At 73.3% G+C, this 455,454-nt stretch carries 407 protein-coding genes, 4 tRNA genes, 1 other RNA gene and 5 pseudogenes (2 of these 417 cut by a window edge); 159 read left to right on the top strand and 258 right to left on the bottom strand.

Features of this window, described 5'->3' with window-relative positions; genetic code table 11:
• Positions 1-442, top strand: the 3' portion of a protein-coding gene (locus ACN27A_RS27550) for a YqeB family protein (RefSeq protein WP_421457452.1). It extends 302 nt beyond the left edge of the window; the window shows 442 of its 744 coding nt (coding positions 303-744); its start codon lies off the left edge, out of view; it ends in the stop codon at positions 440-442.
• Between the two features lie 39 nt (positions 443-481).
• Entirely contained in the window at positions 482-1,024 is a 543-nt protein-coding gene (locus ACN27A_RS27545; RefSeq protein WP_421457451.1) for an SOUL family heme-binding protein, read from the top strand.
• A gap of 281 nt (positions 1,025-1,305) precedes the next feature.
• On the opposite strand, the gene ACN27A_RS27540 is transcribed toward ACN27A_RS27545, so the two are convergent.
• Positions 1,306-1,692, bottom strand: coding sequence for a hypothetical protein (locus tag ACN27A_RS27540; RefSeq protein ID WP_421457450.1), 387 nt, complete (start codon positions 1,690-1,692; stop codon positions 1,306-1,308).
• Positions 1,693-1,715: 23 nt separating this feature from the next.
• Positions 1,716-2,228: an ArsR/SmtB family transcription factor gene (locus ACN27A_RS27535; RefSeq protein ID WP_421457449.1), complete on the bottom strand. Its 513-nt coding sequence runs from the start codon at positions 2,226-2,228 to the stop codon at positions 1,716-1,718.
• Between the two features lie 106 nt (positions 2,229-2,334).
• Between ACN27A_RS27535 and ACN27A_RS27530 the strand changes: the two genes are divergently transcribed.
• Complete coding sequence (locus tag ACN27A_RS27530; RefSeq protein WP_421457447.1) at positions 2,335-3,267, top strand: ParA family protein; 933 nt, start codon at positions 2,335-2,337, stop codon at positions 3,265-3,267.
• Complete coding sequence (locus ACN27A_RS27525; protein ID WP_421457446.1) at positions 3,264-3,836, top strand: hypothetical protein; 573 nt, start codon at positions 3,264-3,266, stop codon at positions 3,834-3,836. Before ACN27A_RS27530 ends, ACN27A_RS27525 begins: the two co-directional genes overlap by 4 nt.
• A gap of 157 nt (positions 3,837-3,993) precedes the next feature.
• Here the strand turns inward: ACN27A_RS27525 and ACN27A_RS27520 are convergent, their stop codons facing one another.
• Positions 3,994-6,057, bottom strand: coding sequence for an endo-1,4-beta-xylanase (locus ACN27A_RS27520; protein ID WP_421457444.1), 2,064 nt, complete (start codon positions 6,055-6,057; stop codon positions 3,994-3,996).
• A gap of 292 nt (positions 6,058-6,349) precedes the next feature.
• Here ACN27A_RS27520 and ACN27A_RS27515 point away from each other — a divergent pair, with 292 nt between their 5' ends.
• Positions 6,350-6,889, top strand: coding sequence for a DUF1697 domain-containing protein (locus tag ACN27A_RS27515; protein ID WP_421457443.1), 540 nt, complete (start codon positions 6,350-6,352; stop codon positions 6,887-6,889).
• An 85-nt stretch (positions 6,890-6,974) separates the two neighbouring features.
• Here the strand turns inward: ACN27A_RS27515 and ACN27A_RS27510 are convergent, their stop codons facing one another.
• Entirely contained in the window at positions 6,975-7,952 is a 978-nt protein-coding gene (locus ACN27A_RS27510; protein WP_421457442.1) for an MBL fold metallo-hydrolase, read from the bottom strand.
• A gap of 154 nt (positions 7,953-8,106) precedes the next feature.
• Positions 8,107-9,021, bottom strand: a complete 915-nt coding sequence (locus ACN27A_RS27505) for a serine hydrolase (protein WP_421457440.1) — start codon at positions 9,019-9,021, stop codon at positions 8,107-8,109.
• A gap of 262 nt (positions 9,022-9,283) precedes the next feature.
• On the opposite strand from ACN27A_RS27505, the gene ACN27A_RS27500 reads away from it, so the two are divergent.
• The 4 genes from ACN27A_RS27500 (at position 9,284) to ACN27A_RS27485 (ending at position 12,908) form a co-directional block, all read left to right on the top strand.
• Positions 9,284-10,240, top strand: a complete 957-nt coding sequence (locus ACN27A_RS27500) for a LysR family transcriptional regulator (RefSeq protein ID WP_421457439.1) — start codon at positions 9,284-9,286, stop codon at positions 10,238-10,240.
• A 225-nt stretch (positions 10,241-10,465) separates the two neighbouring features.
• The gene (locus ACN27A_RS27495) at positions 10,466-11,020 is read left to right on the top strand and encodes an NADPH-dependent FMN reductase (RefSeq protein ID WP_421457438.1); all 555 of its coding nucleotides are present in this window, start codon (positions 10,466-10,468) and stop codon (positions 11,018-11,020) included.
• A gap of 29 nt (positions 11,021-11,049) precedes the next feature.
• Entirely contained in the window at positions 11,050-12,060 is a 1,011-nt protein-coding gene (locus ACN27A_RS27490) for an ATP-binding cassette domain-containing protein (RefSeq protein WP_357576536.1), read from the top strand.
• Complete coding sequence (locus ACN27A_RS27485; RefSeq protein WP_421457437.1) at positions 12,057-12,908, top strand: ABC transporter permease; 852 nt, start codon at positions 12,057-12,059, stop codon at positions 12,906-12,908. The genes ACN27A_RS27490 and ACN27A_RS27485 overlap by 4 nt, the downstream gene beginning before the upstream one ends.
• 60 nt (positions 12,909-12,968) lie before the next feature.
• Here ACN27A_RS27485 and ACN27A_RS27480 read toward each other — a convergent pair whose 3' ends face one another.
• The 6 genes from ACN27A_RS27480 to ACN27A_RS27455 form a co-directional block, all read right to left on the bottom strand.
• A complete protein-coding gene (locus ACN27A_RS27480) occupies positions 12,969-14,279 on the bottom strand; it encodes a hypothetical protein (RefSeq protein WP_421457436.1) in 1,311 nt (436 codons plus the stop codon).
• Positions 14,276-14,800: a SigE family RNA polymerase sigma factor gene (locus tag ACN27A_RS27475; protein ID WP_421457435.1), complete on the bottom strand. Its 525-nt coding sequence runs from the start codon at positions 14,798-14,800 to the stop codon at positions 14,276-14,278. The genes ACN27A_RS27480 and ACN27A_RS27475 overlap by 4 nt, the downstream gene beginning before the upstream one ends.
• A gap of 94 nt (positions 14,801-14,894) precedes the next feature.
• A complete protein-coding gene (locus ACN27A_RS27470) occupies positions 14,895-18,314 on the bottom strand; it encodes an ATP-binding protein (RefSeq protein ID WP_421457434.1) in 3,420 nt (1,139 codons plus the stop codon).
• A 130-nt stretch (positions 18,315-18,444) separates the two neighbouring features.
• Positions 18,445-18,846: a hypothetical protein gene (locus ACN27A_RS27465; RefSeq protein WP_421457433.1), complete on the bottom strand. Its 402-nt coding sequence runs from the start codon at positions 18,844-18,846 to the stop codon at positions 18,445-18,447.
• Positions 18,843-19,103 (bottom strand): hypothetical protein, encoded by a 261-nt coding sequence (locus tag ACN27A_RS27460; protein ID WP_132233740.1) that lies wholly within the window; start codon positions 19,101-19,103, stop codon positions 18,843-18,845. Before ACN27A_RS27460 ends, ACN27A_RS27465 begins: the two co-directional genes overlap by 4 nt.
• Positions 19,104-19,119: 16 nt before the next feature.
• Entirely contained in the window at positions 19,120-19,806 is a 687-nt protein-coding gene (locus tag ACN27A_RS27455; RefSeq protein ID WP_421457432.1) for a hypothetical protein, read from the bottom strand.
• Between the two features lie 202 nt (positions 19,807-20,008).
• Here ACN27A_RS27455 and ACN27A_RS27450 point away from each other — a divergent pair, with 202 nt between their 5' ends.
• On the top strand, positions 20,009-20,908 hold the full coding sequence (locus tag ACN27A_RS27450; protein ID WP_421457431.1) for a cellulose binding domain-containing protein: 900 nt from the start codon (positions 20,009-20,011) through the stop codon (positions 20,906-20,908).
• Between the two features lie 52 nt (positions 20,909-20,960).
• Here the strand turns inward: ACN27A_RS27450 and ACN27A_RS27445 are convergent, their stop codons facing one another.
• The 3 genes from ACN27A_RS27445 to ACN27A_RS27435 all read right to left on the bottom strand — a co-directional run bounded on the left by ACN27A_RS27445 (position 20,961) and on the right by ACN27A_RS27435 (position 24,915).
• On the bottom strand, positions 20,961-21,866 hold the full coding sequence (locus ACN27A_RS27445) for a hypothetical protein (protein ID WP_421457430.1): 906 nt from the start codon (positions 21,864-21,866) through the stop codon (positions 20,961-20,963).
• Positions 21,867-22,101: 235 nt separating this feature from the next.
• A complete protein-coding gene (locus ACN27A_RS27440) occupies positions 22,102-23,478 on the bottom strand; it encodes a M23 family metallopeptidase (RefSeq protein WP_421457429.1) in 1,377 nt (458 codons plus the stop codon).
• A 111-nt stretch (positions 23,479-23,589) separates the two neighbouring features.
• The gene (locus tag ACN27A_RS27435; protein ID WP_421457428.1) at positions 23,590-24,915 is read right to left on the bottom strand and encodes an AAA family ATPase; all 1,326 of its coding nucleotides are present in this window, start codon (positions 24,913-24,915) and stop codon (positions 23,590-23,592) included.
• A 235-nt stretch (positions 24,916-25,150) separates the two neighbouring features.
• Between ACN27A_RS27435 and ACN27A_RS27430 the strand changes: the two genes are divergently transcribed.
• Positions 25,151-28,453: a hypothetical protein gene (locus ACN27A_RS27430; protein WP_421457427.1), complete on the top strand. Its 3,303-nt coding sequence runs from the start codon at positions 25,151-25,153 to the stop codon at positions 28,451-28,453.
• 235 nt (positions 28,454-28,688) lie between these two features.
• Positions 28,689-29,009, top strand: coding sequence for a GYD domain-containing protein (locus ACN27A_RS27425; protein ID WP_421457426.1), 321 nt, complete (start codon positions 28,689-28,691; stop codon positions 29,007-29,009).
• A 46-nt stretch (positions 29,010-29,055) separates the two neighbouring features.
• Here the strand turns inward: ACN27A_RS27425 and ACN27A_RS27420 are convergent, their stop codons facing one another.
• Positions 29,056-30,789 carry an HNH endonuclease gene (locus ACN27A_RS27420; RefSeq protein ID WP_421457425.1) on the bottom strand — a complete coding sequence of 578 codons (1,734 nt, stop codon included), beginning with the start codon at positions 30,787-30,789 and terminating at the stop codon, positions 29,056-29,058.
• Positions 30,790-30,963: 174 nt separating this feature from the next.
• On the opposite strand from ACN27A_RS27420, the gene ACN27A_RS27415 reads away from it, so the two are divergent.
• From ACN27A_RS27415 to tmk, 3 genes are read left to right on the top strand one after another with little or no spacing between them, the layout of a single operon-like run.
• Positions 30,964-31,767: a hypothetical protein gene (locus ACN27A_RS27415; RefSeq protein WP_421457424.1), complete on the top strand. Its 804-nt coding sequence runs from the start codon at positions 30,964-30,966 to the stop codon at positions 31,765-31,767.
• A complete protein-coding gene (locus tag ACN27A_RS27410) occupies positions 31,733-33,214 on the top strand; it encodes a B12-binding domain-containing radical SAM protein (protein WP_421457423.1) in 1,482 nt (493 codons plus the stop codon). The genes ACN27A_RS27415 and ACN27A_RS27410 overlap by 35 nt, the downstream gene beginning before the upstream one ends.
• The gene (gene tmk / locus ACN27A_RS27405) at positions 33,211-33,870 is read left to right on the top strand and encodes a dTMP kinase (protein ID WP_421457422.1); all 660 of its coding nucleotides are present in this window, start codon (positions 33,211-33,213) and stop codon (positions 33,868-33,870) included. Before ACN27A_RS27410 ends, tmk begins: the two co-directional genes overlap by 4 nt.
• Here tmk and ACN27A_RS27400 read toward each other — a convergent pair.
• The 5 genes from ACN27A_RS27400 to ACN27A_RS27380 form a co-directional block, all read right to left on the bottom strand.
• On the bottom strand, positions 33,828-34,385 hold the full coding sequence (locus ACN27A_RS27400; protein WP_421457421.1) for a class IV adenylate cyclase: 558 nt from the start codon (positions 34,383-34,385) through the stop codon (positions 33,828-33,830). The two genes, tmk and ACN27A_RS27400, sit on opposite strands and share 43 nt — an antisense overlap.
• A gap of 241 nt (positions 34,386-34,626) precedes the next feature.
• Positions 34,627-35,448, bottom strand: a complete 822-nt coding sequence (locus ACN27A_RS27395; RefSeq protein ID WP_421457420.1) for a peptidase — start codon at positions 35,446-35,448, stop codon at positions 34,627-34,629.
• The gene (locus tag ACN27A_RS27390; protein WP_421457419.1) at positions 35,445-36,758 is read right to left on the bottom strand and encodes a VWA domain-containing protein; all 1,314 of its coding nucleotides are present in this window, start codon (positions 36,756-36,758) and stop codon (positions 35,445-35,447) included. Before ACN27A_RS27390 ends, ACN27A_RS27395 begins: the two co-directional genes overlap by 4 nt.
• A 145-nt stretch (positions 36,759-36,903) precedes the next feature.
• A complete protein-coding gene (locus ACN27A_RS27385; protein WP_421457418.1) occupies positions 36,904-37,974 on the bottom strand; it encodes an FAD-binding oxidoreductase in 1,071 nt (356 codons plus the stop codon).
• Positions 37,971-38,264 (bottom strand): hypothetical protein, encoded by a 294-nt coding sequence (locus ACN27A_RS27380; protein ID WP_421457417.1) that lies wholly within the window; start codon positions 38,262-38,264, stop codon positions 37,971-37,973. Before ACN27A_RS27380 ends, ACN27A_RS27385 begins: the two co-directional genes overlap by 4 nt.
• Positions 38,265-38,554: 290 nt before the next feature.
• Between ACN27A_RS27380 and ACN27A_RS27375 the strand changes: the two genes are divergently transcribed.
• From ACN27A_RS27375 to ACN27A_RS27365, 3 genes are all read left to right on the top strand, one after another.
• Positions 38,555-39,613 (top strand): DUF5919 domain-containing protein, encoded by a 1,059-nt coding sequence (locus ACN27A_RS27375; RefSeq protein WP_421457416.1) that lies wholly within the window; start codon positions 38,555-38,557, stop codon positions 39,611-39,613.
• Positions 39,610-40,404 carry an inositol monophosphatase family protein gene (locus ACN27A_RS27370; protein ID WP_421457415.1) on the top strand — a complete coding sequence of 265 codons (795 nt, stop codon included), beginning with the start codon at positions 39,610-39,612 and terminating at the stop codon, positions 40,402-40,404. Before ACN27A_RS27375 ends, ACN27A_RS27370 begins: the two co-directional genes overlap by 4 nt.
• 356 nt (positions 40,405-40,760) lie before the next feature.
• A complete protein-coding gene (locus ACN27A_RS27365) occupies positions 40,761-43,319 on the top strand; it encodes an N-6 DNA methylase (protein ID WP_421457414.1) in 2,559 nt (852 codons plus the stop codon).
• A gap of 97 nt (positions 43,320-43,416) precedes the next feature.
• Here the strand turns inward: ACN27A_RS27365 and ACN27A_RS27360 are convergent, their stop codons facing one another.
• A complete protein-coding gene (locus ACN27A_RS27360) occupies positions 43,417-45,573 on the bottom strand; it encodes an AIPR family protein (RefSeq protein WP_421457413.1) in 2,157 nt (718 codons plus the stop codon).
• A gap of 590 nt (positions 45,574-46,163) precedes the next feature.
• On the opposite strand from ACN27A_RS27360, the gene ACN27A_RS27355 reads away from it, so the two are divergent.
• On the top strand, positions 46,164-49,238 hold the full coding sequence (locus ACN27A_RS27355) for a DUF3427 domain-containing protein (RefSeq protein ID WP_421457412.1): 3,075 nt from the start codon (positions 46,164-46,166) through the stop codon (positions 49,236-49,238).
• A 10-nt stretch (positions 49,239-49,248) separates the two neighbouring features.
• Here ACN27A_RS27355 and ACN27A_RS27350 read toward each other — a convergent pair whose 3' ends face one another.
• The 3 genes from ACN27A_RS27350 to ACN27A_RS27340 form a co-directional block, all read right to left on the bottom strand.
• Entirely contained in the window at positions 49,249-50,067 is an 819-nt protein-coding gene (locus ACN27A_RS27350) for a hypothetical protein (RefSeq protein ID WP_421457411.1), read from the bottom strand.
• Positions 50,064-50,915 (bottom strand): MarR family transcriptional regulator, encoded by an 852-nt coding sequence (locus ACN27A_RS27345; RefSeq protein WP_421457410.1) that lies wholly within the window; start codon positions 50,913-50,915, stop codon positions 50,064-50,066. The genes ACN27A_RS27350 and ACN27A_RS27345 overlap by 4 nt, the downstream gene beginning before the upstream one ends.
• A 279-nt stretch (positions 50,916-51,194) precedes the next feature.
• Positions 51,195-56,573, bottom strand: a complete 5,379-nt coding sequence (locus ACN27A_RS27340; RefSeq protein WP_421457409.1) for an AAA domain-containing protein — start codon at positions 56,571-56,573, stop codon at positions 51,195-51,197.
• 442 nt (positions 56,574-57,015) lie between these two features.
• On the opposite strand from ACN27A_RS27340, the gene ACN27A_RS27335 reads away from it, so the two are divergent.
• Entirely contained in the window at positions 57,016-57,468 is a 453-nt protein-coding gene (locus ACN27A_RS27335; RefSeq protein WP_421457408.1) for a macro domain-containing protein, read from the top strand.
• Positions 57,469-57,656: 188 nt separating this feature from the next.
• Positions 57,657-58,424 carry a hypothetical protein gene (locus tag ACN27A_RS27330; RefSeq protein ID WP_421457407.1) on the top strand — a complete coding sequence of 256 codons (768 nt, stop codon included), beginning with the start codon at positions 57,657-57,659 and terminating at the stop codon, positions 58,422-58,424.
• Between the two features lie 72 nt (positions 58,425-58,496).
• Here the strand turns inward: ACN27A_RS27330 and ACN27A_RS27325 are convergent, their stop codons facing one another.
• Positions 58,497-59,672: an aminoglycoside phosphotransferase family protein gene (locus ACN27A_RS27325; RefSeq protein WP_421457406.1), complete on the bottom strand. Its 1,176-nt coding sequence runs from the start codon at positions 59,670-59,672 to the stop codon at positions 58,497-58,499.
• 151 nt (positions 59,673-59,823) lie between these two features.
• Here ACN27A_RS27325 and ACN27A_RS27320 point away from each other — a divergent pair, with 151 nt between their 5' ends.
• On the top strand, positions 59,824-61,893 hold the full coding sequence (locus ACN27A_RS27320) for a hypothetical protein (RefSeq protein ID WP_421457405.1): 2,070 nt from the start codon (positions 59,824-59,826) through the stop codon (positions 61,891-61,893).
• 3 nt (positions 61,894-61,896) lie between these two features.
• A complete protein-coding gene (locus tag ACN27A_RS27315; protein ID WP_421457404.1) occupies positions 61,897-62,577 on the top strand; it encodes a hypothetical protein in 681 nt (226 codons plus the stop codon).
• Between the two features lie 121 nt (positions 62,578-62,698).
• Here ACN27A_RS27315 and ACN27A_RS27310 read toward each other — a convergent pair whose 3' ends face one another.
• Positions 62,699-63,931 (bottom strand): multidrug effflux MFS transporter, encoded by a 1,233-nt coding sequence (locus ACN27A_RS27310; RefSeq protein WP_421457403.1) that lies wholly within the window; start codon positions 63,929-63,931, stop codon positions 62,699-62,701.
• A gap of 133 nt (positions 63,932-64,064) precedes the next feature.
• Here ACN27A_RS27310 and ACN27A_RS27305 point away from each other — a divergent pair, with 133 nt between their 5' ends.
• Positions 64,065-64,454: a MarR family winged helix-turn-helix transcriptional regulator gene (locus ACN27A_RS27305; RefSeq protein ID WP_421458624.1), complete on the top strand. Its 390-nt coding sequence runs from the start codon at positions 64,065-64,067 to the stop codon at positions 64,452-64,454.
• Positions 64,455-64,544: 90 nt separating this feature from the next.
• Positions 64,545-65,021, top strand: coding sequence for a VOC family protein (locus ACN27A_RS27300; RefSeq protein WP_421457402.1), 477 nt, complete (start codon positions 64,545-64,547; stop codon positions 65,019-65,021).
• 4 nt (positions 65,022-65,025) lie between these two features.
• Here the strand turns inward: ACN27A_RS27300 and ACN27A_RS27295 are convergent, their stop codons facing one another.
• From ACN27A_RS27295 to ACN27A_RS27280, 4 genes are all read right to left on the bottom strand, one after another.
• Positions 65,026-65,514 carry a WapI family immunity protein gene (locus ACN27A_RS27295; RefSeq protein WP_421457401.1) on the bottom strand — a complete coding sequence of 163 codons (489 nt, stop codon included), beginning with the start codon at positions 65,512-65,514 and terminating at the stop codon, positions 65,026-65,028.
• A 94-nt stretch (positions 65,515-65,608) separates the two neighbouring features.
• Positions 65,609-66,019 carry a membrane protein insertion efficiency factor YidD gene (gene yidD, locus ACN27A_RS27290; protein ID WP_421457400.1) on the bottom strand — a complete coding sequence of 137 codons (411 nt, stop codon included), beginning with the start codon at positions 66,017-66,019 and terminating at the stop codon, positions 65,609-65,611.
• Positions 66,020-66,143: 124 nt separating this feature from the next.
• Positions 66,144-67,289 carry a hypothetical protein gene (locus ACN27A_RS27285; protein ID WP_421457399.1) on the bottom strand — a complete coding sequence of 382 codons (1,146 nt, stop codon included), beginning with the start codon at positions 67,287-67,289 and terminating at the stop codon, positions 66,144-66,146.
• A gap of 368 nt (positions 67,290-67,657) precedes the next feature.
• A complete protein-coding gene (locus ACN27A_RS27280) occupies positions 67,658-70,036 on the bottom strand; it encodes an acylase (RefSeq protein WP_421457398.1) in 2,379 nt (792 codons plus the stop codon).
• Between the two features lie 172 nt (positions 70,037-70,208).
• On the opposite strand from ACN27A_RS27280, the gene ACN27A_RS27275 reads away from it, so the two are divergent.
• Positions 70,209-71,750, top strand: coding sequence for a gluconokinase (locus tag ACN27A_RS27275; RefSeq protein WP_421457397.1), 1,542 nt, complete (start codon positions 70,209-70,211; stop codon positions 71,748-71,750).
• Between the two features lie 345 nt (positions 71,751-72,095).
• The gene (locus ACN27A_RS27270; protein ID WP_421457396.1) at positions 72,096-73,205 is read left to right on the top strand and encodes a serine hydrolase; all 1,110 of its coding nucleotides are present in this window, start codon (positions 72,096-72,098) and stop codon (positions 73,203-73,205) included.
• Between the two features lie 16 nt (positions 73,206-73,221).
• On the opposite strand, the gene ACN27A_RS27265 is transcribed toward ACN27A_RS27270, so the two are convergent.
• The 13 genes from ACN27A_RS27265 to ACN27A_RS27205 form a co-directional block, all read right to left on the bottom strand.
• The gene (locus tag ACN27A_RS27265; RefSeq protein WP_132233662.1) at positions 73,222-73,506 is read right to left on the bottom strand and encodes a putative quinol monooxygenase; all 285 of its coding nucleotides are present in this window, start codon (positions 73,504-73,506) and stop codon (positions 73,222-73,224) included.
• A gap of 26 nt (positions 73,507-73,532) precedes the next feature.
• Positions 73,533-74,291, bottom strand: coding sequence for a MerR family transcriptional regulator (locus tag ACN27A_RS27260; protein WP_421457395.1), 759 nt, complete (start codon positions 74,289-74,291; stop codon positions 73,533-73,535).
• Positions 74,292-74,464: 173 nt separating this feature from the next.
• Entirely contained in the window at positions 74,465-76,672 is a 2,208-nt protein-coding gene (locus ACN27A_RS27255; protein ID WP_421457394.1) for a trypsin-like serine protease, read from the bottom strand.
• A 209-nt stretch (positions 76,673-76,881) separates the two neighbouring features.
• Positions 76,882-78,435: a glycosyl hydrolase gene (locus ACN27A_RS27250; protein ID WP_421457393.1), complete on the bottom strand. Its 1,554-nt coding sequence runs from the start codon at positions 78,433-78,435 to the stop codon at positions 76,882-76,884.
• A gap of 83 nt (positions 78,436-78,518) precedes the next feature.
• Positions 78,519-80,027, bottom strand: a complete 1,509-nt coding sequence (locus ACN27A_RS27245; RefSeq protein WP_421457392.1) for a hypothetical protein — start codon at positions 80,025-80,027, stop codon at positions 78,519-78,521.
• A 121-nt stretch (positions 80,028-80,148) separates the two neighbouring features.
• Positions 80,149-81,258 carry a hypothetical protein gene (locus ACN27A_RS27240; protein WP_421457391.1) on the bottom strand — a complete coding sequence of 370 codons (1,110 nt, stop codon included), beginning with the start codon at positions 81,256-81,258 and terminating at the stop codon, positions 80,149-80,151.
• A 103-nt stretch (positions 81,259-81,361) separates the two neighbouring features.
• On the bottom strand, positions 81,362-81,835 hold the full coding sequence (locus ACN27A_RS27235) for a hypothetical protein (RefSeq protein ID WP_421457390.1): 474 nt from the start codon (positions 81,833-81,835) through the stop codon (positions 81,362-81,364).
• Positions 81,836-81,892: 57 nt separating this feature from the next.
• On the bottom strand, positions 81,893-82,069 hold the full coding sequence (locus ACN27A_RS27230) for a hypothetical protein (RefSeq protein WP_421457389.1): 177 nt from the start codon (positions 82,067-82,069) through the stop codon (positions 81,893-81,895).
• Positions 82,070-82,077: 8 nt separating this feature from the next.
• Positions 82,078-82,311 carry a zinc-ribbon domain-containing protein gene (locus ACN27A_RS27225; RefSeq protein WP_132233650.1) on the bottom strand — a complete coding sequence of 78 codons (234 nt, stop codon included), beginning with the start codon at positions 82,309-82,311 and terminating at the stop codon, positions 82,078-82,080.
• A gap of 94 nt (positions 82,312-82,405) precedes the next feature.
• Complete coding sequence (locus ACN27A_RS27220) at positions 82,406-83,284, bottom strand: SRPBCC family protein (RefSeq protein ID WP_421457388.1); 879 nt, start codon at positions 83,282-83,284, stop codon at positions 82,406-82,408.
• Positions 83,277-83,834 (bottom strand): helix-turn-helix domain-containing protein, encoded by a 558-nt coding sequence (locus ACN27A_RS27215; RefSeq protein ID WP_357576488.1) that lies wholly within the window; start codon positions 83,832-83,834, stop codon positions 83,277-83,279. Before ACN27A_RS27215 ends, ACN27A_RS27220 begins: the two co-directional genes overlap by 8 nt.
• 88 nt (positions 83,835-83,922) lie before the next feature.
• Positions 83,923-85,266: a class I SAM-dependent methyltransferase gene (locus tag ACN27A_RS27210; protein WP_421457387.1), complete on the bottom strand. Its 1,344-nt coding sequence runs from the start codon at positions 85,264-85,266 to the stop codon at positions 83,923-83,925.
• Entirely contained in the window at positions 85,263-86,663 is a 1,401-nt protein-coding gene (locus ACN27A_RS27205; RefSeq protein ID WP_421457386.1) for an FAD-binding oxidoreductase, read from the bottom strand. Before ACN27A_RS27205 ends, ACN27A_RS27210 begins: the two co-directional genes overlap by 4 nt.
• Before the next feature lie 109 nt (positions 86,664-86,772).
• On the opposite strand from ACN27A_RS27205, the gene ACN27A_RS27200 reads away from it, so the two are divergent.
• Positions 86,773-87,057, top strand: a complete 285-nt coding sequence (locus ACN27A_RS27200; protein ID WP_421457385.1) for a DUF427 domain-containing protein — start codon at positions 86,773-86,775, stop codon at positions 87,055-87,057.
• A gap of 55 nt (positions 87,058-87,112) precedes the next feature.
• Here ACN27A_RS27200 and ACN27A_RS27195 read toward each other — a convergent pair whose 3' ends face one another.
• From ACN27A_RS27195 to ACN27A_RS27155, 9 genes are all read right to left on the bottom strand, one after another.
• Positions 87,113-87,670, bottom strand: coding sequence for a hypothetical protein (locus ACN27A_RS27195; protein ID WP_421457384.1), 558 nt, complete (start codon positions 87,668-87,670; stop codon positions 87,113-87,115).
• Between the two features lie 61 nt (positions 87,671-87,731).
• Positions 87,732-88,199: a hypothetical protein gene (locus ACN27A_RS27190; RefSeq protein WP_421457383.1), complete on the bottom strand. Its 468-nt coding sequence runs from the start codon at positions 88,197-88,199 to the stop codon at positions 87,732-87,734.
• A 530-nt stretch (positions 88,200-88,729) separates the two neighbouring features.
• Complete coding sequence (locus ACN27A_RS27185; RefSeq protein ID WP_421457382.1) at positions 88,730-90,685, bottom strand: VWA domain-containing protein; 1,956 nt, start codon at positions 90,683-90,685, stop codon at positions 88,730-88,732.
• 2 nt (positions 90,686-90,687) lie between these two features.
• Positions 90,688-92,142, bottom strand: a complete 1,455-nt coding sequence (locus tag ACN27A_RS27180) for a magnesium chelatase (protein WP_421457381.1) — start codon at positions 92,140-92,142, stop codon at positions 90,688-90,690.
• Between the two features lie 60 nt (positions 92,143-92,202).
• Positions 92,203-93,279, bottom strand: a complete 1,077-nt coding sequence (locus ACN27A_RS27175; RefSeq protein WP_421457380.1) for a hypothetical protein — start codon at positions 93,277-93,279, stop codon at positions 92,203-92,205.
• Positions 93,280-93,356: 77 nt separating this feature from the next.
• Entirely contained in the window at positions 93,357-94,025 is a 669-nt protein-coding gene (locus ACN27A_RS27170) for a response regulator transcription factor (protein WP_421457379.1), read from the bottom strand.
• Positions 94,025-95,266 (bottom strand): sensor histidine kinase, encoded by a 1,242-nt coding sequence (locus tag ACN27A_RS27165; RefSeq protein ID WP_421457378.1) that lies wholly within the window; start codon positions 95,264-95,266, stop codon positions 94,025-94,027. The genes ACN27A_RS27170 and ACN27A_RS27165 overlap by 1 nt, the downstream gene beginning before the upstream one ends.
• 65 nt (positions 95,267-95,331) lie before the next feature.
• Entirely contained in the window at positions 95,332-95,832 is a 501-nt protein-coding gene (locus ACN27A_RS27160) for a hemerythrin domain-containing protein (protein WP_421457377.1), read from the bottom strand.
• Positions 95,833-95,836: 4 nt separating this feature from the next.
• Positions 95,837-96,805: an aldo/keto reductase gene (locus tag ACN27A_RS27155; RefSeq protein ID WP_327030561.1), complete on the bottom strand. Its 969-nt coding sequence runs from the start codon at positions 96,803-96,805 to the stop codon at positions 95,837-95,839.
• Between the two features lie 77 nt (positions 96,806-96,882).
• Between ACN27A_RS27155 and mgrA the strand changes: the two genes are divergently transcribed.
• Positions 96,883-97,890 carry an L-glyceraldehyde 3-phosphate reductase gene (gene mgrA, locus ACN27A_RS27150; RefSeq protein WP_421457376.1) on the top strand — a complete coding sequence of 336 codons (1,008 nt, stop codon included), beginning with the start codon at positions 96,883-96,885 and terminating at the stop codon, positions 97,888-97,890.
• 249 nt (positions 97,891-98,139) lie between these two features.
• Positions 98,140-100,104 (top strand): BTAD domain-containing putative transcriptional regulator, encoded by a 1,965-nt coding sequence (locus ACN27A_RS27145; RefSeq protein WP_421457375.1) that lies wholly within the window; start codon positions 98,140-98,142, stop codon positions 100,102-100,104.
• A gap of 1,409 nt (positions 100,105-101,513) precedes the next feature.
• Here the strand turns inward: ACN27A_RS27145 and ACN27A_RS27140 are convergent.
• Together ACN27A_RS27140 and ACN27A_RS27135 are read right to left on the bottom strand one after the other, a co-directional pair.
• A pseudogene (locus tag ACN27A_RS27140) lies at positions 101,514-102,161 on the bottom strand (hypothetical protein); the annotation flags it as partial.
• A gap of 404 nt (positions 102,162-102,565) precedes the next feature.
• On the bottom strand, positions 102,566-103,507 hold the full coding sequence (locus ACN27A_RS27135) for a phytanoyl-CoA dioxygenase family protein (RefSeq protein WP_421457374.1): 942 nt from the start codon (positions 103,505-103,507) through the stop codon (positions 102,566-102,568).
• Between the two features lie 189 nt (positions 103,508-103,696).
• On the opposite strand from ACN27A_RS27135, the gene ACN27A_RS27130 reads away from it, so the two are divergent.
• A complete protein-coding gene (locus ACN27A_RS27130; RefSeq protein ID WP_421457373.1) occupies positions 103,697-104,737 on the top strand; it encodes a DUF4034 domain-containing protein in 1,041 nt (346 codons plus the stop codon).
• A gap of 69 nt (positions 104,738-104,806) precedes the next feature.
• On the opposite strand, the gene ACN27A_RS27125 is transcribed toward ACN27A_RS27130, so the two are convergent.
• Positions 104,807-104,879, bottom strand: a tRNA-Ala gene (locus tag ACN27A_RS27125).
• An 86-nt stretch (positions 104,880-104,965) separates the two neighbouring features.
• Positions 104,966-105,556, bottom strand: coding sequence for a YqgE/AlgH family protein (locus tag ACN27A_RS27120; protein ID WP_421457372.1), 591 nt, complete (start codon positions 105,554-105,556; stop codon positions 104,966-104,968).
• 150 nt (positions 105,557-105,706) lie between these two features.
• Between ACN27A_RS27120 and ACN27A_RS27115 the strand changes: the two genes are divergently transcribed.
• The gene (locus ACN27A_RS27115) at positions 105,707-106,510 is read left to right on the top strand and encodes an S-methyl-5'-thioadenosine phosphorylase (protein ID WP_421457371.1); all 804 of its coding nucleotides are present in this window, start codon (positions 105,707-105,709) and stop codon (positions 106,508-106,510) included.
• A gap of 55 nt (positions 106,511-106,565) precedes the next feature.
• Positions 106,566-108,161: a benzoylformate decarboxylase gene (mdlC, locus tag ACN27A_RS27110; RefSeq protein WP_421457370.1), complete on the top strand. Its 1,596-nt coding sequence runs from the start codon at positions 106,566-106,568 to the stop codon at positions 108,159-108,161.
• Between the two features lie 21 nt (positions 108,162-108,182).
• Here mdlC and ACN27A_RS27105 read toward each other — a convergent pair whose 3' ends face one another.
• The 10 genes from ACN27A_RS27105 to pruA form a co-directional block, all read right to left on the bottom strand.
• Positions 108,183-109,145: a hypothetical protein gene (locus tag ACN27A_RS27105; RefSeq protein WP_421457369.1), complete on the bottom strand. Its 963-nt coding sequence runs from the start codon at positions 109,143-109,145 to the stop codon at positions 108,183-108,185.
• Between the two features lie 40 nt (positions 109,146-109,185).
• Positions 109,186-109,656: a hypothetical protein gene (locus tag ACN27A_RS27100; RefSeq protein ID WP_421457368.1), complete on the bottom strand. Its 471-nt coding sequence runs from the start codon at positions 109,654-109,656 to the stop codon at positions 109,186-109,188.
• A 188-nt stretch (positions 109,657-109,844) separates the two neighbouring features.
• Positions 109,845-110,220: a transfer-messenger RNA gene (gene ssrA, locus ACN27A_RS27095) on the bottom strand.
• 104 nt (positions 110,221-110,324) lie between these two features.
• The gene (smpB, locus tag ACN27A_RS27090) at positions 110,325-110,804 is read right to left on the bottom strand and encodes an SsrA-binding protein SmpB (protein WP_132233612.1); all 480 of its coding nucleotides are present in this window, start codon (positions 110,802-110,804) and stop codon (positions 110,325-110,327) included.
• A gap of 135 nt (positions 110,805-110,939) precedes the next feature.
• A complete protein-coding gene (gene ftsX / locus ACN27A_RS27085) occupies positions 110,940-111,815 on the bottom strand; it encodes a permease-like cell division protein FtsX (RefSeq protein WP_421457367.1) in 876 nt (291 codons plus the stop codon).
• Positions 111,816-111,880: 65 nt separating this feature from the next.
• Positions 111,881-112,561, bottom strand: coding sequence for a cell division ATP-binding protein FtsE (gene ftsE, locus ACN27A_RS27080; protein ID WP_089001878.1), 681 nt, complete (start codon positions 112,559-112,561; stop codon positions 111,881-111,883).
• A gap of 118 nt (positions 112,562-112,679) precedes the next feature.
• Positions 112,680-113,801: a peptide chain release factor 2 gene (gene prfB, locus ACN27A_RS27075; protein WP_421457366.1), complete on the bottom strand. Its 1,122-nt coding sequence runs from the start codon at positions 113,799-113,801 to the stop codon at positions 112,680-112,682.
• Between the two features lie 157 nt (positions 113,802-113,958).
• Complete coding sequence (locus ACN27A_RS27070) at positions 113,959-114,474, bottom strand: PadR family transcriptional regulator (RefSeq protein WP_357576468.1); 516 nt, start codon at positions 114,472-114,474, stop codon at positions 113,959-113,961.
• 117 nt (positions 114,475-114,591) lie between these two features.
• Positions 114,592-115,395 carry a tryptophan 2,3-dioxygenase gene (locus ACN27A_RS27065; RefSeq protein WP_421457365.1) on the bottom strand — a complete coding sequence of 268 codons (804 nt, stop codon included), beginning with the start codon at positions 115,393-115,395 and terminating at the stop codon, positions 114,592-114,594.
• 103 nt (positions 115,396-115,498) lie between these two features.
• Complete coding sequence (gene pruA / locus ACN27A_RS27060; protein WP_421457364.1) at positions 115,499-117,127, bottom strand: L-glutamate gamma-semialdehyde dehydrogenase; 1,629 nt, start codon at positions 117,125-117,127, stop codon at positions 115,499-115,501.
• Between the two features lie 251 nt (positions 117,128-117,378).
• Here pruA and ACN27A_RS27055 point away from each other — a divergent pair, with 251 nt between their 5' ends.
• Positions 117,379-118,530, top strand: a complete 1,152-nt coding sequence (locus ACN27A_RS27055) for a hypothetical protein (RefSeq protein ID WP_421457363.1) — start codon at positions 117,379-117,381, stop codon at positions 118,528-118,530.
• A 54-nt stretch (positions 118,531-118,584) separates the two neighbouring features.
• Here the strand turns inward: ACN27A_RS27055 and ACN27A_RS27050 are convergent, their stop codons facing one another.
• A complete protein-coding gene (locus ACN27A_RS27050) occupies positions 118,585-119,094 on the bottom strand; it encodes a DUF6912 family protein (protein ID WP_132233598.1) in 510 nt (169 codons plus the stop codon).
• Positions 119,095-119,311: 217 nt separating this feature from the next.
• Between ACN27A_RS27050 and ACN27A_RS27045 the strand changes: the two genes are divergently transcribed.
• Both ACN27A_RS27045 and ACN27A_RS27040 read left to right on the top strand, forming a co-directional pair.
• Positions 119,312-119,539 carry a helix-turn-helix domain-containing protein gene (locus tag ACN27A_RS27045; RefSeq protein WP_121396459.1) on the top strand — a complete coding sequence of 76 codons (228 nt, stop codon included), beginning with the start codon at positions 119,312-119,314 and terminating at the stop codon, positions 119,537-119,539.
• Positions 119,540-119,643: 104 nt separating this feature from the next.
• Positions 119,644-120,240: an Rv3235 family protein gene (locus tag ACN27A_RS27040; RefSeq protein ID WP_421457362.1), complete on the top strand. Its 597-nt coding sequence runs from the start codon at positions 119,644-119,646 to the stop codon at positions 120,238-120,240.
• A 217-nt stretch (positions 120,241-120,457) separates the two neighbouring features.
• On the opposite strand, the gene secA is transcribed toward ACN27A_RS27040, so the two are convergent.
• Positions 120,458-123,379: a preprotein translocase subunit SecA gene (secA, locus tag ACN27A_RS27035; protein WP_421457361.1), complete on the bottom strand. Its 2,922-nt coding sequence runs from the start codon at positions 123,377-123,379 to the stop codon at positions 120,458-120,460.
• Positions 123,380-123,539: 160 nt separating this feature from the next.
• Here secA and ACN27A_RS27030 point away from each other — a divergent pair, with 160 nt between their 5' ends.
• Positions 123,540-124,703: a GNAT family N-acetyltransferase gene (locus ACN27A_RS27030; RefSeq protein WP_421457360.1), complete on the top strand. Its 1,164-nt coding sequence runs from the start codon at positions 123,540-123,542 to the stop codon at positions 124,701-124,703.
• Positions 124,700-125,809 (top strand): GNAT family N-acetyltransferase, encoded by a 1,110-nt coding sequence (locus ACN27A_RS27025; protein ID WP_421457359.1) that lies wholly within the window; start codon positions 124,700-124,702, stop codon positions 125,807-125,809. Before ACN27A_RS27030 ends, ACN27A_RS27025 begins: the two co-directional genes overlap by 4 nt.
• 111 nt (positions 125,810-125,920) lie before the next feature.
• On the opposite strand, the gene hpf is transcribed toward ACN27A_RS27025, so the two are convergent.
• The 5 genes from hpf to mtrA form a co-directional block, all read right to left on the bottom strand.
• Positions 125,921-126,550, bottom strand: a complete 630-nt coding sequence (gene hpf / locus ACN27A_RS27020) for a ribosome hibernation-promoting factor, HPF/YfiA family (protein WP_101414266.1) — start codon at positions 126,548-126,550, stop codon at positions 125,921-125,923.
• Positions 126,551-126,798: 248 nt separating this feature from the next.
• On the bottom strand, positions 126,799-127,503 hold the full coding sequence (locus tag ACN27A_RS27015) for a ComF family protein (protein ID WP_421457358.1): 705 nt from the start codon (positions 127,501-127,503) through the stop codon (positions 126,799-126,801).
• A 5-nt stretch (positions 127,504-127,508) separates the two neighbouring features.
• Positions 127,509-129,305: an LpqB family beta-propeller domain-containing protein gene (locus ACN27A_RS27010; RefSeq protein ID WP_421457357.1), complete on the bottom strand. Its 1,797-nt coding sequence runs from the start codon at positions 129,303-129,305 to the stop codon at positions 127,509-127,511.
• Positions 129,302-131,089, bottom strand: a complete 1,788-nt coding sequence (mtrB, locus tag ACN27A_RS27005) for an MtrAB system histidine kinase MtrB (protein ID WP_421457356.1) — start codon at positions 131,087-131,089, stop codon at positions 129,302-129,304. Before mtrB ends, ACN27A_RS27010 begins: the two co-directional genes overlap by 4 nt.
• A gap of 12 nt (positions 131,090-131,101) precedes the next feature.
• A complete protein-coding gene (gene mtrA, locus ACN27A_RS27000) occupies positions 131,102-131,791 on the bottom strand; it encodes an MtrAB system response regulator MtrA (protein WP_089001893.1) in 690 nt (229 codons plus the stop codon).
• Positions 131,792-131,989: 198 nt separating this feature from the next.
• Between mtrA and ACN27A_RS26995 the strand changes: the two genes are divergently transcribed.
• The 5 genes from ACN27A_RS26995 to ACN27A_RS26975 are packed head-to-tail and all read left to right on the top strand — an operon-like array spanning position 131,990 to position 137,259.
• Positions 131,990-132,832 carry a hypothetical protein gene (locus ACN27A_RS26995; RefSeq protein ID WP_421457355.1) on the top strand — a complete coding sequence of 281 codons (843 nt, stop codon included), beginning with the start codon at positions 131,990-131,992 and terminating at the stop codon, positions 132,830-132,832.
• Positions 132,829-133,395 carry a DUF4129 domain-containing protein gene (locus ACN27A_RS26990; protein WP_421457354.1) on the top strand — a complete coding sequence of 189 codons (567 nt, stop codon included), beginning with the start codon at positions 132,829-132,831 and terminating at the stop codon, positions 133,393-133,395. Before ACN27A_RS26995 ends, ACN27A_RS26990 begins: the two co-directional genes overlap by 4 nt.
• Positions 133,392-134,963, top strand: coding sequence for a DUF4350 domain-containing protein (locus tag ACN27A_RS26985; protein WP_421457353.1), 1,572 nt, complete (start codon positions 133,392-133,394; stop codon positions 134,961-134,963). Before ACN27A_RS26990 ends, ACN27A_RS26985 begins: the two co-directional genes overlap by 4 nt.
• A complete protein-coding gene (locus tag ACN27A_RS26980) occupies positions 134,960-135,952 on the top strand; it encodes an AAA family ATPase (RefSeq protein WP_207913964.1) in 993 nt (330 codons plus the stop codon). The genes ACN27A_RS26985 and ACN27A_RS26980 overlap by 4 nt, the downstream gene beginning before the upstream one ends.
• Positions 135,949-137,259 carry a DUF58 domain-containing protein gene (locus ACN27A_RS26975; protein WP_421457352.1) on the top strand — a complete coding sequence of 437 codons (1,311 nt, stop codon included), beginning with the start codon at positions 135,949-135,951 and terminating at the stop codon, positions 137,257-137,259. The genes ACN27A_RS26980 and ACN27A_RS26975 overlap by 4 nt, the downstream gene beginning before the upstream one ends.
• Before the next feature lie 45 nt (positions 137,260-137,304).
• Here the strand turns inward: ACN27A_RS26975 and ACN27A_RS26970 are convergent, their stop codons facing one another.
• Positions 137,305-138,303: a stage II sporulation protein M gene (locus tag ACN27A_RS26970; RefSeq protein ID WP_421457351.1), complete on the bottom strand. Its 999-nt coding sequence runs from the start codon at positions 138,301-138,303 to the stop codon at positions 137,305-137,307.
• Between the two features lie 33 nt (positions 138,304-138,336).
• On the opposite strand from ACN27A_RS26970, the gene ACN27A_RS26965 reads away from it, so the two are divergent.
• From ACN27A_RS26965 to ACN27A_RS26950, 4 genes are all read left to right on the top strand, one after another.
• Positions 138,337-139,506 carry an RDD family protein gene (locus tag ACN27A_RS26965; protein WP_421457350.1) on the top strand — a complete coding sequence of 390 codons (1,170 nt, stop codon included), beginning with the start codon at positions 138,337-138,339 and terminating at the stop codon, positions 139,504-139,506.
• A 117-nt stretch (positions 139,507-139,623) separates the two neighbouring features.
• Positions 139,624-140,070 carry a hypothetical protein gene (locus tag ACN27A_RS26960; protein ID WP_421457349.1) on the top strand — a complete coding sequence of 149 codons (447 nt, stop codon included), beginning with the start codon at positions 139,624-139,626 and terminating at the stop codon, positions 140,068-140,070.
• On the top strand, positions 140,067-140,939 hold the full coding sequence (locus ACN27A_RS26955) for a tetratricopeptide repeat protein (RefSeq protein ID WP_421457348.1): 873 nt from the start codon (positions 140,067-140,069) through the stop codon (positions 140,937-140,939). Before ACN27A_RS26960 ends, ACN27A_RS26955 begins: the two co-directional genes overlap by 4 nt.
• The gene (locus ACN27A_RS26950; RefSeq protein ID WP_421457347.1) at positions 140,927-141,094 is read left to right on the top strand and encodes a hypothetical protein; all 168 of its coding nucleotides are present in this window, start codon (positions 140,927-140,929) and stop codon (positions 141,092-141,094) included. Before ACN27A_RS26955 ends, ACN27A_RS26950 begins: the two co-directional genes overlap by 13 nt.
• A gap of 189 nt (positions 141,095-141,283) precedes the next feature.
• Here ACN27A_RS26950 and ahcY read toward each other — a convergent pair whose 3' ends face one another.
• The 12 genes from ahcY to ACN27A_RS26890 all read right to left on the bottom strand — a co-directional run bounded on the left by ahcY (position 141,284) and on the right by ACN27A_RS26890 (position 156,125).
• On the bottom strand, positions 141,284-142,783 hold the full coding sequence (gene ahcY / locus ACN27A_RS26945) for an adenosylhomocysteinase (protein WP_132233574.1): 1,500 nt from the start codon (positions 142,781-142,783) through the stop codon (positions 141,284-141,286).
• Between the two features lie 323 nt (positions 142,784-143,106).
• On the bottom strand, positions 143,107-144,270 hold the full coding sequence (gene manA / locus ACN27A_RS26940) for a mannose-6-phosphate isomerase, class I (RefSeq protein WP_421457346.1): 1,164 nt from the start codon (positions 144,268-144,270) through the stop codon (positions 143,107-143,109).
• Between the two features lie 3 nt (positions 144,271-144,273).
• Positions 144,274-145,260, bottom strand: a complete 987-nt coding sequence (locus tag ACN27A_RS26935) for a cation diffusion facilitator family transporter (RefSeq protein ID WP_421457345.1) — start codon at positions 145,258-145,260, stop codon at positions 144,274-144,276.
• 76 nt (positions 145,261-145,336) lie between these two features.
• Positions 145,337-146,533 carry an SIS domain-containing protein gene (locus tag ACN27A_RS26930; RefSeq protein WP_421457344.1) on the bottom strand — a complete coding sequence of 399 codons (1,197 nt, stop codon included), beginning with the start codon at positions 146,531-146,533 and terminating at the stop codon, positions 145,337-145,339.
• Positions 146,530-146,712: a Trm112 family protein gene (locus ACN27A_RS26925; RefSeq protein WP_089001904.1), complete on the bottom strand. Its 183-nt coding sequence runs from the start codon at positions 146,710-146,712 to the stop codon at positions 146,530-146,532. The genes ACN27A_RS26930 and ACN27A_RS26925 overlap by 4 nt, the downstream gene beginning before the upstream one ends.
• Before the next feature lie 62 nt (positions 146,713-146,774).
• Positions 146,775-148,157, bottom strand: coding sequence for a phosphomannomutase/phosphoglucomutase (locus tag ACN27A_RS26920; RefSeq protein ID WP_421457343.1), 1,383 nt, complete (start codon positions 148,155-148,157; stop codon positions 146,775-146,777).
• Positions 148,158-148,226: 69 nt separating this feature from the next.
• Positions 148,227-149,357: a hypothetical protein gene (locus ACN27A_RS26915; RefSeq protein WP_421458622.1), complete on the bottom strand. Its 1,131-nt coding sequence runs from the start codon at positions 149,355-149,357 to the stop codon at positions 148,227-148,229.
• A 321-nt stretch (positions 149,358-149,678) separates the two neighbouring features.
• Positions 149,679-150,389, bottom strand: coding sequence for an endonuclease V (locus ACN27A_RS26910; RefSeq protein ID WP_421457342.1), 711 nt, complete (start codon positions 150,387-150,389; stop codon positions 149,679-149,681).
• A gap of 26 nt (positions 150,390-150,415) precedes the next feature.
• Positions 150,416-150,838, bottom strand: a complete 423-nt coding sequence (locus ACN27A_RS26905; protein ID WP_421457341.1) for a hypothetical protein — start codon at positions 150,836-150,838, stop codon at positions 150,416-150,418.
• Between the two features lie 656 nt (positions 150,839-151,494).
• The gene (locus tag ACN27A_RS26900) at positions 151,495-155,349 is read right to left on the bottom strand and encodes a toxin glutamine deamidase domain-containing protein (protein WP_421457340.1); all 3,855 of its coding nucleotides are present in this window, start codon (positions 155,347-155,349) and stop codon (positions 151,495-151,497) included.
• A gap of 18 nt (positions 155,350-155,367) precedes the next feature.
• Positions 155,368-155,706 (bottom strand): hypothetical protein, encoded by a 339-nt coding sequence (locus ACN27A_RS26895; RefSeq protein ID WP_421457339.1) that lies wholly within the window; start codon positions 155,704-155,706, stop codon positions 155,368-155,370.
• On the bottom strand, positions 155,706-156,125 hold the full coding sequence (locus ACN27A_RS26890; RefSeq protein ID WP_421457338.1) for a YbaB/EbfC family nucleoid-associated protein: 420 nt from the start codon (positions 156,123-156,125) through the stop codon (positions 155,706-155,708). The genes ACN27A_RS26895 and ACN27A_RS26890 overlap by 1 nt, the downstream gene beginning before the upstream one ends.
• 74 nt (positions 156,126-156,199) lie before the next feature.
• Between ACN27A_RS26890 and ACN27A_RS26885 the strand changes: the two genes are divergently transcribed.
• Positions 156,200-157,432, top strand: a complete 1,233-nt coding sequence (locus ACN27A_RS26885) for an SUKH-3 domain-containing protein (protein WP_421457337.1) — start codon at positions 156,200-156,202, stop codon at positions 157,430-157,432.
• 10 nt (positions 157,433-157,442) lie between these two features.
• Here ACN27A_RS26885 and ACN27A_RS26880 read toward each other — a convergent pair whose 3' ends face one another.
• Positions 157,443-158,882, bottom strand: a complete 1,440-nt coding sequence (locus ACN27A_RS26880) for an aldehyde dehydrogenase family protein (RefSeq protein ID WP_421457336.1) — start codon at positions 158,880-158,882, stop codon at positions 157,443-157,445.
• Between the two features lie 186 nt (positions 158,883-159,068).
• On the opposite strand from ACN27A_RS26880, the gene ACN27A_RS26875 reads away from it, so the two are divergent.
• Positions 159,069-161,012: a proprotein convertase P-domain-containing protein gene (locus tag ACN27A_RS26875; RefSeq protein ID WP_421457335.1), complete on the top strand. Its 1,944-nt coding sequence runs from the start codon at positions 159,069-159,071 to the stop codon at positions 161,010-161,012.
• 335 nt (positions 161,013-161,347) lie between these two features.
• Entirely contained in the window at positions 161,348-161,878 is a 531-nt protein-coding gene (locus ACN27A_RS26870) for a hypothetical protein (RefSeq protein WP_421457334.1), read from the top strand.
• A gap of 70 nt (positions 161,879-161,948) precedes the next feature.
• Here ACN27A_RS26870 and ACN27A_RS26865 read toward each other — a convergent pair whose 3' ends face one another.
• From ACN27A_RS26865 to ACN27A_RS26830, 8 genes are all read right to left on the bottom strand, one after another.
• On the bottom strand, positions 161,949-162,800 hold the full coding sequence (locus tag ACN27A_RS26865) for a DUF559 domain-containing protein (protein ID WP_421457333.1): 852 nt from the start codon (positions 162,798-162,800) through the stop codon (positions 161,949-161,951).
• A 348-nt stretch (positions 162,801-163,148) separates the two neighbouring features.
• Complete coding sequence (locus ACN27A_RS26860) at positions 163,149-163,952, bottom strand: ABC transporter permease (RefSeq protein ID WP_421457332.1); 804 nt, start codon at positions 163,950-163,952, stop codon at positions 163,149-163,151.
• Positions 163,949-164,923 carry an ABC transporter permease gene (locus ACN27A_RS26855; protein WP_421457331.1) on the bottom strand — a complete coding sequence of 325 codons (975 nt, stop codon included), beginning with the start codon at positions 164,921-164,923 and terminating at the stop codon, positions 163,949-163,951. The genes ACN27A_RS26860 and ACN27A_RS26855 overlap by 4 nt, the downstream gene beginning before the upstream one ends.
• Positions 164,920-166,086: an ABC transporter ATP-binding protein gene (locus ACN27A_RS26850; protein ID WP_421457330.1), complete on the bottom strand. Its 1,167-nt coding sequence runs from the start codon at positions 166,084-166,086 to the stop codon at positions 164,920-164,922. The genes ACN27A_RS26855 and ACN27A_RS26850 overlap by 4 nt, the downstream gene beginning before the upstream one ends.
• A 5-nt stretch (positions 166,087-166,091) precedes the next feature.
• A complete protein-coding gene (locus tag ACN27A_RS26845; protein WP_421457329.1) occupies positions 166,092-167,276 on the bottom strand; it encodes a polyamine ABC transporter substrate-binding protein in 1,185 nt (394 codons plus the stop codon).
• A 285-nt stretch (positions 167,277-167,561) separates the two neighbouring features.
• Positions 167,562-167,762 carry a DUF397 domain-containing protein gene (locus ACN27A_RS26840; RefSeq protein ID WP_132233542.1) on the bottom strand — a complete coding sequence of 67 codons (201 nt, stop codon included), beginning with the start codon at positions 167,760-167,762 and terminating at the stop codon, positions 167,562-167,564.
• On the bottom strand, positions 167,753-168,520 hold the full coding sequence (locus ACN27A_RS26835; RefSeq protein WP_421457328.1) for a helix-turn-helix domain-containing protein: 768 nt from the start codon (positions 168,518-168,520) through the stop codon (positions 167,753-167,755). Before ACN27A_RS26835 ends, ACN27A_RS26840 begins: the two co-directional genes overlap by 10 nt.
• 314 nt (positions 168,521-168,834) lie before the next feature.
• Positions 168,835-169,203 (bottom strand): DUF3499 domain-containing protein, encoded by a 369-nt coding sequence (locus ACN27A_RS26830; protein WP_132233538.1) that lies wholly within the window; start codon positions 169,201-169,203, stop codon positions 168,835-168,837.
• Between the two features lie 198 nt (positions 169,204-169,401).
• On the opposite strand from ACN27A_RS26830, the gene ACN27A_RS26825 reads away from it, so the two are divergent.
• On the top strand, positions 169,402-169,851 hold the full coding sequence (locus tag ACN27A_RS26825) for a metallopeptidase family protein (protein ID WP_089001916.1): 450 nt from the start codon (positions 169,402-169,404) through the stop codon (positions 169,849-169,851).
• A 35-nt stretch (positions 169,852-169,886) separates the two neighbouring features.
• Here ACN27A_RS26825 and ACN27A_RS26820 read toward each other — a convergent pair whose 3' ends face one another.
• From ACN27A_RS26820 to ACN27A_RS26805, 4 genes are all read right to left on the bottom strand, one after another.
• A complete protein-coding gene (locus tag ACN27A_RS26820) occupies positions 169,887-170,144 on the bottom strand; it encodes a WhiB family transcriptional regulator (protein WP_088980572.1) in 258 nt (85 codons plus the stop codon).
• Positions 170,145-170,803: 659 nt separating this feature from the next.
• Positions 170,804-171,322 (bottom strand): hypothetical protein, encoded by a 519-nt coding sequence (locus tag ACN27A_RS26815; RefSeq protein ID WP_421457327.1) that lies wholly within the window; start codon positions 171,320-171,322, stop codon positions 170,804-170,806.
• Between the two features lie 31 nt (positions 171,323-171,353).
• Positions 171,354-173,852: a bifunctional FO biosynthesis protein CofGH gene (locus ACN27A_RS26810; RefSeq protein WP_421457326.1), complete on the bottom strand. Its 2,499-nt coding sequence runs from the start codon at positions 173,850-173,852 to the stop codon at positions 171,354-171,356.
• Positions 173,853-174,036: 184 nt separating this feature from the next.
• Entirely contained in the window at positions 174,037-174,987 is a 951-nt protein-coding gene (locus tag ACN27A_RS26805) for a hypothetical protein (RefSeq protein ID WP_421457325.1), read from the bottom strand.
• Between the two features lie 99 nt (positions 174,988-175,086).
• Here ACN27A_RS26805 and cofD point away from each other — a divergent pair, with 99 nt between their 5' ends.
• Both cofD and ACN27A_RS26795 read left to right on the top strand, forming a co-directional pair.
• Positions 175,087-176,034: a 2-phospho-L-lactate transferase gene (gene cofD / locus ACN27A_RS26800; protein ID WP_421457324.1), complete on the top strand. Its 948-nt coding sequence runs from the start codon at positions 175,087-175,089 to the stop codon at positions 176,032-176,034.
• Positions 176,031-177,119: a coenzyme F420-0:L-glutamate ligase gene (locus ACN27A_RS26795; RefSeq protein WP_421457323.1), complete on the top strand. Its 1,089-nt coding sequence runs from the start codon at positions 176,031-176,033 to the stop codon at positions 177,117-177,119. The genes cofD and ACN27A_RS26795 overlap by 4 nt, the downstream gene beginning before the upstream one ends.
• A 50-nt stretch (positions 177,120-177,169) precedes the next feature.
• Here ACN27A_RS26795 and ACN27A_RS26790 read toward each other — a convergent pair whose 3' ends face one another.
• Complete coding sequence (locus ACN27A_RS26790) at positions 177,170-178,174, bottom strand: ArsR/SmtB family transcription factor (RefSeq protein WP_421457322.1); 1,005 nt, start codon at positions 178,172-178,174, stop codon at positions 177,170-177,172.
• Positions 178,175-178,455: 281 nt separating this feature from the next.
• Positions 178,456-179,490, bottom strand: a complete 1,035-nt coding sequence (locus ACN27A_RS26785; RefSeq protein WP_421457321.1) for a hypothetical protein — start codon at positions 179,488-179,490, stop codon at positions 178,456-178,458.
• 39 nt (positions 179,491-179,529) lie between these two features.
• Between ACN27A_RS26785 and ACN27A_RS26780 the strand changes: the two genes are divergently transcribed.
• On the top strand, positions 179,530-180,189 hold the full coding sequence (locus tag ACN27A_RS26780) for an NUDIX hydrolase (RefSeq protein WP_421457320.1): 660 nt from the start codon (positions 179,530-179,532) through the stop codon (positions 180,187-180,189).
• Here ACN27A_RS26780 and ACN27A_RS26775 read toward each other — a convergent pair.
• Positions 180,158-181,249 (bottom strand): mannose-1-phosphate guanylyltransferase, encoded by a 1,092-nt coding sequence (locus tag ACN27A_RS26775; RefSeq protein WP_421457319.1) that lies wholly within the window; start codon positions 181,247-181,249, stop codon positions 180,158-180,160. The genes ACN27A_RS26780 and ACN27A_RS26775 overlap by 32 nt on opposite strands.
• A gap of 61 nt (positions 181,250-181,310) precedes the next feature.
• Positions 181,311-182,456, bottom strand: coding sequence for a glycosyltransferase family 4 protein (locus ACN27A_RS26770; RefSeq protein WP_311414325.1), 1,146 nt, complete (start codon positions 182,454-182,456; stop codon positions 181,311-181,313).
• A gap of 148 nt (positions 182,457-182,604) precedes the next feature.
• Here ACN27A_RS26770 and ACN27A_RS26765 point away from each other — a divergent pair, with 148 nt between their 5' ends.
• The gene (locus ACN27A_RS26765; RefSeq protein ID WP_421457318.1) at positions 182,605-183,294 is read left to right on the top strand and encodes a TIGR03089 family protein; all 690 of its coding nucleotides are present in this window, start codon (positions 182,605-182,607) and stop codon (positions 183,292-183,294) included.
• A gap of 186 nt (positions 183,295-183,480) precedes the next feature.
• On the opposite strand, the gene ACN27A_RS26760 is transcribed toward ACN27A_RS26765, so the two are convergent.
• Positions 183,481-185,499, bottom strand: coding sequence for an acetoacetate--CoA ligase (locus ACN27A_RS26760; protein ID WP_357576420.1), 2,019 nt, complete (start codon positions 185,497-185,499; stop codon positions 183,481-183,483).
• A gap of 207 nt (positions 185,500-185,706) precedes the next feature.
• A complete protein-coding gene (locus tag ACN27A_RS26755) occupies positions 185,707-186,225 on the bottom strand; it encodes an acyl-CoA thioesterase (protein WP_132233514.1) in 519 nt (172 codons plus the stop codon).
• Between the two features lie 23 nt (positions 186,226-186,248).
• On the opposite strand from ACN27A_RS26755, the gene ACN27A_RS26750 reads away from it, so the two are divergent.
• Entirely contained in the window at positions 186,249-186,911 is a 663-nt protein-coding gene (locus ACN27A_RS26750; protein WP_327030523.1) for a hypothetical protein, read from the top strand.
• A 65-nt stretch (positions 186,912-186,976) separates the two neighbouring features.
• On the opposite strand, the gene ACN27A_RS26745 is transcribed toward ACN27A_RS26750, so the two are convergent.
• A complete protein-coding gene (locus tag ACN27A_RS26745; RefSeq protein WP_421457317.1) occupies positions 186,977-188,140 on the bottom strand; it encodes an acyl-CoA dehydrogenase family protein in 1,164 nt (387 codons plus the stop codon).
• A gap of 250 nt (positions 188,141-188,390) precedes the next feature.
• On the opposite strand from ACN27A_RS26745, the gene ACN27A_RS26740 reads away from it, so the two are divergent.
• Together ACN27A_RS26740 and ACN27A_RS26735 are read left to right on the top strand one after the other, a co-directional pair.
• Entirely contained in the window at positions 188,391-189,818 is a 1,428-nt protein-coding gene (locus ACN27A_RS26740; RefSeq protein ID WP_416611196.1) for a UDP-glucose dehydrogenase family protein, read from the top strand.
• Between the two features lie 163 nt (positions 189,819-189,981).
• Complete coding sequence (locus tag ACN27A_RS26735; protein ID WP_421457316.1) at positions 189,982-194,898, top strand: SCO7613 C-terminal domain-containing membrane protein; 4,917 nt, start codon at positions 189,982-189,984, stop codon at positions 194,896-194,898.
• Positions 194,899-195,262: 364 nt separating this feature from the next.
• Here ACN27A_RS26735 and purE read toward each other — a convergent pair whose 3' ends face one another.
• From purE to mca, 7 genes and pseudogenes are all read right to left on the bottom strand, one after another.
• Positions 195,263-195,754, bottom strand: a complete 492-nt coding sequence (gene purE / locus ACN27A_RS26730) for a 5-(carboxyamino)imidazole ribonucleotide mutase (protein WP_421457315.1) — start codon at positions 195,752-195,754, stop codon at positions 195,263-195,265.
• A gap of 40 nt (positions 195,755-195,794) precedes the next feature.
• The gene (locus ACN27A_RS26725) at positions 195,795-196,976 is read right to left on the bottom strand and encodes a 5-(carboxyamino)imidazole ribonucleotide synthase (protein ID WP_421457314.1); all 1,182 of its coding nucleotides are present in this window, start codon (positions 196,974-196,976) and stop codon (positions 195,795-195,797) included.
• Between the two features lie 77 nt (positions 196,977-197,053).
• Positions 197,054-197,758, bottom strand: a pseudogene (locus ACN27A_RS26720) (hypothetical protein); the annotation flags it as partial.
• Positions 197,759-197,817: 59 nt separating this feature from the next.
• Positions 197,818-199,048, bottom strand: a pseudogene (locus ACN27A_RS26715) (thioredoxin domain-containing protein); the annotation flags it as partial.
• 81 nt (positions 199,049-199,129) lie between these two features.
• Positions 199,130-201,598: a putative bifunctional diguanylate cyclase/phosphodiesterase gene (locus tag ACN27A_RS26710; RefSeq protein WP_421458621.1), complete on the bottom strand. Its 2,469-nt coding sequence runs from the start codon at positions 201,596-201,598 to the stop codon at positions 199,130-199,132.
• Between the two features lie 242 nt (positions 201,599-201,840).
• Positions 201,841-202,134, bottom strand: coding sequence for a hypothetical protein (locus ACN27A_RS26705; RefSeq protein ID WP_421457313.1), 294 nt, complete (start codon positions 202,132-202,134; stop codon positions 201,841-201,843).
• A 48-nt stretch (positions 202,135-202,182) separates the two neighbouring features.
• Entirely contained in the window at positions 202,183-203,064 is an 882-nt protein-coding gene (mca, locus tag ACN27A_RS26700; protein WP_121396513.1) for a mycothiol conjugate amidase Mca, read from the bottom strand.
• A 191-nt stretch (positions 203,065-203,255) separates the two neighbouring features.
• On the opposite strand from mca, the gene ACN27A_RS26695 reads away from it, so the two are divergent.
• Positions 203,256-203,690 (top strand): DUF4307 domain-containing protein, encoded by a 435-nt coding sequence (locus tag ACN27A_RS26695; protein ID WP_357579072.1) that lies wholly within the window; start codon positions 203,256-203,258, stop codon positions 203,688-203,690.
• A 155-nt stretch (positions 203,691-203,845) separates the two neighbouring features.
• A complete protein-coding gene (greA, locus tag ACN27A_RS26690; protein ID WP_132233490.1) occupies positions 203,846-204,343 on the top strand; it encodes a transcription elongation factor GreA in 498 nt (165 codons plus the stop codon).
• A 112-nt stretch (positions 204,344-204,455) separates the two neighbouring features.
• Here the strand turns inward: greA and ilvA are convergent, their stop codons facing one another.
• Genes ilvA through ACN27A_RS26675 form a run of 3 tightly spaced genes read right to left on the bottom strand, consistent with a single transcriptional unit; the run spans position 204,456 to position 208,282 of the window.
• Positions 204,456-205,676: a threonine ammonia-lyase gene (gene ilvA, locus ACN27A_RS26685; RefSeq protein ID WP_421457312.1), complete on the bottom strand. Its 1,221-nt coding sequence runs from the start codon at positions 205,674-205,676 to the stop codon at positions 204,456-204,458.
• A 50-nt stretch (positions 205,677-205,726) separates the two neighbouring features.
• Positions 205,727-207,124, bottom strand: a complete 1,398-nt coding sequence (locus tag ACN27A_RS26680; protein WP_421457311.1) for an amidase — start codon at positions 207,122-207,124, stop codon at positions 205,727-205,729.
• A 15-nt stretch (positions 207,125-207,139) separates the two neighbouring features.
• Positions 207,140-208,282 (bottom strand): cystathionine gamma-synthase, encoded by a 1,143-nt coding sequence (locus ACN27A_RS26675; RefSeq protein WP_421457310.1) that lies wholly within the window; start codon positions 208,280-208,282, stop codon positions 207,140-207,142.
• Positions 208,283-208,403: 121 nt separating this feature from the next.
• Between ACN27A_RS26675 and ACN27A_RS26670 the strand changes: the two genes are divergently transcribed.
• The gene (locus ACN27A_RS26670) at positions 208,404-208,814 is read left to right on the top strand and encodes an HIT family protein (RefSeq protein ID WP_421457309.1); all 411 of its coding nucleotides are present in this window, start codon (positions 208,404-208,406) and stop codon (positions 208,812-208,814) included.
• A 628-nt stretch (positions 208,815-209,442) separates the two neighbouring features.
• Positions 209,443-210,114, top strand: coding sequence for a peptide-methionine (S)-S-oxide reductase MsrA (msrA, locus tag ACN27A_RS26665; RefSeq protein ID WP_357579068.1), 672 nt, complete (start codon positions 209,443-209,445; stop codon positions 210,112-210,114).
• Positions 210,115-210,133: 19 nt separating this feature from the next.
• Here the strand turns inward: msrA and ACN27A_RS26660 are convergent, their stop codons facing one another.
• Positions 210,134-211,012 carry an IS5 family transposase gene (locus ACN27A_RS26660; RefSeq protein WP_421458546.1) on the bottom strand — a complete coding sequence of 293 codons (879 nt, stop codon included), beginning with the start codon at positions 211,010-211,012 and terminating at the stop codon, positions 210,134-210,136.
• Positions 211,013-211,289: 277 nt separating this feature from the next.
• Here ACN27A_RS26660 and ACN27A_RS26655 point away from each other — a divergent pair, with 277 nt between their 5' ends.
• From ACN27A_RS26655 to ACN27A_RS26630, 6 genes are all read left to right on the top strand, one after another.
• A complete protein-coding gene (locus tag ACN27A_RS26655; RefSeq protein WP_421457308.1) occupies positions 211,290-211,655 on the top strand; it encodes a YciI family protein in 366 nt (121 codons plus the stop codon).
• Between the two features lie 227 nt (positions 211,656-211,882).
• Positions 211,883-213,673, top strand: a complete 1,791-nt coding sequence (locus ACN27A_RS26650; protein ID WP_421457307.1) for an N-acetylglutaminylglutamine amidotransferase — start codon at positions 211,883-211,885, stop codon at positions 213,671-213,673.
• Complete coding sequence (ngg, locus tag ACN27A_RS26645) at positions 213,670-215,484, top strand: N-acetylglutaminylglutamine synthetase (RefSeq protein ID WP_421457306.1); 1,815 nt, start codon at positions 213,670-213,672, stop codon at positions 215,482-215,484. The genes ACN27A_RS26650 and ngg overlap by 4 nt, the downstream gene beginning before the upstream one ends.
• The gene (locus ACN27A_RS26640) at positions 215,481-216,665 is read left to right on the top strand and encodes an osmoprotectant NAGGN system M42 family peptidase (RefSeq protein ID WP_132233474.1); all 1,185 of its coding nucleotides are present in this window, start codon (positions 215,481-215,483) and stop codon (positions 216,663-216,665) included. The genes ngg and ACN27A_RS26640 overlap by 4 nt, the downstream gene beginning before the upstream one ends.
• Positions 216,666-217,010: 345 nt before the next feature.
• On the top strand, positions 217,011-217,940 hold the full coding sequence (locus tag ACN27A_RS26635) for a ribonuclease Z (RefSeq protein WP_421457305.1): 930 nt from the start codon (positions 217,011-217,013) through the stop codon (positions 217,938-217,940).
• Positions 217,937-218,446 carry a GNAT family N-acetyltransferase gene (locus ACN27A_RS26630; RefSeq protein ID WP_421457304.1) on the top strand — a complete coding sequence of 170 codons (510 nt, stop codon included), beginning with the start codon at positions 217,937-217,939 and terminating at the stop codon, positions 218,444-218,446. The genes ACN27A_RS26635 and ACN27A_RS26630 overlap by 4 nt, the downstream gene beginning before the upstream one ends.
• A gap of 53 nt (positions 218,447-218,499) precedes the next feature.
• Here ACN27A_RS26630 and ACN27A_RS26625 read toward each other — a convergent pair whose 3' ends face one another.
• Together ACN27A_RS26625 and ACN27A_RS26620 are read right to left on the bottom strand one after the other, a co-directional pair.
• Positions 218,500-219,870, bottom strand: a complete 1,371-nt coding sequence (locus tag ACN27A_RS26625) for a cystathionine beta-synthase (RefSeq protein WP_132233468.1) — start codon at positions 219,868-219,870, stop codon at positions 218,500-218,502.
• Positions 219,871-219,947: 77 nt separating this feature from the next.
• Positions 219,948-220,304 (bottom strand): YkvA family protein, encoded by a 357-nt coding sequence (locus tag ACN27A_RS26620; protein ID WP_101414212.1) that lies wholly within the window; start codon positions 220,302-220,304, stop codon positions 219,948-219,950.
• Positions 220,305-220,452: 148 nt separating this feature from the next.
• Here ACN27A_RS26620 and ACN27A_RS26615 point away from each other — a divergent pair.
• From ACN27A_RS26615 to ACN27A_RS26605, 3 genes and pseudogenes are all read left to right on the top strand, one after another.
• Positions 220,453-221,513, top strand: a pseudogene (locus tag ACN27A_RS26615) (SGNH/GDSL hydrolase family protein); the annotation flags it as partial.
• The gene (locus ACN27A_RS26610; protein WP_421458619.1) at positions 221,502-222,305 is read left to right on the top strand and encodes an SGNH/GDSL hydrolase family protein; all 804 of its coding nucleotides are present in this window, start codon (positions 221,502-221,504) and stop codon (positions 222,303-222,305) included. The pseudogene ACN27A_RS26615 and the gene ACN27A_RS26610, both read left to right, overlap by 12 nt.
• Before the next feature lie 176 nt (positions 222,306-222,481).
• On the top strand, positions 222,482-223,744 hold the full coding sequence (locus ACN27A_RS26605) for an acetyl-CoA C-acetyltransferase (RefSeq protein ID WP_421457303.1): 1,263 nt from the start codon (positions 222,482-222,484) through the stop codon (positions 223,742-223,744).
• Positions 223,745-223,964: 220 nt separating this feature from the next.
• Here the strand turns inward: ACN27A_RS26605 and ACN27A_RS26600 are convergent, their stop codons facing one another.
• The 3 genes from ACN27A_RS26600 to ACN27A_RS26590 form a co-directional block, all read right to left on the bottom strand.
• Positions 223,965-224,285 (bottom strand): hypothetical protein, encoded by a 321-nt coding sequence (locus ACN27A_RS26600; RefSeq protein ID WP_421457302.1) that lies wholly within the window; start codon positions 224,283-224,285, stop codon positions 223,965-223,967.
• Between the two features lie 282 nt (positions 224,286-224,567).
• A complete protein-coding gene (locus ACN27A_RS26595) occupies positions 224,568-225,383 on the bottom strand; it encodes a Bax inhibitor-1/YccA family protein (protein ID WP_121396533.1) in 816 nt (271 codons plus the stop codon).
• Positions 225,384-225,494: 111 nt separating this feature from the next.
• Positions 225,495-225,575 (bottom strand) — tRNA-Leu (locus ACN27A_RS26590).
• Between the two features lie 102 nt (positions 225,576-225,677).
• Here ACN27A_RS26590 and ACN27A_RS26585 point away from each other — a divergent pair.
• Positions 225,678-227,513: a hypothetical protein gene (locus tag ACN27A_RS26585; RefSeq protein ID WP_421457301.1), complete on the top strand. Its 1,836-nt coding sequence runs from the start codon at positions 225,678-225,680 to the stop codon at positions 227,511-227,513.
• A gap of 71 nt (positions 227,514-227,584) precedes the next feature.
• On the opposite strand, the gene ACN27A_RS26580 is transcribed toward ACN27A_RS26585, so the two are convergent.
• The 15 genes from ACN27A_RS26580 to ACN27A_RS26510 all read right to left on the bottom strand — a co-directional run bounded on the left by ACN27A_RS26580 (position 227,585) and on the right by ACN27A_RS26510 (position 240,076).
• A complete protein-coding gene (locus ACN27A_RS26580) occupies positions 227,585-228,916 on the bottom strand; it encodes an NAD(P)/FAD-dependent oxidoreductase (protein WP_311414764.1) in 1,332 nt (443 codons plus the stop codon).
• 104 nt (positions 228,917-229,020) lie between these two features.
• Positions 229,021-229,581, bottom strand: coding sequence for a hypothetical protein (locus ACN27A_RS26575; protein WP_421457300.1), 561 nt, complete (start codon positions 229,579-229,581; stop codon positions 229,021-229,023).
• 114 nt (positions 229,582-229,695) lie between these two features.
• Positions 229,696-231,108, bottom strand: a complete 1,413-nt coding sequence (locus ACN27A_RS26570; RefSeq protein ID WP_421457299.1) for a DUF58 domain-containing protein — start codon at positions 231,106-231,108, stop codon at positions 229,696-229,698.
• Entirely contained in the window at positions 231,108-232,112 is a 1,005-nt protein-coding gene (locus ACN27A_RS26565) for an AAA family ATPase (protein WP_421457298.1), read from the bottom strand. Before ACN27A_RS26565 ends, ACN27A_RS26570 begins: the two co-directional genes overlap by 1 nt.
• Complete coding sequence (locus ACN27A_RS26560; RefSeq protein WP_421457297.1) at positions 232,112-232,696, bottom strand: hypothetical protein; 585 nt, start codon at positions 232,694-232,696, stop codon at positions 232,112-232,114. Before ACN27A_RS26560 ends, ACN27A_RS26565 begins: the two co-directional genes overlap by 1 nt.
• A gap of 64 nt (positions 232,697-232,760) precedes the next feature.
• Positions 232,761-233,504, bottom strand: coding sequence for a DUF4129 domain-containing protein (locus ACN27A_RS26555; RefSeq protein ID WP_421457296.1), 744 nt, complete (start codon positions 233,502-233,504; stop codon positions 232,761-232,763).
• A gap of 78 nt (positions 233,505-233,582) precedes the next feature.
• Positions 233,583-234,296, bottom strand: a complete 714-nt coding sequence (locus ACN27A_RS26550) for a uracil-DNA glycosylase (protein WP_421458617.1) — start codon at positions 234,294-234,296, stop codon at positions 233,583-233,585.
• A 19-nt stretch (positions 234,297-234,315) separates the two neighbouring features.
• The gene (locus ACN27A_RS26545) at positions 234,316-235,002 is read right to left on the bottom strand and encodes a dienelactone hydrolase family protein (protein WP_421457295.1); all 687 of its coding nucleotides are present in this window, start codon (positions 235,000-235,002) and stop codon (positions 234,316-234,318) included.
• A 199-nt stretch (positions 235,003-235,201) separates the two neighbouring features.
• Complete coding sequence (locus ACN27A_RS26540) at positions 235,202-235,684, bottom strand: LppU/SCO3897 family protein (protein WP_421457294.1); 483 nt, start codon at positions 235,682-235,684, stop codon at positions 235,202-235,204.
• 117 nt (positions 235,685-235,801) lie between these two features.
• A complete protein-coding gene (locus ACN27A_RS26535) occupies positions 235,802-236,836 on the bottom strand; it encodes an HAAS signaling domain-containing protein (protein ID WP_421457293.1) in 1,035 nt (344 codons plus the stop codon).
• Positions 236,833-237,165, bottom strand: coding sequence for a PadR family transcriptional regulator (locus tag ACN27A_RS26530; RefSeq protein WP_421457292.1), 333 nt, complete (start codon positions 237,163-237,165; stop codon positions 236,833-236,835). Before ACN27A_RS26530 ends, ACN27A_RS26535 begins: the two co-directional genes overlap by 4 nt.
• A gap of 336 nt (positions 237,166-237,501) precedes the next feature.
• On the bottom strand, positions 237,502-237,879 hold the full coding sequence (locus tag ACN27A_RS26525) for a type II toxin-antitoxin system death-on-curing family toxin (protein ID WP_421457291.1): 378 nt from the start codon (positions 237,877-237,879) through the stop codon (positions 237,502-237,504).
• Positions 237,876-238,079 (bottom strand): ribbon-helix-helix domain-containing protein, encoded by a 204-nt coding sequence (locus ACN27A_RS26520; protein WP_421457290.1) that lies wholly within the window; start codon positions 238,077-238,079, stop codon positions 237,876-237,878. Before ACN27A_RS26520 ends, ACN27A_RS26525 begins: the two co-directional genes overlap by 4 nt.
• A 47-nt stretch (positions 238,080-238,126) precedes the next feature.
• On the bottom strand, positions 238,127-239,056 hold the full coding sequence (locus ACN27A_RS26515) for an exopolyphosphatase (RefSeq protein WP_421458615.1): 930 nt from the start codon (positions 239,054-239,056) through the stop codon (positions 238,127-238,129).
• Positions 239,057-239,083: 27 nt separating this feature from the next.
• Entirely contained in the window at positions 239,084-240,076 is a 993-nt protein-coding gene (locus tag ACN27A_RS26510; RefSeq protein WP_421457289.1) for an ArsR/SmtB family transcription factor, read from the bottom strand.
• Positions 240,077-240,171: 95 nt separating this feature from the next.
• On the opposite strand from ACN27A_RS26510, the gene ACN27A_RS26505 reads away from it, so the two are divergent.
• Positions 240,172-241,071, top strand: coding sequence for an alpha/beta hydrolase family esterase (locus tag ACN27A_RS26505; protein ID WP_421457288.1), 900 nt, complete (start codon positions 240,172-240,174; stop codon positions 241,069-241,071).
• Between the two features lie 47 nt (positions 241,072-241,118).
• Here the strand turns inward: ACN27A_RS26505 and ACN27A_RS26500 are convergent, their stop codons facing one another.
• Genes ACN27A_RS26500 through eno form a run of 4 tightly spaced genes read right to left on the bottom strand, consistent with a single transcriptional unit; the run spans position 241,119 to position 244,203 of the window.
• Positions 241,119-241,655 carry an amino-acid N-acetyltransferase gene (locus ACN27A_RS26500; protein WP_311414779.1) on the bottom strand — a complete coding sequence of 179 codons (537 nt, stop codon included), beginning with the start codon at positions 241,653-241,655 and terminating at the stop codon, positions 241,119-241,121.
• Between the two features lies 1 nt (position 241,656).
• Positions 241,657-242,214, bottom strand: coding sequence for a DUF501 domain-containing protein (locus tag ACN27A_RS26495; RefSeq protein WP_421457287.1), 558 nt, complete (start codon positions 242,212-242,214; stop codon positions 241,657-241,659).
• 34 nt (positions 242,215-242,248) lie between these two features.
• Positions 242,249-242,887 (bottom strand): FtsB family cell division protein, encoded by a 639-nt coding sequence (locus tag ACN27A_RS26490; RefSeq protein ID WP_421458613.1) that lies wholly within the window; start codon positions 242,885-242,887, stop codon positions 242,249-242,251.
• 32 nt (positions 242,888-242,919) lie between these two features.
• On the bottom strand, positions 242,920-244,203 hold the full coding sequence (eno, locus tag ACN27A_RS26485) for a phosphopyruvate hydratase (RefSeq protein ID WP_421457286.1): 1,284 nt from the start codon (positions 244,201-244,203) through the stop codon (positions 242,920-242,922).
• 233 nt (positions 244,204-244,436) lie between these two features.
• On the opposite strand from eno, the gene ACN27A_RS26480 reads away from it, so the two are divergent.
• A complete protein-coding gene (locus ACN27A_RS26480) occupies positions 244,437-245,129 on the top strand; it encodes a hypothetical protein (RefSeq protein ID WP_421457285.1) in 693 nt (230 codons plus the stop codon).
• Between the two features lie 19 nt (positions 245,130-245,148).
• Here ACN27A_RS26480 and ACN27A_RS26475 read toward each other — a convergent pair whose 3' ends face one another.
• From ACN27A_RS26475 to mfd, 4 genes are all read right to left on the bottom strand, one after another.
• Entirely contained in the window at positions 245,149-246,768 is a 1,620-nt protein-coding gene (locus tag ACN27A_RS26475; RefSeq protein WP_421457284.1) for a DUF885 domain-containing protein, read from the bottom strand.
• A gap of 22 nt (positions 246,769-246,790) precedes the next feature.
• Positions 246,791-247,762 (bottom strand): nucleoside triphosphate pyrophosphohydrolase, encoded by a 972-nt coding sequence (locus ACN27A_RS26470; RefSeq protein ID WP_421457283.1) that lies wholly within the window; start codon positions 247,760-247,762, stop codon positions 246,791-246,793.
• A 2-nt stretch (positions 247,763-247,764) separates the two neighbouring features.
• A complete protein-coding gene (locus tag ACN27A_RS26465; RefSeq protein ID WP_421457282.1) occupies positions 247,765-248,535 on the bottom strand; it encodes a hypothetical protein in 771 nt (256 codons plus the stop codon).
• 125 nt (positions 248,536-248,660) lie between these two features.
• Positions 248,661-252,311: a transcription-repair coupling factor gene (mfd, locus tag ACN27A_RS26460; protein ID WP_421457281.1), complete on the bottom strand. Its 3,651-nt coding sequence runs from the start codon at positions 252,309-252,311 to the stop codon at positions 248,661-248,663.
• A gap of 151 nt (positions 252,312-252,462) precedes the next feature.
• Between mfd and ACN27A_RS26455 the strand changes: the two genes are divergently transcribed.
• Positions 252,463-253,362, top strand: coding sequence for a helix-turn-helix domain-containing protein (locus ACN27A_RS26455; RefSeq protein WP_421457280.1), 900 nt, complete (start codon positions 252,463-252,465; stop codon positions 253,360-253,362).
• A gap of 370 nt (positions 253,363-253,732) precedes the next feature.
• Positions 253,733-254,659, top strand: a complete 927-nt coding sequence (locus ACN27A_RS26450; protein WP_421457279.1) for a cyclase family protein — start codon at positions 253,733-253,735, stop codon at positions 254,657-254,659.
• Between the two features lie 42 nt (positions 254,660-254,701).
• On the opposite strand, the gene ACN27A_RS26445 is transcribed toward ACN27A_RS26450, so the two are convergent.
• Positions 254,702-255,742, bottom strand: coding sequence for a S66 family peptidase (locus ACN27A_RS26445; RefSeq protein WP_421457278.1), 1,041 nt, complete (start codon positions 255,740-255,742; stop codon positions 254,702-254,704).
• A 201-nt stretch (positions 255,743-255,943) separates the two neighbouring features.
• Between ACN27A_RS26445 and ACN27A_RS26440 the strand changes: the two genes are divergently transcribed.
• From ACN27A_RS26440 to ppc, 3 genes are all read left to right on the top strand, one after another.
• Positions 255,944-256,513 (top strand): hypothetical protein, encoded by a 570-nt coding sequence (locus ACN27A_RS26440; RefSeq protein WP_421457277.1) that lies wholly within the window; start codon positions 255,944-255,946, stop codon positions 256,511-256,513.
• A gap of 75 nt (positions 256,514-256,588) precedes the next feature.
• Entirely contained in the window at positions 256,589-257,626 is a 1,038-nt protein-coding gene (locus ACN27A_RS26435; RefSeq protein ID WP_421457276.1) for a hypothetical protein, read from the top strand.
• A 128-nt stretch (positions 257,627-257,754) separates the two neighbouring features.
• A complete protein-coding gene (gene ppc / locus ACN27A_RS26430; protein ID WP_421457275.1) occupies positions 257,755-260,541 on the top strand; it encodes a phosphoenolpyruvate carboxylase in 2,787 nt (928 codons plus the stop codon).
• 121 nt (positions 260,542-260,662) lie between these two features.
• On the opposite strand, the gene ACN27A_RS26425 is transcribed toward ppc, so the two are convergent.
• Together ACN27A_RS26425 and ACN27A_RS26420 are read right to left on the bottom strand one after the other, a co-directional pair.
• Complete coding sequence (locus ACN27A_RS26425) at positions 260,663-261,397, bottom strand: hypothetical protein (protein ID WP_421457274.1); 735 nt, start codon at positions 261,395-261,397, stop codon at positions 260,663-260,665.
• Positions 261,398-261,501: 104 nt separating this feature from the next.
• Positions 261,502-262,662 carry a hypothetical protein gene (locus ACN27A_RS26420; protein WP_421457273.1) on the bottom strand — a complete coding sequence of 387 codons (1,161 nt, stop codon included), beginning with the start codon at positions 262,660-262,662 and terminating at the stop codon, positions 261,502-261,504.
• Positions 262,663-262,848: 186 nt separating this feature from the next.
• On the opposite strand from ACN27A_RS26420, the gene ACN27A_RS26415 reads away from it, so the two are divergent.
• Together ACN27A_RS26415 and ACN27A_RS26410 are read left to right on the top strand one after the other, a co-directional pair.
• Entirely contained in the window at positions 262,849-264,027 is a 1,179-nt protein-coding gene (locus ACN27A_RS26415) for a DNA recombination protein RmuC (protein WP_421457272.1), read from the top strand.
• Between the two features lie 162 nt (positions 264,028-264,189).
• Positions 264,190-267,459, top strand: coding sequence for a S8 family serine peptidase (locus tag ACN27A_RS26410; RefSeq protein ID WP_421457271.1), 3,270 nt, complete (start codon positions 264,190-264,192; stop codon positions 267,457-267,459).
• Between the two features lie 98 nt (positions 267,460-267,557).
• On the opposite strand, the gene ACN27A_RS26405 is transcribed toward ACN27A_RS26410, so the two are convergent.
• Together ACN27A_RS26405 and ACN27A_RS26400 are read right to left on the bottom strand one after the other, a co-directional pair.
• A complete protein-coding gene (locus ACN27A_RS26405) occupies positions 267,558-268,013 on the bottom strand; it encodes a hypothetical protein (protein ID WP_421457270.1) in 456 nt (151 codons plus the stop codon).
• Positions 268,014-268,054: 41 nt separating this feature from the next.
• Entirely contained in the window at positions 268,055-269,044 is a 990-nt protein-coding gene (locus ACN27A_RS26400; RefSeq protein WP_421457269.1) for a 4-hydroxy-3-methylbut-2-enyl diphosphate reductase, read from the bottom strand.
• A 131-nt stretch (positions 269,045-269,175) separates the two neighbouring features.
• Between ACN27A_RS26400 and xseA the strand changes: the two genes are divergently transcribed.
• Positions 269,176-270,396, top strand: coding sequence for an exodeoxyribonuclease VII large subunit (gene xseA / locus ACN27A_RS26395; RefSeq protein WP_421457268.1), 1,221 nt, complete (start codon positions 269,176-269,178; stop codon positions 270,394-270,396).
• A gap of 132 nt (positions 270,397-270,528) precedes the next feature.
• Positions 270,529-270,741 carry an exodeoxyribonuclease VII small subunit gene (locus ACN27A_RS26390; protein WP_421457267.1) on the top strand — a complete coding sequence of 71 codons (213 nt, stop codon included), beginning with the start codon at positions 270,529-270,531 and terminating at the stop codon, positions 270,739-270,741.
• A gap of 152 nt (positions 270,742-270,893) precedes the next feature.
• Here ACN27A_RS26390 and ACN27A_RS26385 read toward each other — a convergent pair whose 3' ends face one another.
• The 3 genes from ACN27A_RS26385 to ACN27A_RS26375 all read right to left on the bottom strand — a co-directional run bounded on the left by ACN27A_RS26385 (position 270,894) and on the right by ACN27A_RS26375 (position 273,630).
• Entirely contained in the window at positions 270,894-271,748 is an 855-nt protein-coding gene (locus ACN27A_RS26385; RefSeq protein ID WP_421457266.1) for a hypothetical protein, read from the bottom strand.
• Positions 271,749-271,992: 244 nt separating this feature from the next.
• On the bottom strand, positions 271,993-272,799 hold the full coding sequence (locus ACN27A_RS26380; protein ID WP_421457265.1) for a hypothetical protein: 807 nt from the start codon (positions 272,797-272,799) through the stop codon (positions 271,993-271,995).
• 117 nt (positions 272,800-272,916) lie between these two features.
• On the bottom strand, positions 272,917-273,630 hold the full coding sequence (locus ACN27A_RS26375) for a DUF4245 domain-containing protein (RefSeq protein WP_421457264.1): 714 nt from the start codon (positions 273,628-273,630) through the stop codon (positions 272,917-272,919).
• Positions 273,631-273,782: 152 nt separating this feature from the next.
• On the opposite strand from ACN27A_RS26375, the gene glpX reads away from it, so the two are divergent.
• On the top strand, positions 273,783-274,814 hold the full coding sequence (gene glpX, locus ACN27A_RS26370; RefSeq protein ID WP_132233372.1) for a class II fructose-bisphosphatase: 1,032 nt from the start codon (positions 273,783-273,785) through the stop codon (positions 274,812-274,814).
• Entirely contained in the window at positions 274,811-275,788 is a 978-nt protein-coding gene (locus ACN27A_RS26365; RefSeq protein ID WP_421457263.1) for a DMT family transporter, read from the top strand. Before glpX ends, ACN27A_RS26365 begins: the two co-directional genes overlap by 4 nt.
• Before the next feature lie 166 nt (positions 275,789-275,954).
• Here ACN27A_RS26365 and ACN27A_RS26360 read toward each other — a convergent pair whose 3' ends face one another.
• The 6 genes from ACN27A_RS26360 to ACN27A_RS26335 all read right to left on the bottom strand — a co-directional run bounded on the left by ACN27A_RS26360 (position 275,955) and on the right by ACN27A_RS26335 (position 281,291).
• Positions 275,955-276,923, bottom strand: a complete 969-nt coding sequence (locus ACN27A_RS26360; RefSeq protein WP_421457262.1) for an NAD(P)/FAD-dependent oxidoreductase — start codon at positions 276,921-276,923, stop codon at positions 275,955-275,957.
• A gap of 117 nt (positions 276,924-277,040) precedes the next feature.
• On the bottom strand, positions 277,041-277,694 hold the full coding sequence (locus tag ACN27A_RS26355) for a rhomboid family intramembrane serine protease (RefSeq protein ID WP_421457261.1): 654 nt from the start codon (positions 277,692-277,694) through the stop codon (positions 277,041-277,043).
• Between the two features lie 112 nt (positions 277,695-277,806).
• A complete protein-coding gene (locus ACN27A_RS26350; RefSeq protein WP_421457260.1) occupies positions 277,807-278,505 on the bottom strand; it encodes a lytic transglycosylase domain-containing protein in 699 nt (232 codons plus the stop codon).
• Positions 278,506-278,782: 277 nt separating this feature from the next.
• Positions 278,783-280,198, bottom strand: a complete 1,416-nt coding sequence (locus tag ACN27A_RS26345) for a PhoH family protein (protein WP_132233364.1) — start codon at positions 280,196-280,198, stop codon at positions 278,783-278,785.
• Positions 280,199-280,579: 381 nt separating this feature from the next.
• A complete protein-coding gene (locus tag ACN27A_RS26340; RefSeq protein ID WP_357577890.1) occupies positions 280,580-280,915 on the bottom strand; it encodes a hypothetical protein in 336 nt (111 codons plus the stop codon).
• Positions 280,916-280,946: 31 nt separating this feature from the next.
• Positions 280,947-281,291, bottom strand: coding sequence for a hypothetical protein (locus tag ACN27A_RS26335; protein ID WP_089003683.1), 345 nt, complete (start codon positions 281,289-281,291; stop codon positions 280,947-280,949).
• 264 nt (positions 281,292-281,555) lie between these two features.
• Between ACN27A_RS26335 and ACN27A_RS26330 the strand changes: the two genes are divergently transcribed.
• From ACN27A_RS26330 to otsB, 3 genes are all read left to right on the top strand, one after another.
• On the top strand, positions 281,556-281,996 hold the full coding sequence (locus ACN27A_RS26330; protein ID WP_421457259.1) for an XRE family transcriptional regulator: 441 nt from the start codon (positions 281,556-281,558) through the stop codon (positions 281,994-281,996).
• 162 nt (positions 281,997-282,158) lie between these two features.
• Positions 282,159-282,512, top strand: a complete 354-nt coding sequence (locus ACN27A_RS26325; protein WP_421457258.1) for a hypothetical protein — start codon at positions 282,159-282,161, stop codon at positions 282,510-282,512.
• 103 nt (positions 282,513-282,615) lie between these two features.
• On the top strand, positions 282,616-283,440 hold the full coding sequence (otsB, locus tag ACN27A_RS26320; RefSeq protein ID WP_421457257.1) for a trehalose-phosphatase: 825 nt from the start codon (positions 282,616-282,618) through the stop codon (positions 283,438-283,440).
• Positions 283,441-283,508: 68 nt separating this feature from the next.
• Here otsB and ACN27A_RS26315 read toward each other — a convergent pair whose 3' ends face one another.
• The 4 genes from ACN27A_RS26315 to ACN27A_RS26300 all read right to left on the bottom strand — a co-directional run bounded on the left by ACN27A_RS26315 (position 283,509) and on the right by ACN27A_RS26300 (position 288,782).
• Entirely contained in the window at positions 283,509-284,279 is a 771-nt protein-coding gene (locus tag ACN27A_RS26315; protein ID WP_132233354.1) for an isoprenyl transferase, read from the bottom strand.
• A gap of 31 nt (positions 284,280-284,310) precedes the next feature.
• Entirely contained in the window at positions 284,311-285,468 is a 1,158-nt protein-coding gene (locus ACN27A_RS26310; RefSeq protein WP_421457256.1) for a geranylgeranyl reductase family protein, read from the bottom strand.
• A 568-nt stretch (positions 285,469-286,036) separates the two neighbouring features.
• Positions 286,037-286,897, bottom strand: coding sequence for a hypothetical protein (locus tag ACN27A_RS26305; protein ID WP_421457255.1), 861 nt, complete (start codon positions 286,895-286,897; stop codon positions 286,037-286,039).
• Between the two features lie 43 nt (positions 286,898-286,940).
• Positions 286,941-288,782 (bottom strand): phosphoenolpyruvate carboxykinase (GTP), encoded by a 1,842-nt coding sequence (locus ACN27A_RS26300; RefSeq protein WP_421457254.1) that lies wholly within the window; start codon positions 288,780-288,782, stop codon positions 286,941-286,943.
• A 383-nt stretch (positions 288,783-289,165) separates the two neighbouring features.
• On the opposite strand from ACN27A_RS26300, the gene ACN27A_RS26295 reads away from it, so the two are divergent.
• Positions 289,166-289,711, top strand: coding sequence for a GtrA family protein (locus tag ACN27A_RS26295; RefSeq protein ID WP_132233346.1), 546 nt, complete (start codon positions 289,166-289,168; stop codon positions 289,709-289,711).
• Positions 289,712-289,776: 65 nt separating this feature from the next.
• Positions 289,777-290,523, top strand: a complete 747-nt coding sequence (locus ACN27A_RS26290; protein WP_421457253.1) for a GtrA family protein — start codon at positions 289,777-289,779, stop codon at positions 290,521-290,523.
• Positions 290,524-290,608: 85 nt separating this feature from the next.
• Here the strand turns inward: ACN27A_RS26290 and ACN27A_RS26285 are convergent, their stop codons facing one another.
• Positions 290,609-291,181, bottom strand: coding sequence for a PH domain-containing protein (locus tag ACN27A_RS26285; RefSeq protein WP_421457252.1), 573 nt, complete (start codon positions 291,179-291,181; stop codon positions 290,609-290,611).
• Positions 291,182-291,265: 84 nt separating this feature from the next.
• The gene (locus tag ACN27A_RS26280; RefSeq protein ID WP_421457251.1) at positions 291,266-292,141 is read right to left on the bottom strand and encodes a biotin--[acetyl-CoA-carboxylase] ligase; all 876 of its coding nucleotides are present in this window, start codon (positions 292,139-292,141) and stop codon (positions 291,266-291,268) included.
• Positions 292,142-292,246: 105 nt separating this feature from the next.
• On the opposite strand from ACN27A_RS26280, the gene ACN27A_RS26275 reads away from it, so the two are divergent.
• Positions 292,247-293,830 (top strand): acyl-CoA carboxylase subunit beta, encoded by a 1,584-nt coding sequence (locus ACN27A_RS26275; RefSeq protein WP_421457250.1) that lies wholly within the window; start codon positions 292,247-292,249, stop codon positions 293,828-293,830.
• 50 nt (positions 293,831-293,880) lie between these two features.
• On the opposite strand, the gene ACN27A_RS26270 is transcribed toward ACN27A_RS26275, so the two are convergent.
• From ACN27A_RS26270 to ACN27A_RS26260, 3 genes are all read right to left on the bottom strand, one after another.
• Positions 293,881-294,792, bottom strand: coding sequence for a hypothetical protein (locus ACN27A_RS26270; RefSeq protein WP_421457249.1), 912 nt, complete (start codon positions 294,790-294,792; stop codon positions 293,881-293,883).
• Complete coding sequence (locus ACN27A_RS26265) at positions 294,785-295,285, bottom strand: SigE family RNA polymerase sigma factor (protein ID WP_421457248.1); 501 nt, start codon at positions 295,283-295,285, stop codon at positions 294,785-294,787. The genes ACN27A_RS26270 and ACN27A_RS26265 overlap by 8 nt, the downstream gene beginning before the upstream one ends.
• A gap of 69 nt (positions 295,286-295,354) precedes the next feature.
• The gene (locus tag ACN27A_RS26260) at positions 295,355-296,104 is read right to left on the bottom strand and encodes a M50 family metallopeptidase (RefSeq protein WP_421457247.1); all 750 of its coding nucleotides are present in this window, start codon (positions 296,102-296,104) and stop codon (positions 295,355-295,357) included.
• A gap of 101 nt (positions 296,105-296,205) precedes the next feature.
• Between ACN27A_RS26260 and ACN27A_RS26255 the strand changes: the two genes are divergently transcribed.
• Positions 296,206-296,751, top strand: a complete 546-nt coding sequence (locus ACN27A_RS26255) for a Uma2 family endonuclease (protein ID WP_421457246.1) — start codon at positions 296,206-296,208, stop codon at positions 296,749-296,751.
• A gap of 164 nt (positions 296,752-296,915) precedes the next feature.
• Positions 296,916-297,668: a GH25 family lysozyme gene (locus ACN27A_RS26250; RefSeq protein ID WP_421457245.1), complete on the top strand. Its 753-nt coding sequence runs from the start codon at positions 296,916-296,918 to the stop codon at positions 297,666-297,668.
• Between the two features lie 98 nt (positions 297,669-297,766).
• Here the strand turns inward: ACN27A_RS26250 and ACN27A_RS26245 are convergent, their stop codons facing one another.
• Complete coding sequence (locus tag ACN27A_RS26245) at positions 297,767-297,997, bottom strand: hypothetical protein (protein WP_132233328.1); 231 nt, start codon at positions 297,995-297,997, stop codon at positions 297,767-297,769.
• 92 nt (positions 297,998-298,089) lie between these two features.
• Positions 298,090-300,024, bottom strand: a complete 1,935-nt coding sequence (locus tag ACN27A_RS26240; RefSeq protein ID WP_421457244.1) for a protein kinase domain-containing protein — start codon at positions 300,022-300,024, stop codon at positions 298,090-298,092.
• A 92-nt stretch (positions 300,025-300,116) separates the two neighbouring features.
• On the opposite strand from ACN27A_RS26240, the gene ACN27A_RS26235 reads away from it, so the two are divergent.
• The 3 genes from ACN27A_RS26235 to ACN27A_RS26225 all read left to right on the top strand — a co-directional run bounded on the left by ACN27A_RS26235 (position 300,117) and on the right by ACN27A_RS26225 (position 302,346).
• Complete coding sequence (locus ACN27A_RS26235) at positions 300,117-300,326, top strand: acyl-CoA carboxylase subunit epsilon (protein WP_357577876.1); 210 nt, start codon at positions 300,117-300,119, stop codon at positions 300,324-300,326.
• Between the two features lie 143 nt (positions 300,327-300,469).
• Positions 300,470-300,949, top strand: coding sequence for a hypothetical protein (locus ACN27A_RS26230; RefSeq protein ID WP_421457243.1), 480 nt, complete (start codon positions 300,470-300,472; stop codon positions 300,947-300,949).
• Positions 300,946-302,346, top strand: coding sequence for a hypothetical protein (locus ACN27A_RS26225; RefSeq protein ID WP_421457242.1), 1,401 nt, complete (start codon positions 300,946-300,948; stop codon positions 302,344-302,346). The genes ACN27A_RS26230 and ACN27A_RS26225 overlap by 4 nt, the downstream gene beginning before the upstream one ends.
• 68 nt (positions 302,347-302,414) lie before the next feature.
• On the opposite strand, the gene ACN27A_RS26220 is transcribed toward ACN27A_RS26225, so the two are convergent.
• The gene (locus tag ACN27A_RS26220; RefSeq protein ID WP_421458758.1) at positions 302,415-302,660 is read right to left on the bottom strand and encodes a hypothetical protein; all 246 of its coding nucleotides are present in this window, start codon (positions 302,658-302,660) and stop codon (positions 302,415-302,417) included.
• Here ACN27A_RS26220 and ACN27A_RS26215 point away from each other — a divergent pair.
• The 3 genes from ACN27A_RS26215 to ACN27A_RS26205 all read left to right on the top strand — a co-directional run bounded on the left by ACN27A_RS26215 (position 302,550) and on the right by ACN27A_RS26205 (position 304,930).
• Positions 302,550-303,521, top strand: coding sequence for a S8 family serine peptidase (locus tag ACN27A_RS26215; RefSeq protein ID WP_421458612.1), 972 nt, complete (start codon positions 302,550-302,552; stop codon positions 303,519-303,521). The genes ACN27A_RS26220 and ACN27A_RS26215 overlap by 111 nt on opposite strands.
• A gap of 89 nt (positions 303,522-303,610) precedes the next feature.
• A complete protein-coding gene (locus tag ACN27A_RS26210) occupies positions 303,611-304,267 on the top strand; it encodes a Maf family protein (RefSeq protein WP_421457241.1) in 657 nt (218 codons plus the stop codon).
• 9 nt (positions 304,268-304,276) lie between these two features.
• The gene (locus ACN27A_RS26205) at positions 304,277-304,930 is read left to right on the top strand and encodes an O-methyltransferase (protein ID WP_421457240.1); all 654 of its coding nucleotides are present in this window, start codon (positions 304,277-304,279) and stop codon (positions 304,928-304,930) included.
• Positions 304,931-305,151: 221 nt separating this feature from the next.
• On the opposite strand, the gene ACN27A_RS26200 is transcribed toward ACN27A_RS26205, so the two are convergent.
• The 4 genes from ACN27A_RS26200 to ACN27A_RS26185 form a co-directional block, all read right to left on the bottom strand.
• Positions 305,152-306,414 carry an MFS transporter gene (locus ACN27A_RS26200; RefSeq protein ID WP_421457239.1) on the bottom strand — a complete coding sequence of 421 codons (1,263 nt, stop codon included), beginning with the start codon at positions 306,412-306,414 and terminating at the stop codon, positions 305,152-305,154.
• Positions 306,415-306,535: 121 nt separating this feature from the next.
• On the bottom strand, positions 306,536-307,291 hold the full coding sequence (locus ACN27A_RS26195; RefSeq protein ID WP_132233312.1) for an ABC transporter permease: 756 nt from the start codon (positions 307,289-307,291) through the stop codon (positions 306,536-306,538).
• A 19-nt stretch (positions 307,292-307,310) separates the two neighbouring features.
• On the bottom strand, positions 307,311-308,270 hold the full coding sequence (locus tag ACN27A_RS26190; protein ID WP_421457238.1) for an ATP-binding cassette domain-containing protein: 960 nt from the start codon (positions 308,268-308,270) through the stop codon (positions 307,311-307,313).
• Between the two features lie 131 nt (positions 308,271-308,401).
• Positions 308,402-309,013, bottom strand: coding sequence for a PadR family transcriptional regulator (locus tag ACN27A_RS26185; RefSeq protein WP_421458610.1), 612 nt, complete (start codon positions 309,011-309,013; stop codon positions 308,402-308,404).
• A gap of 146 nt (positions 309,014-309,159) precedes the next feature.
• Between ACN27A_RS26185 and ACN27A_RS26180 the strand changes: the two genes are divergently transcribed.
• The gene (locus ACN27A_RS26180) at positions 309,160-310,911 is read left to right on the top strand and encodes an acetyl/propionyl/methylcrotonyl-CoA carboxylase subunit alpha (RefSeq protein WP_421457237.1); all 1,752 of its coding nucleotides are present in this window, start codon (positions 309,160-309,162) and stop codon (positions 310,909-310,911) included.
• Positions 310,912-310,988: 77 nt separating this feature from the next.
• On the opposite strand, the gene ACN27A_RS26175 is transcribed toward ACN27A_RS26180, so the two are convergent.
• A complete protein-coding gene (locus tag ACN27A_RS26175; protein WP_421458608.1) occupies positions 310,989-311,876 on the bottom strand; it encodes a LysR family transcriptional regulator ArgP in 888 nt (295 codons plus the stop codon).
• Between the two features lie 96 nt (positions 311,877-311,972).
• Here ACN27A_RS26175 and ACN27A_RS26170 point away from each other — a divergent pair, with 96 nt between their 5' ends.
• Both ACN27A_RS26170 and ACN27A_RS26165 read left to right on the top strand, forming a co-directional pair.
• Entirely contained in the window at positions 311,973-312,569 is a 597-nt protein-coding gene (locus tag ACN27A_RS26170) for a LysE/ArgO family amino acid transporter (RefSeq protein WP_421458605.1), read from the top strand.
• A gap of 77 nt (positions 312,570-312,646) precedes the next feature.
• On the top strand, positions 312,647-314,086 hold the full coding sequence (locus tag ACN27A_RS26165; protein WP_421457236.1) for a GuaB1 family IMP dehydrogenase-related protein: 1,440 nt from the start codon (positions 312,647-312,649) through the stop codon (positions 314,084-314,086).
• A gap of 76 nt (positions 314,087-314,162) precedes the next feature.
• On the opposite strand, the gene ACN27A_RS26160 is transcribed toward ACN27A_RS26165, so the two are convergent.
• Entirely contained in the window at positions 314,163-314,732 is a 570-nt protein-coding gene (locus ACN27A_RS26160; protein ID WP_421457235.1) for a TetR/AcrR family transcriptional regulator, read from the bottom strand.
• Positions 314,733-314,815: 83 nt separating this feature from the next.
• On the opposite strand from ACN27A_RS26160, the gene ACN27A_RS26155 reads away from it, so the two are divergent.
• From ACN27A_RS26155 to ACN27A_RS26140, 4 genes are all read left to right on the top strand, one after another.
• Complete coding sequence (locus ACN27A_RS26155; protein WP_421457234.1) at positions 314,816-315,262, top strand: DoxX family membrane protein; 447 nt, start codon at positions 314,816-314,818, stop codon at positions 315,260-315,262.
• 25 nt (positions 315,263-315,287) lie between these two features.
• Positions 315,288-315,752 (top strand): MarR family winged helix-turn-helix transcriptional regulator, encoded by a 465-nt coding sequence (locus ACN27A_RS26150; RefSeq protein ID WP_421457233.1) that lies wholly within the window; start codon positions 315,288-315,290, stop codon positions 315,750-315,752.
• The gene (locus tag ACN27A_RS26145) at positions 315,746-317,479 is read left to right on the top strand and encodes an ABC transporter ATP-binding protein (protein WP_421457232.1); all 1,734 of its coding nucleotides are present in this window, start codon (positions 315,746-315,748) and stop codon (positions 317,477-317,479) included. Before ACN27A_RS26150 ends, ACN27A_RS26145 begins: the two co-directional genes overlap by 7 nt.
• 146 nt (positions 317,480-317,625) lie before the next feature.
• Entirely contained in the window at positions 317,626-319,587 is a 1,962-nt protein-coding gene (locus ACN27A_RS26140; RefSeq protein ID WP_421458604.1) for an ABC transporter ATP-binding protein, read from the top strand.
• A 59-nt stretch (positions 319,588-319,646) separates the two neighbouring features.
• On the opposite strand, the gene thrS is transcribed toward ACN27A_RS26140, so the two are convergent.
• Entirely contained in the window at positions 319,647-320,864 is a 1,218-nt protein-coding gene (gene thrS / locus ACN27A_RS26135; RefSeq protein WP_421457231.1) for a threonine--tRNA ligase, read from the bottom strand.
• A 541-nt stretch (positions 320,865-321,405) separates the two neighbouring features.
• On the opposite strand from thrS, the gene ACN27A_RS26130 reads away from it, so the two are divergent.
• Both ACN27A_RS26130 and ACN27A_RS26125 read left to right on the top strand, forming a co-directional pair.
• Positions 321,406-322,053, top strand: coding sequence for a DedA family protein (locus ACN27A_RS26130; RefSeq protein ID WP_327030467.1), 648 nt, complete (start codon positions 321,406-321,408; stop codon positions 322,051-322,053).
• A gap of 95 nt (positions 322,054-322,148) precedes the next feature.
• Complete coding sequence (locus tag ACN27A_RS26125; protein ID WP_421457230.1) at positions 322,149-322,769, top strand: DUF998 domain-containing protein; 621 nt, start codon at positions 322,149-322,151, stop codon at positions 322,767-322,769.
• Here the strand turns inward: ACN27A_RS26125 and ACN27A_RS26120 are convergent.
• Complete coding sequence (locus ACN27A_RS26120) at positions 322,747-324,150, bottom strand: NAD(P)H-quinone dehydrogenase (RefSeq protein WP_421457229.1); 1,404 nt, start codon at positions 324,148-324,150, stop codon at positions 322,747-322,749. The two genes, ACN27A_RS26125 and ACN27A_RS26120, sit on opposite strands and share 23 nt — an antisense overlap.
• 165 nt (positions 324,151-324,315) lie before the next feature.
• On the opposite strand from ACN27A_RS26120, the gene ACN27A_RS26115 reads away from it, so the two are divergent.
• Positions 324,316-324,771, top strand: coding sequence for a gamma-glutamylcyclotransferase (locus ACN27A_RS26115; RefSeq protein ID WP_132233291.1), 456 nt, complete (start codon positions 324,316-324,318; stop codon positions 324,769-324,771).
• Positions 324,772-324,862: 91 nt separating this feature from the next.
• On the opposite strand, the gene ACN27A_RS26110 is transcribed toward ACN27A_RS26115, so the two are convergent.
• The 4 genes from ACN27A_RS26110 to ACN27A_RS26095 all read right to left on the bottom strand — a co-directional run bounded on the left by ACN27A_RS26110 (position 324,863) and on the right by ACN27A_RS26095 (position 328,297).
• Positions 324,863-325,825, bottom strand: a complete 963-nt coding sequence (locus ACN27A_RS26110; RefSeq protein ID WP_421457228.1) for a GNAT family N-acetyltransferase — start codon at positions 325,823-325,825, stop codon at positions 324,863-324,865.
• Between the two features lie 114 nt (positions 325,826-325,939).
• Entirely contained in the window at positions 325,940-326,683 is a 744-nt protein-coding gene (locus ACN27A_RS26105) for an SCO6745 family protein (RefSeq protein ID WP_421457227.1), read from the bottom strand.
• Between the two features lie 28 nt (positions 326,684-326,711).
• Complete coding sequence (locus ACN27A_RS26100; protein ID WP_421457226.1) at positions 326,712-327,662, bottom strand: hypothetical protein; 951 nt, start codon at positions 327,660-327,662, stop codon at positions 326,712-326,714.
• Positions 327,663-327,667: 5 nt separating this feature from the next.
• Entirely contained in the window at positions 327,668-328,297 is a 630-nt protein-coding gene (locus tag ACN27A_RS26095; RefSeq protein ID WP_421457225.1) for an MBL fold metallo-hydrolase, read from the bottom strand.
• 116 nt (positions 328,298-328,413) lie between these two features.
• On the opposite strand from ACN27A_RS26095, the gene ACN27A_RS26090 reads away from it, so the two are divergent.
• Positions 328,414-329,424: a DUF4349 domain-containing protein gene (locus tag ACN27A_RS26090; protein WP_421457224.1), complete on the top strand. Its 1,011-nt coding sequence runs from the start codon at positions 328,414-328,416 to the stop codon at positions 329,422-329,424.
• Here the strand turns inward: ACN27A_RS26090 and ACN27A_RS26085 are convergent.
• Both ACN27A_RS26085 and ACN27A_RS26080 read right to left on the bottom strand, forming a co-directional pair.
• The gene (locus tag ACN27A_RS26085; RefSeq protein WP_421457223.1) at positions 329,381-330,640 is read right to left on the bottom strand and encodes an amidohydrolase; all 1,260 of its coding nucleotides are present in this window, start codon (positions 330,638-330,640) and stop codon (positions 329,381-329,383) included. The two genes, ACN27A_RS26090 and ACN27A_RS26085, sit on opposite strands and share 44 nt — an antisense overlap.
• A 706-nt stretch (positions 330,641-331,346) precedes the next feature.
• A complete protein-coding gene (locus ACN27A_RS26080) occupies positions 331,347-332,930 on the bottom strand; it encodes an acyl-CoA mutase large subunit family protein (protein ID WP_421457222.1) in 1,584 nt (527 codons plus the stop codon).
• A gap of 213 nt (positions 332,931-333,143) precedes the next feature.
• On the opposite strand from ACN27A_RS26080, the gene ACN27A_RS26075 reads away from it, so the two are divergent.
• Both ACN27A_RS26075 and ACN27A_RS26070 read left to right on the top strand, forming a co-directional pair.
• Entirely contained in the window at positions 333,144-335,315 is a 2,172-nt protein-coding gene (locus ACN27A_RS26075) for a serine/threonine-protein kinase (protein WP_421457221.1), read from the top strand.
• A 47-nt stretch (positions 335,316-335,362) separates the two neighbouring features.
• Positions 335,363-337,087: a phospho-sugar mutase gene (locus ACN27A_RS26070; RefSeq protein ID WP_421457220.1), complete on the top strand. Its 1,725-nt coding sequence runs from the start codon at positions 335,363-335,365 to the stop codon at positions 337,085-337,087.
• A 170-nt stretch (positions 337,088-337,257) separates the two neighbouring features.
• Here the strand turns inward: ACN27A_RS26070 and ACN27A_RS26065 are convergent, their stop codons facing one another.
• Positions 337,258-337,935 (bottom strand): GOLPH3/VPS74 family protein, encoded by a 678-nt coding sequence (locus tag ACN27A_RS26065; RefSeq protein WP_358115402.1) that lies wholly within the window; start codon positions 337,933-337,935, stop codon positions 337,258-337,260.
• A gap of 77 nt (positions 337,936-338,012) precedes the next feature.
• Positions 338,013-338,645 carry a uracil phosphoribosyltransferase gene (upp, locus tag ACN27A_RS26060; protein WP_311413748.1) on the bottom strand — a complete coding sequence of 211 codons (633 nt, stop codon included), beginning with the start codon at positions 338,643-338,645 and terminating at the stop codon, positions 338,013-338,015.
• A gap of 132 nt (positions 338,646-338,777) precedes the next feature.
• Between upp and deoC the strand changes: the two genes are divergently transcribed.
• The 10 genes from deoC to ACN27A_RS26010 all read left to right on the top strand — a co-directional run bounded on the left by deoC (position 338,778) and on the right by ACN27A_RS26010 (position 350,506).
• Positions 338,778-339,806, top strand: a complete 1,029-nt coding sequence (gene deoC / locus ACN27A_RS26055; RefSeq protein ID WP_421457219.1) for a deoxyribose-phosphate aldolase — start codon at positions 338,778-338,780, stop codon at positions 339,804-339,806.
• Between the two features lie 6 nt (positions 339,807-339,812).
• Positions 339,813-341,243 (top strand): aldehyde dehydrogenase family protein, encoded by a 1,431-nt coding sequence (locus tag ACN27A_RS26050; RefSeq protein WP_421457218.1) that lies wholly within the window; start codon positions 339,813-339,815, stop codon positions 341,241-341,243.
• Positions 341,236-342,060, top strand: a complete 825-nt coding sequence (locus tag ACN27A_RS26045) for an aldehyde dehydrogenase family protein (protein WP_151457508.1) — start codon at positions 341,236-341,238, stop codon at positions 342,058-342,060. Before ACN27A_RS26050 ends, ACN27A_RS26045 begins: the two co-directional genes overlap by 8 nt.
• Positions 342,061-342,302: 242 nt before the next feature.
• The gene (locus tag ACN27A_RS26040) at positions 342,303-342,761 is read left to right on the top strand and encodes a BlaI/MecI/CopY family transcriptional regulator (RefSeq protein ID WP_421457217.1); all 459 of its coding nucleotides are present in this window, start codon (positions 342,303-342,305) and stop codon (positions 342,759-342,761) included.
• Between the two features lie 10 nt (positions 342,762-342,771).
• Positions 342,772-343,677, top strand: a complete 906-nt coding sequence (locus tag ACN27A_RS26035; protein WP_358115395.1) for a M56 family metallopeptidase — start codon at positions 342,772-342,774, stop codon at positions 343,675-343,677.
• Positions 343,678-343,949: 272 nt separating this feature from the next.
• Complete coding sequence (locus tag ACN27A_RS26030) at positions 343,950-345,200, top strand: cytochrome ubiquinol oxidase subunit I (RefSeq protein ID WP_421457216.1); 1,251 nt, start codon at positions 343,950-343,952, stop codon at positions 345,198-345,200.
• A gap of 10 nt (positions 345,201-345,210) precedes the next feature.
• Positions 345,211-346,218, top strand: coding sequence for a cytochrome d ubiquinol oxidase subunit II (locus ACN27A_RS26025; RefSeq protein WP_421457215.1), 1,008 nt, complete (start codon positions 345,211-345,213; stop codon positions 346,216-346,218).
• Positions 346,215-347,891 carry a thiol reductant ABC exporter subunit CydD gene (gene cydD, locus ACN27A_RS26020; protein ID WP_421457214.1) on the top strand — a complete coding sequence of 559 codons (1,677 nt, stop codon included), beginning with the start codon at positions 346,215-346,217 and terminating at the stop codon, positions 347,889-347,891. The genes ACN27A_RS26025 and cydD overlap by 4 nt, the downstream gene beginning before the upstream one ends.
• Positions 347,888-349,756: a thiol reductant ABC exporter subunit CydC gene (gene cydC, locus ACN27A_RS26015; protein ID WP_421457213.1), complete on the top strand. Its 1,869-nt coding sequence runs from the start codon at positions 347,888-347,890 to the stop codon at positions 349,754-349,756. The genes cydD and cydC overlap by 4 nt, the downstream gene beginning before the upstream one ends.
• Before the next feature lie 93 nt (positions 349,757-349,849).
• Entirely contained in the window at positions 349,850-350,506 is a 657-nt protein-coding gene (locus ACN27A_RS26010) for a permease prefix domain 1-containing protein (protein WP_421457212.1), read from the top strand.
• A 106-nt stretch (positions 350,507-350,612) separates the two neighbouring features.
• Here the strand turns inward: ACN27A_RS26010 and ACN27A_RS26005 are convergent, their stop codons facing one another.
• Positions 350,613-350,954, bottom strand: a complete 342-nt coding sequence (locus ACN27A_RS26005; protein ID WP_421457211.1) for a PadR family transcriptional regulator — start codon at positions 350,952-350,954, stop codon at positions 350,613-350,615.
• 81 nt (positions 350,955-351,035) lie between these two features.
• On the opposite strand from ACN27A_RS26005, the gene ACN27A_RS26000 reads away from it, so the two are divergent.
• The 3 genes from ACN27A_RS26000 (at position 351,036) to ACN27A_RS25990 (ending at position 355,995) form a co-directional block, all read left to right on the top strand.
• Positions 351,036-352,019 (top strand): DNA primase, encoded by a 984-nt coding sequence (locus tag ACN27A_RS26000; RefSeq protein WP_421457210.1) that lies wholly within the window; start codon positions 351,036-351,038, stop codon positions 352,017-352,019.
• A 40-nt stretch (positions 352,020-352,059) separates the two neighbouring features.
• Positions 352,060-354,642, top strand: a complete 2,583-nt coding sequence (locus tag ACN27A_RS25995) for a transposase (protein ID WP_421457209.1) — start codon at positions 352,060-352,062, stop codon at positions 354,640-354,642.
• Positions 354,643-354,771: 129 nt separating this feature from the next.
• Entirely contained in the window at positions 354,772-355,995 is a 1,224-nt protein-coding gene (locus tag ACN27A_RS25990) for an ABC transporter substrate-binding protein (protein ID WP_421457208.1), read from the top strand.
• Positions 355,996-356,070: 75 nt separating this feature from the next.
• Here ACN27A_RS25990 and ACN27A_RS25985 read toward each other — a convergent pair whose 3' ends face one another.
• The 4 genes from ACN27A_RS25985 to ACN27A_RS25970 form a co-directional block, all read right to left on the bottom strand.
• Complete coding sequence (locus ACN27A_RS25985) at positions 356,071-356,664, bottom strand: GTP-binding protein (RefSeq protein ID WP_132231432.1); 594 nt, start codon at positions 356,662-356,664, stop codon at positions 356,071-356,073.
• Between the two features lies 1 nt (position 356,665).
• Positions 356,666-357,043 carry a DUF742 domain-containing protein gene (locus tag ACN27A_RS25980; RefSeq protein ID WP_132232372.1) on the bottom strand — a complete coding sequence of 126 codons (378 nt, stop codon included), beginning with the start codon at positions 357,041-357,043 and terminating at the stop codon, positions 356,666-356,668.
• Between the two features lie 94 nt (positions 357,044-357,137).
• On the bottom strand, positions 357,138-357,542 hold the full coding sequence (locus ACN27A_RS25975; protein WP_007455462.1) for a roadblock/LC7 domain-containing protein: 405 nt from the start codon (positions 357,540-357,542) through the stop codon (positions 357,138-357,140).
• A complete protein-coding gene (locus ACN27A_RS25970) occupies positions 357,539-361,072 on the bottom strand; it encodes a nitrate- and nitrite sensing domain-containing protein (protein WP_421457207.1) in 3,534 nt (1,177 codons plus the stop codon). The genes ACN27A_RS25975 and ACN27A_RS25970 overlap by 4 nt, the downstream gene beginning before the upstream one ends.
• 460 nt (positions 361,073-361,532) lie before the next feature.
• On the opposite strand from ACN27A_RS25970, the gene ACN27A_RS25965 reads away from it, so the two are divergent.
• The gene (locus ACN27A_RS25965) at positions 361,533-361,871 is read left to right on the top strand and encodes a hypothetical protein (protein ID WP_311413734.1); all 339 of its coding nucleotides are present in this window, start codon (positions 361,533-361,535) and stop codon (positions 361,869-361,871) included.
• Between the two features lie 32 nt (positions 361,872-361,903).
• Here ACN27A_RS25965 and ACN27A_RS25960 read toward each other — a convergent pair whose 3' ends face one another.
• The 3 genes from ACN27A_RS25960 to ACN27A_RS25950 are packed head-to-tail and all read right to left on the bottom strand — an operon-like array spanning position 361,904 to position 363,650.
• Entirely contained in the window at positions 361,904-362,983 is a 1,080-nt protein-coding gene (locus ACN27A_RS25960) for an adenosine deaminase (RefSeq protein ID WP_421457206.1), read from the bottom strand.
• Between the two features lie 56 nt (positions 362,984-363,039).
• Positions 363,040-363,453, bottom strand: a complete 414-nt coding sequence (locus ACN27A_RS25955; protein WP_421457205.1) for a PPOX class F420-dependent oxidoreductase — start codon at positions 363,451-363,453, stop codon at positions 363,040-363,042.
• Positions 363,450-363,650, bottom strand: coding sequence for a hypothetical protein (locus tag ACN27A_RS25950; protein WP_421457204.1), 201 nt, complete (start codon positions 363,648-363,650; stop codon positions 363,450-363,452). The genes ACN27A_RS25955 and ACN27A_RS25950 overlap by 4 nt, the downstream gene beginning before the upstream one ends.
• Positions 363,651-363,709: 59 nt before the next feature.
• Here ACN27A_RS25950 and ACN27A_RS25945 point away from each other — a divergent pair, with 59 nt between their 5' ends.
• Positions 363,710-364,174, top strand: a complete 465-nt coding sequence (locus ACN27A_RS25945) for a MarR family winged helix-turn-helix transcriptional regulator (protein WP_421457203.1) — start codon at positions 363,710-363,712, stop codon at positions 364,172-364,174.
• Between the two features lie 4 nt (positions 364,175-364,178).
• On the top strand, positions 364,179-365,057 hold the full coding sequence (locus ACN27A_RS25940; RefSeq protein WP_421457202.1) for a putative RNA methyltransferase: 879 nt from the start codon (positions 364,179-364,181) through the stop codon (positions 365,055-365,057).
• Between the two features lie 17 nt (positions 365,058-365,074).
• Here ACN27A_RS25940 and ACN27A_RS25935 read toward each other — a convergent pair whose 3' ends face one another.
• The 12 genes from ACN27A_RS25935 to ACN27A_RS25880 form a co-directional block, all read right to left on the bottom strand.
• The gene (locus ACN27A_RS25935) at positions 365,075-365,755 is read right to left on the bottom strand and encodes a DUF4272 domain-containing protein (protein WP_132231450.1); all 681 of its coding nucleotides are present in this window, start codon (positions 365,753-365,755) and stop codon (positions 365,075-365,077) included.
• A 110-nt stretch (positions 365,756-365,865) separates the two neighbouring features.
• Complete coding sequence (locus ACN27A_RS25930; protein ID WP_421457201.1) at positions 365,866-367,146, bottom strand: thymidine phosphorylase; 1,281 nt, start codon at positions 367,144-367,146, stop codon at positions 365,866-365,868.
• A gap of 137 nt (positions 367,147-367,283) precedes the next feature.
• The gene (locus ACN27A_RS25925) at positions 367,284-367,985 is read right to left on the bottom strand and encodes a cytidine deaminase (RefSeq protein WP_421457200.1); all 702 of its coding nucleotides are present in this window, start codon (positions 367,983-367,985) and stop codon (positions 367,284-367,286) included.
• Between the two features lie 14 nt (positions 367,986-367,999).
• Entirely contained in the window at positions 368,000-369,280 is a 1,281-nt protein-coding gene (locus tag ACN27A_RS25920; RefSeq protein ID WP_421457199.1) for an ABC transporter permease, read from the bottom strand.
• 3 nt (positions 369,281-369,283) lie between these two features.
• Complete coding sequence (locus ACN27A_RS25915) at positions 369,284-370,645, bottom strand: ABC transporter permease (RefSeq protein WP_421457198.1); 1,362 nt, start codon at positions 370,643-370,645, stop codon at positions 369,284-369,286.
• Positions 370,642-372,180: an ABC transporter ATP-binding protein gene (locus ACN27A_RS25910; RefSeq protein WP_421458602.1), complete on the bottom strand. Its 1,539-nt coding sequence runs from the start codon at positions 372,178-372,180 to the stop codon at positions 370,642-370,644. Before ACN27A_RS25910 ends, ACN27A_RS25915 begins: the two co-directional genes overlap by 4 nt.
• Positions 372,181-372,441: 261 nt before the next feature.
• On the bottom strand, positions 372,442-373,506 hold the full coding sequence (locus ACN27A_RS25905) for a BMP family lipoprotein (protein WP_421457197.1): 1,065 nt from the start codon (positions 373,504-373,506) through the stop codon (positions 372,442-372,444).
• Positions 373,507-373,783: 277 nt separating this feature from the next.
• Positions 373,784-374,125 (bottom strand): hypothetical protein, encoded by a 342-nt coding sequence (locus tag ACN27A_RS25900; RefSeq protein WP_089003690.1) that lies wholly within the window; start codon positions 374,123-374,125, stop codon positions 373,784-373,786.
• Positions 374,126-374,177: 52 nt separating this feature from the next.
• A complete protein-coding gene (locus ACN27A_RS25895; protein WP_421457196.1) occupies positions 374,178-375,989 on the bottom strand; it encodes a glycoside hydrolase family 13 protein in 1,812 nt (603 codons plus the stop codon).
• A 221-nt stretch (positions 375,990-376,210) separates the two neighbouring features.
• The gene (locus ACN27A_RS25890) at positions 376,211-377,107 is read right to left on the bottom strand and encodes a sugar ABC transporter permease (protein ID WP_421457195.1); all 897 of its coding nucleotides are present in this window, start codon (positions 377,105-377,107) and stop codon (positions 376,211-376,213) included.
• A complete protein-coding gene (locus ACN27A_RS25885) occupies positions 377,104-378,744 on the bottom strand; it encodes an ABC transporter permease subunit (protein ID WP_421457194.1) in 1,641 nt (546 codons plus the stop codon). The genes ACN27A_RS25890 and ACN27A_RS25885 overlap by 4 nt, the downstream gene beginning before the upstream one ends.
• Positions 378,744-379,997 (bottom strand): sugar ABC transporter substrate-binding protein, encoded by a 1,254-nt coding sequence (locus ACN27A_RS25880; RefSeq protein ID WP_421457193.1) that lies wholly within the window; start codon positions 379,995-379,997, stop codon positions 378,744-378,746. The genes ACN27A_RS25885 and ACN27A_RS25880 overlap by 1 nt, the downstream gene beginning before the upstream one ends.
• Before the next feature lie 200 nt (positions 379,998-380,197).
• Between ACN27A_RS25880 and ACN27A_RS25875 the strand changes: the two genes are divergently transcribed.
• Positions 380,198-381,286 (top strand): LacI family DNA-binding transcriptional regulator, encoded by a 1,089-nt coding sequence (locus ACN27A_RS25875; protein ID WP_132231474.1) that lies wholly within the window; start codon positions 380,198-380,200, stop codon positions 381,284-381,286.
• A gap of 202 nt (positions 381,287-381,488) precedes the next feature.
• Complete coding sequence (locus ACN27A_RS25870) at positions 381,489-383,123, top strand: glycoside hydrolase family 13 protein (protein WP_421457192.1); 1,635 nt, start codon at positions 381,489-381,491, stop codon at positions 383,121-383,123.
• Positions 383,124-383,295: 172 nt separating this feature from the next.
• Here ACN27A_RS25870 and ACN27A_RS25865 read toward each other — a convergent pair whose 3' ends face one another.
• From ACN27A_RS25865 to ACN27A_RS25840, 6 genes are all read right to left on the bottom strand, one after another.
• Complete coding sequence (locus ACN27A_RS25865; RefSeq protein ID WP_421457191.1) at positions 383,296-383,736, bottom strand: hypothetical protein; 441 nt, start codon at positions 383,734-383,736, stop codon at positions 383,296-383,298.
• Positions 383,737-383,823: 87 nt separating this feature from the next.
• Positions 383,824-384,192 carry a GntR family transcriptional regulator gene (locus ACN27A_RS25860; RefSeq protein WP_421457190.1) on the bottom strand — a complete coding sequence of 123 codons (369 nt, stop codon included), beginning with the start codon at positions 384,190-384,192 and terminating at the stop codon, positions 383,824-383,826.
• Between the two features lie 14 nt (positions 384,193-384,206).
• Positions 384,207-385,130 carry a YihY/virulence factor BrkB family protein gene (locus ACN27A_RS25855; protein WP_357579000.1) on the bottom strand — a complete coding sequence of 308 codons (924 nt, stop codon included), beginning with the start codon at positions 385,128-385,130 and terminating at the stop codon, positions 384,207-384,209.
• 134 nt (positions 385,131-385,264) lie between these two features.
• Positions 385,265-385,822, bottom strand: coding sequence for a 2'-5' RNA ligase family protein (locus ACN27A_RS25850; RefSeq protein WP_421457189.1), 558 nt, complete (start codon positions 385,820-385,822; stop codon positions 385,265-385,267).
• A 46-nt stretch (positions 385,823-385,868) separates the two neighbouring features.
• Entirely contained in the window at positions 385,869-386,894 is a 1,026-nt protein-coding gene (gene trpS / locus ACN27A_RS25845) for a tryptophan--tRNA ligase (protein WP_151453452.1), read from the bottom strand.
• A gap of 33 nt (positions 386,895-386,927) precedes the next feature.
• Positions 386,928-387,953 (bottom strand): hemolysin family protein, encoded by a 1,026-nt coding sequence (locus ACN27A_RS25840; protein ID WP_421457188.1) that lies wholly within the window; start codon positions 387,951-387,953, stop codon positions 386,928-386,930.
• A gap of 176 nt (positions 387,954-388,129) precedes the next feature.
• Here ACN27A_RS25840 and galE point away from each other — a divergent pair, with 176 nt between their 5' ends.
• The gene (galE, locus tag ACN27A_RS25835; protein ID WP_421457187.1) at positions 388,130-389,113 is read left to right on the top strand and encodes a UDP-glucose 4-epimerase GalE; all 984 of its coding nucleotides are present in this window, start codon (positions 388,130-388,132) and stop codon (positions 389,111-389,113) included.
• The gene (gene galK, locus ACN27A_RS25830) at positions 389,110-390,270 is read left to right on the top strand and encodes a galactokinase (protein ID WP_421457186.1); all 1,161 of its coding nucleotides are present in this window, start codon (positions 389,110-389,112) and stop codon (positions 390,268-390,270) included. Before galE ends, galK begins: the two co-directional genes overlap by 4 nt.
• 123 nt (positions 390,271-390,393) lie before the next feature.
• On the opposite strand, the gene cysN is transcribed toward galK, so the two are convergent.
• The 9 genes from cysN to ACN27A_RS25785 all read right to left on the bottom strand — a co-directional run bounded on the left by cysN (position 390,394) and on the right by ACN27A_RS25785 (position 399,108).
• Positions 390,394-391,719, bottom strand: a complete 1,326-nt coding sequence (cysN, locus tag ACN27A_RS25825; protein ID WP_421457185.1) for a sulfate adenylyltransferase subunit CysN — start codon at positions 391,717-391,719, stop codon at positions 390,394-390,396.
• On the bottom strand, positions 391,719-392,630 hold the full coding sequence (gene cysD / locus ACN27A_RS25820) for a sulfate adenylyltransferase subunit CysD (RefSeq protein WP_311413708.1): 912 nt from the start codon (positions 392,628-392,630) through the stop codon (positions 391,719-391,721). Before cysD ends, cysN begins: the two co-directional genes overlap by 1 nt.
• Positions 392,631-392,711: 81 nt before the next feature.
• Entirely contained in the window at positions 392,712-393,545 is an 834-nt protein-coding gene (locus ACN27A_RS25815) for an inositol monophosphatase family protein (RefSeq protein WP_421457184.1), read from the bottom strand.
• Positions 393,546-393,664: 119 nt separating this feature from the next.
• Positions 393,665-394,255: an aminoacyl-tRNA hydrolase gene (gene pth / locus ACN27A_RS25810; protein WP_132231500.1), complete on the bottom strand. Its 591-nt coding sequence runs from the start codon at positions 394,253-394,255 to the stop codon at positions 393,665-393,667.
• Between the two features lie 105 nt (positions 394,256-394,360).
• Positions 394,361-395,050 carry a 50S ribosomal protein L25/general stress protein Ctc gene (locus ACN27A_RS25805; protein ID WP_357578994.1) on the bottom strand — a complete coding sequence of 230 codons (690 nt, stop codon included), beginning with the start codon at positions 395,048-395,050 and terminating at the stop codon, positions 394,361-394,363.
• A gap of 434 nt (positions 395,051-395,484) precedes the next feature.
• Positions 395,485-396,465, bottom strand: coding sequence for a ribose-phosphate diphosphokinase (locus tag ACN27A_RS25800; RefSeq protein WP_421457183.1), 981 nt, complete (start codon positions 396,463-396,465; stop codon positions 395,485-395,487).
• Positions 396,466-396,520: 55 nt separating this feature from the next.
• The gene (gene glmU / locus ACN27A_RS25795; RefSeq protein ID WP_421457182.1) at positions 396,521-398,098 is read right to left on the bottom strand and encodes a bifunctional UDP-N-acetylglucosamine diphosphorylase/glucosamine-1-phosphate N-acetyltransferase GlmU; all 1,578 of its coding nucleotides are present in this window, start codon (positions 398,096-398,098) and stop codon (positions 396,521-396,523) included.
• Positions 398,099-398,161: 63 nt separating this feature from the next.
• Positions 398,162-398,233 (bottom strand) — tRNA-Gln (locus ACN27A_RS25790).
• An 8-nt stretch (positions 398,234-398,241) separates the two neighbouring features.
• Positions 398,242-399,108, bottom strand: a complete 867-nt coding sequence (locus ACN27A_RS25785; RefSeq protein ID WP_421457181.1) for a helix-turn-helix domain-containing protein — start codon at positions 399,106-399,108, stop codon at positions 398,242-398,244.
• Between the two features lie 135 nt (positions 399,109-399,243).
• Here ACN27A_RS25785 and ACN27A_RS25780 point away from each other — a divergent pair, with 135 nt between their 5' ends.
• Both ACN27A_RS25780 and ACN27A_RS25775 read left to right on the top strand, forming a co-directional pair.
• A complete protein-coding gene (locus ACN27A_RS25780; protein ID WP_132231507.1) occupies positions 399,244-400,200 on the top strand; it encodes an acyl-CoA desaturase in 957 nt (318 codons plus the stop codon).
• A gap of 72 nt (positions 400,201-400,272) precedes the next feature.
• Positions 400,273-400,962 (top strand): TetR family transcriptional regulator, encoded by a 690-nt coding sequence (locus ACN27A_RS25775; protein WP_421457180.1) that lies wholly within the window; start codon positions 400,273-400,275, stop codon positions 400,960-400,962.
• Positions 400,963-400,974: 12 nt separating this feature from the next.
• On the opposite strand, the gene ACN27A_RS25770 is transcribed toward ACN27A_RS25775, so the two are convergent.
• The 6 genes from ACN27A_RS25770 to ACN27A_RS25745 form a co-directional block, all read right to left on the bottom strand.
• On the bottom strand, positions 400,975-401,451 hold the full coding sequence (locus tag ACN27A_RS25770) for a DUF4383 domain-containing protein (RefSeq protein WP_151453465.1): 477 nt from the start codon (positions 401,449-401,451) through the stop codon (positions 400,975-400,977).
• A gap of 224 nt (positions 401,452-401,675) precedes the next feature.
• Positions 401,676-402,131 (bottom strand): DUF4383 domain-containing protein, encoded by a 456-nt coding sequence (locus tag ACN27A_RS25765; protein ID WP_357578990.1) that lies wholly within the window; start codon positions 402,129-402,131, stop codon positions 401,676-401,678.
• 115 nt (positions 402,132-402,246) lie between these two features.
• Positions 402,247-404,052: an ABC-F family ATP-binding cassette domain-containing protein gene (locus ACN27A_RS25760; RefSeq protein ID WP_421457179.1), complete on the bottom strand. Its 1,806-nt coding sequence runs from the start codon at positions 404,050-404,052 to the stop codon at positions 402,247-402,249.
• A 172-nt stretch (positions 404,053-404,224) separates the two neighbouring features.
• Positions 404,225-405,181 (bottom strand): 4-(cytidine 5'-diphospho)-2-C-methyl-D-erythritol kinase, encoded by a 957-nt coding sequence (locus ACN27A_RS25755; RefSeq protein WP_421457178.1) that lies wholly within the window; start codon positions 405,179-405,181, stop codon positions 404,225-404,227.
• A 10-nt stretch (positions 405,182-405,191) separates the two neighbouring features.
• Positions 405,192-406,061, bottom strand: a complete 870-nt coding sequence (rsmA, locus tag ACN27A_RS25750; RefSeq protein ID WP_421457177.1) for a 16S rRNA (adenine(1518)-N(6)/adenine(1519)-N(6))-dimethyltransferase RsmA — start codon at positions 406,059-406,061, stop codon at positions 405,192-405,194.
• Positions 406,062-406,112: 51 nt separating this feature from the next.
• Positions 406,113-407,030, bottom strand: coding sequence for a TatD family hydrolase (locus ACN27A_RS25745; RefSeq protein WP_421457176.1), 918 nt, complete (start codon positions 407,028-407,030; stop codon positions 406,113-406,115).
• Positions 407,031-407,112: 82 nt separating this feature from the next.
• Here ACN27A_RS25745 and ACN27A_RS25740 point away from each other — a divergent pair, with 82 nt between their 5' ends.
• Both ACN27A_RS25740 and ACN27A_RS25735 read left to right on the top strand, forming a co-directional pair.
• Positions 407,113-408,345, top strand: coding sequence for a hypothetical protein (locus ACN27A_RS25740; protein WP_421457175.1), 1,233 nt, complete (start codon positions 407,113-407,115; stop codon positions 408,343-408,345).
• 89 nt (positions 408,346-408,434) lie between these two features.
• Positions 408,435-409,286, top strand: a complete 852-nt coding sequence (locus tag ACN27A_RS25735; RefSeq protein ID WP_421457174.1) for an alpha/beta fold hydrolase — start codon at positions 408,435-408,437, stop codon at positions 409,284-409,286.
• A 95-nt stretch (positions 409,287-409,381) separates the two neighbouring features.
• Here ACN27A_RS25735 and metG read toward each other — a convergent pair whose 3' ends face one another.
• The gene (gene metG, locus ACN27A_RS25730; protein ID WP_421457173.1) at positions 409,382-411,184 is read right to left on the bottom strand and encodes a methionine--tRNA ligase; all 1,803 of its coding nucleotides are present in this window, start codon (positions 411,182-411,184) and stop codon (positions 409,382-409,384) included.
• A gap of 149 nt (positions 411,185-411,333) precedes the next feature.
• Here metG and ACN27A_RS25725 point away from each other — a divergent pair, with 149 nt between their 5' ends.
• Positions 411,334-412,332, top strand: a complete 999-nt coding sequence (locus tag ACN27A_RS25725) for a hypothetical protein (RefSeq protein ID WP_421457172.1) — start codon at positions 411,334-411,336, stop codon at positions 412,330-412,332.
• A gap of 62 nt (positions 412,333-412,394) precedes the next feature.
• Here the strand turns inward: ACN27A_RS25725 and ACN27A_RS25720 are convergent, their stop codons facing one another.
• Positions 412,395-412,649 carry a flavin reductase gene (locus ACN27A_RS25720; RefSeq protein ID WP_421457171.1) on the bottom strand — a complete coding sequence of 85 codons (255 nt, stop codon included), beginning with the start codon at positions 412,647-412,649 and terminating at the stop codon, positions 412,395-412,397.
• The gene (locus ACN27A_RS25715) at positions 412,649-412,957 is read right to left on the bottom strand and encodes a hypothetical protein (protein WP_421457170.1); all 309 of its coding nucleotides are present in this window, start codon (positions 412,955-412,957) and stop codon (positions 412,649-412,651) included. Before ACN27A_RS25715 ends, ACN27A_RS25720 begins: the two co-directional genes overlap by 1 nt.
• A 383-nt stretch (positions 412,958-413,340) precedes the next feature.
• On the opposite strand from ACN27A_RS25715, the gene ACN27A_RS25710 reads away from it, so the two are divergent.
• The gene (locus ACN27A_RS25710; RefSeq protein WP_421457169.1) at positions 413,341-414,108 is read left to right on the top strand and encodes a DUF5753 domain-containing protein; all 768 of its coding nucleotides are present in this window, start codon (positions 413,341-413,343) and stop codon (positions 414,106-414,108) included.
• Positions 414,099-414,290 carry a DUF397 domain-containing protein gene (locus ACN27A_RS25705; RefSeq protein WP_421457168.1) on the top strand — a complete coding sequence of 64 codons (192 nt, stop codon included), beginning with the start codon at positions 414,099-414,101 and terminating at the stop codon, positions 414,288-414,290. The genes ACN27A_RS25710 and ACN27A_RS25705 overlap by 10 nt, the downstream gene beginning before the upstream one ends.
• A gap of 388 nt (positions 414,291-414,678) precedes the next feature.
• Here the strand turns inward: ACN27A_RS25705 and rsmI are convergent, their stop codons facing one another.
• Positions 414,679-415,545, bottom strand: coding sequence for a 16S rRNA (cytidine(1402)-2'-O)-methyltransferase (rsmI, locus tag ACN27A_RS25700; protein WP_370518919.1), 867 nt, complete (start codon positions 415,543-415,545; stop codon positions 414,679-414,681).
• A gap of 66 nt (positions 415,546-415,611) precedes the next feature.
• Between rsmI and ACN27A_RS25695 the strand changes: the two genes are divergently transcribed.
• Positions 415,612-417,327, top strand: a complete 1,716-nt coding sequence (locus ACN27A_RS25695; protein ID WP_421457167.1) for a dolichyl-phosphate-mannose--protein mannosyltransferase — start codon at positions 415,612-415,614, stop codon at positions 417,325-417,327.
• A 455-nt stretch (positions 417,328-417,782) separates the two neighbouring features.
• Complete coding sequence (locus tag ACN27A_RS25690) at positions 417,783-418,436, top strand: HNH endonuclease family protein (protein WP_421457166.1); 654 nt, start codon at positions 417,783-417,785, stop codon at positions 418,434-418,436.
• Between the two features lie 44 nt (positions 418,437-418,480).
• Here the strand turns inward: ACN27A_RS25690 and ACN27A_RS25685 are convergent, their stop codons facing one another.
• Positions 418,481-418,750: a hypothetical protein gene (locus ACN27A_RS25685; RefSeq protein WP_421457165.1), complete on the bottom strand. Its 270-nt coding sequence runs from the start codon at positions 418,748-418,750 to the stop codon at positions 418,481-418,483.
• A gap of 268 nt (positions 418,751-419,018) precedes the next feature.
• On the opposite strand from ACN27A_RS25685, the gene ACN27A_RS25680 reads away from it, so the two are divergent.
• Together ACN27A_RS25680 and ACN27A_RS25675 are read left to right on the top strand one after the other, a co-directional pair.
• The gene (locus ACN27A_RS25680) at positions 419,019-419,675 is read left to right on the top strand and encodes a 4'-phosphopantetheinyl transferase family protein (protein ID WP_421457164.1); all 657 of its coding nucleotides are present in this window, start codon (positions 419,019-419,021) and stop codon (positions 419,673-419,675) included.
• A 121-nt stretch (positions 419,676-419,796) separates the two neighbouring features.
• Positions 419,797-420,987: a hypothetical protein gene (locus ACN27A_RS25675; protein ID WP_421457163.1), complete on the top strand. Its 1,191-nt coding sequence runs from the start codon at positions 419,797-419,799 to the stop codon at positions 420,985-420,987.
• Positions 420,988-421,074: 87 nt separating this feature from the next.
• Here the strand turns inward: ACN27A_RS25675 and ACN27A_RS25670 are convergent, their stop codons facing one another.
• Entirely contained in the window at positions 421,075-421,764 is a 690-nt protein-coding gene (locus ACN27A_RS25670; RefSeq protein WP_421457162.1) for a hypothetical protein, read from the bottom strand.
• A gap of 322 nt (positions 421,765-422,086) precedes the next feature.
• Here ACN27A_RS25670 and ACN27A_RS25665 point away from each other — a divergent pair, with 322 nt between their 5' ends.
• Positions 422,087-423,445 carry a glycosyltransferase family 2 protein gene (locus ACN27A_RS25665; RefSeq protein WP_421457161.1) on the top strand — a complete coding sequence of 453 codons (1,359 nt, stop codon included), beginning with the start codon at positions 422,087-422,089 and terminating at the stop codon, positions 423,443-423,445.
• 86 nt (positions 423,446-423,531) lie between these two features.
• Here ACN27A_RS25665 and ACN27A_RS25660 read toward each other — a convergent pair whose 3' ends face one another.
• Positions 423,532-424,485, bottom strand: coding sequence for a helix-turn-helix domain-containing protein (locus ACN27A_RS25660; protein WP_421457160.1), 954 nt, complete (start codon positions 424,483-424,485; stop codon positions 423,532-423,534).
• A 105-nt stretch (positions 424,486-424,590) separates the two neighbouring features.
• Between ACN27A_RS25660 and ACN27A_RS25655 the strand changes: the two genes are divergently transcribed.
• Complete coding sequence (locus tag ACN27A_RS25655; RefSeq protein ID WP_421457159.1) at positions 424,591-425,622, top strand: saccharopine dehydrogenase family protein; 1,032 nt, start codon at positions 424,591-424,593, stop codon at positions 425,620-425,622.
• Between the two features lie 239 nt (positions 425,623-425,861).
• On the opposite strand, the gene ACN27A_RS25650 is transcribed toward ACN27A_RS25655, so the two are convergent.
• On the bottom strand, positions 425,862-426,761 hold the full coding sequence (locus tag ACN27A_RS25650) for a phosphotransferase family protein (protein WP_421457158.1): 900 nt from the start codon (positions 426,759-426,761) through the stop codon (positions 425,862-425,864).
• A gap of 104 nt (positions 426,762-426,865) precedes the next feature.
• On the opposite strand from ACN27A_RS25650, the gene ACN27A_RS25645 reads away from it, so the two are divergent.
• Complete coding sequence (locus tag ACN27A_RS25645) at positions 426,866-427,645, top strand: class I SAM-dependent methyltransferase (protein WP_421457157.1); 780 nt, start codon at positions 426,866-426,868, stop codon at positions 427,643-427,645.
• Positions 427,646-427,711: 66 nt separating this feature from the next.
• Here the strand turns inward: ACN27A_RS25645 and ACN27A_RS25640 are convergent.
• A tRNA-Ala gene (locus ACN27A_RS25640) sits at positions 427,712-427,785 on the bottom strand.
• 238 nt (positions 427,786-428,023) lie between these two features.
• On the opposite strand from ACN27A_RS25640, the gene ACN27A_RS25635 reads away from it, so the two are divergent.
• Complete coding sequence (locus ACN27A_RS25635; protein ID WP_421457156.1) at positions 428,024-428,767, top strand: class I SAM-dependent methyltransferase; 744 nt, start codon at positions 428,024-428,026, stop codon at positions 428,765-428,767.
• 8 nt (positions 428,768-428,775) lie between these two features.
• Here the strand turns inward: ACN27A_RS25635 and ACN27A_RS25630 are convergent, their stop codons facing one another.
• The 5 genes from ACN27A_RS25630 to ACN27A_RS25610 all read right to left on the bottom strand — a co-directional run bounded on the left by ACN27A_RS25630 (position 428,776) and on the right by ACN27A_RS25610 (position 435,107).
• Positions 428,776-429,567, bottom strand: a complete 792-nt coding sequence (locus ACN27A_RS25630; protein WP_421457155.1) for a hypothetical protein — start codon at positions 429,565-429,567, stop codon at positions 428,776-428,778.
• A gap of 178 nt (positions 429,568-429,745) precedes the next feature.
• Positions 429,746-430,396 carry a GNAT family N-acetyltransferase gene (locus tag ACN27A_RS25625; protein ID WP_421457154.1) on the bottom strand — a complete coding sequence of 217 codons (651 nt, stop codon included), beginning with the start codon at positions 430,394-430,396 and terminating at the stop codon, positions 429,746-429,748.
• 161 nt (positions 430,397-430,557) lie between these two features.
• A complete protein-coding gene (gene glp, locus ACN27A_RS25620) occupies positions 430,558-431,871 on the bottom strand; it encodes a gephyrin-like molybdotransferase Glp (protein ID WP_421457153.1) in 1,314 nt (437 codons plus the stop codon).
• Positions 431,868-432,830 carry a UTP--glucose-1-phosphate uridylyltransferase gene (locus tag ACN27A_RS25615; protein ID WP_132231570.1) on the bottom strand — a complete coding sequence of 321 codons (963 nt, stop codon included), beginning with the start codon at positions 432,828-432,830 and terminating at the stop codon, positions 431,868-431,870. The genes glp and ACN27A_RS25615 overlap by 4 nt, the downstream gene beginning before the upstream one ends.
• 9 nt (positions 432,831-432,839) lie before the next feature.
• Positions 432,840-435,107 carry a diguanylate cyclase gene (locus tag ACN27A_RS25610; protein WP_421457152.1) on the bottom strand — a complete coding sequence of 756 codons (2,268 nt, stop codon included), beginning with the start codon at positions 435,105-435,107 and terminating at the stop codon, positions 432,840-432,842.
• A gap of 85 nt (positions 435,108-435,192) precedes the next feature.
• Between ACN27A_RS25610 and ACN27A_RS25605 the strand changes: the two genes are divergently transcribed.
• Together ACN27A_RS25605 and ACN27A_RS25600 are read left to right on the top strand one after the other, a co-directional pair.
• Positions 435,193-435,861 carry a 5-formyltetrahydrofolate cyclo-ligase gene (locus ACN27A_RS25605; RefSeq protein ID WP_421457151.1) on the top strand — a complete coding sequence of 223 codons (669 nt, stop codon included), beginning with the start codon at positions 435,193-435,195 and terminating at the stop codon, positions 435,859-435,861.
• Positions 435,858-436,016: pseudogene (locus ACN27A_RS25600) on the top strand (FmdB family zinc ribbon protein); the annotation flags it as partial. The gene ACN27A_RS25605 and the pseudogene ACN27A_RS25600, both read left to right, overlap by 4 nt.
• A 62-nt stretch (positions 436,017-436,078) precedes the next feature.
• Here the strand turns inward: ACN27A_RS25600 and ACN27A_RS25595 are convergent.
• Positions 436,079-436,453, bottom strand: a complete 375-nt coding sequence (locus ACN27A_RS25595; RefSeq protein ID WP_421458755.1) for a hypothetical protein — start codon at positions 436,451-436,453, stop codon at positions 436,079-436,081.
• Positions 436,454-436,520: 67 nt separating this feature from the next.
• Positions 436,521-436,715 carry a hypothetical protein gene (locus ACN27A_RS25590; protein WP_311410673.1) on the bottom strand — a complete coding sequence of 65 codons (195 nt, stop codon included), beginning with the start codon at positions 436,713-436,715 and terminating at the stop codon, positions 436,521-436,523.
• Between the two features lie 96 nt (positions 436,716-436,811).
• Here ACN27A_RS25590 and ACN27A_RS25585 point away from each other — a divergent pair, with 96 nt between their 5' ends.
• Complete coding sequence (locus ACN27A_RS25585) at positions 436,812-437,150, top strand: hypothetical protein (RefSeq protein WP_421457150.1); 339 nt, start codon at positions 436,812-436,814, stop codon at positions 437,148-437,150.
• 55 nt (positions 437,151-437,205) lie between these two features.
• Here the strand turns inward: ACN27A_RS25585 and ACN27A_RS25580 are convergent, their stop codons facing one another.
• Entirely contained in the window at positions 437,206-437,688 is a 483-nt protein-coding gene (locus tag ACN27A_RS25580; RefSeq protein WP_421457149.1) for a DUF2231 domain-containing protein, read from the bottom strand.
• Positions 437,689-437,913: 225 nt separating this feature from the next.
• Here ACN27A_RS25580 and ACN27A_RS25575 point away from each other — a divergent pair, with 225 nt between their 5' ends.
• Both ACN27A_RS25575 and ACN27A_RS25570 read left to right on the top strand, forming a co-directional pair.
• Complete coding sequence (locus ACN27A_RS25575) at positions 437,914-438,342, top strand: Fur family transcriptional regulator (RefSeq protein ID WP_421457148.1); 429 nt, start codon at positions 437,914-437,916, stop codon at positions 438,340-438,342.
• Positions 438,343-438,396: 54 nt separating this feature from the next.
• On the top strand, positions 438,397-439,254 hold the full coding sequence (locus tag ACN27A_RS25570) for an oxygenase MpaB family protein (protein ID WP_421457147.1): 858 nt from the start codon (positions 438,397-438,399) through the stop codon (positions 439,252-439,254).
• Positions 439,255-439,375: 121 nt separating this feature from the next.
• Here the strand turns inward: ACN27A_RS25570 and ACN27A_RS25565 are convergent, their stop codons facing one another.
• The 11 genes from ACN27A_RS25565 to ACN27A_RS25515 all read right to left on the bottom strand — a co-directional run bounded on the left by ACN27A_RS25565 (position 439,376) and on the right by ACN27A_RS25515 (position 448,256).
• Positions 439,376-440,242, bottom strand: coding sequence for a RecB family exonuclease (locus tag ACN27A_RS25565; protein ID WP_421458600.1), 867 nt, complete (start codon positions 440,240-440,242; stop codon positions 439,376-439,378).
• Between the two features lie 138 nt (positions 440,243-440,380).
• Positions 440,381-440,995 (bottom strand): MarC family protein, encoded by a 615-nt coding sequence (locus ACN27A_RS25560; RefSeq protein ID WP_393170256.1) that lies wholly within the window; start codon positions 440,993-440,995, stop codon positions 440,381-440,383.
• 40 nt (positions 440,996-441,035) lie between these two features.
• On the bottom strand, positions 441,036-441,902 hold the full coding sequence (locus ACN27A_RS25555) for a PHP domain-containing protein (protein ID WP_421457146.1): 867 nt from the start codon (positions 441,900-441,902) through the stop codon (positions 441,036-441,038).
• 48 nt (positions 441,903-441,950) lie between these two features.
• Complete coding sequence (locus ACN27A_RS25550; protein WP_421457145.1) at positions 441,951-443,168, bottom strand: hypothetical protein; 1,218 nt, start codon at positions 443,166-443,168, stop codon at positions 441,951-441,953.
• Positions 443,169-443,224: 56 nt separating this feature from the next.
• On the bottom strand, positions 443,225-444,325 hold the full coding sequence (locus ACN27A_RS25545; RefSeq protein ID WP_421457144.1) for a SigE family RNA polymerase sigma factor: 1,101 nt from the start codon (positions 444,323-444,325) through the stop codon (positions 443,225-443,227).
• 105 nt (positions 444,326-444,430) lie between these two features.
• On the bottom strand, positions 444,431-445,306 hold the full coding sequence (locus tag ACN27A_RS25540) for a PH domain-containing protein (protein ID WP_132231592.1): 876 nt from the start codon (positions 445,304-445,306) through the stop codon (positions 444,431-444,433).
• Between the two features lie 6 nt (positions 445,307-445,312).
• Positions 445,313-445,471: a hypothetical protein gene (locus ACN27A_RS25535; protein ID WP_007455302.1), complete on the bottom strand. Its 159-nt coding sequence runs from the start codon at positions 445,469-445,471 to the stop codon at positions 445,313-445,315.
• Between the two features lie 133 nt (positions 445,472-445,604).
• Positions 445,605-446,306, bottom strand: coding sequence for a DUF6758 family protein (locus ACN27A_RS25530; RefSeq protein WP_421457143.1), 702 nt, complete (start codon positions 446,304-446,306; stop codon positions 445,605-445,607).
• 102 nt (positions 446,307-446,408) lie between these two features.
• Positions 446,409-447,032 (bottom strand): TrmH family RNA methyltransferase, encoded by a 624-nt coding sequence (locus tag ACN27A_RS25525; RefSeq protein ID WP_311410700.1) that lies wholly within the window; start codon positions 447,030-447,032, stop codon positions 446,409-446,411.
• 118 nt (positions 447,033-447,150) lie between these two features.
• A complete protein-coding gene (locus ACN27A_RS25520; protein WP_192581417.1) occupies positions 447,151-447,678 on the bottom strand; it encodes a hypothetical protein in 528 nt (175 codons plus the stop codon).
• A gap of 62 nt (positions 447,679-447,740) precedes the next feature.
• Entirely contained in the window at positions 447,741-448,256 is a 516-nt protein-coding gene (locus ACN27A_RS25515) for a MaoC family dehydratase (protein ID WP_421457142.1), read from the bottom strand.
• A gap of 548 nt (positions 448,257-448,804) precedes the next feature.
• Between ACN27A_RS25515 and trxA the strand changes: the two genes are divergently transcribed.
• The 3 genes from trxA to ACN27A_RS25500 all read left to right on the top strand — a co-directional run bounded on the left by trxA (position 448,805) and on the right by ACN27A_RS25500 (position 450,732).
• Entirely contained in the window at positions 448,805-449,167 is a 363-nt protein-coding gene (trxA, locus tag ACN27A_RS25510) for a thioredoxin (RefSeq protein ID WP_151454943.1), read from the top strand.
• Positions 449,168-449,386: 219 nt separating this feature from the next.
• Positions 449,387-449,827 (top strand): hypothetical protein, encoded by a 441-nt coding sequence (locus ACN27A_RS25505; protein ID WP_421457141.1) that lies wholly within the window; start codon positions 449,387-449,389, stop codon positions 449,825-449,827.
• Positions 449,824-450,732: an HTTM domain-containing protein gene (locus ACN27A_RS25500; RefSeq protein WP_421457140.1), complete on the top strand. Its 909-nt coding sequence runs from the start codon at positions 449,824-449,826 to the stop codon at positions 450,730-450,732. The genes ACN27A_RS25505 and ACN27A_RS25500 overlap by 4 nt, the downstream gene beginning before the upstream one ends.
• Here the strand turns inward: ACN27A_RS25500 and ACN27A_RS25495 are convergent.
• Complete coding sequence (locus ACN27A_RS25495) at positions 450,696-451,115, bottom strand: thiol-disulfide oxidoreductase DCC family protein (RefSeq protein ID WP_421457139.1); 420 nt, start codon at positions 451,113-451,115, stop codon at positions 450,696-450,698. The genes ACN27A_RS25500 and ACN27A_RS25495 overlap by 37 nt on opposite strands.
• Before the next feature lie 92 nt (positions 451,116-451,207).
• Here ACN27A_RS25495 and ACN27A_RS25490 point away from each other — a divergent pair, with 92 nt between their 5' ends.
• From ACN27A_RS25490 to ACN27A_RS25475, 4 genes are all read left to right on the top strand, one after another.
• Positions 451,208-453,286, top strand: a complete 2,079-nt coding sequence (locus ACN27A_RS25490) for an intein-containing Rv2578c family radical SAM protein (protein WP_421457138.1) — start codon at positions 451,208-451,210, stop codon at positions 453,284-453,286.
• Positions 453,287-453,309: 23 nt separating this feature from the next.
• A complete protein-coding gene (locus ACN27A_RS25485) occupies positions 453,310-454,038 on the top strand; it encodes a hypothetical protein (protein WP_421457137.1) in 729 nt (242 codons plus the stop codon).
• Positions 454,039-454,060: 22 nt separating this feature from the next.
• Positions 454,061-454,468 carry a CoA-binding protein gene (locus ACN27A_RS25480; RefSeq protein ID WP_121396731.1) on the top strand — a complete coding sequence of 136 codons (408 nt, stop codon included), beginning with the start codon at positions 454,061-454,063 and terminating at the stop codon, positions 454,466-454,468.
• 112 nt (positions 454,469-454,580) lie between these two features.
• On the top strand, positions 454,581-455,345 hold the full coding sequence (locus ACN27A_RS25475; RefSeq protein ID WP_421457136.1) for a hypothetical protein: 765 nt from the start codon (positions 454,581-454,583) through the stop codon (positions 455,343-455,345).
• Between the two features lie 27 nt (positions 455,346-455,372).
• Here ACN27A_RS25475 and ACN27A_RS25470 read toward each other — a convergent pair whose 3' ends face one another.
• A protein-coding gene (locus tag ACN27A_RS25470) for an acyl-CoA dehydrogenase family protein (protein WP_421457135.1) crosses the window boundary here: on the bottom strand, positions 455,373-455,454 show its 3' portion. The gene runs 1,115 nt beyond the window's last position; the window shows 82 of its 1,197 coding nt (coding positions 1,116-1,197); its start codon lies off the right edge, out of view; it ends in the stop codon at positions 455,373-455,375.

The raw sequence follows: 455,454 nt of genomic DNA, 5'->3' as shown, positions 1-455,454 counted from the left end.
CCGCGACCGCACGGACCGGCAGATCGGGCGGCGACCGGTGCGCGCCGTCTTCGTCGACGGCAAGGAACTGGTGCTGCTCGGCGCGGACGACGAGGAACTGGTCCGGGAGCGGTCGGACCTGGCCGTCGACCGGCTGCGCGACGCCTTCCGCGCGCACGGCTGGCCGTGGGCCGACGGCGACCCGCACCGGGACGCGTACCGGCGGTGGGTGCCGGGCCTGCCGGGACTGCCGACCGGCGCGGACGCGCTGCTGCGGGCCCGGCAGCGGGCCCTCGACGCCGACCGGGGCGGCGAGGCCCGGGAGCTGCGCGGCGAACTGGGCCGCACCGGGGTGGTGCTCCGCGACGACGGCCGGCGGCAGTACTGGCGGCTGACCCGTGCCGCCCCGCGACCCCGGCCGGAGGACGCGACTTCGGCTGAGCCGGAGGTCGAGGGCCGGTAGCGTTGCTCCCGACGGGGCCCGGGGCACGGGGAGCGCGCGATGACCGAGCAGCAGCCGTACCGGGTGGTGGCCCGGCACCCCGGCTTCGAGCTGCGCCGCTACCCGGCCCACCTGGTCGCCGAGGTGCGGGCGGAGGGCGCGTTCGAGCAGGCCGCCCGGGACGCCTTCCGGCCGCTGGGCGCGTACCTGCGCGGTGCCAACCACGCGCGGCGCTCGACCGCCCGGGAGACGGGCCCGCAGACGATCGCGATGACGGCCCCGTTCGTACAGGAGGAGGGGGACCGGCCGGGCCACTGGCTGGTGTGGCTCGTGATGCCGGCGGGCCTGACCCCCGACACGCTGCCCGAGCCGGCGGACCCCCGGGTGCGCACCCGGATGGTCCCGGAACAGCTCGCCGCCGCGACGCGCTTCGCGGGCCGCTGGACGGCCCGGGCGTTCGACCGGCGGGCGACCGCGCTGGGCCGGGCGGTCACCGCGGCCGGGCTGCGCCCCACCGGCGCGGTCCGGTACGCGCGCTTCGATCCGCCGTGGAAGCCGTGGTTCCTGCGCCACAACGAGGTAGTGCTGCCGATCGCCGAGTGAGCCGGGTGCCGCGTCCCGGCACGGGGCGCTCCCGGCCGGACCGGCACCCGGGTGTAGCCGGTGAAGGTCATGAGCACCTGCGACAGCGCGTCGCGAAACGGCACCCACCACCGTCGCCCTCTCCCACCCGACCCCGAGCAGGGGAACTCCAACAGCCTCACCCGCCCCAACCCTCGGCGTCGATCATGAGGTTGGCGGCACGGACTCCGGCATTTCCCCCCGCCAACCTCATGATCACCGGCCGGGGTCAGGGCGGGTGGGATGGGGTTAGGGGGTGAGGATCACGATGGCCAGGGCCGCCAGGGCGGCGCGCCGGCCAGCGCGGGCAGCCCCCGCCAGCGGTACGCGGCCAGGACGATCCCGGCCGCCGAGAGGCCGGCGCCGACCGGCCAGGGCCAGCCGGGGATCACCGACCAGTCGCCCAGCCGGTGGCCCAGGGCGAGGTCGCGGTCGCCCAGGCCGGCGGTCCGGACCTGGCCGTTCTCCAGCACGGCGACGGCGAGGCCGCAGTGGCCCTCGGGGTCGGGCACCGCCGCGCGGACGTCGGCGGCCAACGCGGTGTCGCCGGTGCTCTGCCCGGTCAGCCGGGGTGCGCGCGGCATGATCCCGACGGCGGCGACCGCGGCGACGAGACCGACGACCAGGGTGAGGACGGTTGGCTTGCGCATGGTGATCCCTACGTCGGGGTGGGTCAGCGGCGGGCGGCGGTGAGGATGGCCAGCAGCGGCACGACCCGCTCGGCCGGGACGACGTAGTGGCCCCGGCCGGCGCTGCGCAGCCAGCCGGCGGCGGTGAGCTGGCGCAGGTGGTGGTGCAGCTGGCCGGTGGTGCCGAGGCCCTCGATTTCGGCCAGCTCGCCGGTGCCGTGCCGGCCGCCGAGGATCTCTCGCAGCAGGCGCAGCCGCACCGGGTGCGCGAGGGCGGTCAGCGCGCCGGCCAGCTCCGTCCAGTCACCGGCGAGCACGTCGTCGACCATGAGGCCGTACTGCCAGTCGTAGCGCTGGTCGTCGAGGTGGACGGTGCCGGTGTAGAGCACCGCGCCGCCGCCGTCGGCCGGAATCCGTTGCTTCAGCCCGTCGAGCGCCCAGAAGGCGTCGCCGGTCGCCCGGGGCGGCTCGGCCGAGGGTGGGTCCGCCCCGAGTCGCTCCGTCAAAGCCGCGACCTGCGCCTCCAACGCGCTCAGCCGCTCCTCGATCTCCGCCATACGTCGATATTACGAACTTGCGTAGTTACGTGTAAAGGCGGACCGCCGGAGCGGGTGCCGCGCCGGTCCGCCGGCCCGCTACCGTTCCCGGTCTGGGGAGGTGCCGGTGTACGTCGTATCGGTGATCAACTACAAGGGCGGGGTCGGCAAGACCACTGTGACCGCCAACCTCGGTGCCGAGCTGGCCAACCGCGGGATGAGGGTGCTGCTCATCGACCTCGATCCGCAGGCCAGCCTCACCTTCGGCTTCTACGACCCCGACGACTGGCGGGACCGGCTGCGCGACGGCCGGACGGTGAAGCGCTGGTACGACGGCCTGCGCGGGGACACCCCCGCGACGACCCTGGGCGAGCTGGTCGTCTCCCCCGGCCCGGCCAACGCGCGGCTCAGCGGCGCCGGCCGCCTCGACCTGATCGCGTCCCACCTCCAGCTCGTCGACATCGACCTGGCGCTGGCCCGGGCGGTGGCCGACGGCGACGAGTACGACGCCGAGCTGTTCCGGGTGCGCGGCTCCCTGGCCGAGGGGCTGCACGACGACGCGCTCGGCGGCTACGACATGGTGCTGATCGACTGCCCGCCGAACTTCAACGTGGTCACCCAGTCGGCCATCATCGCCAGCGACCATCTGCTCATCCCGGCCAAGGCCGACTACCTGTCCACGCTGGGCATCGACTACCTGCACGGCAACGTCCGGGAACTGGTCGACCAGTACAACGCCGACGCCCGCCGGTTCGCCACCACCCGCCGGCACCACAAGGTCGCCCCCGACGTGGCCGGCGTGGTGTTCACGATGATCCAGCTCATGGCGCAGCGGCCGATCGCCGCCCACCAGGGCTACATGGACCAGGTCCGGGCGCTCGGCCTGCCGGTCTTCCCCACCCCGCTGCGGGAGAACGTGACCGTGTTCGCCACGAACACCCCGCGCGGCGTGCCCGTGGTGCTCCGCGACCGGATCGCCACCCCGGCGGTCCGCGACGAGCTGCGCCGGCTCGCCACCGAGTTCCTCGACCACCTCCAGCCCGAGCGGGCCGGGGCGTGACCGACCCGAGCCGCGACGTCGCCGACCTGGTGGCCGCGCTGCTGCGGGGGCTGCCCGCCGCCGACCTCGCCGCCCTGGCCCAGGGGCGGGCCCGGCTCGCGGTGGTGCCGGTCGACCCGGCCCCACCGCCGGCCGGAACCACCCCCGCCGGGCACCCGGCCACGGCACGCGCCGACCGGCCCAGTCCCGCCGGGCACCCGGCCGCATTGTCGGCCGACCGGACCTCTCCCGCCGGGCAACCGGCTGCCGTATCCGCCGACCGCACCGCCCCCGCCGGGCACCCGGCTGCCGTATCCGCCGACCGGGGCGGGGCCGCCGCGCGCCCGTCAGCCCGGCGGGCGGCGTCCGCGCCGGACCCGGTGGCGGCCCGGGCCGCGCTGGCGTCCATGTCCCGCCGCGACGACGGTACGGCGTACCTCTCCGGCTGGACCGCCCGCGACCTGCGGATGCTCGCCGCGAGCCTGGAGTTGCGCGGCGTCGCCGGGCTGCGGAAGGCGGACCTGGTCGCCCGCATCGTCGACCGCACCATCGGCTTCCGCCTCGCCTCCGACGCCATCCGCCGGCTCTGACGCCGGACCCCGCCTTCCGCCGGCTCTGACGCCGGACCGGAGCGGACGGCGTCTCCGGCGTCCGCGGGGGCCCCGGCCCGGCTCCGCCGCGCCGTCCGGGCACCGGGCACGGCGATGGCCGGGCCTGCCCCGTCCCGGCCATCGCCCACCGTCCCCGCTAGCCGATCGTGCAGGCCAGTCCGTCGAGGGTGAAGCCGACCGGGCGGTCGTTGCTCGTGGACCAACCGGCGAGGAAGCCGAACTCGACCGTCCCGCCGGCGGGCAGGGCGGAGTTCCAGGACGTGGGGGTGACCGACACGTCCGGGCCGTCCTGCCGGACCGTGCCGTTCCAGAGCTGGCTGATCCGCTGCCCGTCCGGGAACCGCCAGCGCACCGTCCAGCCGTCGTGCGCCCGCCCGCCGGTGTTGGTGATCCTGACGCTCGCCTGGAAGCCGCCCGGCCACTGGTTGGAGACGGTGTACGTCGCCCGGCAGGCGTCCGGCCCCCCGGTCGGCGAGACCGTCGGCGAAACGGTCGGGTTGACGGTCGGCGAGACCGTCGGGCTGACGGTCGGCGAGACCGTCGGGCTGACGGTCGGCGAAACGGTCGGGCTGACCGTCGGGCTGACCGTCGGCGTCGGGGTCGGATTGATCCGGGTCGGGTCGACGATCCCCCAGTACGCCGGCTTGGCCTGGAGTTCCGTGTCGAAGAGCAGCGGCGCGTCCTTGCGGGCCACCGGGAAGGTGTCCAGCCAGGTGTCGTCGTCCGCCAGCCCCCACAGGGTCACCGAGGTCAACTCGTCGGCGTAGCGGCGGTAGAGGGCGAACAGGTCCCGGTAGCGGTACGCCTGGGTCAGCAGCCGGTCGGCCGGCGGGGTGGGGAAGGACTCGCTGCTGTTGACGTAGATGCTGACGTCCATCTCGGTGACCTGCTGCTCCACCCCGAGCGGGACGAACGCCTGGAGCATCGCCTCGGTCTCGGCGATCGACGGCCACTGGACGTTGACGTGCATCTGGTGCCCGACGCCGTCGATCGGCACCCCTTCGGCGCGCAGTTGGCTCACCAGGTCGCGCAGCTTGTCGCGCTTGGCCGGCACGTTGGTGTTGTAGTCGTTGATGTAGAGCTTGGCCGTCGGCGCGACCTCCCGGGCCACCCGGAACGCGGTCCGCAGGTAGTCCAGCCCGCTGATCTCGTGCCAGCGGCTGCGCCGCAGCCCGTCGGACTGGTTCTCGTCGATCACCTCGTTGGCGACGTCCCAGACCCCGATCGCGTCGCCGTAGCGCCCGACGACCGCGCGGATGTGCGCCTCCAGCCGGGACAGCAGCAGGGCCTTGTCGGCCGGGTCCGAGGTCAGCGGGGTGCCGTCGGTGTCGGTGAAGACCCAGGCCGGGGTCTGCTGGTGCCAGACGAGGGTGTGTCCGCGTACCGCCAGGTCGTTGTCCGTGGCGAAGCCGACCTGCGCGTCGGCGTCGGCCCACCGGAAGGTGCCCTCGGTCGGCTGGGTGGCGTCCCACTTGAGCGCGTTGCCCGGGGTCACCGTGTCGAAGTGCCGGCGCAGCAGGGTGGCCTGGTCGCCGATGATCTGCCGGTTGCCGATCGCCGCTCCGATCGGGAAGTCGGCGGCCAGCACCTCACGCAGGGCCGGGATGTCGGTCTGCACCGGCTTGGTCGGCTGGTACGCCATGGCGAAGTCGTCGATGTGCAGGTCGGCGGTGCCGCTGGCGGTCTCCACGTACGCAGACAGCCCGTCCACGTCGTGCGCGAGCACGTACGTGCCGGTGAGCCGGACCCAGGCGTCGGCGGTGACGGCGGTGTCGCCCACCACCTGGTCGTAGGCGGAGGTGCCGCCGGAGTCGCGCTGCACGCTGAGCCGGACCTGGCCGGGCGACTGGCCGGCGGCCAGCCGCACCCACACCGTCAGCGTGTAGCGGGTGCCCTTGACCATCTCGTCGAGCAGGTCCAGGGCGGGGCCCTGCCAACTCGCGGTGCGGCCGGAGGTGAGCAGGCTGCGGGTGCCGCCGTGGGCGACGGCGGTGCTGACCGCGACGGTCTCCCCGGCCCGGGGCCGGAAGCCCTGGGTGGTGCCGTCCTCGAAGGTGGCGTCGAGCACCACGACGGGGTCGGCGGCGCGGGCGGGCGGGCTGGTCAGTGGAACGGCGGCGGCCACGGCGACGGTGGCGAGGCAGGCCAGGGCCAGCAGCCCCGGCAGAAGGCGGTGACGGCGCGTCCAGGGAGCGCGCATGGCGGTGTCCTTCCGGTACGGATGGGTGCGCGCGGACCGCTGGGCGAGGCTTCTCGCTTGAGGCGGTCGCACGCCGGTCGACCGGCATGAGCCCGCATGCCGGTGTCCGTGGTCCCGCTCCGCTCGCGGCACCCGTCGCCGGGGGCCGCTGTCGAGAACCGATGGTACGGATCACGGACCCGGCACTCCAGCGCGGTGTGCTGAGCGGCGGGCCCCGCCCCGGCGACGACGTCCGCGGCCGACGTCGACCCACGCCCTAGGCTGGCCCGTACCGGCGGGTCGAGGAGGTCGTGTGGACAGGTGGGTCGCGTTGCTGCGCGGGGTCAACGTCGGCGGCGCGAAGGTCGCCATGGCCGACCTGCGCCGGCTGGTCACCGGCCTCGGCCACCAGGACGTGCAGACGTACCTGCAGAGCGGGAACGTGGTCTTCGGGAGCACGGTGCGCGACGCCGACGCGCTGGCGCGGGGCATCGAGCGGGCCATCGCCGACGAGCTGGGGCTGACGGTGCCGGTGCTGGTGCGCAGCGGCCGGGAACTGGCGGCGGTGGCCGGCGGCAACCCGTACGCCGCCCGGGAGGACGACCCCACGCGGCTGCTGGTGGTCTTCCTCGCGACCGCGCCCGACCCGGCCGCCGTGGCCGCCCTGACCGTGCCCGACGGCGAGAACCTGGCGTTCACGGTCGCCGGTCGCGAGGTCTACCTGCACTATCCCGACGGCGGCTACGGCCGGTCGAGGTTCACCAACAACCACCTGGAGAAGAAGCTCGGCCTGGTGGCGACCACCCGCAACTGGCGCTCGGTGCGGGCGCTGGCCGGGCTGTCGACGGGCTGAGCCCTCGCCGCCGGTCCCGCGTCGGCGGCCGACCGGGGCGCGACGACGGGCCGGGGGCTGCCGCCCGCGGCCCGTCGCGCGTCGCTCAGAAGTGGTACGCGGTGTGGTACTCCGGCACGATCACCCGGCTGCGCGGGGAGACCCGGCGGATGGCGGCGAGGAACGCGTCCAGCCGCTCGCGGTCCGTCGGCGCCATGGGCACGGGGTTGCGCAGCTCGGTCTCGAAGTTGTCGAAGTGCACCGGCACCACGACCTTCGGCCGGTCGAGCGCGTCGAGCAGCCGTTCCGCGTAGTCGGCGGTGACCGTGGTGCTCGGCAGCGCCAGCATGGCCACGTCGGGGGCCAGCCCGGTCAGGTTCCGCTCGGCGAAGTCGCTGGCGCCCATGAAGAAGACCGACGGGCCGCCGGGCACCCGCAGCTGGTACGCGAGGGTGTCGCCCTCGGGCAGGTCGGCGATGGTCTCCGGCTTCGCCGGCTGGCTGACCCGTACGCCGGGGAAGGCCATCGAGTACGACTTGTTGCGGCTGTGCAGGGAGCTGACCACCTCCACGGTGTACGCGCCGAAGTCCAGCACCTCCCCGCCGCGCACCGGGCTGAGCTGCCCCGACGGCAGCCCGTACGCCAGCCCGAGGTGGTAGGCGGTCAGCGTGCCGAAGACCCGGGCGCCGGTGCGGCCGGCGATGTGCGGCACGTCCATGTAGTGGTCCCAATGGGTGTGCGTGACGAGCACCGTCTCGGCCCGGTCCACCAGGGAGTCCACGACGTCGGTGCGCACCTCCAGCTTCCTGGTCTGGTCGAAGGCGCCCCTGAACAGCCCCGTGTCGATCCGGCTGAGGAAGGGGTCGACCAGGACGGTCCGGTCGCCGACGTCGATGCGCCAGGCGGACGTACCCCACCAGCGGAAGCTGACCGGGCCGCTGCGGCGGCCGGCCGGGGCGGCGGCGACCGGCGGCGCGGCGTGTGCCGGGCCGGTGAGTGCGGTGCCGGCGAGCCCGCCGGCGGTGACCAGCGCGGTGCTGGCGGCGGCGTCGCGAAGGAAGCGGCGGCGGTCGATGTCGGGCATGCGGAACTCTCCCCGTCGTGGTGCTGATCGGTCGGTGCCGAGCCAACCAGCACGACCCCCGCCAGGTCCAAGATCCATGGCCGACACGGCCGATACCCGTCGGCATATCGGGCCAGCTCAGCGGGGTCGGCGGCAGCGCCTCGCGCCCGAAAGATCAGCCGGCGCGCAGGTCCTCGACGGCGGCTCGGGCGGCCTGACCCATCGCCAGGTCCACGTCGATGCGGCGGGTGGCGAGCTGCGTGGCGCGGACGAAGACGGCGACGGCGTACCGCCCGCCGTCGGGGTACTCGGCCACGCCCGCCTCCAGGTGCAGGCCCGGCAGGGTGCCCGTCTTGCCGGTCACCCGCACGCCCGGCGGGAAGCCGGCGGCCAGCCGGGTCCAGAAGAGCTGCCGGGCCATCCAGCCCCGGACCATCGCGCACGCCTCGGGCGGGCCGGCCTCGTCGCGCCAGATCAGGCCGAGCAGCCGGGTGATCTCCCGGGCGGTGCTCGACGTGGTGTGCGCCGGGTCGAACATCCGCATCGCGCGGACCCGCTCGGGCGGCAGGGTGGGAAAGATCCGGGCGAAGTCTTCCTCCGTACGCGCGCCGACGTCGGCGAGCATCGTCTCGACCAGCTGCCGAGGGCCGCCGACGATCCGGGTACGCGGCAGCCCCAGCTCGGCGGCGAGCATCGGCAGCACGTCCGCCCCGACCCGGCGCAGCAGCAGGTCGGCGGCGGTGTTGTCGCTGACCGACATGGCGAAGTAGGCCAGGTCCCGCAGCGACACCTCGGCGTCGTCGGCGCAGCCGGCGATCCCCCATCCGCCGAGCCGGTCGTCGACGGTGACGAGGACCCGTTCCCGGGGGTCGAGCTGGCCGGCGACGACCTGCCGGGCGAACTCCAGCACCAGCAGCACCTTGAAGATCGAGGCGATCACCACCTGCTCGTCCGCCCGGACCGCCACCTCCCGCCGGTCGCCGGGCTCCCCCGTACCGGCACCGCCGCCGGCCGCGTCGAGGTCGACGACGTGCAGGCAGCCGGTGACCCCGGCCCGCTCGAAGATCTCCACGATCCGCTCCGCCACCACACTGCGCACGGTAGCCGCTGCCCCGTCCCCGCCGGCCGCCGCCAGCGCCCGACGCCCGACGCCCTACGCCGACGCCCGACGCCCGACACTCGGCGCCCGGCGCGCCCGGCACTCGGCACCAGATCTTGGTAGAAAAGTGCCCCCCGAGGGGCGCTTCGGTACCAAGATCTCGCCGCGACGCGGACGCGGACGGGGTTGCGGACGCGGGCGCGGACGTGTTCGCGGTCGCGGTTGCGGGCGGGCGCTGGCGTAGGGTCCGGCCGTGGACCTGCTCCGGCACCTGCGGCACTTCGTGGTGGTCGCCGACGAGCTGCACTTCGGGCGGGCGGCCGAGCGGCTCGGCATGGCCCAGCCGCCGCTGAGCCAGTCGGTGCAGCGCCTGGAGCGGGAGCTGGCGGTCGAGCTGTTCGACCGGTCCCGGCGGCAGGTGCGGCTGACCACCGCCGGCCAGTTGCTCCTCGGCGAGGCCGAGGAACTGCTGGCCGGGGAGGGCCGGCTGCGCAACCTGATGCGGCAGGTGCGCGACGGGGTGTCGGGGGTGCTCCGGGCGGGGGTGCCGCCGGAGACACCCGCCGTGACCCTGCGCGAGCTGCTCGACCGGCTGGCCGAGCGCGCCCCCGGGCTCGACGTGGACCTGCACGAGCTGACCAGCGGCGAGCAGGAGCGGATGCTCAGCGAGGGACGGCTGGACGTCGGCCTGCTGCACCATCCCGTCACCGACGACGGGCTGCGCCTCGGCGCCGCCGTCGACGTACCGCTGGGGGTGCTGTTGCCGCGCGCCTCGGCGCTGGCCCGGGGACGGCAGGTCGAGCTGGCGGCGCTGGCCGGACTGGACCTGGTGACCGCGCCCCGGGCCACCGCGCCCGGCTGGCACGACCACCTGCTGGAGGTCTGCCGCCGGCACGGGTTCACGCCGGGGCGGGTCCGCCCGGCGCGGAACCCGGAGTTCCTCTTCGGGCTGGTGCTGGCGGGCGGCGGGGTCGCCGTCGAGCCGGCGGCGACGGCGCGCCGGGAGCCCCGGATCGCCTGGCGGCCGGTCGCCGGGTCGCCGCTGGTCCGGCGCACCTCGGCGGCCTGGCCGCGCCGGGCCGCGCACCCGGCCGCGCCGATGTTCGGGCAGCTCGCGGCGGAGGTGCTGGCCGACGGGTCGGAGCCTCCGGCGCCGCCGCCCGGGCCGGCGCCCCGCCCCTGGCCGGTGCTCTTCGACGAGCCGGCCTGACCACCGGTGGGAAGGCCCCGGATCAGGGGTACGCCACTGGTCGGCACCCCCGGCGTGGAGACGCTTGCGCGCACCGGCGCGCCCGGTCACCGCGCCGGCCCTCCCCTTCCCAGGCATCCGTGGCAGCACCCGCCGCCGGCATCGCGCCCCGCCAGTTCCGATCTGGCGGGGCGCTGGCCGCCGTCTCGCGCCCGACGGGTGGAACCGGAGCCGGGAGGGGGAGCCATGACGCCACTGCGCCTCGCCGTGATCATCGGCAGCACCCGGGAGGGGCGGGCGGGCGACCGGATCGGCCGCTGGTTCGTCGACCGGGCGCGGCGGCGCGACGAGTTGGCGGTGACGGTCGTCGACCTCGCCGACCACGACCTCCCCGCGAGCTGCCCGGCTGAGCCGACTCCCGCGATCGGGTCGTTCGTCGCGCAGGTCGCGCGGGCGGAGGCGTTCGTCGTGGTCACCCCCGAGTACAACCACAGCTTCCCGGGCTCGTTGAAACAGGCGATCGACCACGCGTACGACGAGTGGCAGGCCAAACCGGTCGGCTTCGTGTCGTACGGGTGCGGTTCCATCGGCCTGCACGCGGTCGAGCAGCTCCGCACGGTCTTCACCGCACTGCACGCGGTCACGATGCGCGACGTCGTCGGTGTCGACCTGCTCGACGGAGCGCCGTCACCCCCGACGGCCGACCGCTGCGAGCGGGCTGCCGACGTCCTGCTCGACCAGCTCCACTGGTGGGGCCTGGCCCTGCGCGAGGGCCGCGCGGCGCGCCCGTACGTCTCCTGAACGTGTGACACATGAGGAAGGTAGGGAGCATGACACGCACCACCGGCCTGGCCATCGAGGCCGAGGGCCTGACCCGATCGTTCGGGGACACCCGGGCGCTCGCCGGCATGGATCTCCAGGTCCCCGCCGGCACCGTCTACGGGCTGCTCGGCCCGAACGGCGCCGGCAAGACCACTGCGGTACGGGTGCTGGCGACGCTGCTGCGCCCCGACGGCGGACGGGCCCGCGTCTTCGGGCACGACGTCGTCACCGAGGCCAACACCGTGCGCGCCCGGATGAGCCTGACCGGCCAGTACGCCTCCGTGGACGAGGACCTGACGGGGCTGGAGAACCTGATGCTCCTCGCCCGCCTGCTCGGGCACCGCAAGCCGGCCGCCCGGGAACGGGCGGAGGGCATGCTCGCCGCGTTCGGCCTGACCGACGCGGCCGACCGGCAGGTCAAGAAGTACTCGGGCGGCATGCGGCGGCGCATCGACATCGCGGCGAGCATCCTCAACACCCCCGACCTGCTGTTCCTCGACGAGCCGACGACGGGGCTGGACCCGCGCAGCCGCAACCAGGTGTGGGAGATCGTCCGGGCCGTCGTGGCACACGGCACGACGGTGCTGCTGACCACGCAGTACCTGGACGAGGCCGACCAGCTCGCCGGCCGCATCGCGGTGGTGGACCACGGCCGGGTGATCGCGGAGGGCACCCCGGGCGAGCTGAAGTCCTCGGTCGGCTCCGGCACCGTCCACCTGCGGCTGCGCGACCCCGGGCGGCGGCCGGAGGCGGAGAAGCTGCTCCAGGCGGCCCTCGGCGTGCCGGTGCAGCTCGCACCCGATCCGGTCGCGCTGACCGCGCGGGTCGGCGGCGACGGCAGCGACCTCGACGCCAGCGAGCAGGCGGCCCGCGCGCTCGGGGACCTGGCCCGCGCCGGCATCGTCGTCGACGACTTCTCCCTCGGTCAGCCGAGCCTGGACGAGGTCTTCCTGGCCCTGACCGACCACCCCGCCGTCGCGGCCGACGAGCGGGACGACCAGCTGGAGGCAGCCCGATGACAAACGCCACCACGACCGGGCGGGCCCCGTCCGTCTACGTGCCCTCGACGGAGGCGCTCGCCACCGTCCTCGCGCCCGGTGCGCGACCGCCCAGGCCCGGCGCGCTGTCGGCGTCGCTGACGTTCGGCTGGCGCGCGCTGCTGAAGATCAAGCACGTGCCGGAGCAGCTCTTCGACGTGACGGCGTTCCCGATCATCATGGTGCTGATGTTCACGTACCTGTTCGGTGGCGCCCTCGCCGACAGCCCGCGCGACTACCTCCAGTTCTTCCTGCCCGGGATCATGGTGACGAGCGTCGTGATGATCACCATGTACACCGGCGTCGGGCTGAACACCGACATCGAGAAGGGCGTCTTCGACCGGTTCCGGACGCTGTCGGTCTGGCGGCCCGCCCCGCTGGTCGGCATGATCTTCGGCGACGTGCTGCGGTACGTGCTGGCGGCCGTGGTCATCCTCGGCGTCGGGCTGGTGCTCGGGTTCCGGCCCGACGGCGGACTGACCGGCGTGCTGGCCGGGATCGGTCTGTTGGTGGCCTTCTCGTTCGCGTTCTCCTGGGTCTGGACGTTCTTCGGTCTCGTCCTGCGCAGCGAGAAGTCCGTGATGGGCGCGAGCATGATGGTGCTGTTCCCGCTGACCTTCCTCAGCAACGTGTTCGTCGAGCCCGCGACGATGCCCGGCTGGCTCCAGGCGTTCGTCAAGGTCAACCCGATCACGCAGCTGGTGGCCTCGGTACGCGCCGTCATGTCGGGAACCTCGGACGCGTCGGCGATCATGTGGACGCTGCTGTGGACCGCCGGCTTCCTGGTGGTCTTCGGCACGCTGACGATGTACCGCTACAACCGCCGCTGATCCTGCCGACGACGGGCACCGCCACGCAGGTGGTGGTGCCCGTCGCCGTACCGTGGCCGGCTAGGAGTCGACCCGGACGGTGCTGGCCGTGCCGCCGGCAGCGGTGACGCGGACCTCGGTGGCGTCGGCGGGTAGCAGCGCCGCGCCGCGCCCGGCGTCGTGCCACTCCCCCGCGCCGACCCGGTAGCTCAGCGCCGCGCCCTCGGCGACGACGAGGACACCCTGCCCGTCGGGCAGCCGCAGCCGCACCGGCAGTGGCGCGTTCCAGTCGATGAATCCGCTGGCCACCGGTTGCAGGGGCGCGCCGGCGTGGGCGAGCAGGGCGATCGCGCGGGTGGGATCGTCGTCGTACTGGATGGTCAGCAGCAGCAGCTGCCGTCCGTCGGGGGCCGCCCCGTAGACGGTCAGGCTGGGAGAGCCCCCAGCCCGGTGGGCGCCGCCGAGATCGACATAGGCGGCCAGCGCGTCCGTCGCGAAGACGTCCCTGCCGACCTGCGCGGCGGGGGCGTCACCCCACACCCGGTCCGCGCCGGGCAGCGTGTAGGTGACCGACCGCGGCTGCGGACTGGCCTGCCGGTCGGCGAAGAGGATGTCGTTCGCGTTGGCGATGTGGACGGCGGTCGTCGCGCTGACCGGCTTCCTGGCCAGGGCGACGGTCACCCTGTCGCGCTGCGGCGGCACCGACAGCACAGCGGCCCCGTCCCGGAACTCCACCGGCTGGAAGGTGCGCTCGATCCGGCCGTCGGCCGCGTACTGGAACGTCGGCGAGAACTCCACCGGCTTCCCTGCGTCGAGCACGACCAGCACGTCGCGTCCCGGCCCGAGCAGCGCTGCCTGCCAGCTGCCGTAGCTGCCGGCATCGGTCACGGTCTCCCGCGTCATGACCCGCGGCCCGTCGGCGGTGGGCTCGACGAACGCGGCATAGCCGATCATCCGCTCGCCGGCCGGCTCCCACACTTCGGAGGTGGCGGTGGCCCGCTGCGCGACGTAGGCGGCGGGCCCGGCCGGCGTGTTCCCCGCCCAGACCACGTGCGGATCGCCTTCGACAGCGGTGCCGGCGTCCCCCGCCCCGTCCCGCCACGCCTGCCGGACCTGCCGCAGATACCTGCCGTCGCCGGCCAGATCGCCGCGGGTGGGTTCGTCGAACAGCGGCGAGGCGACCTCCGCCACGGCCCCGCCGTCCGCGAGGTGGAGCGCACCGCCGACGGGCACCGCCACCACGACCGCGCACACGGCGGCCAGGACGGCGCGACGTCGCCGCAACCGGCGACGCCCACCCCGTCGTACGTCGTCGAGCAGGGTCGGCGGGCCGACGAGGTCATCGGTCACCCGATGCAGGACGCCCCGCACGTCACGCTCTTGGATGGTCATCGCGCACTCCCGGTGTGGGTCGGGGCGGACAGGACGAGGCTCGACCCGGCCAGCGCCACCCGGAGGTGGGCGAGGCCCCGGGAGGCGTGGCTCTTCACGGTGCCCTCGGAGCAGCGCAGCGCCCCGGCGACCTCGGCGACCGACAGGTCCTCCAGGTAGCGCAGCACGACGGCGGCGCGCTGCCGGGGCGGCAGGGTACGCAGCGCCGCGACGACCGCCTGGCGCAGCGCGATGTCGTCAGCGTGGTCCCGGGCGACCCCGTCGTTGTCGCCCAACGCCTGCTCCGGCCGCCGGGACCGCCACCGCCACCGGTTGATCGACCGGTTCACCAGGGCCCGCCGGGCGTACGCCTCCGGGGAGGTGCGCAGCCGGCGCCACCGCACGTACATCTGCTCCAGCACCTCCTGGAGCAGGTCCTCGGCCGTGTGCCGGTCGCCGGTCAGCAGATAGGCCACCCGCAACAGCGCCACCGACCGGGTACGGACGAAGTCGTCGAACTCCGTGGCATGCGCCTCTCGCATCTGGCCCCTCCCGGGTCTCTCAGTCAGCAAGACACCGTGGAGGGCTGCCGGGTTTACCGGCCCTCGCCGACGACGAGCGACCGGTGCCCGGGGGCTAGAGGCGCCAGGGCAGTGGCTCGGGCGGGAGGTAGCGGCAGGTGCTACCCGTGGAGACGGTGTCGCGCAGGTGGGCGGCGAGGCCCGGGTGGCGCTGGTCGAGCTTGCGCAGCGCGTCCCGGATGCGGGCGGTGACCGTCTTGCGGGCCCGCTCGGCCTCGTCACCCAGGCGTCGGCTGCGGCCGGCCAGCCCGGCGGCGGCACGCAGCTCGGCGAGCAGGGCGCCGCGCTCGGCGTCGAGGTCGGCCAACCTCCGCTCGTCGCCGCGTTCGGCGGCACGGTCGATCTCGTCGTCGAGCCGTTCCAGGTGCCGCCGGTAGCGGGCCTTCGCCTCGTCGTCGAGGACCGGGTCGCCGCCCATCCGGCGGGCCGCGACGAGTGCCGGCCCGGCGGCCGGGTCGAGCAACTCGACCGCCGGGACGTCGACGCCCGGCCGGCTGAGCAGCACGTGCAGGTCGCGTAGCCCCTTCGCGTCGGGCAGGTGCACCACCACGCCGGCGTAGGCGAGCTGCCAGACCGGCCCGTCGCGGCGGAACCCGTACGCCTGGTCCGCCTGCCGCCCCACGGCGGACGGGTCCGGCCCGGCGGCGACCGCCGGCGCGCCGGGCGCCCCGGTCCCCACCGTCGGCGCGCCGGGCGGCCCGGCGGTGACGGCCCGCACCGGAGCTGGGCCGGCGTCCGGTGCGACGGTCGACGCCGGGCGCGGACCGGCGACCGCGGCGACGACCCCCGGCCGGCCGGCGGGCGACGCCTCGGCCTCCGTCGACGGCGCCCCGGCCAGGCGGCGGGCCGTCGAGTGCATGCCGAGGTCGTCGGCGTCGCGGACGGTGGTGGCGCGCAGCGCGGCGGCGGCCGCCGCGTCGCCGGGACGGTCCCGCCCGGTCAGCGCGTCGGCCAGCGCGGCGCGGGCGACGACCGACCACGGGCGGGCGCCCAGCCGGTCGGCGGAGTCGCGGGCGGCGCAGAAGCCCGTCACCGCGTCGTCCCAGCGTTCCTGCGCGGCGTCGACGAGGGCCAGCCAGTAATCGACGGGGCCGCTGAGGTCGCAGCCGAACAACGCCGACATCCACTGCCCGCGGTGCGGTCGCAGCGCGTCGCGGGCCTCGGCGCAGCGCCGGGGGTCGCGACTGACGGCGGCGACCCCGGCGCGCAGCCGCAGCCACAGCGGCGACACCGATCCCGGGTACGTCGTGCCGGCGGCCTCGATGCCGGCGACCACCCGTTGGGCCGCCTCGACGTCGCCGCGCTCGGCCGCGGTGATGCCCCGGACGAGTTCCGGATGGGGGTAGCCGGTCGAGGGCAGCTCGTCGAGCAGGGCGTCGACCTCGTCGGCCCGGCCCTGCAGGTGCAGCCGCGACCAGCGCAGGTGGTGACCCATGAAGGCGAAGTCGGAGTGCTCCCACTCGCTGAGGGCGGTCAGCTCGCCGACCAGTTCGTCGGAGCGGGCGAAGTCGCCACGGAAGGCCGCGACGATGGCGTCGTCCATCGTGGCGGCCGCCCGGTACCGGGCGTCGCCCTGGCGGGCGCCGGTGACGAAGGTGGCGAGTTCGTCCTGGTAGCGGGGGTCGCCCAGCTCCAGCAGGGCGACCCAGCGCAGCGCGGTCGCCCAGAGCGCCGTCTCCCGGTCGCCACCGCGGCGCGCCACGTCCCGGATCTCGGCGGTGATCGCGGCCCGGTCGCGGGCCGAGCCCAGCCCCCAGGTGGTGTCGTGGCGGGCCCACAGGCTGAAGGTGAGCGCCTCGTCGTCGTGCCCCCGCCGGGCCAGGGACTCCGTGGCGGCGATCAGGTCGGCGACCATCGTGCCGACCGGGACGGCGCCCGCGGACCCGCCGATCAACCGCCGGTACGCCTCCCGCAGCACGCCCTCCGGATCGGCGAGCCGCCCGGGGCCGTCGGCGTGGCGGCGGTGGACGACGAGGGCGACCCGGGCCAGCACCACCGGATCGTCGGCCGCCACGGCCAGCGTGGTGGCCTCGGCGAGCAGCCGCCGGGCCTCGTCGCCCGCGCCCGAGTGGTGCAGCAGCTCGCCCAGCTCGATCATGATCTTCACGCGTCGGGCCGGGTCGTCGGCGACGTCGAGCGCCCGGCGGAAGTGGACCACCGACTCGTCGATGGCCAGCCGGCCGGTCGCGGCGCGGGCCGCGGCGACCAGCAGCTCGGCGGCGCGGGACGGGTCGAGGTGGGCGCCGGCGAGGTGGGCGTGCCGGGCCAGGTCGGCCGGGATCAGCCGCTCGGCGAGCGCCGGCGCGCCGTCGACGGCCCGGACGACCGCCGCGTGCCGAAAGCGCCGGTCGTCGTCGGGCAGCGCGTCGTAGAGCGTCTCCCGCACGAGGTCGTGAACGAAGGCGAACCGGCCGCCGCCACGGGACACCACGAGCCGGGCGGTCACCGCCCGGTCGAGCAGCCGGTCGGCCTGCGCCGCCGGCAGGCCCGCGCAGGCGGCGAGGACCGGCCGGTGGAACTCCCGGCCGAGCACGGCGGCGGCGGTGAGCGCCTCGACGACCGCCGCCGGCAACTGGGCGAGGCGGCCTCGCACCGCCTCGCGTACGCCCGGGGGGATCGTGCCGATCCGGCCGTCGGCACGCCAGATCCGGGCGGTCTGCTCCACGAAGAACGGGTTGCCGCCGGTGCGCCGGTGCACCTCGTCGAGGAGGTCGGCGTCGGGTGCCCGGCCGGCCGCCCGGGTCATCAGCGCGGCCACCTCGTCGCGGGACAGGCCGGTGAGGGTGAGCGTGGTCGCCTTCGCCACCAGCGGCATCAGCAGCCCGCGCAGCGGGTGCTCGGGTGACTCGACCTCGGCGTCGCGGTAGGTGCCGATGAGCAGCAGCCGTTCGAACCAGGTGTGCTGGGCGGCGAAGCGCAGCAGCCGCATCGAGGCGGGGTCGGCCCAGTGCAGGTCGTCGAGCACGACCACGACCGGCCGGCGCTGGGACACCGCGACCAGCGCGGTGGTCACCGCGTCGTGCAGCGCGAACTCCTCCTGGTCGACGCGGTCGTCACCGCTCCGACCGCCGGCCGCCTCGCCGGCCGCGCCGTCGACCGCCCCGGCGTCGCCGTCCGCCGGCTCCCCCGTGGTGCCGCCGGCCGCCTCGCCGAGCAGCGCCGCCAGGGCCGGCTCGGCCGACTCCCGGGCCAACGCCCAGTCGTCGGTCGAGCGGCGCAGGCCGCGCAGCACCTGCACCCAGGGCCAGTAGCCGGGGGCGCTGTCGGAATCCCAGCAGGCCGCCCCGAGCACCAGCGCGCCTCGGCGGCGGGCCTCGCCGGCCGCCGCCGTGACCAGCGTCGTCTTGCCGATGCCGGGCTCCCCGGCGACGAGGACCAGGCCGCCGTGACTGGTGGTCACCCGGTCGATCTCGGCGCGCAGCAGACCCGCGGGATGCTCCCGCCCGATGACGTCCCCGTCGTGCCGCGGATCCATGACGCCCAGACCGTAGCGGAACGGTGGGACATCGCGAGCCCTTTACGCGCGGCGACGCCGCCGCCCGCCCGTGTGCGCGGGTCCGCCCCGGCGGGCGGACCCGCGCACGAGCAGGCGGGCGGTCGGGTGTTCAGCGGGCGTCGGTGACCACGTGGGAGCAGGCGGCGCAGGCGGCCCGGCCCTGCTCCGCGTACCACCGACAGGTCCGGCGGATCGCGCAGCGCGGCAGGTCGTCCTCCACCGGACCGGCGACCTCCTGGAAGGACGCCGCCACCCGTTCGCCGAGGCCGCAGTGCGCTCCGGTCCAGAAGCCGCACTTCGACGTGACGCACGGGCCGGCCAGCCGGTACCGGGACTCGACCGGGGTGTCCGTGCCGGCCTGGGCGAGGGCGACCTCGGCGGGGAGCGCGGGCGTCACGTAGGCGACCCGCCCCGCCGGAGTGATCATGCCGAGGAACACCGTGGCGTTGGCCGCGGGGGTGCTCGGGCACATCCGCTCCGGCGGGTCCGGCCGGTGGGCGGTGTCCGTCACCGCTGCATCCAGAAGCCGATGTCGTTGATCTTCTGGCCCAGCTCCTCGGCGAACGGGCCGTCGATGACCCAGAGGCCGTACCACTCGGGGCGGAGCTTGATGTTGGCGTGCCCGACGGCGAGCGGGTTGGTCAGCCTCTTGCCGGCGGTGGAGAGGGCGTTGAGGCCCGCCTTCTGGATCTCGCTCGCGATCAGGCTCTGCTGTTCGACGGTCAGGTCGACGCCGTCGACGACGAAACGGAACTCGCTGCGTGCCATGTCCTACCTCCGATGGTCAGTACGAATCGGTCCGCAGCCCGCGCCGCAGACTCGCCCTGGTGAATGCCGCCCAGCCGGAGCGGGAGGTGGGGTCGCCCCCGTGCCCGGCCCGGCTCAGGTGCTCGCGCCAGTCGGTCGCGTCGGCGGCGCGCAGCCCCCACAGCTCCCGGCAGGCGGTGGCGGCGAACGCGACCTGCCCGGCCGAGCCGGTCCAGCCGGCGGGGCCGTCGGCCACCCGCAGCGCGCCACCCGCCCCGACGCGTACCGACGGGAAGTGGTGGTGCAGGCTGGCGAGGGTGGCCAGGTGGGCGGCGTCCGGGCGCCCGGCGGCGAAGGCGTCGCGCGTCTCGTCGTCCCGGGTGACCCGGATGGCGTGCAGCGTGAACGCGTCGCCGTCGCCGCCGACCTGGCCCTCGACCTCCGTCGGGGTGCTCCAGATCCGGGGCGAGTTGGCCGACCAGAAGGCCAGCCAGGCGTCGAGGCGTTCGTGGAAGTCCGCCTGGAAGCGGGCCGGTCCGCCGGCGAGCCGGGCGGTGGCGATCCGGTCCCGGGCGACGGGACGCCGGGCCGGTCCTGCCGGGGACGCTCCCCCGGCGGATGGCGCGGCGTGTGCGGCGCTGGCTCCGGCGACGGTGGCCGCCGAGGCCGCGGCGGCGCCGAGCAGGATCCGGCGCCGGGAAAGTGGGGAATGGGATTCGTTCATGGCCCGCCTTTCATGGACGGCCTTTGCCACGACACGCTATCGACAGACGTAGATCAAAAGAGACGTCGCCCTATCGGTGAACCGACACGAAAACCGGTGATCGACGGCGGCGGAATCCCGCGCACTGTGCACTGCGCCCCCGCCGGCCGGACGGCCACCTAACGATTGATAAGCATCCATCGGCACTCGTAGCATCATCGCCATGCGTGCCCGTCGCGTCACTCTCGCCGTCGCCCTCGCCGCGCTGCTGAGCCCGTTCGCCGTCGGCGCCGCGCGGGCGGACGACGCCCCGGCGCTCACCACCCCCGGCAGCCCCGTCGTCGTGGTCGACGAGCCCCACCGCCTCACCCTCTCCTGGACGCCCTCGACCTGGGTGGGCGAGCCGGCCGGCGAGGAACCGATCACGTACGAGGTGCGGGCGCGGCTGGGCCCGTACGTCTACCGGAGCCTCGGCAGCACCACCGCCACCACCCTGACGCTGACCAACCTGGCGCCGGGCAGCGAGTACCGGCTCGTCGTCAGCGCCTACACCCTCGGCGGCTACTCCGACCCGTCCCCCGTCACCCCGCTCCGCACCGCGTACGGGCGGGCCAAGGTCAGCTACCTCAACCTCGACTGGTCGCCGACGGACAACCAGATCCAGCACGTCCTGAAAGTCACCAACACCGGCACCGGGCCGCTCGACCTCACCGCCGTGCGGGTGCGCTACCACCTGACCTTCGAGGGCGGCGACACCTCGCTGGTGCCGAACTGCGACTGGGCGGCGCTGGGCTGCGACCGGATCCGCCGCGACGTGACGTTCTTCCCGCCGCCCCTGCCGCCCGGCGGTCCGCCCACGCCGACACCCACCCCGACGCCGACCCGGTACCCGCTGCCGGGCACGCCGGTCCCCGGCTGGGTGGAGCTGACCTTCACCGGGGGCGTCCTCGCCCCGGGCGCGTCGTCCGGGCCGATCCAGCTGCGCCACCACCGGCCCGGGTGGACCGACATCGACGAGCGCGACGACCCGAGCTGGCGCGCCGCCACCGGCCAGTGGGCCGACAACAGCCGGATCACCCTCGACGTCGACGGCGTACGCGAGTTCGGTGACACGTTCGCCTGACGAACACCGGCCGGTGGAACCACCCGCGGTACCACCGGCCGGCGCCGAGTGACTACGCCGTCGCGCAGATGGCGTACGCGGTGCTGGTCCAGTTGCCGGTGAACGTGTCCTCCTCGTACGCGCCGACGGTGGCGGTGGCCGGCGCGGCGGCCGGGCCGCCGTTGGGGCGGAAGTCGTCGACGACGGCTTCGCCGGTCACGCCGTTGAGCTCGTAGCCGGCGCCGGTCAGCACCTTCCCGACCGGGCAGGCCGCAGCGGTGCTGTGGAAGTCGTTCGAGTCGCTGGGGCTCACCGCGGAGGTGCGGACCAGACCGGCGAGGGGGTTGGCGCAGATCGCGTACGCCGTCGCGGACCAGTTGCCGGCGAAGGCGTCGGCCTCGTACGCGCCCACGAAGACCGAGGTCGGCGCGGCGGCCGAGCCGCCGTTGGGGCGGAAGTCGTCGACCACGCCCTCGCCCGTGACGCCGTTGAGCTCGTGGCCCGTCCCGGTCAGCACCTTGCCCACCGGGCAGGTCGCCGTGACGCTGCGGAAGTCGGCCGAGTCGCTGACGCTGGTCGCGGCGATCCGCACCAGACCGGCGACGGGGTTGGCGCAGATGGCGTACGCGGTGAGGGACCAGTTGCCCGCGAACGCCTCCGCCTCGTACGCCCCGACGGTGACGGCGGTCGGCGCGGCGGCCGGGCCGCCGTTGGGGCGCAGGTCGTCGACCACGGCCTCGCCGGTCGCCCCGTTGAGCTCGTAGCCCGTCCCGGTCAGCACCTTGCCCACCGGGCAGGTCGCCGTGACGCTGCGGAAGTCGGCCGAGTCGTTGGCGCTCGTCGCGGCGATCCGCACGAGGCCGGGGACGGCGGCCGAGGCGGGTGCGGCGGGGACGACCACCCCGGCCGCCACGGCGACGCCGAGGATGAGGGTGAACGCGTGGGGTCGGAGCCGGCGGGCTGCTGCCTGAGCTGACATGGAATTCTCCTGTCTGTCGCCTCGGCGGTGACCTCCCGCAGGTGTCGGGTGCGACCGTGACGAGGCGCTGCGATTGACGCGCTCACGCTATGTAGTCGCGCGACCAGGCATTATCCCCAACCTGACTACGTCAAGTAGTCGACTGATTGCCCCCGCTCGGGCCGCCACGCCCGCCGGCATCTCGGATCGCCGGCGGGCGGGCGGCGGCAGGCGGAGCCGTGGTCCGGTCGCGCCGTCAGGCGGTGTAGAGGATCTTCACGCCGTTGAGGCTCGTCGCCGAGACGGTCGCGCCGCGGACGCCGGAGTTGAGGTTGCGCCAGCCGTTGTTGCTCGCCGCCTCGTGGACCATGCCCCCGGCGACGGTGTAGACGTGCTTGACGCCGTTGAAGTTGATCGCGGCCAACGCGTCGGGGCTGATCCCGGAGATGTTGGAGTTCAGGTTGCGCCAACCGTTGTTGCTCGCCGCCTCGTGGACCGTACCCCCGATCACGGTGTAGACGATCTTCACGCCGTTGAAGTTGATCGCAGCCAACGCGTTCGCGCTGACCCCCGAGATGTTGGAGTTCAGGTTGCGCCAACCGTTGTTGCTCGCCGCCTCGTGGACCGTACCCCCGACCACCGTGTAGACGATCTTCACGCCGTTGAAGTTGATCGCGGCCAACGCGTTCGCGCTGACCCCCGAGATGCCGGTGTTCAGGTTGCGCCAACCGTTGTTGCTCGCCGCCTCGTGGACCATGCCCCCGATCACGGTGTAGATGTACTTGACGCCGTCGACGTGGATCACGGCGAGCGCGTTGTTGCTGACCCCCGAGATGCCGGTCCACAGGTTGCGCCACCCGGTGTCGCTGGACGCCTCGTACACCCGGCCGTCGTTGACCGTGTAGAGCAGCTTGTTGGTGCCCATGACCATCGACGCGGTGGTCGAGCCGGTGATGCTGTTGACCGGCAGCATCTGCCACCCGCTGTGGCTGCCGGACTCGTACACCTGGCGGTTGGAGCTGACCTGCCCGCAGTTGTGGCTGGTCATGTTCCGGGCCGACGAGACGGGGCCGGAGATGTAGAGCGGTCCCGTGTTCGGGCTGCCGTCGGACGTGATGCCGGAGGGCACGCCGTGGAAGTACGCCTCGGTCTTGACACCGTCGCGCGTCTGCTCGTAGTGCAGGTGCGGGCCGGTCGAGTTCCCGGTGCTGCCGACCCGGCCGATCTGCTGGCCGGTCGACACCCACTGCCCGGCGCGCACCGGCGGGGACTCGATCATGTGCGCGTAGCTGCTCCGCCAGCCGCCGCCGTGGTCGATCACCACGTACCAGCCGCCGCCGCTGGTCCAGCCGGCGAACGTGACGGTGCCGGCGTACGAGGCGAGGATCGGCCGGCCGTTGCTGGCCCCGCCGGTGAAGGTCATGTCGATGTCGTAGTCGTCATGCCCGTAGTAGGTGGCCATCCGCCAGGTCTCGCCGCAGGGGAACGGCAGCTGGAAGTTCGGCCGTGGGCCCGCGGCCTGGGCCGGTGCGGCCACGACAGCGATGGCGCCCACCATGGCGAGCAGCACGGCGCCGACGCCGGCGAGGGCCAGGCGGGCCGAGGCGAGGACGCGGGCGGATAGACCCGTCATAGGGGAAGTTCCCTCCGGAGCCGGAATTTGATGTTGATGGATGCTAAGGCAGCCATCGACATCCGGCGAGAGGGGGCGGAGGTCCCGTCCGGCCGGTGGCGGGCGGCCGGGTCAGGCGGCCACCGTCGTGCCGGCGAGCAGGGCGAGGATCGTCTGGTTCGCCTCCCAGCCGTCCGGGAACTTGACCGGCACGTCGAGGTGCACGGTCTCCGTCGACGGGTGGGCGTCCAACAGCTCCCCGATCCCGGCGCGCGCCACCACGACGCACGCCTGGCGGTGCCGCGACGTCAACACGCAGAGCCGCCCCGACTCCAGGTGGAACGCGGTCGCGTCGCGCCGCCCCGACAGCGGGTGCAGCACGATCGTCACGTCGTACTCCCGGCCCTGGAGCCGGTTGGCGGTGTCGACGGTGATGCCGGCCCCCGCCGGCCCCAGGTGCGCGCGGATGGCGGCGGCCTGGTCGCGGTGGGCGGCCCCGACGGCGATCCGGTCGGCGGTGACCGGCGCGCCCGCCGGCGCGTGCTCGGAGACGGCGACCGCCCCCCGCTGGAGCACCCGCAGCGCCAGGGCCGCGCAGGCCGAGGCGGCCTCCGCATCGGTACGCAGGGTCTGCCGCGCCGGCAGCTCGTGCAGCGCCCAGCCGGTGGCCGCCGCCAGGTCCACCGTCCGGTCCAGGGCGTCGCCCGCCCCGGGCCCGCCGAGGCGCAACGCCCGGTCGGCCGGGCCGGTGCCGGCGCGGAACCCGGTGAACGGGTAGAACGCCGCCGCGACCACCGGCGCCGCCGAGGCGGGCAGCCGCCACGACACCGGCAGCCGGTGCACCGGCAGCTCCGGGTTGTGCCGCAGCAGCACCGCCACCGCCGACTGCATCGGATCCCAGGTCAGGCCCGTCCAGCGGCCCGTCTCCACCGTCGAGAACGGGTCGAGCTGACCGGGATCGCCGACGAACAGCGCCCGCTCGAACCGCCCGGCCACGCGCAGCAGGGCGTCCGAACGCATCTGGTACGCCTCGTCGACGATCGCCCACGGCCAGGAGCCCTCGGCGACCGTGGCCCACTTGGCGGCCGTACCGATGATGACGGCCGGACCGCCGAGGTCGGCGACCTTCGCGGCCACCCGGACCGTCTCGTGGCCCCTGACCCGCTCCGACGGCCGGTAGTCGGCGGCGGAGAGCCGCCCGATGCGCAGCTCGGGCGCCTTGCGCGCCAGGCGGTCGATGAGGTCGTCGACCTGCTCGTTGGTCTGCGCGATGATGATCAGCGGTTCGCCGGCGGCGGCCAGCTCGACGGCGGCGCGCACCACCAGTGTCGACTTGCCGGCCCCCGGCGGCGAGTCGACCACCACGCCGCGATGGTCGCCGGAGCGCAGGTCGGCCAGTACGGCGGCGATGACCCGTTCCGCCTCGACCGCCGGCGGCACCTCCAGCCCGGAGCGCATCGATTCCCCCTCCCACCGATCACCGGGACACTACGCCTGCCCCACCGCCGAGCGGTGGCGCCGTGCCCCGGTCAGGCCCCGCGCGACGGCCGGCCCCTCGACGGCCGCGGTGTCGGGCCGGTGGCGCGGGGCGGGCGCGGCGGGCCGCCACGGGACGCCGAAACCAGGCTCCCACCAGCGCGGACCCCACTAGCGTGAACGTGCGGGCGGGGACGCCTCCGTCCGGTAACCGGCCATGTCGACCATGGAGGTGTCCGTGCGCGGGCCGAAACGTGGTCCGGTCTGGGCGGCCCAACTGTGGCTGCGCCAGCGCCGGCGCCGGTGGCGCACCCGACGCGAACGCCGGACGGAGCGGGACCGCCGCCGGCGGAGCGACGAGCGGGCCGGCAACCGGGTCAGGTGGCGCTACCGCCGCTGGCTGCGGTGGACCATCGTCGCCGTCGCCTGGACGCTCCTGGGCTGGACCGTGCTCTCCCTGGTCCTGGCGATCCTCGGCACCGAGCCGAACTTCCTGCGGATGACCAGGTGGTGCAAGGGAGACCAGCCGAGGGCGTACTACTGCGGGGAGGTAGTGGGCTTCGTCAAGCCCCTGATGGTCGCGGCGCTGGGCGTCGCGTTCTTCTACTACTGGCGCTACGTCCCGGTCCGCCGCTGGTACCGGCGCAACGTGCTGCGCAACAGCCGGATGGTGCTGCCCAGCGTCGAACGGGGCCTCGACCCGAACGACGTCGTCGGCCGCGACGAGCTGTGCGAGCTGCTCATCCAGCGGCTGCGCGACAGGGCGACCCGGCGCCCGCTGCTGCTGGTGGGCGGCATCGGCACCGGCAAGACTGCCACCCTGGCACGCCTCGCGGAGCTGCTGATGGCCGCCGACGTCGTACCGGTCGGGGTCGACCTGCGGTCGGTCACCGACCGGAAGAAGCTCAACTTCCGCGAGCTCGCCGTCGAGGAGTTCGGACGCACCATCGACACCCGGCTGCGCGCCTCGGGCGAGGCCGACCGGATCTGGCGGCGGCTCTGGCTGGAGAACCGCCTCGTGGTGCTCGCCGACGGGCTGGAGGAGAGCCTCGCTGACGCCGGCGAGCCCGCCGACCGGGACAGCGTGCTGCGGGACGCCATCCATACCGCCGTCCGCGAGCGACTCCCCCTGGTGATCGCCTCGCGGCCCGACGACCCGCTGCGCGGGCTGGACGCGCTGCTGCTGCAACTGGAGCCGCTCGCCCAGGGCCCCGCCCTCGAATACGTGCAGGCCCGCAGCCGCCGCTCGGAGGCGGGCCACCGGTGGGAGCGCATCACCGAGTTGGTCAAGGCCGCCGACGTCGCGGACTCGCCGTTCTACCTGCGGGTCATCGGGCAGCTCCACGAGGTCGACCGGCTGGACCGCGTCGAGCCGGTGGGCCCGGGCCGGGTGGCGCTGCGCTGGTGCCTGCTGGAGGAGTTGTACGCCGCCACCGTCGCCGGCGACCTGTACGAGGACTACGGCCTGCCACAGGTCGAACGGTCCGACGCGATCGAGGTGCTCTCCGCCCTCGCCTGCATCGGACTGCGCGACAACCGGCTGTCGGTGCGGACGACGGAACTCACCGGCGGCGCCGGCGCCACCGACGCCGGCCGGCAGTGGATCCTGACCGAGCTACGCAACCGGCTGCAGAAGCTCGACGCCGGCAACGCGCAGGACGTCGGCCTGGCCGAGACCACCGGGGACGCGCTGAACATCGTGGTGAAGCGGCAGGAGGGGGTGCGTTTCCAGCACGGGGTGATCCAGGCGTACCTCGGCGCGCGCTTCCTCACCGCCGCCATGCGCGACCCCGGCTTCCTCGACCGCGCCTTCGCCCACCACCACGGACCGGGGCGGGAACTGCTGGCCGCCCTCACCCTGCACACCCGCAGCGCGGGCGCGTTCGCGCAACTGGACGGGCGACGCCAGCGGACCGTCCGGCCCGGGAACCTGCCCCGCCTCGGCGACGCCGTACGCCGCAGGGTGGGCCTGCCGGCGGAGAGCCGGGACGCGCTCGCCACCCGGAACATGTCGATCGACCTCGTGCGGCGGCTCTGCACCGAGGCGGCGCGCACCCCGAACCGCACCCGGGCGCTCGAGATGTTCGCGGCCGCGCTGGAGATGGACGCCGCCACCGGGCACACCTCGCACCGGCGGCTGGCCGACACCATCCACAGCGCCTGGTGCCACTACCAGGGCGACGGGTCCGTCACCGACCGCCCCCTCGAAGACGCCAAGATCGCCCTCGTGCACCGCTACGGCGACGCCGCCCGGCAGCTCGCGGAGCGGCCCCCCGACCCCACCGGGCTCCGGTCGCGGCGACCCACCCCGCAGTACGACCAGCTGTTCCTGATGATGGCCCACGAGGGGTCCTACCTGCCCCGGCTGGCCGCGGCCCGCGAGATCGCCGCCGGCGGCAACGCGGCCGTCCGCGCGCTGCACGGCCTCCTGTTCGACCCGCCGCGAGCGGACGAGTCACCGGACCGGGAGCGCCTCGACGAGATACGGACCTGGATGACGCCGTCGCTGTTCCTCTACGCCGACGACGAGCACGGACCCGGCGAACCCAACTGGTGCCACGAGGCCCACCGGGCCCTGCAACGCTGGGTGCACCGGCTGGCCACCGACACCACCGACGGGGCCCGCGTCTACGAGCTCACGCTCGCCCAGGGCTTCCGCCTCGCGGCGAACTGCCGGGTCTACCCGGCGCACCGCAGGCTGCTGATCGAGGAGGCCGAGAAGGCGCTGCGGTACTCCCGGTTCTGGTACTCGCACCTGGTGCTCATCCAGGCGCTGACCCTCCTGGCCCTGCCCCGCGATCCCGGCGAGACACTGCGCGAGCGGGGCCACGGGTCGGACCCGCGCGGGCTTGTCGACTTCTGGACCTCGATCGCCGGTGGCGGCGACCGCGCCCCGCACCGCCACAGCGGCACCGAGCACCCGCTCGTCCGCAAGGTCGCGGACCTGTGCGTCGAGTCGCTCGTCGACCGGCACCCCGAGCGACGCTGCTGGATCGACGAGCGCGAGATCGTCGGGCGGGTCGGGACGGTCAGCCCACAGCCCGGCATCCGCCGGCTCCAGGACTCCTGGCTGCCCGCCTCGCACGGCTGGGCCGTCCTGGAACCACGGGCGCAACGGCTGCTGGCCGACGTGATGCTGCTGCTCAACCTCGCCGACCGGGGCCGGGACAGCACCGAGCGGGCCCGCCGGCTCACCCGGGCCAGCCGGCCCGAGCTGCCGCCGTGCCTCACCATCGACCGCACCGCCATGCGCGTCACCCTCAGCCGCCGCCAGGCCCACGACGTCCAGCCCGGCTCCACCTGCATCGACGACTGCCCGTTCCGGCTGTGCCCGCTGCCGCCGAAGGGCGACGAGCTGCCGTACCAGATGGAGGAGGTCTTCTGCGCCCACCAGATCGACCTCGTCGGGCACTGGTTCCGGCCGGGCGCGCGGGCCGACTGGCAGGCGGTCAACCGCAGGGATCTGCGCGCGTTCTGGCACGAGATGTCCGAGCGGATGGCCCCCGCCTGGCGCAAGTGAGCCGTACGGGCGTCCGGCACCAGGCTTCGACGCATGTGGACGTCGCGATGGCACGGGCCTGGCGACGAAGGCGGCCCTGGTGCCGGCGGTCGGCCCCGGGGTGTCGTACATCCCTGGTCGTCCCGGGCTGGTCCACCGGGCGTCGAGCAGGCGACGGCCATCTGGTGTGCCGGACGGCAGGACTAGACACCGGCACACCGGGTACGCGCGGCCGGAACCTGGAGGTGGTGCCCGGATGGCGAGGTTCCTGTTCACGGCGACCTACACGGTCGAGGGGATCAACGGGTTGGTGAAGGAAGGCGGGGCGAGCCGCGTCGAGGTGATCCAGGCGTTGGTCGAGAACGCCGGCGGCCGGATGGAGTCGTTCGACTTCGGGCTCGGCCCTTACGACGTGTACGTGATCTGCGATCTTCCCGACCAGCAGACCGCCGTCGCCCTGGCCGCCACGATCCGGGCAGCCGGCGGCCTGGACACCCGGATCAACCCGCTGCTGAGCCCGCAGGACATGGACGAGGCGCTCCAGATGAGGATGGCCTACCGGCCGCCGGGAGCCTGACCCGCCGAATCGGCCGCCACGGGAGCCGACGTGGCAGCCGAGGCCGTCACGGCACTCGGGCCACCTTGCGGCGGTGGGCGCGCAGGGCCGCGGCGTCGGGATGGTCCGCTGTACGCACCGGAAGGTGCAGCTGGTCGCCGTTGCGGCGGATGTAGTGCGCGGCCTCCGCCTTGACCCGGATGCGGAGCTGGTCGTCGATCCAGATCAGGCCGCGGTCGAAGAGGTTGTGCACGTCGGCCCGGAGCAGCAGGCCGTTCGTCACCCTGTTCGTGGCGGGTCCGTCGTACGGCGAGATGTGTGCGGCCTGGAGGGCGGCTTCGGTGTCGCAGCCCGTGATGGCGCAGCGGCCCCCGTACGCCTCGAGAAGCCTGCGCCGGAAGTCTGCCTGCCCCTGGCGGGCGGTTACCTCCGCGAGCCGGCGGCGACGGCCCTCCGCCAGCGCCTCGGGCTCCGGCGCTCTGCTCGCCTCCAGCGCGTCGACGAGTCGATCGAACTCGGGCGCGTCCATTCCCCGCACGCCACGCACCGGGCCCGCTGTCAGGACGGGAACGTCCTCCCCGCTGTCGAGGAGATGCCGGGTCAGTGCGGCGTCCCATCGGATCGCCACCCGCCACTCCGGCCCGCCCTTCGTGGCCCGCTGGTACGGGCCGGCACAAGCGACGCCGGCCGCGACGAGGCGTCCGGGTGGCTCGGTGGCGTAGGCCCAGATCCGGTCTCCGGCGGCGATCTGGTGGTAGCCGGCGGAGAGCTGCCAGTCGACAACGGTGTCGCTGCGGAAGTACTCCCAGACGTCACCTCCCTTCCCCGACGAGTCACCACCGACATCCACCGGGTAGATCCAGTCGGTGTGCTCGCGTCGGCCGAGCACCGCGTCGGCGAGTAGCTGGTTGTGACCGCGGGCGTGCAGGGTCCGCGACCGGAGCAGCGGTTCGGTGAGGGCGCGGGCGGCAAGGACGACGCGCTCGTCCCCGAGCGCCGCGATCAGGGCCTCGACGTCGCCGGCGAGGACCTCCTGGTCCGGCCCGGCATCGACGTAGTCCGACGGCCATCTGGTCACGGCGGGATGGGCCGTCCGGAATTCCGTTGGCGTCCAGTGCCCGTCGAGCACCGACTTCCGGACGACCACGAAGCCCTCGGCCCGGGCGTTGGCGCCCGGCTCGGTCGGCTCGTGCAGCACGAACGTCTCCATCGTCTTCATGGAGACAGCCGACAGCCGTGGCGGATCCGTCCGGGTGCCGGGCAGGCAGGAAAGCGCCCAGTGGTCCCGCTCCGTGGCCGCCGCGTCCGGCACGACCGCGTCGAGGTAGATCCGGTTAGCCACCACGACGGAATCGAAGTACGGGCCGTCCGCCAGCCGCTCGAAGCGACTGACGGGATCCGTGGACGCGGTTCGCTGCCCGGGCAGCAGCCGATTGAACCGTGGATTCACCAGGGTGAGCAGTTCCGCCTTGAGCGCCTTCGGGTCACCCGTCTCCCGCCACCTGATCTCGCACCGGCCGAGCCACGCGGCGATCTCGGCGGCGGTCGCCTGCCGGCCGAGTTCCCGGTCGAGCAGCTCGCCGACCTGCTTGTGCAGCACCGACGAGCCCCGGTTGCCCCGCAGGTGGGCGCGGAGTCGTTCCCGCAGGGTCCGCCCCGTCTCGCCCACGTAGACGATGTCGCCGTCGAGAAGGACGACGTGTGTCCCCGGCGCGAGGGGCGCAAGGGCCGCGGTGTCGGGTGTGAACGGCCTCGGTGCGGTGAAGGGATCGAGCAGACCGTCGAGAGTGGAGTCCGGCATCCGGGGAGGCTACCGACGCCGACACGCTCCGGTGGCCCCGCAGGGGCCGTCGCGGAACCGCCGGGATCGACAGCCGTGGCTTGGCCATCCCCGGCACGCACCCGGCGGGGCATCCCAGCCAGCACTGCTCCGAGTGCAAGAATCGCGCACGTTGCGGATCATTGAGGAGGCGGCGTGAGCTTCGACTACCTCTTGACGGACCATCCAGCCTGGCAGACGGACGGCAACGACTTCCACCGCCTGCTGACAGACGACAAGGACGCTGCCTGGCTGCTCACGGTCCGCGGCTCACGGGCCACCTTCCGTGCCGTGTCCGGCGACGGTTCTCCACCACGCGTCGCCACATTCCTCGCGCCATCGCCGGCGCCACCGCAGGCCGCGCCCATCCACGAAGCCCTTTCGGCACTCGGCGCAGTAGGACGGCAGCACAACCCCAGCCTGTGGGATGCCCTGGCGACGGCAATCGTCCGGCAGGTCATCCGGGCCGGGCAGGCCCGTCGGCTCTATCGCGAGTTCTGCCTGCGCTTCGGCCCTGGGGTCGCGCTATCCGATGAGACGGACATTCACTCTTTCCCATCCCCGGAACGTGTGCTAACTCTGAGCGATGACGACTTTACCCACAGTGGTATGGCGTTCAAGCGGAAACCCTTGCGGCATGCGGCACAGGCGTTTCTCGCCCACGGCGAGGCATGGTCGAGACTCGCGCCGTCCGTACTGGTCAAGGAGCTTCAAACCATTCCTGGCATCGGCCCGTGGAGCGCAGGCGCGGCGGTCGCCGACTGGAGCAACGACTGGGCGCTCTATCCGTACGGCGATCTGGCGGTGCGCACCTGGGCGCGGCGGGCGAACCCGGACCATCACTGGCCCGCTGACGAACCGTCGTTCGCGCGAGCGTGGCGGCGAGTGACCGGTGACAGCCTCGCCACCTACACCGTGCTTACCCTTGCCCTCGGTTGCCGGCACAGCGGATCCATCTGACTTTCCGATCCTCGGCGCCCGTCCGAACGAACCGCTGGACCTGCTGCTGGTCAACGCCCCGCTGCGCGACTACGACCTTCGGCCCCGAGTCAACGACTTCACCCTGCCCGTGCTCGGAATGGGCTACATCGCCACCTATGCCGCTGCCCAGGGCTTCCACGTGGGCGTACTTGACGGCGAGTCCCTTGGCCTCAGCATCAGCCGGATCTGCGACATCGCCAACCAGGCCGCACCGCGATGGGTGGGCTTCAACCTTCTGGCGCCCACCTACGAGCTGAGTGCACGCATCGCAGCCGGGCTCGATCCGGCGATTCAGATCATGGTGGGTGGCCACCAGGCCAAAGCCATGCCTGCGATGGTCATCGACGACGTCCGGTTCGGCCGCTTGGAGGCCCTCGTCATCGGCGAGGGTGAGACGCGGGTCGCGGAGCTGCTTCAGGATCGTCGCAATCGGGCTGGGCTGCCCGGAGTCATGTGGCGCGATCCCGTCCTACGCACGCCGGTCACCGGAGGCATACCCGGCTCCGCGGGACACCTTGCCCCAGACATCAACCGACTGCCGTTCGTCGACCGACGCTACTTCGCTGCCGACCCGTACCGCCCAGGCGCCGGGCCGCTGGAGGCAGCCATGGTGGGTGCCCGAGGTTGCCCGTACGACTGTTCGTTCTGTGGGGCCGCCGTCAGCGCGAATCCGGATGTCACGATCCGTACCCGCGAGCCGGAGAACATCATCGCCGAGATGGACGAAGTCCACGCTCGCTACGGAGTGACGGCGTTCCGCTTCGTCGACGACCTCTTCCTCGGCTATGAGCGATTCATCCGACGCTGTATGGCTGCGTTCGGCGAAGCCAGGGTGGGCACCCGATATGTCTGGGACGCCACCGGTCGGATCAACGTACTCGCCCGAGCAGACGACAGGTTGCTTGAGACTCTGGCCGAGAACGGCTGTCGAGAGGTGGCGCTCGGCATTGAGTCTGGTAGCGCACGAGTGCTTGGCCACATCGGGAAACGGATCAATCCGGAACTGACCCGTCAGGTGGTACGCCGGCTCACCCGACTCGGTATCAGCGTCAAGGGCTACTTCATCCTCGGCTTGCCCACCGAGACCCGTACCGAACTCGATGCGACCGTCCAGCACGTCCACGAGCTGTGGGATCTTGCCGACAGCCAGCCCGGTTCCTTCCGGGCCAGTGTGTTCGAGTTCCGCCCGTATCCAGGAACGCCGGAGTGGCACCGGCTTCTGGCCACCGGTCGATACGACCCGGCGCAGTTGCTGGACTACGGCGCGGTCGACCTGACCAGCGACGGATTGGACGAAGCGATGCGAGAACGCGACGAGTTCAACTTCTCGGTGAATCTCCAGTTCGGTGAGGTTGAGCTGCCGTATGTGCGGCGCAGACTCGTCGAACTGGCCCGCGCCCAACACGGTCGATCGGCGTCGCTGTGAGCGGCCGGTTCATCGTCGTCGACGGCCCGAGTGGCGTCGGGAAGACCACGGCCACGGCGCTGCTGGCAGGCGCCCTGGCTGCTGAGGGCTGGCAGGTGCACCCGACGAAGGAACCGACCCGTACGAAGCTGGGTGAGACGGCGCGGTACGGAACGGATGACTACCGCGGTTTGACCCTCGCCTGCCTTGTCGCCGCTGACCGCTACCACCATCTGGAGACCGAGGTCCGGCCGGCACTGGCCGCCGGAAAGATCGTGTTGTGCGATCGCTACCTTGCCACGTCATTGGTGTTGCAGCGGCTTGACGGCGTGGATCCGGCCTTCATCTGGGACATCAACCGCCTCGCTGACCGCCCTGACCTCATAGTCATCCTCACGGGTGATCCGGCTAGCTCGCGTGCAAGAGCCGCCGCGCGGGGGATCCACAGCCGCTTTCATCGTGGCGGGCTCGACGCCGGCCGGCGGGAGATGGACCTCTACGTCCGAGTCTCACAAGAGCTGAGCGACGCCGGATTCGCGGTGCACGTCCATGACGTGGGCGAGCAGTCGCCTGACGACGTGGCCGCCACGCTCCTCGGTCCGGTCCGGGCGCTGCTGAAGGCAGGAGGTAACGGTCAGACCCCGACCGGCAGTGCCGCACGGATCAGTGAATCGTAGGTCTCGGTGCTGCGCTCCAACTCCACTTCCAAGGATCGGGCGAACTGGTCAAGGTCTCGCTGCACCTCGGCGGCCGGGCGCTGCCCGCCGACCATCGCCTCGATCTCGAAGAATGCACCCAGCCCGCGCACCTCATCGAGGCAGAGCGACATCTGCCCGAGTCGGGCGGTACGCCGAGTCTTCACGATGCGCACCGTGGGATAGAAACCCATCGCCAGGATCGCCTCGTGCATCTGGTCCCGGCCGAGCACCTCTGTCTCGTGCTCCTGACAGGCCAGCTCGTTGTCGAGCGGCTTCTTGACGCAGAAGACGTGCCGCCCGTCCTCCGTCCGCAGGCGGGCGAACACCGCGCCCGCCTTGCTCTGGCCGTAGCTCCAGCCGACGGCCGCGTACGCCTGGTCGTCCTGGTGCACCGGCCGCGAGAACGTCGCTCCTCGGGCTTCGAGCGCCTCGGTCAGCACCTCAGGATCATTGACCCGGTACTTGACCTCGATCTCCCGGAGCCCGTCGGTCATCACATCTCCATGGCTGCGGCGGTTGTGGACCGGGTCACTCAACCACAGGGCCGGACCGTTCCGGTGTTGACACTCTGATACCTGGTTGATCCCGTTGAAAGCGGCCCTTCCTTGCACAAAGCCGCCGAGCATCGGCGTGCGCGTCCTTGCTCATGCCAGGGCGGGCACGACCCGTTCGGTCATGCCCGCCCTGCCGTCGTCGTCCGTCTCGTTCGTGCCCCTGTGCTGCGACCGCGTAGCGTCAGCCGACGCGCTGGCGGGGGCGGGTCAGGGCGAAGCCGACCACGCCCGCGACGGCGGCCAGGATGCCGCCGCCGATGGTCCAGTACCAGCGGGACGACAGGCCCGGCCACCGCACCCAGTCGAACCAGCCGTCCTCCTCGTCACCGGCCGCCTCCGGGGCCGGAGTGCTGGCGGTCGGATCGCCGGCGAGCACCTTGCCCGGGTTCACCGCCGGGACCAGGGGCTCCTTCAGGTCGCCGCCCTCCGGCTCGGTGTCGCCGTCGGACTCCACCCCGACCAGCAGGCTCACCTCGATCGGCAGGCCCAGCTCCTGCTCCGGCAACTCGATGCCGGACAGTCGGACGTAGTAGGTGCCCGGCAACGGGTCACCCGACCACGGCTCGGCCCACGAGCGCACCTGGCGCAGTTCGCAGTCGAGTTCGACGGTGGTGGCACTCTTCGACGCCACCGGAGTCTGCGCCCCCGCGACACACGCCTGCCGGCGGCGCAGCCCGTCGAAGACCTCGACCGTCCAGGTGGAGTCGCCCTTCCGGCTCGCTGCGGCGGGCAGCGACACGGTGGCCGCCACGTGATGGGTGTCCCCCGCCGCGGCCGTGAACGACCAGTACAGGTAGTCGCCCACGGAGGCGCCGACGCGTACCGGCTGGCCGGGGCTGATGCCGGCGGCGGTGAGGAACGAGGTGCCGGCCTTGTTGATGGTGGCGGCCCCCGGCGACGGGGTGGGCGTGTCCGCACCGGCGGCGGCCGGCAGCGCGACGGCGATGCCGGTGGCGGCGAGCAGCACCGCTGCCCGGCGGGCCGGGATCGGAGCCTTCGTCATCGGGTCCTCCAGACCGCTACCCACCAACGGGTCAGCCAACCAACGATCAGCCCACTGAGCAGGCCCGCGAGCATGAGTACGCCCAACAGCACCCAGCCCCGGCCGAGACCCGGGCTGTTCGGGGCGGGCGACGCGTCGACCAGGTCGATGGTCAGTTCGAGCGGCATGCCCGGAGCCTGACCGGCGCCCGCCTTCGCGGAGAAGGAGTTGCTGACCACCAGGCAGACGACGGTGGGCTCGGGAGCCTTCTCCGTCGACTCCGTGAAGACGCCGCCCTTGTCGTCGTCCGCCGACTCCTCCTCGTCCTCGTCGTCCGCCGCCGACCAGCGCACGCCGGTCGACAGCACGTCGGTACGACCGCTGCCGGCGTCGTTGCCCCGGACCAGTTCCCGCCCGTCGGTGGCGGTGGCCCGCAGCAGTACGCCGTAGTCCCGGTTCAACGGCCGGTCCAGGCCGATGCTCACCGAGGCCCGCAGCTCCTGCCCCGGCTGGACCGGGATCCGGTACCACCGGTGCTCCTCGAAGCGCTCCCGGTCGGTGTAGACACCGGGGGTGAGCACGGGCGCCTTGGCGCAGACGTCGGTGCCGGCCACCTTCGCCGGCGTCTTCGTGTGCGTGTCCTTGGCCCGTTCCACGATCTGCTTGATCCGCCGGGTCAGGTCGTCCTTGCTCTGCGCGGAGGTGTACGTCCCGCCGGTCGCCGAGGCGATGCAGACGAGCTGCCTGCGTACCTTCTCGTCCGGGATGAGGCCGAGCGTGTCGACCACCAGACGCGTGCCCTGGGCGGCCAGCTCGCGGGCCACCTCGCAGGGGTCCGGCGGCGCGCAGGTGTCCTCGCCGTCGGTGATGAGCACGATGCGCCGGGTGGTCTCGCCGGTACCGAGGTCCTTCGCCGCCTCGCGCAGGGCCAGGCCGACGGGGGTGAAGCCGGTCGGGCGCAGGGTGGCGATGGCGTTCTTGGCCTTCACCCGGTCGACGGGACCGACCGGTACGAGCTGCTGGGTGTCCTGGCAGCCGGCCTTCTTGTCGTCGCCGCCGTAGGTGGCGCCGAGGACGCGGATGCCGAGATCCGTCGTCTCGGGCAGCGCGTCCACGACGTCGTTGAACGCCTCCTGGGCCACGGCGATACGGGAGCGCCCGCCGATGTCCTTGGCGCGCATCGAGCCGCTGACGTCGAGCACCAGCTCCACCTTGGGCGGCTCGACGGGTTCGGTTTCGTGCTCGTCGGCGTAGGCGGGAGCCACGCCCAGTGTCGGGAAGGCCACCAACAGTCCTAGGAGGACTGCTGGAAGCCGTCGTTTGATGATCACGGGGGCCGATCCTAGTGATCGCCAAGCCCGGGGCTAATCCGGCCGCGTCACCACCCTCTACTTTGGATCGCTCGAACCCATCGAGAGTCGACGCACTCCCTCGGTGGTCGTGGAAGCCGAGGCGGCTGCACCGGGGTCCTGACCGTCAGGGCACCAGTTCCGCCGGCAGGTGGATACGCTCGGCGGGCACCCCGACGGCGAGCAGCCGCAGCCGCGCGCCAGCGAGCATCGGGGGCGGGCCGCAGACGTACACGTCGTCGTCGGGGCGGCGGTGGTTGAGGGCGATGGTGAGGGCGTCGCCCTGCTCGGCGGGCTCGGCGCCGGGGTCGTGGCTGAAGGCGGGCACGACGGTCAGCCAGTCGTGGGCAGTCTGGAGCTTGTCGAGGGCCGTCGCGTCGTACAGGTCCGCGAAGATGCGCGCGCCGACGACCAGGGTCACCCGCCGGCCGTCGGGCGCGGCGGCGACCTGCTCGACCAGGGCGCGCAGCAGCGCCAGCCCGGTGCCGCCGGCCACGAGCAGCAGGTCCCGCCGCGCGGACGGGTCCAGGCTGAGGCCGGCGTCGCGTGGCGGGCCGAGGTGGAGCAGTTCGCCGGGGCGTACGTCGTGGACGAGGCTGTGGGCGACGGCCCCGGCGGCGACGGCGCGGACGTGCAGCTCGACGGTGCCGTCGGGGCGCGGGGCGTTGGCCGGGGAGAGCCAACGCCAGCGGCCGGGCCGGCGCGGCGTGCAGACCGGCACCGCCTGGCCGGGCCGGAAGGGCAGGCGCTGCCAGGGGCGTACGGTCAGGATCGCGATCGTGTCGCACGGCCGGTCGTGGCCGATCACCTCGGCGGGGCACCAGGCCAGGCCGTCCTCCGTGCGGGCGGCGGCGCGCCGCACGGCCTCGTCGGCGCGGCGGCCGGCGTGCTCCCAGGCGTCGGCGTGCCGCGGCGTCCACAGTGGCCGCGGGCGCCGGGCGACGGCGGCGAGCAGCGCGTCGCCGATGGTGGCGGCGTGCGGCAGCAGGCCATGCCGGCGGTACGCGCGGCCGAGCACCGCCAGCAGCGCCGCCCGCCCGGCCGGGTCGTCGCCGCCGACCGTGAGACGGCCGAGCGCGGCGAAGAGCAGCGGCGCGTCCCGCTCGGGCAGCAGGCCGGGCCGGCGATCCTCCAGCGTGCACCAGAAGTCGTCGGTGTCCCGCTCGATGGCTGCCTCCCAGGCGGCGGCGATGCTCACGCGCCCACCTCGCCGGCGAAGGCCCGGCGGGCGCGGGCGAGCCGCTCGTCGGGCACGTCGAGCGCCCAGAGCACCCCCGCCAGGTAGTCGACGACGCGCCGGTGCTGCTCCTCCGACAGGCCGAACCCGCGCCACGGGTCCTCTCTTGGCTGGCCTTCGAGAGCCGCGGCGAGGCCCGCCGCCAGGTGCGCGCCGAGCCGCTCCAGGTCGACCCCGATGAGGTACGGCGACAGCTCCGCGTCCGCCACGACGAGCCGCAGCCACTGGCCGACCGCCTCCTGGGCGGTCACGCCCAGCCGCCTTGCTCGATCGGGGCTCCGGCTTCCCCTGCGGTGGTGGTCAGGATCGGGATGGCGTCGCTCAGGGTGGTCACGTTCTTCTGCCCCTCGGGATGCGGCTGGTGGAGTGGCGCCGGGGCGGGCGGGAGCGGAGCTGTGTCGTTCGGGGACCGACACAGTTCCGGAGCCAGCACCCGCCCCGGGTCATGCGTCCACCATTTCTGAGCTGCGGAAAGACCAGAATGACCACGCACTGCACTTGACCGGTAACTGCGCTGCATATGCTGCAGGTAAGGTGCACGATGACCGTTCTCGACGTGATCGAAGGCGGCACGATGACACCCGTGCAGCGATGGACCGGCCGCGAGACGAAGGCACTCCGCTATGCGCTCCGCATGAGCATCCGTGACTTCGCCGTGCACCTGGGCGTGGCCGAACGGACCGTTTCCAAGTGGGAAGCCGGCGGGAAGAGCGTGACCCCCCGCCCTGAGATGCAGGCGGCCCTGGACACTGCACTTGCTCAGGCTGCCGACGAGGCTCGACGCCGGTTCGCGGCGGCGCTACCTCAGGCAAACCTGCCGGCTCCGGCTTCCGAGAGCGGGCTCAACCTTGGAGCCGTCGCGTGTGGGCAGGTTGCGCGGGCTCGTCAGGCCCTCGGACTGAGCGTCGAAGACTTCGCCGCCGTCCTGGCCCGGACGCTGACCTGGAGACCCACCGGTAACGACATCACCAACTGGGAGACAAGCACGGTCCCACCCGGGGACGTCGTACTCGCACTCTCCGCGATTCTCGATCCGTCCTCCGCTGCCCGCCAGGGCACAGATCGGTTCGGTGACCTCGTAGCCGTCCATACGAACCGCTCCGAGTTCTCGACTAACCTTCCGCCTGATCAACTGCTCAGCGGCGCGAGCACCGTGCGCGCCGTGGGCCTGTCGCTCAACCTCCTGTCGCAGGGTTACCCAGATCGCCTCTGGCACGACCTGGTCGAGGCCGGTGCGCACGTCCGCCTTCTGTTCCTCAATCCATCGGGGCAGGCTGTCCAGGCACGCGAGGCGGAGGAAGGCTTTCCGGCAGGGCAATTGTCAGGGCTGACGAAGCTCAACATCGAAACGCTGATGCGCGTGCGTGACCGGCTGCCCGACGGGCTCCAGGACCGCATGGAACTGGCGGTCTACGACGATACGTTGCGATTCAACGTCATCCTGGTCGACGATCTCTGCGTCGCGCAGCCGTACCTCGCGGAGAGCCGAGGGGTCGACTCCCCCGCGTTCGTCGCCAGGCGGAGACAGGCTCGCGGCGGCCTGTATCCGGTGTTCGAACAGCACTTCGAGACGCAGTGGCGACGGGGGCAGCGGTTGTGAGCGACTACGGACCACTCTTGCCTGTTGCGATCGAGGCGGTTGCACGGGCGGCAGAGGACATGCGGCGTAAGCCACCGGGTGCGCTCACAGCCAAGGGCGACCGCGACATGGCGTCCGCATTGGACTACGAGATCGAGCGCAGCGTCCGCGAGATGCTCCGCGTCGCGACTCCCGACATCGGGTTCCTCGGCGAGGAGGACGGCATCAGCGGGTCGGGAGAGCTGCAGTGGGTGCTCGATCCGATCGACGGGACGGCCAACTTCGTGCGAGGCATCCCGCTCTGCGCGGTGTCGCTCGGGCTGCTGCACCATGGCGAGGCGGTCCTCGGGGTCATCGAGCTGCCCTTCCTCGGCAACCGTTACGCCGCCGCCCAGGGCGACGGCGCAACGGTCGACGGCAAGCCGATTCGGGTGAGCCAAACGAGCCGGCTGAGCGAGGCGATCGTGGCGATCGGCGACTACGCCGTAGGCGAGGGCGCTGCGGCCAAGAACCGACTCCGGCTCGCGCTGACCGCACGGCTCGCCGAGTCCGCGCAGCGGATACGGATGACTGGCACGGCGGCGCTCGACCTAGCCTGGTTAGCCGAGGGTAGGCTCGACGCCTCGATAACTCTGTCTAACCACCCATGGGACATGACGGCGGGTGTGGCCATCGCCCGCGAAGCAGGCGCTCAGGTAGTGGGCGAGGACGGGAGCAGGCACGCTGCAAAATCGTCTGTAACAGTGGGTGTTGCGCCCACCCTGCTTGACAGCACCCTCGGTTTGCTCAGGGATGTGGGATGCCCGACATAAAACGCAGGCGCCTTACGGCGGTCCGACGCCAGCAATACTCGCACGGACGCCCTGCGTGTTTGGATGCAAACATTGGCAGCCAAAGCGCTTGGATGAGGGATGGACGGCACCGGAGAGAGCAGCAGTTACATCAACGCCAACAGGGCCCTACGCGACCAATTGGGTTGGGAATTCCTCGAAGGCTTGCCGAATGTCCACCTGGCATGGCTGACCAACAATCGGGTCACTGCACGGATGCAACCGTAGCCGAACCCAAAGGCATGCGGGTGCCAGTCAATCGCAAGGGATGCATACGGGTAGGATAGCCGTCAGCAAGGGCGCGCCTACCCCCATCCACCAATCCCGAAAGTAGGACCGTGAAGGCTAGCGAAGCAGCCAACGAAACGGCTGTCATAGAAGATGAAATCGCCAAGTCAAAGCGAGTTCCAGACTTTATTAGTGGACGTGACGTGCTCGCCACTCCGGAAGAGGTCGGAGCGGTGCAGCCTTTCGCCATACAATTGGTCGAAGACTACGGCTACCCAGTTCAAACAATCAGAACCCGACCCCAATGGCACGTAAAGTCCTCCCCTTCTGATCGCGCCAAGAAATATCCTGTCGATATCGCTGTGTTCAAGAACGACTCACATAGCGACGAAGACTTGTACATTGTAGTTGAGTGTAAGAAAAAGAAGCGGAAAGACGGGAAGGGGCAGCTCGAAGACTATCTTCGCCTCTCTAGGGCAGAGCTAGGTGTCTGGTTCAATGGCAGCGAGCGCCTTTTCTTGCGAAAAGTAGAGACTACCTCCGGAATAAAGTTTGAGGAGATTCCGAACATCCCGCGGTACGGGGAGCGGGTTGAGGATGTCGGCCTCTACAGTCGCGACTCTCTCCGACCAACTCACAATTTGCGAGCAACTTTCCGGGCGGCGCGCAACTATCTAGCTGCGAACGCTGTCGGGATGACTAGAGACGAGCCGCTAGCGCAGCAAATAATCAACTTGATTTTCTGCAAGATATACGACGAAAGATTTACTGCCCGTCAAGCAACTGTTCGCTTCAGAGCTGGCATCAACGAAAGCAGCGCGACAGTTGCTTCACGGATCCGTCAGATCTTTGCAGAGGTTAAACAGCAATACGACGACGTTTTCGAGATCAACGACACCCTGGATCTTGATGATCACTCAATCACGTATGTGGTGGGAGAGCTTCAGCCATATTCCCTTATTGAGTGCGATAGAGATGTCGTCGCAGATGCCTTCGAGACTTTCATTGGCCCTTCCCTGAAGGGCTCTCAAGGACAGTTCTTCACACCTCGAAACGTTGTTCGGCTAACTGCCGCTATGGTACGGCCGACCTCTAAAGACAAGATCGTTGATCCCGCTTGCGGATCAGGTGGATTTCTAGTTGAGATCTTGCGCACGCTATGGGAACAGGTCGAATCGAGAGGGGTGGGTTTGGGCTGGCCAACGCAGGAGATCGAGCATGAGAAGCAGAAGGTAGCGATCCGGGCAATCCGAGGGATAGACAAAGACGCATTCCTTGCTAAGGTAGCAAAAGCCTATATGGCAGTTCTCGGCGACGGCCGAGGAGGGATTTTCTGCGAAAACTCTCTCGCTCCTGCTTCATGGCACCCGAAGGCTGCCGATGAAGTTCGGGACAGCAACTTTACTGTCGTAGTAACTAATCCGCCTTTTGGGAAAAAGCTCAAAGTCCAGGATTCCTCGACGCTTTCAAACTTCAACCTGGGACGTCGATGGACCCGAGATCGCGATAGTGGTGAATTTGTCCGGAGCGGCTCAGTCCTTGAGGGTCAAGCGCCTCAAATCCTCTTCATCGAGCGCTGCTTGGACCTCCTGGGCTCCGGGGGACGACTCGGTATTGTCATACCAGAGTCTATGCTCTGCAACCCCTCGCATAAGTTCATCGTCTCGCACATCCTCAGCAGGGCGCGAATCCGTGCCGTTGTAAGCATGCCGGAGGAGCTGTTTCAGCCTTATACACATGCCAAGACAGCGATCGTTCTGATCGAAAAGCACAGGAGTGGCGAAGACAATAGCAGCGACTACCCCGTCTTCATGGCCGTTGCCCGCTGGTGTGGCCACGACTCGCGAGGCCACGAAATTCCGTACGACGACCTGCCTGAAATTACCCAACGTTTGAATAACTTCCTGGACGGCGAAGCTCTCGATTTCGACCATCTTGGTTTCACCGTTCAGGCAAGCCAAATTTCGGACATGGTGTACCTGCCTAAGTATTACAATCCCGAATTAAGGGAGCGCCTTTCAGATCTTTCCGAGACTCACGACCTAATCCCGCTCGGCAACCTTTCTGACACCAATCTCATTTCCGTGAACACTGGTCACGAGCCCGGGAAGCTGGCTTACGGAACCGGCCCAATTCCTTTTATCCGCACCTCAGATATTGCAAACTGGGAAATTAAGGGCGACCCGAAACACGGTGTTTCTGGAGAGATCTATAGCACCTACGCTGGACGCCAGGATGTAGAGGTTGGCGATATCTTGATGGTGCGAGACGGGACATACCTCGTCGGCACGTGTGCGATCGTGACTGAACTCGACGCGAAGATCCTGTTCCAGAGTCACATTCTGAAATTCAAGTCACTCGACCATGACAAGCTTGACCCATTTCTCCTATTGGCCCTACTGTCGGCGCCGATCGTCAAGGAACAAATTTGGTCGAAGCGTTTTACTCAGGACATCATCGACACGTTAGGAGGTCGGTGGCGTGAAGTTGTGTTACCAGTGCCGAAATCGGCACACGAAAGGAATCGAATCGCCGAAGCCGCGCGCACGGCTGTGGAACACAGAGTGGCAGCACGGCTAACCGCGCGACGTGCAATTATGCTCGTCGCACCACACGGATCTCTCGATCCCGAGGTAGACTACGACTTCCTGGTGATCGGTCGGCCGTAGCGGCAGCTCTACGGTCTCGTTTCGCGATGTTTCTGCTTTCGTTGTGGGATGTCCGGTGGCACAAATTTGTGCCACCGGATTCCCACACCATTCGCACTTAAGGTAGGGTAGCCCCGCCCTCATCCCCGCGCCAAACCTGCTCGGCAAGCTGAACGAGAGTTTCGCCTCCGGGAAGGACCCACTGGCGCGGACCCTGTACAGACACCCACGCGTCACGCCACTCAGCTAGTTCCCAGATGAGGGTCGTGAGACCAGAGGGCGAATAACGCTCACCATCAACCTCCCAAATAAGAGGTTTAGATTTACTGTTTGTCCAACGAGCTCGCGAACGACGAGGATCGGCATCGAGCCATTCTCCAATCGCTGATTGCTCCACCTCTCCGGTGGGTTGGAACAGTAGCGCAGTCCCCTCTGCCACGACCCCTGCATTGACTAGGAGGCTGACGGTATTGGGGCGTCGTGTTGGTCTTGCAGCTACGACGGGAGGATAGTCGGCAAGACTCTCACGTGCGTTTCCTGCCGCAAGAGAAGAACCTACTAGTTGAACAAGGCGTCGACACCTCTGCTCGTTAGTGAAAGTACTCGAAACGTAGGAGGTCCGACCAAATTCACTATTAACAGCCTGAATCATATGCAATAGGACAGCTTTAACAGTGTCCGGAATGCCATCGAAGCTCTTCTCCCAGTCGCTATCGGGATCTTCGATGCCCTCCTTACCGATCAACTCGAAGACTATGTGAGTAATCAACAAATCGCCATGCTCTGCAATTGCCGCAGCGCGGCCTCCCGACGAGGCCCTAAGGTCCCGCAGGGCGGCGTCTACTTTCCTCACCAGGCACACTGACCGCCAAATCTGATACGCGCTGGGCTGCTGACCGAAGAGTTGCTCATATATGCCGGCCTCCTTATCCCAAAGAAGACTAACGTCACGCTTCGCGCGCATCGCCATCGCTGGGTTACGATGGGCGCAGGCAAGAGCAATCGAAGCATGAATGATTGAGCAACCCGCTTCAGGAGGCGGCTGAAGATCCCCCCTCTTCAGCACATACTCTTTACGCAGCGAGAGCCTAAAATCCTCCTGAATCGCAACTTGCGTTTCGTCGATGGCTATAAAGTCTTGACGCTCCATATGATTCTGAGTGTTGGTAGCCTCAGTAACTTCAGTAGCGAACTGCTGCTCGCGGTCATCGACTACGATAACTCTAACGCTGACGAAAGCCTCACCGACCGCTGCCGGCGCCTCCTGGAATGCCCCATGCGCAGACGTTACGGTTTGCGCGCCGTTCACTACGCTCGCGTTGATCAGTTCGAGGCGAACAGGTTGACCTTTATCACGCTTCCCAAAGAAGTGTCGGACAACCTGATTACATAGCACGGTAATTCCATTGTTGAAATACCAAAACTTCTCCGGCTCGTCGATAAGTGTCTGCACGAGGCGTTGGTTAACTGCTGTTCTGCCCAGCGATTTCCTAACGTTTCTGACATAGAGGCGATCCCCGTGGTTCGCATACCAGCCTGCGAGCTCGTCTGCGGAAACCAGACCGTAGTATGCCTCATAGGGGGTGGACCTGTACTCCCATCCGGCAGACATCGTTGCTTCAACTGAAATCGGCGTAGGAGCAATGTCATCGCGGAGCGCCTGGAAGAAGTCGGTACCGGTTAGGATTTTGTGCTCAAGAGTACGGCCAAAGATGTTGAAGTCACGACCTGCATCTGTCAGCACCTCTTCAACCTCGGGGGCCATGTGGCCGTCGCCCATCACAGCGACAACAAGCACCACCCGGCAAAATGCTTCGCTAAGAACGGCCCTGACTTGAGGCTCGATTTTGCGAAATCTGTCGTTAAATCTTCCAAACTCCTGATCGTCCATCTGCTTGAAACCTCTGACGAGCTTATTTGCAGAGCCGGTGTCAATGCCCGCCTGGCCAAAATCGCTCCATTTGGCTTGAACTAGCCACAGCTCGGGAGAGCCATCAGATACAGCGACCGCATCGATTCCATAATCGTCGCGCCCATCAATCACTGCAGTCGCCGCCTCCACGCTGGTGCAGCCTGTCAGGTGTCGCACCGCCCTCGCAGCTAGGGCCCGGGATAGAAATTGCAGACGGCGTTGCACGGGATCGGTGGACTTTATATCGCTAACATCAATCAAGTCTTGGAACTCTTCAATTAGCGCGTCTTGTATCTGACGCACATGCCGAGGGATTTCCTTTTTGGCGGATGCCTTACTCAAAACAGATCTCCAAATACCCATGTTAACTCGACCCACATTGACCGAGCGAATCCCTTTGACCACCCTCCAGATTGCCTGCCAGGCGAGGCTCAATAGTTAATTCACCATTTATCCGGCCAGAAGGTCGGGCGGGTGTATGGGAATAATTATTGGCGCCAGCTACCTCCGCTGATACCAACATCAGCCCGGTGCAGCTGACTGTCGACTGCACGGCGGCATAGGCAGCTCGACGAGGCGCAGGGAATTATTATGTTTCGACCAAATCAGCCGATTTATTTAGAACACGGACCACCCATCACCTCCCCGCAAAGGCGCACACTACCGTCTAGGATCCGGCAGCGGGACCGCCTAGTCATCGGCTATCTGGGCTTTCCTCGCCTGTCCCGGCCCGTCAACGACCAGCAGAGCTGGTGTTGCCTTTCGAAATCTATTCTCGGTATCAGGACGTTCTCGCAGCTCACAGAGGGGAAGTCAATCAACTTGGCCCGCCAGCAACGCTGGCCCGAGGCGGCACCGTTAGACGACCACTTTCCTTATTGCCCTCTACTGTCGTAGTCCCGACACAAGCCTTCGAGGCGGCATCCAAGGGTACGGACAGTTACCTTGTCCAAGTGACGGACCTTGAGCGGGGCATCTACGAGCACCTCATCACCCGGGAGCTGGCCGATCGCCTCCAGCGCGTCAACCCCGCCCATATCCAGCACCATAAGCTCGACCCCGCCGACGCCCCCGACGCCCTCGCCCGTCACATCGCCGCCCTGGCCCACCGCGCCCTGCACGCCGTCCCCGCCGGCGACGACAAGCTCCACCGCCAGATCGAGCTAGCCAACCGCATCGCCGACGCCATAGCCGCCGAGAGCCCGCAGGCGTCCACGACACAAGACCAGGTCACCGACGCCAGGCACCTCCTGCATGCCATCGCCGCCCCACCCACCCCAACGGCACAACCGGCCTTCCCCCAGCGCCCCACCACCCCCCTCTCCACGGGCGCGCTGCTGGTCAACGGCCGCCACCAGCCCCGCATCGGCCACGAGGTCACCCACGAGATGGCGTCGGCGGAGCAGGTCGACCTGCTCTGCGCGTTCATCAAGTGGTACGGCCTGCGCATCGTCGAACCCGCCATCCGCGAACTGATCGCCCGGGGCGGCAAGCTGCGCGTCATCACCACGACCTACCTGGGCGCGACCGATCAGCGGGCCCTCGACCGGCTCGCCGAGCTGGGTGCCGAGATCAAGGTGTCCTACGAGACCAGGACCACCCGGCTGCACGCCAAGGCGTGGCTGTTCCGGCGCAACAACGGCATGACCACCGCGTACGTCGGGTCATCCAACCTGTCGAAGAGCGCGCTTATCGACGGCGTGGAGTGGAACGTGCGCGTCTCCAACGTCGAGCAGCCGCACGTCATCGACACGTTCACGGCCACCTTCGAGGACTACTGGAACGACCCGGCGTTCGAGGACTACGACGCCAGCCGGGACGCCGAGCGGCTGCGCAACGCCCTCAGCGGGGAGCGGCGCGAGGACTCGCCGACGCAGATCGCCAACCTGGACGTGCGGCCGTACCCGTACCAGGCGGAGATCCTCGCCGACCTGGACGCGGAGCGGCAGGTGCACGGCCGCCACCGGAACCTGGTGGTGATGGCCACCGGCACCGGCAAGACGGTCGTCGCGGCGCTGGACTTCCGGCGCCTGCACCGCAACAACCAGGTCGACTCGCTGCTCTTCGTCGCCCACCAGGAGCAGATCCTCACCCAGAGCCTCGCGACGTTCCGGCAGGTGATGCTCGACGGCAGCTTCGGCGAAACGCTGGTCGGGGGCAAGACCCCGACCAGGTGGCGGCACGTCTTCGCCTCCATCCAGTCGCTACACCGGCGGGAGATCGACCCCGAGGCGTACGACATGGTGATCGTCGACGAGTTCCATCACGCGGAGGCACCGACGTACGCCGGTCTGTTGGAGCGGCTTCGGCCGCGCGTACTGCTGGGGCTGACGGCGACCCCCGACCGGGCCGACGGTCGCGACGTGCGGCGGTGGTTCGACGGCCGCGTGGCGGTGGAGCTGCACCTGTGGGAGGCGCTGGAGCGGCAACTTCTCGCGCCGTTCCAGTATTTCGGGCTGCACGACGACGTGGACCTGTCGCGCCTGCGCTGGAAGCGCGGCCAGGGGTACGACCTCGGCGAGCTTGACGGCCTCTACACCGGCAACGACGCGCGGGCGCGGCTGGTGCTGAAGGCGGTACGCGACACAATAGACGTGGGCCGGATGCGGGCGCTCGGGTTCTGCGTGAGCATCGCCCACGCCCGCTTCATGGCGGAGTGGTTCACCCGGCACGGCGTGCCGTCGGCGGCGGTGGCCTCGCACGTGGATCGGCTCGCCCAGCATGACCTGTTGCGGGAGTTCAAGGCCGGCAAGCTGCGGGTGCTCTTCACCGTGGACCTGTTCAACGAGGGCGTCGACCTGCCGATGGTCGACACGATCCTGATGCTGCGGCCCACCGAGAGCGCCACGATCTTCCTCCAGCAGCTCGGCCGGGGCCTGCGCCTGGACGACGACAAGCCCTGCCTGACGGTGCTCGACTTCATCGGCGGGCAGCACGCCAACTTCCGCTTCGACCTGCGCTGGCGCGCCTTGACCGGCGTCAGCCGCCGGGAGATCAAAGAGGCGGTCGAGCAGGACTTCCCGTCGCTGCCCAGCGGATGCCACATCCAGCTCGATCCGGTCGCCCGCAGGGTCGTGCTCGACAACCTGCGTACCGTCATGCCGACGTCGAAGAACGGCCTGCTGGCGGAGCTGCGGCACCTCGGGGACGTCGGCCTCGCCGAGTTCCTGCGGGAGACCGGCGTGGAGATCGAGGACGTGTACCGGTCGGCGACCATCGGCGGGTGGACCGGGCTGCGACGGCTCGCCGGGCTGGAGTCGTCGACGCCGGGGCCGGACGACCGGGAGTTGGGCCGGGCCATCGGGCGGATGCTGCACCTCGACGATCCGGACCGGCTGGACCTGCTGGCCCGGGTGGCGGCGGGCGAGCGGCCGGACGCCGGGCGGCTGTGGGACATGCTGCACTTCGACCTGTGGGGGCCAAAAGCACCGCTGGCCCTCCGGGACGAGCGGCTGGCGCGGCTCTGGGCGGAGCCGGCCCGCTGCGCCGAGCTGCGGCAGGTGGCCGAGGTGCTACGCGACCGGATCCACCGGGTCACGCCGCAGCCGCTGTCGGCGGACGTGCCGCTGCGGGTGCACGCCCGCTACAGCCGCAACGAGGCGTGCGCCGCCTTCGGCATGCCGAACCCGGGATCGCTGCGGGAGGGGGTGAAGTGGCTGCCCGACGCCCAGGCGGATCTCTTCTTCGTCACCCTGGTCAAGTCGGAAACGCACTACTCCCCCACCACCATGTACGCAGACCGGGCCATCACCGACAGCCTGTTCCAGTGGGAGTCGCAGAGCACCACGTCGTCAGCCTCGGCGACCGGTCAGCGCTACGTCCACCACGCCTCGCGCGGCTCGACAGTGCATCTCTTCGTCCGGGAGACGCGGGTCGCGGACCGCGACCTGGGCGCGCCCGCCTACCTCTACGCCGGCCCGATGACCTACCGCGAGCACACCGGCGACCGCCCCATGCGGATCATCTGGCGACTGGCGTACGCCCTCCCCGCCGACGTGTACGCCACCGCCCGGACCATCGCCGCCTGAGCCTGTGAAGCTATCCGGCTGGCACGATCTCTCGGACCAACGCCCGCATCCGGGTACGGTCGGCGACGCTCGACGACATCTGTTTGAGGCCTGCCGCATCGGGCGTGCCGAAGAAGCGGTGCAGTACATCTGCGGCCTGACGCCCCGTGATGCTCACCGGCCACTCAGCGGCACGCAACCCGGCCGCGTGTGCCGCATGGATCAGGCGCCAGAGATCGACCGCATCCTTCGGGGCGAAACGTCCGCGGTAAGCGAGCGCTTTCAGACATAACGCTGACGTTACGTCCGGGAGTGCCATGCGCATGCTCAGATGGTCGTTGTTGGTGAGTTGGACGTCGACATCCAGCAACTCAGCGGGCCGGTGCAGGGCGAGGACGAGACCGGGGACCTCGTCGACCACCAGATCGCCGTGCCGTTGATTGGGCACCAGCACGCCCCGATATGACGGCGCAAGTATGTCGATCACCAGGCTCAGCTGCCCATATTCGTCTGCGCTGTCACGGGTGAACCGGTTCGCAGCCTCCCGTGATCGGTAGCCACGCTCGAGGAGCGCACCTGGTAGGCGAGGGTCAGCGATGACGCTCGGCAGTGCGGCGAAGTCAGCGTCAGCCGTCTCGCGCAGCGGCACCTGCTCGGAAACCCCATGGAGCGCCACAAGCAGCGTGACCATGTGCCCGCCGACAAGCCGGTAGTCCAGACCGAGAGCGGTAGTGATCTGTGCCAGGTCGGCAAGAGTCAGGAAACCCGTATCCGCGGCCCGGCTGGTCGAGACGACCGAAACCGGTTTCGGTGCCATCGGGTCCGCGCTCGACGATGTCGGCCCGGTCATGCCACATCCCTTCGGTCACGATGACGACGGCGTAGAACGTCCCACACGCGATGCGCCGCTTCCTCGCTGTCGGGGCCTGGCGAACGCCGGACGTCCCACAGGATCTGCAGCGGGTCGGCCAGCGGGAGGCTGTTCTTGACTGGCGTCGCCGAGCCGGAAGGCTGCCACAGGCCCGGGTCCCTCGGGACGTTGAACTCCAGGGTTGCCTCATCGCCCGCAGCAGGGACGAGGCCGGCGTCCTCCAGATTCGCTCCGGTTCGGCCATAGAGAACCGCACGGATGGGAGCGCGCCAGGGAGCCATGACGTCTGCACCGACATCGCCGGAGACCACGACGGCAGTCGGTTCGGTTGCCCCGACCAACGCAACAACCGTCCGAGCCTGCTCAACTGCTGGCGCCATCCCGTACCACCGGGTGCTGATCCCACCCGGCCCGGGATAGGACTCCAACCACCAACGTATCGCCCCATCGATGTCCCGTACGGCCCATCCATTGGGGGTACGACGGACGATCTCTTGCCCAACCAGGACGTTCAGGGCCTGCGAGACGCGCGGCTGGGAAACGCCAGCGAGGGCGGCCAGTTCCCGCTGGCTGGCGTACGGACGCTGGAGCATTCTGCGGACCAGAGTGAAGGTGCCCCACGGCACCGGACCCCGCTTGGCGGGTCGCGTGGCGGCTTGCGGCGGAGGACGCAGCACTACTTCCATCCCGTCGATGCGTACCGTGCCGGTCACCTGCTGCCCGGTATCAACCAACCATGACCAGTCGGCTTCATCGACCGCTTGCCGTACCGCCGGTGAAGCCGCCGGGACAACGATCAGACACGGTTCTGGATGACGGCTGGTCAACGACGCGATGTTGCTGGGGCTCAGTGGCGTCGGCGATGAAACGACAGTCAGTAGAGCGCGGGCGCCCGCGTAGCTCAGTTCGACGCGGTCGGCACCATGAGGGACCAGCGTGACCCCAGCTTCGGTCAGGGCTTGCCACACAGATGCCGATATAAGCATTACCCACCCCCCTTGGGTAATACTTATACACCTCCTGACCTCACCACATGGCAGGGAACACTCAAACGCCGGCAGCGCTGATGCTATGCCGTGGACTCCCCGACCTGCGCCACCTTGACGTCAGGACGCGTGTGCCGAGGCATCCACCACCCGGTTGCTGGCGATGGCGAGTTCCTCGTCGGTGAACAGCGGCCGGAAGCGTGGCCGGATAACCACCGCCTCGGCCGTCAGGTCCACGCGCCCCCGCTCCCACAGCGCGGTGAACCCGTCGGAGACCAGCGGGTGGTGCAGGAGCTGGCGGGCCGTGGCGAGGCCGCCCTTCTCCGTCACCATCCGCAGCAGCAGGCCGGCGTGGTAGTTCGCCTCGTCCCGTGCCCGCTCGTACGTACGCACCATCGCCTCGTGGAACGCCGCTTCGAGCGCCCGGCGATCGGCCGAGGCCTCGACGGGCTCGTCCGCCGGCTCGGCCTCCTGGTCGTACGCCCGCACCATCGCCTGGTGCAGCGTCTCCTCCAGCTCCCGTCGGGCGGGCGTCCCCTCGCCCGCCGGTGCGGGCCGCGACTCGCCCGGGCCGCGCGGCTCGGGCGCGGGCCGGACCGGCGGCGTGGCCGGACGGGCGTCGCGGCTCTCGCCGCCCGACAGCCGCAGGAGCCGGGTGACGCTGCGGAAGCGTACGGCGGCGGGGCTGGCAGCCGGGAAGTACTGGACCAGGCCCGCGTGCCGGCCACGACTGTCCTCCACCGGCGTGTCGCGCTTCATCGACGCCGCGGCGATCACTGCCTTCGCCTCGTGCGGGCGTACCCAGCAGACCAGCCGCGCGCCGTTCGGGTGTGCCCGCTCGACTCGGACGTTGGCCCGGTACTTGCGCGCCTCGGCGGAGGCACTGTCGTGGTAGCGGGCCCACCCCAGGACCTTGCCCTCGTGTCGCACCGGCACGTCGCGGCAGTGCTGGTAGCTGTCCAGGGCGGCCACCGCCTCGTACGGCCGCAGCCAGGCCACGTTCCGGTAGCCGGCGGGCACGGGCACCATGCCGTCGTCCGGGGTCCCCGCCGGCTCGTCTGCCGATGGCGGGGGCGTGCCGGTCGTGGGCCGCACCGGGGGTGCCGCCACCCCGCGCGGCTCCTTGTCGCCGCTGCCCTCCGCTCCGGCGCGGGCTGTGTCCGTGCTGACCCGCGCAGTCTCGACGACCTCGGCGTCGATGACCGGCGCGGCCGTCGGGGACGAAACCTCGATTCCCAGCTCGGCGATCCGCTCCCACAGCGGCTCCAGGGCCACCTCCGGGTCCCGGCTGAAGACGCTCCCCCGGATGCGGACGAAGACGCAGTTGCCGACCCGCTCCAGCACCGCCTGGCGGCGCATGTCGCTCTCCCACTGGTCCGGCCCGTGGTAGGCGTCGCCGTCGCACTCGATGGCGAGCCGCCGCCCGTCGGGTGCGGGGAGGACGAAGTCGATCCGGTACCCGCCGATGCGGTACTGCGGCAGCGGCCGGTATCCCCGGGTCAGGACGCGGCGCAGCACCGCGCGTTCGAAGTCGCTGTCGCAGCGCTTCTCCAGGTCGTCGTAGGCCTCGTCGGCGGCGGTGACGTTCTGGCAGTAGGTGAGCAGCAGCCCCCGGGCGTCGTCCTCGCGCAGGTCGGCGGGCTGCACGGAGTGGAAGACCCAGAGCTGGTCGCGGGCGCGGGAGGCGGCGACGTTGACCCGCCGGTGGTGGTCGCGCTTGGTGAAGGCGGAGACCATGCCGTTGTGCGGGGAGACGACCGTGGAGACGAGCACGATGTCGCGTTCGTCGCCCTGGAAGGTGTACGGGTCGCCGACGCGCAGCCGGCGTCGTTCCATCTCCTCCTCGCCCACCACCTCGCGCAGGCGGGTGAGCAGGTAGATGGCCTGCCCGCTGGTGCTGAGCAGGCTCACCACGCCGATGGTGCGTCCCTCGTACGCGGGATCGGCAACGATCGTGGCGACCCGATCGACGAGGGCCTCGGCCTCGGCGACGTTGACGTTGCCGTAGGTGGGCAGGTCCTGGCGGATGCCCTCGGGCACGTGCACAGCGATCACGGGGTCGCCGATGCCGGCGGGCCGGTCGGTGCGCAGGGGCTCGATCTCGCCGCCGTAGTACGTCTGGCTGGAGAAGCCGATGATCGCCGGTACGGACCGGAAGTGCTCGGTGAGCAGGATCCGCTCGGGTGAGCGGCGTACGGCGTGGTCGTAGAGGCTGCTCTCCGGGTCGAAGTGCTCGGCGGAGGGCACGTCGACCAGGTGCGAGTTGATCAGGCCGGTGACCGTGCCGACGAACGACAGCTGCGGGCCGATCTGCTGGTCGTCGCCGACGACGACGGCCCGTTCGGCGAGGCTGAGGATCGGCAGGGAGAACATGTCCGCCTGCGACGCCTCGTCGACGATCACGACGTCGAAGTGGGCGCCGCCGGCGAACTGCTCGATGGCCCGGTCGACGGACATGACCCAGACGGGCACGGCGTCGACGGCGGAGTTCATGGCCCGCTGGGCGTGTGCCTGCCACTGGGCGGCGTTCTTGCCCGTACCCTTGCCGATCTTACGCAGGGCGGTGGTCCAGTCGGCGAGCGCGGCCCGGCGCCGGTCGTCGAGCGCCTTGGACACCTCCAGCCAGGACGAGGCGACGACGAGTTCCTGGGTCAGGCGGCGGATCCGCTCCCGCGTCTGCTCGATCCGGCGGCCAAGCGCGACGGGGTCGACGCTGCCGACGACGGCGTCGAACCAGGTCTGCGCGCGGCGCCACTGCCAGCGGTGCGGGCAGTCGGCCCCGGTGCCGCCGATCGCGACGGCGGTGCCGTCCTCGATCTGGGCGGTCCAGCCGGGCGCGACCGGCCGCAGCCGCTCGGTGAGCTGCGCGAAGCGTTGCGCGTCGGGGCGCAGGGCGGCGAGCCGGCGTACCTCGTCGAGGATGCCGTCCCACCCTTCGAGGTCGGCGCGCTGGCGGCTCTGGTCGAGCAGCCGCCACAGCTCGCTGGCGTCCGTGTGCGACATGCCCTCCTGGAGCAGCGTGCCGAGGGCCCGCTCGTCGGCGACGAGCCGGTCGTACTCGAACACGGTCGCGCAGCGGGAGACCAGGTCGGTGAGGGCGGTCAGCCGGCGTACGTCGACCGCCTGCTCGGCCCGGGGAAACAGCCGGCGGACGGTGGCGTGCAGGGCGGGCCAGCGGCGGCGGTCCCAGTCGAGCGCGGTGGCGGCGTCGGTGATGTGCCGGCCGACCCACAGGTCGGGCTGGTCGCCGAGGTCGTCGGAGAGGCTGAGCAGTTGCCGCCACTCGGCCCACCGGGTGTTCAGCTCGTGGCGCAGCCGCAGCCGGGTGACGTACGCGACGACGACGTCGACGTCCTCGGTGGTGCGCAGGGGCTCGCTGTCGATGCGGCATTCGGCGGCGAGCCGGGCGAGGGTGCCCTGGAAGAACCGGTTGACGCCCTTGCCGGTCGCGAATCGCTGCCGCAGCTCACCGAGCTGGGTCAGGAGGCGGCGCGGCTCGGCGAGCTGCACCTCGGGCACGCTCACCTGGTGGCCGGCCAGCGTCCGGGCCGCCGCGGTCAGGTCGGTGAGCGCGCGTTGGCAGGCCGCCACGTGGTCCTGCCACATGGTCTGCCAGTTCGGGTCGGCCTGCAACAGGGTGGCCAGCCGGTCGGTCCACGCGCCCTCGCGGGCGGCGAGCAGGGTCAGCGCCTGGCGCAGTTGACCGACGAGGTCGTCGAGCGCCTGCCGGCCGAACGACCGTACCTCCGGCAGGACGATCCCGGCGGCGGCGAGCCGGTCGAGTTCCTCGCGGGCGGCGGCGAGTTCGCGCCGCCCGGCGAGCACGGCGGCCGCCGCGGGCAGCTCGGCGGCCGTGGGCAGGTGCCGCAGCGCCTGGGTGCGGTCCTGTCGGACGGTACGCCGGGCGATGTCGAGCAGCTCGGTGAACTCCTCCACGCCCAGCGGCGCGGCCACGTCCGGCGCCACGGTGTCGGGGACGTCGCCGTAGCGGTCGGCCCGTTCCCGCAGCCAGTTACCGACGTCGCTCGGCGACAGCCGGATGCCGTCGATCTCGTAGTGCGCGGACTCGTTCTCGGCCATGGTGCGCAGGCCGCCGAGGGCCTGGCCGAGGTCCCGCTCGGCCTCCTCGAGCTGGCGTCGCAGCCGGTCGACGCGCCGCTGTTCGCCCCGCTTGTCGAGGGTCGCCCCGCGGTCGGAGAGTTCGCGGGCCGCCAGTTGGAGCTGTACGAGCTGGTCGGTGGAGCGGCCCAGCACCGCCAGGCAGAGCGACTGGATCTCCTTCGGCAGGCCGTCGCGCAGGACCCGCAGCGGGTCCTCCTTCTGCGCCACGACGAGCACCCGTTTGCCGTGCGCCATGAGGTGGCAGATCAGGTTGCGGATGGTGTGGGTCTTGCCCGTACCGGGTGGGCCCTGCACGGCGACGTTGCGGTGCTGCGCGAGCCGGCGCGCGATGGACTCCTGCGCCTCGTTGGTCGGCAGCGGCATGAGCAGCCGCTCCCCCAACGGGGCCCACCGCGCCGGCTGGTCCTGCGGCATCTCCAGCCGGCTCGGCTCGTGCGCCAGGATGGCGGCCAGCGAGCCGATGCTCGCGGTGTCGCCGGAGAGCAGCCGGGCGCGCAGCTCCTCCAGGAAGCGGCGCAGCATCCGCTGCCGGGGCCGGACGAAGAGCACGCCCGTGTCGTGCACGTGCGGGCCGGCCGGGGCTGCCGCACCGCTGTCCCTGACCACGGGATCGTGCCCGAGCCGGCGCAGTGCCCGCTCGAAGAACTCGACCCGGTCGAGGTCGTGCCAGACGTCGAGGTCGAGCTGACCGCCGGAGCCGGCCAGCGCGAGCAGTTGACCGAGGTAACGCTCGTCGAGACCGGTGAGCGGGTCGGTCTGGAGCCGTGGCGCGCCCTGCGGCACCACCGTGACCATCGACCGGTCGGCGTCGAACTCGATGGCGACCGGGGTCACCACCAGCGGGTACTGCACCCGGTGCCCGGCCACGTCGGTGCGGATGACGCCGTGGCCCCACACCAGCTCGTGGGTGGCGGCGTCCATGTCGACGCGGTGCTTGAGGTCGAACAGGCTGCGGTGCAGCTGCCGCGTCGCCTCCGTACGCCGGGTCTGGTCGGCCCAGGGGCGCCACTCCCGCTCCCGCCACTGCGCGAACCGCGCCTGGAGCCGCTCGATCGTCTCCTCGTCGCCGACGAGCCGGGGCTCCACGGCGTACGACGGCGCACCGGCCAGGTACGGCGTGAACTCCGGGGGCGTCCTGATCGGTCTCGGGGCGGCGGGCAGGCCGACGCGCAGCCAGCTGGCGCCGTCCGTCGAGACACCCACCTCGCAGGCGGCGTGCGCGGGGAAGTCGTGCTGCCAGAAGGCGTCGGCGGTGGGCACCGTCCGGGCCGGCTTCTCCAGCTGCGCCCGCACGGCCATCAGGTACTCGACCAGGGAGGTGGCCCGGTCCCGGATGAGTGCGGGCGATTCCGTCGAGGACGTGGAGCGGGAAAGCATGCGGCACCTTTGGTTCTGCTGGGTGGACCGGCCAGGACGGGACGGATCGACCTGTCGTCAGGAGATCGGCAGGCGGGCTCGTCGTACGAGCAGTCGGTCACCTCCGCGCTGACGCACGGCTCCCACCTCCCCACTGGCGGTCCCCGGACCCTACCCACAAGAGTCCTACCAGCGGGACCCCCGAGGTTCCACCGATCGGCCGGCCTCGGTTGGCCTGTTCCCGCCGTCAACAACCTACGAAGTCGATATTGCTCACGCGCAACTAGTTGCCGATGACGCCACATCCACCCTGCTCAGCGGGAGCAGCGGCGCCACGGCCGAGACTCGTCGCGGCGTCCGTTCCCGACAAACTGGCGCAGGTCGGCGCAGCGCCAGTGTCAGAGACGCGACAGCGGCGCCGAACGGAGTCTCCGTGTCACAGCCTGCTGGTAGCAACAACCCCATGATCACCGTCCGGCACGGCGACCTGCTCGACGCGGACGTCGAGGCGCTCGTCAACCCCGTCAACACAGTCGGCGTGATGGGCAAGGGTCTCGCCCTGGCCTTCAAGAGGGCCCATCCCGCGAACTTCACCGCGTACCGCGCGGCCTGCGCCGCCGGCACCGTCCGTCTCGGGCGGATGTTCGTGTACGACTCGGGCACGCCGGGCCGGCACCGCTACGTCGTCAACTTCCCGACCAAGGGCCACTGGCGCTCGCCGTCCCGCCTCGCTGGCATCGAATCCGGGCTACCCAATCTGGTACGCGTCCTGCGCGACGACCGCATCGCCTCGGTGGCGGTGCCGGCTCTCGGCTGCGGCAACGGCGGCCTCGACTGGGCCGAGGTCCGCCCCCTGATCGAGGCAGCCCTCGTCGACCTGCCAAACGTGCAGGTGTGTCTGTACGAGCCCACGTGACCTGTCAAGGAACACCAGCGACGAGCCTGTGCGCTTAACCGGCGGCTGACACATCCTTCCCGCCGCCGTGTATGCCGCCGCGTGAGCCATCTCGGCGCAACTCATCGCCTTGATGATCGCAGCGGCTGGTCGTTTGTACCCCCGTGCCATGCTCCCCACGGTGGTCCGCGCGAGATCGAGGTATGGGCATGGAGCTGCGTAAGAGTCGACGCTTGCTGGTTTTCAGCGCCTTTCTCCTGGCGATCGGTGTGCTCGTGCTGTTGGGCGGTAGCGCGGCCAGTTCGCCCCCTTCGGTTGGTGCATTGCTCCTGGGTGGAATCACGGCCCTGCTGGGTGGCGTATTCGTCGTCAGCGAGCTGAAGCCGTTCAGGTTCCTCATCGGGCCCGAGGGGCTGACCCTGCGGGTTGCCGGGCTCAACCGGCTGGTGCCGTGGGCCGAGATCGACGCGATTGTCCTTGATGAATCGGTGCCGTCGCCTGGCGGCAGCAAGCCCGCCTCCCCGTCGTTGTTGCTGGTGCCGGCCGCCGGGTCGACCATCGATCGCCCTCTTACTGCCCGGAGCCCGGTCGATGAACGAGCGAGCCTGGCCCTCCTCGACCTCAACAGGGTTCGACAGCCGGCGGATGAGGTGGCGGCGGCCCTCACTCGCTTCGGAGGAGGCCGCTTCACGGATGTCCGGCGACTACGCCGAGAGCGGTTCGACTCGCCCAACTTCGCCATCGGCCTGCGCGGTTACGACCCGGCGCGGGTGGACGAGCTGATCCGACGCGGCCAGGACGCGCTGATCTCGGGCCGGACGTTGCAGCGCTATCAGGTCAAAGCCGAGCTTGACGAGGCGCGTACTGACCTGCCCAGGGCCACGCGCGGCTACGACTGCGGACAGGTCGACGCGCTGCTGGAGGAGCTTTCCGCCGTGCTGGCGACCTGGGGTGGCGAGGGCGCCAAAGCTGAGTGAACGCCGTCCCACCACCGGATCCGGCCCGCTCCGCCGACGTGCGGGTGTCCCGCACCCGCCACCACGGTGGAGTCAGGGGGCAACGGACGCGAGCGACTGCTGAAGGTAGGTGTCGACGTCCGTGGCGTGGTAGACCCGCTCGCTCGCCTCGATCCCGTCGAGGAACATCGCGTACACGGCCGCCAGGCGCAGGGCCGCGACCGGCCGCAGCAGCTCCACGGCCCGCCCCGGCTCGCACCCCGGCACCTCGGCCCGCCACCGCGCGCACCACTCGGCGAGCACCGGGACGGCGTCGTCGTCCGCAAGGCCCTCCACCAGCCGCAGCGCGTCGAACGCCGGGTGTCCCACGAACGCGTCGCCCCAATCGATGACCACGTGCCGCCCGGCGTCGGCGCGCACGTTGCCCGGGTGCAGGTCCCCGTGCACGAGGGTGTCCGGCAGCCCGCACCCGCGTACCTCGTCGAGCCGCGCCGCCAGCCCCGCCAGCAGGGACCGCACCGGCGAGGTGTCCCAGCCGACCAGCCGGTCGCGGATCCAGGCCGGCAGGGCGCCGGCGCGCAGGTCGGGCACGCCCGCCGCGACCAGTTCCGCCACGTCGGGGGCGGAGCGCACCTGCACCGGGTGGAAGTCGGCGGCCATCGCCAGCCGCTCCTCGACGGGTGCGCCGTAGCGGTCCTCGCCGGGCACGTGCTCGATCAGCATCCGGCCGTCGCCGTCGTCGGCGAGCAGCGTCGACGTCCTCCCGGGCGCGGCCCGGCCGAGCCAGCGCAGCACGGCGGCCTCGTGCCGGAAGAACACCGGCACCTGCTTCAGCCAGGCCGTGCCGCCCGACCCGTCGAGCCGCCAGACCGCCGACAGGTTCCAGGTGCGCTGCTGGGTGACGGTCCGCGCCGGGCGGCCGAGCCGCCGCAGCTCGGCCGTCGCCCAGGCGAGGCTGCGCGCCGGCCCGCCGGGCTCGGCGTAGGGCGCGCGCAGCGGGTCCGCCGCGAGTGGGACGCGAGCTGGCAACAGCGGCACACTCGGCGGGCAGGCGACCTGACCGAGGTACGTGACCGTGCCGCCCATCGGCTGCGGCGCGTCCCCGGTCAGCAGGCGGAGCACGGCCACCTCGACGCCGTACCGCCGGCGGGCCTCGGCGACGACGGGGGCGACCTCCTGCCACCAGGGCGACGGGACCTCGAAGGGTGGCAGGGCGCCCAGCGGCGCGCCGTCGGCGTCGACCAGGGCGAGGGTCACGGTGCGGGACACGCCGGCACGCTACCGCCGCCCGCCGGGCCGCAGCGACCGGTTAACCGGCACCGCGCAGGTCGCCTTTCGGTCGCGAACCGGACACGCGACGTGTCGTACCGAGGCCATAGGCTCCTCACTGACGGTGCCGGCCATCGGACGGGGAGACATCATGGGTCAGGGCACAGCGGCCGACGACGCGTGGCCGGAGCGGCGACCGGAGCCGCCCTCACCGGCACCGCAGGCCCCGCCGCCACCCGCGCAGACCGGCCCGCCGCCACCCGCGCAGACCGGCCCGCCGCAGGCCCCGCCACCGGGATCGCCCCTGCCACCGGGATCGCCTCTGCCACCGGGATCGCCCCTGCCGGCCCACCATGCGCCGACGCCGACGCCACCGCCCTGGCAGGGGCCCGGGCAGGGGCAGCCGTGGGCGGGCGTACCACTGCGGGCCACCACGCCACCGCCGCACCCGGGCGCTCCTCCGCCGCACCCGCCGGCGCGCCGCAACCACACCGCCCTCTTCGTCGGCCTCGGCGGCGGCGCCTTCGCGCTCCTTCTGGTCTGCGCGCTGCTCGGCGTCCTCCTGGTCCGCACGATCGGCGACGATCCCGGCGAGCCTCCCGTCGACCCGCACGTCGCGCGGCAGATGGCAGCCGCCGACGACCTGGCCGACGCGGCGGTGACCGTGTCGGCCGTCCCCGGCGCCCGCTACACCGGCTGGTTCACCGGCGACGGGAGCCGGACAGCCCTCGACGCCCGGGTCACCGCCGAGGGCTCGACGCTGGCCGATCTCGTTGTGGACGGTCAGCGGATCCAGGCGCTCGACACCGGCGAGCGCACCTTTGTCAAGGCCCCCGTCGCCTACTGGCGGGCCACGGGTGTCGAGGCCGACACCATCAAGGAGTACGGCCGGCAGTGGGTCAAGGTCGCCGACGGGCATTTCGGCTTCGACCTCGGCGACTCGCTGGCCCCGTCGTTCCTGGCCGAGGTGCTGGCGGGCGAGGACGCCACCGACCTGCCCGTGCCCGGTCCGAGCACGACGATCGACGGCGTTCCGGCGCAGGTCGTCGAGGCGGGCGGGCTGAAGGTTCATGTGAGCACCACCGAGCCGCGACAGGTCCTGCGGGTGGCGTCGCGCTCGGGCGCCGGCCCGACGGTCACCGGCACCCGCAACGAGCAGGGGTCGGGCAGCGTCCGGCTGATCGGCCGGTACGGGCAGGCCGACGGGTTCGAGTTCGAGTTCGGTTTCGCCCGGCTCACCCCGGAGGAGACCGAGGAGTTCTTCCGCACCCTGACCACCCGCCTCAAGGAGCTGCGCAACTCGGTCGACTCCCAGGTCAGGTTCACGCTCGACGGGTCGATCACGCTTTCCCCCTGCACGGTCAACGGGTGCCGCGCCAACGTGACCCTGTCCAACCGGGTGACGTCGGGCTCGCCCTACCTGTCGGTCGACCGGCCCGTCAACGCGTCCATCACGACCTCGATGACGCTCGACGGTCGCCCGGTCGCCACCTGCACCACGACGAAGAGCATGCGGCCCAACGGCAGCGTCAGGACGTCCTGCTTCGCCCGTTACCGCATCCCGCCGTCGCGCAACCCCAGGATGCACACGGTCCGTGCGAATGCGTCGGCGGTGGCCCGCGCCATCGCGCAGGCCGACCTGAAGGCCATGGCCGACGACCTGGTCAAGGAGATCGTGCGCAACCGGCGGCTGCGCGCCTCGCCGACGGCCGCACCGGCCCGCACCGCACCGAACGCCCCCACGGCCCGTGCCAAGCCGAAGGTCACCCGCAGCCCGCTGGTCTTCCCCACCGCGACGTCGCCCAGCCTGACGCCCGCCCAGCAGCAGGTCAAGGCCCGGGTGGAGCAGCTCGCGAAGCAGGCCTGCCGGGAGACCGACTGGCTGCCGGAGCATACGGGCAGCACCTGGGGCACGGCCGTGCACAAGAGGTTCGCCGAGCTGATCGAGGCCGAGGGCGGCAACCTGCACAGCGAGGTCTCCTACCTCCGGGGCCGCCTCGCGCCGATGCGCTACAACCCTTACCTCGGACGCATGGCCTGGCCCAAAAACAGTAGGCGCGCCGACGTCGTGGTGGGGTCCGACCCACTGCGGCCCGAGTTCTTCCTCGACCTGAAGACGGGCGAGGAAACGATCAAACAAAAGTGGTACAACGAGCTCCACCAGAACCTGCCGGCGCAGTACCGCAACAAGCAGCTCCCGGTGTTCGAAGTACAGTGCTGACTGGTGGACACACAGGTGTGGATCGAGGCGCTGCGGCGCCATGTGCTTCCGGCCTTGGGCGACGGGTGGGAACTCGCCGGCGACTCGCTCGTGCACACCCCGGTCGGCTGGACGGCGGCGCGGGTCGTGCCACAGCCCTCGCAGTACGGGTCGGCGTTCTTCCTGCACGCGCAGGTGCAACTGCTGGCCGAGCCGGAGCCGGAGAGCTACACCTGCGGTTTCCGGCTGGGCCGCTGGGAGGCGCCGGGCACCCCCGCCGCCTACGCGCCGATCGCGGCGCAGGTGGTCGACGCGATCGTCTCCCGTGCCGTGCCGTTCTTCGACCGCTACGGCTCGCTCGACGGCTACCTGTCGCACCTGAAGGAACGCTCGGCCGACCTCGACCCGGGGCAGGAGTGGATCGACGTCCTGCTCGACGAGGAACTGACCTATGTCCACCTGCTGCTGGGTGACCTGCCTGCCGCCGAGGTGGCCGCCGCGTACGCCGGGCGTGCCGCCGAGCGCAACCGCGAGGATCCGCACCCCCTGGACTGGGTCGAGGAGGCCGCCGGACGGGTCTCCCGGGTCATCGCGGCGGCGCGCCGCGACCCGGCCGAGGCACGGGAGATGCTCGCGGGGCACGCCCGCGCGAACGCCGACGAGCTTTGGCTGGCCGGCAGAGCGACGCCGGTCCTGAGCCGGTAGCCAGCCCGCCCCGTCCTCGCCGTCCCGGCGGAACTCTTGCCGCGCCCCGGCGCGACGAGGACACCGACCCGCGATCCCCCGGGGCTCACCCCGTGCGCCGACGGCGGAGGGCGGCTGGCCGTCAGGGGCGGCGGGTGCGGGCGAGGGTGCCGACGACGGCGAGGGAGGCGACCGCCGCCCCGGCGAGCACCACGGCCATCGGCACGGCGCTGCCCTCGCCGCCCAGCCCGACCAGCGGCGCGGCCATCGCCCCCACCAGCGACTGGATGGTGCCGAGCAGGGCGGCGGCCGTGCCGGCGTGGGCGGGGTGCCGGTCCAGGGCGAGCGCGGTGCCGTTCGGCATCACCATGCCGAGGGATCCCATGAAGACGAAGAGCGCCACCGCCACCAGCGGCAGGCTGCCGAGCAGCGCGCCAGCGAGCAGGACGGCGGCGGCCAGCAGCCCCACGCCCAGCGGGCGCAGCAGCAGGGTGCGGGGCGCGAAGCGGTCCAGCAGGCGGGCGTTGAGCTGGCCGGCGGCGACCAGGGCGAGCGCGTTGACGCCGAAGATGAGGCTGAACGCGCCGGCCGAGACGCCGAAGACGTCCTGGAAGACGAAGGACGACCCGGAGATGTAGGCGAAGAGCGCGGCGAAGGCGAGGCCCTGCGCCAGCGCGTACCCGAGGAAGATCCGGTCGGTGAAGAGCGAGCGGCCGGCGGCGGCCGTGGCGGCGAGGCCGCCGGTGCTGCGCCGCGCGGCGGGCAGCGTCTCCGGCAGCCGCCACGCGACGGCGGCGGCGAGCAGCGCGCCGATCACGGCGAGGGCGACGAAGACGGTACGCCAGTCCCCGAAGCGCAGCACCAGGCTGCCGAAGGCGGGCGCGGCCATCGGGGCGACGCCGAAGACCAGGGTGAGCCGGGAGAAGTACTTGGCGGCCTCGCGGCCGGCGTAGAGGTCTCGCACGACGGCGCGGGCCACCACGACGCCCATGCCGCCGGCGAAGCCCTGCGCGAGCCGCGCGGCGGCCAGGGTCTCGGCCGACGGCACGGCCGCGCACACCAACGACAGCAGGGTGTACGCGGCGACGCCCACCAGCACGGGCCGGCGCCGCCCGAAGCGGTCGCTGAGCGGGCCGGTGACGAGCTGGCCGAGCGCCATGCCGACGAGGCAGGTGGTCAGCGAGAGCTGGATCTGCGCCTGGCTGGCGGACAGGTCGCGGGTCATCTCCGGGAACGCCGGCAGGTAGGTGTCCAGGGAGAGCGGCCCGAACGCGGTGAGCGTGCCGAGCAGCACCAGCAGCACGACGGCGGCCCGCCCGGTGGGCGCGGCGACGCGCTCGCCCGCTGTTACGGGCGGCGCGGTGGCGTGCGACATGGCGGTCCCCTCACTGACGGCTCGGCCCGGCTACGATAGCTCTGACTACAGAGCTATTGCGCCGACGAAGGGCCTGACTGTGACGGACGAGACGGTCGACCAGCTCGGCGGAGCGCTCGGCGACCTGCACAGGATGCTGCGCCGGACCGCCACCCAGCGGGTCGGCCGCACCGCCCTGCCGGACGCCCAGGTGGAGGTGCTGCGCCTCGTGCAGCGGCACCCGGGGATCGGCGTCCGCGAGGCCGCCGAACGGCTCGGCACCGCGCCGAACACGGTCAGCACCCTCGTCGGCGAGCTGACCACCGCCGGGCTGCTGCACCGGGAGCGGGACCCGGCCGACCGGCGCACGATCCGGCTGGAGCTGACCGACGCGGCACGGGAGCGGATGGTCGCGTACGGGCGGCACCGGCGCGACCTGCTCGCCGCCGCGCTGGCCGAGCTGGACGCCCCGGACCGCGAGACGCTGCTCGCCGCCGCCCCGGCGCTGCGCCGCCTCGCCGACCGGATGACGGGACGGGGCTGAGCCACCGGAGCCGGAACGGCCGGCGGCTTCGACGCTCCGGACGTGACTCACCATCGGAGCCCGGGCCGCGGCTCCGACGCTACGGTGGCGGTGAGCGGTTTCGGGTCGCACGTGGAGGGTCGTCGGGTGATGGAGCAGCGGATCAGCCTCGTGACGCTCGGCGTCGCCGACGTGGCCCGGGCACGCGCCTTCTACGAGCGGCTCGGCTGGCGCGGCCAGGAGGTCGAGGAGACCGTCTTCTTCCAGGCGGGTGGCTTGGCCCTGGCGCTGTGGAGCCGGGAGAAGCTGGCCGCCGACGCGGGCGTGCCCGACCGGGGCGCGGGCGGGTTCGGCGGGACGACGCTGGCGCAGAACGTCCGCTCCCGGGGCGAGGTCGACGAGCTGCTGACGGCGGCGGCCGACGCCGGGGCCGAGGTGACCGTGCCGGCACGCGAGACCTTCTACGGCGGCTACGCCGGCTGCTTCGCCGACCCCGACGGGCATGTCTGGGAGATCGCCTGGAACCCGGGCTTCCCCCTCGGCCCGGACGGCTCACTCACCGTCCCCGACCTCACTCCGCCGGACTGAGCGGTCAGGAGGCGACGCGGCGGGGGTACCCGTCGGTTTCGCGCGCCCACTGCTCGGCGGCCACGGAGAGGGCGTCGGCGGAGACGGTGAGCGTCAACGGGTAGACCGCGCCGAGCGGCTGCCGCCGCATCCAGGGCGGCAGCGACTCGTACGAGAACTCGACGGTCAGCGCCAGCCGCCGCCGGCGCAGCACCCGGGTGCGGAAGGCCAGGTTCGGCTCGGTGAAGCGGGCCACCGCGAGGGGCTCCGCCGGGTCACCTGTCGTCTCCGCCTGCTGCCGCAGCCAGCCCGCCAGCGCGTACGCCTCGGCCACCGTCAGGCAGGGTTCGAGGTGCGACCAGGCCTGCCCGTCGGCGGTGCGGGCGTCGGTCTCGACGAGCAGCCAGTCGTCCCAGTCCGCCGCCTCGTCCGGGTCGTCCGGCGGCTCGACCCCGGGCTGATAGCCCACCGGCCGGATCCTCACCCGGGCACCGTCGTCGGAGCGGATCTCCATCCTGTCATCATGACCGATCCCGAGGCGTCGATGGGGGCATCTCCGCAGCTCAGGACACCCCGGCGGACAGCGGTCCGGGGCGCCGGCGCCCCGGTCAGCGCACCGGGTCGTGGGTGCCGCACGGCACGTCGGGCCGGCAGCGGCGCACCCGGTCGGCCGCCATCCGCCCGCCGACGGCCAGCCCGTGGCGCTCCACGGCGGCGAGCCCGTACGCGCTGCACGTCGGGGTGAAGCGGCACTGCCCGGGCCAGCGGGGCGACAGCCACCGCCGGTAGCCGAGGATGGCGGCCCGCCCGGCCCGGTCCACCAGCGGCCCGCGCCCGGCGGCGACGGTCGGCGGTGCCGGGGCCCGGCCGGGCGACACGAGCCGGGCGCCCAACGCGCCCAGGGTCAGCAGGGTGGAGAAGAGCCCCAGGTCGCAGCAGGGGATGTCGCAGTTGCAGGCGTCGCAGTTGTCGAAACGGCTCTTCTTCTTGCGACGCTGGTTGCTCGGGAGGTAGATCACGGGAACATCATGCGACTTCCGCGCCACCCCGAATTCCTCGGATGGCGTGCCGTCGCCCCGGTGGTGGCCGGCCCGGTGGTGGCCGGCCCGGTGGTGGCCGGCCCGGTGGTGGCCGGCCCGGTGGTCAGCGCCAGACCGTGCGGCGCACGCCCTCGTGCCCGGCGCATGCGTCGCGCCGCCCGCCGGTGAGGCTGACCGAGCCGTCGCCGCACTGCACCAGGTGGCCCCGGCCGGCCCAGAACTCGGGTACGCAGTCGAACCAGTCGCAGATTTCGACGGCCGGCCTGCGGATGCGCTCGCCGCCGCAGAAGTCGTACCCCATGGGATTGGTCGGGGCGCCGCAGAGCCGCTCGCGGGCGGGCGTCGGCGTGGGTGCGGTGGTGCCACGTCGCGGTTTCGACGCGGCGGGCGGCACCTTCGCCTGCGCGGCCGGGAGGGCGACCGGCGGGGCGACGAAGGTCGGCGCGGGGGTCGCGGCGACGGCGACCTCCGAGCCGGTCGGGTCGGCGGGATCGGTGTCCAGCAGGGCGGCGGGCACCAGCAGGGCGATGCCTGCGGCGACGGCCACGGTGCGCCGGCCGCCGGGCACGAACGCGAAGGGCTGGGCCTGCGCCGGGGTCGCGATCTGCGGCCGGAACGGCTTGAGCTGCGCGTGCTCGGCGATCGCCTCGTCGAGCTGGTCGAGCACCGCGCCGCGCTGCTCGATGGCGTCGGCGAAGGCCAGGGTCAGCTTGAACCGGAAGTCGGCGGCGACGTCCGCCGGGAGCATCAGGCCGGAGGTGCGCCGCCGGTCCAGCACCTGCATGAGGGTGACCGGCGCGTGCGGGTCGTGGGCCAGGCCGGTCATCCTCCCGTACGCCCAGTCGCGCCGGCCGCGACCGCCGAGCAGCACCAGCCGGCGGTTGGTGATCACCGCCATGCCGGCGTCGGCGACCCGGACGCCGTCCGGCCTGCGGGGCCGCGGCGGCGCGGCCGCCGGGGCGACCGTCAGGTCGGGCGCGGGCAGCACGGTGGCGTGTCGCACCTCCACCAGCTGCGCGGCCGGCAGCACCCAGAACACCACCTCGTCGGGCGCGAGCTCCAGCGCCAGGCCGGCGCCCGCCGCGGCCGAGCCCTGGAACTCCTCGGCGAGGGTACGCAGGCGGCGCAGTTCGTCGTCGCGTCTTCGCCATGCCTTGTCGGCGCTGCGGAACTCCCGCCGCCGCCGTTCGTTCTGCCGGTGCACCCACCGGTACCGCCACGTGGAACCCGTCGAATCAGTCCTTGCCATGCCGACTCCTTCGCCGCGCAGGCCACCAACCGGGGTGTCACAACCGTCAACGGTGACAACGGCCGACGGGGACACGCCGCAACGGGCAAAATGGCCGAACGACGGGCGAAAACGGGCGATAGGTGGATTTCGTCGAGTCGATTCGCGTCGCCGGGCGTGTCCGGCACCGTCCCCACCCCACCCCACCGGACACCGCCACGGACGGTCGGTGGGCGACCGGGCGGAAATCTTGGCACGAGAGGGGCCCCTGGAGGGGCTGCTTGTTGCCAAGATCTGAAAGGTGGCCAGCGCGCGGACGCGAGACGCAGCCGTGAACGCGGTCGCGCCCGCCCGGTCGCGGTGACCGGACGGGCGCGACCGATCGCGGGTCAGTGGCGGCGGCCCTCCCCCACCCGGTAGGTGCGCAGGTTCGGGTCGGCCTTGATCTGCGCCTCCGTGTATTTGATCGTGTCCCAGCCCTTGCCCGAGTAGAGGCGGGTCTGGTCGCCGTACCAGGGCGAGTTCGGGTTGCTCGACTGCGAATAGGTGAGGATCTGCCGCCCCGAGGGGCCGTTGCGGCCCAGCTCGACGGCCATCACGAAGGACGAGCCGTGCACCACCTTCGGGTAGCCGACGCCCGGCGCCAACGGACCGATGATCATGTTGAAGACGCCGGCCTCGGCGCGTCCGCCGTGGATCGGGATGCGCCGGTCGCCGCGCGGCTCGGTCTGGATGTCGCCCAGGCGCGCGTCGAGCGGGATGCCGGCGAGCTTACGGACGGCGTCGGCGAGCGCGGTGAGCACGCGCGGGTCGGCGGTGTTGAGCCGGCTCGGGGTGCCCACCGGGTCGGCGGCGTCGAACGCGTCGGCGAACCGGATGCCGCCCGACAGGGCGAACTCGGTGAACAGGTGCGCGCCGCGGCTGTCCAGGTCGACGCGCAGGTCCCAGCCCTTCAGCGCCGCGCAGGCCCCGCGCAGGTCGACAGTGGTCCCGTCGGAGGCGGTCGCGGTGGGCTGCGCGGCGCACAACGCCACCAGGTCGTCGCGCAGCAGTTCGCCGCCGTACGCGCGGTTGCCGAAGACCGTCTGCCAGAGCCGGGACGTGGTGTAGCCCCGCCCCGGCAGCCCGTCGGTGCCGGCGAGCCGCTCCCGCACCTGCTCCACGCCGAGGCGCGTACGCAGGCTGCGCTCGGTGCGCTCGTTGCCGACGATGCGCGGGAAGCCCTCCAGCGGCGCCTCCGGGTTGGCCAGCCAGTGGCTGTCGTTGGAGTTGGTCACGTAGTCGGCGCGGAACCGGATCGGCAGGTTGGCCGGGCCGAGGATGCCGGGCACCGCCGCGTCGCGGTCGCGGCCCAGCGCACAGGCCGACCGGGAGCCGTCGAGGACGGCCTGGCCGCTGCTCGCGTAGAGCGGCTGGAACGGCGCGGGAATGCAGGCGGCGGCCAGCTCGTCGGTGACCCGGGGCACCACCGAGTGGTCGGCGTAGAGCGCCTCGCCACGGGCGTCGGCGGCGATCACGTTCACCCAGGGCAGGAACTGGTGCCGGTCGAGGACCTGCTTCAGCTCACGGACCGTCTTCGCCCGGCCCATCTCGAGCCAGCCGTCGAACGCCCGGTTGTTCGTCGCGTTGACGTCGGTGATCGCGTACGCGGCGGTGGTGGTCCAGTCGAAGGTGCCGGGGACGACGACCACCGGACCGAAGTGGGTGTCGTGGAAGGTGCGGCTGACCGGCACGGTGCCGCCACCCGGGGCGGGCACCTGGATGGTGACCGTGCGGGTGGTCATCTTCCGGGCCCGGCCGTCCACGTAGTACGACGTGGGGTCGCCGGGGACCAGCGCGAGCCGGTGCCAGACGAAGCGGCGGGCGGTGGAGACGGTGTGGCTCCAGGCGAGCGTGCGGTTGTGCCCGATCTCGATGATCGGGTCGCCGATGAGCGCCGCGCCCTCGACGTCGTAGCGGCCCGGGACCTTCAGGTGCATCCGGTAGAAGCGCTCCGCGCCCTCCCACGGGAAGTGCGGGTTGGCCAGCACCATCCCGCCGCCGTGCGTGGTGGCCCGCGCGCCCAGCCCGTACGCGTTGCTGCCGACGCCGGCAGGCGCGCCGTCACGGGCGGCGACGACCGCCGCGGCGCCCGGCGCGTCGAGGGCGGCGGCCGGACCGGTGGCCGTGGGCGGGGCGGCGGCGACGATCCCGTCGAGCACCGCCCGCGAGCCGGCCCGCACCATGCTGGCCCAGCTCGCGCGCCACATGTCCAGCTCGGTCAGCGGACGCACCCACGGCTTGCCCCGGCAGGCCGGGTCGGTGAGGTTCGCCGCGCCCGTGCGGCGCAGATAGCTGTTGTAGCCGGCGACGAAGCCGCGGATCTGGTCACGGACCTCGTCGGACGGCGAGTGCACGCCGTCGCGGGGCCCCTGCAGCAGCCGCTCGGCGGTGCGGTCGTCGATCGCCTTGCGGTAGAACAGGTCGCTGCGGACGTTCGCGTCCGTGGGGCCCGTCGCTCCGAAGTAGCGGGACCGCTCGGCGTTGACCGTGACGGTCTTCTCCGCGATGACGCAGATGTTGTCCTCGGCCTGGACGTGGCCGACGCCGAAGCCGAGGCTGGCGAAGGTGCGGGCGGTGATGTGCGGGACGCCGTACGACGCCCGACGGATCTCCGCCGAGTAGCCGCCGTCGTGGTGCCGCGCGGCGGCCGGCGGGACGCCGGCGACCGCTGTGGTGGCGACCGTGGCGAGGGCGGTGACCAGTGCGCAGAGCGGCCTTGGCCTCATCGGGACTTCCTCCCGTCCGGTGGACGTGTGAGAAGTTCACACGACCGGCATTCTCGCCGGGCGCGGGCGTGCCGAGGAAGACCCGACCGGGAAACCGGGTTGTTCCCCCTACGGACCCCCCGGACGCTGGGTAACGTCGGCGGCAGCCAGGGCCGACGAGGGGGTGGGACCGGTGGGCGACCCGCTCCGCCCGGTGGTGATCGGCGTCGACATCGGCACGACCAGCACCAAGGCGGTCGCGTACGACCTGGACGGCGCCCAGCTCGCCCACCACTCGGTCGGCTACCCCCTCGACGAACCCTTCCCCGGCTACGCGGAGCAGGACGCGCGGCACATCCACGCGGCGGTGCTGGAGTCGGTGCGCGTGGTCGTGGCGGAGCTGGACCGGCCGGTCGCCGGGCTCTCCTTCGGCACGGCGATGCACAGCCTGATCGGCCTGGACGCGGACGGCCGCCCGCTCACCCCGTCGGTCACCTGGGCCGACTCGCGGGCCAGCCGGCAGGCCGAGCGGCTGCGCGCGGTCCCGTCCGGGCTGGCGCTGCACCGCCGCACCGGCACCCCGGTGCACCCGATGGCACCGCTGCCCAAGCTGCTCTGGTTCGCCGAGCAGGAGCCGGTGCTGTTCGGGCGGGCGGCGTACTGGGTGGGCATCAAGGACTGGGTGCTGCTGCGGCTGTGCGACGCGCTGGTGACCGACCACTCGGTCGCCTCCGCCACCGGCCTGATGGACATGCACCAGCTCTCCTGGGACGAAGAGGCGCTCGGCGTCGCCGGGATCACCGCGGAGCAGTTGCCGGAGCTGGTCCCCACCACCACCGTGCTGCCCGGCCTCACCGCCGAGGCCGCCGCGGCGACCGGTCTGCCCCGGGACACGAAGGTGGTCGTCGGCGCCGGGGACGGCCCGCTGGCCAACCTCGGGCTCGGCGCGGTCGCCCCGGGCGTGATGGCCTGCACGATCGGCACCAGCGGCGCGATGCGGGTGATGGTGGAGCGCCCCGGCGTCGACCCGCTCGGCGGGGTGTTCTGCTACGCGCTGACCGAGCAACGCTGGGTGGTCGGCGGGGCGATCAACAACGGCGGCGTCGTGCTGGAGTGGACCGGCGACGCGCTCGCCCCGGAGCTGGGCGAGGACGCCGAGGAGGAGCTGCTGGCGCAGGCCGCGCGGGCGCCGGTCGGCTCCGGCGGTCTGATCATGCTGCCGTACCTGCTCAGCGAGCGCGCCCCGCACTGGAGCGCGCTGCCGCGCGGCGCGTACGTGGGGCTGACCAACGGGCACCGCCGGGCGCACCTGGTGCGGGCCGCGCTGGAGGGCGTCTGCCAGCAGTTGGCGCTGGTGCTGGCCTCGGTGCGGGCCGCCGGCAACGAGGTCCGGGAGATTCGCGCCAGCGGCGGCTTCGCGCGCAGCCCGCTGTGGCGGCAGATGCTGGCCGACGTGCTCGGCGTGCCGGTGCACTTCCCCGCCACGCGGGAGGGCTCCGGCTTCGGCGCGGCGCTGCTCGGCATGGAGGCGCTGGGGCTGATCCCCTCCATCGAGGTCGCCGCCCACCTGGTGCGCATCGAGGAGACGGCACGCCCGGATCCGGCCGCCGCCGCCACCTACGCCGCCCTGCTGCCGCTCTTCGCCGGGCTCTACGACGCGCTGGTTCCCACGTTCACCTCGCTGCGCCGCCTCGCCCCGGGCCTGACCCCGGCACCGGCACCGCCGAAGCGGTAGGGGCGCCGCCTCGCCCGGGGCCCGTCGCCGGCACCCGGTGCCGGCACCGCCGAAGTGGTAGGGCGCCGCCTCGCTCCGGGGCCTGCCGCCGGCACCGGCGTCGCCGACCGCCGTGGGGCGCCGCCCGGACGGGTGACGCCACCGGAGGCAGGCACGCCCACGAGATCAGTGTCCATATGGTGCAAACGTGAGCAAAGCAGACAAGAGGCGTTCGTCTTCCCGGTGGACGGCTGTCCGCGTACCGCTGGCGGTCGTCACGGCGCTGACGCTGGCGGCGGACCCCGCGGCGGCGGACGGCGGCGGACCGGGGCCCGGGCCCGAGCGACCCCCGGCCGCCTCGGCGGCGTGGCTGGCCTTCCCGGCGGGGTCTTCTCGGTGGACACCCGCACGCGCACGGTGCGCTACCGGGCGTGCGACGGCGACACCGGCCGGGCGTCCGACCCGGACATGCGGATCACCGGCCGGGCCGCGCGCGGCACGCTGGTCGTCGACGGCACGGCGTACGCCTACGACGTCCCGCTGGTCGGCCGCCGGTGGGGCACCCTGGAGGTGCTCCGCCCCGGCGACCGGCCGCAGCGGCGGACCGGCCCGGTGGTCACCGATCCCCCGCCGCCCACCGACCCGGTCGCCGGCCGCCGCCTGCTGCCGCTGACCGACCGGCTCCGGCAGGTGGTGGACGCCTCGGCCGGCACCAACCCGGCCGGCGTCACCGTCCGCGACCTCTCCGGCCGGTACGGCGGCCAGCAGATCGCGGTCGACGGCACGTTCCGCCCCAAGGCGGCCAGCGTGATCAAGCTGTGGATCCTCGTGGAGCTGCTGCGTCGGGTCGACTGCGGCCAGGTGTCGCTGGACGAGGGCGTGCTGGTCACCCCGGCCGACGTGGTCGACGGCACGGGCGAGCTCCAGCACGAGACGTTCCCGCAGGTGGTGAGCCTGCACCGGCTCGCCGAGTACACGATCGTCTACAGCGACAACACGGCCGCGAACGTGCTGATCGACCACCTGCGCGGGTTCGGGCCCGTCAACGCGCTCGCCGACTCGATGAACCAGTGGCAGACCCTCCTGGGCCGCAAGTTCCTCGACGAGGACGCCGCCCGGCGCGGCGAGGAGAACTACACCAGCCCGGACGACGTCGTCTCGCTGCTGGGCGCGGTCTGGGACGCGCAGATCCTCACCCCCGCCTCCCGGGACCTGCTGGTCGACTTCATGCGGCGGCAGACCCTGAACACCAAGATCCCCGCCGCACTGCCGCCCGGCGTGCCGGTCGCCCACAAGACCGGCGACCTGCCGGACGCCTCCCACGACGTGGGCTACTACCTGATCCCCGGCTCCGAGGTCGCGGTCGCGTTCCTCACCTCCGGCCCGATCGCCACCGGCGACGAGGTGGTCCGTCGCCTCGCCCGCACCGTCTACGACCACCTGGTCGCCCCCGCCGGGGCCGGCCGGACGCCGTGACGCCCGGCCGGCCCCGTCAGGGGGCCTCGACCCCGGAGATCAGGTAGCGGTGCACCTCCGCGCCGCGGATCGCCACCGCCTGCTCGGTCGACGGGCCGGAGCCCCGGAAGTCGAGCAGCTGCTCCTCGGACTCCCAGCGCTCGTAGACGTTGATCCGCCCCGGCTCGACCAGGTCCGCGCCGATCGCGAAGTCGACGCAGCCCGGCGCGGACCGCGCCTGCCGGACGACCTCCACGCAGTCGGCCAGGTAGGCGTCCCGCTGGTCCGGGTCGACGTAGAGACTGCCGGCGACGATGAACACTGCTGACCTCCGGGTACGGCCGCGCGTCAGGCGCGGGTGATGGCGTTGGCGTGGATGGCCTCGCCCAGGTACGCGGCCATCCCCGGCCTGATCGTCTCGAAGTACGCGGTGAACCGCTCGTCCGACACGTACATGTCGGCGAGACAGGTGTGCAGCTCGAACGGGCAGTCGTAGAACCAGCGGCTGATGAGCTGCCGGTGCTCCTCGGCCAGGTCCATGGCCGCCGGCCCGTCCGCGGGCGCCCCGGAGGCCATCACCTCGACGAACCGTCGCGCCCAGTCCTCGTTCTCGGCCTTGTTCCGCAGCCAGTCGTCCTTGGTGTAGCGGGCGACCCGCTCGTTCGACTGGCGGTACGCGTCGGTGTCGCCCCAGCGCTGCTCGACCTCCTCGGTGTGCGCGTCCGGGTCGAAGTCGCCGAAGACCTCGAACCGCTCCTGCGGGGTGAGTGGGATGTTCAACTTGCTCGCCTCCATCGCGAACTCGATCGCCGCGACCATCTCCTGGAGCTTCCTGATCCGTACGGACAGCAGCTCGTGCTGGCGACGCAGGTGCGACGCCCGGTCACTCGCCGGGTCGTCGAGGATCGCGGCGATCTCCTCCAGCGGGAACCCCAGCTCCCGGTAGTAGCGGATGTGCTGCAACCGGTCCAGGTCGGCGTCGTCGTAGCGCCGGTAGCCGGTGCTGCTGCGGCCACTGGGCGAGAGCAGTCCGATCCCGTCGTAGTGGTGCAGCGTCCGCACGGTCACGCCGGCCGCCTTCGCGACCTGTCCCACCGTGTAGGCCATGGTTCCCTCCCTTCCGCCACCGAGGCTCCCGCCTGCCGTTACGTGAGGGTCAAGCCCGATTGTGCGACCCGCGCCACGTGGGCGGCGGGCGTTCGGCCGACGCCGCTTGAACGCGTGTGGGCCGCCCGGTCTCCGGGCGGCCCACACGGTCGGTGCGTCAGGTCGTCAGGGTCTCACCAACGCCGGGTGCTGTCCGGCCACGAGTCGTACGGGACGGCCGACAGGATCGGGTCCCATCCGCTGCTGGTGGTGCCAGTCGGCACGTAGGCGGTCACGTCGGTGCCGCTGCCGTTGAACGGACTGTTGTCCAGGTGACCGGTGACCACGCCGTTGGCGTCGCGCCGGTAGTAGTGGCCCCCGCCCGGGGAGAAGAGCGAGGTCATGTTGCCCCAGCCGGTGGTCACCAGGTCCGTGCGGTGCCACACGTTGCTGGCGTCGATGTCGTACGCCACCAGGATGGTGCCGGCCGTGGCGATCAGCCGGTTCTTGCCGGTGGCGCCCAGCGTGGGCAGGGTGAACCCGGAGGCCTGGGTGCCGTCGCTGTTGTAGACCGTCCAGCCGGGGAAGTCGCCCGGTCCCGGCTTGGCCTTGGTCAGCTTGTAGCGGCGCAGGAAGCCGCCGGCTGTTCCGTACAGACCGCCGTTGCCGTCGTAGACCAGCCGGTCGTGGCTCCACCCGCTGGTGGCGATCGGCGCGGACACGGTGAAGGCCAACGGCTCGTGGCTGGTGACGTCCACCCGGTAGAGGTGCGAGTTGGTGCCGGTCATCACGATGGTGTCCGAGTTGAGGGTGGCCATCGCCTTCGGGGTGAAGCCGAGGGTCTGCGCCGAGACCGTGCTGACCATCTTCGCCCCGGTCACCGGGTCGAGCGCGGTGTACGACAGGCGCCCGTCGGGATTGGTGCCGAAGACCGAGACGAGCCCGCTCCAGGGCCGGGCGGAGAGCATCACCTGGTTCCAACCGGAGGTGCTGACCGGGTCGGTGGGGAAGCTCTGGATGTCGGTGCCGCTGCCGTCGACGGGGTTGGCGTCGCGGTAGCGGTCCAGCCGGCCGGTGGAGCTGCGGGCGTAGTAGAGGCCGCCGCCGGGCGAGACGAGGTGCGTCGGGCCCGCCCAGCCCGTGGTGGCCAGCGCGCTGACCGCCCAGCCGCCCGGGCCGTCGCCGTAGACGCGGTAGGAGAGCAGCCGCCCGTCGGAGACCGTGCCGAGGATCCGTCCGGGGGCCGGCGAGGTGATGGTCTTCTGACCGAAGCCGGAGGAGACCGCCACCGTCCGGGTGAGGTCCGCGCCGGTCGGCTTGGCGCTGGTGACCGTACGCCGGTAGAGCTGGTTGGTGCTGCCATGGATGTAGTAGAGGGAGCCGTAGCCGTCGTACGTGATCCGGTCGTACGGCGACCAGCCGGCGGTGATGCTCGTCTTGTTGAAGGTCAGCGGGTTGTATCCGGTGACGTCGATCCGGTACATGGTGCCGCCGGTGTCGGTGATCAGGATCGTGTTCTCGTTCAGCGTCGCCATCGCCTTGGGCGTGAAGCCGAGGGTGGCCGTCGACTGCCGGTTGGCCCGCAGGTCGCCGGTGGCGGAGTCGATGACGCCGTAGGTGAGCTGCCCGCTGGCGAGGACGCCGAAGATCTGCACGTCGGCGAGCTGCTCGCGGACCCAGGGGCCGAGGTCGTCGACGCGGGTGGCGGTCGCGCCGTCGCGGGTCTCACTCTCGCCCAGGCAGCCCTTCTGCCAGGACGTGGCGGCGATGGCGACCAGCTCGACGGTGCCCGCGACGTCGCGGAACGCCGGGCCGCCTGCGTCGCCCTTGCAGAGAGTGGCGCCGGCCGACGCCCCGACCAGCCCGACGGACCCGCCGGTCACGTCCTGGACGGTGAAGGAACCCTGGTGCAGCCGATCCGGCACCCACTCGGTGGCGGTACGGCCGTAGCCGGTGACCCGCAGGGTCTCGGCGGCGGTCGGCGCGGCGGTGGCGAGCGCGACCGTGGGCACGCCGGTGGCCGGGGCGGAGAGCCGTGCCAGGGCGAGGTTGCGGTCGGGGTGGGGCACGACGTGGGTGACGCGGCGCTGAGCGCCGGACGTGGTCGTGAGGTCCGTGCGCCCCACGAGCGCGGTGGTCGTCCGGGCGGGCGCGCCGGTGACGAGCTGATTGCTGCCGTCGGCGAAGCAGGACTTCGCCGTCACCAGCCAGTTCGGATCGACGAGCGCGCCGGAGCAGGCCCGGACGTCACCGAAGACGATCTTGGCGTTGAAGAGGTAGCTGCCGTCCGGGACCGGATCGGCGGCGGCGATCGCCGAGGCGGAGCCGCCGCCCAGCAGCCCGGCTGCGAGGGTGGCGCCCAGCAGGGCGACGCCCCACCGGCGTGCACGACGAGATGACAAAGTGGATCCCCCGTGGGTCTAGGCGTCGTCCGGGTCGAACCGCGCTGCCCGGATCGAGCGCATGCTATCGACCCGGGTGCATGACGGATGACCCTCGTCCGCAAACCCTCCACGGGGGACAATTGGCTGCCAACCGACCGTTGCCTGGCCAGCGTGGACGCGTCGGCCAGGCCCCGGCGGGACGGTCCGGGGCCTGGCCGATGCCGCGCCTACTGCACGGTGACGTTGTCCACGTAGACGGCGGAGCCGCCACCGGCGCCGCCGGCCGGCACGAACTGCACGCCGATCTCCCGGACGTCACCGAGGCTGGCCACCCCGCCGAGGTTCAGCACGAGGGTGGTGCCGGACGAGCCGACGGTGACCGCTCCGCTGTCGTACCACTGCCAGCCGGAACCGGTCTTCACGTACAGCTTGGCCTGGGTGCCGGCGGCATGGTTGCCCCACGGGGCGACCCGCGCGGTGGCCCGCAGCGTGCTCCGGCCGGCCAGGCTCTGGGTGACCGTACGGTGCAGGTAGCTGGCGCCCGCGGCGAGGTTGACGTCCGACTTCAGCGACCCGCTCCCCTGGCCGGCCCATTCGTTGACCCGCCACGGGCCGCCGGTGACGTTGGTCCCCGCCCAGCCCTCGGTGCCCGACTCGAACCCGTGCAGCAGCGAGCCGCCGCTGGGGGGCGGGGTGGTGCCATCGCCGCCGGGTTCGGTGATCGAGCCGAGGTCGACCTCGCCCCGGTTGGCGATCCAGGAGTTGTTGAACAGCGTCCCGGCACCCCGGTTGCGCGCCGGCCCCCAGCCGTCGTTCCAGGCCAGGAAGTACGTCGTCAGGGGGTAGTTCTGCTGGAACGCGGTGATCCACCGACCGTAGTCGAACGAGCCCTGACTGTCCGGGCCGATCTCGGAGAACGCGAACGGCTTGCCCAGCCCGACCAGCTCCGTGTACGCGGACTGGATGCCGGTGGCCTGCGGGTCGTCGTCGTAGGCATCCATGCCGACGATGTCGACGTAGGCCGCGCCCGGGTAGTAGGCAGTGCGGTTGCCCCGGCTGAAGTCGGCGGAGTAGACCCAGATCAGGTTGTCCAGGCCCTTGGTGGTGGTGAGGTAGCCGTACATCTGCTGCCACACCTGCCGGAAGGTGTGCGGGTCCCGGTTGCCCCACCAGAACCAGTCACCATTGACCTCGTGGAACGGCCGGAACAGCACCGGCACACCGGCGTTTTCCAGGTCCTGGAGGCCCTGGGCCATCTTGTCCATCAGCGACCGCCAACGGGCGCCGGCGGGGGTGCCCGGGTTGAGCAGGTCGGCGAAGTTGCTCATCGGAGTGTTCAGGCCGCCGCCGTTGGCGTTGGCCGGGCTGGGCGCGTGCACGCTGATGGTGACGAGGCCGCCGCTGCTGTGCCAGGACTTCAGGCTGGAGTTGCAGGACCAGTCGACCAGCGCGGTGATGTCGCTGTTGGTGGCCCAGCCGGAGCCGTAGTCGCAGCTGAGGAACGCGGGGTACTGGCCGGTGGCGTTGCGCAGCTCCTCGGTCTGGCTCATCGAGAAGCCGCTGTTGCTGTAGCCGCCGAAGAAGCCGGAGGCGATCCGGTTGCTGCCGCGGTTGGGCAGGTGGGCCAGCCAGTTGAGCACGTTCCGGCTGGCGGTGGAGGCGTTGGCGTTGGTCGGGCTGACGGTGTGCGCCTCGGCGCGACCGATGACGCTCAGCACGGAGGCGGCGGCGAGGGCGGTGGCGGCGGCGCTCAGCGCGAGGCGCAGTCTTCTGCTTCGCATGGTCACCTTTTCGGTCGGGGTGGTGGGTACGGACCCCGCGGCCGTCGGGGTTCATCCCAGTGCACTCCTGAACCGGTTAAGTTTCAAGCATGTAAATGTATTTCATGACGCAGGTCCCCGCCCTCCGGCGAAGCGGCCGGCGGTCCGCCGTGCGTCCACGGTGTCTCCTCGACCGCCGGGAACGCCCCCGCCGGCATGAACGCGTCCGACAGCGTGGTGTAGCAGAGCCGCTCCCCCACCTCGGGCACGCTGCCCGGCGGCGCGGTCAGCCCCCGGCCCATCCCGCCGGAGAGCTCCAGCACCACCTCGGTCTTGCCGTCCGCCGCCGGGGTCACGAAGACCACCCGGGCCTTCTGCGCCGGCCGGGTCGGCGAGTACAGCGTCGCGCCGACCGGCACCGACACCGGCTCGGTGGTGACCAGCTGGATCCGGGGTCGCAGCACCGGCCGCTTCCCGGTGTCGTCCACCCGCTTCGGGTCCGCCAGGGTCACCTCGCCGACGAACGCCTCACCGGTCAACCGGTGCTCCGCCATCACCAGCGGGTCGTCGTAGGCGCGCTGCACCGCGTAGGAGGTCAGGGCCCGTTCCAGCCGGTGCAGCCGCTGGGCGGCGGCGACCGCCCCGTCCCGGCGGGGTTGCGGCGCGCCGCCCGCGTCGACGTGCTCGGCGTAGCCGGTGAAGGCGTCCTTGTCGCCGTCCCACCGGCCGGCCACCCGGGCGCCCGGGGGCAGGCCGCGCAGCAGCCCCACGCCGCGCCACATCAGCTCCCAGGTGGGCGCGAGCTGGTCGCGCAGCAGCCGTTCCAGCTCCGCGTACGCCCCGGCGCGCGCGACCGGGTCGTCCTCGGCGGCGGCGTACGCGGCGACGGCCGGGGCGAGCCACCGGTTGTCGAAGTCCGGGTCGGTGGCCGGGCCGGCGGGCGGACAGGTCGCCGGGTCCTCGGCCCGGGCCGCCGCCTCGGCGCCGGTGAGCCCGGCGGGCGGGTCGATCCAACCGAGCAGCGCCGGCAGGTGCAGGTCCTCCACCACGCTCTGCCCGGTGGCCCAGTGCAGGGCCAGCGCGTCGGTCATCGCCAGCAGCGCCGACGAGCCGGGGTGCTCGGCCCGCTCGGCGAAGAAGGTCAGCCAGCGCCCGAGCACCGGTACCGACGGGTGCACCGGATGGTCCCCGTCGGGCCGGCGGAAGCGGGTGGAGCGGCCGAACAGCCGCAGGAAGGTGATCCCGGCGGGGTTCGGCACCAGCAGCTGCGGGGCGTCGACATGGCGGTACCGCACGTCCCTGCCCCGGTCGACAGGCACCGCCTCGGAGACGCCCCGGAACCCGTCCAGGTAGGGCAGCACGATCCCGGCCAGCTCGGCGGCGAACGCGAACCGCTGGTCACGGTTGCGGGGCTGCGGCACGATCAGCAGCCGCGCCGCGCCCGGGGCGTCGCCGACCAGCGCCGCCAGCGGCGCGTTGGCCTCGCCCGCCATCGCCAGCGGCACCAGCACCAGCGGCCGCGCGGACAGGTGCAGGTGCCGGACGGTGGCCACCGGCTGGGCCACCCCGGCGGCGAGCGCCTGGGCCCGGGCGAACGCGCGCAACGTGCTCATGCCGACCTGCCCGCACGGCCGGCGGCGGCTGGTGGCCGCGCCGCTCGACCCGGCCTCGCGAGTGAACCGGCGCGGGGCGGCGAGCGATCGGCCCTGTGGTGGCGACGGGCGACCGGCGTACTCATGCGGAGGTCCCGGTGAGGGCGTCGGCGCGCAACCGGGCGGCGGCCCGCAGCAGCGCGGCGGCCTCCTCCTGCCCGGGTTCCGGGGCGCGCTCGCCGGCGGCCAGCGCCAGCACGTCGTCGACCTCCGCGACCCCGCCGAGCGCCTCCCGGACCGGCCGGCCCAGCGCCCCGGTGTGCCCGCGCGCCTCGTGCCGGCAGAAGTACGCCAGCTCGCAGGCCGCCAGGCAGTCGGGCGCGTAGCGGGCCGGCACCTGCGACAGCGCGTCGAGCAGGGCCGCGGGCTCGACCGTCAGGTCGGCGGTGAAGTCCTCGGGCACGGCGGCCAGCAGCGCGTCGAGCCGGGCCATCCGGTCGAGCTGGCGGCGCAGCACCAGCAGTTGCTTGCGCACGTCGACCAGGCTGGCCACCGGCTGGAGGGCGAAGTCGCGCGGGCAGACCAGCACCGCGTCGTGCGACACCAGTTCCGGGTCGTGGCCGGCGGCGGCGAGCAGCTCGCGCAGGGCCAGCACGTAGACGGCGGACTGGATCGCGGCGGCGGACACCTTGGCCGGGTCGGCCTGGCCGTCGACCACCGGGAACGACTTGATCTCGACGACGTGGAACCGGCCGGCGAGCCGGGCGGCGACCAGGTCCGGCTCCAGGTGCACCCGGCGGCCGGCGACCTCCAGGCCGAGCAGCGGGTGGTCGAACAGGGCGGCGGTGTCGTCCGTCCCGCCGGGGGTGGCGCCGGTCAGCAGCGCGGCGGAGCGGCGGTGCCGGGCGGCCGTGTCGTCCTCGACGCCGTCGCCGAGGTCCGTCCAGCTCGCCGCCGCCGGCACCGGTACGCCCAGCCGCTCGGCGACCAGCCGCAGCAGCTCGGCCCCGCCGTCGGCCTTGACCTGCGCCTCGAACGCGTTGCCCCGGGTGATGGCGAACCGGGACTGCCCGAACCGGGCGGGAAAGCCGATCCGCTCGGCCAGCTTCGGCTTGTCCACCCCCGCGCCGTCCAGCACGGCCCGCCGGGTGCAGCCCGGGTTGCCGGTCAGGGCGGCGATGGTGCGCGCGTTGTGCCGCCTCGGTGGCACGCCGCCGCGGATCGCGGCCAGTCGTTCCTCGGTGCTCGTCACGATCCGCCACGATAGGCGGTCGCCGCCGCCCGCGCCCGGCGCCGCCCCGGCCGGTGGCACCCGCCGCGGCCGTCGGCCCGGGGCCGGGCCGCGCGGAACCGGCTCAGAGCAGGGCCGCGTACGGTCCCAGGACGCCGCAGCAGATCAGGCCGATGACGCCGAACGTGACCAGCATGATGCTGTAGTTCGACCAGAGCCCGAACTTCGTCACGTCCGTGCCGTAGCCGTCGTAGGCGCGGTTGCGCCAGCCGCCGAAGCGGAACGACAGGTGGTAGGCCGCGCCGGGCTGGGCGACCAGCGTGGTGGTGATCAGCGGCAGACCCATGAAGTCGGTGTACCGCAGATCGAGTGACCCGGGAGGAATCACCACGTACCAGGTGCCCTCGCCGGGGATCGGCACCGCCTGGCCGTTGACCTTGAACTTGCTCGTGGCGGGGGCGGGCACGATGTACGGGCCACGGTTCACCGTGACGGCGAGCACCGCGTAGCCGGGTGGGGGCGCGATCGGGTGGGGGTACGCCATCGGCGTCACGGGGCCCGGCACGTGCGGGTACGACGCATGAGGGGGGTATGACACCGCCACATCCTGGCACGGCCCCACCAGTCCGCCGCGCCTCGGCGGATCACGGATCGGTCAGCGCCCGGCGGAGCGGTTCCAGGGCGAACGGGGCAGGGCGGTGCCGGCCAGCGGCCGGCGGTCGCGGCGACGACGGCGGCCGGGGGTGCACGGCGGCCGGGAGACGGTGTGCACGGGTGCGGGCGCGGGCACGGCGGGCTGCCGGCCGATCAGCCAGCAGAGGAAACGGGCCATCGGTGGGCTCAGCCGACCGGGAGGCGCTCGGCCTCCGACCGGGAGATGTCGTACTGGGCGCCGCAGAAGGTGCACTGCTGCACGTAGCGGGTGCGGATCGGAATGAGCGGCACGAAGAACAGGCTGAACTTCGTCGATCGGCGCGTGATCACCTGCGCGGCCTGGTTGTGGCAGTTGCGGCAGACCTGCTGCACCACGCCGGACTGGCTGACCTTGGTGCGGAGCCCGAAGATGAAGAACATCGCCCCCCAGTACCCACGAGCCGCCCGACTATCACCTGCGACTTTCGACGACCCGGGGCGCGCTCGGGGCTGGAGCGCGCCCCGGGGGCGTGCGTCAGCTCGTCGCCTTCGCGGGCTGGGGTTCCAGGCCCGGCACCTCCGCGGGGAGCCAGATCGGCTGCCAGTCCTTCATCTCGTGGAACCGGCGCAGCTCGAACAGCGACGAGACCGACCCGGCCCACGCGCCGTACGGCGGGTTCTGCTCGTCGAAGCCGGACTGCACGAAGGTCAGCTTCGTCTTCCCCTGCGACTCGGCCAGCTCCCAGGTGCTGACGCCGGTCGGCCCCCAGTCCACCGACAGCTTCCGGCCCGGCTCCAGGTCGACGACCTTCGCCGCGTAGCCGTGCTCGAAGCCGCCCATGGCGTAGCGACCGCCGACCCAGGGCTCGATGCCGATCGGGTAGCCGAACCAGGCGCTGGCCTGCTCGGAGTCGGTCAGCGACTCGAACACCTTCGCCGCCGGCGCGTCGATCAGCAGCTCGCCGCGCATCTCGGCGGAGGCGAAGTCGACCTTCGGCAGCAGCGACTGCCCCGCCAGGTGGGCGGCCAGGTTGGCCAGCGACAGACTCCAGAACGTCTGGAGCACGCCCCGGATGCTGCTGCCGCTCATCGCCTCGGCGAAGTCGAAGTGGCTCTGGGTCAACGTCAGCACCGTGGTTTCGGGGCCCTCCGCGCGCAGGGCGAACTCGGTGGTGGTCTCCACCCCGTCGAGCAGCCAGGCGAAGCGCAGCGTGTCGTCGTCGACGTGCAGCAGCCGCTGGTGCGGCGCGTCGCCCTCCGGGGTGTGGCGGCCCCAGAACTCGTACCGTCGCGGCAGTTCGACCTCGGCGTGCTCGGCGAGCCAGACGCGCAGCTCGGCCGGGTCGGTCAGGGCGCGGCGGACGGCCTCGGCCGGCGCGGCGAGACGGACGGGCAGCCTCATCGGTTCAGTCACGTTCTTTCCCCTTCGGGTAGCAGGCCACGGCGAGCTTGAAGGCGTCGCCCTCGGCGCCCCCGTAGCGGGTGAACAGGTCCTGCAGAGTGCTCTGCAGGTCGTGCAGGAACTGCTGGCGGAGCTCCGCCGGCACCCGGATCTCGCCGGCGACCCCGACCGAGGGGAGTTCGGGGGCGGCGCGGTCGAGCCCGGCGATGTCCTCCTGGACCTCCTCCATCAGGTCCAGCAGGTAGCCGAGGCTCAGCTCGTCGCGGGCCCGGCGCAGGCCGATCCGGCCGACCAGCCGGGGTGACAGCCAGTAGGACCGGGCGGCGGCCTGGTAGATGCCCTCCGTGATGCCCCGGACCTTGCGTTCGCTGACCAGCTCGACCAGCCCGGCGGCGACGAGCTGCTTGACGTGGTAGTAGACGCGCTGCGGCGTCTGCTCCAGCCGGGTGGCGACCTCGGTGCAGGTACGCGGCTCGGCCAGTTGTCGCAGCACCTCGACGCGGTGCGGCTTGAGCAGGACCTCGGCCTGCTCGATCTGTTCCAGGTACAGGACGTCTCTCATGGCAAAATCAGTTTGTACGTACAAAATTTGTTTGTCAATAGCTTCGGCGACAGCCGCGCCGACGGGCGGCGCGGCTGTCGACGGCGGATCAGGGCAGCCAGTCGGGGCGCAGCGGGTAGCCGCTCGCCCCCTCCGGACCGAGGCGGGTGGCGAGCACCTGGTGCAGCTGGATGCCGTTGCGCTCGAACGCCAGCCGGGACCCGGCCATGTAGAGGCCCCACACCCGGGCCGTGCCCGGACCCACCTCCGAGACGCAGAAGTCCCAGTGCGCGACGAGGTTGCGGCACCAGCCGGCCAGCGTCAGCGCGTAGTGCAGCCGCAGGTTCTCCTCGTGCTGCACCTCCAGCCCGACGTCGTGGATCTCGCCGACCAGGCGCCCCGGGCCGGCCAGCTCCCCGTCGGGGAAGACGTAGCGGTCGATGAACGCGCCCGACCGGTGCGGCGCGCGGTTGTCGGCCCGCGTGATGCAGTGGTTCAGCAGCCGCCCGTCCGGCCGCAGCCGGTCCCGCAGGGCCCCGAAGTAGGCCGGGTAGTGGCGCACCCCGACGTGCTCGGTCAGGCCGATCGAGGAGACCGCGTCGAACTGCTCGCGCGGCGCGTCCCGGTAGTCGAGGTGGCGCACCTCGGCCAGGCCGCTCAGCCCCTCCCGCTCGATCGCCGCCCGGGCCCACTCGGCCTGCGCCCGGGACAGGGTCACCCCGAGCGCCTGCACGCCGTACTCGCGGGCCGCGTGCCGGACCATGCCGCCCCACCCGCAGCCCACGTCGAGCAGCCGCATCCCGGCCTTCAGCGCCAGCTTCTGGGCCACCAGGTCGTACTTGGCCGCCTGCGCCTGCTCCAGCGTGTCGTCGGGCGAGCGGAAGAGCGCGCACGTGTACGTCATCGACGGGCCGAGCACCTTCTCGTAGAAGGCGTTCGAGACGTCGTAGTGGTGGGAGATCGCGGTGCTGTCCCGGGTGCGGGAGTGCCGCAGCCCGTTCACCAGGCGCTTCCAGCGCGGCAGCGCCTCCTGCGGCGGGGGCGGCGGCGGCATCAGCCGCTCCCAGCCCAGCCCGCGCACCAGGGCCAGCCCCTCGGCCAGCGACGGCGTACGCAGCCGCAACTCGTCCTTGAGCACCCGCAACGCCTCGTACGGGTCGCCCGGGTGCACCCCCTGCAACGCCAGGTCGCCGCCGACGTACGCCCGGGCCATGCCCAGGTCGCCCGGGGCGGTGAGCAGGTAGGTCAGGCCCCGCTCGGAACGGATCGACAGGGTGATGCCGGCGTCGGCCGGGCCGACCGCGCTGCCGTCGTACCCGGTGACCCGCACCGGCAGGGCACCGCTCGTCAACGCGCGGACGACGTCCGCCACGGTCGGACCCGGGCGCCGGCTCCCCGCCGGCGGGCTGGCGGGAGCGCTCGCCGCCCCCTGGTCTCGATCGGTCAGGCTCATGCTCTCGCTACCGCCTTCTCGTACAGTCCGGTGAGCCGGTGGTCCGGGTCGTAACGGTCCTTCACCGCGCGCCACGTCGCGCCGCCGTAGAGCCGGTCGAAGGATTCCCGGTCGTAGTACGCGTCGGAGTAGAGCGACTTGTGGCCGCCCGACTCCGACACCATGCGCTCGATCACCCGGTTGACGTCGCCGTCGGCGGCCCCGGCCGCGATCGGCACGCTGCCCCAGAAGCCGACGTTCACGTAGTCCTGCCCGGCCCGGAGCGGATAGAGCGGCCAGGCCCGGGCCGATCCGGGACCGGACGGCTCGCGCAACCGCAGCGGACACAGCCAGACCGGGGTCATCCCGACCGTGCCGGCGAACCAGCGCAGGAACTCGGCCATCCGCTCCAGCGGGATCTCCACGTCCTGCACCACCCGCTCGCGCGCCGGCTGGCCCCGCAGGCGGTCGATCCGGGCGGCCACGCCGTGCCGGTGCTCCCACCGGACCAGCCGGTGGTAGACGTCGCTGCGCCGCCACCGCGCCGGCCAGACCCGCCGGAGCACCGGGTGCTGCACCCCGAACGCCGCCGAACACCAGAACCAGTCGGTGTCCCAGCGCCACAGATAGTCGTACGTGGTCAGTGCGTCGTGCGTGCGCCGGCGCAGCGAGCGGTAGTAGATGTCCTGTCCCGTGTAGTCGCTGGGCGGCGGCGCGTCGTCGGTGAAGGCGCCCAGCACCAGGTACGCCTCGCCGGGGCTGAACATCACCCCGTCCATCGCGTCCACCGCCTCCCCCGCCCAGGACCGGGTCGCGGCGACCTCGGCGATCGCGTCGGCGAGCGCCTCCAGCCGGGTGAACCGGACGTTGCGCAGGGCCACGAAGCGGCGTACCGGCTGGAGTTCGATGCGCAGCCGGGTGGCGTAGCCGAGGCTGCCCAGCGAGTTGGGGAACGCCGCGAAGAGGTCCGCGTGCTCCCCCTCCGGGCGGGCGGTGACGATCTCGCCAGCCCCGGTGAGCACGTCCATCTCGACCACCGACTCGTGCGGCAGGCCGTTGCGGAACGAGGTCGACTCGATGCCGAGACCGGTCACCGCCCCGCCGAGGGTGATGGTGCGCAACTGCGGCACGACCAGCGGCATCAGCCCGTGCGGCAGGGTCGCGTCGACCAGGTCCTCGTAGGTGCACATGCCCTGCACGTCGGCCGTGCGGGCGACCGGGTCCACGGCGAGCACGCCCGTGAGCCCGGTGACGTCCAGGCCCGGCGCGCGCGGGGCGGACCGGGGACGGAACAGGTTGGAGGTGCGCTTGGCCAGCCGCACCGGCGCGCCCGCGGGCACCGCCGCGTAGGACCGTCGCAACTGGGCCACCGCACCGTCGTGGTCGACCGGATGATGATCCACACGGACCGCACACATGCGATCACTGTACGCGCTGCAACCCTCGTGACGGGGGACGTCCACTGGTGCGTCCGCGACGTGGTCGGAGCACTGGCCGCCGCCGGGCCGGCGACATAACGTGGGAGCCATGCCGAGAGCCGTCTGGAACGACCTGGTCGTGGCCGAGAGCGACGACACCGTGCTGGTCGAGGGGAACCACTACTTCCCGCGCGCCGCCCTGCGCGACGACCTGCTCCGCGAGTCCGACACGCACACCGTCTGCCCGTGGAAGGGCACCGCGTCCTACTACACCCTGGAGCACGACGGCCGGACCATCGCCGACGCGGTCTGGTACTACCCGGAGCCGAAGCCGGAGGCGGAGATGGTCCGCGACCGGGTCGCCTTCTGGAAGGACGTCCGGGTCGTCGACTGACGCGCCTGCCGACGGGGACGCGCGGACCTCGCGTCATCGGTCGACGACAGCCGGCTCACCGACGCCGCCGCCGCATTCGCAGCCGGGCGGGCGGCTTGGCCGACCGGGGCCGCCGACGGGTCGTCGGGGCCGGAGCCGGTCGGCCCCCGCCCGGGTCGACCCACCACCCGAGGACCATCGCCGTCAGGAAGAGGCAGAAGATCCCGCCGATCAGGGACGCCTGCCACCCGTCCCCCGGCGGCCACGCCCTCGACGCGCCCGACCCGCTCACCCGGGCGGCGCGGCTCACCGGCTCCCCCGCGATCCGGGGATCGTCGTCGAAGCTCTCCTCGTACGTGACACCGTCGATCCGTACGGTGGCGTCGGCGGAGACGAACGTGCCCCCGCACCGCCACGGGTCGCCCCTGGCCCAGTCGTCGATCGCGCACCGGGAGAGGCTGACGGTCCCGCCGATTCCCCACCTCTCGGCCCGCAGCTGGTCGATGCCGTCGCCGAGGGGCATCAGGGTCAGCCAGAGGAAGAAGCCGACCAGCGCCGCCCCGAACAGGTTGGCCCACCCGAGATCCCACACGTGATCGACCCGCCGCAGCACCGCCTGCCGCAACCGCGCCATGTCGCAAGGGTAGGTGGCCGCCGCCACGTCCACCGCTGCCGGCACGGCCTGACCCGTCCGGTCATCCGGAGCGCAGCATGCGCAACTGGGCCAGGTGTTTCGGCAGGTGCACCCGGGTGTGCAGGTCGAGGGTGCGGGACCAGGGCAGCGGCTCGTCCACGACCAGGTCGAAGCCCTCGCGCAGGTGGGTCTCCACCGGGGTCTCGGCTGCCGCCGGGCCGAGCCGATCGGTCAGGGCACAGAGCTTCTGGCTCGTGGCCCGCAGCAGGGTGGCCAGCCCGTCCAGCCCACCGCACTCGGCCACCAGCGCGTCCACCTGGGGACGGTGGATGGTCTCCAGGTCGTAGTACGCGAACGGCGAGCCGGCGAGGACCGCCTCGGTCGCCTCGGTCATCAGCTCGTCGTTGGCGGCGAGGTGCGCGACGATCTGCTCGGCGCTGAGCTGCCCGGCCGGCGGCGGCCCGAACCCGCCCGCGTCGACCTCCGCGAGCACCTCCTCGTACGCCCCCCGCAACGCCCCGCTGTCCATGTCCCCAGTCAATCCCGGCCCGCGCTGTCCGGCCCGGAGTTCCTGCGGACGGTTCACCCGGAAGGGACCGGACGGAAACGCGTGCCGGGACGCCGAAGGGCTCACCGGGCGCTGTCGAGCTGCCCCGTCGACAGGACCAGCAGCGGCGGCCGGAGGAGAACCTTTGCCGTCGCCGGCCACGCGCAGGTCGGCCCGCCTCGCCGGCCACGCGCAGGTTGGCCCGCCTAGGCAGCCCCGCGCAGGTCGGCCCGCCTCGCCGGCCACGCGCAGGTCGGCCCCCTAGGCAGCCCCGCGCAGGTTGGCCGGCCTAGGCAGCCCCGCGTCGAACCGCCCCGCAGCCCGGACGGGCCGTGGTCTCACCAACGGGGCAGCTCGACAGCGTCCGAGGCAACACCACCCATGGGCCAGCCCTCCACCGGACCCGGCCCATGCACCAGGCCGGCACTGCACCAGCCTGAAACTGCACCAGCCCGGCCCTGCACCAGGGCTGGACACGGGCGCAGCCGCCCGGGCCCGTCGAATCCGCCAGATCAGCGACGGCGGGGTTGCCGGGTGCGGAGGTAGTCGGAGACCACGTACTCGCCGAGATCCTCCAGGTCGGGGGTGAACATCCGGCCCTTCGAGCGGCGGGCCACGGCGTCGACGAAGCGGCGCAGGCCGGGATCGTCACCGAGCATGAACAGGTTGAGCGTGGCCCCGTAGCGGGTGAGCCGGTCCACCTCGCCCACCGTCGCCGCGATCGTCTCCGGCAGCGGCGGCCAGTGGAACAGCGCCTCCCCGTCGTCCGGGTCCAGGTGGGCGGTCGGCTCCCCGTCGGTGACCACCAGCACCACCGGCTCGGCGTCCGGGTGCCGCCGCAGGTGCCGGGCGGCCAGCCGCAGCGCGTGCTGGAGGTTCGTGCCCTGCCGCAGGTCCGGCTCGACGGCGGCCAGCTCCTGCTGGGTCAGCGGCAGCGCCTCCAGGCCGAAGCCGACGATCTGCAACGCGTCCTGGGGGAACCGGGTGGCCATCAGGTGCGCCAGCGCCAACGCGGTCTGCTTCATCGGGCCCCACCGGCCCTGGGAGATCATCGAGTAGGAGAGGTCGACGCAGAGCACCACCGCCGCCGAGGCCCGCCGCTCGGTCTCCACCACCTCGAAGTCCTCGACGGCCAGCTGGACCGGCACACCGGAGCCGGCGCGGCGGACCGCCCGGGTCAGCGTCCGCACCACGTCCAGGGGCTGCTCGTCGCCGTACTCCCAGGGCCGGGAGCCGCCGCTGACCTCGCCGGCGGCGCCCGCCGCGCGCAGGTCGTGCTGGCCGCGCGGCCCGGCCGTCAGGTCCGCGAAGACCCGCCGCAGCGCCGTGCCGCCGAGCCGGCGCAGCGCCTTCGGGCTCAGGGTCAGCCCGTCGGCGTCCCGGCTCACCCAACCCTGCCGGCGCAGCTCCCGCTCCAGCTCCCGCAGCCGGCGTACGTCGTCGGCGGCGTCGCGGCCCAGCGTCCGGGCCACCGCGTCGACGTCGACGTCGTCCAGGGTGGCGCCCGCATGCTCCTGGTCGAGCTGGTCCAGCAGCTCGTCCAGCTCGGCGATCTCGCCGAGCGCGCCGGCGGCCTCGCCGTAGCCGAGCGGCCGCTCGCCCCGCACCCGCTCGCCCGGGCCCCGGTGCAGGTCGGGGCGGAGCGCCCGGAGGTTGGCGTCCAGCGCGGACAGCTCCCCGGCGAGCCGGTCGCCGAGCGACTGCCGCATCAGGCCGGCGAGCTCCTCACGCTGGCGGTCGGAGAGCGAGCGCATCAGCCGCTCACCGGCGGCCGAGCGCCGGGCCAGCACGTCGACCAGCTCGTCGACGTCGGCCGGCTGCTCGGGGAAGAACGCGCCGTGCCGGCGCATGAACTCGGCGAAGGCGTCGGTGGTGTCCTCCGACCGGGCGTGCCGGGCCAGCAGGTCGTTGAGGTCGCGCATCATCTCGGCCAGCCGCTGTTGCGCAGCCGGGTCCGCCGAGGCGCGAACCGCGTCGCGCAGCCCGGCGAAGCGCTGGCCGAGCACGTCGTCGCGCAGCCCGTCGAGGATCCGCTGGTACGTCCGGCGGGCCTCGTCGCTGCTCCACCGGTAGCCGGTCAGCTCCTCCACGGCGCGGGCCGTCGAGCGGGGCAGGTTGTCCAGCACCGCCTCGGCGAACCGCGCGTCGTCGCCGTCGCGCCCGCGCAGCTCGTCCCGCTCGGCGGCGAGCGCCTGGTCGAGCAGGGCCCTGGCCCTGGTGACCGCCCCGTCCAGGTCGCCCCGGCGCAACGCCTCCCGGCGCAGCCGCCTGGCCCGGGCGGCGAGGTCGTCGAGGCCGCCGCGCCCCTGGGGCCCCTGCCGCAGCAGGCTCCGCAGCGCCTCCCGGAGACTGCCGCCGGCCAGCACCTCGGCGCCGACGGCGTCCACCGCCCCCCGCACGTCGTACGGGGGCGCGAGCGGGTCGGGGCCGCCCCGCCACTGCCCGTACCGGAACCGGTCGCCGGCCATGCTCAGGCCCGGCCGCCGTAGCGGGTCCGACCGGAGTCGGTGACGTCCTTGCCGAGCCGGCGGGTCAGGTGCAGCCCCTCCAGGACGAACTCCACGCCGGCTGCGACCTGCTCCGGGGTGGGCGCGTCGCCCAGCCCGAGCCGGTCCAGCGCCTTGGCCAGGCCGGGCACGGTGCCCACCTGGCGCAGCAGCTCGGCGGAGCTGACCAGCTCGCCGGTCTCGATGACGGCGTCCTCGTCGACGAGGGCGGTGAAGCCGGAGAGGTCCAGCCCCGCCAGCCGGGCCCGGAACGTCTCGGCGGTCGCGGTACGCAGCAGGTGGCCGAGGATCTCGACCTCCCGCCCCTCCTCGCCGCTCTCGAACTCGACCTTTCCGCGCAGCGTGCTCGTCACGGAAACCGCGTCCCCCACCCGCGCCACCGCCCCCTCGGAGGAAAGGAAGGGCACCGTGCCTGCGGCGGCCAGCAGGCCGGCGCGGCGCAGCGCGGCGGCGGCGACCGTCTCGGCGGCGGCGATGGCGAACCGGGCGGAGACCCCCGAGCGCGGGTCCACCGACGGCGACTCGCGCACCGCGCGGGCGAACCGCGCCAGGACCTCCAGCACGTGCTCCGGCACCTCGGCGACCAGGTCGGCCTCCTGCCGGATCAGGGCCAGCTCCAGGTCGAGGTCGACCGGGTAGTGGGTACGCACCTCGGCGCCGAAGCGGTCCTTCAGCGGGGTGATGATCCGGCCCCGGTTGGTGTAGTCCTCCGGGTTGGCGCTGGCCACCAGGAACAGGTCCAGCGGCAGCCGCAGCTGGTAGCCGCGGACCTGGATGTCCCGCTCCTCCAGCACGTTGAGCAGCGCCACCTGGATCCGCTCGGCCAGGTCCGGCAGCTCGTTGACGGCGAAGATGCCCCGGTTGGTACGCGGGACGAGACCGAAGTGGATCGTCTCCGGGTCGCCGAGCGTACGCCCCTGGGCGATCCGGATCGGGTCGACGTCGCCGATCAGGTCGCCGACGCTGGTGTCCGGGGTGGCCAGCTTCTCGCCGTAGCGCATCGAGCGGTGCAGCCACGCCACCGGCAGGTCGTCGCCGGCCTCGGCGACCAGCGCCCGGGAGCTGGGGGTGAGCGGGTGCAGCGGGTGCTCGTTGAGCACCGAGCCGGCGATCACCGGGGTCCACTCGTCGAGCAGGCCGACCAGCGAGCGGATGAGCCGGGTCTTGCCCTGGCCCCGCTCGCCCAGCAGCACCATGTCGTGCCCGGCGAGCAGGGCGCGCTCGACCTCGGGCAGCACCGTGTCGTCGTAGCCGACGATGCCGGGGAAGCGGTCGGCGCCGGAACGCATCCGGGCCAGGAGGTTGTCGCGGAGTTCCTGCTTGACCGTGCGGTACGCGTGGCCGGCCGCCCGCAGCGCGCCGAGCGTGCCGGGCAGGTCGGCCGGAGGTGCCGGGGTAACCGGGGAAGGCGCAGTCACCCGACCAACGCTAGCTCACGGCAGCGGGGGTGCCCGGTCCGTCGACCGGGCACCCCCGTCTCAGCCGCGTCCGCAGCTCCGGCAGGTGCCCCGGCGGCGCAGGTGGTACGCGTACGTGGCGGCGCCGAGCGCGACGCCCCAGAACGGCCAGAGCAGCATCGGCGCGGTGGCGAGGCTGAACCCGCCGGAGAAGTCCCAGAAGGCGGGGGTGGCGAGCAGGCCGAGACTCGCCGCGGTGACCGCCACCGCCACCAGCGTCGCCGGGACGACGGCCAGCCGGACCGGCACCGGGCGCCCGGCCAGGCCGATCATCCAGCGCGGGAACCGCTCGCCCCACCGCTGCACCAGCCCGAGGGTGAGGACCGCGCCCACCAGGGCGAACGCGCCCAGCCCGGCGCCCGCCCAGACCAGCCCGGAGTCGCGCATCTCGTCGAGGAACGACCGCTCGATGCCGAGCGGGACGCCGACCGCCCACGCGAGCCGGGTGATCGCGTACAGGGCGGGAACGGTGGCCGCGGTCCAGGCCGCCACGCGCCCCCAGCGGGCGGCCGAGTCGGGCGAGGTCCAGCCGTGGTCGGCGCCGTCGCGCCCGCACGTCGGGCAGGCGCCCGAGGTGCGCCGCTGCCAGCGCAGCACCGCCCCGGCCAGCAGCACCCCGCCGACCATGGCCGCGCACCGCGCGAACAGCGCCCAGGTGAACACGTCGGCGTAGTCCACCGGCGGCCAGCCGAACGGCGCGCCGACGATCAGGATCGGGAGGTAGCCGAGGATGACCAGCGCCTTCACGTCCGGCACGACGACGGCGAGCAGGAACGCGACAGCCCAGGCGTACGCCGACAGCAGCGTGTCCAGCGGTCGGGCCCGGCGGCGGGCCGGGCCGGTCATGGCGAGCGCGGCCACCGCGGCGCCGAGCAGCACCACGGCGAACAGCGGCGCGCCGACGTCGGTGGGGACCAGCCGGAGCAGGTTGGCCTCGCCGTCGACCGGATCGTTCGCCCCGAAGGGGTAGCCGGCGCCGGTGACGGCGGAGACCAGGGCGAGCAGCCCCCAGAGGCCGAGCCAGCCGGCGGCCAGCGGGGCGAGCCGGTCCAGCCGGCCCGGGGCCGGGCGATGGGTGGGAACGTTGGTCGTCGTCATGCTTCCCAGCCTCGGCCGGCGGGCCTCACCGGCCCTCCCGTGCGGCGGTGAACCGGCTCCCCCTCGGGAGGGAACGCTCAGCCCGACGGGGTGACGAACCCCGACTCGTACGCGGCGATCACCGCCTGGGTGCGGTCGCGGACGCCGAGCTTGGCCAGCACGTTGCCGACGTGGGTCTTCACCGTCTCCACCCCGACCACCAGGTGCGCGGCGATCTCCGGGTTGGACAGCCCGGTGGTCATCAGCCGCAGCACCTCCGCCTCCCGTTCGGTGAGCCGGGCGGCCGTCAGCCGGTCGGCGCCCCGCCCTCCGTACGCCCCGGCGAGGCGGCGGATGGCGGCGGGGAAGAGCAGCGACTCGCCCCGCGCGACGACCCGGACCGCCTCCACCACCTCGGCGGGCCGGGCCCGCTTGAGCAGGAACCCGCTCGCTCCGGCGCGGAGCGCGTCGTAGACGTACTCGTCGTTGGCGAACGTCGTCACCACCAGCACCCGGGGCGGGTCGGCGGAGGTGGCGAGCAGCCGCCGGGTGGCCTGGATGCCGTCGATGCCGGGCATCCGCACGTCCATCAGCACCACCTGCGGACGCAGCCGGGCGACCAGCGGCGGCACCTCCGCGCCGTCGGCGGCCTCGCCGAGCACCCGCAGGTCGGGCTGGGCGTCGAGGATGGCCCGCAGCCCGACCCGGATCAGCTCGTCGTCGTCGACGATCAGCACGCCGGTGGTCGTCGCGGTTCCGGTCGTCATCAGGTCCCCTCGAACGGCAGTCGCACCCGGATGCGCCAGCGGTCGCCGTCCGGCCCGACGGTCAGCCGGCCGCCGAGCAGCAGCACCCGTTCCCGCATCCCGTCCAGGCCCCGGCCGCCCCGCCCCGGGTCGGCGCGGCGGCGCCGGCCGACCGCGTTGTCCAGCTCCAGCTCCAGCGCGTCGGCGTGCACGTCGAGGCGCAGCGTGACCGGTCCCCGACCGTACCGGGCCGCGTTGGTCAGCCCCTCCTGGACGATCCGGTAGCCCTCCCGGGAGACCGCCGCCGGCAGGTCGGCCGGGTCGCCGGTGCGCCGGGCGTCGACCGGCAGGCCGGCCGCGCGGGTGTCGGCCACCAGCCGGTCCAGGTCGGCGAGCGTACGCTGCGGCGCCGGCGCGGCCCGCCGGCCGTCGGGCTCCCGGAGCAGCCCCAGCACGTGGTCGAGGTCGTCCATGGCAATCCGCCCGGCCTCCTCGATCGCGCCCAGCGCGCGCCGGACGAACTCCGGGTCCCGGTCGAGCAGTTCGCGGGCGGCCCCGGCCTGGAGGGTGGCGACGGTGAGGGCGTGGCCCACCGAGTCGTGCAGTTCCCGGGCCAGCCGGTTACGTTCGGCGAGCCGGGCGGTGTGCGCCTCCAGGGCCGCGATCCGTTCCGCCTGGGTCGGGCCGAGCAGCACCGGGGCCATCGACACCGCCAGCGCGCCCAGCCCGGCCACGGCGTAGCCGAGCGCCACCAGCACGACGACGCCGGCGAGGGTCAGCCAGCCGGTGTCGCGCCCGTCGAGCGGCCCGAACCGGTCGCCGCCGGTCACGCCGGTGTCGAGCCCGAACTGCTGCCCGATGAAGGCCAGCGCCATCGGCACGGCGCTGAACAGGGCGGCCACCACCAGCCCGCCGCTGACCAGGTGCAGCCCGATCCAGAGCGCCGAGCGCAGCCGGGTCTCCCGGTCGGCGACGTGCCCGGGAGCCGGGTCCGGCAGGTCGACGCCGAGCAGGGTCCGCGCGGCGGCGATCTCCAGTGCCCGGGGGCCGTCGAGGAAGACCGGGACCGCCGCGATGACCGCCGCGACGCCGAGCAGCGCCAGCACCAGCGGCCGGGGGATGTCCGACCGGGTCAGCAGCTGGGCGAAGGCCACCGCCAGCAGCGCGTACGGCAGCGCGAGCACCCCGCCGAGCAGCAGGAACACGCCGCGCCGCCAGGTGCTGCCGGCCGTCAGCGGGGCGAGGACCGCGCGGGGCTTCACCGGCCCATTCTGTCCCGGTCGCGCCCCGGGCCGACTCCCCCGCGTCGGGGAGATCGGCGTTCCGCTCAGCGGCGGTGTTCGTCGACGTAGCGCTGCGGGTCCTTGTCGGCGAAGGCCAGGTCGCGGCCGAACTTGTGCTCGCCGTGGAACGTCAGCCAGCGGCGGCCCAGCTCGGCCCGCAGCTCGACGCTCGCGTGCCGGCGGAAGTCGGGCAGCGCCTCGTCCTCCTCCTCGGCGAGGTGCTCGCTGTTCTCCCGGCGGGCGGTACGCACCGCCGCCCACCACTCGTCGGAGCCCACCGGGTGCAGCTTGGACTCGGCGACGGCGTCGCGGATCCTGTTGTGGTCGCCGATCGCGTCGGCGGTCTCGGCCTCGCCGTCGTCGCCGTGGCGCACCAGGTGCGGGTAGAGGATCGCCTCCTCCGCCTCGGCGTGCACGTCCAGGTGCAGGGCGAGCGCGTCCCAGATGGCCAGCAGCTCGTGCTCGTCGCGGGCGTCGTCGAGGCGGGCGAAGCCCCGGCGGAAGGCCGCGTGGTCGTCGAGGATCAGCGCGGTGATGTCGTCCATCGGCTCACCTTCCGGCTCGGGCCCGCAGCAGGCGGGGCGCCGCCGCCAGGCCGGTGATCGGGCGGAACTCCTTCGCCGCGCGGGCCAGCGCGGCGTGTTCGTCGTCGGCCAGGTCGATGTCGGCGGCAGCCGCGTTGCGTTCGACCTGTTCCACGCCGGACGCGCCGGGGATGGCCAGCACGTTCGGGTGGCGCAGCAGGTAGGCGAGGGCGATCTGGCTGGGCGTGGCGTCGTGCGCGTCGGCCACCTGCCGCAGGGTCTCGATCAGCGTCGCGCCGCGCTCCAGGTTCTCCGGCAGGAAGTACGGGTTGGCCCGGCGCACCGCGCCGCTCGGCGGGTTCTTCGCGTCGTACCGGCCGGAGAGGAAGCCCTGGGCCAGCGGGCTGTACGCGATGACGACGCGACCGGCCTGCTTCGCGTACGGCAGCAGGTCGTGCTCGGGCCCGCGGTCGACCATGCTGTAGCGGACCTGGTTGCTGAGCACCCGCCGGCCGAGCGCCGCCTCGGCGACCTGCCAGCGGCGCAGTCCGTAGTTGCTGACGCCGACCTCGCCGACCAGCCCGACGTCCTGCAACGCGCGCATGCCGCGCATGGTGGTGTGGTCGGCGACCAGCGGGTTGGCCTGGTGCACCTGGTAGAGGTCGAGGTGGGTGACGCCGAGCCGGGCGGCCGAGGCGACCGCCCGCTGCTGCACCACCGGGGCGACCGGCAGGATCGGCAGGATCTTGGTGGCGATCACGACCTTCGGCCGGTCGTCGCCGAGCGCCTCGCCGAGGATCCGCTCGCTGCGGCCGAAGCCGTACAGCTCGGCCGTGTCGAAGACGGTGATGCCGAGGTCGACGGCGCGCCGGACGATGTCGGCGGCCCGGCGCTCGTACTCGGGGCCGTAGCCCCACTCCCGGGACCCGAACTGCCAGGTGCCGAGGCCGATCTTGGACAGGGGCTTGGGGGTGTCGAGCGGGACGAAGCGCATGGTCCCGAAACTACCCCGGCGTCCGTTGTCGCAGGCCCGTTCGCCGCGCACGCCCGCCACCGGCGGGGATAGGGTCGGTGACCGTGACCTACCTCGCCGCGGATGAGCGCTACGACCAGATGACCTACCGGCGCAGCGGGCGCAGCGGACTGCGGCTGCCCGCCATCTCGCTCGGGCTGTGGCACAACTTCGGCCCGGACCGGCCGTACGAGCGGCAGCGCGACGTCGTCCGCCGCGCCTTCGACCTGGGCGTGACCCACTTCGACCTGGCCAACAACTACGGGCCGCCGCCGGGCAGCGCCGAGGAGAACTTCGGCCGGATGCTCGCCACCGACCTGCGGCCGTACCGGGACGAACTCGTCGTCTCCACGAAGGCCGGCTATCTGATGTGGCCCGGCCCGTACGGCGAGTGGGGCTCCCGCAAGTACCTGCTCTCCTCGCTGGACCAGTCGCTGCGCCGCCTCGGGCTGGACCACGTCGACATCTTCTACTCGCACCGCTTCGACCCGGACACCCCGCTGGAGGAGACGATGGGCGCCCTGGACGCCGTCGTCCGGGCCGGCAAGGCGCGCTACGTCGGCGTCTCCAACTACGACTCCGCGCAGACCGAGCGGGCCGCCGCGATCCTGCGCGACCTGGGTACGCCGCTGCTGATCAACCAGCCGTCGTACTCGATGCTCAACCGCTGGACGGAGGACGACGGCCTGCTGGACACGCTGGAGCGCGTCGGCGCGGGCTGCATCGCGTACAGCCCGCTCGCCCAGGGCCTGCTCACCGACCGCTACCTGGGCGGCATCCCGGCGGACTCCCGGGTGCGCACCAGCGTCTTCCTCAGCGAGAGCGACCTCGGCGAGGAGAAGATGGCCACCATCCGGGCGCTCGGCGCGATCGCCGAGCGACGCGGCCAGTCGCTGGCCCAGCTCGCGCTCGCCTGGGCGCTGCGCGACCCGCGGATGACCAGCGTGATCATCGGGGCGAGCAGCGTGCCGCAGCTGGAGGCGAACGTCGCCGCCCTGGACGACCTCGACCTCGGCGCCGAGGAGCTGGCCGAGATCGAGCGCCACCTCGGCCCCCGTACCCCATGAATGCTCGCGCCACCGGAGCAAAGTCTGGTGGACGCCACGGCGAGAAGCCGCGCGACGACCGAGCACAGGAGGTTAGCCAATGTTGACAATGAGTCGCAGGGCGAGGGTATCTTGGCCAGACTCACGTGGATGGATGGCTTCGATCCGCTGACCTGAGTCCAGAGAACTGGCCGCAGAGCCGAGGCGAGTTCGAGTCGCGGTCGCGATCTCCCCTGCCCGGACGACTGCGGCGAAACGGGGGAGAGCGACTTGGAGTTCAACGTCCTGGGACCAGTGGAGATGCGCCTCGATGGCCAGGGGGTACCCCTCGGCGGAACGAAGCCGCGCACTCTGCTCGCCGCGCTGCTCGTTCACCACGGCCAGGTGGTGCCCACGGAGCGCCTGTTCGAGGTGCTTTGGGGACCGCGTCCACCGAGCCGGGCCCGGGCCATCCTGCAGACGTACGTGTCGGGCCTCCGCCAGCTTCTCAGGCCCCTGGCAGGCAGGGCGAGCATCACCACCACGCCCCCCGGATACGCCCTGCGTCTCGCTCCCGGCATGCTCGACCGCGACGTCTTCGAGGAGCTGCTCGGCGCGGCGCGGCAGGCAACCGGCGAAGGTCGGAACGACGAGGCCGCCGGCCTTCTACGCCGGGCCCTGGCACACTGGCGCGGTCCCGCTCTCGGCGGCGTCGACAGCGACCTTCTCAGCGGTGAGGCAGCCCGTCTCGAAGAGCTGCGGCTCACCGCGGTGGAGGAACGCATCGGCGCGGACCTCGCGCTCGACCAACTGTCCGACGTGGCCGCCGAACTGATGGACCTCGTCCGACGCCATCCGTTCCGGGAACGGCTGCGTGGGCAGCTCATGACCGCTCTGTACGGCCTGGGGCGGCAGTCCGAGGCGTTGACCGTCTATCGGGACGGCCGTCGGAACCTGGTGGAGGAGTTCGGCGTCGAACCGGGAACCGGGCTGCGGACGCTCCACACACGTATCCTGCGCGGCGGCTCCGGAAGCGAGCCCACAGCCGCGCCGAGCCGATGGGACGAGCCGCCGCCGGGCGGGGCGCGCCACCACGGACCGCCAGCCCACGTGCCCGCCCAGCTGCCGGCCGCCCCGGCTGACTTCACCGGGCGTGCCATCGAGGCGACGCAGCTGACCACGGCGCTCACCCGGAGCCCCGCCGGCCGGCAGGCACTGGTACAGCTGGTGGTCGGTCCCGCGGGGTCGGGAAAGACCGCCCTGGCCGCGCACGTCGCGCACATGGTCACCACGCGGTACGGGGACGGCCAGCTCTACGCGGACCTGCGTGGCCTCGACGACGCGCCCGCCGAACCCTTCACGATCCTGGGTCGCTTCCTCCGGGCCCTCGCCCCGGCCGACGACCGCCTGCCGGCCAGCACCGTCGAGCGGGCCGCGCGGTACCGCACCCTGCTCGCCGGCCGGCGGATGCTCGTCGTACTCGACGACGCCCGCGACGAACGGCAGATCCGTCCTCTCCTACCCGGAACGGCCACGTGTGGCGTCCTGGTGACCGCCCGCCGCCGCCTCACCGGCCTCGCGGGGTGCCGCGTCACCGAACTCGACGCGATGCCGGACGTCGACGCCCGGGCCCTCCTCGCCTCGCTGATCGGCCCACGACGGGCCACCGCCGAGCCGGAGGCGGTCCAGCAGGTGCTACGAATGTGCAGCGGGTTACCGCTCGCCCTCCGAATCGCCGGCTCCCGGCTCGCCAGTCGAGAGCCGTGGCCTGTACGGCTGCTGGCCGACCGGTTGGCCGATGAGCGGCTGCGTCTCGACGAGCTCAGCGCCGGCGACCAGAATGTCCGCGGCAGCATCCACCGCAGCTACCGTCACCTGGACCGGCAGCAGCGCGCCGCGCTCGGGGTCTCCGCTCAGCTCGGTGTCGGCGAATTTCCCTCGTGGATCTTGGCCGCCGCGATGGGCGTGTCGGCCGCTGAGGCCGAGCGTGTGATGGAGGGGCTGGTCGACGCATGTCTGGTGGATCTCGTCCGGATCGACGAGGTCGGACAGGCCCGCTACCGCCTGCCCGACCTGGTACGCATCTACAGCCGCGAGCGGGCGTCCGGCGAGGGTCCGCCCGCGCGCGCAGTCGTCGCACGGGCGGTTGCCGGCTGGAGGCTGCTGCTCGACGCAGCGCGGGACGACGGCGCGCCACCCACCCGGCAGCCGGCGCGGGTCTGCCCGTCGACGCGCGCCTTCGGACGAGGATACTGAGCGATCCGGCGGCGTAGCTGGCTGCCGGGTGCGCGCCGTGGGCGGCGACCACCGTGCGGGCCAGTGAGCTGAACCTGGAGATGCCCATACCGGAGCTGACAACGCCCACCGGTGTTGTTCCGGAAACCGGGCCGCCCAAGGTGGCGCACCGGGGACCGCGCCGGCACGGACGTGAAAACGTCCGGCGCGTCGCCGGAGACGACGTGCGCCTAGCGGGGCCCTCACCGCGGCGCGGTCGCCGGACCGGGGTGCCGCGTCCACAGCGGATTCTGAGTCATCCCTGATCAGCTCTGACCCCTCCACACGGGTAGGTCGTGAGCGTCCCGCTCACGACCTACCCGATTCGGACTGGGCCTCGATCCCCTACGTCAGAGGACGCTCCATCTGCCGAAGGTACCGCCGGCTTCCACCTGGTTGACGCCGCCGAGCGTGTCACCGGTGGAGGCTGCGTAGATGGCGATACGTCGGCCGACGGCGTAGACGGCGGTCGGATCGCCGGTGATCACCGGACTGTCCGTACCACGAGCGGCCCAGGTGCCGAACACACCGCCAGCCCGGGGCTGACTGGCACCGTAGATGGTCTCACCACGGCGGGCATAGATCGCCACCCGACTGTCGTCGTCGACGAGCACGGCCGGGACGCCCGCGTACCCGCCGGTCGTGGTGAGGACCTGCCAGGCACCGAACCCGCCACCAGCGGTGGTCTGGTTGACTCCGACCACGTTGCCGCTCGTGCTGGTCGCGTAGATCGCGATCCGCCCCCCGACGGCGTGCACGGCGGTGGGATCGCTGGCGATCCCCGACCCACCGGTACCCCTCGCATTCCACCCACCGAACGGCCCGTTCGGCGCGCTCTGACTGGCCCCGTAGACCGTGCCGTTGCGCCGCACGTACAACGCCACCCGCTGCTGGGCGTCGACCAACGCCGTCGGCTTGCCCGCGTACCCGCCACCGGTGGTCAACTGCTGCCACGAACCGAACCCGCCACCGGCCTGGGTCTGCGTCACGCCGGCCACATCCCCACCACTGGTCGTGGCGTAGATCGCGATCCTGCCCTGACTCGCGTACACCGCCCGCGGATCCCCTGTCACCGCCGGAGAGCCGGAACCGATCGCGATCCACGCGCTGAACGCCCCACCCGTCTCACGCTGGCTGGTCCCGTAGATCGCCTCGCCACGCCGTACATACAACGCCACCCGATCATCGTCATCACGCAACACCGCCACCCGACCAGCGAACCCGCCCCCGGTCGACAACCGCTGCCACGGGTTGAACGTGCCACCCGCGGTTCCCTGACTGCGACCCCAGACGTCGCCGTCAGCCCGCACCACGTACACCGACACCCGGCCGGTGGACGACACCACCACCCCGTCCCGCGACACGTCATCCGACGAACCGGCAACTCCGTTCCGCCACTGCTCGACGGTTTCTCCGCGGAGTACGCTGAGCAGGGCCTCTTTGTTGTCGAAGCTCGTGACCTTGTTCCGGTCCTCGCTGAGGTGGATGTGCCACAGATGAGACGGGTCGGACGACACCGCGACGTCGTACCGGAAGTCCCAGCCCTCCACCGTGTCGTCGGTGTCGGTCTGCCCGTAGAACTCCCGCCATCCGTCCAGACGCGGATCGCTCGAATCCTTGCCCGAGGCCATGAGGCGGCTGGAGTAACGGGCGATGTTGCTGTAGTCCGAGGTGGCAGCCAGGTCGCCCGAGGGCAGGTGAAGATCTGGATTCGGGCCGGCCCCGTCGGCCAACAGCTCCAGGCTCTGCGCTTCCGGGAAGGTCCAGTCGTAGGCGGCAGCCTTGTCCGACGGGCCGCCCTGGTCCTCGCTGTCTCGGACGGAGTAGTTACTTGGGTCATTGGCTGCGCGGGTGTTGTGATAGCCCGACTTGGGGGCGTAGATCCCGCCGTTTTCGGAGCCTGGTTCGAGCTTGATCAGCTCCTCCATGAGCCACCACGAGGCATCGGTGATTCGAGCTGGATTCGGGTTTTCCCCGGCACTGGCCATGCTGGGTGCCGTGACGACGCCGGCGCCGAGAAGTGCCGGAGCGAGGACCATGGCGAGGATGGTGGGCAGGGGCCGTACGGCGACCCTGGTGCGGCTGCGTCGCATGAATGCCTTCCTGAAGGACCGATCTGCTTCAGCGACAGTGCCTGCCTCCTCTTCACAGATGGTTCCGCCAGACTCAAGAACTCCTCCAGCCATGCTTGACCGCGAGAGAGGTAGGGCCCACCGGATCACTCCGCCGCCGGCACGACCGCCGGAACTTCCGCACGGGCGGAGGGTGGAGTGCCCTCCTACTGTGGGCAGCCTGTCCCGCGCTGGAGCCCACCCGGCCGGAGCGCAGGTCCGACCTACCGGACCATCTGCGGCAGGTGGCGACCCGGGCAGAAACGCAGAAGCCCGGCTCGGGCGGATCGGCGAGATACCGTCCCCACGCCGGGGCTTCCCGTGAACTCTGGTCAGTAGATGTCGGCGTACGGCGACGCCCGGGAGAACGCCCTGAGCACGTCGAGGTCGTAGCCCTCCTCGAAGTTCGTCAGCTCCGTCAGCAGGTCCTCCGGCTCGTACCGGTACCGGCCGGCCCAGGTCTCGAACGACTCGACCTGTGCCGGGTCGGCGGCGCTGAAGCAGCGGTAGCCGCGCGGCGAGTTCCGGACCACCTCGTCGACCGCCGGGGCGAACCGGATGTCGATGTTCCACCGGATGCGGTCCGACACGTTGGGCGTCGAGCGGTGCAGCGTGGTGTCCGTGAAGATCACCACGTCGCCGGGCTCCATCCGGGCGGTGCTGACGGGGCCGTCCCCGACGGCCTCGTCCGACGTGCCGTACTCCCCGTTGGGCAGGCGGTCGCGGGAGATCCAGCCCCGGGTGTGCGAGCCGGTGACGAACTGGAGGCAGGCGGTGTCCTCGTCGACGGGCACCAGCGGGATCCACACCGACAGCAGCGGCCCGATCGAGGCGTCCCACCCCTTGTAGTAGTAGGCGTCCTGGTGCCAGGCGACCTGCTGGGTGCGGCCGTGGGGGTCGCGCGGCCGGGCGTTCCAGACGCCGTGCGCGTAGACCTCGTCGCCGATCAGGCTGCGCACCGGGCCGAGCAGCTCGGGGGTGCGCCACAGGTCGTACACCGGCCGGCCCACCAGGATCCGCCGCCAGGCGGCCGGTACGCGGACCTGGCTGGACTCGATCAGGCGCAGGTAGCGCTGGTCGTACGGCAGGTCCGCGAAGGTCTCCGTGATCACCCCGCGCTCCTGCCACTGCCGGGCGAGGTGGTCCACGACGCGGCTGAACGAGCCGTGCAGCGCGTCCAGCGTCCCGGTCGGGAGCACGCCCCGCAGGATGAGGTGCCCGTCGCGCCGGAACTGGTCCAGTTGCTCGGCTGTCAACGCGTGGGGGTGGTCCACCATCGGCTCCTTCGCTGGCCGCGCGGGATCGGGCCCAACCACCCGGCGGGGGAAAGGCCTCCAGTGGGGCGATCGTGACAGAAGGCCCGGTGGGCGACAACGCCTCACTTGTGCGACAGGACCCCTATTCCTGAGGGGACCAGGTCCGGGCCCGAGGAGGACACCAGCCGACGCCTACCATCCAGGATTGTGATCTCGACCGTGTGGCGGCTGCTCACCCGCCAGATCGATACGAACCCGGCCCAGGACGACGCCGTGCTGCGCGAGGCGTGCACGCAGGCGCGGTACGGCTCCGACACCGAATCCGCCCGGAAGGCTCTGGCTGCCACCCGGGGTGACCACGACCGTCGGGCGCGGTACGTCCGAGTCATGGCCGAGTCGACCGCCGGTGGGCTGGGCTCCCGGGTCGACCCCGCGACCGGCCGGGTCGACACCTCGGCCGCCTGGACCGACCGCTGGGCGGCGCGCACGCCCACCAGTCCGGATGCGCAACTCGTACGTGCCCGGTCCCTGGTGGCACGGGCCTGGGAGGTGCGCGGCGGGGACTGGGCCGCCAGCGTCCGCCCGGCGCAGTGGACCGAGTTCCACCGCCTGCTGCAACTGGCCCGGCAGGTGAACGATCTGGCGATGCGGCTCGCCCCCGAGGATCCCACGCCGTACGTGAACCTGTTGGACCTGATGATCGGCCAGAGCACGCCCCGGGAGGACGTCAAGGAGACGTGGCGTGAGCTGACCCGGCGCGACCCCTGGCATCGGGAGGGGCACATGCTCAAGCTGACCTACCACTGCCGGAAGTGGAGCGGCTCGCACGAGGCGATGTTCGACTTCGCCCGGTCGGTCGCCGCCGCGGCGCCCGCGGGGTCCCCGCTGCACGTGCTGCCGGTACAGGCCGCCGCCGAGTGGGCGCTGTGGGAGCAGGAGCGCGCGTCCCAGGGCAGCGCCGCCGGTGAGGTCAGCGAGCGGTGGCGGCAGGACCCGGTCATGCAGTCGGATCTCGACAACGCGCTGTCCCGGTGGTTCCACCAGCCGGCCACCCGGCACGCCGACTGGCTGAACGACGCGAACATCCTGGCGTACGGGCTGGCGCGCACCGGCCGCGACGCCGACGCCGCGCCGGTCTTCGCCTCGATCGGCCGGTACGTGACAGGCGTTCCGTGGGGCTGGTGGGACGGCGTACGCGGAGACACCGCCTTCATGCAGGCCCGCCGCCGCGCCCGCCGCGCCGCCTGACCGGCCGGAGAAAGGTCAGCGGCCTGGTCGAATCGCTCTCGACCAGGCCGCTGACCTGCAAAACAAGGGTGGAGCCGAGGGGACTCGAACCCCTGACCCCCACACTGCCAGTGTGGTGCGCTACCAGCTGCGCCACGGCCCCTTGCCTCGTCCCGGTCACCCGGGCACGAGAGAACTATACACAGCGCCCGCCGCATGGTCATCTCGCGGGGGCCCACCCCGCGCGGCTCAGTTGAGCGCCACGTCCGGCGGGAAGTGCGCGACCGCCGCCATCATGCCGCCCTGGCGGCGCAGCACCATCGGCCACAGGTCGTCCGGCCGGTCCACGAAGGCGTCGCCGGGCAGCGCGTCCAGCACGAACCAGGAGCCGTCCTCGATCTCCTGCTCCAACTGCCCCGTGCCCCAGCCGGAGTAGCCGGCGAAGACCCGGATGCCGGTGATGCCCTCCCGCAGCGCCCCCGGGTCGACGGAGAGGTCGAGGGTGCCGACCGCCCCGGAGACCTGGTGGAAACCCCTGAGCCGCTGCACCGGGTGGCGCATCCGGGCCAGGCAGATCGCCGAGTCGGGCTGCACGGGGCCGCCCTCGAAGAGCACCGCCGGGTCGCGGGCCAGGTCGCTCCAGTCGCCGAGCACGTCGGCGACCGGCACCTCGGTGGCCCGGTTGAGCACCACGCCGAGGGCGCCGCCGGGCTCGTGCGCCACCAACAGCACCACCGTACGGTCGAAGTTCGGGTCCTTCAGCGCCGGCGTCGCGACCAGCAGCCGCCCGGTCATCGACCCCGTCGCCCGCCCGCCGATCGCCTGCCCCTCTCCCTGCATGCCGGACACCCGTCAGACCGACCGGACCGGGACGCCCGGGGGCACCGGTGTCATCCGCGCTGTGAACGCCATGCCTGGCACCATAGCCTGCCCCCGGGGCGGTGGCTAAGGTCTGACGTGCGGTAGATCGGCGGACACGAGGGAGGGCCGATGGGTCCCACGGCGGAACTCGCGGTGATCGGCGGTTCGGGGCTCTACGCGTTGCTCGACAACGCGACCGAGCACGTGGTGGAGACGCCCTACGGGCCACCGTCCGACGCCGTCACGATCGCCGAGGTCAGCGGCCGGCGGGTGGCGTTCCTGCCCCGCCACGGCCGGGACCACCGCCACCCGCCGCACCTGATCCCCTACCGGGCCAACCTCTGGGCGCTGCGCTCCCTCGGCGTACGCCAGGTGCTCGCCCCCTGCGCCGTGGGCGGCCTGCGGCCGGACCTCGGGCCGGGCACGTTCGTGGTGCCCGACCAGCTGATCGACCGCACCAGCGGACGGACGCAGACCTACTACGACCGGGGCGCGGTGCACGTCTCCTTCGCCGACCCGTACTGCCCCTCGGGCCGACGTACGCTGCTGGCCGCCGCAGCCGGGCGGGACGTGCCCGCGGTGGACGGCGGGACGGTGGTGATCGTCGAGGGCCCGCGCTTCTCCACCCGTGCCGAGTCGCGGTGGTACGCCTCGATCGGCGGCACGGTGGTCAACATGACCGGCCACCCGGAGGCGGTGCTGGCCCGCGAGCTGGCCCTCTGCTACTCCTCGATCGCCCTGGTCACCGACCTCGACGCGGGCGTGGAGGGCGGCGGCGCGGTGACGCAGGAGGAGGTGTTCCGGGTCTTCGGGGAGAACACCGACCGGCTGCGGGGCCTGCTGCTGGCGGCCGTCGCCGCGCTACCGGCCGAGCGGGACTGCGCCTGCGGGCACGCGCTGGACGGCATTGCCCTCCCCTTCGCACTCCCCTGAGGAGCAGCGGCGAAAAGCCCTGGTTGCCTGAGTCATCCGGATAGATTCAGAGGCGATGGCTACGGTCCGCGACACCACGTACGACCTGCTCCGGGCCCTCGGCCTGACCACGGTCTTCGGCAACCCCGGCTCCACCGAGGAGCCGTTCCTGCGCGACTTCCCGGACGACTTCCACTACGTGCTCGCCCTGCACGAGGCGTCGGCCGTCGGCATGGCGGACGGCTACGCGCAGGCCACCGGCGGGGCGGCGCACGTCAACCTGCACACCGCCCCCGGCACGGGCAACGGCATGGGCAACCTGGTCACCGCGTGGCACAACCGCACCCCGCTGATCGTCACCGCCGGCCAGCAGACCCGGGAGATGCTGCTCATCGAGCCCCGGCTGGCCAGCCGGCGGGCCACCGAGTTGCCCCAGCCGTACGTGAAGTGGAGCCACGAGCCGGTCCGCGCGCAGGACGTCCCGGCGGCGTTGATGCGGGCGTACGCGACGGCGGTGCAGCCGCCCGCCGGGCCGGTCTTCCTCTCGCTGCCCCTCGACGACTGGGCGCAGCCGGCCGACCCGCCACCGCCGGTGCGGACGGTGGCGACCCGGTTCGCGCCCGACCCGCGCCGGCTGCGCGAGTTCGCCGCCGTGCTGGCCGCAAGCAGCGCGCCCGCGCTGGTGCTCGGCGCGGCCGTGGACCGGGCCGAGGGCTGGCCCGCCGCCGTGGCGCTGGCGGAGCGGCTCGCCGCGCCGGTCTGGTCGGCGCCCGCGCCGGAGCGGGCCGCCTTCCCCGAGGACCATCCGCAGTTCCGGGGGGTGCTCCCGTTCGCGATGGGGCCGCTCTCGGAGGCGCTGGACGGGCACGACACAGTGCTGGTGGTCGGCGCGCCGGTGTTCCGCTACTACCCGCACGTGCCGGGCGACCACCTGCCCGCCGGGGCCCGCCTGCTGCACGTCACCGACGACCCGGACGAGGCGGCCCGCGCGCCGGTGGGCGACAGCCTGCTCGCCGACGCCGGGCTGGCCCTGGCCGCCCTGGTCGACCTGCTCCCGGCGGCGGACCGGCCGGCGCCGCCGGCGCGCCCCGATCCGCCCCCGCCGGCGGACGGGCTGCCGTTGGCCCCGGACGCCCTCTTCGCGGCCCTGGCCCGGCACTGGCCGGCCGACGGGATCCTGGTCCAGGAGTCGCCGTCCAGCCTGCCGGCGCTGCGCCGCCGGCTGCGCGCCACCCGACCCGGGTCGTACTTCACGATGGCCAGCGGCGGCCTCGGGTACGGCCTGCCGGCGGCGGTCGGCATCGCGCTCGCGCAGCGCGACACCGGCCGGGGGCGGCCGGTGGTCGCGGTGATCGGGGACGGCTCGTTCCACTACTCGGTGCAGGCGCTCTGGACCGCCGCGCGGCTGCGCCTGCCGCTGGTCGTGGTGGTGCCGGTCAATCAGCAGTACGCCATCCTGAAGGCCTTCGCCGACTTCAAGGACACCCCGGGGGTGCCCGGGCTGGACCTGCCGGGGCTGGACATCACCGCGATCGCCCGGGGCTACGGCTGCACGGCCACCGTCGTGGAGACACCGGAGCAGCTCGGCGACGCCCTGGCCGCCGGCCTGCGCGCCGACGGCCCGACGGTGCTCCCGGTGCCGGTCAGCACCGAGGTGCCCCGGCTCCTGTGAGCCGCCACCCGGTAACTCCCGTCAGCGCGTCGCGAGGCGCAACGGCGCGCCGGTGAGCACGTCGAGGATCGGCCGGTCGCCCAGCGGCGCCTTCAGCGTGGCGGTGACCGGTTCCATCTTCAGCATCGCGTTGCACACTCCGGTGGCGCGGATCACGCTGCCGCCCACCACCACGACGTCGTCGCGCTCCTGCACCATCGGGGTGATCCCGGTGTCGCAGCTGCCCACGCCGAGCCGCCAGGTCAGCTCCGTGCCGTTCACGGACTGGACGTCCTGGGCACCGACCAGGCCCTCCGGGGCCGGGCGGGCGGGTGGGGCGGGCTCGGGCGGGGCGGTGACGGCCTGCGGCGCCACGGCGAGCCGGGCCACCGGCGCGGTGATCTCCTCGACGGTGAACAGCCACGCCGGCACCTGCGCCTCGCCCCGACTGGTGCGCACCGGCGCGGTGCCCAGCTTCACGGCCGTGACCGTCAGCGGGACGCAGGCGGTCTGCGAGTTGCTGCTCACCGGGCCGTCGGGCCCCGGCTCGATGGTGGGGCCGCCACCGGGGAGCTTGGACCCGGGGTCCCTGGGGCGGCCGTCGCACGGCGGCGGATCGCCCTGGTCGAGCTGCCCGTACGCGGTGGCGGCGCTGACCAGCGGGACGGTCAGCGTGCCGTCCGGGAACGTGATGGTGCCGTCGGCGGGCTGCGCGACGGGCATGTCGACCTGCTCGCGGTACCAGCCGTTGAGAAAGGCGATCTTGGTCTCGCCGGTGAAGCCCGGGTCGCCGACGAGCACCGTCGGGTCCTGCATCGGCACGTAACCGGACTTCCACGCCGGAAGCGGTCGCCACGAGTCGGCCACCTCGGTGGCCCGCTGGGCGAAGGCGTCGCGACGCGGGTCGGAGTCGACCGGGTCGACGGCCGGATCGGAGCCGGCCGGCGCGCACCCGGCGACGATCATCAACAGCGGAAGGCCCAGCAGGGCGGCGGTACGGCGCATGTGGATTGGACGCCGGTACGCCCACACCGGTTCCCCCTGGTCAGGTCTCTCCGCCGAGATCCGTCTCGTACGCCTCCCAGAGCAGGTCCGCGCCGCGCTGCCGGTGCCGGGCCAGAGCCCGTAACAGGTGCGCGGCCCGACCGAGGAGGTCGTCGAGCGAGGCGTCCGGCAGCTCCGCCGCCTGCTGGAGGGCGCTCAGCGCGGCGGTGATGGCGACGTGCTCCCGGGCCAGCAGGCGCACCCCACGTTCCAGCCGGGGCGCCTGGCCGAGCACCTCGGCGTAGAGGCCGGCGGGCCCCTCGGTGACCCGGACGTGCTCCGTGAAGCCCCGCCGCACGGGGCCGAGCCCCACGAGGAAACGTTCCCGCCAGCGCGGTCCGGCCGGCGCGACGGCCAGCGCCCGGGCGAGCGGATGCAGGTCCCCGGGCGGGGTGCCGGGGAGCCGGCGCGCGGCGGACGGCCGGAGCCCTCCGGGCGGGGTGGGCGGCTGCTGGATCGGACCGGTGACCATGGGCACCTCCCGCGTCGCGTCTGACCGCGTACAGCGATGGTGGACCCGCGCGTCCGCCCTGTCCAGAGGCGGGACGGACCTCATCGGTCCCATCCGCCCCTGCTGTCCCGTGCGAACCGGGCGCCCCAGCCGACCGGTCCCGACACGACGATGCGCCCCGGTCCGGTGGACCGGGGCGCATCGTCTGGTGGTGGAGGTGCCGGGAATCGAACCCGGGTCCTTCGCCGGTTTGTCAGGGCTTCTCCGAGCGCAGCTCGCTGTGCCTCTACTCGGCCCCACCGCTCACGCGAGCAAGTTGGTGTGACGGGCCCAGTCGCTGATTGATCTCGCCGCACGGACCCCGCGACCGGGTCCGATTGGCCAGCCTTCTAGCTGATGCCGGCTAACTGGGTCGAAGGCGCTCCCAGGCCGACAGACTCACTACTCGCCTCAGGCGGCGAGAGCGAAGTCAGCGCGATTGTTCTTGGCGCTTATTGGTTTCCGACGACCGATTCTCGAGACGACGTCGGCTTCCTCGGCTCGCTTCCCCTGTCGCTGCGTACGAAGTCGAAACCAGTCACCCCCTCGACAGGCCGCCGATGTGGCGGCACTGACAAGCGTAACGCCTGCCGCAACGGGTTTCATCCCGAGCCCCCGGCGGGCGCGTCGAACCGGACAGGACGGACATCTCAGTCGTCCATGCCCTTGCCACGCCGGCCGGCGACCCGGGCGATCTCCCGGTCCGCGTCCCGCTTGGCGAGGTCCTGCCGCTTGTCGTACGACTTCTTGCCCTTCGCCAGGGCGATCTCCACCTTGGCCCAGCCGTCGGAGAAGTAGACCTGCAACGGCACCATGGTCAGGCCGCCCTCGCGGGTCTTGCCGATCAGCCGGTCGATCTCCAGCCGCTTGAGCAGCAGCTTGCGGGTCCGCCGGGGCTCGTGGTTGGTCCACGTGCCCTGCGTGTACTCGGGGATGTGCATCCCGTGCAGGTAGAGCTCGCCGTCGCGCTCCTGGGCGAACGCGTCGACCAGCGACGCGCGCCCGGCCCGCAGCGACTTGACCTCGGTGCCGGTCAACGCCATGCCCGCCTCGTAGGTGTCGAGGATCGCGTAGTCGTGCCGGGCCTTCTTGTTGGAGGCGACGACCTTGCGTCCCTTTTCCCGTGGCATCGGCGCCACCCCCTTCCGGTGATCCGCGCCGGACGTGACCGGCCGCGGGGCGGAGATCATGCTACCCGAACGGCAACGGCCCTCCCGCGCCGTTTGTTCCTGGCGCGGGAGGGCCGTCGTCGAGCCGTACGGGCGTCAGACCCGCAGGTAGAAGCGGAGCGTGACCCAGGCGGTGATCGCGCTGACCAGGCCACCGACGCCGGCCATCAGCGGGAACATGAACAGGATGTCGCCCCAGCTGATCGGCGAGAGCAGGCCCTGCAGCGCCTGGAGCGACCCGTCGAAGAGCAGGTACTTGGCCGCGATGAGCGCCACCAGGCCGAGCAACGAGCCGATCAGGCCGGCGACCACGGCCTCCAGTACGAACGGCGCCTGGATGAACCAGTTCGACGCGCCGACCAGTTTCATGACCGCGACCTCACGCCGCTTGCTGTACGCCGCCACCTGGATCGTGTTGGCGACCAGGAGCAGGGCGGCGATGGCCATCACGATCGCGGCGGCCAGGGCGATGTTCTGGATCGAGGTGAGGATGTCGAAGATCTTGTCCAGCAGCCGGCTCTGGTCGACGATCTCGTCGACGCCCTCGACTTCCTTGTACTGGTCGTAGATGTTCTTGTACTGCTCCGGGTTGTTCAGCTTCAGCCGGAACGACTCGGGCAGGCTGTCCGCCTTGACGGCGCTGAGCAGGTCCGGAGCGTCCTGGAACATCTCCTGGAAACGCTTGTACGCCTCGTCCTTGTTGACGTAGAGGACCTCCTTGACCAGCGGATCGCCCTTCAGCTGGGCTTCCAACGCGCCGCGCTGCTCAGGGCTCACCTCCTGGGTGAGGAAGATCGAGACCTCGATGTTCTTGTAGTAGAGGTCCTTCATGTCGTCGACCTGGCGGTACATGAGACCGCTGGCGCCGAGCATGGTCAGCGAGACCGCCATCGTGATGATCATCGCGATGGTCATGGTCACGTTGCGCCACAGTCCGACCAGTACCTCGGACAGGACGTATTTCACGCGCATCGGGATTTCCTCCGGGTCTCCGGCATGAGGTGTTCGTCGTCAGGCTGCGCAGGGGTGGCGTCGACTCAGCCGTAGACGCCGCGGGCCTGGTCGCGCACGATGCGGCCGCTCTCGATCTCGATGACCCGGCGGCGCATCTGGTTCACGATGTTGGAGTCGTGCGTGACCATCACGACGGTCGTGCCGGTGCGGTTGATCCGGTCCAGCAGGCGCATGATCTCGATCGAGGTGTCCGGGTCCAGGTTTCCGGTCGGCTCGTCCGCGAGCAGGATCAGCGGACGGTTCACGAACGCCCGGGCGACGGCGACCCGCTGCTGCTCACCACCGGAGAGCTCGTGCGGGTAGCGGTGCTCCTTGCCACCGAGTCCGACCAGCTCCAGAACCTCGGGCACGACCCGGCGGGCGACCGCCTTGGTCTTGCCGATCACCTCGAGGGCGAACGCCACGTTCTCGTACGCGGTGCGGTTCGGCAGCAGCCGGAAGTCCTGGAACACGCAGCCGATGGAACGCCGGAAGTGGGGTCGCTTCCAGGAACGCATCGACGTGACGTCCTTGCTGTTGACGACGACCCGGCCCTTGTTGGGCGAGACCTCGTGCAGCAGCAGCTTGATGATGGTGGACTTGCCGGAGCCGGATGGACCGATGAAGAAGACGAACTCGCCCTTCTCGATCGAGACGGACACGTTGTCGAGCGAAGGCCGGGACGCCTTCGGGTACGTCTTCGTCACTTGCTCAAGCTGAATCACGGGTCGTGAGTCTACGCGGTGTAACCGAGGAGCCAAGCCCCACGCCCCGCCGTTGCGAGTCGCGTCATCCAATTCGGGCGTACCGGGAAGATCGACGACGCGCTCCGCCCATGGTTGATCACGCAGCGTCGCCGGCGAGCTGCTGCTGCTTGCGCCACCGGATGCCCGCCTCGAGGAACTTGTCCAGGTCGCCGTCGAAGACCGCCGTCGGGTTCCCGGTCTCCTGCTCCGTCCGGAGGTCCTTCACCATCTGGTACGGGTGCAGGACGTACGAGCGCATCTGGTCGCCCCACGAGCCGGCGGCGTCCGTCTTGAGGCCCTGGAGCTTGGCCTGCTCCTCCTGGCGCTTGCGCTCCAGCAGTCGGGCCTGCAGCACCCGCAGCGCGGACGCCTTGTTCTGCAACTGGGACTTCTCGTTCTGGCAGGTGACCACGATGCCGGTCGGGATGTGCGTGAGCCGCACGGCCGAGTCGGTGGTGTTGACGCTCTGCCCACCCGGGCCGGAGGAGCGGTAGACGTCCACCCGCACCTCGTTCTCGGGGATCTCGATGCTGTCGGTCTGCTCGACCACCGGCAGCACCTCGACGCCGGCGAAGCTGGTCTGCCGGCGCCCCTGGTTGTCGAAGGGGCTGATCCGCACCAGCCGGTGGGTGCCCGACTCGACGCTGAGCGTGCCGTACGCGTAGGGCACCTTGACCGTGAAGGTGGCCGACTTCAGGCCCGCCTCCTCGGCGTAGGAGGTCTCGTAGACCTCCGTCGGGTAGCCGTGCCGCTCCGCCCAGCGCAGGTACATCCGCAGCAGCATCTCGGCGAAGTCCGCCGCGTCCACGCCGCCGGCGCCGGCCCGGATGGCGACCAGCGCCTCCCGGGAGTCGTACTCGCCGGAGAGCAGGGTGCGGACCTCCATCTCCTCGATGGCCTTGCCCAGCGAGGCGATCTCCGCCTCGACCTCGGTGAGCACCCCCGGGTCGGACTCCGCCTCGGCCAGCTCCAGCAGCACCTTGGCGTCGTCGAGCCCGGAGCGGAGGCTGCCGAGCTTGCTGATCTCGCCGTTGACGTACGACAACTGGGAGGTCACCTGCTGGGCCTTCGCCTGGTCGTCCCACAGGTCGGGCGCGGAGGCCTCCTGCTCCAGGCGGTCCTTGTCCGCGCGCAGCCGGTCGATGTCGAGCACCGCCTCGATGTTGCGCAGGGTGGCGTCGAGGCCCTTGAGCTGTTCGGCGTAATCGGCAGCGGTCACGACAGACAAGGGTACTGCTCGTGCGAGGAGTGAGCTTGCGAGCCCCGCAGTCACGAGCCAAAAAGACCCAGCTCGTGCGAGGAGCGGGCCTGCGAGCCCCACAGTCACGAGCCAAAAAGTCCAGTTCGCGCGAGCAGCGGGCCCCGCAGCGGGGTGGTCAGGCGACCGGGGCGCTCTTCAGCCAGGACAGGGCGGCCTTGTGGTAGGCGACGGCGAACTCCAGCGCGCTGGCGTCGTACGCGTCGCCCTCCTTCTTGGCGTTCTTGACCTGCTCCCGGACCTTGGCCAGGGCCTCGGTGTGGTATTCGTTGGCCGCGGCCTGGAGGTTCTTGAGCTGGCTGGCCGAGTGCAGCTCGCCGAAGGCGATCCGCAGGGCGATCGGGTTGCGGATGGTGTCCCGCCCCGGCTCCTCGGCCAGCCAGCGGGAGAATGTCCGTTTTCCCGCTGCGGTGATCGCGTACGGCTGGCTGGAGCGCGGTCCGGGCTTGCCCATCCGGACCAGGCCCCGCTCGGCCAGCACCGGCAGCTCCCGGTAGACCTGACTACGCGTCATCGACCAGTACGGCGCCAGTCGGCGCTCGGCGGCGGCCATCAACTGGCCACCTGTCATGGGGCCCTCGTGGAGCAGCCCGAGCAGGGCCGCCGCCGTGGGGTTGACTCCGGAATCCGCCATGCCCCTCACGCTGCCACTTTGCCGACGCGGCGTCCAGGATTTGGCATTTTCGCCACCCGGTCGGGTTCCTATGTGCACTGTCGGCGCGAGACAGTGCGGCGAGGAGGCGCGGGACGGTCACAGTCGGCTACGCAGCTCCCACAGCTCCGGGTAGAACCGGGTCTCCACCCGGGAGCGCAGATAGGCTCCGCCGGCCGAGCCCCCGGTGCCGGGCTTCGTGCCGATCTGCCGCTCGGCCATCAGCACGTGCCGGGCCCGCCACAGCGAGAACGCCTGGTCGTGGGCGACCAGCGCCTCAGCGAGGTCCCACAGCGGCCCGAACCGCTCCCGGTCCCCGGCGATCGTGGCGTACGCGGCGAAGCGCGACTCCTCCTCGGTGACGTCGAAGCCGGCCCGGCCGAGCACGGCCAGGAAGCCGTCCCAGAGGCTCGGCTCGGCCAGCCGCCGCTCCAGGCGCTCCCGCTCGGCGTCGGGCAGCCCCCGGAAGCGGCGCAGGTAGTCGGGGTCCTTGAGGCCGGAAAGGAACTCGATCTCCCGGAACTGGGCGGACTGGAAGCCCGAGGCCGGGGCGAGCTTGGTGCGGAAGGCCAAAAAGTCCTGCGGGGTCATGGTGTCGATCACGTCGACCTGACCGATCAGGACCCGTTCCACCACGTGGCAGCGCTCCAGCCGGACCCGGGGCAGGTAGGTCTCGCCGTCCAGCATCCGGTCCCGGGCGTCGGTCAGCTCGGAGAGCAGCAGCTTGAACCACAGCTCGTAGACCTGGTGGATGGTGATGAAGAGCAGCTCGTCGTGGGAGGCCGGGTCGGACTCCGGCACCTGGGCGGCCAGCAGGTCGGCCAGCCGCAGGTAGTCGGTGTAGGTGAGCAGGCCACCCTGCTCGCCGAAGTGGGGATCCTGCGCGGGGGTGGGGTGGGTCACAGCGGCCACCGTACCGCCGTCGACCCACCCCCGCCCGCTGGCAAGGAAGGGCCCCTTCCTGAACACGAGGCGTTGAGAAGGGGCCCTTCCTCACACCTCAGCCTCAGCCCATGTGGGGGTAGGTGTGGTCGGTCGGCGCGACGAAGGTCTCCTTGATCGTCCGGGGCGACATCCACCGGACGAGGTTGTGCCAGGAGCCGGCCTTGTCGTTGGTGCCGCTGGCCCGGGCGCCGCCGAAGGGCTGCTGCCCGACCACCGCGCCGGTCGGCTTGTCGTTGATGTAGAAGTTGCCGGCGGCGTACCGCATCTTCTCGGCGACCGCGTCGACCACCCGGCGGTCCGTCGCGAAGATCGACCCGGTCAGGGCGTACGGCGCGATCGACTCGGCCTGGTCGACCACGTCGTCGAAGCGGCCGTCGTCGAAGACGTGCACGCCGAGGATCGGCCCGAAGTACTCGGTGGTGAACGTCTCGTGCGCCGCGTCGGTGCACTCGAACAGCGTGGGCCGGACGAAGAAGCCGACGGAGTCGTCGGCGGTGCCGCCGGCGAGGACCCGGCAGGCGTCGTCGCCGGAGATCAGCTCCAGCGCGGCGCGGTGCCGGTCGAACGCCTTGGCGTCGATCACGGCGCCGCCGAAGTTGCCGAAGTCGGTGACGTCGCCGTAGGTGAGGGACTCCGCGGTGGCGGCCAGCCGGTCGCGCAGCCCGCCCTCCCACAGCGACCGCGGGACGTACGCCCGGGACGCCGCCGAGCACTTCTGGCCCTGGTACTCGAAGGCGCCGCGGATCAGGGCGGTGTGCAGGGCGTCGACGTCGGCGCTGGTGTGCGCGACGACGAAGTCCTTGCCGCCGGTCTCGCCGACCAGTCGGGGGTAGCCCCGGTAGCGGGAGATGTTCTCGCCGACGGTCCGCCACAGGTGCTGGAAGACCTTCGTGGAGCCGGTGAAGTGGATGCCGGCCAGGTCCGGGTCGGCGAGCACCACGTCGGAGACCTCCTCGCCGCGCCCGGTGACCATGTTGATCACGCCGGGGGGCAGGCCGGCCGCCTCGAACAGCCGCATGGTGAAGTGCGCGGCGAACTGCTGGGTCGGGCCCGGCTTCCAGACCACGGTGTTGCCCAGCAGGGCCGGCGCCGAGGGCAGGTTGCCGGCGATGGCGGTGAAGTTGAACGGGGTGACCGCGTAGACGAAGCCCTCCAGCGGGCGGTGGTCGAAGCGGTTCCACACCCCCGGCGACGACATCGGCTGCGCCTCGAGCAGCTCTCGGGCGAAGTGCACGTTGAACCGGAGGAAGTCGATGAACTCGCAGGCCGCGTCGATCTCGGCCTGGATGACGGTCTTCGACTGGCCGAGCATGGTGGCCGCGTTCAGCGTGTCGCGCCACGGGCCGGCGAGCAGCTCGGCGGCGCGCAGGAAGATCGCGGCCCGCTCCTCGAACGGCAGGGCCCGCCACATCCCGGCGGCGTCCTTGGCGGCCTTCACGGCGGCGCGGGCGTCGTCGTGGGTGGCGTGTGCGGTGACGCCGAGCACGTGCGCGTGCTTGTGCGGCTGCACGACGTCGATCGACTCGCCACCGGCCATCCGCTGCTCACCGGCGATGGTCATCGGCAGGTCGATCCGCTCGGCGGCCAGCTCGGTCAGCCGCCGCTGGAGCCGTTCCCGGTCGGCACCGCCCGGCTCGTAGTTGCGGACCGGCTCGTTGCGCGGCTCGGGTACGGAGAACACAGCGTCCATCAAGGCTCCTGGCGATCTCGACAGCGGTGGCGAAACCGGACCCGCGGGCACCGGCCGGGTGACCGGCGCCGACGCCGTGCCGGGTTGACCGGTCACGGCAGCGGGACCTCTCCCCGATTCTTCCACGCCCCGCCCCCGGCCCTTCCACCCCGCGCGGGGCGGGCGACGGGGACGGGCGTGGTGGACGCGTACGCTGGGTGGCCGGTGAACTGCCGGCCCACCGGGGCCGGGCGTCCGTCGGAGGGAACACGATGACCAAGCAGCCCGGCAGCTCCGCAGCCGCGGAGTCGGACCGGTCGGCGCCGGCCGGCGACGCCGTTCCCGAGACGACGGACGCCGTCGGGGAAACCGCCGCCGAAGCGCAGGACGCCGCCGGGGACACCGCCGCCGAAGCGCAGGACGCCACCGGCGCCGCACCGGCGGACGAGACCGACGCGACCGGGGCCGGCCCCTCCGTCGACCCGCGGGGCGGGACGGCGCTGCCGCTCGCGCCCGGTGCGCCGGTGCTGGCGCTCCTGGCGCTCGGGTGGCTGGCCGCGATGCTCTGGTCGACCCGCGAGGTGATCAGCTCCGCGGCGGCCGGGCTCACCGCCATCAGCCTCTCCGCGTTCGCCCTGCCGGGGGTGATCTCGGCGGCGCTGGTCGCCGGCGCCGGCTTCGCCCTCTTCGGGGTCGACCTGCTCGCCCGCCGGGGCAGCGAGCGGGTCACCCTGCGCTTCGTGGCGGCGATCGGCACCGGCCTGCTCGTCGGGCTCGCCGCCGCGTTCGCGATCAACCTGACGTACGCCGACAACGCGACCACCAACGTGATCGCCGCCACCACCGCCGCGGCCGCGACCGTCGGCGGGGCCGTCGCCGGCGCGCGGAGCGGGTCCGTGGTCGGGGCCGTGGTGGCCGCCGCCCTCGGCACGCTGATCTTCGTGGTGGCCTTCAGCCGGGCCCGCGACCCGCTCTTCGACCTGTTCGGCGGCGGCGACGGCCAGGAGTCGCTGCTGAGCGCGGCCAAGTGGGTGTCCCGCACCGAGTCCCTGCTCGCCGGCCTGGTGGCCGGGCTGCTGGCCTTCGGGTACCTGACCCTGGCCCGCCGCCGGGCCGCCCGGCTCGACGCGGCGGCGCCCGCGCCCCGCTGGCCCGCCTACCTGCTGGCCGGCGCCGGCCCGGGCCTGCTCCTGATCGTCGCCGAGGTGATCATCCGGGTCGGCGGGCGGTCCCTGCTCGACCTGGCCGGGGCGCTGAGCGAGGCGGACGCGGTGGCCCAGACCTCGCTGGGCACCTCCCGGATCGACAACGCCATCTGGGTGCTCTTCGTCGGCGCCCTGACCGCGATGATCGCCTTCGGCCGCACCCTCGGGCCGGCCCACGCCGACGACGACGAGCCGGTCGAGGCCGCCCCCACCCGCTGACCTGGCGGCACCCGTCCCGCCCCGACCTCCCGCCCGCAGGCGGCGCGCGGGAGGTCAGGAGGTGGCGCGGAGCAGCAGGTCCAGCTCGGTGACGTCGTACCACTCCAGCTCGTGGTCCTCGGCGCCGTCGACCGTGAACTGCGCGTCCGGGTCGCCGGCCAGGGCCTCGGTGACCGCCTCCGCCGCAGCGGAGACGTCCTCGACCGCGTCGGCGCCGTCCACGTGGACGGCCGCCACGGCGCCCACCGGCACGGGGGCACTCAGCTCGACCGCGCTGGAGCCCAACTCCCCGTCGCCCCGGCCCACGGCCGAGGCGGGCAGGTCGACCGAGACGACGATCCGGCGGCGGGGCGCGTCGGGGTCGGCCCGGAGCAGCTGCAACGCGTCCTGCGCGGCCCGGGTGAAGGCGACGTACTCCAACTCCTCCTCGTCGCCCTCGGCGTACCACTCCCGCAGGGTGGGGGTCACCGCGTGCGCGGCGGCCACCGGCAGCCCGGCGCCGCGCAGGAGGGTCAGCATCGGGACGGTCGCCGGCACGTACACCCGGACAAGCTCCTCGGTCACCGGTCGTCTCCCCCGCTCAGGTCCCTGCGCCGGCTTCCGCCGGCCCCGGCCGATCATGCCCTATCCCCGTGACCGTCATACACCGCGCACCTTCTGCGGTGGAAGCGTCTCACCGGTGTGTCCCGGGGCGGCTCGGCGCAGGTCGCACCCGGGTGGCTGGGCCATGTCGGCCGTCGATGGCAAACTGAAGCAAACGACGCCAACCCCGGGGGTTTCCGTGGAGCCGAGGTTCCTGCTGCTCTCCGACGTGGCCACCGAGCTGAACGTGTCGGACTCGCAGGTCTACCACATGGTGCGCAGCGGCGAGCTGCCCGCGATCAAGATCGGCGGACGCGGCCAGTGGCGGGTGGAACGCGCCCGCCTGGAGGAGTACATCGAGCGCAAGTACGCCGAGACCGCCGACTGGGTGCGGAGCAATCCGCTGGCCGACCGCGACCCGGAGTAACCGGACCGATCCGAAGGGCCATTGACCGTAGGCTCTGGCGTGCCCGAAGATGGAAACTGTCGAAGGCAAACGAAGGCAAACGCAAGATCGTGGGAGGTTACCGGATGACCGATCACCGCCGACCCGGGCCGGCACGCCCTCCCGTGCGGCTGCGCCCCGCCCCCTCGTTCGAGCCGCCGTTCACCGACGACGACGCCGCCCACTGGCCGGCCCCGGGTCACGCCCAGCTCGTCCTCGACCTGTTCGAGCCGTCCCGGCGCGAGGCCGACCGGCCGCCCGGCCGACGACAGCGGCCGGTCCCGACCGGCCCCGGCCGTCGGCCCGCCGCCCCGCTGCCACTGGACGCGCTGGTGACCGCCACCCCCGAGGCGACCCGGGCCGCGCACCGGTTCGTCCGCACCTGCCTGGAGGTGCTCAACGGCTACCGCTCGCCCGGGCAGCTCAGGCCGCTGCTCGACCCGGCGCGGGCGGCCGGGCTGCTGCCCGAGCTGGCCCGCGCCACCGCCCGCTCCGGCCCGCCCCGCCGCCGGTCGACCCGCCCGGCCGTACGCCTGCTCCGGCTGCGGGTCTGTGAGCCGCGCACCGCCGCCGTCGAGGTGGCCGCGGTGCTCGCCGGCACGGGCGGGCGCACCTGGGCGATGGCGCTGCGCCTGGAGCACCGCCGGGGCAGCTGGCTCTGCACGGCCCTCCAGGTGCTCTGAGCCACCGGGCTCCGGCCACGACGCGCTGGGGCGCGGGCCGCGCATGGTGCTCACCCACGAGCCCGGGGCGGACCTGGTGCGCGCCGACCCGGCATTCGCCGAGGTGCCCGGCCCGGGTGGCCAGCCGCCCGGACGGTGGCCGAGACGGAAGCGAGCCGTGGTCCACGAGGACCACGGCTCGACTGCTCCGGCGGGCGCGGGCCCGCTCAGCTGCCGGTCACGCGCCGCCGTTGGGGGCGCCGTGGCAGCGCTTGTACTTCCGGCCGGACCCGCACGGGCACGGCGCGTTGCGGGACGGGCCGTTGCCGGCCTCCGCCTGCCCCGACGCCGCCCGCCGGTTGTTGCCGGCCGGGACGCCCGGGCCGCGCAGACCCGACGCCGGCCGCTGCGGCGCCGCCGGGGCGGTCGTGCCCGGCGCGGCCGGGGCGGCCGGTGCCGGACGACCGACGCCCAGCGCGGGCGCCTGCTGCTCGGCGTGCTCGACGGCCACCGCACCGGCGCCGGCCTCGCCGTCGATGGTCGGCGCGGAGTATTGCAGGCCCTGCTGCTGCGGGGCCCGGCCCAGGCCCTTGGCCCGGATCTCGACCGGCTTGTCGAGCAGCTGGACCTCCTCGGCCTCGGGCTCCGGCTCGTTGACCTGGACCTCGAGGTTGTAGAGGAAGCCGACCGTCTCCTCCTTGATGCCGTCCATCATCGTCGCGAACATGTCGAAGCCCTCGCGCTGGTATTCCACCACCGGGTCGCGCTGGGCGTACGCCCGCAGGCTGATGCCCTCCTGGAGGTAGTCCATCTCGTAGAGGTGCTCGCGCCACTTGCGGTCGATGACCTGGAGCAGGACCATCCGCTCCAGCTGGCGGGTGCCCTCCTCGCCGAGCTGCTCCTCGCGCCGGTCGTACGCGGCGTGCGCGTCCTCCTTGAGGCGGGAGAGCAGGAAGTCCGCGTCGATGCCGGCCCGCGAGCCGCCGGCCTCCTCCTCCATCTCCTCGATCGTGATGCCTACCGGGTAGAGCTGCTTCAGGCTGGCCCAGAGCTGCTCCAGGTCCCAGTCCTCGGCGTAGCCGTCGGCGGTGGCCCCCTGCACGTACGCGCCGACGACGTCGTCGATCATGTTGCGGACCTGGTCGGAGAGGTCCTCGCCGTTGAGCACCCGCAGCCGCTCGGCGTAGATCACCTGGCGCTGCTTGTTCATCACCTCGTCGTACTTGAGGACGTTCTTGCGGATCTCGGCGTTCTGGCCCTCGATCTGGGCCTGCGCGCTCTTGATCTGCTTGGTGACCATCTTCGACTCGATGGGCACGTCCTCCGGGATGTTGAAGCGCTCCATGACCGCCTCGACGGCGCCGGAGCGGAAGCGCTTCATCAGCTCGTCCTGGAGCGAGAGGTAGAAGCGGGACTCGCCCGGGTCACCCTGCCGGCCCGACCGACCGCGCAGCTGGTTGTCGATGCGCCGGGACTCGTGCCGCTCGGTGCCCAGCACGTAGAGCCCACCGGCGGCGGCGACCTCCTCCGCCTCGGCGTCGCAGGCCTGCTTCCACTGGGGCAGGACCTCCTCCATCGCCTTGGCGTACTCCTCCTCCTGCTCGACCGGGTCGAGGCCGCGCTGGCGCAGCTCGTTGGCGGCGAGGAACTCGGCGTTGCCGCCGAGCAGGATGTCGGTGCCACGACCGGCCATGTTGGTGGCGACGGTGACGGCGCCCTTGCGGCCGGCCTGGGCGACGATCTCGGCCTCCCGGGCGTGGAACTTGGCGTTCAGCACGGAGTGCGGAATGCCGCGCCGGCGCAGCAGCTGGGAGATGATCTCGGAATTCTCCACCGAGACGGTGCCGACGAGCACCGGCTGACCCATCGCGTGCCGCTCGGCGATGTCCTCCACCACGGCGTTGAACTTGGCCTTCTCGGTCTTGTAGATCACGTCCGGCCGGTCCTGGCGGACCATCGGCCGGTGGGTCGGGATCGTCACCACACCGACCTTGTAGACCTTGTTGAACTCGCCCGCCTCGGTCTGGGCGGTACCGGTCATGCCGGAGAGCTTCTCGTAGAGGCGGAAGTAGTTCTGGAGGGTGATGGTGGCCAGGGTCTGGTTCTCCTGCTTGATCTCCACCCCCTCCTTGGCCTCGATCGCCTGGTGCATGCCCTCGTTGTAGCGGCGGCCGTGCAGGATGCGCCCGGTGAACTCGTCGACGATCAGGACCTCGCCGTCGCTGACGATGTAGTCCTTGTCGCGCTTGTAGAGCTCCTTGGCCTTGATGGCGTTGTTGAGGTAGCCCACCAGCGGGGTGTTGACCGACTCGTAGAGGTTGTCGATACCCAGCCGGTCCTCGACCTTGGCCACGCCGCGCTCGGTGACGGCGATGGTGCGCTTGGAGTGGTCGACCTCGTAGTCGCCCTCGCCGTCCTTGCCGGCCTGGAGCCGGGCCACGACGCCCGCGAACTCGCCGTACCAGCGGGCGGAGTGCTCGGCCGGGCCGGAGATGATCAGCGGGGTGCGGGCCTCGTCGATGAGGATCGAGTCGACCTCGTCGACCACCGCGAAGTTGTGGCCGCGCTGGACCAGCTCCTCCTTCGACCACGCCATGTTGTCGCGCAGGTAGTCGAAGCCGAACTCGTTGTTGGTGCCGTAGGTGATGTCGCACTCGTAGGCGGCCCGGTGCTCGGTGGCCGGCCGGTTGGGCAGCACCACGCCGACGGTGAGGCCGAGGAACTCGTGCACCTGGCCCATCCAGGCGGCGTCCCGCTGGGCCAGGTAGTCGTTGACCGTGATGACGTGCACGCCCTTGCCGGAGAGCGCGTTGAGGTAGACCGGCATGACCGAGGTCAGGGTCTTGCCCTCACCGGTCTTCATCTCGGCGATGTTGCCGAAGTGCAGCGCCGCGCCGCCCATGACCTGGACGTCGTAGGGCCGCTGGCCGAGCACCCGGGCGGCCGCCTCACGGCAGACCGCGAACGCCTCCGGCAGCAGGTCGTCGAGGGTCTCGCCGTCGGCGAGCCGCTCCTTGAACTGGTCGGTCATGCCGCGCAACTCTTCGTCGGTGAGGTTGACGTAGTCGTCCTCGATCGAGTTGACGGCGGCGGCGATGGCCTTGAGCCGGCGCACCATACGGCCCTCGCCCGCGCGGAGGACCTTTTCCAGAATCGACACGGATCAACGCTCCCCTAGACAGTCTCGACCCATCGTAGGCGCTTCATCGGCGCGATGGTCACTGGTGGCGGCCCTCGGTGACGGCGAAACCGACATAACGCGCCCGACTCGCGCCGTCCCGCCGTAATCCGGTTACGCCGTCCGCGAACGTTCCGGCACGATGGCTCGGGTGGAGCCTGTGGAGATCACCGAAGACGGCCTGTTGCTGCGACCCTGGCGGGCGACCGACGCCGGCGCGGTGCACCGGGCCTGCCAGGATCCGGACATCCAGCGCTGGACCACCGTACCGCGCCCGTACCTGCCCGAACACGCCCACACATTCGTCACCGAGGTGGCCCCGGCCGACTGGGCGAAGGGCACCGGGGCGCCGTTCGCGGTCTGCGACGCCGCCACCGGCGAGCTGCTCGCCTCCTGCGGGCTCGTCTCGATCGACACCGGCCTGCGCTCCGGCGAGATCGGCTACTGGGCCGCGCCCTGGGCCCGGGGCGCGGGCGTCACCGTCCGGGCCGCCAGGGCCGTCGCCCGCTGGGCCTTCGACGCGCTGGAGCTGCGTCGGGTGATCTGGCAGGCCGAGGTCGGCAACCACGCCTCCCGCCTGGTCGCGCTCCGGGCGGGCTTCCGCGTCGAGGGCCGGCTGCGCCTCGCCGACCCCGCCCCCGGCGGCAGCGCGGAAGGCTGGATCGGCTCCCTGCTCCCCGGCGAGGTGCCCGCCCTCGGGGAGCCCGGTCCGGCCGGGCCGGGCACCCTGGACGCCCGCCGGGCCGCCGTCTTCGGCCGACCCCAGCCCGTCGTCTTCGCCACCGCCGGCCCCACCGAGCTGCGGCTGCGCCCCATGGAGGAGCGCGACCTGGACGCGGTCGTCGACACCTGCCGCGACCCGGAGAGCATCCGGTGGACCACCGTGCCCGACCCGTACGAGCGGGCGGACGCCGAGTCGTACCTGCACTTCGGCCGGGGCACCTGGGCCGGCGGCACCAGCGCCTGCTTCGTGGTCGCCGACGCCGAGGACCGGTACGTCGGCACGATCGACCTGCGGCTCTCCCCCGCCGACCCGCTGCTCGCCGACGTCGGCTTCATGACCGCGCCGCACGCCCGGGGCCGCGGCTTCATGCCGGCCGCGCTGACCGCGCTCAGCGCCTGGGGCTTCACCACCCTGGGCCTGGCCCGGATCGAGTGGAAGGCCAACGTCGGCAACACCGCCTCCCGCCGGGTCGCCGAGAAGGCCGGCTTCACGGTCGAGGGCACCGCCCGGGGCGGGCTCACCCACCGGGGCGCGCGGGTGGACGCCTGGGTCGGCGCACTGCTCGCCGGGGACCTGACGTGACGCCCGAGGTGATCGAGGCCCACGGGGTGCGGCTGCGGCAGTTCCGCCCGGACGACGTCGCCGACCTGGCCGCCGGCTGCGGCGACCCGGTCAACCTGCGGTTCAACCCCGGCATGCCGCAGCCGTACACCGAGGCCGACGCCCGCTGGTGGATCACCGAGGGCGCCCCGGCGGCCTGGGCCACCGGCGGGGCCGCGTACGCCATCGCCGACCGGACCACCGACCGGCTGGTCGGCGGCGCGGGCATCGGCCAGGTCGTGCCGCCGCGCCGGCAGGCGGAGGTGGGCTACTGGGTCGCGCCATGGGCGCGGCGGCGCGGGATCGCCAGCGCCGCGACGCGGGCCCTGGCCGACTCCGCGCTCCGGCACGGTCTCCACCGGCTGGAGCTGATGACCCACGCCGAGAATCCGGCCAGCCAGCGGGTGGCGCTCGCCGCCGGCTTCACCCACGAGGGGGTACGCCGGTCGGCCGGCCAGCTACGCGGCGGCGGACGGACGGACCTGCTCGCGTGGGTACGCCTCGCCGACGACCCGCCCGGTCCTGCCCCCCGGCTCCTGCCGGACCTGCCCGACGGCCGGCTCACCGACGGCGTGGTGACCCTGCGCCGGCTCGGCCCGGACGACGTCGACGTGATGTACCGCCTGCACACGCGGCCGGAGGTGGTGGCGAACCAGGCCCCGCCGGTGCCGCCGACCCGGGCGGCCGTCGAGCGGCGCTGCCTGCTGGCCGAGAGCGCATGGCTCACCGGCACCATCGCCCGGCTGCTGATCGTCGACGCGGTCACCGGCGAGCCGGCGGGCAGTTGCGGGCTCAGCCTCTCCGACCCGGCGGCCGGCGAGGGCTCGGTCGGCTACGCGCTTCTGCCCGACCAGCGGGGACGCGGGCTGGCCACCAGGGCGGTGCGGCTCCTGGCCGGCTGGGCGTTCGGTCCGGCCGGGATCGCCCGGCTGGTCGCCGGCACCGTGCCCGACAACACCGCCTCGCACGGGGTGCTGGAGCGGGTGGGATTCCGCCGGGAGGGCCTGCTGCTCGGACGGCTGCCGGGACTGGCCGGCAGCCGCATCGACGACCTGCTCTTCGGGCTGCTCCCCGACGATCTGCGCTGACCGGCCGCGCCCGGGGAGTCGCGCCGGGCGCCGGTGTCGAGCGCCGACACGGCGGGCGGGCCGGCCCTCGGCCGTGGTGGCGGAGTGGGCCGCCACCACGGCACGTGCCGATCAGGCGTCGAGGGAGATGATTCCGTAGTCGTAGGCGTGCCGCCGGTAGACGACGCTCGGGCGGCCGGACTCCTTGTCCTGGAACAGGTAGAAGTCGTGGCCGACGAGTTCCATCTGGAACAGGGCTTCGTCGACGGTCATCGGCTCGGCGGGGTGCACCTTCTCCCGCGCGATGTGCCAGGGCTGGTCGTGCTCCTCCTCGACCCGGTCGGCCACGGCGGTGGCCGTGGCGGAGCCCTCGGGGGACGCACCCAGCGGCCCGTCGAGACCGGCGACCGGCAGGCCGGCGGTGGCGGCGGCGACGGAGAGCGGCGCGTGCCGGCCCCGGTGGACGCGACGGCGGTCGGCCGCCCGGCGCAACCGGGTGTCCAGCTTGGCGATGGCCGCGTCGAGCGCGCTGTAGAAGTCGTTCGTGCAAGCCTCCGCCCGGATCACCGGGCCACGGGAAACGCAGGTGATTTCGACGCGCTGGCAGTGGTCGGCCTGGCGCGGATTGCGCTCGTGGAACAGCTCCACATCGACGCGAATAAGTTTATGGTCGTAGCGTTCGATCTTTGCGAGTTTCTCCGCCACGTGCACCCGGTAATGATCCGGCACTTCGACGTTACGGCCCTTGACCACGATGTCCATGTGACCTCCCTAGTTCGGACGGTCGTTCGTTCCGGCATCCGGTCGCACGCCCTGGGGGAGGCCCCACTCGGCGTCGACCGGTCAGTGCGGCTACGCCTCCTTTCACCACCGGGGGCGGATGGAAACACCTCCTACCCCCGACACGAAAACGCTAACTCCTGTTCGCCCGACAGTCACCCCCGGTCGCCGGGACAGCCAACAATTTTTCGCAGCTCATACACCAACGGGTGAAACGGAAACACGCACCGTCACAAAGTGCGCCGTCGCTCGGTCGCGGCGAGCACCGCGGCGACCGTCGGTGACAGTCCGCTCGCGGTCAGCGCCCGCCCCACCGCCGCAAGGGTGGACCCGGTGGTCAGGATGTCGTCGAGCACCACCACCGCCGCCCCGTCGGGCGCGGACGGGACCCGCGGGCGGACCCGGAAGGCCGCCTCGGCCGCCGCCGCCCTGCCGGCGCTGTCCAGCGTCACCGAGTCGGGGCGGGGCAGGGCCCGCAGGGGCCGCCGCACCCGCACCGGCCAGCCCGCCCGGCGCAGCCGGTCCGCGCAGTGCCGGGTCAGCCGGCCGAGGTGGTCGCCGTACCGGGCACGGGCCGCCGCCGCAGTGTCCGGCACCGGCACCAGCATCACCGGACGTACCCCGCCCACCGCCGCCGCCACGACCTCGGCGAGCAGCGCCCCCAGCGGCCGGGCCAGCCCGTGCCGGCCGTGGTCCTTGTACGCCAGCAGCGCCTCCCGCAGCGGTCCCGCGTACGGGCCGAGGGCGACGCAGGGCGGCAGGTCGGGCGGGGCGGGAGTGGGTCGTACGGCCCGGGGGCGCAGCGCGCCGAGCGCCGCCACGCACTCCGGGCACACGCCGTGCCGGAGCCCCGGCCGGCGCTCGCGGCAACCGGCGCACTCCACGGGCAGCACCAGGTCCGTGAGGTCCGCCCAGAGCCCGCCGAGATCCCGCACGGAGATCAGTAGAGGAAGAAGGGGGCGGTCGGGTTGCCGGCGCGCGCCCCGGCCGAGGGCGGCGCGACCTCCTGCACCTGCTCGGGCTGGATCCGCTCGAACGGGCCGCTGCGGTACGCCACCCCGTTCGCCTCGTACATCGCGGCGCCGACGCGCCCCACGGCGTTCGCCGGGTACGCGGCCAGGTGCGTCACCCGGGCGCCGATCTTGTCCTCCAGCCGGCTCTCCCGCGCGCCGTCCACGCTTACCTCGTAGACCGCCGGGCGGCCGACCGCGCCCGCGAGGACCAGGGCGTTCTCGCCGTACCAGTCGACGGCCGACAGGCTGGTCAGCCGGGTGTGCAGCCGACGGGCCGGGCCGGGGGTGACCCCCGCGCCGTCGGGGCTGAGGGCGGCGACGTAGAGCGCGCCCCCGGCGATGACGGCGATCCGGTGGCCGTCCAGCGAGGCCGCCACCGCGGTCACCGGGCCCGATACGCCCAGCGACACGGCGGTGAGCTGCGCCTGGGCGTCGAAGCGGTAGAGGCTGCCGTCGGCGACGACCAGCCCGGCCGGCTGCCCCCGGTACGTCGAGCGCAGCCAGACGGGCCGGCTCATGGCGGCGTAGCCCTTGGCGCTGCGGCGGAACACGGCCACCGGATCGGTGCCGGTGCCGACGGAGAGCCACTGCCGGCCGGCGTCGGAGACCACCAGCGCCGCCAGGATCTGGTTGTCGGCGCGGCTGAGCCCGGCGGACACGACGTTCCGGTTGGCCTTGGCGTCCACGGGCACCGGGCCGCTGGGCTCGCCGGCGTAGGCCAGCGGGTGGACGGCGCCCTCGTAGACGCAGAACCGCTGGAAGCTCTCCGTGAGCTGGTGCACCGGGCGCTCCAGGCGGCGCCGCTCCAGGTCCGGGATGAACTCCTGGGACTGGTTGCGGATCTTGATGTCGAGCGGCCCGTCGAGGTCGGACAGCGACCAGGCGAGCTGCGTGCCGAGCTGCTCCAGCCGGGTCTTGTCCTCCGGCATCTCCAGGTCGACCTCCCAGCGGCCGTCCGTCCGGGTGGCGTTGTTGATCAGGCGGGTGCCGTCCGGCAGCTTGCTCACCCCCGTGCCGAGCCAGGCCGAGGGGCCGGCCGTCAGCCACTTGACCACCTCGCTCACCCGCCGCTCGTCCGGCACCGCGAGCGGCAGGTAGCGCTGGTCGGGGACGAGACGGCTGCGGTCGTTGTTCCAGAAGTAGATCGTCCGGCTCTGGTAGTACGTCTCCAGCGCCTCGACGCTGAGCAGCAGCGCGGTCGGCGGGTTCGCCACGTACAGGCCCCCGTCGGCCAGGCCCTCCTGCCCGGCCTGGCTGCGCAGCTCGAACGTGTAGGTCGTGGTGCTCGTCTCCGGCGGGCCCAGCGTGCCGTCGGTGCGCAGCTGCCCGACCTGCTGCACCTTGAGGGTGACCTCGGTCCGGTCCGGCGCGTACACGATCACCGGCTCCTCGGTGAGCCGGACGACGGCCAGCGCGACCTCGCTGCCCTGCTTGGTCTGGAGGCGTTCGCGGTCGGCCGGGGTGATGAACTGCCGGACCCGCTGGTAGGCCCGGTCCGGCTCGCCGGCCGCCGCGGAGAGGAAGTTCTCGACGAACTGCTCGGCGTCGGTGCCGCCGGCGCTCCGGCTCGGGGGCTCACCCCGGCTGCCGCTGGTCGAGGCGCCCTCCGCCGCCGGCCCCGGCCCGTCCACCCGGACCTCGGTGTTCTCCGGGATGCCGCAGGCGGCCACGCCGCCCAGCAGCAGCGCTCCGCCGAGCAGGCCGGCGAGCAGCCGACGCCTCACGACCCCACCTCCGCGTGCCCCCCGTTGCCCGGCCGCCGCAGACCGACGGCCAGCGCGCCGTCGGTGCCGGGGCCGATCGCGAGCGCGCCCCCGGTGCCGGGGCCGATGGCCAGCAGCCCGCCCGCCCGGGGCCCGCCGAAGGGCAGCGTGGCGTCGGCCGGGACCAGCCGCAGCGGCGAGGTGGTCAGCCGGTCGCCGGCGCGCGACGGCAGGGTGAGCCGGAACTGGGCGCCCTGCCCGGGCGCGCCCCACGCCTCCAGCCAGCCGCCGTGCAGCCGGGCGTCCTCCAGGCTGATCGACAGGCCGAGCCCGGTGCCGCCGGTCTGCCGGGCCCGGGACGGGTCGGCCCGCCAGAAGCGGTTGAACACCAGCTTCTCCTCACCCGGCTTGAGGCCCACCCCGTGGTCGCGGACGGTGATCGCCACCGCCGTGTCGTCCACCCCGAGCGTGATCAGCACCGGCTTGGCCTCGCCGTGCTCGACGGCGTTGCCGACCAGGTTGCGCAGCACCCGCTCCACCCGCCGGGGGTCCACCTCGGCGATCACCGGGGTGCCGGGGACGTCCAGCTCGATGGCCACCCCGACGCGCTCGGCGAGGCCGGCCAGCCGGTCGGCCACCCGGTGCACGACCGGCACCAGGTCGGTCGGCTCCGAGTCGAGCATGGCGAAGCCGGCGTCGAAGCGGCTGATCTCCAGCAGGTCGGTGAGCAGCTCCTCGAACCTGTCCAGCTCGGCCTGGAGCAGCTCGGCGCTGCGGGCCACCGCCGGGTCGAACTCGTCGCGCTCCGCGAAGATCAGGTCGGCGGCCATCCGGACCGTGGTCAGCGGCGTGCGCAGCTCGTGCGAGACGTCGGAGGTGAAGCGGCGTTGCAGCCGGGACATCTCCTCCAGCCGCAGGATCTGCCGTTGCAGGTTGGTCGCCATCTGGTTGAACGACGCCGCCAGCAGGGCGAGGTCGTCCTCGCCGTTGACCACCATCCGCTGGTCGAGCAGGCCGGCGGAGAGCCGCTGGGCCGTGCGGGCGGCCACCCGTACCGGGGTCACCACCAGCCGGGTGACCAGGCCGGCGAGCAGGGCGAGCAGGAGCACCAGGGCCGCTCCGGTGGCGGCCACGGTGCCCCGTACGTCGGCGGCCGTTTTGTCCTGCCGGGCCAGCGGCACGAGGTAGTAGAGCTCCACCTGGCCGAACCGGGTGGGCACCGGCGAGCCGTAGACCAGGTACTTCGTGCGCTCCTCGCCGAGGCGCCCGGTGCGGATCTGGCTGGCGACCTTGCCCCCGGCGACGGTCTCGCGCAGCTCCCGGCTGATCAGCGGGCGCACGTTGACCGCGGGCGAGGACCGGGGCTGGATGGCCCCGGTGTGGTTGTCGGCGGTGAGCGCCACGATGACGCCGGTGGTCTGCTGCGGGTCACCGCCGGCCAGGTAGTTGACCGTGCCGTCGATGGTCTCCTGGAGCTGCCCCTCCTGCGGCTGGTTGTAGAGGCCGAACTGCTTCGCCGCGTAGTCCGCGCCGCTGCCCAGCCGTATCCGCACGTCGGTCTCGACGTTCTCCACCAGGATGCCGGTGATCTTGTCGGCGATCAGGTAGGCGAAACCGCCCACCAGCAGGCTCGACGCGACCAGTGTGATGGTCACCACCCGCAGCTGGAGCGACCGGCGCCAGCTCTGGTGCAGCCCGGCGACCAGGCGCGCGGCCCGGCCGCTCACGCCACGCCACAGCTCCCGCGCGGCGACACGCCGGCGCGGAGCTGCCGTCGGGGGGTCCGGAATCGGGGAGGTGGCCACAGTGTGACCAGGCTATCCGGTGCCCGCCTTGTAGCCCACGCCCCGCACGGTGAGGATGATTTCCGGCCGCTCCGGATCCGGTTCGATCTTGGCCCGCAGCCGCTGCACGTGCACGTTTACCAGCCGCGTGTCCGCCGCGTGCCGGTAGCCCCAGACCTGCTCCAGCAGCACCTCGCGGGTGAAGACCTGGCGCGGCTTGCGGGCGAGCGCGACCAGCAGGTCGAACTCCAGCGGCGTCAGCTTCACCTCCTCGCCGTTGCGGCTGACGGTGTGCGCCGGCACGTCGATGGTGATCTGGTTGCCGGGCGGCCCGATGGTCAGCATCTCCGGGGCGACGTCCTCGCCCCGGCGCAGCCGCGCCCGCATCCGGGCGACCAGCTCCTTGGGCTTGAACGGCTTGACCACGTAGTCGTCGGCGCCGGACTCCAGGCCGAGCACCACGTCGACGGTGTCGCTCTTGGCGGTCAGCATGACGATCGGCACGCCCGACTCGGCCCGGATCGACCGCGCCACGTCGATGCCGCTCATGCCGGGGAGCATGAGGTCGAGCAGGACGATGTCGGGGCGGTTCTCGCGGAACGCCGCCAGCGCCCGCTCCCCGTCGGCGACGAAGGAGGGCAGGAATCCCTCGCTGCGCAGGACGATGCCGAGCATCTCGGCGAGCGCGGGGTCGTCGTCGACCACCAGTACCCGGGCTCTCATGGGGTTAATGTTTCCATCCCCTTCAGTTGGTGGGATCCCCGTCACCCGGCACGGTACTGCCGTGGGCCGTCGCCGCCCAGCAACAGGTGCCCGGCGTCGCCGCCCCGACGTGCGGGTCCACCCGATCGGAACGGGCGTGTCACCATGATCCCCGCGTGCGCCGTCACGCGCCACCGCCGTCCGTCCCCAGGAGTACGCGTGCCCGACGCCGGCCCGACCGCCGTGCTCCCGCGCCGCCCCCTCACGGTCGGCGAACTGCTGGACTCCGCGGTCCTGCTGCTGCGGGGCCAGGCCCGGGTGCTGGTGCCGGTCGCCCTCGTACTGGCCGTGGCCGAGCAGCTCCTGCTGTACCCGCTGCGGCTCGCCGCCGACACGGCGCCACCCGCCTGGCTGCCGGAGTTCGGGCGGTTCGGCGCGTACTGGCTGCTGCTGGCGGTGGGGGCGGCGACCGAGGCGGTGATCGTCCTGCTGCTCGGAAATCCGGCCGCCCGGGCCGCCGGGGCCGCCCTGTTCGGCCGCGCGCCGGGCCCCCGGGAACTGCTCCGCCCGGCCGGCGCGCGCTGGGGCGCCACCGCGCTGCTCGCCGTGCTCGTCGGTGTGGTGATGTGCGGCTTCGCGCTGTTCGGGCCGGCGTGGATCGTCGGGTTCGCCCTGCTCGGCGCCGTGGCGCCGGCGCTGGTCGTCGACCGGGTGCATCCGCTGCGCGCCCCGCTGCGCGCCGCCGCCCTGGCCGTCCGCGGCGCCGGCCGGGCCGGCTGGATCCGGCTGCTCGGCTACCTCGTGTGGTGGATCGTGCGCGTCGGCCTCGGCATCGGCGTCTACGTCGGGCTGGACTCGTTCGACCTCGTCGACCGCGCCTGGGCCGGGTGGCTGTCGCTGGCCGTCTGGGCGGGCGTGAACAGCGTCGCCTACCCGGCCCTGGCCTGCCTGGACGCGGTGCTGCACCTGGAGACCCGGATGCGGACCGAGGGGCTGGACATCCGGCTCTCCCGAGCCCGGGCGGGCACGCCGGAGACCGTCCTGCTGGCGGCCGGGCGATGAGCCTCAGCCGGTGGTGGACCGAGACGACTGCGGCGCTCGGCGACCGGGTGCCGCTGCCCCTGGTCGCCCTGCTGCTGGTGCTCGCCGCGGTGCTGGTCGCGGTCGGCTGGTACACGTTCCCGGCCTGGGTCCCCCGGCGGTTGCCCCGGCTACGTCGACGCCGCCGGGAGACCGCGCCACCGGACGCCACGCCGCCGGTCGTCCCCGCGCCCCGCGAGCCCGAGCTGCCGGCCGCCGCGTACGTCTCCCTCGCGGACCGGTTCGCCGCCGAGGGCCGGTACGCCGAAGCCGTCCGGGAGCGGCTGCGCGCGATGGTCCGGGAGCTGACCGCCCGGCGCGTGGTGCAGCCGCAGCCCGGCATGACCGTCGCCGAACTGGTGCGGGCGGCGACGGACACCCGGCCCCAGGTGGGTCCACCGCTGAGCGCCGCCGGTGCGATCTTCTCCGAGCTCTGGTACGGCCAGCGCCCCGCCTCCGCCGAGCACGACCACCGGATGCGGGAGCACGCCGCCGACCTGGACCGGCTGCTGACCGGGCGACCCGAGGACGGGCCACGACCATGAGCGCACAGGCCACCGCCGTACCACCGGCGCCACGCGCGGACGTCGCCCCCCGGCGACGGCGCCGCCGGCTGCTGATCCCGCTGGGCCTGGCCGCGGCGCTGCTGGCCACCACCCTGATCACCCATGCGGTCGACCAGCCCGACCCCGGCGACCAGGGCTTCCTCTCCCCGGTCGCGACGGGGGACGACGGCGGCAGCCGGCTCGCCGACGCGCTGCGCGGGCAGGGCGTGACCGTGCAGCGGGAGACGGACACGCTGCGCGCCCTGCTGGCCGCGCGAAGTGGGGCGGCCACGCTCTTCGTGCCCGCGCCGGCGCTGCTGCACCCGGACACGGTCGGCGCGTTGGACTCGCTGCCCTCGACCACCAGGCCGGTGCTGGTGGACCCGTCGCGACGGGTGCTGGAGGCGGTCAGGCTGCTGCCGGTGCAACCGGCCGGTCGCCGGTGGGCCGCGCAGGCGGTGGGGCCGGACGCGCGGGGCCTGCCCTGCCCGCTGCCCGAGTTGCGGCAGCTCGGACGCGTGGCGGTCGGGCTGCAACGCTACGCGCTCGCCCCGGGCGCGTCGGCGCCCGTCGGGTTCTGCTTCGCCGACGGGCTCGCCCTGCTGCCCCGGGTCCCCGAGAGCACCGTGGCGGTGGGCGCCAGCGATCCGTTCCGCAACGACCGGCTCGACGAGTGGGACAACCGGGCGTTCGCCACCGCGCTGCTCGGCGGGACCGGCCGGGTGGTGTGGCTCGACCTGGACGGCCCCGAACCCCCGCCGGTCTTCGGCGACGGCAGCAGCGGCAGCCCGGCCTGGTCGCCGACGCCGGGCGGCTCCACCGGGTACGGCGGCCCGGGCGGCGGCACCGGCACCGGGGACGGCACCGGCGACGGGCGCCCCGGCGACCCGGCGGACCCGGGCGGGGAGAGCGATGACGACAGCGAGGACCGGAGCGAGGACCGGGCCGACAGGCCCGACCCGCCGAACCCGCTCTGGTCCGCCTTCCCCGGCTGGCTGTGGGCGTTGCTGGCCCAGCTCGCCGTCGCCGCCCTGCTGGCCGCGCTCTGGCGGGCCCGCCGGCTCGGCCCGCCGGCGGTGGAGCCGCTGCCGGTCACGGTCCGCTCGGCGGAGACGGTGCTGGGCCGGGCGCGGCTCTACGAGAAGGCGGGCGCCCGGGACGCGGCCGCGCGGACGCTGCGGAGCGCCGCCCTGGACCGCCTGACGCCCCGGCTGCACCTGCCGCCGACCGCGCCGCCGGCCGACGTGGCCGCCGCGGTCGCCGCCCGCACCGGCGACGACCCCCGGTGGACCGACGAGGTGCTGCACGGCGCCGCGCCCGAGACCGACCAGGACCTGCTGGACCTGGCCCGCGCGCTGGACCGGCTGACCCGCGTCGCCGCCCCGCACGCCCCCGACGGACCGCCCCCACCCGCCGAGGCCCCGCCACCGGCCGCCGACGGACCGCCTCCGTCAGCCGGACCGCCCGCAGCCGGGCCGCCCCCGCCAGCCGGGCCCGCCGAAGGGCCGCCCGGGGTGGGACCGCCAGTCGCACCGCACCCGCACCGAGCCGAAGGAGACCCCCGGTGACCCGACCCGCCGGTACCGCCGAGCCGCCGACCATCGACCCCGTCGACCCCCGCGCCGCCCTGCACCGGCTGCGCGCCGAGGTCGCCAAGGCGGTCGTCGGGCAGGACGCGGTCGTCACCGGCCTGGTCATCGCCCTGCTCTGCCGCGGGCACGTGCTGCTGGAGGGCGTGCCGGGCGTGGCCAAGACCCTGCTGATCCGCACCGTCGCCACCGCCCTCGACCTGGGATCCAAGCGGGTGCAGTTCACTCCGGACCTGATGCCGGGCGACGTCACCGGCTCGCTGATCTTCGACCCGCGCACCGCGGCCTTCACCTTCCGCGAGGGGCCGGTCTTCACCAACCTGCTGCTCGCCGACGAGATCAACCGGACGCCGCCGAAGACCCAGTCGGCGCTGCTGGAGGTGATGGAGGAGCGGCAGGTCTCGGTGGAGGGCGAACGGCGGCCGCTGCCCGACCCGTTCATCGTCGCCGCCACCCAGAACCCGATCGAGTACGAGGGCACCTACCCGCTGCCGGAGGCGCAGCTCGACCGGTTCCTGCTCAAGCTCACCGTGCCGCTGCCCAACCGGGACGAGGAGCTGGGCGTGCTCCGCGCGCACCACGCCGGCTTCGACCCGCGTGACCTGACCGCCGCCGGCGTACGGCCGGTGGCCGACGCGGCAGACCTGGCGGCGGCCCGGGCGGCGGTCGGCCGGGTGCACGTGGCCGAGCCGCTCTTCGGCTACGTCGTCGACCTCTGCCGGGCCACCCGCAACACCCCGGCGCTGGAGCTGGGCGCCTCGCCCCGGGGCGCCACCGCGCTGCTCAACACGGCGAAGGCGTGGGCCTGGCTGGCCGGCCGCGACCACGTCGTACCGGACGACGTGAAGGCGGTCGCCCGGCCGACGCTGCGGCACCGGCTGCGGCTGCGCCCCGAGGTGGAGCTGGAGGGCGTCGGCGTGGACCAGGTGCTGGACACGGTGCTCGCCACCGTGCCGACGCCGCGATGACCTGGCGGGCGGCGCTCCTGCTGGCGGTCGGCGCGCTGACCCTGCCGGCCTGGCCGTCGCCGTTCGCCGGGCTGCTGGTGATGACCGGGGCGGTGCTGCTGCTGGTGCTGCTCGACCGGGCGCTGGCCGCGCCGCCGGGCGCGCTCACGGCCGCCCGGCAGGGGGACCGCGCGGTCCGGCTCGGCGGCACCGCCACCGTCGCGCTGCTGCTGCACAACCCCTCCGGCCGTACGCTGCGGGCGCGCGTCCGCGACGCCTGGGTGCCCTCCGCCGGCGCCCGCCCCGACGTGCCGCCGGGACGGCTCGTGCACGTCGAGCCGGGCGCGACGGTGGCGCTGCCCACCCGGCTGACCCCGCTGCGGCGCGGCGACCGGCCGGCGGTGGCGGTGACCGTACGCTCGTTCGGGCCGCTGGGCCTCGGGTTCCGGCAGCGCTCCGGGCGGCCGGCGACCCCGCCGTGGACGCTGCGCGTGCTGCCCCGTTTCGACTCCCGCCGGCACCTGCCGGAGAAGCTGTCCCGGCTGCGGGTCATCGACGGCACCCAGGTGAGCCGGGGGCGGGGCCAGGGCACCGAGTTCGACACCCTCCGCGAGTACGTGGTGGGCGACGACGTGCGCTCGATCGACTGGCGGGCGAGCGCGCGCCGGGCCGACGTGCTGGTGCGTACGTGGCGGCCGGAGCGGGACCGCCGGCTGCTGTGCGTGCTGGACACCGGGCGGACGTCGGCGGTGCGGGTCGGCGACGAACCCCGGCTGGACACCGCGATCGACGCCGCGCTGCTGCTCACCGCCCTCGCCGCCCGCGCCGGCGACCGGGTCGACCTGCTCGCGGCCGACGCGGCGGTACGGGCCACGGTCACCGGCACCGGCGGCCCGGCCCTGCTCCCCCGCGTGGTGCACGCCCTCGCCCCGCTCCAGCCGACGCTTGTGGAGACGGACTTCGACCTGATCGCGGGCGAGCTGCTGCGCCGGCAGCGCCAGCGCAGCCTGGTGGTGCTCTTCACCGCGTTGGAGGCCGGTGCCCTCGGCGAGGGGCTGCTGCCGGTGCTCCCCCGGCTGGCCGCCCGGCACAAGGTGGTGATCGCGGCGACGCACGACCCGGTGCTGACCGCCCTCACCACGACCGTCCCGCAGCGCCCGGCGGACGCCTACGCCGCAGCGGCGGCCTGGCGCGCGCTGGCCGAACGCGACCGGGTGCGGGTGGCGCTGGCCCGCCACGGCGTGACGGTGGTGGACGCCCCGGCCGGCCGCCTGGCCCCCACCCTGGCCGACACCTACCTCCGCCTGAAGTCCCTGGGCCACCTCTGACCGGGTCCGGCGACACCCCACCGGCAGGCCCCGTCGATCATGAAGTTATTGCCCGTCCGCCCGGCGTGTCACGGCGACAACTTCATGATCAACGGGATCCGGGTGGGTGGCGCGGCGGCCGAGGAGCACCACGTACGCTCCGAAGGCGAGCCAGACGGCGGCGCCCACGGCCACGCGGAGCGCAATGGGCACGGGCGCGGGGGTCACGAACGCCTCGATGACGGCGGAGACCGCGAAGAGCCCCACCAGCCCGACGGCGACCAGCACGCCCTCGCGTCCCGCCCGGGCCACCGACTGCCCCCGGGTGAGCTGCGTCGGCGGCGCGATCCACGCCCACCCGATGCGCAGGCCCACCCCGGCGGCGACGAAGACGCCGGTGAGTTCCAGCAGCCCGTGCGGGGTGATCAGGCCGAAGAAGACGTCCGCGCGGCCATAGGCGACCATCACCCCGCCGACCACGCCGATGTTGAGCGCGTTCTGCCAGAGCAGGTAGAGCACCGGGACGATCAGCACCCCGGCGGCGAGGCACTGGGCGGCGAGCCAGGCGTTGTGTGTCCACAGGTGGAAGGCGAACGTCGGCGCGGAGAACTCGGTGTAGTAGCCGGCGAAGCCGGACTCGACCAGGTCGGCGGCCGCCGCCTCGCCGATGAAGGCCGCCGCCGTCTGCGGGTTGCCCGCGACGAACCAGATGAGGAAGAGGCTGAGCAGGCTGAACCCGGTCGCCACCCCGCACCACCAGGGCCAGGCGCGGTAGACCGCGGCGGGGAAGCCGGCCACGAAGAACCGCCCGACCGCCGCCCACGACGGACGCGGGCGCCCGGTGAGCCGGGCCCGGGCGCGCAGCACCACCTGGGAGAGCTGGCTGACCAGCGCCGGGTCGGGTGAACGGCTGCGCAGCACCGACAGCTGGGTGGTCGCCCGCTGGTAGAGGGCGACCAGCTCGTCGACCTCGGCGGCGTCGAGCCGGCCGCGCCCGGAGAGTTCCTCCAGCCGTCGCCACTGCCCGCCGTGTTCCGCGACGTACGCGTCGAGATCCACCGTCACCCCCGTCCGGCGATCATAGTGTTCACTGTCGGGGTGAGAGCACAACCTCGACCCGCCCCGTGGGGTGACGCCGGGCTGGTCAGCGGGGAGGCCGTGGAGCTGGACGTCCGGGCCGCCCGGATCGGTTCCCGGGTGCTCGCGCTGCTGCTCGACGTCCTGGCGCAGGCGGCCCTCATGCTGGTGCTGTCCGCGAGCGTCGGCGTCGCGCTGCTCAACCTGCCGGAGGGGCTGGTCGACGGCGCCCTGGCCGGCGGGATCGCCACGGTGGGCCTGATCCTGGTGCTGGTCGGCTACCCGGTGCTGTGCGAGCGGTTCAACCACGGCCGCACGCTGGGCAAGATGGCGGTCGGGCTGCGCGTGGTCAGCGCCGACGGCGCTTCGGTCGCGGCGCGGCAGTCGCTGATCCGGGCGCTGGTCGGCGTGGCCGTGGAGTGGCCCGGCCTGGTACTGCCGCTGGTGAGCTGGGTGGCCGGGGTGACGGTGATGGTGACCGACCGGCGCGGGCGTCGGCTGGGCGACCTGGTGGCGGGCACGCTGGTCGTGCACACCCGCACGGCGACCGCCTGGCGGCCCGTCCCCACGGCGGTCCCGGCGCTGGCCGGTTGGGCGGGCGCGGCGGACCTGAGCCGGCTCGACGACGGCCTGGCGTTGGCCGCCCGCCAGTACCTGGCCCGGGTGCACCAGCTGGCGGAGCCGGCGCGGGGGCGGTTGGGGCGCGGACTGTGGACCGAGGTCTCGGCGGTGGTCACGCCGCCCCCGCCTCCGGGCATGCCCGAGTCGGTCTACCTGGCCGCGGTCCTCGGCGAGCGGCACCGGCGGGCGAGGTACCGGCTGGGGCTCGGCCGGTCGGCCGCCGCGACGCTCTGGCCGGAGCTGACACTCCACCCGCCCGCGCCACCCCGCGCGACCGGGTCCGCCGCCGGGCCCGCAGGCGTCGCCACGTCTGAAGGCGCCGCCGGACCCGACCTCACCGCCGGGCCTGCGGGCACCGCCCGGCCCGACTTCACCGCCGGGCCCGCAGGCGTGGCCACGTCTGAAGGTGCCGCCGGGCCTGCGGGCACCGTTCCGCCCGGCACGGTCCGTCCGGCGGTGCCCGTCGGGGCGCCGGCCGCCGTGCCGGCGCAGCCCGTTCCGGGGGTACGGCCGGCGGTCGCCCCGGCGGCACCGGCGGGTGGCGTGCCCGTGCCCGACGCCGGCACCTGACCGGCGGGTGGGGGCGCGCACACGTCGCGACCTGGAATCCACTGCATCCGGGAGCGCCGCCGGTCACCCGGCTGTGGCAGGATCCGGCTCGCTCGCCCCTACCGAGACGGGAACATCGTGGCCGACGATCTGTTCACCCCCACCATCGCGCCGGCGGCGTACGGGACGCGACGCCGGCCGTGGCGACCGCAGTCGCTGATCTTCCCCGCCGTCTTCGCCGGTCCGCTGGCCGCCACCGTGCTGGCCCTGGTCAACGGGCACCGGCTGGGCCTGCCCCGTCGGACGAACCTGATGGTGCTCGGCGTCGGGCTGGCCGCGCTGACGGCCCGGCTGGCGCTCACGCTCGCCTTCCTCGACGACTGGGGGGACCGTCCCGTCCGGCTGATCGCGGCGCTGGCCGGCGCCGGGGTCTGGCTCGCCGCCTCCACCACGCAGAAACGTCCGTTCCGGGCCTACGAGCTGCGTGGCGACGAGCCGGCGTCGCTGTGGCTGCCCGGCCTCGGGGCGGTGCTCCTGTTCGGGGTCGTCGAGGCCCTGCTGTTCCTGCTGGTGGCCGCCGGATGACCGCCCCGGAGGCCCAGCTCGCCCGGGTGGCGCACCTGCTCGAGCTGAACCGCGCGGAGCAGGCCCTCGACGAGGTCGACCGGCTCCCGGCCGCCCTGGCCCTCAGCCCGGCGGCGTTCCGGCTGCGGGCGTACGCGCTGACCTCGCTGAGCCGCTGGGACGACCTGGCCGCCGTCGCCCGTCGGGGGCTCGCCGAGGCCGGCCCGGACCCCGAACTGCTCGGCCGGCTCGGCGTCGCGCTGCGCCACCGCCGCGAGTATCCCGCCGCCGAGCGGGCACTGCTCGACGCGCTCGCCATCGAGCCGGAGGACCCGTGGCTGCTGTGCCAGTACGCGCAGCTCTGCTCGGCCGTGGGGCAGCTCGACAAGGCGGAACGCCTGGTCGCCCGGGCCGCCACGATCAGCCCGCAGGAGCCTGCCGTCTTCGCGTGCCGCGTCCAGCTCGCGTACGCCCGAGGGGACGACCGGGAGGCCGACCGGATCGCCAGGGAGTTCCTCGGGGCGTGGCCGGACAATCCGGCGGCGCTCGCCCTGCACGGCGCCACCTCGGCACGGCGTGGCCGGTTGGGCACCGCGCGCCGCGCGTTCGGCCAGGCGGTGGCGCACGACCCGACCGATGCCGACTACGCCGAGGCGGCCTGGGAGGCGCAGGTGCACGCGCACCCGCTGCTGCTGCCGCTGCGCCCGCTGCACCGGCTGGGTATCTTCCGCACCTGGCTGCTCGCGGTCGGCGTCATCGTGCTGCTGAACGTCGTCGGTCTGGACGTGCTCGCCGGCCTGTTCGCCGTGGCCTGGATGCTCTTCTGCGTCTGGTCGTGGATCGCTCCGCCGCTGGTCCGCCGGATGGTGCTCGGCCGGTGGCGGTCGTGAGGGCGTTCGGGCCGTGGCTGGCCGTCCTCGCCGTGGTGCTGCTGCTCGACGCGCTGCGACTGCGCGCGTTGGCCGCCGTGGTCTCGGTGGCGTGGCTCGTCTGGTGCGTGTGGAGCTGGGTCCGCCCCGCCCGGCGCCGCTCCCGCCGGGGCTGACCGCCCGTCCCCACTCCCCCCGGAACTGACCGTCCGTCGCCGCTCCCGCCGGGACTGACCGCCCGGCGGCCGGCGACCGCCCGTGCTGACGCCGGCCGGCTCGCCCCGTGGCGGCGCGTCCGCCCCGGAAACGCCGACCGGGCCGGCCGCTCGGGAGGGAGCGGTCGGCCCGGTCGGCGCGGTCCGGTGTCAGTAGCGGTAGTGCTCCGGCTTGAACGGGCCCTCCACGGAGATGCCGAGGTAGGACGCCTGCTCCTTGGTCAGGGTGCTCAGCTTGGCGCCGAGCGCCTCCAGGTGCAGCCGGGCGACCTTCTCGTCGAGGTGCTTGGGCAGCACGTAGACGCCGATCGGGTATTCCTCGGTCTTGGTGAACAGCTCGATCTGGGCGATCGTCTGGTTGGCGAACGAGTTCGACATCACGAAGCTCGGGTGGCCGGTGGCGTTGCCCAGGTTGAGCAGGCGGCCCTCCGACAGCACGATGATGGCGTGCCCGTCGGCGAACTTCCAGAGGTCGACCTGCGGCTTGATGTTGACCCGCTCGACGTCGGAACGCTTCGCCAGGCCGGCCATGTCGATCTCGTTGTCGAAGTGGCCGATGTTGCCGACGATGGCCTGGTGCTTCATCCGAGCCATGTGCTCGTTGGTGATGACGTCGAAGCAGCCGGTGGCGGTGATGAAGATGTCGGCCTGCTCGACCACGTCGTCCAGGGTGGCGACCTGGTAGCCGTCCATCGCGGCCTGGAGCGCGCAGATCGGGTCGACCTCGGTCACCACGACCCGGGCGCCCTGGCCGCGCAGCGACTCGGCGCAGCCCTTGCCGACGTCGCCGTAGCCGAGCACGACCGCCATCTTGCCGCCGATCAGCACGTCGGTGGCCCGGTTGATGCCGTCGATCAGCGAGTGGCGGCAGCCGTACTTGTTGTCGAACTTGCTCTTCGTCACCGAGTCGTTGACGTTGATGGCGGGGAAGAGCAGGGTGCCGGCGCGGTGCATCTCGTAGAGCCGGTGCACGCCGGTGGTGGTCTCCTCGGTCACGCCCTTGATGCCGGCGGCGATCCGGGTCCACCGCTGGTTGTCCTCGGCGAGCGAACGGTGCAGCACGCCGAGGATGACCGCGTACTCCTCGGAGTCGGCGGACTCGACCGGCGGCACGGCGCCGGCCTTCTCGAACTCGGCGCCCTTGTGCACCAGCAGGGTGGCGTCGCCGCCGTCGTCGAGGATCATGTTGGGGCCCTGCCCGTCGGGCCAGGCGAGCACCTGCTCGGTGCACCACCAGTACTCCTCCAGGCTCTCGCCCTTCCAGGCGTAGACCGGGACGCCGGCCGGGGCCTCGGGGGTGCCCTCCGGGCCGACGACGATCGCGGCGGCGGCGTGGTCCTGGGTGGAGAAGATGTTGCAGGACGCCCAGCGGACCTGCGCGCCGAGCGCGACCAGGGTCTCGATGAGGACGGCGGTCTGGATGGTCATGTGCAGCGACCCGGTGATCCGGGCACCGGCGAGCGGCTGGGCGTCGGCGAACTCACGACGGATCGCCATCAGGCCGGGCATCTCGTGCTCGGCGAGCTGGATCTCCTTACGCCCGAACTCGGCGAGCGACAGATCCGCCACCTTGTAGTCGCCCTCGGCGAGAGTGCTCGGCCGGGCCTCGGACGGCGTGCCGCTGGCGGACGCCGGGAGGGTGCTGGTCATGAAATCTCCTGTCGGACGATGTGCTGCGCGACCATTCACCTTACGCGCGCGAGCCGCCGACGGGAGGACCGGTCGGGTGAAGTGAGCACGAAGACATCAGCGGACAGCGCACGGGGCGGTCGGTCGTGAACGGTGTCCCGTCCCTCGGCCGCCCGCCCCGTGCATCCCCCCGGTTTGGTTCCCCCGCGCGTTCTCGGACCTTCGTCGCGATAACGCTGCGTACTCATAGAGTCACACTCAGCCAAGGCTGCGTCAAGCTATTCCGGAAAAGTCGGACTTGCGCGTCGCCCCGCGCTGCGCCTGCACGCCCGCCGCCCCGCCGGTCAGCGCAGGCCGCAGCTCGCGACGTACGCCTCTCCCGCGCCGCCCAGGCGCAGCGGCCCGGCGGCGGCGCTGCCGACGGCCGCCCGTCCGGGCGCCAGCGTCACCGCGCCGGCCCCGTCGTCGACCGAGACCTCGCCGGAGCGGCAGAGCACCACCCGGGGCCCGGGCACCTCGACCGACACCGTCGGCAGACCCGCGTCCACCGTCACCCGGTGCAGCGCGAAGTCCTCCACCGGCACCGGCCACGTGACCAGGCCCGGGGCGAGGACCAGCGGCGGCACCACCGGGTCGCGCAGCACCTCGAAGCGCAGCACCCGCAGCAGCTCCTCGACGTCCACCCGCTTCGGCGTCAGCCCGCCGCGCAGCACGTTGTCGCTGGCCGCCATGATCTCCACGCCGGTGCCGCGCAGGTAGGCGTGCAGGTTGCCCGCCGGCATCCAGATCGCCTCGCCGGGGGCCAGCCGCACCCGGTTGAGCAGCATCGCCACCAGCACCCCGGGGTCGCCCGGGTAGGCGGCGGCCAGGTCCCGGGCCAGCTCCGCGTCCGGCCCCGCGACCGGCGCCGACGCCACGGCCGCCACCAGCGCGTCGCGCCCGTCGGCGGGCCAGGTCAGCAGCAGTCGTACGGCGTCACGCAGGCCCGCCGGCCCGGTCCGCAGCGCCGCCAGCACCGGCTCCAGCGCGGGTACGCCGAAGCCGGCCAGCGCCGCCGCCGAGGTCGCCGGGTCCCGGAAACCGCAGAGCGCCTCCATCGGCGAGAGCGCGACCAGCAGCTCCGGCTTGTGGTACGGATCGACGTAGTTGCGCTGCCCGTCGGGGCGGGCGGCGTCGGCGGCGTGCCCGGCGCGTGCCTGCTCGGCGTCCGGGTGCGCCTGGAGGCTCAGCGGGGCGTCGGCGGCGAGCACCTTGAGCAGGAACGGCAGCCGGGTGCCGAACCTGCCGACCAGCCGCTCGCCGAGCCAGTGGTGCGGCTCGGCGAGCAGCAGGTCGGTCAGGCTCACCCGGTCGCCGTCGCGGTCGACCAGGGCCGGGCCGCCCGGGTGGGCGCCCAGCCACAGTTCGGCCTCCGGGCCGTCGCTCGGCGCCGGCCGTCCCTGCAACTCGGCGATCGCCGAGCGGGACCCCCAGGCGTAGTCGCGGATCGGTCCGTGCAGCAGTTCCACCGGTCAGCTCCCGGGCCGCCCGGCGACCCCACCCGGCTCGGCGGGCGACGCGTTCCCGGCGACCGCCCGCTCGGCGCTGGCGTGGTAGATGTCCGGCTCCAGGTAGATCACCCGGGCGGTCGGCACGGCGGCGCGGATCCGACCCTCGACGGTGTTGATGCTCCGCGCCAGCACCTCGGCGGTGACGCCGGCCGGCACGGCGACCTTGGCGGCCACCATCAGCTCCTCGGGCCCGAGGTAGAGCGTCTTCATGTGGATGATCCGCTCGAACTCGGGGCCGTCGGTGACCGCCTTCTCCAGCGCGGCGACGTCGTGCGCCTCGGCGCCCTCACCGAGCAGCAGGCTCTTGGTCTCGATGGCCAGGATGATCGCGATGGCCACCAGCAGCACACCGATCATCGCGGTGCCCACCGCGTCCCACCGGCCGTTGCCGGTGATCAGCGTCATGCCCACGCCGAAGAGCGCGAAGACCAGGCCGACCAGCGCGCCCAGGTCCTCCAGCAGCACCACGGGCAGCTCGGGCGCCTTGGCACGCCGGACGAACTTCACCCACGACTGGTTGCCCCGGACGAGGTTGGACTCGACGATCGCGGTACGGAAGGAGAACGTCTCCATGATGATCGCCGCCACCAGCACCACGACCGGCACCCAGTGCCACGAGGTGATGCCCTCCGCGTGCGACCACTTGTGGTACGCCTCGTAGAGGGCGAACAGGCCACCGACGCTGAACAGCACGATGGAGACGATGAACGCGTAGATGTAGCGCTCCCGGCCGTAGCCGAACGGGTGCTGCGGGGTGGCCGCGCGCTTGGCCCGACGCCCGCCGAGCAGCAGCAGCCCCTGGTTGCCGGAGTCGGCGACCGAGTGGATCGACTCCGCCAGCATCGACGACGATCCGGTCAGCAGGAACGCGACGAACTTGGTGACGGCGATGCCGGCGTTGGCCAGCAGGGCGGCGACGATCGCCTTCGTACCACCGTTGGCGCTCACGCGGTCGCTCCGTCGTGTCGCGCGGCACCGCCGGGCATCGGCGCGACGCGCCGCTCGACCCGTCCCCTGCTATCGCTCACTGGTTTGCCAGCTCCTTCATTTCGGTGATGGCCGGCACGGCCATCGGGTCCAGTCCGTGTGCCAGGGCGAGGTAGATCGAGGCGAAGTCCGGCACGGCGACCAGCGAGGCGAGCCGCTCCAGCGCGGAGCCGCCCTCGGCGGTCACCACGTCGCAGCGCACGCCGCGCCGCTCGGCGAGGGTCTGCACGGCGTCCGCGCGGCGCTCCTCGACGTCGAGCGGCTCGTCGGCGTCGTCCTCCGGGTTCAGCCCGCCGTCGCGCAGCAGGACCAACCGCAGCCGGGTGCCCGACGGCGACTCCGCGTCGGGATCGGCGAAGATGTCGCGCTCCCCCTCGGCCAGACCGCCGAACACGCCGTCGAGCAGGCCGACCCGACCGCGCCCCGCCTCGCCGAGCGCCCCGCTGACCACGGGGTAGCGGGCGTTGGCGGACAGGGTGTCGCCGAACCGGCGGGCCGCGACCGTGGCCAGCGGCGACGAGCCCCAGACGATCGGCACCGAGCCGGCGAGGCCCAGGGCCAGCGACTTCGCGGGGTTGACGAAGGACTCGGCCGTCGGGCGGCAGCGGTCGGCGTCCGCGTCCAGCCGGGCCGCGGTCTCCGCCAGATCCGCCTCGTTGACCTTCACGAGCCCGAGCGTACGGGCGGCGAGCAGGACCGGCACGGTGAGCGCCCAGAGGCTGGCCCGGGCCGGGGCGCGCCGGGGCACCGGGATGAACGGCGCCCGGGCCCGCTCGGCCACGGACTGCAACTGCGAGTCGGGCGCGCCGACGGCGACCAGCCGGGCGCCCCGCCGGTGCGCGGCCTCGGCGGCGCCCAGCGCCTCGGGGCTGCGGCCGGACGCGCTGACGGCGATGACCACGTCGGCGGCGCCCACCCAGCCGGGCACACCGGCGCTGCGGTGCGGGATGACCGGCACCGGGCAGCGCGGCCCGGCGACGGTGGCCAGCACGTCACCGGTACGCCCGGCGGTGCCGATGCCGGCGATGACGACCGCCCGCGGGCGGCCCTCGTCGGCGAGCACCTGGAGGTTGGCCTCGGCAGCCAGCGCGGCCGTCTCGCGGACCTGCGCCCCGGCGGAGGCGGTGTGCCGCAGCATGCCGCCCGGGTCGTGCTCGGCCAGCGCGGCCGGGTCGTCGAGCAGTGCCTCGTCGGGCTCGCGCCGGCCGCTGACCCCGGCCGTGCCGTCGATCACGACTGCTCCGCGGGGCCGCGCGCCTCGTCCAGCAGCAGCACCGGCACGTCGTCGCGGACCTCGAAGATCCGGCCGCACTCGGTGCAGGTAAGCGTCTGCGCCTGCGCGTCGTAGTCGAGCGGGGCGTGATGCGTGTCCGGACAGGCGAGGATTTCCAGCAACTGCGGGTCCAGGGCCACGGCGCGGCTCCTTCCACGTATGCGGTCTCACCGATCGACGGTGCCGACCGGCGCAGGCGATCTTATCGGCGAACGCGGTCGAGCACCTCGTCACGGAGGGCGGTCATCCGCTCCCGCGTCGGGGCCTCGACGTTGAGCCGCAGCAGCGGCTCGGTGTTGGAGGCGCGCAGATTGAACCACGCGCCGTCCGGGAAGCGCAGGGTCAGCCCGTCCATCTCGTCGACGTCGGCCTGCGGGTAGGCGGCCCGCACCTCGGCCACCTTGGCGGCCTGGTCCGCCACCGTCGAGTTGATCTCGCCGGAGGCCACGTACCGCTCGTACTCGCCGGCCAGCACGGACAGCGGCAGCGACTGCTCGCCCAGGGCGGCCAGGGTGTGCAGCGCGGCGAGCATGCCGGTGTCGGCGAACCAGAAGTCGCGGAAGTAGTAGTGGGCTGAGTGCTCGCCGCCGAAGATCGCGTTCGTCCGGGCCATCTCCGCCTTGATGAAGGAGTGCCCGACCCGGGCGACGACCGGCTCGCCGCCGTGCTCGCGAATGATCTCCGGTACCGCCCGCGAGGTGATCAGGCCGTGGATCACCGTCGAGCCGGGGTGTTTGGCCAGCTCGCGGGCCGCCACCAGGGCCGTGACCGCCGACGGCGAGACCGGCTCACCGCGCTCGTCGACCACGAAGCAGCGGTCGGCGTCACCGTCGAACGCCAGGCCGATCTCGGCACCGTGCTCGACCACCGCGCGCTGGAGGTCGACCAGGTTGGCCGGGTCCAGCGGGTTGGCCTCGTGGTTGGGAAAGGTGCCGTCGAGTTCGAAGTAGAGCGGCACGATCTCCAGCGGCAGGGCCGGCAGGACGGCGTCGCCGAGCACGGCCGGGACGGTGTAGCCGGCCATGCCGTTGCCGGCGTCCACGACCACCTTCAGCGGACGGATGCCCGAGAGGTCGACCAGCTGCCGCAGGTACGCCGCGTAGTCGGCCAGCAGGTCGCGGCGCTCGGCCGGCGCGGCCGGCGTGCCGGTCGGACGCTCGCCCTTGTCCAGCAGGGCCTGCGCCCGCTCGCGGATCTCGGCCAGCCCGCTGTCCTGCCCGATCGGGCGAGCCCCGGAGCGGCACATCTTGATGCCGTTGTACTGCGCCGGGTTGTGGCTGGCGGTGAACATCGCGCCGGGCAGCCCCAGCGCGCCGGAGGCGTAGTAGAGCATGTCGGTCGAGGCGAGGCCCAGCTCGATGACGGCGCGCCCCTCGGCGCGCACGCCGGCGGCGAAGGCGGCGGCCAGAGCAGGACCGGTGGCGCGCATGTCGTGCGCGACGAGCGCCGCCCCGTCCCGCTCGCCGAAGCCGTCCAGCACCTGCGCGAAGGCCGTGCCGAGGGCCTCGGCGGCCTGCTCGTCCCACTGGTCCGGCACCGTCCCACGGACGTCGTAGGCCTTCACGATCTGGGACAGATCAGACACCGGTCTCGCTCCTCGCGCCGCAGGTCCTCAACGGCCTGAGCGTATCGGAGCGGCGCGGCGCGGCCCGGCTCAGCCGGGGAGCCGGGGCATGAACACCGTGTGGTCGCCACCGCCGGTCTCCGGCGGCGGGTCACCGGGCTTGCCCTGGGCGGGCGGCACGGGCGGCGGCGCCCCGTACTGCCCCGGCACCGGGGGCGCCGGCGGGGCCGACACGGGCGGGGCGGCCGGCGCGCCGGGCACCACCTGCGTGGCCTCCGGGGCCGGTGCCGGGCGGCTGCCGTACACGCCGCCGGCCGGGCGCGGGGCGGGCGCACCGCCGTACAGGCCGGGGACGGGCGGCTGCTGCCCGTACACCTGGCCGGGTGGGCCGGGGGCGGCGGCCGGGCCCTGCCCGGAGCGGTAGGTGGTGCCGCCGGGGTTGCGGGGCAGCGGCACGTGGCCCGGGTCGGCCGGCTCCTTGTCCGCCCGCGAGCGGCGGAACAGCAGGACGATGAGCAGGATCCCGACGGCGACCATGGCAATGCCGAAGAACATGACCACCGAGCCGCCGGAGGACTCCTCCTCGGCCGCGTTGCTGACGGCGCCCGCGCCCTGGCCGGCGGCCAGGCTCGGGTCCGCTGCGCCGGCCAGCACCTCGGTGGCGACCGCGCTCGGGGTGGGCGACGGCTTCTTCGACGGCTTCGGCGTCGGCGAGGGCGTGGCCCGGTCGCCGACCACCCGGGACGCCACCGCGCCCCGGCCCAGGGCCCGCCCGAGTGCGTCGCTGGCCGCGCCGCTGACGGTCAGCCGGCCGCCCGGCACCTCCGCGTCGAACGCCACCCGGTAGCGCACCGTGATGCTCTTGCCCTTGCAGAGCCTCGGCTTCAGGGGCGAGGTGGCCGACGTGGCCGCGCTGCCACCGCTCCCGGAGAGCGGCACCGGGAACCAGCGTCCGCCCACGTTGACCTGCGCGCTGACCTGGTCGGCGCGTAGGCCGGCCAGGCGCAACCCCAGTGCGGTACGCAGCAGCACGCAGCCGTCGCTGCGCTTGCGCACCTCGATCGAGACGCTCCCGGCGGAACCGCCGGCGGTGAAGCTGCCGGCCGAACGCACCCGGACCGAGTCGCCTGCGGCGAGCGCCGGCGTCGCGCCGAGCGCCACCAGGCCGCCCAGCAACGCGCAGACCGTCGCGAGCCGCGCCGCGTGCCGACGTACCGCCATGATCACCTCGCCGTTCCTCCCCCGACGGGGGTCCGCCGGTCAGGCTACTACCGGGCCCCGTCGGGGCCCGGTCATTGAGCGCTCCGGATGTGCGCCGTATTACCCCGCGACCGGGTCCGCGCACCCTGACCGGCGGCGTGACGGTCGTGCATCCGCCGGCGCGGGCCTGCCGGAACCGGCGGCGGCCCCAGACCGCGCCGGCCGTCGCCACGGCGGCGGCCTCGGGTGGCGCGGGCCATCGCTACGGGCGGCGTCAGGTGGGGCGGGCCATCGCCTCGACGGCGGCGTCAGATGGCGCGGGCCATCGCCTCGACGGCGGCGTCAGGTGGGGCGGGCGGTCGCCTCGGCGGCGGCCAGGGCGTCGCGGCAGAGCCGGTCGGCGGTACGGGTGGTCTCCGGCAGCCGGTAGCGCGGCGTCAACGCCAGCACCCGCGCGGTCGCGTCGTCGAGGCTCATCCGGTGGCCGACGCTGACGAAGACCGGCTTCACGCCGTCCCGGGTACGCAGCACCCGACCCACGGTCTCGCCCCCGTCGCGCAACGGCGTCCACGCGCCCCGACGCTGGGCCGGCGGCGTCCACTCCCCCAGCAGGGGCGTCTTGCCCACCCCGATGGCCGGCAGGCCGGTCACCACGCCCAGGTGGCAGGCGAGCCCGAACCGGCGCGGGTGGGCCAGCCCGTGCCCGTCACAGACCAGCAGCTCGGGAGGCACGGTCAGCCGGTCGAGCGCGTCGAGCAGCGCGGGCAACTCGCGGAAGGCGAAGAGCCCCGGGACGTATCCGAACGCGGGCCGGCCCACGCTCACCGCCGAGTCGACCACCGCGAGGGTCCGGGCGTCCAGCACGGTCACGGCCGCCGCCAGCCGGTCACCGCTCTCGGCGTACGCCACGTCCAGGCCGGCCACCGTCGCGGGCTCGGCCGGACCCGGCCCGACCAGGTCCACCAACGGCCGCAACCGCTCCTGTACGGCCAGCGCCTCCGCCACGCTGCCCGGCCTGTCGGTCCGGGGGTCCGACGCCCCGGTCGTCTCCACCCGCACGGCTCCGGGTTCGCCCGGCGTCACGACGGCCCGTCGGTGCGCGACCTGTCGACGCCCTGCCCGTCGGCACCCGGCGTCCCGACGCCCTCCGGACCGACCGTCTGCCGCTCGGCGCCCTGCTCGTGAGCGTCCCGCCCGTCGTCGCCCTTGCTGTCGTCGCCCTTGCTGTCGTCGCCCTTGCTCTCGGCGTCCTTCATGTCGTCGCCCGCACTGTCGGCGTCCTCGCCGTCGTCGTCCTCGCCGTCGGTGTCCTGGCTGCTGCCGGCTCCCAGGGCGACGGCGAAGGCCACCCCCATCGCGATGCCGACGCCCACCCCGGCGGCTCCGTCCAGTGCGGCCAGGCCGACGACCAGACCGAGCATGAGGCCGACCGGCCACGCCCAGGCGTTGGACTGCCACCCACCAGGGCGAGGCGACTTCTGCCCATTGTCTGATTCAGCCATTTCGCCATGGTATTCCGGCCTGACAACCCGCCCGGAACCCGCGACACTCCAGAGCGGCGGACGCCTATTGGCTGGGCTCCGAGCGGTAGCGCCTCGGCACGCTTCGGCGACTGCTTCGCCGCCGCCCGCGTCCGCGCCGGCTTCACCCCTCGCCCGGCCGGCGACCGTCTGCCGGAGACAGGCGCTCCACCTGCATGGACCACGGACCGGGCCGGGCCACCACGGCATCGGCGGCGCCAGAGTCCCGCCCGGGGTCTCGCGTCCAGTTTCGGAGGGCACGCGATCCGGTCCATCGCGGAGGCCGCGTCCGATGCTTCAGCGCCGCCTTCACCATGGTGGAGTGCCGCTACGGGCGCTTGATGATGGCTGCGACCTCCAGCCCTGCCAGTCGCAGTCCATCCTGCACCCGCTCCCACAAGCTCGCCTTCTCAGTCTCCGGCAGGGGGGCTGGGGCCTCCAGTTCAAGGCGCCACTCCTGTGAGTCGACGTCACGCCACAATTCGACTCGGACCACCTGCCCCTGGATTGCCCACTCCGCTTCCCCGAACAGCTCATCCCAATCGTCCGCCAGTCGGCCGACCCTGCTCAGATCAAACTCCGCGCGCAGTCGGTCGAGAGCAGCGCGGTCAACTGCTCCGGAAATGCGAAACACCCAACTATCGGCCACGGTTGCCCTCAATTATCCAGTCCGCTGACGTGAAGTGGGAGGATACCCCGTCGTCGGAGCGATCCGGCGGGCCCGTCCCAGGAAACACCGCTGGGACCACATCGCGCCCGAGCTCCCTGCCATACTTCTCGGCCCACGCGAAAAGGGCCGGGAAACACTTCCTCGCAACCTTCTTCGTGACAAATCCATACGTCCTGTTCACCACCCGAAGGTCGGGGAAATCGCGCCCGCCGACCAGCAGGGCTCTTTCGACCATAACGTCCGACGAAATTTGGAAGTCGAAATCGCTGGGCTCCTCCAACCCGAGCTTGTGCATCGAGTCGAAGGGCCGGCGCACCGGTAGCGCGCCGCCGCCTCTCCACTCTCTCATTCGCTCGACCGCCTCCGGATGGTCGGAGATCTGCTCCACCGTCGGCAACCTCTTGTGCGCCCCGGAGAAGAAGTTCGACGAGGAACCTTGAAGTCTGACATCGACCTGATCGCTGCGGATGCCGTCCGATTCCAGAGCGTCGAACAGATCTGCCGTCATCTGCTCGAAAGCCTCAGGTGTCAGACCGAGTGGAGCACGTCGTTCCGCCCACGCAACTACCGCATCAGGCGTCAACCCCAGAAACTCGCAGTCCCGGCGTTGGATCCTGTAACCGGAATCATCGGATGGCAGCAAAGCCTCGGCCCTTTTCCAGTCCGGCTCGGGCCCGTCCACCTCATGAGTCGCCGGGCCCTCAGGCAAGCCCGCCTGTTCCGCTCCCTGAGGAGCCGAGCCCGGTCCGTCCAGGAGATACATGCGGTTGAGGTGCAGTTCGCCGTATCCCTGGTCGGTGTCGGCGGGTGGGTACTGCGGTAGGTCTGGTCGTTGGCTGAATCGTCCTCGTCGGAGTCCGCCCAGTGGCATGGGTCTGCCGTCGGAGCCGAGGATCAGGACTTCGGTGTCGACGGCGTTGTGGGGGTGCGCGACGCCGTGGTGCCGGTAGAGGGGTGCAGTCGACACGGCGCCGGTCTGTGGGTCGAGGTAGAGGATGGTGCCGTTCTGGTTGAGGGCGACCCAGATGTGGGCGCCGCCCTGTTCCCAGTTGTTGATGACGAAGGCGAAGCTGCCGGGGCCGCCGAGGCGTAGTTGGGCGTGGAGGTTGCGGTATCCGGTGTCGATGGCGTGCTGCCGCTGGGTGCCCTGGATGTCCTGGGTGGGTTGGCAGAGGCGTTGGAAGCGACCTCCGGTGATGTCCTCCACCCGTCCGATGCCGTCTCGTTCGCCGTTGATGGGGCGTGTGACGTCGCCCGCCAGGTAGGCGTCGAAGGTGCGGGGGGCGGCCACCCGGGGGCGGCCGTGCATCCAGGTGTCGAACATCGACAGGGTGCAGTCGATGCAGTTGATGCCGCGGGTCGGGTCGGCCTGCGGTCCGCCGTCGTTGACCAGCTCGAACCAGCCGCCCTCTCGGGGGTCGGCGTTGCGGCGGACGCTGCCGTCGGGTTCTCGGGGCACCTGCCGCTCGATGTCGGTCTGGTGCAGCGCCAGCGGCGGACGCAGACCACCGGGCCGGCCGTAGTCACGTGACCGGTCGATCGGCGGCGGATAGTCGTCGCCCGTCAACGCCGAACGGTCGACGGTCTCCACCGCGCCGTACGCCAGGTCCCCGACGTCGTCGTTGATCCGACGGAAGTCCGCAGGATCGACGGCAACGACGCCTGGGGCGGTCGCTCCGGCGAGTACCGCTTCTGCCAGATCGTTCTGTTGGTGATACCAGCGCTCCCGGTCACGGGAACCCATGAAGTACCGCTCGGCGGCGGCGCGATGTCCGGCCCGCGCCAGGCGACGACCCTCGCTGACCAGCCACCGGGCTTCGTCGTAACTTCGTTCCGCGGCCTGACGCAGTCGCGCCGCACTGTCCAGACGGCGATTCTGCTCATGAGTCGTGCGCTGGAACTCGTAGTGCCCCCGGTAGCGGCGTCGCTCGAACGCGTCCTGGTCCGCGGCCCATCTGGCGGCGTACCACTCGGGCGTGCGCGGACGCGGAGGTGGCTGCCCTGCGGCTCTTGACGGGTGTGGCACCGCCTCGGGCGTCCGGTCTGTCGGTGACGGGGCTACGGGCTTCTCCAGCCCCACGCTTTGGACGCGCGATGACTCCGCCTGCAGCCCTGCGGTTCTCGCCAGCGTCTCACCGTACGCTGCCGGGCCTGTGGTGACCGGGGACGCCTGGGCCGGGATGCCGGCCAGCGGCGGGTTCGCCAGTGAACCGTTGGGTGCTGGCCCCACGATCGTCGGCGGACTGGCTGCCGTGGCACTGGCATGCGCGGCCAGCCCCGAACCGTGCACCGATTCGTTGGCCGGGCCAGGGGCAACCGACGGGGCATGAGCAACCGTCGGAGGTGCCGCAGGCGCGACGGAGGAGAGCGTCGGGTCGAGCGGGGCCCTGGGCGCCTCGACTTGCGACATCGAGAGTACGGCCGGATCCCCGGGGTCGACGCCAGGTGGGGGCGGTGGAGCGTTTCGTGCCTCTGCAGGCAGACCCTCAACTGCCGGGCTGACCACATGCGCATTGGAGACGGAGTCGGAAACCTGGAACGGTGTACTGGGCGAGGGTCCACGCTGCTCGGGAATCCGGCTGCCGGATTCGGGTGCACCAGCATCCGGAGGCGCATGAGTCACGGTCGCCGCCCTCGCCTCGTCTGCCGTGTCGACGCCGACGGCAGGCACTGATCGGGGCGTCTCCACGTCGGGCGTCAAAAGTGCCTGGCGGAACGCCTCCCCGCCTGGCATCGAACCTGCGATGGAGGTCGAGGGCTGGGTAGAGGCTTCACTGTCCACCGAGATGGAGGAAATTCCGGCCAGGGCACTCATCTGGCCGTTCAGCCGTGCCTGCAAGGCCGCGTCGGCCTGCGCAGTGGCGGAACCACGGGCACCGGACGCCGCCGCGCGGGCCGCGTCCTCCACCGAGGTCAACCCCTGGCCGGTGGCCAGGCGCGCGGCTTGGTCGGCCATCACCTCGCCGGCCATCTCGCGGCCGAAGTGCTCCCCGACCCGGGCACCCCGGCCGGTGGCGTGCCGCCCCAGACCCGCCAGCGGCGCCACCGCCCCGCCGGCCATACCGCCGAGCGCCGTGGTGCCCAACTCCGTCACGTCCAGCCCGTGCCGGCGGCCCGTCGAGTTCTGGTATGCCTGCGTGGCGAGGTTGATGCCACCCTCCTCGGCCGCCTCCGACACACCACTCAACGCCGCCCGACGACTGAACCCCCGCACACCGCCCTTGGTGACCTCCTTCGCCGCCCGCTCACCGGCCTCCTTGAGCCCCTGCTTGAGCGACTTACGCGCCAACTGGGCCATCAACCGCTTGAAGATCTGCTGCACGATCAGCCTGGTGGCCGCGATCGCCGCCCCGGCGGCGGGCGAGGCGGCACCGGCGGTGAGCACGGCGGCGACGGCCAGCGCCAACAACTCGACCACCAGGATGCCCAGCTCGATCCACACCTCGAGCTTCGCGCCCTCGATGTCGCAGCCGCACTCCTCCACCAGCCGACCCAGCTCCGTGCTGACTGCCAGCAGCACCGGCAGCGGAGCCTCGTCGCCCTCCGCCACCCGACGCCAGGCGGCGTCGAAGGCCGCCGCGACCGCCCCGACGCCGCCGTACCCGCCCCGCACCTCACCAGCGGCGGCAACGGCGTCGGCACGCGGCCCGACCAGGGCGGCGGCCACCCCGTACCACTGGTCCGCCAACTCCCAGACCGCCCGCTCGTTGCCCTCCGGCCACTCGACACCGATCACCCAGTCGAGGGCCTCGTAGACCCAGCCGGGCAACTGCCAGGGCGAGTAGTCCAGCGGGTGCGGGATGGGGCTCGGCAACACACTCATCCGGGTCTCCTCAGCGGATCAGCGCTGCTGGTGCCGGTCACCGACGCGGCCGAGCCGCCCCGCACCCGCCGCATCCGTCCGCAGGTTGGCGTCCACCGACCGGACCACGTCGGCGCCGAGGCCCTCCAGGTGCCGGCCCACGCCGTCCCACGCGCGAAGGACCAGTTCCTCGAAGCCGCGGTACTTCTGCTCGAACGCGGCCCCGATGTCGTCCTTGCCCCACGGCGAGCGGTCGCTCGCCGCCGCGATGGCGCCGCCCATCTGGCGGCGGCGTTCGGTGATGGCCTCGCCGGAGAGCGAGAGGTCGATGCCCCCGCGTCGGGCACGCTGCGGGTCGAGCCAGAGCTGACCGTCCATCACTCGCCCCGGCGCAGCACGGCGTCGGCCCGGCCCAGCAAGGAACCGAAGTCACCCGTACGCAGGAAGTCCGTCGCCCCGGAGCCGGCGGGCAGGTAGCCGGCCACGAGTTCCTGGGTGGCGGCAACCGCCGCAGCGCCGGCCTGGTGGACGGTGGCCGTGATCTTCCGGCTCAACGCCTTCGCGTCCCGGTCGTGGAAGACGGCGGGGTGCAGCTCAACCGAGATCAGCTCGCCGCGGGCACCGGCGGTGGCGGTCACCTGACCGTCCTCGGAGCGCTCGGTCACCCGCAGCTCGGCGAGCCGGCCCTGCAGCTCGTCCAGACCGGACCTCAGTCGCTGGTAGTCCCCGTACACCTCGTCGAACCGCGCCCGCAGCGCGCGATTGGCGTCCCGGTCCACACTCTCGGCCAACGCCACCCTCCCCCGGTTACCGTCGGTAGGGCGAACCATACCGGGCGCCACGAATCCGTGGGGTCCGGTACTTTCAAGCCGTGATCGATCGCCAGCAGGCCGAGCAACTCGCCACCGTGTGGGCCCGCCGCGAGTCACAACGCCTGGGACACGACTGCCGCCCCAGAGTCGACGAGTTCGACCTCGGCTACGTCATCACCGCCACCGTGCCCGTCGAGGCGGGCACGATGCCCGGCGACCTGCCCACCACCGTCGTCGACAAGACCACCGGCGAGACGACCACCTGGCCGCGCGTGCCGACCGACGTGGTCGCGCAGATGTACCGCCGCAGCCGCCCGCAAGGCCCCGGTGTGCCCCGCACCGTCGCCCCTGCCAGCCAACTGCTCCGCGAGATCCACCGCCTGCCCACCCCCAACACGGCGGCCCACCTGACGGTCGGGGGACGACTCTTCCGCGCCCAGGGCGCCAAGGGCGACATCACCCTCAACCATCACCCACTCGTGCGCTCCTACCTGGACGAACTTCCCGCCGGCCACCTCGTACGCGGCGGCGACCGGCACGCCGAGCTGATCGTCGTCTCCGACGTCCTGCACCACTACGATCACCACCGCGCCGCCGAAGGCATTGCGCCGCTCGGCATGGCCGACGCGGAGATGCTGCTGGGCGGTGCCCGCCTCGAGGTCTTCCGGGTGCGTGAGGCGGGCGACGCTTATGGCGGCAGGGCGGAGAGAGCCTGCGATTCGTGCGTCAACTTCCTGGTCCACTTCAACGCGCTCTCCTGGGCGGACCTGGCCTTCACCTCGGAGTGGCACCCGCACCCACAGCACCCGCATCATCCGGGCCGCTTCCCGGCTGCCGTAGCCGACGCGCTGATGGAGGGGGGCTGGGAGGACAGCGAGTTCAACCCCGCCCTGGCCGCCGGGGCGATCCGGGAGACGTGCGAGGTCGCCGGCCAGCGACACCGCCACGAGCCCTTCCCTGCGGCCGAGCGGGCGCTGACCGTCTTCCCCGCGATCGTGAGCAGCCGCCGGGGCCCCGGCGAGCAGGTCTGGATCAGTCGGTTCACGACCAACCCACTCCGGAGCGCGTACTCGGCCGACACGCTCGCCGACTTCGCCGCCGTACTCGGGACGAGACTCTTTCCCGTCGGCTCCGAGCACGGCGACAGCATCTTCGCCGTCGACGAGCGAGGGCGGGTCTTCGCGCTGGACCAGGCCGGCGAATGGTTCCTCGGCGAGGACATCGACGCCGCGCTGACCACCCTGCTGCTCGGCCGGGCGCCGGCCCGCGTACGCGACGACGGCACCTGGTGAGCGGGCGGCGCTACAGCGACAGGCCGGTCAGCACCATGACCCGGGGCTCCGTGTAGTCCTCCATGGCGCTGCGCACACCCTCCCGCCCGACGCCGCTGCCCTTCACCCCGCCGTACGGCATCTGGTCGGCCCGGTACGACGGCACGTCGCCGACGATCACCCCGCCCACCTCCAGGGCGCGGTGCGCCGCGAAGGCCGTGTCGAGGCGGTGGGTGAAGACCCCCGCCTGCAACCCGTACGCCGAGTCGTTGACGGCGGCGAACGCGGCCTGGTCGTGCGCGACGCGGGCGACCACCAGCACGGGCCCGAAGACCTCCTCGGCGCAGACCCTGGCGTCCGCCGGCACGCCGGAGAGCACGGTCGGCGGGTACGTCGCGCCGTCGCGCCGGCCGCCCAGCTCGATGGTGGCGCCGGCGGTGACGGCCTCGTCCACCCACGCCTCGACCCGGCGGGCGGCGTCGGCGGAGATCAGCGGCCCGACGTCGGTGAGGGGGTCGGACGGGTCGCCGACCCGCAGCTCCTGCACCGCCGCGACGAGGCGGGGCAGGAACGCGTCGTAGAGCCATTCGTGCACGTAGACCCGCTGCACGGCGATGCACGACTGGCCGGCCTGGTAGTTGGAGAACGTCGCGATGCGGTGCGCGGCGAAGGTCAGGTCCTCGGCGGTGTTCCAGTCCTCGCAGATCACGGCGGCGGCGTTGCCGCCCAGCTCCAGGGTGACGTGCTTTTCGGGCACCGAGCGGCGGATCGCCGCGCCGACCGGCCCGGAGCCGGTGAACGAGACCACCGGCAGCCGGGGGTCGGCGACCAGCTCGGCGGCGCGCTCGTTCGGTAGCGGCAGGACCGAGAACGTCCCCTCCGGCAGGTCGGTCTCGGCGAGCAGCTCGCCCAGCAGCAGTGCCGACAGCGGGGTGGCGGGGGCGGGCTTGACGATGATCGGGGTGCCGACCGCGATGGTCGGGGCGACCTTGTGCGCGACGAGGTTCAGCGGGAAGTTGAACGGCGCGATACCGAGCACCGGCCCCTTCGGCACCCGCCGGACCAGGGCGATCCGCCCGGTGGCGGCGGGGTCGGTGTCGAGGCGTTGCAGCTCGCCCGAGAAGCGCCGGGCCTCCTCGGCGGCCCAGCGGAAGGTCGAGACGGCCCGCCCGACCTCGGCGCGCGCCCACTTCAGCGGCTTGCCGTTCTCGGCGGTGATGAGCCGCGCGAACTCCTCGACCCGCTCGGCGAGCCGCCGGGACACGTGGTCCAGGGCCGCCGCGCGGACGTGCGCGGGCAGGGCCGCGACCTCCGCGGCCACCCCGGCGGCTGCCGCGACGGCCGCTTCGACCTGGCCGGCGGTGGCGAGGGTGGTACGACCGACGGCGCGCCCGTCGTACGGGTGGTGGACGGTCAGCTCGCCCTCGCCGTGGGCGGGGCGGGAGGCGACATGAAAGGCGACCGGGTCCACACGCAGCAGCGTAGACCTCCGCATGACAGTGAGCGCGGCTGATCCCTTACCGCAGTCCGCCCTCCAAACACAAGGTGCTCTCACGTCTCCACTTTTCGCCGCGCAGGCCCTACGCTCTTGCTCACTTTGATCAATTGCGATCGATGGCGGGACCCGCCGTCGTGTAGCGAGAGGAACACCCGAGGGATGACACTCCCCTATCCCGCCGCGCGCCGCTGGCGCGTCGGTGTGTTGACCGCCGCCGTCGCCACCGCCGTGGCGTTCGGCGCCCCCGCGACGGCTGCCCCCGCCGAGGGACAGATCCTCATGGCGGGCGGCGCCACCGCCGTCGACGACTCGTACATCGTGGTGTTCAAGGACACCTCGGTGGGCCGGACCGACGTCACGAAGAAGGCCCGTGACCTCGCCGGCCGGCACCGTGGCGCGGTCAACCGGACGTACCAGAACGCGCTGCGCGGGTTCGAGGCCCGGATGTCCGAGGCGGAGGCCAAGCGGCTCGCCGCCGACCCCTCGGTGCGCTACGTCCAGCAGAACCACACCATGCGGATCAGCGGTACGCAGAGCCCCACCCCGTCCTGGGGCCTGGACCGGCTCGACCAGCGCGCGCTGCCGCTGAACAACTCGTACACCTACCCGAACACTGGCTCGGGCGTGAAGGCGTACATCATCGACACCGGCATCCGGTTCGGCCACAGCGACTTCGGCGGTCGTGCCGTCACCGGCTTCGACTCCATCGACGGCGGCAGCGCCGACGACTGCAACGGGCACGGCACGCACGTGGCCGGCACGGTCGGCGGCACCGCCTACGGCGTGGCCAAGGGCGTCACGCTGGTCGGCGTCCGGGTGCTCGACTGCGAGGGCAGCGGCACCGACGCCGGCGTCATCTCCGGCGTCGACTGGGTGACCGGCGACCACGCCGCCGGCCAGCTCGCGGTGGCGAACATGAGCCTCGGCGGCGGCTTCAGCCAGGCCCTCAACGACGCGGTGGCCCGCTCCATCGCCGACGGCGTCACCTACGGCCTGGCGGCCGGCAACGACTACGGCGCGAACGCCTGCAACAGCTCGCCGGCCAGCCTCCTCGCCGGCATCACCGTCGGCTCGACCACCAACACCGACGCCCGCTCGTCGTTCTCCAACATCGGCACCTGCCTGGACATCTTCGCCCCCGGCAGCTCGATCACCTCGGCCTGGCACACCAGCAACACGGCCACGAACAGCATCAGCGGCACCTCGATGGCGACCCCGCACGTGGTCGGCGCCGCCGCGCTCGTGCTCGCCGCCAACCCGACGTTCACCCCGCAGCAGGTACGCGACAAGCTCGTCACCGACGCCACCAGCAACGCGGTGACCAGCCCCGGCACCGGCTCGCCCAACAAGCTGCTGTACGTCGGCGACGGCGGCACCACGCCCCCGCCGCCCCCGCCGCCCACCGGCTGCACCCAGACCAACGGCACCGACGTGACGATCAGCGACAACGCCACGGTGGAGAGCACCATCACCATCGCGGGCTGCACCGGCAACGCCGGCTCCGCCAGCACCGTCGCCGTGCAGATCGTGCACACCTACATCGGTGACCTCGCCGTCAGCCTCGTCGCCCCCGACGGCAGCGCCTACACCCTGCACAACCGCACCGGCGGCTCCGCCGACAACATCAACCAGACCTACACGGTCAACCTCTCCTCCGAGGTCGCCAACGGCACCTGGAAGCTGCGGGTCCAGGACGCGGGCGCCGGCGACACCGGCTACGTGAACAGCTGGACGCTCAACCTGGGCGGCTCCGGCACGACGAACTGCACCGGCACCAATGCCAACAACGTCACCGTCAACGACAGCGCGACGGTCACCAGCAGCATCGCGATCGCCGGCTGCACCGGTACCGCCTCGTCCACCAGCAAGGTCGCCGTGCAGATCGTGCACACCTACGTCGGTGACCTCGTCGTCAGCCTGGTCGCCCCCGACGGCAGCGCCTACACCCTGCACAACCGCACCGGCGGCTCCGCCGACAACATCAACCAGACCTACACGGTCAACCTCTCCACGGAGACCCGTAACGGCACCTGGAGCCTGCGCGTCCAGGACGCCGCCTCCGGCGACACCGGCTACATCGACGGCTGGACCCTGACCCTCTAAAAATTCGTCAGCTCAGCACACGGCCGCACCAGAGGGCCCCTCGCCACGCTCCGCCTGGCGAGGGGCCCTCTTCCTCCCACCCCACCCCACCCCACCCCACCCACCCCACCCCACCCCACCCACCCCACCCCACCCTGCCCCGCCCCGCCCCGCCCCGCCCCACCCCGCCCCGCCCCGCCCCGCCCCGCCCCGCCCCGCCCCGCCCCGGCGATCATGCAGTTGTGGCGGGCGGAATACCTCCATTGCCCCTTTCGTCAGGCACCACAAGTGCATGACCGACCCGGTCTGCCAGGTGCCGCTGCCTGCTACGGGCCACGAGTCGACATTCTTGGGGAGTGCCCGTTCTCTCCTCCAAACTGGACACAGTCGTCTCGGCGTCGTACATGATGTTCTGCCTGTACTCCCACGCTGCGAACGCGCAGCGGGATCGTTCGGAAGCAGGGCGACTGGCCTTCGCTGACGGGGTCGGGTTCGCCGCCAGCGCCGTCGGGGTGCGTACAGCAACCGAGGTCAGCCGGGCTTTCGTGTCGGTGGAGACCTGGTCACGGATGCCGCGGATCCTGCCGGAGCAGCGCCCGTTCGACTTCGCGATCGAGGGTCGCGTGGACTTTCCGGACGATTGTTGGCGCGTCGACGAGTCGCTCGACTCCCCAGTTCGGTGCGGCATCGAACTGCCGTCGGGTGCGGGCCGATACGGCGCGCGGGTGATCGCCTACAACCACAACGAGGTCCTCGACCGGTTCGAGATGGCGCAGGCTGGCACGGATGAGGAGTTCGCCGCCGCGTTGCACGAGATGAGACGGCTCATTCCCGAGGCGGCGGAGCGGTACCAGATCCAGCTGTGGCCGCTAGGGCGGCAGGGTTAGACCCACCGCGGGTACCGCCAAGCGCTGCCCTGACCACGAACTACGCCCCCGTCGAGCACGCCGGTCCAGATCAGGAGGCGAAGAGCGCCGCGATCGTGGAGATGATGTGGGCAGGGCGGCGGTACAGGTCCAGGTCGGTGAAGTAACGCATGCGCCAGCCATGTGCGGCGAGCCAGTTCATGCGGGAGCGGTCGTGGCGGAGGCGCTCACGGTCGAGGTGCGAACTCCCGTCGTACTCGATGCCGATCCGACGCTTCCGATAGCCGAGGTCCAGCCGGTAGATGCAGATGCCGTCTTCGTCCCGCACCCACAGTTGGGGATCCGGAGCGGGCAATCCGCCGTCGGCCAGCAGGAGCCGGAGCTGACTCTCCTGGCGGCATTCCGCTCTGGGGTCCGCGAGGTCGATCAGCTGTCGCGCCTGGCACACGGCTCGGAGCCGGGCATGCCGCGTCACCTCGGCCCGGAGTTGGTCAGGCCGACAGGCGCCCACGCGCAGGCACCGATCGAGCAGCGGCAGGGCGTTCATCCGATGCTGCGACCTGGCCAGATCGACAGCGCACCGGGCCGCAGGCGCGCAAGGTACCCCTTCCAGCAGAACCGCCTCCTGGACCGGCAGCACGGACTCATGCGTCACGACGCCCCGGATACGAGGTACGACGAGCCCGGCCGGCACGATCACATGTACGTCTTCGCTGGGCTCGGCTCCGAAGCCGTGCAGCCGGGCGCCGGTCTGGAAGCCGACCACGACCCCGTTCGGCAGCCTCTTGAAGATCGCCGTCAGTTGCTGGCCCTGGTCGACCGTTGGACCGTAGACGCCCCTCGACAGCCGGTGGATACGCCCCGTGTCGACGCTCCGTCTCACCTGCGCCCGACTCAGCCCCACGGAGATCAGCTCCGGATACCGGTACAGCCCCTCTGCCATGACCAGTCACCCTGCCGAGCGCGCCCCACTCGCACCACCCGCCCTGATGCCCCCTGTGGACAACGCCCCCTCTGTGGAAAAACCCCACCTCACCCCTGACGTGTGCTAGCCCGAGCGGCCCCGGCTCCACGACCGACGCGACGGCAACGCCGCTCGCCCCTCGTACGGCGGGCTGCACGCGCACACAGCTCCGTCGATCATGCACTTGTGGCGCCCAGAACGCCCGCATTCACGCCTTTCGCGGGGCACCACAACTGCATGATCGACGCGCCGGGCGGGCGGGCGGGCGGGGCGGGCGCGGGCGGGGGCGGGCGGGCGGGGGCGGGGGCGGGCGGGGGCGGGGCGGGGTTAGGGGGCTTTTTTGGGTCGGCGCGTTCTTAGGGTGGCGGGGAGCACCAGTAGCAGGGCGAGCAGGAACATGGCGGTGCCGATGACGTTGACCTGCGGCGGGATGCCCCGCTGGGCGGCACCCCAGACATACATGGGGAACGTGACGGTGGTGCCGGCGTTGAAGTTCGTGACGATGAAGTCGTCGAAGGAGAGCGAGAACGCGAGCAGCGCGGCGGCCACGATGCCCGGCAGCGCCAGCGGCAGGGTGATCCGCCGGAAGGTCTGCCACTCGCTCGCGTAGAGGTCCATCGCGGCCTCCTCCAGCCGGGGGTCCATCCCGGCCAGCCGCGCCCTGACGGTGACCACCACGAACGACAGGCAGAACATGACGTGGGCGACGACGACGGTCCAGAAGCCCTGCGGCACCCCGGCGGAGACGAAGAGGGCCAGCAGCGAGGTGCCCATCACCAGTTCGGGGGTGGCCATCGGCAGGAAGATCAGCACGTCGATCGCGGAACGGCCACGGAACCGGTGCCGCGCCAGCGCGAACGCCATCAGGGTGCCGAGCACCGTGGCGACCACGGTCGCGATGAAGCCGATCTGGACGCTGCGCACCACCGCGTCGCACATGTCGGAGGTGGCGCACGGGTTGCGCCAGTTGTCGAGGGTGAACTCGTCGAAGTCGTACGACAGGCGGCTGGAGGGGCGGTTGAAGGAGAGCGCGGCGACCACGGCGATCGGCAGGAGCAGGTAGCCGAGCACCAGCAGCGCCACGCCCGCCACCCAACGATCGGCCAGCCAGCGGAAGACCCGAGCGCTCACAGAGCTGGCCTTTCGCCCGCGACTGCGGGGCTCCGCTGCGCTGCACTCCTCGCGCTCGCAGGACCTTCTCCCGGAACCGTCCGGCGCAGGTAGCCGAAGACCACCGCGAGGATCGCCGCCATCAGCAGGAACGACAGCGCCGCGCCCTGCGGGTAGTCCAGCCGGACCAGGAACGCCGAGTCGATGACGTTGCCGATCATGTACTCGTTGGGGGTGCCGAGCAGTTCGGCGTTGATGTAGTCGCCGCTGGCGGGGATGAAGAACAGCAGCGTGCCGGCCACCAGGCCGGGCATGGACAACGGCAGGGTGACCCGGCGGAAGGTCCGCAGCGGGCCGGCGTAGAGGTCGCCGGCCGCCTCCAGCAGCCGGGGGTCCAACCGCTCCAGGCTCGCGTACAGGGGCAGCACCAGAAAGGGCAGGAAGTTGTACGTCAGGCCGAGCACCACGGCGACGGGGGTGGCGAGCAGCCGGCCGTCGGGGGCGAGCAGGTGCACGTCGCGCAGCAGCCCGACGAGCCAGCCGTTGTCCGACAGGATGGTCTTCCACGCGAGCGTGCGCACCAGGAAGCTGGTGAACATCGGCGCGACCACGCAGACCAGCAGCAGGTTCCTCCACCGGCCGGCCTTGCGCGCGATCGCGTACGCGAGCGGGTAGCCGGCCAGCAGCGCCAGCACCAGCGCGGCGCCCGCGTAGCCGAAGGACCGCCCGAACTGCGGCCAGTACGCGGCGAGCGCGTCCGGGTAGTTGCCGAAGGCCCACGTCATGGCGTACCCGGTGGCGAGCGAGCCGGCGGGGTCGTAGAGGCTGGCGGCGGCGAGCTGGAGCAGCGGCACCACGAAGAAGACGAGCAGCCACGCCGCCGCGGGCAGCAGCAGCAGGTACGGCAGGAGCCGGTGCCGCCCGGGCGGGCGGGGTGGCCCGGGTGCCGACGGCTGGGCGGCACCTGTGGGCGGGCGCGCGGGGGCGCTCACGAGGGTGCGCCGACCGGCTCGTCCCGCGCCGGAGCGCTCCGGTCCTGCCCGCCAGCCTCCCGGGGCAGCAGGAAGGCGTGCCGTGGCTCCCAGTACGCCGCCGCCTCCACCCCCACGGGCAGTGGACGGGTCGTGCCGCTGTTGGCCACGAACGCGGTCAGCTCGCCGCCCCAGCCGGTGCGCAGCAGGTACTGGGTGCTCACCCCCACGTAGGAGGCGTCGGTGACGATCCCGGTGACGTGCTGGCATCCGGCGGGGACCTGGTCGACGGAGTCGACCAGATGCAGCTTCTCCGGGCGTACGCCCAGGTGGACCGGCCCCCGGTCGACCCGGGCCCGGCCGGCGGGCACCGAGAAGCGACGGCCGTGCGCCGACACCGCCACCTCGTCCCCGGCCGCGCCGGCCGCCTCGCCGGCGAGCAGGTTGGACTGGCCGAGGAAGTTCGCCACGAACGCCGTGGCCGGGTATTCGTAGAGGTCGGCGGGGGCGCCGAGCTGCTCGATCCGCCCGGCGTCCAGCACCGCGACGGTGTCGGCCATCGTCATGGCCTCCTCCTGGTCGTGGGTGACGTGCACGAACGTGATGCCGACCTCGGTCTGGATCCGCTTGAGTTCGAGCTGCATCCGCCGGCGCAGCTTCAGGTCGAGCGCGCCGAGCGGCTCGTCCAGCAGCAGCACCTGCGGGCGGTTGACGAGGGCGCGGGCCAGCGCGACCCGCTGCTGCTGCCCGCCGGACAGCTCGGCGGGCCGGCGGTGGCCGTGGTCGTCGAGCTGCACCAGCGCGAGCATGCCCATGACCTCGTCGTCGACGGAGCGGATGCCCCGCCGGCGCAGGCCGAACGCCACGTTCTCGAAGACGTCCAGGTGCGGGAAGAGCGCGTAGCTCTGGAAGACGGTGTTCACCGGCCGCTTGTACGGGCGCAGCCGGGTGACGTCCCGTTCGCCCAGCAGCACCTGCCCGCCGGTCGGCTCCTCCAGCCCGGCGATCATCCGCAGCGTGGTGGTCTTGCCGCAGCCGGACGGGCCGAGCAGGGCGAAGAACGAGCCCTGCGGGACGGTCAGGTTGAGGTCGTCCACCGCGGTGACGCCGCCGAACCGCTTGGTGAGGTGCGCCAGCCGCAGGTCGCCGGCCGGGCTCCCGTGTCCCGCAGTCGTGGCACCCATCCCGCTCACGCCCCGATGACCCGCTGGAACTTGCTCTCGTACTCGCGTTCCTGCTTCTCGTCCAGCGCCATGAAGACCGCCGTCCTGGCGAGCATGGCGGCGTCGGGGAAGATGAGCGGGTGGGCGGCCAGCGCCGGGTCGATCTTCTCCATCTCGGCCTGCGCGCCCTGGACGGGGCAGATGTAGTTGACGTACGCCGCGAGCCGGGCGGCGACCGCCGGTTGGTAGTAGTAGTCGACGAGTTGCTCGGCGTTGCCCTTGTGGGTGGCCCTGTTCGGCACCAGCATGTTGTCGGACCAGAGCATCGCCCCGGACTCGGGCACCACAAATTTGATCTTGTCGTCCTCGAAGCCGAGCTGGATGGCGTCGCCGGACCAGCCGATGCAGGCGGCGATGTCGCCCTTGGCGAGTGCCGGCGCGTAGTCGTTGCCGGTGAACCGGCGGATCTGGCCCGAGTCGACGGCCTTCTTCAGCTTGGCGAGCGCCTCGTCGAACTGGGCGTCGCTGAAGTACGCCGGATCGTGGCCGTTCGACTGGAGCAGCAGGCCCATGGTGTCGTGCATCTCGGCCAGCGCGGTCACCCTGCCCCTGAGGTCGGGGCGGGTGAGCAGCTCGTCGACCGTACGGATCTCCTTGGTGACCCGGCCGTTGTAGGCGAGACCGGCCAGGCCGGACTGCCACGGGACGGCGAGGTGGTCCGCGGGGTCGAAGGACCGGTTGCGCAGCGAGGGCAGCAGGTTGGCCTGGACGTTGGGCAGCTTCGACTTGTCCAGCTTCTGGACCCAGCCGAGCCGGATCATCCGCGCCGCCAGCCAGTCGCTGAGGACCATGATGTCCCGCCCGGTGGGCTGGCACCCCGCGAGCTGGTGCTGCACCTTGCCGAAGAACTCCCTGTTGTCGTTGATGTCCTCGGTGTAGGTGACCCGGATGCCGCTCTTCTTGACGAACGCGTCCAGGGTGGGCCGCTTGGCGGTGTCGGCGTCGTCCACGTCCATGTACTGCGGCCAGTTGGAGAACGCCAGCGTCTTCTCGGTGCCGGACAGGTCCTCGCTGACGCAGCCGGCCTCCGTCTGGGTGGCGGCCCTGGTGCCGCAGCCCGCCAGGGAGCCGCCCGCCGCCAGCAGCGCCGCCGAGCCGAGGGCGCCGGTCAGCAGCCCACGCCGGGTGAGGGGCCGGAGGGGAGTTCGCATGTGACGACTCCTCTGGGTCATCGTCGGCGGGCAGGTGGGAGTGGCGCGCCGACGGGACGTCAGGTGCGGTGAACGACAGATATTGGCATGGGCCGACGGCGACGACGGACGGCGGGTGTCAGCGTGCGCGAAGGGCGATGACGCGACCACATCCTGCTCGACCGCCGGAGCGGTGCGGATCGTCGCGGGAGCGGTGCGGACCGTCGCGGTGACGGCCCTGTCCCGCCAGTGCGGCGTCCGTCTGCCGCACGCTGCGGCAGGCGTACGCCTGGGGCGCCGCCCCGGTCAGCCGGCGCGCCCGTGCCGGCCGGCCGACCCGACGAACGCCCGCCAGGCGTCCGGCGCGAAGGTGAGCACGCCCCCGGCGCGGTCCTTGCTGTCCCGCACGAGCACCCGACCGGGCAGGTTGTCGGCCACCTCGACGCAGTCGCCACCGTTGTTGCTGCTGCGGGTCGCGGTGCGCCAGCGGGCGTCGGTCATGTCCATGTCGTCGCCACTTCCCCGATCAGCTCGATCGACTGCCGTCGCGGCAGCGCCTCGCCCGCGACGCTCTCCCATCTCGCGCCCACGCTAGCAACGTCGGCACTCTCGGTCACCACCTGACCGCGAAGCTGGTTGTCCACATAGGCCGTCTCCGCGCCGTCGGGCAGGCGGATCAGCACGAACGGCCCGGCGAGCCCGGTGTGCCACGGCGTCCCGGCGGGGATCACCCGCACCTGCACGTGCTCCTGCGCGGCGGCCGCCAGCAGGTGGGCCAACTGCCCGGCCATCACCGCCCGGTCCCCCACCCGACGGTGCAGCACCACCTCGTCGATCACGGCGACGAGCTGGGGCGGGGCGTCCCGGGCCAGGATCGCCTGCCGGGCCAGCCGGCCGCCCACGATCTCGTCCACCTCGGCCGCCGGGAGTAGGCCGCCGGTCGCCAGCACCGCGCGGGCGTACCCCTCGGTCTGGAGCAGGCCCGGCACCAGCGATGGCTGGTAGGACCTGATCGAGACGGCGTCCTGCTCCAGCTCGGCCCACGGCCGGAACCACGGCAGGTCACGGCGGCGGAACGGCTCGGGCCACAGCTCGGCGGCGTCGCGCCCGAGGACCTCGGCGACGGCGATCCGGGTCCTGGGGTGCGGGATCCGCCCCGAGGCGAGCCACCGCCCCGCCGTCTTCGGGTCGACGCCCACCTTCTCCGCCAGCGACTCGGCGGTCTCGCCCTTCTCGGCCATCGCTACCCGCAGCGCCTCGTTCACCCCGCCAGTCCTCCGCTCCGCTCGCCCGCTCCACCGGGGGCCGCCAGCACCGCTCGCGCACTCCGCCGCCCTGTCACGCTGTGGCGCACGGTAGTCACGCTTCGCGCTGGCGTCTGCGGTCTGCCGGCGTGTCGGGGTGAGACATGTTCCGCCCATCTCAGGCGTGCCGAGAGGGTCCGGAAAGGGCCCGGAAGTGTCCAGTGGGGGCGCGTCCGCACTGGGCGCATGGACGGGGCAGCCCGACAGCGCGCGAACGGTGTGGTTGCGGCGGCCGGCCGGCTACCCCGTGGCCGGGAGGCCCGTGCGGGCGCGGGTCAGTGGTTCGGGGGGATGACGCGGAGGTGACCCCGGCGGCCCGTCTGGGGGGTCGAGTTGACGGTCTGGTCGTCCTCGGGCGGGCGCGGCGCCACCGGGCGGGCGGCCTCGCGGACGGCCTCGGCGAGGGCGACCAGATCGTCGGTGGTGGGCGGCGGGGGCTCGAACTCGCCCTCGTGCCGGACCACGTCCCAGCCGCGCGGCGCCGTCAGGCTCCGGGCGTGCGGTTCACAGAGGTCGTACGTGTGCGGCTCGGCGAACGCCGCCAGGGGGCCGACCACCGCTGTCGACTCGTTGTAGACATAGGTCAGCGTGGCGACCGCTTGCCGGGGGCAGCCGTTACGGGAGCAGCGCCGTGGTGACCTCACGGCGGCAGGGTATCTCCATTACCGGGTCCGGCGCACTGCTTCGCGTTGCGACACGCCCGTCACGGTGATCACAATTCGGCCGGTTGCGCGCCGGCGGGCCGCCGGGCGGGCGAGCGCCACCCCGCGGATGCCGACCGCGCCGCGCCGCGCCAGCGGCGCTGCCGCAGGCCAGGTCGGTGCGGGCGCTAACCTTTCCTCATGACGAGCCCGGAACACCGCCGCCCCGGCCCCGGCCGGCGCGCCCACCGCGACCGGCACGGGCGCGGCCTGCGCGGGCGGCTGGTGCCGGCGACGGTGCCGTTGGCGCGTACGAAGGCGGAGATCTTCGACGACCTGGTGCTGGACACGGTCGAGACCCTCGAACGGCGGTTCGCCAAGGAACTGGCCGGGGTCGAGTTCGCGGTGGAGGACGTTCCGCCGGACCTCAACGTCTACGACTCCGATGTGCTGGAGGACGGCGAGGTGCCGCTCGCCCGGCTGCTGCCGGGTCGCCCCGGCCGGCAGGAGGTGCCCCCGCGGATCGTGCTCTACCGCCGGCCGTTGGAGTTCCGTGCGATGGACCGCGAGGACCTCGCGGATCTCGTGCACGACGTGATCATCGAACAGGTGGCCAATCTGCTCGGGGTGGACCCCGACGAGTTGGCCTGAGCCGGGCGGCCCCCACCGCCCCGGCCCGGCAAGGCTCAGGCGACCCGCCGCTTGAGCTTGCGCCGCTCCCGCTCGGAGAGCCCGCCCCAGATCCCGAACCGCTCGTCGTGGCCGAGAGCGTATTCGAGGCATTCCGTCTTCACCTCGCAGCGCGAGCAGATCCGCTTCGCCTCGCGGGTCGAGCCGCCCTTCTCGGGAAAGAACGCCTCCGGATCGGTCTGGGAGCAAAGCGCCCGCTCCTGCCACTCCGGCGCGTTTCCGAGCAGGTCGGCCACCTCAAGCTGGCCGTCCATCAGATGCCTCCTTGTCGCGCACCGGCGTCATCGCCGCTGCAACCCCCCACGCGGAAGGCGTGCTTGTCCGTACGGTCCCGATTTGTTGCGTTCCGCGCGAACAACCCCATTCAAATTACACGCGTGTAATGCGTGCGCCGTCAAGCCGCACTTGATAATGGAGTCGTCCTCCCGACAACACTCCGGACGGCCACCCGGCCACCCGGCCTCGCAACCTGCCCTATCGATTCAGACCCCGGCCGAGTAACGCCCTCTCCGGCGAGTTGCCCGAGTTTTCTCCCGTGGCGCTCCCCCGCCGACCCGACGGGGCAGGCCGATGAGGACGCTCGGAAGTCACCCACCACGATTCGTTGATCTTGGTGGGGCACAGGTTAACCCGAGTTACCGCCGACCGCCCGCCGAGCGGGCGGCGACGCCGGTTCCGCTTCCACCATGTGGACGGTCATGTCGGCGGACCCAGGCCCGCCACCCCGCCCGTAACCGATGGCGCACTGCTCGATCGGTCGAATTCGGCGATCACTCCATGCGCGACGGAAATCCCGCCGATGGGCCGATCCGTCCCACCAGTCGGTATGCGGATCGGGACGCGGCACCGTGCTGCGATTCCAATGGCGGACTGCCGTCGAGCGGGACCACCGTCAGGGCGCCGCTGGCCGGGCTCATGACGCTGGCGACCTCAGTTTCTGGATGGTGGGGTTGCCCTCAAGACCGGGCACCTCAACGATGAGCCGCTGATAGACGGATTCCCGGAACGTCGCGAGCGCCGGAACGAGCTGCTGTCTCGACACCTGCGCGCTCTCCGAGCTCACGGACGGCCTGACCGAGATGACCGGACCCGGACCCTCAAGACGCACGACCTTGGAACTCTCCGTGAAGCCGAACGCCGCGTCCTCGCCGGACGAGAGTCGCCCCTCGGCGTGTCGCAGGGCCAGGGCCAGATCGACCAACGTCACGTGGCCCACCTTCGAGATGACCGTCATGTCGTCGATGGCGAAGTCCACCTGCGCCCCGAAATACTTGTAGCGGAGATCCATCTCGGAGACGGTGGCGGGATCGGACCCGTCCCGCAGCCGCCACGTCTCCCGCCAGGCGGACCCCGGCTTTGGAACGGAAAAATCCAGTTGAATCACTTCTGCCTCCGGCTGCCCAGCGCCTAGCATGAAAAGGCCGTCCGCCATCGCGGGATCCAGGCTACGTGAGGCTCGATGCCTATCGGCCGTACGCCGTCGTGCGCCTGCGGGCCGGTCGTCCGGCGGCCGTCGCGATGGCGATCAACTGTTCCTCGGTACGGGCCGAGCCGTTGCCGGAGCCGGCCATCCGGGAGATCGTCTCCTCCATCAGCGTGCCGCCCAGGTCGTTGCAGCCGCCCCGCAGCATCGCCGCCGTGCCCTCGTCGCCGAGCTTCACCCAGGAGCACTGGATGTTGTCGATCCGGCCGTGCAGCAGCAGCCGGGCCATCGCGTGCACGACCCGGTTCTCCCGCCACGTCGGCCCCGGGCGGGCGATGCCGGCCAGGTAGATCGGCGCGTTCGTGTGCACGAACGGCAGCGCCACGAACTCGGTGAACCCGCCCGTACGGTCCTGCAGCCCGGCCAGCACCCGGAAGTGCGCGAGCCACTGTCCGGGGTGGTCCACGTGGCCGTACATCATGGTGGAGCTGGACCGGATGCCCAGCTCGTGTGCCGTGCCGACCACGTCGACCCAGGCGGCGGCCGGCAGTTTGCCCTTGGTGAGCACCCAGCGCACGTCGTCGTCGAGGATCTCCGCGGCGGTGCCCGGGATGGTGTCCAGGCCGGCCTCGCGCAGCCCGGTCAGCCACTCCCGCACCGACACGCCGGCCTTCGCGGCGGCGGTGACGATCTCCATCGGCGAGAACGCGTGCACGTGCATCCCCGGCACCCGCGCCTTGATCGCCCGGACCAGGTCGGCGTAGACGGTCACCGGCAGCTTCGGGTCGATCCCGCCCTGGAGGCAGACCTCGCTGGCACCGGCCGCCCACGCCTCCTCGGCCCGGTCGGCGACCTGGTCCACCGACAGCCGGTACGCGTCGGCGTCCCGCTCCCGCTGGGCGAAGGCGCAGAACCGGCAGCCGACGTAGCAGACGTTGCTGAAGTTGATGTTGCGGTTGACCACGTACGTCACGTCGTCGCCGACCGCCGCCCGGCGCACGTCGTCGGCGAGCCGGCACAGCTCGTCGAGCGCCGGCCCGTCGGCGGCGAACAGCGCCAGCGCGGCATCGGCGTGCCGGGGCTCCAGCAGCGCCGCCGGGTCGTCGGCCGCCAGCCGCAGCCCGGCCCGCAGGTCGCCGTCGGTCCCGCCCCCGCCGCCGGTGGTGACCTTGCCGGCCACCTCGGACCAGTCGCCGTAGACGTGGTCGAAGTCGCCACGCCGGTCGCCGGTGCGCCCGGTGGTGTCGATCGTGGCGTGCAGGTCGGTCCGGCCGCCGTACGTCTCGTCGGGCTCCTGCCAGGGCCGGCCCACCGGACGGGCCTCCTCCACGGCCAGCCCCGTCGCCGGGTCGGCCAGCGCGCCGACGTGCGGCAGCAGGCGCGGGTCCAGCCACGGGTCGCCGGCCCGCACGTACTCGGGGTAGATCGTCAGCCGCTCGCGCAGGGTGAAGCCGGCCTTCTCCGTGTGCCGGGCCAGCTCGTCGATCTGCGGCCAGGGGCGCTCCGGGTTGACGTGGTCCGGCGTCAGCGGGGACACCCCGCCCCAGTCGTCGATGCCGGCGCGCAGCAGCAGGTCGTACTCGCCCGCGATGAGGTTCGGCGGGGCCTGGATCCGGGCCTTCGGCCCGAGCAGCACCCGGGCCACCGCCACCGTGGCGGCGAGGTCGTGCAGCTCCGCGTCGGGCATCCCGCGCATCGCCGTGTCCGGCTTCGCGCGGAAGTTCTGCACGATCACCTCCTGGAGGTGGCCGTACTCGCGGTGCGCCCGGCGGATCGCGAAGATCGCGTCGACCCGCTCGGCCGGGGTCTCGCCGATGCCGATCAGGATGCCGGTGGTGAACGGCACCCCGACCCGGCCCGCGTCGTCGAGCACCCGCAGCCGTACCGCCGGTTCCTTGTCCGGCGAGCCGAAGTGCGGGCCGCCCGGCTCCGACCACAGCCGGGTCGCCGTGGTCTCCAGCATCATCCCCATGCTGGGCGCGACGGGCTTGAGCCGCTGCAACTCCGACCAGGACAGCACGCCCGGGTTCAGGTGCGGCAGCAGCCCGGTCTCCTCCAGCACCGCCACCGCGCACGCGCGCAGGTAGTCGAGGGTCGAGTCGTAGCCGCGCTCGTCCAGCCACTGCCGGGCCGCCGGCCAGCGCTCCTCCGGCCGGTCGCCGAGCGTGAACAACGCCTCCTTGCAGCCCTGCGCCGCGCCCGCCCGCGCGATGGCGAGGACCTCGTCCCGGTCGAGGAAGGCCGCCGGCAGCCGGTGCGGCACGGTCGCGAAGGTGCAGTAGTGGCACCGGTCCCGGCACAGCCGGGTGAGGGGAATGAAGACCTTCTTCGAGTACGTGACCACGCCCGGCCGCCCGGCCTCGCGCAGCCCGGCGTCGCGCACGGCGCCCGCCACGTCGAGCAGCTCGTCCAGCGCCCCGCCCCGGGCGGCCAGCAGCGCGGTGGACTCGTCGACGTCGAGCGCCCGCCCGCTCGCGGCCCGGTGCAGTGCCCGCCGCACGCTCGCATCGGTCGGGCCGGGCACGGTGCGATCAACCATCCGCCCAGCCTAGGCGCTCAACCGCCCCGTCCCACCTCACCCACCCGGCCCACACGGTGACCCAGCGCACTCCACCCCCACGCCGCTCCCCGCGCACAGTTGGGTGGGACGGGGCAGTGGGGGTGGGACGGCGAGCGCCCCGCACGGGAGCCGTGCGGGGCGCTCGGGTGAGGCGGGGTCGCGGTCAGCGCGGGGCGTCGGGGCTCTCGCCGGGGTTGATGCGCTGGGTCCGGTCGGTCTCGTCGGCGGCGGGACGCGGGATCGCCTGGGTGGGCTCCGCCGGCTCGACGGGCTGGCGCGGGATCGCCTGCGTGGGGTCGGCCGAGGGCGGCTGGCCGAACGGCGGGGCGCTCTGCGGCTGGCCGAACGGGGGCGCGGACTGCGGGGCGGGAGCGGCCGGGGGCGCGGACTGCGGGGCCGGGGGCGCGGACTGCGGGGCCGGTGCGAACGGCGAGCCCGGCTGCGGGCCGCCGGCGTACGGCGCGGGCTGCTGACCGTACGGGGCGCCGTAGGGGCCCGGCGCCTGCCAGCCGCCCTGCTGACCGGGAACCTGCTGACCGGGGACCTGCTGGCCCGGGCCGGGGTAGCCGCCCTGCTGCTGGGGCCAGCCGGGCTGCGGCTGGCCGTACACGCCGGGCTGCGGCTTCGGCTTCGGCACGTAGTAGAGGGTGCGCCAGACCTTGAACACGACGTACGCGGCGACGGCGAACAGCGCCAGCCAGGCCACGCGGCTCAGCAGGCCCAGGAAGGCGTCGAGGATCTCGCCCTCGGCCAGCCGGTCGACCGTCCAGAAGAGGAAGGTCAGCCCGCCGAACAGCGCGCTGACGGCGTACTCGCCCAGGGCTACCTGGGTGATCAACTTCGCCTTCGGCACCGGGGGCTTCACGTGCGTGGCGAGCAGCACGGCCAGCAGCGGCAGGAATACCGACTCCACGCCGACGAAGGCGAAGAAGGCGCTGCCCGCCCGGCCGCCGATCGTGCTGTACTCGGTGGGCGTCACCAGCCGGATCAGGCCGACGAAGAGGAACACGGCGTTCGCGCCGAGGAGCACGAAGGCGGCGAGTTCACGCAGCGGCTTGGTCAGTTGGCTGGCCTGCGTCGCGTCGGTGGACGCGGGCTCGGCGGGGCTGGTCACGGGATCCCCCTCGGGGCGAATGCGGACAGTTGCCGACGTGAGCCTAGTCTCCCGGCCCACGCGCGGACCGGAGGCGGCCCGTGCGCGAGGATGGGCGGCATGCGCATCGTGGTTCTGACGGGCGGCATCGGAGGTGCTCGCTTCCTGGTCGGCGTGCGGGCGTACGCCCGGGAGGTCGGCGCCGAGGTGACCGCCGTGGTCAACGTCGGCGACGATCTGCTCCTGCACGGGCTCAAGGTCTGCCCCGACCTGGACAGCGTGATGTACACGCTGGGTGGCGGCGCGGATCCGGAGCGGGGCTGGGGGCGCGTCGGCGAGAGCTGGACGGTCAAGCAGGAACTGGCCGCGTACGGCGCCGAGCCGAGCTGGTTCGGGCTCGGCGACAAGGACATCGCCACCCACCTGGTGCGGACCACGATGGTCAACGCCGGCTACCCGCTGCACGCCGTCACCGAGGCGCTCGCCGCCCGCTGGCAGCCCGGCGTACGCATGCTGCCGGCGACCGACGACCGGCTGGAGACGCACGTGGTGGTGGACCTCGACGGCGGCCAGCGGGCGATCCACTTCCAGGAGTGGTGGGTACGCCACCGCGGCGACGTCCCCACCCACCGGTTCGTCTTCGTCGGCGCGGAGGCCGCCCGGCCGGCGCCCGGCGTGCTGGAGGCCGTCGCCAAAGCCGACGTGGTGCTGATCGCGCCGAGCAACCCGGTGGTGAGCGTCGCCCCGATCCTGGCCGTGCCCGGGCTACGCGAGGCGGTCTCCGACGGCCCCGCGCCGGTGGTCGGCGTGTCGCCGATCATCGGCGGCGCGCCGGTGCGCGGCATGGCCGACCGCTGCCTGGCGGTGCTCGGGGTGGAGTGCAGCGCGGCCGGCGTGGGCCGGCTCTACGGCGGCCGGTCCGCCGGCGGGCTGCTCGACGGCTGGCTGGTCGCCGAGGAGGACGCCGGCACGGTGGTGCCGGAGGTGACGGTCCGCGCGGCACCGCTGCGGATGACCGACGAGGCGGCGACGGCGGCCATGGTCCGCGCCGCGCTGGAGCTGACGTGAGGCTTGAGATCCTGCCGGTGCCGGGCATCGGCCACGTGTCCGAGGGCGACGACCTGGCGGCCCTGATCGCCACCGCCGCGCCCTGGTTGCGCGACGGCGACGTGCTGGTGGTGACCAGCAAGATCGTCTCGAAGGCGGAGGGGCGCCTCGTCGACGTCCCGGCGGACGGGCCCGAGCGGCTCGCCGCTCGGGACGAGGTGCTCGCCGCCGAGACGGCGCGGGTGGTGGCCACCCGGGGCGCGACCCGGATCGTGCAGACCCACCACGGCTTCGTGATGGCGTCGGCCGGCATCGACGCCTCGAACGTCGACAAGACCCGGCTGGTGCTGCTCCCCGAGGACCCGGACGCCTCCGCCCGGGCGCTGCGCGCCGCGCTGCGCGAGCGTCACGGCGTGGACGTCGCGGTGATCGTCAGCGACACGATGGGCCGGCCCTGGCGCAACGGGCTCACCGACGTGGCGCTCGGCGTCGCCGGGATGGACGCGATCCGCGACCACCGGGGCGAGGTCGACCCGTACGGCAACGAGCTCCAGCTCACCCAGATGGCGGTGGTGGACGAGCTGGCCGGCGCGGGCGAGCTGATCAAGGGCAAGTGTGACCAGATGCCCGTCGCGGTGGTGCGCGGCTACCTCACCGCGCCCCGGCCCGACGACGGCGTCGGCGCGTCGGCGCTGGTCCGGGACGCGTCGATGGACCTCTTCTCGCTGGGCACCGCCGAGGCGAGGGCCGCCGGGCTGGCCGCCGCCGCCACCCTGCCGGACGGCCCCAACCCGAGCCCGCCCGACCCGGAGGCCGTACGCCGGGCGATCGGCACGGTCGCGGGCGTGGTCGCGCCCGGCACGGTCTTCAGCCTGGTCGCCGACGAGGAGGCCCACGCCGGGCTGACCTCCCGGGTGCCCGGCTGGCCGGCGGAGGCGACGACGCTGGTGCTCGGTTCCCCGGCCACCCCGGCCGGCCCGGTCGACCTGGTCCGCTTCGGCGCCGACCTGCAACGCCTCCGCGCCGCCCTGGCGGCCGAGGGCGTCGCCTCCCTGCTGCTCCCCCCGCCCCCGGGCACCACCGCCAGCGCCGCGCTCGCCCTCTGACGGCACCCGGGCGGACAGGGGCCGGAGCCGGCTGACGGCAGCGGGCGCGCTCAGGAGTTGAGCATCGCCCGCCCCAACGGGGTCAGGGTGTGCAGGACGGTGTTGCGGTCGCGCTGGCTGACCAGCAGGCCGGCGTTGCGCAGCACGGTGGTGTGCTGGCTCGCGGCGGCGGCCGAGATGTTGAGCCGGCGGGCCACCTCGCCGGTGGTGCAGCCGTCGTCGCTGGCCGCCAGCACGGCGGCCCGGGTCCGGCCGAGCAGCGCGGCCAGCGCCTCCCGCCCCGGATCCGACGCACCGGGGCCGCCGCCCTCGCCGGGGGCCGGCAGCAGGCCGCCGAGCCGGTCCACCGGATAGACGAGGACCGGGGGCAGCGCCGGATCGAGCAGGGCCACCGGCGTGGCCGCGCAGAAGAACGACGGCACCAGCAGCAGGCCGCGCCCGCCCAGGTGCAGCTCCCGGCTGTGCGGGTAGTCGCGGATCTCCAGGACGCCGTCCTCCCAGCGCATGGCGGGCCGCATGCTGGCCAGCAGCCCCTCCACCCCGCCGTCGAGCAGGGCGCGGGCCCGCCGGGCCCGGTCGGCCTCCACCGCGGCCTGGATCCGGGTCCAGTACGGGTCGATCGCCAGACCCCGGTAGCGCTCCATCGCGCCGGTCAGACCGCGCAGGATGTCCGGCTCCCCCCGGGCCAGCGCCCCCGCGCCGACGGGCAGGGCACTGTTGGCGGCGAGCAGCGCCAGGTCGCGTTGCAGCAGGGCCGTGGGGGTGCTGCGGACCGCCTCCATGCCGGCGTCGAACCCCGACATGCTCTCGTACGGGGTGAGGAAGTCGGGGAAGTAGCCGCGGGGCGGGTTGAGCGTCAGCAGGAGGCGCAGCCCCGCCGAGTCGCTGACCTCGCGCAGCCCCTGCGTGACGCTACGCCGCCAGCCCGCCAGCAGCGGATCCCGGCCACGGCCGGGCAGCAGGTGCAGGCTGAGAACCAGCTCCCACACCGGATCCGCCGCCGGAGCCACCCGGGTCCGGAGGATGTCCTCGGCGGAAAAGTAGATCTTCAGCATGGACGGCTCCCGCGTCGCCCGGCAGAGGGGATGCCTGGCAACCGTTTGCACTGTACCTGGCCGGCACTTATCTCCGTCTTTAAGCGTGGACTGAAAGACCTCGACGCCTCCGGGGGCCGTTCGGCATGCTCTCACTGCCCGTACACGGGGGCGGGCACGTCACCCGACGCGCCTGGAAACGGGCACCCGGGGGGCGGGGAGAGACCGGCGACCGGGCGGCACCACGAGGGTCTGCGGGCCTGTTCCGCGGAGGTGTCGTCCGGCCGCCGGTCCACCACAGCTCAGGCGACCCAGAGCGCCACCCGATGGTCCTCGTCGGTGACGTAGAAGCTCTGCCCGTCCCACTCGGCCACCCCCTCCACATGGTGGAACGGCGCCAGGTCGGCCACCAGCTCGCCGGGGACCAGGTACTCGTCGCCCGGTGCGGAAAACCGCACGTGCCGGGAGGTGACCTCGCCGCCGGACGGATGGTCGTCGAGCAGCACCGAGCCCTTGCCCAACGCGTCGATCGACCCGACGATCGCCGCGTAGCCGCCGTCGTCCGTGGGCGTGATCGCCCGGAAGCCGGCCAGCGCGCCGGGCGGCGTCACCCCCGTCAGGACGTACGCCCCAGCCGCCCGCGGCCAGCTCGGCGCCGGGTCGAACATCTCCGGCACACCGGTCAGCTCGACCAGGATCGGCTCGCCGTCGGCGGTGACCGGGAACCGCAGTCCGAGCAGGACCCCGCCGGCCGGCGTGAAGGCCGCCGCCTCCACGTTCAGCGGCAGGTCGTCGGGAACGAGCCGGCTGACCCACCCCTTCGACCGGGCGGTGCCCCGGGCGACGGTCTCCCCGATGAACCGGGCCCGCACCCGCTCGCCCGGCGGCAGCGGGGTGAACGCCGCCTTGAGCAGGGCGTCGTTGACCGCCCGGTGCAGCCGGAACCGGTTGCGGACCACCTGCACCGGCAGGGGGCCCGCCGCCGCGTCGTCCTCGCGGAACCGGGCCACGAAGGCGCGTCGCGGGCGCAGCGGCCCCGCCTTCGACCCGAAGTGGGACCCGAAGACGTACACCCAGCCGTCGTGGTGGGCGAGCGCCTCGCCGTCCTCCGTGCGGCCGTTCTCGGCCCCGGCGTCGGCGGCCACGTGGTGGGCGACCCAGCGGCCGTCGTCCAGCTCCAGCAGCAGGGCCAGGCAGTGCTCCACCGGCCCCTCGTCGAGCACGGTCCAGAAGCCCCGCCGGGCACCGTGCGCCCGCAGCAGCGGCACGGAGCGCACCGGCAACAGATCGCTGGCCTCGTTGCCGGCCACGACGAACTCCAACAGACGCAGGGTCACCGGGCCAGGGTACGAAGCGTCGGCTCGTACAGTGTCGACATGGCCGACTTCCCCACCGCCGCCTCCCGACCGTCGGACGCGGAGCCGCGCGCGGCCGCGCCCGCCGGGACGGACGAGGCGCGGCACGCCGAGGTGTACGCGGCCCTGCACGCCGACGCCGTCGCGACGCTGAGCCGGTGGGAGCCGACCGGCCCGGCCGCCGCCGAGGCCCGCGACCGCACGGTCGCGCTGCTGGCCGCCGGGCCGGTGGCGATGAGCCGGGCGCACCGGCCGGGGCACGTCACGGCGAGCGCGCTGGTGCTCGACGCCACCGGGTCGCGGGTGCTGCTCTGCCTGCACGGCAAGTTCCGGCGGTGGGTGCAGCTCGGCGGCCACTGCGAGCCGGCCGACCGGACCCTCGCCGCCGCCGCCCTGCGCGAGGCCGGCGAGGAGTCCGGCATCGCCGGCCTGCGGATCGACCCCGTCCCGATCGACGTCGACATCCACCCGGTGAGCTGCCAGGGCGGCTCGCTGCACTACGACGTGCGCTTCGCCGTGCTCGCCCCGGCCGACGCCGTGGAGCGGGTCAGCGAGGAGTCCGAGGCGCTGGGCTGGTTCCCGCCGGACCGGCTGCCGGAGCCGCTGGCCGGCGGGACGGCGCACCTGGTCGCCCCGGCCCTGGCGACGCTCAGACGAGCCCCTCTTCGCCCCGTTCCTTGAGCTCGTCGACGACCTTCTTCACGTCCTGCGCCCGGTCGCGGGGGCAGACCAGCAGCGCGTCCGGGGTGTCGACGATGACCAGGTCGCGCACGCCGACGGCGGCCACCAGCCGCCCGGAGTGGGGCACCAGCACCAGTCCGGCGCTGTCCCGCAGCAGCACCCCCGGTTTGGCGTCGGCGCCGAGCACCACGTTGCCGTCCGCGTCGGCGGGCAGCACCTCGCCCAGGGTGTGGAAGTCGCCGACGTCGTTCCAGCCGAAGTCGCCCGGCACGGTCGCCACCCGGCCGGCGGTCGCCGCGCCCTCCATCACCGCGTAGTCGACGGAGATCTTCGGCAGCGTCGGCCAGACCGTGCCGAGCACGTCGTCCTGCTCCTCGGTGCCCCACGCCTCGGCGATCGCCACGATCCCGGCGTGCAGGGCGGGCTGCTGGCGGGCAAGCTCGGCGAGGAACACGTCGACCCGCCAGACGAACATGCTGGCGTTCCAGAGGTGCCGCCCGGAGCGCAGGTACGCCTCGGCCACCTCGGCGCTCGGCTTCTCCTTGAACTCGGCCACCGGCCGCAGCGGGCCACCGTCGACCGGGTCGCCGGTCTGGAGGTAGCCGTAGCCGGTCTCGGCCCGGGTCGGGGTGATGCCGACCGTCATCAGCAGGCCCTGCTCGGCGCCGCGTACCGCCTCCCGGACGACCTCCCGCCAGCGCTCCGGGTCACCGATCAGGTGGTCCGCGGCGAAGGAGCCCATCACCGCCTCCGGCTCGCGCCGCGCGATGACCGCGGCGGCCAGGGCGATCGCCGCGCACGAGTCCCGGGGCGAGGGCTCGACCAGGATGTTCTCCTCCGGCAGCCCGGCGAGCTGGCGCGCCACCGCCGTCACGTGCGCGGTCCCGGTGACCACCAGGGTGCGTTCGGCGGTGGTCAGCGGACCCAGCCGGTCCACCGTCGCCTGGAGCAGCGAGGCGGCGGAGCCGGTCAGCGGGTGGAGGAACTTGGGATGGCCGGCGCGGGACAGTGGCCACAATCTCGTGCCACTGCCACCCGCCGGGATCACGGCGTAGATCACCCGCACATCATGCCCGATTCGCCTGACCGGGGACGCATTCTCGCGCCGCCCGCCACGGCGGTCAGGCCCGGGCCCGGCTCCAGGCGGCGATGTGCACCTCGGCGCTGGACTCCCAGGTGAACTCCTTGGCCCGGTCGAACCCGGCCTTGGCCAGGGACAACCGCCGCTGCTCGTCGTCGAGCAACGCGGCCAGGTCCGTGGCGATCTGGTCGGGCGCCTCGCTGGTGTACGCGACCGCGTCGCCGCCCACCTCCGGCAGCGACAGCCGGGGCGTGGTGAGCACCGGGGCGGCGCACGCCATCGCCTCCAGGATCGGCAGGCCGAAACCCTCCCCGTAGGAGGGATAGGCGGCCACCAGCGCCCCGCCGAGGAAGCCGGGCAGGTCCGCGTAGCGGAGATAGCCGGGGCGGAGCAGCCGCAGGTGCGACGGGACCTCCGCCACCGCACGGTCGATGTCGTCGTCGTGACCCTGGCCGCCGGCGATCACCAGGGCCGGCGGATCCGCCCGCTCGGCCACCGCGCGGGCCCAGCCGCGGATCAGGTTCGGCACGTTCTTGCGCGGCTCCTTGGCCCCGAGGAAGGCCACGTAGTTGGTGCCGCCGAGCCCCAACCGGGCCCGGACCCGGGCCTTCTCCTCGTCGCTGGGCGCGTGGAAGGCCGCGTGGTCGACGCCGTGGTAGGCCACGTCGATCCGGGTGGGGTCCGCGTCGAGCAGCCGGATCAGCTCGTCCCGGGTGGCCTTGCTCGGCACGATCACCCGGTTGGCGCGGCGCAGCGACGTCTTGATCGCGCTGCGGAAGAAGGTGCGCCGCGACTTGTCGTAATGCTCCGGCTCGGTGAAGAACGTCGCGTCGTGCACGGTCACCGTGACGGGGCAGCCGGCGCGCAGCGGACAGGTGTAGAAGGGCGAGTGGAGCACCTGCGCGCCCACCTGCTGGGCGAGCAGCGGCAGGCCGGTCTGCTCCCAGGCGAGCCGGGCGGGGCGGTGCGCGACGGCCGCCGGGGCCGGGACGATCTCCGCACCGGGCAGCATCCGGGTGTAGCGCTCCAGGTCGGTACGCAGGCAGACGACGGCCAACTCCACCCCCGATCCGCACACCTTGCCGAGGGCGCCGAGCAGGCCGTCGACGTATCGACCGACACCACCACGGTCGACGGGGACACTCGTGGCGTCGATGAGCACGCGGGGCGGGCGGCCGGCGGTCACGGGGCGACTCCTTGAACTGACGGAACTGTGGGGAACAACACTCCGGCAAGCCTACGCCGGAGCCCGGCGCGGACGCTGACTGCGACCCGACCGTATGCCGACTTGTGGCCGTCATCTGGTACGACCGGTGGGCGTATCGTTCGCGCTGATGGCCGAGAACATTGCCCGGGTCTTCGCCGCCGCGATCGCGGCCGATCCGACCCGACCGCTGCTGACCTGGTACGACGACGCCACGGGCGAACGGACCGAGCTCTCCGGGGCCACGCTGGCGAACTGGGTGGCCAAGACGGCCAACCTGCTCGTCGACGAGGTGGCCGTGGGCCCCGGCGACGTCGCCGGGGTGTTGCTGCCCCCGCACTGGCAGACCGCCGCGGTGCTGCTCGGCTGCTGGTCGGCGGGGCTGACCGTCGCCGACACGCCGGGCGACGTGGACGTGCTCTTCACCGCCGCGACCCGGGTGGCCGAGGCCGACGCCTGGTCGGCGGGCGAGCGGTACGTCCTCGCCCTCGACCCGTTCGCCCTGCCGATGCGTCAGGTGCCGCCCGGCTTCGCCGACTACGTGTCGGAGGTACGCGCCCACGGCGACCACTTCAGCCCGTACGCCCCCGGCGGCCCGGGCGAGGCGGCGCTGCTGGGCCGCGCGACCGCCCGCGCCACGGAACTGGGCATCGCCTCGGGCGACCGGGTCCTGATCGACACGGGGAGGTATCCCGATCCGGTCGACTGGCTGCTCGCCCCGCTGACCGCCACCGCCACCACGGTCCTCTGCGCCAACCTGGACCCGTCCACCCTCCCCACCCGCACCACCACGGAACGGGTAACCCGCCCCCTCCCCTGACCCCCGCCCCTCCCGCCCCTCCCGCCCCTCCCCATCTCGGCGTCGATCATAGAGTTGTGGTGGACGGAAGATGCCGTTACGCCCCTTTCGCGGGGCACCACAACTGCATGATCGACGCGCGCCGGCGCGGCCACGCGCGGCCGGGCCCGGGCGGGGGTGGGGGGAGTGGGGTGGGAGGGGTGCGGGTCAGGGGCGGGGGGTGCGGGTCTGGGCGAGGGTGGCGAAGGCCGTGAGGGACTCCGGGTTGGCCAGGGCGCCCCTGGCCGCCGCCGAGTCCACCGGGGTGCCCGTGAGGATCTTCTTCACCGGCACCTCCAGCTTCTTGGCCGACAGGGTGCGCGGCACGGCCCGTACCTGGTGGATCTCGTCCGGGACGTGCCGGGGCGACAGCGCCGTACGCAGCTCGCGGCAGATCTTCTTCCGCATCGCGTCGTCCAGCTCCAGGCCCTCGGCGAGCACCACGAACAGCAGCAGCTCGCCGGCGCCGCCCTCGTCGTCCTCCAGGTGCACGACCACCGAGTCGACGACCTCGTCGAGCCCCTCGACCACCGAGTAGAACTCGGCGGTGCCGAGCCGCACGCCGCCCCTGTTCAGGGTGGCGTCGGAGCGGCCCGTGATCACGCAGCCGCCCCGGTCGTTGATGGTGATCCAGTCGCCGTGCCGCCAGACGCCCGGGTAGAGGTCGAAGTACGCCTCGCGGTAGCGGGTGCCGTCCGCGTCGTTCCAGAAGCCGACCGGCATGCTCGGCATCGGCTCGGTGATCACCAGCTCGCCCAGCTCGCCGACGACCGGCGTGCCGTCGGCCGAACGGGCCTCCACCTTGGCGCCGAGCGCCCGGCAGGTGATCTCACCGGCGTGCACCGCCAGCAGCGGCACGCCGCCGACGAAGCCGGTGCAGACGTCCGTGCCGCCGGAGAGCGACTGGAGTTGGAGGTCGTCGCCGACCGTCTCGTACACCCAGGTGAAGCCCTCGGCGGGCAGCGGCGCGCCGGTCGAACCGACCCCGCGCAGCGCGGACAGGTCGGCGGTCTCCTTCGGCACCAGCCCGGCCTTGCGGCAGGCCAGCAGGAACGGCGCGGACGTGCCGAAGTACGTGGTGCCGGTCTCCCCGGCCAGCCGCCACAGGGCGCCCAGGTCGGGGTGGCCCGGGTTGCCGTCGAAGAGCACGATTGCCGCACCCACCGCCGGCCCGGAGACCAGGAAGTTCCACATCATCCAGCCGGTGGTGGTGAACCAGAAGAACCGGTCCGCCGGGCCCAGGTCGTGGTGCAGGGCGAGCATCTTCAGGTGCTCCAGCAGGATGCCGCCGTGGCCGTGCACGATCGGCTTCGGCAGCCCCGTGGTGCCGGAGGAGTAGAGCACGTAGAGCGGGTGGTCGAAGGGGACCGGCGTGAAGGTCAGCGGCTCGTCGGTGTCGGCGGCCAGCTCCGACCAGGCCAGCGCGCCCTCGAACGCGCCCGCCGGCCGGTCCGGAGCGTCGCCGGACGGCGCGGTGGCCGGATCCCCGGCCGGGTCGAGGTAGGCGATGCCGACGGTGTGCTTCACCGACGGCAGGGCGGCCCGGATCGCGGCCACCTCGCCGCGCCGGTCGACCGGCTTGTCGCCGTAGCGGTAGCCGTCCACCGCGACGAGGACCTTCGGCTCGATCTGCTGCCACCGGTCGGTGACGCTGCGGGTGCCGAACTCCGGCGCGCATGAGGAGAAGATCGCGCCGAGGCTGCTGGTGGCGAGCAGCAGCACGTACGTCTCGGGGATGTTGGGCGCGTAGGCGGCGACCCGGTCGCCGGCGGTGACGCCGAGCCGGCGCAGCCCGGCGGCCACCCGGCGGACCTGCTCGCGCAGCTCGGCGGCGGTGAGGGTGACCGGCGCCCGGGTCTGGCCGTGCGCGATGACCACCGGGTCGTCGTCGGCCAGGCCCGGCATCCGCAGCACGTTCTCGGCGTAGTTGAGGGTGGCGCCGGGGAACCACCTGGTCCCGGGCATCCCCCGGCCGCTCAGCGTGGCGGTCGGCGGGGTGTGCGCGACCACCTCGAAGTGGTCCCAGACCGACCGCCAGAACGCGTCCAGGTCCGTGACCGACCAGCGCCACAGCTCGTCGTAGTCGGCGAAGTCCAGCCCCCGGTGCTCGCGCAGCCAGCGCAGGTAGCTTCCGATCCGGGACCGCTCGCGTACGTCCGCCGGCGGCGTCCACAGCACGTCACCCACTGCTCCACCCTCCCCTGGCCCCGCACGACACTGTGAAATGGGCCGTGGCGCCATCTTGCCCTACCTCAGAGCGCCATTCTCCGTACCCGACCTCCGTCGGCGCACGTGCCGGACCCACATGCCCTACCGCCCTGCTGTGTGTGCCGCGTCAGGAAGGGCACCTTCCTAGCGTTTTCTGTAGCGGAAGGCGCCCTTCCTTACACCCGGTCAGCCGGCGCGGTGGGCCTGGATGGCGCGGCGGCGGGCCAGCCGGTGGGCGCGGCGGATCTCCGCCTCCCGGAACCGGCGCTCGTCCTCCGGGCCCTCCGGCAGCACCGGCCGCACCGCCCGCGGCGCGCCGCCGAGGTCGACGCCCACGAAGACCAGGTACGCCGTGGCCACCCGCACCGGCTCGTCCTCGGCCGAGTCCCACCGCTCGGCCACCACCCGGACGCCGACCTCCATCGAGGTCTGCCCCGTCCAGTTCACCTGGGCGTGCGCGTGCAGCAGGTCACCGACCCGGACGGCCTCGGTGAAGACGATCTCGTCGATGGCCGCGGTGACCGCCGTGCCGCCGCTGTGCCGGGCCGCGGCGGCCCCCGCCACGTCGTCGATGAACTTCATCAGCACCCCGCCGTGCACGGTGCCGTAGAGGTTGACGTCGACCGCGGTCATGATCCGGCTCAGGGTGACCCGGGAGTAGGAGGTCGGCTTGCCGGCCGGCGCGGTGGAGGGGTGCTCGGTCATGTCGGAAACGGTACGGTGCGCGGATGCGACATCTCTGGAGCTTCCTCGCGGGGTTGGTGGTGGCGCCCGTCACGTGGGTGCTGGTCACCCTCGGGCAGGACGGGTCGGCGGGCACCGTCGACCGTTGGGTCGAGATCGGCACGTCGAACTCGGCCAATCTCATCGAGCCCGCCGTCTACCTCGCCGTCGGCGGGGTCCTGCTCGGCCTGCTCGGCACGCTGCGCACGTCACCGCTCGGCCCGCTCGTGGCCGGGCTGCTGCTCGCCACCCCGTACGTGGCGATGTTCGTCGCGCCCTTCGAGGTGCGGGACCGCATCCCGGACGGCTGGAAGGTCTTCGGCGACCCCCTGCCGCTGCACCTGCCGGTGGAGAACGGCACGCTCTTCCTGATCGGCCTGCTGCTGGTCGTGGCCACCTTCAGCGGGCAGCGCTGGCGGCGGTGGCCCCGACCGGCGGTCGAGCCGACGCCGGCGCCCGCCGAGGGGCCGGAGCGCAACGACTTCACCCTGACCGACTGGCCGCCGGCCGAGCCGACCGACCGGGACACCGCCCCGCCGAGCCTGGGCTACCCGGACCCGACGCCGACGGAACCGCTGCCGCGCCGCACCGGCGGAGGGTCGCCGTGGTCGGCGCCGCCGCGCACCGGCAACCGGCCGGAAGAGGACACGACGACCGAGATCCGGTGACGCCCCGGCCGGGAGCCGGGTGAGGATGCGGGCGGGCCGGACGACCGGCCCGCCCGCCGACCGGCTCAGCCCTTCAGGAGCTGGCGGGCCATCACGATGCGCTGCACCTGGTTGGTGCCCTCGTAGATCTGCGTGATCTTGGCGTCCCGCATCATCCGCTCGACCGGGTAGTCCCGGGTGTAGCCGTAGCCGCCGAGCAGCTGCACGGCGTCGGTGGTGATCTCCATGGCCGCGTCCGAGGCGAAGCACTTGGCCGCCGCGCCGAAGTAGGTCAGGTCGGCGTCGCCCCGCTCGGACTTGCCGGCCGCGGCGTACGTCAACTGCCGGGCCGCCTCCAGCTTCATGCCCATGTCGGCGAGCATGAACTGCACGCCCTGGAACTCGGCGACCGCCTTGCCGAACTGCTTGCGCTCCTGGACGTACCCCTTGGCGTAGTCGAGCGCGCCCTGGGCGATGCCGATGGCCTGCGCGGCGATGGTGACCCGGGTGTGGTCCAGGGTCTTCATCGCGGTGCCGAAGCCGGTGCCCTCGGCGCCGATCATGCGGTCCGCCGGGATCCGGACGTTGTCCAGGTAGACCTCGCGGGTCGGCGAGCCCTTGACGCCGAGCTTCTTCTCCGGGGCGCCGAAGCTGACCCCGGCATCGGACTTCTCGACCACGAAGGCGGAGATGCCCCGGGAGCGGGCGGACGGGTCGGTGACCGCGAAGACGGTGTAGAACTCCGACACCCCGGCGTTGGTGATCCAGCGCTTCACGCCGTTGAGCACCCAGTGATCGCCGTCACGCACCGCGCGGGTGGTCATCGACGCCGCGTCGCTGCCGGCCTCCGGCTCGGAGAGGCAGTACGAGAACATCGCCTCGCCCGCCGCCACCGGGGTCAGGTAGCGCCGCTTGAGCTCCTCGGAACCGGCCAGCAGCAGCGGCATCGTGCCGAGCTTGTTGACCGCCGGGATCAGCGAGGACGAGGCGCAGGCCCGCGCCACCTCCTCGATCACGATGGCCGTGGCCAGGGCGTCCGCGCCCGCGCCGCCGTACTCGACGGGGACGTGCGGTGCGTGGAAGTCGGCGGCCCGCAGCGCGTCGTAGGACGCCTTCGGGAACTCGCCGGTCTCGTCCGCCTCGGCGGCGCGCGGTGCCACCTTGGCCGCACAGACCTCACGGACCGCCTCCCGGATCGCCTCGTGCTCCTCGGGCAACCGGTAGACGTCGAACGACTGCTCTGCGGCCATGTCGGCCCCTCCCCTTCACCGCTATCATGCGCAGTCTGTAGCGTCTCCTGACCGCCGACGGCGCAGACTGAAGGATAGCGACCCGGTTCGGGGTCATGTTACCGCCGCGTAGCCTTGGACGTGGCGGAGCGCCGACGCCGCCCGGCGACGAAGGAACAGGCAGACGTTAGAGTCCCTCCGGTGCCCGCCCAGGCGCCGCAGCAGAACGCGACGCGACGACGCGACGCCAGCGCGAGCGGAGAAGACAGGCGTGACGATCCCGTACCCCAACACCCAGCCGATGCCCGCCATCGCCGCGGTGACGCCCCCCTCCGGCGCGCAGCGACCGCGGGTGACCTTCCTGGGCACCGGCTATCTCGGCGCGACCTACGCCATCTGCTACGCGGAACTCGGCTACGAGGTCCTCGGCTTCGACGTCGACGCAGACAAGATCGCCATGCTCAACGCCGGCGAGGTGCCGATCCACGAGCCCGGCCTCGACGAGCTGCTCAAGCGCAACCTGGCGGCCGGGCGGCTGCGGTTCAGCACGGACATCGCCGAGGTCGCCGAGTTCGGTGACGTGCACTTCATCTGCGTCGGCACCCCGCAGCGCGCCGACGGGATGGGCGCCGACCTGTCGTACGTCGAGGCATCGGTCACCAGCCTGGCCCAGCACCTGACCCGCAAGGCGCTGATCGTCGGCAAGTCGACAGTGCCGGTCGGCACCGCCGAGTGGGTGGAGCAGCTGGTCAGCAAGCACACCCCCGCCGACCTGGGCGTCGAGGTGGCGTGGAGCCCGGAGTTCCTCCAGGAGGGCTTCGCCGTCGACGACGTGCTGCGGCCCAACCGGATCGTCGTCGGCGTCAAGAGCGAGTGGGCCAACGGCATGCTCTACGCCGCGCACAAGGGCGTCTTCGACCTGGCCGCCACCGAGGACCGCGAGGTGCCCCTGGTGGTCACCGACTTCGCCACCGCCGAGCTGGTCAAGGTCGCCGCGAACGCCTTCCTCGCCACGAAGATCTCCTTCATCAACGCGATGGCCGAGGTCTGCGAGGCCTCCGGCGGCGACGTCACCCACCTCGCCCGGGCCATCGGCTTCGACCCGCGCATCGGCAACCGGTTCCTCCAGGCCGGGCTCGGCTTCGGCGGCGCCTGCCTGCCCAAGGACATCCGCGCGTTCCAGGCCCGCGCCCAGGAGCTGGGCGCCGGGGAGGCGCTGCGCTTCCTGCACGAGGTCGACCTGATCAACCTGCGCCGTCGGACCCGGGTGGTCCAGCTCGCCGCCGAGCTGCTCGGCCGCCGCTCCGGGCCCGCCGGACCGGATCTCTCCGGCACGCGCGTGGCCGTGCTCGGCGCGACCTTCAAGCCCAACACCGACGACGTACGCGACGCGCCGGCGCTCTCCGTCGCCTCGCTGCTGCGCAAGGCGGGCGCCGACGTGCACGTCTACGACCCGCAGGGCATGGAGCGGGCGCGCGCCGTGGCACCCGAGCTGGTCTACGAGCCCGGCATCAACGAGGCCGTGACCGGGGCGGACCTGGTCTGCGTACTCACCGAGTGGGCCGACTTCCGCAACGCCGACCCGGTGGCCCTCGGCGAGCTGGCCGCCGGACGCAAGGTGGTCGACGGCCGCAACTGCCTGGATTCGGCACTGTGGACGCAGGCCGGCTGGGAGTACCGCGGCATGGGCCGCCCCTGACGATCGACGACCGAACGGCCGGTCGCGGAGCACGCTCCGCGACCGGCCGTTCGCCTTACGCGTGGACGATCTTTGCCCCGGACCCGCCGACAACTGTCGAAATCCGCGCCCACATTGGGCATGCTGCCAAGGTGGGAGTCCACAGTGCGGGTGGAGGGGTGTCGTGGCGAGCTTTCAGTGCTCCTCGTGCGGCCGGGAGATCAAACCGGCCGCCAACTGCCCGCACTGCGGTGCGCACCAACCACAGTGGGTCGAGCACCTGGCGGAGATCGAGCGCTCGATCGCGGAGATGAAGGCCCGCGAGGCCGCCATCGCCAGCGAGCAGCGGCAGATCGCCGCCAAGATGCAGGCCGCGCTCTTCCAGCGGGACATCCTCGCCCACGCCGGTGAGGAACGTCTCAAGCAGGCCACCCGCCCCCGTCGGGTGCTGCGCCGCAGGCCGGGCCGCCGGCCGCCCACGGCCGCCACCGGCGCCCCGCCCCGGGTCCCCCGGCAGGGCACCCCGGCCGGCCCCGAGGACCCGCCGCCGCCCCCGCCGTCGACCGCCACCTGGCTCGACGCCGACGACCCGGAGCACCCCCCGGAGGCGTCCTCCCGCGAGGTGCAGAACATCCCCCTCGGGCTCGGCGCGCTGCTGCTGGGGGTCGCCGCCGTGGTCTTCGCCGCGGTGGCCACCAGCTCGATGGACGCGCTGGCCCGGCTGGGCATCCTGCTGCTCGCGACCGTGCTGATGCTGCTCGCCCCGCCGGTGCTGGCCCGGCGCGGGCTCACCTCGACCGCCGAGACCATCTCCGCGGTCGGCCTGCTCCTGGTGCCGCTCGCCGGCTACGCGCTGTGGGCGGTGGACCGGATCGGCAACGGCGGCGCCTCGGGCGCGATCTTCGCCGGCGTCATCTTCGCCGTCACCGCCGGCGTCTCCTTCGGCTACGCGGGCTGGACGGGGCTGCGCGCGCCCCGGTTCGCCACGGTGCTGGCCGCGCAGCCGGTGCTGCCGCTGCTGGCGTCCGACCGGATCACCGGCCCGGCCGGCTGGGCGCTCGTGCTGACCGCGGTGGCCCTGCTCGACCTCTGGCTGGCCCGGTCCGCGGTCACCGTGGAGCGTCCGGTCCGCCGGGACCTGCCCGGGCCCTCGGCGACACCCGCCGGGTCCCCGGCCACGCCCCGGCAGCGCCGCGCCGACAGCCGGCCGGAGGGGGTGCCCGAGGAGGCCGGCGAGGTCATCGACGGCGGGCTGCCGGCGCAGGAGCGGGGGCCGGCCACCCGCCCGGTGCCGTGGCTGCGCGAGCTGACCTGGGCGCTGCACGGGGTGGCGGTCGCCGTCGCCCTCGCGTACGCCGTCTCCGCCCTGCTGCGCGCGAGCACCGTGCCGGCCGCCACCGGGGCCGGCGTGGTGCTGCTGCTGGCCGCCGCGGTGGGGCTGGCCGGGACGCTGGTGCTGCGCCGGCCGCCGCTGCCCGACCTCGGCGCCGGGATCTTCACCCTCGCCGTGATCGGCGCGCTGAGCCGGATCGCCTCGGTGGCGTTCCCCGGGCGGGCGCTGCTGCTGATCGCGGCGGTCATCACGCTGACCGGGCTGGCCGTGCGGGCGGTGCCGGAGGCGGCCCGCCGCGGGCCGCAGCTCGCCTCGGCGGTGGCGCTCACGGTCAGCGGGGTGGTGGTCGCCGGAGGCGCCCTGCGCGCCGGGGTCGCCCCCGTCCGGGCCGCGCTGCCGGCCTGGGCGGCCGACCTGGACCGCTACCCGGCCGAGCTGTCGGCGGCCGTGGGACCGGCGGCCTGGCAGCTCGCCGCGAGCGCCTTCCTGCTGACCGTCGCCGCGGTGCTGGCCCTGCCGCCCGAGATCCGTCGGGAGTTCGCCGTGGTCGGCGCGGCGCTGACCGCGCTCGCCGTACCGGCGTCGTTCGGTCTCGGCTGGGCGGTGGCGCCCTGGCCGATGGTGCTGACGGCGGTCGGCATCGGGGTGGTCGGGCTCTCCGCCCGCACCGAACGCGCGGCGCTGGCGCACGCGGCGACCGCCGCCGGCGTCGGCCTGTTCGGCGCGGGCGCGGGACTGGCCCGGCCGGCGCTGACCGCCGCGGTCCTGCTCACCCTGTTCGCCGCCGGGGTCCTGGTCGCCGTGGCGCCCCGGATGCGGCTCGCCCCGGCGGCGGCCGACACCGTCTCCGCCTGGGCCGCCGGGGGCGCGGCGTTCGCGCTGCCGGGCGCGGTGGCCGCCTTCGTCGCCGCGACCGTGCCGGTCGATCCGACGCCCACCCCGGCGAGCCTGCGCGAGGTCACCGTCCCGGTGCTCGCGGCCAGCTTCCTGGCGGTCTGCGTCACCCTCGGACACGCCGCCATCGTGCAGGTCTCCCAGCGTCGCATCCCGACGCCGCTGGCGGTGGGCACCGCCCTCGGCGCGGTCACGGTCACCGCCGCCGCGTTCGGGGCCCCGGGCGCCACCGCCGCCGACGCCTGGGTCGGCGGCCTGCTGCTCGTCGCCGCCGCGATGGTGGTGTTCGCCGGTCCCATCGACGCCGGCCGGCGCTCCGACCTCACCCTGGACGGCTCCGACCTGGCCGCCGCGGCGGTGACCGCCGCCCTGATCGCCACCCTGGCCCGGATCGCGGCCGTGCTCGCCCCCGGCGGGCAGCTCGCCGTCGCCGCCGCGCTGGTGCTGGTGGTGGCCGTGGCCGCCCGGGCCATGCCGGAGGAGTGGCGACGGGGGCCGATCGTCGGCCTCGCCGTCGGCGGCGTGCTGATCGGGCTGCTGGCCGGCTGGAGCGCCCTGCGGGGCGGCCTGGGGGTGCTCGCCACCCCGGGCCCGATCTGGGCCGGTGACCTGACCGGTTGGCCGGCCGGGCCGACCGGTGGGTCGACGTGGCAGGCCCCGGTCGCGCTGGCCCTGCTCGGCGTCGCCGCCGCCGTCCTGCTGCCGCCACCGTGGAGGTACGACGTGTCGGGCGCGGCGGCCGTGCTCGCCACGATCGGCGCGCCGGCCGCGTTCGACCTGCCGTGGTGGTCGCCCGTCCTGGTCGGCGGCATGGTCGCCACCGTCTTCGGGGCCGCCGCCGTGGCCGCGGTCGATCCCCGCGCCGGCCTGTCCCGGGCGGTCGTGGCCGGTGTCGTCGCCCTGCACGCCGCCGGGGCGGGACTGGTCCGCCCGTGGACCACCGCGTTGGCGCTGGGCAGCATCGCGCTGATCGGCATCGTGGTGGCGGCGCTGGCCCGGTCGCTGGCCGTGCCGCTGGTGGAGGACATCGAGACCGAGGGGATGCCGCCGCACCTCGCCCAGATCGGGGGCGCCGCGGCCGGTGCCGCCCTGCTCGCGTTCCCGGGCGCCGTCGCGGCGCTGGCGGCCGAGTTCGGGCGTGCGCCGGAGGTGCTGATCACCGCCGCGTTGGCCGCGTCGAGCCTGGGCCTGGCGGCGGTGGCCGCCGTCCGGCGACGGATCCCGCAGTACCTGCCGTGGGCGAGCGCGGCGGTGGTCGGCGGCGCCACGGTGAGCGCCCTGGCCGCCGTCCCCGCCGGCATGCCCGTCGGCGTCTACGCCGCCGCGGCGGCCCTGCTCGGGGTGCTCGCCGAGCTGGTGCGGGGCGCGACGGAACCGCCGGTCGGCGCGGCCCAGCCGGTCCGGCGCTGGTCGGTGCTGCTGGACGGCGCGCTGCGGCGGCTGCCGGACGACGGCACGCGGCGCCGCTGGCGGGTCAGCCCCGCCGCCGGTGCGCTCGCCGCCGCCGCGCTGCCCACCGCCCTCGCGCTGGTGTCGATCGCGCCGTCCCTGGTCGTCGCCCTGGTCGACCCGCACCGCAGTCTGGGCCGGGTCTGGCAGGGGCCGCCGCCGGAGCTGCTCACCCCGCCCCCCGACGCGGTCGACGCGACCCACGTGCTGACCGCGCTGCTGCTCACCGCGACCGCCGCGCTGGCCGCCACCGGCTTCAGCGGCGGGCGACGCTCCCGGGCCGTGCCGGTGGTGCTGCCCGGTGCCGCCGTCACCCTGCTGATCACCCCGGTCTCGCTCGGCAACGGCTGGCCGGCGAGCACCCTGGCGGCGCTGTCGGTGTTCACCATCTCGATGCTGGGCCTGGCGCTCACCCCGCCCCCGCCGCTGGCCGAGCGGGCCCGCTCGCTGCGGCTGGCCCGGGTGCTCGTCTTCACCATCGGCCTGGCCGCCGGGAGCGCGGGCCTGGTCGGCGGCTTGGCGACGCGGGAGCTGACCCTGTTCACCCTGGGCGGCGCGGTCGGCGTCGGCGCGGTGGCCGCCATCTTCGGCACCACCCAGCGGGCGCGCATCCTCGGCTGGCTGTTCGCCTCGCTGATGGCGCAGCTCTTCGTGCTCACCGCCGGCCTGGTGGCCGGCCTCGCGGCCGTCTGGTCCGCGTTCGGCGTACTGGCGGTCGGCGCGGCCCTCCAGGTGTTCGCCGCGACCCTGCCCCGGCTGCGGCGCCCCGAGGCCCAGCGGGAGGCGGCCACCGTCGAGTGGAGCGGGTACGCCGCCGCCCTGATCGCCCTGGCGTTGGCGTTCGACTCGCCCCGGCACATCGCGGCGCTGCTGGCCGCCTGGGGTGCGGTGCTGGGCGTGGCGGCGACCCGACCGGGCCGCCGGCCGGTGGAGCGGCGCATCCTGTTCTGGGCGGTGGTGGTCTGCGAGATCGCCGCGTGGTGGATCCTGATGCGGGTGGCCGACGTGGCGCTGCCGGAGGCCTACACGCTGCCCTTCGCGGCGCTCGCCCTGCTCGTCGGCGTGCTGGAGTTGCGGCACCGGCCCGACCTGAGCAGTTGGGTCGCGTACGGGCCCGCGCTGGTCGCCGCGTTCGTGCCGACCCTGGCGATCGTGCTGGCCACCGACTCCAGCACGCTGCGCCAGGTGCTGCTGCTGCTCGGCGCCGTGGCCGTCCTCGTCTTCGGGTCGATGAGCCAGCAGCAGGCGCCGGTGATCGTGGGCGCCGCCGTGACGGCGATCGCGGCGGTGCACGCCCTGTTCAGCCTGGGCCCGTGGCTGGCGCTGATCCCCGTCGGCATCCTGCTGCTGGCGCTCGGCGCGAGCAACGAGCGCCGGCGCCGGGCCCAGGAACGCCTCCAGACGGCCCTGCGCGGCATGCGATGAGGTCGGCGGGGCCCGTCCCCCGGCGATCAGTCGCTACTGCTGGTTGGCCCCGTAGAGAGGCCGGCCGTTGGATCACCGGCCCGGAGAACACGTAGCGTGACTCCTCGGCTCGACCGCGCGCATGCCCCGTCTCCCCTTTGCTCTGCACCCATCGATGCAACAGTGACCGGGCGTGACGAATGCGTGAATCGTCAACCACTGCGGCTTCGCGAAAACCCCAGCTCAGGACGCTGGCGCGCGGAGGTATGCAGAGCAAAGGGCCGGAGGAGGGGTTGGCACCCCGAGCCGCCACCGTAACCCTGCGCAACACCGGCACCCATCACCGACAGCGACGAGTCCCAGGGTCCGTCCGGGCGCGGAAAGGTCAGGCGAGGGAGGCGCGCAGGGCCGCGTCCTTCTCGGCGACCAACTGCTCCAGGTCGGCCTGGTAGGCCGACATGCGGTCGAGCAGGGCGCGGTCGGCGGCGGCCAGGACACGGACGGCGAGCAGCCCCGCGTTGCGGGCGTTGCCGATCGACACGGTGGCCACCGGCACCCCGGCCGGCATCTGCACGATGGAGAGCAGCGAGTCCATCCCGTCGAGGTGCTTCAACGGCACCGGGACGCCGATCACGGGCAGCGGGGTGACCGAGGCGACCATCCCGGGCAGGGCGGCGGCGCCACCCGCTCCGGCGATGATGACCTTCAGGCCCCGGTCGGCTGCGGCGCGCCCGTAGTCGATCATCTTGATCGGCGTACGGTGCGCCGAGACGACCTCGACCTCGTACGGCACCTCGAACTCGTCCAGCACCTCGGCGGCGGCCTTCATCGTCGGCCAGTCCGAGTCGCTGCCCATGATCAGCCCAACGGTGCTCACGCGTGCCTGCCTTCCACTCGCGACTGCGGGGCCCGCAAGCTCACGCCCGCCCCTCCCGCAACCAGCGGGCGGCTCGCGCGGCCCGCGTCCGTACGTCGTCCAGGTCGTCCCCGAGCACCGTGACGTGCCCGATCTTGCGGCCGGGCCGCACCTGCTTGCCGTAGAGGTGCACCTTGGCGCCCGGCTCGGCCGCGAAGAGGTGGTGCAGCCGCTCGTCGATCGACATGCCGCCCGGCTCGCCACCGAGCACGTTCGCCATCACCACCACGGGAGCCGCCAGCGAGGTGTCGCCCATCGGGTAGTCGAGCACCGCCCGCAGGTGCTGCTCGAACTGCGACGTGCGTGCGCCCTCGATGGTCCAGTGCCCCGAGTTGTGCGGCCGCATCGCCAGCTCGTTCACGACGATCCGGCTGCCGCCCGGCGCGGCCCGGTCGGCGACCTCGAACAGCTCCACGGCGAGCAGGCCGACCACACCGAGCGCGGTGGCCAGGTCGATGGCGAGCTGCTGGGCGGCGACCGCCAGCTCCTCCGGCAGGCCGGGTGCGGAGGCGAGCACCTCGACGCAGATGCCGTCGCGCTGCACCGTCTCGACCACCGGGTACGCGGCGACCTGCCCGAACGGCGAGCGCGCCACCTGCACGGCCAGCTCCCGGCGCAGCGGCACCCGCTCCTCGACGATCAGCCGGGTGCCGCCGGCCAGCAGGGTCGTGGCCAGCTCCTCGGCCTGCGCCGCGTCGTCGACCAGCCACACGCCCCGGCCGTCGTACCCGCCGCGGGCCGCCTTGAGCACCACGGGCCAGCCGATCTCGTCGCCGAACGCCACCAGGTCGGCGGGCTCGGCGACTCCTCGCCACGCCGGGTTCGGCGCACCCAGCTCGCCGAGCCGCTCCCGCATGACCCGCTTGTCCTGGGCGTGCAGCAGCGCGTCGGCCGGCGGGAAGAGCTTCACGCCCTCGGCGGCCAGCGTGCGGATGTGCTCGGTGGGGACGTGCTCGTGGTCGAAGGTGACCACGTCGCAGGCCTTGGCGAAGGTGCGCAGCGCGGCGAGGTCGGTGTGGTCGCCGTACTGGACGTCGGCGGCGACCAGCGCGGCGCCGTCGTCGGGGGCCAGCGCGAGCACGCGCAGCGACTGGCCGAGGGCGATCGCGGACTGGTGGGTCATCCGGGCCAACTGGCCGCCGCCCACCATGCCGACAACGGGCAGACCGGTACGGGAATCCATAGCGGCGCCAGCCTATCGGGACGACCCGCCACCCGCGCCGCCGGATGGCCGAACACCCACCGCCGCAGCCGGGCGGCTCAACGCCGGGCGAGCTGGCCGACCAGGTCGTCCACCGTCGTCACCGGGCGCTCACAGACGAAACCCCGGCAGGCGTACGCGGTGGGCCGCCCGTCGACCATCGGCCGGTCGGCGAGCAGCGGCACCCCGGGCTGGCCCGGGCAGCCCGCCACGATCACCGCGCCGGGCGGGGCGTGCCGGTGTGCCGCCGCGACCAGCGGGTCCCCGGTCGGCTCGTCGGTGACCACCGCGATCTCGTACGGCCCGGAGAGCAGCGCCTCGCCGACGGTGGCCGCGTAGCCGGTGAACCGGGCGTGCCGGCCGACGATGGGCGCCACGGTCGACAGGGCGGCCTCGGCGGCCTCCCGGTAGCGGGTCTCCCCGGTCAGCGCCGCGTACGCGACCAGCGCCGCGACGATCGCCGAGCGCCCGGACGGGGTGGCGTTGTCGGTCGGGTCGGCGGGTCGGCTGACCAGCCGTTCGGCGTCGTCGGCGGTGTCGTAGAAGGCACCGCCCGGCGCGGCGAACCGCTCCAGCGCCACGTCGAGCAGTCCACCGGCCAGGGTCAGCCAGCGGCCCTGGCCGGTGAGCTGGTGCAGGGCGCAGAACGCCTCGGCCACGCAGCCGTGGTCCTCCAGCACCCCGGCCGGCTCGCCGACGACCCCACCGCGCGAGACGCGGCGCAGCCGCCCGACCACGAGGTGACGGTCGGCCAGCACCTCGCCGATCCGGACCGCCGCGGCGGCGGTGACGGGATCCCCGGTGAGCGCGGCGTGCTCGACCAGCGCGGTGACCGCGAGCCCGTTCCAGGCGGCGACCACCTTGTCGTCACGGGCCGGCTGGGGCCGGGCGTCGCGGACCTCGCGCAGCCGGGCCCGGATCCGCTCCCACCGCGCGGCCACCTCGGGCGCGACGTCGTCCACGTCCCGGGCCAGCCGCAGCACGCTCGTGCCGTGCTCGAACGTGCCCTCGTCGGTGACCGCGAACAGGTCGGCGGCGAAGCGGCCGTCGTCCTCCCCCAGCACCTCGACGAGCTGGGCCGGCGTCCAGGAGTAGGTGAGCCCCTCGACGCCCTCGGTGTCGGCGTCGAGGGCGGAGGCCAGGCCGCCCTCGGGGGTGCCCAGGTCGTCGATCATGAACGCGGCGGTCTCGGCGGCGACCCGGGCGGCGAGGGGATCGCCGGTCAGCCGCCAGAGCTGGGTGTACGCCCGCAGCAGCAGCGCGTTGTCGTAGAGCATCTTCTCGAAGTGCGGCACCGTCCAGTGCCCGTCGACCGAGTAGCGGGCGAAGCCGCCGGCCAGCTGGTCGTAGATGCCGCCCCGGGCCATCGCCTCGCAGGTGTGCCGGGCGATCTCCAGGCTGCGCGGCGAGCCGGTGCGCTGGTGGTGCCGCAGCAGGAAGAGCAGGTTCATGTGCGGCGGGAACTTCGGCGCGCCGCCGAAACCGCCGTTCACCTCGTCGTACTCCTTGGCGAGCTGGTCGGCCGCGGCGTCGAGCAGCGCGGCGTCCAGCGGCGCGGTGGGCCCGCCCACGGCCTGCGCGCCGCCGATCGCCTCGACCACGGCGGCGCCCTGCTGGACGACGGCGTCGCGCTGGTCCCGCCAGGCCGCGGCGACCGACTGGAGCAGCCGGACGAAGTTCGCCCGGGGGAAGTAGGTGCCGCAGAAGAACGGGGTGCCGTCGGGCGTGGCGAAGACGGTCATCGGCCACCCGCCCTGCCCGGTCATCGCCTGGGTGGCGGTCATGTAGACGGCGTCGACGTCGGGCCGTTCCTCGCGGTCCACCTTGACGCAGACGAAGTCGTCGTTCATGAGGGCGCCGACCTGCTCGTTCTCGAACGACTCGTGGGCCATCACGTGGCACCAGTGGCAGGCGGCGTAGCCGACCGAGATGAGCACCGGCACGTCCCGGCGCTTCGCCTCGGCGAACGCCTCGTCGCACCACGGCCACCAGTCGACCGGGTTGTCGGCGTGCTGGAGCAGGTACGGGCTCGTGGCGTCAGCGAGTCGGTTCACCCGACGACCATAACCACCCGGTGACGCGCCCGCCCGCGCTCCGACGTGGACCGGCCCTCCCCCGCAGTGCGGCGGGTGGGGTCAGGAGGCGCCGTCGGCGCGCAGCGGGAAGACGTTGGGGCGGGCCTCGTCGAGCAGGGTGCCGAGGACCGCCCCGATCTTGTCGGCCGGCATCGGCTTGAAGAAGTGGTAGCCCTGGGCGGCCGTGCAGCCCAGCTCGGCCAGCGCGAGGCGCTGCTCGGCGGTCTCCACGCCCTCGGCGACCACCCGCAGCCCCAGCTCGTGGGCGAGGCCGACGGTGGTCCGTACGATCGCCGCCGCCTCGGGGGAGTCTGCCATCCGGATCACGAAGGAACGGTCCACCTTCAGCTCGTCCACCGCGATCCGGGTGAGGAACGTCAGCGAGGAGAAGCCCGTGCCGAAGTCGTCGACGGCGAGCTGCACGCCCATCGACCGCAGGGTGGCGAGCACCTCGTCGATGACCTCCAGCTCGCTCATCACCACCGTCTCGGTGATCTCCAGGACCAGCCGGTCCGGCGGCACCTGGTGCCGGCGCAGGGCGTCGGCGATCTCGGTGGGCAGGCGGGGGTCGAGCAGGCTGCGCGCCGACAGGTTGACCGAGATCGGCACGTCGAGCCCGTCGCGGGCCCAGCCGGCGGCGACGGCGAGCGCCTTGTCCAGCACGTAGCGGGTGAAGGTGCCGAGCTGCTCGCTGTTCTCCACCGGGCGGATGAAGTCGTGCGGCCCGAGCCAGCCCCGGCGCGGGTGCCGCCAGCGGATCAGCGCCTCCACCCCCGTCGGGGCGCCGGTGGTCAGGTCGACCGCCGGCTGCAACGCCAGCACGAGCTGGTCGTCGGTCTTCAGCGCCTCGCGCAGCTCGGCCAGCAGGGCCAGCTGGTCGGTGCTGGCGGCGTCCCGGGCGGAGTCGTACGCGGCGACGCTGCCGCCGCCCTCCTTGGCCTGGTACATGGCGATGTCGGCCCGGCGCAGCAGCTCGGTCAGGTCGGCGGTGCCGGCGTCGGCGACCACCACCCCGACGGAGACCTCGACGGACATCCGCACCCCGGCCACCTCGGTCGGCGCGGCGAGCCGCTCGGCGATCTCGCGGGCCTGCCGCAGCGCGTACGCCATCGGGGCGGCCCGGTCGCCGATCACCGGGACCGACGTCAGCAGCAGCGCGAACTCGTCGCCGCCGAGGCGGGCGAGCAGGTCCCCGGGGCGGGCGAGGGCACCCAGCCGGTTGGCGGTCAACCGCAGCAACTGGTCGCCGGCCGCGTGCCCGAGGGTGTCGTTGACCTCCTTGAACTGGTCGATGTCGAGCAGCAGCAGCGCCACCGGGTGGTCGTGGGCGAGCTGGCGCAGCGCCTGGTCGCCCTTGCTGAGCAGGGCCGACCGGTTCACCAGCCCGGTGAGCTGGTCGTGCACCGCCTCGTACGACGAGCGGGCGGTGACCAGGCGCAGCTCGCGGTGGGTCGCGGCGTCGTGCAGCGCGGCAGCGAGCGCGTCGCCGAACGCGGCCACGGCGTCGCGTTCCCGGGCGTTGGGGGGCGCGCAGCGCGGGAACCGGACCCGCAGCTCGCCTACCTGGGCGGCACCCACGGAGAGGGTACGCACCAGCTCGTGGTCCTCCGGCTCGGTCCGGCCGGGCGGTGCGACCTCCCGGTCGACCAGCTGGCCGCCCGGGTCGCCGCGGTAGCGCCGCCACCGGCCGTCGCCCCGGGCCACGTCGACGTCGACGAGTTCGGCGTTGAACAGGGTCAGCGCGCCCGTCACGGCGGCCGTGGCGACGCCCCGCTCGTCGAGCTGGTTGAGCGCGGCGGTGGCCTCGGCGAAGGCCCGCCAGGTGCGCCGTTCCTGGTCGGCGCGGAGCCGGTGCCGGTACGTCTGCTGAAGCAGCCAGAGCGGCGGCGGGAGCAGCAGCAGCCAGCGCGCGTCGAGTTCCAGGAGCGCCACCACGACCAGGCCGACGGCCACGTTGCCGACGAACATCAGCAGCTTGCCCCGCAGGGCGGCGAGCAGCGGCGGCCCCACGGGGATGCCGTGCCGCAGCGCCAGGGTGGCGCCGCCGAGCCAGGCGGTGGCGAGAAGGTAGGTGACCGAGCCCGCGAGCACGGCCAGGGCGAGCGCCGGGGTCGGCGTCGCCAGCAGCGGCTCGCCGAGCACGGTGGTGACGGAGACGGCCAGGGCGGTGGCGGCGGTCAGCGACGCCGTGATCCGGACGACCTCCAGCACCGGCCGCCGGTCGCCGAGCAGCGACATGGCCGACCAGGCGAGCGCGGCGCCGAGGAGCGCGGCGGAGGGGAGCCAGCCGGTGGGCGTCAGGTAGAGGCAGATGATCAGCGCGGCCTCGCCCCAGGTGATGCTCACCATCCCGGCGGCGGTGCGGAAGCGCAGCCGGGCCAGCTGGGCGACGGCGAACACGGCGACGGCGAGGCCGAAGCGGGCCGGCCCGCCGAGCGGGTCGTCGGCGGGAAGGTGGGTCGGGGCGGTCCACCCCAGCCCGGCGGCGACCAGCGCGGTCAGCGCGACGGCGGCGGTGAGCAGGAGCAGCCGCGCGGGGGTGCCGCGGGCTCCGACCCGGTCGGTCGACTCGCCGGCCCTGCCGGAGGTCACCGGGCCGCTCCGCCCGCGGGCCGCTCGCCGGTACGACGGGCGGCCGCTGGTGTGGTGGTCATCGGCGCCCCCTCCCGCGCACGGCTCGGGAACTCTTGGTCCCCCCGGCGAGAGGCTAAGGCAAACCCGGTGGCCGCAACAGGGGGCGACGACCGGGTTCGACGTGAATCATGGGCGGACTAGCCGTTGCGACGCTGCTGACGCCCGGTGGGAGCGGCGGAGGATGAATCCTGCGTCAGCGCACCATCTGTCGGATCGACGACTGCCGCGTCCGCCTGGTCGGTGGTCGCCGGCGGGCCCTGCTGGGGGAACCGGTCGGGCAGCCGACGCAGCCGGGAGTTCATGTTGCGGATGAGCAGGACGGTGGCGGTGGCCAGAACGAGGATGAGGAAGAGGCCCATCGGCCCGGCCAGGCCACCCGTGCGGGTGTCCCCGAAGTTGTTCTGGGCGAGCACCTCTGCGGCGGTCAGCATGGCGTTCCTCCGGTGTGCGGTTGGTGACCAGGGTAGCCCCGGCCCGGATCAGCGGGCATGGGCCGTCTCGCGTACCCCGGCGAAGAGGTCCGACTCGGGCAGCGGGCTGTCGACCAGCGAGCGCACCAGCTCGAAGTCCTCCGTCGGCCACGCCCGCCGCTGCATCTCCATCGGCACCTGGAACCAGAAGCCGTCCGGGTCGATCTGGGTGGCGTGGGCGCGCAGCGCGTCGTCGCGGACCGGGAAGTAGTCGGCGCACTCGACCCGGGTCGTGATCCGGGGGCCCTTGTCGGGGCGGTCCTCCCAGCGCTTGATCCACTCCTCGTAGGGCGACGTCAGGCCGGCGGCGAGCAGCGTCTCGTGCAGCGCCATGATCTTGCCCTTGGAGAAGCCGATGTCGTAGTAGAGCTTCAGCGGCTGCCACGGCTCGCCCAGCTCCGGATAGCGCTCCGGGTCGCCTGCGGCCTCGAACGCGGCCACGCTGACCTTGTGGGTCATGATGTGGTCGGGGTGCGGGTAGCCGCCCTCCTCGTCGTACGTCGTGACGACGTGCGGACGGAACTGGCGCATCAGCCGCACCAGCGGGCCGGCCGCCACCTCGACGTCCTGGAGGGCGAAGCAGCCCTCGGGCAGCGGCGGCAGCGGGTCGCCCTCGGGCAGGCCGGAGTCGACGAAGCCGAGCCACGCCTGCTCGACGCCGAGGATCGCCCGCGCGGCGTCCATCTCCGCCCGGCGGACGTCGGCGATGTTGGCCCAGACGTCCGGTCGGTCCATCTTCGGGTTCAGCACGCTGCCGCGCTCGCCGCCGGTGCACGTGACCACCAGGACGTCCACGCCCTCGGCGACGTACTTCGCCATGGTCGCGGCGCCCTTGCTCGACTCGTCGTCGGGGTGTGCGTGGACGGCCATCAGTCGCAGTTGCTCTGCCAACGTCGGCGCTCCTCGTCTCTGGCCCCGGCGGACCCCCCGCGGGACCGCCCGGCTGACCTGCCGGAATCTTCCCCCCGCGCCGGGACCTGCCGGTGCCGACCTGTCATATTTGACGACGTGACGGGCTGGGAAGATGGAACTCTGCCATTCTTGCCGATGCCCCCGACAACGACGCCAGGAGATACCCGCCGGTGACCGAGACGCACGCCACACTTCCGCCGGGCGCGCCGGCCTTCCCGCCCGGCCGGTACGGCCGCCGCCGGGAACCCGGGCGTCGCCGGCCGCTGCTGGTGGCGCTGCTGGTGGTCGCCCTGGTCGCGGTCATGACCCTGGTCGCGGTGCGGCTCTACCGGCAGTACGGCGACCCGAACTACGACGCCGAGGTGATCACCTACACGGGGATAACCGACAGCCAGGTGCTTGTCGACTTCCGGGTCACCCTGCCGAAGGGGGGCTCGGCGGTCTGCCTGCTGCGCGCCCGGGACCGCGACGGCGCCGAGGTCGGCCGGGAAGAGGTCACGGTCACCGCCCGCCCCGACCAGCGGCAGGCGACCGCGCAGCACCGGCTGGCCACCACCGCCCGCCCCTTCGTCGGCGAGGTGCTGCGCTGCCGGCCCGCGGGCTGAGCGGCCACGGCGCGGGCTCGGGCGCGCGGCCCGGACAGCCTCGGCGGCCCGGGCACCGGGGGTAGCGCCGGCGTTCGAGCGCGCCCTGTGTCGTACCGCACTGGTAACTTGGAAGTTCACCTGTCAGCCAGCACGCACGAACGAGGAGAACGCCTGTGTCCACTGGCAACGAGGCGCCCGCCACCTGGCTGTCCCAGGACGCGTTCGACCGGCTCCAGGGCGAGCTCGACGAGCTGATCGCCAACCGGCCGGTCATCGCCGCCGAGATCAACGCCCGCCGCGAGGAGGGCGACCTGCGGGAGAACGGTGGCTACCACGCCGCCCGCGAGGAGCAGGGCAAGGCCGAGGGGCGCATCCTCTACCTCAAGGAGCTGCTCCGCACCGCCAAGGTGGGCGGGGCGCAGGCCGCCGACGCGGTGTCGCCCGGCATGGTCGTGACGATCTACTTCGACGACGACAAGGACGACACCGAGACCTTCCTGCTCGGCTCCCGGGAGATCGCGTCGACCACCGAGCTGACGGTCTACAGCCCGGAGTCGGCGCTGGGCCAGGCGATCCTGGGCGGTCGGGCCGGCCAGACCTGCACCTACACGGCCCCCAGCGGGGCCGACATCAAGGTGACCGTGGTCAGCTTCGAGCCGTTCTCCGGCTGAGTCCCCGCCGCCGGGCCGGAGCGGCCCGGGCTGGCGACACGGCCGCCCGGGCGCCGATCCGGCCGGGCGGCGACGACGAGCGACCCCGCGAGGCGTGGCACCGGTCCCGGTGTCACGCCTCGCCGGCGAAGACCACCTGGTAGCCGCTGGCCCGCAACGCGCTGATCAGCGTGTCGGAGTGCTCGACCCCCCGGGTCTCCACCGACAGGGCCACCTCCACCTCGCCCAGGCGCAGGTGCGGGTTGGCCCGCTGGTGCTCCACGTCCACCACGTTCGCCCGGTGCTCGGCGATCTCGCCGAGCAGCGACGCGAGCTGGCCGGGGCGGTCCGAGCAGCGCACCGTCACCCGCAGGTAGCGCCCGGCGGCGGCGAGGCCGTGCTCGATCACCCGCAGCATCAGCAGCGGGTCGATGTTGCCGCCGGAGAGCACCGCCACCACCGGCGCCTGCACCTCGACGACGCCCGCCAGCAGCGCGGCCACGCCCACCGCGCCGGCCGGCTCGACCACCTGCTTGCCCCGCTCCAGCAGCATCAGCAGCGCCCGGGAGATGTCCTCCTCGGAGACCGTGACGATCTCGTCCACCAGCTTGCGGACGTGGGTGAAGGTGAGCTCCCCCGGCCGGCCGACGGCGATGCCGTCCGCGATGGTGCCGAACGCCGGGAGGCGTACCGGCTCGCCGGCCACCAGGGAGGGCGGGAAGGCGGCGGCACCGGCGGCCTGCACCCCGATGATCCGCACGTCGGGCCGCAGCGCCTTGGCCGCCACCGCCATGCCGGAGACCAGCCCGCCGCCGCCCACCCCCGTGATGATCGTCCTGACCTCGGGGCACTGTTCGAGGATCTCCAGGGCCACCGTGCCCTGGCCGGCGATCACGTCCCGGTGGTCGAACGGGTGGATCAGCGTCGCGCCCGTCCGCTCGGCGTAGGTCTGCGCCGCGACCAGGGACTCGTCGACGGTGTTGCCGACCAGCTCGACCTGTGCGCCGTAGCCCTTGGTGGCGGCGACCTTCGGCAGCGGCGCGTTCACCGGCATGAAGACCGTGGCGTGCGTACCGACGAGGCCGGCGGCGAGCGCGACCCCCTGGGCGTGGTTGCCGGCGCTCGCCGCGACCACCCCGTCGGCCCGCTCCGCCTCCGACAGCCGCGAGATCCGCACGTACGCGCCGCGCACCTTGTACGAGCCGGCGCGTTGCAGGTTCTCGCACTTGAGCCACGTGGGCCCGCCCAGCGCCGCGCTGAGCGGCCGGGAGGGCTCCAGCGGGGTGGTGCGGACGACGTTGGCGAGAAGCTCCCGCGCGGCCCGTACGTCGGCGAGACCGACCAGTTCCGTCATGCCCTGATCGTGCCACCCGCCTCCCGCGCCGACGCGCGGCACGCCACCTCTCAGACGGGGGCGGGGATCCGCGGGTAGCCGGGGGCGTGGCGGGACCAGGGGGCCTGCATCTCGAACTGGCCGGCGACGCCGAGGAGCAGCAGCTCGCTGCCGGGCGGGCCGATCAGCTGCACCGCGACCGGCAGCCCGTCCGGGCGGCGGCCGACCGGCACCACCAGCGCGGGCAGGCCGGCGATGTTCCACGGCGCGGCGAACGGGGCGTACCTGACGTTGGTCAGCATGTTGGCCCGCCAGGACCGGCCGGACCAGCCGTCGGCCTCCGGCGGCGCGGTGGCCAGGGCGGGCGTGAGCAGCAGGTCGACCGAGTGGTCGGCGAAGAAGCCGATCGAGCGCTCGCGCCAGGCGGCCCGGTCGGCCTCCCGGACGTACCCCCGCCGCTGCGCCCACTCGCCGAGGGCGACGTGCCGGCGGCTGCGCCGCTGGAGGCCACGCCGGTCCAACCCGGCGGCGCGGACGTCGGCGGCCGCCGCGGCGAACCAGGTGGCGATGCCCTGCAGGCCCAGGGCCGTCGGGTAGACCGGGTCGGCCGGCACGGTGTCGTGGCCCGCCGCCGCGAGCAGCCGCCCGGCGGCGGCGACCGCGTCCCGGTTGGGCGCGTCGGCGTGCACGCCCCGCACGGGCGAGCGGAGTGAGACGCCCACCCGCAGCCGCTGCGGCGGCACCAGCTTGTCCGGACGGCGGCCGGCCAGCACCGAGAAGCCGACGGCCGCGTCGGCGACCGTGCTGGTCAGCATGCCGTGCTCGGTGAGCCCGAACCAGTCGTCCGCGCCGAGCTGGCACGGGACCACGCCCCGGCCCGGCTTGAGCCCGACCAGGCCGCAGCAGGCCGCCGGGATGCGGATCGAGCCGAGGCCGTCGTTGCCGTGGGCGATCGGCACCAGGCCGGCGGCCACGGCCGCGGCCGCGCCGCCGGACGAGCCGCCGGGGGTACGCCGGGTGTCCCAGGGGTTGCGGGTCACGGCCGTCTCGTCGTCGGTGAGGCCCCAGAGGCCGAGCTCCGGCATCCGGGTCACCCCGAGGATCACCGCGCCGGCACCGCGCAGCCGCCGGACCACCTCGTGGTCGGCCTCGGCCACCGGCGTACGCACCGCCGCCGACCCGTTCCAGGTGGGCAGCCCGGCGACGGGGGTGTTCTCCTTCACCGCCACCGGCACCCCGGCCAGCGGAAGGTTGGCCAGGTCCTCCTGCTCGTCGACCTTCTCCGCCTCGGTGATCGCCTCCCCGCCGCGTATCGTGCGGAACGCGGCGAGGTCGGCGTCGACCCGGGCGATGTGGTCCAGGTGGTCGGCGACGACCTGGGTGGCCGTGACGTCGCCCCGGCGTACGCCCCGGGCGATCTGCTTGGCGGTCGCCCCCACCCAGGTCGGCATGATGTCCTGCACGGCCACCCTCCCAGCCAGCGGTCAGCCCAGCGCCTGCTCCAGATCGGCGAGCAGGTCGTCGACCGTCTCGATGCCGACAGACAGTCGCACGAGATCGCCGGGAACTTCAAGCGGCGAGCCGGCAGCACTTGCGTGTGTCATCCGGCCCGGGTGCTCGATCAGGGATTCCACGCCGCCGAGCGACTCGGCGAGGATGAAGAGCTTCGTCCGGTTGCAGATCTCGACGGCGTGCTCCTCGCCGCCGGCGGCCCGGAACGAGATCATGCCGCCGAAGCGGCGCATCTGCTTCGCGGCCACCTCGTGGCCCGGGTGCGCGGGCAGCCCCGGGTAGATGACCTGACCGACCTTGGTGTGCCCGTCCAGGTAGGCCGCGATCCGCTCGGCGTTGTCGCAGTGCCGGTCCATGCGTACGCCCAGGGTCTTGATGCCGCGCAGGGTCAGCCACGCGTCGAAGGGGCCGTTGATGGCGCCCATCGCGTTCTGGTGGTAGCGCAGCTCCTCGCCGAGCCCGGCGTCGGCCGCGACCAGCGCGCCACCGACCACGTCGGAGTGGCCGCCGATGTACTTGGTGGTCGAGTGCACCACCACGTCCGCGCCGTGCGCGATCGGCTGCTGGAGGTACGGCGAGGCGAACGTGTTGTCGACGACCAGCAGGGCGCCCGCGTCGTGCGCGACGCCGGCCAGCGCGGCGATGTCGGCGATGCCGAGCAGCGGGTTGGTGGGCGTCTCCACCCAGACGATCCGGGTCCGGCCCGGCTCGACGGCGGCCCGGATCGCGTCGGGGTCGGAGACCTTCGCCGGGGTGAAGTCCAGCCCCCAGCGCTCGGCCACCCGGGCGAAGAGCCGGTACGTGCCGCCGTACGCGTCGTCGGGGATCACCACGTGGTCGCCCGGCTTGCAGACGGTACGCAGCAGGGTGTCCTCGGCGGCGAGGCCGCTGGCGAAGGCGAGCCCGACCGGGCCGCCCTCCAACGCGGCGAGGCACTCCTGGAGGGCGTCGCGGGTCGGGTTGCCGGAGCGGCTGTACTCGTAGCCCAGCCGGGGCGCGCCGACGGCGTCCTGGGCGTAGGTGCTGGTCTGGTAGATCGGTGGGATCACCGCGCCGGTGCGGGCCTCGGGGTCCTGGCCGGCGTGGATGGCGAGCGTGTCGAAGCCGTGACTCATCCCGTGAGGCTAATCCCCCGTCCCGAAGGCTGGAACGGAACGGTGCTGTCGGGTCCGCGCCCACGGCGGCGGGCCGGCGCGGGGCCGTCTCCCATCCTGGCGGCCGGCATAGCCTGGGCGGATGAGCGGGTGCGTGTTCTGCGGGATCGTGACCGGCGAGACGCCCGCCTTCCGGGTCGCCGACGAGCCCGACGGGGTGGCGTTCCTGGACACCCGGCCGGTCTTCAAGGGGCACGTGCTGGTGGTGCCGCGCACACACCTGGTCGCCCTGGCCGACCTGCCCGCCGAGGCGCTGGCCGGCTACTTCGGCCTGGTGCGGCGGCTCGCGGTCGCCGTGGAGGCCGGCACGGAGGCCGGTGGGACGTTCGTGGCGATGAACAACAAGGTGTCCCAGTCCGTCCCGCACCTGCACACCCACGTGGTGCCGCGGACGAAGGGCGACGGCCTGCGCGGCTTCTTCTGGCCGCGCACCCGCTACGCCGACGACGCCGAGGCCGAGACCTACGCCGCCCGCATCACCGCGGCCCTCTGACGCCGCCCAGCCGCCCGCAGTGGGCGGAGGCGGGCGGGGGCCGGCGGAGGGGGCAGAGCCCGGCGGTGCGGGCAGACGCCAGCGGAGCGGGCAGACGCAGGCTGGGCGGGCGGAGAACCGGGGCGAACGCGACAGCCCACGCGAAGCGGGGCAGGCGTGGCGGGCAGCGAACCGGGGCGGCAGGACCCCTTTGGTGCGCCACCTCTCGACCCCCTTCGTCACGCACGGTAGCGATGACCAGACGTCACGCTCTGCGACGGATACCCGGGACGCTCGGGATACCATCTCACGCCCTTTGCTCTGCAGCCATATCCGCACCACGCCACTGACCTGCCACGACACGAAACGCCCGCGCCGCCACGACAGGACCAGTCACCACCCAGCGTGACTGTTGCATATAGGGATGCAGAGCAAAGCGGGTGAGGCGAGGAAGGCGCAGCCGGCGAACAATGTCGCCGTGAGTAACGGAGCGGGCGGCGGACGTGACCGGCCCGGGCGCCCCACCGCCGCCCGGGGGAGCGACTGTGACCTTCTCGTGGGCGGCGGTCGCCTGAGTGTGGGTGGAGCGGGTAAGGAAGGCGGATCCGGCGGTGTTGCACGCTGGGAGAGTTACGAGAGGAGTCCCACCGTGTTCCTGCGCCGCATGAAGGCCGAACTGCCCACCTCCGACCAGGCCCTGCCGGGTCGCCTGATCGCGATGCCGATCGCGGACCGGCACGAGGTGCTGGGCACCCCGCTCAAGGGTCCCTTCCCGGAGGGCGCACAGGTGGCCGTGTTCGGCATGGGCTGCTTCTGGGGCGCCGAGCGGCTGTTCTGGACGCTGCCGGGTGTGATCACCACGTCCGCCGGCTACGCGGGCGGCATCACGCCGAACCCGACGTACGAGGAGGTGTGCTCGGGGATGACGGGGCACGCCGAAGTGGTCCAGGTGGTCTACGACCCCGCGACGATCAGCTACGAGGACCTGCTGAAGGTCTTCTGGGAGAACCACGACCCGACCCAGGGGATGCGCCAGGGCAACGACGTGGGCACCCAGTACCGGTCGACGATCTACGTGACCACGGACGAGCAGCTCGCCACCGCCCAGGCGTCCCGGGACGCGTTCGCACCGATCGTGGCGCGGGCCGGCAAGGGCGAGATCACCACCGAGATCGACCGGCTCGGCCAGTACTACTTCGCCGAGGACATGCACCAGCAGTACCTGGCGCCCACGAAGAACCCGAACGGGTACTGCAACCACGGCCCGAACGGGCTGAGCTGCCCCGTCGGCGTCGCCCGGGTGCCGTCCGACCTTCACTAAGGCGTGTTTCATAAGCAGGTCAGAGCCACTCGGTGATGATGGTGATGGTGAGGACGGCTTGGAAGCGGACTGCGAGCTTGTCGTATCGGGTGGCGACGCCGCGGTGGCGTTTGAGACGCGCGATGCCGTTCTCGACGGCGTGACGTAGCCGGTAGAGGTCTCGGTCGAAGGCGGGTGGGCGTCCGCCGCGGGAGCCTTTGGCTTTGCGGTGGGCGTCCTGGTCCTTCTTGCTCGGGATGCAGGCTCTGATACCGCGTGTCCGTAGGTAGCGGCGGTTGCCGCGGCTGGTGTAGGCCTTGTCGGCCAGGACCACATCGGGGCAGGTCCGGGGCCGGCCCACCCCGAGGCGAGTGACCCGGATGCGGCGCAGGACCGGGATGAACTGCGGACTGTCACCGCGGTGCCCCGCGGTCACGACCATTGACAGGACCTTCTGGCCCTGCTCACAGGCCAGATGCGTTTTGGTGGTCAGTCCACCACGGGAACGACCCAGCGCGTGATCGGCCGGCTCGTCATGCACCCCGCCAGGCGGTTCCTTCTGCAGGTGGCCGTCCTTGCGGGCGCCGGCGGCGTGCTGATGGGCGCGGCTGGTCATCGAGTCCACGCTCACCGTCCACCCGATTCGGCCCTGCGCGTCCCCGGCGGCCTGCAATGCCGACAGGATCTTGTCCCAGGTTCCGTCTCGCTGCCAGCGGCGGAACAGGCCGTAGACGGTGGGCCAGGGCGCGTACTCGGCAGGGACGTCACGCCACGGCGCGCCGATCCGGATCCGCCACCGGATCCCATCGATGAGCTGCCGTTTCTCCCACTTCGGCGGACGACCGTTACCCGACACGGCAGGCAGCAGCGGAGCGAGCCGCTGCCACTGCGCGTCCGTGAGGTCATGCCGCCTCGTCACCGCTAAGGTGGCCACGAGGTCTCCGGTGTGAAGTTCTAGCTTGGTCGCTGAACCATCTACCGGAGACCTCTTCAGTTATCGATCACCACCACGCCGTGACCTTCGCCGGCAACCACAACTTCTGAAACACGCCTTAGCCTCCTGGACAGAGCGGGCCGCACCGCTGCCCCGCCGACATCGACGTGGAGAATTCCTGCCCGAGGTGTCGTATCCGCCCGACGTCGTTCGTCGCGGAGATGGAGGCAGACAAAGGTCCGCCCGAGACGAGGGAGCAGACATGGCCGAGTACCTCATCTACTTCAACCAGCAGTGGGTGGGTGACCACACCGAGGAGTGGTTCCGCGCGCGTGGGCCGCTCGCCATGGCGGTCGTGGACGAGATGAAGGCGGCCGGGGCGTACGTGTTCGCCGGGGGCCTGGAGGAAGGGGACACCCCCGTCTTCAGCGCCGACGCCACGAGCGGCACGCTGGTGTTCACCGACGGGCCCTACGCCGAGACCAAGGAGTGGCTGGGCGGGCTGACCGTGGTGGACGTGGCCGACGTGGAAACGGCCCGGATGTGGGCCGGCAGGCTCGCGGAGGCATGCGGTTGGCCCCAGGAGGTCCGACGGTTCGGCCGCATCCCGCAACCCGGCGACGAGTGAGTGGGCAGGCCGGCGCGGCATCGGTCGCGCCGGCCTCCGCGCTTGCGGAACTGAGCAATCGATCACATCCGCCGCCGGGCGGAAACCGCCCCATCCGCCACTCCTGACGCGGTCCGCCACCGGAGCCGATACGTCCCGTGACGGAATCGCGCAGTGTAGCAAAACTTCAAGAAACTGTTATCAGCTCAACGGGCAATCCTCGTAGCCCTCTGGCAGCATTGCCTGGCATGTGCGGACTTGCGGGAGAGTTCCGCCGTGACGGCTCACGCGCCGACGTGTCGGCGGTGGAACGCATGGCGGCCACGATGAGCGACCGGGGGCCCGACGACAGCGGCGTCTGGGCCCAGGGCCCGACGGCCCTCGGACACCGCCGCCTGAAGATCATCGACCTCTCCGCCGCGAGCGGACAACCGCTGGTCGACCCCGGTGCGGGACTGACCGGAGTCTTCAACGGGTGCATCTACAACTACCGCGAGCTGCGCGCGGAACTCCAGGCCAAGGGCCACCGGTTCTTCTCCTCCGGCGACAGCGAGGTCGTGCTCAAGGCGTACGCCGAGTGGGGGCTCGACTTCGTCGACCGCCTGATCGGCATGTTCGCCGTGGCGATCAGCGAGCGGGACACCGGCCGGCTGGTGCTGGCCCGGGACCGGCTCGGCATCAAGCCGCTCTACCTGGCCGAGACGCCCGGCGCGGTGCGCTTCGCCAGCACCCTGCCCGCGCTGCTGGCCGGGGGCGGCGTCGACACCGGCATCGACCCGGTCGCGCTCGCGCACTACCTGAGCTTCCACAGCATCGTGCCGCCGCCGCGCACCATCCTGCGCGGTGTCACCAAGCTGCCCCCGGCGACCGTACGGGTCTACGAGGCGGACGGCCGCACCTCCGAGCGGGTCTACTGGGACCCGGCCTTCACCCGCTCCGCCGAGCGGGCCGGCTGGTCCGAGAAGGACTGGCAGGACGCCCTGCTGGAGTCGCTGACCACGGCCGTACGGCGGCGGATGGTCGCCGACGTGCCGGTCGGCGTGCTGCTCTCCGGCGGGCTGGACTCCAGCCTGGTGGTCGCCCTGCTCGCCGGCGAGGGCCAGCGCGGGCTGTCCACCTTCTCGATCGGCTTCGACGCTGTCGGCGGCCGGGAGGGCGACGAGTTCCGCTACTCCGACCTCGTCGCGAAGACGTTCGACACCGACCACCACCAGATCCGGGTGGCCGCCGCCGACCTGGTGCCGCCGCTGGAGTCGGCCGTCGCCGCGATGTCCGAGCCGATGGTCAGCCACGACTGCGTGGCGTTCTACCTGCTCAGCGAGGTGGTGTCGCAGCACGTCAAGGTCGTCCAGTCCGGCCAGGGCGCGGACGAGATCCTCGGCGGCTACCACTGGTACCCGCCGCTGGCCCGGGTCGGCCGGGACCGGGCGCTCGACACGTACGCCGGGGCCTTCTTCGACCGGGACGCGGCCGGGCTGGCCCGGGTGCTGAACCCGGCCTGGCTGACCGACGGCGACCCGGCGCGGGAGTTCGTGGCCGCGCACCTCGGCCGGGCCGGGGCGGAGACCGCCGTCGACGCCGGCCTGCGGATCGACACCCAGGTCATGCTGACCGACGACCCGGTCAAGCGGGTGGACAACATGACGATGGCGCACGGGCTGGAGGCCCGCGTGCCGTTCCTCGACCACGAGTTCGTCGAGCTCGCCGCGAGCTGCCCGCCGGAGCTGAAGCTGGCGCAGGGCGGCAAGGGCGTGCTCAAGGAGATCGGCCGCCGGGTGCTGCCGCACGAGGTCATCGACCGGCCGAAGGGCTACTTCCCCGTACCCGGCCTCACCCACCTGGAGGGCAAGCTCCTCGACCGGGTACGCGACGCGCTCTCCGCGCCCGAGGCCCGCCGCCGCGACCTGTTCCGCGCCGACTACGTCGACGCCCTGCTCGCCGACCCGAACGCCGAACTGACCCCGTTGAACGGAAACAAGCTGTGGCAACTCGGACTCCTGGAAATGTGGCTCCAGAGCCACGGAATCGACTCACCGTGACCGACACCCTGGCGACCGGCGCGGCCCGCACCGACCGGTCGCGCAACAGTCGGCGGCGGGAGCGGGTGGGCCCCGGCGGCGATCCGATGGCGCCGGAGCCGGCGGAGCCGCCGACCCGGGAGGGCCACACCGACGTGGTGCTGGACTGCGGCTGGGGGCGGCTCGTCTTCGGGCAGACCTTCGTCGACCAGGCCGCCGTCGCCGCCGTGCTGCGCTCCGAGGCCGCCGGCTCCCGGGACATCTGCATCTACCTGCGCGACCCGCACGTGCTGGTGTCCCGGCTGCCCGACGAGCTGTTCATCGATCCGTCGCTGACCTACCGGCTGCCGCTCGACGGTGACCGTCCGACCGGCGACGGCGACGTGCCGGGGCTGACCATCCGCCCGCTGGCCGACGCCGCCGACGCGGACGCGGTCAACCGGATCTACGCCCGTAACGGCATGGTCACCGCCGGGGTCGACGTGCTCGTCGCCAACGCGGCCACCGACCGGTTCCTGCACCTGGTCGCCGAGGACGCCACCGGCGAGATCGTCGGCACCATCACGGGCGTCGACCACGTCGCGGTCTTCGACGACCCGGAGAACGGCGCCAGCCTGTGGTGCCTCACCGTCGACTTCAACACCGCGCCGCCGGGCACCGGCCAGGCGCTGATCACCGCGCTGGCCGCCCGGCTGGTCGAGCGGGGCCGGGCGTACGTGGACCTGTCCGTGCTCGCCGAGAACGCCGGGGCGATCCGGCTCTACGAGCGGCTCGGCTTCTACCGCACGGCGACGCTCTGCGTGAAGCGGAAGAACCCGATCAACGAGCGGCTCTTCCTGCCCGCCATGCCCGAGGGGTACGACCAGCTCAACCCGTACGCCAGGATCGTCGCCGACGAGGCGATGCGGCGCGGCATCCGGGTGGAGGTCACCGACCCCGCCTGGGGTGAGCTGCGGCTGAGCAGCGGCGGGCGGACCGTGCTGACCCGCGAGTCGCTGTCGGAGCTGACCTCGGCGGTGGCGATGAGCCGCTGCGACGACAAGCGGGTCACCCGCCGGATCCTCACCGAGGCGGGGCTCTCCGTGCCGCGCGGCCGGACCGCCACCGGCGACGAGGGCGACGTCGCCTTCCTCGCCGAGGTCGGCCGGGTGGTGGTGAAACCGGCGCGGGGCGAGCAGGGCAACGGCATCACGGTGGGCGTACGGACCCCCGAGGCGCTGGCCGCCGCCGTCGAACTGGCGGCCCGGTTCTGCCCCGACGTGCTGATCGAGGAGATGCGCGCCGGCGAGGACCTGCGGGTCGTCGTCATCGACCACGAGGTGGTGGCCGCCGCGGTCCGGCGCCCCGCCTCGATCACCGGCGACGGGGTGCACGACATCGCCGAGCTGATCGAGCGGCAGAGCCGCCGCCGGGCCGCCGCCACCGGTGGCGAGTCCCGCATCCCGCTCGACGACATGACCCGCGACGTGCTCGCCGAGGCCGGCCACGAGCTGCACGACGTGCTGCCCGAGGGGCAGGTGCTGGCCGTACGCCGGACCGCGAACCTGCATACCGGCGGCACCATCCACGACGTCACCGCCGAGCTGCACCCCGCGATCGCCGAGGCGTGCGTGGCGGCCAGCCGGGCGCTGGACATCCCGGTCACCGGGCTGGACCTGCTGGTCGGCGCCCCGGACCAGCCGGAGCACGTGTTCATCGAGGCCAACGAGCGGCCCGGCCTGGCCAACCACGAGCCGCAGCCGACCGCCGAGCGCTTCGTGGACCTGCTCTTCCCCGGCACCCGGGCGCCGCAGCGGCTCTGGACCCCGGCCGGCCCGGGAGGTGCCGCGTGAGCCCGAGGCCCCTGGAGATCGACCTGGACTACCTGCGCCAGGTGCTGGTGGAACTGCTGGAGATCCCGAGCCCGTCGGGGCGTACGGACCACGTGCAGCAGTACGTCGGCGAGCGGCTCTCCGCGCTCGGCATCCCCTCCACGCTGACCCGCCGCGGCGCGCTGAGCGCCTGCCTGCCCGGCCCCCGCTCCACCGGCGCCGACCGGGCGATCGTGGTGCACACCGACACCATCGGCGGCATGGTGAAGCGGCTCAAGGAGAACGGCCGGCTGGAGCTGAAGACGATCGGTACGCACAGCGCCCGGTTCGCCGAGGGCGCCCACGTGCGGATCTTCACCGACGACCTGGAGCGGGTGATCACCGGCCAGGTGCTGCCGCTCAAGGCCAGCGGCCACCGCTACAACGACGACGTGGACCTCCAGGGCGTCGGCTGGCAGCACGTCGAGGTGCGGGTCGACGAGCCGGTCGAGGACGTGGCCGGGCTGCGCGCCCTCGGCATCGACGCGGGCGACTTCGTGGCGTTCCTGCCGAACCCGACGATCACCCCCAGCGGGTACGTCAAGTCCCGGCACCTGGACGACAAGGCCGGCGTGGCGGCGGTCCTCACCGCCCTCAAGGCGATGGTCGACGCCGGCGTACGCCCGGCGGTCACCGCGCACCTGCTGGTCACCGTGACCGAGGAGATCGGGCACGGGGCGTCGCACGGGCTCGACCCCGACGTGGCGGAGATCGTCTCCGTGGACGCGGCGGTGGTGGCGCCCGGCCAGCAGTCCCGCGAGGACGCGGCCACGCTGGCCATGGGCGACGGCGTGGGCCCGTTCGACTACCACCTGACCCGCAACCTGGCCTCGATCGCCGCCGAGCACGGGGTGGACCTGGTCCGGGACGTCTTCGAGTACTACCGCTCGGACGTGGCGGCGGCGGTGGAGGCCGGCGCGCACGCCCGGGTGGCGCTGCTCGGCTTCGGCGTGGACGCCACCCACGGGCACGAGCGCACCCACCTGGAGGGGCTGCGCCAGCTCACCCAACTGCTCTGCCTCTACCTCCAGAGCGACCTGGTCTTCCCCGAGTGGGACGCCGAGCCGGAGGGCGACCTGGCCGACTTCCCGTCGCTGGCCGTGCAGCCGGCCAGCGAGGAGGGCCCGCGCGAGGGCCCGATCGGCATCGCCGAGAACACCTGAGCGCCGCCCCGCCATTCCCCGGCGCCGTGTGATCGAAATCCGTTGCCGGCGGCGCGCGGGGTGGATAGCGTGGCGGTACACGGGAAAGGAGGTGGTCCAGACTTGTATAGCAATCGGACTCGTGAGGTGGCTGTCCGCTAGCCGCTGTCCTCGACAGTAAACTCGTCCGCCGCGAGGCGGGCACAGCACCATCGTCGAGACCGTGTGGCAGCGGTGCGGCGAAACCACGACAGCCACCCGACCCCCGGGGTGCCGGCCCAGTCCAGCCGGCCCGTGCGCGAGCACGGAAGCCCCGGGGGTCGACCCTTTCCGCAGGCCGGTTGGCCGACGCAGCCGGAGGTCACCGTGTCGATGCGCGAGCTGGTGGTGCTCGGCACGGCCAGCCAGACCCCCACCCGGCAGCGCAACCACAACGGCTACGTGCTGCGCTGGGACGGCGAGGTGATCCTCTTCGACCCGGGCGAGGGCAGCCAGCGGCAGCTCCTGCACACCACGGTCACCGCCACCGACCTGACCCGGATCTGCGTCACCCACTTCCACGGCGACCACTGCCTCGGCCTGCCCGGCACCATTCAGCGGCTCTCCCTCGACCGGGTGCCGCACCCGGTGGCGGTGCACTTCCCGGCCGGCGGCGCGGAATACTTCGCGCGGCTGCGGCACGCCGCCAGCTTCCACGAGACCGCCGAGCTGCGCGTCGAGCCCGTCGAGGCCGACGGGCAGCGGATCGCGCTGGACGTCGGCACGCTGGAGGCCCGCCGGCTGCGGCACCCGATCGAGACGTACGGCTACCGGCTCGTCGAGCCGGACGGCTGCCGGATGCTGCCGGAGAAGCTGGCCGCGTACGGCATCGCCGGGCCGGCGGTCGGGGAGCTGATCCGCGTCGGCCACCTCGACGTCGACGGGCGCCGCGTCACCCGCGAGGAGGTGAGCGTGCCCCGGCCCGGGCAGCGGTTCGCCTTCGTCATGGACACCGGCCTCTGCGACGGGGTGTACGCCCTCGCCGAGCACGCCGACCTGCTGGTCATCGAGTCGACGTTCCTCGAGTCGGAGGCCGCGCTGGCCGCCGAGGTCGGCCACCTCACGGCGGGCCAGGCCGCGCGGGTGGCGGCCGAGTCGGGCGTACGCCGGCTCGTGCTCACCCACTTCTCCCAGCGGTACGCCGACCCGGCCCGCTTCGCCGACGAGGCCCGCGCGCACTTCGCCGGCGACCTGGTGATCGCCGAGGACCTGACGACCGTGCAGGTCCCGCCCCGGCGGGTAGCCTCGGCCGGGTGACGGTCACCCTGCGCCCCGCCACCGTCGACGACCTGATGGCGGTGGGCGCGCTGCACCAGCGTTCCCGGGTCGCCGCCTACGCGTCCTTCCTGCCGGCGCGGGCACTGGCCGACCCGACCCCCGAGGCGATGGGCGCGTACTGGACCGAGCGGTGGACGTGGGAGCGGGACGAGCACCGGATGACGGTGGCCCTGCGCGCCGGCCGGCTGGTCGGCTTCAGCTATCTCGGCCCGGACGACGAGGGCGACCCGGCGACCGGCCTGCTCAACGCCATCCACCTCGAACCCGCCGAGCGCGGCCGGGGCACCGGGCGCACCCTGATGGTCGATGCCCTGGACGCCATGCGCGCCCGCGGCTGGTCCCGCGCGGTGCTCTGGGTGCTGCGGGACAACGCGCACGCCCGGCGCTTCTACGAGCGCGGCGGCTGGACCCCCACCGGCACCGAACGCGACGAACACATCGGCGGGCTGCTCACCCCCCAGCTCCGCTACGCCCGCCAGGTCTGAGGAAGGGCCCCTTGTCAACGCTATGCGCTGACAAGGGGCCCTTCCTTGACACGTCAGCGGGCGCCGAGGTGGGCCAGCAGGTCCTGCCGGGTGAGGACGCCCTTCGGCTTGCCGTCGACCAGCACCAGGGCGGCGTCGGACTTCTCCAGCAGGCCGACCGCCTCGCTCACCGGCTGCCCGCCGCCGATCATCGGCAGCGGCTCGGCCATGTGCCGCTCGATGGTGTCGTGCAGGTGCGCCTGGCCGGTGAAGAGCGCGTCGAGCAGGTCCTTCTCGGCGATCGAGCCGGCCACCTCGCCGGTCACCACCGGCGGCTCGGCCTTGAGCACCGGGAGCTGCGAGACGCCGTACTCGCGCATGTAGTCGATCGCGTCGCGGACCGTCTCGGTCGGGTGCACGTGCACCAGCTCGGGCAGGCCGCCCGGCTTGCCGGCGAGCGCGTCGGCGACCGTCGGCTCGGTGCCCGAGTTGTCCAGGAAGCCGTACCGGGCCATCCAGGTGTCGTTGAAGATCTTCGACAGGTAGCCCTTGCCGCTGTCCGGCAGCAGCACCACGACCACGTCGTCCGGGCCCGCCTTGCGGGCCACCTCCAGGGCGGCCACGACCGCCATCCCGCAGGAGCCGCCGACCAGCAGCCCCTCCTCGCGCGCCAACCGCCGGGTCATCTCGAAGGACGCCTTGTCGGAGACCTCGATGATCTCGTCGGCGACACCCCGGTCGTACGTCTCCGGCCAGAAGTCCTCGCCGACACCCTCGACCAGGTACGGCCGGCCGGTGCCGCCGGAGTAGACGGAACCCTCGGGGTCGGCGCCGACGACCTTGACCCGCCCCTCCGACGCCTCCTTCAGGTAGCGCCCGATGCCGGAGATGGTGCCGCCGGTGCCGACGCCCGCCACGAAGTGGGTGAGCTCGCCCCCGGTCTGCTCCCACAGCTCGGGGCCGGTGGTCTCGTAGTGCGAGCGCGGGTTGGCCGGGTTGCTGTACTGGTTGGGCTTCCACGCGCCGGGGATCTCCCGGGCCAGCCGGTCGGAGACGTTGTAGTAGGAGCGCGGGTCCTCCGGCGCGACGGCGGTCGGGCAGACCACCACCTCCGCGCCGTACGCGCGCAGCACGTCCTGCTTGTCCTGGCTGACCTTGTCGGGGCAGACGAAGACGCACCTGTAGCCCCGCAGTTGCGCCACCAGCGCCAGCCCGACGCCGGTGTTTCCGCTGGTCGGCTCGACGATCGTGCCGCCCGGCTGGAGGATGCCCGCCTTCTCCGCGTCCTCCACCATCCGCAGCGCGATCCGGTCCTTCACCGAGCCGCCCGGGTTGAGGTACTCCACCTTCGCCAGCACGGTGGCCTGGATCCCGGCCGTGACGTTGCGCAGCCGTACCAGCGGGGTGTTGCCGATCAACTCGACGACGTTGTCGTAGTACCGCACCTCGTTGTGCCCTTCTCCTCCGGCGCCGCCGGCGGCGGCCGGGCAGACGTCTTCTCGACGCCCCAGGGTACGTGGGTTCAGGACGCCACGTGCCCGGGGATCACCGAGCTGCGCCGGGCCTCCCACTCCAGGAACCGCTCGGTCTCGGCCAGCACGCTGCCGGCCAGCCAGGTCACCATGACCGCGTCGTCGGCCAGCCCGAAGATCGCCAGCGGGATCTCGGGAAGCAGGTCGACAGGCGAGACGATGTACGCCGTCGCCGCGGTCATCAGTGCCAGCCGCAGGCCGCCGTCGTACTCCCCCCGGGTGGTGGCCCGGATCATCCGCGGCAGCGCGCCCAGCCGCGCCCCGAGCGACGGCCCGCCCCGCGACCCGGCCGCGAGTGCCCGGGCCAGCGCGCTGAACGCCGCGGTGCGCTTCAATGTCTTCCCCATGTTCGGCCCCTCTCCACGTGCCAGGGTGGCGTCCCCGCGCAACCGTCCCCCGGTCACCCGTACAGGTACCCAGGACCGTCGCCTTCCAGGCACCCGCGAGCCGACACGACGACAGCGGTGTGTCGTGCCGGCGCGATAATGTCGCTGTATGGGGGTCGCTGGTTCCGTCGTCCCGGTTGGTCCGCGCTGGCAGCGCGCCCGGCAGGTCGCCCGCCTCGCGGCGATCGGCACGGGCGCCACCGCCGCGGCCGTGGTGGCGACCGGCGGCGTGCTCCTCGGGCAGGCCCGGCAGGCCCGCCGCACGATCCCGATGGCCGAGGCGCCCCCGCCGCGCTGCGACGGCGTCTACGGCGCGAAGCTGCCCGGCCCGCCCGTCACCGTCGTCGTGCTCGGCGACTCGTCGGCCGCCGGCTACGGCGTGCACCGCCGCCGGGAGACGCCCGGCGCCCTGCTCGCCACCGGGCTGTCCCGCCGCCTGCAACGCCCCGTCCGGCTGCACCGCTTCGCCGTGGTGGGCGCGATCTCGGCGGTGCTGCGCCACCAGGTGGAGGCGGCGCTGGAGTGTCAGCCCGACGTCGCGGTGATCCTGATCGGCGGCAACGACGTGACCAACCGCGCACCGTTCGCCCTGGCGGTGCGTTACCTGGTCGACGCGGTCCGCACGCTGCGCGCGGCCGGCTGCGAGGTGGTCGTCGGCACCTGCCCCGACCTGGGCGCGATCCGGCCGATCCAGCCGCCGCTGCGGTGGCTGGCCCGGCACTGGAGCCGGCAGCTCGCCGCCGCCCAGACGGTGGCCGTGGTCGAGGCCGGTGGCTGGACGGTCTCCCTCGGCGACCTGCTCGGTCCCCGGTTCACGGCGGAGCCGACCCGGATGTTCGCCTGGGACCGTTTCCACCCCTCGGCGGAGGGCTACGCGATGGCCGCCGCCGCCCTGCTGCCGACCGTGCTGTCCGCGCTCGGCGCGGGGCAGGAACGCCGCCCGACCCTCGTCCGGGACGAGGGCGTGCGCTCGCTGCCGCAGGCCGCCCAGGAGGCGGCCCGCCACGCGGGCACCGAGGTCAGCGGCACCCGGGTCAGGGGGCGCGAGCGCGGCCCCGCCGGCCGGTGGGCGCAACTGCGCCGACGGGCCTTCTTCGGTGTCGGCGCGGCGCCGCAGCCCAGCCCCGCCGCCGACTCACCCACACTGGAGGGACTGGCATGAGCGAGCGCTTCATCCCCTCGGGGCTCGCCAATCGACTGGGCCGGGCGGCGACGCTCAGCCTCATCGCCGGCACGGTCGGCGGCGCCGCCGTCCTCGCCGGTCAGGCCTTCGCCGCCCGGCACCGCCGGTACGCCGAGCCGGAGCTGGCGCTCGCCCTGCGCGCCACGGTCGGGCGGGCCGACGCGCCGCCGCTGCGCCTGGTGCTGCTCGGCGACTCGTCCGCCCTCGGCGTCGGGGTCGGCCGTCTCGACGAGACCATCGGCGGGCAGCTGGCCAACCTGCTCGCCGAGGGCCCGAGCGGTCGCCGGGTGCACCTGTCCAGCGTCGGCGTCTCCGGCTCACGCTCGACCGACCTGGCCACCCAGGTGGCCCGGGCGCTGCTCGGCGAGCGTCCCGACGTGGCGGTGATCCTGATCGGGGCGAACGACGCCACCACCCTGCGTCGTCCGGTGGAGGCCGCCGCCTACCTCGGGGCGGCCGTGCACCGGCTCCGCGAGGCCCGGGTGGAGGTGGTCGTCGGCACGTGCCCCGACCTGGGCGCCGTACGCGCGATCGCCCCGCCGCTGCGCAACGTGGTCGGCTGGTCGGGGCGGCGGGTGGCCCGCGCCCAGGCGGCGGCGGTGCTCGACGCCGGCGGCACGGTGGTCGACCTGGCCACCGAGACCGGCGCCGTGTTCCGGGCCGACGCCGGGACGCTGTGCCACGACGGCTACCACCCCTCCGCCGACGGCTACCGGGTCTGGGCGCACGCCCTGCTGCCGGCCGTCGCCGCCGCCGCGGCGGTCGCCTCCCGGCAGTGACCCGCCGGCCGCCCCCGCCCGGACGCGGTGCCCGCTTGCCGGCGCTGGTCGACCCCACCGTCCCGGCCGGGCACCGTCACTGACCCGCCGCTCGTCCCCCCTGTCCCGCCGGACGTGACATTTCCCGGCCGGCGGGCAGCTTCCGCCCGAAGTTACCGACGGGTTAACGTTGGTTCATGCCGACTGAGTCGTCCCGCGACGCCGTCATCGTCGCCACCGCCCGCTCCCCCATCGGCCGGGCGCACAAGGGTTCCCTGCGCGACGTCCGCCCGGACGACCTCGCCGCGACCATCGTGCGGGCCGCGCTGGACAAGGTCCCCCAGCTCGACCCGACCGAGATCGACGACCTCTACCTGGGGTGCGGTCTGCCCGGCGGCGAGCAGGGCTTCAACATGGCCCGGGTGGTCGCCACCCTGATGGGTCTGGACACCCTGCCCGGCGCGACGCTCACCCGCTACTGTGCGTCGTCGCTGCAGACCACCCGGATGGCGATGCACGCGATCCGGGCCGGCGAGGGCGACGTGTTCGTCTCCGCCGGCGTGGAGACCGTCTCCCGGTACGCCCGCGGCAACTCCGACGGGCTGCCGAAGGAGGCGCAGGCGCTGGTCGGCGGCGGCTGGGAGAATCCGCGCTTCGCCGCCGCCGCCGAGCGTTCCAAGGCCCGCGCCCAGGGCGGGGCCCCGGTCTGGACCGACCCGCGCGAGGCCGGCGAGCTGCCGGACATCTACCTGACCATGGGGCAGACCGCCGAGAACCTGGCCCAGGTGTACGACGTCACCCGCGCCGACATGGACGAGTTCGGCGTACGCAGCCAGAACCTCGCCGAGAAGGCCATCGCCGACGGCTTCTGGGCCCGGGAGATCACCCCGGTCACCGCGCCGGACGGCACGGTGGTCGGCACCGACGACGGCCCCCGCGCCGGGGTCACCCTGGAGGGCGTCTCCGGGCTGAAGCCGGTGTTCCGCCCGGACGGTCGCATCACCGCCGGCAACTGCTGCCCGCTGAACGACGGCGCCGCCGCCGTGGTGATCATGAGCGCCCAGCGGGCCAGGGACCTCGGCATCACGCCGTTGGCCCGGATCGTCTCCACCGGCGTGACCGCCCTCTCGCCGGAGATCATGGGCCTCGGTCCGGTCGAGGCCACCCGGCAGGCGCTCAAGCGGGCCGGGATGACCATCGACGACGTCGACCTGGTGGAGATCAACGAGGCGTTCGCCGCGCAGGTGATCCCCTCGTACCGCCAGCTCGGCATCCCGCTGGAGAAGCTGAACGTCGCCGGTGGCGCGATCGCCGTCGGGCACCCGTTCGGCATGACCGGCGCCCGGATCACCGGCACCCTGCTCAACGCCCTGGACTGGCACGACAAGACGATCGGCCTGGAGACCATGTGCGTGGGCGGCGGCCAGGGCATGGCCATGGTCGTCGAGCGCCTGAGCTGAGCGGACGGCGCCACCACGGGCTGCCCGGCCGGGCACCGGGATCGTTCCGAGCGGACCTCGCCGCCCGGCCGGAGCCCGGACGAGCTGTGGGCCGCCGTCCCCCCTGGAGGAGGGTCGCGGGTCGCCGTCAGCGCTAGAGAGCGTCGCGGGAGGCCGTCACCCTTGGAGAGCGTCGCGGTCCGCCGTCAGCCCTAGAGAGCGTCGTGGGTCGCTGGCGGCGCTAGAGAGCGTCGCGGGTCGCCGTGACCTCGGCGGCGGCCCGCGCCAGCACCTCCGGCGGCGGGGCGGCGGCGACCAGGTCGGCGGCCACCACGCGGAGCTGGTCGGGCAGCGCCAGGTCGTTGTCGAGCCGGGGCACCGTCCGCCGGGGTCCGCCCTCGACGTCGGCGGCCAGGTTGGCGATCTCCTGCACCAGCCGGTGCACGAGATCGGCGCGGGACACGTTGCCACCGGCAGCCACCGCCGCCCAGCGGGGCTGCTGCCAGTGCCCGACCTGGCGCACCAACAACTCCACCGCCCGCCCCAACTCCCCACCACCCACACCCGAAGTCTACGAACCCCTAAACCCCCCTCCCTTCCCCGCCCGCCCCGCCCCGCCCTGCCCTGCCCTGCCCTGCCCTGCCCTGCCCCGTCGATCATGGACTTGTGGTGGGCGACTGGGGATGTTTCGCACCTTTTGCGGGGTACCACAACTGCATGATCAACGGCGAGAGCTGGGACAGGGGCGGCGGGGAGGGAGGGGTCGGGGGCTGCGGATGGGGTCGGACGACGGCGCCCGCCCTCGCGAATGCGGGGGCGGGCGCCGGTCGGTCGCGGGCGACGGTCAGTCGTCGCCTTGGAAGTAGCTCAGCAGGCGCAGGATCTCGATGTAGAGCCAGACCAGGCTGACCAGGATGCCGAAGGCGGCGACCCAGGAGTAGCGCTGGGGCAGCCCCATCCGGACGCCGTCCTCGACCTCCTTGAAGCTGAGCACGAAGCTCAGCGAGGCCACCACGATGCAGACCAGGCTGAACCCGATCGCCAGCGGGCTGCCGTCGCGCAGGCCGGTGTTCACGCCGAAGAGCGCGAACACGAGGTTGATCAGCATGACGGCGAAGAGACCCGCCATCACGGCGATCATGCCCTTGACGAACTTCGGGGTGGCCCGGATGACCTTCGCCTTGTAGAGCATGGCCATCACGAAGAAGACACCGAACGTGGCGGTCACCGCCTGGACCACGATGCCGTCGTAGAGCGAGTTGAAGAACTTGCTGACCATGCCGACGAAGACGCCCTCGACGACGGCGTACGCGACGACCAGCGCCGGGTTCGCCATCCGGGAGAACGAGATGATCAGGCCGAGGACCAGGCCGACCACCGCCGCGCCGATCCAGGCCGCGCCGAGCAGCGCGTCGGGCACCAGCACCCAGGCGGCCGCGGCGGAGACGCCGAGGATGCCGAGGAGCGTGACGGTCTTGACCACCACGTCGTCGATCGACATGGTGTTGACGGTCGGCGGGGCGGCCGGGTAGCCGGCCTCCGTCGGGTACTGCTGGGGATAGCCGGGCTGTCCGTACGGCCCGGTCGGGGCGTACCCGGCGGAGCGCTCCCGCTCGGCCGCCTGGCCGAGCCGGGCGAGCACCGGGTTCGAAGTCTTCACTGTCAGGCCTCCCTCAGGGGGTCGTTGCACGTGAACGTGCACCCCCAAGAGTAAACGCCCAGGGCAGTCCCGTGGAGATCGCCAAGCTGAGCGGAAGCTGAGAGTGCGGCGTGCCCGGGGCGGGGGTCGAACCCGCACGCCTTGCGGCAGCCGCTTTTAAGGCGGCCGTGTCTGCCGTTCCACCACCCGGGCGGGTGACACCGCGCGGGTCGACACGCGTGGTGCAGTGTCACGGTAGCGGGTCGGCGGCGACCCGGCGTACCCCGGCAGGCGGGTCGCACTAGGGTCGAGACCGTGAGCAGCGCAGCCCCCACGGCCCCCGACGCCGTCCCTGACCAGGCTGTCCTCGCCGTCGACCGGCCGTCCCGCCGGCTTCGGGCGGCGCGCCTGCTGACCGCCGTCCACCGTCGCCGGGCGGACGTCACCGTCGTGCTGCTCTTCGTGGCGCTGGCCGGCTGGCTCACCCACGGGCTCTGGCCCGACCCGGCGGCCCGGGTCCTGGCGCTCAACCCGGAGGACCAGGCCCTCTACGAGTGGTTCCTCGCCGTCGACTCGCGGGCGCTGCTCGGCGACTTCGACCTGCTCACCGGGCGGCTCAACGCGCCGGACGGGGTCAACCTGATGACCAACACCACGGTCATCGCGCTCGGGGTGCTCCTCGCCCCGGTGACCCTGTCGTTCGGCGCGCCGGTGACCTTCGCCCTGCTCGCCATGGCGAACCTGGCGGGCACCGCGATCGCCTGGTACCTGCTCTTCACCCGGGTCCTGCGCGCCCGCCGGCTCGCCGCCGCGCTCGGGGCGGCGCTCTGCGGCTTCGGCCCGGGGATGGTCTCGCAGACCAACAGCCACCTGCACATGACCGCGCAGTGGCTGGTGCCGGTGATCGTCTGGCTGGTGGTCCGCATGCTGCGGGCCGCCGACCCGGCGGGCACCGCCGACGGGCCGGACCGCCGCCGGGTGGTCAGCTCGGCCGTCGGTCTGGCCGCGGCGGTCACCGCGCAGGTCTTCGTCGGCGAGGAGGTGCTCTTCCTCTGCGCGGTCACGCTGCTGGTGATGGCGGTCACCTACGCGGTGGCGGACCGGAACCTGGCCCGCCGCGCCCTGCCCGGCTTCGCCGCCGGGATGATGCTCGCCGCCGGGCTGGCCCTGGTCGTACTGGCCTGGCCGCTGTGGTTCCAGTTCGCCGGCCCGCAGGGCGTCTCGGACGGCATGTTCAGCCCGCACTACTTCTCGGCGGACCTGCGCAGCTGGTGGACCGTCTCGCCACTGTCGATCGCGGGCGGCGACGGGGCTGCCCGGCTGACCACCGGGCCGGCCGAGTACAACACCTTCCTCGGGCTGCCCCTGCTGCTGGTCGCCGCCGCCTGCGCGCTCTGGCTGGGCCGTCGCCCGCTGGTCGTCGCGTGCGTGGTCGGCACGCTCGTGACGGGGGCGCTGTCGCTCGGCCCCCGGGTGGTCGTCGACGGCGAACGCACCGCCGTCCCGGGCCCGTACGCCCTGCTCTCGGGCCTGCCCGTGGTGGACGGCGCGCTGCCGATGCGCTTCGCCCTCGCGGTGCTCCCGCTGATCGCCACGCTGCTGGTGCTGGCGGTCGACCGGGCGCTGCGCGGCGGCAGCGGCCGGGTACGCCGGCTGGTGCCGGCGGCGGTCGGCGTGGCGCTGCTGCCGCTGCTGCCGACCCCGCTGCCCACCGCCGAGCGCCCGCCGCTGCCCGAGTTCGTCACCGGCGGGCACTGGCGCCAGTGCGTCGAGCCGGGCGGGGTGCTGGTGCCGGTGCCGCTCGCCACGCCCAAGCAACCGTGGCCGATGCGCTGGGCGACCGCCGCCGACGCGGCGTTCGGCATGCCGGAGGGCTTCTTCATCGGCCCGTACGGTCGCGGCGGCACGGCGGCGATGGGCACCTACGCGCAGCCCACGTCGGCCCTCCTGGCCGAGGTCGGCCGGCGCGGCGGGCAACCCGTCATCGGGGACGAACAGCGCCGGCAGGCCGCGGAGGACGCGGAGTTCTGGGGCGCCTCCTGCGTGGCGCTGGCCGACGGCACCCCGCACGCCGACAGCCTCCGCGGCACGCTGGAGCAGCTCTACGGCCCCGCCACCCGGATCGCCGACGCCTGGACCTGGCGCGTCTGACGGGTGAGGAAGGGCCCCTATCGCGTACGCGATAGGGGCCCTTCCTCACATGAGATCGCGGGTCGGGTCCGTCAGGCGCGGCCGGCGCCGACCGGCTGCGACGCCTCGGCGAACTCCTCGCGCGGATCGTGCAGCTGGCCCAGGGCGACCACCTCGCGCTTGAGGAAGAACGCCAGCGACCAGTCGACCACGACCCGGACCTTGCGGTTCAACGACGGGATCCGGCTCATGTGGTACGTCCGGTGCATGAACCACGCCGGCCAGCCGGTCATCTTGATCCCGTACACCTGGGCCACGCCCTTGTGCAGGCCGAGGCTGGCGACGCTGCCGGCGTGCTTGTGCTTGTACTCCACCGGCTCCCGGCCACGGACGACGTTGACGATGTTGTCGGCCATCCGGGCGGCCTGGCGGACCGCGTGCTGGGCGCTCGGCGAGCAGTAGTTGCCGGGCTCCTTGGTCAGGTCCGGCACGGCCGCGCAGTCACCGGCGCTCCAGGCGCCGTCGACCACCCGGTCGCCGTCGACCACCTGGAGGGTCGGCAGGCAGGTGACCCGCCGCCGCTCGTCGCGGGGGAAGTCCGTCGCGTCCAGCATCGGCGACGGCTTCACGCCGGCCGTCCAGACGATGGTGTCGGAGCGGAAGCTGTCGCCGTCGGAGAGCTTCACCACCCCGTCGAGGCAGGACTCCAGGCGGGTGTCGAGCCGGATGTCCATGTTCCGCTTGAGCAGCTGCTGCACCGTGTAGGCGCCCATGTCCCGGTCGACCTCGGGCAGCACCCGCTGGGTCGCCTCGACCAGCACCCAGCGCATGTCCTCGGGCTTGAGCTCCGGGTAGTACTTCAGGGCGTCCCGGGCCATGTCCTCCATCTCGGCGAGCGCCTCGATGCCGGCGTAGCCGCCGCCGACGAAGGTGAAGGTCAGCGCCGACCGGCGGACGGCCGGGTCGGGCGTGGCGGCGGCCACGTCGAGCCGGTCCAGCACGTGGTTGCGCAGGTAGATGGCCTCGCCGATGGTCTTGAAGCCGATGCCGTGCTCGTGCAGGCCGGGGATCGGCAGCGTCCGGGAGACCGAACCCGGGGCGACGACCACGTGGTCGTACGGGATCTCCCGGGTGGGGCCGCTGATGGGCTGCACCACGGCGGTCTTGCGGTGGTGGTCGATCCGGGTCACCGCGCCCGCCACCACCTTGCACCGCCGCAACTCCCGCCGCAGCGGCACCACGGAGTGCCGGGGCGAGATGTTGCCGGCCGCCGCCTCGGGCAGGAACGGCTGGTAGGTCATGTGGGGCTGAGGGTCCACCACGACGACCTCGGCCTCACGGGAGCTGAGCTTCTTCGACAGGCGCAGTGCCGCGTAGAGACCGACGTGCCCGGCACCCACCACAAGGATCCGCTTCGGGTTCACGTCATCTATCTTTCCCCGCGCGGCCCGGCTAATCCCGCTCGCGCCCCTTCTCTGTGACGGAGCACAACCCCTGTGACCTGCATGACTTCCCCCGAAAGGGGCTGTCACCTGCGGCGCAGCAGCCACCCCAGCAACGCCGCCACCGCCACCGCCACGAGCAGACCCACCACCGTCGCCGCCTGGTGTCCGGCGTCACCACCGAGCCTGCCGACCTCGACCAGCAGGACACCGAGGACGAAGGTGGCCAGCAGCACCGCGCCGGCCCGGGCCAGCCACCGCACGATCAGGTTCGGGTCGACCACCGCGTCGTACGGCAGCACGGCGGCCAGCGCGCAGAGGGTGTGGGTGAGGTAGAGCACCGCCGCCACGGCGAGCAGCCGCCAGAGGGCGATCGGCCGGCCGTACCCGTCGGTGGCGACCAGCCAGCCGCCGACCGTGACCAGCGCCGCGAAGGTCGGCCAGACCCGGCGCGGCCCGACCGCCGGCAGGACCGCCACCGCCACGAGGGCGAGCAGCGGCCGTCCGAGCAGCACCTGCGAGGGGTACGCCAGCAGCAGGCCGACCAGGACGGTGAGGAAGATGCCGGCGCGCACCAGCAGCGGCGTCAGGCTGATCCGGGCGGCGGCGTACCGCAGCGCCCTGACCCGCTCGGTGACGGCGCTCATGGGGCCCGCCCTTCGTTCGCGACTGCGGGACTCCGCTGCGCTGCATTCCTCGCGCTCACGGGGCCCGCCCTTCGTTCGCGACTGCGGGACTCCGCTGCGCTACATTCCTCGCGCTCACCGGGCCACCCTCGGGGCGGTCGCCAGGCGGGCCACGTCCCGCAGCACCTCGTCGAGGCTGCCCGCGCCGGCCCACCGCACCACCGGCACGCCGTGCTCCCGCAGCTGCCCGATCATGGTGTCCCGGTCCAGCCGCCACAGCCGGTACGCCACCTCGGCCCAGCCCCGGTCCTTCGGCGGGGTGAGGTCCGCCGGCAGGGTGTCCACCGCGACCACGAACCGCCCGGAGCGGGTCAGCCGGGCCAGCATCTGTGCCGACCGCTCGTCGAGCAGCGGGGTGAGGACCACCACCAGCGCGTCCGCCGACAGCAACTGCGGCCCGAACACCTGGTCGTACGGCTCGTGCGGGGAGTGCTCCGCCCGCACCTCGAGCAGCCACTCCAGGACCGTCAGGTACTGCCGGCGGCCGGTGGCCGGGCGCAGCCGGCGGGCGGACGGGCCGTACTCGAGCATCGACACCCGGTCGCCACGGTGCAGGTAGTGCTCGGCGATCGCGGCGGCGGCCCGGACGGTGGTGTCCAGCACGGAGGCGGCCCCGGACACGCCGCCCGAGCGACCCGCCTCGGCGAGCACGTCGAGCAGCACCACCACCTCGGCGTCGCGGTCGGAGAGGGTGGCCGCCACGTGCAGTTGCCGGGCGCGCAGCGACACCCGCCAGTCGATCCGGCGCAGCCGGTCGCCCGGGGCGAAGACCCGTACGCCGGCCAGTTCGCCGCCCTCGCCGGGCCGGCGCGAGTGGTGCGCGCCGACCAGGCCGGCGGCCCGGGGCATCGCCTCGACCGCGTCGAACGGCTCGGTCCTCGGGTAGACCCGCAACCGGGACGGCTCGGCGATCACGGCGCGGGAGACCAGCAGTCCCTGCGCGGCGGCCGCCCGGGCGCCCGCCGGGCCGATGGGGTGCCGGCCCCAGCGCAGCGCCGTGCCGGTCAGCTCCAGGTCCACGGCCGCCGCCGTCGGGACGGCGGTCACGAACGGCCGGTCGGCGACGGACGGGGCGACGGGCGAGCTTGCCCCGGACGCGGTGGTCGCCCCGGCGATCGTCACCCGCTGCACCCGCAGCCACGGCGAGACCCGGCTGCGCACCACCGCCACGTCGTAGTCGATGAGGTCGGGGTTGCCGACGGTGACCGTGCCGGTCAGCTCGCCGCCCTCGACCAGGTGCCCCTCGTCGGCGGAGACCCAGATCTGCGGCAGGGCGGTCGGCCGGCGGCGCAGCGCGTACGCGGTGCCCAGCGCGAACGGGGCAGCCAGCACGACCAGGTCCACCCGGCCGAGCAGCACCCCCGCGATCAGCAGCAGCGCGGTGAGGAGCACCGCCCGGCCGAGCGCCCACGTGGGCACCCAGCCGGTCGCGGGTCCCGGCTCCGGTGGCGGCGACTCGACCCGGGGCGACACGGCGGACGCGACCATCAGTGCCCGGGGCCGGCGGCGTAGCTGGGCAGCGCACCGCTGGCGGGCGCCGGGGTCGCCTCCAGCACCTCGCCGACCACGAAGGACGGGTCGACACGACGCAACCACATCTCGGGGCGCAACGTGATCCGGTGCGCCAGGGCGGGTGCCGCGACCTCCTTGACGTCCTCCGGGACGACGTAGTCGCGGCCGGCCATCACGGCCCGTACGCGGGACAGCAGCAGCAGCGCCAGCGAACCGCGCGGCGAGGCGCCGACCAGCACCGACGGGTGTTCCCGGGTGGCGGCGGTCAGCGCGACGATGTAGCGGCCGACCGAGTCCTCCACGACCACGTCCTCCAGCGCGGCCTGCATGGCGCGCAGGGTCGCCGCGTCGACCACCGGCTTGATGTCCGCCTCCTCGCGGCGGCGGGCCATCCGCCGGCGCAGCACCTCCCACTCCTCCTCGGCCTCGGGGTAGCCGAAGGAGACCCGGAGCAGGAACCGGTCGAGCTGCGCCTCCGGCAGCGGGTACGTGCCCTCGTACTCGATGGGGTTGGCGGTGGCGAGCACGTGGAACGGCTCGTCCAGCTTGTACGTCACGCCCTCCACCGAGACCTGCTTCTCCTGCATCGCCTCCAGCAGGGCCGACTGGGTCTTCGGCGGGGTCCGGTTGATCTCGTCGGCGAGGAGCAGGTTGGTGAAGACCGGGCCGGCCCGGAACGAGAAGTCGCCGCTGCGCTGGTCGTACAGGAACGAACCGGTCACGTCGGCGGGCAGCAGGTCGGGGGTGAACTGGAGCCGGCGGAAGTCCAGCCCGAGCGCCTGGGCGAAGGACCGCGCGGTCAGCGTCTTGCCGAGGCCCGGCAGGTCCTCCAGCAGCACGTGGCCGCCGGCCAGGATGCCGGCGAGCACCAGCTCCAGCGCGTCCCGCTTGCCGACGACGACCTGACCGACCGCCTCCAGCACCGACCGGGCGAGGGGGCCGACCTCGGCGGCGGGCATCCTGCGGTCCACGTCGTTCATCACAGTCTCTCCAGTTCGGCGACGATCGCCGCGAGGTTGCGCGGCGACGGGGTGCGGCGAGGCGGGGTCTCCAGGAACTTCCACAGCTGGTCACCCAGCAGCACCCGGGCCCGGGCCGGATCCGACTCGCGGGTCACGCCGTGCCGCTGGCTCAGCCGCTCGTCGGCCAACTCCCCGAGCCGGGGCAGGATCACGGTGGTGAAGCGTTCGGGCCGGCTGGCCGACCAGTCCAGCGGCAGTTCCCAGCCGTTGATCGCGGTGCGCAGCGCGTCCCTGGCACCCCAGTTCCAGGTGCCGTCGTCGTCGGCGACAGGGGCCCGGCCGCCGCCGCGGGGCGGGGGCGGGGGCGTGAGGGCGGCGACGACGCGACGCACCACGAACAGCGCGACCACCCCGGCCACGAGGATCGGCAGCGAGACCCGCAGGCCCACCAGGCGCAGGCCGGCGACCAGCACGATCACGACGGCCGCGACGCCGGCCAGGGGACGCAGCACCCGGCCGACCCGCCCGCCCCGCCGGGGCTCGGCGCGTGCCGGCCGCTCGTCCTCGACGCTGAGCAGGTCGTCGATGCTGGTGCTGCTCACGGCATCACCTCGCCACGTCGGGCGGGCGCCGGCCGCGCCCCGCTCACGCCGGTGGGTGGCCCGGTCACGCCGGCACCTCCGTGTCGTCGGCGACCGCGACGGTCAACTCGCCGCGCAGCCGGCGCAGCGCCGCCCGGGCCTGGTCGCGGGTGCGCTCGTCGACCTCACGGGTGGCGTAGCGGGCCTCGCGGTAGACGTGGGCGAACTCGGCCAGCACGTCGGCGCTGGCGATGGCCGGGATGCCCACCGACGGGTCGCCCCGCAACAGCCGGGTGACCAGGTCGGTGGGGGTGTCGCCGGCCAGCCGGGGCACGCCGGCCCCGGCGGCGGCCTGCTCCAGGCGCACCCAGCAGGCGATCACCGCCGTACGCGGATCGGTGTCGCGGTCGTCCAACTCCTCCAGGCCGGCGTCGAGGGCGGCGGCCACCTCGCGGGCGGTGCCCTCGGGCGTCCGCCGGGACCGCTGGGCCGGCAGCGCCCTTGTGGTGCGGCGGATCGCGCCCCGGACCAACGTCCAGGTGAGATAGCCGAAGACGACGAGGATCGCCAGCCCGAGAAGTACGATGGCGACGGTGGCGATCCACTGCGGGATCGACGCCTGGGTGGCCTGGCCGGCGTCCCGCGGTTCGACGGGGATCGACTCGACCGGCTCGCCGCTCGGATACTCCGGCACGTACGGGATGTTGTCGGCGGCGGGCGGGATCCGGCTGGCGCCGATCGACGAGTGGGCGGACGAGAACGCGGCGACGGCCAGCAGGAGCACCACCGCCGCGACCGGCCACCACCTGCGCAGGACGCTGATTTGCATCGGGGGCTACCTCCGGATCGCCGGGGCGTGTCCCACGACTCGACGCGTTCCGTCCGTCATCGCCACCGCCCCCGCGCCTCAGTCCGCCCCGGCCAGTTGCTTCGCCCGGGCGAACACATCGTCCAGCATCCCTGGTGTCAGCCGCCCGGTGAAGGTGTTCTGCTGGCTGACGTGGTAGCAGCCGAGCAGCGCCGGGGCGCCCGTGCCGGACCAGTGTGCCCCATGGCCGAAGGCCGGTCGCGGGCTGGGCGGGCGCAGACCGTACACCTGGCGCAGCACCGGCCACCACGAGGCCCAGGCGAACGCACCCAGCGCGACCACGACGCGCAGGGTGGGCCGGATCAGCGCGACCTCGCGGTGCAGCCACGGCGCGCACGTGTCGCGCTCCTCGGGGGTGGGCTTGTTGTCCGGCGGGGCGCAGCGCACGGCGGAGAAGATCCGCAGGTCGCGCACGGTGAGCCCGTCGTCGGCGGCGACGCTGGTCGGCTGGTTGGCCAGCCCGGCCCGGTGCAACGCGGCGAACAGGACGTCGCCGGACCGGTCGCCGGTGAAGATGCGGCCCGTGCGGTTGCCGCCGTGCGCGGCGGGCGCCAGGCCGAGGATGGCGATGCGCGCGTCGGGGACGCCGAAGCCGGGCACCGGCCGGCCCCAGTATTCCTGGTCCCGGAAGGCCGCCCGGCGGACTCGGGCCACCTCCTCGCGCCACCGCACCAGCCGCGGGCAGGCGAAGCAGTCGCTGACGGCGGCGTCGAGGTCGGCCAGGTCGGTCGCCCGCGCGGCGCGGGCGACCACCTCGTCGGGCGTACGGGGCTCAGCCAAGCTTGGCCCGGAAGAGTTCGAGGGTGCGGGCCCAGGCGGTGGCGGCGGCGCGCTGGTCGAAGTGCTCCGGCCGGTCCTCGTTGAAGAAGGCGTGCGAGGTGCCGGGGTAGTCGTGGACCTGGCAGGTGCCGCCGGAGGTCTCGACGGCGCGGCGGACGGTGCGTACGCCGTCGGCGGCGGAGGTGCCGTCCTCTTCGGAGCAGTGGATGAGCGCCGCCTTGCCCGCGTAGTCGGGCCACTCGAGGCGCATCCCGTCCCACGGCAGCCGGGGATAGAAGGCGGTGGTGGCGACGATCCGCTCGGACCGGGTCGCCGCCCAGAGGGCCAGGCTCGCCCCGGCGCAGAAGCCCGCACAGCCCACCTTGCCGGCGACCTCGGGCCGGCTGGCGAGGTAGTCGGCCGCGCCGGCGATGTCCGCCGCCGCCTCGTCCATCTGCTGGCTGTTCAGCATCTGCCGGGGCTCACTCGGCTTGCTGGCCGGGCCGCCGTGCCGGAAGTCCGGGGCGAGGGCGACGAAACCGGCCTCGGCGAAGCGGTCCACGACCGCCCGGACGTGCGGCACCAGGCCCCACCAGTCCTGGATGACGATGACCGCAGGGCTGGTCGCACCGCCGGAGGGTATCGCGAGATACCCCTCGCCCGTCCCCCCGTTGCCGCGGTAGCTCACCATCTCGCCCATCGGCCGTCCTCCTAGCGGTCAGTCATCGTTGGCTGGTCGCACAGTGTTGCTACGTGTCGGTAGCCTGCCACGCCGTGAGCGCCCCGGGGAAGACGCCGGAACAGTGGCATACACCTCCTGTCTACGCCCCACCCACGGACGCCGACGGCGGCGCGGACGATGTCCGCGCCGCCGTCGGCGGTCCTGTCGTGCCGGGGGATCAGGCCTTCTTCGTCAGGCACAGCAGGTAGCCGGTCTTGCCCGGCTCGATGCTGTAGTAGACGTAGCCCTCCTGGCCCTCCTTGATGTACTGCCCGCACGCCTCGCCGGAGCGGGCCTGCGCCTGGGTCTGCCCGTCGACGCGGCCGACCACGTTGTAGACGGCGTCGGTGGAGGTGCACTCGACGACCTTCGCGCCGTCGACCTTCTCCTCCTTGGTGCCGGTCACCTCGGGCAGCTCGGCGATGCAGTCGCCGACCTTGGCCTCAGCGGTCTCGTCCTTGTTGAAGAAGTTGCCGATCGCCGAGCCGATGCCGAACTTGAGGCCCGCGACGACCAGGAACACGACGATCGCGCCCACGATGCCGAGCAGCTTCTTGGAACCGGACTTCTCGGCCTGGGGCTCCACCGGGGGCGGCGCCTGGACGGCCGACGGGGGCTGGGCGGCGTCCGGCGCGGGGGGCGGTGCGACCTGCTCTGACACGCGTTTTCCTTCCGGGGGGTGAGTGAGCAGACGACACCGTAGCGACCGGGACCGACAGCCGTTGCCCCGCTGGACTCATCCGTTCAGCTATTTCCCAGCTTCACTCCATGATCCTGTTCACGTCCGGCTCGGCGCGGGGGTGCCGGTCGGCATGCCCGTCGATGCGGGCGCGGGGGTCGAGGTGCCTGTCGGCGTGGGCGTCGGGGTCGGGTTGCCGCCCGGCACGGGCGCGGCCTCCGAAGGCGCGGGTACGGGCAGCCCCGGCGGGTTCAGCAGGGGCGGGGTGCTGGCGCCCGGCCGGGGCCCGAACGGCGCCCACTCCGGGCAGTACGGGTACGGGCGCAGCAGCGCGTTGTCCGTCTTCAGGTCCCGCCCGTCCGGGCAGATCGGACGACCGAGCCGGATCGGGTCGCCGTTCTGGTCGAAGAGCCGGGCGTTCTCCACGAGCCGCCCCTCGCTGTCGTAGACGTAGACGTCGCGGATGTGGTCGTACCGGCCGTCGATCGAGATCTGCTCGTAGTCGAGGTCGCCGCTGCCGACCCGGTCGTTCATGTCCGCCAGGCCGACCAGCCCGAAGATCACCAGCACCGCCGTGCCGACGTGCAGCACCCGCCGCTTGGGCCGGGTCAGGCCCGGCGTGTGGTGGCCGAGCCAGATCGAGGCGAGCACGCTGCCGGCGAGCAGCACCAGGCCGGCCAGCAGGCTGCCGTTGAGCTCGGGCAGCACGCCGAACGTGCCGCCGGTCGTGACCACCGTGGCGAGCATGGCGGCCAGGTAGCCCCGCAGCACCCACCACGCCGGCCGGAGCAGCCGGAGGAACTCGCTGGCCGAGGCGTACCCGAGAGGTGGTCCGAGTTGGACGTCCCAGCGGTGCGCCCGCGCGCGGAGCCGGTCCACGGCGAGACCGAGGCGACGGTTGCGGCGCCCGCCGCCGCTGGTGGCGCCGACCCCGGCCGCGGCGCGCAGCTCGGCCGCGTACGCCTCGGGCTCGCCGAGCCGGTCGACCAGCGAGCCGCCGGCCTCGGCGGCGACCTCGGCGAGGTGCTCCGGCAGGTCCTCGGTCAACTCGTCGCGGTGCGCCGGTGGCAGGTCGGCCAGCGCGGCCCGGACCCGTGCGGCGTAGTCCGCGATCTCCTGCTCAGTGACGGTCATGCCGCCATCCCCCGATCGTCGAGCAGTGCTTCCATGGTGGTGGCGAACGAGTGCCAGAGCTTGCCGGAGCGGGTGAGCTGGTCCCGGCCGGCGGCGTTGAGTGAGTAGTACTTGCGGTGCGGGCCGGATTCGCTCGGCACGACGTAGGTGGTCAGCAGGCCGGCGGCGTAGAGCCGGCGCAGCGTGCCGTAGACCGAGGCGTCGCCGACCTCCTCCAGCCCGGCGTCGCGCAGCCGGCGCAGGATGTCGTAGCCGTAGCCGTCCTCCTCCCGGAGCACGGCGAGGACCGCGAGGTCCAACACGCCCTTCAACAGTTGTGTGGTGTCCACGCATTGCACACTACTGCGCAATGCGAAGTACCGTCAACGGAACGCGCCGCGCGGGCCTGATGCACAGAAAGGGCCCCTTCCTATGCACGAGGCGTCAAGAAGGTGCCCTTCCTTACACCGCTGGCGGGCGCCTAGGCGGGTGAGCAGGGCATCGGCGGTGGCTCGGCCGCGCGCCGCCCGGTGGTGTCGCGCCGCGTGGTGCGCGGACGCTCACGACCAGCGGTCGCCCGCTGAGTTCGAGCGCGGCGGCCAGGATCGCCTGGCGACTCTTCTCGCTGCGCCGCTGAGGGTTCGGTGCTGCCGGCCGGCATCTGCGCCAGAATCCGTGCGGACGGATCAGACGTAGAGCTTGCGAAGTTCGCGGGCGATGTCGGCGACCTCGGTCAGCGTGCCACTGGCCACCGACATCACGAGGGCCTCAGCCTGATCGACGTCGACAACCTGGATCGGCACCTCGTTGAGGGCCAGGAAGACGCGCGCAGCCGCCCAGGCGAGACGCTTGTTCCCGTCGATCAGCGCATGGTTCATGCAGACCGAGTGGAGCAGCGCGGCGGCCTTGCTCCAGAGGTCGGTGTAGACCTCCTGACCAAACGCCACGGTGGCCGGGCGGACCACTGCGGACGACAGCAGACCGAAGTCACGGACCTGCGGCGTGTCACCCAGCACGACAGAGGCGACCTCCACGAGGTCATCGACCTCGAGGTAGTTGATCACTCGGCCAGCCGCCGCAACAGCTCGGCGTCGCGCTCGGCAACCTCGCCGGCAAGGTCCCGCACCCGAGCGCGACGGCTGCGCGCCGAGACGTACTCCTCGACCGCCACCACGATTGTGGCGTTCATCGATCGGTGCTCCTGGTCGGCGAGTTGCTTGAGCCGCTCGTGCAGCCCGTCAGGCAGATTGACCGTGGTGACCATATGAAAATCATACCGCTCCTACCCAGGGGTGATACCCGGGTTGGGGCCTACGCGAGGCTCCAGGCGATGCCGTCGAGGATGTCGTGCTCGGAGGCGACCACCGAGTCCATCCCCGCCCGCTCCATGATCACCCGGAGCACCAGGGCGCCCGCCCCGATCACGTCCGCGCGACCCGGGTGCATCACCGGGATCGCCAGCCGCTGCTCCCGGCTCTTGCCGAGCAGGTCGGTGGTCGTCGCGGCCACCGCGTCGTACGGCACGCGGGCGTGGTGGATGCGGCTCGGGTCGTACTCCTTGAGGCCCTGGGCGATCGCGACCACGGTGGTGACCGACCCGGCGAGCCCGACCAGCGTGGCGGCCTGCCGGCCCGGCACGGCCTCCAGTGCCCGGTCCACGGCGACCGCGATGTCGGCCTGCGCGGCGGCGACCTCGTCGGCACCCGGCGGGTCGCCGTGCAGGTGCCGCTCGGTCATCCGGACGCAGCCGATGTCCATCGAGATGGCCGCCTCGACGCCGCCCGCGCGGGTGCCGACGACGAACTCGGTCGAGCCGCCGCCGATGTCGACGACCAGATACGGCTCGCGCGCGTCGGCGGGCAGCCCGCGCACCGCGCCGGTGAAGGAGAGCCGCGCCTCCTCGTCGCCGGTCACCACCTCGGGCGCGACCCCGAGGGTCCGCTCGACCATCTCGCGGAACTCGGCGGCGTTGGAGGCGTCCCGGGACGCCGAGGTGGCGCACATCCGGACCCGCTCCGCGCCGAGCTTCTCGATCTCGGCGGCGTACGCGGCCAGCGCGACCCGCGTGCGCTCGATCGCCTCCGGGGCCAGCCGCCCCGTCTTGTCGACGCCCTGGCCGAGGCGCACGATCTGCATCCGTCGGCTCAGGTCGGCCAGCGGAGCCTCCGGACCCGCCGAGGCGTCCGGCAGGTCGGCGACCAGCAGTCGGATCGAGTTGGTCCCGCAGTCGATGGCGGCCACACGCGTCGTCACGGCAGCAACCCTACGTCAGGCGCGCTCAGGCGGCCCGGCGTCGCCCGCGTCCAGCAGTTCGGCGCCGAGCGGCGTCAACCGGTGCAGCACCGCGCCGCCGTCCCGGACGGTGGCGACGAGCCCGGCCGCCCGCAACGCCCCCGCGTGCTCGGACGCCGAGGAGGTGCTGATCCCGACGGCCCGGCCGAGCGCCGTGGTGGTGTGCCGGCCGGGGCCGGCGAGGCGGCGCAGCACCGCCGCCCGGGTCGCCCCCAGCAGGCGGCCCAGCGGATCGGGGGTGGTGGCCCTGATCAGGTGCGGCATCGGCGCGGGGTACACCACCAGCACCGGCCGGCCGGGCTCCACCAGCACCCGCGGATGCGGGCCGGCCAGCGGCGAGGGCAGCAGGAGCAGGCCGTGGCCGGTGCCGGGCAGTGAGGCGCTCCACCAGGTCCGCACCGTCAGCGTCGGCGCCTCCCACCGGATCGCCGGGTGCAGCGCGTTCAGCAGCCCGTCCAACCCGTGCGTGGCGAGCTGCGCGGTCGCCCCCGCCACGTGGTGCCGGTGCGCCTCCGTCAGGTCGGCCCAGTGCGGCGCGAGCACCGCGTCGTGCCAGGTGCCCAGGGCCCGGCCGAACAGGTCCATCATCTCCCCGTCGGCCTCGGCGAACCGCCTGCGCAGCGGCGTCGCGGGCAGCCGCGCGTACGCGGCAGCGACCTCCGCCCGGATGCGCCCGACGGGAGCCGCCCGGATCGCCTCCAGGCCGGCGGCGACCGATTCGAGGCCGTCCAGCGGGGTGAGGAAGTCGGGCAGGCGCCCGCGCGCGGGAAGCAGGTGCCGCAGCACGGAGGCGGCGGACCGGACCGGGCCCGACGCGGAGGCCGCGTCCGCCGCGGGGCCCGGCGTCATCCGGGCGGTGTCCGCGTCGTGCAGCGCCTGGCAGGCCAGCAGGGACATGCCGACCGGGTGCAGGCGATCGGCGAAGCGGACCCGGCACAGGTCCGCCAGTCCCAGGCGGAGACGGAGCATGCCAGCAGACTGCCGCTCTTCGGCCTGGACCGAAAGGGTTGCCCCGTTCGGGCGGGGCCATCCAGTGTGGACCGGGGTCACGGAGGGGGCGGGGCGTGCGACGGACGGTGGCAGTGCTGACGGGGCTGCTCTTCGCCGTCGTCGCCACGGCGTGCGGTGGGGACCGGGGTCAGTCCCGGGTCACGCCGGCCCCGTCGCCTTCGGGGGCCGTCGAGCGCCCCGCCGCCGGCGACCACCGGCTCACTCTGGTGCACGGCGGGGCCGACCGGCGCTACCTGCTGCACGCCCCGCCCGGCTACGACCCCGCCCGGCCCACCGCGCTGGTGATCGCCCTGCACTTCTATCCCGGCAGCGGCGCCCGCCTGCGGGAGATGGTGGGGCTGGACGCCGTGGCCGACCGGGAGAACTTCCTGGTCGCGTACCCGGACGGGCAGAACGGCGGCTTCAACGCGCTGATCTGCTGCGGGACGACCGACGACGTCGGCTTCCTCAAGGACCTCACCGCCCACCTCGTACGGACGTGGCGGGCCGATCCGGACCGGGTCTACCTCACCGGCATCTCCAACGGCGGGGACATGAGCTTCCGGGCCGCCGTCGAGGGCGAGAGGCTCTTCGCGGCGATCGGCGTGGTCAGCGGCGGCTACAGCGGCCCCCGGACGGCCCCCGAGACGTACGTGCCCCGGCGACCGGTCTCGGTGATCACCTTCATCGGCGGGCAGGACCGCTACGCCGACGTCTTCACCGAGGGCGTACGGACCTGGCAGCGACGGCTGCGTTGCACGCCGGTGACCGGCGCACCGCCGGCGGTCGCGCCGCGGGTCACCCGCACCGAGGCGCGGTGCGGCGACGGCAGCGACGTGACCGTCTACACCCTGCCCGACATGGGGCACTCGTGGCCCGGGGCGGCGACCGGCGAGCTGGCCGCCCCCGACGCGGGCCTCGACGCCACCGAACTCGTCTGGGACTTCTTCGCCGCCCACCCGCGCCGGAGCTGAGCGGGCCGGGCGCGGCCGGCGGCCCCGGGCCGCGCGTACCGGGCCGGTCAGAGGCGCAGCAGCATCCGGGTGTTGCCGAGCGTGTTCGGCTTGACGCGTTCCAGGTCCAGGAACTCGGCGACGCCCTCGTCGTACGAACGCAGCAGCTGCTCGTAGACCGGTTGCGGCACGGGCGCGCCGTCGATCTCGGTGAACCCGAACGAGCCGAAGAACCGCGTCTCGAAGGTGAGCACGAAGATCCGGGCCACCCCCAGTTCGCGGGCGCCGTCGATCAGCTCCGCGACGATCCGGTGGCCGAGCTTGCGCCCCCGGCAGGACGGGTCGACCGCCACCGTCCGGATCTCGGCCAGGTCCTCCCACATCACGTGCAGCGCGCCGCAGCCGACCACCGCGCCGTCGCCGGCCCGGACCGCGACCCGGAACTCCTGCACATGCTCGTAGAGGGTCACGGTTGCCTTGCTGAGCAGCCGCCGGTCGTCGGTGTAGGTGTCGACGAGCCGCCGGATGCCGCGCACGTCCGAGGTGCGGGCCCGCCGCACCACGACCTCGTCGGCCCCCGCCACGCCCCCGTCCGCGCCCGCCATGTCAGTCCGCCGCCGACACGTCCACGCACGGGCCGGCCGCCCACCACTTCTCCACCAGCGCCAGCGTCTCGTCGCCGAACGGGTTCACCCCGGGCCCGGCCCCGAGCGCGTGCCCAAGGTGCACGTGCAGGCACTTCACCCGGCCGGGCATCCCGCCGGCGGAGATGCCGGCGATCTCCGGCACCTCGCCGATCGCGTCCCGGCGGGCCAGGTAGTCCTCGTGCGCGGCGCGGTAGCGCGCGGCCAGCTCCGGGTCGGCGGCCAGCCGGTCCGCCATCTCCTTCATCAGCCCCGCCGACTCCAGCCGGCTGCACGCCGCCGTCGCCCGGGGGCAGGTCAGGTAGAACAGCGTCGGGAAGGGGGTGCCGTCGGCCAGGCGCGGGGTCGTCTCCACCACGTCCGGCAGGCCGCAGGGGCAGCGGTGGGCCACGGCCCGGGTGCCCCGGGGCGGGCGTCCGAGCTGCGCGGCCACCGCGGCCAGGTCGGCCTCGGTGGCCGGTTCGCGCCGGGGCGGGGGTACGGAGTCCGCCGCCGGCTCCTGCGGTGGTACGACGGTCACGATCCTGATCTCTCGTTCGATGCTCGGGTGCTGGTCACCGGTCGGGCTGCTCGCCGTTGGCGGCCTGCACGCTCGACCAGAGGGTGTCGTACCAGGAAGCGGGGGTGACGGGCGCCGACGGGGCCGCGGACGAACCGGCGTCCCGGGCGGCGCCCGCCGGGTCGGAGAGCACCACCAGCAGCGTCTCGCCCGGTGGGCCCATGAAGAACCGCTCCCTGGCCTGGATCTTGATGTATTCCGGGTCCTGCCACTTGGCCGCCCGCTCGGACAGCTCCTCGATCGCCTCCCGCTGGGCGGCCTGGGCGGCCTCCATCCGTTCGATGTCGGCCTGCTGGTCCAGGTAGACGCGCACCGGGTAGGTGTAGGCCAGGGCGAGCGCGATCAGCACCGCGAAGAGCACGGTGGCCCGCCCGGTGAGGCCCCGGGAGCGGGGTGCGGAGAGCCGCTTGACGGTGCCGGCGGCCGTACGACGGGCCGCGGCGGGCCGGCTCGCGGAGCGTACGCCCTCCGCGCCCCGGGTCGCCCCCGGCGCGCGACCGGCCGTGGCCCGCGACTCGGCGCGGACGCCGCCCTCGCGGACCGACGCCCGGGCGCCCCGGGCCCCGCCCGGCCGACCGGTGTGACCCGGCCGACGGGCGGGGCGCTGACCGCCCGGTGTGCGGCGCTGCTGCATCGTCACACCCCTCCCCCGAGGCCTCGCGCGTCTCAGGCCGAACGGTAGCGCGGGAAGGCGCCCGCCCCGGCGTACCGCGCCGCGTCGCCCAGCTCCTCCTCGATCCGCAGGAGCTGGTTGTACTTCGCGACCCGGTCCGAGCGGGCCGGGGCGCCGGTCTTGATCTGGCCGCAGCCGGTGGCCACCGCCAGGTCGGCGATGGTGGTGTCCTCGGTCTCGCCGGAACGGTGGCTCATCATGCACTTGAAGCCGGCCCGGTGGGCCAGGTCCACGGCGTCCAGGGTCTCGGTCAGCGAACCGATCTGGTTGACCTTCACCAGGACCGCGTTGGCGGCGTTCTCGGCGATGCCGCGGGCGATGCGCTGCGGGTTGGTGACGAACAGGTCGTCGCCGACGATCTGGACGCGGTCGCCGAGGGAGGCGGTCAGCGTCTGCCAGCCGGTCCAGTCGTCCTCGGCCAGCGGGTCCTCGATCGACACGATCGGGTAGTCGCCGGCGAGCTTGGTGTAGTAGTTGCTCATCTCCTCGGCGGTCTTCGCGGCGCCCTCGAAGGTGTAGGTGCCATTGTCGAAGAACTCGGTGGCGGCCACGTCGAGCGCGAAGACGATGTCGGTGCCGAGCCGGTAACCGGCCTTCTCGACCGCCTCGGCGATCAGGTCCAGGGCGGCGGCGTTGGTCGGCAGGTTCGGCGCGAAGCCGCCCTCGTCGCCGAGGCCGGTGGAGAGCTCCTTCTTCTTCAGCACCGACTTCAGCGCGTGGTAGACCTCCGCGCCGGAGCGCAGCGCCTCGCGGAAGCTGGGCGCGCCGATCGGCGCGATCATGAACTCCTGGATGTCGACGTTCGAGTCCGCGTGCGCGCCACCGTTGAGGATGTTCATCATCGGCACGGGCAGCAGGTGCGCGTTCGGGCCGCCCAGATAGCGGAAGAGGCTCAGCTCGGCGCTGCCGGCCGCCGCCTTGGCCACCGCCAGGGAGACGCCGAGGATGGCGTTCGCGCCCAGCTCGGACTTGCTGTCGGTGCCGTCGACGTCGAGCATCTTCTGGTCGATCAGCCGCTGCTCGCTGGCCTCGTAGCCGATCAGCTCGTCGACGATCTTGTCCTCGATGTTCGAGACCGCCTTCTCGACACCCTTGCCCTGGTAGCGGTCGGCGTCACCGTCGCGCAGTTCGATCGCTTCGAAGGCGCCCGTGGAGGCGCCGGAGGGCACCGCCGCCCGGGCGATCGTGCCGTCGTCGAGCCCGACCTCGACCTCGACGGTCGGGTTGCCCCGCGAGTCCAGAATCTCCCGCGCGACGATTCCCTCGATGGTTGCCACTGAGTCGCTCCTCGTTTGTGTGTTCCGGTCCGGTATGGGCCGCGACGGTGCGGCTGAGGCAGGTGTTGAACGCAGCGTATCGGGCGACGCTCGGACGCGGGCGGTCCGGGCGCTCGCCGGCCCGGCCCGAAACCTTCCTCCGGGCAGTGCTTTACACGGACATTCCCGGATTCTCGTGCCTCAACCGGCAACGGGTTTGCGCGCGGTTGACCCGATCGGCAAGGCTGGTCGCCATGCCCGCCGCCTCGACCACCCTCCGCATGCTCGCCGTGTCGGTCATCGCGTCGCTCACGGTGACCGGTTGTCAGACCCTCGACGACGCCGGCCGGACGATCGGGCGGTCCGACCTGGTGAACGACCTGGCCGCCCGGCTCGACCGGGCCCTGGAGCTGACCTACTCCGCCGACTACCAGCTCCCCGGCGGGCAGACCGCCGCCATCGCCCAGGCCCAGGACCCGGCCCGCTCCGCCTACACCTGGCCCGGCGGCAAGCTCACCGTCACCCCGGAGGCGACGACCCGCTGCGAGACCGCCGCCGGCCGCGCGACCTGCACCCTGGAGGCCCCGCCCGCGCCCAACGCGAAGCCCACGGTGACCATGTTCACCGAGGCCAAGCAGCGGGGGCTGGTGACGCCGCCGGTCGTCGTGGGGCTGCTCACCACCGCCGCGCTGGACCCGGAGGCGGTGATCGAGCAGAGCGACACCACCCTCGCCGGCAACCACGCCACCTGCGTCGACGTGGCGCAGTCGGCCGGGGACTTCACCGCCTGCGTGACCACCGACGGGGTGCTGGGCAGCTTCACCGGCCAGGTCGACGGCCGCCAGGTCGAGCTGGCCCTGAGCCGCTACCGCGAGACGGTCGACGGCGCGGTGTTCGACCTGCCGCCCGACGCCGGCGTCGTGGACCGCCGCCCGGCCAGCTCGTGACCGGTCCCAGTGACGGTCCTCACACGCCGAGCAGGGTGCGCAGATGGCGTGGGGGCGGGCAGTCGTGGGCGAGCATCGCGTCGTGCCACTCGCGTACCGCCACGCCGGCCGGGCGGGCGGCGGCGATCGCGGCCACCTCGCTGTAGCCGACGAAGTACGTCGAGAGCTGCGTCGAGGTGAGCAGGGCTCGCCGCCACTTGCCGGCCGCCTCCCCCTCCTCCTGGAAGCCCCGCCCCGTCATCAGCGCCATCGCCTCGGCCTCCGGCAGCTCCTCGCAGTGCACGAGCTGGTCCAGCAGCGCGTTGATGGTCATCCGGAGCTGCATCTTGAGCTGCTGCAACCGCACCGGCAGGCCGCCGAAGCCGAGGCCGGCCATCAGCTCCTCCGTGTAGACCGCCCAGCCCTCGATGAAGGGGCCCGACTCGGTCAGCGCGCGGACCCGGGTGGGGCCGACGTGCCGGCGGGCGTGGGCGAGCTGGAGGAAGTGCCCCGGCATCGCCTCGTGCACCGTCAGGTTGCGGATCATGTGGTCGTTGTACTCGCGGTAGAACGACTCGACCCGGTGCGCGGGCCAGTCCGCGGGGGTGGGCGCGATGCAGTAGAAGGTCGGCACGTCCGCCGTCTCCAGCGGGCCGGGCGAGTCGCAGTAGGCGACCGCCACGCCCCGGGCGAACTGCGGCATCTCCTGGATCACGCACGGGTCGTCGACCAGGGTGATCAGGTCGTGGGCGCGGACGAAGTCGGTCGCCTCGTCCAGGGTGACCGAGGCGAGGTCCACGATGGTGTGGTCGTCCGGGTGCTCGGCGGCCAGCAGGTCCAGCGCCCGGCGTACCGTCTCGTCGTCGGCCGGACCGCCGACCAGCTCGACGGCCGCCGCACGGATCTCCTCGCCGACCCGGTCCAGGTTGGCCCAGGCCCGGCGCTGGATCTCGGCGGCGCCCAGCTCCGTGTCGAGGGTGTGCCAGAGCCGCGCCTCCCAGCGGCGACGGCCCAGCCGCGGGTCCCGCCCGGGGCCGGCGTCGGCGGCCAGGCCCTGACGCAGCCACGCGACGAACTCCTCCAGCGCCGCGATCGCCGCGGTGGCGGCCGGCTCGACCCGGTCGTGCAGGGCGGGGGCCTGCGCGAGCAGCGCCGGCACCTCGTCGCGGATGAGCGCCGCCGTGCCGGTGAACTGCCCGACCGCCGTCTCCGCGTGGACGCGCGGCATGTCGCGCAGCGTCGCGCGCGCGGTCGCCAGCGCGTCCGGTACGGCGGCGAGCCGGCCCGCCAGGCTGGTCAGCCGCACGTCGGCCGGGGCGTACGGGCGGGCGAGCAGCGCGTGCAGCAGCGGCCCGGGGTTGTGCCGCAGCGGGTCCCACTCGTGCGCGCGGATGTCGCCGGACTCGAACAGTTCCCGGTCCACGAAGGAGGTGAGCAGCGCGTGGTCGACGCGCTGCTCGACGTCCAGGGCGTCCGGGTCCAGCTCGGCGAGCGCGTCCGCCGCCTCCTTGAGCATCGTCCGGTCGGCGGCGACCGCCTCGGCGGAGAGGTCCGGCAGCCGGTCGTCGTAACGGTGGTCGCCGGTGGAGGTCGCGACCCCCGGCCGGCTCTCCAGCAACGCGTCGACGATCCGCTCCGCGAGCGGCACAAACGATTCCACCCGCCGACCCTACCGGGTCGGCTCAGCCCTTTTCGGCCGCGCGGACCGCGTCCGCGTAGGCGAGGGCGGCGCGGCGCAGGGCCGCCTCCGGGTCCAGGCCCGCCTCGCGGGCCGCCGCGACCGTGGCGAGCAGGCCCGCACCGAGGCGCGCCTCCGGGTCCACCTGGGATTCCGCGAGGGGCGGCGGTACGGCGAGGCCCACCCGCCCGGCGCGCTCCAGGACCTTGGCGGCCAGGGCGAGGGCCGGCTGGCTGAGTGCGATGCCGTCCAGCACCGAGTCACGCGCCTTCTCGGCCCGCTTGATCCGCTCCCAGCTCGCCTCGATCTCCTCCAGCGTGCCGGCCTGGGCGTCGGCGAAGACGTGCGGGTTGCGCCGGACCATCTTGTCGACCAGCCCGCCGGCCACGTCGTCGACGGTCCACCGCTGCTCCTCGGGCAGCTCCTCGGCGAGGCGGGCGTGCAGCACCACCTGGAGCAGCACGTCGCCCAGCTCCTCGCGCAGCGCGTCGGTGTCCCCGGCGCTGATCGCGTCGTACGCCTCGTAGCACTCCTCGATCAGGAAACCGGCGAGGCTGCGGTGGGTCTGCGCGCGCTTCCAGGGATCGCCGCCGGGAGAGGCCAGCCGGTCCATCACCGCCACCGCGTCGAGCAGCCGGGCGCCCGGCGGGTCCCAGGAGCCGTACATCAGCTCCAGCTCGGCCAGGCCGGGCTCGCGGGCCAGCCGCAGGCCCAGCTCACGGGCCAGCGACTCGTCGCCGGCCGGGCCGGCCAGCCACACCGCGACGCCGTGCGCCGCCGCCGCGTCGAGCAGCGCCTGCGTCGCCCGGCCGTCGACCACGGTGACCTCGGCGCCCGCCGCGCGGACCGCCGTCGTCAGCTCGCTCTCCGCCCCCGTCAGCACCGGATGCCGGCGTACGACGTCCCACGCGGCGGCGGTCAGCAGCCCGGCCGGCAGCCGGGGCGAGGTGACGAGCAGGACGATCCGCGCCGGCATGCTCAGCTGTGGGTCTCGCCGGCCGCCTCGGGCGCGACGGTGGGCAGCGGGTCCGGGGTGGAGACGTCGGTGACCCCGTCGGAGCCGGCCTCGCCCAGCGGCACGCTCACCGCCGGCGCGTTGCCGGAGAAGCTCAGCACCGGGAACTCCAGCGGGCGGTAGCGGGGGTTGACCGTCACGTCGTACGCGGCGACCGCCTCGGCCAGCGACTTGCGGGTGGCCAGCGCGCCGCGCAGCTGCTCACCGTCGAGCTGGCGGGCGGCCGCCTCGTCGGGCACGTCGGCCGGGATGGCGCCCGCCTTGCGGCCCGCCGCCACCACGTCCGCAAGATCCTGCGCGGTCGGCTCGGCCGGCGCCCCGGTCGGCACTCCCGACAGGCAGTTGTAGAGCTCGGCGGACTGGCGCACGAAGCCGGTGTCGGGCGACAGGCCCAGCTGCTGGGCGACCTGCTCCGGCGCGACCTGCCCGCGCGGCTGGTAGTTCTTGTCCGCGGAGAGCCGCTCGCAGACCTCGGTCAACACCAGCATGCTGACGATCTGGCCGCGGTCGGGCAGCTGCGGCACCTGCGCCGGGGGCTGCCCCTCGGGCGCCTCGGGCTGACCGGTCGGCGTCGGGTTCTTCGCCCGCAGGTCGTCGACGACCCCGGTGACGGCATCCTCGGTGATCCGCAGGTCACCGACGTAGGCGGCGACACCGGGCTCGGCACGGCAACCGGAGAGGGCGACGAGGCCGAGCGCCACGCTGGCGACGGCGACAAGACGGCGAGCACGCATGTCGGTCACTCTCTCATGCCGCCCGGGGCGGCCGTGACACCGCCCACCGGTCTCCCCGCGCGCCCGCCCCGTGCGCGCCCGGGTCCCCACCGGCCGGCTGCCGGCCAGCCGTCGTCGACCGCCACTCACCGCGCGGCGGCTCCCGCCGTCGCCGGCTCGCCCAGGACGTCGGAGAGCAACTGGGCGCACCACTCCAGCAGGGCCTGGTCGCGCAGCGGCTCGCCGCCCACCCGCCGGGTGCTCGGCCGGGGCACGCTGACCTGGTCGAGCGCCTGCTTGTAGACCGAGTCCGGGTGGTAGCGCTTGAGCCGCAGCTGCTTCGAGTCGGGCAGCGGCAGCGGACCGAACCGGATGTGCTTGCCCTGCATGCTGACGTCGGTCAAGCCGTAGCGGCGGGCCAGCAGCCGGAACCGGGCCACGGCGACGAGGTTCTGCACCGGCGCGGGCGGCTCGCCGTAGCGGTCCGTCATCTCGGCGACCACCTCGCGCAGCCGGTCGGCGTCGCGGGCCTCGGCGAGCTTGCGGTACATCTCCAGGCGCAGCCGCTCCACGGCGACGTAGTCGTGCGGCAGGTGGGCGTCGACCGGCAGGTCGACCTTGACCTCGGTCTCCTCCTCCGGACGCTCGCCCTTGAACGCGGAGACCGCCTCGCCGACCATCCGCACGTACAGGTCGAAACCGACGCCCTCGATGTGCCCGGACTGCTCGCCGCCGAGCAGGTTGCCGGCGCCCCGGATCTCCAGGTCCTTCATCGCCACGTACATGCCGGCGCCCAGCTCGGTGTGCTGGGCGATGGTGGCCAGCCGCTCGTGGGCGTGCTCGGTGAGCGGCTTCTCCGGCGGGTAGAGGAAGTACGCGTACGCCCGCTCCCGGCCCCGGCCGACCCGGCCGCGGATCTGGTGCAGCTGGGCCAGGCCGAGCAGGTCCGCCCGCTCCACGATCAGGGTGTTGGCGTTGGGGATGTCGATGCCGGACTCCACGATCGTGGTGCATACCAGCACGTCGAACTCCTTCTCCCAGAAGCCGACCATGACCTTCTCCAGGGCCTCCTCGCCCATCTGGCCGTGCGCCACCGCGACCCGCGCCTCGGGCACCAGCTCGCGCAGCTTGCGGGCCGTCCGGTCGATCGACTCGACCCGGTTGTGCAGGTAGAAGACCTGCCCGTCGCGGAGCAGCTCGCGGTGGATGGAGGCGGCCACCTGCCGCTCGTCGTGCGCCCCGACGAAGGTGAGCACCGGGTGCCGCTCCTCCGGCGGGGTGGCGATCGTCGACATCTCCCGGATGCCGGTGATCGCCATCTCCAGGGTGCGCGGGATCGGCGTGGCCGACATGCTCAGCACGTCGACCGAGGCGCGCATCGTCTTCAGGTGCTCCTTGTGCTCGACGCCGAAGCGCTGCTCCTCGTCGACGATGACCAGGCCGAGCGACTTGAACCGGGTGGCCGCCTGGAGCAGCCGGTGGGTGCCGATGACGATGTCGGCGGTGCCCGCGGCGGCCATCTCCAGGGCCTGCTCCGCCTCCTTCGGCGTCTGGAAGCGGGAGAGCTGCCGGATGGTCACCGGGAACTGGCTCATCCGCTCGGCGAACGTGTTGTAGTGCTGCTGCACCAGCAGCGTGGTGGGCACCAGCACCGCCACCTGCTTGCCGTCCTGCACCGCCTTGAACGCCGCCCGGACGGCGATCTCCGTCTTGCCGTAGCCGACGTCGCCGCAGATCAGCCGGTCCATCGGGACGGTCTGCTCCATGTCCCGCTTGACCTCTTCGATCGCCGCGAGCTGGTCCGGCGTCTCCTGCCACGGGAAGGCGTCCTCCAGTTCCCGCTGCCACGGCGTGTCGGGGCCGAAGCTGTGCCCCTTGGACGCCTTGCGGGCGGCGTAGAGCTGGATGAGCTGGGCGGCGATCTCCTTGACCGCCTTGCGGGCCCGGGCCTTGGACTTCTGCCAGTCCGAGCCGCCCATCTTGTGCAGCGTGGGCTGCTCGCCGCCGACGTAGCGGGAGAGCTGGTCGAGCTGGTCGGTGGGGACGAAGAGCCGGTCGCCGGGCTGGCCGCGCTTGCTCGGGGCGTACTCGATGACCAGGTATTCGCGGGAGGCCCCGTTGACGGTGCGCTGCACCAGCTCGACGTAGCGGCCGATGCCGTGCTGCTCGTGCACGACGTGGTCGCCGGCCTTCAGCTCCAGCGGGTCGATGGTGTTGCGCCGCCGGCTCGGCATCTTGCGCATGTCGCGGGTCGAGGTGCCCCGCCCGCCGGTGACGTCGTTGCCGGTGAGCAGCACGAACCGGGACGCCTCGTCGACGAAGCCACCGGTCAGGCTGCCGCAGGCGACCAGCACCTCGCCGGGGGCGGGCGCGGTCGGGATCTCCTCGGTCAGCCGCGCGCCGAGGCCCGCGTCGCGGAGCACCTCGACCGCCCGCTGGGCGGGGCCGTGCCCCTCGAAGACCAGCGCGACCGACCAGCCCTCGCCGGTCCAGCGCGTGAGGTCGTCGACCACCCGGGCGGTCTCGCCGTGGTAGAGCGGGGCCGGCTGCGCGGAGAGGGTCACCGCGATCGCGTCGTCGGGGGTGACGTCGTACGCCTCCGGCCCGTCCTCCCAGGGCTGCCGGGCCGGAGCGGCCTCCGCCTCGGCCAACCCGAACGGCGACAGCGTCCACCAGGGCTGGCGCAGCTTCGCCGCGACGGCGCGTACGTCGCCCAGGGTCCGGAAGGCGGCGGCGCCGAGGTCGACGGGGGCCTGGCCACCGACGGCGGCCGCGGCCCAGCTCGCCTGGAGGAACTCGTCGGAGGTACGCACCAGGTCGTGCGCCCGGGTGCGGATCCGCTCCGGGTCGCACAGGATCACGTGGGTGCCGGCCGGCATGGCGTCCAGCAGCAGCTCCATCGAGTCGGCGCCGATCAGCGCCGGGGCCAGGGACTCCATCCCCTCCACCGGGATGCCCTCGGCCAGCTTGTCGAGGATCTCGGCCAGCTCCGGGTGTTCCTCGGCGAGGGCGGCGGCCCGCTTGCGCACCGACGGGGTGAGCAGCAGCTCCCGGCACGGCGGTGCCCACAGCTGCGGCACCTGCGCGATGGTGCGCTGGTCGGCGACGGCGAAGGTGCGGATCTCCTCCACCTCGTCGCCCCAGAACTCGACCCGCGACGGGTGCTCGTCGGTGGGCGGGAAGATGTCCAGGATGCCGCCGCGCACGGCGAACTCGCCCCGCTTGGTGACCAGGTCGACCCGCCCGTACGCCATGTCGGTCAACCGGCGGGCGACCTCCTCCAGATCGGCCTCCTGCCCGGCGGCGAGCTGCACCGGCTCCAGGTCGCCGAGGCCCTTGAGCTGCGGTTGCAGCAGCGACCGGACGGGCGCCACGACCACCCGCAGCGGGCCGGTGCGACCGTGCGCGTCGGCCGAACCGGGGTGCGCCAGCCGGCGCAGCACGGCCAGCCGACGGCCGACCGTGTCGGAGCGGGGCGACAGGCGCTCGTGCGGCAGCGTCTCCCACGACGGGAAGACCGTCACCTGCTCGGGCGGGAGCAGGCTGCCCAGCGCGGCGGCCAGGTCGTCGGCCTCCCGCGTGGTGGCGGTCACGGCGAGCACCGGCCGACCCGCGCCGCCGCCCGGCCCGCCGTCGCCGGCCCGGTCGGCGGCGACCGCCGCGACCGCGAAGGGGCGCAGCGCGGGCGGGGCGGTGATGTCGAGGCCGTCGACCTGCGCGGCACCGGAGCGCGCCAGGTCACGTGCCCGGGCCAGCCCCGGGTCGGCCAGGGCGGCGGAGAACAGACCGGTGAGCATGAGATCACTTCCAGCGGGAGGACACGACGATCACCCCTCGTCCGGCTGGACGGGGGGCCACCGGTCGACACTATCTCTCCGGTCGGACGAACCACCTCCGCGTAGGTTGGATCGTCGACAATCGGCGCAGGGCCACCCGGGGGGAGAACGGATGCCTGAGGGAACCGGCAGCGATCCACGCCGCAAGACCACGCCCGGCCGGTGGCGGGTGCTGGGTCACCCGGAGGGCATCCTGATCTACGAGGTGCGCTGCATCGTCGAGAGCCACGGCTGGACCGAGCCCGCCGCCGAGAGGTTCCACAACCTCATCCTCGGGCGGTCGGGGGCCTACCGACGGCGGCTCAACGGTCGTACGACCTTCTCGGACGCCACCTCCGTGCTGATCACCCGGCCGGGCGACGAGATGTCCGTGTCCCACCCGCTGGGCTGCGGCGACTCGTACACCTGTGTGCAGGTCGACCCGGCGGTGCTGGCCGGGCGCCCGGACGGGGCCCGCTGGCTGGAGACCGCCGGCTGGGAGGGCACCTCCGACGCGTCGCTCGACCTGGCACACCGGATGCTCATCGCGGAGTTCCGGCGGGGACTGGACCACTTCGAGATGACGGAGCGGCTGCACCGCTTCCTCGACGGGGTGCTCAGCCGTACCGGTGCCCTGGACGAGCCGGGGACGGACCTGGCACGGGCGGTCAGCCGCCGGCCCGCCACCCAGGCCGCCCACCGTCGCCTGGCCGACCGGGCCCGCGAGGTGCTCACCGCCGGCGACTACTCGCTCAGCCTCGACGAGGTGGCCCGCGAGGTGGGCGCCTCCCCGCACCACCTGAGCCGGGTGTTCCACCGGGTCACCGGCAGCAGCCTCACCGCCTACCGGAACCGGCTGCGGGTCCGGGCGGTGCTGGACACCCTCGCCGAGTCGGACGAACGGCCGCTGCGCACGGTGGCGGCGGAGCACGGCTTCGCCGACCAGGCCCACCTCACCCGGGTGGTCCGGGACCACGTGGGCCACCCCCCGGCCCACCTGCGCCGACTCCTCACCCACACCCGACGGCCCTGACCCCGCCTTCTCTCTCCCCCCACCCGCTGTCCCTGCGTTCGGGCCGGGTCGGGCGGCTGGGCCGGGTCGGATCGGGGGCGGGGTCTGAGTCGGCGGTCAACCGAGCATCGATGTTCAAGACCCGGGCCCGCCCGGCGGCCGAAGATGGAATCCGTCAGCCGGGATCGAACCGCCGGATCGGCGGTCGCGGGGTGCGCGGACCTGTTCGGGGAGGCCCGCAGCTCCACCCGGCTGCGACCTCGGCGACGGCGAGGCGCCGTCGCCGCCCGCCGGTGGTGCCGTACACCCCCCTGTACGGCACTCCGGTGGGCGCGGGGCGGCCCGCCCGAAGGATCTTGACGGGGATGGCCGGCCGTGATCGGCTGCGCTGATGGGCAACCAATGGCGGGCACAGTTCGACGCGGAGGTCACCTTCGCCAACGGCGGCGGGCTGCGGACCGACGGGTTCCGGCTGGACATCCCCGGCCGCGACATCACCGACGACGAGCTGGCGGCGCTGTTCGTCCGGCACCTCGGGCTGCTGATGGTGGCCGAGGTACGCATCACCGGCCGGACGATCATCGAGGAGCCGCACAAGGGCGGCCGGGGTGTGGCCGCCGAGGCCGGCCCGGACGACGGTTCCCGCCGACGGCTGGTCGAGCTGAGCCACGTCGTCACCGACGGCATGACCACCCTGCCGGGCTGGCCGGCGCCGCGGATCACCGAGTGGCTGACCCGGGAGGCGTCCCGCGCCAACTACGCCCCCGGCACGGAGTTCCAGGTGGGGCGCATCGACATGATCGCCAACACCGGCACGTACCTGGACACGCCCGCCCACCGCTTCGCCGGGGGCCCCGACCTCTCCGGTACCCCGCTGGACCGCCTCGCCGACCTGCCCGGCGTCGTGGTCCGGGTACCGGCCGGCACCCGCGCGGTGGACCGGCTGCTGCTGGCTCCGTACGACGTCGCCGGGCACGCGGTGCTGCTGCACACGGGCTGGTCGGCGCACTTCGGCACGGACCGGTACGGCGCGCCGGAGGCGCCCTACCTCACCGGCGACGGCGCCCGGGCCCTGGTCGACGCGGGCGCCGCCCTGGTCGGCATCGACTCGATCAACATCGACGACATGAGCCCGGCGGCGGCGGGCGAGCGACCGGCGCACAGCACCCTGCTGGCCGCCGGCGTGCCGATCGTGGAGCACCTGACCGGGCTCGACGCGCTGCCCCCGACCGGCTTCCGGTTCACGGCCGCCCCACCGATGGTGGCCGGCATGGGCACCTTCCCGGTACGGGCCTTCGCGGTCCTCGATCCCACCTGACCGACGACCAGCAGCCTGCCACCGGCACCACGGCCGGGTGGGTCAGTAGCGGACCGAGATCTGTCGGGTGGTCGCGTCGATACGGATCTCGCCGCCGTACGGGACGATCAGCTGCGGGTCGGTGTGGCCGAGGTCGACGTCGAAGACCACCACCGCGTCGGGGCAATAGGCGGCCAGCGCCCGGGTGACCGCCTCCCGTTGCGCCGCCGCCCAGTCCCGCCGCTCGTCGGGGGTGTGCTGCCGGGTGAAGTCCCACGCCTTCGGCCGGCCGACGAGGACCGCCGGGAAGCCGGCGAGCAGGCCGCGCTCCCCCATGTTGCGCAGGATCCGGAACACCTCGGTGGCCGGGGGCAACTCCTCGGAGGTCTCGACCATCAGCACCGACCCGGCCAGGTCCCCGGCGTCAGGGACCCGGTCGGCGGCCAGCAGCCAGTGCAGGATCTCCAGGTTGCCGCCCCAGGTGCGCCCCTCGATGACCGTCGACGGCCCCTGCCAGCGCCAGCCCTCGCCCGGGAACATCTCCGGCTCGTCGGCCAGCGTCGCCGGGTCCTGCCAGTCGTTCGGCCGGTCGCCCCACTGCGGCGCGGGGGTCAGGTCGTACCAGCCGGAGGTGAAGAGGGCCGCGCGCAGCGAGTCGAAGGTCAGCGGGTGCGGGCTGCCCGGCCGGCCGAGGTGCACGAGCACGGACCCGCCGTGGTACGACACGACGCCCAGCCGGTACAGGTGGTTGAGGACGTTCGTGTTGTCGGAGTAGCCGAAGTACGGCTTCGGGTTGGCCCGCAGCACGGCGTCGTCGAGGTGCGGGGTGACCGTGATCAGGTCGTCCCCGCCCACCGTGGCGAGCACGGCGGCGATCGTCGGGTCGGCGAAGGCGTCGGTCAGGTCCCGGGCCCGGTCGCGCGGGTCGGCGCCGAGTACCCGGGTGGTCGGGTACTCCACCGGCTCCAGGCCGAACTCCTCGCGCAGCCGGCGCAGCCCCAACTCGTACACGTGGGGGAAGAGGGCCGGCAGGCCGGCGGACGGCGAGACGACCGCGACCCGGTCTCCCGGTCGGGGCTTGGGGGGATAGTTCGGCGACGTCATGATCGGACGCTACCGACCGGCTCCAGCGGTTTTCCGCCGGTCCGGCCCGCCGGGACGCTGGCGGGCGGCCTCTAGGCTGGCCCCGCCGAAGTTGATCGAGCATTCGGAGGCCGCGTGAGCACCCCCGCCGGACATCCGCCGCAGCCCTTCCACCAAGGCCCACCGCACGGCGGCCCGTGGGCAGGCCCCGTGCCGCCGCCGGTGACCAGGCGCATCCCGGAGGACCAGCCCTTCGTGGTACGGCCCAACGTCGCGAAACGCGGCCTGCTGATGACGGGGGTGGTGCTGCTCCTCATCCTCCCGATCGCCTGCTGCGCCGGTCTCGGCATGGTGAACTCGTCCGATCCGCAGCTGCGCTCCCAGTCCGTGGTCGCGATCCTCGGCGTGGTGGGCTGCCTGCTGGCCCTGGTCGCCCTGCCGCTGGGGATCCAGCTCTGGCTGATCGGTTCCGGCGGCCCGGTGCTGGCGCTCGGCCCGGCCGGGCTCTGGATCCGCACCCGGCCGACCCGGGGCCAGGCGATCTGGCTGCCGTGGGAGGGCGTCGCGCGGATCTCCCGGCGCCGGTGGAGCCTGGAGAAGATGCTTGTGGTCACGCCACGCGACGCGCGGGCGCTCCAGCACCTCGGGGCGTTCACGGCGCTCGACAGCGCGGCCCTGAGCGCCTTCTACGGCTCGGGGCTGGTCGCCACGCTCAACTTCGCGGACCGGTCCGAGGCGGAGATCATGGCGGCGGTCGCCCACTACAGCGCGGGCCGCTGCCAACTCACCTGATCGACGCGGCGCCGGCAGCCCCGGCCGGGCCGAGAAACGCCACATACCGGGCACGGGCCGCCCTAGGCTGGCGGCGTGGACCAGGAGATGCGCGACGGGCTGCCGCGTACCGCCGCGCTGCTGCTCGGCACCCTGGTGCTCGCCACCGCGTTCATCACCGCGTACGTCGGCGCGCTGCACCGTCCCACGCCCCGCGACGTGCCGGTCGGGGTGGTGCGCGGCGACCAGAAGGCACAGGCCGTCCTCGCCGCCGTACGCAACCAGAGCGGCACCCTCGACGCCGTCGAGTACGCCGACCCGCGCGCCGCCGACGACGGCCTGCTCACCCGCGAGGTGTACGGGGTACTCGCCACCGGCGCCGAGGGCGGACTGGTGCTGACCACCGCGAGCGCCGCCGCGCCGGCCGCTACCGACGTCGTGGTCCGGGTCCTCGACACCGCCGCCCGGCAGGCGGAGATGCCGCTGCGGGTCACCGACGAGGTGCCGGTGGCCGCGACCGATCCGCGCGGGCTCGTGCCGTTCTACCTGGCCGTCGGGTACGTGCTGGGCGGCTACCTCGCCGCCACCGTGCTCGGCCTCGGCAACGGCACCGCCCCGCGCAGCCTGCGCCGCGCCGGGCTGCGGATCGCCGCGCTGGCCGTCTACAGCCTGGTGCTCGGGGCCGTCGGCGCGATCGTGGTGGGACCCGTCCTGGACGTCTGGGACCACGACCTGGTCGGCGTCGCCGCGAGCGGGGCGCTGGCGGTCCTCGCGGCGGCGATGATCGCCTCGGCGGTGCAGGGCTGGCTGGGGCTGTTCGGCACCGGGCTGGTGATCCTGCTGCTGGTCGTGCTCGGCAACCCCGGCTCCGGCGGCATCTACGCCCCCGAGTTCCTGCCGACCTGGCTGCGTGGCATGCACCGGTGGAACGTGCCGGGGCTCGCCACCGACCTGCTCAAGTCCGTCGTCTACTTCGACCGCCGGTCGACCGGCTGGCCGATCGCCGGGCTCACCATCTGGACGTCGCTGGGCATGGCGGGTGTGCTCAGCGCCACCCCGTTCCAGGCCCGCCGTCGCGCCGGCCGACGCCCCGCACCCGGCGCCACCAGCGAAGATGCGCCCGGCACCGGCTGAGATGTCAGGAAGGGCCCCTTCCTGTACCGCAGACGATTGCAAGGGTCCCCTCCTTCGCGGCGGGGGACGCGGATACGATCCAGGGAGTCGGACAGCGCTGTCCTTCGTACTCGCGTAAGGAGCGCATCGTGACCGACCAGCACGACCACGACGGCCCCGACGCCGCCCTGCGGGCCGACATCCGCCGCCTCGGCACCCTGCTCGGGCAGACCCTCGCCCGCCAGGAGGGCCGGCCGCTGCTCGACCTCGTCGAGGAGATCCGCGCCCAGGTGCGCTCGGACGCGCCCACCGCCGCGCAGCGCCTCGCCGGCCTGGACGTCACCACCGGCACCAAGCTGGCCCGCGCCTTCTCCACCTACTTCCACCTGGCGAACATCACCGAGCAGGTGCACCGGGCCCGGGAGTTGCGGCGCCGCCGGGCGGTGCAGGGCGGCTGGCTGGACCAGGCGGCCAAGATGATCGCCGAGCGCGGGGTGCCGGCCGAGGAGATCGCCGCGGCGGCCCGGCGGCTGGCGGTACGGCCCGTCTTCACCGCCCACCCGACCGAGGCGGCCCGCCGGTCGATCCTGTCCAAGCTGCGCGCCATCGCCGACGAGCTGGACACCGAGACCGCGAACGCGATCCTCTACGGCGCCAGCGACGAGGGCCCGGCCAACCGCCGCCTCGCGGAGCTGCTCGACCTGATGTGGCAGACCGACGAGCTGCGGCTGGACCGGCCGGACCCGACCGACGAGGCCCGCAACGCCATCTACTACCTGCGCGACCTGTACGCCGAGGCCGCCCCGCAGGTCCTCGACGACCTCGCCGACACGCTGCGCACCCTCGGCGTGGAGACCTCCCCCACGGCCCGGCCGTTGTCCTTCGGCACCTGGATCGGCGGCGACCGCGACGGCAACCCGTTCGTCACCCCGGCCGTGACCCGCGAGGTGCTGACGATCCAGCACGAGCACGGCATCGCGGCCACCGAGCAGGCGATGGACCACCTGATCGACGAGGTGTCGGTGTCCCGGCGGCTGCGCGGGGTGTCGCTCGACCTCTCCGCGAGCCTCGCCGCCGACCTGGACGCGCTGCCCGAGGTGGCGGCCCGGTTCCGCCGGGTCAACGCCGAGGAGCCCTACCGGCTCAAGGCCCGCTGCGTGAAGGCGAAGCTGGCCAACACCCGGCAGCGGCTGCGCCAGGGCACCGCGCACGTGCCCGGCCGGGACTACCGCGGCTCCGCCGAGCTGGTCGCCGACCTGGAGCTGCTGCGCGCCTCGCTGGCCCGCAACGCCGGCCAGCTCACCGCCGTGGGCCGGCTCGCCTCGACCATCCGTACGGTCTCCGCGTTCGGGCTGCACCTGGCGACCATGGACGTCCGGGAGCACGCCGAGGCGCACCACGCGGTGCTCGCCCAGCTCTACGCGGCCGTCGGCGAGGTCTCCGACTACCCGTCGCTGAGCCGGCAGGAGCGCACGAAGCTGCTCGCCGACGAGCTGACCGGTCGCCGGCCGCTCTCCACGCTGGACACCCCGCTGACCGAGGCGACCCGCAAGACGTTCGACGTGTTCGGCACCATCCGCGAGGCGCAGGACCGGTTCGGCAGCGAGGTCATCGAGTCGTACATCGTCTCGATGACGCTCGGCGTGGACGACGTGCTCGCCGCCGTGGTGCTGGCGCGCGAGGCCGGCCTGATCGACGTGCACAGCGGCCGGTCCCGGATCGGCTTCGTGCCGCTGCTGGAGACCCCGGCCGAGCTGAACACGGGCGGCGAACTCCTCGACGAGCTGCTCTCGCTGCCGGCGTACCGGGCGCTGGTGGCGGCGCGGGGCGACGTGCAGGAGGTGATGCTGGGCTACTCCGACTCCAACAAGGAGGCCGGCATCACCACCAGCCAGTGGTCCATCCACCGGGCCCAGCGCGCGCTGCGCGACGTGGCGGCCCGGCACGGCGTACACCTGCGGCTCTTCCACGGCCGCGGCGGCACGGTGGGTCGCGGCGGCGGGCCCACGCACGAGGCGATCCTGGCCCAGCCGTACGGCACCCTGGACGGCGCGATCAAGGTCACCGAGCAGGGTGAGGTCATCTCCGACAAGTACTCGCTGCCGTCGCTGGCGCGGGAGAACCTGGAGCTGACCCTGGCCGCGGTGCTCCAGGCCACCCTGCTGCACACCGCGCCCCGGCAGCCCGCCGAGATGCTGGAACGCTGGGACGCCACCATGGAGCTGGTCTCCGACTCGGCCTTCCGGTCGTACCGGTCGCTGGTCGAGGACCCGGACCTGCCCGCGTACTTCTGGGCGTCGACGCCGACGGAGCTGCTCGGCGCGCTGAACATCGGCTCCCGGCCGGCGAAGCGGCCGAACACCGGGGCCGGGCTCGCCGGGCTGCGCGCCATCCCGTGGGTGTTCGGCTGGACCCAGACCCGGCAGATCGTGCCCGGCTGGTTCGGGGTCGGCTCCGGCCTGGCAGCGGCCCGCGAGGCGGGGCTGGAGGACGTGCTTGCCGAGATGCACCGCAACTGGCACTTCTTCCGCACGTTCCTGTCGAACGTCGAGATGATGCTCACCAAGACCGACCTGAGCATCGCCCGCCGCTACGTCGAGACCCTGGTGCCGAAGAAGCTGCACCCGATCTTCCACAAGATCGAGCAGGAGTACGAGCTGACCAAGCAGGAGGTGCTGGCGGTGACCTCCTCGCCGGCCCTGCTGGAGAACTCCCCGGTGCTCCAGCGCACCCTGGCCGTCCGCGACACGTACCTGGAGCCGCTGCACCACCTCCAGGTGGCCCTGCTGCGCCAGTACCGGGAGTCCGGGGCCGCGGGCCGGGCGGTGGCCACGGCGCCGGGCGGCCGGCGTGCGCCGAGCGACGGTACGGCGCTGGAGCGGGCGCTGCTGACCACGGTCAACGGCATCGCCGCCGGCATGCGCAACACGGGCTGAGGTGTCAACGGCATCGCCGCCGGCATGCGCAACACGGGCTGAGGTGTCAGGAAGGGCACCTTCCTATGCAAGAAGCGACAGGAAGGTGCCCTTCCTTACACCGTGACCGGCGGGCTCGGCCCTAGAAGTCGCCGCCGCCGAACTCCCCGCCGCCAAAGTCTCCGCCGCCGCCGAAGTCTCCGCCCTGCTCGCCGAAGCCGGTGCCGTCGCCGAAGCCCTCCTGGTAGCCGGCCTCGTAGCCGTACCCGGGGTCGCCGAAGCCGGGCGAGAAGAGCGCGTCGGCGATCAGCATGCCGCCGAGGACACCCGCGCCGGCGCCCAGCGCGGTCTTCCACCACGGGGTGGAGTACCAGCCCGCCGGCACCGGCCGGCCCTGGTAGCGCCCGCCCGGGTAGTAGTAGGGGGTGTCGCGGCCGGGCTGCGGGCCGGCCTTGAAGGTCTGCCCCTGCACGTCGACCTGACGCTCCCGGGTGAGCTGCCCGGCGCCCTGCGCGGCGGCCAGCGGGGGCAGCTCGGGGCCGGGGTCGATGCCGAGCGCCACCCGGGCCGCCCGGGCGTAGGTCAGCCCTTCCAGCGAGGTCTCCCGGGCCAGGCGGTACTGCTCGACGCTGCGGGCCTGCTCCAGCTGGCTGCCGGCCGCGTTGTAACGCTCCCCGGCGTCGACCAGCGCCTGACGCACGGCCGGGTGGTCGCCGTGCAGGTTCATCACCTGGCCGCCGAGCCGCTCGTACCAGCGCTGGGCGTCGGCCCGCGCGTCGGCGAGGCGGCGCTCCGCCCGGGCGGCGCTCTCCCGGCGCCACCAGACGACCGCACCCACCAGCAGCACCACGAGGATGAGCAGCGGCAGATATCTCATGTCTGCGACGTTACCCAGGCCAGGCCAGCGCCACGCCTCCGATCGACGCAGCTCGGCGCTGCGGACCGGAGGCAGGGCGCGGGCAAGGGCAGGGGCGGGCCGGGCTAGTGTCGCCGGTCGAGGTTCCACACGACGGCGTGCACGTCGCCGCCGGTGGCGGCCAGCTGGCCGGCGACGAGCCCCCGGTCGTTGACGAAGCCCACCCTGCCGCCGGAGCGGCCGAGATCCAGCGGGCCGAGGTCGACGCTGCGGCCCCGCGCCCAGGCCACGCCGTGCTTCGCGCCGCTGGCGACGGTCGCCTCGCCGACCACGGTGCCGGCGGCGTTGATCGCCATGGCCTGGCTGTACGAGCCGCCGAGGGTGCCCAGATCGGTGACGACGCCGTGGTGCCACCGCACGGCGCGCATGTCCGTCGGGGTCTGCGCGCTGCCGGCGACCTGCCCGCGCCCGTTGACGCCCACCGGGTAGCTGTCGGTGCCGCCGAGGGTGCCGAGGTCCGTGAAGACACCGTCGTACCACAGGAAGGCGTGCCATCCGGAGCCGTCGACCCGCATGGTGCCGACCACCTGGCCCCGGTCGTTGATGCCGGTGGCCATGCTGGTCGAGCTGGTCGGCGGCGTCAGCCGGACCAGCCTGCCGTCGCGCCACAGCGCCGCCTCGGTGCTGGCCCCGTCCGCGCTGTTGGTGAAGCCGACGACGTCGCCGCGGTCGTTGATCGCCGCCGCGACGGTGTCGCCACCGCGACCGGGCAGGTCCGTGCTGATCCCGTTGCGCCAGCGGAACGCCCGGCCGTACTGGCCGCTGTCGTCGGTGTGTCTCGTGCCGATCACCTCGCCGCGCTCGTTGACGCCGACGGCCGAGGACGGCCCGTGGACGGCGGAGAGGTCGGTCATGACGCCGTCGCGCCACCGGAACGGCCTGGTCCGCCCGTCGGCCAGGACGGTGGTGCCGACCACCACGCCCCGCTCGTTGACGGCGGCGCCGTGGCTGTCCGTGCCCAGCGTGCCCAGGTCGGTCAGGGTCCCGTCCCGCCACACGAACGCGTGGACGCGGCCGTCGGCGGTCTGGCTGTCGCCGAGGACCAGCCCGGAGTCGGTGAGCCCGACGGGGACGCTCCAGTCGCCGCCCAGCGTCCCGAGGTCCCGCCAGCCGACGGCGCCGCCGGGCGGCGCGGCGACCACCGCGACCGGCGCGGCGAGGCCGGCGAGGAGGACTCCCGCCGCCGTCGCGACGAGTGTCCGTACGGGACGCAACCACCCAGCCATGCCGTCTCCCTCCGAGTCCCTGTCGTCACTCTGAGCCATGTCGCCGCTTCCTGTCTGCCCCGGAACGGCCCCACCCCGCCACGCCGCTCGGCACGATCGGCCACAACGTCCATCCGCGACAAAGGCGGCGGGTGCGACGAGAGCGGCACGGCGGCGCGTGGCGCGCCGGTCTGGCAAGCTCCGGGGGTGGACTTCTCGACGCTGGCCGTGGTGATCGTCTGCCTCTCCGCCGGGGGCGCGGCGGGCTGGTACGCCGCCCGGACCCGCTCGGCGACCGAGATAGCCCGGCTGGACGCCACGCTGCGGGCCACCCGGGAGGGCGAGGGGCGGCTCGAACAGTCCATGCGGGCGCTGAGCTACGAGGCCACCGCGCAGTCCCAGGAGGCGGTGGCGCGCGCCGTCGCCCCGCTGCACGACACGCTGCGCCGCTACGAGCAGCGCGTCGCCGAGCTGGAGCACGACCGCGTCGACGCGTACGCCGAGCTGCGGGAACAGGTCCGCACCATGAGCACGGTCTCGGGCGAGCTGCGCACCGAGACGAAGCAGCTGGTGGCGGCGCTGCGGGCGCCCCAGGTGCGGGGCCGCTGGGGCGAGCACCAGTTGCGCCGGATCGTCGAGGCGGCCGGCATGCTGGAGCACTGCGACTTCTCCGAGCAGGTCACCGCCGCCACCGACCACCAGGGGGTACGCCCCGACCTGGTGGTCCGGCTGCACGGCGGCCGGTCGGTGGTGGTGGACGCCAAGGCGCCGTTCGACGCCTACCTGACGGCGATGGAGGCCCGCGACGAGCGGGGCCGCGACACCCACCTCGACGCGCACGCGAAGCACCTGCGGGCGCACGTGAACGCGCTGGCCGCCAAGTCCTACTGGGCCGCGTTCGACAGCACACCGGAGTTCGTGGTGCTCTTCGTGCCGGCCGATCCGTTCCTCGACGTCGCGCTGCAACGCGACCCGACGCTGCTGGAGCACGCGTTCGCCCGCAACGTGGTGCTGGCGACGCCGGCCACCCTGGTCGCGCTGCTGCGTACGGTCGCCTACTCGTGGCGGCAGGAGGCGCTGGCGCGCAACGCGGTCGCGGTGCACTCGCTGGCCCGCGAGCTCTACGGGCGACTGTCGACCCTGGGCGAGCACGTCGGCAAGCTCGGCTCGTCGCTCGGCGGCGCGGTGACCGCGTACAACCGGGCCGTGGGATCGCTGGAGGCGCGCGTGCTGGTCAGCGCCCGCAAGCTCGCGGAGCTGGGGGTCTCCGACCGGGAGCTGGCCGCGCCCGCGCAGGTCGAGCTGGCGCCCCGTCAGCCGCAGGCCCCGGAACTGCTCGGAAATGCCGAGGCCGGGGCGCCGACCGGTCGGTCGGCACTGGACTGACGGCCGATACCTATCATCGCCGATGTGACAATGGACGCCCGCCCATGTCACGAAGTGGTCACAACGCACTCCGCGGTAGTGACAGTGACCAGCGGCAGCGCGAAGGATTCGCCTCACGCGTGCCCTGCATCTGAGGGCCCTGTTCTCTGGAGGAAAGAGAACGTGAGCAAACCCCGAAACCTGAGCCGGCGGACCTCCGCCGCGCTCTTCGCGTCGGTCGTGGCGGCCAGCGCGGTGACGGTGGCCGGTGGTGCCGCCACCGCGAGCGCCGCGCCGACCGCCGCACCCGACGCGTCCCAGGCCACCCCTGTGGAGGCGCTGGGCTCGCACGACGCCAAGCTGCTCGCCGAGGCGGAGGCGAAGAAGGCCCCGACCGTCACCCTGATCGTGGCCACCAAGAAGGGCGAGGCGAAGGACGTCGCCGCCGACCTCAAGAACCTGGGCGCGGCCGTCACCGAGCGGTACGACAGCATCGGCTACGTCCTGGCCAAGGTCCCCACCTCCAAGGTGGTCAAGGCGGCCACGCTGCCCGGCGTCTCCGCCGTCGACCTCGACGAGACCATCCAGCTGCCCGACCCGACGCCCGAGGTCGCCCCCAGCGGCAAGAAGGCGGCGAAGCAGGCCACGACGCTGGCCGGCCCCGGGGCCGACACCCCGGCCGCCAACCCCTACATGCCGACCAACGAGATCGGCGCGGTCGACTTCGTCGCCAAGAACCCCCAGTGGGACGGTCGCGGCGTCACGATCGGCATCATGGACTCCGGTGTGGACCTCGGTCACCCGGCGCTGCAGAAGACCACCACGGGCGAGCGGAAGATCGTCGACTGGGTGACCGCGACGGACCCGTTCGAGGACGCCACCTGGCGCCCGATGCTCACCGAGGTCACCGGTCCGACGTTCACCTCCGGTGGCGCGACCTGGACGGCCCCGGCGGGCACCTACCGGTTCAACCGGTTCAGCGAGTCGATCACGGCCGCCAGCGACCCGGCGGGTGACGTCAACCGCGACGGGGACCGGACCGACACGTTCGGCATCCTCTACGACCCGGCCACCCACAACATCTGGGTGGACGTCAACCAGAACAACGACTTCACCGACGACGCCCTGATGCGGCCGTACAAGGAGAAGTTCGACGTCGGGCACTTCGGCACCGACAACCCGGCCACCCCGGTGGTCGAGCGGATCCCGTTCGTGGTCGAGTACCGCGAGGACGTGGACACCGCCCCCATCGGCGGTCCCGGCCTGGTGGACTACGTCAACATCGGCATCGTCGAGAGCACCCACGGCACCCACGTCGCCGGCATCACCGCTGCCAACGACATGCTCGGCAACGGCGCCTTCGACGGTGCCGCGCCCGGTGCCAAGCTGGTCTCCGCCCGGGCCTGCTCGTGGGGTGGCGGCTGCACCTACGCCGCCCTCACCACCGGCATGGCCGACCTGGTGATCAACCGCAAGGTCGACGTGGTCAACATGTCGATCGGCGGTCTGCCGGCGCTGAACGACGGCAACAACGCCCGCGCCGAGCTGTACAACAACCTGATCACCACCTACGGCGTGCAGATGTTCATCTCGGCCGGCAACTCCGGCCCGGGCCTGAACACCATCGGCGACCCGTCGGTGGCCGCCAACGTGGTCAGCGTCGCGGCGAGCATCAGCAAGGACACCTGGCTGGCCAACTACGGCTCCGCGGTGAAGACGAAGAACGCGCTGTTCAACTTCTCCTCCCGGGGCCCGCGTGAGGACGGCGGCATCAAGCCGAACATCGCCGCCCCCGGCTCGGCCATCTCCACCGCCCCGACCTGGCAGGCCGGCAACGCGGTCCCCGAGGCCGGCTACCCGCTGCCCCCGGGCTACGCGATGCTGAACGGCACCTCGATGGCCTCCCCGCAGGCCGCCGGCGCCGCCGCGCTGCTGCTGTCGGCCGCCAAGGCGACCGACAAGGGCGTCACCCCGGCCGCGCTGCGCCGGGCGATCTACAGCTCGGCCAAGCCGATCAAGGACGTCCCGACGTACGGCCAGGGCTACGGCATGTTCAACGTGCCGGGCGCGTGGAAGCTGCTGCGCAAGGGCGTGGAGACGCGCTCCTACACCTCCGAGGCCCCGGTCTGCACCGTCCTGTCCGGTCAGCTGGGCACCCCGAACCTGGGCACCGGCCTCTACAACCGTTGCGCCTCCACCGAGGGTGGGCAGCGGATCGGCCAGTCGAAGAGCTACCAGGTCAAGCTCACCCGCACCAGCGGGCCGGCCGGCACCGTGAAGCACAACGTGGGTCTGCGCGGCAACGACGGCACCTTCACGGCGCCGAAGACCGTCTCGCTCCCGCTGAACAAGACCGTCACCGTCCCGGTCACCGCCAAGCCCGCCACCGCCGGCGCGCACGGCGCGATCATGACGATCGACGACCCGGCCACCTCGGTGATCGACTTCGAGGTCTCCACCGTCGTCGTCGCCTCGAACGACGTGAAGAAGCCGAACTTCTCCTTCTCGGCCGAGGGCTCGGTCGACCGGAACGGCTTCACCTCGTACTTCGTGACGGTTCCGCCGGGCGCGGGCGCCCTCCAGGTGAACCTGTCGGGCATCGCCACCGGTTCGCAGACCCGGTTCATCGCGTTCAACCCGTACGGCGTCCCGGTGGAGAGCACCTCCAGCCTCGCCTGCTACACCAACTTCTCCGACGCCAACGCCTGCAAGCCGCAGGAGCGCGACTACCAGAACCCGATCGCCGGTGTCTGGGAGATCGAGGTGGAGTCCCGTCGGACCTCGCCGTCGCTGAACAACCCGTTCCAGCTCACGGCGCGGGTGCAGGGTGTCGCGGTCGAGCCGGCCGTGGTCGAGCTGCCGTCGGTCACCGCCGGTGCGGCGACCCCGGTGACCTGGTCGCTGACCAACACCTTCGGCCCGGTCGCGGTGACCGGTCAGGGCGGTCCGCTCTCCAGCGTCCACGCTGAGCGGCCCACCATCGCCGAGGGCGCGTCGCAGGAATACATCGTGGAGGTGCCGGCGGGCGCGACCCGCTTCACCGCCCGGATCGGCAACCCGGCCAGCGCCGCGGCCGACCTCGACCTCTACGTCTTCCGTGGCGCCACGGAGGTCGGTCGGGCCGCCGACGGCGACTCCGAGGAGGCCGTGACCATCAACAACCCGCCGGCGGGCACCTACCGGGTGGTCGTCGAGGGTTACGCGGTGGACGGGGCCGGTGGCAGCACCGCCTACGACTACCGGGACTCGTTCTCCGCGGCGGCGCTGGGCAGCCTCTCGGCGCCCGCCACCCCGCTCAACCTGGCCCACGGCGCCACCGCCACCCTCACCGGTACGGTGACCGCCCAGTCCACCCCGGTCGCCGGTCGGGCGCTCTTCGGTGAGCTGTCCGTGGTGACCACCGAGGGCGCGGTCGTCGGCCGCGGTGCCGTCTCCATCGGCGCCGTGAACTGACCCGTCCCGCCCCGGAACACCGGAGCCCGTCCCCACCCGGGGGCGGGCTCCGCCCGTTGCGGTGCCCTCCGTCGCGACGCAGGCGACGTGTGTACCGGTCAGCCCCGGCGGGCGGTCTCGACCAGGAAGGGCGTGCCCTGCTGGCAGGTGGTGAGCAGGTCGCGCTGGACCCGGCCGGTGACCGTGACCTTCGTGCCCGGCTTCAGCAGGTCACGCGGGCCGCCGACCAGCAGGTAGTTGTCGAGCAGCAGGCAGTTGGGCTCCACCCCGGAGGTGACGGTCCCGGTCAGGGTGGTGCCGCCGGCCGGCGGCGTCTTCGTCGGCCCGCCGCTGGGCCTCGTGGGCGGGGGCAGGGCCGGCCCCGTCGGGTCCACCGGGTCGCCGGGGGTCGGCGGGACCGCGGGGCTGCTCGGATCAGGGCTGGGCGGGCTGGTCACCGGCTGCGCTCCCGTCGGGGTCGGGGTGGGGGTGTCGCCGGTACCGTCCTGCCCGCCGCAGGCGCTCAGCGCCACGCAGACGGCCAGCGCGGAGACCGCGAGCCGAAGAGTCCTCATACCCTGGTCTGACGCAGCGGGACCGCCCACCGTTCCGCCGGTCAGCCACGGGCCGCGGCGGCGGCCTTCATGTCCCGCTTGAGCTCCTGCGGCAGCGAGAAGGTCAACCGCTCGTTGGCGGTCACCACCTCGTCGACGTCGGTGAAGCCACGCGCGGCGAGGTGGGCGAGGACCTCCTGGACGAGCTGGTCGGGAACGCTGGCGCCCGAGGTCAGGCCGACCGTGCGCGCCCCCTCCAGCCACGCGTCGTCGATCTCGTGCGCGAAGTCGACGAGGTGCCCGGCGCGCGCCCCGGCGTCCAGGGCGACCTCGACGAGGCGTACCGAGTTGGAGGAGTTGGTTGACCCGACGACGATCATCACGTCGCACTCGGGCGCGATCTCCTTGACCACGTGCTGGCGGTTGGAGGTGGCGTAGCAGATGTCGTCGCTGGGCGGCGACTGGAGCATGGGCAGCCGCTTCTTGAGCCGGGCCACCGTCTCCAGCGTCTCGTCGACCGAGAGGGTGGTCTGGGAGAGCCAGACGACCTTGTTCGGGTCGCGGACGGTGATCCGGTCGGCGTCCTCGGGGCCGTCCACGAGCTGGATGTGCTCGGGGGCCTCGCCGGAGGTGCCGATGACCTCCTCGTGCCCCTCGTGGCCGATGAGCAGGATGTCGTAGTCCTCGGCGGCGAACCGCTTCGCCTCCTGGTGCACCTTGGTGACCAGCGGGCAGGTCGCGTCGATCGCCCGCAGCGAGCGGGTCCGGGCCTGCTCGTAGACCTCCGGGGCCACCCCGTGCGCGGAGAAGATGACGGTGGCGCCCTCCGGCACCTCCTCGTTCTCCTCCACGAAGATCGCGCCCTGGGCCTCCAGCGTCTGCACGACGTGCTTGTTGTGCACGATCTGCTTGCGTACGTAGATCGGGGCGCCGTAGAGCTTGAGTGCCTCCTCCACGGTCTGCACCGCGCGGTCCACGCCCGCGCAGTAGCCGCGGGGCTTGGCCAGGATCACGCGCTTGCCGGTCCGGGACGTCACTTCAGACTGAGTCACCCGCCCATCGTACGTGCCGCCAGAGAGGGCGACACGGGCCGCGACGCCACCACGGCGCGATGCCGGCCGCCCGCCACCCACCCCCGGCCGAGCCGCGCGGGACTGTCCGGGACGGGCCGTAGGGTGGGCGGGTGAGCACAGGCGAGGTGGGGCGGAGCACGTCCGAGGAGCCGTGGCCGGTCCGGGTGGTCAGCCAGAAGGTCGGCGCCTGGATCGCCCGGCTGGGCTGGGTGTGGGTGGACGGGCAGGTGGCGCAGATCAGCCGCCGGCCGGGCGCCAGCACCGTCTTCCTCACGCTGCGGGACCCGTCGGCCGACCTGAGCCTGACGGTCACCACCAACCGGGACGTCCTGGACGTCGGCGCCCCCGAGCTGCGCGAGGGCGCCCGGGTGGTGCTGCACGCCAAGCCGGAGTTCTACGCGGCCCGGGGCACGCTCAGCCTACGCGCCGACGAGATCCGGCAGGTCGGCCTCGGCGAGCTGCTGGCCCGGCTGGAGAAGCTGAAGAAGCTGCTCGCGGCCGAAGGGCTGTTCGACCGGGCGCGCAAGCGCCGGCCGCCGTTCCTGCCCAACCGGGTGGGATTGATCACGGGTCGCGCCTCGGCCGCCGAGCGGGACGTGCTGACCAACGCCCGCCGGCGCTGGCCGGCGGTGGAGTTCCGCACGGTCAACGTGGCCGTGCAGGGGCCGGGCGCCGTCCCGCAGATCGTCGACGCGCTCAAGGTGCTGGACGCCGACCCGACCGTCGACGTGATCGTCATCGCCCGGGGCGGGGGCGGCATCGAGGACCTGCTGCCCTTCTCCGACGAGGCGCTCTGCCGGGCCGTCTTCGCCTGCCGTACGCCGGTGGTCAGCGCGATCGGCCACGAGACCGACGCACCGCTGGTCGACTACGTCGCCGACGTACGGGCCTCGACGCCGACCGACGCCGCCAAGCGCGTGGTCCCGGACCTCACCGAGGAGGTACGCGTCATCCGGCAGGCCCGGCACCGCCTCGAACGCGCGGTGCGCAACCTGGTGGACCGCGAGTCGCACCGGCTCGACGGCCTGCGCTCCCGACCGGTGCTGGCCCGGCCGCAGGTGATGGTCGACCAGCGGCTCGCCGACCTGACCGGGCTGCGCCAGCGGGCGGGGCGCTGCCTGGACCACCGGCTCGCCGCCGCCGACGACGACCTGCGGCACACCCTGGCCCGGCTGCGCGCCCTTTCCCCCGCCGCCACCCTCGACCGGGGCTACGCGATCGTCCAGCGCGCCGACGGCCAGGTCCTGCGCGCCGCGTCCGAGGTCGGCAAGGGCGACCCGCTCCGGGTACGCCTCGCCGAGGGCGAGCTGGCCGCGACGGTCGACGGCTGAACGGAAGCGGAACACACGATGGCGGGCCGGCGGCGACGGCCGACGCTGAACGGGAGCGGAAACACGATGGCGGGCCGGCTGCGCGGTCGACGCTGAACGGCGACGGGATCACGATGTGGTGGGATGGCAGCGATGACTGACGAGAAGAAGGCCGAACAGCTCAGCTACGAGCAGGCCCGCGCCGAGCTGGCGTCGGTGGTCGAGCGGCTGGAGACCGGCGGCACCACGCTGGAGGAGTCACTGGCGCTCTGGGAGCGCGGCGAGAAGCTGGCCGAGACCTGCCAGCGCTGGCTCGACGGCGCCCGCGCCCGCATAGACGCCGCCCGCCAGGACCCCACCCCCTGACCTCCCCCACCCGCGCCCCGACTCGCCCCGACCCGCCCGGCGATCATGGAGTTGTGGTGGGCGATACAGGGCGTTCTGCACCTTGTGTCACCCACCACAACTGCATGATCGGCGCGGGCGGGAGCGGGCGGGAGCGGCGCCGGGGGGTGGGGTTAGTTGAAGAGGTTGTAGAGCTCCTGCGGGGCCTCGACGACCTGGTCCGCCGGGGGCTTCTGGGCGGCGGTGGCGCTGCCGTAGTCCGAGTACGTGATCTTGATGTCCTGCGCCTGGTTCTGGCCGGCGGCCGGGATCTGGATGACCATCTCGCTGAGTCGGCCCTGCGGGTCGAGCTTCGCGGTGAACGGCACCGACTTCGCCTGCGCCCCGAGGGCCGTGATCACCGTCGGGTCCACCGAACCCGCCTCGGCAGCCTTCGACACGTCGATCGTGCCGGCGTACGCGCCGTCGCCGGTCTGGCGTACCTCCGTGATGCCCTGCGTCAGCACCTCGCTGCCGGCCGGGTCGACCTTGTCGAAGTCGAAGCCGAGGTTGCGGTTGCCCTTGATCCGGGTCTGGTCCAGGTGCTGGTACTTGCCGAGGTTGAGCTTCTGCACCCCCGGCACGCTCTTGGCGGTCGTGCCGCCGAGTTCGACCTTCACCCAGCTGTCCGGCTTGTAGTGGACGAGGTCGAGCTTCATGAACAGGTCGTCGGTCGGCTTGCCGATCGTCACCCGCATCTCGGCGCTCTGGGTGGGCTCGTGCACCCGTCCCTCGGCCGTCGAGCCGACGCCGGACATGGTGAACCGGAAGTTGCCGTTGCTGATCTCACGGGTGGAGGCCAGCAGCGCCTGCTTGGCGTCACCGGACGCCGGGGCCGCGCTGCCCGAGGGCGCGGGCGTGCCGGACGCCGAGACGGTCGGGGAGGCGGACGAGCCCGCCGTCGGGGTCCCGGAGGAGTTGCAGGCGGCCAGGCCGGGAGTGAAGAGGGCGGCGGCCACCAGGCCGGCGCTCAGGCGTCGAACAGTCATACGTGTCTCCCACATGGGTCACCCGACGCACCTGGCGGCGGCCGGAAACCGGGCGACGCACCTCGTCGGCTGCGCCGCGCGAACCCCCTGAGGCCGGCTGCCGGGGCGACCGGTCCGGGTCCGCCCCACTCCTGTTCCCTGTCGCCGCGTCGCACAATCACCGGGATGTCCGGTTGTCCCGGACGGGTGACCCCGGAACGCGGAAACGGGGCGGCCGAGGCCGCCCCGTTTCCGCGTGCCGGTGTTACTTGAGCATCTCGTACGTCGAGGCGGGGGCCTCGACGACCTGGTCCGCCGGCGGCTTCTGCGGGGTGGTGGCCTTGCCGTAGTCGGCGTAGGCGACCTTGATGTCGTGGGCCTTGGTGTCACCGGCCGCCGGGACGGAGATGACCAGCTCGGTGAGCCGGCCCTCCGCGTCCAGCTTGGCGGTGAAGGGCAGCGACTTGGCCTGCGCGCCGAGCGCCTTGACCAGGTCGGAGTCCAGGGCGGCCGAGCCGTCGCCCACGGCGGACGCGTCGAGCTTGCCGGCGTAGCTGCCCTCGGCGGTCTTCTGCACCTCGGTGATGCCCTTGGCGAGCACCGCGGTGCCCGCCGGGTCCAGGTCCTTCATGTTGAGGGCGAGGTCACCGCCGTCCTTGACCTTGGACTGGTCGAGGTGCTGGTACTTGCCCTTCATCTTGTCCGCGCCCGGGATCATCGCCCCCAGCTCGCCGAGGTCCATCTTCACCCAGCTGTCGGGCTCGATGTAGATCATCTCCATGCCGAAGGTCGAGCCGGAGCCGTCGTCGACCTTCATCGTGAACTGGGCGCTGTTGCTCGGCTTGTGCACCGAGCCCTGGCCGTTGACGCCGCCACCGGCGATCGTGAAGTTGAAGTTGCCCTTCTCGATCTCCTTGGTGGAGGCGAGCAGCGCCTCCTTGGGGTCGGCGGGCACGGCCGACGCCGCCGAGCCCGCGGCGGTCGGCGCGGGATCGTCCGACTTGCAGGCAGTCAGGCCGGGAACGAGCAGGGTGGCGGCGAGCACGCCGACGCTCCACCGTCGAATGTTCACAGTCAGTTGTCTCTCTTCACGAAACGATGAGCACCTGGCGGACTTCCGCCGCCGGGCAGTGAGCCGGGGCAGCGTAGCCGATCCGACCGACACCCGGGGGGCAGCCGTGGGAGCGGGCTACCGGATCGCCGAGGCCAGGTGCCGCAGTTCGTTGTCCCGGGCGTCGCCGACCACGATCACGGTCCGGTTGGGTTCGAGCAGGACCAGGGCCTGTTCGTTGCCGCGGGCGGTGTACCGCTGCCAGGAACGCCCGCCCAGGTCCGTCTGGCCCTGCGGTTGCCCCTCGGCGGTCAGCTCGGCGGGCAGCAGCCGCTCCGGAGGCACGCTGCTCTGCACCAACTGGGCGGCCCGCCCCTCCGGGGTGAGATAGCCGAGGCGCAGACTCGACCCGCCTTCGACGGTCTGGAAGTTCGCGCTGACCGTGCGCCAGCCGTCGTCCAGCCCCGCCGGCTCGCTGACCGGGAAGGCGTTGGCGGCCCGCGCCGACTCGAGGGCGGGCGCCGGGTCGACGGTCGTCGGCTGGTCGCCGCCGAGGAACCCCCGGTAGAAGGCGAGCAGCAGGGCGATCGGGATCAGCAGCACGAGCAGCGAGATCGCCATGTCCTTCGGCGAGCGCTCCGACTTGTGGGTGTCGACCGCGGGCGGCGGCGCGGGCCGCTCGCCCGTCTCCGCCCCGCCGTCGGGCGGGGCCGCCCCGGGGGCGCCGGCGGGTTCGACCAGCGCCGGCTCCCCTTCCGGTACGGCGGCGGCCCGGGTCGGGGCGACCGGCGGCTGGCCGTCCGGCGGCGTCGAGTCGGCGGGTACGCGATCGGCAGGCTGTGCGGCTTCCACCCCACCATCTTCGCAGCCTCCCGACCGGCCGTATCCGGGCCATCACCGCCCCGACCCCGCGCCGGGTGCGCGATCGTGTGAGGATCAGCGACAAACCCGGCAGCGGCGACGCCGCACCCTGCCGCCCCGCAACGTCGCGAGGAGGAGCCGTCATGACGAACACCAGGACGCGGATCCCACAGGATCTCGACCGCAACCTCGCCCTCGACCTGGTCCGGGTCACCGAAGCCGCGGCGATGGCCGCCGGTCGCTGGGTCGGTCGGGGCGACAAGGAGGGCGGCGACGGAGCCGCCGTCGACGCGATGCGCAAGCTGATCAACTCGATCCCCATGCGGGGCGTCGTGGTGATCGGCGAGGGTGAGAAGGACAACGCCCCGATGCTCTTCAACGGCGAGCACGTCGGCGACGGCACCGGCCCGGAGGTGGACGTCGCCGTCGACCCGGTCGACGGCACCACGCTGATGAGCAAGGGCATGCCGAACGCGGTGGCGGTGCTCGCCGTCTCCGAGCGGGGCGCGATGTTCGACCCGAGCGCGGTCTTCTACATGGAGAAGCTCGCCGTCGGCCCGGCGTACGCCGACGTGGTGGACATCAACGCCGGGGTGGCCGAGAACCTGCGCCGGATCGCCAAGGTCAAGGGCACCGACGTCTCCGAGGTCACGGTCTGCGTGCTGGACCGCAGCCGCCACGACGACCTGGTCACGCAGATCCGCCGGGTCGGGGCGGGCATCCGGTTCATCTCCGACGGCGACATCGCCGGCTCCATCGCGGCGGCCCGGGGCGAGTCCGACGTCGACGTGCTGATGGGCATCGGCGGCACCCCGGAGGGGATCATCTCCGCCTGCGCGCTGAAGTGCATGGGCGGGGCGATGCAGGCCAAGCTCTGGCCGCGCGACGCCGAGGAGCGGGAGAAGGCGCTCGCCGCCGGGCACGACCTGGACCGGGTGCTCACGACCGACGACCTCGTCACCGGGGACAACTGCTTCTTCGTGGCCACCGGCGTCACCTCCGGCGACCTGCTGCGGGGCGTCCGCTACCGGGCCGGTGGCGCGTACACGCAGTCGATCGTCATGCGCTCGAAGAGCGGCACGATCCGGGTGATCGACTCGTACCACCGGTTGGAGAAGCTCGCGCTCTACTCGGCCGTCGACTTCGACGGCCGCCCGCTGGCCGAACAGGAGTGAGCGTCGCCGGGACGCTGGCCACGCCAGCCACGTCGGCGGCCCGCCGGATCACCGGCGTGGGCCTCGCGACCGCCTCCGGGCTGGCCGTGGCCGTGCAGTCCCGGATCAACGGCGAGTTGGGCGTACGCCTGGCGGACGGGATCGCCGCCGCGGTCGTCTCGTTCGGGGTGGGTCTGCTGGTGCTGCTGGTGCTGGTCCCCGCCACCCCCGGTGGGCGGCGGGGGCTGGTCGCCCTGCGCGGCGCGCTCACCGACGGCACGCTGCGGCCGTGGCACTGCCTCGGCGGGGCGTGCGGCGCGCTCCTGGTGGCCGCCCAGGGGCTGACCATCGGCACCCTCGGCGTGGCGGTCTTCACCGTCGCGGTGGTCGCCGGCCAGTCCGGCAGCAGCCTGGCGGTCGACCGGGCCGGGATCGGTCCGGGCGGTCGCCAGCCGGTCACCGGCCAGCGGCTGGCCGGCGCGGCGCTGACCGTGGTCGCGGTGCTGCTGGCCGTCGGCGACCGGCTCGGCGACCCGGGCACCCTCGTGCTGGCCCTGCTGCCGCTGCTGGCCGGGGTGGCCATCGCCTGGCAGCAGGCGGTCAACGGCCGGGTACGGATGGCCGCCGGCAGCGCGCTGACCGCCACGCTCGTCAACTTCTCCGTCGGCACGGTGGCCCTGCTGGTCGCCTTCGCCGTCGACGTCGCGCTCCGGGGCTGGCCGGCGGGCGGCGCGCCGGCCGAGCCGTGGTTCTACCTGGGCGGGCCGATCGGGATCGTGTTCATCGCGATCGCCGCGGGGATCGTCCGGTTCACCGGCGTGCTGCTGCTCGGCCTGTCCACCATCGCCGGGCAGATCGTCGGCGCCGTGCTGCTGGACCTGCTGCTGCCCACGGCGGCCTCCCGCCCGGGCCCCGTCACCCTGCTCGGCGCGGCACTGACCCTGGTCGCGGTCGGAGTCGCCGCCCTGGCCCCGCCGCCCCGCCCCGGCCGCTGACGCCGCCACCGGCGGGCGTGCCGGACCCGGAGCCCGGGCCGGTGCCGGGGCCGCCGGCGCCGGGCGGCGTGCCGGACCGGAGCCCGACCGGCGCCGACCACGCCCCGTGCCGACCACGCCCCGTGCCCGCGCCGTCGCGGCCGGGGCCGCGTCCGGCAGCGGTGCGTCAGGTGCCGTCGGACGAGTGCCCGGGGAACAGGTGCGCGCTCGGGTCGATGGCCACCGCCGCGTTGTTGACCGCCGTGGCGGCCTCGCCGAAGCCGGTCGCGATCAGCCGCACCTTGCCCGGGTACTCCGTGATGTCGCCCGCCGCGAAGACCCGGGGCAGGTTGGTCGCCATCGCGCTGTCGACGACGATGTGCCGGCGGTCCAGCCGCAGCCCCCACTCGGCCAGCGGGCCGAGGTCGGCGGTGAAGCCGAGGGCGGCCACCACCGTGTCCACGGGCAGCAGCTCGGCCGCGCCGCCGCGTACGGTGATCTCGGCGCCGGTGACCGTGCCGTCGCCGTGCAGCCTGGTCACCTCGGCGTTGACGATCACGCGCACCGGCAGCCCCAGCACCCGGGCGACGGTGGCCGCGTGCGCCCGGAACTTCTCCCGCCGGTGCACCACCGTCACCGAGCGGGCCAGCGGCTCAAGCGTCGACGCCCAGTCGAAGGCGGAGTCGCCGCCACCGACGATCAGCACGTCCCGGTCGGCCAGCTCCGCCGGCTGCGGTACGAAGTAGACGATCCCGGCGCCGGCGAAGTGCTCCGCCACCGGCAGCGGGCGGGGCGTGAAGCTGCCCAGCCCACCGGTGACGATCACCGCCCCGCACCGCAGCTGCCCGCCCCCGGCGAGGCCGAGCACCGGCCGCCCGTCGGCGTACGAGAGCTTCTCGGCGCGGGTGCCGAGCAGGTAGCACGGGTCGAAGGGAGCCGCCTGGGCGACGAGGTTGGCCACCAGGTCCCGCCCCTTGACCGCCGGGAAGCCGGCGACGTCGTGGATCAGTTTCTCCGGGTACATGGCGGTGATCTGGCCGCCGGGCTCGGGCAGCGCGTCGACGACCGCGACGGAGAGCCCTCGGAATCCGGCGTAGTAGGCCGCGAACAGCCCGGCGGGGCCGGCCCCGATCACCGCGACATCGACCTCGCGCATGTGCGTACCGTCGCTTTCCGCTCACGGATCAACGCGTGCTGATCCCGACGGTAGGGCCGGCGGCGCGCCCGGGGCAAGCATGTCCCACCGGGCCGCGCGGCACCGGCGCGTCGACGCTCAGGGCATGGTGAGCGTGGACTCCGAGCGGTGGGGGCCGCCCAGGTCTCCCCGGCGGCGCCGGAAGATGATCGCGGCGACCACCCCGCCGAGCAGCCCGAACAGGTGACCCTGCCAGGAGATCCGCTCGTCGGTGGGGAGGATGCCGACCAGCTGCCAGCCGTAGAGCAGGCCGACGAGCAGGAAGACCGCGAAGTTCCACCAGCTCCGTTCGACGATGCCCCGGGTCAGCAGGATGCCCAGGTAGCCGAAGATGACCCCGCTCGCGCCGACCACCACGGAGGTCGACGAGCCGGTGAACCACACCCCCAGCCCGCTGACCAGGATGATGACGAGCGTCGACCAGAGGAAGCGGCGGGCGCCGGCGGCGAGCACGAAGGTGCCGAGCAGGATCAGCGGGATGCTGTTGCTGTAGAGGTGGTCGAAGCCGTGGTGCAGGAAGGGCGAGAAGAAGACCCCGTCGAGCCCGTCGATGCGCTTCGGGATGATTCCGGCCGTGGCGTCGAGACCGACCGCGAGTCCCTGGTCGAGGGCCTCGACGAGGAAGAGGAACGGCACCACCGCGCACATGGCGACGAAGGCCCGGCCGAGCGCGGCGTAGAACGCCTCGGTGCCGAACCGGTGCGGGTCGCCGCTTCCCGGGTGCAGGGTCACCCGTCAAGAGCTATCAGGTGTCGGGCGCAGCCGCCACTTCTGCGGCGATCCGTACCCGGAACGACGAGGGCGGGGTGTGTGGACGCCCACACACCCCGCCGTCGACTGTCGATCAGTACCAGCCCACGTCCTGCGAGTGGGCCCAGGCCTTGCAGGGCGAACCGTAGCGGCCCTCGATGTAGCCGAGGCCCCACTTGATCTGGGTCGCCGGGTTGGTCTGCCAGTCGTCGGCGACCGAGCCCATCTTGCTGCCCGGCAGCGACTGCGGGATGCCGTACGCCCCGGAGGAGGGGTTGCGGGCCTTGTGGTTCCAGCCGCTCTCCTTGTCCCAGAGCTTGTTCAGGCACGGGAACTGGTCCATCCCGAAGCCCGCCTTCACCATGAGCGCGCAGCCGACCTCGCGGTTGCCGCTGAACTCGGCGCAGGAGGCCGGGATGGGCCCGGTGTACGGCTTGCTCTCGGCGGCCTTCTCGGCCGCGGCCTTGGCGGCGGCCTCGCGGGCCTTCTTCCGCGACGCGGCGGCGGCCTCGGCCTCGCGGGCGCGCTTGGCGGCCTCCTTGGCCGCCGCGGCGGCGCGCAGCTTCGCCTGGTACTCGGCGGTCCGCTGCTTCGCGGACTGCACCTGCTGGGCGGCCTGCCGCTCGCGCTGGTAATCGAACTCGGCCTGCTCGACAGCGGCACCGACCTGCGCGGTCAGGCCCTGCTGCTGGGTCTGTCGGTCTTCACCCAGGTAGACACCGCCGGCAACGCCCACGGAGAGCAGTGCGACAGCGGCCGTACGGGCGCCGAACCGGCTCCACAGCCGACTCACGAAGTGGTCCCTTCGTCGGGTGCAAGGACACGGCGCGGGGCGGCGACCCGGGTGGGTCGCGTCCGCGCGTCGCGAGCGCCCCGACCCGGTGCCGGTCGCAGCCGACGTACCCCGGTGAATGCTGGCGTGTCCTGTGACGAACGATCACCAACGATCTTCTCGGTACGTGGGCGCTCGTGGGACACCATCGCGCACGGTGAGGCTGATGGGAAACGAAGAGCGCCAATTGTGATCTGCACCACAAAGAGAATGCTGACAAACCCCTACATAGCGACCGTCATTGCGGGATGTCCTCCAGAAGATCCGTCACCATCGCGGCGATCGGCGAGCGCTCCGAACGGCTGAGGGTGACGTGGGCGAAGAGCGGATGGCCCTTGAGCGCCTCGATCACGGCGGTCACCCCGTCGTGCCGGCCGACGCGGAGATTGTCCCGCTGGGCGACGTCGTGGGTGAGCACCACCCGGGAGCCCTGGCCGATGCGGGAGAGCACCGTGAGCAGCACCCCGCGCTCCAGCGACTGCGCCTCGTCCACGATCACGAACGCGTCGTGCAGGCTGCGGCCCCGGATGTGCGTCAGCGGCAGCACCTCCAGCAGGCCCCGCGAGGTGACCTCCTCCAGCACGTTCTCGTGCACCACCGCGCCGAGGGTGTCGAAGACCGCCTGCGCCCAGGGCGACATCTTCTCCGACTCCGAGCCGGGCAGGTAGCCCAGTTCCTGGCCGCCGACGGCGTAGAGCGGGCGGAAGACCACCACCTTCTTGTGCCGGCGGCGCTCCATCACCGCCTCCAGCCCGGCGCAGAGGGCCAGCGCCGACTTGCCGGTGCCGGCCCGCCCGCCCAGCGAGACGATGCCCACCGACTCGTCCAGCAGCAGGTCGAGCGCGATCCGCTGCTCGGCCGAGCGGCCGTGCAGCCCGAACGCCTCCCGGTCGCCACGGACCAGCCGTACGGTCTTGTCGGGCAGCACCCGGCCGAGCGCGGAGCCCCGGCCCGAGTGCAGCACCAGGCCGGTGTGGCAGGGCAGCCCGGCGGCGGCGTCCAGGTCCAGCGCCTCGCCGGCGTAGAGCCGGCCGATCTGCTCCTCGGCGAGTTCCAGCTCGGCCATCCCGGTCCAGGTGGGATCGCTGGCCTGGCCGTGCCGGTACTCGTCCGCCCGCAGGCCCACCGAGGCGGCCTTGACCCGCAGCGGCATGTCCTTGCTGACCAGGGTGACCTCCCGCCCCTCGGCGGCGAGGTTCAGCGCGACGGACAGGATCCGGGTGTCGTTGGAGTCGGTGCGGAACCCCGGCGGCAGCACGCCGTCGTCGGAGTGGTTGAGCTCCACCCGCAGCGTGCCGCCGGAGTCGTTGGCCGGCACCGGGCGGTCCAGCCGCCCGTGCCGGACCCGCAGCTCGTCCAGCATGCGCAGGGACTGCCGGGCGAACCAACCCAGCTCCGGATGGTGCCGCTTGCCCTCCAACTCGGAGATGACCACGAGGGGCAGGACCACCTCGTGCTCGGCGAACCGGTGGAAGGCCGCCGGGTCGGACAGGAGCACCGAGGTGTCCAGGACGAACGCCTGGCCCGCTGGTCGGGGCTCCTCGGTGTCCACCGGGGCGGCGGACGCGCCACGGCGGCTCCGGGTGGCGCGGCGGGTCGTGGCAGTCGCGGCCGGGGTCTGGTCGGTCCCGGCGGGCGTACGGCGAGTCGTCACAGGCCTGCTCCGACGGATGGGCACCCGCCACCCGCGTTCCGCCTCCTCCGGTGCCCGGGGACACGGGGTCGGATGCGGAACCCCGTGCGCGAGGTCGCAGATCCGGGCGGACCGGCTGGCCCGGGAGAACCCCGTGCCATGCCTAGACGCTAGCCGCGTCGGACCCCGTCGGCTAGTGGTCGGCGGTGGATCTCCGGGGACCGCCGGGTGAACTCGGTCGGCGGCGGATCCGGCCGGGATGCATGCCCCCTGCGCGCATCCCGGCCGGCGGGAACCACCGTCACCGGTCTGACGTGGTCCCGACGGTGCGTGTCCGCCGCGGACGACGCACCGCGTCCTGGTTCCGGTCGACGGGGCCTCGGGCTCCCCGTCGACCGGGGTTCAACCGGTCCGCCGGACCAGGGTGCCGGTCGGGTGCCGCCCGGCGACCGGGGCGACCGGCGTCGAGAACGACGAACCGGTGTACGTGGTCCCGGGCCGCACCACCGTGCCGGTGACCCGGGTGGCGGCGGGCGACGGGCCGGCCAGGGCGGACGCGATGGCGGCCTGGGCGTCGCGGCGACGTCGGTTCCAGGCCCCCCGGTCGCCGTCGAAGTAGCCCTGCCGGTAGCCGAACCGGTAGCCGATGCGGTAGCTGAGCTGACCGTGCAGCCGCCCGGCCGCGTAGCTCGTGGCGCCGAGGACGAGGACGAGGAAGACGGCGAGGAAGGGGCTCATCCGGCGGCTCCGGTGCGCCGCGTGTCCCGCCTCATCGCTCCTCCGGCTCGGTCGGCGTGGGCTCGGCGACCAGGAGCCGGTCCAGGTCGTCGGTGCTGACCTCCTCGACCAGCTCGACGCTGATCCGGCAGCCGTCCAGGACGACCTCGGCCACCGAGGAGCGGCGGATCTCCCCGCCGGCGTCGTAGACGCGGACGCTGACCTCGGGGCAGCCCAGGTGGGTACGCCAGGCGTCCCACTCGGTGCGGTCGCCGACGCTGAGTGACAGGTAACGGCAGCCCCGGGCGAGGTAGAGCCGCCATGGCGCGCTCAGGCCCGTGGCCACCCCCTCCGCGATCAGGCCGAAGGCCTGGGCACGGGTGGCTAGCTCGGTCACCACACCCCCCTCGCGCCGGGGGCGTGACGCATGTGAGCACTGATCGTCTCATGCACGTGACACACCGTAGATTGTCTCATGGGCGTGACAGTATCAGCTTTTCGTCCGGTTACGGCGGCCTCTACGGGCATCTATTCTACCCAGGTGACACCCCTCAGAAGCGGTGCCGGATCGTTTACCGGCATCCCGAAGAACACGTCACGTCCGCGTGACACCAGCGTGCCAGGACACGCACCGGTGGCCGGATGGTCGTACCGTCACCGGGTGACCGAGACGGCCAACGCACGGAAGATCGCCTTCGCCACCTTCGTCCGGAGGGCGCTCGACGAGGCCCGGGCCACCCGGGCGTGGAGCGGCACAGAGGTGTCCCGTCGCACCGGCGTCTCCCGGCAGACCATCAACCGCTGGGTCCGGGGCGACTGGGCGAGCGACCCCGAGGCCGAACGCGTGGTGGCGTTCTGCGAGGGCCTCGGCCTCAGCCCGGCGACCGCCTTCGCCGCGCTGGGCTGGGAACGCGCGAGCGCCCCGCGCAGCGCCCCGGCCACGCCGCCGATGGACCCGGACGTGGAGGCGCTGCTGCGGCGGCTGGTGGACCCCGACGTCTCCGACGCGGAGAAGTTCCACATCCGGGAAACCATCAGATATCTCGCGTACCGCCCCACCCTCCCGGTCCATGTCCGAAAACGAGGTAAACAGGCCGGCTAGTTCCTCAGATGGCGAAAGAACGGCAGGTCAGACTCATTCGTTTCGCTCCGGGGCCGGAACGGGCGCGCTAGCGTCCGTACTCGTACTGCTTGGGCTCGTCGTCGGCGGGGGGACGGGACAAGGCCGAACCCAGCCCTGCGGGACAGAAGGAGGGGTCTGTCCATGACCCTGAAGTGGATGGCAGTCGTGATCGCCACCGTGTCGCTGACACTGGGCGTGACCGGAAACGTGGTGACCCTGGCGGTCAACGGCGGGCAGCTTCCCCTGCTCGTCAACCTCGTCGCGCTCACCTCCGCCGGCACCGCGGTGATCCTGGCCGTGGTCGCCGAGCTGCACGACCGGCTCGACAACCGGGTCAGCGCGCTGACCGAATTCCTGGTCAACAAGCTGCAGGAGATCGAGGACCGCACCGGCGACCGCAACAGCGGCTTCGTCGAGGGTTACCTGCTCAACCACGGCCAGGAGGCCGCCGTCGTGCCGTTCGGCCGGCGGGGACGGGGAGCCGCCGAACGCTGACCGCCGGGCCCGTCGCACCCCGACCGCGCGCCCCCGGGGCGCCGGCCGGAGGCCACCTCTCGGCCGGGGAATGAGCCGCCCCGCCCGGGGTACGCTGTCGCGCGTGCCGCCGTTGAATCTGGGCAACCAGCAGCCGAGGAACCCGTTGGACGCCGACCAGGCCTGGCGGACGACCGCCGGGAGGGCGGCCGGGACCGTGCTCTTCTTCGACTTCGACGGCACCCTGGCGCCTGTCGACGACGATCCCACCGCCGTGCGTCCCGCCCCGAAGGTGCTGGCGGCGATCGAGGCGCTCGCCCCGGTCGTACGGCGGATCGCGATCGTCTCCGCGCGCCCGGTCGACTTCCTCCGCGACCACCTCGGTGGGCTCACCGGCGTCGACCTGTACGGCCTCTACGGCCTGGAGCACAGCCACTCCGGCGGCGAGACCGTGACGGAGCCGGCGGCCCTGCCCTGGGTGCCCACCATGGCCGAGCTGGCCGACCTGGCCCGGGCCGAGCTGCCCGAAGGCGCGCTGGTCGAGTACAAGCGGCTCTCCGTGGCGCTGCACTGGCGCACCGCGCCGCAGCTCGGCGCGGCCGTGGAACGCTGGGGCCAGGCCCAGGCCGAGCGGCTCGGGCTCAAGGTCCAGGCCGGGCGGATGGTGCTGGAGCTCAAGCCCCCGGTCGACCGCGACAAGGGCATGGTGATCGACGAGATCGTCCGGGACGCCGAGGGCGCCTGGTACTTCGGCGACGACGTCTCCGACATCAAGGCGTTCGCCGCGCTGCGGGCCCGGGCCGCCGCCGATCCGAGCTTCTTCGGCGTCTGCGTCGCCGTCGCCAACCCGGAGACGGGCCACGAGGTCGCGGAGGCCGCCGACCTGACCCTGGACTCCCCCGCCGCCCTCGGCGCCTTCCTCACCGACGCCGCCCGACACCTCACCTGACGTCCTCTCGCCCGGCTGGGCCGGGGCGCGCTCGCGGCCGGCCGGGCCGGCGAGGTGCTCCGGGTCGGTCAGGCGCCGTAGCGGCGCTGGCGGTTGGCGTACGAGCGCAGGGCGCGCAGGAAGTCGATGTGTCGGAAGTCCGGCCAGTTGAGCTCGCAGAAGTAGAACTCCGAGTGCGCCGACTGCCACAGCATGAAGCCGGAGAGGCGCTGCTCGCCGCTGGTGCGGATGACCAGGTCGGGGTCGGGCTGGCCCCGGGTGTAGAGGTGCTCGGCGATGTGCTCGACGTCCAGCACCTCGGCCAGTTCCTCGAGGGTGCCGCCGTTGGCGGCGTACTCCAGCAGCAGCGACCGCACCGCGTCGGTGATCTCCCGCCGGCCGCCGTAGCCGACCGCGATGTTGACCTCGGTCCCGCCGCTGCGGTCCCGGGTGCGTTCCTCGGCGGCCTTCAGCGCGGCGGCCGTCGAGGCCGGGAGCAGGTCGAGCGCGCCGACCATCCGCAGCCGCCAGGGGTTGCCCTCCTCGGCCAGCTCGACCACCAGGTCCTCGATGATCTGGAGCAGCGGGTCGAGCTCCTTGGCCGGTCGGCGCAGGTTGTCGGTGGCCAGGAGGTAGAGCGTCACGTGCTCGATGCCGGCCTGGTTGCACCAGCCCAGCATGTGCTTGATCTTGACGGCGCCCATCCGGTGGCCGTCGTTCGGGTCGACGTAGCCCATCTCCCGGGCCCACCTGCGGTTGCCGTCGCACATCACGCCGACGTGCCGGGGCACCGGCTTGCCCGCGAGCTTCGCCGTGAGGCGACGCTCGTACACGGAATAGATCAGGTCCCGCAGAGTCATCACCTTGCAGCGTAGCGACCTGCGCGCCGAATCACCGCCTCGGAGTCCGCTCCCACGCCGACAGACCGATGCCGATCATGCCCAACGTGCGGGCGTCGAGCCGCCCGTCGCCCAGCCCCAGCTCCACCACCGTCCGGTAGACGCGGTCGTCCCGACCCGCCGCGCGGACCGCGGCGTCGACCACCCGCCTGCGCCGGGCCAGCCACGCCGCGAGCGAGCTGTGCCGCAGGTGGGTGCCGAGGCGGCGGCGCAGCGTCGCCGCGTACCGCCGGGCGGCCTGCTCGGGCGAGCCGGCCGCCGCCGCGCCGGCGAGCGCGCCGGAGAGCAGCGCGTAGAAGATGCCCTCGCCGGTGAACGGGTTGATCAGGGAGAGCGCGTCGCCGGCGAGCAGCAGCCGGCCGCGCCCGGGGGCGGGACGGTGCGTCGACAGCGGCAGGTGGTGGGCCCGCAGGTCGGTGACCGTGGCCGGGTCCGTGCCGGGCAGCAGCGCGCCGAGCCGGTCGACCAGGTGCGCCCGGGTCAGCGGCTCGCCCCGCAACACCTCCCCGTACCCGACGTTCGCCCGGCCGTCCCCGATCGGGAACGACCAGGCGTACGCCGGCCAGCGCGGCGCCGAGGTGACGATGAGCTGTTCGGGCGGGCCGGGCAGCGCCGGGGCGTACCCCCGGATGGCGAGCGCCAGGTGCCGGTCGGGGTTCGGCCGGTGCCCGAGCGCCCGCCGGAGGACGGACCCGGCGCCGTCCGCGCCGACCACCGCCCGCCCCGCCAGCACGCCGTCGAGCACCACCCGGTCGGCCCGGACCTCGACGTGCCGCACCGCGTGCCGGCGCAGCCGCGCGCCGGCCGCGACCGCCGCCGCCACCAGCCGCGCGTCGAAGACCCTGCGGGGCACGGTGTACGCCGGCCGGGGCAGCGCCCGGGCCACGGCGCCGCCGCCCGGCCCGACCAGCCGCAACGCCGGCAGTGGCGCGTACCCGGTCACGGCGTCGGGCACCCCCAGCTCGTCCAGCACGTCCAGCGCGTGCGCGGCGATGCCGTCCCCGCACGCCTTGTCGCGGGGAAAGTCGGACCGGTCCAGCAGCAGTACGCTCGCCCCCGCCCGCCGGGCCGCCAGCGCGGCGGCCGACCCCGCCGGACCGGCCCCCACCACCACCACGTCGAACTCGTCGCCCACGGACTCGTCGCCCACGCGTCGCCTCCCACTGCCGGTCCGGCTCCTGCGGCCATCCTGCCGCCGCGGACGCGCACCGCGCCGAAACCCGCCCGGCACGTCAATGGGGACCACGAACTCACCGGCCGTCCTCCCGGGACCCTCCCGGCGTCCTCCCGAGGCCCTCCCGGCGTCCTCCCGAGGCCCTCCCGGCGTCCTCCCAAGGCCCTCGCGGCGGCCTGCCGGGGCCCTCCCGAGGCCCTCGCAGGACCCTCCCTGCGGCCCACGAACCGGAAGCCGAGGTCCGGCCGGGTCCCCGAACCATCCCCGGCAGCGACGGCGCCCTCCCCACGCATCGCGGGATGACGGCACGCAGGATCTTGGTAGCTACGTGCCCCTGGAGGGGCCTGTTCCTACCAAGATCCACGAAGATCGAGGCGGGGCGGGCCCGCGGGCGGTCTCCTGGGCGGGGCGGGCGGGGCGGGGCGGGGCGGGGCGGGCGGGGCGGGCCGCGGGCGGTCCTATGGGCGGGGCAGGTCGACAGCGCCAAGGCACCGTCTCCGGGCGGATGGGGAACGGGCCCTGTGGCCCTGCTCGGGCTGGCGCGCTACGTCGGGCGGGTGGTGCGTTCGGCGCGGGTGGCGCGCCAGAGGCCGTAGATCGTCAGCGCGGCGGCGGCCACCAGCGGGCCGCCGTCGCGGACCAGCCCGTCCGGGCCGAGCAGCCACCAGCACAGCGGCAGGTCGACGGCGAGCACGATCGCGGTGACGGCCACCAGCAGCGTGCGCGCCCAGCCCTTGCCGCGCATCAGGAAGGCGGTGCAGAAGAGCACCGCGTAGCTGGTCACGATCCCGGCGGCGAACCAGAACAGCACGGCGGGCACGGCGGCGAGCCGGTCGTCCAGCACCGCGCCGCCGGCGACCAGCGCCGGGACCAGCATGAGCGGGCTGTAGGTGAACGCCGCGACCCGGCTGGTGAGCAGCCAACCGCTGACCTCCGGCCGGCGGGGCGGGGTCTCCCGCCAGGAGATGCCCTCCCGGTCGATGACCAGGCGCGGCCGGTGGCGGACCAGGTGCCCCGACACCGCGGACGAGCGGTAGAGCAGCCAGACCACGGCGGCGCAGAGCACGGTGAGCAGGGCGAACCCGAGCAGCCCCGGCAGCGGCGGCACCCCCTGCCGGGGCACGATCAGCCGGCCGACCGCGAAGACCGTGGTCACCGCCAGGATCAGCCCGAACGGCCGGGCCACCGTCCGGCCCCGACGGACGTGCCCGATCAGCAGCAGGAAGCCGAGCGAACGGAGCATCGCCCAGCCCGTCCGTACCGCCAGCCCGAAGCCCTGCTCCGGGGCGTACCACCAGTTGAGCAGCTCGACCACGACGGTGGCCGCCGCGGTCAGCGCGAGCAGTGCGGTCAGCGCCCGGACGGCGGACGGCCGCCGGACCTCGGTCGCGGCGGCCGTCCTCATGGGATCCGATGATGCCCCGTCGGGGCTTCGGTCACACCTGTCCTCAGCGCTGCGGCGCCGCGTCGAGCCGGGCACGCAGCGCGTCCAGCTCGGCCCAGAGCACGCCCGGCAGCTTGTCGCCGAACTTCTCGAACCACTCGGTGACCATCGGGAGCTCCTTGCGCCACTCCTCCGGGTCGACCTTCAGTGCGATCCGGACGTCCTCCGGGGTCATGTCGAGGCCCTCGACGTCGAGCGCGTCCTGGGCCGGGACCATGCCGATCGGCGTCTCCACCGCCTCGGCGCGCCCCTCGATCCGCTCGATGATCCACTTGAGCACGCGGGAGTTCTCGCCGAAGCCGGGCCAGAGGAAGTTGCCCTCCGGGTCCTTGCGGAACCAGTTGACGTAGTAGATCTTCGGCAGCTTGGACTCGTCGCCGTCGGTGCCCTTGCCCATCTCGATCCAGTGCCGGAAGTAGTCGCCGGCGTGGTAGCCGATGAACGGGAGCATCGCCATCGGGTCGCGCCGGACGACGCCGACCGCGCCGGAGGCGGCGGCGGTGGTCTCCGAGGAGAGCGTGGCGCCCATGTAGACCCCGTGCACCCAGTCGCGGGCCTCGGTCACCAGCGGGATGGTGTCCCGGCGGCGACCGCCGAAGAGGATCGCGTCGATCGGCACGCCGTTCGGGTCGAAGTAGTCCTCGGCGAGGATCGGGCACTGGGTGATCGGGGTGCAGAACCGGCTGTTCGCGTGCGAGGAGAGGCTGTCGCTCTCCGGCGTCCAGTCGTTGCCCTTCCAGTCGACCAGGTGCGCCGGCGGCTCGCCCATGCCCTCCCACCAGATGTCCCCGTCGTCGGTCAGGGCGACGTTGGTGAAGACGGAGTTGCCGCGGTCCAGCGTCCGCATCGCGTTGGCGTTGGTCTTCCAGTCGGTACCGGGCGCGACGCCGAAGAGGCCGTACTCGGGGTTGACGGCGTAGAGGCGGCCGTCGGGGCCGAAGCGCATCCAGGCGATGTCGTCGCCGATGGTCTCGACCTTCCAGCCCGGGACGGTCGGCTCCAGCATGGCCAGGTTGGTCTTGCCGCAGGCCGACGGGAAGGCCCCGGCGACGTGGTAGACCTTGCCCTCCGGCGAGGTGATCTTGAGGATGAGCATGTGCTCGGCGAGCCAGCCCTCGTCGCGGCCCATCACGCTGGCGATCCGCAGCGAGTAGCACTTCTTGCCGAGCAGCGAGTTGCCGCCGTAGCCGGAGCCGAAGGACCAGATCTCCCGGGTCTCCGGGAAGTGCGAGATGTACTTGGTCTCGTTGCACGGCCACGCCACGTCCTGCTGGCCGGGGGCGAGCGGGGCGCCGATGGAGTGCAGCGCGTGGACGAAGTCCGCGTCGTCGCCCATGGCCTCCAGGACCTTGGCACCCATCCGGGTCATGATGCGCATCGACGCGACCACGTACGGGCTGTCGGTGATCTCGACGCCGAACATGGGGCTCTCGGCCTCGACCGGGCCCATGCAGAACGGAAGGACGTACATGGTGCGCCCGCGCATGCAACCGCGGTAGAGCTCCGTCATCGTCCGCTTCATCTCGGCCGGCGCCATCCAGTTGTTGGTGGGGCCGGCGTCCGCCTCGTCGACGGAGCAGATGTAGGTGCGCTCCTCGACCCGGGCGACGTCCGTCGGGTCGGTGCGCGCGTAGAACGAGTTGGGCTTCTTCTCGGGGTTGAGCCGGATCAAGGTGCCGGCCTCGACCAGCTCGTCGGTGAGGCGCCGCCACTCCTCGTCGGACCCGTCCACCCAGACGACGCGGTCGGGGGTGGTCAGTTCAGCGACCTCACGGACCCAGGCGAGCAGTTTCGGGTGGGACGTCGGGGCCTGATCGATACCCCGAACGGTAGCCGGAGCAACCATGACACATCTCCTTGTGGTCGACGCTGACCGATCTATGGGATGCACGAGTCTTGACGGCGCTATGCGTCGTCTTCGTGGAAACCTGGGATTGGCCTCAGCGTAAACCGGGCGAGGTCACCAGTCAGTGGGACTGGTTGTGAAGAACTGCACAAGGTACGGGCACGCTGCGGCATCACGAGCTAATACCCGCTTTCACGCGCAGTTTCACGCAAATCCTGTGGGGAACCCGTCACCGGTGCGGCTGGCGGCACCCGGGCGGCGGAACCCGCGAACCGCCCCGCAGGCCGCCGGATCTCGTTACGCTCTGTCCACAGGCGCACACCCGGGTGAGCGGTCCGCCGTTGCTACCCGTGCGGGATGACCCCAGCCGGTAGGCTCGCGTCGTGGCCGCGACGACGACCGGGGAGCCCGGCTCTCCGCAGACCCGCCCGGGTCTGGTCCGCTCGCTGGTGGACCGCTTCGGCCACCTGGTCCGTGAGCTGAGCAAGTTCGCCACCGTGGGCGGGATCGCCTTCCTGATCGACTTCGCGCTCTTCAACTACCTGACGAGCGTGCGGGGCGTCGAGCAGGTCACCGCGAAGACCATCTCGACGGTGATCGCGGCGTCCGTCGCGTTCGTCGGCAACCGGTTCTGGACGTGGCGGCACCGCAAGCGCTCCAACCCGGCCCGCGAGTACGCGCTGTTCTTCTTCTTCAACGGCGTCGGCCTGGGGATCGCCGTGGCCTGCCTGGCGGTCAGCCGCTACGGCCTGGGCAGCATCTGGCCGGAGGTGTTCCAGACCCCGCTGGCCGACAACATCGCCAGCTTCATCGTCGGCACCGGGCTCGGGACGCTGTTCCGGTTCTGGTCCTACCGACGGTTCGTCTTCGTCGAAGCGGGAACCCCCTCCGTTCCGGAAGAGAAGCACGACCGAGACCACCGGGCGTGACCTACCGCCCACCTTCGTCCCGGCCGGAGCCTGCCGGCCCCGCCCACTGCCCTAAGGTGTTCCGCATGCGTCTTGTCCGTCTGCTGCCTGAGCGCTGGCAGAAGTTCATCCACGAGGCGCTCAAGTTCGGAATCGTCGGCGGCGTCAACACCGTAATCAATTACGCCGTGTTCAATGTGCTCGCACTGACCGTTTTCGTGGACGGTCAACTGAAGGCGACGGTCATCGCGACAGTGGTGGCGACCATCACGTCTTATCTGATGAATCGCCACTGGACGTACCGGGATCGCCCCAAATCGGCCATGCGGCGCGAGTACGTCCTCTTCTTCCTCTTCAACGGTGCGGGCCTGCTCATCGAACTGGGCGTCCTGGCCGCCGCCAAGTACGGGCTGGGCCTGACCAGCCTGCTGGCCCTGAACGTGGCCAAGACCGGTGGCGTGCTGCTCGCGACGCTGTTCCGGTTCTGGTCCTACCGCACGTTCGTCTTCCAACCGGCGCCGGCCCACGCGGCCGAGACGTGGCACAGCATCCCGCGCGACGAGTGGGACACCATGGCCGAGATGGACCCGGTGGCCGAGTTGGCGGAGTCGATCTCCGAGCTGGAGGAGTCCGAACAGCCGCCCGGCGCCGCGCGGCGTGCCCCACGCGGCGCGGCCGGCCCCGAACCCGCGTCGGCGGCGGGCCCGGCGGCCCCGGTCCAGGGGCGCCCCGTCCCGCTCGACGCCGGCCTCGGCGGCTCCCTCGACCGGGAGCTGGAGGCGGAACTGGCCGCCGAACTCCAGGCCACCACCCGCCGCCCGCGCCGCCGCTGACCCACCCGCAGTCCTGACCCACCCGCAGTCCCGGCCCGACCGGCCCCGGCCCGCTCCCGGGCCACGCCGGCCGGGCCGTGCCGGTTCAGGCGCTCGGGTCCCGCAGCGGCTTGCCCTCGTGCAGGTCCGCCAGGATGTCGCGCATCTCGTCGTCGCCGAGGGAGTGCTTGTCGTGGTGGGCCTCCACCAGCTCGTAGAGCTTGGTCTGGACCCGGCCGACGCCCGGCACGTCGTGCAGGACGGACTGGCCGCGCTCGCCGGCGGACTCGATGGTGAGCGTCCCGCAGCCCAGCAGACGCTCCACGAACCGCTGGTTCATCGCGTGGTCGTTGATCCGGGTCAGCGGGATGTCCCGCCGGTCGCGCGAGAGCACCCCCTGCTGGAGCAGCACCCGCTCGTTCGTGAAGAGGTAGTGGGTGCTCCGCCAGACCAGGAACGGCCACAGGGCCAGCCACAGCACCGCCAGCAGGGCCAGGCCGCCGATGACGGCGAGCGCGATCGAGCCGCCCCCGCCGGACGGCAGCAGGACCAGGCCGGCCACCACCGCCGCGACGGCGAGCACGAGCACCGCGACCGGCCGGATCAGCGCCTTCCAGTGCGGGTGCAGGTGCAGCACGACGTGCTCGTCCTCGGTGAGCACGTCATCGGGGAACGCCACGGGAACCTCCTCGCAGAAACGGACGCGCTGACCGTAGCCGCTCCCCTCCCGCCGGGGGATCAGCCGCGCGGCGGGAGTCCGCGATCAGCGGAGATGCAGGACGTCGCCGGCCGCCAGGGCACGGGTGCCGGCGGGGGTGGCGACCAGGAGCTGGCCGTCGGCGTCCACGCCGGTCGCGGTGCCGGTCACCTCGTCGCCGCCGGGCAGCAGCACGCGTACCTGCCGGTCGATCGTCGCGCAGCTCGCCAGGTAGGCGTCGCGCAGGCCGCTGGCGACCGCGTCCCCGCCGGCCGCGCGCCACTCGCCGTACCAGTCGGCGATCCCACGCAGCAGCGCCCGCAGCAGCGGGTCCCGGTCGGTGGCCGCCGCGCCGGCCAGTTGCAGGGAGGTCGCCGGCAGCCCCGTCGGGTTCTCCGGCAGCTCGTCGGCGCGCAGCGTGACGTTGAGGCCGACACCGAGCACGATCGCGGGCGGCCCGGCCGGAGACTGCCCCGGCACCGCCTCGGCGAGGATGCCGGCACACTTCGCGTCGCCGACGAGCAGGTCGTTCGGCCACTTCAGGCCCGCATCCAGCTCCGCCAGCCGGGTCACCGTCTCGACCAGGGCGACGCCGGCGAGCAGCGGCAGCCAGCCGTACCCCGTCTGGGGCGCCGACGGCCAGCCACGGTCGGCGACGGCCTCCCCGGGGCGGAGCAGCACGCTGGTGGCGATGCCGGCCCGGGCCGGCGACTGCCAGGCCCGGCCGCGCCGGCCGCGCCCGGCGGTCTGCCGCTCCGCGACCACCACCAGGCCCTCGGGCTCGCCGGCCCGGGCCGCCTCGGCGACGTCCGCGTTTGTCGAGCCGGTCTCGACGCGCAGGTCCAGGCGGGCCCAGGGCCCGTGCGGGGCGACCAGCGCCCGCCGCAGCCGCGCCGCCGACAGCGGCGGGCGGTCCAGATCGGTGTACGGCGAGCCCGGCATCCCGTCAGCCTACGGCCGCCCCCGTCCGGCCGACCGGGGACGTCGCGGCCCGGCTGAGGCGAACTGCACAGCGGCGGTGGCCTGAACCATCGTTATATTCCCAGGGTGACTACCGAGACCGGGATCAACATCCACAGCACCGCGGGCAAGCTGGCCGACCTGGATCGGCGGGTCGACGAGGCGGTGCACGCCGGGTCGGCGCGCGCGGTCGAGAAGCAGCACGCGAGGGGCAAGAAGACCGCCCGCGAGCGGATCGAGATGCTGCTCGACGAGGGTTCCTTCGTCGAGCTGGACGAGCTGGCCCGGCACCGGTCCACCAACTTCGGGTTGGCGAAGAGCCGCCCGTACGGCGACGGCGTCATCACCGGCTACGGCACCATCGACGGCCGGCAGGTCTGCGTCTTCGCCCAGGACTTCACCGTCTTCGGCGGCTCCCTCGGCGAGGTCTTCGGCGAGAAGATCGTCAAGGTCATGGACCTGGCCATGAAGATCGGCTGCCCGGTCGTCGGCATCAACGACTCCGGGGGCGCGCGCATCCAGGAGGGCGTCGCCTCGCTCGGTCTCTACGGCGAGATCTTCTTCCGCAACGTACGGGCCAGCGGCGTCATCCCGCAGATCTCCCTGATCATGGGCCCGTGCGCCGGCGGCGCGGTCTACTCCCCGGCGGTCACGGACTTCACGGTGATGGTCGACCAGACCTCGCACATGTTCATCACCGGCCCGGACGTCATCAAGACGGTCACCGGCGAGGACGTGGGCATGGAGGAGCTGGGCGGCGCCCGTACGCACAACTCGCGCAGCGGCAACGCGCACTACCTCGCCACGGACGAGCAGGACGCGATCGACTACGTCAAGGCGCTGCTGTCGTACCTGCCGTCGAACAACCTGGACGAGCCGGTGGTCTTCGACGCGCCCGCCGACCTCGACGTGACCGACGAGGACCGGGAGCTGGACACGCTGATCCCCGACTCGGCGAACCAGCCGTACGACATGCACCGGGTGATCGAGCACGTCCTCGACGACGGCGAGTTCCTGGAGGTCCAGCCGCTCTACGCGCAGAACATGGTCGTCGGCTACGGCCGGGTCGAGGGCCGACCGGTCGGCGTGGTCGCCAACCAGCCGATGCACTTCGCCGGCACCCTGGACATCGCCGCCTCGGAGAAGGCGGCGCGGTTCGTGCGCACCTGCGACGCGTTCAACATCCCGGTGCTCACCTTCGTGGACGTCCCCGGCTTCCTGCCCGGCACCGGCCAGGAGTGGGACGGCATCATCCGCCGGGGCGCGAAGCTCATCTACGCGTACGCCGAGGCCACCGTCCCGAAGGTCACCGTCATCACCCGCAAGGCGTACGGCGGGGCGTACGACGTGATGGGCTCCAAGCACCTCGGCGCGGATCTGAACTTCGCCTGGCCGACCGCGCAGATCGCGGTGATGGGGGCGCAGGGCGCGGTGAACATCCTCTACCGCTCGGAACTGGCCGCCGCCGAGGACCCGGCCGCCGTGCGGGCCGAGAAGATCGCCGAGTACGAGGACAAGCTCGCCAACCCGTACATCGCGGCGGAGCGCGGCTACGTGGACAGCGTCATCCCGCCGCACGAGACGCGCGCCCAGATCGTCCGCGCGCTGCGGGTGCTGCGCACCAAGCGCGAGACCCTGCCGCCGAAGAAGCACGGCAACATCCCGCTCTGACGCGGCCGACCCGTGCCCGGCCGACCCGCCGCCGGCCGGGCACGGGTCGGTCAGCAGCCTGGATTCGCCGACGCGCACATCCGGCGCGCCGCCGTCCTGCCCAGCGTCTGCAGGTCGGCGTAGCTCAGGCCGCCGGGGCGCGTTCCGGCGGTCGTGTCCTGCAGGGTCCCCGGGCTGAGCGCTACCACGGTGACCAGGTCGCCGACCCGCACCACCATCGTGACCTCGACCGCCTCGTCCGCGGCCGCCACCTTCCCGTTGGCCCGCAGGCGGGAGGGCAGCGACACGTGGCGCAACATCACGGACTCCTCGCCGGCGAATCCGCTGATCGGCGTCTCCCAGCGGTGCGTCTGGGTCGTCGCCACCGGACTGCCGCCAAAGAGCGTGGACTTCGTCAGCTGCCACTCGGCACAGGCGTTGAGCAGCAGCCCGACCAGGCCGAAGACCAGCCGGCCCTGGCCCGGATGGACACGGTAGACGTCCTGGGTGAGCGCCGGGCCCCGCGCCACCGGGCTCACCGGGGCCCAGAGCAGGGTCTGCGACCGCGAGTAGCGGGACGTGGGCGCCGCCGACGGCACGCCCCGCTCGCGGCCGCAGGACTCCAGCACCGGATCGACCCGTACCGGTTCCATCAGGCCGGCCTCGCCGAGCTGCACGCCGGTCCTCAGGGGCAGGTCCGCCGGGGCGAGCAGCGCGTCCTGCGGGATCTCGGTCGGCGCGGCGGTCGTCGGCGGCACGACGGTGGCGGCGGTCATGGGCGCCGGGACCGCGTCCTTCCGCCCGGCCCACTCCCCGACCGTCACGGCCGAGCCGGAGACGACGACGAGCACCGCGACGGCCGCCGTCAGCGCCGTACGCCTGCTGCGCCTGCGGGCCCGGGCGCGGATCTCCGCCGGCTCCGGCCAGCGGACCTCGCGCAGGTCCCGGTGCAGTCGCTCGACGAACGTCGTCTCGTCACGCATCGGCGGCCTCCTCCAGGTCAGAGACGGCGAGCAGCCCGGCGAGCGCGGCGCGCCCCCGGAAGAGTCGGGCCTTGACGGTGCCCACCGGGGCGGCCGTCTGCCGGGCCACCTCGGCGACCGGCATGCCGACCAGGTAGTAGAGGGCGATCGCGGTGCGCTGCTCCTCGGGGAGCCGGCGCAGGGCGGTGACCACCTCGACGGTGGCGGTGTCCGGGCCGGGCACGCTGTCGCCGGGGCCGTGGCGCAGGTAGGCGCGGGCCCGGCTGCGCAGGCTGCGCCACCGGCTGACCGCGATCCGGCTCGCCACCACCCGCACCCACGCCTCCGGCTCCTCGTACGCGCTCACCGTCGACCAACGCTGCCAGGCCCGGATGTACGCCTCCTGCACGGCGTCCTGCGCCTCGGCGAGGTCGCCCGTCAGCGCGTAGACGTAGCCGAGCAGCCGTTGGCGGCTGCCCCGGTAGAACTCGTCGAATCCGTCGACGTCCGGCACCTGCTACCTCCCCGTGACGGTCGCAGGGGACACGCGTCGGACGGTGCCGCCGGTTGCCCGGTCGACCTGTCATTTTCCGGGCGTCAGGCCGGCCTCGGTGAGGATCGGGCCGGCCAGCAGCAGCGCGCCGGCGCCGAGGGCGGCCAGGTTGACCAGGGCGAAGACGGTGACCCAGAAGAACGCCGGCAGCGGGGTGAGGCCGGCGAGCTGGTCGGCGTCGGAGGCGGGCATCCGACCCCGCGAGCGCAGCCGTTGCAGCTCCACCACCGGCCGCACCCCGCCGAGCAGCAGGAACCACACCCCGGCGTACGCGAACGCCGCCTGCACCTGCGGCTCGGCGTACCAGGAGACGGCGAGGACCACCCCGCCGGTGACCAGCAGCGAGAGCACGCCGAAGACGTTGCGGATCATGATCAGCATGGCCAGCAGCAGCGCCACGGCGACCCAGAGCAGCAGGGTGATCCGGTTGCCGCCGAGCAGCCACGCGCCGGCCAGCCCGACCAGCGGCGGGGCGACGTAGCCGGCGAGCAGGGTGAGGATCATCCCCGGGCCGGTGGGCCGGCCGGCGGAGAGAGTCAGCCCCGAGGTGTCCGAGTGCAGCCGGATGCCGTGCAGCCGGCGGCCGGTGAGCAGGGCGGCCAGCGCGTGCCCGCCCTCGTGGGCGATGGTGATGGCGTTGCGGGCGATCCGCCAGGGCAGCCGGGTGGAGACGACCACCAGGGCGACGGCGGCGGTCAGCAGCACCAGCAGGGGCGGTGGGTCCGGCTGCGCCGCGAACAGCTTGTCCCAGAGACCGCCGAGCCCGTCGATCGACACCATGGGGCGCGAGCCTACCGGCCCCGACCTGTGTCGCTGCGTCCTCGTCGGCCCGTATCGTGGAAGGCTGATCCGGTGGCGACAGGAACGGGAGGTGGACGCCGGTGACCGCGGCACCCCTGGAACCCCACGTCGGCCTGTGGACCGAGGCCGAGTACCTCGCCATGGGCGAGACGCCGAACCGGATCGAGTTGCTCGACGGGAGCCTGATCGTGAGCCCTGCCCCGAGCAAGCGGCACCAGCGGGTGTCGCGGCTACTGGCCAACAGCCTGGACGACGCCGCGGGTGTCCTCGCGGTCTTCGAGGCGGTGAACGTCCGGCTCGGCGTCGACCGCATCGTCATCCCCGACGTGGTGGTGGCCGACACCGACGACGAGGGCACCGTCGTCGAGGCGGGCGAGGTCGTCCTCGTCTGCGAGATCGTCTCGCCGGGGAACGCGGCCGCCGACCGGTTGGTCAAGATGCAGCTCTACGCGATCGCCGGGATCCCGTGGTACCTGCTGGTGGAGCAGGACGGCGCCGGCCACTCGCTACGGCTGCACCGGCTCGACGGCGCGCACTACGTCGAGGACCAGGTGGCGAAGCCGGGCGAGGAGTTCCGGATGGCCGAGCCGATCCGCTGGCGCGTCGACCCGGCCACGCTGCGCTGAGGCGGAGAGCGCCTCACCCGGTCCGCTCGCCGGCGGCGGAGACACCCGCCGTCAGGGTGGCCGGCTTCCGCCGTTCATGAAGATTTCCTTAGCTCCCCTTGCCATTCGGGGCACTTATCTCCAAAGATGAACGTCTATTCAGTCCGGCGTCCTTGGAGGCATCCATGACCCGTACCGGAACATCCCTGCGGCGGCTGCTGGCCGCCACCCTGGCGGCCCTCGCCACCGCGGCGGCGGGGCTCGTCGCGACCGCGACCCCCGCGGCGGCCGCCACCACGCCCGGCATCGACGTGTCCCACTACCAGGGCGCCATCAACTGGACCAGCGTCCGCAACGCGGGCATCCAGTTCGCCTTCATCAAGGCGACCGAGGGCACCAGCTACAAGGACCCGAGGTTCAACACGAACTACGTGGCCGCCTACAACGCCGGCGTCATCCGGGGCGCGTACCACTTCGCCCGGCCCAACATCTCCTCCGGGGCGGTGCAGGCGAACTACCTGGCCTCCAACGGTGGCGCCTGGTCGGCTGACAGCCGCACCCTCCCAGCCGCGCTGGACCTCGAGGCCAACCCGTACGCGGGCGGCTACTGCTACGGCCTGAGCACCACGGGCATGCGGAACTGGGTCCAGGACTTCCTCAACACCTACCGGGCGCGCACCGGCCGCTACGCCGTCATCTACACGACCACGAGCTGGTGGAACCAGTGCACCGGCAGCTGGAGCGCCCCGTGGGCGAACCACCCGCTCTGGGTCGCCCGCTGGTCGAGCACCGTCGGCGCGCTGCCGGCCGGGGCGCCGTTCTGGAGCTTCTGGCAGTACACGGACCGGGGCAGCGTCGCCGGAATCAGCGGCGGGGTCGACCGCAACCACTGGAACGGTGACCGGAGCCGGCTGATCGCCCTGGCCAACAACACCTGAGCCTGAATCACCTGGGGAGGCGGTTGGCGGCAGCGGGATCGGTTGTCACCGTACGGTCGACGACTGGTCCGGCTGCCGCCATGCCGCTCTCCTGGGCATCAGACCTGCCGTCGGGCCGCCACGGGCACGGTCGCCGCGTTCTCGCGGGCGAGCGCGTTGCGCCGGGCGAAGCGCCGGACGCCCACCCCGGCGAGGGTGACGGTGACGACGCTGAGCAGCGCGAACAGCAGCGGCAGGCCGGCGGCGGCGAGCAACAGGACGATGTCGCCGAGGGCCACGAGCATCCACAGTGCCACTCGGGGCCGGGCGTCCCTGAGTCGGTAACCCATGTCGTACCCTCCCTTCCGTCGTGAAAGGTCAGATACCCCGTACGGCGGAAGATCATGCGAGTCGATCTCGCAACGGGCGCGAATCCCGCGGGTCAGTCCTTGCGGTCGGGCACGAAGCCCTTGGCGATCCGGTCGAAGTTGGCCAGGTTGGCCTGCCAGTCCTTCGCGGCGACCTCCCAGCGCAGGGCGTAGCCGCGGTTCTTGGCCGTGACGAAGCCCCGGTTGCGGACGTGGATCCGCGTGCCGTCGCGGGTCTCCAGCCACTCCCAGTCCGCGCAGGTCTTCCAGTAGTCGCAGCGCTTGATGCTCAGGTACTGGTAGTCCTTCACGAAGTTCTTGCGGGCCGATTCGGCCCCCTTCCAGTCGGCGTAGGCGTCCGACTTCGGGCTGGACGTCCACTGCACCAGCAGCTCGCCCGGCCCGCCGGGCTCGTCGAAGACGACGGTGTTCGCTCCGGCGTTGCGGCGCACCCAGTTCGCCGGGATCGGCACCGTGAAGCCGCCCGGGTCCTTGTGCAGCTTCCAGCCCGCCGGCAGCGCGTCCGGGGTCGGCGACGGGGTGGCCGACGGCGTCGGGCTCGGCGCGGCGCTCGTGGGCGGGGCCGGCGCGGAGGACTGCGGCGGCTGCCCCTGCGAGGTCGCCGCGCCGGTCGGGTCGGCCTGCGGGGTGCCGCCGCCGTCGCCACCGTCGCCGCTCGTCAGCATCGGCACGACCACCACCAGGCCGATCAGCAGCAGCGCCACCAGCGCCCCGATCAGCACGTTGCGCCGGGTGTTGTTCGGCTTCGTGCCGTCGGACGCCACGACCGTCGCCCGGCCGGACGGCGGGCTCACCGGCGCGGGCATCACCGAGGTGGGATTCGCCGGCCTGCCGGGCGCCGGGTCCACCGGCTCGGCCTTCGTGTCGTCGAGCGCGGGCTTCGGCGGGTCGACCTTCGCCGTCGGGGCCGTGTCCGAGGTGGAGGATCCGACCTTCGCGGTCGGCACGGAGTCCGAGGAGAGCGCAGCCGTCGCGTCCTCGGTGGTGGACGCCGCGGCGGCACCGGCGGCGGCCGCCGCCAGCGGCGCGCGCGGCGCCGGCGGGCTGACCGGCTTGTCGGGCCCGCCCTCGGCCGGTCGCGGCGCCGGCACCAGCGGCGGGCGCGGCTCACGCGGACCGTTCGGCCCCGGCCGGCGTACGCCGTCGAGCAGCGGAATCGTGCGGGTGCGCTTGCCGCCGGCGCGGCGCAGCAACTTCTCCGCCACCTCGGCGGTGATCCGCTCCTTCGGGTCCTTGCGCAGCAGGCCGTTGAGCACCGGCTTGAGCGGCCCGGCGTTCTTCGGCGGCGGCATCGGCTCGGTGGCGAGCGCCGCCAGGGTGGCGATCGCCGACGGTCGCGCGTACGGCGACTTGCCCTCGACCGCCGCGTAGAGGGTGGCGCCCAGCGACCAGAGGTCGGCCTCCGGCCCGGCGGTGCCCTCGCGGGCCCGCTCCGGCGAGATGTACGCGGGCGACCCCAGCACCATGCCCGTGCGGGTCACGTTCGGGTCGCCGGGAATCGTGGCGAGGCCGAAATCGGTCAGCACCACCCGGCCGTCGTCGCCGAGCAGCACGTTGCCGGGCTTGACGTCGCGGTGCATCACGCCGGCCTTGTGCGCCGACTTCAGCGCGGCCAGCACGCCCAGGCCGATCTCCACGGCACGCGCCGGCGTCACCGGGCCGTCCTCGGCGAGCGTGTCCTGCAACGACTTCGACGCCACGTACTCCATGACGATCCACGGGTCGCCGTCGGTACGCAGCACGTCGAAGATGCGGACCACGTTGATGTGGTTGAGCCGGGCGATGGCCCGGGCCTCACGCAGCGAGCGTTCCCGCATCTCGCGGCGCTCCTCGTCGGTGAGGCTGGGCGGCGGGACGAGTTCCTTGATCGCCACGTCCCGGTGCAGCACCTCGTCGCGCGCCTTCCACACCCGACCCATGCCGCCCTGACCGAGCGGCGAGAGAAGCCGGTATCGGTCAGCGACGAGTTGGGGCAGCGCGTTCGACATCGCCCAGACGGTACCCGGAGCCGACGACGCTCACACCGCCGGCACGCCACTGTGCGGTTCAGGTCAACCTCTCCGCCGCGTACGCTGACGCCATGTCTGCCGAAGAGCCGCTGTTCCGGGTCGTCCGCGGGGTCCCCACCGCCGAGGAACTGGCCGCGCTGGTGGGCGCGATCGTCGTACGGTCCCGCCCGGCCGCCGCGACCCCTCCGGTCGCCGCGTCCGCCTGGGCCCGCTCCGGCCGGCCCGTCGCGGCGGCGGTCGCCGGCCCCGGCGCCTGGCGGGCGTCCGGCCTGCCCCGCTGACCTTTTCCGCACGGATCACCGCAGCTCGGCGCCCCTGCACACCCGTGGGGCAGCCGGTGTGTGCCGGGGCGGGGCTGCCGACACCCCCGGGGACCGATTAACCTCACTCAGGGAAACGACGCAGTGACAGGCAGGGAGGACCGATGATCCCCGAGGAGGACGGTCCAGCGTCCTGGCTCCGCGGCTACGGCGGCATCGAGGCCGACATCCGCCAGCTCCGCGAGTTCGCCGACAAGCTCCAGGCCGAAGTGGAACGCAACTACGACCCGCACCTGTCGTACATCGCCGCGGACCTGACAGCACCGGTTCCCAACCCGGCCGACGCGTTCATCGAGCTGGTCGACTTCCTGCGCGCGCACCACGAGACCCAGCAGGCCACCGCCGACATGGTCTGGGGCGTCCGCGACGTCACCGGCCACCTGGCCGTCGCCGCCGGCACCGTCGCCACCCGCTACACCGGGTCCGACGCCTTCGCCGCCGCGCGCGTGACCGACATCGAGCGGGCCCTCGCCAACCCGGACCCCACAGCGCCTCGCGGCGCGCCGCCGATGCTGCCTGATCCCACCGGGCCGGAACCCGCGCCGGGACAGGGACGGGGACAGGGTCCGGTGGTGCTGCCATGATCGAACGGGGCACCGGCGGCCGCACGTCCGCCCTCACCGACTGGCGGCTGATGGACGTCGCCAGCATGTGGGCCTGCCTCCAGGACCACGACACCACCAACCACTGGAAGCAGGTCGCCGGCTGGCGCAAGATCTGCGACCTCGCCCGGATGCACCTGAGCCGGCTCCAGGAATACCGCAAAGGGCTCGCCGAGGCATGGCCCCCGGAGACCAACGAGGCGGCCCGGGCGTACGTCCGCGAGCTGGACGAGCTCATCGACAAGGTGCAGCGCACGCACGACGCGGCCAGCGCCAACTACACCGCGCTCTCCGCCGCCACGCAGGCCATCAGCGCCACCCGCACACAACTGAAGAAGATCTACGAGACGTACGCCGTCAAGGTCCAGGAGAAGCAGACGTACGACGCGACGCTCGCCGACCCGAAGGCGGCCATGGGCAGCCGGGTCCCCGATCGTCCGGTGACGGATGCGGACCTCGAACGCCTCAACGTCCAGGCGCGCGGCATCATGTACGGCCTCAGCGGCGAACTCCAACACGCCCGAGTAATGCTCCGCCAACCACCACCCAGACCTAAGCCTTCACCTGGCATAGACCAGCCCAACCCCGACGTCTACGGGGGCGCCAGCTCTGCTGCTCCAGTAATTCCTCCCGTCGTTCCCGTGCCGTTGTCAAGTTCGACTACTTCGTCCGTTGCACGGCCGACCGCCAACGCGCGACAGATCTCCGCGCCAACCATCCGTAACGTCGGTCCTGTCCTCGGCGGGGTCAATCCCGGTGTAGCGCCTTCTCCAATCAATCCCGCAATGCCAGGTGCAACTCCACCCGGCCTCCCCGCTGGCTCCGGCAGTGGACCGATGCCTGCGATGCCGCCAAACGTGCGGCCCGGACACGGGATCTCTGGGTTGCCGATCGGTCAGCCTGGCCCTAGCAGCCGGCCGGTCAACGGAGCCATTCCGGGGCTCCCGCCTGCCACGCCGCCGGCATCACCGCGGCCCATGCCACCAGGTGGTCTGATCGGCGGAACCCCCGGAATGGGATTTGGACCATCGAGTGGCAGCGGTGCACAGCAACGTCGAGTTAACCCGATTGGTGGAGTAATCGGTGGCGGGGGCGCAGGCACCGCTCCGACCGGGGGCGCAGGCTCCCGCCCTGGGGCTGGCCGCAACTTAAGCGCGGTGCAGGGTATATCGCCAATCGGTGGAGCACCCGGCATGGGCACTGCACGTGCAGGCGGGGTGCCGGGCCGGTCGGGGCGGTACGACGGCAGCGACAAGGAGTCGCGACACTGGGATCCGGACCACCCATGGGAAGTGGACCGAGGCGTAAGCCCGGTAGTCCGCCCTCCGGACGAAGACGGCCCCATCGACCCAGGTCCGGCTATTGGCTTCAACCGTTGAAGACGAGGACCATTCAAGCCGCCTTGGCGCTCTTTAGTCTTACGGCGGCGCTTCTGCTACCGACCACCTCACATGCTTCGTCCACACGCACTGCTCCAGATCTGCACGGCCGCGACCGAATCCGGGGGGATCAGTGGCATCTGAGCTTCCTCAGAGTCGCCGAAGCGCACCGGATCAATCAAGGTGAAGGTGTAACCGTCGCGGTGCCAGACACCGGCGTTTACCCGCATCCCGATCTTGCCAGAAATCTGCGCCAGGGCACAGATTTCGTTGCTGGAGGTAGCGGCGACGGCAGGCAAGACCGAGACAGTCATGGAACGGGCATGGCAGGACTAATCGCTGCCCATGGAGACACTGGCAGCAAGGGGGCCCTCGGCATGGCACCAAGGGCAAAGATCCTGCCCATACGAGTAAAAATAGGCAACCAGGAAGGCACTAGCCATCAATTAGCGGATGCGATAAACTTCGCAATTACCAAGAATGTCAAGGTAATCAGCGTTTCAGCAACAGGGGCGGCAGATAGCCGGTTACTTACGGCAGTCGAAGCCGCGCTCCGCGCGGACATTGTTGTTGTCGCCGGAGCAGGCAACAAGCCAATTAGCCAACGAGTCGGCTTCCCCGCCTCTCACCCCGGCGTAATTGCAGTGGGCGGGATCGACCGAACCGGCCGTGTTGCCGCCGTCTCGGTTACTGGCCCCGAGGTTGATTTGGTAGCACCTGCTGTCGACATCTATAGCACAAGCGTGGACGGCAAGTACCGGAAAGGGACAGGAACCTCGGACTCCACAGCCATCGTCGCTGGGGCGGCAGCGTTGATCCGGTCCAAGTACCCGTACCTGCCTGCCTCCGAGGTGGCGCACAGGCTCACCGCCACAGCGATCGACAAGGGCCCGCCGGGACGGGACGACGAGTACGGCCACGGGGTCATCGACCTGGTGGCGGCGTTGACGGCTGACGTACCGCCGATGGGTTTCGGATCGGCGACGGCGAGCGTGCCGGCCCACACCCCCTCGACCACGACGGCGGTAGCGGAGCCGGCGGGCGACGGGAACGGCACGGCGACGGCCCGTGGCCTGGTCACCCTCGGCGTGATCGTGGCGGCCGGCGGCGCGTGGACGTTCATCGCCCGTCGGCGTCGTCGGGGCGACGACCCGCCGCCCCGCGTCAGTCGCTGAGCAACCCGGAGGACGGAGACGGGCGAGGAAGGGGGCGACACGTCCCACCCGGGACGTCGTCGTCCCGGTCAGCCGGTAACGTCGGCGACGTGCCGAAGTCCTTGCCGCTCCGCCTCGTGCTCGCCTCCGCCAGCCCTGCCCGCCGCAAGATTCTCCAGGCCGCCGGGATCGAGACGGACGTGCTGGTCAGCGGCGTCGACGAGCCCCTCGTGGTCACGGATCGGGCCGAGGAGCTCTGTCTGGAACTGGCCCGACTGAAGGCGCAGGCGGTACTCACCCGGCTGCGGCCGGCCGACGACCAGCGGACGCTGGTGATCGGGTGCGACTCGGTGCTGGCCTTCGACGGGGAGATCTTCGGCAAGCCGAGCGACGCAGCCGACGCCACCCGGCGCTGGGAGCGGATGCGCGGGCGCAGCGGCGTGCTGCACAGCGGGCACTGCCTGATCGACGTCGAGGCGGGGCGGCGGGCCGAGGCGGTCGCCTCCACCGTCGTGCACTTCGCCGACATCGGCGACGACGAGATCGCCACGTACGTCGGTACGGGCGAGCCGCTGGCCGTGGCGGGTGCCTTCACGATCGACGGCCTGGGTGGGCCCTTCGTGGAGCGGATCGAGGGTGATCCGAGCACGGTCATCGGGCTCAGCCTGCCGATGCTGCGCCGCCTTCTCGCCGAGTTGGACCTGCGGATCACAGATTTGTGGACAAAGGTCGCGCCCGGCAACCAGACGGTCGAGCCGCTCGGTTAGCGTCCGTTGATGACCACCAAGTCGATCCCGCTCACGTCGGAACTGCATTCGTACCTGGTCGGGCACGGGACGCCGCCGGACGAGATCATGCGGGACCTGGCCGAGGAGACCCGCGCGGCCCTGCCGAACGACGCGCAGATGCAGGTCGCACCGGAGCAGGCAGCCTTCCTGACCTTCCTCACCCGGCTGCTCGGGGTGCGGCAGGCCGTCGAGGTGGGCACGTTCACCGGCCTCTCGTCGCTGGCGATCGCCCGTGGGCTGCCCGAGGGCGGGCGGCTGACCTGCTTCGACATCTCTGAGGAGTTCACCGGCATCGCCCGGCGGTACTGGGCCCGCGCCGGCGTGGACGACCGGATCGAGCTGCGCATCGGCCCGGCCGGCGACACGCTGCGCGAGCTGCCCCACGAGCGCCACCTGGACTTCGCGTTCATCGACGCCGACAAGACCGGTTACCCGGTCTACTGGGCGGAGCTGGTGCCCCGGATGCGTCCCGGTGGGGTGATCGCGGTCGACAACGTGCTGCGTGGTGGCCGGGTGATCGCCCCGCAGAACGCCGACGACCGGGCCATCGCGGCGTTCAACGACGAGGTGCTCGCCGACGTCCGCGTCGACGCGGTGATGCTCCCGATCGCCGACGGCCTCACCCTGGCCCGAGTGCACTGACGCCCCACCTCATCGCGATCTTGGTAGGAAACGGCCCCTGGAGGGGCCGTTTCCTACCAAGATCCAGCGGGACCCAAGCTCCACCGGGACCCAAGCTCCACCGGAACCCAGGGTCCACCGGAACCCAAGATCCACCGGGACGCAAGATCCACGGGAGATGCAAGAACCGCCGGAGGACGCAAGAACCGCCGGAGATCCAAGATCCGCGAGGGGCGCTGGCGTCAGGCGGGGGTCGGGGATCGGATCTCGGCGGGGGCCGGGCGCAGGGCGCGGCCCAGGCGCGCGGCGAGCAGCGCAGCCGCCGCGATGAAGGCCGGCAGCAGCAGGAAGGCCAGGTGCGGTCCGACGCCGTCGGCCACCCAGCCGAGCGCGACCGGCGCGATCCCGAAGCCCACCCCCATCGAGTACGACGCGTAGCCGGCCGCCCGGTCCGCAGCCGGCCCGGCGACGGCGAGCGCGATCGAGATCGCCAGCGGGTAGTGCAGGGCGTTGCCGAGGCCGAGGACGACCAGGCCGGTGACGGCGAGCCAGCCGACCGGCGCGATCCAGAAGAGCGCGAACCCGGCCAGCGACACGCCCAGCGCGGCCAGCAGCAGCGGCACGGGCCGGTACCGCAGGGCGAGCCGGCCCCCGGCGAGCCGGCCCACGAACATGCCGCAGACGATCGCGGCGACGGCGGCCGAGGCGCCGCCGGCCGCCATCCCGGCGTGTGAGCGGAGCACGTCGGCCGTCCAGAGCGACAGGCAGACCTCGATCGAGCCGGTGACCGCCATCAGCACCCAGGCGATCCAGTACGCCACCGGCAGGCGCCGGCCGGGCCCGTGGGCGCCGGCCACCGAGGCCACCCCGCCGGAAGCCGAAGACCCGGAAGCCCGAGTGCCGGGAGCCGAAGAGCCGGCAGCCGCGGCAGCGGGGGCGGGCTGCGGCAGGCGTACGCGGAAGGTCACGGCGGCCAGCGCGACCAGCGCGATCAGGCCGACCTCGACGGCCATCGCCGGTCGCCAGCCCCATCCTGCGTCGACGCTGGCGCCGATGACCAGCGGGGCGAGGATGCCGGCGCCGGCGCAGACGGCGTTGGCCTCGGTCAGCGCCGCTGGCGCGCCGGCGCCGTGCCGGTCGGTGAGTACCACGGACACGCCGCTGATCACCAGCATGCCGAAGGTGGCGATCACGGCTACGGCGGTGATCGTGGCGGGCAGGGCGCGGACGACGCCCAGGGCGGCGACGCCGGCCGCCACGCCCGCCAGCCCGACCCAGATCGCCCGGCCCCGGCCGAGGCGGCGGGCCAGGGGTGCGAAGAGCGCCCCGCCGGCCAGCGCGCCGACGGCGATGCCGGTGCTGTGCAGGCTTGCGACGGCGGCGGAGGTGCCCTGTTCGTCGCGCAGCAGCGGCACGACCGGCCCGAAGCCGTAGAGGAAGAAGCCCCACAGTCCCAGCTGGGCGTAGGTCAGCCAGGTGAGCCGGTCACGGGTTAGCTGGGGCACCGGCCTCACGCTACAAGCGTCGGGCCGGCGCCCCGCCCGTGGTGAGAGGCAACTCTCCCCCGGCGTCAGGAAGGGCACCTTCCTCTACCGCAGGCGTCAGGAAGGTGCCCTTCCTTACACCTCAGCGGACGCTGCGGGCGAACTGGCGGGCGGCCCAGACGACGCCGGCGGCGGCGAGGAGGGCGATGATGCCGAGCCCCTGCCAGACCTTGTCGTCGCCGAGCTGGCCGGCGAAGAGGGCCCGGGTGCCGTCGACCGCCCAGGAGAACGGGTTCCACTCGGCGATGCCCTGGAGCCAGCCGGGGGCGAAGGTCAGCGGCAGCAGGATGCCGGAGAGCAGCAGCACCGGCTGGGCCACGGTGTTCATCAGCGGCGCCAGCGCGTCCTCGCTCTTGACCTTGAGCGCGATGCCGTAGGAGACGGCCGAGGTCATCAGCGCGATCAGGGCCAGCATGAGGTACGCCAGCAGCAGGTCGACGAGGGAGACGCGCAGGTCGAACAGGAGCGCGAGCAGGGTGATGATGACCGCCTGCACGATGAGCGACACCACGTCGCGCAGCGAGCGGCCGAGCAGCAGGGCGAGGCGGCTGACCGGGGTGACCCGGGAGCGTTCGATGACCCCGGCGCGCAGCTCGGCGATCAGGCCGAAGCCCTGGAAGAGGCCGCCGAAGATGGCCAGCAGCACCAGCAGGCCGGGTACGAAGATCTTGTAGGCCTCCGCCTGGGTGGGCGCGTTCAGCGCCGGCTTGAGCAGTGGGGCGAAGAGCAGCAGGTACATCACCGGCTGGAAGACGCCGACGAAGACCCAGACGGGGTTGCGCAGCAGTAGCTGGAGCTGCCGCTGGAAGATCAGCCAGGTGTCACGGGCGAGTTTCATGGGATCTCTCCGGTCGGGATCAGGACTCGCGCAGCGAGCGGCCGGTCTTGGTGAGGAAGACGTCGTCGAGGCTGGGCCGGTGCAGCTCGATGGACCTGAGCCCGAGGCCGGCGGTGTCGACGCGGCGCAGGATCTGCGGGATGGCGGTGGCGCCCTCGTCGACGTAGAGGCGTAGCCCGCCCTCCTCGGCGGTCTCCAGCTTGTTGACGTACGACTCGCCGTCGAGCAGCTGCGCGGCCTGCGGGGTGGCCGCCGCGTCGAGCCCGACCAGCACGACGTCGCCGGAGATCTCGCGCTTCAGCTCCGTCGGGGTGCCCTCCGCGACCACCTCGCCGTGATCCATGATCGCGATCCGGTCGCAGAGCGCGTCGGCCTCCTCCAGGTAGTGGGTGGTGATGAAGACGGTCATGCCGTCGCCCCGCAGCCGGCGGATCTCGTCCCACATGTGCGCCCGGCTCTGCGGGTCGAGGCCGGTCGTCGGCTCGTCGAGGAAGACGATGCTCGGCTCGTGGATGATGCCGAGGGCGATCTCCACCCGTCGGCGCTGACCGCCGGAGTAGGTCTTGCACTTGCGGTCGGCGTACTCGGTGAGCTGGAAGGCGTCGAGGGCGCGGGCGGCCCGCCGGTGCGCGTCGGCCTTGCCGATGCCGTACATCCGGGCGTGCAGGACGAGTTCCTCCCGGGCGGTGGACTCGTCCCACGTGCTGCCGCCCTGGGCGACGTAGCCGATGCGGCGGCGCACCTCGGCCGGGTCCTTGCGCAGGTCGGCACCGGCGACGGTCGCCTCGCCGCCGTCCGGCTCGATGAGCGTGGCCAGCATCCGCAGGGTGGTGGTCTTGCCGGCGCCGTTGGGGCCGAGGAAACCGAAGATCTCCCCCTCGGTGACCTTCAGGTCGACGCCGCGTACCGCGTCGACGGTCTTCGTCTGGCGACCCTCTCGGGAGCGGAACGACTTCCGCAACCCTCTGGTCTCGATCATCTCTGCTCCTGGTCGTCCGGGCCGGTGCCACCGGCCACCTGTCTGTCCCTCGGAGACGACGCCGGACGGCATGCTTCCCCCGTGGCGCCCCGGGCAGGCTAACGCGATATAGCTCTTTTGGTCAACGTTGATTATTCGCCCTCCGTCGGTCGGGGCGGCAGCCGCTCCTCCCAGCCCTCCCAGCCCTGCGCCCGCTCCAGCCCCTCGGGCAGGTACGACACCCCCGACTCGATCCGTTCCGCGATCCGCTCGCACCAGGAGATCTCCGCCTCGGAACGGGCGGTCCAGAGTTCGAACATCCACCCCACGTGCACCGGCTTGGTCGAACGCATCCAGCCAGAACTCAACGACGTACGCATCCACTCGACACCGGCGCGCAGCAGGTTCGCCCGGTTGCGCAGGGCGGCCGCCGCCTCCTCGCGCGGCATCGCGGGCAGGAAGGAGAACGCCGCCGCGAACGGATCCGGCGGCTCGTGCAGCTGCCACCACAGGCCGCGCAGCAGCGACTCGAACTCCTCCTCGCCCTTCGGCGTCACCTCGTACGTGGTGCGGGCCGGACGGGCGCCCACCTGCTCGGTGGCCACCTCGCGCAACAGCCCTTCCTGGGTCAGCTTGCGCAGGGCGTGGTAGATCGATCCGGGCTGCACGTTCGCCCACCTGTCGGCGCTCCAACTGAGCAGCTCACGGCGCACGTCGTAGCCGTGCACGGGCTGCATCCAGCGCACCAGCCCGAGGATCATCATTCGTGTGGCAGACACCGGACGAGCGTAATAAGCAAATTTGACTAGGGCGCGGTGAACAGTGCGGCATCCCACACTGAGCGATCGTTAGGGCCGCCACGGTGGCCGATACACTCCCGGTCAGTGACCCTCCGGGAGGAGCCAGCAAGGTGCGCAAGGTACTCATCGCCAACCGCGGCGAGATCGCCGTCCGCGTCATCCGCGCCTGTCGCGACGCCGGCCTCGGCAGCGTCGCCGTCTACGCGGACTCCGACCGGGACGCCCTGCACGCCACGCTGGCCGACGAGGCGTACGCGCTCGGCGGGGACACCGCCACCGACACGTACCTGCGGATCGACAAGCTGCTGGAGGTCGCCGCGAAGGCCGACGCCGACGCGATCCACCCCGGCTACGGCTTCCTCTCCGAGAACGCCGACTTCGCCCAGGCCGTGATCGACGCCGGGCTGACCTGGATCGGCCCCACCCCGCAGGCGATCCGGGACCTCGGCGACAAGGTCACCGCCCGGCACATCGCCCAGCGCGCCGGCGCGCCCCTGGTGCCCGGCACCCCCGACCCGGTCGGCGGCCCCGACGAGGTGTTGGCGTTCGCCGTCGACCACGGCCTGCCGGTCGCCATCAAGGCCGCCTTCGGCGGCGGCGGGCGCGGGCTCAAGGTGGCCCGCACCATGGAGGAGATCCCGCACCTTTTCGAGTCGGCCACCCGCGAGGCGGTCGCCGCGTTCGGCCGGGGCGAGTGCTTCGTCGAGCGCTACCTGGACCAGCCGCGCCACGTCGAGGCGCAGGTGCTGGCCGACCGGCACGGCAACGTGATCGTGGTCGGCACCCGGGACTGCTCGCTCCAGCGCCGCCACCAGAAGCTGGTCGAGGAGGCCCCCGCGCCGTTCCTCACGGACGCGCAGCGCGCCCAGATCCACGACAGCGCCAAGGCCATCTGCCGCGAGGCGGGCTACCACGGCGCCGGCACGGTGGAATACCTGGTCGGCGCCGACGGCACCATCTCGTTCCTGGAGGTCAACACCCGCCTCCAGGTCGAGCACCCGGTCACCGAGGAGACCGCCGGCATCGACCTGGTCCGCGAGCAGTTCCGGATCGCCGACGGCGAGCGGCTGCGGTTCACCGAGGACCCGACGCCGCGCGGGCACTCGATCGAGTTCCGGATCAACGGCGAGGACCCGGGCCGCAACTTCCTGCCCGCCCCCGGCACGGTCACCGCGCTGCGGCTGCCCACCGGCCCCGGCGTCCGGGTCGACACCGGCATCTCCGCCGGCGACGTGATCGGCGGCAACTTCGACTCGCTGCTGGCCAAGGTGATCATCACCGGCGAGACGCGTACCGAGGCGCTGGAGCGCGCCCGGCGCGCCCTGGACGAGATGGTCGTCGAGGGCATGGCCACCGCGCTGCCGTTCCACCGGCTGGTCGTCCGGGACGAGGCGTTCACCGCCGAGCCCTTCACCGTGCACACGCGGTGGATCGAGACCGAGTTCGACAACACCGTCGCTCCGTTCACCGCCGCCGCCGGCCCCGCCGACGCGCCGGCCGAGCGGGAGACCGTCGTGGTCGAGGTCGGGGGCAAGCGGCTGGAGGTCAGCCTCCCCGTGGGCCTCGGCGGGGGTACGGCCACCGCCGCGCCCGCCGCGCGCAAGCCGGCCCGCCGGGGCGGCGGGACCAAGGCCGGCGCCGCCGTCAGCGGGGATGCGCTCACCTCCCCGATGCAGGGCACCATCGTCAAGATCGCGGTCGCCGACGGCGACACCGTGGCCGAGGGCGACCTGGTCGTTGTGCTGGAGGCGATGAAGATGGAACAGCCGCTGCACGCCCACAAGGCGGGCACCGTCAGCGGCCTCGCGGCCGAGGTCGGCGCCGTCATCACCGCCGGCGCGGCGATCTGCACCATCGCCTGAGGTGTAAGGAAGGGCACCTTCCTGTCGTTTCCGGTACAGGAAGGTGCCCTTCCCAACGGCGCAGCACGGCGCGGCGGTCAGCGCAGTTCGGCGCCCGCCACCGTCCGGACGGCGGCGGTCAGCGCGTCCAGGGTGGCGGAGTCCACCCGCCAGTGCTGCCAGTACAACGGGCGGTCCAGGTGACGCCCGGCGCCGAGGTCGACGCAGCGTCCGGCGGCCACGTCGGCGCGGGCGATCCGCTCCGGGACCAGTCCCCAGCCGAGCCCGAGCCGCACCGCCTCGTTGAAGCCGTCGAAGGACGGGACGTAGTGGACCGGCGGGTCGAGCCGACGCCGGGTGACGGTGCGGGCGAACCGCAGCTGGAGCTGGTCCTTGCGGTCGAACGCCATCATCGGCGCCGACGCCAGGGCGGCCTCGGTGAGACCGTCGGGGAAGTGGCGCGCCGCGAACCCGGTCTCGGCGAGGGCGACGTACCGCATGGCGCCCAGCCGCTCCACCCGGCAGCCCTGCACGGCCTCGCGCTGCGCGGTCACGGCCGCCATCGCCGTGCCGTCGCGGATCAGCTCCGCCGTGTGGTCCTCGTCGTCCCGGCGGACGTCGAACAGCAGCGCCAGCTCGGTGGGCAGCCGCGCCAGCGCGCCGACGAACCAGGTGCCCAGCGAGTCCCCGTTCGCCACGACCGTCACCCGGGTGGGCGCGGGCCCGCCGAGGGCGGGCCGGGCGGCGTGCAGCGCCTCCCGTTCCAGCAGGGCCACCTGCCCGGCGAGCCGTAGCAGCGGCCGGCCCGCGTCGGTGGCCCGGCACGGCTTCGTCCGCTGGACGAGCACCTGACCGACGGACTGCTCCAGCGCCTTGAGCCGCTGGCTGACGGCCGAGGGGGTGACGTGCAGGGACCGGGCCGCCGCCTCGAAGCTGCCCTCGCGGACCACCGCGGCGAAGGTCCGGAGCTGCGTGGTGTCCAGCATGATGAAGCAGAGCTTATCCGGCATGAGAATCTTTAGCTGGGCTGCATCACGTGGGGCTCGTAGCCTCGGCTCGTGCCCGACATCCTCAGCAGCTCCGTGGCCGGCTCCGCCGCCGCCGGTTTCTCCCTCGCCATCGCGCTGATCGCCGCCATCGGCGCGCAGAACGCCTTCGTCCTGCGGCAGGGCCTGCGCCGCGAGCACGTCCTGCCGGTCGTCGCCGTCTGCGCCGCGTCCGACGCGCTGCTCATCGCGCTCGGCATCGCCGGCATGGGCGGCGCGACGGCGGAGCACCCCACCGCGCTCACCGCCGTCCGGTGGCTCGGCGCCGCGTTCCTGCTCGGGTACGCCGCGCTGGCCGCCCGCCGCGCGCTGCGTCCCGGCGCGCTCTCCCCCGCCGACCGGCCGCCGGCCACGCTCGGGGCGACGCTGCTGGCCTGCCTCGCGTTCACCTACCTCAACCCGCACGTGTACCTCGACACCGTCCTCCTGCTCGGCGGGGTGGCCCGCCAGCACCCGCACCACTGGGTCTTCGGCGCGGGCGCCGCGCTGGCCAGCGTGGTCTGGTTCACGGTCCTCGGCGCCGCCGCCCACCGGCTCGCGCCCGTGCTTGCCCGCCCGGTGGCGTGGCGGATCATCGACGGGACGGTGGCCGTCGTGATGGTGGCGGTCGCGGCCACCCTGCTGGTCGACTGACGACGCACACCCGCCGGTCGGGGTGTTTTCGGCTACCACCCGGGGCGCGGTCGACGGCGGGCGGGAATGATGGCGACGTGCGGTTTCTTCACGGCGCGGCTCCCGCGCACGACCTGACCTACAACGACGTCTTCATGGCGCCCGTCCGTTCCGAGGTGGGTTCGCGGCTCGACGTCGACCTGGCCACCCCCGACGGCACGGGCACCACCATCCCGCTGGTCGTGTCGAACATGACGGCGGTGTCCGGCCGCCGGATGGCCGAGACGGTCGCCCGGCGCGGCGCGATCGCGGTCATCCCGCAGGACATCCCCATCGAGGTGGTGGCGAACGTCGTCGCCTGGGTCAAGCGGCGCCACCTGGTGCACGACACGGCGATCACGCTGGGCCCGACCGACACCGTCGGCGACGCGATCCACCTGCTGCCGAAGCGGTCGCACGGCGCCGTGGTGGTGATCGACGAGGAGAGCCGGCCGGTGGGCGTGGTGACCGAGGCCGACACGGTCAGCGTGGACCGCTTCGCCCAGCTCCGGCACGTGATGTCCACAGAGCTGCACACCGTTTCGGCGGACGCGGACCCGCGTACCGGCTTCGAGCGGCTCTCGGCGGGGCGGCGCCGGTTGGCCCCGGTGGTCGACGCCGAGGGACGCCTGGTCGGGGTGCTGACCCGGCAGGGCGCGCTGCGGGCGACCCTCTACCGGCCGGCGGTGGACGACCGGGGCCGGCTGCGGATCGCCGCCGCCGTGGGCATCAACGGCGACGTGACCGGCAAGGCGGCGGCGCTGCTGGAGGCCGGGGTGGACACGCTGGTGGTGGACACCGCGCACGGCCACCAGGAACGCATGATCACCGCCCTGCGGGCGGTTCGCGCGCTGGACCCGGCGGTCCCGGTCGCGGCGGGCAACGTGGTGACCGCCGAGGGCGTACGCGACCTCGTGCGGGCGGGGGCCGACATCGTCAAGGTCGGCGTCGGCCCGGGTGCGATGTGCACCACCCGGATGATGACCGGGGTGGGCCGGCCGCAGTTCTCCGCCGTGCTCGACTGCGCCGCGGCGGCCCGGCAGCTCGGCAGGCACGTCTGGGCCGACGGCGGCGTGCGGCACCCGCGCGACGTGGCGCTGGCGCTGGCCGCCGGGGCCTCGAACGTGATGATCGGCTCCTGGTTCGCCGGCACCTACGAGTCCCCCGGCGACCTCTACACCGACGCCGACGGCCGGCGTTACAAGGAGAGCTTCGGCATGGCCTCGGCGCGGGCGGTCAGCGCGCGGACGGCCGACGACAGCGCGTACGACCGGGCCCGCAAGGCGGTCTTCGAGGAGGGCATCTCCTCGGCGCGGATGTACCTGGACCCGGCCCGCCCGGGCGTGGAGGACCTGATCGACGAGATCATCGCGGGGGTGCGGAGCGCCTTCACCTACGCGGGCGCCCGCGACCTCGCGGAGTTCCACGAGCGGGCCCTGGTCGGCGTGCAGAGCACGGCCGGCTACACCGAGGGGATGCCGCTGCCCACCAGCTGGTGACCCCGCCGCCACCGGCGGGCCGCGTCGCCACCCCGGGCCGCGCCGCCAGCCGGCTGACGCGGCCCGCCGGTGGCCGTCAGGGCTGCGGGAAGAGGCGGTGGATCACCTCGCGGGCCGCCTTCCGGGGGTCGTCGCCGACGCGGGGCGGCAGCGCGCCCGAGATCCAGAGCGTGGCGAAGCCGTGCACGATGGACCAGGCCGCGAGCGCGTCGCCCTGCGGATCCTCCGCCGTCGGGCGTCGCTCGGACAGCCCGGCGACGCCCGAGTGCAGCGCGGCCCCGGCGCGCTGGCGGGCCGCCACCAGCTCCTTCGTGTCGGCCCGGTAGAGGTCCGGACGGAACATCACCTCGAAGTGCGCGCGGTGGCGGACCGCGAAGTCGACGTACGCGACGCCCCGGTCGAGCAGTTCGCCGCCGGCGCCGTGCAGCGACTCGGCCAGCAGGTGGAAGCCCTCGGTGGCGAGGGCGGTGAGCAGCCCGGCCTTGTCGCCGAAGTGGTGGGCCGGGGCGGCGTGCGAGACGCCCGCCCGGCGGGCCAGGTCGCGCAGGCTCAGCGCCGCCGGGCCCGACTCCTCGATCACCTGCACCGCCGCCGCGAGCAGGGCGCGACGCAGGTCGCCGTGGTGGTAGCCGCGCGTTCCGGTCATGCCGCCATCATATCTTGTCATTGACAAGATGACACCTCCGGAGGCAATCTTGTCGGCGACAAGTTACGACCGAGGAGGTACCGATGGCTCCGTTGATCGCACTCGTGGCCGGCACCGCGCTAGCCCGGTTGGCCGGGCTGGCCGGCGTGGCCGCCCTCGACGGCTGGCATCCGGCGCTGCGGGTGGGCCTGGCGCTGATGTTCGTGGTGACCGGTGTTGCGCACTTCGCCCCCTCCTACCGGGCCGACATGATCGCGATGGTGCCGCCGCGCCTACCCCGGCCCGACCTGCTGGTCACCGTCACCGGCGTGCTGGAGCTGGTGGGCGCGGTCGGGCTGCTGGTGCCGGCGACCGCCCGCTGGACCGCGGCCGGGCTGGCCCTGCTGATGCTGGCCATGTTCCCGGCGAACGTCTCGGCGGTGCGGCGCGGGCTGACCCTGGCCGGCCGCCCGGCGACCCCCCTCGGCCCGCGTACGGCGGAGCAGATCCTCTTCGTCGGAGTGGCCCTCGCTATTTCGTTTGGGGCCTGACGTTCAGGGCGCTAATCTGCCGTCCATGGAACTGTTGACGCTACGAGACGTCCCGATAGGGCGACTGCTCGTGGTCGCCGGGCACGTCACCGGGCAGCGGTGGAACCGCTACCTGGCCGAGGCGCACGGCCTCACCCAGGCCGGGATGGTCGCTCTGATGACCCTCGCCGAGCACGGCGAACTGGCCCACCGCGCGGTCGCCGAGCACTGTTTCGTCCGGCCGGCCACCCTGACCGGCATCGTCGACACCCTCGAACGCGACGGCCTCGTCGAGCGGCAGCGCGACGAGGCCGACCGGCGCAGCGTCAAGATCGCGATCACCCCCGCCGGCCGCGCCCGGATCGACGCGCTGACCGCCATGATCCGCTCCGGGCAGCCGCTGACCTCGGTCGACGCCGATCCGGCGAAGGCGGCGGTGATCCGCGAGTTCCTCCTCGAGGTCATCGGCAACGGCGACCACGGCACCCCGGAAGGAAGCCCGGCATGCTGACCCGGCTGCTGCGTACGCACCTTCGCCCGTACCACCGGCCGCTGGCCGCCGTGGTGCTGCTCCAGTTCGTCGGCACCATGGCGTCGCTCTACCTGCCCAGCCTCAACGCCGACATCATCGACCTGGGCGTGGCCCGGGGCGACACCGGCTACATCATGCGCACCGGCGGCTGGATGCTCGCGGTCAGCCTGGTCCAGATCGTCTGCTCGGTCGCGGCCGTCTACCTCGGCGCGCGCACGGCGATGGCCTTCGGCCGGGACGTCCGGTCGTCGATCTTCGGGCACGTCAACCGCTTCTCCGCCCGCGAGGTCGCCCGGTTCGGCGCGCCCTCGCTGATCACCCGCAACACCAACGACGTGCAGCAGGTGCAGATGCTCGTGCTGATGAGCTGCACGATGCTCGTCGCCGTGCCCATCATGAGCGTCGGCGGCGTGGTGATGGCGCTGCGCGAGGACGTCGGGCTCTCCTGGCTGATGCTCGTCAGCGTGCCCGTGCTGGCCGTCGCCCTGTGGCTGATCATCCGGCGGATGGTGCCGGGCTTCCGGCTCATGCAGACCCGCATCGACACGGTCAACCGGGTGCTGCGCGAGCAGATCACCGGCATCCGGGTGGTGCGGGCGTTCGTCCGGGAGCCGTACGAGACGGACCGCTTCGCCACGGCGAACGCCGACCTCACCGCGACCGCCCTGCGGATCGGCCGCCTGATGGCGTTGATCTTCCCGGTGGTGATGCTGGTGCTCAACGTCTCCAGCGTCGCGGTGCTCTGGTTCGGCGCCGAGCGGGTGGACGCCGGGGCGATCCAGGTCGGCGCCCTCACCGCCTTCCTCCAGTACCTGATGCAGATCCTGATGGCCGTCATGATGGCCACCTTCATGCTGATGATGGTGCCGCGGGCGGCGGTCTGCGCCGAACGGATCGTCGAGGTGCTCGACACCGACTCCTCCGTGGTGCCCGCCGCCCGTCCGGTGACCGAGGTGACGAGCCACGGCGAGCTGGAGCTGCGCGACGTCGCGTTCCAGTACCCCGGGGCGGCCGAGCCGGTGCTGCGCGACGTGTCGTTCCGGGTGACGCCGGGGACGACGACGGCGGTCATCGGCAGCACGGGCGCGGGCAAGACCACCCTGCTGTCGCTCGTGCCCCGACTGGTCGACGCGACCGCCGGCGCGGTGCTGGTCGACGGCGTCGACGTGCGGGAGCTGGCACCGGACGAGCTGTGGCGCCGCATCGGGCTGGTGCCGCAGCGGCCGTACCTGTTCACCGGGACGGTGGCGAGCAACCTGCGCTACGGCAACCCGGACGCGACCGACGCGGAACTCTGGGAGGCGCTGGAGATCGCCCAGGCGCGGGACTTCGTCGAGGCGATGCCCGAAGGGCTGGCGGCGCCGATCGCGCAGGGCGGCACGAACGTCTCGGGCGGGCAACGGCAGCGGCTGGCCATCGCGCGGGCCCTGGTCCGGCGGCCGGAGATCTACCTCTTCGACGACTCGTTCTCCGCGCTCGACCTCGGCACGGACGCGCGGCTGCGGGCGGCGCTGCGCCCCGTCACCGCGGACGCCGCCGTGGTGATCGTGGCGCAGCGGGTCTCCACGATCGTCGGCGCCGACCAGATCGTCGTCCTCGAGAACGGGGGCGTGGTCGGGATCGGCCGGCACGACGAGCTACTACTCACCTGCCCGACCTACGCCGAGATCGTGGCGTCGCAGAACACCACGGAGGTGGTCGCGTGAGCGAGCGGAGCGAGCCCACCGTCAGGCGCGGCGGCGCGGGCGCGGGCGCGAGCGCCGTACCGCAGCAGAAGCCGGCCGCCGACGCCGCGACGCCGAAGCGGCTGCCGCCCGGCGGGCAGCGCGGCGGTCCGCACGCGGGCGTCGGGATGCCCGCCGAGCGGTCGATGAACTTCGGGCCCTCGGCCCGGCGGCTGCTGGGCCGGCTGCGCCCGCAGCGCCTCCAGCTCGTCGCCGTGATCGCGCTGGCCGTGCTCAGCGTCGGGCTCAGCGTGCTCGGGCCGAAGGTGCTCGGCTGGGCCACCGACCTGATCTTCACCGGGGTGATCGGCCGGCAGCTGCCGGCGGGCACCACCGCCGACCAGGCGGTGGCCGCCGCGCGGGCGGCCGGCAACGACAACTTCGCCGACATGCTCGCCCGGATGGACGTGGTGCCCGGCGTGGGCATCGACTTCACCGCGCTGGCGCGGGTGCTGCTGCTGGCGCTCGGGCTCTACCTGGTGGCCAGCCTGCTGATGTGGTGGCAGGGCTGGCTGCTCAACGGGGTGGTGCAGCGCACCGTGCTGCGGCTGCGCGCCGAGGTGGAGGAGAAGCTGAACCGGCTGCCGCTGCCCTACTTCGACCGGCAGCCCCGGGGCGAGCTGCTCAGCCGGGTCACCAACGACATCGACAACATCTCGACGAGCCTCCAGCAGACGCTGAGCCAGCTGCTCACCTCGCTGCTCACCGTCGTCGGCGTGCTCGCCATGATGTTCTGGATCTCGCCGCTGCTGGCCCTGGTGGCCCTGGTCGCGGTGCCGGTCTCGGTGGTCGTCACCGGTGCCATCGCCAAGCGGTCGCAGCAGCAGTTCATCGCCCAGTGGGCGCACACCGGCGAGCTGAACGGCCAGATCGAGGAGGCGTTCACCGGCCACGAGCTGGTCAAGGTCTTCGGCCGGCAGCGCGAGGTGGAGGCCGCCTTCACCGCCAAGAACGACGAGCTGTTCCGGGCGAGCTTCGGCGCCCAGTTCATCAGCGGGATCATCATGCCGGCGATGATGTTCGTCGGGAACCTCAGCTACGTGGCGATCGCCGTGGTCGGCGGCCTGCGGGTGGCGTCCGGGTCGATGAGCCTCGGCGACGTGCAGGCGTTCATCCAGTACTCGCGGCAGTTCACCCAGCCGCTCACCCAGGTCGCCTCGATGGCGAACCTGCTCCAGTCCGGGGTGGCCTCCGCCGAGCGGGTCTTCGCCGTGCTCGACGCCGAGGAGCAGAGCCCCGACCCGGCCGAGCCGGCCCGCGTACGCGACCCGCACGGCCGGGTCGAGTTCGCCAACGTCTCCTTCCGGTACGCCCCCGACAAGCCGCTGATCGAGGACCTCTCCCTGGTCGCCGAGCCCGGCCACACGGTCGCCATCGTGGGGCCGACCGGGGCCGGCAAGACCACGCTGGTCAACCTGGTCATGCGCTTCTACGAGCTGGACGCCGGCCGGATCACGCTCGACGGGGTGGACGTGACCACGATGCGCCGCGACGACCTGCGCGGCCGGATCGGCATGGTGCTCCAGGAGACCTGGCTCTTCGGGGGCACCATCCGCGACAACATCGCGTACGGCCGCCCCGGGGCGAGCGAGGAGGAGATCCTGGCCGCGGCCCGGGCCACGTTCGTGGACCGGTTCGTGCGCAGCCTGCCCGACGGCTACGACACGGTCATCGACGAGGAGGGCAGCAACGTCAGCGCCGGCGAGAAGCAGCTCATCACGATCGCCCGGGCCTTCCTCGCCGAGCCGTCGCTGCTGATCCTGGACGAGGCGACCAGCTCGGTGGACACCCGCACCGAGGTGCTGCTCCAGCGGGCGATGGCCGCGCTGCGGTCGGACCGGACGAGCTTCGTCATCGCGCACCGGCTCTCCACCATCCGCGACGCCGACCTGATCCTGATGATGGAGGACGGCCGGATCGTGGAGCAGGGCACGCACGAGGAACTGCTCGCCGCGCGGGGCGCGTACCACCGCCTGTACCGGTCGCAGTTCACCGCCGCCCTCCAGCCCGAACCCGACCCCGACGCCCAGCCGGGCCTCGACCTCCAGGCCGGCCCCGAGCCCGCGCCGCTCGAAGGGTCGTCCCGGTGACGGGGAGACCGCCGGCGGCTGCGGACGGGCGGTCGACGGGGTCGGGGCCGGGCGGGGGCTCAGCGGGTCGGCAGCAGGGCCGGGCCGCGGTCGGCCACCACCGCGCCGATCAGCCCGAGGGCGTCGGCGGCGGGCATCGGGTCCAGGGCCCGGCCGCCGCGCAACCGCAGGGAGACCGCGCCGTCGGCCGCCTCGCGGGGTCCGACGACGGCGGCGTACGGGACCCGGACGCGGGCCGCGTCGCGGATGCGGGAGCCCAGCGAGCCGGCCCCGTCGACCTCGACGCGCAGCCCGGCGGCCAGCGCGTCGCGGGCGAGCCGGGCCGCCGCCCCGGCCTGGTCGTCGCCGACGGGCAGCACCACCAGCTGCACCGGGGCGTACCAGGCGGGAAAGGCGCCCTCGTGCACCTCGATCAGGTACGCGAAGAGCCGCTCCATGCTGCCCACGAGGCTGCGGTGCACCATCACCGGTCGACGCCGCGCCCCCGACGCGTCGGTGTACGACAGGTCGAACCGCTCCGGCTTGTCGAAGTCGAGCTGGACGGTGGAGAGGGTGGACTCCCGCCCGGCGGCGTCCCGCACCTGGATGTCGATCTTCGGGCCGTAGAACGCGGCCTCACCCGGGGCCTCGGTGAACTCCACCCCGTCGAGCGCGGCGCGCAGCAGCTCCTCCGCCCGCGCCCACTCGGCGTCGTCCCCGACGTACTTCTCCCCCGGCCCGCGCAGCGACAGCCGGAACCCCGCCGGCCGTACGCCGAGCGCGGCGTGCGCCTCGCGGATCAGCCGGAGGATCTCGACGACCTCCTCGCCCACCTGCTCCAGGGCACAGAAGTTGTGCGCGTCGTTGAGCGAGATGGCGCGCACCCGGGCCAGCCCGCCGAGCACCCCCGAGCGCTCGGCGCGGTACATGCCGCCCAGCTCGGCGATCCGCAGCGGCAGCTCCCGGTAGGAGCGGCCCCGGGCCCGGAACACCAGGGCGTGGTGCGGGCAGAGCGCCGGCCGCAGCACGAACTCGTCGTCGGCGGAGAGCCGCATCGGCGGGAACATGTCGTCGGCGAAGTAGCCGAGATGGCCGGAGAGCTCGAAGAGTTCCCGCCTGCCCAGCGGCGGGGTGGACACGTGCCGGTAGCCGGCCCGGCGTTCCAGCTCGCGGACGTACTCCTCGACGGCGTGCCGGGCGGCGGCCCCGGCCGGCAGCCAGAGCGGCAGCCCGGCGCCGGCCAGCGGGTCGGAACCGAACAGCTCCAGCTCCCGGCCGAGCCTGCGGTGGTCGATCATGTCGCGCTCCTTGATCGGGTACGACCCGGAGGCGACCCGGTCACCGGACGCCGCGAGGCCCCGGGGCGGATCGCCCCGGGGCCTCGTCGACGGTCAGGTCAGTACGGCGCGCCGGGGTCTCCCGGCGTCGTGGTGGATACCGCACTGCGCATGCCGCGACGGTACGGCCCTGCCCATGGGGACCGCAGCCGGTTTTTCCGGGCGGCCCGGCACGGCTGCGGCGGGGGCGGGGGCGGAAGCGCGGACGGGCACGGGGGCGGGCCGCCGGCACGGGACCTGCCGACGGCCCGCGGCGGCCGCACCGTCAGGAACGGGGGACCCGACGGTCGTGGGGCCGCGCCCCGACAACGGTACGCCGGGGCGCCCCGGTCCGCCGACCCTCGGCGCTGCGCCCATCCGTCACCTGCGGCGGTCCCCGCTCGTTGTGTCCGGTGGCCCTGCCGTGTCGGTGGTCACCACGCGCCAGGGTCCCGCCCCGTGACGCCGGACGACCCGTCAGGCTCGGTAACCGCAATCGGCCCCGTCCGGCGAGGTGGCAGTCGTGCCCGAACTACTCACTGAGGTCGCAACGCCGGCCTGGGCGTACCTCGCACTGCTCGCGCTGCTGGTCGCCGACGCCTTCGTCCCCGTGATCCCCACCCAGGTCGTGATGATCACCGGCGGCGCGCTCACCGTCTACGGCGGGCTGAACCTGCCGGTTACCATCGCCGTCGGCGCGCTCGGCGTCTTCGTCGGGGACCTGGCCTGCTACCTGCTCGGGCGGGGCGCGCCGGACCGCCGGGCGCCGCGCGACGCCCAACGGGGCCGGGCCCGGCGCGTCGCCAGCCGGGTCACCCAGGGGCTGCGCCGACCCGGGCCGCTCGTGATCCTGCTCTGCCGCTTCGTGCCCGGCGGACGGATGGCGGCCTGCTTCTCGGCCGGCCGCAGCCGGTACCCGTACCGCCTCTTCCTGCTCTACGAGGGCCTGGCGGCGCTGGCCTGGGCGACGTACGGCGGGCTGGTCGGGCACCTCGGCGGCACGGCGCTCACCGAGTCCGCGTGGCGGCTGGCGCTGATCGCGGGGGTCGCGGCGGCCGGCTTCGCGGCGGCGGGCTGGGCCATGACCGCCGTCGGGGCCCGGCGGGCGGCCGAGTCGGTCGCGGTGCCGGTCGTCGTCGCGGCGAGGCGGGACGCGCCCGGGGCGGAGTGACCGGCCGCCCCGGCGCCGCCTAGGGGTGGTCCCGGGGGCCGATCTCGGTGGGCGGCCCGGATCCGTCTGGGGTCTCTCGCGGGACAGGCTGAGCCATGCGCGGAACCCGGAACAGTGGACTGCTGGCCCTCGGCGGGATCGCCCTGGCGACGCTGCTCGCCGTGATCGGCCACGTCGAGGTCAACGAGAACCTGGACCCGTGGACGCTGACCGTCAGCGACTACGCCGTCTCCGACCGGGGCGGCGTCATCGACGCCGCCATGCTGGTGCTCGCGGCGGCCACCGCCGTGCTCCTGCCCGCCCTGTGGCGCGGCCACCGGCCGCCCGCCGCCAAAGCGGGGCGGGCGGCCGAGGCGCTCCTGGCCGCCTGGGTCGGCGGGCTGCTGCTGGCCGCGGTGGTGCCGACGAACCAGCCCGGCCTGCCCATGGACACCGCCGCCTACGTCCACCGGTACGCCTCGGTGGTCGCCTTCCTGGCGCTGCCGGCCGCCGGTTGGCTGCTCGCCCGACGCCTGCCGGCAGCCGCCAGCCGCCGGGTACGCGGTCTCGCCACGGCCAGCGTGGTCCTGGCGGCGGCGATGGTCTGGTCCGCCTACCCCGGCGACCGGCTGCTGCTCGGCCTGGTCGAGCGCCTGCTGATCCTCACCGAGGTCGCCGTGCTCGTCGTCGTCGCGGTCACCCTGCTCCGCCGGGTCACTCCAGCTCGTGCAGCATGAGCTGGCGGGCGGCCTCGGTGATGGAGCCCGACAGGCTCGGGTAGATCGTGATCGTCTGGGCCAGCTCGTTGACCGTGAGGTTGTTCTCCACCGCCATGGTGATCGGCAGGATCAGCTCGCTCGCCTTCGGCGCCACCACCACGCCGCCGATCACCTGCCCGCTGGCCGGGCGGCAGAAGAGCTTGACGAAGCCGTCGGCGAGGCCGTCCATCTTGGCGCGGGCGTTGCCGTCCAGCGGCAGCATGACCTGCCGGGCCGGCACCTTGCCCGAGTCGACCTCGTCCTGCGAGACGCCCACGGTGGCCAGCTCCGGGTCGGTGAACACGTTCGCCGCGACGGTACGCAGCCGCAGCGGCCGGACCGCCTCGCCGAGCGCGTGCCACATCGCGATCCGGCCCTGCATGGCGGCGACGCTGGCCAGCGGCAGCACCCCGGTGCAGTCGCCGGCCGCGTAGATGCCGGGCACGTTGGTCCGGGAGACCCGGTCGACGGTGACGTAGCCGCCCCGGGCCAGCGCGACGCCGTACTCGGCCAGGCCCAGGTCGGCGGTGTTGGGGATGGAGCCGACCGCGATCAGCGCGTGCGAGCCGGCCACCTTGCGGCCGTCGGAGAGCTCGACCTCCACCCCGTCGGCGGTACGCCGGACCGCGTCGGCCCGGGAGTTGTTGAGGATGCTCATGCCCCGGTTGCGGAAGACCCGCTCGATGGCCATGGCCGCGTCGGCGTCCTCGTGCGGCATCACCCGGTCGCGGCTCGACACCAGCGTCACCGGCACGCCCATCGCCAGGTAGGCGCTGGCGAACTCCGCACCGGTGACGCCGGAGCCGACCACGATCAGGTGCTCGGGCAGCTCCGGCAGGTCGTACACCTGGCGCCAGGTCAGGATGCGCTCGCCGTCCGGTACGGCGGTGGGCAGCTGGCGCGGGGTGGCGCCGGTGGCGACCAGCACGGTCGACGCGGCGATGGACTGCTCGCCGCCGCCGTCGGTCGGGGTGACGAGCACCCGGTGGGTGTGCCCGAGGGTGTCCTCGCCGAGCCGGGCGGTGCCCGACACGAAGGTCACCCCGGCCTTGACCAGCTTGGCGTGGATGTCGGCGGACTGGGCGAGCGCGAGGCGCTTGACCCGCTCGTGCACCGCGCCGGCGTCGACCGTGACCGCCTCCAGGCCGTCGGAGTCCACCCCGAACTCCTCGGTGTCCCGGTAGCCGGTCACCACCTCCGAGCTGGCGATGAAGGTCTTCGACGGTACGCAGTCGGACAGCACGCAGGCCCCGCCGGCGCCCTCGGCCTCCACGACGGTGACATCAGCGTCCAGCTGCGCGGCGACCAGGGCCGCCTCGTAGCCGGCCGGTCCACCGCCGATGATCACGATCCGGCTCACAGGGCCATCCTTTCGTTCGCGACCGCGGGGCTCCGCTCCGCTGCGCTCCTCGCGCTCACCGTGCCCGCCCTTCGTCAGTGCTCACAGTGACTTTCTTCTCCCGAACGCGTCCGACACGCTCGGTCGTATTCTCCCCCACCCCGCGGGCGGGCTATCGTCATCGCCGTGCGTCATCACGCCGCCTACGGCTCTAACCTCGACCCCGCCCGCATGCGCGCCTACTGTCCGCATTCGCCGATGGTGGGCACCGGCTGGCTGGAAGGCTGGCGGCTCACCTTCGCGGGCGAGGACGTCATCGGCTGGGAGGGCGCGGTCAGCACGGTCGTCGAGTCGCCCGGCGACCGGGTCTTCGTGGCGATCTACGACATCCACCCCTACGACGCCGCCCAGCTCGACGAGCTGGAGGGGGTGACCGCCGGCACGTACCGCAAGCTGCACGTGCGGATCTCCACCCTCGACGGCGACGTGACCGCCTGGATCTACGTCTTCGACGGGTACGAGGGCGGGCTGCCCACGGCGTGGTACCTCTCGGAGATCGCGAACGCCGCCGAGAAGGCGGGCGCGCCGGACGACTACGTCACCGAGCTGCGGTCCCGTCCCACCGGCACCGCGTCGGCCTAGCCCGTACGGTCGGCACCGCGCGTATCCCACGGCCCCCAGTCTGCTCCGACGTCGGGCGGGGCCCCCATCCGGCCCCGCCCGGCGTCGTCAATCACACACCGGCGGCCGGCACGACCAGCTCGTACATGTCGACCCAGCGCACCTCGCGCAGCCCCACCGACCGGTAGAGCGAGAGCGGGGCGGTCGGGTTGGCCAGGTCGACCCCGAGGCCGACGGACTCCCGGCCCTTCTGCGCGTACCGGGCGAACGCGTGGTTCAGCAGCGCCGCCCCCACCCCGCGACGCCGGTGACCGGGCAGCACCGCGAGGTTCCTGACCCAACCCTCGTTCCGGTCGAGCGCCTGGTCGGACGACCGCAGTACGCCGGCGGGCCGCCCGTCCACCTCGGCGACGAACCACTCGTCCCAGGCCGTCCCGGGCCTGATGAGGGCCCGCCACCGGTCGTAGCCCGACGGCTCGTAGTCGGGGGTGTCGCGGAAGGCGGTGTCGAAGATCCGGTGGAAGTCGCGCAGCTCCGCCTCGTCGCCGGAACGCACCGGCCGGACCGTCACCCCGGGCGGCGGTGGCGGCGGCTCACCGGGCACCCCCGCCAACGACCGGCGCAGGAGCTGGTACCGCTTGACGAAGTCGAACCCCGCCTCGGTCAGCTCGGCCGCCCACCGGCGCTCGGGCTCGCAGGCGGGGCAGCGCACGGTCAGGTCCGGCAGGCCGCGCTCGGCGGCCCGCGCGGCCACCCGGTCCAGCTGCCGGGCCAGCAGCGGCCCCCGCACCTCCACGCCCCGGTCCGGGTCGACGAACACGTCGACGAACTCCCGCCCGGTGCCGGTCTCGTTCTGCAGGATCGCCCAGGCCACCAGGGCGCCCTCCGGATCGGTCACCACCCAGGAGTCCCGCTCCGGGTCGACGTTCGGCGCGGTGAGCGCGTCGCGCACGTCGTCGGCGTCGAAGTCCGGGTAGCCGATGGCGAAGGTGTCGGCGGCGTGCACCACCGCCAGGATCGCCGGTACGTCGTCCAGGGTGGGTCGGCGGGCGTGCCAGCCGGCGGGAAGAGTCACGGGGGCGATCCTGACAGGCGGGCCGGCGGGTCGCCGCCGATTTTCCGGCCCGCCCCGGCGGCCGGGTCCCGGCGCGGGCCCCGTTCAGGGCGGGCCGGGTCGCGGCGCGGCGGCTCAGCCCGGGTCGGTCAGGTGGGCCCGGGTCGCGGTGAGCAGCTCCACCAGTTCGGTGCCGTCGGCCGGGCCGAGCGCCGCGAAGGCCGGCGAGGCCAGCCGGTCGGTCACCGCCTCGGCCCAGAGCCGCCTGCGCACCAACGGCCCGACCGGCGGGTACGGCGGCGGCCAGCCGCAGGCGACCGCGCCCGCCTCCCCGTCCGGGCCGGCGAGCACGGCCTCCAGCGGGGTCATCCCGCTGGCCCGGACCGCGATCAGGTGGGCCCCGGCGAAGTGCTCCCGGAGCAGGCGCAGGCCGACGGCCGCCCGGGCGCCGGCCGTCCGGACCGGCACCGGCATGGCGCGCCAGGCCGCGAAGAGCGGCATGCCGCTGGCGTCCGCGGCGTCGACCGCGTGGCTGAGCAGGGCGGCGAGCCGGCTCACCCCGGCGAGGGCGTCGAGCCGCTCCTCGCCCCACCGGCAGCACTCGACCATCGTGGCGGCGGCCACCTCGACCGGCGGGACGACCCGGCGGGCCGCGTCCCAGCCGTCGGCGACCGCTTCGGGGGCCAGGAAGCCGAGGGCGGCGGCGACCGTCTCGGCGCGCACGTCCCCGAGGGCGCCGGCGCGACCGGTGACGTAGAACGCCCAGCCGGGGATGCCGAGCAGCCGGGCCCGACGCAGGGTGGTCGGGCAGCGGGTGAAGACGTCGCCGAGGTCCAGCACGATCGGCTTGCTGGCCGCGGCGACCTGTTCCGGCGTCATCCGCCCGCTCCCCGTCCGTCCACAGGGGTCAGTCTGCCGCGCCGCCGCCCGACTCGGCATCCCCCTCTTCGGCGTCGAGGGCCTCCACCGCCGCCTCGACCTCGCCGGCGCGGCGGCGCGCGGCCGTCACCGTGCGTTCCGCCCCGCGCCGGGCCAGCCTCGCCCGGCTCAGGTCCTGCTCGGCGACGGCCCGGCGCCGCTCCAGCTCGGCCAGTTCCGCCTCGATCGCGTCCAGGGCGCCGACGCCGTCGCGCTCGGCCGCCGTCGCGCCAACCAGCTCCGCCTCGGCGCGTTCCTGGTCGGTACGCGCCCTGGCCAGCTCCTTCTCCAGCGCCCGCCGGCGGCGCGCCCGCTCCGCCCGGGCGGCCCGTTCCGCCTGCTCGGCGCGGAGCGCGGCCCGGTCGACGCCGCCCCGCTGCTTCCCGGTCGGCTCGGGCCGGGGCGCCGGCTCCGGCTCCTCCCCGCCGGTCACCAGCCGCAGCTGGGGACGGGGCACCTCGCCGAAGCCGGCGTACGTGGCGGCCCGCAGCAGCCGGCCGGAGCGGACCTGTTCGGCCACGTCGGTGTCGGCGAGCGCGGCGTTGAGGGTGGCCTCCACCTCGCCCAGCGGCAGCTTCCCGGCCGGCGGGGCCTCCTCCGTCCCGGCCGCCAGCTTGCGTACCTCGGCGACGAGCGCGCCGACCACCGCCCGCCGTTGGGTGGAGAGTTCCCGCAGCCGGGGCCCGCGCAGCTCGCGTTGGGCGGTGCGCAGGGCCTCGGCGAGCTGGGCCAGGTCGGCGACCAGCTCGGGGCGGCGGATGGCGAGCAGGTTGACCAGCCAGGCCGCCACGGTGGGCCGGCGCAGCCGGGCGATCTCCCGGGCGGCCTTCGGGTCGCCGGCTCGGCGGGCCTCGGCGACGGCCTCGTCGCGGATCGCGACGAACCGGTCCGGCGGGGTGGTGTAGAGCCGGTGCACCAGCTCTCGGGGCGGGCCGGGCATCGCCGTCAGACGTCGATCCGGGTGCCCGGTTCGAGCCGGCGGTACTCCACGTCGGACAGCCGGGTGAAGTTGCCGTTGAGCACGTTGAGCCCGTTGTCGTTGAGCAGCCCGTCGTGCAGCGCGTACGCCCGGCGCGGGGCGACCGCCCGGAGGAAGTCCAGCGACTCGGAGAACTTCGTCCACGGCGCGTGGATCGGCAGGAAGAGCGTGTCGACCTGCGCGTCCTCGGGGACGACCAGGCTGTCCCCGGGGTGGTACACCGCGTCGTTCAGCAGGTACGCCAGGTTGTCGATCACCGGGATGTCGGGGTGGATCACGGCGTGCCGGCCGCCGTGGGCGCGTACCGGCACGCCGGCGGCCGTGAACGACTGTCCGGCTCGGACCGGGTCGAGCGCCTCGGCGGCGTCGCCCAGGGTGTCGGCCAGGGACGCGGGCCCGTGGATGACGAAGCGCCGTCGGTCGAGCTGCCGGGTGACCGCCTCGACGTCGAGGTGGTCGGGATGCTCGTGGGTGATCAGCACCGCGTCGGCCCCGTCGAGCGCAGCCGGATCGCTGAACACGCCCGGGTCGACGACCAGCACTCCCCCGTCGTGTTCCACCCGCAGGCAGGAGTGGGCGTACTTGGTCAGCTGCATCGTGACTCCAAGATTATCGAATCGTGATGTCCTGAGCGCAGTCTGCCGGAACCGACGTGGGGACGCGTCACGTCTGACGTATCGCCCCGCACGGGGGCGAGGACGATGGAGGCGGGATGGACGGACGGGATCGGCGACGTCGAGGCGTACGGCTGACGGCCGCCGCGCTGGTGGCGCTGTTCGCGCTCGCTGGTTGCGGCAGCGACGCGCGGGACAACGCCGACAGCAGGCCGGCGGCGGCCCCGGCGGACCGGGACCGGGCCGGCGGCGCGGCGGACCAGGCCGGTGGCGCGGCGGAGCAGGCGGGCGGCGCGGCGGAGCGGGGCGGCGGCAAGGCCGAGCAGGGCAGCGGCGCCGGCGCACCGGACCTGCGGGTCGACCAGCGCTCCATCATCTACACGGGCACGATGCGCGTGCAGGTGGACGATGTGGACGAGGCGGCGCGGAGCGCGATCGCCACGGTCACGGCGGCCGGCGGTTTCATCGGCGGCGACCAGCGGCGCAGCGCCGACGCGGACGCACGGGCCGAGCTGGAGCTGCGGGTGCCGGCGGCGAAGTTCCACGGCGTCGTCGACGAGCTGGCGAAGCTCGGCCGGCAGCAGCGGCGGGAGATCCGCACGGAGGACGTCACCGAGCAGATGGTCGACCTGGACGCGCGGATCACCACCCAGCGCGCCCGGGTGGAGAGCGCCCGCAAGCTGCTGGCGAAGGCGACCTCGATCAGCGACCTGGTGTCGCTGGAGAACGAGCTGTCCCGGCGGGAGGCCGACCTGGCGTCGCTGGAGGCGAAGAAGGAGCGGTTGGCGGACCTGACCAGCCTGTCGACGATCACCGTGTCGCTGGTCGGCCCCGACGCGAGCACCGCCGACGAGGAGACCGAGGTGGGCTTCCTGGCGGGCCTCAAGGGCGGCTGGAAGGTCTTCCTGACCTCCATGACCATCCTGCTGACGGTGCTGGGTGCGGTGCTGCCGTGGCTGCTGGCGATCGGCGTACCGGTGGCGGTGCTGCTGGTGGTGCTGCGCCGGCGGCGGCGGACGGCCCCGCCGGCGATGACGCCGACCGGACCGGCCGCGCCGCTGCCGCCTACCGCGCCGCCGCCAGTGCCCGCAGCGCGGTCTGGACCATGAGTCGTACGCCGACCGGGATGGCCCGCTCGTCCGCGTCGAACGAGGCCCGGTGCAGGTCCACGTTCGGGCCGGAGCGGCCGACGCCCAGCCGGGCGAGCGCGCCGGGGACGTACTCCAGGTACCAGGAGAAGTCCTCGCCGCCCATGCTCTGCGGGGTCTCGGCGACGCCCTCCGGCCCGAGCGCGGCGACGGTGGCGCCGGTCAGGACCTGGATGGCCCGGGAGTCGTTGCACACGGGCGGGCGGCCCCGCAGGTATTCCAGGTCGACGGTGGCCCCGGTCGGCGCGACGACGTCGCGGACCACCTGACCCACGATCTTGGGGGCCAGCTCCCAGGTGTCGCGGTCCATCACCCGCAGGGTGCCGGAGGCGCACGCCTCGGAGGGGATGACGTTGTAACGGGTGCCGGCCGAGGCGTGGCCGAAGACCAGCAGCAGCCCGCTGTTGGCCGGCACCCGGCGGCTGACCAGGGCCGGTACCTCGGTGATCAGGCGGCCCAGCGCGTCGACCAGGTCGACGGTCAGGTGCGGGCGGGCGGTGTGCCCGCCCGGGCCGGTGAGCCGGACGGTGACGTTGTCGGCGGCGGCGGTGATCGGGCCGACCCGCAGGCCGACCTGCCCGACCGGCAGGTTGGGGTCGCAGTGCAGCGCGAAGATCTGCACCACGTCGTCCAGGCCGCCGGCCTCGATGACCTCCAGCGAGCCGCAGGGCAGGATCTCCTCGGCGGGCTGGAAGATCAGCCGGACCCGGCCGGGCAGCTCGCCGAGGTCGGCGAGCTGGGCCAGCAGCATGCCGACGCCGAGCATCACGGTGGTGTGCACGTCGTGGCCGCAGGCGTGGCAGACGCCGTCCACCGTGGAGCGGTACGGCACGTCCTTCGAGTCGGTCAGCGGCAGGGCGTCGATGTCGGCGCGCAGCGCGACCACCGGGCCGTCGGGACGGCCGTCGATGTCGCAGATGACCCCGTTGCCCTTCGGCAGCAGCCGCGGCCTCAGCCCGGCCAGGGTGAGCTCCCGGGCGATCAGGGCGGCCGTCTCGAACTCCTCGCCGGAGAGCTCCGGGTGGGAGTGGAGGTGGCGACGGGTGGCGATAAGCCCGGGCACCCGGAGGGCGAGCAGGTGGTCCAGCTCGAACGGCAGGGGCTGGGAGCCGGACGGCGCCTCCGGCCAGGACGACGCCAGCTGGTTGCCGGTGGGCAGCGTCAACGCACTCGTCACGTCGAATTCTCGTTCGCTAGAGATGGATGGATCATCAGGAACAGCAGACAGCCTAGACCTCCGACGGTGACGCTGCGCAACGTCGTTCCGGTAGCCGTCGGACCGCACAGCGTCACGTATGCCCTGCTCGGAGCGCTCGTAGATCTGCGGGACAGCAGGTAGATCGCGGTCGAACGCCGTCATCCGCCTCCCACCTCCTACAACGCGTAATCGGCTCGGCCGCCGCGAAATCGATGCCGATCGCAGAGGCCGCTTTTCCGAATTGTCGCATTAGTCGGTCACACCGACGGACACTCCGACAATTACCCGACCATCGCCCGAGCGGGGGCACCCGAGACGGTCACACACTCCGTCGCCGACCAACCGCACACCGTGTGCGTCCACGTCCACCCGGTCGGGTTACCCCCGAACCCGTCCGGCACACGCCGTGGCCGGTCGGCCACGGCGCCCCGCACCGCGCGCGGCCCTCCGGCGGCGTCGCCGGGACTGCTCCACGCGCCCGCGCCGCCGATGGGCGGCCTGCGTCTGCTCCGACTGTAGCGCTCCGCCCCGCACGCCCGCGACCAGCGGGAACGCGCCGTGGGCGGGTCGTTACCCGGACGTGCACCGGCCGGTTACGGTGCAGGGGTCAAGCGGTGCCGCACCGACGCCGACGGCCGCCCGCCCCCGACGCGGCGGGGGGTCGGACGGCCGTCGGCCGACGTGATCAGAACCGGTCGCTCGGGCGGTACAGCCCCCACACCTGGCGCAGGGTGCCGCAGACCTCGCCCACGGTGGCGCGGGCCCGCAGCGCCTCCCGCATCGGGTAGAGCACGTTCTCCGTACCCTCGGCGGCGGCCCGTAGCTCGGCCAGTCCCCGCTCGACCGCCCCGGAGTCGCGCTCGGCACGCAGCCGGGCCAGCCGCTCCGCCTGCGCCGCCTCGATCGTCGGGTCGACCCGCAGCGGCTCGTACGGCTCCTCCTCGTCGACGGTGAACCGGTTGAGGCCCACCACCACCCGCTCGCCGGAGTCGATCTCCTGCGCGATCCGGTACGCGGACTGCTCGATCTCCCGCTTCTGGAAGCCCGCCTCGATGGCGTCGACCGCCGAGCCGTGGTCGGCCACCCGCTCCATCAGCTCGGTCGCCGCCGCCTCGATCTCGGCGGTCATCGCCTCCACCACGTACGAGCCGGCGAACGGGTCGACGGTGGCGGTCAGGTCCGTCTCGTACGCCAGCACCTGCTGGGTGCGCAGCGCCAGCCGGGCCGCCTTCTCGGTGGGCAGCGCGATCGCCTCGTCGAAGCTGTTGGTGTGCAGCGACTGGGTGCCGCCGAGCACCGCGCCGAGGCCCTGCACCGCCACCCGGACCAGGTTGACCTCCGGCTGCTGGGCGGTGAGCTGCACGCCCGCGGTCTGGGTGTGGAAGCGCAGCATCATCGACTTCGGGTTCCTGGCGCCGAAGTCGTCGCGCATCAGCCGGGCCCAGATCCGGCGGGCGGCCCGGAACTTGGCCACCTCCTCCAGCAGGGTGGTGCGGGCGACGAAGAAGAACGACAGCCGGGGCGCGAAGTCGTCCACGGCCAGGCCGGCCGCCAGCGCGGCCCGGACGTACTCGACGCCGTTGGCCAGGGTGAACGCGATCTCCTGCGCGGGCGACGCGCCGGCCTCGGCCATGTGGTAGCCGGAGATGGAGATGGTGTTCCACTTCGGCACCTCCTTGCGGCAGTAGCCGAAGGTGTCGGCGACCAGCCGCAGCGAGGGCTTCGGCGGGAAGATGTACGTCCCGCGGGCGATGTACTCCTTCAGGATGTCGTTCTGGATCGTGCCGTTGAGGGCCGAGCCGGCGACCCCGTTCTCCTCGGCCACGAGCTGGTAGAGCAGGAGCAGCACCGAGCCGGGCGCGTTGATGGTCATCGAGGTCGAGACCTTGTCGAGCGGGATGCCGTCGAAGAGCAGCCGCATGTCGTCGATCGAGTCGATGGCCACCCCGACCTTGCCCACCTCGCCGTGCGCGATCGGGTCGTCGGAGTCGTAGCCCATCTGCGTAGGCAGGTCGAAGGCCACGGAGAGACCCATCGTGCCGGCCCGCAACAACTGGTGGTACCGCGCGTTGGACTCGGTGGCGGTGCCGAAGCCGGCGTACTGGCGCATGGTCCAGGGGCGGGAGGTGTACATGGTGGGGTAGACCCCCCGCGCGTACGGGAACTCGCCCGGGCCGCCGAGCCGGGAGTCCAGATCCTCCGGAAGGTCCGCCGCCGTGTAGACGCCCTTGATCGGGAAACCGGACTCGCTTGACCGCGGTTCGCTCATTAGCGGATGGTAGGACGCGCGACGGCGTCGGCGGGTGAGGGATAGCGCACACCGGGCGACGCGTCGACGGGCATCGACGAGAGGTGAACGCTCGGACACGTACCGTCCAGTTCGACAAACGTCCGCCGCGTCGGGTTTCGCATCGGGCGTCGGAACCAGCAAGATAGGGGGGTTGTGTCCCAGCCCCCCTCGAATTCCCCCGGTGGCTTTTCTGTGACTCAGATCCCGACGTGGAGCGGCGGACCAGTCAGTTCCCCCAACGGACGCGCGACGCCCGGCACGACCATCGGCGAGCGCTACTCGCTGCGTTCGGCGGTGGGCAACGGCGGCATGGGCACGGTCTGGCGTGCCACTGACACACTCCTGCGGCGGGACGTGGCCGTCAAGGAGGTCGTCCTGCCCCCGGGGCTGGCCCCCAGCGACCGCGACGCCATGTACGAGCGCACCCTGCGCGAGGCCCGCGCGGCGGCGGCCATCCAGCACCCGGCCGTCGTCCAGGTCTACGACGTGGTCACCGAGGGCGGCCGGCCGTGGATCGTGATGGAGCTGCTCGACGCCCGCAGCCTCGCCGACATGGTGATCGAGGACGGGCCGGTCGCGCAGCGGGTGGTCGCCAAGATCGGCATCGCCCTGCTCGGCGCGCTGGAGGTGGCGCACGCGATCGGCGTGCTGCACCGCGACGTCAAGCCGGCCAACGTGCTGATCTGCGCCGACGGGCGCTGCGTGCTGACCGACTTCGGCGTGGCCCGGATGCCCACCGACGTGCAGCTCACCACCCCCGGGATGGTGCTCGGCTCGCCGCACTTCATCTCCCCCGAGCGGGCGATGGGCCAGGAGTTCGGCCCGCCGAGCGACCTCTTCTCGCTGGGCGTCACGCTCTACACGGCGGTGGAGGGGCGGCCCCCGTTCGACAAGGGCGACCCGATCGAGACCATGCACGCCGTGGTCGAGGACCCGCCCGCCCCGCCGCAGCGCAGCGGGCCCCTGGCCCGGGTGCTGATGGGCCTGTTGGAGAAGGACCCGGCCCGCCGCCTCGACGTGCACACCGCCCGGGCCATGCTGCGCGAGCTGCTCGCCGGCCCGCTGACCAGCAACGCCGCCGCGGTGAACTCGGTGACCGATCCCTACTCGGTGGTCCCGGTGCAGCAGCGGCCCGTGCCGGCCCCACCGGCCGCCGCGCCGGAGCAGCCGAAGCCGAGCGGGCAGATCGGCGGCCGGGCGATGCTCAACCCCGGCGAGTCGCTCACCGACCGGCTGGCGGCGCTGCGCCGGGGCGAGCGCCCCGCGCAGGCCGCCCTCGCCGCGAGCCCCGCCGCGATGGACGACACCAGCGCCGACGCCCTGGCCGGGCCGCTGCACACCCCCACCGGCGCGATGCCGGCGCCGAGCGGGTCCACGCCGGCCGGCCGCACCTACGGCGGCGCCGAGGCGACCCAGCGGATGACGTCCGGCGGGTCGGACGCCACCCAGCAGCTGCGCACCAACGCCGCCGGCCTGGTCGGCTTCAGCGGCCCGACCGAGGCGACCCAGCGGGTGAAGGCGGGCACGCCCACCTTCGGCACCCCGCCCGAGGCCACCCAGCGGGTGGGCGCGGGAGCGCCCGTCTTCGGCGCACCGCCGCCGGAGGCCACCCAGCACCTGGGCGGCACCTACGGCGGCGGCCAGTGGTCGGTGCCGGGCACCGGGCAGCCGTGGGCGACCCCCGCCACCGCGCCCGCCGCGAGCGGCTCGGGCGGCGGCTTCGGCGGCCGGGTCGGCGCCGTCGGCAACCAGCTCGTCGGCACTGTCAAGGGCTGGCCGCGCAAGGTGCAGCTCGCCGCCGCCGGTGGCCTGGCCGCGCTGCTGCTGATCGGGGCGGTCGTCCTGTTCACCGGCGGCGACGACCCGGCGCCGACCGTCCCGCAGGCCGCCCCGACGTCGCAGGCCCCGGCCGCCGGCGTGCCCGAGATGAAGGAGCACACCGGCAAGGGCGTACGGGTCATGGTGCCGCAGGGCTGGGAGATCAAGAGCGCCGGCAACTGGGTGGACTACGTCGACCCGGAGGACGAGGGCCGCAAGGTCCGGATCCTGGTGGAGGACTTCCGCACCAACTCGATGCGCTGGGCCGAGGTCGCCGAGGACGGTCTGAAGAACCGCTCCAAGTCCTGCGCCAAGCCGTACGCCCAGCTCGCCATGAACGAGGTGCAGTGGGTCGGCAAGGCGGCGGCCGAGTTCGAGTACACCTGCGGCGAGGGCGAGGCCAAGCGGCACGGCGTGTGGCGCGGCGTGGTCCACGAGGGCAAGGTCTACTCGTTCTACCTCACCTCGACCGACACGAAGTTCGCCGACAGCCGGCCGATCTTCGACGAGATGGTGAAGTCGTTCCAGCTCACCGAGGCCGGCTGAGCCCGGGGGAAGCGCGGTGGTGATCCGCCGGCGTGCTATCAAGAGACATGCCGGCGGAAACCACTGACATCGACGACATTCGCGAGCAAGCACGGCGCTGGCTCGACGACGATCCCGACCCGGCCAGCCGGGAGGAGTTGCGGGCGGTGCTCGACCGCCTGCCGGCGAGCGCCCCGGAGCTGGCCGACCGCTTCGCCGGCCCGCTGACCTTCGGCACCGCCGGGCTGCGCGGCCCGCTGCGCGCCGGCCCCAACGGGATGAACCTCGCGGTGGTCACCCGGGCCGCCGCCGGGCTGGTCGGCTGGCTCGCCGCCCAGGGCGGCTCCGGCCCGCTGGTGATCGGGTACGACGCCCGGCACGGTTCCCGCGAGTTCGCCGAGCGGACCGCCCAGGTCGCCACCGGCGTGGGACGCCCGGCGCTGCTGCTGCCCCGCCCGCTGCCCACCCCCGTGCTCGCGTACGCGGTGCGCCACCTCGGGGCGGTCGCCGGGGTGATGGTGACCGCCAGCCACAACCCGCCGCAGGACAACGGCTACAAGGTCTACCTCGGCGCGGAACTGGGCGGGGCGCTCGGCGACGGCGCCCAGATCGTGCCCCCGGCCGACGCCGGCATCGAGGCCGCGATCCGGTCGGTCGGGCCGCTGGCCGAGGTGCCGCTCGGGCCGGCCGGTCAGGTGCTCGGCGACGACCTGGTGGCCTCCTACGTGGAGCGGGCCGCTGCCGTCATCGACCCGGACGGTTCGCGCGACCTGGCGGTGGCGTACACGCCGCTGCACGGGGTGGGCGCGGCGGTGCTCACCGCGGCGTTCGCCCGCGCGGGCTTCCCCGTGCCCGGTGTGGTGCCCGAGCAGGCCGAGCCCGATCCGGCGTTCCCGACCGTCTCCTTCCCCAACCCGGAGGAGCCGGGGGCGGTGGACCGGCTGGTCGCGCTGGCCGAGGCGACGGGCGCGGACATCGCCATCGCCAACGACCCCGACGCGGACCGCTGCGCGGTGGCCGTCCGGGACACCGGTCCCGCGGTGAGCACGCGGGCAGCGGTCGCCGGCCCGGATCAGCCGGCGGCGAACCCGCCCGGCTGGCGGATGCTACGCGGCGACGAGGTGGGCGTGCTGCTGGCCGACCACCTCATGCGGCGCGGCGTGACCGGCCTGTACGCCACCACGATCGTGTCGTCGTCGCTGCTGCGGGCGATGTGTGCCGCCCGGGGCCTGCCCTACGACGAGACGCTGACCGGGTTCAAGTGGATCGTACGGGCCGGCGGCGGGTCCGAGCCGCTGGTCTTCGGCTACGAGGAGGCGCTCGGCTACTGCGTCGCCCCCGGGCACGTACGCGACAAGGACGGCATCACCGCCGCGCTGGCCGTGGCGGAGCTGGCCGCCGGGCTCAAGGCGCAGGGGCGCACCCTGACCGACCGGCTGGACGAGCTGGCCGCCGAGTTCGGCGTGCACCACACGGACCAGCTCTCCGTACGGGTGGACGACCTGCGGCTGATCGCCGACGCGATGGCCCGGATCCGGGCCGCCACCCCGACGACGCTGCTCGGGCAGCCGGTCACCGAGGCGCAGGACCTGCTCCCCGAGGCGGACGTGGTGATCCTGCGTACCGGCACCGCCCGGGTGGTGATCCGCCCTTCGGGCACCGAGCCGAAGCTCAAGGCGTACCTGGAGGTGGTGGAGCCGGTGGCGGACGGCGACGTCGCTGCGGCCCGCGCCCGCGCAGGGGACGCGATCGCCACCCTCCGCACCGAAATGGCCACCACCCTGGGCCTCTGACCCCCCACCCCACCCCCACCCCACCCCCACCCCACCTCCGGCACGTCGATCATGAGGTTAGCGGCACTGGAAAGCGCTTCCCTGGGCCGCTAACCTCATGATCGACGGGGTGTCGGGGGGTGGGGTGGGTTCAGCCGGTGGGCCGGGTGGGTGGGTTCAGGCGGGTGGGGTCAGCGGCGGGGGCCCAGGGCGGCGTCGACGGCGCTGCCCAGGGCGGCCACGACGAGGCCGACGGAGGGGCGGACCACGGAGTCGTCCAGGCTGACGGTGCCGGAGAAGCCGGAGCCGCCGGCGATCTCCTCCAGCCGCTGCCGGGCCTCCCGGGCCGCGTCACCGCTCAGGCCGAGCGCCGGTTCCATCCGCAGCACCGCGACCAGGGTGGCCAGGGCCGCCGTCCGCTCGTCGGGCAGCTCGCCGCTGGCCAGCGCCTCGGCGAGCCGGCGTCGGGTGTCCGCCTCGACGGCCGGGTCCACCGTCGGGTAGCGGTGCACGTGGATGAAGCCCAGCTCGGTCTCGTCGACGTCGCGCACCACGCCCTGGGCGCACAGGTCGCCCAGGATCTTGTCGCGCAGGCCGTGCCGCAGCCGCTGCACCCAGGACGAGGGGCTGTGCGGCGTGTCGGCGGCCATGCGGGCGAGGACCCCGTCGACGAGCGGCTCGCCGGTGGGCGTCGGGTCGACCACCGTCAGGGACCCCTCGGAGTACACGATCCGCCCGGCCAGGGCCAGTTCGATCAGCACCGCGGCGGCCATCCCCAGGTCGAGGCTGATCCGCGGCATGGTCGCCTTGCCGGTCTCGTCGTCGTACGCGAGGAGAAGCAGCTCTTCGGCGAGCGCAACACCAGTCATGGCCGGAAACGGTAGCGGCTGCGCGCATCCCGCGCACGGACTCGCGCACGGATTCACGCGCCGCCGCGCGGCGGACCTCAGAAGCGGGGCATGCCGCCGAACTGGCGGTCGCCGGCGTCGCCGAGCCCCGGCACGATGAACATGCTGTCGTTGAGCCCCTCGTCGATCGAGGCGGTGACCAGGCGCAGCGGCAGGCCGGAGCGCTCCAGCCGCTCGATGCCGACGGGCGCGGCGAGCACGCAGAGCACGGTGATGTCGGTGCAGCCGCGGTCGGCCAGCAGCCGGCAGCAGTGCTCAAGCGAGCCACCGGTGGCGAGCATCGGGTCGAGCACCAGCACCGGCAGGCCGCTCAGGTCGCGCGGCAGCGACTCCATGTAGGCGCGCGGCTCGTACGTCTCCTCGTCCCGGGCCAGGCCGACGAAGCCCATCGAGGACTCCGGCAGCAGGCCGAGCGCGGCGTCGGCCATGCCCAGGCCGGCCCGCAGCACCGGTACGAGCAGCGGCGGGTTGGCCAGCCGGGTGCCCTCGGTGCCGGTGACGGGGGTCTGCACCGGGTACTTCTCGACGGGGAAGGAGCGCGCGGCCTCGTACACCAGCATGGTGGTGAGTTCGTGCAGCGCCGCCCGGAACGAGGAGGAGTCGGTGCGCGCGTCCCGCATGGCGGTCAGCCGCGACTGGGCGAGCGGATGGTCAATGACGTGTACGTCCACGATCGCTCAACCTACCGGTCCACCCGTCCCGGCACTGCGGGTGCGGCCGGACCGGCGACCTCGCTCACCACCGTGCCGGCGGCGGCACGGTGACCAAGATCACTGTCCGGCCGGGTGCGTAGACTTCGGGGCATGACGGCGACAGCGACGTCGGCCCGGTCGGAGCTCTCCGAGTTGGGACGATCCGAGACCGCTCTGCGGACCTTCCTGCACGGCCTGCCCGGCGTGGACCAGGTCGGCGCGGAGCAGCGGGCGGCACAGCTCGGCACCCGCTCCATCAAGACCACCGCCAAGGCCCAGGCCATCGACCTGGCGATCCGGATGGTCGACCTGACCACCCTCGAAGGGGCGGACACCCCGGGCAAGGTGCGGGCCCTCGCGGCCAAGGCGCTGCGCCCCGACCCGGCCGACCCGTCCTGCCCGCACGTGGGCGCGGTCTGCGTCTACCCGGCGATGGTCCCGCACGTGGCCGAGGTGCTGCGCGGCTCCGGTGCCGGGTCCGGGCGGCCATCCGGCGGATCGGAACAGGCGAACGGCGCCGCGCCGGCCGGACCTGGCATTGTGCACCTGGCCAGCGTGGCGACCGCCTTCCCGTCGGGCCAGGCCCCGCTGGAGGTCAAGCTCGCCGACACCCGGGCCGCCGTGGCGGCCGGCGCCGACGAGATCGACATGGTGATCAACCGGGGCGCCTTCCTCGCCGGCCGCTACCAGGAGGTCTACGACGAGATCGTGGCCACCAAGGATGCCTGCGGCGACGCGCACCTCAAGGTCATCCTGGAGACCGGCGAGCTGGCCACGTACGACAACGTGCGGCGCGCCTCCTGGCTGGCGATGCTGGCCGGCGGCGACTTCATCAAGACCTCCACCGGCAAGGTCCCGGTGGCGGCCACCCCGCCGGTGACCCTGGTGATGCTGGAGGCCGTCCGCGACTTCCGGGCCGCCACCGGCCGGCAGGTCGGCGTGAAGCCGGCCGGCGGCATCAAGACCACCAAGGACGCCATCAAGTACCTGGTGATGGTCAACGAGACCGTCGGCGCGGACTGGCTGGACCCGGACTGGTTCCGGTTCGGCGCCTCCAGCCTGCTCAACGACCTGCTCATGCAGCGCACCAAGCTGACGACCGGCACCTACTCCGGTCCCGACTACTTCACCCTGGACTGAGAGCCGATGTTCGAATACGCACCCGCCCCCGAGTCCCGCTCGGTGGTGGACCTGAAAGCCTCCTACGGGCTCTTCGTCGACGGGGAGTTCGTGGACCCCACCGACGGCGGCACGTTCAAGACGGTCAACCCGGCCTCCGAGGAGGTGCTCGCCGAGGTCGCCGAGGCCGGCGCGCAGGACGTGGACCGTGCCGTCCGGGCCGCCCGGAAGGCGTACGAGAAGGTCTGGGGCCCGATGCCGGGCCGGGACCGGGCGAAGTACCTCTTCCGGATCGCCCGGATCCTCCAGGAGCGCTCCCGCGAGCTGGCCGTGCTGGAGTCCCTGGACAACGGCAAGCCGATCAAGGAGTCGCGTGACGTCGACCTGCCCCTGGTCGCGGCGCACTTCTTCTACTACGCCGGCTGGGCCGACAAGCTGGAGCACGCGGGCTTCGGCGCGAACCCGCGCCCGCTGGGCGTGGCCGCGCAGGTCATCCCGTGGAACTTCCCGCTGCTGATGCTGGCGTGGAAGATCGCCCCGGCGCTGGCCGCCGGCAACACGGTGGTGCTGAAGCCGGCCGAGACGACGCCGCTGACGGCACTGCTCTTCGCCGAGATCTGCCAGCAGGCCGACCTGCCCGCCGGCGTGGTCAACATCGTGACGGGCGCCGGCGAGACCGGCCGGGCGCTGGTCGAGCACCAGGGCGTGGACAAGGTCGCCTTCACCGGTTCGACCGAGGTCGGCCGGGCCATCGCCCGCTCGGTCGCCGGCACCCGCAAGAAGCTCACCCTGGAGCTGGGCGGCAAGGCCGCCAACATCGTCTTCGACGACGCCCCGATCGACCAGGCCGTCGAGGGGATCGTCAACGGGATCTTCTTCAACCAGGGGCACGTCTGCTGCGCCGGCTCCCGGCTGCTGATCCAGGAGAACGTCGCGGACCGGGTGCTGGAGTCGCTGAAGCGGCGGATGGCGCAGCTGCGCGTCGGCGACCCGCTGGACAAGAACACCGACATCGGCGCGATCAACTCGGCCGCGCAGCTCGCGCGGATCCGGGAGCTCTCCGACGCCGGGTCCGCCGAGGGCGCCGAGCGCTGGTCGCCGCCGTGCGAGCTGCCGGAGCGCGGCTTCTGGTTCGCGCCGACGATCTTCACCGGGGTCACCCAGGCGCACCGGATCGCCCGCGAGGAGATCTTCGGCCCGGTGCTGTCCGTGCTGACGTTCCGCACCCCGGCGGAGGCCGTGGAGAAGGCCAACAACACGCCGTACGGGCTGTCGGCCGGGATCTGGACCGACAAGGGCTCCCGGATCCTGTGGATGGCCGATCGGCTGCGCGCCGGCGTCGTCTGGGCCAACACGTTCAACAAGTTCGACCCCACCTCGCCGTTCGGCGGCTACAAGGAGTCGGGCTACGGTCGCGAGGGCGGCCGGCACGGGCTGGAGGGCTACCTCAATGTCTGAGCGGGTCGCGGTACGCAAGACGTACAAGCTCTTCATCGGCGGGAAGTTCCCGCGCAGCGAGTCGGGACGGTCGTATCTCGTGCAGGACGCCAACGTTTCCCTCGCCTCCCGCAAGGACGCGCGGGACGCCGTGGTCGCCGCCCGCGCCGCCGTGAAGGGCTGGGCCGGGGCGACCGCGTACAACCGGGGTCAGATCCTCTACCGGGTCGCCGAGATGCTGGAGGGCCGGCGCGAGCAGTTCGTCGCCCTCGGCGTGCCCGGCGACGAGGTCGACGCGGCCGTGGACCGCTGGGTCTGGTACGCCGGCTGGTCCGACAAGCTCCCCCAGGTATACGGCGGCGCCAACCCGGTCGCCGGGCCGTACTTCAACCTGTCGGCGCCCGAGCCGACCGGCGTGGTGGCCGTGGTCGCCCCCGAGTCCCCGGCGCTGCTCGGCCTGGTCAGCGTGATCGCACCGGCGATCGTCACCGGCAACACGGTGGTGGTGGCGACCTCGCCGACGCAGCCCCTGGCGGCCGTGACCCTGGCGGAGGTGCTCGCCACCTCCGACCTGCCCGGCGGCGTGGTCAACCTGCTCACCGGCCGGATCGCCGAGACCGTGCCGGCGCTGGCCGCCCACATGGACGTCAACGCCATCGACCTGACCGGGGTGGCCGACGCCGAGCTGGCGACGGAGCTGGAGGTCAAGGCGGCGCAGAACCTCAAGCGCGTGCTCCGGCCGGCCCCGGCCGACCACGACTGGTCCGCCGACCCCGGCATCACCCGGATGACCACGCTGCTGGAGACGAAGACGGTCTGGCACCCCAAGGGGGTGTGACTGTTCTGTCCTGGGGTTTTCCGGGGAGCCCCGCCCGCTCCGGGCGGTCAGGCTTGATCCCTGCGCGGGCGGGGCTCCCCGGAAAACCGTCCGTGGACAGGTTCGTGGGAAAGCTCAGCTCAGGTGTGCTGCCTCGGGTGGGGTGAGCGCTCGGGGTGCTGCCTCGGGTGGGTTCAGCGGCTGGGGTGGCTGTGGTGGTGTGCGGGGCGGGGCGGGTCTACTACGGGGGGTAGGATTGCGGCGTGACTCGGCTTGGTGATCTCGAACGTGCGGTGATGGACGTCTTGTGGGACTCGGTCCCGGGCACGTCGGACGGGATCACCGTGCGCGAGGTGGCCGACGCGCTGGACGGCCGCGAGCTGGCGTACACGACGGTGATGACCGTGCTGGACCGGCTCGCCGGCAAGGGCATGGTGCAGCGCGAGCGGGAGGGGCGGGCCTGGCGTTACCGGGCCGCCGCCAGCCGCGAGGCGTACATCGCCCAGCTCATGCTCGACGCCCTCGACCTCGGCGGCAGCCGGGACGCCGCGCTGGTGCGCTTCGCCCGGTCGGTGACCGGCACCGAGGCCGAGGTGCTGCGCGCCGCCCTCGGGGCCGAGGCCGAAGGCACCGGGCACGACGGGAGCGCGCTGACCGACCGGGTCGAGGCGCCGTCGGTCGACGGCGTGGCGCCCCGGACCGGCAAGGCAGCGGACAGGTAGGGCGGCGGTCGTGGCGTACGCCCTGCACTTCGCCGCGTCGATGCTCGCCTGCTGGCTGACCGCGCAGGTGCTGTCCCGCTCCACCTGGACGTGGCGCAGCCCCCGGGTCGCGATCGTCTGCTGGCAGGCGGTCGGGCTGGCCCTCGGGCTCTCCGCCATGGGCGTGCCGATGGCACTGGGCCTGTCCGCCTACGACCGCCCGACCGGCAGCGCGCTGGTCGCCCTCGCCACCGACCTCGCCCACGGCACCCTGCCCGTCGGGCTGGGCGCGCCGCACCTGGCCGCCGTCGGGGTGGGCTTCGGCATCGGCGCGGTGCTGCTGACCACGACCGTCCGCAGCATCCACGGCACCGTACGCGCCCAGCGCCGGCACCGGGACCTGCTCGCCCTGGTCGCCCGCCGGGACCCGACGGTGCCCGGGGCGCTGGTGCTGGACCATCCGAGCGCGGCGGCGTACTGCCTGCCCGGGATGAAGCCCCGGGTGGTGGTCAGCGCGGGCACGCTCGACCTGCTGGACAGCGCCGAGTTGGCGGCCGTCCTCGCCCACGAGCGGGCGCACGCCCAGGAACGGCACGACCTGGTGCTGCTGCCGTTCACCGCGCTCAGCCGTGCGCTGCCCTGGTTCGCCTGGGTCCGCGAGGCGCACGACCGGGTCGCCCTGCTGGTCGAGATGCGGGCCGACGACAAGGCCCGGGAGGCGCACGCCGACGCCCCGCTGGCCGGTGCGCTGCGCCGGTTCGCCGCGGCCGGCAACCGGGTGACTCCGGCCGGCACGCTCGGGCTGGGCGACCGGGACCTCGACGTCCGGGTGCAGCGGCTCCTGGTCGCCGACCGGCCGCCCCGGCTGCTCGGGGCCGCCGCGCTGACCGTGGCGACAAACGTGGCCGCCCTGCCGGTCTCCCTCTTCCTGAACTGACCGGGCCCCGGCCCGCGCCGCCCGCTTTCCTCGGCGGCACCCGGGGACCGGTGGCGTGCTCCCGCGCACGGTGGAGTTACCGCCGCGTGGATCGCCGCCGGACATGCTGGGACCGGACCGCCCGCGTACGCGAACCGCCCGGCGCCCCACCCTCCCCCACGGCTACTACAAAACGTCGTAGCATCGTCTACGACGGGCCATAGTAGTGATGCGTAGCCAATCTACGTGTAGGCTCGCTACGACAAGTGAGCCAACCGTACGGAGAGCCGGCCATGGACACCCTGCTCCTCGCCCGCCTGCAGTTCGCCACCACCACCTCGATCCACTTTCTCTTCGTGGCGGTGACCCTCGGCCTCGTGACCCTGCTGGTCGGTCTCCAGACCGCCTGGGTGATCACCAACAAGCCGGTCTACGAACGGCTGACCCGCTACTGGGGCCAGCTCTACGTGATCAACTACGTGCTCGGCATCGCCACCGGCATCGTGATGGAGTTCCAGTTCGGGCTGAACTGGAGCGGGCTGTCGCGCTACGTCGGCAACGTCTTCGGCGCGCCGCTGGCCATCGAGACGCTTGTCGCGTTCTTCCTGGAGTCGACGTTCCTCGGCATGTGGATCTTCGGCTGGCACCGGCTGCGTCGGGGCGTCCACCTCGCCCTGCTCTGGGGCGTCGCGATCACCGCGTACGCCTCGGCGTTCTGGATCATGGTGGCGAACTCCTGGTTGCAGAACCCGGTCGGCTACGAGGTACGCGACGGGGTCGCGCATCTCACCGACTTCGCCGCGCTGCTGGACAACCCCACCTTCCGCGTGGCCTTCGGACACGTCGTCACGGCGGCGCTGCTCGTCGGCGGAATGCTGATGGCCGCGGTCAGCGCGTGGCACCTGGTCCGGCGCACCGACGACTTCGCCCTGCACCGCAAGGGGCTGCGGATCGGCCTGATCACCTCGGCGGTGGCGATCTTCTTCGTGCAGGGCTTCGGCTTCGCCCAGTTCTTCGCGATCAGCGACGTGCAGCCCACCAAGTTCGGCGACGACCCCGCCGCCGCGCCGCTGATCGCCGAGTGGACCGCCCGGTTCGGTCCCAGCGACTACACGCCGCCGGCCCTCGCCGACGTCGGCCTCGGTTTCATGATCCTCATCGGCTTCACCCTCGGCCTGCTCTGGCTGATGCTCCCGCTGCTCTGGCGGGACTGGGTGATCCGGCTGCGCGTCCCGCTGTGGATCCTCCAGTTCGCCCTGCCGCTGCCGTTCGTCGCGATGATCCTCGGCTGGATCGCCCGCGAGGTAGGCCGCCAGCCCTGGGCCGCGTACGGGCTCCTGCCCGTGGACCGGGCGGTGTCGCCGGTCAGCCCCTGGCTGATGCTCACCTCGCTGATCGGCTTCAGCCTGCTGCTCGGCGCGCTCGCCGTCACCAACTGGGTGCTGCTGGCCCGGCACGCCGCCCGGGGCGCGCACGACCCGGCCCTGGGCCGGCAACCGGACCAGCCGCCGGCCGACCCCCACCCCGAGCCCGCCTTCGCCTGAGGAGACGACCGTGGAACTCGCCTGGTACGCCCTGCTCGGGCTCTTCTTCGCCGTCTACCTGGCGCTCGGCGGCTACGACTACGGCGTCGGCCTGCTGCTGGCCCGGGGCACCGACCCCGCCCGCCGCCGCGCCGCGCTCAACGCGGTCGGCCCGTTCTTCCTCGGCAACGAGGTCTGGCTGGTGGCCGCCGTCGGCATCCTGTTCGGCGCCTTTCCCGTGCTGGAGGGGGAACTGCTCTCCGGCTTCTACCCGGCGGTGCTCGCCGCGTTGACCGGGGTCATCCTGGTGACCGCCGGCGTGCAGCTGCGCAGCCGCCCCGACGGGCAGCGGGCCCGCGCCTGGTGGGACCGGACCGTGGTCGTCGGCAGCGTGCTCGCCGCGCTCGGCTGGGGTGCCGTGCTGGCCGGGCTGCTCCAGGGCGTACCGCTGCACGCCGACGGCCACGTCGCCGGGGTGACCCACCTCTTCACCCCGTTCGTGGCCGCCGCCGGGCTCGCCGTCGTCGCGCTGGTCGCGCTGCACGGTGCGACCTTCCTCACGCTCCGGCTGCCCGCCGCCGACGCCGCGCCGGTCGGGCGACTGGCCGCCCGGCTCGTCCCGGTGGCGCTCACCGCCGTCGGCGCGGCCACCGTCCTCGGCCTGCTCTCCGCCGACGTACGCGCCGCCGCAGGGCAGCCGGTGGTGGGCGTACTGCTGCTGTCGTTGCTGGTCGCGGCGCTGCTGACGGCCCGGGCGGCGCTCGCCCGGCGGCGGCCGGGGCTGGCCTTCGCCGCCACCTGCGCGTCCCTGGCGCTACCCGTGGCGCTGGCCGGCGCGACCATCTGGCCCTACGCGCTCGTCTCCACGGTCGACCCGGACGCGTCACTGACCGTTGCCGACGCGGCGGCGAGCACCCCCACGCTGCGGCTGCTGAGCTGGCTGACGCTGCCGCTCCTGCCGGCCCTACTAGGCTTTCAGGCGATGTGCTGGTGGGTGTTCCGGGGACGGACCGACGGCAGGGCACCGGTGTACTGGTGAACCGCCGTCCCTTCGACCCGCGTCTGCTGCGCCGGGTCCCGGGGGCCCGGCGCGACCTCGCCGTGCTCGCGCTGCTCGGCGTGCTGGCCGCGGGGCTGGTCGTCGCGCAGGCCACGGCGCTGGCCGCGTTGCTGGCGACCGCGTTCGAAGGGCGGCTCGACCGGCCCGCACTGGCCGGCTTCGCCACCGCGGTGGCCGCCCGCTCGCTGCTGGTCTGGGCGCAGGGCACGGTGTCGGCGCGGGTCGCGGCGACGGTCAAGGCGGCGCTGCGGGCCGACCTGCTCGGGGCGGTCGGGCGGCACGGTCCCGGCTGGGTCGCGGGACAGCGCGCCGGGCAGCTCGCCACGCTGACCGGGCGCGGGCTGGACGCGCTCGACGCGTACTTCACCGGCTACCTGCCGCAGCTGGTGCTCAGCGTCACCGTGCCGCTCGCCGTACTGGCCCGGATCTTCCTCGCCGACTGGAGCTCGGCGCTGATCATCGCGGTGACGCTGCCGCTGATCCCGATCTTCGGCGCGCTGCTCGGCTGGCAGGCGCAGGCCGCCACCGAGCGGCAGTGGCGGCGGCTCTCCCTGCTCGGCGGGCACTTCCTCGACATGGTCGCCGGGCTGCCCACGCTGCGCGCGTTCGGCCGGGCCAGGGCGCAGACCGACGTGGTCCGCCGGATGGCCGACGGCCACCGGGTCGCGACCATGAAGACGCTGCGGATCGCGTTCCTGTCCGCGCTGGTGCTGGAGCTGGTGGCCACCCTCTCGGTGGCGCTGGTCGCCGTGCCGGTCGGCGTGCGGCTGCTCGGCGGCGGGCTGACCCTCCAGACCGCGCTGCTGGTGCTGCTGCTCACCCCGGAGGCGTACCTCCCGCTGCGGGCGGCCGGTGCCCGCTTCCACGCCAGCATGGAGGGGCTCACCGCGCTGGACGAGGCGCTGACCCTGTCGGCCGCCGCGCCCGCGCCGGCGCGCGACGCGGGCGCGGCCGTCCCCGACGGCCGCGGCGAGATCCGGTTCGAGGGGGTGACCGTGGCGTACGAGCGGACCACCGCCCTGCGCGACGTCACGCTGACCATCCGCCCGGGCGAGCGCGTCGCCGTGATCGGCCCCAGCGGCGCCGGCAAGAGCACCCTGCTCGGCCTGCTGCTCGGCTTCGTCACCCCGACCGCCGGCCGGGTCACCGTGGGCGGGGTCGACCTGGCCGACGCCGACGCCGACGGCTGGCGCCGCCAGGTGGCCTGGGTGCCGCAGCGGGCCCACCTCTTCGCCGCCCCGCTGGCCGACAACATCCGGCTCGGCGCGCCGGACACCCCGGACGCCGTGCTCGCCACGGCGGTCCACGACGCCGCCCTGGACGACGTGGTCGCCGGGCTGCCCGACGGGCTCGCCACCGTCCTCGGCGAGCGCGGGCACGGCCTCTCCAGCGGGCAGCGGCAGCGGGTCGCGCTGGCCCGCGCGTTCCTGCGGGACGCGCCCGTGGTGCTGCTCGACGAGCCGACGGCCCGGCTGGACACCGCTGCCGAGGCCGTCGTCCTCGACGCCACCCGCCGGCTGGTGGCCGGGCGGACGGCGCTGCTGGTGGCGCACCGGCCGGCGCTGCTCGCCGACGCGGACCGGATCCTGCGCATCGAGGACGGCCGGGTCACCGAGCTGACGCCCACAGCGGCCGGGGAGGCCACCCGATGACCGACGACCGCCCGGCCGACGACGCCCGACCCACCCACGCGTCCGGTGCCGCCGACGACGCCCGGACCGGCGCGCAGAGCACCCTCGCGGCCGGCGCCGCTGCCGACGCCTCGACCGCGCCGGGGCGCGCCGGCTCGGCCGAGCGGGCCGTGCTGCGGCTGGCCCGGCCGTACCTGAACCGGCTGCTCGGCGCGGGGCTGCTCGCCGCCGCCACCGAGTTCGCCGGCCTCGCCCTGATGGCCACCGCGACCTGGCTGCTGATGAGCGCCGCCGGGCAGCCCCCGCTGGACCGCCTCACCGTGGCGATCGTGGCGGTCCGGGCGCTGGCGATCAGCCGGGGCGTGCTCCGCTACACCGAACGGCTCGCCGGGCACGACGCCGTGCTGCGGCTGATCACCGACGTCCGGGCCCGGGTCTTCGGCACCCTCGCCGCCCGCCCGACGGCCCGGCAGCGCTCCGGCGACGCGCTGAGCCGGCTCGTCTCCGACGTGGAGGCCGTCCAGGACCTGCTGCTGCGGGTGCTGGTGCCGGCCTCGGCGGCGGCGCTGGTGAGCGTGCTCGCGGTCGGCGGGGCGGCGCTGATGTCGCCGGCCGCCGCCGGGGTGCTCGCGGTCGGGCTGCTGGTCGCCGGGGTGGCGCTGCCCGCCCTGGCCACCGCGCTGACCCGGCGCGCCGCCGCCGAGCTGGCGCCGCTGCGCGGCGCCCTCGCCACCGACGCGGTCGACCTCACCCACGGCGCCGCCGACCTGGCCGCGTTCGGCGCCACCGGGCACGCGCTGGAGGCGGCCGGGGCACGGGCCCGGCGGCTGGCCCGGTTGGAGCGGCGGCTCGCCGCCACGGGCTTCGCGGTCGACGCGGCGGGAGTGCTCGTGGCCGGGCTGACCGCCGGCGCGGTGGTGCTCGCCGCGCTCGCCGACGACGTGGACGGGGTGCTGGTCGGCGTCCTGGCGGTCGGCACGCTCGCCGCCGTGGAGATCGCGCTGGCGCTGGTCGGGGCCGCCCGGCAGTGGACCCAGCTGCGGACCGGCCTGACCCGGGTCGCCGCCCTGCTGGACGCCCCGCCCGGGCCGGCCACCTCCGACGGCGCCGAGGTCGGCCCGGGGCCGCACGACGTGCGGTTCGAGGAGGTCACCGTCCGGTACCGGGAGGGCGCCCCACCCGCCCTGGACGGGTTCAGCCTGGACCTGCCGCCCGGTCGCCGGGTCGCGGTGGTCGGGCCCAGCGGCGCGGGCAAGAGCACGCTGGCCGCCGCCCTCACCGGGGCGGTGCGCCCCGCGCACGGCCGGGTCACCCTCGACGGGCGCGGGTTGTCGGAATACCGGGCCGAGGAGCTGCCCCGCGCCGTCGGCGGACTGCTCGCCGAGGCGTACGTCTTCCACGCCTCCGTGCGGGAGAACCTGCTGCTCGGGCGGCCCGCCGCCAGCGAGGAGGAGCTGGCGGCGGCGACCGCGGCGGCCGGGCTGCTGGACTGGGTGCACGAGCAGCCCGACGGCTGGGACACCGTGGTCGGCGAGGAGGGCGGCCAGCTCTCCGGCGGCCAGCGGCAGCGGCTCGCGCTGGCCCGGGCGCTGCTCGCGGCGCCGGGAGTGCTGGTGCTCGACGAACCGACCGAGGGGCTCGATCCCGCCGCCGCCGACGCGGTGCTCGCCTCCGCGCTGGCGGCCACCCCGGCCGGGCACTCCGTGCTGCTGATCAGTCACCGGCTCAGCGGGCTCGCCGACCTGGACGAGATCGTGGTGCTGGACGCCGGGCGGGTGGCCCAGCGCGGCCGGCACGCCGACCTGGTCGCCGCCCCCGGCTGGTACCGGGACCAGTGGCTGATCCAGGAGGCGGCCGAACGCGGGTACCTGGCGCTGCGCCCCTGACCTCCGGCGGCCCGACCCGCCCGCCGCGGCTCCGGGTCGGGCCAGGGTTTGTCCCCGACGACGTCCGGCGGCGGCCCGTGACAGGGTGGGGCCATGCGGGGCGAGGACGACACGACGACGGTGGAGGAACGGCTGCGGGAGCTGGGCGCGCACCTGCGGGGGCCGCGCCGGCTCAAGTCCGACCTGCTGACCGAGGCACGGCACGGGCTGCTGGACGCCGTCGAGGCGTACCGGGCCGACGGGCTGCCGGCGGCGGAGGCGCAGCGCCGGGCGGTGGCCGAGTTCGGCTCGCCGGCGCAGCTCGCCCCCGCCTACCAGACGGAGCTGGCGGCGGGCGCGCTGCGCGGGCTGTCGCTGCGGGTCATCGCGCTCGCCACGGTCGCGTTCGTCGCCGGCGACCTCACCTGGCAGGGGTCGAGCTGGGGCGGCTCCCCGCCGCCGGCCGCCTACCAGCTGCTGTCGGCGTCGGTGGGCTGGATCTGGGCGGCGGCGTTCGCGCTGGCCGCGACAGGGCTGCTGCGGGCCGGGCGGGCGGCGCTGCGCGGCGGCGCCGCCCGGGCGGTGGGGGCGGCCCTCGTCGGGGTCCTCGCCCTCGGCGTACTGACCGGCTCGGCACTCTTCGCGTGGTCGATCGGCCTCTGGGACGACGCGCTCACCTGGCCGCCCATGATCATCGGCGCGGCGGTGGCCGCCGCCGGCTACCTCTGGCTCGGCCGGGCCGCCCGCACCTGGCTGCTCGCCGCCCGCTGATCCCCGCCACGGATCGGACGCCCCGCCCGGGCCGGAGGGCTGCCGCCCGTCCCGCACGGCGGAGGACGGACCAGGGACACCGGCCCGTCGCGATGGCCGGTGCCCGTCAGGCCGGCGCCGCCGGCGGGGTGTCGGTGTCGAGGAACCGGCCGACGGTGGAGCGGAACTCGCGCCACCCGGACCGCTCGCCGGCCAGCGCCCGCCGGCCCTCGTCGGTGAGTTGGTACGTCCGCCGTTCCCGCCCGTTGACGGTGCTCCAGGTGCTGGCCACGTGGCCGGCCCGCTCCAGCCGGCGCAGCGCGGGATAGATGGTGCCGGTCGGCAGATCGAGCTGCCCGTCGCTGCGGTCGCGCAGCGCCTCGATGATCGCGTAGCCGTGCAGCGGACCCTGCTCGAGCACCGCGAGCAGCAGCGCGTCGAGGTGTCCGTGCAGCGCCTGGGCCTTCATGTGTAGCAACGCTACTTGTCGGCCGCCCGCTCCGCCACCGGGGTGCGGGCACCGGTCTCCCGGAGACGCCCACTAGGGTATGTGCCCAGAGTCACTCGCCGGCGGCGGACGCCGGCGGGCAACCCGAAGCACACGGAGGTCAGCGTGGCCCGCCAGTCGCCCCAACGGCCCGACGCCGACGAGCCCGAGCTCGACGACGCCGACGCCCCGGCCGAGTCCGGCACCGCAACCGTCTCGGCCGAGGCCGCCCGCGCCCTCTGGGACGAGCTGCGCATCGACCCGGTGGAGATCGCGCTGCCCGCCGGCACGGGCTACACCCTGCGGGCCTACCGGCCGGCGCGGGAGCTGACCCCGACCGACGTCACCGAGCGCGACCAGGACGACCCGTTCCTGGCCCGCCGCCAGGTCACGGAGGAGGACGAGGAGGACGACGACGAGGCCGTCGTCATCCTCGACGAGGAGGTCGCCCAGGAGTTCGCCGAGAGCGACGAGGAGGAGGCCAAGGGCCGCCGCCGCGACGCGACCGACGACGAGGACGCCGAGACCGCCGCCGAGGACGACGAGGACGAGGCGGGCGACGAGGAGGTGCCGGTCTTCCTCACCCACCGTGGGAGGCTGCTGCTCTTCAAGACGCCCGAGTCGTTGGTCAGTTTCATCCGCTCCGGGGCGCCGAACGACCTGTCTCAACTGGACAGCTGGAATGAACTGTCCGAACGGGTGGAGCCGGCCGACATCGCGCCGCTCGACGAGGACGTCTACGAGCTCGACCTGGTGGTCGAGAACCTCCGCGGCGGGCACGACACCTGGGACTCGACGCTGCTCATCGAGGCCGGTGAGGTGGCCCGCGACCTGGCGTACGCGCTGCGGCTGCCCGCGGTGCTGGACATGCTCTCCGCCGGCTCCAGCCTCGACGACCTGGACGAGGCGCTGCGCGCCTCGGTCAACGGCGGCGTCGGCGGGTTCTTCGGTCGGCGCCGACTGAGGAAAATCGGGGCACAAACCGCAAGTCTGGGTTGGCGCACCATTGTCGGGAAGATCTCTGCGACCGTGGACTGGCGCGACTGACCCTTTACGGGGAGCATCAGTCTCTGGCAGTGAAAGCCTTGTGTCCCGGGAGGAGGACGACGCCGTGGCGCTCGTGCGCGTGTACTGCGGTCTGGCCTCGGCGGATCCGGCCGACCGACCGGTCTCGGCCGGTTCGACGCTGACGTCCGCTGTGGTCGACGACGCAGGCCGTCTGCTGCATGTCTGCGAGATCGGCGACGACCCCGCTGGCTACGCCCAGCTGGTCGCGCTGCTCGTGGAGCGGTCGGGCGGGCCGAGCGGTGCGGCCATCGCCGCCGACAGCGACGACCACACGGTCACCTCGCTGCTCAGCGCCGCCGGGCGTCCACTGGCGATCGCCGACGACGACTCCGTCGACGACTTCGCCGAGCGCTTCGCCGACGACGACTCCCTGGAGGAGATGCAGTCGCCCCCGGCCGAGCGGCGCGCCGTCGGCCTGGCCCGCGCCCTGCAGGCCGGCGCCCTCTCCGCCGTCACCCTCCCGGCCCCCCGGGACCTCGCCGGCTACAAGCAGGTCCTCGCCGCGCACGCCGCCCTGGCCAGCGGCCGGCACTCCGCCGCCGTCGCGCTGCGGGAGGTGCTCCGCGAGCTCTACCCGGCCGCGTTGCGGGCGTACCCGGACCCGGCCGAGCCGGTCTCGCTGGCCGTGCTGGACGCCCTGCCCGAGCCCGGCATGCTGAGCGGCACCGTGGGCCTCGGCGACGACTCCCCGGCCCCGGCCGAGGCGGTCGCGGCGCGGCTCGCCGCCGACGGGGTCGCCGACGCCGACGAGCTCACCTCAGCGGTGACCGCCCTGCGGGTGGCCATCAGCGAGACGCCCCGACGCGCCACCGTCAACCGCGCCCTCACCTCCGCCGTGGCGGAGACCGTGCGACAGGCGGTCGCCTCCGTCCGGGCCTGCGACGCCGGCTGCCAGGCGCTGGTGGGCGCGCTCAACGACCGGGTCGGCACGCCCGCCACCCCGGCCCCCGGCCGCCGCGCCGCGATCCGGCACGGCGAACCGCTCGGCGACGCACCCGGCCTCGCCCCCACCGGCGGTGCCCTGCCCGGCCTCACCCCCGCCGGCAACGGCCTGCGTGCCCTCCGGCCCGCCGAGCCCGAGCCCGCCCCGGGCGGTGGCCGCCGCAGCCGGCCCGAGCCCGCCTCCGGCCCGACGCCACCCCCGGCCCCCCGGCCGCTCGGCCCGCCGCCGGTCGCACCGGCCCCCGTCAGCCCGCCGCCGGTCGCGCCGACGCCGCTGACGCCGGCCGCGGTCGCCGGTCCCCCGGTCTCCGCGCCCCCCACGCGCCCCGGATCGCTGCCGAGCCGGATCGACGGCCCGACCAACCGCCCGGTCTCCGCGCCGCCGCCTCCGCCGCCGGGCATCACCCCGATCGCTCCGGCGCAGCGGGGCACGGTGCCGCCGGCCGAGGCGGGAGAGCCGTTCCGCCCCACCCTGACCACGGCGGCGATCCAGAGCGCCCGCGCGGAGCGCCAGCGCACCGTGATCCCGCCCCGCCCGAAGACCAACGGCGAGCCGGCCACGCCCACGGGCGGCTTCAGCGCCACCGACCTCAGCGTTCCCGTGCCCACGCCACGCCCCGGCCAGGAACCCACCTCCCCGGCCGCCCGGGCGGAGTCCGCTCCCCCCGGCTCCCGGGCGAACTGGCCGCTGGTCAACAACCCGGAGGACCCGGCCGACAGTTCCGCCAAGAACCCGGTCGTCGGCTCCTACGGCGACCGCGGCGGGCGCGGCGTCGACGCCCCGACCGATCCGGGGGCGGAGCGCCGGGTCACCCCGCCCTGGCTGGCCGACGACCTGCCCCAGGAGCCGCCGGTGCTGCGGCTGGTCGAGCCGCCGCCGCTGGCGGACCGCGCGCTGCGCGACGGAACGGGCCCGGCCGCCGACGCCCAGCCCGAGACGCCCCCGCTGCGGCTCGTCGACCGCGAGGAGGCCGCCCGCAGTGGCCGGCCCGCCCTCCGCGAGGAGCGGCCGCCGACCGAGTACCGGCCGGCACCCCGCGACGAGCGACCGGCCGCCGAATACCGACCGGCACTCCGCGACGAGCGGCCCGCACTCCGGGACGATCGACCGGCGCCCCGCGACGAGCGGCCGGCGGCCGAGTACCGGCCGGCACCGCGTGACGAGCGGCCGGCGGCCGACTACCGCCCGGCGCCCCCGATGGAGCGCCGCCCGCCGCCCGTGTCCGACGAGGGCGACGGCGACCTGCTGATCTTCGCCCAGGCCAAGTCCGCCTGGTTCGTGGGGCACGACGACGAGTCCGACCTGGAGTGGTCGACCACGGCCGACACCGGCTGGCAGGCGGCCGAGCAGGCCGCCCGCCCGGCGGTCGGCGCCGAGACCCCGGCGGGGCTGCCGAAGCGGGTCCCCCAGGCCAACCTCGTCCCCGGCTCACCGCTGCGCGACGAGCGACCCCTGCGGATCGTCCGCGACGCGGCGAGCCTCGCCGAGAACACCACCGGCTACTTCCGCGGCTGGCGCCGTGGACAGGAGATCGGCGGGTTCGCGGTCGGCGGCCGACCCGGTCGGGAGGCCGCCGGCGGCTGGGACTTCACGCGCGACACGGGCGACCGCGACGACGACCGGGAATACGAGTACCGCTCCGCCGGCTACCGTTCCTGACCGCCGGGAAACCGCCTCCCACCTGCGTGTTCCTGCCCACACCCGGATAATTTGACGCCACGTCGCGGCGGCCGGGAGCATACCGGCGGAACAGCCGGCGGCAGGGGTCGCCGGGTGGGAAGGCGACTCATGGCGACATCGGCGAACGGCCCCTCCGTGTTCACCCGTCGGGGCCTGCTGGCCGCGACGGCCGGCACGCTCCTGCTCAGCGCCTGCGGGCGCGGCGAGGCGGGCGAGGGCGGCCGCGCCACGGCGGTCGCGCCGGGCGGTCAGGAACTGCTGGTCGGGGTCAGCCTGGAGCTGACCGGTCCCGGCGCCGCGCTCGGCGTCCTCCAGCAGCGGGCGCTGGAGATCAGCCTCGAATCGCTCAACGCCAAGGGCGTGCCGATCGGCAACCTCCGCCGCGCCGTACGGCTGGAGGTGCGCGACAACGCCGGCAACCCCGCGCTGGCGGCCCGGCAGGCCACCGCACTGGCCCGCGACAGCGGCGTACACGCCCTGGTCGGTGGCACCATGGCCGAGACCTCGATGGCCCTGGCCGGGGTGGCGCAGAAGGAGCGGGTGCCGTTCCTCTCACTCGCCTTCGGCGACGGGATCGTGCTGCCGCTGGCGCAGCGGACGTACGTCTTCAAGATGACCCCGGACGCCGGCGACATGGCCCGACGGCTCGCCCGGCTCATCGCCTCGCAGCGGCTCTCCCGGGTGGCGCTGCTGGCCGCGGACGGCCTGCACGGCGACTCCGGCGTACGGGCCATGACAGGGGCCCTGCGGACGGCCGGGGTGGCGCTGGGCACCGCCACCCGGCTGCCCCGCACCGGCGCGGACCTCCGCCGGGCGGCCCGCGCGGCGACGGGCTCGCGCCCCGACGGGGTGGTGGTGTGGGCGACCGCCCCGGACTCGGCCGCCGCGGTCGGGGCGCTGCGCCGGGCCGGCTACGACGGGCCGGTGTTCCTCGACGCGGGCGGGGTCGCCGAGCAGACCCTGGAGGGCGGGAACGCGGCCCTCCTGGAGGGCGCGTACGCCGTCCACCCGACCTCGCTGGGCGGGGCGATGCTCGCCAACACCACCATGTCGGCGCTGGACCGCAAGGAGTTCGTCTACCGCTACGTCCAGCTGCACGGCGGGTTCAGCGGCTTCGCCCCGTACGCGTCCGACGCGGTGCAGCTGATCGCCGACGCGGCGCGGCTGTCCACCAGCGTCGACCGTGGACGGATCCGGGCGTTCCTGCAGAACCAGGTCACCGAGGGGATGGCGGGGATGTACTCCTTCACCCCCATCAGGCACGGCGGCATGGACCAGGGCTCGCTGGGCGTCTACACCGTCAGCGCGGGTGCCTGGACGCGGGTGTCCTGACCCCGCGCCACCTGGGCGCGGGCAGCGACGAGCGCCCGGTGGCGGCCGAGGCCGTCACCGGGCGCGTCGCGGCGATCAGGCCGGCGCCACGGCGCGCGAGCGCCGCATGGTCAGCACGTACTCGACCAACGAGATCAACACGTGCTTCGTCGACTCCCGGTTACGGGCGTCGCAGGCCACCACCGGCACGTCGCCGGGGATCGCGAGCGCGTCCCGGACGTCCTGCGGGTCGTGGTACTGCATCCCGTCGAAGCAGTTGATGGCCACCAGGTACGGCAGCCGCCGGTGCTCGAAGAAGTCGATCGCCGCGAAGCAGTCGGCCAGCCGGCGGGTGTCCACCAGCACGACCGCGCCGATCGCACCCCGGACCAACTCGTCCCACATGAACCAGAACCGGGTCTGCCCCGGCGTACCGAACAGGTACAGGATCAGGTCACGGTCGATCGAGATGCGGCCGAAGTCCATCGCCACCGTGGTCGTCGTCTTGCCCGGCACCTGCCGGGTGTCGTCGACGCCCACACCGGCGGAGGTCATGATGGCCTCGGTCGTCAGCGGCGTGATCTCCGAGACCGAGCCGACCAGCGTCGTCTTGCCGACGCCGAATCCACCGGCGATAACGATCTTCGCCGACGTCACGCGCCCACTCGGGGTCGGCGGGCGGTGCGACATGTCAGAGCCTGCGAAGTCCACTCAGCACCCTCTCCAGCAGTTCAGTGCCCACCGCGTCGTCCGAGTCGTCCAGAATGGTCGGCTCGTGGACCGCGACCAGGCCGTCCGTCGCCATGTCGGCGATGAGCACCCGGGCCACACCGAGCGGGAGCTGCATCCGCGCCGCGATCTCGGCGAGCGACTGCACACGTCCATCACACAGCGCAGCGATGTACTGGTGCTCGCGGCCCTGAGCGCCGTTGCCATTGGCAGCGGCGCGGCCGCGCACCGTCGTCTCGACGAGCGCCTCCAGCGCGATGTCGAGGCGGGGGCGGGTACGACCACGGGTAACGGCGTATGGACGGACCAACGCTCCGGTCGGTTCGTCACGATCGGCCATGTCGCCGCTCACCTCCCTCGCACCCGGCACCGGCTCCGGATGGAGCCGTCGTCGTTGTCGTTGTCACCCCGCGACCTCACGGGTCAACGGGTCGTCAGCCCAGCATTCCCGCAGCCGCGCGTGGCTGCGGGGTCAACGCGTCGCCCACCCGGTCGACCAGCAGGGCCATCTCGTAGCCCACCTGTCCCACGTCGCTGCTGCGGGCGGCGAGCACCGCGAACGACGATCCGTCCGAGATGGACATCAGGAACAGGAAGCCATTGTCCATCTCCACCACTGTCTGCAGCACCGCGCCTCCCTCGAAGCAGCGGGCCGCGCCCTGGGTGAGGCTGACCAGCCCGGACGCGATCGCGGCCAGCTGATCGGCCCGGTCCCGCGGGAGGTCCCGTGACGACGCGAGGAGCAGTCCGTCCGCGGAGACGGCGACCGCGTGCGCGACACCGGGTACCCGGTCGGCGAAGTTGGCCAGCAGCCAACCGAGATCCTGCGTAGTTGTCATCGTTCTTGCTCCTTCTGCCCGCTCCCGGCCATCGGGCCTGAGCCAGACTGCGAGGATTGCTGCCCTCCCGGAGTCACCTCCGGGCTGGTCGGGTTGCTGTCCGACGGGTTCGTACGCCCCCGCTGCACGCCCCGATGGTAGGCCGAAAGCAGGCCTCGGACACCCTCCGGCGTACGCCGCTGCACCGAGGTGGTGGGCTTCTCCACCGCGCCGGGCACCAGCTGCGCCATCGGGGTGCGCTTGGGTAGACCGGTCGAGGTGGTCGCCGCGACGGGCACCTCGGTCGCCGCCGAGGCGGCACGCCACCCGTCGTCGGCCGCGGTCTGCCAACCACCGGTCTGTTGCGCGGACCGGCGGTGACCGAAGCTGTCGGCGACGCCGGGGCGGGCACCCCCGTTGGCCGTCGGTCCGTTCTCGCGCGGCGCTCCCCCGGCCGCCGGAGTGTCTGCCATCGGTGCGTTACCTGTCGTCCCGGGTGGTGTCGGCTGCACGGCCCGACCGCCGGCGTCGACCCGGGCGAACTGCTGGGTCGGTGCACCGTTGGTCGGCGTCTTCTCGGCGGCCGGCGCCGCCTCCTCCGGCCCCGGGCGGCGGGTACGGAACCAGGCCGACTCGAGCTCCCGGAAGATCGGCAGCTCCATCGTCTCGTCCGCGTACCGCTGCGGGGTCTGGGCCGGCGGCGTGGTCGGCCGCGCCTGCGGGACGGCCGGTGCCGACCGCTCGGCCGGCGCGGGAGCCTGGACCGCCGGGGCCGGCGCGCCGGAGCGCGGCACGCGCGGCAGTTCGGTCGTCATGTCCAGCGCGGCGGCCAGCCGCTCGGGCACCGGCGGGGTCGCCACGTCCCGGTCCGCACCGGCGACCGGCGGCCAGGCCGGCGGCGCCGGCGTGCCGGGGGCCGGGCGCTGCGGCAGCGGGCCGGTCGACGGCGGCGAGTACGGCGGGCCGGAGTACGGCGCGGCCGAGACCGGCGGGCCGGAGTACGGGTGGCCGGAGACGGGCGACGCCGAGACCGGCATGCCGGAGACCGGCGGGCCGGACACCGGCGGCGCGGAGTAGGGAACCGGCGGGGTCGACACCGGCGGGCCCGCGTAGGGCAGGGGCGGCGCGGAGACCGGCGGGACGGAGTACGGCCGGGCCTCGGGGCTGCTCGGCAACTGCCGCGGGACGGCCTGCTGCTGGCCCGTGGCGTCCTGGTCGTCGGTCGACCGGCGCTGCGGCAGGGGGTCGATCGACTCGCCGTTCGACGTGCGCGGCCGGAAGGCCTCGCCGCCGTTGAAGCCGCTGGCGCCGGTCAGGTCCGACCAGGCCGGCATGGACCGCGTCGAGCCGGCCGAGGCCGGCGTGCCGGCCCCGTTGCGCGGCGCCGGGTCGAACGGCCGGCCGCCCAGGGTGACCTGGTTGCCGGACTCGCCGGGGCGCTGCGTGGGCATCGGGTTGGCCGGGCCGTTGCCGAGCGCCGGCAGCGCGCCGAAGGCGGGGGCCGGGCCGTGCGACTGCGGGCCGGGCGCCGGCAGCGCGGGCGACGACTGCGGGCGGCCGGAGAGCGCCCGGGGCACGAGCACCGAGGTCGGCATGACCACCTCGGCGACGGTTCCCCGGTCGGTGCCCGGACGCAGCTCGACCTTGACGCCGTGCCGGGACGCCAGCCGGGCGACCACGACCAGGCCCATCATCCGCGAGACGGCCACGTCGACCTGCGGCGGCGTGGCGAGCCGCTCGTTGAGGTCGTGGAGCTGGTCGGGGCTGATCCCGATGCCCCGGTCCTCCACGTAGAGCGACGCGCGGTCGCCGACGCGCCGGGCCTCCACCATGACGTGCGAGTCCGGCGGCGAGAAGGCGGTGGCGTTGTCGAACAGCTCGGCGACCAGGTGGACCAGGTCGTTGACGGCGTGCGCCGCGACCTCGATGTCCCGGTCGATCACCCCGAACTCGATCCGGGTGTAGTGCTCGACCTCGGACTGGGCCGCCCGGAGCACGTCGATCAGCGCGGCCGGCTGCCGCTGCACGCGGGTGGAGTCGGCGCCGGCGAGCACCAGGAGGTTCTCGTCGTTACGGCGCATCCGGGTCGCCAGGTGGTCGAGCTGGAACAGCTCGGCCAGCCGGTCCGGGTCCTCCTCGCCGCGCTCCAGCCGGTCGAGGTGACCGATCAGGCGGTCGACCAGGATCTGCGAGCGGCGGGCCAGGTTGACGAACATCGTCGCGACGGACGCGCGCAGCGCGGCCTGCTCGGCGGCGGTGCGGACGGCCTCCAGGTGGACCGCGTTGAACGCCTCGGTCACCTGGCCGAACTCGTCCTTGCTGCGCACCGGCAGCGGCTCGGCGATCTGGTTGGCGAGCTGCACCGGGGAGAGCTGACCGGTCACCTTGGGGTCGCGCAGCCGGGCCACGGCCTGAGGCAGGCCGTACTGGGCGATGGAGAGGGCGCCCTGGCGCAGGTCGCGCAGGGAGCGCGCCATCGAGCGGGCGACCAGGTAGGCGAAGAGGATCGCCAGGAGCAGCATGCTGAGCAGCAGGCCGGTCTCCAGGAACACCTGGCGCTGCACGTCGGAGCGGAGGTTCTCGGCGCCCGCGACGACCTCGCGGTCGATCTTCGCCTCGACCGTACGGATCAGCTTGGCGTTGGCCACCATCGCCGCGTCCCACTGGTCGGCGTCGAACGGGGCGCCGGTCAGGGTGTCGGCGGTGGTGATGCCGTTGAGCCAACTGTTGTAGGTGTTCGCCTCGCGCAGGTCGGGGCCGGCGACCACCTGGGCGTAGTACTCCTGCTCGGGCTGGCTGGCCACCACCTGGAAGCTCTGCAGCCACTGGCTGGAGCCGGTGCTGGTGGCGATGTACTCGTTGCGCAGGTTCGGGGTGAGCCGCTGCTGGATGAACGCCCGGTGCACCACGTCGCGGCGGCGGGAGAGGAACTCCTTGTTCCGGGCGGTGGCGGTCGCCGCGCGCATCTTGTCGCTGAGCTCGTTGTCGCCGGCGAGCTGGGTGGCCGAGTCGCGGATGCTGATGAGGTCGTCGATCAGGCCGTCGTAGGCCTGCATGGCCGGGACGAGCCCGAGCTTGCCGTTGAAGACCTGGCTGCGGGTGCCGGGCAGGTCGGTCAAGGTCTGGTCGATCTCGCCCAGCAGGCCGTCGAGGTTGGCCGGGAGGTCCTCGACCTCGGCCCGCTGCTGGGAGTACCGCCCCTTGGCCTTGTCCACGGTGGCGTTGGCCTGCTCGTACGCCTGCTTGTAGCGGGCGTTGTCCTGGCCGCGCGGGACGCCCAGCAGGCGCAGCGCGTTGGTCCGCTCGTTCTGCAGGGTGTCGACCAGGTCGCCCGAGTAGCCGACGAGGTTGGCCAGGTCGCCGGCCCGGTTGGCGTTGTTGAGGGTCTCCAGGTGGTCGACCAGACCGCTGGTGCCCACGACCACCGTGGCGATGGTCGGCACGATCATGATGAGACCGAGCTTGGACCAGATCGGCATGTCGCGGAACCGACCGGCCGGCCGGCGCAGACGCGACAGGAAGGAGCCCGCCGGCTTTGGCCGTTTGCTCACGTCACCGCCCTCGCGATTTCTGGATCCGCATTGCCCCTGGACAAGGACCAGCGGCCGACCCTGCGGGCCGGACCATCCGAGATTCCATCACGCTACCTGCCAAAGAGAAAGCCCAGGTTGGCCGCAGCCAGCGGTGTGATGAGATGTTGATGCAATTTGATAGCAATCCGTCTGGCCGGAGTCACTGAAAGTAATGAAGCAGCCTCATCGCGTTGTCCTGCTCGCCGGTCCTTCCGGGTCCGGAAAGTCGTACATAGCGCAGCGAACCGGCCTTCCGGTGCTCTGCCTGGACGACTTCTACAAGGACGGTGACGACCCTACGTTGCCGCGACGAAACGGCCTGGTGGATTGGGAGTCCCCGCGCTCCTGGGACGCTGCGGCGGCCGTGGAGACGATTGCCCGACTGGCCAGGGAGGGCAAGGCCGAAGTGCCGGTTTATGCGATCGATGCGGACCGTCGGGTGTCCACCCGGCCATTCGAGGTCGCCGGTTCGCCACTTTTCGTGGCCGAAGGGATCTTCGCTGCCGAGATCGTCGAGGAGTGCCGCCGGAGAGGGGTCCTGGCCGGGGCGTACGCCCTGCGGCGCCCCCGGGGGGCGACCTTCGTCCGCCGGCTGGCGCGCGACCTCGCCGAGCAGCGCAAGGCGCCCGGGGTGCTGGTGCGCCGCGGCCTGGCGCTGCTGCGCGCCGAGCCGGCGGTGCTGCGGCGGCAGACCGGCCTGGGCGCCGAGGCGGCCCGGGCGGGCGAGGTGCTGCGCGCGGTGGCCGGCCTGCTCGCCGGCCACCCGCACCGCACCTGACCGGGCCGCCCGAACGCGGCGGCCCGCCGCGCTCAGCCCAGCAGCTTGCCGTACGCGGGCTTGATCACCTCGTCGATGATCTTCAGCCGCTCGTCGAACGGGATGAAGGCGCTCTTCATGGCGTTGATGGTGAACCACTGGAGCTCCTTCCAGCCGTAGCCGAAGGCGTCCACCAGCAGGGCCATCTCCCGGGACATCGACGTGCCGCTCATCAGCCGGTTGTCGGTGTTCACCGTCGCCCGGAACCGCAGGTCCCGCAGCAGCCCGATCGGGTGCTCGGCGATCGAGGGGGCGGCGCCGGTCTGCACGTTCGAGGACGGGCACAGCTCCAGCGGGATCCGCTTGTCCCGCACGTACGCGGCCAGCCGGCCGAGCACGGGCTCCGGGCCGGGCGTAATGTCGTCCACGATCCGCACGCCGTGGCCGAGCCGGTCCGCCCCGCACCACTGGATCGCCTGCCAGATCGACGGCAGGCCGAACGCCTCGCCGGCGTGGATGGTGAAGTGGAAGTTCTCCCGCTGGAGGTACTCGAAGGCGTCCAGGTGCCGGGTGGGCGGGAAGCCCGCCTCGGCGCCGGCGATGTCGAAGCCGACCACCCCGGCGTCCCGGTGCCGGACGGCCAGCTCGGCGATCTCCTGCGACCGGGCGGCGTGCCGCATCGCGGTGAGCAGCGTGCCGACCCGGATCTGCCGACCCTCCCCGGCGGCCGACGCGGTGCCCTCGACGAAGCCGGCCAGCACCGCCTCGACCACCTCGTCCAGGGTGAGGTCCCGCTCCAGGTGCTGCTCGGGGGCGAACCGCACCTCGGCGTAGACCACCCCGTCGGCGGCCAGGTCCTGGGCGCACTCCCGGGCCACCCGGCGCAGCGCCGACGCGGTCTGCATGACGGCGACGGTGTGCGCGAACGTCTCGAGGTAGCGCTCCAGGGAGCCGGAGTCGGCCGCCTCGACGAACCAGCGGCCGAGCGCCTCGGGGTCGGTGGTGGGCAGTTCGTGCCCCACCTCGGCGGCCAGTTCGACGATCGTCGCCGGCCGCAGGCCGCCGTCGAGGTGATCGTGCAGCAGCGCCTTCGGGACCTTGACGATGTCCTCGTAACGGATTGTCGCGACCATGCTCAGACCCTAGTCGGCCGCGCGGGAAGCGGCCGACGGGACCGGCCGGGATCCGGTCAGGGACGCCAGCCGTACACCCGGTCGACGGCGAGCCGGAGCACCAGCCGGCCGTCGGCGACCATCGCCGCCCGGTAGTCCGCCCAGTCGGGGTGCTCGCCGCGGATGCGCCGGTAGACCTCGACCAGCTCCTCGACGGTGGCGTCACCGGGCGCCGCCGCGGGCGGGGTGAGCGTGACCACGCCCTCCGCGACCGCGTAGGCCCCGCCGTCGGCGGTGGTGACGTGCAGGCTGGCCCGCGGGTCGCGGCGCAGGTTGCGCACCTTGGCCCGGCCGTCCGTGGTGGAGCAGCGGATCAGGCCGGGCTCGGCGAGGAAGTCGAGGTTGGACAGTTGGGGCCGGCCGTCGCGGCGCAGGGTCACCAGCACGCCCCGGCCGCGCTCGCCGAACAGCTCCCACAGCCGGGCGGTCACGCCGTCACCCGCAGCGGGGCGAGGGCGGCGGTGAGCCGGGCCAGCTCGTCGAGCATCACCGAGGCGGCGGCGTCGCGCCCCGGGTCCGGCACGAGCTCCCCCGTGTTCGTCGAGAGCCTGCCGAGGGCCACGCTGACGCCGAACAGCACGAGGCCGCTCAGCAGGCGGGCCAGCCGGCCCGGCAATCTGGTTGACATGTCACTCACCCTAGGAGGCAGGTTGATGACATGTCAACCAGATGGCTAGGATGGTCGGCATGGAACGACCACGCTGGCTGGACGAGCGCGAACAGAGCGCCTGGCGGGGCTACCGGCGGATGCGCCGCCTGCTCGACCTGGAGCTGGCCCGCGAGCTGATGCGCGACGCCGGGCTCTCCGAGCCCGACTACGACGTGCTCTCCGACCTCTCGGAGACACCCGACCAGCGGCTGCGGCTCAGCGAGCTGGCCGACCGGATGCTCTGGTCGCGCAGCCGGCTCTCCCACCACCTGACCCGCATGCAGCAGCGCGGCCTCGTCGCCCGCGAGGAGTGCGCCTCGGACGGGCGCGGCGCCGTCGTCGTACTCACCGCCGAGGGCCGGCGCGCCATCGAGGCAGCCGCCCCCGGCCACGTGGCGGCCGTCCGTCGGCACCTCATCGACCTGCTGAGCCCCGACGAGGTCGCCGCGCTGGACGCGCTCACCCACCGGGTGGTCGACCACCTCACCCGACCCGGAGAATGAGCCGGTGGACCACCGCATCGTGGACCGGCTCCGCTGCCCGGTCTGCGCCGAGCCGCTGACCGAGGTCGCCACCGGCGGCACCCGCGCCCTGCGCTGCCCGCGCCGGCACAGCTTCGACCTGGCCCGCCAGGGCTACGTCAACCTGCTCGCCGGCCGCGCCCCGCACGCCGGGGACACCGCCGAGATGGTGGCCGCCCGCGCCGACTTCCTCGCCGCCGGCCACTACGACCCCATCTCGGCCGCCCTCGCCGCCGCCGCGACCCAGGCCGTACGGCACGTCGCCGAGGCACGCGCCGACGGGGCGTACCCCCTGGTGGTGGACGCCGGGGCGGGGACGGGCCGGCACCTCGCGGCGGTGCTGGCGGCGCTGCCGGACGCGGCGGGTCTCGCCCTGGACGTGTCGAAGCCGGCGCTGCGCCGGGCCGCCCGGGCGCACCCGCGCGCGGCGGCGGCGCTCGCCGACACCTGGCAGCGACTCCCCCTGGCCGACGCCGGCACGGCCGTGCTGCTGAACGTCTTCGCGCCGCGCAACGGCGCGGAGTTCCACCGGGTCCTCGACCCGGCCGGCGCGCTGCTGGTGGTCACGCCGGCCGAGGACCACCTCACCGAACTGGTCGGCGCCCTCGGCCTGCTGCGGGTGGACCCGGCCAAGGCGGACCGGGTCGCCGAGAGCCTGGGCGGGCACTTCACCCCGGGGGCGTCCACCCTGCACCGGCGGGAGCTGGCGCTGACCGGCCCGGAGGTCGCGACGCTGGTCGGGATGGGCCCCAGCGCCTGGCACACCGACCCGGCCGGGCTCGCCGCCCGGGTCGCCGCCCTCGCCGAACCGGTCCGGGTGACGGTCGCGGTACGCCTGACCACCTGGCACCCGACTCAGGTGTGAGGAAGGGCAGGCCCGCGTCAGGTGGAGAGGTCGACCTCTTCCCAGCCGGGGGGCTCGTCGTGGTACGGCCCGCGCAGCATCACCGCCCACTCCAGGGCCCAGCGGCGCTGGCCGATGGCGTTCGCGTCCACCAGCCCCGGCGGCGTACGGCCGGCCCGTTCCGTCTCCAGGTAGGCCCAGTCCAGGCAGTAGTGCAGGTCCAGCAGGGCGGCCGCGTCGGCGGGGTGCTGCGGGGCGGTGAGGATCCGGGCCCGCCAGTGACCGAAGGTCTCCCCGTCGTGGATGTGCGGCATCCGCTCCACCAGCCGCTCGTCGACCGGCAGCGTCGGGTCGAGCTGCTTGGTCAGGCCGAGCACCCAGGCCAGCGCGAAGAGCGCGTCGTGGTGCAGCACGAACGACCGGTGGTCGCCCTTGCCTCCGGTCACGAACTGGAACTCCGGCGGCGTGACCATCTCGACCAGGTGCGAGGCGAGCAGCCAGCTCATCGCCGACTGCGGCGGCATCCCGAAGCAGCGGGCCAGGATCAGGTGCAGCACCGCGATGCGGGCCTCGATCTCCACGGTGGGACGGAGCTCGATCTGGTCGCCGGGCTCCCACACGAGCGGGAACTGGGCGGGCGGCAGCGGGAGGCCCAGCCGGGACAGCTCGTCCAGGCTCGCCTCACGCACCTCCCGTGGATCGGGGGCAGGTACGGTCACGGCGAAAATTCCTGTCTGCTCGCGACGACTCGGCGCCGGTTGTCCCCCCTGGCCAGGGAGGATAGCGGTCCGAGCGGGCCGGCACCATGCCGCCCCGGGGACCGCCGCGCTCAGCCGATCCGCTCGATGACCAGCGGCGTCGCGGCGGGTGCGGTCGGCGCGATCCGTACCGCCCGCGCGGCGTCGTCCCGGGCCGCCGGGATCCGGGCGGCGTCCTCCGCCCGCAGTTCGAAGAGGACGTCGCCCGCCCGCACCGGGTCGCCCGGACGCCGGTGCAGCACGACCCCCGCCGGCACGCTGACCGGGTCCTCCTTGCGGGCCCGTCCGGCGCCGAGCCGCCAGGCCGCCACCCCCATGTCGTACGCGTCGATCGCCGCGACGAAGCCGTCCGCGTCCGCGCGGACCACCTCGACCTCGTTCGCGGTCGGCATCGGGGCGTCCGGGTCGCCGCCCTGGGCGCGGATCATCGCCCGCCAGGAATCCATCGCCCGACCGTCGCGCAGAGCCGCCGCCGGGTCGACGTCCGGCAGCCCGGCCGCGTCGAGCATCTCGCGGGCCAGCGCCAGGGTCAGCTCGACCACGTCGGCGGGACCGCCCCCGGCGAGCACCTCGACGGACTCGGTCACCTCGACGGCGTTGCCGATGGCCAGGCCCAGCGGGGTGGACATGTCGGTGAGCAGGGCGACGGTCCGTACGCCGTGCGCGCCGCCCAGCTCGACCATCGTCCGGGCCAGCTCGCGGGCCTGCTCGACGGACTTCATGAACGCACCCGAGCCCACCTTCACGTCGAGCACCAGCGCGCCGGTGCCCTCCGCGATCTTCTTGCTCATGATCGAGCTGGCGATCAGCGGGATGGCCTCGACGGTCCCGGTCACGTCGCGCAGCGCGTACAGCTTGCGGTCGGCGGGCGCGAGCCCCGCGCCGGCCGCGCAGACCACCGCGCCGACGTCCCGGAGCTGGGCGGTGAACTCGTCGTTGCCCAGCGTCGCCCGCCAGCCCGGGATCGACTCCAGCTTGTCCAGCGTGCCGCCGGTGTGCCCGAGGCCCCGGCCGCTGAGCTGCGGCACGGCGGCGCCACACGCGGCGACCAGCGGGGTGAGCGGCAGGGTGATCTTGTCACCGACGCCGCCGGTGGAGTGCTTGTCGACGGTCGGCCGGTCGACGGCGGAGAGGTCGAGCCGCTCCCCGCTGGCGATCATCGCGGCGGTCCACCGGGCGATCTCCGGCCCGGTCATGCCGCGCAGCAGGATCGCCATGGCCAGCGCCGACATCTGCTCGTCGGCGACCACCCCCCGGGTGTACGCGTCCACCACCCAGTCGATCTGCGCGTCGGAGAGCACCCCCCCGTCCCGCTTGACCCGGATGACGTCAACCGCCGTGAAAGCACTCATCACAAAAGATCTTCCTAGTCGTATGCAGATACCGGCACGCGGACCGCGACCACCGAGGGCTCGGGCCGACCGTGCCCGGCGGAGGGATCAAGCCTGACCGCCCGGAGCCGGCCACGGTCGGCCCGATCCCCAAAAGCTCAACCCCAGCGAACCGGGATCTCCATCGGCGGCTCACCCTCGCCGGCCCAGAAGATCGCCCCCGAGGCGTCCACGACCACCACCCGGGGCGTACGGGCCAGCCCCCAGTCGATGGCCGCCGCCGGGTCGTCCCAGCTCGGGCCCTCCTCCAGCACGCCGGTCTCGGCGCCCTCGTCGTCGCCCGCGGACCGCTCCCAGTAGGCCGTCCAGACCTGCTGGCCGGCGGAGAGGTCGGGGTGCACGAAGACCGTGCCGCGCCCGCGCCAGGCGGCCAGCCGCTCCGGCACCACGGGCACCGGGGCCTCCCCCGTCACGGCCTCCAGGTCGGTCACGTCGAAGGCGTGCGGCAGCAGCTCGGCCATCCGCAGCGGGCCACCCCTCGCCTCGATGAGGCACTCCGGGCCGCCCTGCTCCCAGAGGAGCTGGCGGCACCGGCCGCACGGCATCAGCGGCTCGCCGGTGGCGTCGACGCAGGACAGGGCCACGATCCGGCCGCCGCCGGTGGCGTGCAGCGAGGAGACCACGCCGCACTCGGCGCAGAGCACCACGCCGTACGCGGCGTTCTCCACGTTGCAGCCGACCACCACCCGGCCGTCGTCGACAAGCGCGGCCGCCCCGACCGGGAACTTCGAGTACGGCACGTACGCGTGCCGCATCACCTCGGTGGCGGCGGCCCGCAGCCGCTCCCAGTCGATCTCCATGTGGTACTCCCCCGTCAGCCCTTGATGTACGGCTTGCCGTCGGCGGCCGGCGCCCGGACCCGACCGACGAGCCCGGCCACCGCCAGGATCGTCGCCAGGTAGGGCAGCATGGCCAGGAACTGGTTCGGGATCACGCTGTTGATGGCGCCCAGGTAGGTGGCGAGCTGGTCGGCGAAGCCGAAGAAGAGCGCCGCGAGCAGGGCCCCCGTCGGGCTCCACCGGCCGAAGATCAGCGCGGCCAGGGCGATGAAGCCCTTGCCGCCGATCATGTTCTTGGTGAACGAGTAGAGCGCCAGCGTGTAGGACGCGCCGCCGATGCCGGCGACAACCCCGGCGAGCAGCACGTTGCGGTAGCGCAGCCCGAGCACCTTGACGCCCAGGGTGTCGGCGGCGGTGGGGTGCTCGCCGACCGAGCGGGTGCGCAGGCCCCACCGGGTGCGGAACAGCGCGATGTGGATGACCAGCACCAGCAGCAGGCCGAGGTAGAGGAAGATGTTGCCCCGGAACAGCGCCGGGCCGAGCAGCGGGATGTCCGACAGCAGCGGGATCTCCCAGTTGCTGAACCGGGGGGCGCTGTTGTACTTCTGCGCGTTGGTCTGCATCAGCCGCTCGTAGAGGAAGCCGGTGACGCCGACCGCGAGCAGGTTGAGCACGATGCCCATGACCACCTGGTCGACCAGGTAGCGGATCGAGAAGACGGCCAGCAGCAGCGAGATGAACGCGCCGCCGATCGCCGCCGCGACCAGGCCGACCCAGACGTTGCCGGAGAGGCTGCCGAAGAGCGCGCCGCTGAAGGCGCCCATCAGCAGCTGCCCCTCGATGGCCACGTTGACCACGCCGGAGCGCTCGCAGAGCACGCCGGCCAGGGCGCCGAAGACCAGCGGCAGGGCCAGGATGAAGGTGCCCCGGAGGATGTTGACCAGCGGCATGAAGTTCTGCCCGGCCGGCGCGTCGGAGACCTGCCAGCAGAGGAACGACAGCACGAAGCCGACCAGGCCGACGCCGAGCACGAGGGTGAACCAGCGCTTCGGCAGCCCGGCCAGCATGGCGACGCCGGCGGCGACCGCGACGAGGCCGAAGAGGATCGCGCCGAGGGTGCCGTGGATCTCGAGCGCGGCGCCGGCGGCGTCCTCGCTGAGGGTGAACCGGGCCTGCTCGCCGGTGGCGAGCGCCCCGAACAGCACCGTCGCCAGCAGGCCGAGGGCGAGCAGCACGGCGCCGACCTTGCGGGTACGGGTCCAGAAGCCCTGGTCGACGGGGGCGACCGCGACGTCTTCGACAGCCATGGTGGACATGAGTTACCAGCCCTTCGCCAGGCTCGTCTGCAACCGGGCGGCGCGGGCGGCCCGGAGCTGGAAGATCGCCTTCACCAGGGCCGGTGCGGCGATGAAGATGACGATCAGCGCCTGGAGCACGGTGACCAGCTCCAGCGAGATCCCCGAGTAGGACTGCATCCGGTTGCCGCCGGCCTGGAGCGCGCCGAAGAGCAGCGCGGCCAGCGCAACGCCCCACGGCTTCACGCGGCCGAGCAGCGCCACGAGGATGCCGTCGAAGCCGATCTGGGCGACCACCAGCGGGGTCAGCGCGCTGGCGGTGGAGCCGAGCACCATGTTGGAGCCGCCGAGGCCGGCCAGGATCCCGGCGAAGACCATGATCAGGACGTACGTCCGGGTGACGCTGATGCCGGCGGTCCGCGCGGCGTCGGGGTTGGCGCCGACGGCGCGCAGCTCGAAGCCGAGCGTGGACCGGTTGAGCAGCCACCAGACCGCCCAGGTGGCCAGCACCGCCAGGATGATGCCGGCGTGCACCCGCAGCCCGTCGCCGAACAGCCGGGGCAGCTGGGCCGAGCCGTCGACCGGCTTGCTGATCGCGTCCGTACGGTTCGGGTCCTGGACGCCGTTCTGCACGATGATCCAGGTCAGGAAGTACGTGGCGACGTAGTTGAGCATGATCGTGTTGATCACCTCGTGGGCGCCGGTGCGCGCCTTGAGGATGCCCGGAATGAAGCCCCAGATCGCCCCGCCGAGCGCGCCGGCGAGCACCGCGACGAGCAGGTGCAGGCCGGGCGGCAGGGGCAGCAGGAAGCCCGCCAGCGCGGCCAGGATCACGCCCATGGTGGCCTGGCCCTGGGCGCCGATGTTGAACAGGCCGCCCCGGAAGGCCAGCGCCACCGACAGGCCGGTGAAGACCAGCGGCGCGGTGTAGGTGAGCGTCTCCGAGATCGGGCTCATCACCGCCTGGAAGCCGACCGCCTCCGGGTCGAAGACCGCGCCCTTGAACAGGTTGCCGTACGCCTCGCTGACCAGCGTCCAGCTCGCGTTGAGCGCGTCGGCCGGGCGGGCCGTGATGTAGCTGTAGGTGGCGAGCACCTCGGGGTCGGACACGATCATCAGGATCGCGCCGACGACCATCGCCAGCACCAGTGACAGCAGGGTCACCGTGAAGGTGTTCGCCGCCCAGAGGTTGTCCAGGAACAGCCGGCCCAGCGAGGGCTTCGCCTCCGGGGCCGGGACCTTCGGGGAGGTGGCCGTTCCGGCGCGCTCGGTGTTGCCGAGCGCGGTCTGCGCGGCCTGCGCCTCGGTCGCCGGCTCCTTGTCCGGGGAGCCCGACGGGGGGTTCGGGTTGCCCGGGGAGCCCGACCCGGGGTTCGGGTTCGTCATGCCTCGTCCTTGCTACCAGGGCCCTCGGCGGCGGGGGCCGCCGCACCGCCGTCGGCCGGGGTCGTGCCGGTCGCGGCGGCGGGCGCCGCGTCGGGGGTGATGCCGGCCATCAGCAGGCCGATCTCCTCGCGGGGGGTGTCCGGGCCGACGATGCCGATGATCCGGCCGCGGTACATGACCGCGATCCGGTCGGCCAGGCCGATCACCTCGTCGAGCTCGCTGGAGACCACCATGACGGCGGTGCCGACGTCCCGTTCCCGGATGACCTGGCTGTGGATGAACTCGATCGACCCGACGTCGACGCCGCGGGTCGGCTGGGCGGCGATGAAGAGCTTCAGCGGCCGGGACAGCTCCCGGGCCACGATCACCTTCTGCTGGTTGCCGCCGGAGAGGGTGCCGACGGGGGCGTCGGCCGAGGAGGTGCGGACGTCGAACTGCGCGATCCGCTCCTTCGCCGACTTGGCGATGGCGTCCGGCTTCAGCGCCAGGCCCTTGCCGAAGGGCGGTCGGTCGTAGATGTCGAGCACCAGGTTCTCCGCGACGGAGAACTCCTTGACGACGCCGTCGACGCTGCGGTCCTCCGGCACGTAGCCGACGCCGGCGCGCAGCACCTTCTTGGTCGACCAGCCGTTGACCCGCTGCCCGTCGAGGGTGACCGTGCCGGCGAGCGTCGGGCGCAGCCCCATGATCGCCTCGATCAGCTCGGTCTGGCCGTTGCCCTGCACGCCCGCGATCCCGAGCACCTCGCCCGCGCGTACGGTCAGGTCGACCCCGTCGACCGCCCGGATCTGCCGGTCGTCGTCGACGACCAGGCCGGAGACCTCCAGGACCGGCTTGCCGGGGGTGGCGGTCTCCTTGTCCACGGTGAGCCGGACGCTGCGGCCGACCATCAGCGCGGCCAGCTCGTCGCGGCTCGCCTCGGGGGAGGCGGTGCCGACGGTCTTCCCGCGCCGGATCACGGTGATCCGGTCGGCGATGGCCTTGACCTCGCCGAGCTTGTGGGTGATGAAGACGATCGACTTGCCGGCGGCCTTGAGCGACCGCATCACGGTGAGCAGTTCCTCGGTCTCCTGCGGCGTGAGCACGGCCGTCGGCTCGTCGAGGATGAGCAGGTCGACGTCGCGGGTGAGCGCCTTGACGATCTCCACCCGCTGCTGGATGCCGACCGGCAGGTCCTCGATCACCGCGTCCGGGTCGACCCGCAGGTTGTACCGCTCGGAGACCTCGGCGACCTCGCGCCGCGCCCGCCGCCGGTCCAGGAAGCCGGCGATGCCGCCCCGGACCTGCTCGGCGCCGAGCATGATGTTCTCGGTGACGGTGAAGACGGGCACCAGCATGAAGTGCTGGTGCACCATGCCGATCCCGGCACCGATCGCGTCGGACGGCCCCCGCAGCTTCAGCGGCGCGCCGTCGACCAGGATCTCGCCCTCGTCGGGCTGGTAGAGCCCGTAGAGCACGTTCATCAGGGTCGACTTGCCGGCGCCGTTCTCGCCGAGCAGGGCGTGGATCTCTCCAGGCTCCACCGTCAGGTCGATGTGATCGTTGGCGACCAGATCACCGAACCGCTTGGTGATGCCGCGCAGTTCGAGTCTCAGCGCAACCTCCTGGAGTGCGAAGCGATGGTGCAGCGTAGCTGCCGGTGGACCGCTCGCGGCGCGGGGCCGTCGTCGGGTGGAGCGGATCGGCCGCCCCGGCGCCGCAGGGTTTCCCGCGACGCCGGGGCGGCCGGATCTTCGTGCTGTACCGCCTGCCGGCCTACCCGGGTGATCGTCTCACCACGGGTGGCCGGCGGAGCCTCACTTCGGCTGGGCCGCGGAGGTGACGGTGACGGTGCCGGCGGCGATGTCCGCCTTCAGCTTGTCGATCTCGGCCTTCAGCTCGGCCGGGACCTTGCCGTCGAACTCGTGGTACGGGGCGAGCCCGACACCGTTGTTCGACAGGTTGCCGAGGTAGCCCGGGGTGGCCGACAGCTTCTCGCCGCCGGCGGCCTTGACGACGGCCTCCTTGACGGCGTCCGGGATGTTCTTCTCGACGGTGGTGATGATCGCCGCGCAGTCCTGGGTGCTCTCGCAGCCGTCGACGTCCACCCAGATGGTGTTGTACTTGCCGCCCGACGCCTTCGCGGCGCCGGTGGTGCCGAGGCCCGCGCCGCCGGCGACCGGCATGACGATGTCGGCGCCCTGGGCGACCAGCGCGTCGCTGACCTTCTTGCCCTCGTCCTGCTTGACGAAGTCGTTGGTGAAGGAGCCCTTCTGGGTGGCCTTGTCCCAGCCGACGACCTTCACGCTCTTGCTCTTGGTCTTGTTGTAGTGCGCGACGCCGTCGGCGTAGCCGTCCATGAAGATGGTGACCGGCGGGATCGGCAGGCCGCCGTAGGTGCCCACCGTGCCGCTCTTGGTCATGCCGGCGGCCAGGTAACCGGCGAGGAAGCCGGCCTGGGCGGTGTCGAACTGCATCGGGAAGACGTTGGTCTCCGGGACCTTCGCGTCGACGATGCCGAACTGCTGGTTCGGGTTCGCCTTGGCGATCTTGGAGGTGGCGTCACCCATCAGGCCGCCGACGGCCAGGATGAAGTCGCACTTCTGGTTGACGTACTGGGTCAGGTTGACCTCGTAGTCCGCCTCGGCCTTCGACGCGACGTACTTGATGTCGATGTTGTCGTTGGCCTTCTTGGCCTCCTCCAGACCCTTCCAGGCGGAGGTGTTGAACGACTTGTCGTCGATGCCGCCGACGTCGGTCACCATGCAGGCGCTGTACTTCTTGTCGCCACTGCCGGCGTTGTTGTTCTCCTCGGGAGCCTCGCCACACGCGGCTGCGCTCAGCACGAGCCCACCCATCGCGAAGACGGAGGCAATCCGCATCCCACGCACAGAGCGCAAGACGTCTCCTTCCCATTGCACACCGCGTCCTGCACGGTGGCAGCCCTTTGAGCCGGCCTGCGCTGCGCCGCCGGCGTCCCACGTTACGGACGGGAGCGTACGCCCGCGCCCACCCACCGGCCGACAATCGTGCACGACTGTTGAGTGCCTGTTACCCCTACGTAACCCTTAGGTGGGGCAGATCACTCTCAGTGCTGGTGGGTGCGCGGCGGGGCGTCGCGGAACGTCCGGTTCTGCGCGTCGTCCCCTGCCGGTGACGTTACCGCCAGAAGACGGCCACCGCCGCGTTGACCAGGGTCAACCCGACGATTGCCAGGAAGTGCCCACGGTTGACCACGTCGCGCTTCCGGGAAAAGAAGACCATGACAAAGATCAGTATGGCGAGCACCAACTTGGTAACAAGTTTCGCGGGGGCCGGCTCGTCGCCGTCACGCAGCGGCGCCGAGAGGCCGATCCCGGTCGCCAGCATGATCACGGACCCCCAGAGCATGGCCGGGTTGATCCGCAGCTTCCCGCTGACGTACTGGACGATCGCGCCGCCGAGCAGCAGGGCGAAACCGATCAAGTGGACGTAGCGAAGTATCAGTCTCAGAGCTTCCACGCCCACCATCCTCCCCCATCAACGACGGATTGTAGTAGCCGGGCGGTAGGGGTCAGGGCAGCCGCCACGCCTGGAAGGTGGGGCCGTCCGCCGGGAGGGTGACCGCGCCGTCGGCGTCGGGGCGCAGGGCGGGGGCGCCGCCGTACAGGTTCTCGGCCGGACCCAGCCCGGTCAGGCGCAGCGGCTCGCCAGCGGCGCGGCGGGCCAGCACCAGCACCGTGCCCGTCGGGGCCTCACGCAGGAAGACCAGGGTGTCCGCGTCGGCGCGCAGCCAGCGCAGGCCCCCGTGGCGCAGCGCCGGCTCCGCGCGGCGCAGCGCGACCAGGGCGCGGTACGCGGCGAACGTCGAGGCGTCCCAGCTCTCCGGCCGGTGCCACGGCATCGGCGTACGCGAGCCCTCGCCGTTGCTGCCGGTCAGGCCCAACTCGTCGCCCGCGAAGATCATCGGAGTGCCGGGCATGGTGGCGAGCAGGCCGGCGGCCACCTCCTGCCGCGCGGCGTCGCCGACCACCGTGCGGATCCGGGCGGAGTCGTGCGACCCGAGCAGCTGCCACGAGTGGGTGTACGACCGCCAGGAGACCAGCGAGCGGTAGGCGGCCATGGTGGCGAGCACCGCGTCCGCGTCCCGGCGCACCACCCCGCCCGGCGTGCCGAGGAAGTTCGGTACGGGCTGGTCGCCGTGCCGCAGCCAGGACCAGACCGGGTCGGTGAAGCCGACGTAGTTCATCGTGCCGTGCCAGCCGTTCCGGTCGAGATCGCCGGTGTGGTCGTGGCCGTGCTCGGCCATCAGCAGGGCGTCGGCCCGGGTCCGGGCGACCACCTCGCGCAGCAGCGCCGCCACCTCGTGCGTGTACGCGTCCGCGCCCCGTCGCCCGGTCATGTTCGCCACGTCCACCCGCCAGCCGTCCAGCCCGTACGGGGGGCGCAGCCAGCGGCGCAGCAGCGAGTCGTCGGCGGTGGCGAAGCGCCGGCGCAGCTCGGCGCTTCCCCAGTTCAGCTTGGGCAGCGACCTGACCCCGTTCCAGGACTCGTAGTCACCGGTGGCCTCGTCGAAGTAGTACAGCTCCCGCTCGGGCGCGGAGGAGTCGGAGGCGGCCCTGGTGAACCACTCGTGCGCGTCGCCGGTGTGGTTGCTGGTGATGTCGCCGAGCAGCCGCCAGCCCCGGGCGCGTACGGCGTCGGCGAGGCGGGCCAGGGCGGCGTCCCCGCCGAGCAGCGGGTCGACGGTGTCGAAGCTGGCCGCGTCGTAGCGGTGGTTGGAACGGGCCGGGAAGACCGGGGTCAGGTAGACGGTGTTCACGCCGAGGCGGTCGAGGTGGTCCAGCCGCTCGGCGACGCCGTCCAGGTCGCCGCCGTAGAACTGCCGGGGCGTCTCGGGCCCGCGCCCGATGACGGGGGTGTCCCAGTCGCACGGGATCGCCCAGTCCGGCACCTCGCGGCCCTCGGCGGCGGCGGAGCGGGCGAACCGGTCCGGGAAGATCTGGTAGATCACCGCGTCGCGGGCCCAGGCGGGCGGCGCGGCGTGGGTGACCAGCTTGAAGTCGCCGTTGTCGGGCACGTCGTGGCCGACCACGCCAGCGGCGTTCAGCCAGCGGCTGCCGCGGCTGCCGGTGAGCATGAACCGGTAGTTGCTGACCGGGTTGCGGGCCTCGACGGGCACCCGCCACCAGACGTCGGCGCCGTCGGTGCGGTCGACGACCGCCTCGGTGAACCGGGGCTCGCCGTCGCCGGTGGTGCGCACGTGCACCTGCCGGACGTCGGCGCCGGCCGGCACCCGGACGAAGACGTCGACGACGTCGCCGAGGGCGGGCTCCTGCTCGGGGACGTACAGGGCGGAACCGTCGTGGTGCGGCAACAGGGACATGGTGGTGCCTTTCGCGTCGGTCGGACAGGGAGAGAAATGGGTCTCCCGCCGCGGCCGGTTCCCCGACCGCGGCGGTCGATCCGTGACTGCTCCGGTGTACGTCGGACGCCGACGCCCTTGCCGCAGCTCTGCGTGTCGCGGAACGGCCGGTGGACCCGGCTGATCGCGACGGAGCGGCACCCCTCGCCTCGACCTCGGCGAGGAGCGGCCACCTATCCGGTTTATCCCTTGACCGCCCCGGCCGTGAGGCCGTTGACGATGTAGCGCTGGAGGAGTTGGAACACCAGCACCGTCGGGATGGCGGTGAGCAGGGTGCCCGCCGCGAAGATCCCGAAGTTGTTGTTGCGTTCGCCGGCCACCAGCCCGAACATGCCGACCGCGAGGGTCTTCGAGTTGGTGTTCGTGAGGAACACGTTGGCGATCACGAACTCGTTGATCGAACCGATGAAGGCGAGCAGGCCGGTCACCGCCAGGATCGGCGCCACCAGCGGCAGCATGATCCGGAAGAAGACCTGGGCGTGCGAGGCGCCGTCCATGGTGGCGGACTCGTCCAGCTCCTTCGGCAGCGTGTCGAAGAAGCCCTTCATCAGCCAGGTGTTCGCGCCGAGGGCGGCACCCATGTAGAGCAGGAAGAGACCCCACGGCGTGTTGAAGCCGATCACCGGCCACAGTTCGGTGACCTTCGTGAAAATCAGGAAGATCGCCACGATCGCCAGGAACTGCGGGAACATCTGGATCAGCAGCAGGGAGAGCAGCCCGACGCGGCGGCCGGCGAAGCGCATCCGGGAGAAGGCGTACGCCGCCAGCGCCGACAGGAAGATCGACGCGAAGCTGGCCACCCCCGCCAGGAGCAGCGAGTTGAGGAACCAGCGGCCGAAGGCGGTCCGCTCGAAGAGGTTGGTGAAGTTCTCCAGCGAGGCACCGGTCGGCACCAGCTCCGTGGAGGAGAGCGTGCCGAGCGGGTTGAGCGCCGCCGAGACGACGAACAGGATCGGGAAGAGGCTGAACGCCACCGCCAGGATGCCGACCAGGTGCCGCCATCCCACCTGGGCGAACCAGCGGTTCCGCCGTCCGGTCGCGTTGCGGTTGGCGACGGGCGCTTCGGTGCGGACGCTCACGAGTACACCTCCTCCTGCTTGCGGGTCCGGGAGAAGCTGATCGCCGACACCGTCGCCACGATCGCGAAGATGAAGATCGAGACAGCGGCGGCCAGTCCGTACTCGGCGCCCTGGGCGCCGAAGGCCAGCCGGTAGGTGTAGGTGATCAGCAGGTCGGTGGCGCCGGCCGTCGGGTTGTCCGCCGGGAACGGTCCGCCCTCGGTGACGAACTGGATCGCGTTGAAGTTGTTGAAGTTGTACGCGAAGGACGCGATCAGCAGCGGCGAGATCGCCACCAGCAGCAGCGGCATGGTCACCGCGCGGAACGACTGGAACGGCGACGCCCCGTCGACCGAGGTGGCCTCGGTCAGCTCGCGTGGGATGGCCTGCAACGCGCCGGTCGTCACCAGGAACATGTACGGGTAGCCGAGCCAGAGCTGCACCAGCAGCACCGCGAGCCGGGCCGACCAGGTCTCACCGAACCAGTCCACCCCGAGCCCGAACAGGTTGTTGATCAGGCCGAAGTCGGTGTTGAACATGTCCCGCCAGACCAGCAGCATCGCGAACGACGGCATGGCGTAGGGCAGGATCAGCAGCACCCGGTAGAAGTTCGTGCCCCGCATCCGGGGCGAGTGCAGCGCCAGCGCGATGCCCATGCCGAGCAGGAACGTGAAGCCGGTGGAACCGAGCGCGAAGGCGAAGTTCCAGATCAGCGTGCTGAAGAACGGGCCGGAGATGGCCGGGTCGGTGAGCACGTCGGCGAAGTTGCGCAGCCCGACGTTGACCTGCCAGCCCTGGGCCAGCGTCTCGCCGTCCGCGGCGACGAAGGAGCCGACCTTCCCGTCGGCGGTCCAGGTCTTACCGGTCTCGCTGTCGCGGATGCAGTCGCAGCCCGCGTCGTACGCCCGGACCGCCTTGCCCTCGTAGGCGCGCGACAGGCCGGACGAGCGCAGCGCGCCCCCGGAGGTCGGCACCACCAGGTCGGTGATGTCCTTGCTCCGCGTGCTGGCCTCGCCGAAGTTGAGGATCTGGTAGCCGTCGGCGGCGGTGACCTTGCCGCCCGGCGCGACGGTGACGCTGCCGGCGTCGAGCGGGCGCAGGCCCTCGGTGTCGCCGACGGAGACGGTGTTCGTCTGCGGGTCGGTGACCAGGAAGACCAGCGCGCCGGTGGCCGGGTCGCCCTTCGTGGCGACGGTCAGCGGGTACTGGACCGAGCCGGGGACCTGCGTCACCGAGCCGCTCTGGATGGCGACGATGGCGTCGTCCTTGCTGCCCCGGTGGCCGTCGCCGAAGTTCGTGAAGGCGGTGCTCGCGGTGTAGAGCACCGGGATGATCTGGAACGCCACCAGGAAGAGCGTGCCCGGGAGCAGGTATTTGACCGGGATGTGCCGGGGGGTCAGGTAGAGGTAGAAGAGGCCGGCGGTGGTCGCCAGCAGGACCGCCAACCCGACCCAGAGTTCTGCCTCGATGAGCGGAAACGCCGCCCAGACCGCGATCCCGGCCACGAGGCCGAGCAGGACCACCTTGACCAGCAGGCCCGTCAGGGTGATCGGCGCGTGGTTCCGCGCGGTACGGGACGTGCGCGGGGACCCGGACCGTACGGGCCCCCGGCCCGGGGGCTGCGTGGCAGTCCCCGGGCCGGACGACGACGTGCTCATTACTTGATCTGGCCGGCGATCGTCTTACCGGCGGCGGTGATCGTCTTGGCCGGGTCGGCGCCGCCGATGATGGCGGCCTCCGCCTTGCCGAACGGGTCCCAGATCGCGGCCATGGCCGGGATCGCCGGGAGCACCTGGCCGTTCTTGCCGGCCTCCTGGAACTTGGCCAGGTCCGGGTCGCTGCCCTTGACCTGGTCGAGCGCGGCGGTCAGCGCCGGGGGACGCGGCTCGGCGTTGTAGAGCGCCACGGCGAGGTCCGGGGTGGTCACGTGGTTCGCGACGAACTCCTGCGCCAGGGCCTTGTTCTGTCCCTTGGACGCGACGTAGAAGGACTGGACGCCCACGAACGGCTGGGCCTCCTTGCCGCCGGCGAAGCCGGGGACCGGGGAGATGTCGTACTTGATGTTGGCCTTCTTGGCGTCGGCGATGGCCCACGGGCCGGAGACCAGGAAGGCGCACTTCTTGCCGGTGAAGGTGGCGATGGAGTTCTCGCCGGTGATGGAGCGCTTCAGCGCACCCTCGCCCTTCTCACCCAGCTTGGCGATCTTCTGGAACGCCGCGATCGACTCCGGCTTGCCCACGCCCAGGTCCTTGGGGTCGTAGTCGCCGTTGGCGGCGGTGCCGAAGAGGTAGCCGCCGGCCGAGGTGTAGAGCGGGTAGATGTGGTACGCGTCGCCGTTCTGGCCGGACTGGAGGCAGAGGATCTCGCTGGCCTTCTTCTCGGCCTTGAGCTTCTTGCCGGTGGCGACCAGCTCTTCGATGGTCTTCGGCGCCTCGGGGGCCAGCTCGGTGTTGCGGATCAGCGCCAGGTTCTCCATGGCGTAGGGCACGCCGTAGAGCTGGCCGTTGAACGTGACGGCCTTGACGGCGGTCTCGTTGAAGGCGCTCTTCTGCTCGGCGGCGAGCTGGACGGGGTCGATGGCGCCGTTCTGCACCAGGTTGCCGATCCAGTCGTGCGCGCCGACGACGACGTCCGGGCCGCTGCCCTGCTGGGAGGCGGTGACGAAGTTGGTCTGGAGGTCCTTGGAGACGGCCTGGACCTCGACCGTGACGCCGTTCTCCTTGCCGAACTTCTCGCCGAACGGCTTGAGGGCGGCGGCGCGCTTGTCGTCGGCCCAGATCACCAGCTTGCCGCCGGTGGCGGCCTTGCTGGACTCGTTCGCGGCCGGCTCGTCGTTGCTGTCGCCACCACAGCCGGAGGCGGCGAGCGCCAGGCCGAGGACGGCGACCACACCCGCGGTACGGATGCGCATCGGTACTCCTGTCGTCATGGCGGCACGCCGGGGGAAGGGCGGACCCGCCAGTGGAAGCTCTGTAAGTTTCTTGCCAACCGGCGCTCGGCGTGCTGCGCCGCTGCTCTCGCGTGTTGCGGGGACGTTAGCAAGAGGTTGCAGAGAATGGAAGGGCTTGCAGAAGTGTACGCAAGAACTTGCCTTTGAGCTAAAGTGCGCCCATGCGCGCTCGACTGTCCGACATCGCCCAACAGGCCGAAGTCAGCGAGGCCACGGTGTCGCGGGTGCTCAACGACCGCCCGGGAGTGGCCCCCGAGACCCGGCAAGCCGTACTCACCGCCCTCGATGTGCTCGGTTACGAGCGCCCGGCCCGGCTGCGCAAGCGCAGCGCCGGCCTCGTGGGCCTGGTCGTCCCCGAACTCGACAACCCGATCTTCCCCGCCTTCGCCCAGGTGATCGAGTCGACCCTGGCGCAGAGCGGCTTCACCCCCGTGCTGTGCACCCAGACGGCCGGCGGGGTCACCGAGGACGAGTACGTCGAGATGCTGCTGGACCGGCAGGTCTCCGGAATAGTCTTCGTCTCCGGCCTGCACGCGGACACCGCCGCCAACCACGACCGCTACCGGGCCCTGATCGCCCGCCCGCTGCCCGTCGTGATGATCAACGGGTACGCGCCCGGCATCCCCGCGCCCTTCGTCTCCTGCGACGACGGCGAGGCCACCGAGCTGGCCGTGGCCCACCTGGTGGCGCTCGGGCACCGCCGCATCGGCCTGATCACCGGCCCGGACCGGTTCGTGCCGGTGCAGCGCCGGGTGGCCGGCTTCCGGGCCGCGATGGGCCGGCTGGTCGGCGTCGACGAGGCGGGCCTCGACGAGCTGGCCGAGCTCTCCCTGTTCGGCGTGGAGGGTGGCGAGGCCGCCGCCGCCCGGCTGCTGGAGCGCGGCGTCACCGGCATCGTCTGCGGCTCCGACCTGATGGCGCTCGGCGCGATCCGGGCCGCCCGGCAGCGCGGCATGTCGGTGCCCGGCGAGCTGTCGGTGGTCGGCTACGACGACTCCCCGCTGATGGCCTTCACCGACCCGCCGCTGACCACGATGCGACAGCCGGTGGCCGCGATGGCCGTCGCCGCCGTGCGGGCCCTGGTCGACGAGATCAACGGGCACGCCGCCCCGCACTCGGAATACGTGTTCCGCCCGGAACTGGTGGTGCGCGGCTCCACCGCCGTCGCGCCCACCGACGCCGCGCGGCCGGCCCCGGGCGGCCCGACGCGGCAGCGCCCGGCCCCGCCCGCGCTCGCCGTCCCGGCCTGACCGCCCACGCCCGCCGCCCCGACGGCCCGCTCCCGCAAGGGCCGGGCGGTCGAGGTCGCCGCGCGCCGTGACCCACGCCATTTCTTGCGCAAGGAATGCTTGACTCTTGCAGTCACGGGCGGCATTCTGCTCAGACACCGCACCCGCACCCGCGCCACGCCGGGTGCCGCCGTCCCGCGCCACAGAACGGGGAACGCCACCGATGACCGTCAGCAACCCCACGCCGCTGACCTCCGACGACGACTGGTGGCGCTCCGCGGTCGTCTACCAGGTGTACGTACGCAGCTTCGCCGACTCCAACGGCGACGGCGTCGGCGACCTCCAGGGCATCCGTGAGCGCCTGCCGTACCTGCGCGACCTCGGGGTGGACGCCCTCTGGCTGACCCCCTTCTACACCTCCCCGATGATCGACGGCGGGTACGACGTCGCCGACTACCGCGACGTCGACCCGATGTTCGGCACCCTCACCGACTTCGACAACATGATCACCGACGCGCACGCCCTCGGCCTGCGGATCATCGTCGACCTGGTGCCCAACCACACCTCCGACCGGCACCCGTGGTTCCAGGCGGCGCTGGCCGCCGGACCGGGCTCCGCCGAGCGCGAGCGCTACCTCTTCGCCGAGGGCAAGGGCGAGAACGGCGAGCTGCCCCCGAACGACTGGGAGAGCATCTTCGGCGGCCCCGCCTGGACGCGCATCGACGACGGCCAGTGGTACCTGCACCTGTTCGACCCGGCCCAGCCGGACCTGAACTGGCGCCACCGGGAGGTGCGCGCCGAGTTCGAGGGCGTCCTGCGCTTCTGGCTCGACCGGGGCGTGGACGGCTTCCGGATCGACGTGGCGCACGGCATGATCAAGGCCGAGGGGCTGCCGGACGTCGGGTTCAACTCGATGACCACCGGTCAGCGCCAGGCGGAACTGCTTGGCAAGGGCCGGCTCCCCTACTTCGACCAGGACGAGGTGCACGACATCTACCGCGCCTGGCGGCCGATCCTGGACAGCTACCCGGGCGGCCGGATGGCGGTCGCCGAGGCGTGGGCCGAGACCCCGCAGCGCCTCGCCCGCTACATCGGCCCGGACGAGCTGCACCAGGCGTTCAGCTTCGACTTCCTCGACGCGACCTGGTCGGCCGACTCGTTCCGCAAGGTCATCGACACCGCGCTCGCCGAGTCGACGATCGTCGGCGCGCCCACCACCTGGGTGCTGTCCAACCACGACAAGCAGCGGCACGTCACCCGCTACGGCGACGGCGCCGAAGGGCTGCGCCGGGCGCGGGCCGCCACCCTGCTCATGCTCGCCCTGCCCGGCTGCGCCTACATCTACCAGGGTGAGGAACTGGGCCTGCCGGAGGTGCTCGACCTGCCGGACGAGCTGCGCCAGGACCCGGCGTTCCTGCGCACCGGCGAGAGCCGGGACGGCTGCCGGGTGCCGATCCCGTGGAGCGGCGAGCTGGCCCCGTACGGCTTCGGGCCGCAGGGCAGCGAGCTGAGCTGGCTGCCGGCCCCGGCGACCTGGCGCGGCCTCTCGGTCGCCGCCCAGGCCGGCGTGCCCGGCTCGACGCTGGAGCTCTACCGCACCGCGCTGCGGATCCGCCGGGAACACCCGGCGCTGGCCGCCGACGCGGGCGGAGTCACCTGGTTGGAGGCCGGGCCGGGCGTGCTCGCCTTCAGCCGCGCCGCCGGCGACACCGTGCTGACCTGCGTGGTCAACATCAGCGGTGCGCCGGCCCTGATCGACGGGTACGGCGTGCCGATCGCCGCCAGCGAGCCGCTCACCGGGCAGGGCTTCGGCCATCTGCTCGGAATCGACGCGGCGGCCTGGTTCGAACGGCGCTGAGCGGGTAACCCGTCATCGACCTGGTCGTCCGTCGTGCCCCGCGCCGACGGGCGGCTGGGCCATCGACCCCTTGTGGTGGGGGGTGAGGTGGCGCCGGCGTCATCGGAGTCCGCTCCGGCGGCGCCGGCGTCCATCTGGATGCGTCCGCCCGGCTGAGCCCACCCGGCTGGGCTCAGGCGCCGCCGGTGAGCTTCGCGGCGATGCGGCCGAAGGCGGCCCGCAGCTCGGCCTCGGTGGGCGGGACCAGCGGCTCCGCCCGGTCGGCCTCCTCGGCTGCCGCCTCCAGTTCCTCGTCGATGGTGTCCTCGAAGTCGCCGTAGAGGTCGGCCTGGTCGAGCTGCGCCGCCTCGTCCTCGGCGGCGACCTGCGCCGCGGCGATCTCGCCCCGGATCTCCTCGGCCGAGACCGCGGGCAGCAGCGGCTCGACCACCGCCATCAGCTGCTCCTCGGCGACGATCGCCTCGGCCAGCGCGAGGGCGTGCGGCCGCTCGTAGGGGCCGCAGACCACCGGCTCCCACTCGTCGGCGTCGCCGAGCGGGCCGAAGGTGATGATCCACGGCAGGCCGAGCATCGGCGAGTCGTCCGGCAGGTCCAGTGTCACGAGTGCGCCCACGCGCCCATCATGGTCCGTCACGCCCCCGGGCCGGGAGGCATTCGCCCCTAATTCACCGCCGTCGTGGCTGTCGGCATTCCGCGCGCGTCAGCCCGGCCGGGCCGCGTCCAACGCCGCGCGGACCAGGGCCAGCGCCGCCGCGGGCGGCACGCCCAACCGGGCGGCCTCGGCGGCGTAGTCGGCCGCGACCCGCTGCAACCGGTCGGTCGCGTCGTCGCGCCCGGGCGCGACGACGGTGCCGTGCCGGCCGCGGGTCTCCAGCAGACCGGCCGCCTCCAGCTCCCGGTAGGCCCGCGCCACGGTGTTGACCGCCAGCCCGAGGTCGGCCGCGAACGCTCGGACGGTGGGCAACCGGGTGCCCACCGCCAACCGGCCCGTCCCGATCAGCTCCGCGAGCTGCCCGCGCACCTGCTCGTACGGCGGCACCGCCGAGGCCTGGTCGACCGAGATCCGCACGCCCGCTCCCCCGCTCATCCGGCCCCGCCCGGGGTGCCGGGATCCGTCTCCGCGTCCGTCTCGGCCGGCGCCGGGCTCGCCGCCAGGTCCACCACCCGACCGCGCGGGCTGGTCGCGGCCAGCGCCGCGCCGAAGAGCACCAGCTGGTTGAGCAGGTAGAGGTAGAGCAGCAGGCCCACGGCGCCCGCCACGACCGTGTACGCCGGGTTCCGCTCGGTGCGTACCACGTAGAAGCGCCCGACGGTGTTCAGCAGCGTGATGCCGACCGCGACCAGCAGCACCACGGGGCGCAGCCGGGACCGGGTCATCCGCAGCCTCGGCACCGCCACCAGCAGCAGGGTGGCCAGCACCGCGTTGACCAGCACGCTGAGCACCGCGCTGACCGTCGTCAGGCCCGCCGAGCCGGTGCTGCGCAGCAGGAAGCGCAGCAGCGACTCCAGGGTGTCCACCGCCGCCACCGAGACGCCGAGCAGCACGAAGATGACCACCAGCACACCGAGGTCGACCAGGCGGCGGACCACCAGGTTGCCCGGTTGCTGGTTGAGCCCGTACATGAGCCGCTGGGAGGAGCGGATCGCCTCCACCCAGCCGATCCCGGTGAACGCCAGGATGATCAGGCCGACCACCCCGACCGTGCCGCTGCTGTCGGCGATCTGCACGGGGTCGAGGAACGGCAGGTTCTCCCGGAGGAAGTCGGCTGCGGCGTCGCTGACCTCGTCGTTGTCCTCCAGGATGGCCCCGAAGATCGAGTACCCGACCAGCGCCAGCGCGAAGACCGCGAAGAAGCCGTAGTAGGCGATCGCGGCGGCCAGCCGCCCGCCCAGCACGTCGGTGTAGAGCACGCCGGCCCGCCACAGGTGGTCCGCGACGCCCCACCGGCGGCGCGCGGCGCTGATCCTGCTGTCGATGCCCGCCTCGATGCGGCCCAGCACGTTCACGCCGTCATCCTCGCCGATCTTTCGCCCCCGCGCGGGCAACCGGACGTCGGCCCGCACCGGGCGGCGGCCGTCCGGCCCGCACCGGCTTCGGCGAAGTGGGCGCCGTGGCGCTCGTGGCGCACCCGGGCGACCGCTCAGCCGCCCAGCCGGAAGTCCCGGCGCGGCTGCCACCGGGTCTGCCCGCTGTGCGAGAAGAGGGTGAACGCCTCGACCTCGAACATGGCCGAGAAGTCGGCCAGGTCCTCGTACGCCCTGTCCAGCGCCTCCGGCGCGACGTCCTGCGCGACCGTGACGTGCGGGTGGTACGGGAAGCGCGTCTCGCGGTGCAGCTCCGGGGCGGCGCTGATCGCGGCGGCGAGCAGCTCGCACTCGCTGATCCCGGCGGCCACCGCCACGAAGACGACCTGGGTGACGGGCCGGAACGTGCCGGTGCCCCGCAGGTGCAGGGTGAACGGCAGGTGGGCGGCGGCGACCGCCCCGAGGTGACGTTCCACCGCCGGCAGCGTCGCCACCGGGATCTCGGTCGGCCCGAGCAGGGTCACGTGCGCGGGCACGACCCGAGGGTCGCCGGCCTCGACCCGCCGCCGGGTGAGCATGCCGCCCCACGGCTCCGGGATGTCGACCGCGATGCCGATCTCGATGGTGTCACCGGCGTCCGGCGTCCCGTCCCTGCGATCCACGCTGTGCGTCATCCCTCCGTCCACCGGCCCGTCCGCCCTCACCCGTCGCGCCGGGGCGCTACTCGCCGCGCACCGGCGGGAAGAAGCCCACCCGCTCGTACACGGTGCGCAGCGTCTCGCCGGCGGTCGCGCGGGCCTTCTCCGCGCCGGCGGCGAGCAGCTTGTCCAGCTGCGCCGGGTCGTCGAGGTAGGTCCGGGTGCGCTCCTGGATCGGGCCGACGAACTCCCGTACCACCTCGCCGAGGTCCTTCTTCAGGTCGCCGTAGCCCTTGCCGGCGTACGCGGCGACCAGGTCGTCGACGCTGCGCCCGCTCAGGGCCGAGTAGATGGTCAGCAGGTTGGAGATGCCGGGCTTGGTCTCGGTGTCGAAGACGATCTCCCGCCCCGTGTCCGTGACCGCGGAACGGATCTTCTTGGCCGAGCGGGCCGGATCCTCCAGCAGGTTGACGATGCCGGCCGGCGACGAGGACGACTTCGACATCTTGGCCGTCGGGTCCTGCAGGTCGGTGATCTTCGCGGTGTCCTTGACGATGTGCGGCGCGGGCACCGTCAGGGTCGGCCCGAACAGCGAGTTGAACCGCTGGGCCAGGTCGCGGGAGAGCTCCAGGTGCTGGCGCTGGTCCTCGCCCACCGGCACGGCGTTGGCCTGGTAGAGCAGGATGTCGGCGGCCTGCAGGACCGGGTAGGTGAACAGGCCCACGCTCGCCCGCTCGCCGCCCTGCTTCTGCGACTTGTCCTTGAACTGCGTCATCCGGCTCGCCTCGCCGAACCCCGTGATGCAGCCCAGCACCCAGGCGAGCTGCGAGTGCTCGGGCACCTGCGACTGCACGAAGAGCGTGCTGCGCTCCGCGTCGAGGCCGACGGCGAAGAGCTGGGCGGCCGCCATCCGGGAACGCTGCATGAGCGTCTTCGGGTCGTGCCCCGCGGTGATCGCGTGCAGGTCGACCACGCAGTAGTAGGCGTCGTGGGTGTCCTGCAACGCCACCCAGTGCCGCACGGCGCCCAGGTAGTTGCCGAGGTGGAACGAGTCGGCCGTCGGCTGGATGCCGGAGAAGACGCGGGGGCGGGCGGGTACGTCGGACATGGCGGCAATTCTGTCAGCAAGACCCGGTGCGCGTCATGACGGGCCGGCGGGTCGGCTCCGCCCCGTCGGTGTCGGGGCGGCGGCCTCGCGCCGTGGCTCCGGCAGGCGCCCGGCGGTGACCGTGAGCCGGGCCACCCGTCGCCCCTCCAGCGTGAGCACCCGCAGCAGCCATCCGCCGGACGGGTCGTCGGGTGCCGCGCCGCCGTCGCCGACCGGGTTCCCGGTCACCGGCACCTCGTCGCCGGCGACCGGGAGCCGGCCCAGCGCGGCCATCACGAACCCGCCGACCGTCTCGTACGGGCCGGGCGGCAGGCTCACCCCCGTGCGCTCGGCGAAGTCGGCGAGGTTGAGCCGGCCGTCCACCACGGCGGGCAGGCCCGCGTGCACCGGCTCGGGGGCGGTGTCGTACTCGTCGTGGATCTCCCCGATCAGCTCCTCGATCAGGTCCTCCAGGGTGACGATGCCGGCGGTGCCGCCGTACTCGTCGACCACCACGGCGAGGTGGTGGCGCTCCCGGCGCATCTCGCTGAGCGCGGCGAGCACCCGTTTGCTGCCGGGCAGCCGCTTCACCTCCCGGGTCAGCTCGCCGACGGTGGTGCGGGGGTCGAGGTCGGGGCGGAGCAGCACGTCGCGCAGGTGCACGAAGCCGACCACGTCGTCGTGGGTGCCGTCGACCACGGGGTAGCGGGTGTGCGTCTCGGCCCGGACCAGCCGCTCCGCCTCGGCGATGGTGTGCCGGGCGGAGAGGAAGACGACCTCGGTGCGCGGCATCATCACCTCGCGGACCAGGCTCGCGCCCGCGACCAGCACCTCGTCGATGATCCGGCGTTCGACCGGGTCGAGCAGGGTGTTGGCGGCGACCAGGTCGCGCAACTCCGCCTCGCTGATCCGCTCCCGGCCGGCCGCCGGGCTGGCGCCGAGCAGGGCCGTCACCGCCCGGGTGGCGGCGTCGGCGGTGCGCACCACCATCCGGGCGACGGCCCGGGGCAGCGGCCCCGGCTCGCGGCGTGGCCGGCTCCGGGCGCGTCGCCGCGGCCCGGGAGCATCCGCTTCCCGCATGACTGTGATGGTAGACAGCGCGGCCCCAACGGGCTGCCCGTGTTCAACTCTGTTCGAAGTTGGGGAATCATGATGGAATGGCAAGGTCGCCGACGCGGGGGCGGCCACCGGGCGACCGGCCGTAGGGTGATCACGACACGGGCCGCGACCGGGCGGCCAGGCAGGAGGAGACCGACGTGAAACTGCTCGTCACCGGCGGCGCCGGCTTCATCGGCAGCGTGGTGACCCGGATGCTGCTCGACGCCGGCCACGAGGTGGTGGTGCTCGACGACCTGCGCACCGGTCACCGGGAGGCGCTCGCCCCCGACGCGACGTACGTCGACGCGTCCGTCCACGACGCCGCGCGGGTGCTCACCCCGGGCGCGGGCTTCGACGGGGTGCTGCACTTCGCCGCGCTGATCGCCGCCGGCGAGTCGATGACCAGGCCCGAGCTCTACTGGCACGCCAACACGGTCGGCTCGATCGCCCTGATCGACGCCGTCCGGGCCGCCGGCGTACCCCGCCTGGTCTTCTCCTCCACCGCCGCCGTCTACGGCAACCCCACCGAGCTGCCGATCCCGGAGACCGCCGTCAAGGCCCCCACCAACACGTACGGCGCCACCAAGCTCGCCGTCGACATGGCCCTCACCTCCGAGGCGATCGGGCACGGCCTGGCCGCCGTCTCGCTGCGCTACTTCAACGTGGCCGGCGCGTACCTCGACGGCGACGTCGCGCTCGGCGAGCGGCACGACCCCGAGACCCACCTGATCCCGATCGCGCTCGAGGTGGCCGCCGGCCGGCGGGAGAAGCTCCAGCTCTTCGGCGACGACTACCCGACCGTCGACGGCACCTGCGTGCGCGACTACATCCACGTCGCCGACCTGGCCCGCGCCCACCTGCTGGCGCTCGGCGCCGCCACCGCCGGCCAGCACCGGATCTACAACCTGGGCAACGGCAACGGCTTCACCAACCGGCAGGTGGTCGACGTGGTCCGCGAGGTCACCGGCCACCCCGTGCCGGTCGAGGTGGCGCCGCGCCGCGAGGGCGACCCCGCCGAGCTGGTCGCGTCGTCCGCGCTGGCCCGCGAGGAGCTGGGCTGGGTGCCGCAGAAGCCGACCCTGCCCGACATCGTCGCCGACGCCTGGGCCTTCTACCGCACGCACGTCGTGGGGCCGCGGTGACCGACGACGTCGCGGCCCGCGCCACCGCCGGCTTCCGTTCGGCGTACGGCGAGGCGCCCGCCGGCCGCTGGGCGGCTCCCGGGCGGGCGAACCTCATCGGCGAGCACACCGACTACAACGACGGCTTCGTGCTCCCCTTCGCCCTGCCGCTGCGCACGGTGGTGGCAGCCGCCCCGCAGCCCGGCGACACCTGGACGGCCTGCTCCGAGCTCACCGGCGAGACGGTCGCCTTCGGCGCCGACGAGCTGGCCGGGCCCGGCCGGGTCGACGGCTGGGGCGCGTACGTGGCGGGGGTCGTCTGGGCGCTGCGGGAGGCGGGGCACGCGCCACCCGGCGCGCGCCTGGCGATCGCCTCCGACGTGCCGCTGGGCGCCGGGCTGTCCTCCTCGGCCGCGCTGGAGGCCGCCGTGCTGGCCGCCCTGGTCGACCTGGGCGGGCTGGACCTGCCCGCCGAGCGACGGCCCCGGCTGGCCCAGCGGGCGGAGAACGACTACGTGGGCGCGCCGACCGGGATCATGGACCAGTCGGCGGTGATCCGGTGCCGCGCCGGGCACGCGCTCTTCCTCGACTGCCGGGACGAGTCCGTCGAGCAGGTCCCCTTCGACCTGGCCGCCGCCGGCCTCGCCGTGCTGGTCGTCGACAGCCGGGCCCCGCACCGGCACGCCGACGGCGAGTACGCCGCCCGCCGCGGCTCCTGCGAGCGGGCCGCCGGGCTGCTCGGCGTCGCGGCGCTGCGGGACGTCCCGGCCGACGCTCTGGCCGACGCCCTGGCCCGGCTCGACGGGGACGAGACCCGCCGCCGGGTACGGCACGTCGTCACCGAGAACCGTCGGGTGCTCGACACGGTCGCGCTGCTGCGCGCCGGGCGGGTACGCGAGATCGGCCCGCTGCTGACCGCCTCGCACGCCTCGATGCGCGACGACTTCGGGATCACCGTCCCGGAGATCGACACGGCCGTCGAGGCGGCCCTGGGCGCCGGGGCGCTCGGTGCCCGGATGACCGGCGGCGGCTTCGGCGGCTGCGTCCTCGCCCTCGTCGACGCGGCACGGGCCGACGCGGTCGCCGCCGCCGTCACGGCCGCGTACGCCGAGCGGGGCTTCGCCGCGCCCGGCCACGTCACCGTCCTGCCCGGCCCCGGGGCGACCCGGCTGGACTGAGCACCGACGCGGCTGCCCGCCGGCCGCCCGGCGGGCAGTGGCGGCTGCCGGCCGGGCCCTGCGCCGGGCGCGGTCAGCCCGGCAGGCGACGGGCGGGCGTCGGCACCCGCCCGTCGGCGGGACTCACTGCGCCTCGACGATCATCCCCGCGCCGACCGTGCGGTTGGTGGCCTCGTCGATGATCACGAAGCCGCCGGTGGTCCGGTTGCGGCGGTACTCGTCCGCGAGCAGCGGCACCGTGGTCCGCAACCGTACCCGGCCGATCTCGTTGAGCCTGAGCCCGTCGGCGGACTCGTCGCGGTGCAACGAGTTGACGTCCAGCCGGTAGTGCAGCCCGCGCACGATCGCCCGCGCGGAGCGGGTGGTGTGCTTGATCGCGTACCTGCCGCCGACCTGGAGCGGACGGGTCTCGTCCATCCAGCACACCATCGCCTCGATGTCCTGGGACACCGCCGGGGCGTTGTTCGGACGGCAGATCATGTCGCCCCGGGAGATGTCGATCTCGTCTTCCAGGCGTACGGTCACCGACATCGGCGGGAACGCCTCCGCGACCGGCCCGTCGGCGGTCTCCACGGCGGCGATCCGGCTGGTGAACCCGGACGGCAGCACCATCACCTCGTCGCCCGGCTTGAGCACGCCGGAGGCGACCTGGCCGGCGTAGCCCCGGTAGTCGGTGACCGTGGTCGACTGCGGGCGGATCACGTACTGCACCGGGAACCGCACGTCGACCAGGTTGCGGTCGCTGGCGATGTGCACCCGCTCCAGGTGGTGCAGCAGCGACGGGCCCTCGTACCAGGGCATGTTCTCCGACCGGGCGACGATGTTGTCGCCGCGCAGCGCCGAGATCGGCACCACCGTCAGGTCGGGCACGTCGAGCTTCGCGGCGAACGCGGTGAACTCGTCCGCGATCCGCTCGAAGACCTCCTGCGAGAAGTCGACCAGGTCCATCTTGTTGACGCAGAGGACCAGGTGCGGCACGCGCAGCAGCGAGCAGAGGAACGCGTGCCGGCGGGACTGCTCGACCAGGCCCTTGCGGGCGTCCACCAGGATCAGCGCCAGGTCGGCCGTCGACGCCCCGGTGACCATGTTGCGGGTGTACTGGATGTGCCCCGGGGTGTCCGCGATGATGAACTTGCGCCGGGGGGTGGCGAAGTAGCGGTACGCCACGTCGATGGTGATGCCCTGCTCGCGCTCGGCCCGCAGGCCGTCGGTGAGCAGCGCCAGGTTCGTGTACTCGTCGCCCCGGGCCGCGCTGACCGCCTCGACGGCGGCGAGCTGGTCGGTGAAGAGCGACTTCGTGTCGTAGAGCAGCCGGCCGATCAGGGTCGACTTGCCGTCGTCGACGCTGCCGGCGGTGGCGAAGCGCAGCAGGTCCATCGGCCGGGGCTCCGGCACGGCCCCGGTGGCGGCCCGGGCGTCCGTGGTGTCCGCGACGGTCTCGGTGGTCATCAGAAGTAGCCCTCCCGCTTGCGGTCCTCCATGGCGGCCTCGCTGACCCGGTCGTCTCCCCGGGTGGCGCCGCGCTCGGTGATCCGGGTGGCGGCGACCTCCTCGATGACCTTCTCGACCGTGTCGGCGTCGGAACGGACCGCCGCCGTGCAGGACGCGTCGCCCACCGTCCGGTAGCGCACCCGCGCCTTGAACCGGTCCTCGCCCGCCCGGGGGCGGAAGAACTCGTTGACCGCGTAGAGCATCCCGTCGCGCTCGACCACCTCGCGCTCGTGGGCGTAGTAGATCGACGGCAGGGCGATGCGCTCGCGCGCGATGTAGTGCCAGACGTCCAGCTCGGTCCAGTTGGACAGCGGGAAGACCCGGATCGACTCGCCCGGGTGGTGGCGGCCGTTGTAGAGCGACCACAGCTCCGGGCGCTGGTTCTTCGGGTCCCACTGGCCGAACTCGTCGCGGAAGCTGAACACCCGCTCCTTGGCGCGGGCCTTCTCCTCGTCGCGGCGGGCGCCGCCGAAGAGCGCGTCGAACCGGTGCTTCTCCACCGCGTCCAGCAGCACCGGCGTCTGGATCCGGTTGCGCATCCCGTCGCCCGACTCCCGCACCAGCCCGCTGGCCAGCGCCTCCGGCACGCTCGCCACCACCAGTTGCAGCCCCAGCTCGGCGACCCGCTGGTCCCGGTATTCCAGGACCTCGGGGAAGTTGTGCCCGGTGTCCACGTGCATGACCGGGAACGGGATGTTGGCCGGGGCGAACGCCTTCTGGGCCAGCCGGAGCATCACGATCGAGTCCTTGCCGCCCGAGAAGAGCAGCACCGGCCGCTCCATCTCGGCGACCACCTCGCGCATCACGAAGATGCTCTCGGCCTCCAGCGCGTCGAGGTGCGACACCTGGTAGGCGGCGGGGGCGGTCATGACACGGGCTCGCTTCGCTCGAATCCGCTCATCGATATTCCAGACCTTTCCGGTCGGGCATGCCAAGAAGTGCCGCTCAGGCTACCCGGAATGACGCTGCAACGCTGCAAGCAACCGACTGGCGAGATCCTCGCGGCAGACCAGCAGGTCCGGCAGGCGTGGATCCGCCTCGTTGTATCTCAGCGCAGAACCGTCGATCCGGGAAGCGTGCAGCCCGGTGGCCGTCGCCACAGCGACCGGCGCGGCCGAGTCCCACTCGTACTGGCCGCCCGCGTGGATGTAGGCGTCCACCTCACCGGTGACCACCGCGGCGATCTTCGCCCCGGCCGAGCCCATCGGCACCAGGTGCGCCCCGACGTCCTCCGCCAGGTCGGTCAGGAACACCGGCGGCCGGCTCCGGCTCGCCGCCAGGCGGATCGTCCGCCCGCCGGGCGCCGCGGTCGCCTCCGGGGTCAGCTGCGGGTACGCCGGCGGATAGTCGGTGCCCAGCACCCGCTGCTGCGCCGGCAGCCCGACCGCGCCCGCCACCAGCCCGTGCGGCGTCGGCGCGTCCCGCGCCCAGAGCGCCACGTGCACCGCCCAGTCCGAACGGCCCTCCTCGGCGAACTCCCGGGTGCCGTCCAGCGGATCGATGATCCACACCCGGTCGGCCGCCAGCCGGGAGACCGCCTCGGCGTTCACCTCCGCCGCCCAGGCCAGCCGCGAACCCTCGTCCTCCTCGGAGAGGACCGCGTCACCCGGCCGCCACTTCGCCAGCTCGGTGCGGATCAGGTCGTGCGAGACCTTGTCGCCCGCCGACTTCAACGCCCCCGCGTCGGCGAAACCCATCTCGGACCGCAGGCCGAGCAGCGCCTGACCGGCCCGGGCCGCCAGCCACCGGGCGAAAGCGCCGTCGATCATCGGAGGACTGCCCATGACTCCTGCTCCCGTCGCCTCGCCGTGCTCCGCACCCGGCACGCCGCCGACGAGCCGCCCCGACGGTCGCGTCGCGCCGAAAGGCGAAGACTACCGGCCCCCGGCGCCCGACCCGGCCCTCACACCCCGTGGTAGAGGTTCTGCGTCGGCTCCACGCCCCTGGTGATCACCGACTCCACCACATCCGCGGCCCGGTCCACCAGGAACTCCAGCTCCTTGCGCTCCGCCGCGCCGAAATCCGACAGTACGTAGTCCGCCGGGTCCTGCCGCCCCGGGGGCCGGCCGATGCCGAACCGCACCCGGACGTACTCCTTCGTGCCCAGCGACTTCGACATCGAGCGCAGGCCGTTGTGCCCGCCCTCGCCACCGCCGCACTTCACCCGCACCTGCCCGTACCCGATGTCCAACTCGTCGTGCACCGCGACCACCCGGCCCGGCGGCACCTTGTGGAACTGGGCCAGCCCGGTCACCGGCCCGCCGGAGAGGTTCATGTACGTCAGCGGCTTGACCAGCACCAGCTTCGGCCCGCCGAGACCGAGCCGCCCCTCGGCGACCTCCGCCACCGCCCGCTTGTGCCGGCCGAACCTCGCGCCGAGCCGGCCCGCCAGCAGGTCGGCCACCATGAAGCCGACGTTGTGCCGGTTGCCGGCGTACTCCCGACCCGGGTTGCCCAGGCCGACCACCAGCCACGGCCCCGTCTCGTCCGTCACGCCCCGCCCCTCCCGCTGCTCGCCGTCACCCGCCCGCCCGGACACCGATACGCCGACAGGCGCCCCCGACCGCGCGGGGACGCCTGTCGCAACGATGCGAACCGATCAGGCCTCGGTCTTCGCCTCGGCGTTCTCCTCGCCCTCCGCGGCCGGAGCCTCGGCGGCCTCGGCGGTCTCCTCGCCGACACCGGCCTCGGCCTCCTCGGCGGCCTCCTCGACCTCGGGGAGGGTGGCCTCGAGCTGCTCGGCGGTCGGCGCGGCGGTCACCGAAGCGACGGTCTGGTCCGCGTCGGCGGCCAGCTCGACGCCGGCCGGCAGCTCCACGTCGCCGGCGGTGACCTGGGTGCCGGCCTCCAGGCCCTCGATCGAGGCCTCCAGGTGGTCCGGCACCTTGGTGGCGTCGGCGGTGACCGACAGGGTGTCGTGGTCGTGCACGATCAGGGTGTCCCGCGCGGCCTCGCCGGTCAGCTGCACCGGGACCTCGACGGTGACCTTCTCGCCCCGGCGGACCAGCAGCAGGTCCACGTGCTCGAAGGTGTCCTTGATCGGGTCGCGCTGGATCGCCTTCGGCAGCGCCAGCACCTGCGTGCCGTCGCTGACCTCGATCGCGAAGAGCTGGTTGGCGCCGCCCTTACGGATCGCGGCGGCGAACTCACGCGACGGCAGCGCGATGTGCTTGGGCTTCTCGCCGTGGCCGTACAGCACGGCGGGCACCTTGCCGGCCCGGCGGGTACGACGGGCACCACCCTTGCCGAACTCGGTACGGGGCTCGGCGCTGATCTTTACCTCGGACACGGGAGAACTCCTGATGCTTTCGCTGCGGCGGCTTGTCGTCTGGCGGTGCTGGGGCGAGGGGCTCGCTGGGGCTCATGCGTCGAGAACGACTGCCCGGAGCACCGCGTCGATGACGGTGCCTCCGTGCGGCGCTTCGCAGCGGCCCGCCGGGCACCCTCGCCGTGGCAACCGCACCAGTCTACCCGAGCTGATTCCGCGCGTTCCGGCAGTCCCCTTATCACCGTTCCCGCAGGCCCGCAGGGCGATTTGGACCTGCCCCGCCGGCACCCGCCGCCGGGCGCCGCGCGACGCCGCCGGAGGGCGACCGCCCGGCCGCCGGGGCGGCCCGCCGCCGACCGGCCTCCCCGCCGCCGACGGGTCAATGCGACGCCGCCGCCGGGGCGGTCGACGCCGGACCGGGGGCGGCGGTGCCCGCCCGGCCCGGCGTCAGACGGTCAGCTCAGGCCGCCGAAGAGGGTCGTCACGGAGCCGTCGTCGAAGACCTCGCGGATCGCCCGCGCCAGCAGCGGCGCGATCGACAGCACGGTGATCTTGTCGAGCTGCTTCTCCGGCGGCAGCGGCAGCGTGTTGGTGACCAGCACCTCGCTGATCGGGGCGTTCTTCAGCCGCTCGGTCGCCGGGTCGGAGAGCAGCGCGTGCGTCGAGGCCACGATCACGTCGGCCGCGCCGGAGGCCCGGAGGATGTCCGCCGCACCGCAGATCGTGCCACCCGTGTCGATCATGTCGTCGACGATCAGGCAGACCCGACCCTCGACCTCGCCGACCACCCGGTTCGCCACCACCTGGTTCGGCTTCAGCGGGTCCCGGGTCTTGTGGATGAACGCCAGCGGGCAGCCGCCCAGCCGGTCCGTCCACCGCTCGGCCACCCGCACCCGGCCCGAGTCCGGCGCGACCACCGTCATCGGGCGGCCGGCGTACTTGTGCTGGACGTACTCGGCGAGGATGTCCATCGCGAAGAGGTGGTCGACGGGGCCGTCGAAGAAGCCCTGGATCTGCGCGGTGTGCAGGTCGACGGTGAGGATCCGGTTCGCCCCGGCCGTCTTCAGCAGGTCCGCCACCAGCCGGGCCGAGATCGGCTCCCGGCCGCGGTGCTTCTTGTCCTGCCGGGCGTACGGGTAGAACGGCAGGACCACCGTGATCCGCTTTGCCGAACCGCGCTTCAGCGCGTCGATCATGATCAGGGTCTCCATGACCCAGGTGTTCACCCCGTGCGTCACGGACTGCACCACGAAGGCGTCCGAACCGCGCACCGAGTCCTTGAACCGTACGAAGATCTCGCCGTTGGCGAACTCGTACGCGTCGGCCGGCGTCGGCGCGACGCCGAGCACCTCACCGATCTCCTTGGCCAACTCCGGAAAGCCACGTCCGGAAAAAAGCATCAGGCTCTTGCGGTTTTCGGCGACGATGCTGCCCATGGGCCCGTCTGCTCCCGTTGGTCGGTGGTACCCGGCGGTGGTGGTGGGCCGGGGACTATTCGGTTGCAGTATCCCCCGCGCCCGGGGCCGACCTGACCGGCTCGGCATCCCCGTGGATTGCCTCACCTTCACTTGCCCCGGATCCCGGCGCCGACGCACCCTCATCCGCTGCCTGGGCCCGCGCGGCCGCCTCGGCGGAGACCGTGCCCGCGCGCTTGCGGGCCACCCAGCCGTCGATGTTGCGCTGCGGCGCACGGGTCACCCCGAGCGCGCCCGCCGGCACGTCCTGCGCGATCGCGCTGCCCGCCGCCACGTACGCCCCGGGACCCACCTCGACGGGCGCGATGAGGCTGGTGTCGCAGCCGACGAACGCGCCCTCGCCGACGGTGGTGCGGTGCTTGTTCACCCCGTCGTAGTTCACGAAGATCGTCGCCGCGCCGATGTTGGCCTTCGCGCCGATCGTCGCGTCCCCCACGTACGACAGGTGCGGCACCTTCGCGCCCGCACCCACCTCCGAGTTCTTCACCTCGACGAACGTGCCGACCTTGGCCTTCTCGGCGAGCCGGGCGTCCGGCCGCAGGTACGCGTACGGCCCGACGCTGGCGCCCGCACCGACCTCCGCGCCCACCGCGTGGCTGCGCAGCACAGTCGCGCCCGGGCCGACGACGGTGTCGATCAGCGTCACGTCCGGCCCGACCACCGCGCCCGTGCCGACCACCGTGCCGCCGCGCAGCTGGGTGTTCTGGTCGACCACCGCGTCCCGGTCGAGGGCGACCGTCACGTCGATCCAGGTGGTGTCCGGGTCGAGCAGGCTGACCCCGGTGCGCATCCACGCCTCGTTGACCCGGTCGCGCAGCAGCCGGCGCAGGGCGGCCAACTCGACCCGGTCGTTGCAGCCCAGCGTCTCCACGTGGTCCGCCGCCACGTGCACCGCCACCGGCTCGCCGGCCGAGCCCAGCAGGGCGAAGACGTCGGTCAGGTACTCCTCGCCCTGGTCGTTGTCCGTCGACAGCTTGCCCAGCGCGTCGCGCAGCCGGGCCACGTCGAACGCGTAGATGCCGGCGTTGATCTCGCGGATCGCCCGCTGCGCGGGGGTCGCGTCGCGCTCCTCGACGATCTGCTCCAGCCGCCCGTCGGTGTCGCGCACGATCCGGCCCAGGCCGGTCGGGTCGGGCACCTCGGCGGCGAGCACGGTCGCCGCCGCGCGCGCCTCCTCGTGCGCCGCCACCAACGCGGCCACCGTCTCCGGGCGGAGCAGCGGCACGTCACCGTTGATCACGACCACGGTGCCGGTGGCGTCCGGCGCGGCGTCCAGCGCGATCCGGACGGCGTGCCCGGTGCCGAGCTGCTCCGCCTGGAGCACCGGGGTGGCGTCGGGGGCGATCTCCGCGAGGTGCGCGCGGACTTGGTCGGCGCCGTGCCCCACCACGACCACCGTGCGGTCCGCGGCCAGCGGAGCGGCGGCGGCGAGCACGTGGCCGACGAGGGTACGACCGAGCAGCGGGTGCAGCACCTTGGGCAGCGCCGACTTCATCCGCTTGCCCTCACCGGCGGCGAGCACGACAACGGTGCGGAGGTGGGGCTGGGACACGACACGGGCTCCCGTCGGGACGGCTGACAGTCTCGCGGCCATGCTAACCAGACGGCGAGCCGCCGTTCGGCATGGCCGCACGAATGCCGTGAGACGCGGTGTGAGCTGGGGTGCCTGGATTCGAACCAGGAGCTCAAGGCTCCAAAGGCCTGCGGGTTGCCGTTACCCCACACCCCATAGAAATGTCAAGCTTCGCGAACCGGCATTGACGGCTCGCCTAGCCCGACGGTCTGGAACAGCTCGGCGATCATACCTTCGATCCGCCAGTAGAGCTCGCGGCTACGCGGCACGGTGATCACCAGGCAGCCACGATAGTCGTCCCCGACGTTGCGCCGCAGCGTGGCCGGACGGTGTTTCTTCAGGTTGGCGCGCTGGAAACGACCAACCGGCAGATCGAGCTTCCGGGCCCACCATTTCAGCGCCGCGTCGAGGTCGGCCGTCTCGTGGATGCTGATGCGATAGCTGGGCACGGCACGGTCGACCCCGCACACCTCGAGAAAACGCAGGAAGAGCGCGAGCAGCCCCGGATCGCTGTTGACGAACTGGAGGCGGTCGTCCCGCCGCCACGGCTTGGACTTCGTCCCCTCGCACCAGTAGACCGCCGCACCGAGGAGCAGGAGATCCCGGTCGGCGAGGGAGCCCACCAGGCCGGCCGCGCGCACCTGCTCCGCAGCCCGGGCCGCGTCGCGGGCCTTCCGAGGCGCCGACCACCGCGCCTCGTTCATCAGCGCCGCGTGGGCCCGGCGCCGCTCAGCGCCCGCCCCCTCCTCGGCCAGCGGCAGGTGCCTGACCCACTGGTAGGCGGTCGACTTCGCCACGCCGAGCTGGCGGGCGATGTCGTTGACGGAACACCCCTCGGCGCGCAGCTCGACCGCCGCCGCCCTGAGGTCGTCCTTGGCATTGGGTCGACGGGTCCGCTCGGGCGCCGGCACGTCCCGGAGTAGGTCGTGGATCCGGTTGCGTCCGAGCCCGGTCCGCGCCCGGATCTCGCGGACGGAGAGCTGCTCGACGGTGCGCAGCCGGCGTACCTCGTCAGCCAAGGAATCGTCCATGAGCAGCACTTTAGAACGGACGTACGACAGCACCAGACATTCATCCCTGACGCTGTCCCATGCGCCCCGCGAGCGCCTAAGTTACGGTGACGTAGGCGTAACTACGTGATCACTCCGTCCCTCTGCGAGGTGCCCATGTCCGCTACGTCCCTCGACCCCGCCGCCGGGCCGAAGCCCCTCACCCAGGGCACCCAGTCCCGGGGCATCCTCATCGCCCTCTGGGCGTTCGTGGTGATCCCCTTCCTGGCCCTCGTCGCCGCCGTACCGGTCGCCTGGGGCGGCTGGCTGAGCTGGACCGACGTGGCCGTCGCCGGGTTCTGGTACGTGCTCTCCGGGCTGGGCATCACGGTCGGCTACCACCGGTACTTCACGCACGGGTCGTTCAAGGCGAAGCGCTGGCTGCGGATCGCGCTGGCGGTGTCCGGCTCGCTGGCGGTGCAGGGCGAGATCATCCAGTGGGTGGCCGACCACCGGCGCCACCACGCCTTCTCCGACCTGGAGGGCGACCCGCACTCGCCGTGGCGGTTCGGGGAAAGCGTCCGCGGCCTGACGAAGGGCCTGTTCCACGCGCACGTCGGCTGGCTCTTCGGCCGGGAGCTGTCCAACCGGAGGCGCTTCGCCCCGGACCTGCTCGCCGACCGGGACATCAGCCGCGTGGACCGGCTGTTCCCGCTGCTGGTGGTGGTCTCGGTGCTCGGTCCCGCGCTGATGGGCGGCCTGCTCACCTGGTCGTGGCGGGGAGCGCTGTCCGCGCTCTTCTGGGCCGGCCTGGTGCGCATCGCCCTCCTGCACCACGTGACCTGGTCCATCAACTCCGTCTGCCACGTCTACGGGGAGCGGCCGTTCGCGATGCGCCAGGGCGACCGCGCGTCGAACTTCTGGCCGCTGGCGATCGTGTCGTTCGGCGAGAGCTGGCACAACCTGCACCACGCCGACCCGACCAGCGCCCGGCACGGCGTGCTGCGCGGCCAGGTGGACATCTCGGCCCGGGTGATCTGGCTGTTCGAGAGGCTCGGCGCGGCGTGGGACGTGCGCTGGCCGAAGCCCGAACGCATCGCGGCGAAGCTCGTCGCACCCGCCACCGGCCGGTAGCGCGGTCGATGGGCACGGAGGCCGCCTGGCAGGATGGGCCGGGTGACCGAGCGCCGGCGGAATGACGAGAACATGGCGGATGTCCCTGGCAACGACGGCACGACCGGCCGGCGGCGGGCGGTTCCCGCCGCGCCCCCCAAACCCTCCTCACGCGTACGCATGTCGGCGGCCCAGCGCCGGGAGCAGCTGATCTCGATCGCCCGGCAGATCTTCGCCGAGCGCGGCTTCGACGCCACCTCCATCGAGGAGGTGGCGGCCCGCGCGAAGGTCTCCAAGCCGGTGGTCTACGAGCACTTCGGCGGCAAGGAGGGGCTCTACGCGGTGGTGGTGGACCGGGAGGTCCGCGCCCTGCTGGACCGGATCACCACGGCCCTGACCGCCGGGCACCCCCGCGAGCTGCTGGAGCAGGCGGCGCTGGCCCTGCTGACGTACATCGAGGAGGAGACCAGCGGCTTCCGGGTGCTGGTGCGGGAGTCGCCGGTGCTGTCGGCGGCGGGCAACTTCAGCAGCGTCATGAACGACGTGGCACACCAGGTGGAGCACATCCTGGGCGCCGAGTTCTCCAGCCGGGGCTACGACCCGAAGCTGGCCGAGCTCTACTCGCAGGCGCTCGTGGGGATGGTGGCGCTGACCGGCCGCTGGTGGCTGGAGGTGCGCAAGCCGCGCAAGGAGACGGTGGCGGCGCACCTGGTCAACCTGGCCTGGAGCGGGCTGTCGCACCTGGAGGCCAAGCCGAGCCTGATCACGGTACGGGGTCGCTGACCCCGACGTCGGTCAGCGGCCGTGGGCCTCGGAGACCGGGTGGTGCCGCAGCCGCCGTTCCTCCTCGGCGTGCTCGTCGGTGCCGACCTTGTCGTACAGGCCGGTGCCGAGCAGGAGCAGGCCGAAGAGCATCGACACGATGACCGTGGACATCGAGAAGTTGAGGAAGTTGGCCTCGGTCTGGAGCACGGACATCATGAGGACGCTGGTGACCAGGAAGACGACCCCGGCGGTCAGGTTCATGTAGTGGCCGAGGTTGCCGCGCCGGGACGCGCCGACGATGAGCACGATCCCGAAGGCGACGGAGGCCAGCGAGAAGGCCAGGTTGGTGCGGAGCCCGAGGGCCCAGTTGTCGCCCCGGTCGAAGAGCGGGTCGCCCGCCGTCAGGGCGACGCCCCAGACGCCGAAGACCAGGATGTAGAGCCCCACCAGGCCGGCGAGGACCCGGTAGACCGGCCGCGCCGGATGGTTCACGGGAAAGTGCGGCATGACCCCTCCACAGTCAGGACATTCGCCCCGATTGTCCCCTGGAAGAGGTCGCCCGTCCGCCAAACCGCCCGACGAGAGGCGCAACCACGAAGGTCCCACCCCACCGGGCAGCAGCGGCCGGGCGGAGCGGGACCACGACAGGTTTTCGCCGGAGCCCGACCCGCGCAGGGATCAAGCCCGACCGCCCGGAGCGGGTCGGGCTCCGGCGAAAACCCCACCACCACTCAGAGCACGAGCCGGGCCTTCTGCCAGGCCTCCTGCTCCTCGTCCGTGCCGACCTTGCCGTACATGCCGACCATCAGCAGGACCAGGCTGACCACCATCAGCGCGATGACGGTGAAGATGCTGAAGTTGAAGATGTTGGCCTCGGTCTGGATGAAGGCGAGACCGGCGAGGCTGATCACCATGATCGCGTACGCCAGCCACTGGTTGATCATGACGTCGATGTTGCGGCCGATCGCGGTGCCGGCCAGCACCGCGGCCCCCAGCAGGGCGCTGAGCAGCGAGAAACCGAGGTTCGTGCCCTGGCCGAGGACCTGGGTGTCATCCTGGGCGAGGGCCTCGTTGCCGGCACTCGCGATGATGCCGAGCACGCCGAAGGCCACCAGGTACAGACCGGTCAGCCCGCCGATCGCCCGGTAGACCGGCCGCGCGGGGTGGTTGACGGGGGTGTGGGCCATGTCTGAGTCTCCAACGCCGTTCGGGTGAGGGGTCGCCGACGATTGTCCCGCACCCCGGGGTGTGACGCCGCACACGGGGGCCTCCGGTGTGCGGCGCCGCGACCAGGGGGGCGACTCAGGTCGCCGGGATGTCCTCGGCCAGGGCCAGCCAGGACTCCTCGGTCCGCTCCCGCTCGGCCCGCAGCTCCTTGAGCTGGGCGTCGAGTTCGGCGACCTTCGCGTAGTCGGTGGCGTGCGTGGCGAGCTGGTCGAGCAGCGCCGCCTCCTTCTGCTCCAGCTTGGCGACCTGCCGTTCCAGCCGGGCCAGTTCCTTGCGGGCCTGCCGCGCCTCGGCGGCGGACATGCCGGTCGCGGCGGGGGTGTCGGCGCCGCCCCCGGGGGCCGTCTCCGGCATCGCGGGGCCGGGTTGGCCGGCGGCCCGGGCGAGGTACTCGTCGACGCCCCCGGGCAGGTGCACCAGCCGGCCGTCGCCGAACATCCCGTACGCGACGTCGGTGACCCGCTCGATGAGGTACCGGTCGTGGCTGGCCACGATGACGGTGCCGGGCCAGGAGTCGAGCAGGTCCTCCAGCGCGGCGAGGGTGTCGGTGTCCAGGTCGTTGGTGGGCTCGTCGAACAGCAGCACGTTCGGCTCCCCGGCGAGCAGCCGGAGCATCTGCAACCGGCGACGCTCGCCGCCGGAGAGGTCGCTGACAGGCGTCCAGAGCCGCCGGTCGTCGAAGCCGAAGACCTCGGCGAGCTGGGCGGCGGAGACCTCCCGGTCGCCGAGTTGCACCCGCCGGGCGACCTCCTCCACCGCTTCGAGCACGCGCAGGTGGCCGGGGAGTTCGGCCAGCTCCTGGGAGAGGAAGGCCGGCCGGACGGTCGAGCCGGTGGCGAAGCGCCCGTTGTCGGGGCGGGTGATGCCGGCCAGCATCCGCAGCAGGGTGGTCTTGCCCGCCCCGTTGCGGCCGAGGACGGCGACCCGGTCGCCGGGGCCGACCTGCCAGGTGACGTCGCGCAGGATCTCCTTCGGGCCGGCGTGCAGGGTGACCTGCTCCAGGTCGTACACCTGCTTGCCGAGCCGGGCGGTGGCGAGCCGTTGCAGCGACATGGTGTCGCGCACCGGCGGCACGTCGGCGATGAGGGCGTTGGCGGCGTCGATGCGGAAGCGCGGCTTGGAGGTGCGGGCGGGCGGCCCGCGCCGCAGCCAGGCGATCTCCTTGCGGAGCAGGTTCTGCCGGCGGGCCTCGGTGGCCGCGGCGACCCGCTCCCGCTCGGCCCGGGCGAGGGTCCAGGCGGCGAAGCCGCCCTCGTACGCCCGGACGGTCTGGTCGGCGACCTCCCAGGTGGTGGTGCAGACGGCGTCGAGGAACCACCGGTCGTGGGTGACCACGACGAGCGCGCCCTTGCGGCCGACGAGGTACCTCGCCAGCCAGTCGACGCCGCCGACGTCGAGGTGGTTGGTGGGCTCGTCGAGGATGAGCAGGTCGGACTCGCGGACCAGCAGCGCGGCCAGCGCGACCCGCCGCCGCTCGCCGCCGGACATCGGGCCGACGGGCTGGTCGAGGCCGAGGTGGGGCATGCCGAGGCCGTCGAGGATGGCCCGTACGCCGGCGTCGCCGGCCCACTCGTGCTCGGCGCCCATGCTCTCGCCGAGCCAGGCGGTGCCGAGCACCACGTCCCGGACGGTGGCCTCGGGGGCGAGCTGGAGGCTCTGCGGCAGCCAGGCGACCCGCAGGTCGCGGCGGTGGGTGACCCGCCCGTCGTCCGGTTCCTCGATGCGGGTGAGCAGCCGCAGCAGGGTGGACTTGCCGGCGCCGTTGAGGCCGACCACGCCGATCCGGTCGGCGTCGTCCAGGCCGAGCGAGACGTCGGTGAGCAGCGGCCCGGCGGCGCCGTAGCCCTTGGACACCCGGTCCAGGTTGACGATGTTGGCCACGACCTCACCTCCCATGATCAAGGCGTCCCGGTGCCGGTCGGCACCTGGGACGCCTGAGCTTCCAGCGTACGCGGACCGCCCCGCCGCCCGCCGGGCGCGGGCTCCACCCGGCGCCGCCTGGAGAGGGCGGTACCCGGGGCCGGGAGCGCGGGATCGGGGCGGGGTGGGCCGGTCAGGCGATGCGCGCGCCGGGGACCGGGCCGTGCGCGGTGCGCGCCTCGCGGCACACGTCGGCGGTGGCCAGCTCCGCGGCGATCCGCTCGGCGTCGGCGGCGTCCGCCGCGAGGAAGACGCAGGTCGGCCCCGAGCCGGAGACGATGCCGGCCAGCGCGCCGGCCGCCTCGCCGGCCTTCAGCGTCTCCGCCAGCGACGGGCGCATGGCCAGGGCGGCGTCCTGGAGGTCGTTGCCGAGGGCCGCGGCGAGCACCCGCGGGTCCCGCTGGCGCAGCGCGGCGAAGAGCGCGTCGGTGCTGCCCAGCGGCTCACCGGCGGTGCCGGCCGCGCGGAGCCGGTCCAGTTCCCGGTAGGCGACCGGGGTGGAGAGGCCGCCGTCGGCCACGGCCACGACCCAGTGCCAGGTGGTGGGGCGGGCCAGCACGGGGCTGACCGACTCGCCCCGGCCGGTGCCGAGCGCGGTGCCGCCGTGGATCAGGAACGGCACGTCGGAGCCGAGGTCGGCGGCGATCCGGGCCAGCTCGTCGCGGGACAGCCCGGTCCCCCAGAGCGTGTCGCAGGCGACCAGCGCCGCGGCCGCGTCGGCGCTGCCTCCGGCCAGCCCACCGGCCAGCGGGATCTGCTTGCGCAGGTGCAGCCGGGCGTGCGGCGGCACCCCCGCGTAGCCGGCGAGGGCGCGGGCCGCCCGGATGGCCAGGTTGGTGTCGTCCAGGGCCAGCTCGCCGGCGCCCTCGCCCTCCATGGTCAGGGTGAGCGTGTCGCCCCGGCGGGCGGTCAGCTCGTCGTGGATGGAGATGGCGTGGTAGACGGTGTTCAGCTCGTGGTAGCCGTCGGGGCGCAGCGGTCCCACCCCGAGGTGCAGGTTGACCTTGGCGGGCACCCGGACCCGCACCGGTCCGCTGGCTCCGCGCCGCCGCTGCTCGTCCTCGTCGTCCGGTCCCCAGGCCTCGGTCACGGGCGTCAGCCTACTGCGCGGCGGGTGGGGCGGCCGGAGCCGACGCGGCGATGGCGGCGAACTGCTCGACGGTGAGCGACTCCCCGCGTGCGCCGGGGTCGACGCCGGCGGCGGTGAGCGCGTCGGCGGCCCGGTCCGCGCCGCCGGCCCAGCCGGCCAACGCGGCGCGCAGGGTCTTGCGGCGCTGCGCGAAGGCCGCGTCCACCACGGCGAAGACCCGTTCCCGGGGTACGTCGGCGCGGGGCGGCTCGCGGCGGGTGAAGGCGACCAGCCCGGAGTCGACGTTCGGCACCGGCCAGAAGACGTTCGGCGGGACCTTCCCGGCGGCGCGGGACGAGGCGTACCAGGCGAGCTTGACCGACGGCACGCCGTACACCTTGGAGCCGGGACCGGCGACGAGCCGGTCGGCGACCTCCTTCTGCACCATCACCAGCCCGTGCCGCAGGCTGGGCAGCTCGGCGAGCAGGTGCAGCACCACCGGCACGGCCACGTTGTAGGGCAGGTTCGCCACCAGCGCGGTCGGCGCGGGTTCGGCCAACTGGGCGGCGCGGACGCGCAGCGCGTCGGCGTGGTGCACGGTCAGCCGCGCGGCGTCGGGCCCGGCGTGCCGGGCTGCGGTGTCGGGCAGCGCGCCGGCCAGCGTCGCGTCGAGTTCCACGGCGTGCACGTGCGCGGCGGCCGGGAGCAGGGCGAGGGTGAGGGAACCGAGGCCGGGACCGACCTCCAGCGCCACGTCGTCCGGGGCCAGCCCGGCGGCGGTGACGATGCGCCGGACGGTGTTCGGGTCGTGCACGAAGTTCTGGCCGAGCCTCTTGGTGGGGGTGACGCCCAGCCGGGCGGCCAGTTCCCGGATCTCCGCCGGGCCGAGGAGACCGGTCACGCCCCGTAGCCTATGCGGCCCGCCGTAGGTGGAAGGAAGGGGCCCTTCCTCTCACCAGGGGCCGAAGGCGCGGTCGCCGGTGGCGGAGACGGCGGCGCAGAGCTCGTCCAGGTCCGTGCCCGTCGTCTCGGCCAGCGACCGTACGGTCAGCGGGATCAGGTACGAGGCGTTCGGCCGGCCCCGGTGCGGCATCGGGGTCAGGTAGGGCGCGTCGGTCTCCACCAGGATCTGCTCGACCGGGGTCAGCGCGGCGGCCTCCCGCAGCGCGGCGGCGCTGCCGAAGGTGACCGTGCCGGCGAAGCTGAGCAGGTAGCCCCGGCGGACGCACTCGCGGGCGAAGTCGGCGTCGCCGGAGAAGCAGTGCAGCACCACGGTGTCCGGCGCGCCCTCGTCGTCGAGGATCCGCAGCACGTCGGCGTGCGCGTCCCGGTCGTGCACGACCAGGGTCTTGCCGTACCGCTTGGCGATGGCGATGTGCGCCCGGAAGCTCTCCTCCTGGACGGCGCGTCCCTCCTCGCCGGTGCGGAAGAAGTCCATCCCCGTCTCGCCGATCCCGCGCACCCGGTCGCGGGCGGCGAGCGCCTCGATCTCGCGCAGCGCCTCGTCCAGGTCGGGCAGGCGGGGGGCCTCGTTCGGGTGCAGCGCCACGGTGGCCAGCACGGCCGGGTGGTCGGCGGCGACGTCGGCACCCCAGCGGGAGGAGGCGACGTCCACCCCGACCTGCACGAGCCGGTCGACGCCGACCGAGGCGGCGACGGCCACGGCCACGGCGACCGGATCCCTGTCGGCCGGACCGCCGTCCGCAGGCGACCACGGGGGCACGCCGGCCTCGCTGACGGTGATGTCGAGGTGGGTGTGGCTGTCCAGCACGGGGCGGGGCAGCGGCTCGGGCACGGGCGGGAACTCCCCGGCCCGGCGGGCGGCGCGCTGCTTGCGGGTTTCGGTGGGCTCGCTCATCGCGGCCAGCATCACACACCGCCGGTGGCCCGCGTCGTGGGGACGCCACCGCCTGTTCACCGGGACGGCACATCTCGCGCCTAGCGTCGTCGGCGTGACCATCACCCCTCAGGCCAGTGGAAACGGCCCGCGTGTGACGTACGGGGGCGTGGTGTACCCGGCGGAGGAGATCGCCCGGGGCGCGGCGTACGAGCTGTTCAGTGCCGAGGAGGCACCCGGCTTCGAGTGGGCGCCCCGGCCCGGGGCCACGCTGCCGTGGCGCAGGTTCGTGCACGCCACCGAGGTCACCGTCGTGCCTCCCGTGGCCGATCCGGGCGACGAGGCGGAGTCCCCGCTGCTGGTGCCGCTGCACCGGGAGCGGGGCTGGGCGTACGTGCAGCAGCTCAGCCAGCAGCCCGCGGCGGCCGGGGATCCGACGCTGGCGGCGGTGCGCGACTCCGCGGTCATCCGGCGGGGCACCCGGATGGTGAAGGTGCTCTCCGCGCGGCAGCTCGCCGGTTACGTGCGCGGGTGGCTGCCGCACGGTTTCTGCTACCGGGAGCACGACGTGGCGCACCTGCGTACGCCGTCGGCGACGGCCGTGCTGCGCACCGACGGCGCGGACGGTCCCGACGGCGCGGACGTGACGTACGCGCTGCGCTGGCGGGCGGCCGACCCGGCCGACTACGACGTGCCGGTCGGCGCGGAGCACCGAGGGCTGACCGCGCTCGCGCCCCGGGACCGGCTGGGCGGGGCGGTGCTCGGCACCGGTTTCGTGCCCAGCAGCGCCCAGCTCGTCCCGGAGTTCGTGACCCGGGACTTCGCGGACCTGCCGATGCCGGCGAACGCCACCCTGCTCGCGTACCCGGCCGACGGCGTGGAGGTGGTGCTCTACAGCTACCAGGCCGAGCAGCGCGGCTGGCTGCGGATGGCCGGCCCGCAGTGGCGGCACCTGCTGGCGGCGGTGCCGGGGCTGTCCCCCGACCAGGAGTACGTGCCGACCGGCGAGGCGCCCCGCTCCACGCGGCTGGTCGGCGGCTACGCCGGCGGCGAGTACGAGGCGGTGGCCGACCAGCCGGGCGGGTTCCGGGTGCTGGCGATGACCCGGGCCGCCCGGTACCCGGTGGAGTCGGCGGCCCGCCGGCTGCGGCTGGCCGACTGGCGGGGTGTGCCCTGCCTGGTGCTGCGGGAGGAGTCCGGGTGGTTGCGCCTGCGCCTGCGTCGGCCCGGCCCGGACGCGGTGGCGGAGACCGGGGCGCAGTGCCAGGAGCGGGGCGTCCACGAGACGTGGGCGCCCGCGTCCGAGGTCACCGACGACCGGGTGGTGGACCTGCCGTACGCGCTCTGATCAGGGCCGGGCGCCGGTTCCGGGCGGCATAACCCCGGGTGGGGTGGGAAAGCGCGGGCGTCCGACCGTCACGTGACCAGGAGACGCGCATGCCTTTCATCACCGTGGGGACGGAGAACTCCGCCCCCGTCGACCTGTACTACGAGGACCACGGCTCCGGTCAGCCGATCGTGCTGATCCACGGTTTCCCGTTCAACGGGGCGACCTGGGAGAAGCAGGTCGGACCGCTGCTGGCTGCCGGGTACCGGACGATCACGTACGACCGGCGGGGCTTCGGCAACTCGGCGCAGCCGGCGTCCGGGTACGACTACGACACGTTCGCCGCCGACCTCGACGTGCTGATGACGGAGTTGAACCTGCGGAACGTGATCCTGGTCGGTCACTCGATGGGCACCGGCGAGGTGACCCGCTACCTGGGCGTGTACGGCTCGCAGCGGGTGGACCGGGCGGTGCTGCTGGCCCCGCTCGCGCCGTTCCTGCTGAAGACCTCGGACGACCCGGAGGGGGTCGAGAAGAGCCTCTTCCAGGGCTTCCAGCAGGCCATCATCGACGACCGGTTCGCCTACCTCACCACCTTCTGCGAGGCGTTCTTCAACTACCAGGAGAACAAGGGCAGGCTGGTCAGCGAGGAGGCGTTCCGGGCGCACTGGGAGATCGGCGCCCGGGCCTCGGCGAAGGGCACCCACGACAGCGTGGACGCCTGGCAGACCGACTTCCGGGGCGACGTGTCCCGCATCGACGTGCCGGTGCTGATCGTGCAGGGCGACGCCGACGCGGTGCTGCCGTACCCGGCGACCGGTCAGCGGCTGCAGCCGATGCTGCCCGGCAGCCAGCTGGTGACGCTGAAGGGCGCGCCGCACGGCATCCCGTGGACGAACGCGGCCGAGGTCAACCGCAGCATCATGGACTTCATCGGCGCGCCGGCGATGGCCCGCGCCTGACGCGCCACCGGCTCCGGGTCCGGGCGTGGCGGCCGGCACGACGGCGACGGGCGCGGCCCCCTCGGGGGTCGCGCCCGTCGGCACGCAGGCGGCCGTCAGTCGGCCAGGCGGGCGAGTTCCTCGTCGACGATCGACGGGTCGAGCTTGCGGAAGACCGGCTTCGGCGCGGCCAGCGGCCGGCCGGCCTCCAGCGGTACGGACTCCCAGCGCGCGCCGACGGTGTAGTCGCCGGTCAGCACCGGGTACGCGGGCCCGCCGTCGAGGTCCTCGACCTCCTCGATGACCGGCATCGGGGCGTGCACGCCGGTGCCGCCGAGCAGCTCGTGCACCTGCTGCGCGGAGTGCGGCAGGAACGGGGTGAGCAGCGTGTTGGCGTCGCTGACCACCTGGAGGGCGACGTGCAGGATGGTGCCCATCCGGGGCTTGTCGTCCTCGCCCTTGAGCTTCCACGGCGCCTGCTCGGAGAGGTACCGGTTGGCCTCGGCGACCACCCTCATCGCCTCGCCGATGGCCTGCTTCTGGCGGTGCCGGGCGATCAGGTCGCCGACCGTCGCGAAGCCGGCCCGGGCGACCGCGAGCAGCGCCTCGTCGGCCTCGGTGAGGCCGGCCGGGTCGACGGGCGGGATCGCGCCGAAGTTCTTCGCCGCCATGGAGACGGACCGGTTGACCAGGTTGCCCCAGCCGGCGACCAGCTCGTCGTTGTTGCGGCGCAGGAACTCGGCCCAGGTGAAGTCGGTGTCGTTGCTCTCCGGGCCGGCGGCGGCGATGAAGTAGCGCAGCGCGTCGGCGTCGTAGCGCTCCAGGAAGTCCCGGACGTAGATCACGACCCGTCGCGACGAGGAGAACTTCTTCCCCTCCATGGTCAGGTATTCGCTGGAGACCACCTCGGTGGGCAGGTTGAGCCGGCCCAGCTCGCCCGGCGCGCCGTCCCGGCTGCCCTCGCCCGAGTAGCCGGAGAGCAGCGCCGGCCAGATGACCGAGTGGAAGACGATGTTGTCCTTGCCCATGAAGTAGTAGGCGCGGGCGTCCTTCCCCTCCCCGTCGGTGGACCACCACCGGCGCCACGCCTCGGGGTCGCCGGAGCGGCGGGCCCACTCGATCGAGGCGGACAGGTAGCCGATCACCGCGTCGAACCAGACGTAGATCCGCTTGTCGGGGCGCTCGCGCCAGCCGTCGAGCGGGATCGGCACGCCCCACTCCAGGTCGCGGGTGATGGCCCGGGGCTGGAGGTCGTCGAGCAGGTTCTTCGAGAAGCGCAGCACGTTGGGCCGCCAGCCCTCGCGGGTGTCGAGCCACTGCCGCAGCACGTCGGCCAGGGCGGGCAGGTCGAGGAAGAAGTGCTCGGTCTCGACGAACTTCGGGGTCTCTCCGTTGATCCGCGATTTCGGGTCGATCAGGTCGATCGGGTCGAGCTGGTTGCCGCAGTTGTCGCACTGGTCGCCGCGGGCGCTGTCGTAGCCGCAGATCGGGCAGGTGCCCTCGATGTAGCGGTCGGGCAGCGTCCGGCCGGTGGACGGGGAGATCGCCCCCATGGTGGTCTTCGGGACGATGTAGCCGTTGCGGTACATCCCCTCGAACAGCTCCTGCACCACCGCGTAGTGGTTGCGGGTGGTGGTGCGGGTGAACAGGTCGTAGGAGAGCCCGAGGCCGTGCAGGTCCTCCACGATCACCCGGTTGTAGCGGTCGGCCAGCTCGCGCGGGGTGACCCCGTCGGCGTCGGCCTGCACCTGGATGGGGGTGCCGTGCTCGTCGGTGCCCGACACCATGAGCACGTCGTGCCCGGCCATCCGCATGTACCGGCTGAAGACGTCGGAGGGAACGCCGAAACCGGAGACGTGGCCGATGTGGCGCGGGCCGTTGGCGTACGGCCAGGCGACCGCCGCGAGAACGTGACTCATGACCAGCAAGCCTAGTGACCCGCTCGCGGTGACCGCGAACCAATAGGGTCCCCGGCCCGGCGGCCCGGCGGGACCGGGTCCGATGTTCGCCCGATTTGTCGCCGACACGCGGCCTGAGCTGCCGGCGGACTCCCTGGTCGCGGGGTGCAATGAACGCCGTGACTGGCAGACGAGCGGCCCGGGATCGTGACGACCGTCCCTCCGGCCCGACGGACGGCGGCGCGGGGAGGACGCCGCGCGGCACCCGCGCGCCGCACCCCCGGGCGGTCCAGGCCGCCGCGCCGCCGGAGTCGCCACCGGAACCGCCCGTCGAGGCCGCCGGACCGGTGGCGGCCCCGCCGTCCGCCGCGCCCGCCGTCGAGGTGGAGCCCACGACCGGGGCGCCGGTCGACGCCGTGCCGCGCCGGGTCCCCGTCCGGCAGCCGAACCGCTGGCCCCGCCGGGGGCGTCCGTCCGCCGGCGACGCGCCGGACCGGGATGACGGCGGGCGTACGCCGGACGGCGGGGACGCATCCGACGGTGCCGACGGGGCGTACTGGCCGCCGATCGAGCTGGTGCACTGGGACGGCACGCCGATCCGGGAGGAACCGCCGCACGAGCGGGAGCGATCGGCCCGGGAGGATGCCGCGCGGCGGCGGGCCCGGCGCACCCCACGTCCGCCCGATCCGCTGCCGGGGCTGGCCGCCCTGCTGGCGCTGAGCCTGGTCGCGGCGTTCTTCGCCTGGGTCAGCGCGGGCCCGTTCTGGCTGGCGGTGGGGCACGCCACCCGGGGCACGGTGGTGATCGCCGACTGCACCGGTGCCGGCCTCGCGCAACGCTGCCGCGGCAACTTCGCCCCCGCCGACGACACGTGGACCGCGTACGGCGTGCGGGTGAGCGGGGTGGCCGCGGAGCGCACCGCGACCGGCACGATCCTGCCGGCCCGGATGACCGGCCCGGACGGCGGCACCGCGTACGCGGACACCGGCGCGGCCGGGCACCTGCGCTGGCTGCTCGGCCTGCTGGTGGTGCTGGGCTGCGGCGCGGGGATCGTCCGGTGGACCGGGTCCGCCCGGATCGCCGACCCCCGCGCCCGCCGCTGGGCCGTGGCCGTCGCCCTGGGCAGCCCGCTGGTGATCACCGCCGGCTTCCTCGTCGCCGCCTGGTGAACTCCCGGGTGGTGCCGCCGGGTGCGCCCCGGGCAGACCGCCCGACGGCCACCTCACCCCTGTCAGAGGACGGGCGTCGCCCAGTGCAGGAAGCGCCGGTCGAGATCGCCCCACGGGGTGCCGCGGTCCAGCTCGGCCAGCTGCTCGGCAGCCTCGGCCTTCAGCGTCGCCAGGTGGACCATCAGGGCCGTGCGGTTCTCGCGGTACTCGGCCAGCAGCCGCAGCTTCGCCGCCGAGCAGGGCCAGGCGATCCCGCACGACTGGCAACGCCAGGTGGGCCGCGACGGCAGATGCGGCAGGATTCGGCGGGAAACCATCAGCCCACCGCCACGGGTGTGCGGGAGGGCGGCTGGCGGGTCAGGGGGGTGGTTCGCCCGGGCGTGGCACGCTGCCAGCTCACCCCCTCGCGCAGGACGAACAGCTCCCGCTTCGCCACGGCGGCGCCGTGCGCGTCGAGCTGATAGCCCTCGAACCACAGCCAGCCGTACGGCGGGTGCCGCTCGGGGATCTCGCGGATCACGCGGACGAAGATCGGCTTCGTGAACTGCGGGGACGCGGCGCGGGCCAGGTGGACGACGTCCCCGGCCTTCAGCTTTCGCTCGGGGAGCGGCTTGCGTGCGCTCATCGGCGGCCCACGTCCCAGCGGTCGAGCCAGCGCGAAGCGGGAACGGCGTTGTTCATGCGCCCCGGCCCCCGGTACGGCGGGACGAAGGGGCCGATCGGCCCCGGCACGACCGGTCGGGCCGGCGGCGGGTCGTCCTTCGGCGCGGGCTTTCCCGCAGGCTTCGGCCTGTCCTCGGGCATGGCTCCCCCTCACACCGGTAGTCGGTGAGAGGGCCGCCACGAGTGCTTCCCGGGGCGGCCCCCTCGTCAGCACGACCGGCGGGCTTCGGGTGCCTCCACCGGCTCGCGCCGTCTCGAAAAGCCACCTTGCCCCATGTGTTGGGACCGATACACAGCGTTCGTTAAGGTCAGGTGGACGCGGGGGACGTCCATTCAGGAGGCGCTGTGAATCACGGACTCATCGCGGCGATGGCGCAGGCGGGAGAGACGGCAGACAGCCTTGCAGGTCAAGTAGGGGTTGATCCAAAGACCGCGCAGCGCTGGGTGAACCCTGGACGTGTGCCACGCCCCCGCCACCGTTCCCAGATCGCCACGCTTCTCGGTCGGGACGTAGGGGACCTTTGGCCGGACGTACTGAAGCGGCGGGAGCCCCCGTGGTTTAGGGCGTGGGCCGATATCGAGCGCGAAGCCCTTTCGCTGCGGTGGTTTGAGCTTGCGTGGGCTCCGGGCCTACTCCAGACGGAGGCATACGCGCGGGCGACGCTCGCGGGTGAGGCGCTGACGCAGGCCGAGGCGGACGACCTCGTGATGGCCCGCATCACCCGGAAAGCGATCCTGCACCGGGACCGGCCGCCGTTGCTCGTCGCCGTCATTGACGAGATGGTCTTGCGACGCACGGCCGGCGGCGACCGGGCGATGATGCGGGCGCAGTGCGAGCATCTCGCGCAATGCGCGAGCCTGCCATCGGTACAGGTCCACGTCGTGCCGGCTGAGGCGGGCATCTACTCGGGCCACGGCGGGCCGTTCACGATCGCGGAAATGCCGGACGGCGCGCGGGTGGCGCACGTAGACGGCCAGGCAAAAGCGCAGATAGTCGAGTCGCAGGAGGAGATTGCTACCCTCGAACGCAGGTGGGCGCGTATAAACGGTGACGCGCTGTCCCGCGCTCAATCCCTCTCCCTGATCACGGAAGCGGCGAAGACATGGACCTGACCGGCGCGCAGTGGCGTAAGAGCACCAAGAGCGGTAACAACGGCGGCAACTGCGTCGAGGTCGCCGACAACCTGGCCGGCATCGTCGGTGTGCGCGACAGCAAGGACCCGAGCGGGCCGGCGCTGGTCTTCGCCCCTACCGCCTGGCGGGCCTTCGTCACCCAGGCCGCCAAGCGGGCCTGACCGACCGCAGACGCGCGAAAGCGCCCGTCCCCATGCCGGGGGCGGGCGCTTCGCTTCGCCTGGCGCGACGCACCACGTTTGCGCGTTCCAGTGCGCGGATGGCGCACCGAAACGGCTGAGCGCGCCATCGGCCGCGGGGCTCCTCGGGGGGCATCCGGCAGCCGGCGGCCCCGGTACGGTGCCCGGCATGGGTGCATCAAGCCATGGCACATCGCCACGCTGTGCTGTCTCGTCACGTCCGTCGCGCTCATCGGCGGTCTGATCTGGTATCTGGTTTCGCGGGCCAACCGCCGCTAGCCGGGGCCGGCGGCGCTTGTCCGATCGGCTTCGGGGGCGGGCCAGCCGGTCCGGGGCCGACACCTTCGCCGGTCGCCGACGCACGGCTTCGTCAGGCGTGCACGACGGCGTAGACGTCGCGGCGGCGCAGGGCGTACTCCGTGGCGACCTCGGTGATCGCGTCCCGGCGGGACAGCCCGGCGGCCTCGCGGGCGGCGACGGCGGCCCGCAGCGTGTCGTCGTCGGGCCGCTCGGGGGCCGACTCGGGCGCGCCGGCCACGACGAGGGTGATCTCGCCGCGCGGCTCCCCCTCGGCCGCCCAGTCGGCCAGCTCGCCGAGTGGTCGGCGGACGATCTCCTCGTACGTCTTGGTCAGCTCGCGGCAGAGCGCGGCAGGCCGGTCGGCGCCGAACGCGGCGGCCAGGTCGGCGAGCGCGGCGGCGATCCGGTGCGGCGCCTCGAAGAAGACAAGCGTCCGTTCCTCGGCGGCCAGCGCCCGCAGGCGGGACCGGCGGGCGCCGCCGGTGCGCGGCAGGAAGCCCTCGAAGCAGAACCGGTCGCAGGGCAGGCCGGACAGTGCCAGGGCGGTGGTGACCGCGCTCGGGCCCGGCGCGGCGGTGACCGGCACGCCGGCGTCGAGGGCGGCCCGGACCAGCCGGTAGCCCGGGTCGGAGACGCTCGGCATGCCGCCGTCGGTGACCAGGGCGACCAGGTAGCCGGCGGTCAGCACGTCGACCAGCTCGGGGGTGCGCCGCTCCTCGTTGCCCTCGAAGTAGGACACGATGCGGCCGCCGACGGTGACGTCGAGGTCGCGGGCCAGCCGGGTCAGCCGGCGGGTGTCCTCGGCGGCCACCACGTCCGCGGCGGCGAGCACCTCGCGGAACCGGGCGGAGGCGTCGGCGGGGTTGCCGAGCGGCGCGCCGAGCAGGACCAGGCGCCCGGTTTCGGACTTTTCACCCACGAGATGCAACTCCTTCATCGACGGCTTTACCGGTATCGGGGACGACGGGCGCCACCGGGCACCTTCGCAGCCTACGATCGCCGGGTGACGAGTGCGTCGACAGCACAGAGCGCGGACCAGGCGGGGCAGGACCTCACGGACGGCGGTCCGCCGGAGGGCAGGTCCCCGGCTTCCGGTGGGATCCCCGGCGTGGTCCGGCGGCGGCTGGCGACCGTCGAGGCCCGGCTGGACGGGCGTTCCTGGCTCGCCACCGGCGTGATCGTCGCCATCGCGGCGATCCTGCGCTTCGTCGGCCTGAGCCACCCGCCGGGCAAGATCTTCGACGAGACCTACTACGCCCGGGACGGCTGGGGGCTGATCGACAAGGGCGTCGAGTGGAACTACAAGGACGGCGGCCCGTCGTACGTGGTCCACCCGCCGCTGGGCAAGTGGCTGATCGGGTTCGGCGAGTGGGCCTTCGGCTACTCCGACACCGAGCACGGCATCTCCGTGCCGGGGCACCTGATGACGACGGCGCCGGAGTTCGGCTGGCGGGTCTCGGCGGCGGTCGTCGGCACCCTGTCCGTGCTGCTGCTGGTCCGCATCGGCCGCCGGATGTTCCGCTCGACCGCGCTGGGCTGCGCCGCCGGCCTGCTGCTCGCGCTGGACGGCTTCCACCTGGTGCTCTCCCGCACCGCGCTGCTCGACATCTTCCTGCTGTTCTTCGTGCTGGCCACGTTCGGCGCCCTGGTGCTCGACCGGGACGCCCGGCGCCGCCGGTGGGCCCGGGCGCTGGAGGCCGGCCTGGACCCGGGCCGGCCCGGGCGGGCCGGGCGGCCGGCGGGCGGCTGGCGGAACTGGCCGTGGTGGCGGCTCGCCGCCGGCGTCCTGTTCGGCTGCGCCTGCGCGGTCAAGTGGAGCGCGCTCTACTTCCTGCCCGTCTTCGCGCTGCTGGTGATCCTCTGGGAGGTCGGGGTCCGCCGCTCCGCCGGCGTACGCCGCCCGTGGCGGGACGCCCTCCTCGACGAGGTGCCGTGGCTGGTGCTGGCCGGCGTGCTGATGGTGCTCACCTACGTCGCCACCTGGTCCGGCTGGCTGCTCAGCGACGAGGGCTACTACCGGCTGGCCGAGCGCTACCCGAACGCCCCGCTGAGCGACACCCCGGTCTTCGGCGCGTTGAACAACCTGATCGAGTACCACAAGGCCGCGTACGGCTTCCACGCCGGCCTCGACGACCCGCACAAGTACCAGTCGTGGCCGTGGCAGTGGCTGCTGCTCGGCCGGCCGGTCGCCTTCTACTGGGTTGGCGACGGGCCCTGCGGGGCGCCGAGCTGCGCCTCCGAGATCCTGCTGCTGGGCACCCCGTTGCTCTGGTGGTCGTTCCTGCCCGCGCTGGCGGCACTGGCCTGGCTGGGCCTGGCCCGGCGGGACTGGCGGGCGGGGGCGATCCTGCTCGTCGTGGCGGCCGGCCTGCTGCCCTGGTTCTGGTTCGCGCTCGACGGCCGGACGATGTTCTCCTTCTACACCGCGCCGGTCCTGCCGTTCCTGGTGCTGGCGGTGGTCTACGTGCTCGGCGCGATCATCACACCGGCCGGTCCACCGGGCGCCGTCGCCGCGCAGCTGGGAGACGGCGGCCCCGCCGCCGCCCGCGTCGAGTCGGACGAGGTCCGGGACCGTCGGCTGGTCGGCGGGGTGATCGCCGGGGCGTACGTCCTGCTGGTCGCGCTCTGCTTCGCGTACTTCCATCCGATCTTCGTCGGGAAGGTGCTGCCGTACGCCGAGTGGTCGGCGCGGATGTGGCTGGACGGCCGCTGGATCTGACGGACGGCACGGCACCCGCCGCGCGCCCCGGGCGGCGCGGCGGGTGCACAAAAGAACGGGCCCGCACGCGGTGGCGTGCGGGCCCGTTCGACGTAGATGCGCGCCCCGATCGCCTGCCACGGGGGAAGCGGGCGATTGGGGCGCGCATCAAGAGCTTAACCACCACCTACCACTGGCACAACGGGTCGACTTCGGTCAGATTTCCGACCAACGCGACACCGCACGGATGGTTTACATCCGGCACCTAACGGTCCGTCATCTTGCGCAAACGGTACGGATCGGCACCGCAGCGGGAACGGGATCTGCCAGATTTCGCAGTGATCGGGATTCCCATCGATGGGAGACTTCCCGTAACGTATCGATCGATTTGGTTCTCCAGTAACCCTGGGTCCGGTCCGTCGGCACCCGGGCCGGTTGCACTGTCAGCCATCCCGATCGATCGGACGGAGTTCACGATGACCCGTACCCTCCGCTGGACCGGCGGCCTGCTGGCCACCGTCACCGCCGCCACCCTCGGCCTGTCCGCCCCCGCCCACGCGGCCACCGTCTCGGTGCCGCTGCGCACCCTCGTCGCCGACCTGCCGGTGGCCACCGAGGTACGCACCGGCTACAACCGGGACCTGTTCCCGCACTGGACCGACGCGGACTCCGACGGCTGCAACACCCGGTACGAGGTGCTGATCGCCGAGGCCACCACCCGTCCCACGGTGGGCTCCGGCTGCCAACTGACCGGCGGGCGCTGGCGCTCCTACTACGACGCCGCCTACTGGACCAACCCGTCCGACCTGGACATCGACCACATGGTTCCGCTCGCCGAGGCATGGGACTCGGGGGCCCGGAACTGGACCACGTCGCGGCGGCAGGCGTTCGCCAACGACCTCGGCGACGCCAGGTCGCTGGTCGCGGTGACCGACAACGTCAACCAGGCCAAGGGCGACCAGGATCCGGCCACCTGGCAGCCCACCAACGAGAAGTGCCGCTACGTCGGCGAGTGGGTGGCGGTGAAGACCCGGTGGCGGCTGAGCGTCGACAGCGCCGAGAAGAGCGCGTTGACCAGCCGGGCGAACTCCTGCACGAACATCACGATCACGGTGACGCACGCGTACTGACCGCCGGGCACCCCGGGGCGACCGGTCGCCCCGGGGTGCGGTCGTCAGGAGGCCCGGGGGTTGCGGGGCAGCCAGCCGAGGAAGCGGTCCTGGAGGGACGTGCCGGCGGACGGCGGCAGGTCCTGCGCGGCGGCCGCGAGACAGGACCCCAGGTACACGCTGAGCATGGCGCGGTCCCGCCGGTACTCCTCCAGGAGGCGGGACCGCTTGGCCGGGCACGGCCAGTCCGCCCCGCACGTGCCGCAGGTCCAGCCGGGAGCAAGTGGAGCGTGCTCGTCCGTGCCGGACGCCGAGGACTCCGCACCACCGGTCATCGCACTCCCTCTCCGGATCACGTGGCGGCCCGCCCCGGCGGGCCGGTCGACAGTGGACCGACCCCGCCCACCGGCGACGCCCTGTCAGCGCCGCGGGACGCTGCGGCGTTACACCTTGCGGTACGTTCACCAACCATGACCCTCGCGACGCCGACCGTGGACGGGGCGCCGACCCGGCGGTCCGGCCGCCAGCCGCCGCACCGGCCACCGGCCGGCGGGCTCGACGCCAGGTGGGCGCGCGTGCGGTCGTACCTGTCGGCAGGCGGCGATGCGTGACCTGCTGCCGCCGTCCGTGGCGGTGGCCGTGGCCGGGCCGGCGGACTGGGTCGGCGAGCTGCTGCCGGCCGAGCGGGCCTGCCTGAGCGAACGCGCGGTGGACAGCCGCCGCCGCGACTTCACGGCCGGACGGGTCTGCGCCCGGCGGGCGATGACCGCGCTGGGCGTGCCCCCGGTGGCGGTGCCGACGGCCGCAGATCGGTCGCCGGTCTGGCCGACAGGTGTGGTCGGTGCCATCACCCACACTGCGGGCTACTGCGCGGCCGTCGCCGCCCGCGCCGGCGAGGTCCGGTCGGTCGGCATCGACGCCGAGGGGCACCGGGAGCTCAACGCGGGCGTACGCCGGCTGATCTGTCTGCCCGAGGAGCAGGAGCGGTGCGCCCGCCTGCCGGTGGGCACCTCCTGGCCGGCGGTGCTGTTCAGCGCCAAGGAGACGATCTACAAGGTGTGGCACCCGGTCGTCGGCACGTGGCTGGACTTCCACGACGCGCTGGTGGAGTTGGATCCGGACGCCGGCACCTTCACCGCCCGCATCGCCCCGGCGCGACTCGACGCGGCTCCGCTCGCCCGTCCGCCCGCGCTGGTCACCGGCCGGTTCGCGGTGGACGACGCGCTGGTCCGCACCGCCGCCGTGCTGCTGCCCGGTTGACCCGGGCACGGAATCCGAACAGGGGACGGCGCGGCGCTGCCGGAGACGCGAAGATGGTCCGTTGTCCGCGCACGGTAGCGTCAGCCGCGTTTGCCGTCGTCGTCAGGTGCCTAGGAGTACGGTGAGTCACCCCCCGCCCCCTTACGGGCCGCAGGATCCGAACCGACCGAGCCCGGAGCAGCAGCCGCAGCCGTACCCGCCGGCACCGATGCCGCAGTTCCCCGCCGACCAGGGCGGCCACCCGCCGCAGCCGCCGACCTCCGGCGCCCCGCAGACCACGGGCGACCCGTGGGCCCCGCTCCCGCCCGTGCCGCCGCAGCAGCCGGCCGGCGACCCGTGGGCCGCGCCGCAGCCGCCGGTCTCCGGGGCACCGCAGCCCCCGGTGTCGGGCGCGCCCGGCGAGCCGTGGGCGCAGCCCCCGGTCTCGGGGGTGCCGCAGCCGCCGGTCTCCGGGGTGCCGCAGCCGCCGGTGTCCGGGATGCCGGGCGAGCCGTGGGCCGCCCCGCACCAGCCGACGTCGGGCACGCCGTACCCGCCGGTGTCCGGCACGCCCGGGTATCCGGCCGCCGGGCCCGGCTACCCGCCGCCAGGTGGGCCCGGCTACCCGCCGCCCGGTGGGCCCGGCTACCCGCCGCCCGGTGGGCCCGGCTACCCGCCGCCCGGTGGGCCCGGCTACCCGGGCGGCGCGCCCGGCTATCCCCTCGGCGCGCCGCATCCGGTCGCGCCGCCGAAGAAGAACAAGACCGTCCTGATCGTCGTGGCCGTGGTGGCCGTGCTGGCCCTGCTCTGCTGCGTCGGCGGTGTCGTCGCGCTCGTCGCCGGCGCCAACAAGGCGGCGAACGACCTGGAGAAGGCCGCCGCCCCGAGAATCACGTTGCAGCCGGACGGCCCCTCCCCGGCGGCGAGGGACGGCGAGAACTTCAACCTGAGGCCCGGCGCCACCCTGGTGGTCTCCGACGACGACGGCACCATCGAGATCACGGTCACCCGGTTCACGACGGAGACCAAGGGCTGCCGGTCGTACGCCCCGCCCCCCGACAAGGGCATGTACCTGATCGCCCACGTCACCGCGACGGTGACCAAGGGCAAGAGCTCCATCAACCCGTTCTACTTCAACTGGGTGGCCGCCAACGGCACCACCGCCAACGGCCTGGCGAGCGCGCTCTCCGGCTGCGGCGACACCCTGGGCTCCGGCAACAACCTGCCCGAGGGCAGCAAACGCGCGGGCACGGTGGTGTTCAACGTGGCCGACAAGAACGGCGCGCTGGAATACCAGCACAGGTTCCAGACCACCGGCTCCTGGCGGCCGTGATCCACAGCTCGTGACGGGAGGCCGGCCCCCTGGGGTCCGGCCTCCCGCGCTCTTCCCGCCGGCCGTCCCGTCGGGGGTCGGCGCTCGTCAGCGGCCCTGCTCCAGCAGGTCGGCGACCGTGATCAGCGGGGTCACCAGCGACGGCACCAGGGCGGCGTCCTCCAGCCGGCCGCGCCGGTAGGTGACCAGTTCCGCCCCCCGCACGCTCCAAGCCGGCACCGCTCCCGCCAGGTGCGCGGCGATCAGGGTCGGCCCGACCAGCGCCTGCTGCCCCGGGGCCGCCGCGGCCACCCGCCACTGCCGGTCGAACTCCTCGTGCCCGGTGGCGAAGGTGTCGCTGCCGAACAGCGCGCGGCCCAGCTTCGAGAACGCGTGGCGCGGTCCGACCGCGAGCGCCGGGAACGACCGCCGCAGCCACACCGAGCAGACGACGTACGTGTGGGTGTGCGTGGTGGTCGTCTGGTTGCCGTCCGCGCCGGTCGAGCTGTGCGTCTCGGTGTACGCGTACTCGGCCACGCAGACGGGTCGGCCCTGCAACGTCCCGGTCAGCGCGAACCGCACGCCCCGGCGGTTGCGGCCCGGCACCCGGTCGGTCCAGGTGATCTGGGGCCGCTCGGCGAAGGTCCAGCCGTACCGGGCGGCCCACTGTCGCCAGTGCTCCCGCCGCTCCCGCTCCCGCCGGTGGGACGCCACGACCAGCGCGACGACGCCCGCCACGAGCAGGACGAGGACCGCCGCGCAGCCGCCCATCCAGAACACACCCGCCATCCGCTCCACGGGCCGCAGCGTAGTGACCGGCCGCACGCGCGCCCGTCCCCGTACGGTGCCGGTTGCCGGCCGGGTCGCCGGGTCTCCTCGACGCCGCGCCCCGCGTTCGTCACCCGGCGTCGTCGGGACCCCTGTCGATCCACTGATCGCACCCCAGACATCGACGAATCGATTGATCCTCATTTGGCGCGCTGCTTAGCTCCCACCGGCACCGTCGACGACGACGGTCCTGGCCGGAACGTGAACCACTACGCGTGACCCGGCCGGGCCGCGCTCCCGCGCGAGGCGCGTCGACGGAAATCGCGCACCACCACCATGACGGGGAAGTCGAATGACGGCACGGACGAACGACGCGGTCGAGCTGAGCGTGGTCATACCCACCTACCAGGACGCGCAGTGCCTGGCGCTGACGCTGCGGTCGTTGACGCGACAGACGGTGAGCCCCGAGCGCTTCGAGGTGGTGGTCATCCGCGACGGCGGCTCCCCCGCCGGTTACGCCGACGCCGTCGAGGCCGCCACCGGTCTCGACCTCCGCCTGCTGGAGTTCCCCCGACGGCGGGGACGCTCCGCAGCCCGCAACGAGGCCGTCCGGCACACCCGGGCGCCGCTGCTGTTGTTCCTCGACGCCGACTCGTACGCCTCCCCGCAGTTGCTGGAGCGCCACCTGGCCCACCACGCGGTCGCCGGCCGGCCCGCCGTGCTGATGGGCCGGCGCGACGAGCTGAGCCTGGAGCACGTCGAGGCCGCCCTCGACGACCGGGAGATGGCCGACGTCCCCCGCCGCCGCGCGGACCGCGCCGGCGACCTGCGCTTCCCGCACGGTCAGCCCCCGGGGGCGGAGTGGCTCCGGGCGGGCTGGGCGCTCGCCTACACCCACAACATCTCGCTCGCCCGGGACCTCTTCGACCGGGCCGGGGGGTTCGACGAACGCTCCGGGCTGCGCTGGGGCCTGGAGGACATCGAGCTGTTCTACCGGGTGCACCGGCACCTCGGCGTGACCGAACTGAACTTCGCCTTCGACGACGAGGCCCGCGCCTTCCACCTCCCGCACCACCGCAACACCGACCGCAACTGGTCCGACTTCGCGGCCAACCGGAGCCTCCTGACCGGGCAGTACCACGTCATCGAATGGGAGTTCTACGGCCTGCTGGACGTGTACGACTCGCTGGAGCGCATCGTGTACTACCGCTCCGCGGCCACCGACTGCGCGCGGCGCTCGACGTGCCGGATCGGGCCGGCGTTCGACCGGCTCGCCGACCGCCTGCCCGGCCCCCGCGTGCTGTGGGTGGGCACCGGCAGCGATCAGGTCGACCTGCCGACCGGGGCGCTGACCTTCGACTACGCCGCCCCGCCGGGCCCGACGAACCACCACCTGGTCGGCGTGGACCCGCCCATCCCGCCGGCCAGCCTCGACGCGGTGGTCAGCGTCGACTTCTGGCGGTACCTGCGGTGGGACGACCTCTGCCGGTTCGTCAACACCTCCGGACGGCTCGCCCGCGAGGTGCACCTGGTCGGCACGGGCGACACCGGATCGGCGCCGCTCACCCCGGGGCCGGCGGTGCTGGACTACCTGCGACGCACCCTGAGCGCCGCGTTCGCCACCAGGCTGACCCACGTCGACGGGCTCGGCGAGGTGCTCACCCTGCGGCCCCTGCCTGCCGCCGCGCGGAGGAGCCCGGCGCGCGTGTGACGTCGCCAAGGGGACCGCAAGCGGCCACCGGTACACGGGTCAGGCGGGCGGCCGGAGCAGGGCCGCGCCGGCCCCGTGGTGGCTCGTCAACGCGCGCCGGACCGGGTGCTGCGGAAGGTGCGGCGGTAGGTGTCCGGGGGCACGCCGACGGTGCGGTTGAAGTGCCGGCGCAGCGTCGCGGCGGTGCCCATGCCGGTGGCCGCCGCGATGGCGTCGATGCTGTCGCCGGTGGTCTCCAGCAGCTCCTGGGCGTGCCGGATCCGCTGTGTCAGCAGCCATTGCAGCGGGGTGGTGCCGGCCACCGACCGGAAGTGGCGGCCCAGGTTGCGCGAGCTCATGTTCGCCCGGCGGGCCAGGTCCTCCACGGTCAACGCGTGGTCGAGCCGTTCGATCGCCCAGGAGAACAGCTCGGCGAGCGGATGGTCGTCCTGGTCGGGCACCGGGGCGGTGACGTACTGGGCCTGGCCGCCGGCCCGGTGCGGGGGTACGACCAGGCGGCGGGCGAGCGTGTTGGCGACCGCCGAGCCGTGGTCGAGGCGGACCAGATGCAGGCACAGGTCCATCGCGGCGGCCTTGCCGGCGGAGGTGAGCACGCTGCCGTCGTCCACGTAGAGCACGTCCGGATCGACCTGCACCCGGGGATAACGGGCCGCCAGGGCCTCGGTGTGCGCCCAGTGCGTGGTCGCCCGTCGGCCGTCCAACAGGCCGGCGGCGGCGAGCACGAACGCGCCCGTGCACAGGGAGGCCACCCGTGCGCCCGCCTCGTGGGCCGCGCGCACCGCGTCGACGAGGTCGGCGGGCGGGTCCACGTCGACGTCGACCCACCCGGGAACGATCACCGTGTCGGCGTGCACGAGCTGGTCGAGCCCGCAGTCGGGCTCCAGCCGGAACCGGCCGACCCGCACCGCGCCCGATCCGCAGACGGTGACGCCGTACCAGGGGTCGACCACACCGGTCAGGTCGGCGCCGAAGACCTCGTACGCCAGGGACAGCTCGAAGTGCAGCATCCCGTCGGTGACGGCCAGCGTGACGGTAGCCATGTCCGAAACTGTACGGCAGGTGTCGTTCCAGACACTCGCGCCGCCGATCCACCGCCACCAGGATGAACGGAGTTGATCAATCAGGCACGGAAACTGGGAGAGCTGATGGGATCGGGTCGGACGGTTGCGGTCTTCGGCGCGTACGGGCACACCGGGCGCTTCGTGGTGGCGGAGTTGCGCGCTCGCGGGTTCGTACCGCTGCTCTGCGGACGTGACGCGGACAAGCTGCGGGCGCTCGCGGCGTCCTGTCCGGGTCTCGACATCCGGCCGGCCCCGGTCGACGACCCGGCCTCGCTCGACCGCGCGCTGGCCGGCGCGGCCGCGGTGGTCAACTGCGCCGGGCCCTTCGCCGTGACCGCCGCCCCCGTGATCGAGGCGGCGCTGCGCGCCGGGATCCCGTACGTGGACGTGGCGGCCGAGATCGAGGCCAATCTCGACACCTTCACGCACTTCGCCGATCGCGCCCGTGCCGCGGGAACCGTGGTGGTCCCCGCGATGGCCTTCTTCGGCGGCCTCGGCGACCTGCTGGTCACCGCGGCGATGGGTGACTGGACGGCGGCCGACGAGGCCCACGTCGCGTACGGGTTGAGCGGTTGGCATCCCACGCCCGGGACCCGCGCCGCCGGCACGGTCTCCCGGCAGCGCAGGGACGGCCGGCGCGTCCGCTTCAGCCAGGGACGACTGGAGTACCGCGACGACGCCCCGCCGGCTGTGCGGTGGCCCTTCCCCGAGCCGATGGGAACCCGGGCCGTGATCGGCGAGTTCAGCATGGCCGACATCGTCACCGTCCCCAGCCACCTGGCCATCCCCGAGGTCTGCACCTACATGACGGTCGAAGCGGCCGGCGAACTGGCGGCCCCGGCGACACCGGCACCGACCGCCGTCGACGACAGCGGACGGTCCGCGCAGACCTTCGTCGTCGACGCCGTCGTGCGCAACGGTGGTGTGCGACGGCGTGCCGTGGCGAGCGGCCAGGACATCTACGCCGTCAGTGCGCCTCTCGCCGTGGAGGCCGTCGACCGTGTCCTCACGGGACGGACCAGGACCGTCGGCGTCGCCTCCGCCGGCGCGATCTTCGACGCGCCCGACTTCCTCCGCGCCCTCTCCGGGCACGTCTCGGTCGACCTGCGCCCGTAGGCCTTCGTCCGGTCGCCCTCGGTGTCGCCATCGTCGTGGTGGTCGCCGGAACGGCAGGAACTACCGCTCGGCGACGGTCACGATCGTCAGGTAGGTAGCGCCGCCAAGTCATTGCCTCGTCGGTGCGGGAGACCGCACCGACGAGGCATCGATCTATTTCCATGGCGAGTCCGGGCGCGTCAGCGTCGCAGCCATGGTGGGTGGGCGGGTGCGGCACCGAGCGGGAGCCGGTCAGGTCGTCAGTGAGCTCGCAGAACGTGCTCAAGCCGCTGCTCGAGTCGGCTGCGAGCGAGGTCGTCACTGATGCTCAGTCCGGAGTCGCGCCATGGCTGGACGACTTTCACCGGGTCCGGCAGGTAGCCGACGATGTCCATGACGTTCCAGTACCGGCACTCGTCCTCGTCGGGACGGTCATCAGCCCGGCGACGGTACGCGTTCGTGAATCTGGCTCCAGCCTCAACGCCGTGCAACATCGCCAGACAGGTCGCGGCATGTGCCACGTCCAGGGTCGCCGGTCCCCACGATGTCTCGACCCAGTCCACGACGCCGCTGACGCGCCCCTGCGACCACAGCAGATTCCCCAGATGAAAATCTCGGTGCAGGAACGTACCGGCATAGGCCGGTCCGGGTTGGTCCAGCAGCTCGAACGCCTGATGCCAGAGCTGTCGCCGCTGCGCCCACGGCGGCACGACTCGTTTGTCCGGCGCCGCCCAGGACTGGTACAGCCGTGGCCTGTCCCGGCCGGGCGCGAACTGGTGGATGCTGACGAGGACCTGCGCCATCGCCTCCAGGATGCCGTCCGCGGCAGAGGTCAGGCACAGACGTCCGGGCAGCCAGGACATGAGGTGTGCCGGTGCCCCGGCGGAGTCCCCGGACAGATCGAGGGCGACACTTCGAGGCGCTGGGATCGATGACCGTTGCAGCTGGTGCTGGACAGCCGCCTCCCTGGAAAGCAGCCCGGCAGCGTGTCGGCGCCACGGCTCCTTCGTCATCAGTCGGAGTACCGCCTGTTCGCCGTCGTGTCCGGTCAGGCCAAGCATGGTGGACGTGCAACCACCCGTGAGACGCCGCACCCTGGTGATCCGACGCTGCCAAGCCGACTCGACCCAGCGAATCTCGCGCCCGGTCGCACTGCCCACGAGTACCACTCTGTCATCGGCACGTCCGGGCGCGTGCCGGGGTGACACCGGTGGCGCGGCGTAGCGCGCCCAGCCTGGTCAGTCCAGCTCTGTAACGTGGGGCCATGCCTCTCGACCCGGTAGCACACAACCGCACCGCCTGGGACCGGCAGGTCGAGCAGGGCAACGAGTGGTCACGCCCCGTCTCCAGCGAGACGATCGCCAGGGCGCGGGCCGGCGACTGGTCGGTCGTCCTGATCGGCTACCAGCCCGTCGACCGCTCCTGGTTCCCCGCCGAACTCGCGGGTACGGACGTCCTGTGTCTGGCCTCGGGCGGCGGGCAGCAGGGTCCGACGCTGGCTGCCGCCGGCGCCCGGGTCACCGTCTTCGACAACTCGCCGCGTCAGCTCGAACAGGACGAGTCGGTCGCCCGGCGCGACGGCCTGGAGCTGCGTACCGTCCTCGGGGACATGCGCGACCTGTCGGCGTTCCCGGACTCCTCGTTCGACCTGGTCTTCCACCCCGTGTCGAACCTGTTCGTGCCCGAGCTCGCGCCGGTGTGGCGGGAGTGCTTCCGGGTGCTGCGACCGGGCGGGACGCTGCTGTCCGGCTTCCTCAACCCGGACGTCTTCCTCTTCGACAACGAGGCGCTGGACCAGCGCGGCGAACTGGTGGTGCGCCACCGGCTGCCGTACAGCGACCTGACCCATGTCCCGGCGGCGGAACGCGAACGCCTGTGGGGCGCGGACGCGCCGCTGGAGTACAGCCACACGATGACCGCGCAGATCGGCGGTCAGCTCGCCGCCGGCTTCGTCATCGTCGGCTTCGAGGAGGCGCCGCACCACTCCGACGCCACCGCCGGATGGCTGCCCGGCTACTTCGCCACCCGGGCGGTCAAGCCGTGACGGCGCGCTGCCGTACGAGATCGAAAAAGGCCGTCTCCGACGAACGGAAACGGCCTTCGAAATGGGTGGAGTTGAGGGGATTCGAACCCCTGACCCCCTCGATGCGAACGAGGTGCGCTACCGGACTGCGCCACAACCCCTCCGCCGGCGGACCGGCATCGGTCCCACCCGGCTTTCACCGGGCGGGCCGGCTCCAAGGCTAACAGGTTCACCGCCCCCGCCGCGAATCCACCCCCCCGCGCGCCGAGATCTTGGCACGAAACGGCCCCTCCGGGGGCCGCCAGCCACCAAGATCTCGAAGAGGACCCCAAGCAGGGGGCGGCCGGTGGGCGCGAAAGTCGGTGGACATCGCGGGCGGTGGTGGGAAGCGTGGGGCGGATGCGACAGGAAGACGTCTGGAACGACGACACCGCCCGCCGCTACGACACCCCCGGCACCGGCATGTTCGCCCCCGAGGTGCTGGGGCCGACCGTGGACCGGCTGGCCGAGCTGGCCGGCGGCAGGGCGGCACTCGAATTCGCCGTCGGCACCGGCCGGGTGGCCGTCCCGCTCGCCGCGCGCGGGTTGCCGGTCAGCGGCATCGAGCTGTCCCGCCCGATGGTGGAGCGGCTGCGGACGAAGGTGGACGAGGCGACCGTTCCGGTGGTGATCGGTGACATGGCGACCGCCACCGCCCCGGGCGAGTTCTCGCTGGTATACCTCGTCTACAACACGATCTCGAACCTGCTCGCCCAGTCCGAGCAGGTGGCCTGCTTCCGCAACGCCGCCCGCCACCTCGCCCCGGGCGGCCGGTTCGTGATCGAGTTGTGGGTGCCGGAGCTGCGCAAGCTCCCGCCGGGTCAGGAGGCGACGGTCTGGTCGTCCGAGCCGGGGTACATCGGCCTGGACACCTACGACGTGCTGCGGCAGCAGGTCGTGTCGCACCACTTCCGGTTCGACGAGAGCACGCACGCCCGGCTGTTCCGGTCGCCGCACCGCTACATCTGGCCGGCGGAGCTGGACCTCATGGGTCAGCTGGCCGGGTTCGAGCTGGAGAGCCGGCACGCGGACTGGTCCGGCACCGAGTTCACCGCCGACTCGCGGTCGCACGTGTCCGTCTACCGCCTGCCGGCCCCGAACTGACGTAAGGGTCAGGCCGAGTGGGAGCCGCGGCCGGACTGGTAGGGGCGACCGCGCAGGCCACCCGAGCGGCGGTAGGAGACCGAGCCGCCGTTGGCCGCCGCCGGCAGGTCCGCCGGGCGGTCCAGACCCATCGCGGCACGGCGTACCACCTCGCGCTGGGCCGCCAGGCGGCGCTGCGCCTCGCGGCGGGCCGCCGCCCGGCGGGCCTGCTCCCGCCGCACCTCCGCCTGCCGGGCGGCCAGCCACGCCGCCTCGCGGGCCTGCGCCCGCCGCCGCCGGCGATCCGCCAGCGCCAGCCGCCGCAGGTGTACGACGTACACGACCAGCAGCGCGGCGGTGACCCCGAAACTGATCCAGAAACCGGGGCTGACCACGATCACGCCGATGAGCTCGACGAAGTTCAGCAGCAGCAGCGCGGCGAGCACCCGACGGCGGCGGTAGACGGCGGGGGTGTGCTGTCGGCGGGGCGGCGGCCGGCGGCGGCCCTTGCGGGGGGCCGGCGGCACGGCGCGCAGCCGCTTCGACCGACGCGTCACGGGGGGCGCGGAGACCGGCGCGGAGAGCCCGCCCGTGTTCGCGTCCTCACTGAGCGTGATGATGAGGCTGCGGGGCGGGTGCACCGGGCGGCGCCCCGGCACAGTGCGGCGCCGCCGGCGGCGCTGGAGCACCCGCGCCGTCGACTGCGCCCGCTCCGCCACCAGCCGCTCGGTGGCGTCGTACCGGCGAACCAGCGCCGGGGCGAGGGCGAGCAGACCGGCGGCGGCGAGGACGGCGAGGAGCACCGAGGTCGGCACCCTCACCCCTCCCGTCACCGAATTCGGAGCAACCGCCGCCCGGCCGCAGGATCTTCCACCGATGGTGGTCGGGTGCGCGGATCGTACGGGTGGAGCAGCGCTTGCCACAGCTTGCAGTTACTTGAGGTTACGGGCCGTGGACGCGGATGCTGACACGCCGCGCCGATCCCGTGCGTGGGACGCCTCACCCCGTGGTGGCGCGGAGCCGGCGCCAGCGGGCCAGCAGCCCACCCTCGGCGGCGACCTCCTCGCTGGTCATCGCGTATCCGATATGGTCCCGCCACGCACCGTCGATGTGCATGTAGCGCACGTGGTACGACTCCTCGCGGAAGCCCAGCTTCTCCACCACCCGCCGGGACGGCCGGTTCTCGGGGCGGATGTTCACCTCGACCCGGTGCAGCCCGCCCACGCCGAACGCGTGGTCGACCGCGAGCGCGAGCGCGGTGGGGATGACGCCGCGACCGGCCACCCGGGAGTCCACCCAGTAGCCCACGTACGCCGAGCAGAACGCCCGCCGCACGATGCTGCCCACGTTGAGGTGGCCGACCAGCCGGTCCCGGCCGTCCTCGCGCAGGCAGACGGCGAACGGCATCCCCTCGCCGGTACGCGCCGACCGGCGCTGGTCGCGGTACACCCAGCGGAACGCGGCCGGCGAGTTCAGCTCGTGCCAGCTCCCCGGCACGGACGACTCCCACGGCGCGAGCCACTCCCGGTTGGCGCGGCGCACCTCGGACCAGGCGGCGGCGTCCGAACGCCGGTAGGGCCGCAGCAGCACCGGCCCGTCGGCCAGCACCGCCGGCCACCCCGGCGCCCGCCCGACCCCGAACAGACTCACGGAACAGACCTTCCGCTCACGACCGACGAAACCGAAGCCCGGACCGCGCTCACCGAGCTGACCTTCCGCTCGCGACTGCGGGGCTCGCAAGCTCACTCCTCGCGCTCACCGAGCTGACCTTCCGCTCGCGACTGCGGGGCTCGCAAGCTCACTCCTCGCGCTCACCGGCGCCGGTCCAGCAGGAGGACGTCCACGGTGGATCCGGCCGCCGCGCTGGTCACCCGCTCGCCGAGCACCATCAGCCCGTTCGCCTCGGCCAGCCCGGAGAGGGTGTACGGGCCACCGTTGAGCGGCTGCACCGTGTAGCCGCCGCCGCGCCGCTCGGCGACGTGCGCGGGGCGGAACTCGCGCAGCCCCACCGGGGACGAGATCGTCTCCAGCAGGTGGGCGCGGACGCTGGGCCGGAACACCGGTTCCGCCCCGGCCAGCAGGTTGATCGCCGGGCGGGCCAGCACCTCGAACCCGATCAGGGCGGAGCCCGTGTCGCCGGGCAGGCAGACCACCGGCACCTCCTCGGCGCCGACCGTGCCGAAACCGAGCGAGGTGCCGGGGTAGAGCGCGACCTCGGTGAAGGTGACCGGGCCGGCCCGGCTGCCCTCGCGCCGGGAGAGGATCCGTCGCACCATGTCGCCAGGCCCGGTGCCGGTCCCACCCGTGGTGATGATCAGGTCGGCGCGCAGCGTCTGGTCCTCCAGCAGCCCGCGCAGCCCCTCCGGATCGTCGTCGCAGATGCCCACCCGGTACGCCAGGGCGCCCACCTCGGCCGCGGCGGCGGTCAGCGCGTGCGAGTTGGCGTCGACCGTCTGGCCGGGCTGGCTGCCCCGGCCCACGTCGACCAGCTCGTCGCCGGTGGCCACGATCACCACGCGGGGGCTGGGCCGGACCACGACGTGCCCGATGCCGGTCGCGGCGAAGACCGCCACCAGCGCCGGCGACACGTAGGTGCCGGCCCGGGCCAGCAGGGTGCCGGCGGGCAGCTCCTCGCCGGCCCGGCGCACCCCGTACCCCCGTTTGGGCACGCGGAAGATCTCCACGGCGGCCATGCCCTGGTCGGTCCACTCGACCGGGACGACCACGTCCGCGGCCAGCGGCAGCGGCGCCCCGGCGGCGACGGAGAAGCAGGCGCCCGGGGTGAGCCGGACCGGCCGCCAGCTCGCCGCGCCGAGGTCGCCGACGACGTTGAGCCGGACGTTGCGCCCGCCCGGCCCGCCGGACTGGGTCGGGACGTAGCCCACGCCCCGACCCCCTCCGGAGATGTCCTCCCAGCGGGCCGCGTACCCGTCCACGGCCGACTGGTCGAAGGCCGGGAAGGAGTGCGGCGCGACGACGTCCTCGGCGAGGACGTTGCCGTGCGCCTGGGTGAGGTCGAGGTCGAGCGGTGGCAGCGCGCGTAACCTGCGCAGCACGCTGCCCAGGTAGTCGGCGAGCGGCGTCAACTCGTTCGCGGCCGCCTCGGCGTCGGCCGACGCTGTCATGTACCAGTCACGCCCGACGCGTCGGAGTTGACGAACTCGGCCAGCCACTTGCGGAACTCGGCGCCGAGGTCGTCGCGCTCGGCGGCGATCTGCACCACGGTCTGGAGGTAGCCCAGCGGCATGCCGGTGTCGTAGCGGGTGCCCCGGTAGACGATCGCGTGCACCGGGGTGCCCTCGCTGCGCAGCAGCTCCATGGCGTCGGTCAGCTGGATCTCCCCGCCGCTGCCCGGCTCCGTCCGCCGGATGGCGTCGAAGATGCTGGCCGGCAGCACGTAGCGGCCCAGCACCGCGAGGTTGCTGGGCGCGTCCTCCGGCTTGGGTTTCTCCACCATGCCGGTGACCCGGACGACCTCGCCGATGTCTGTCAGCTCCGCCTCCGCCGGTTCCACCGAGGCGATGCCGTAGCGCTTCGTCTCGGCCGGGTCGACCTCGAAGAAGGCCAGCACCACGCCGCCGGTGCGCGCCTGGAGCTCCAGCATGGCCGGCAGCAGCGGCTCGGCCGGCTTGACGAACTCGTCGCCCAGCAGCACCGCGAAGGGCTGGTCACCGACGTGCGACTCGGCGTAGCCGACGGCATGGCCCAGGCCGAGCTGCTCGGGCTGCCGGCAGGTGTAGATCTCGGCCAGCTCGCTGGGGCCGCGCACGGCGGCCAGCCGCTCGGCGTCGCCCTTCGCCTCCAGCCGCGCCTCCAGGTCGGGGCGGCGGTCGAAGTGGTCCACCATCGACGTCTTGCCCCGCCCGGTGATCAGCAGGACGTCGCCGATGCCGGCCTGGGTGGCCTCCTCGACGATGTACTGCAGCACCGGCCGGTCGACCACCGGGAGCAGCTCCTTGGGCACCGCCTTCGTGGCCGGCAGGAACCGGGTGGCCAGACCGGCGGCCGGGATGACGGCCTTGACCGCGCGGGAGCGACCGGTTGCGGCGGTCGCCGATGAGGGGTTCGCTGAGTGCTCCGACATGTCGCGAGACTATCGGCCACGGCTCTGTCGTGGAGGGTGAGGACCGGAAGACGCGCCGCCGCAGGGACCCGGCCGCACCGGGTCGGGCGCGGCCGGCGCGCTCCCCGGGGTGGCGTCGGTCGGATCGGCCGCGTCGGGGCGGGCCCGCACCGGCTGGCGGGGAGCGCCGGCGCGCGGCAGACCGTCCTCGGGGGTGGCCGCCGTGGCCGGGACGGGGATCTCCCGCGCCGGGGGTCCGGCCCGCTCCTCGGCGATGCGCCAGGTGTCCCGGCCGGCCGCCTTGGCGGCGTAGAGGGCGTCGTCGGCGGCGTCCAGCACCTGCTGGCCGGTGCTGCCGTGGTCGGGGTGCACGGCGATGCCGACGGAGACGGTGACGCCGATGTCCACGGCCGCCCCGCCGTGCCCGTCGGCGGTGATCGGGGTGTCCCGGACCGCCGCGCCGAGCCGCTCCGCGACGATCGCCGCGCCCCGGGCGTCGGTCTCCGGCAGCAGCAGCACGAACTCCTCGCCGCCCTGCCGGAAGGCGAGGTCGACCTCGCGGATCTCGCCGCGCACGCGGCGGGCGAACTCGGCCAGCACGGCGTCCCCGGCCGCGTGCCCGTACGTGTCGTTGACGTCCTTGAACCGGTCCAGGTCGAGGGCGAGGACGCTGAGCATCCGGCCGAACCGGCTCGCCCGCTCGACCTCCCGGCGGATCGACTCCTTGAGGTAGCGGTAGTTCCACAGCCCGGTGAGCGGGTCGGTCAGCGAGAGCCGCTGCGCCTCCTCGTGCACCCGGACGTTGTCCACCGCCACCGCGGCGTGGCCGGCGAAGGTGCGCAGGGTGACGAGGTCGTCGTCGTCGAACTCGTCCGCGCCGAGCCGGTCGTAGAGGGCCAGCACACCGAGCGCCCCGGCGGGGGCGGCCGGCTCCGCCCCGGGGCGTGGGGCGGGCCCGTCGCGGGCGGTGCCGTCGGGCGGGCCCGTCGTGCCGGGGGCCGCGAACGGCACCGCGATGTACGTCCGGCAGTGCGGCTCCCCCGGCGGCGCGACGGAGGGCTCCACCCGCCCCCGGCGCGGCTCCCCGGTCGCCGCGACGGCGCCCACCACACCGCTGCCCAGCGGCACCCGCAACGGGCCCGGGGGTTCGTCCGCCGGGTCGGGCCCGTCCAGCCCCTCGGTGCACTGCGCGACGAGCACCCCGCCGTCGTCGACCAGCAGCACCGCCCCGGCCCGGGCGCCGGTCGCCGCGATCGCGCTGTGCAGGATCACCCGCAGGATGCGTTGCAGGTCATGCGTGCTGGCCAGGGTGTCCCCCAGCACCGCGAGGTGCCCGCGCAGCTGGTCGCGGCTGCTGGTCAGCGCCGCCACGTAGGTGCCCGTCTCGCGGGTCATCCGGTTGAACGCGCCGGCCAGCCGGCCGATCTCGTCCCGGCTGCGCACCGGCACCCGGGCGGTCAGGTCGCCGCGCGCCACCCGGTCCACCGCGCCCGCCAGCTCGACCAGCGGGCGGGTCGTCACCCGGGCCAGCCGCCAGGCGGCCACCACGGCCAGCAGGGTCGCCACCAGCACCGCCGAGCCCAGTGCGACGTACAGGCCGCGTGGTCGTTCGCTGGGGACGGAGAGCACCAGTGGCAGGGGCTGCCCGGAGGACGGGCCGACCAGGCGGACGTACCGGCCGTCGGGGGTCTCGGTGACGCGCTCGCCGTGCAGCGTGTCGGCGGCGGCGAGCACGGCGTCGCGTACGCCGGTCGACTCGGTGCTGTGGGCGAGCCGGACGGGCGCCGCGCCGTCGTCGATCAGGGTGACCGCCACCCCCGTCACGGCCGCGAGGCGCGCCACGAAGGCCGGGTCGACCGGCTGCGCGGCGGTGACCGTGCCGAGCGGCCCGCCGGCCCGGTCGCGCAGGTCGGCCCGGGCCGCGAGCGCCCGCACCGGCCCGGCGGACGGCGGGTCGGCGCAGTCCCGCCAGGGCCCCGCAGGGCCGCCGGGGCTGGCGTAGGTGACCCGGCCGGTGACGTCGGCGACCCGCACGGCGGCGGCCAGGCCACGGCGGACCACCTGGCTCGCGGCGGCCGGCCGGTCGCCGGCCAGGGCGACCGCGTCGGCGGCGGCCCGCAGCTGCTGGCAGAGGGCGTCGACGGAGGTGCGCACGGTCGCGGCGGCCACCGCGAGCCGCTCGGTGGAGCGGCTCGAGTCGACCGCCGCCACGGTCGCCCCGACGAACATCACCCCGAGCACCACCGGGCCGAGCGCCACCGCCAGGAAGGCTGTGGTCAACCGCCCGCGTAGCGTCACTCGGTCCCCCCGGAAGTTACGCCGCCGTTGCTTGCGATGCTGACACAGAGCCACCAGGCGACAAACGTTGCGTCAGGAGTGTTGCGTGCCCGATTTTTCTGATGGAGCGCAAGAGGCGAAGCGGGATGTGCGCGCCGCCGTACTCGCCCGCCGCCGGGCGCTGGGCGCGCCGCGCCGCGCCGACGCCGCCGGGCGCGTGCAGGCCGAGCTGGTGGCACTCGTACGCCGGCTGCGCCCGCTGCGGATGACGGCGTACGTGCCGGTCGGCTCCGAGCCGGGCGGGCCCGACCTGCCAGCGGTGCTGCACGCGGCGCTGCCGCCGGGCGGGGAACTGCTGCTGCCGGTGCTCCGCGACGACCTCGACCTGGACTGGGCGGCCTGGAGCGGGCCGGCCGGGCTGGTGGCCGCCGGGCGGGGCATGCGCGAGCCGGCCGGGCCGCGGCTGGGCCGGGCAGCGGTCGCCGGGGCGCAGCTCGTGGTGCTGCCCGCGCTGGCGGTGGACCGCCGGGGGCGGCGGCTGGGCCGGGGCGGCGGCTCGTACGACCGGGCGCTGGCCCGGGTGCCGGCGACCGCCCTGACCGTGGTCCCGCTACACGACGGCGAGCTGATGGAGGCGCTTCCCGCCGAGCCGCACGACCGCCCGGTACGCGCGGTCGTCACGCCCGCCGACGGCCTGCGTACGCTGGACGCCGCCCCGGGGGGCGTGGCGGGTGTCGCGCCCCACACTTCCGCTGGACGAATCCGGGGGCGATGACGCACCATTGGCACTCGAATACGTCGAGTGCCAACCGGCCGTGGCCAGATCCGGAGGAGAACGTGCCCACGTACCAGTACGCCTGCACCGCGTGCGGCCACCAGCTCGAGGCGGTGCAGTCCTTCTCCGACGCACCGCTGACCGAGTGCCCGGCGTGTGAGGGGCGGCTGCGGAAGGTCTTCAACTCCGTCGGCATCGTGTTCAAGGGATCGGGCTTCTACCGCACGGACTCGCGCTCGTCCGGCTCGGAGAGCGCAAAGAGCGGTGCCGCCGCCAAGCCGGCGAAGTCCGACTCGTCCTCCGGCGGTGACTCCGGCTCGTCCGGCGGGTCCTCGTCGTCGGGCTCGTCGGCCGGTTCCTCGTCCTCGTCGTCGGGCTCGTCCCCGTCGTCGGGCTCGGGCGGCTCCACCGGTGGCGGGGGCAAGGCCCCGGCCGCCAGCAGCGCCAGCTCCTCCTGACCCACGCCGCCCCGGCCCGGGGGCCGGCCCTCGAACCGTGGGCCGGTCCCCGGGCCGGCCGCGCTCGTCCACAGCCCGGCGGAGGTTGTCCACAGCCCGGCGGGGGTCGTCCACTGTTCGGCGCGGTCGTCCACAGCCCGGCCCGTCGTCCACAGCCCGGCGCGGTCCCCGACAGGGCGCCGCCGGGCGGCGGTGAGCCGCTCAGTCCCAGTGCGGGGGGCGCTCCGCGAGCAGCCAGTCGTCGTTGCCGCCCGAGCGCTCGCCCCAGCCCCGGTCGGTGTCGTCGGCGGTCTGCTCCGGCAGCACCACGAAGTCGTCGCTGAGGTCGACGGCGCGGTCGTCGTCGCCGCGTACCGCCGGCGTGCCCGGATCCTCGGTGATGCTCACGAGCGGCAAGACTAGCGCAGCAACCACCGGCGGGAGCGCCGACGAACCGCCGGGCCGCCGCGTCCGGCCGGCCGCCGGGCCGGGGCGTTGGTAGCGTCGGACGGCGTGACGACCCCCACCTCCGGCGGCGCCCCGGACGACTACTGGCGACGGCCCGACGGCTCGCCCGAGCGGCCCACGGGCGCGCCGCCGGGGCCGGCCACGCCGCCCCCGGCGCGTGGGAGCGGCTACGCGGGCCCGCCCGCGACCACCCCGCCACCGGCCGGGTGGCGCCCACCGGTGCACCTGCGACCGCCACCGCCCCGGCGACTGCCGGCCCAGGACATGGCGGAACTCGACGCGGCGGAGCAGCGGGCGCAACGACTCACGTACGGCGTGGGCACGGTGGCCGCCGTGGTGCTGGTGGTCCTCGTCTGCGTGCTCTGCACCCGGCTCGTGTTCTGACCTCGGCCCGGTCGCGGCCCGCGCCGCCCCTCGGCCCGACGCGGCCGGCGGGACGTCAGAGGGTGTTGCCCCAGACGGTCTCGGCCCCGGAGTGCCCGGTCAGGTAGACGTAGACGAGGCTGACGACGCCGAACGCCACCACCGCGACCGAGAGCACCGGGGTCACCCAGGACGGCAGCTTCGGCACCCGCCGGTGCCCGCTCGTCACGAACAGCAGCAGCAGCGACGCCACGGCCAGCGGCAGCACCCAGCGGAACAGGATGTCGCCGTAGCGCGAGTGCGCGAAGATCTGCTCCACGATCGGGCCCTGCATGCCCCGGGCGAGGAACGCGTCGGTCAGCTCCTCCCCCGACTCGACCGCGACGAAGGCCGACACGGGCGCCACCACGGCGAGGATCGCCACCGCCCAGTCCAGCCGCGCCCGGAACCGGGGCAACGCCACGTACGCGGCGGAGAGCAGGGCCAGCAGCGGCACGAGCACGACGACCGCGTGCACCACCAGCACGTGGGCCGGCAGACCCAGGATCTCCTTGAACATCCACACCTCCGGCGTACGCGGTCGCGGGGCCAGCGTACGGTGCGCCGGTCGACCCGCCCAGTCAATCTCGACCGGGAACACGGGCCCGGAGCCGGTCCGGTTCACCGTTCCCCGGCGAGCAGCCCGCCGACGCGACGGCCGGCTCGTGCGGCCCGGGTTGTGGCCGGCGCCACCCCGCGCCGGAGGCCGGTTGTCGGTCCCCGACCCGCGTGCTGTCATTGGCACATGCCCGGTGGCGAGGAACTGCTCCGGTCGAGGGGCCTGCGGGTCACCCGGCCGCGTCTCGCCGTGCTCGACGTGCTGGCCGCCGGCGGCCACCTCGAGGTCGACGAGATCACCCGCCAGGTGCGCGAGCGCATCGACTCGGTCTCCACCCAGGCGGTCTACGACGTGCTGGGCGCGCTGTCGCGCGCCGGGCTGTCCCGCCGCATCGAGCCGGCCGGCAGCCCCGCCCGCTACGAGGCCCGTGCCGGCGACAACCACCACCACGTCGTCTGCCGGGGCTGCGGTGAGATCGCCGACATCGACTGCGCGGTCGGCAGCGCGCCCTGCCTGGACCCGAACATCGCCCACGGGTTCGAGGTCGACGAGGCGGAAGTGACGTTCTGGGGCCTCTGCCCCACCTGCCAGGCCCGCCGCTCCGCCGACGACTGACGGCCGACCGCTCTCCACGCGGCGCACGGCGGCAGCGCGTGGCACCCTTGGTCGGTGGACTCCGATGACCTCGGCCTCTTCGGTCCGGGTTCGGTCACGTGGAAGGTGCACGAGGAGCCGATCCTGATCGTCGCCGGCCTGCGTTCGCTCTACCTCCAGTCGTTGCATCCCCGGGCCATGGCCGGGGTCGCCCAGAACAGCAGCTACCGCTCCGACGCCTGGGGCCGCCTGGTGCGTACCGCCACCTACGTGGGCACCACCATCTACGGCACCACCGCCGAGGCGGAGGCCGCCGGGCTCCGGGTACGCCGCCGGCACGCCCGCCTGCGGGCCACCGACCTGTTCACCGGGGAGGAGTTCCGGGTCGACGATCCCGAGCTGCTGCGCTGGGTGCACGTCACCGAGGTCGAATCGTTCCTCGACACGGCCCGCCGGGCCGGACTGCCCCTGACCGCCGACGAGATCGACGGCTATTACACCGAGCAGCGGCGCTCCGCCGCCCTGGTCGGCCTGGACCCGGCGACGGTGCCGGGCACCGCCGCCGAGGTGGCCGACTACTACCGGCGGATCCGTCCGGAGCTGCGGATGACCCGCGAGGCGGCCGAGACGGCGCTCTTCCTCACCGCGCCGCCGATCCCGTGGAAGCTCAGCCTGCCCGCCCGGATCGGGCTCAACCTCGGGCCGCCCCGCTGGGCGTACTTCGGCATCGCCGGCACGGCGCTCGCGCTGCTGCCGGCCTGGGCCCGACGGATGTACGGCGGGCTTGGCCTGCCCACGACCGCGCTCTCCGCCGACCTGAGCGTCCGGGCGCTGCGGCTGACCCTCGCCACGTTGCCCCGCCGGTGGCGGGAGGGACCGTTGCAGCAGGCCGCCAAGGAACGCGCCGCCCGGCTCGCCGGCACGCCGGCCTGATCCCACGGCCGAACCGGCTGCCTGGTGGGCGCCCTGTGCCACCCGGGCCGGCACCGTGTCGCCGGCAGGGTGACCGTGCCTGCGGGGGTGGTCAGTCCCTGCCGGGGGCCTGCGGGGGGGGTCAGTCCGTGCCGGGTGCCGGGTCGGTCGCGGGTGCGACCACCGGGTCGGTGGCGCGCTCGACGGCCGCCCACGGCTCCTTGCCCGGCGCCTGCGCCCCGACCGGGCAGGTGCGCCGGTAGTCGCACCAGCCGCAGCGCGGGCCCGGCGTGGTCGGGAACGCCTCGTCGGGGTCCTCCCCGTCGGCGACCGCCCGCTCGGCGGCCATGATGTCGCGGGCGGTCTCATCCGCCCGGGTGAGCTGCCGGGCCAGCGACTCCACGGTGTGCTCGTGGGCGGCCACCGTGCCGGTCGGCAGGTGGTGCAGCTCCACCCGGCGGCACGGCCGGCGGAACACCCGCTCGGCGGCGTACGCGTAGAGCGCCAGCGCCTGCGAGCCGCGCGCGTCGTCGGCGTCCAGCCCCGTGCGGCCCGTCTTGTAGTCGACGATCACCAGCTCCGGGCCGTCGGGACCGGGGCGGGAGTCGATCCTGTCGGCCCGGCCGTTGAAGGCGAGCACCGCCGTCTTGACCGCCACCACCCGCTCCACGCCGAGCGGGTCGGCCCCGGGCTCCAGGGTCTCGACGTAGGACTCCAGCCAGCCCAGGGCCCGCCGGTAGGCGGCCCGCTCCTGCTCGTCGTCACGGTAGCCCTCGCGCACCCAGGTGCCCTTGAGTAACGCGGCGAGCGCCTCCGGCCGACGCCGCTCGGGGCTCAGCGCATACCAGTTCTTCAGGGCGGTGTGCACGCTCGCGCCGAGGGAGTTGTGCGCCCACGGCGGGCCCTTCTGCGGGGCCGGACGGTCGACGTAGGAGTAGCGGTAGCGCCGGGGGCAGTCGGCGTAGGCGCCGAGCTTGCTCGGGGTGCAGACGAAGAGCCGCTCCGGCATGCCCTCGAAGCCGAGCTGCTCGGGCTGGTCGCCGCGCGGCCGGGGCGCCCGGCCGCCGCTGGTGGAGGACCGTCCGGCTGAAGAGGCTCGTCGCACACCGCGATCCTGCCATCCACCCCCGACAGAAGCGGCCGCCGGTCAGGTCATGTTGGCGTACTGGGTCACGAACGCGGCCACCGCGTCCGCGATGAGCTGCACCGCGATCGCGGCCAGCAGCAGGCCGGCGATCCGGGTCAGCACCTCGATCCCGCCGGGCCGCAGGATCTTGACGATCCCGCCGGAGAACCGCAGCACGATCCAGACGGTGGCCATCACGGCCACGATCGCGGCGGCGATGGCCGTGACGTCCGCCCCGCCGTCGGCCTGCTGGACGAAGAGCATGGTGGCCACGATGGCGCCGGGGCCGGCCAGCAGCGGCGTACCCAGCGGCACCAGGGCGATGTTCGAGGTGACCTGCTGGCTCGGGTCGTCGGCCTTGCCGGTGAGCAGCTCCAGCGCCACCAGGATGAGCAGCAGCCCGCCGGCGGCCTGCAACGCCGGCAGGTCCACGTGCAGGTAGTCGAGCAGCGTCTGCCCCGCCACCGCGAAGATCACGATCACGCCCAGCGCCAGGGCGACGGCCTGCCAGGCGGCGCGGTTACGGTCCCGCGCCGTCAGCGGGCCGGTCAGCGCCAGGAAGATGGGCATCATGCCCGGCGGGTCGACGATCACCAGCAGGGTCACGAAGACCTCGCCGAACAGCTTGGCATCCACGTGATCAACGTAGCCGCGCCGCCGGAGGCGGAAACGCGGATCAGCCGGAAGCGACCTCGGTCACTCCGCCCGCCTCGGCGACGATCCGCTCGTACGCCCCGGGGTCGGTGGTGAACGCCCCGAGCCGGACGGTCTTGTGGGTGCCGTGGAAGTCCGACGAGCCGGTCACCAGCAGGCCGAGCTCGCCGGCCAGGGCCCGCACGTGCGCCCGCTCGGCCGGGGAGTGGTCCTCGTGGTCGGCCTCCAGCCCCGCCAGGCCGGCGGCGGCCAGCTCGGCGATCAGCTCGTCAGGCACGATCCGCCCCCGCCGGGTGGCCCGGGGGTGGGCGAAGACCGGCACGCCGCCCGCCGCGCGCACGAGCCGGACCGCGCGGAAGACGTCGATGTCCTCCTTGGGCAGCCGGTAGCGCTCGCCCAGCCAGTCCGGCCCGAACGCCTCCGTCGTGGTCGCCACCAGGCCGGCCCGGATCAGCGCCTGCGCGATGTGCGGCCGGCCCACGGTCCCGCCGCCCGCGCCGGTCAGGATCTCCGGCCAGCTCACGTCGATCCCGTCGGCCCGCAGCAGCGCCACGATCCGCTCGCCCCGCTCCTCGCGGGCGGCCCGCACCCGGGCCAGCTCCGCGACGAGTTCCGGGGCGTCCGGATCGAAGAGGTACGCCAGCAGGTGCAGCGGCAGCGCGGGCTCCTCGCCGTACCACCGGCAGGAGAGCTCCGCGCCCCGGACCAGGCTGAGCCCGGCCGGCAGCGCCGCCAGGGCCGGCGCCCAGCCGGCCGTGGTGTCGTGGTCGGTGATCGCCACGACGTCCAGCCCCGACTCCGCCGCCGCCCGCACCAGCTCGGCCGGGCTGAGCGTGCCGTCACTGGCGGTGGAGTGGGTGTGCAGGTCGATCCGCGGTGCCGCGCTCATCGGCCCGACGCTACCGGCCGGCGGCCCGCCCCGGGCGCGCGGGCGCGGTCAGGGACGGCGGTCGGCGCCCACCGGCACCGCGCGTTCTCCGGCGGCCAGGCCGGTGACGGGCACGGACACGGCCACCTCGCCGTCGAGCACGCGGCTCACCTCGACGCGCACCAGGGCGCCGTCCACTGCCGGATAGTGGGCCGTCCCCTGCGGCGTCCACGCCACCGGCCCGGCCACGGGCGGACCGGCCGGGCGGGTCACCGGTGCGGCGGCGAGCTGGTCCAGGTCGACCAGCAGCGCGCGGTCCTGCCGGCCCGCCTTTCCGTTGACCAGGAGCCACCGCCCGTCGGCGGACACCCCGCCGGCCGCGTCGCCGGTCAGCGTCGGCCCGCATCCGGTCCGCACCGGTGCGAGGTCCCGGGCCGGGTCGAGCAGGGCGACACAGGGCCGGCGGGGGGTGCCGGCGGACATCAGCGCGACCGCCAGCCCGTCGGGGCGGGTGCCGTAGACGTACAGGGCGGCGTCGCCCGCGCCGCGCGGCGGACCCGCCGCCGGGCGCCACAGGGCGTGACCGGGCCGGTCGGGGGCGAGGCGGACCAGGACCGTGTCCCCGGCGAAGGCGACCGGCACCGCGTCGGGCGACGCCGGGGTGCGGGCGGCGGCCACGACCTGGGTGCCGACGATGCCCGCGACGACCAGGTCCGTCCCCTCCCGCCAGGCGACCTGCCGCCCGTCGGGGCTGAGGACGATGTCCCGCGCCCCGGCCAGGAGCAGGTGTGCCTTGCCGTCCGACAGCACGATCCACAGCGACCGGCCAGCCGCCGTCGGCGCGCCCACCACCGCCCAGCCGGCCCGGTCGGGGAGCCGCTGGGCACGCTCGGCGGCCGTGCCCACGTCGGGCAGGGCGAGCCGCTGCCCGCCGGCGGTGACCAGCACGTCGTTGAGGATGAGGTCCACCTCGCCCCGCCCCAGGTCGGTCCGCGAGGCGGCCGACGGCTGCGGGGTCGGGTCCGGCAACGGCGAGGCGTACGGGTCACCGAGCACCACGGTGGGATGGGTGGGCCGCCCGGGCTGCTGCCCGAGCTGGGCCATTCCGGCGCTGACCGTCACGGTGGCCACCGCGGCGAGGGCGATCCCGGTCAACGTCCGCCGGCGCCGGGACCGGTCGGCCCGCCGGATCGCCAGTCCTGCCGGATCGGCGACGAGCGGACGCGCGACGGACACCCGACGGGCGAACGTCTCCCGTAGCGCCTGCGCCAGCTCGTCCTCGGTCACGGCGAATGGACGCGTCGGGCCTTCGGTCCGGTTGTCACCACGACCGACGGGACGGCTCACCGGTGCTCTCCGGAGCCGGCCGGTACGACCGGGAGGGCGGCCTGCCGGCCGCGCTGCTCGTCACGGGCGGTACGCGACCCCGCCCCGGCCCGCGCCCCCGAGGCGACGGGCACCGGATCGCCCGCCGACTCCTCGGTCAGTGCGGCGGCCGACGTGGCACGCCCGGCGTCCGACGCCGGAGCAACGGCGGCCGGCTGTGCCGGAAGCCCGGTCGCGCCGCCGCCCGGGACAGTGGCGCCTCCCGACCGGCCCGGGGCGGTGGCGCCTCCCGACCGGCCCGGGGCGGTGGCGCCTGCCGATCGGCCGAGGGCGGCGGTGGTGGTGCCGTCCGGCCTGCCCGCCGTGGCCGGCGCGATCAGCGGCGACGGGGCGTTCGTCGCCGCGACCACGGCCGCCGCGTCCTCGCCCACCACCATCGTCGGCGCCCCGTAGGCCGTCGACGGGCCGACCGGCGCGCCGCCGCGGACCGGAGCGGAACGGTCGGTGCCGCCCTGCGCGGCAGCGGGACGGTCGGCGCCGTCGCGGGTGGGGGCGGGGCGGTCGGTGCCGTCGGCCCGGGGCAGGGCCGGGGTCGGGTCGGCCCCGGCCGCCGGCAGGTCGAGGACGGCCTCGGCGCCCATCCGGCGGCGCAGGGTGCCCAGGGCGCGCGACGTCTGGCTCTTGACCGTGCCCGGCGAGATGCCGAGCAGCGCGGCGGTCTGCGCCTCGGACATGTCCTCGTAGAAGCGCAGCACGAGCACCGCCCGCTGCCGGCTGGGCAGCGCGCTCAGGTGACGCCAGAGCAGGTCCCGGTCGAGCTGCTGCTCGATCTCGTCGATCCCGGCCCGCTCCGGCAGCACGTCGGTGGGGCGTTCACCGTGCCAGCGCCGCCGCCACCAACTGGTCGAGGTATTGATCATGACGCGGCGGGCGTACGGCTCGATCGCCTCGATCCCGCCGAGCCGCTTCCAGGCCAGGTACGTCTTGGTCAACGCGGTCTGCAACAGGTCCTCGGCGGTGGCCCAGTCGCCACTGAGCAGGTAGGCGGTGCGCAGCAGGGCGCCGGAGCGGGCCGCGACGAAGTCGCGGAACTCCTCCTCCAGGGGATCCCTGCTCACCACCGGCCACCTCCGCGCCCCGTTGTCCTGGCAGGTTGCCATGCCGGGGGTGGTCGGGTCGACGGCGAACGGTGCGCAGTTCCTCCGATGTTCGGACGAAAAGTTTCACGCCCCGTCGTCGGCCTTGGCCTCGTCGGCCTCCTTGCCCAGCCGCGCCTCGACCGCCTGCGGCTCGTACATCTCCTCGACGACGCGCAGGTAGAGCTCGTTGGGGTTGGGCAGGTTCTTGATCTCACGCAGGGCCTGTTCCTGGCCGGCGGACTCCAGTACGAAGGTGCCGTAGTTGAGCGCCCGGCCGGTCGGGCTCTGCTCGTACTTCATGTCGGTGACCCGGACCAGCGGCATCATCGCGACCCGCCGGGTGATGATGCCGTTGACCACCATCACCCGCTTGTTCGTCAGGATGAAGCGGTCGTACCACCAGTCGGCGACCTTCCAGGCCACCCACCCCATCACGGCGAACCAGAGCAGCACCGCGATCGTGGTGAGCGCGCCCACGTCCTGCCCGGCGAGGAAGCCGGAGAGGTAGCCCAGCACGAAGGTCGCGGCGATGCCGACCAGCAGCGGGGTGGAGAGGTGGATCCAGTGCCGCTTCCACTCGCCCCGGTAGCGCTCGGTCGGGAAGAGGTAGCGCGCCACCAGCGAGCTGGGCTCGTCCTCCAACGGCAGCACCCGGCGGGGCGCCATGCCGGCAGCGTCGGCCCGCAGACCGGCCAGCTCGTCCTCGGAGATCTGCGGTGGCTGGTAGCCGGCCTCCGGGTCACGGACCCAGGCCCGACCGGACCGCCCCTCCCCGGCGTACGCCGGGCCGTCGCCGAAGCCGGCGTCGTCCGAGAGGGAGGGACCGTCGGAGAGACCCGGACCGGTGCCGTAGCCCGGCCCGTCGTCGGGGCCGATCCGGGGGATCGGCTCCGTGTCCCGCTCCCGGCGCTCCCGATCGGGATCGTCGGGATCGAAGGGTGGACCGGAGGGGTTTCCCATCGGCGGCTAGGCGACGAGGCTGGTGAAGAAGTCGCCGAACCCCTGGGCGATGTCCATGATCCCGCCGCCCAGTGACTTGAACACGTCCGCCGCAGAATTTGGCCGGTATGCGACGAAGAAGATCAAGAATGCGATTCCGGCCCAGGTGAGGACCTTCTTGACCATGGCGGGCCATCCTCTCGCGCGGCGCCGGGTCCCATTACCGCAGCGGCACCCAGAGTATCAGTGTGGTGTCGTACAGTGAATATCTGCGTCCGTTCTCCGACATTCCGGGATGCCTGTCAAGCCCTAGGACCCGTCAAGCCTTCCCGTGCAGATACGGAGACGGTGCGCCGTACACGAGCTCGGGCGGTGTCCACTCGGTCAGGTCGTGCAACACGACTTCTTCCGCGAGGAGGTGACCCGCACTCGCCGGCCAGGCTATCGCATGGAGCCACAATCCCCGAGCCTCGCCGGCGTACGCGCTTCGATCCGTCGGCGAGTTCACGAGCCACAGTGGAGTCGGATGGCCGGCCACCTTGATCCTGGCCTGCCCCACATGCTCCGGATGCCCCGGCCCTGGATCGGTCAACGCCTGCGCGAGTTCCGGGCCCGGATCCGGGCCGGCCAGGCCCGCGAACCGGGTGCCCAGGCCGACGCCCGGCTCCTCGGCGACGAAGACCAGGTCCGCGGGGCCCCCGCCGAGCGGCTCCGGCCCGGCGCAGGCGACCGCCGTGGCGCGCACCCCGGTGCGGTCGTCGCCGGCGTACGCCACCCCGGTCATCGTCCAGCCCGTCGGCAGCGGCCACGGGCACCACAGCGGCGTCCTCGGCCGGGCCGGCGGGTCGGCGGCGGCGACGATCCGTTCCACCACGCTGGCCACGATCTCGGTCCCGATGTGCTCGGGCACGTGCAGCGGGGAAACCGGCCCGCAGTCCAGGCAGCGCGACTCGGTGTGCATCAGGTCCGGCGCCCGCACCGGCCCACCACATTTCGGGCAACTCACCGCGACACTCACCATCCCACCGTCACCCCCGCACGCCGCCCCGTCAAGCGGAGCGCCGGTTTCGGTGCCGCGGGTCGGCTGAGTTCCCGCGAGCCCGAGGCCGGCGAGCGACGGCGGTCAGCCCGGCGGCGGCCCGGCGTGCGTACGGATCCAGGCGTGCATGGCGATGCCGCTGGCCACGCCGGCATTGATCGACCGGGTGGAGCCGTACTGGGCGATCGAGAAGAGCTGGTCGCAGGCGGCACGCGCCGGGTCGGACAGGCCCGGGCCCTCCTGCCCGAACAGCAGGACGCAGCGCCGGGGCAGCGTGGTGGTCTCCAGCGGCCGGGAGCCGGGCAGGTTGTCGATGCCGACGACCGGCAACTCCCGTCCGGCCGCCCAGGCGACGAACTCCTCGATGGTCTCGTGGTGCCGGACGTGCTGGTAGCGGTCGGTCACCATGGCACCGCGCCGGTTCCACCGCCGGCGGCCGACGACGTGCACCTCGGCGGCGAGGAAGGCGTTGGCGTTGCGGACGACCGTGCCGATGTTGAAGTCGTGCTGCCAGTTCTCGATCGCGACGTGGAAGTCGTGCCGCCGCCGGTCCAGGTCGGCCACCACGGCCTCGCGCCGCCAGTAGCGGTACCGGTCGACGACGTTGCGCCGGTCGCCCTCGGCGAGCAGCTCGGGGTCGTACCGCGGGTCGTCCGGCGGGTCCCCGGGCCACGGTCCCACGCCGACGTCGAGCTGGTCTCCGGTCACGGTCACGCAGGGTACGGCCCGCGGACCCCGCCCCGGGCCTCGACCCCGGCGCGGCAACCGGACCGGGCCGACGCGGGACGGCACCGACCGGGCGGACAGCCGGGTCGACCGGGGCGGTTCAGCGCAGCCCCAGCGCGCCGCCGAGCCGGTCGAGGAAGCGGCGGTCGGCGGGGGCCGGCGGCAGCCCCGGGGCGCCGGCCGTCGCCGCCCTGCACACCCGGGCCGCCACCGACTGCACCCACTGCCGGTACGCGGCCGAGTCGGCGGGATCGGCCCGCCGCCGCAGCACCCGGGTCGCCGCCCGGCAGGCGGCGAGCAGGTCCACCACGTCGGTGAGGCGCTCGACGGGATCGCCCGCCCCGTCGTGCCGGGCGTAGATGGCGGCGACCACCGCGCGTACGAGATCACTGTCGAAGGCCCGGCCGGCCGCGACCGCGTCCAGGCCGGCGAGCCCGGCGGCGACTCCCGGGTGGGGCCGTCCGGGGCCGGGCGCGGCGGCGGCCACGATCACGCGGCCGGGCAGGCTGGTCAGCAGGTCCCACTCGGCGGCGGAGTAGACGGCGGTGGTCAGCGGTGCGGCACGGCGGCCGGCAGAGGACGGCTCTCCGGCGACGGAGTGGCTCATGGGGACCTCCGGCGCCAGCATATGCCCCGGATCGGAAAAAGGGCCCCTACCACCCGGAACCCGGATGAGAAGGGGCCCGTCGGTCAGCGCGGCTCGGGGAAGCTCGGCCGTTCCGGGTCGACGCCCTCGGGCACCGCCGCCCCCGCGTACTCCTTCTTCGGGACCATCACCCGGCGGCGGAAGACGCACACCATCGTGCCGTCCTGGTTGTAGCCCCGCGTCTCCACGGAGACCACGCCCCGGTCGGGCTTGGAGGACGACTCGCGCTTGTCCAGCACGGTGGTCTCGCCGTAGATCGTGTCGCCGTGGAAGGTGGGCGCCACGTGCCGCAGGGACTCCACCTCGAGGTTGGCGATGGCCTTGCCGCTGACGTCGGGCACCGACATGCCCAGCAGCAGGGAGTAGATGTAGTTGCCGACCACCACGTTGCGCTTGAACTGGCTCGCCGTCTCGGCGTAGTGCGCGTCCATGTGCAGCGGGTGGTGGTTCATGGTGAGCAGGCAGAAGAGGTGGTCGTCGTACTCGGTGACCGTCTTGCCGGGCCAGTGCCGGTAGACCGCGCCGACCTCGAACTCCTCGTAGTAGCGGCCGAACTGCATCCTTGTCCCCTTCGACGGGCGGCGATGGAGTTCGGCACAGCATGCCTTATGGAGTGTTAAGGCGAGGCGCGGGGCGCGGGGCGTGCGGAAATGTCACACCGCCACAACCGGGGGGAGACGCAATGAGCGGCGGGGCCCTCCCCGGCACCCGCCGCCCACGCTCTGATGCGGAAGATTCTGCCGTACGGGAAGGCGAACCGAACAGAGACGGAGGTCACATTTACCTTTTCGTAACACTACTGTGCGTGCCCGGCCGCCCGGACCTCGGCGATCTCCACACGCCGGATTGCCGCTTGTCAACCGCCTGATTGCTCATTCGTTCCGGTCAATCGTGTCGATCTCCTTGGAAACGCTCCCATCACGACCGGTCACGCAAATGCGTCGTGCACTTGCGTACCGCAACGGCGAGCAGGAACCATCGTCATCGATGTGAACGTGACCTGCGCAACGCCGTGACGAGCACGTTTCGGCGGAGGCGGGCCGGGAATTCCACGAGGTACGCCCTGGTTCCACCAGACGTAGCTATTCCGCGCCGATCGGAGATTCTCATGGCAACCGTAGAGCTGACCACGGCAAACTTCGACGAGGTGACCGGCAGCGACGGCATCGTGCTGGTCGACTTCTGGGCCGACTGGTGCGGCCCGTGCAAGCGGTTCGCCCCGGTCTACGAGCGCTCCTCCGACAAGCACTCCGAGATCGTGTTCGGCAAGGTCGACACCGAGGCGCAGCAGGAGCTGGCCGCCAAGTTCGACGTCCGCTCGATCCCGACCATCATGGCGATCCGCGACGGCGTCATCGTCTTCGCCCAGCCCGGCGCCCTCCCCGAGTCCGCCCTGGAGAACCTGATCGAGCAGGTCCAGGCCCTCGACATGGACGACGTCCGCGAGAAGCTGGCCGGGCACAGCCACTGAGCCGCAGCGCTCCACGACGGCCGGGCCCCGACGGGGCCCGGCCGTCGTCGTCCACCCGGCCGGTGACGGGGTGCGGGCCGGCACACGCACCTCCGCCCTGCGCCCGTGGACACGCCTCCGCCCTGGGCCCGGAACGCGGCCCCCTGGCCCGCCGGCCAGCGGGAAGTGGCCGTCGGAGGGAGCCGAGGCGGGCGGTACATCCCGTATCGTCACGACCCGATGGAAACCTTGACCACCCGCGGTCGCGCCGTCCGGCTCGCCGTCACCGCCCTCGGCCTGGCCGTCCTGGCGGCCGGCACCGCCTGGGGCACCGACGACCACTTCCCGTTCGGCCCGTTCCGGATGTACTCCACGTCCAACCCGCCGAACTCCCCCGCCCCGGACACCCGCGTCGAGGGCGTGGACAGCAACGGAGCGGTCGTCGACCTGGGCGAGCGGGCCACCGGCATCCGCCGGGCCGAGATCGAGGGCCAGCAGAGCCGCTACGCCACCGACCCCGCGCTGCTCGCCGAGGTCGCCGACGCGTACGCCGAGCGCCACCCGGACGCGGCGGAGCTGGTCGAGGTCCGCATCGTCGTCCGCTGGCACGGCATCCGCGACGGGCGACCCACCGGCCGCTGGACCGACGAGACCGTGGTCGCCTGGCAGGCGGACCGATGAGCCGCTGGTTGACCGAGGCGGTGCCCCGCGGCCGGGTGGCCGCCTTCCGCACGCTGATCTACCTCTTCGTCGCCGCCGACCTGGTCGTCTTCACGCCCTGGGTACGCACCCGGGTGGCGGTGCCCGGCGAGCTCTACCAGCCGCTGCTGGTCGGCCGGGTGCTGCCCCTGCCGACGCCGACCCAGACGCTTGTCACCGTCGTCTTCTGGGCCCTGCTGCTGCTCGCCCTGCTCGCCGCGACCGGCCGGGCACCACGCCTGCTCGGCTGGGCGGTCTTCGCGCTCTACTTCGAGTGGATGATCGTCGCGATGAGCTACGGCAAGGTCGACCACGACCGGTTCGGCCTGCTCGTCGCGCTGGCCGTGCTGCCCACCGCCGGCCGGGCCCGGCACGGCGACACCACCCGCACCGAGGCGGGCGGCTGGGCGCTGCGGGTCACCCAGATCGCGGTCATCTGCACGTACTTCCTGGCCGCCTGGGCCAAGCTGCGTTTCGGCGGGTTGGACTGGCTGACCGGCTCCGTGCTGGCCCGGGCGATCCTGCGGCGCGGCACCGAGCTGGCCGACCTGATCGCCTCGGTGCCGTACCTGCTGATCGTCGCCCAGTTCGGCATCGTCGCGTTCGAGCTGCTCAGCCCGGTGGTGTTCCTGCTCAGGGAGCGCTGGCGGCTGGCCACGGTGGGCTTCTTCTACTCGTTCCACCTGGTCACCGTCGCGACCATCACGATCTCGTTCGCCCCGCACCTGGCCGCGATGACCAGCTTCCTGCCGCTGGAGCGGGTCCGGCCGGTCGTCTGGGCACGCCGGCTGTTCGCCCGGCGGGGGCGGGGCACCGGGCCGACCGCCGGCGCGGCGCCGGCACTCGCGGGTCAGGCGTCGGCGGCCGGGCGACCGGACGGTCCGTAGAGGCGCTCCCGCGCCTCCTGCGGCAGCGCGCAGGCGGCCGTGCCGCCGGGGAGCCGGTGCCGGTTGCGGGCCACCCAGCGGTACGCGGGCCAGGCGGCGGCGCGTACCGGCGGGAAGGCGAGGCCGGCGCCCGCGACCCGCCAGAGCGGACCGCTGTCGCGGAGCAGCCTGGCGATGGCGTCCGGACCGGCCGCGCGGGAGCCGTCGACGCCCACCCACTGCACCGCCTCCTCGCACTCGGCCTCGCTCAGGCCCAGCGCGTCGAGGTCGGCGAACTGCCACGGCACCACCCGCACGCCCGTCGGGATGCGCCGGTCGATGAACTCGGCGCACCGGGTGCAGAACGCGCAGTCCCCGTCGTAGACGAACGTCGACCTCTCCATGCCCCCATCCTCCACCCGCCGGGCGCGCACGGTGCCGCGAGGTGGGCGGGAACACGGCGGGTCGCTTGCGTTCCGCTCGTACGCGTGTTCGAATGAGGGCCATGCGCTGGGACAACCTCGCCGCTCCCCCGGACGAGGGAGTCCCCGACCGGGCAGCGCCGGCGACACCACCCCTGCCGCTGGCGCTGCCCGGAGCGGTCGCCCGCACCTTCGACACGCCGGGCTTCGCCGGCATGACGTTCTACGAGGTGCAGGCCAAGTCGATCATCAACAAGGTGCCCGGCACGTCCCGGGTTCCGTTCGAGTGGACGATCAACCCCTACCGGGGCTGCTCGCACGCGTGCGTCTACTGCCTCTCGGGCGAGACGCCGATCCTCATGGCAGACGGACGCGCGAAGCCGATCAGCGAGCTGGAGATCGGTGACCGGATCTACGGCACGCAGCGTCGTGGTGCCTACCGTCGCTACGTCGTCACCACGGTCCTGGCCAAATGGTCGACCGTAAAGCCGGCCTACCGGGTCACCCTGGCGGACGGCACGACGCTGATCGCCAGCGGCGACCACCGGTTTCTCTCCGACCGCGGTTGGAAACACGTGACCGGCGCGATGAATGGCGCGGGGCAACGCCCCTACCTGACGACGAACAACCGCCTGATCGGCACCGGCCGCTTCGCCACGGGCCCGAAGGACTCGGCCGACTACCGGCGGGGCTACCTCTGCGGAATGATCCGAGGCGACGCGACCCTCGGTACGTACCGCTATTCCTACGGGGTGGTGCACCGGTTCCGCCTGGCGCTCGCTGACGAGGAGGCGTTGGGTCGCACGAAGCGCTTCCTCGACAGCGCCGGGGTGAAGACAGACAGCTTCGCGTACACCCCGGCAAGTGCGACGCGACGAGCCATCTCCGCGATCCGGACGTCCCGGCAGCGCTCGATCGAGGCCATCACCGCCCTGGTGCGGTGGCCCGACGATCCCACCGACGACTGGCGGCTGGGCTTCCTCGCCGGGATCTTCGACGCAGAGGGCAGTTGCAGCCGGGGCGTTCTCCGGATCAGCAACAGCAGCAACGAGATCCTCGACCAGACGTCGGCGGCGCTGAGCCACTTCGGCTTCACGAGCGTGGTCGAAGATCTAGGCCGCGCGAACCGCGTACGAAACATCCGGCTGACCGGCGGGCTACGCGAGCGGCTACGGTTCTTCCACCTGACCGACCCGGCCATCACCCGGAAGCGGTCGATCGACGGAGCGGCGCTGAAATGTCAGGCGGCTCTCCGGGTGGTCGGCATCGAGCCCCTCGGGCTGGAACTGCCCCTCTGGGACATCACGACCGGCACCGGCGACTTCATCGCCGATGGCGTCGTGAGCCACAACTGCTTCGCACGGAACACGCACACCTATCTCGACCTCGATGCCGGGGCGGACTTCGACCGCAAGGTCATCGTCAAGGTCAACGCCGGTGAGCTGGTCCGGCGGGAGCTGGCCGCGCCGCGCTGGCGGGGCGCGCCCGTCGCGATGGGCACCAACGTCGACTGCTACCAGCGGGCCGAGGGGCGCTACCAGCTCATGCCGCAGATCATCGCGGCGCTGCGCGACTTCGCGAACCCGTTCTCGATCCTCACCAAGGGCACGCTGATCCTGCGTGACCTGCCGCTGCTGCGCCAGGCCGCCGAGGTCACGCGGGTCGGCGTGTCGTACTCGGTGGGCTTCGTCGACGAGCGGCTCTGGCGGGCGGTGGAGCCGGGCACCCCCAGCCCGAGGCGGCGGCTCGACGCCGTTCGGGCGCTGGCCGACGCCGGCTTCGACGTCGGCGTGCTGATGGCGCCGATCCTGCCCGGGCTCAGCGACGACGACGAGTCGATCGACGCGACCGTGGCGGCCATCGCCGCCGCCGGGGCGACCAGCGCGACGCCGCTGGCGCTGCACCTGCGCCCGGGTGCCCGGGAGTGGTACGCGCGCTGGCTGGGTCGCGAGTTCCCGCACCTGGTCCCCCGCTACCGCGAGCTCTACCGCTCCGGCGCGTACGCCCCGCAGTCCTACCAGCGGGAACTGACGGCGCGGGTGCGCATCGCGGCACGCCGGCACGGGCTGCCCCGGGGCGAGCGCGGCGACGACCACCGCCGCACCGGACCGGCGCCCGCGCCGCCGCCCGCCGAGCAGCTCACTCTCCTGTAGACGGCTGCCGATACGCTGCTGGCGTGCGGGAGACGACTGTCCGGGCGCTGCGGCGGCAGCGAGTGGCGGTGGCGGTCGCGCTGGCCGCCGGAGTGCTCTGGGGCGTCGCGGCCGGCTGGGCGCGCCGCACGGACGGTCCGGCCGCCCTGCTCACGCTGTTGCCGCTGGTCGCGCTGCTGGTGAGCCTGATGCGCGTCTTCGGGCGGCCCGGTGCCGCCGAGTTGCGGGTGGACGAGCGGGAGCAGACCTTCTTCGGCCCGCCCCAGGGCCGGGTGAGCTTCCGCTGGATCCTGCTCGCCTTCCTCGCCTACACGACGACCTACCAGCTCAGCTCGGGTCAGGACGGGATGTGGTGGCTCTACCCGAGCATCACCGGCCCGTTCGCCGCTCTGCTGTCGGTCGCCCTGTGGCGCCGGGTGCCGACGGTCGCGCTGACCCCGGCCGGAATCACCGCCGGCGACCCGCTGCGGCACACCTGGGTACCGTGGGAGGCCCTGGACCCGGCGGCTGCGGGCGGGCCGTCCCGGCAGTCCGGCTTACTGCGGCTGCCGGTGCGCAGCCGTGACCTGGTCCGGCAACGAGGGCTTGCCTCGCGCCGCCACGTCGTCGTCGAGACCGGCGAGCTGGATGTCGCGCCGGACCTGCTGGCCGGGGCGATCCAGCACTACGCCGCGCATCCCGAGCACCGGGCGGCGATCGGCACGCCCGATGAGCACGCCCGGCTGCGTCACTCGCTCGCGGGCGGCGGCTGAGCGGCGGGGTTAGAGTCGGCGGGTGCGCTCCGCTCAGCAGATCCTCGCCGACTCCGCCGTGATCGCCGTCGTGGGCGCGTCCCGCGACCCGCGCAAGGCCGCCCACAGTGTGCCGTTGCAGATGCAGCGGTACGGCTGGCGGATCATCCCGGTGAACCCGACGGCCGACGAGCTCTTCGGCGAGCGGGTCTACCGGTCGCTTGCCGACATCCCGCACCCGGTGGACCTGGTCGACGTGTTCCGGCCGGCGCAGGACGCGGTCGACGTGGTACGCGAGGCGGTGGCGATCGGCGCGCCAGCGGTCTGGTTGCAGCTCGGCATCGTCTCGGCCGAGGCGCGGCGGATCGCCACGGAGGCGGGCGTCGACTACGTCGAGGACCGTTGCCTGATCGTCGAGCGCGCCGCCGCCGGCCTGACCCGGCTGGGCTGACCGGGTTCGAGGAGTCCCGGCGCGGCGGTCAGTCCCGCGCCGTGGCGGTTGCCCGAGTCGGCTGGGCGGTGGGTCGGGCCCGCACGTTGTCGACGGCTCGTACCCTGCGGCCATGTCTGTCCGCCTGTCCGGCCGGCTGCCGAAGCGCGACGACGGGCTCTGGTCCCGCCGGCTGCTGGCCGCGACAGTGGCCGCAATGGTGACGGTGCCGATGGCCGCCGCACTGTTCCGGGTTCCCCGCTTCGAGCCCGATGTCTGTGTCTTCTGGCTCTTCGTCGGTGTGACCGCGCTGCTGCGGCGGTGGTGTCCGCGGCAGGACGCCCGGCTGGTCTGGCGGGAACGGGTGGCCGGCCTGGACGGGATCGAACCCGGTCTGGTCGCGCGGCGGTCCCTGGCCGGCTGGGTCGACCTCGTCACCGCCCTGGCCTGGGCGACGGCGGTGACGCTGGTGGTGACGATGTCGCTGCCCGCCGACCCGCAGTGGGCCCGGGTCGTACGGCTGGTGCTCCTGGTCGCGGTGGCGGCAGCGGGCGGCGTCGTCGCCTACTCCGGCGTGCGGTTCACCGGTCGGTTGGCGCTCACGGCGAGCGGGATCCGGCACGGCCGCCGGCGGTACGACTGGTCCAACATCGACCGGGTGAGCCTGCACCGGGAGGACGGCCGGCTCGCCGGGGTGCGGCTGCGGCCGAGGGTGTGGCGGTCGCTGGAGCCGGCGCCCGTGGTCGGCGGCCGGGACGTGGCGGTGCCGGAACAGCGCCTGGCCGCCGCGATCGAGGCGTACCGGGAACGACCGCAGGCGCTGGCGGCGGGGCCGGTCACCGCACCGGAGCCCGCTGCCGGTGCCGACGTGCCAGGAAGGGCACCCTCCTCCACCTGAGGCGTCAGGAAGGTGCCCTTCCTTACCTCAGAGCTTGTACTGCTTGAGGAGGCCGCGGGAGATGATCGTCTTCTGGATCTCCGAGGTGCCCTCGCCGATGAGCAGGAAC

This window comes from Micromonospora sp. WMMD737 (assembly GCF_049179055.1).
GTDB classification, from domain to species: Bacteria; Actinomycetota; Actinomycetes; order Mycobacteriales; family Micromonosporaceae; genus Micromonospora; species Micromonospora reichwaldensis.
This window is presented reverse-complemented; position numbering and strand designations above follow the sequence as displayed.

Bases quoted from the DNA above. Each gene is read 5' to 3' on its own strand.
- ACN27A_RS26500 (WP_311414779.1), bottom strand. From the start codon at position 241,655: ATGGCGGGCGCGGACGGGGGCGTGGCGGGGGCCGACGAGGTCGTGGTG.
- ACN27A_RS25690 (WP_421457166.1), top strand. From the start codon at position 417,783: ATGACCCGTACCCTCCGCTGGACCGGCGGCCTGCTGGCCACCGTCACC.
- ACN27A_RS27320 (WP_421457405.1), top strand. From the start codon at position 59,824: ATGGGTCAGGGCACAGCGGCCGACGACGCGTGGCCGGAGCGGCGACCG.
- ACN27A_RS27030 (WP_421457360.1), top strand. From the start codon at position 123,540: ATGGCTCGGGTGGAGCCTGTGGAGATCACCGAAGACGGCCTGTTGCTG.
- ACN27A_RS26985 (WP_421457353.1), top strand. From the start codon at position 133,392: ATGAGCGCACAGGCCACCGCCGTACCACCGGCGCCACGCGCGGACGTC.
- ACN27A_RS27195 (WP_421457384.1), bottom strand. From the start codon at position 87,670: ATGGCGCGGTTGCGGCAGGCGGTGCTGCGGCGGGTCGATCACGTGTGG.
- ACN27A_RS27215 (WP_357576488.1), bottom strand. From the start codon at position 83,834: ATGAGAGACGTCCTGTACCTGGAACAGATCGAGCAGGCCGAGGTCCTG.
- ACN27A_RS26845 (WP_421457329.1), bottom strand. From the start codon at position 167,276: ATGCGAACTCCCCTCCGGCCCCTCACCCGGCGTGGGCTGCTGACCGGC.
- ACN27A_RS27375 (WP_421457416.1), top strand. From the start codon at position 38,555: ATGACCGTTCTCGACGTGATCGAAGGCGGCACGATGACACCCGTGCAG.
- ACN27A_RS25870 (WP_421457192.1), top strand. From the start codon at position 381,489: ATGACCGTCAGCAACCCCACGCCGCTGACCTCCGACGACGACTGGTGG.
- ACN27A_RS26360 (WP_421457262.1), bottom strand. From the start codon at position 276,923: ATGCGCGAGGTCGATGTCGCGGTGATCGGGGCCGGCCCCGCCGGGCTG.
- ACN27A_RS26815 (WP_421457327.1), bottom strand. From the start codon at position 171,322: ATGGCGGACGGCCTTTTCATGCTAGGCGCTGGGCAGCCGGAGGCAGAA.
- ACN27A_RS25475 (WP_421457136.1), top strand. From the start codon at position 454,581: ATGTCTGTCCGCCTGTCCGGCCGGCTGCCGAAGCGCGACGACGGGCTC.
- ACN27A_RS26670 (WP_421457309.1), top strand. From the start codon at position 208,404: ATGAGCGGGTGCGTGTTCTGCGGGATCGTGACCGGCGAGACGCCCGCC.
- ACN27A_RS26030 (WP_421457216.1), top strand. From the start codon at position 343,950: ATGGACACCCTGCTCCTCGCCCGCCTGCAGTTCGCCACCACCACCTCG.
- ACN27A_RS25660 (WP_421457160.1), bottom strand. From the start codon at position 424,485: ATGGCTACCGTCACGCTGGCCGTCACCGACGGGATGCTGCACTTCGAG.
- mdlC (WP_421457370.1), top strand. From the start codon at position 106,566: ATGGCTACGGTCCGCGACACCACGTACGACCTGCTCCGGGCCCTCGGC.
- ACN27A_RS27425 (WP_421457426.1), top strand. From the start codon at position 28,689: ATGGCGAGGTTCCTGTTCACGGCGACCTACACGGTCGAGGGGATCAAC.
- ACN27A_RS26900 (WP_421457340.1), bottom strand. From the start codon at position 155,349: ATGAGTGTGTTGCCGAGCCCCATCCCGCACCCGCTGGACTACTCGCCC.
- ACN27A_RS26470 (WP_421457283.1), bottom strand. From the start codon at position 247,762: ATGCCGGCGCGGATCGTCCTGCTCGTCACCTCGCCCCGGCTGCCGGCC.
- ACN27A_RS26705 (WP_421457313.1), bottom strand. From the start codon at position 202,134: ATGCTGACCGCCGCAGAGGTGCTCGCCCAGAACAACTTCGGGGACACC.
- ACN27A_RS25975 (WP_007455462.1), bottom strand. From the start codon at position 357,542: ATGACAACTACGCAGGATCTCGGTTGGCTGCTGGCCAACTTCGCCGAC.
- ACN27A_RS27470 (WP_421457434.1), bottom strand. From the start codon at position 18,314: ATGGATCCGCGGCACGACGGGGACGTCATCGGGCGGGAGCATCCCGCG.
- hpf (WP_101414266.1), bottom strand. From the start codon at position 126,550: ATGGACATCGTGGTCAAGGGCCGTAACGTCGAAGTGCCGGATCATTAC.
- ACN27A_RS26725 (WP_421457314.1), bottom strand. From the start codon at position 196,976: ATGGATTCCCGTACCGGTCTGCCCGTTGTCGGCATGGTGGGCGGCGGC.
- ACN27A_RS25875 (WP_132231474.1), top strand. From the start codon at position 380,198: ATGCGCGCTCGACTGTCCGACATCGCCCAACAGGCCGAAGTCAGCGAG.
- ACN27A_RS26650 (WP_421457307.1), top strand. From the start codon at position 211,883: ATGTGCGGACTTGCGGGAGAGTTCCGCCGTGACGGCTCACGCGCCGAC.
- ACN27A_RS25930 (WP_421457201.1), bottom strand. From the start codon at position 367,146: ATGAGTGCTTTCACGGCGGTTGACGTCATCCGGGTCAAGCGGGACGGG.
- ACN27A_RS27335 (WP_421457408.1), top strand. From the start codon at position 57,016: ATGATCACCGTCCGGCACGGCGACCTGCTCGACGCGGACGTCGAGGCG.
- ACN27A_RS27440 (WP_421457429.1), bottom strand. From the start codon at position 23,478: ATGACGGGTCTATCCGCCCGCGTCCTCGCCTCGGCCCGCCTGGCCCTC.
- ACN27A_RS25770 (WP_151453465.1), bottom strand. From the start codon at position 401,451: ATGCCGCACTTTCCCGTGAACCATCCGGCGCGGCCGGTCTACCGGGTC.
- ACN27A_RS27055 (WP_421457363.1), top strand. From the start codon at position 117,379: ATGACCAAGCAGCCCGGCAGCTCCGCAGCCGCGGAGTCGGACCGGTCG.
- ACN27A_RS27185 (WP_421457382.1), bottom strand. From the start codon at position 90,685: ATGGCCGGCGACCGGTTCCGGTACGGGCAGTGGCGGGGCGGCCCCGAC.
- ACN27A_RS26250 (WP_421457245.1), top strand. From the start codon at position 296,916: ATGACCCGTACCGGAACATCCCTGCGGCGGCTGCTGGCCGCCACCCTG.
- ACN27A_RS26150 (WP_421457233.1), top strand. From the start codon at position 315,288: ATGGAACTGTTGACGCTACGAGACGTCCCGATAGGGCGACTGCTCGTG.
- ACN27A_RS25715 (WP_421457170.1), bottom strand. From the start codon at position 412,957: ATGAGCGCACGCAAGCCGCTCCCCGAGCGAAAGCTGAAGGCCGGGGAC.
- ACN27A_RS27495 (WP_421457438.1), top strand. From the start codon at position 10,466: ATGACGCCACTGCGCCTCGCCGTGATCATCGGCAGCACCCGGGAGGGG.
- ACN27A_RS27190 (WP_421457383.1), bottom strand. From the start codon at position 88,199: ATGGACAGCGGGGCGTTGCGGGGGGCGTACGAGGAGGTGCTCGCGGAG.
- ACN27A_RS26090 (WP_421457224.1), top strand. From the start codon at position 328,414: ATGGACGGACGGGATCGGCGACGTCGAGGCGTACGGCTGACGGCCGCC.
- ACN27A_RS26850 (WP_421457330.1), bottom strand. From the start codon at position 166,086: ATGGGTGCCACGACTGCGGGACACGGGAGCCCGGCCGGCGACCTGCGG.
- ACN27A_RS26520 (WP_421457290.1), bottom strand. From the start codon at position 238,079: ATGGTCACCACGGTCAATCTGCCTGACGGGCTGCACGAGCGGCTCAAG.
- ACN27A_RS27430 (WP_421457427.1), top strand. From the start codon at position 25,151: ATGTCGACCATGGAGGTGTCCGTGCGCGGGCCGAAACGTGGTCCGGTC.
- ACN27A_RS26620 (WP_101414212.1), bottom strand. From the start codon at position 220,304: ATGGGGAAGACATTGAAGCGCACCGCGGCGTTCAGCGCGCTGGCCCGG.
- ACN27A_RS27245 (WP_421457392.1), bottom strand. From the start codon at position 80,027: ATGAGCACGTTGCGCGCGTTCGCCCGGGCCCAGGCGCTCGCCGCCGGG.
- ACN27A_RS27175 (WP_421457380.1), bottom strand. From the start codon at position 93,279: ATGACGACGACCAACGTTCCCACCCATCGCCCGGCCCCGGGCCGGCTG.
- ACN27A_RS26555 (WP_421457296.1), bottom strand. From the start codon at position 233,504: ATGCAAATCAGCGTCCTGCGCAGGTGGTGGCCGGTCGCGGCGGTGGTG.
- ACN27A_RS25945 (WP_421457203.1), top strand. From the start codon at position 363,710: ATGGAACGACCACGCTGGCTGGACGAGCGCGAACAGAGCGCCTGGCGG.
- cysD (WP_311413708.1), bottom strand. From the start codon at position 392,630: ATGACCGCCCCCGCCGCCTACCAGGTGTCGCACCTCGACGCGCTGGAG.
- ACN27A_RS25960 (WP_421457206.1), bottom strand. From the start codon at position 362,983: ATGGTCGCGACAATCCGTTACGAGGACATCGTCAAGGTCCCGAAGGCG.
- ACN27A_RS26340 (WP_357577890.1), bottom strand. From the start codon at position 280,915: ATGAGCCCCTTCCTCGCCGTCTTCCTCGTCCTCGTCCTCGGCGCCACG.
- mtrA (WP_089001893.1), bottom strand. From the start codon at position 131,791: ATGAGAGCCCGGGTACTGGTGGTCGACGACGACCCCGCGCTCGCCGAG.
- pruA (WP_421457364.1), bottom strand. From the start codon at position 117,127: ATGGACGCTGTGTTCTCCGTACCCGAGCCGCGCAACGAGCCGGTCCGC.
- ACN27A_RS26810 (WP_421457326.1), bottom strand. From the start codon at position 173,852: ATGGTTGATCGCACCGTGCCCGGCCCGACCGATGCGAGCGTGCGGCGG.
- ACN27A_RS27535 (WP_421457449.1), bottom strand. From the start codon at position 2,228: ATGGCGGAGATCGAGGAGCGGCTGAGCGCGTTGGAGGCGCAGGTCGCG.
- ACN27A_RS26875 (WP_421457335.1), top strand. From the start codon at position 159,069: ATGACACTCCCCTATCCCGCCGCGCGCCGCTGGCGCGTCGGTGTGTTG.
- ACN27A_RS26490 (WP_421458613.1), bottom strand. From the start codon at position 242,887: ATGCAGCAGCGCCGCACACCGGGCGGTCAGCGCCCCGCCCGTCGGCCG.
- ACN27A_RS26605 (WP_421457303.1), top strand. From the start codon at position 222,482: ATGCCGACTGAGTCGTCCCGCGACGCCGTCATCGTCGCCACCGCCCGC.
- ACN27A_RS26050 (WP_421457218.1), top strand. From the start codon at position 339,813: ATGTTCGAATACGCACCCGCCCCCGAGTCCCGCTCGGTGGTGGACCTG.
- trpS (WP_151453452.1), bottom strand. From the start codon at position 386,894: ATGTCCGACGTACCCGCCCGCCCCCGCGTCTTCTCCGGCATCCAGCCG.
- mfd (WP_421457281.1), bottom strand. From the start codon at position 252,311: ATGCTCACCGGTCTGTTCTCCGCCGCCCTGGCCGACCCGGGGCTGGCC.
- ACN27A_RS25555 (WP_421457146.1), bottom strand. From the start codon at position 441,902: ATGAGCGCGGCACCGCGGATCGACCTGCACACCCACTCCACCGCCAGT.
- ACN27A_RS27155 (WP_327030561.1), bottom strand. From the start codon at position 96,805: ATGCGCTTCGTCCCGCTCGACACCCCCAAGCCCCTGTCCAAGATCGGC.
- ACN27A_RS26450 (WP_421457279.1), top strand. From the start codon at position 253,733: ATGGGCAACCAATGGCGGGCACAGTTCGACGCGGAGGTCACCTTCGCC.
- ACN27A_RS26465 (WP_421457282.1), bottom strand. From the start codon at position 248,535: ATGCGTGCTCGCCGTCTTGTCGCCGTCGCCAGCGTGGCGCTCGGCCTC.
- metG (WP_421457173.1), bottom strand. From the start codon at position 411,184: ATGAGTCACGTTCTCGCGGCGGTCGCCTGGCCGTACGCCAACGGCCCG.
- ACN27A_RS27205 (WP_421457386.1), bottom strand. From the start codon at position 86,663: ATGTGTGCGGTCCGTGTGGATCATCATCCGGTCGACCACGACGGTGCG.
- ACN27A_RS26070 (WP_421457220.1), top strand. From the start codon at position 335,363: ATGCCGGCGGAAACCACTGACATCGACGACATTCGCGAGCAAGCACGG.
- ACN27A_RS27460 (WP_132233740.1), bottom strand. From the start codon at position 19,103: ATGGCACGCAGCGAGTTCCGTTTCGTCGTCGACGGCGTCGACCTGACC.
- ACN27A_RS25880 (WP_421457193.1), bottom strand. From the start codon at position 379,997: ATGCGCATCCGTACCGCGGGTGTGGTCGCCGTCCTCGGCCTGGCGCTC.
- ACN27A_RS26230 (WP_421457243.1), top strand. From the start codon at position 300,470: ATGATCCCCGAGGAGGACGGTCCAGCGTCCTGGCTCCGCGGCTACGGC.
- ACN27A_RS26220 (WP_421458758.1), bottom strand. From the start codon at position 302,660: ATGACTGTCTCGGTCTTGCCTGCCGTCGCCGCTACCTCCAGCAACGAA.
- ACN27A_RS26065 (WP_358115402.1), bottom strand. From the start codon at position 337,935: ATGACTGGTGTTGCGCTCGCCGAAGAGCTGCTTCTCCTCGCGTACGAC.
- ACN27A_RS26125 (WP_421457230.1), top strand. From the start codon at position 322,149: ATGCGCGGAACCCGGAACAGTGGACTGCTGGCCCTCGGCGGGATCGCC.
- ACN27A_RS26675 (WP_421457310.1), bottom strand. From the start codon at position 208,282: ATGAGTCACGGCTTCGACACGCTCGCCATCCACGCCGGCCAGGACCCC.
- ACN27A_RS27210 (WP_421457387.1), bottom strand. From the start codon at position 85,266: ATGAGCCTGACCGATCGAGACCAGGGGGCGGCGAGCGCTCCCGCCAGC.
- ACN27A_RS27395 (WP_421457420.1), bottom strand. From the start codon at position 35,448: ATGACGAAGGCTCCGATCCCGGCCCGCCGGGCAGCGGTGCTGCTCGCC.
- ACN27A_RS26455 (WP_421457280.1), top strand. From the start codon at position 252,463: ATGCCTGAGGGAACCGGCAGCGATCCACGCCGCAAGACCACGCCCGGC.
- ACN27A_RS27350 (WP_421457411.1), bottom strand. From the start codon at position 50,067: ATGACCGGGCCGACATCGTCGAGCGCGGACCCGATGGCACCGAAACCG.
- thrS (WP_421457231.1), bottom strand. From the start codon at position 320,864: ATGATCGACCACCGCAGGCTCGGCCGGGAGCTGGAGCTGTTCGGTTCC.
- ACN27A_RS26750 (WP_327030523.1), top strand. From the start codon at position 186,249: ATGCGACATCTCTGGAGCTTCCTCGCGGGGTTGGTGGTGGCGCCCGTC.
- ACN27A_RS25815 (WP_421457184.1), bottom strand. From the start codon at position 393,545: ATGGGCAGTCCTCCGATGATCGACGGCGCTTTCGCCCGGTGGCTGGCG.
- ACN27A_RS25520 (WP_192581417.1), bottom strand. From the start codon at position 447,678: ATGCTGGCGCCGGAGGTCCCCATGAGCCACTCCGTCGCCGGAGAGCCG.
- ACN27A_RS26245 (WP_132233328.1), bottom strand. From the start codon at position 297,997: ATGGGTTACCGACTCAGGGACGCCCGGCCCCGAGTGGCACTGTGGATG.
- ACN27A_RS26820 (WP_088980572.1), bottom strand. From the start codon at position 170,144: ATGGACGGCCAGCTTGAGGTGGCCGACCTGCTCGGAAACGCGCCGGAG.
- ACN27A_RS26195 (WP_132233312.1), bottom strand. From the start codon at position 307,291: ATGAAACTCGCCCGTGACACCTGGCTGATCTTCCAGCGGCAGCTCCAG.
- deoC (WP_421457219.1), top strand. From the start codon at position 338,778: ATGACGGCGACAGCGACGTCGGCCCGGTCGGAGCTCTCCGAGTTGGGA.
- ACN27A_RS26270 (WP_421457249.1), bottom strand. From the start codon at position 294,792: ATGCGTGACGAGACGACGTTCGTCGAGCGACTGCACCGGGACCTGCGC.
- ACN27A_RS25765 (WP_357578990.1), bottom strand. From the start codon at position 402,131: ATGGCCCACACCCCCGTCAACCACCCCGCGCGGCCGGTCTACCGGGCG.
- glp (WP_421457153.1), bottom strand. From the start codon at position 431,871: ATGACAGCGTCGGCCGACGCCGAGGCGGCCGCGAACGAGTTGACGCCG.
- ACN27A_RS26780 (WP_421457320.1), top strand. From the start codon at position 179,530: ATGGCCGACTTCCCCACCGCCGCCTCCCGACCGTCGGACGCGGAGCCG.
- ACN27A_RS27115 (WP_421457371.1), top strand. From the start codon at position 105,707: ATGGGTCCCACGGCGGAACTCGCGGTGATCGGCGGTTCGGGGCTCTAC.
- ACN27A_RS25725 (WP_421457172.1), top strand. From the start codon at position 411,334: ATGAACGCCGTGACTGGCAGACGAGCGGCCCGGGATCGTGACGACCGT.
- ACN27A_RS26445 (WP_421457278.1), bottom strand. From the start codon at position 255,742: ATGACGTCGCCGAACTATCCCCCCAAGCCCCGACCGGGAGACCGGGTC.
- ACN27A_RS25680 (WP_421457164.1), top strand. From the start codon at position 419,019: ATGCGTGACCTGCTGCCGCCGTCCGTGGCGGTGGCCGTGGCCGGGCCG.
- ACN27A_RS26315 (WP_132233354.1), bottom strand. From the start codon at position 284,279: ATGACTCTGCGGGACCTGATCTATTCCGTGTACGAGCGTCGCCTCACG.
- ACN27A_RS25635 (WP_421457156.1), top strand. From the start codon at position 428,024: ATGCGACAGGAAGACGTCTGGAACGACGACACCGCCCGCCGCTACGAC.
- ACN27A_RS25575 (WP_421457148.1), top strand. From the start codon at position 437,914: ATGCCCGGTGGCGAGGAACTGCTCCGGTCGAGGGGCCTGCGGGTCACC.
- ACN27A_RS25735 (WP_421457174.1), top strand. From the start codon at position 408,435: ATGCCTTTCATCACCGTGGGGACGGAGAACTCCGCCCCCGTCGACCTG.
- rsmI (WP_370518919.1), bottom strand. From the start codon at position 415,545: ATGAAGGAGTTGCATCTCGTGGGTGAAAAGTCCGAAACCGGGCGCCTG.
- ACN27A_RS27160 (WP_421457377.1), bottom strand. From the start codon at position 95,832: ATGGACGACATCACCGCGCTGATCCTCGACGACCACGCGGCCTTCCGC.
- ACN27A_RS25535 (WP_007455302.1), bottom strand. From the start codon at position 445,471: ATGGTCAAGAAGGTCCTCACCTGGGCCGGAATCGCATTCTTGATCTTC.
- ACN27A_RS26185 (WP_421458610.1), bottom strand. From the start codon at position 309,013: ATGATGATCCTCGGGCTGGTGCGCTGGATGCAGCCCGTGCACGGCTAC.
- ACN27A_RS26975 (WP_421457352.1), top strand. From the start codon at position 135,949: ATGACCTGGCGGGCGGCGCTCCTGCTGGCGGTCGGCGCGCTGACCCTG.
- ACN27A_RS25885 (WP_421457194.1), bottom strand. From the start codon at position 378,744: ATGAGCACGTCGTCGTCCGGCCCGGGGACTGCCACGCAGCCCCCGGGC.
- ACN27A_RS25530 (WP_421457143.1), bottom strand. From the start codon at position 446,306: ATGGTGAGTGTCGCGGTGAGTTGCCCGAAATGTGGTGGGCCGGTGCGG.
- ACN27A_RS25705 (WP_421457168.1), top strand. From the start codon at position 414,099: ATGGACCTGACCGGCGCGCAGTGGCGTAAGAGCACCAAGAGCGGTAAC.
- ACN27A_RS26480 (WP_421457285.1), top strand. From the start codon at position 244,437: ATGCCCGCCGCCTCGACCACCCTCCGCATGCTCGCCGTGTCGGTCATC.
- ACN27A_RS26510 (WP_421457289.1), bottom strand. From the start codon at position 240,076: ATGCTCCGTCTCCGCCTGGGACTGGCGGACCTGTGCCGGGTCCGCTTC.
- ACN27A_RS27040 (WP_421457362.1), top strand. From the start codon at position 119,644: ATGACCGATCACCGCCGACCCGGGCCGGCACGCCCTCCCGTGCGGCTG.
- ACN27A_RS26390 (WP_421457267.1), top strand. From the start codon at position 270,529: ATGACTGACGAGAAGAAGGCCGAACAGCTCAGCTACGAGCAGGCCCGC.
- ACN27A_RS25580 (WP_421457149.1), bottom strand. From the start codon at position 437,688: ATGTTCAAGGAGATCCTGGGTCTGCCGGCCCACGTGCTGGTGGTGCAC.
- ACN27A_RS26280 (WP_421457251.1), bottom strand. From the start codon at position 292,141: ATGCCGGGCTCGCCGTACACCGATCTGGACCGCCCGCCGCTGTCGGCG.
- ACN27A_RS27435 (WP_421457428.1), bottom strand. From the start codon at position 24,915: ATGCGCTCCGGGCTGGAGGTGCCGCCGGCGGTCGAGGCGGAACGGGTC.
- glpX (WP_132233372.1), top strand. From the start codon at position 273,783: ATGACGAACACCAGGACGCGGATCCCACAGGATCTCGACCGCAACCTC.
- ACN27A_RS26175 (WP_421458608.1), bottom strand. From the start codon at position 311,876: ATGCTGGACACCACGCAGCTCCGGACCTTCGCCGCGGTGGTCCGCGAG.
- ACN27A_RS27485 (WP_421457437.1), top strand. From the start codon at position 12,057: ATGACAAACGCCACCACGACCGGGCGGGCCCCGTCCGTCTACGTGCCC.
- ACN27A_RS26990 (WP_421457354.1), top strand. From the start codon at position 132,829: ATGAGCCTCAGCCGGTGGTGGACCGAGACGACTGCGGCGCTCGGCGAC.
- ACN27A_RS26160 (WP_421457235.1), bottom strand. From the start codon at position 314,732: ATGACCGGAACGCGCGGCTACCACCACGGCGACCTGCGTCGCGCCCTG.
- ACN27A_RS27360 (WP_421457413.1), bottom strand. From the start codon at position 45,573: ATGGGTATTTGGAGATCTGTTTTGAGTAAGGCATCCGCCAAAAAGGAA.
- ACN27A_RS26425 (WP_421457274.1), bottom strand. From the start codon at position 261,397: ATGAGATATCTGCCGCTGCTCATCCTCGTGGTGCTGCTGGTGGGTGCG.
- ACN27A_RS25645 (WP_421457157.1), top strand. From the start codon at position 426,866: ATGCCTCTCGACCCGGTAGCACACAACCGCACCGCCTGGGACCGGCAG.
- ACN27A_RS25915 (WP_421457198.1), bottom strand. From the start codon at position 370,645: ATGACGAACCCGAACCCCGGGTCGGGCTCCCCGGGCAACCCGAACCCC.
- ACN27A_RS25500 (WP_421457140.1), top strand. From the start codon at position 449,824: ATGAGCCGCTGGTTGACCGAGGCGGTGCCCCGCGGCCGGGTGGCCGCC.
- ACN27A_RS26105 (WP_421457227.1), bottom strand. From the start codon at position 326,683: ATGACGCCGGAACAGGTCGCCGCGGCCAGCAAGCCGATCGTGCTGGAC.
- ACN27A_RS25615 (WP_132231570.1), bottom strand. From the start codon at position 432,830: ATGTCGGAGCACTCAGCGAACCCCTCATCGGCGACCGCCGCAACCGGT.
- smpB (WP_132233612.1), bottom strand. From the start codon at position 110,804: ATGCCACGGGAAAAGGGACGCAAGGTCGTCGCCTCCAACAAGAAGGCC.
- ACN27A_RS25565 (WP_421458600.1), bottom strand. From the start codon at position 440,242: ATGCCGGAGCGGCTCTTCGTCTGCACCCCGAGCAAGCTCGGCGCCTAC.
- ACN27A_RS27540 (WP_421457450.1), bottom strand. From the start codon at position 1,692: ATGCGCAAGCCAACCGTCCTCACCCTGGTCGTCGGTCTCGTCGCCGCG.
- ACN27A_RS26420 (WP_421457273.1), bottom strand. From the start codon at position 262,662: ATGGCTGGGTGGTTGCGTCCCGTACGGACACTCGTCGCGACGGCGGCG.
- ACN27A_RS25505 (WP_421457141.1), top strand. From the start codon at position 449,387: ATGGAAACCTTGACCACCCGCGGTCGCGCCGTCCGGCTCGCCGTCACC.
- ACN27A_RS27340 (WP_421457409.1), bottom strand. From the start codon at position 56,573: ATGCTTTCCCGCTCCACGTCCTCGACGGAATCGCCCGCACTCATCCGG.
- ACN27A_RS26145 (WP_421457232.1), top strand. From the start codon at position 315,746: ATGCTGACCCGGCTGCTGCGTACGCACCTTCGCCCGTACCACCGGCCG.
- ahcY (WP_132233574.1), bottom strand. From the start codon at position 142,783: ATGACCAGCACCCTCCCGGCGTCCGCCAGCGGCACGCCGTCCGAGGCC.
- ACN27A_RS26300 (WP_421457254.1), bottom strand. From the start codon at position 288,782: ATGGTTGCTCCGGCTACCGTTCGGGGTATCGATCAGGCCCCGACGTCC.
- ACN27A_RS27285 (WP_421457399.1), bottom strand. From the start codon at position 67,289: ATGGCAAGGACTGATTCGACGGGTTCCACGTGGCGGTACCGGTGGGTG.
- ACN27A_RS25515 (WP_421457142.1), bottom strand. From the start codon at position 448,256: ATGCAGTTCGGCCGCTACTACGAGGAGTTCGAGGTCGGCGCGGTCTAC.
- ACN27A_RS27105 (WP_421457369.1), bottom strand. From the start codon at position 109,145: ATGCGCCGTACCGCCGCCCTGCTGGGCCTTCCGCTGTTGATGATCGTC.
- ACN27A_RS26005 (WP_421457211.1), bottom strand. From the start codon at position 350,954: ATGAAGGCCCAGGCGCTGCACGGACACCTCGACGCGCTGCTGCTCGCG.
- ACN27A_RS26575 (WP_421457300.1), bottom strand. From the start codon at position 229,581: ATGAGCGCCGTCACCGAGCGGGTCAGGGCGCTGCGGTACGCCGCCGCC.
- ACN27A_RS27250 (WP_421457393.1), bottom strand. From the start codon at position 78,435: ATGCGAAGCAGAAGACTGCGCCTCGCGCTGAGCGCCGCCGCCACCGCC.
- ACN27A_RS25490 (WP_421457138.1), top strand. From the start codon at position 451,208: ATGAGGGCCATGCGCTGGGACAACCTCGCCGCTCCCCCGGACGAGGGA.
- ACN27A_RS26570 (WP_421457299.1), bottom strand. From the start codon at position 231,108: ATGGTCGCGTCCGCCGTGTCGCCCCGGGTCGAGTCGCCGCCACCGGAG.
- ACN27A_RS25990 (WP_421457208.1), top strand. From the start codon at position 354,772: ATGGCGACATCGGCGAACGGCCCCTCCGTGTTCACCCGTCGGGGCCTG.
- ACN27A_RS27170 (WP_421457379.1), bottom strand. From the start codon at position 94,025: ATGACGACCGGAACCGCGACGACCACCGGCGTGCTGATCGTCGACGAC.
- ACN27A_RS26535 (WP_421457293.1), bottom strand. From the start codon at position 236,836: ATGACCGTCACTGAGCAGGAGATCGCGGACTACGCCGCACGGGTCCGG.
- cysN (WP_421457185.1), bottom strand. From the start codon at position 391,719: ATGACCACCGAGACCGTCGCGGACACCACGGACGCCCGGGCCGCCACC.
- ACN27A_RS25720 (WP_421457171.1), bottom strand. From the start codon at position 412,649: ATGGTTTCCCGCCGAATCCTGCCGCATCTGCCGTCGCGGCCCACCTGG.
- ACN27A_RS26565 (WP_421457298.1), bottom strand. From the start codon at position 232,112: ATGAACGACGTGGACCGCAGGATGCCCGCCGCCGAGGTCGGCCCCCTC.
- ACN27A_RS26290 (WP_421457253.1), top strand. From the start codon at position 289,777: ATGCGTCTTGTCCGTCTGCTGCCTGAGCGCTGGCAGAAGTTCATCCAC.
- cydC (WP_421457213.1), top strand. From the start codon at position 347,888: ATGACCGACGACCGCCCGGCCGACGACGCCCGACCCACCCACGCGTCC.
- ACN27A_RS26610 (WP_421458619.1), top strand. From the start codon at position 221,502: ATGAGCGAGCGCTTCATCCCCTCGGGGCTCGCCAATCGACTGGGCCGG.
- ACN27A_RS25780 (WP_132231507.1), top strand. From the start codon at position 399,244: ATGTCCGCTACGTCCCTCGACCCCGCCGCCGGGCCGAAGCCCCTCACC.
- ACN27A_RS26385 (WP_421457266.1), bottom strand. From the start codon at position 271,748: ATGACTGTTCGACGCCTGAGCGCCGGCCTGGTGGCCGCCGCCCTCTTC.
- ACN27A_RS27490 (WP_357576536.1), top strand. From the start codon at position 11,050: ATGACACGCACCACCGGCCTGGCCATCGAGGCCGAGGGCCTGACCCGA.
- ACN27A_RS27305 (WP_421458624.1), top strand. From the start codon at position 64,065: ATGCTGCGCCGGACCGCCACCCAGCGGGTCGGCCGCACCGCCCTGCCG.
- ACN27A_RS25495 (WP_421457139.1), bottom strand. From the start codon at position 451,115: ATGGAGAGGTCGACGTTCGTCTACGACGGGGACTGCGCGTTCTGCACC.
- ACN27A_RS25950 (WP_421457204.1), bottom strand. From the start codon at position 363,650: ATGTCAACCAGATTGCCGGGCCGGCTGGCCCGCCTGCTGAGCGGCCTC.
- ACN27A_RS26905 (WP_421457341.1), bottom strand. From the start codon at position 150,838: ATGGCTGAATCAGACAATGGGCAGAAGTCGCCTCGCCCTGGTGGGTGG.
- ACN27A_RS26260 (WP_421457247.1), bottom strand. From the start codon at position 296,104: ATGGTGTCGATCGACGGGCTCGGCGGTCTCTGGGACAAGCTGTTCGCG.
- ACN27A_RS27545 (WP_421457451.1), top strand. From the start codon at position 482: ATGACCGAGCAGCAGCCGTACCGGGTGGTGGCCCGGCACCCCGGCTTC.
- ACN27A_RS25895 (WP_421457196.1), bottom strand. From the start codon at position 375,989: ATGTCCCTGTTGCCGCACCACGACGGTTCCGCCCTGTACGTCCCCGAG.
- ilvA (WP_421457312.1), bottom strand. From the start codon at position 205,676: ATGACGGAACTGGTCGGTCTCGCCGACGTACGGGCCGCGCGGGAGCTT.
- ACN27A_RS26140 (WP_421458604.1), top strand. From the start codon at position 317,626: ATGCCCGCCGAGCGGTCGATGAACTTCGGGCCCTCGGCCCGGCGGCTG.
- ACN27A_RS27200 (WP_421457385.1), top strand. From the start codon at position 86,773: ATGCCGAGAGCCGTCTGGAACGACCTGGTCGTGGCCGAGAGCGACGAC.
- ACN27A_RS27475 (WP_421457435.1), bottom strand. From the start codon at position 14,800: ATGCGAGAGGCGCATGCCACGGAGTTCGACGACTTCGTCCGTACCCGG.
- ACN27A_RS26765 (WP_421457318.1), top strand. From the start codon at position 182,605: ATGGCCGAGAACATTGCCCGGGTCTTCGCCGCCGCGATCGCGGCCGAT.
- ACN27A_RS25540 (WP_132231592.1), bottom strand. From the start codon at position 445,306: ATGGGAAACCCCTCCGGTCCACCCTTCGATCCCGACGATCCCGATCGG.
- ACN27A_RS26095 (WP_421457225.1), bottom strand. From the start codon at position 328,297: ATGCAGCTGACCAAGTACGCCCACTCCTGCCTGCGGGTGGAACACGAC.
- ACN27A_RS26045 (WP_151457508.1), top strand. From the start codon at position 341,236: ATGTCTGAGCGGGTCGCGGTACGCAAGACGTACAAGCTCTTCATCGGC.
- ACN27A_RS27520 (WP_421457444.1), bottom strand. From the start codon at position 6,057: ATGCGCGCTCCCTGGACGCGCCGTCACCGCCTTCTGCCGGGGCTGCTG.
- ACN27A_RS25665 (WP_421457161.1), top strand. From the start codon at position 422,087: ATGACGGCACGGACGAACGACGCGGTCGAGCTGAGCGTGGTCATACCC.
- ACN27A_RS25775 (WP_421457180.1), top strand. From the start codon at position 400,273: ATGGCGGATGTCCCTGGCAACGACGGCACGACCGGCCGGCGGCGGGCG.
- ACN27A_RS26325 (WP_421457258.1), top strand. From the start codon at position 282,159: ATGACCCTGAAGTGGATGGCAGTCGTGATCGCCACCGTGTCGCTGACA.
- ACN27A_RS26240 (WP_421457244.1), bottom strand. From the start codon at position 300,024: ATGTCGAACGCGCTGCCCCAACTCGTCGCTGACCGATACCGGCTTCTC.
- ACN27A_RS26100 (WP_421457226.1), bottom strand. From the start codon at position 327,662: ATGCCCGGCCCGCCCCGAGAGCTGGTGCACCGGCTCTACACCACCCCG.
- ACN27A_RS26305 (WP_421457255.1), bottom strand. From the start codon at position 286,897: ATGAGGACGGCCGCCGCGACCGAGGTCCGGCGGCCGTCCGCCGTCCGG.
- ftsX (WP_421457367.1), bottom strand. From the start codon at position 111,815: ATGCGCGTGAAATACGTCCTGTCCGAGGTACTGGTCGGACTGTGGCGC.
- ACN27A_RS25685 (WP_421457165.1), bottom strand. From the start codon at position 418,750: ATGACCGGTGGTGCGGAGTCCTCGGCGTCCGGCACGGACGAGCACGCT.
- ACN27A_RS27070 (WP_357576468.1), bottom strand. From the start codon at position 114,474: ATGGCGGATTCCGGAGTCAACCCCACGGCGGCGGCCCTGCTCGGGCTG.
- glmU (WP_421457182.1), bottom strand. From the start codon at position 398,098: ATGGCCGCGAGACTGTCAGCCGTCCCGACGGGAGCCCGTGTCGTGTCC.
- ACN27A_RS27230 (WP_421457389.1), bottom strand. From the start codon at position 82,069: ATGGCCCGTTTCCTCTGCTGGCTGATCGGCCGGCAGCCCGCCGTGCCC.
- ACN27A_RS27280 (WP_421457398.1), bottom strand. From the start codon at position 70,036: ATGAGGCCAAGGCCGCTCTGCGCACTGGTCACCGCCCTCGCCACGGTC.
- ACN27A_RS27445 (WP_421457430.1), bottom strand. From the start codon at position 21,866: ATGTCAGCTCAGGCAGCAGCCCGCCGGCTCCGACCCCACGCGTTCACC.
- ACN27A_RS26955 (WP_421457348.1), top strand. From the start codon at position 140,067: ATGACCGCCCCGGAGGCCCAGCTCGCCCGGGTGGCGCACCTGCTCGAG.
- ACN27A_RS27450 (WP_421457431.1), top strand. From the start codon at position 20,009: ATGCGTGCCCGTCGCGTCACTCTCGCCGTCGCCCTCGCCGCGCTGCTG.
- ACN27A_RS27310 (WP_421457403.1), bottom strand. From the start codon at position 63,931: ATGTCGCACGCCACCGCGCCGCCCGTAACAGCGGGCGAGCGCGTCGCC.
- ACN27A_RS26745 (WP_421457317.1), bottom strand. From the start codon at position 188,140: ATGGCCGCAGAGCAGTCGTTCGACGTCTACCGGTTGCCCGAGGAGCAC.
- ACN27A_RS27225 (WP_132233650.1), bottom strand. From the start codon at position 82,311: ATGTTCTTCATCTTCGGGCTCCGCACCAAGGTCAGCCAGTCCGGCGTG.
- ACN27A_RS26790 (WP_421457322.1), bottom strand. From the start codon at position 178,174: ATGCTGAAGATCTACTTTTCCGCCGAGGACATCCTCCGGACCCGGGTG.
- ACN27A_RS26755 (WP_132233514.1), bottom strand. From the start codon at position 186,225: ATGACCGAGCACCCCTCCACCGCGCCGGCCGGCAAGCCGACCTCCTAC.
- ACN27A_RS27120 (WP_421457372.1), bottom strand. From the start codon at position 105,556: ATGCAGGGAGAGGGGCAGGCGATCGGCGGGCGGGCGACGGGGTCGATG.
- ACN27A_RS26225 (WP_421457242.1), top strand. From the start codon at position 300,946: ATGATCGAACGGGGCACCGGCGGCCGCACGTCCGCCCTCACCGACTGG.
- ACN27A_RS26205 (WP_421457240.1), top strand. From the start codon at position 304,277: ATGACCACCAAGTCGATCCCGCTCACGTCGGAACTGCATTCGTACCTG.
- ACN27A_RS26895 (WP_421457339.1), bottom strand. From the start codon at position 155,706: ATGGACGGTCAGCTCTGGCTCGACCCGCAGCGTGCCCGACGCGGGGGC.
- ACN27A_RS25840 (WP_421457188.1), bottom strand. From the start codon at position 387,953: ATGCGGGAAGCGGATGCTCCCGGGCCGCGGCGACGCGCCCGGAGCCGG.
- ACN27A_RS26190 (WP_421457238.1), bottom strand. From the start codon at position 308,270: ATGATCGAGACCAGAGGGTTGCGGAAGTCGTTCCGCTCCCGAGAGGGT.
- ACN27A_RS25850 (WP_421457189.1), bottom strand. From the start codon at position 385,822: ATGACGCACAGCGTGGATCGCAGGGACGGGACGCCGGACGCCGGTGAC.
- ACN27A_RS25925 (WP_421457200.1), bottom strand. From the start codon at position 367,985: ATGGAGATCGACTGGGAGCGGCTGCGGGCCGCCGCCACCGAGGTGATG.
- ACN27A_RS25920 (WP_421457199.1), bottom strand. From the start codon at position 369,280: ATGTCCACCATGGCTGTCGAAGACGTCGCGGTCGCCCCCGTCGACCAG.
- ACN27A_RS25785 (WP_421457181.1), bottom strand. From the start codon at position 399,108: ATGGACGATTCCTTGGCTGACGAGGTACGCCGGCTGCGCACCGTCGAG.
- ACN27A_RS26825 (WP_089001916.1), top strand. From the start codon at position 169,402: ATGACGAGCCCGGAACACCGCCGCCCCGGCCCCGGCCGGCGCGCCCAC.
- ACN27A_RS26080 (WP_421457222.1), bottom strand. From the start codon at position 332,930: ATGAGCGAACCGCGGTCAAGCGAGTCCGGTTTCCCGATCAAGGGCGTC.
- ACN27A_RS26155 (WP_421457234.1), top strand. From the start codon at position 314,816: ATGGCTCCGTTGATCGCACTCGTGGCCGGCACCGCGCTAGCCCGGTTG.
- ACN27A_RS26405 (WP_421457270.1), bottom strand. From the start codon at position 268,013: ATGAGGACTCTTCGGCTCGCGGTCTCCGCGCTGGCCGTCTGCGTGGCG.
- trxA (WP_151454943.1), top strand. From the start codon at position 448,805: ATGGCAACCGTAGAGCTGACCACGGCAAACTTCGACGAGGTGACCGGC.
- ACN27A_RS27330 (WP_421457407.1), top strand. From the start codon at position 57,657: ATGGAGCTGCGTAAGAGTCGACGCTTGCTGGTTTTCAGCGCCTTTCTC.
- ACN27A_RS25905 (WP_421457197.1), bottom strand. From the start codon at position 373,506: ATGCGGATTGCCTCCGTCTTCGCGATGGGTGGGCTCGTGCTGAGCGCA.
- ACN27A_RS26840 (WP_132233542.1), bottom strand. From the start codon at position 167,762: ATGGACATGACCGACGCCCGCTGGCGCACCGCGACCCGCAGCAGCAAC.
- ACN27A_RS26545 (WP_421457295.1), bottom strand. From the start codon at position 235,002: ATGGGCGAGATGGTGAGCTACCGCGGCAACGGGGGGACGGGCGAGGGG.
- ACN27A_RS25985 (WP_132231432.1), bottom strand. From the start codon at position 356,664: ATGTCGCACCGCCCGCCGACCCCGAGTGGGCGCGTGACGTCGGCGAAG.
- ACN27A_RS26655 (WP_421457308.1), top strand. From the start codon at position 211,290: ATGGCCGAGTACCTCATCTACTTCAACCAGCAGTGGGTGGGTGACCAC.
- ACN27A_RS26915 (WP_421458622.1), bottom strand. From the start codon at position 149,357: ATGGCGGTACGTCGGCACGCGGCGCGGCTCGCGACGGTCTGCGCGTTG.
- cofD (WP_421457324.1), top strand. From the start codon at position 175,087: ATGCGCATCGTGGTTCTGACGGGCGGCATCGGAGGTGCTCGCTTCCTG.
- ACN27A_RS27400 (WP_421457421.1), bottom strand. From the start codon at position 34,385: ATGACCGACGGGCTCCGGGAGATCGAGGTCAAGTACCGGGTCAATGAT.
- ACN27A_RS25745 (WP_421457176.1), bottom strand. From the start codon at position 407,030: ATGCTGGCCGCGATGAGCGAGCCCACCGAAACCCGCAAGCAGCGCGCC.
- ACN27A_RS27100 (WP_421457368.1), bottom strand. From the start codon at position 109,656: ATGGTCACCGGTCCGATCCAGCAGCCGCCCACCCCGCCCGGAGGGCTC.
- ACN27A_RS25655 (WP_421457159.1), top strand. From the start codon at position 424,591: ATGGGATCGGGTCGGACGGTTGCGGTCTTCGGCGCGTACGGGCACACC.
- ACN27A_RS25800 (WP_421457183.1), bottom strand. From the start codon at position 396,465: ATGGGCAGCATCGTCGCCGAAAACCGCAAGAGCCTGATGCTTTTTTCC.
- ACN27A_RS27420 (WP_421457425.1), bottom strand. From the start codon at position 30,789: ATGCCGGACTCCACTCTCGACGGTCTGCTCGATCCCTTCACCGCACCG.
- ACN27A_RS27260 (WP_421457395.1), bottom strand. From the start codon at position 74,291: ATGGCCTACACGGTGGGACAGGTCGCGAAGGCGGCCGGCGTGACCGTG.
- ACN27A_RS26235 (WP_357577876.1), top strand. From the start codon at position 300,117: ATGTCTGCCGAAGAGCCGCTGTTCCGGGTCGTCCGCGGGGTCCCCACC.
- ACN27A_RS27295 (WP_421457401.1), bottom strand. From the start codon at position 65,514: ATGGAGATCCGCTCCGACGACGGTGCCCGGGTGAGGATCCGGCCGGTG.
- ACN27A_RS27455 (WP_421457432.1), bottom strand. From the start codon at position 19,806: ATGAACGAATCCCATTCCCCACTTTCCCGGCGCCGGATCCTGCTCGGC.
- ACN27A_RS25980 (WP_132232372.1), bottom strand. From the start codon at position 357,043: ATGGCCGATCGTGACGAACCGACCGGAGCGTTGGTCCGTCCATACGCC.
- ACN27A_RS27480 (WP_421457436.1), bottom strand. From the start codon at position 14,279: ATGACCATCCAAGAGCGTGACGTGCGGGGCGTCCTGCATCGGGTGACC.
- ACN27A_RS27510 (WP_421457442.1), bottom strand. From the start codon at position 7,952: ATGCCCGACATCGACCGCCGCCGCTTCCTTCGCGACGCCGCCGCCAGC.
- ACN27A_RS26010 (WP_421457212.1), top strand. From the start codon at position 349,850: ATGCGGGGCGAGGACGACACGACGACGGTGGAGGAACGGCTGCGGGAG.
- ACN27A_RS26865 (WP_421457333.1), bottom strand. From the start codon at position 162,800: ATGGCAGAGGGGCTGTACCGGTATCCGGAGCTGATCTCCGTGGGGCTG.